This is a genomic window from Luteimonas sp. MC1782, assembly GCF_014164605.1.
Taxonomy (GTDB): Bacteria; Pseudomonadota; Gammaproteobacteria; order Xanthomonadales; family Xanthomonadaceae; genus Luteimonas.
This window is the reverse complement of sequence record NZ_JACJFT010000002.1, coordinates 112,132-562,917: the sequence shown is the minus strand read 5'-3', so window position 1 is coordinate 562,917 and position 450,786 is coordinate 112,132. Positions and strand designations below refer to the sequence as shown.

The window sequence follows — 450,786 nt, the reverse complement described above, 5'->3', positions numbered from 1 at the left end:
GGTTGAGACCCGTGGCCACGACAGTGACGCGGACCTCGTCCTGCATGTCCGGGTCGAGCACGGTGCCGATGACGATGGTCGCGTCCTCGCTGGCGAAGTTCTCCACGGTGCGGCCGACTTCGTCGAACTCGCTCATGGTGAAGTCCGGGCCGGCGGTGATGTTGACCAGGATGCCGTTGGCGCCGGCCAGGTTGACGTCGTCGAGCAGCGGGTTCTGGATCGCGGCCTCGGCGGCAGCCTGGGCGCGGTCGTCGCCGCGTGCGGTGCCGGTGCCCATCATCGCCAGGCCCATCTCGCTCATCACGGTGCGCACGTCGGCGAAGTCGACGTTGATCAGGCCCGGGCGCACGATCAGGTCGGCGATGCCCTGCACGGCGCCGAGCAGCACGTCATTCGCCGCGCGGAAGGCCTGCACCATGGTGGCGTTGCGGCCGAGCACGGTGATCAGCTTCTCGTTGGGGATGGTGATCAGCGAGTCGCAGTGCTGGCTCAGGTCCTCGATGCCCTTGAGCGCGACCTGCATGCGGCGGCGGCCTTCGAACGGGAACGGCTTGGTGACCACGGCGACGGTCAGGATGCCCATCTCCTTGGCCAGCTGGGCCACCACGGGTGCCGCACCGGTGCCGGTGCCGCCGCCCATGCCGGCGGTGATGAACACCATGTCCGCGCCCTGCAGCGCCGCCATGATCTGGTCGCGGTCCTCGAGCGCGGCCTGGCGGCCGACCTCCGGGTTCGCGCCCGCGCCCAGGCCCTTGGTGACGCCGGTGCCGAGCTGCAGCTGCAGGCGCGCGCCGCAGGTGCGGATGGCCTGCGCGTCGGTGTTGGCGGTGATGAATTCCACCCCGTCCACGCTGCCGTTGACCATGTGCGCGACCGCGTTGCCGCCGCCGCCACCCACGCCAATGACCTTGATGACCGCGTTGGGGGCCATTTTTTCAACCAGTTCGAAGTGCGCCATGTCCGTGTCCTTTATGTAGTTATGTGTTGCTGGTGTCGTGTCGCGGTGCCGCCAGGTGCTGCAAACTGCGTTTTCGTTTTCGTCGTCGCCTCGCCCTCGGGGGTCCGGCGCGCGGTGTGTTCGCGTCCATCTCAGAACTCCCCGTTGAACCAGGTCTTGATCTTCTTCAGCAGGCTGCCGGCGCGGCCGCTCGGGATCACCGGGCGCCGCGGGTGCTCGATCTGGCTGCCCATCAGCAGCAGCCCCACGCCGGTGGCGTGCACCGGGTTGTTGACCACTTCGCCAAGTCCCGTCACGTGCTGCGGGATGCCCACGCGCACCGGCATCTGCAGCATTTCCTCGGCAAGTTCCACCACGCCTTCCATCTTTGCCGAGCCGCCGGTGAGCACCATGCCGGCGCGCACGTGCTGCTCGAAGCCCGAGCGGCGCAGTTCGGCCTGCACCATCTCGAAGATCTCCTCGTAGCGCGCCTGCACCGCCTGCGCGAGCGACTGCCGCGGCAGCCGGCGCGGCGGACGGTCGCCGACGCTCGGCACCTGGATCGACTCCTCGCTAGTCGCCAGCTGCGCCAGCGCGCAGGCATAGCGCACCTTGATCTGCTCGGCTTCCGGCGTGGGCGTGCGCAACATGTGCGCGATGTCCTCGGTGACCTTGTCGCCGGCGATCGGCAGGCTCGCGGTGTGGCAGATCGCGCCCTGGACGAATACCGCCAGGTCCGTGGTGCCGGCGCCGATGTCGACCATCACCACGCCGAGCTCGCGCTCGTCGCTGGTCAGCACCGCGGTGCTCGACGCCAGCGACGACAGCACCAGGTCGTCGATCTGCAGGCCGCAGCGCTGCACGCACTTGGAGATGTTGGCGGCGGCCGACTGCGCGCATACCACCAGGTGCGCGTGCACCTCCAGGCGCACGCCGGTCATGCCGACCGGGTTGCGGATGCCTTCCTGCGAATCATCCAGCACGTACTCGCGCGGGATGGCGTGCAGGATCTTCTGGTCGGCGGGGATTGCCACGGCCTTGGCGGCATCGAGCACGCGGTCCAGGTCGCCCCAGGTGACCTCGCCGTCGCGGATGGGCACGATGCCCGGCGAGTTCTTGCACTGCACGTGGTTGCCGGAGATCGAGGCGTACACCGAGCGGATCTCGCAGCCGGCCATCAGCTCGGCCTCTTCCACGGCGCGCTGGATGGATTGCACGGTGGATTCGATGTCGACCACCACGCCGCGCTTCAGCCCTCGTGATTCGTGGCTGCCGATGCCGATCACCTCGATCGGGTTGCCCGGCGAGTACTCGCCGACCAGGGCCACGACCTTGGAGGTGCCGATGTCGAGGCCGACGATGAGGGCCTTGTCGCCTTTGCGGTTCATGCGTTTTGTTCCTCGGCCCATGTCAGGGCGAAGCCATTGGTGTAGCGAAGGTCGGCGCGGGCCAGCGGCCTGGGCGTCTGGGCCATGAGCTGCGGCAGCAGCCGCGCGAAGCGCGCCAGGCGCAGGCGCGCCTCGTGGCTGCCGATCACGACTTCGGTGTTGTTGGAGAGCACCAGCGTCCAGCTGCCGCGAGTGTCGAGCAGCAGCGCGCTCACGCCGTAGCCGGTGGGCGCGAACAGCGTGCGCGACTCGTTGTACAGCGCCACCACGTCGGCGGTGCGCGCGGCCGGGCCGTGCAGGATCGGCAGGCCGTCGGGCGCGGTGACGCCCGCGGCCGGGAACACCTTGCCCTGCTGCGAGAGCAGGCTGTCCGCGCCCCAGCGTGCGAACGGGCGGTGCTCGTGCACGCGCACGTCCAGCACGTCGGGCCAGGTCTTGCTGACCTCGGCGTGCTCGACCCACGGCAGCACCGCGACCGCGGAGCGGGCCTCGTCGAGGCGGATCGCGAAGAAACCCTGGGTGGCGTACGGCAGCACCGCTTCGCGCACCTGCGCGGGATCGACCTGCTGCAGGTTGTCGTTGATGCGCAGCGTGCGCAGCGGCCAGCGCTCGGCGCCGATCCAGCCCTTGACCACGGCGACAACCGGCAGCGCGATCAGCGCCACCGCCAGGGTCCAGGCCAGGATCCGCGCCAGCGCGTTCACAGCGTCTGCTCCAGCACGCGCCAGCACAGTTCGGCGTAGTCGCAGCCCAAGGCGGCGGCGGCCTTGGGCACCAGCGAATGACTGGTCATGCCGGGTGCGGTGTTCACTTCAATCAGCTGCAGGCCGCGCGCGTTGTCGCGCATCACGTCCACGCGGCCCCAGCCGCTGCAGCCGGCGGCGGTGAACGCCTGCAGCGACAGGGCGCGGATCGCCTCCTCGTCGCTGCCGGACATGCCGGGGCACAGGTACTGCGTGTCGTCGGCGATGTACTTGGCGTGGTAGTCGTACCACTCGCCGGCCGGCACGATGCGGATCGACGGCAGCGCCACGTCGCCGAGGATGCCGACGGTGAGCTCGTCGCCCTGCACCATCTGCTCCATCAGCAGCTCGCCGTCGTAACCGGCGGCGAACTCGATGGCCGGCGCCAGGTCGGCCGGCGCCAGCACGCGGAACACGCCGACGCTGGAGCCTTCGCACGACGGCTTGACGAATACCGGGTAGCCCAGCGCCTCGGCGGCGGCGCGCAGGTCGGTGCCCTTCGGCAGGCGCTCGAAGCGCGGCGTGGGCAGGCCGGCGGCGATCCACACCTGCTTGGTGCGCACCTTGTCCATGGTCAGCGCGCTGCCGAGTACGCCGGAGCCGGTGACGGGCACGCACAGCGCCTGCAGCACGCCCTGCAGCACGCCGTTCTCGCCGTCGCCGCCGTGCAGGATGTTGAACACGCGGTCGAACTGGCGGTCCTGCAGCTCGCGCAGCAGGTTGGGCACGCCGTCCACCGCCGCCACGTCCACGCCGCGCGACTGCAGCGCGGCGAGCACGTTGCGTCCGGAATCCAGCGACACCTCGCGCTCGGCGCTGGCGCCGCCCATCAGCACGGCGACGCGGCCGAAGTCGGCGGCGCGGGTGATGCGCAGCGGAGGCAGGACGGATGCGGTCATGCGCCCTCCTCCGGGAAGCCTTCGCTGGCCAGCTGCTGCGCCACGTGGCCGATGTCGCCGGCACCCATCACCAGCAGCAGATCGTTGTCCTGGAGGATGTCGGGCAGCACGTCGCGCAGCTCGGACGGCCCGCCCACGACCACCGGATCGATGCGGCCACGCGCGCGGATGGCACGCGCCAGCGCACGCGAGTCGGCATTGGCGATCGGTGCCTCGCCGGCCGGGTAGACCTCGGTCAGCACCAGCGCGTCGACACCCGAGAGCACGCCGGCGAAATCATCGAGCAGGTCGCGGGTGCGGCTGTAGCGGTGCGGCTGGAACGCCACCACCAGGCGGCGCTCCGGCCAGCCGCCGCGCGCGGCTTCGAACACCGCGGCCAGCTCGTTGGGATGGTGGCCGTAGTCGTCGACCAGCTGCACCTTCGCGCCCCGCGCGGTGGTGAGCTCGGCGAGCATGTTGAAGCGACGGCCGATGCCTTCGAAGCCGCGCAGCGCGGTGGCGATGGCATCGGTGGACACGCCGAGCTGCCAGCCCACCGTGGCCGCGGCCAGCGCGTTCTGCACGTTGTGGCGGCCGGGCAGCGCCAGCTCCACCACCGTGCGCGAGCCGTCGGGCAGGCACAGCGTGAAGTGCATGCTCGGGCCGGTCTGGCTGACGTCGATGGCGCGCACGTCGGCATCGTCGTGGAAGCCGTAGGTCATGACATGGCGCGACACGGTGCCCGCCAGCGCCGCGACCTCGGGATCGTCCAGGCACAGCACCGCGAGGCCGTAGAACGGCAGGCGATGCAGGAACTCGGAGAACGCCTGCAGCACGCGGCTGAAGTCGCCGCCGTAGTTCTCGAGATGGTCGACATCGATGTTGGTGACGATGGCCACCAGCGGATTCAGGCGCAGGAAGCTGCCGTCGCTCTCGTCGGCCTCGGCCACCAGCCATTCGCCGCCGCCCAGGCGCGCGTTGGCGCCGGCCGCGAGCAGCTTGCCGCCGATGACGAAGGTCGGGTCCAGGCCGCCTTCCGCCAGTACGCTGGACAGGAGCGATGTGGTGGTGGTCTTGCCGTGCGTGCCGGCGACGGCCACGCCGCGGCGGAAGCGCATCAGCTCGGCCAGCATCTCCGCGCGCGGCACCACCGGGATGCGCTGTGCACGCGCCTCGAGCAGCTCCGGGTTGTCGGCGCGGATCGCACTCGACGCCACCACGACATCCTTGCCGAGCACGTTCGCCGCGGTGTGGCCGCGGTGGATGGCGATGCCGAGGCTGGCGAGGCGGCGCGTGACCGCGTTGTCGGCGGTGTCGGAGCCGGACACGTCGTAACCGAGCGTGCCGAGCACCTCGGCGATGCCGCTCATGCCGGTGCCGCCGATGCCGACGAAGTGCACGCGCGAATGGCGGCGTGCGAAGTCGGCCATCGCGATGCCGTGGCTTTCATCAAGGCGGCGCATCATGCCCGTGCCCTCGGCGAGAACGTGGGTTCGACGCGCTGGCGCAGGCGGCTGGTGCCGCGCGCGGCCAGTGAAGGCGTCGGCTGGGTGGTTTCGGGTGGCGGTGGCATGGGGACCTGTGAGGGGTTGGCGTTTTCGCCGCGCAGGCGCGCAACCTGGCGCTGGGCGCGGTCGAGTTCGTAGGAGACGCGCAGCAGCACGCCCATGGCGGCGCAGGTCATCAGCACGCTCGAGCCGCCCGACGACACCAGCGGCAGGGTCAGGCCCTTGGTGGGCAGCAGGCCGAGGTTGACGCCGATCGACACCAGGCTCTGCAGGCTGATCCACAGCGCGATGCCGAACGCGCAGTAGCCGGCGAAGTGGCGGCGCATTTCCACGCACTTCAGGCCGATCCAGAACGCGCGCCCGACCAGCAGCGCGTACAGGCCGATCACCGCGCACACGCCGATGAAGCCGAGCTCCTCGGCGATCACCGCGAGGATGAAGTCGGTGTGTGCCTCGGGCAGGTACGACAGCTTCTGGATCGACGCGCCAAGGCCCACGCCCGTCAGCTCGCCGCGGCCCACCGCCATCAGCGCGTTGGCCAGCTGGTAGCCGCTGTTGAAGGGATCGGCAAAGGGATCCATGAACGAGGTCAGGCGGCGCATGCGGTAAGGCTCGGCGATCGCCACCAGCGCCAGCACCGGCAGCAGCAGCAACACCGGCGCGGCCATGCGCGGCAGGTGCACGCCGCCCAGCACCAGCATGCCGGCGGTGATCGCCAGCACCAGCGCCAGCGAGCCGAAGTCCGGCTGCAGCGCCAGCAGCGCCATCAGCAGGATCGCCACGCCGATGGGCTTCAGCATCGCGCCCCAGGTGGCGTTGACCTCGTCGCGGAAGCGCACCAGGTAGCTCGCCAGCCACACGATGTACATCAGCTTGACCGCCTCGACCGCCTGGAACTTGGACACGCCGAGGTTCAGCCAGCGCTGCGCGCCGTTGACGCTGCTGCCCAGCCCGGGCACGAACACCATCAGCAGCAGCAGGAAGCAGCCGACCAGAAGCAGGCGGTCGAAGCGCTCGATGGTCTTGAGTTCGGTGCGCATGGCCCAGAACGCGAGGCCGGTGCCGAGTGCCAGGAACACCAGGTGGCGGGTGAGGAAGTAGAACGGGCCGACATCGAGGTCCTCGCCGATGGCGATCGAGCTCGACGCCACCATCACCACGCCCAGCGCCGCCAGCCCGGTCACCGCGGCGAGCAGCCACGGGTCGAAGCGGCCGGCGATGGCATCCAGCCGGGTGGCCTGCGCGGAATGGTCGTGGCCGCGGTCCATCAGCGCACCTTCAACGTGGCGAGGCCGACAAGCACCAGCACCACCGAGATGATCCAGAAACGCACGATCACGCGCGGCTCGGGCCAGCCCTTGAGCTCGAAGTGGTGGTGGATGGGCGCCATGCGGAACACGCGCTTGCCGGTGAGCTTGAACGACGCCACCTGGATCATCACCGACAGCGTCTCGATGACGAAGATGCCGCCCATGATCACCAGCACCAGCTCCTGGCGCACGATCACCGCGATGCAGCCAAGCACCGCGCCCAGCGCCAGCGCGCCGATGTCGCCCATGAACACCATGGCCGGATAGGTGTTGAACCACAGGAAGCCCAGCCCCGCCCCGGCGATCGCGGCGCAGATGATCACCAGCTCGCCGGCACCGGGCACGCGCGGGATCTGCAGGTACTCGGAGAACTGCGCATGGCCCGACGCGTACGCGAACACGCCCAGCGCGCAGGCCACCAGCACCGTCGGCATGATCGCCAGGCCGTCGAGGCCGTCGGTCAGGTTGACCGCGTTGGAAAAGCCGACGATCCAGAAGTAGGCGATCGCCACGAAGCCCACGCCGGCCAGCGGCAGCGCGATCGACTTGAAGAACGGCACGTAGAACGTGGTGGCGGCCGGCACGTCGGCGTACAGCCACAGGTACAGCGCCGCGGCCAGGCCGAACACCGACTGCGCGGCATACTTCCAGCGCGACTTCAGGCCATTGGGGTCGCGCCTGACGATCTTGATCCAGTCGTCGTACCAGCCGATGGCGCCGAAGGCCACCATCACGCCCAGCACCACCCACACGTACTTGTTGCGCAGGTCGCCCCACAGGAGCACCGATGCCAGCACCGTGACCAGGATCAGCGCCCCGCCCATGGTCGGCGTGCCGGCCTTGGAGAAGTGCGTCTGCGGGCCGTCGCTGCGGATCGGCTGGCCACCCTTGTACTGCGCGAGCTTGCGGATCACCGCCGGACCCCACCACAGCGACAGCAGCAGCGAGGTCAGCGCCGCCAGGATGCCGCGGAAGGTCAGGTAGCCGAACAACCCGAACAGGCCTTCGAGCTGCTGCAGCCAGCGGGAGAGTTCAAGCAGCATGGGTGTCGTCCTTGGTCAGCAGCGCGGCAACCACGCGATCCATCGCGCTGCCGCGCGACCCTTTCACCAGAATTGTCGGCACGCGTGCCGCGGGCGCGGCCAGCGCGGCATCGAGTGCCACGGCCAGCGACGCGTGCGAATCGAACACCGCACCGCCTTCGCCGAAGGCCTCGGCCGCGACCGCGCTCAACTCGCCGAGTGCGTACAGGCGCGCCACGCCGGCATCGCGCGCACGGCGGCCGGCGGCCTCGTGCAGCGCCATGGCGTCGGCGCCGAGTTCGCGCATGTCACCGAGCACCAGCCAGCCTTCGCCCGGCGCGGCGGCAAGGATGTCGATGGCCGCGGCCAGCGAGCCTGGATTGGCGTTGTAGCTGTCGTCGACCAGCCAGGCGCCGCCGGGCAGGCGATGGCGCACCAGGCGCCCCGCGACCGGCTCCACGCCGGCAAGGCCAGCGGCGATCGCGTCCAGCCCCGCGCCGCACGCCAGCGCCAGCGCAGCGGCGGCGAGCGCGTTGGCCACGTTGTGGCGGCCCGGCAGCGGCAGCGACACGGCGATCTCGCCTTCGCGCGCCACCAGCACGAACGCGCTGCCGTCCTCGCGCAGCACCACGTCGCGTGCGCGCACGTCGGCGCGCGCGTCGAAGCCGAAGCGCAGCAGGCGGCGGCCGTGGGCGCGCTCGGCGAAATAGGGTTCGAACGCGTCGTCGGCATTGAGCACCGCGGTGCCGTCATCGGGCAGCGCGTCGTAGATCGCGGCCTTGGTGTCGGCCACGCCAAGCAGGCTGCCCATGCGCTCGAGGTGCGCGGGCGCCACGTTGTTGACCACCGCCACCCGCGGCCGCGCGATGGCGGTCAGGTAGGCGATGTCGCCGGGCTGGCCGGCGCCCATCTCGTAGATGGCGAACTCGGCGTCGTCGGGCGCATCGATCACCGCCAGTGGCAGGCCGATCTCGTTGTTGCGGTTGCCCGGGTTGCAGTACGTGCGTCCGCAGCGCGACAGGATCGGCAGCAGCAGCTGCTTGACGCTGGTCTTGCCGTTGCTGCCGGTGATCGCGACCACCTGCGTGCTGCGCTGCGCCTGCAGCGCGGCGGCCAGCGACCCGAGCGCGGCCACGGTGTCGGCCACGACCACCTGCGGCAGCGGCGCGTCCACGCGGCGCGACACCAGCGCCGCGAGTGCGCCCGCGGCGGCGGCGGCGGCGACATGGTCGTGGCCGTCGAAGGTGTCACCGGCGATCGCGACAAACAGCGTGGCAGCGGAGTCGGCGCGCAGGCCGCGGGAATCGGTGACCACGGCATCGACCACGATGTCCTCGCCGTCGAGGCGACCGTTGCACGCCTGGGCGATGCGCGACAGGGACAGCGGCTTCATGCCCGGGCCTCCAGCGCGCGACGCGCGACGTCGCTGTCGTCGAAGGGATGGCGCACGCCGGCAATCTCCTGGCAGGGCTCGTGGCCCTTGCCGGCGACCAGCACGATGTCGCCCTCGCCCGCCGCGCCCACGGCGCGCGTGATCGCCGCGGCGCGGTCGCGCAGCACGGTCGCCGCGGCCGGATTGCGCAGGCCGGCGAGGATCTCCTTGACGATCACGTCGCCATCCTCGTTGCGCGGGTTGTCGTCGGTGACGAACACGATCTCGGCGCCGGCTTCCGCGATCGCCGCCATCTGCGGGCGCTTGCCGCGGTCGCGCTCGCCGCCGCAGCCGAACACGCAGGCGATGCGGCCGCTGGCGTGCGCGCGCAGGCTGGCCAGCGCCTGCTGCAGCGCGTCGGGCGTGTGTGCGTAGTCCACCACCACCAGCGGCTGGCCGGCGCTGCCACCGAGGCGGTTCATGCGCCCGGCGATCGGCTGCAGCTGTGCCAGCACGCGCGCGATGTCGGCGATGCCGACCTGCTGCGCGTGCAGCACGCCTGCGACCGCCAGCAGGTTGTCGACATTGAAGCGGCCGAGCAGCGGCGAACGCACCTTGGCGGCGTGGCCGTCGATGGTGAGCGTGAAGCCGATCCCGGCGGCGTCGAGCACGGTGTGCGCGGCCGACACCGTGGCGCCATCCGCAGCGCGCGCGCTGGTGCCGACGCGCTGCAGGCTGGCCGGCAGCGTGGCGAACAGCGCGCGCCCGTGGTCGTCATCCAGGTTGACCACCGCCGCGGCAAGTCCCGGCGTCGCGAACAGGCGCGCCTTGGCGGCACCGTAGCTGGCCATGTCGCCGTGGTAGTCGAGGTGGTCGCGGGTGAGGTTGGTGAACACGCCGAGCTGGAACCGCACGGCGTCGACGCGGCCCTGGTCGAGCGCGTGCGAGCTGACTTCCATCGCCACCGCGTCCGCACCGGCATCGCGCAGGTCCGCCAGCAGCGCGTGCGTCTGCAGCACCAGCGGCGTGGTGAAGCCGGTGGCGCGCACGTCGCCGTGCAGGCCGGCGCCGAGCGTGCCGATGGTGCCGGCGCGGCGGCCGAGCAGCTCCCAGGCCTGCGCCAGCAGCTGCACGGTGGAGGTCTTGCCGTTGGTGCCGGTCACGCCGACGGTGGTCATCGCCGCAGACGGTCGGCCGTGGAATTCATGCGCCAACGCGCCCATGCGCGCACGCAGGCCGGGCACCGCGATGGCGGCGGCCGGTGGCGCCGGCACATCGGCCGGCACCGGCGGCTCGAACAGCACCGCCGCCGCACCATCGGCCAACGCCTGGGCGGCGAAATGCAGGCCGTGGGTGCCGAAGCCGCCGATCGCGACGAAGGCGTCACCGGCGCGCAGCGCGCGACTGTCCTGCACCAGGCCCGACACCTCGAGCGTCGCCGGCACGGCGGCAATGTCGGGCAGCAGCGCGGCGAGTGGCATGCGCCGGCTCATGGGCGTGCTCCCGCGGTGGCCGCGGTGGCGACTGCGGGCGCCGCGACTGCGGGCGCCGCGGCCGCGGGCACGGTGGCAACAGCCCCCGGGCGCCGCGCGTTCGCCGCCTGGGCCTTGGCCTGGTCCTTGGCCTGCGCGGCCAGCCAGGTGTCGATGTCATCCGGCGGGACGTCCATCAGGCGCAGCGCGCCGTCCATGACGCGCTGGAACACCGGCGCCGAGACCGCGCCGCCGCCGTACACGCCGCGCGTGGTGTCGGGATCGTCGATCACCACCGCCATCGAGAAGCGCGGGTTGTCCACCGGCACCAGGCCGGCGAAGAAGGCGACGTAGCGGCGCGCGTAGCCGCCACCCGACGCCTTGCGCGCGGTGCCGGTCTTGCCGGCCACGTGGTAGCCGAGGATCGCCGCGCGGGTGGCGGTGCCACCGGGCTCGGTGACGGTCTGCATCATGCGCACCACCTGGTCGGCGATGTCGGAATCCAGTACCTGCACCGCCTCGCCGCCCTGCCCCTTGACCAGGGTCGGGGTCATGGCGCGGCCGTGGTTGCCGAGCGTGGCGTAGGAATGCGCGATCTGCAGCGGCGTGGCCGACAGGCCGTAGCCGTAGGACATGGTCTGCTTGCTGGTGCCGCTCCAGCCGCCCGGCGGCGGCAACAGGCCGGCGGCCTCGCCCGGGAAGCCGCTGCCGGTGCTCTTGCCATAGCCCATGCGCGACAGGAACGCGTGGAAGTCCTTGTCGGGCATGCGCTGCACGATCCGCGCCACGCCCACGTTGGAGCTCTTGGTGAGCACGCCGGTGGTGTCGAGCACGCCGTAGTTGCGGAAGTCGCTGGTGCGGTAGCGGCCATTCGGGATCCAGCCGGGGCTGGTGTCGAACTGCGTGTCGACGCTGATCACACCGGCCTCCAGGCCGGCGGCGACGGTCAGCGGCTTGATCGTGGAGCCCGGCTCGATCAGGTCGGTCACCGCGCGGTTGCGGCGCGCATCGCGGTGCTCGCCGGTGACCGCGTTCGGGTTGAAGGTGGGCAGGTTGGCCATGGCGAGGATCTCGCCGGTGGCGACGTCCAGCACCACCACCGAACCGGCACTGGCACCGGTTTCCAGCAGCGCGCGGCGCAGCTCGCGGTGCGCGAGGTACTGGATGCGGCGGTCGATGCTGAGCACCAGGTCCTTGCCCGGCTGCGCGGCGCGCACCAGGTCGACGTTCTCGACGATGCGGCCGCGGCGGTCGCGGATCACCTTCTGCGCGCCCGGCGTGCCACGCAGCCAGTCGTCGAACGCCAGCTCCACGCCTTCCTGGCCGAGGTCGTCGATGTTGGTGAAGCCGAGCACGTGCGCCAGCGCCTCGCCCTGCGGATAGAAACGGCGGAACTCGCGCTGGGAGAACACGCCGGGGATCTTGCGCGCGAGGATCTTCTCGGCGGCGGCCGGATTGATGCGGCGCTGCAGGTAGACGAATTCCTTGTCGGCGCGCTGCGCCAGTTTGCGCTCCAGTTCGTCCAGCGGCACGCCCAATGCTTCGGCCAATTCAGGCAGGCGCGCGGGCGACTTCAGCAGTTCCTGCGGGTTGCCCCACACGGTGTCTACCGGCGACGACACCGCGAGCGGCTCGCCGTTGCGGTCGGTGATCATGCCGCGCGAGGTCGGGATCGGGATCTCGCGCAGGAAGCGCGAATCGGCCTTCTGCTGGTAGTAGGCGTTGTCGACCAGCTGCAGGTCGACGGCGCGCGCCACCAGCGCCAGCGCGCACAGGCCCAGGCCACCGGCGACGATCTTCAGGCGGCCGCGCAGGTCGAAGCGTGCGCGGCCGCGGGGCTTGGTGACGCCGTTGCGGTCCTTGCCGAACTTCATGGCCGCACCACCACGATCTCGCCCGCCTCGGGGAACTTCATGCCCAGGCGGGTGCGCGCGACCTGGTCGACGCGGTTGCTTTCAGCCCACGTGGCCTGCTCGAGCTGCAGGCGGCCGAAGTCGATGTTGAGTTCGTCGCGCGCGCGCTCCAGGCGCGTCAGCTCGACGAACAGCTGGCGGTGGCGGTGGCGCGCGTGCACCACGCCGATCGCCGACACCACCGAGGCCGCCAGCAGCACGATCACCAGGAAGCGGGTCACGGCCGCGCCTCCAGCTTCTCGGCCACGCGCAGCACCGCGCTGCGTGCGCGCGGGTTGGCGGCAAGCTCGGCCGTCGTCGCCTTGGTGGCGCCACCGATCTCGCGCAGCCCGGGCACGAATGCCTTCGGCTCCGGCAGCCGACGGTTGCCCGCCGGCGCCCTGGCATGGCCCGCGATGAAGCGCTTGGCGATGCGGTCTTCGAGCGAATGGAAGCTGATCACCGCCAGACGCCCGCCGGGCCTGAGCGCGGCGAACGCGGCGTCCAGGCCGTCTTCCAGGTCACCGAGCTCGCGGTTGATGTGGATGCGGATCGCCTGGAACGAGCGCGTGGCCGGGTGGATCTCGTGCCGGCCGGGCTTGGGCCGCGGCATGACCGAGGCGATCAGTTCGGCCAGCTGCGCGGTGCGCAGCAGCGGCGCATCGGCGCGACGCTCGACGATGGCGCGCGCGATGCGCCGGCTCAGGCGCTCGTCGCCGTAGGTCCACAGCACGTCGGCGATCTCGTCGGCCGTGGCGCGCGCCAGCCACTGCGCCGCGCTCTCGCCGCTGTCGGGATCCATGCGCATGTCGAGCGGGCCGTCACGACCGAAGCTGAAGCCGCGCTCGGCGACGTCGAGCTGCGGCGAGGACACGCCGAGGTCGAACAGCACGCCGTCCAGGCCGGCGGCCACGGCGTCCCAGCGGCCGAGGTCCGCGAAGCTGCCGCGGCGGATCGCCACGCGCGGGTCCGCGCCGAACTCGCGTTCGGCGACGGTGATCGCGTCGGGATCCTTGTCCATCAGCAGCAGCCTGCCCTGCGGTCCGAGTGCCTCGAGCACGCCCCGGGCGTGCCCGCCGCGGCCGAACGTGCCATCCAGGTACGTCCCGTCCCCACGCACGTGCAGCCCTTCCATGACCTGCGAATACAGAACCGGAAGGTGCGCGGAGCGGCGATCCGCGGCACCCGCGGTCACAACAGCAGCCCGACCAGGTCGTCGCCGAGGTCGCCGTCCCCGAGGGTCCGTTCGATCTGCTCGCGATGCGCCTGCTCACTCCAGAGTTCGAACTTGTCGCCCATGCCAAGCAGCACGGCGTGTTTTTCAATCCCGATCGCCTTGCGGTGGCTGGCCGGGATGGAAATCCGGCCGTTGCCGTCGGGCTCGACGATCGCCGCGGCGCCGACCAGCTTCAGCTGCAGCTCGCGGTTGGTCCTGCGGACCTTGGACAACCCGTTCACCTGGTCGCGCACGCGCTCCCACTGGGCGAACGGATACAGGTACAGGCAACCCTTTTCGAAGGGGTTGTACGTGACCACCAGGCGGTTCGCGCACGCGGACGCGACAAGGTCCCGGTAGCTGGTGGGGATCGCCAGCCGGCCCTTGTCGTCGATCGTGATGGCGGTCTCGCCCTGGAACACGTTGCCTGTCACTCCATGCCCGTCTGCGGCGGGCTTCATGCGCAGGAAAACCACGAATATCCATGTCTTCCCACGTGTGGCCACCTTAGGAGCGGCCACAACCCTTGTCAACAGGCTGGAGTGACGAATTTCATTAAGCAGGTCAAGGACTTGCGGCGAACTTCAGAGACTTGTTCAAGGTTTATCCACAAGCTCCTGTTTAGTCTCAAATTTTGAGAATCGTGACGGTCTTCACGGAGTTTTTACATCTCGCCGAAGGCGCGCACGGACGTGCCCCGGAGCGCTGCTCCGGACAGTCGGTGGGAAAAGGTGGCGGAGCCGACCGATAAGCCGGGTTCTGTCGTGGACAGTCATTCCTCTAGGCGCATCGTCACCGATACGCTCGAGCAACCTACCCGGAGACACCGCGGGCCACGGCATTGTCTCCCTATTTGGTCTTGCTCCCGGTGGGGTTTGCCGTGCCGGCCTGTTGCCAGGCTCGCGGTGCGCTCTTACCGCACCATTTCACCCTTGCCACGCGCGTCTTGCGACGCCGTTCGGCGGTATCTTTCTGTTGCACTTTCCGTCGGCTCGCGCCGCCCAGGCGTTACCTGGCACCGTGCCCTGTGGAGCCCGGACTTTCCTCGGCACCCGGTTCCACCGAAGTGGTCCGGATGACGCGACTGTCTGGCCGACTCCGCCGCGCGCATTCTCGCACGCCGCACGCCCGGTTCCGGTGCTAGCCGCCGTACAGGCTTTTCCTCGGCGCCCCGCTGATATCGGCAGCCACTTTCGCAGCGGTCGAGGGCGGCAGGTGCGCGGCGAGCTTCGCGTACAGCATCCGGCCTTGTGCCACCTTGGCGTCCGCGTCCTCGCCGACGCCCTCCACCACCAGCACGAACTCGCCCTTGCGCTGGTTGGGGTCGGCCTCGACCGCGGCATGCAGCTCGGCCAGGGAGCCGTCGAGGATGGTTTCGAACAGCTTGGTCAGCTCGCGCGCCAGCACCGCGCGGCGCGCATCGCCGAGCACCGTGCGCAGGTCGGCCAGCGATTCGACGATGCGGTGCGAGGACTCGTAGAAGATCAGCGTGCGCGGCTCGCCCGCCAGCTGCTCCAGGTGCTCGCGGCGCGCACCCGATTTCGCGGGCAGGAAACCTTCAAACACGAAGCGGTCGCTGGGCAGCCCGGCGGCACTCAGCGCGGCCACCAGCGCGCTCGGGCCGGGCACCGGGCTGACGCGGATGCCGGCGGCGCGGGCCGCCCGCACCAGCCGGTAGCCCGGGTCGCTGACCAGGGGCGTGCCCGCATCGGACACCAGCGCCAGGGAGTCGCCGGCCAGCAGGCGCGCCACCAGGCGCGTGGCCTGCTCGTCCTCGTTGTGCTCGTGCACCGCCAGCAGCGGGCGCTCGATGCCGAAGTGCGCCAGCAGGTGGCGGGTGTGGCGGGTGTCCTCGGCGCAGATCGCGTCCACCGCGCGCAGCGTGTCCAGCGCGCGCGGCGACATGTCGGCGAGGTTGCCGATCGGCGTGGCGACGATGTGGAGGGTTCCGGCGGAAGTCTGCATCGTGTCCATGCGGGCGGGACGGTAGAATCCGGCCATTCTCGCAGCCGGGCAGCAACGATGCGTCATTCTTGGAAGCAGGGACTCGCCGCCACCATCGCCAGCGTGGCGCTTGCCGGTTGCGCCGCGGTGCAGGTCAGCGCGCCGGCGGCGCCCGTCGAGGTCGTGCAGGACGCCCCGCGCAGCAGCCATTGGCAATACGACGCCAGCGGGCGGCCAGCCGCGGAGCGTGACGGCTATCGCCCGCCCAACAAGCTGGCGGTGCTGCTGCCGCTCACCGGCAGCCTGGCCACCGCATCCGCGCCGGTGCGCGACGGCCTGCTGGCCGGCTACTACGGCGAGCGCCGCCGCCGCCCGGACCTGGAGTTCTACGACACCGCCGGCACCGCGCAGGGCGCGGTCGCCGCCTACCAGCGCGCGATCGCCGAAGGCGCCGACCAGGTGGTCGGCCCGCTCGGCCGCGACGAGGTGGACGCGGTGTTCGTGCAGACGGCGCCGACCGTGCCGCTGCTCGCGCTCAACCGCGCCGGTACGCCGCCGCTGAACGCCGCGAGCTACGCGCTGGCGCCCGAGGACGAAGGCCGCGGCGCGGCGGATTTCCTGGCCGCGCGCAAGGCGCTGCGCGTGCTGGTGCTCAGCTCGGGCGATGACAGCGCGCGGCGCAGCATCGATGCCTTCACCACCCGCCTGCAGGCGCATGGCGGCAGCGTGGTGCAACTGCTGGCGGTGGTCGGCGACGGACCCGCCGACATGACCGCGCTCATGCAGGGTGCGCTGCAGCGCGAGGGCGGCGTGGATGCGGTGTTCATGGCGCTGCGCGGGCCGCAGGCGCGGCTGGTCGCGCCCCAGGTCGCCGCCGCCGGGCTGGCCACGCGCCCGCGCGTGGCGACCTCGCAGATCATGTCGGGCACCGGCAAGGCCGGCGAGGATGCCGCGCTCGACGGCATCGCGTTCCCGTCCGACGCCTGGTCGGTGACCGGCGTGCCGGGGCTGCCACCCGCCGACAGCGTGGCCTCCTCGCTGCCCACCGCGCGCGGACCGGCGGCACGGCTGTTCGCGTTCGGCTACGACGCATGGCTGCTCACCGCCTACCTCGAGCACCTGGCCATGTCGCCCGAGGCCAGCGTGGGAAGCGCCAGCGGCACGCTGCGCATGGATGGCGATGGCAACGTGCTGCGTTCGCCGGCGTGGTCGACCTTCAGCGGCGGCAACGTGGTGCCGCTGGCCGGCGCCGGCGGTTGAACGAGACCCGGCGCCGCGGCGCCGAGGTCGAGGCCGCGGCGCGCACGCATCTCCTGCGCGCCGGTCTCGGCGACGTGGCGGCCAACGCCAGCTACCGGCTCGGCGAGCTCGACCTGGTGATGCGCGACGGCGACACCCTGGTGTTCGTGGAAGTGCGCTACCGCGCCAGCGCCGACTACGGCGGCGGTGGCGAATCGGTCGACCGCGGCAAGCGCCGGCGCATCGTGCGCGCGGCGCAGCTGTTCCTGCTGCAGCACCCTGCCCTCGCCGAGTCGTACTGCCGCTTCGACGTGATCGACGCCAGCGGCGATCCGGCCGCGCCGGACTTCACCTGGTACCGCGACGCGTTCCGGCTCGACGACGCCTGACCGGCCACGCTCAGTCGCCGAAGTGCACGTGCCCGCTGCGTGGCGCGAGCCAGGGCTTGCCGGCGCTGTGCGCGGTGACGCGCGCGCCGGCCACGATCGTGCCGATGCGAGCGACAGCCACTCCCGTGGCACCCGCCGCGGCGTGGATCGCGTCATCCGCCGACGGCACGGCGGTGAAGCACAGTTCGTAATCGTCACCGCCGCCGGCCTGCAAGGCACGCAGCGCATCGCCTGCGAACGCAGCGTGCAACGCGGCACTGGCCGGCAGGCCGTCGATATCGATCTCCGCGCCAACCCCGCTCGCAGCGCAGACATGGCCGAGGTCGGCGAGCAGGCCGTCGGAGACATCCAGGCAGGCATGCGCAAGCCCGGCCAGCGCACGGCCCAAGGCGATGCGCGGCAGCGGACGGTCCAGGCGCGCGCGCAGCGCTGCGTCGATGCGGCCGATCGCGCCGCGCGCGCGCCACTGCGCGAGTGCCGCGGCGGCATCACCGAGCGTGCCGCTGACCCAGACGCCATCACCGACGCGTGCGCCGTCGCGGCGCAGGGCGGCGCCCGGCGCCACGAAGCCGTGCACGGTGACCGAGATCGACAGCGGCCCGCGCGTGGTGTCGCCACCCACCAGCGCCACGCGGTGCCGGGCGGCCAGCGCCATGAAGCCGTCGAGGAAGGCCGCGACCCACGCGGCGTCGCCTTCGGGCAGGGACAGCGACAGCGTGCACCACGCCGGCTCGGCGCCCATCGCAGCCAGGTCGGACAGGTTCACCGCGAGCGCCTTCCAGCCGATGTCGGCGGGCGCGGTGCCGGCGGGGAAATGCACGCCGGCGTTGAGCGTGTCCATGGCCACCACCAGCTCGCGGCCGGCGGGCACGTGGAGCACGGCGGCATCGTCGCCGATGCCGAGCAGCACGTCGTCGCGGGCGTGCGTGGCACGCGCGCGGATGAGGTCGATCAGTTCGAACTCGGCCACGGCCGCGTGCCGGCGGTCAGCCGCGCGGGGCCTGCACTTCGGCCGCGCGCCACTCGGCGGCGGCGCGGTCGAGCACGCCGTTGACATAGGTGTGGCCGTGCTCGGAACCGAAGCGCTTGACGGTCTTCAACGCCTCGTCGATCACCACCCGGTACGGCACGTCGATGCGGTGGCGCAGTTCGTAGGCGGCGATGCGCAGCATGGCGCGTTCGATGGGATCGACCTCGGCGATGCCGCGGTCGAGGAACGGGGCCAGCGCCTCGTCGAGCTCGCGGCGGTGGTTTTCCACGCCGCGCACCAGGTCCTCGAAATATTCGAGGTCGGCAACTTCCTTGGCCTGCTCGTGGGCAAGCTGCGAAATCGCGTCGCGGGCGTTGGCGCCCGACAGCTGCATGGCATACACCGCCTGCAGCGCGCGGCGCCGCGAGCGCGAGCGCGCCACCGGGTCCATGCCGCCATGGCGCGCGCCACCGCCGCGATACGGCTTCATGCCAGCACCGCCAGCAGGCTGGCCATCTCGAGCGCCACCAGTGCGCACTCCTCGCCCTTGTTGCCGTGGCTGCCACCGGCGCGGTTCTCGGCATCGGCCTGCTCGTCGACGGCGAGCACGCCGTTGGCCACCGGCACGCCGTGGTCGAGCTGCACGCGGGCCAGGCCGTCGGCGCAGCGGTCGGCGACATGCTCGAAATGGCGGGTGTCGCCGCGCACCACGCAGCCCAGGGCGACGATCGCGGCATGCCGCCCGCCCTGCGCCAGGCGCGCGGCGGCCAGCGGGATCTCCCAGGCGCCGGGCACGCGGACCACGTCGACGTCGTCCGCGGCCACGCCATGGCCGTCGAAGGTCGCGCGCGCGCCAGCGACCAGCGCATCGACGATGCGCGGGTTCCAGCGGCTGGCGATGATGGCGAAGCGCGCGCCCTGGGGGGCGCGCAGGTCGCCTTCGTGGTGGGTCATGGGGGACATCCTCGGGTAGGCGGGCATTCTAGCCGAGCCGCATTACGCGGGCGGGTCGACGTACCCGACGACTTCCAGGCCGAAACCGGCCAGGCCGACCTGCTTGCGCGCGGTGCCCATCACCCGCAGCCGGCGCAGGCCGAGGTCGGCAAGGATCTGGCTGCCGGCGCCGTTGCGCCGCCATTCCAGCAGCGCCCCGCCGCGCGGTGCTTCGGCCGGCGCCGGAGCGGCTTCGTCTGCGGCGCGGATGCGCGCCAGCAGCACATCCGGGGTCTGGGCACCGTCGAGCAGCACCAGCGCGCCGCGACCCTCGCGCGCGATCGCGGCCAGCACGTCGCCCACCGCCGGGCCGAAGTCCGCCCTTTTCCAGTGCACGGCATCGGCGAGCGCATTGCGCACCTGCACGCGCACGAGCGTGGGCGTCTCGGGGTCCGCCCCGGGCTCGCCACGCACCAGCGCAAAATGCAGGGCATGGCCGAGGCGGTCGCGGTAGCTGTGGAGCTGGAACGGGCCGTGCGCGGTGTCGATCCGGCGCACGTCGACGCGCTCGACGGTGTGCTCGGTGGCCAGGCGATGGCGGATCAGCGCTTCGATCGACCCCATTTTCAGGCCGTGCTCGCGCGCGAACACTTCCAGCTCCGGGCGCCGCGCCATGGTGCCGTCGGGGTTGAGGATCTCCACCAGCACGCCGGCCGGCTCCAGGCCGGCGAGCATCGCCAGGTCGGCGGCCGCCTCGGTGTGGCCGGCGCGCGCCAGCACGCCGCCGGGCTGCGCGGCGAGCGGGAAGATGTGGCCCGGCTGGGCGAGGTCCGCAGGCGTCGCGTTCGGGCGCACCGCGGTGCGCACGGTATGCGCGCGGTCGTAGGCGGAAATGCCGGTGGTGACGCCCTCGGCGGCCTCGATGCTGACCGTGAAGTTGGTGTGGTGCGAGGAGGTGTTGGACTGCACCATCGGCGGCAGGCCGAGCTGCGCGCAACGCTCGCGGGTCAGCGACAGGCACACCAGGCCGCGCGCGTGGGTGACCATGAAATTGATGTCGGACGGCCGCACCAGTTCCGCGGCCATGATCAGGTCGCCCTCGTTCTCGCGGTCCTCGTCGTCGACGATGACGACCATGCGGCCGGCGCGCAGTTCTTCGAGCAGTTCGGGGACGGTGGCGAAAGGCATGGTTCAGCGGTCCTGCAGCAGGCGCTCGACGTAGCGGGCGACAAGGTCGATCTCGAGATTGACGGGGTCGCCGACGGCGGTGTCGGCGAAGGCGGTGTTGGCGACGGTGTGCGGCACCAGCGCGACATCGAAGCTGTCATCCGCCACGGCATTCACCGTGAGGCTCACGCCGTCGACGCAGATCGACCCCTTGCGTGCGATGTACTTCATCAGCGCGGCCGGGGCCTGGAAGCGCCAGCGCTGGGCACGGCCGTCGTCGCTGACCGCGAGCACGCGGCCGACGCCGTCGACATGGCCGCTGACCAGGTGCCCGCCGAGGCGGTCGCTGGCGCGCATGGCGCGCTCGAGGTTCACCGCCGCGCCTTCGGCGAGCGCGCCGAGCGTGGTCAGGGCGAGGGTCTCGTTGGAGGCATCCGCCTCGAAATGCCCGGCATCGAACGCGACCACGGTCAGGCAGGTGCCGTTGACGGCGATGCTCTCGCCCAGGGCCGGATCGGCGAACGGCAGGCGGCCGACGGCGATGCGCAGGCGGGCGTCGCCGCCGCGTGCTTCACGCCGGTCGAGGGTGCCGACCGCTTCGATGATTCCGGTGAACATGCAGGCCTTCCGCCGTCCGTCTGGGCTCCGCGTGCGCCGCGCGCCACGCGGCCCGGCACCCGCGGAACGGGGCAGGCGCAGGCGTCGGGTGCTGCCGCGTGCCGGGGCATCCGGCGGCGCGGATTCTAGCATCGGGGTCGCGGGCGGCCCCGGGGACGGTGCGTCCCGGCAGCGGCGTCGCGGCGGGTTGCGGGCCGCGCCGCGCTCACGCGGCCGGTGCGGCGGACGGCGCGTCGACCCGCGTGGCCGCCTGGACCGGGTACAGGCGCATGCGCATGTCCTCGCCCACCTGCACCGTCTCCTCGACCCGCATCTGCATGCGGTGCGCCATGTCGGCGATGCCCAGGCCTGCGAACAACGGCCGCGCGTGCGCGCCGAGCAGGATCGGCGCCATGTAGATCAGCATCTCGTCGACCAGGCCGGCGTGCAGGAACGCGCCGGCCAGCGTGGCGCCGGCTTCGAGCTGGACTTCATTGATGCCGCGCGTGGCCAGCAGCCGCAGCACGGCGTCGAGGTCCAGCGCATTGCCCTGCGACGGCACCGCCACCCGGTCGATGCCGGCCAGGCGCGGCGGCTTGGCGTTGCCGGCGTGCAGGTACAGCGTGGGCGCGGCGCCCTCGCGCACGCGTCCGCGCGCCACGGTGGCCAGGCCGGGATCGAGGACCACGCGCAGCGGTGGCACGAAGTCCGCGCCGTCGGCCATGCGCACGGTGAGCTGCGGATCGTCGGCAAGCACCGTGCCCGAACCCGTGAGCAGCGCGCCGCTGCGCGCGCGCCAGCGCATCACGTCCTCGCGCGAGGCGTCGCCGCTGATCCACTTCGACTCGCCGTTGGCGAGCGCGGTGCGTCCGTCCAGGCTCATTGCCAGCTTGACGCGCAGCCATGGCCGGCCGCGCTCCAGGCGCGCCAGGTAGCCGCGGTTGAGCACGCGGGCCTGCGCCTCCATCAGGCCCGACTCGACCGCGATGCCGGCCGCGCGCAGGCGCTCGAAGCCGCTGCCGTCGACTTCCGGGAACGGGTCGCGCATCGCCGCCACCACGCGCGCCACGCCGGCGGCCACCAGGGCGTCCGCGCAGGGTCCCGTGGCGCCGGTATGCGCGCAGGGTTCAAGGGTGACGTAGGCAGTGGCGCCTCGCGCGCGCTCCCCGGCCGCCTCGAGTGCATGGACCTCGGCATGCGGACCGCCGGCGCGCTGGTGCCAGCCTTCGCCGACCACCTCGTCGCCATGCGCCAGCACGCAGCCGACCATCGGATTGGGTTTGGTGGTCCATGCGCCGCGCTCGGCGAGGCGCAGTGCGTGCGCCATCATGGCGTGATCGACAGCCGGAAATCCCTGCATCAGGTGCTGGTGTCCACGTTGGAGTAGAGGGGGTCGCCGCCGAGCAGCCAGTTGGCCGCCTGGTGGCGCTCGCCGGCGATGCTCAGGCAGCGCTGCAGCTGCTCATCGTCGGCCTGGTCGATGCGCACACCTTCGATGGCCAGGTCGCCGTCGAGCAGCGCGCTTTCGTCGACGTCCAGGCTGGCCCAGCTGCACTCGCGCACGAAGGCCGCGAAGTCCATGGGCTGCGGATGCAGCTGCCAGTCCCGGAGGCGCCAGTGCAGCGCGAGCTGTTGCGCGGCGAACGTGTCGAGCGCGCGTTCGCCGCGCAGCTGCGGCGCGGGATCGCGGTCCAGGGGCGTGTCGTGGAGGAAACCCACCACCTCGGCGGCCGCAACCGGATCGACCAGGCGGTCGTGGGCCAGCCCCGGCTGCAGGTCCATCGCCCAGGCCAGTACGTACAGGCCCTCGGCGCGCCAGCTGGCGTCGATCGCGGCCTTGTCCGCGAGTCGCCCGAGCGGCGTGGTGATGAGCTCGACCTCCGCCGGCTCCAGCGCGGCCATCAGATGGGTGGCATCGAGCCAGGCCCGCAGGCGCAGGTGCATCGCCTCCGCTTCCGGGTCGCCCGGATCCTGCTCCAGGGCGGCGCGACAGGCGATGCTGGCCAGGGCCAGCGCGCGCGCGTGCACGTGGCGCGCGCCCGGGCGTGGATGCAGGCCCGCTTCGCCGGGGTGCTGCATCGGGCTCAGCGCTTGCGGCCCTTGCCCGACCGCGCATCGAACGGCAGCACGTCGCCGCCGAGCAGGGGCAGCTGGCCATCGCCCGGGGCTTCGCGTTCGAGGCGGTCGAGCTGCTCGCGGAAATCGGCGACGTCCTCGAACGCCTGGTACACCGAGGCGAAGCGCACGAAGGCGATGTGGTCGAGCTTGCGCAGCTCGGCCATCACGAACTCGCCGACCCGGCGCGAGGCGATCTCGCGCTCGGTGGTCATGCGCAGCTGGTGCACCACCGCACGCACCGAGGCTTCGATCTGCTCCTCGGAAACCGCGCGCTTGTGCAGCGCGCGGTCGAAGCCCAGGCGCAGCTTTCGCGCGTCGAAATTCTCGCGGCGGCCATCGGACTTGATGATCGCCGGCAGTTTCAGCTCGATGGTCTCCAGCGTCGAGAAGCGCTCGCCACAGGCCTCGCACTCGCGGCGACGGCGGATGGTCGCGCCGTCGTCGCTCACCCGCGAGTCGATCACGCGGGTGTCGTGGTGCTGGCAGAAGAGGCAATGCATCGTCGGCGGGCGCTCTGGTGCTGTGGCGGGGTGTCGAGCCGGTCCGGCCTCACCTTATCCGTAGACGGGGAAACGCGCGCACTGGCGCGTCACGTTTTCACGGACGCGGGCGATCACGGCCTCGTCGGCGGGCTGGTCGAGCACGTCGCAGATCCAGTTGGCCAGCTCCACGCAGTCGGCTTCGAGGTAGCCGCGCGTGGTCACCGCCGGCGTGCCCAGGCGCAGGCCCGAGGTCACGAACGGCTTCTGCGGATCGTTGGGTACGGCATTCTTGTTGACGGTGATGTGCGCGCGGCCGAGCGCTTCTTCCGCGGCCTTGCCGGTGACGCCCTTGCCGATCATGTCGACCAGCATCAGGTGGTTCTCGGTGCCGCCGGAGACGATCTTGTAGCCGCGGTCGATGATCACCTTGGCCATGGCCTGGGCGTTCTTCACCACCTGCTGCTGGTAGGCCTTGAACTCCGGCTCCAGCGCTTCCTTGAACGCCACCGCCTTGGCGGCGATCACGTGCATCAGCGGACCGCCCTGGATGCCCGGGAACACGATCGACTGCAGCTTCTTGGTGATCTCGTCGGCGGCCTCGCCCATGGCGGCGCGGCTGGCGACGATGATGCCGCCGCGCGGGCCGCGCAGGGTCTTGTGGGTGGTGGAGGTGACGATGTGCGCGTGCGGCACCGGGTTGGGATACACGCCCGCCGCGACCAGGCCGGCCACATGCGCCATGTCGACGAACAGGTACGCACCGACCTTGTCGGCGATGGCGCGGAAGCGCGCCCAGTCGACGACCTGCGAATAGGCGCTGAAGCCGGCGATGACCATCTTCGGCTTGTGTTCGACGGCGAGGCGCTCGACCTCGTCATAGTCGATCATGCCGGCCTCGTCGACGCCGTACTGCACGGCCTTGAACAGCTTGCCGCTGATGTTGACCTTGGCGCCGTGGGTGAGGTGGCCGCCGTGGGCCAGCGACATGCCGAGGATGGTGTCGCCCGGCTGCAGCAGGGCGAGGTACACGGCCTGGTTGGCCTGCGAGCCGGAATGCGGCTGCACGTTGGCGTACATGTCGTCGGCGGAGCCGGCGGCGAACAGCTGCTTGACGCGGTCGAGCGCGAGCTGTTCGGCGACATCGACGTACTCGCAGCCGCCGTAATAGCGTTTGCCCGGATAGCCCTCGGCATACTTGTTGGTGAGCTTGGAGCCCTGCGCTTCCATCACCCGGGGGCTTGCGTAGTTCTCGGATGCGATCAGCTCGACATGGTCCTCCTGGCGGCGGCCTTCGTTGGCGATGGCCTGGGCCAGTTCGGGGTCGTAGCCTTCGATGCGCGCGTCTCGCGGGAACATGGTCACTCCGGGCGGAAGATGGGGGGCGCGGCAATTGTAGCCCGGGGCCGCGAGGGGGCCGCCGCACCCACGCGAGGGTGCGTCTTCGCGTGGAGGAAGAGCGCGGCGCTGGTACCGGCGCCGGGTACCAAGTCCCCCGCAGAGCCCCCGCTGTGGCCGGGCGGCGGGCGGGGGTACTTCATGGCGGTGGCATCCGCCGCCAGGCGGATGCCGGGGACATGAGCCGCGACGGCCTCGCGGCCACCACCGGGCTCCAGACCCAAAAAAAGCGCGCCCTGAGGCGCGCCCTTGGTTCAACCCTGGCCGGACTCAGCGGCCGAGGAAGATGTCCGCGATGATCCCGGTGGCCACCGCGACCAGCAGGAATTCGCCGGCGTCGCTGCGCCGCCAGTGGTGGCCGCGCGGGGGATGGCGCAGGCCGTAGTGGCGGTAGTCCTGGACCACGTAGGTGGGGGCGTAGCCGGCGTACTGGTAATGGCGGCCACGGGCCCACGGCGGCGGACCGCGGTGGCCACGATTGTGGTGCACCACCACCGGCGGGCGGGACACGTAGACCACGTGGTCGCGATGCCCCTTGCCATGGCCCTTGCCGTAGCCCCTCCCGTGGCCCTTGCCACGGCGCGAATCGCGGTCGCGGTCTCGGCGGTAGTCGTCACGGGCATAGCGGTCGTTGCCGTAGCCACGCTCGTAGCCCCGGTCGTAGCTGCGGTCATGGCCGCGATCGTTGCCGCGGCGGCCGTCGTCACGCGCCATGGCCGGAGCGGCGAAAACCGCGCCGAAGGCCAGCAACAAGGTGGCCAGTGCAAGGGTCCTGGTGTGTTTCATCGCCGTCTCCCGTGGTGGTGCAGCGACTATCGGCAAACCGTCCTGAACGAATGCACTACCTGCGCGGCGCGCTCCCGGGACCATTCAGATTCGGCAAGCCCGCCTCGGCGGGTCCGCGCATGGCCCGCTATAATCGCGCCATCCCCAGCCACCGATCCTGCCCGCGCACCCGCATGGGCGGCGGCGGCGTCGCACCGGAGCTTCCATGTCGCAATACATCTACACCATGAACGGCGTCAGCAAGACGGTGCCGCCGAAGCGCCAGATCATCAAGGACATCTCGCTGTCGTTCTTCCCGGGGGCCAAGATCGGCCTGCTCGGCCTGAACGGCTCCGGCAAGTCCACCGTGCTCCGCATCATGGCCGGCGTGGACACCGATTTCTCCGGCGAGGCGCGTCCGCAGGCCGGCATCAAGGTGGGTTACCTGCCGCAGGAACCGCAGCTCGACCCCACGCAGACCGTGCGCGAGGCGGTCGAGGAGGGCGTGGGCGACGTGCTGCAGGCGCAAAAGCGCCTCGACGAGGTATATGCCGCCTACGCCGAGGAAGGCGCCGATTTTGACGCACTGGCCAAGGAACAGGAGCGCCTGGAGGCGGTCCTCGCCGCCGGCGACGCGCACACGCTTGAAAACCAGCTCGAAGTGGCCGCCGATGCGCTGCGCCTGCCGCCGTGGGAAGCCACCATCGGCAACCTGTCGGGTGGCGAGAAGCGCCGCGTGGCGCTCTGCCGCCTGCTGCTGCAGAAGCCGGACATGCTGCTGCTCGACGAACCCACCAACCACCTCGACGCCGAGTCGGTGGAATGGCTGGAGCAGTTCCTGGCGCGCTACACCGGCACCGTGGTGGCGGTGACCCATGACCGCTACTTCCTCGACAACGCCGCCGAGTGGATCCTCGAACTGGACCGCGGCAAGGGCATCCCGTGGAAGGGCAACTACACCGACTGGCTGACCCAGAAGGGCGACCGCCTGAAGCAGGAAGAGTCGTCGGAAAAGGCGCGCCAGAAGGCGATCCAGAAGGAGCTCGAGTGGGCGCGGCAGAACGCCAAGGGCGGCCGCTCCAAGGGCAAGGCGCGCCTGGCGCGCATCGAGGAGCTGCAGGCGGTCGACTACCAGCGCCGCAACGAGACCAACGAGATCTTCATCCCGCCGGGCGAGCGCCTGGGCGCCAAGGTGCTCGAGTTCAAGAACGTCTCCAAGCGCTTCGGCGACCGACTGCTGATCGACGACCTGAGCCTGATGGTGCCGGCCGGTGCGATCGTCGGCATCATCGGCCCGAACGGCGCCGGCAAGTCGACCCTGTTCAAGATGATCACCGGCCAGGAGAAGCCCGACTCCGGCAGCATCGAGATGGGCTCGACGGTCAACATCGCCTATGTCGACCAGAGCCGTGACGCGCTGGAAGGCAACCACAACGTCTTCCAGGAAGTCTCCGGCGGCCTCGACATCCTCAACATCAACGGCATCGAGATCCAGTCGCGCGCCTACCTCGGCCGCTTCAACTTCAAGGGCCAGGACCAGCAGAAGATGGTCGGCACGCTGTCGGGCGGTGAACGCGGCCGCCTGCACCTGGCCAAGACGCTGCTGCAGGGCGGAAACGTGCTGCTGCTCGACGAACCGTCCAACGACCTCGACATCGAGACCCTGCGCGCGCTCGAAGACGCGCTGCTGGAGTTCCCGGGCAACACCTTCGTGATCTCCCATGACCGCTGGTTCCTCGACCGCATCGCCACGCACATCCTGGCGTTCGAGGGCGACAGCCACGTCGAGTTCTTCCAGGGCAACTACCGCGAGTACGAGGAGGACAAGAAGCGCCGCATGGGCGACGACGCGGGCCCGAAGCGTCTGCGCTTCAAGGCGCTGAAGTAGGAGCGTTTTTGCCACGGACCTGCGCGGATGGACGCGCAGATCCGCGGCCAAGGAATCTTTTGACCTGATCCGTGGCAAGAAAGGAAACTTCCGATGGGTTTCATGCAGGAGCTGCGCGGGCGATGGTCGACGTCGGGGTCGCTGGTCTGCGTGGGGCTGGATCCGGAGCCGGCGAGGTTTTCCGCGCGGTTTGCCGATGACGACGATGCGGTGTTCGCGTTCTGCCGTGACCTGGTCGACGCCACGGCGGAGTTTGCCTGTGCGTTCAAGCCGCAGGTCGCGCATTTCTCGGCGCTCGCTGCAGAGGGCGCGCTGGAGCGGCTGGTCGCGCACATCCACGCGGTGCATCCCGGGATCCCGGTGATCCTGGACGCGAAGCGCGGCGACATCGGTTCGACCGCACAGCGCTATGCGACGGAAGCCTTCGGTCGCTACGACGCCGATGCAGTCACGGTGAACCCGTACCTCGGCGGCGATTCGCTGCAGCCTTTCCTCGACCACGCCGACCGCGGCGTGGTGATCCTCTGCCGCACGTCCAACCCCGGCGCCGCCGACCTGCAGGACCTGCCGGTCGACGGCAAGCCGCTGTACCAGCACGTCGCCGCCAGGGCCGCGCGCGACTGGAACGGCCATGGCAACGTGGCGCTGGTGGTCGGTGCGACCTGGCCCGGGCAACTGGGCGAAGTTCGCGCCATCGTCGGCGACATGCCGCTGCTGGTGCCCGGCGTGGGTGCGCAGGGCGGCGACGTGGAAGCGGTGGTGCGCAACGGCCGCAGCACCGATGGCACGGGCCTGCTGGTCAGCTCGTCGCGGGCGATCCTCTACGCCTCGGCCGGCGACGACTATGCGGCTGCAGCCGCGGGCGCCGCGCGCACGCTGCGCGACGCGATCAACCGCCACCGCTGAGCGCGGCGGCCCGGTCAGCCGTCGCTGGCGGCCTCCGGCACCGCGAACACCTGGCGCAGGTAGCGCAGGTAGCCGGCGTCGTCGCACATGGTCTTGCCGGGCGAGTCGCTGAGCTTGGCCACCGGCTGGCCGTTGCAGCGGACCATTTTCAGCACGATCTGCAGTGGCACCGGGCCGACATCATTGGTGAGGTTGGTGCCGATGCCGAACGACATCCGGCAGCGGCCGCGGAAGTGTGCGTACAGCTGCATGACCAGGTCGATGTCGAGGCCGTCGCTGAACACCAGCGTGCGCGTGCGTGGGTCGATGCGCATGGCCTTGAGATGGGCGATGACGCGCTCGCCCCACTCCACCGGGTCGCCGGAATCGTGGCGCACGCCGTCGAAGAGCTTGCAGAAATACAGGTCGAAATCGCGCAGGAACGCGTCCAGCCCGATGACGTCGGTGAGCGCGATGCCGAGGTCGCCGCGGTATTCGCGCGCCCAGCCGTCAAAGGCGGCGACCTGCGAGTCGCGCAGCCGCGGACCCAGCGCCTGGTGCGCCTGCAGCCATTCGTGCGCCATCGTGCCCTGCGGCACCAGCGCGTGGCGGCGGGCGATGTCGACGTTGCTGGTGCCGGCGAATTTGACGCCCAGGCCGCGCGCCAGGCGCGGCACCACGGTGTCCTGCCAGTCGCGCGAATAGCGGCGCCGGGTGCCGAAGTCGGTGATGCGGCAGTCCTCGAAGCCGATGTCCTCATTGATGCGCGCGAGCTTGGCATCGAGCCGGCGCAGGCCCTCGGCGGTGTCGGCCGGTCCATGCGCGGCGCGGAACCAGACTTCGTTGACGATCGCCAGCAGCGGCACTTCGAACAGGATGGTGTGCAGCCACGGGCCGCTGATGGTGAGTTCGATCTCGCCCGGCACCGCGTCCGACGCCTGCAGCCGCACGTGCTTGCGGTCGAGCTGGAACAGCCCGAGGAACTCCACGAAATCCGGCTTGATGAAGCGCAGCCCGCGCATGTAGTCGAGCTCCTCCCGGCTCAGCCGCAGCGCGCACAGCGCATCGATCTCCGCCGAGATGGCGTCGATGTGCCGCGCCAGGTCGATGTCCGGCGTGCGGCATTTGAAGCGGTACTCGGCATGCGCGGCCGGGTGCTGGTGCAGCACCGCCTGCATCATGGTGAACTTGTAGAGGTCGGTGTCGAGCAGCGACCGGATGATCATGGCGTGTCCGCGCGCATGGCCGCCAGGAGCACGGCCGGCAGGCGCGAGGCCCAGTGCAGCCAGACCGCCGCCCACACTGCCGCGCACACCACCCGGCCGCGCCGCGGCGCCTCGAAGCGCCTGAAATAGCGCCACAGGCCGCGGTGCTTGTGCCATTCCACGAAGCCGGGCCGCGAGCGCGCGGACACGCCGCGCACATGCACCACGCGCACGTCGTTGGCGACTGCCACGGTCGCGCCGGCCGCGCGCGCGCGGCGGCAGAAGTCGAGATCCTCGACGTGCAGGCGATAGCCGGCGTCGAAGCCACCGATGCGCGTAAACAGCGTGCGCGGCAGCAGCATCAGCGCGCCCGACACCGCGTCGACCCGCTGCAGCACCTGCGCAGGATCGACCTCGACATCCAGCGGCCGGCCATGGCGCGCCTGCAGCGGCCCGCGCAGCATCGCCACGAAATCGGGATCGTTGCGGCGCGCGGCGCCGTCGCGCACGCCGTCCTCGTCGACCAGGTCGGCGCCGAGCAGCACGTCGCCTGCCGATGCGCCCACGGACGCGTCGTCGCCGGCCAGCGCCTGCGCGTGCGCCAGCAGCCGCGCCAGCGAATCCGGCTCCAGCATGCAGTCGGGATTGACGAACGCCAGCCACGGCGCCGTGCTGTCCGCCGCGCCCTGGTTGCAGGCCACCGAGAAGCCGGGATTGTCCGGGTTGGCAACGAAGCGCACGCGCGGATCGGCGAGCGCGTGGCGCTGCACCACGACCAGGGTGCCGTCGCTGGAGGCGTTGTCGACCACGCGGATCTCGGCCACCGCGGCCGCCGCGCGCAGGCGCGCCAGGCAGGCATCGATGGTGCCGGTGCTCTGGTGGCTGACGACGATGGCGGCGATCACGGCGACGGTCACGCCTCCGCCCGCTGACCCGTGGCGTCCGAAGCGGGCGACGCGTCCACCGCGCCAACGGCCTGCGCCGCCGCGAACAGCTCGCGCTGCGCCGGAGGCTCCAGGCCTTCAAGCCGCCGGCCCAGCGCCGCGCGCTCGGCAAGCAGCGGGTCGTGCATCAGGAATTCGGCAAGCCGCGAATGCCAGCGCGGCCAGCGCGCGGCCAGCGCGTCGAGGTCGCCATCGGCCGGACCACCCTCGCCGCCGCGCGCGACAAACGCGGTCTCGCACAGCGCATTGCGCCAGCCGAGGCCGGACATGCGCAGCGACAGGTCGATCAACGCGGCGTACCACGAGGCGTAGCTGGCCGCATCCAGCCCACCGGCGCGGCTGCGTGCGCGGCCACGCAGATAGACCGCGTGGTCGACCGCGGCGGGAAGCTCCGCGTGCGCCGGCGCCATGCCTTCGGCGGCGCGCGCCAGGCGCGCGAGCTCGCGCTCGTCGGGAAGCGCGGCGACCTCGCCGCTGCGCGGCCAGGCGGCGGTCTCGCCGGCGTTGCACCACGGCGTGGCGGTGGCGATGGAAGGATCGCGCGCGGCGCAGGCCGCAAGCTGCCTTGCCCAGCCGGGAGACGGCACGGCGTCGGCGGCGAGCACGATCACATCGTCGTCGCCGCACGCGGCCAGCGCCTGGTCGATGTGCGCCACTTCGCCCAGGCGCCGCTGGCGGCGGGTGTATTCCGCCTGCAGGCGGGTACGCGCCAGCCAGCGTTCGATGATGGCCAGGCCGCGCGGCCCGGCCTGCGCGTCGTCGGCCAGCCACACCCGCGTGCCGGCGGGCGTGCCCGCCTCGAGTGCCGCAAGGCAGGCATCGAGCGCGTCGTCGTCGACCGCGACCGGCAGCAGCACGACCGGGAGTTCAGCCATGCCGGCCACCGACGCGGGCCATGCTCAGTCGCGTGACCGGTTGAGCGGCTCCAGCGCGCGGAAGCGACGGCCGTACTCGTCGGTCAGGTCGCGCGCGTCCTGCTGGTTGCGCACCAGCGTGGGCGTCATCAGCACGATGACTTCGCTGCGCGTGGTGTTGGAGCTCTGCCGGCCGAACAGGCCGCCCAGCACCGGGATGCGGCTCAGGCCCGGGAAGCCCAGCGAACCGCGCGTGGTGCTGTCCTGGATGAGTCCTGCCAGCATCACCGTGTCGCCGCTCTGCACGATGGCGTTGGTCTTCAGGCGGCGCGTGTCGATGCGCACGTTGCCGTTCTGGTCGGGCTGGCTGCCGGGGCTGCTGACCTCCTGCACGATGTCCAGGAACACGGTGCCGTCCTTGGTGACGCGCGGGCGCACCTTGAGGATGGTGCCGGTGTCGAGGTACTGCACCTGGCTGTAGGAGCTGTCGCCGCCGAAGCCGGGGTTGACCGTGACCGACGAGATCGGGATGCGGCTGCCGACGTTGAGCGTGGCTTCGTAGTTGTTGCGCACCATCACCGACGGCGTCTGCAGCATCTGCACGTCGCTGACCTCGTCGAGCGCGCTGATGATCGCCGCCGCGTTGCGGCCGAGGAAGGTCCAGGCCAGGCCGGGGGCGACGCCGCCGGCCTGCGAACCGGTGACGTTGCCGGCGATCGCGCTCCAGGTCTCGCGGCCCACGGCGCTGGGCAGGCCGGCATCGGTGACCGCGCGCTCGAAGAACCAGTTCACGCCGTAGCTGAGGTCGCCGCTGAGCGTGACCTCCACCACCTGCGCCTCGATGTGCACCTGCAGCGGCATGATGTCCAGGCGGTCGATGACCTGGCGGATCGAGCGCCAGGCCTGCCCGGTGGAGCGCACCAGCAGGGTGTTGGTCTCATCCACCGCCGACACGCCGACCTTGTCGCCGTCGACTTCCAGCGTGACCGCGGCGTTGCCACCGGTGCGCTCGCCGAGCGACAGCGATCCGCTGCCCAGCCCGCTGCCGCTGCCGCTGTCGCCGCCGCTGCCACCGCTGAACGGATCACCGCCGACCTGCGCGGAACTGCCGCCATCCATGCCGCCATCGCGGATTTCGGTCGACTCCAGGCCGGGCATCAACGACGCGCCGGCGCGACCGCCCGAGCTGCCGCCACGGCTGCCATAGACTTCCGACAGGCGCTCGGCGAGGTCCTTGGCGGTGATGTACTTGAGCTCGTAGGAGAACAGCTGCACGCCGCCACCGGCGCCATCGATGCGTTCGATCCACTGCTCGATCTGGCCCAGGTATTCCGGCTGCGAGGTGATCACCAGCACCGAGTTGGCCCCATCCAGCGGCATGAAGCGGAACATGCCCGCCACCGGCGACTTGCTCTGCTCGCCGAACACCTTCTCCAGGTCGCTGACGACCTGCGCCGCCTTGCCGGCGACCAGCGGGAACACGCCCACCGACATGCCCGACAGCCAGTCGACGTCGAAGATCTCGATGGTGCGCAGGTAGTTCTCGAGTTCCTGGCGCGTGCCGGCGACGGTGATCACGTTGCGGCCGGAATCGACGCTGATGATCGCGTTGGCACGCGCGTACGGCTTGAGCAGCTTCTCCATTTCGGCCGCGGAGATGTAGCGCAACGGCACGACCCGTGACTCGAAGCCGCGCGCCGCCGCCGCCGACCCGGTGCGCGGCGCGACCGCGCCGCTGGCCATGGCCTGGTCGGCGCCGACGATGTTGTAGCGGCCGTCGGCGTAGATCATGCGCGCGTTGTTCCAGCCCAGCACCATCTCCAGCAGGCTGAGCGCCTGCGCCGGGCTCACGGTCTTCGGCGTGGCCAGGGTCACGGTGCCCTGCACGCCCGGAGCGATCACGTAGTTCTGGCCGAGCATGTCGCCGAGGATCACCTTGATCACGGCATGCAGCGACTCGCCTTCGAAATTGAAGGTCGCCTCGCCGGTGCTGCCCGCCAGGTTGGGCGGCGCCGAGCGCGCCACCGACTGGTTGATGACGGTGCCGCTGCCGCGGTGGAGCTGCGCGCGCGGGCCGTCGGCAAGCGCCTCCTCCTGGATGCCGTCGACGCCTGCCTCCGCATCGCGCGGCACCCCGCCGACCTGCATGACCGGCCGTGGCAGCTGGGCATCGCGGCGCACGGTCGGGGCCGGCACCGTGGTGCAGGCGACAAGGACGGTGGCGAGGAGTGCCACCAGCGCGGGCTTGAGCATCGGGATCGGGGTCATCGGCTGCATTCTAGGGAGTCTGGGCCGGCGGCGTGCCGTCCTGGGCCTGCTGGCGCAGGCGCGCGCGGCGGGCTTCGATGCGCTGGCGGATCGCCTCGACCTGGGCATCCGGGGTCTGCACGCCGGGTTCGGGTGCCGGTGCCGCCGCGGCGGGCTGGCCGGCCTGCGGCACGGTCACCTCGGTGGGCGCGGGTGAGCTGGAGGTGGTCACGACCACCGGGCGGTTGCCGGGGCCCGGCCCGGCGACGGGAGGCACCGCCCCACCCGAGGCCGGCGACGCGGCGACCGGCGGCTGTGGCGCGGCTGACACCGTGGGCGCCTGGCCACCGACACCGTCGAATACCCGCAGCTCGAGGCTGCGGTCGCCTTCGGGGCCGCTGAACACGGCGCTGCGCGCGGCCACCGAAGCCAGGCGCCAGCCGGGCGCCGCCTCGGGGGCTTCGCCGACGCGCAGGCGCACCGACTCGCCGCCGCCGCCGGGCTGCACGATGGCCATCTCCAGGCCGGGTGTCAGCAGCACGCTGGTCAGCACGAACTCGAACGCGACCGGCTCCTCTTCACCCTCGGGGTTGATGAAGAACGGCTGTGGCCGGCGGTCGGTGGTGAACAGCGGCCGGTCTCCGATCGCCGCATACAGCGGCAGCTCGCCAAGACGATCCTCGCCCGGCTCGACCACCGCCGGCAGCGCCTGCACCAGCGTCGGATCCGGCGGCAGGCGCTCGATGCGGCCGCCCAGGCCGAACAGTCCCAGCGCCCACAGGGTGAGCGCCCACAGCGCCACGCCGCCGAGCAGCCAGGTGCGTGCGCCGGCGTTCTCAGCGTGCATTGCCGACCTCCGCGCGTGCCGGCACGGCGGCCTGCGCACGCAGGTAGCCGTAGAGGTCGAAGGTCACGTCCAGGCCGGAGCCCTGCCCGCCGCTGCCGCCGGCGGCGAAGAACTGCCGCTGCACCAGCACGTTGAGGTTGTCGACGAACAGCCGCGGCGCGCCGCTTTCCAGCGAGTGCAGCACCGCGGCGAGTTCGGGGTTGCCGCAGCGCAGGCGCACCTGCACCACCGCGCGCGGAAAACGCCCCTGGCGCGGGTCGGTCATCGGAGAGCGGTTGCTGATCGCGCAGCTGCGGTTGCCCGGACTCGCCTCGGCGACCGCGGTCTCCAGGCGCTGTACCAGCGCCGCGGTGGCGAGTTCGGTGCTGCGCTCGGCCATGAAGCCGGGCACGCGCCCGGCCAGCGCCTGCGCCTCGGCCAGCCTGGCCTGCACGTCGGGGGCCTGTGCGAGTTCCATGCGCACGCGCACGTCGCGTTCCTGCAGGGCGGCGATGCGCGCACCCACCTCCCGCATCGGTGCCGTCCACCACGGGTGCACCAGCAGCAGGTAGGCCAGCGCCAGCAGCGCCGCGAGGATCGCGAGCGCCAGCCAGCGGTCGCGGTCAGGGATTGCTTCGCGCATTGGCAGCCTCCGTGTCACCGGCGGCTGCGGCGGCCGGCACGTCGGCGACGGCGAGTTCGGCGGTCAGCGTGAAGCGGTCGCGGCCGCTGCGCGGATCGGGTTGCAGCGCGCCGGCGAGCGCCGGCGAACGCCACAGCGGCGACCCTTCCAGGCGCTGCACCAGCGACGAGGCCTCGCTGCTCAAGCCGATCAGCAGGATCCGCGTGTCCTCGATCGACAGTTTCTCGATATAGGTGCTGTCGGGCAGGCGGCGCGAGAGTTCGTCCAGCACTTCGACCGTAGTCGGGCGGGCGGCGCGCGCGGATGACAGGAAGGCCATGCCTTCGACCAGGTCGACCAGTTCCTTCTTTTGCGCCGCGGCGCCGCGGGCGCGGATCGCGGCCTGTTCGACTTCGGCCTCGAAGACATCCGCCGCCAGCTGGCGGTTGGCCAGCACCTGCCACAGGCCGGCGGCGAGCGCGATCACCGCCACCGCGCCCAGGGCCAGGTTCCAGGCCATCCACGGATCGGCGCGGCGCACGCGGCGCGCGCCCGGCAACAGGTTGACGCCGAGCCCGCCGCCGAGGCCGTCGGCAACGTCGACACCGGTCAGGGTGCCTGCGAGCGGACCCAATGCGGCCAGCCGTGCCTCCAGCAGGTGCCTCGGCACCACCACCAGCTCGGTCTCCAGCTGGCCGTCGCCGCGGCGCGCGACCACGCGCGCGTCGTATTCCACATCCGCCAGCGGGAATGGCGTCTGCCGTTCCACCTCGAAGCCCATCACCTCGCGCAGGCGCTCGGCGGCGGCGGCGGGCAGCGGCAGGCGGCGGCGCAGCACGTCGCCGGCCGGCAGCAGCAGCCAGCGCGGCAGCTCGGCGACACGCTGCGCGAGCAGCGGGGCGAGCGGATCGTCGCCACTGCCGGTGACGGCGAACGGCGGCAGCTCGGCGACCGCACGCACCGCGTCGCCGCGATCCATCGACAGCCGCAGGCCATCGGCACTGGCTGCCAGCAACAGGCGTTCGTGCGCCAGCCCGAACAGCTCGCGCAGGCGCGCCGGCAGCCAGGTCGCAAGCGCCTGCGTCCACCAGCTCCAGAATCCGGCGACGCCGGGGCGCAGCGATCCCCCCATGCGCCCGAGGCGCTGGCGGATTGGCGTGCTGTCAGCGGTGGGTTCGACGGCAGACATCAGCGCGGAGTGGCTCCTTCTTCCCATCGCAATGGGGTGTAGGCCGATCCCGGCACCCCGCTTCCACCTACACGGATTACCGCCCGCAGCACGGCCTGGCGGCCATCTGCGAGCCGTGCGCGGCTGTCGATACTATACGTGCCGCTGCCGCCGCCAAGCAGGCTTTCGGCCTGTGCCGCGCCGCCGGATTCGCGCGTGGCGAGCATCATCGCCGGGTCGACACCCAGCGCCGTGAGCACCTCGGCGCTGGCGAAGCGCTGGTCGGGCTGCTCGAGGCCGCTGAACACCGACAGGTGCGGCGCGGCCAGCGCGTACAGCGCCGGCGTCATGCCCAGCACCTGCTCGACTTCGGCGATGGTGTCGAACGGCGCGTCCTTGGCGCCATAGGGCAATCCGGCGGCGGCATACTGGCCGTCTTCGGCACCGCCCGCGGGCTGCGTCAGCGCGTCGTCGTCGCGCCAGTCGACGATCGCCGCGGCCACCGCGTCGGCCTGCGACGGTTCGGTCCCCAGCGCGCGGAACAGCCCCGCCAGCAGTGTCAGGTCGGCGGCGTTGAGGTCGATCTTGGCGGACTCGTCGACGATGCGCAGCTCCACGTCGGCGCCGGCGAAGCGCCAGCGGTAGGCGCGGCCGTCGGCCAGCCACGCGCGGCCCGGCTCCGGGTCCTGCAGGCGCACCAGCGCGTACTCCAGCCCGGCACGCGCCGCCGACTCGGCGACCACCGCGCCGTGCAGCACGCGGCCCTGCATGTATTCGATGCGCGCGGTGGTCGCATACGCGCCCACCAGCGCGGCCAGCAGGGCGACCAGCCACATCACCAGCACCAGGGCGACGCCGCGTTGTGCGCCCATCAGCGCCGCCCCGGCAGCGGGCGCAGGCGGTTGCGTGCGCGCCCACCCTTGCCGGCACCGTCGCTGCCCTGCACGGCGGGCGGCCGGCGCATGCGCGTGCTGCCCAGGCCCTGGCCAAGCGCGGCGCCCGAGGCCGACTGCGGCAGCGCCACCACCAGCAACGGCCATGCGCCGCCGTCTTCGCTGCTGATCTCCACCGCGACCTGCAGCGGCAGTTCCTCGTGGTTGTCCCAGGTGTCCAGCCAGCCGGTCAGGCCTTCGTCGTCGAGGCCGCGGTAGCGGAAGCGCAGGTCGACCAGGTCCTCGACCAGCGGTTCGGGCGGGCGCGGGCGCTCCTCCTCGATGGTCTCGCCGGCCAGCACCATGGCGAACGACGCGCCAAGCACGGGCGTGCGGCTGCCCGGGTCGACGCCGATGTCGTGCAGGTGCGGGCCGCCGCGGCCCAGGTAATCGGGCAGGTCGGCGACGAAGCGGATGCGGTCGGTTTCACCGATGAAGCGCAGCGCGCCACCGGTGCTTTCATCGGTGGCGAACGCGATCGGCTGCGCCGAGGCCAGGCGCCGGCGCAGGAAGCCTTCGACGGCGCGCATGCGGTCGGTGCGGCTGGCCATCGCCTCGCCGCGTTCGCTGGTGGCCATGGAGGCGCGCAGGGTGGCGAATGCCAGCGCGAGGCCCATGGCGAGCAGCACCGTGGCCAGCAGCACCTCGATCAGCGTGAAGCCGGATGCGCGCGCACGCCTCACTGGCCCTGCCCCGGGTCGGGCTGCACCAGCCGCAGCGACTCCACCACCAGCCGCTCGGCGCGGCTGTCCTTGCCCCAGCCCAGCTCCAGGCGCAGCTGCAGCAGGCGTGGCGCGAACGGATCGTCGGCGACCGGCGCGGGCTGCAGCGGATCGACATATGGCGCGACCTCCAGCTGCCAGCGATAGCGGCCGTCCTCCAGCTCGCCTTCCTCGCGTCCGGGCTCGAGCGCCACGCCGACGCCGGTGCTGGCGAGCAGTGACTGCGCATGCAGCGCGGCGCGCCCGGCGTCGGCCGACCAGCGCACCTGGCGCGTGGCACCCGACAGCGTGCCCAGCAGCAGGGTGAGCGCGAGCGCGAGGATGCCGAATGCGACCAGCACTTCGATCAGGGTGTAGCCGCACTGGTGGCGCGGGCTGCTCACGGCGCCGGCTCGCTGCGGTGCAGGGTGACCTCGCCGGTCAGCCAGGCGACGTCGATGTCCCACGCCGCGCCGCGCAGGCTCAGCTGCACGCGGCCGCCGGTGGAGGCGCCATCGCCGAAGAACATTATCGCCCCGATGCCGTCCGCCGGCTGCACTTCGCGTGCGCCGGTGAAGTGGATGCCGAGCCGCTCGGGCACCTCGCCACTGCGGCCGTCGGCGCCCTGCCAGGCGTGGCTGGCGGGATCGATGCTGAAGGTCTGCGGCGTGCCGGTGGCGATCGCGCGCGCGCGGGTGAAGCGCAGCTGCGCGGCGATGTCGCTCACCGCCGACTTCAGCTGCATGCGTTCGAAACCGCCGCCGAGCACGCCGGCGGCAAGCATGCCCATGGCGGCGAACAGCGCCACCACCAGCAGCACCTCCAGCAGCGAGAACCCCGCCGCCCGGCGCGTCCCGCCGCGACCGGCGCACATGGGCGTGGCCCTTACTCGTACCGGATGTCGGCGTCGACGCTCTCGCCGCCGGGCTTGCGGTCGGCGCCGTAGCTCACCAGGTCGAAGCGGCCGTTCTCGCCGGGAACGCGGTATTCGAGCGGCGTCTTCCACGGATCGTTGAGGTCGGCCGCCTTGGCATACGGGCCGAGCCAGCCACTGGCATTGCCGGGCGCGCTCACCAGTTCACCGAGGGTGGCCGGCAGCACGCCGGTGTCCATCTCGAACTGCTGGATCTTCTGCGCCACGGTCTGTACCTGCGACTGCGCCAGCCGGAACCGCGCGTTGTCGCCGCCGCCGAGGATCTGGCTGGCCGCGAACGCGACGATGCCGCCGATCAGGATCGTGACGATGATGATCTCGATGAGGCTGAAGCCGGCCTGGGCCGAGCGACGGGGGGGACGTTTGCTTGCACGGTGGAATGTCATCTTCAACCCATTGTGTTGGTGAGCCCGTAGATCGGGATCAGGACGGCCAGGATGACCACGCCGACGACGGTGGCCAGGACCATGGTGATGACCGGGATCAGCGCAGCCATGAGCCGGTCGAGCGCCTGGCTGGTTTCCTGCTCGAAGGTATCGGCGGTCTTCAGCAGCATAGTATCCAACGCGCCTGACTCCTCGCCCACCTGGATCATCTGCACCGCCAGGCGCGGGAAGCGCTTGCCGCGCGCCAGCGCGGTGGACAGCGCCACGCCGTTCTTCACTTCTTCCGCGGCCGCCTCGACGTCGGTGGCCAGCGCGCGGTTGCCCAGCACGGCGCGGCCGATGCCCAGCGCCATGATCAGCGGCACGCCGTTCTTCAGCAGGGTGCCGAGGGTGCGCGCCAGGCGCGCGGTCTCCAGGCGCGCCACCAGCGAGCCGACCAGTTTCTGCCGCAGCAGCCAGTCATCGAACCAGGCGCGGAATGCCGGCACGCGCAGCTTGCGTTCCAGCCACCACGCCGCCAGCGCCGGGGCCGCGATGAGCACGATCCACCACTGGCGCACGAAATTGCTGACCGCGAGTACAAGCACGGTGAACCAGGACAGCTCCGCGTCGAGGCTTTCGTACATGTCGGCGAACTGCGGCACCACGTAGCCCAGCAGGAACAGCAGCGCGAAGCCCACCACCACCAGCAGGATGGCCGGATAGATCAGCGCGTTGATCACCTTGCCACGCAGCGCGCGGCTGCGCTCCATGTAGTCGGCCAGGCGCTGCAGCGTCTCCTGCATGGTGCCGCCCGCCTCGCCCGCACGCACCATGTTGATGTACAGCCGCGAGAACGTGCCGTGCTGGCGCTCGAGCGCGGTCGACAGCGCGGTGCCGCCGCGCACCTGGTCGCGGATATCGGTCACCACGCGCTTGGCCGCCGGGTCCTCCGGCAGCTCCAGCAGGATCGTCAGCGCACGGTCCAGGGGCTGTCCGGCGCCGAGCAGCGTGGCCAGCTGCTGGGTGAACTGCACCAGGCGTTCGCCGGAAAACGGCTTGGGCTTGAACAGGGTCTTCCACGCGCCATCGCCACCGCCCTCGGCGGCCAGCCGCGCTTCGATCGGCAGGTGCCCCTGCTCCTGCAGGCGCAGCGCCACGTCGGCATCGCTGGCGGCTTCCATCTGGCCGTCCAGGGTTTCGCCGCGGCTGTTGAGCGCCTTGTAGCGGTACAGGGGCATGCTCAGGCGTCCTCGGTGACCCGCAGCACTTCCTCGATGGTGGTCATGCCGGCCATCGCCTTGATGATGCCGTCCTCGTACATGGTGCGCATGCCGCCCTCGCGGGCCAACTGCTCGATCTCGCCCATGCCGGCATGGCGCATGACCGCGCGCCGCAGCGCGTCGTTCATCACCAGGAATTCCATGATGGTGGTGCGGCCGAGGTAACCGGTGGGCGCGATGGCCGAGGCGCGCGGACGGTACAGGAAGATCTCGCCCTCTGGCTGGTACTTGCGCAGCGCGAACTTGTCGATTTCCTCGGGCGACGCCGGGTAGCGCTCGGCGTGCGTCGGCTCCAGGCGGCGCACCAGGCGCTGCGCGAGGATGCCGTTGATGGTCGAGGTGAGCAGGTAATCCTCGACGCCCATGTCCAGCATGCGGGTGATGCCGCCGGCGGCGTTGTTGGTGTGCAGCGTCGACAGCACGAGATGCCCGGTGAGCGCCGACTGGATGGCGATGCGCGCGGTCTCGAGGTCGCGCATCTCGCCGATCATGATGATGTCCGGGTCCTGGCGCACGATCGAACGCAGCGCGTGCGAGAAGTCCAGCCCGATCTGCGGCTTGGCCTGGATCTGATTGATGCCCTCGATCTGGTATTCGACCGGGTCCTCGACGGTGATGATCTTGACGTCGGCGGTGTTGAGCTTGGAAAGCGCCGTGTACAGCGTCGTGGTCTTACCGGAACCGGTGGGCCCGGTGACCAGCAGGATGCCGTGCGGCTGCTGCAGCACGGCCTCGAACTGCGGCAGGAAGTTGTCGGTGAAGCCGAGCTTGTGGAAGTCGAACACCACCGTCTCGCGGTCCAGCAGGCGCATCACCACGCTCTCGCCGTGCGCGGTGGGCACGGTGCTGACGCGCAGGTCGAGTTCCTTGCCCTGCACGCGCAGCATGATCCGGCCGTCCTGCGGCAGGCGGCGCTCGGCGATGTTGAGCTTGGCCATGATCTTGATGCGGCTGATCACCGCCGCGGTGAGGTTGGTCGGCGGGCTTTCACCCTCCTCCAGCACGCCGTCGACGCGGTAGCGCACCTTGAGCCGGTTCTCGAACGGCTCGACGTGGATGTCGGACGCACGCAGCTCGACCGCGCGCTGAATCACCAGGTTCACCAGACGGATCACCGGCGCCTCGCTGGCGAGGTCGCGCAGGTGCTCGACGTCATCCATGTCGCCGCCATCACCCTCCGCGGTCTCGATGATCGCGCCCATCGCGCTGCGGCCCTGGCCGTACCAGCGCTCCACCAGGTCGGCGATCTCCGAGCGCAGCGCGATACTTGCGCGCACGTCCTTGCCGGTCGCCAGGCGCACGGCGTCGAGCGCATACGGCTCCTGCGGATCGGCGGCGAGCACGTCGACGTAGCCATCGCCCTCCGCCACCGGCACCACGTGGAACTGCTTCATGAAGCGCGCGGTGAGCGCCACGCCCTCGGGTGGCAGTTCCGGCAGGTCCTTGGCGCTGGCCAGCGGCAGGCCCAGCACGACCGAACACGCCTCGGCGTGGTCGCGCTCCGACACCAGGCCCAGCCGGGTGAGCAGCGACAGCAGGCTGCCGCCGGTCTCGTCCTGCAGGCGCCGGGCGCGCGCGAGATCGGCGTCTTTCAGTCGGCTTTTTTCGAGCAGGACAGTGACGATCTGCTCGTCGGCGGATGCGGGGATCGTGACGGTGCTGTTCACGTGTTCCGGAGGGATTGCATGCGGTGGCCGACTTTAGCAGACGGCTCCCCATGGTTTCGGTTGCCGGTGCGCAGTGGCCGGACCACGCCCGATCTCCCGTTTGCACGCAGTGCATGGCTCTCGCCACGCCCACCTTTCCTGCAACGGGATACCACACATGACGAAGACGATGCTCCTCCTGGCGACCATGCTCGCCCTGCCCACCGCGGCCCACGCCGGAACCCTGCCGGCTCCGGATTCGCGCATCACCATGGCCGCGGGCGCCTGCCAGACCGCCCTGCCGGTGTTCGACGGCGTGGTCCGCAAGCGCCCGCTCGCGGTCCAGAACGAAGGCGGCACCACCACGTTCGTCACCTGTGGCATGGAGGGCAAGTTCTACGGCCAGGCGTCAAGCGCGATCGTGTTCGTCGCCCTGGTCAACAATTCCAGCAGTCCGGCCACGGTGAACTGCACCCTCGTCGACGGCCGGAATGGTATGACGGATCCGCTCTACCGTCCCAAGTCGGTGGAGCTGGCCGCCAACCAGCCGATCGCGGAACTGGTCTGGTCGAGCGCCGAGAACGAAGGCGAGAACTTCACGTACCCGGCGATCAGCTGCGCCCTGCCTCCCGGCACCGGCATCAGGGCCGTCGGCCAGGAGTTCCTGGCGCCCGCGCCCTGACGCCGTGCGATCCGCGGGCGACGGTCAGCCGATCGCCGCCCGCGCGTTGCGGAACATCCTGAGCCACGGCGATGCGCCAGGCCACGCGGCCGGCGCCCAGCTGAAGTTGGCCGTGGCAAGCGTGCGTTCGGGGTGCGGCATCATCAGCGTCACCCGGCCGTCGTCGCTGGTGAGTCCGGCGACGGCGGCATCCGAGCCGTTCGGGTTGGCGGGATACGCGATGGCCGGACGGCCATCGCCGTCGACGTAGCGCAGCGCGACGCGCGCGGCCGACTGGGCGTCGGAGCCCGCGAATTCCGCGCGTCCTTCACCGTGCGACACCACCACCGGGATCCGCGAGCCGGCCATGCCGCGCAGGAACAGCGACGGTGACTCGACCACTTCCAGCATCGACAGGCGCGCCTCGAACTGCTCGCTGCGGTTGCGCAAAAAGCGCGGCCAGTGCGTGGCGCCCGGCACGATGTCCTTGAGCTGCGACAGCATCTGGCAGCCATTGCACACGCCCAGCGCGAAGCTGTCGCCGCGCGCGAAGAAGCGCTCGAACATGTCGCGCAGCGTGTCGCGTTCCATGATCGACGTGGCCCAGCCGCGGCCGGCACCCAGCACGTCGCCGTAGCTGAAGCCGCCACAGGCCGCGAAGCCGGCGAAATCGGCAAGCGTGGCGCGGCCTTCGACCAGGTCGCTCATGTGCACGTCGATCGCGTCGAAGCCGGCCAGGGAGAACGCGGCCGCCATCTCCACCTGGCCGTTGACGCCCTGCTCGCGCAGGATCGCCACGCGCGGCGCGGCACCGGTGGTGATGTACGGCGCGGCGATGTCCTGCACGGGATCGAAGCCGAGCTTCGGCTGCAGGCCCGGCGCGTCGAAGCGCAGCGTGGCCTCGCGCTCGGCGTCGGCGGATTCGGGATTGTCGCGCTGGCGCTGCATGGCGTGGCTCACCGACCACCAGGCCTCGATGAGCTCTTCCCACTTCCACTCGGCCAGCACTTCGCCATCGGCCAGCACGCGCACCGCGGACGCGGTGGTCGGGCGCGCGATGCGCTGCGCGCATTCGACCAGGCCATGGCGCGCGACCAGGTCGGCGAACTCGACGCGGTGGTCCGCGGCGATCTGCACGACCGCGCCCAGCTCCTCGTTGAACAGCGTGCGGAACACGTCCTCGGTGCGGTCGTCGCCCCAGGCATCGAGATCGATGTCGAGGCCGACGCGCGAGCAGAACGCCATTTCGCAGAGGGTGGCGAAAACGCCGCCGTCGGAGCGGTCGTGGTAGGCGTGCAGCAGGCCGGCTTCGCGCGCGGCACGGATCAGTTCGAAGAACTCGCGCAGGCGCTGCGGGTCGTCGAGATCCGGGCAGGCACCGCCGAAGGCGTCGTGGCACTGCGCCAGGATCGAACCGCCCATGCGCTGCTTGCCCGCGCCCAACCCGATCAGCCACAGCTCGGTGCCCGGCTCGCGCGAGAGCAGCGGCGTGAGCTGCCGGCGCACGTCGGCCACCGGCGCGAACGCGGTGACCACCAGCGACACCGGCGACACCGTCCGACGGGTCTCGCCGTCGGCCTGCCACTGCGCCTGCATCGACAGCGAGTCCTTGCCGACCGGGATCGAAAGCTCGATGTCCGGGCACAGCTCCATGCCCACGGCGTGCACGGCGTCATACAGGCGCGCGTCCTCGCCTGGATGCCCGGCGGCGGCCATCCAGTTGGCCGAGAGCTTGGTGCGCGCCAGCGACTCGACCGGCGCGGCGCAGAGGTTGGTGATCGCCTCGCCGACGGCCATGCGCGCGCTGGCGGCGGCATCGATCAGCGCCAGCGGCGTGCGCTCGCCGATCGCCATGGCCTCGCCCGCGTGGCCGTGGAATCCGGCCAGGGTGATGGCGCAGTCGGCCAGCGGCAGCTGCCAGGGGCCGATCATCTGGTCACGCGCGGTGAGCCCGCCGACGCTGCGGTCGCCGATGGTGACCAGGAACTGCTTGGCGGCAACGGTGGGATGCGCGAGCACGCGCAGGCCGGCCTGGCGCAGCGCCTCGCCGGGCGTCTGGCCCGCGGCCAACGCACGCGCGTTGAGCTGTGGCCAGCGCGCGCCGGCGGTGCGCGCGGTGTCGCGATGCATCTTGGGCGTCTTGCCGAAGATCAGGTCCATCGGCAGGTCGATGGCGTGCGTGGCGTTTCCGGCGGGCGCGGATGGGGATGCGCCATACCCCACCACCAGGCGCTCCTCTTGCGTGGCGTGACCAACCACGGTGAACGGACAGCGCTCGCGCTCGCAGATGGCGGCAAACGCCTCTATCGCGTCCGGCGCGATGCCGAGCACGTAGCGCTCCTGCGATTCGTTGCACCACAGCTGCATCGGCGACAGCGAGGGGTCGTCGCTCGGCACGCGGTCGAGGTCGATCACCCCGCCCACGCCGGAATCGTGCAGCAGCTCGGGGATGGCGTTCGACAGGCCACCGGCGCCGACGTCGTGGCACCACTTGATCGGATTGCCGTCCTCGCCGAGCGCGACGCAGCGGTCGATGACGTCCTGGCAGCGGCGCTCCATCTCCGGGTTGTCGCGCTGCACGCTGGCGAAATCGAGGTCTTCCGCGCTTTCGCCGGAGGCCACCGAACTCGCGGCGCCGCCGCCGAGGCCGATCAGCATCGATGGCCCGCCCAGCACCACCACGGCATCGCCCGGGGCGAGCCGGCGCTTGGCCACCTGGACGCGGTCGATCGCGCCCAGCCCGCCGGCAAGCATGATCGGCTTGTCGTAGGCGCGCACCAGGCCATCGCCCTCCGCCAGCTCGAAACTGCGGAAATAGCCGGTGAGGTTGGGCCGGCCGAACTCGTTGTTGAACGCCGCCGCGCCCAACGGACCCTCGGTCATGATCTCGAGCGCCGAAGCCATGCGCGGATTGAGTTCACGCGGCTGCTCCCAGGGCTGCGGCAGCGACGGGATGCGCAGGTGCGAGACGCTGAAGCCGGCCAGCCCGGCCTTGGGCTTGCCGCCGCGGCCGGTGGCGCCCTCGTCGCGGATCTCGCCGCCGGCGCCGGTGGAGGCGCCCGCGAACGGCGAGATCGCGGTGGGATGGTTGTGGGTCTCGACCTTGATGCAGAACGCCGAATCGCGCAGCGGCTCGGCGCGGTAGCGCCCGGTCCCGGGATCCGGGCGGAAGCGCTGTGCCGGATAGCCTTCCACCACGGCGGCGTTGTCGCTGTACGCCGACAGCGTGTGCTGCGGGGTCTGCGCGTGGGTGTGGCGGATCATCTTGAACAGCGTCTGCGCGCCGCCGTTGGCCGCGCCGCCATCGATGCGCATGTCCTGGCCGTCGATGGTCCAGCTGGCGTTGAAGATCTTGTGCCGGCAGTGCTCGGAATTGGCCTGCGCGAACATCATCAGCTCGACGTCGTGCGGGTCGCGGCCGAGCGCGGTGTAGCGTTCGCGCAGGTAGGCGATCTCGTCCTCGGCCAGCGCCAGGCCGAGGCGCTGGTTGGCGTCCTCGAGCGTGGCCAGCGGGATGACTTCGACGCTGCCGCGGGCCGGCGCGGTGAACAGCGCCGCGGCCTGGTCGTGGCTGTCGAGCAGCGACTGCGTCATCGGGTCGTGCAGGACGCGGGCCAGCGCGCGCGCGGCCACGGGATCGGAGGGCCAGCCGGCGATGTCGATGCGCGTGCCGCGCTCCACCCGGCGCACCGGCTGGCCGACGTCGCGCAGCAGTTCGCCGGCCTTGCTGGCCCAGGGCGAAATGGTGCCCAGGCGCGGTGCCACGTAGCGGCTGGTGGCATCCGCAGTGGCGTCGGCAGTGCCGTCTCCGGCTTCGAGGATGCGATGCAGGATGGCGCGGTCGGGCGTGGCGCCCGCGACGGGCTCGACCCAATAGACGTGCCAGGCGCCGGTGACGCGGACGGCGGGGGCAATGGCCTGCAGGCGGGCCTGGAGGCGTTCACGCCGGAACGGCGACAGGGCCGGCAGGCCCTCGAGGACGATCATGTCCGGGATTGACCGTGGAACGGGCCGGTCATTGTAGCGAAGCCGGGCGCCCGCGGGCGCCCCGCCGGTGACCGGCCTCCGGGCTCAGAGGCCCGCAGCCTCGGCGGCCAGCTTGTCCAGCGCCGCGCGCAGCGCGTCCGGCGGCATGTAGCCGGGCATCTGCATGCCCTCGGCGGTGACGATCATCGGCGTGCCGGTCAGGCCGACGCGCTGGCCGATGTCGTAGTGCATCGCGACCGGATTGGTGCAGTCGCGCGTGGGCACGCGCTTGTCCGCCTTGGCATCGGTCAGCGCCTGGCGGCGGTCCGGGGCGCACCAGACCGAAACCATCTTCTTGAAGTCCTCGCTGGCCGGGCCCATGCGCGGGAACGCCAGGTACTCGATGGAGATGCCGCGCTTGTTGTACTCGGCGATGTCCTGGTGGAGCCTGCGGCAGTAGCCGCATTCGACGTCGGTGAACACCGCCACCGTGTAGTCCGGCTTGTCGGCGGCGAAGATGATGCGGTCCTTGGCCGGGATGGTCTTCAGCAGGTCACGGCGCACGGTGGCCAGGCCGCCCTGGCTCAGGTCCTTCTGCTCCTTGACGTCGAACAGCGCGCCCTGCAGCAGGTAGCGGCCGTCATCGCTGACGTAGATCACCTGGCCGCCGACGATGAGTTCGCGAAAGCCCGGCAGCGGCGCCGCGCCGACGTGGTCGATGCGCACCCGCGGGTTGATGGTCTGGATGGCGGCCACCGCGCGCTCGTCGGCGGTGCCGGCTTCCACCTTCGGAACCTGGCCGGCCGCGGGCGCTTCGGTGGCGGCCGCGCCCGCATCGCCGGAGCCGGGCGCCGGCGACTCGGCACAGGCGGTGAGGCTGACGGCACAGAGCATCAGGGGCAGCAGGAACTTCATTCGCGGTCTCGGCAGGAGGGCGCCATCGGGGCTCGGGGCGGGCGCGTGAGGCGGCATTCTCGCATGCGTGCCGACGCGCGAGGCCAGCGCCCGGCGCCATGGCTCAGACGCGACTCAGGCGCGGGGGTGGTGGCGGGCGTGCAGGCGCTTGAGCTGCTCGCGCGCGACCAGGGTGTAGATCTGGGTGGTCGACAGCGAGCTGTGGCCGAGCAGCATCTGCAGCGCGCGCAGGTCGGCGCCGCGGTTCAACAGGTGGGTGGCGAAGCTGTGGCGCAGGCCATGCGGACTGACGCGCGCCGGATCGATGCCCGCGGCGCCGGCATGCCGCTTCACCAGCGCCCAGAACGCCTGCCGGGACGGTGCTTCCCCGCCCGCGGTGATGAACAGCGCCGCGGGGGCAAGGCGACCGGCGAGCTGCGGGCGGGCGGTGGCCAGATAGCGCTGCAGCCAGTGCTGGGCCTCCTCGCCCAGTGGCACCAGGCGCTCCTTGCCGCCCTTGCCCAGCACTCGCAGCACGCCCTGGCGCAGGTTGACGGCGGTGGCCGGCAGGTTGACCAGTTCGCTGACGCGCAGGCCGCAGGCGTACATCAGTTCCAGCATCGCGCGGTCACGCAGGCCGGCGGCGGCGTCGATGTCGGGCACCTCAAGCAGGCGGTCGACCTCGGACTCCGACAGCGCCTTGGGCAACAGCCGTGGCAGCCGTGGCGGATCCAGCAGTGCGGTCGGATCGTCGTCGCGCAGGCCCTGCAGCAGCCGCCAACCGTAGAACCCGCGCAAGGCCGACAGCAGGCGCGCGTTGCTGCGCGGCGACCAGCCCTCGCGGGTGCGCCAGGCGAGGTAGTCGAACAGGCCGGCGCGGTCTGCGCTGGCGAGGTCGCCGCGGTCGCGCCAGCGGGCGAAGCCTTCCAGGTCGCGGCGGTAGGCGTCCAGCGTCTGTCGCGCGGCGCCGGAGCCGGCCCACCAGGCGTCGAGGAATGCCGCGATCGCACGCGCATCGGCGTCGTGCAGGGGCGGCAGGCGCATGCTGCGCCTGCGGCGTTCGGCGGGTGTCGACGCGGTCATCGCCACCAGCTTAGCCGCCGCCGCGATGCGCCGGCTATCCTGTGGCGATGCCTTCCGATGCTTCCCGCACCGCCGCCGCACACGCTGCGGCCACCACGCCCTCGCGCCCGCATGCCCTGGTCGGCTGGCGCCTGTTGGCGCTGTTCTACGACCTGTGGCCGGCGCTGGCGCTGTGGTTCGCGCTGTCGGCGCTGTTCGCGTACGGCTACATGCTGGCGGGCCACGACGCGCGCGAGAACATCCCGCCCTTCAGCCTGCTGCAGTGGCTGTTGTGGCTGGCCTGCTGGCTGGCCGCCGGCGCCTACGCCACGGTCAGCTGGAAGCGCGGCGGGCAGACGCTCGGCATGCGTCCCTGGCGGCTGCGCGTGGTCGCGGAAAGCGGCGGCACCCCAGCATGGCAGGCGCTGTGGCTCCGCTATGCGGTGGGCACGCTGTCGCTGCTGGCGGCGGGATGCGGCTTCTGGTGGGCGTGGATCGACCGCGACCGCCTCACCTGGCACGACCGTGCCAGCCAAACGCGCCTGCGGCGCGATCCCAAGACGAGGTGATGGCAATGCGCATCGACATCTGGTCCGACGTGGTCTGTCCCTGGTGCTGGATCGGCAAGCACCGGTTCCAGCGTGCGCTGGCGCTGCTTGGCGATGACGCCCCGGGCGTCGAGGTTCGCTGGCATCCCTACCTGCTCGATCCCGATGCCGATGCCACTCCGGTGCCGCTGCGCGAGGCCTACGCCGCCAAGTTCGGCGGCGCCGAGCGCGCCGCGGCGCTGCTCGCGCAGACGCAGACCGCCGCGCGCGCCGAAGGCCTGCCGATGGACTTCAGCCGTGGCCAGGTGCGCGTGACCACCCTGCCGGCGCATCGCCTCATCTGGCTCGCCGGCCGCGAGGGCAACCAGGATGCGGTCGTCGAAGCCCTGTTCCGCGCCCATTTCGCCGAGGGCCGCAACCTCGCCGATCCGGACGTACTGGTTGCCGCCGGCGGCGACGGCCTCGACGCAGCCCGGGTCCATGCGCTGCTCGCGTCCGACGAGGGGCTTGCCGAGGTGCGCGCCGGCATCGGCCAGGCGCAGGCGCTGGGCATCCGTGCGGTGCCGACCTTCGTCATCGACGGCCACCACGGCATCCAGGGTGCGCAGACGCCGGACGCCTTCGCCGAGGCGCTGCGCAAGCTCGCCTGAGCGGCCGGCGCCGGAAACAGGAAGCCCCGCGTTGTGCGGGGCTTCAGGTGGGACGCGTGATCGGTGCGGCTTACTTCGCCGCGACCACCCGCACCATTTCCAGGCACTTGTTCGAATAGCCCCACTCGTTGTCGTACCAGGCCACCAGCTTGACGAAGGTGTCGTCAAGCGCGATGCCGGCCTCGGCGTCGAAGATCGAGGTGCGGGTGTCGCCGCGGAAGTCGGTGGCGACCACCTTGTCCTCGGTGTAGCCGAGGATGCCCTTCAGCGCGCCTTCGCTCTGCGCCTTCATTTCCGCGCAGATCTCGGCGTACGTCGCAGGCTTCTCCAGCTCGACCACCAGGTCGACCACCGACACGTCGGAGGTCGGCACCCGGAAGCTCATGCCGGTGAGCTTCTTGTTGAGCTCGGGGATGACCACGCCGACCGCCTTGGCCGCACCGGTGGACGACGGAATGATGTTCTCGAGGATGCCGCGGCCACCGCGCCAGTCCTTGTTGCTAGGACCATCAACCACCTTCTGGCTGGCGGTGGCGGCATGCACAGTGGTCATCAGGCCGCGCTTGATGCCCCACTTGTCGTGCATGACCTTGGCGATCGGCGCCAGGCAGTTGGTGGTGCAGGAGGCGTTGGAGATGATCGCCTCGCCGGCGTACTTGGCGTCGTTCACGCCAAACACGAACATCGGCGTGTCGTCCTTCGACGGCGCCGACAGGATCACCTTCTTCGCGCCCGCGTCGATGTGCTTCTGCGCGGATTCCTTGGTCAGGAACAGCCCGGTGGACTCGATGACCACGTCGGCACCCACCTCGCCCCACTTCAGGTTGGCCGGATCGCGCTCCTGGGTCAGGCGGATGCGCTTGCCGTTGACCACCAGCGTGTCGCCGTCCACCGACACCTCGCCCTGGAAGCGGCCGTGCACCGAGTCGTACTGCAGCATGTAGGCCAGGTAGTCCGGCTCGAGCAGGTCGTTGATGGCGACGATCTCGATGTCGCCGCCGAAATTCTCCAGCGCCGAACGCAGGACGTTGCGCCCGATGCGGCCGAAACCGTTGATGCCTACCTTGATCGCCATGGGAATGCTGACTCCGATCGGCCGCGCGCGGCGCGGCGCTGGGTGGATGGAACTCGCGAACCCGTGATTTTAGCAGCCCGCGGCCACGAAGACCGCCTTGACCGAGGTCAATGTGACATCCGCTGCCGCAACGCACCATGGACGCATCCACCCCCATGACGAGGTTCACACGATGCGTTTCAAGACAATTCCGCTGGTCGCGCTGGCCCTTTGTGGCGCAATCGCCGCCCCCGCGGCCCTCGCGCAATCCACCGGCGACTGGACCGTCGCGCTCGGCGCGCACCAGGTCAACCCGGATTCCGACAACGGCAAGCTGGCTGCCGGCACCCTGCCGCTGGACATCGGCTCGAGTACGCGCCCGACCATCGCGGTGGAGTATTTCGTGCGCGACAACCTGGGCCTCGAAGTGCTCGCCGCACTGCCGTTCCAGCACGACATCGCCATCAGCGGCCTGGGCCGCGTGGGCAGCACCAAGCACCTGCCGCCGACGGTCAGCCTGCAGTACCACTTCAACGGCCAGGGCAAGGTCTCGCCGCTGCTGGGCGTGGGCGTGAACTACACCACTTTCTTCAGCGAGGACGCCCGCGGGGCGCTCGCCGGCAGCAAGCTCGAACTCGACGATTCGTGGGGCCTCGCGCTGCACGCAGGCCTGGACTTCAAGGTCGGCGAAAAGGGTTCGATCCGCGTCGACGTGCGCTGGATGGACATCGACAGCGACGTGACGCTGGATGGTGCCAAGCTCGGCACCGCCAACATCGACCCGCTGGTGTACGGCGCCGCCTACGTCATGCGCTTCTGACCGGCGGGCGGGTGGCGGCGGGCGCGCGCTAGAATCGCGGCATGCGCCCGCACATCCCGTCCCGCCTGCCTTTCTTCGCTGCACTGCTCACCTTCGCCGCCGCGTTCGCCCCCGGCGACGCGCTGGCCTGGAGCGCCGAGGGCCACCGCATCGTGGCCCGCATCGCCGAGGCCGGGCTCAGCCCGGCCGCGCGCGTCGAGGTCGACCGCCTGCTCGAGGGCGAGGCCGATCCGACACTGGCCGGCATCGCCGCCTGGGCCGACGAACTCCGCGACACCGACCCGGAAGCCGCCAAGGCGAGTGCGCGCTGGCATTTCGTGAACTTCCAGGGCCGCTGTGCGTTCGACGCGGCGACCGACTGCGCGGGCAACGACTGCGTGATCGGCGCCATCAACCGCAATTACCTGCTTCTCGCGCAGCACGGCCGCGCGGACGGCGAGCGCCGCGATGCGCTGAAGTTCCTCGTGCATTTCGTCGGCGATGCGCACCAGCCGCTGCACGCCGGCCTGCGCGACGACGCCGGCGGCAACCGCCACCAGGTCAACTACAAGGGCGACGGCAGCAACCTGCACCGCATCTGGGACGGGACGATCCTCGAGCGCCGCGGCCTGAAGTCCCGCGCCTACGCGGCGGAGCTGCTGGCACGCGCGCCGCTGGCGCAGGACCCGACACTGCAGTCGCAGACGCCCGCGCTCGACTGGGCGCTGGAATCCTGCCGCATCATCGAAGCCGGCGATGTCTACCCGCCGGAGGGCCGGCGCGTGCTCGGCGACACCTTCCTCGACGCGCGCCTGCCGATCGTCGAAGAGCGCCTGCGCAAGGCCGGCGCGCGGCTCGCGGCAATGCTGAACCATGCGCTGGCGCCGCCGGTCGCGGTGCCCGGGGCGCTGCCCGGGGCGAGCCCCGCCGTGGTGCCTGCGGTGGATCCGACGCCCGTACCGTGAACACGATCGCCGCACCGCGCGTCCACCCGTTCCACCATGCGGGCAGCGGCACCTGGAGCTGCGTGGTCGCGGCCACGGACGCGCTGTAGCGGCATGACGCCCCGCGTCGCTGCCCGCGTGCTTGCCCTGCTGGCGCTCGCCGCGTGCTGGCCAGCGGCCAGCGCGCGCGCCGGCGACGCGGTGGCCATGCCGCTCACCGTGTTTGCGGCGTCCAGCCTGCAGGAGTCGATGGACGACGCCGCCAACGCCTACCGGCGCGCGACCGGGCAACCGGTCCGCGTGTCCTACGCCGCCAGCCCGGCGCTGGCGCGGCAGATCGCACGGGGCGCGCCGGCGGACGTGTTCGTCTCCGCCGACCTCGACTGGATGGACGTGCTGCAGGCACAGGGCCTGGTCGACACCACCTCGCGCAGTGCGTTGCTGGGCAACGCGCTGGTGCTCATCGCGCCGGCGCGCGGCGCCGCACGCCCCGTCACGCTGGGGCGGGGCAGCGACCTGCTGCCGTTGCTCGGTGAACGCGGCCGCATCGCGCTGGGCCTGCCGGACAGCGTGCCCGCCGGCAAGTACGCGCGCGCCGCCTTCCAGTCGCTCGGCATGTGGGACGCGCTGCAGCCGCGCGTGGCCGGCACCGTGAACGTGCGCGCGGCGCTGATGCTGGTGGCGCGTGGCGAAGCACCACTGGGCGTGGTGTACGCCAGCGATGCGCGCGTCGAACCACGCGTGCGCGTGCTCGCCACCTTTCCGGCCGCCTTGCATCCGCCGATCGTGTATCCGGTGGCGCGCGTCGCGGCCAGCCGTCACCCGCATGCCGCGGCGTTCGTGCGCTGGCTGCACACGCCGCCGGCGCGGGCGATCTTCGCGCGCCACGGCTTCAGCCTGCGCTGATCCGCGGCGACACTGCGCGCATGCCTCTCTTCACCGCCGCCGAACTCACCGTCATCGCGCTGAGCCTGAAAGTGGCCTGCACCGCGGCGCTGGCGAGCCTGCCGGCCGGAGTCGCGGTCGCCTGGCTGCTGGCGCGCGGCCGCTTTCCGGGCAAGGCGCTGCTGGATGCGCTGGTGCACCTGCCGCTGGTGCTGCCGCCGGTGGTGGTGGGCTATGCGCTGCTGGTGCTGTTCGGCAGCCAGGGCGCGATCGGGGGATTCCTGGCCGAGCAGTTCGGCATCGGCGTCGCGTTCCGCTGGACCGGCGCCGCGCTGGCCAGCGCGATCATGGGCTTTCCACTGATGGTGCGCGCGATCCGCCTGTCCATCGAAAACGTCGACCGCCGCCTCGAGCAGGCCGCGGCGACGCTTGGCGCCAACCCCTGGCGCGTGTTCGCCACGGTCACGCTGCCACTGGCGTGGCCCGGGCTCGTGGCCGGCGCGGTGCTCGGCTTCGCCAAGGCGCTGGGCGAGTTCGGCGCCACCATCACCTTCGTGTCCAGCATCCCGGGGGAGACGCAGACGCTGTCGACGGCGATCTACGGATTGATGCAGGTGCCAGGTGGCGAAACGGGCATCTGGCGCCTGGCAGCGGTGGCGGTGGCGATCTCGCTGCTGGCACTGCTGGCGTCGGAATGGCTGGTGCGCCGCCAGCACGGGCGCCGCGATGCCTGGGACGAAGCATGAACCCGCCGGGTCCGGAGGCGTGCCAATGCTGAGCCTGGACGTCGAGCTGCGGCGCGGCCGCTTCGCGCGCCACGTGCGCATCGAGGACGACGCGCGCGTGGTGGCCCTGACCGGGCCATCCGGTGCCGGCAAGACCACGGTGCTCAATGCGATCGCAGGCCTGGTGCGCCCGGTGTCGGGACGCATCGCCGTCGATGGCCGCGTGCTGTTCGACGCCGCGCGCGGCATCGACCTGCCGCCACACCGGCGGCATGTCGGCTACGTGTTCCAGGATGCGCGGCTGTTCCCGCACCTCGACGTCCGCGGCAACCTGCTGTATGGCCGCCATGCGCGGCGCGGCGACACGGCGCGCTTCGGGCTCGAGGACGTCGTCGCCCTGCTCGGCATCGAGGCACTGCTGGCGCGCCGCACCGGCAACCTGTCCGGCGGCGAGGCGCAGCGCGTGGCCATCGGCCGCGCCCTGCTCTCGCAGCCGGCGATCCTGCTGCTGGACGAGCCGTTGTCGGCGCTCGACCTGGCGCGCCGCGAAGAGCTGATCCCGTGGCTGCAGCGCGTCCGCGACGAGGTGCGGCTGCCGATGGTCCATGTCAGCCACGCTGCCGACGAGGTGCGGCGGATGACCAGCGCGGTGCATGTCCTCGACTGAATTCCGCGGGGCCCCTGCCGCGCGGGTCAGTCCGGCGCGAAGTCGACCGGAACACGGATCCAGCGTTCGACCGGCTTGCCGTCGGACTGCGCGGGATCGAAGCGCCAGTTGCGCGCGGCCTGGAGCGTTGCCGCGTCGAACACGCCTTGCGGCGTCGACTGCTCCACCACCGCGTCCATGACGCTGCCGTCGGTGCCGACCCGCAGCTTCAACACGACCCGCCCGCCCTGTCCCGCGGCGAGGGCCTCGGCTGGATAAGCCGGCGCGGGCGTGACCGGCGCCGCGGGTGGTACGGGCGGCGCCGGCACCGCCGGGGGCGATGGTGCCGTTGACGGGCTTGGCGGCAGCGGCGCACTTGAAGGTGCGGGTGGTGCGGGTGGTGCCGGAGGCGCAGGCGCTGCGAGCACCGGTGGCAGGGGAGCTTCTGGCGGTGCAGCGGCCGGGCGGACCGCCCAGGCGGCGTAACTGCAGGCGGCGAGCACGACGCCCAGGGCCACGGCGCCGGTGCGGCGGCGGACAGCGCCGGGTTGCGGTTGTTTCAACATGAGGATGCGCTCCTTGAGGAATTGGCTGGACTGCCAATGGCAACCGACCGGCAGTCCAGGGACGGCCAGTTGCACGTTCAACATCGCGTCCGCGTAGCGGCGACGCGCATGGGGATGGCGCGCGAGCACGGTGGCATCGCAGGCGAGCTCCTGGTCGAGGCGGAATCCGCGCGCGGCCAGGTGCAGGAGCGGGTTGAACCAGTGCAGGCAGCGCAAGGCCACCGCCAGCAGGTTGGCGCGGGTGTCGCCGCGCGCGAGATGGGCACGCTCGTGCGCGACCACCAGCGCTGCCTCGTCGGCGGCGTGCCGGGCTTCGAAATCGACGGGCAGCACGATGCGTGGCCGCAGCGCGCCCACCACCGCCGGCGCCTCGACGCCGATGCCGCGCCAGCTGCCGTCCGCGCCCTGCGCGAGGTGGCCGAGCGCCGCGACGTAGCGTCGCTGTTGTGCACCGAAACGCAACGCGACAAGCATGCCACCGAGCAGCCAGGCCGCCACCAGCAGCAGCGGACCGTCGCCGGCGGCCGCGGTGCGCGCCGCGTCGGTGGCCGCCACCACCAGCACGCCGGGATGCAGCGCCAGGAGGGTCGGCGCGAGGACCTGGCCGGGACCGGGCCGCGGCAATGCGGCGGCGAACAGCGCCAACGGCACCAGCGCCCACGCTGCGTAGGCCACGCGCGCGCCGAACGCGCGACGCAGCGGAAGCCGCAGCGCAAGCACCAGCAGCAGCGCCACGCTCGCCGCGAGGCTGCCGTCCACCAGCCAGCGTAGCAGCGTCTCAGCGGCGATCATCATCAAGGCCTTCGATCAGGCGGCGGAGCTCGGCGATGTCGGCCGGGCTGAGCTTGCCGCGTTCGCTGAAATGCGCCACCAGCGGCGCGACGCGCCCTCCGAACAGGCGATCCAGCACGCCTTCGCTCTGCTGCGCCACCCAGGCCTCGCGGGTCAGCACCGGGGAGTACAGGTAGCGGCGGCCATCACGCTCGGCACGCACCGCACCCTTGCGCAGCAGGCGGTTGAGCAGGGTCTTGATGGTGGGTTCCGCCCACTCCGAACTGGCGGCCAGTTGCGCCACCACGTCTTCGGCGGCCAGCGGCTGCTGCCGCCAGAGCACGTCCATCACCACCGCTTCGGCATCACTGATCGACATGTCGATTACGCCTGTAAACCCAAGGCTCGATTACATGCGTAAACGCTCCCGCTGTCAAGCGCCGTACCTGCCCCGTGCGGGACCAGTCACGGCCGCGACCAAAGCAAAGCGATCTCTCGCGAAGGCGCGAAGGCGCGAAGCAAACCCACCCCGGAAAGAACTTCGCGCCTTCGCGCCTTCGCGAGAGAAAATCTTCTGCTGACACAACGGTCGCGCCCGCAGCCCCGCCTGCAGGATCGGGCGGGCGAGGTCAGGCGTCGCCGAAAGGGTCCAGGCCGTCGATGTGGCCGCCGGCCACCGCCGAGGCGATGACCGCGTCCGCGGCTTCGGTGTCGATCCGGTTGGCCGCGTACCACTCAGGCGCGTAGTAGCTGTGCGCGTAGCGATCCCCGCTGTCGCAGAGGATGGTGACGATCGAGCCGCCCTGCCCGGCCTCGCGCATGCGCCGCGCCGCGTGCAGCACGCCGACGAAGTTGGTGCCGGTGGAGCCGCCGACGCGACGGCCGAGCGTGGCGCTGACATGGCGCATCGCCGCCAGCGCCAGCGCGTCGGGCACCTTGACCATGGCGTCGATGCAGCCGGGAATGAAGCTCGCTTCCACGCGCGGCCGGCCGATGCCTTCCACGCGCGAGCCGCAGGGATGGGTGAAGTCGCGCCAGGGCTGCCCCGCCAGTGCCGCGCGGTAGGCGTCGTGGAACACGGACTCCTGCGGATCCGCGCACAGCACGCGCGTGGCATGGCGGCGGTAGCGCACGTAGCGCCCCAGGGTGGCGGCGGTGCCGCCGGTGCCCGGGCTGCACACGATCCACTCCGGCACCGGGTGCCGCTCCTCGGCCATCTGCCGGAAGATCGATTCGGCGATGTTGTTGTTGGCGCGCCAGTCGGTGGCGCGCTCGGCGTAGGTGAACTGGTCCATGAAGTGGCCGCCGGTCTCGGCCGCCACGCGTTGCGATTCGGAATCCAATGCGCAGGCGGTCTGCACCAGGTGGCAGCGGCCGCCATGGAATTCGATCGCGGCGATCTTTTCCGGCGAGGTCGACGCCGGGATCACCGCAATGAACGGCAGGCCCAGCAGCCGCGCGAAGTACGCTTCCGACACCGCGGTCGATCCGCTCGACGCCTCCACCACCGGCCGCCCTTCGCGCAGCCAGCCGTTGGCCAGCGCGTACAGGAACAGCGAGCGCGCCAGCCGGTGCTTGAGGCTGCCGGTGGGATGGCTCGACTCGTCCTTCAGGTACACGTCGATGCCCGGATAGCCGGGCACGTCCAGCGGGATCAGGTGGGTGTCGGCCGACCGGTTGAAGTCGGCTTCGATGATGTGGATGGCACGCGCCACCCAGTCACGCTGGGGCATGGCAACTCCAGGCCGTGGCCGGCGGCGCTACAGCGCGCGCGCCGCTTCGACCACCTTGTCGACGGTGAAGCCGAAGTGCGGAAACAGCACCTCGGCCGGTGCGCTGGCGCCGAAACGGTCGATGCCGACCACCGCGCCGTCCAGGCCCACGTACTTGCGCCAGATGTCGGTCACGCCAGCCTCGACCGCGACGCGCTTGCGGCAGGCGCGCGGCAGCACGGCTTCGCGGTACGCGGCGTCCTGGCGATCGAACACGTCGGTCGACGGCATCGACACCACGCGCACGCCGTCGCCCAGGCGCTCGGCGGCGTCCATCGCCAGGCCGACTTCGGAGCCGGTGGCGATGAGGATCAGCTCCGGTGCGCCGACCGAGTCGCGCAGCACGTAGCCGCCGCGCGCGATGGCGGCGACCTGCGCGGCATCGCGCGCCTGGTGGGCGAGGTTCTGGCGCGAGAACACCAGGCAGCTGGGGCCGTCCTGGCGTTCGATGGCGGCACGCCACGACACCGCCGACTCCACCGCATCACACGGACGCCAGACATCGTTGCCGGGAATCAGGCGCAGGCTGGCCAGGTGCTCGACCGGCTGGTGCGTGGGACCGTCCTCGCCAAGGCCGATGGAATCGTGCGTGTAGACGTGGATCGCATGCGCGCCCATCAGCGCGCTCATGCGCACCGCATTGCGGGCGTAGTCGCTGAACACCAGGAACGTGGCGTCGTAGGGGATGAAGCCGCCATGCACGGCGAGGCCGTTGCTGATCGCGGTCATCGCGAACTCGCGCACGCCGTAATAGACGTAGTTGGCATCGGGCGCGTCGCTGGTGACGGACTTGCTGCCGCTCCACAGGGTCAGGTTGGAGCCGGCCAGGTCGGCCGAGCCGCCGACCAGCTCGGGCAGCAGCGGCGCGAAGGCTTCGATCGCCATCTGCGAGGCCTTGCGCGAAGCGACGGTGGGGCCGTCCGCCTGCAGCTTGGCGATGTAGGCATCGGCCGCGGCGGCGAAGCCCTCCGGGAGTTCCGCGTGCGAACGGCGCACCAGCTCCGCGGCGAGCTCCGGATGGCGCTCGGCGTAGGCGTCGAACATCGTGTTCCACTGCGCCTCGCGCGCAAGGCCCGCGCCGGTGGCGCGCCAACCGTCCTGGATGGCCTGCGGCACATCGAACGGCGCGTGCTCCCAGCCCAGCGCCTTGCGCGTGGCGTCGAGCTCGTCCTTGCCGAGCGGCGCGCCGTGCGAGGACTCCTTGCCGGCCTTGGCCGGCGAGCCGAAGCCGATCGTGGTGCGGCAGCAGATGAGCACCGGGCGGTCGTCGTGGCGCATGGCCAGCTCGATCGCGTCCTTGACCGCCTTGGCGTCATGGCCGTCGACGTCGCGGATCACGCGCCAGCCGTAGGCCTCGAAGCGCGCCGGGGTGTCGTCGGTGAACCAGCCGGCGGTGTCGCCGTCGATCGAGATGTGGTTGTCGTCCCAGAACGCGACCAGCTTGCCGAGGCCCCAGGTGCCGGCCAGCGACGCGGCCTCGTGCGAGATGCCCTCCATCAGGCAGCCGTCGCCCATGAACACCCAGGTGCGGTGGTCGACCACGGCGTACTCGGGGCGGTTGAAGCGCTGCGCGAGCAGCTTCTCGGCAAGCGCGAAACCGACCGCGTTGGCGAAGCCCTGGCCCAGCGGCCCGGTAGTGGTCTCGACGCCGTCGGTGACGAAGTTTTCGGGATGGCCCGGAGTGCGGTGGCCCATCTGCCGGAAGTTGCGCAGCTCCTCGATCGGCAGGTCGTAGCCCGAGAGGTGCAACAGCGAATACAGCAGCATCGAGCCGTGGCCGTTGGACAGCACGAAACGGTCGCGGTTGAACCACTTCGGGTTGCCCGGGTTGTGGCTCAGGTAGTCGTTCCAGAGCACCTCGGCGATGTCGGCCATGCCCATGGGCATGCCGGGATGGCCGGAGTTGGCCGCCTGCACGGCGTCGGCGGCGAGGAAGCGGATGGCGTTGGCGAGGTCGCGTCGGCTGGGGCTGGTCATGTCTCGGGGGCGGCGGCGGGCGAAGCCGCCATTGTCCCACCCCCGCCGACCGGTGTCCCGGACGCGCTGCCCGGACTGTGGCGCAGGCCCGCCGTTCAGGCCGTGGCGTCGTCCAGCACGGGCGCGCCAGGCACGTCCTCGATGTCGCGCGCCACCATCGCCGCGATGCCGAGGTCGCCGGTGACATTCACCGTGGTGCGGCACATGTCGAGGAAATGGTTGACGCCCAGCACCAGGCCGATGCCTTCCGGTGGCACGCCGACCATGGCGCAGATCAGCGCCACCACCGGCAGCGAGCCGGATGGCACGCCCGCGGTGCCGATGCCGCCGAGGATGCACACCAGCATCACCACCACCTGCTGGCCGATGCCGAGCTCGACGCCGAAGAACTGCGCCAGGAAGATCACGGTCACGCCTTCAAACAGCGCGGTGCCGTTCTGGTTGGCGGTGGCGCCGATGGTCAGCACGAAACGCGACACCGCCCTGGGCAGCTTGAGCTGGGTATCGGCCACGTGCAGCGCGGTCGGCAGCGTTGCGTTGCTGGACGCGGTGCTGAAGGCCATCAGCATCGCCTCCTGCACGCCCTTGAAGAAGCGCAGCGGCGAATAGCCACCGACGAACTTCAGCGCCAGCGAATAGACCACCAGCATGTGGATGGCCAGCGCGCCCACGACCACCAGCACGTAGGCGCCCAGGCGCAACAGCAGGTCCCAGCCGAACAGCGCGGCGAGGTTGAACATGAAGCAGAACACCGCATAGGGCGCGAGCCGGATGACCAGGCCGATCAGGGTCATCGAGACTTCGAAGATGCCCTCGATGCCGCGCCGCAGCGTGCGGATCGCGGGGCTGTCGGGGCTCATGACGATACCGATGCCGAACATCAGCGCGAAGAACATCAGCGCCAGGATGCTGGCATTGCTGGAGGCCGCGTCAACGATGTTCTGCGGCACGATGTCGAGCAGCATCTGCACGCCGGTGGGCTGCTCGCTGCTGTCGCGCACGATGGCCGCGGCCCGCTCGGCGCCCTCGCTGAGCAGGCGCTGCGCGAGTTCCGGGTCGACGCCGTCGCCGGGGCGGAACAGGTTGACCATCACCAGGCCGAGCACCACGGCGATGCCGGACAGCAGCACGGTGTAGGCCAGCGTGCGCCAGCCGATGCGACCCAGCGAACGGATGTCGCCCATCTCCGACACGCCCACCACCAGCGCCGAGAACAGCAACGGCACGATCATCATGAAGATCAGGCTGAGGAACAGCGTGGAGAACGGCTGCGTGACGTAGCGCGTGAACGCCTGCACCCAGCCGGCGTCGGCGCCGAAACCGTAGTGGGCGACGAGGCCGGCGCCCAGGCCGGCGACAAAGCCGATGGCGATCTTCCAGTGCAGCGGCATGCGTTGCCTGGCAGGCGCGTTCGACTCGGTCATGCGGTGGTTCCGGAGTGGCTGGACCGTCCGAGCTTAACAAAGCGCGCCCGGCACGCCCGGATCACGAGGGATACAGCGGCGGCAAGTCGGCATCGGCCGGCGTCGATGCCGTCTGCCAGCGCGCGCCGGCGGCGAATGCGGCTCGCACCGCCGTGCGTGCACTTGCGGCATCGCCGCCGCCCCAGCGCGCCTGCTGAAGCAGCGCGATGGCGGCGCGTTGCGGACCGGGTTCGATGCGGTCGGCAAGTGCGTCGAGGTCCGCGGCCGGCGGCGTGGCGAGCGCGCACAGGGCATGTGCCACGTCACCGAGATCGCCGGTGTCGAGTGCCCGGCGCAGGGCGCGCGGCGTGGCGGACGGCGTGTGCCCGGCGCTTGCCGCAACGCGCGTCGACGGGCCCGTCGCAACGCCGGCCGCCGCCCGCTGCCGCTGCTGCAGCGCCCAGCCCAGCGTGACCAGCCACAGCAGCGCGAACGCGACCGTGGCGAGGGCCCAGGCGCGCACTTCGCCCTGGACGCCCGGCACGCGGACCCAGGGGTCGCCGTCGCCGGGCGCCGGAGCGGCGGCGACGGCTGCGCCGTCCGCATCGGCGCGCGCGCCCGGCGCGGGCGCTACGTCGAGCGTGAGGTCGGGCAGCACTGCTTCGCGTGCCTGGCCGGATGCGACGTCCCACCAGGCGATGGTCGGGGCGACCACGCGCATGCGCCCGTCGCGCGCGGGCAGCACCGAGAAGCGTCGCAGCAGGCGCACGTGCGGGCGGCCGTCGCGCACGGTTTCATCCACCTGCGCGGGCTCGGCGAACACCTGCGCACCCTGGTCGGCATCCACGGTAGGCGCCGCCAGCTGTGCGGCCATCGCACCGTCGGCGACGATCTCGAGTTCGACCGTGGTGGCATCGCCCACGCGCGCGGTGCGTGGCGGATCCACCCAGCGCATCGACAGCGCACGCAGCGGCAGCCACGGCCGCGGCGCCGTGGCCGGCATGGCGCGGACATCGAGGGTGATGTCCGGGCCGCGCGCCGACAGCGCGCGCTGGCCGTCGCTGAAGATGTCGTCGAACAGGTTGCCGACACCGCGCCCTTCGAAGCGCGCGCCGGGCAGCACCAGTGCGCCGCTGCGCTCGGGCAGCAGCAGGTAGCGGCGCTCGACCACGGTGTAGCGGCGGCCACCGATGTCGCGGTTGTACTGCACGTCGCTGCCCACGCGCTGCAGCGAAGCGCCCTCCGGCGGTGGCAGGTCGAGCTGGCCGGAAATCAGCTGCGTGGCGTAGTACAGGCGCAAGGTGTAGCCGACCGCCTGCTGCACGTACGGCGCGGGCGCATCGACCTCCGCTTCGATGAACACGTTGCCGCGCGCGCGCGCCGGGGCCGCAGCGGCCACCACCGACAACGCCAGCGGCGCGGTGCGTTCGCTGCCGACGCGCAGTGCCGGCACGGTCAGGCTGCCCGCGCGCTGCGGTTCCAGCGCCACGGCGAACAGCATGCGCGACACCTGTTGGCCGGCGCGGCGTTCGAACAGCTGCCTGCTGGCGTGCTGGCTCAGCGCGAAGTCGGCGGCCAGCGGCGCGTAGTCCGGCTGGCCGCCGCCGTCGGTCTCGATGTTGAGGGTGACGGTCTCGCCAAGCGCGACGCGGTCGCGGTCGAGCCACGCGCGCACCTCGGCGTGTGCGAGCACCGGCAGCAGGCCAAGCAGGAAGGCAAGCATCCAGCGCGCGCGGATCATTGTGTGCATGCGGTCATTTTCCTTCCGCCCGGCGGCGTTCGTGTTCGATGCGCAGGCGCGCGCGCAGCAACCCACCCGGGTCGTCGGGCACACGCTGCAGCCACGCCGCGTTGGCCTGCGCCTGCTCGCTTTCGCCGGCATCGCGCGCCTGTTCGGGTTCACCCTTGGCGTCGGCGCCGGAGGTCGCGGGGCGCCCGTCCTCGAGCGCGCGCTGCATGGCCTCGCGCTGCGCGGCATCGGCTTCGCGCTGCTGTTCGCCTGTGCCGGTCGAAGGTGGCGGCGGTGCCTCGCCGTCGCGACGCGCAGGTTCGCTGTCGGCCGGCTCTTGCGACGCTGCGCCCTGCCCCGATGGATCATCGGCGTCGCCCTGGCCGGCGCCCTCCTGGCCCGGCTGCGGCTTGCCGCGTTCCGGTGTGTCCTTGCCATCGCCGCGGCTGTCGCCCTTGGCGCCAGGTGGCGGCTTGCGGCGCATTGCAGCCTCCACCGCCGCCCGGTTTGCAGCCGCATCCGCCATGCCGGGCGCTGCCTTGAGCGCGGCATCGTAGGCCGCGAGCGCATCCTCGTAACGGCCAAGGCGCGCCAGCGCGTTGCCGCGGTTGTAGGCGGCGTCCGCACCGGGGAGGCGCGCGAATCCCCGCGCGGCGGCTTCGTAGTCGCCACGACGGTATGCCGCTTCGGCCTCCGCGCTGCGCGCGTGCGCGACCTGGTCCGCGCGTCGCCAGACAGTGGCTTCGACGCCGGCGCTGTCCTCGGCCGCCAGCAGTGGTGGCGGCGGCAGCGCCAGGCACAGCAGCAGCGCGACGAACACGCCGCCGCGCCGGAACGCGAGCAGCAGCAACAGCATGGCCGGCGGCAGCAGCCAGAAGCCGCCGTCCTCGCGCACGAAGGCATGTGCGGCGTCGCGCGGCCCATGCGCCATCCCGTCGCCGATGTCGCCAGTCGTCGTTGCAGCCGCATCGGCATCGCCGCTGTGCTCACCGCCGCCGATCGCGGCCAGCACGCCGGGCACGCTCTCGGACCAGGCGTGGTAACGGCCCCCGCCGGCGTCGGCGATCGCACGCAACGAAGCCACGTCCAGGCGCGCGGAGTGGATGCCGCCGTCGCGGCGGCGGTAGGCCGCACCGGCTGCGGTGCCCATGCCGAGCACGGATACGCGATAGCCGGCGGCACGCGCGTCCGCCGCGGCGGATGTCGCCGCGCGGCTGCCGCTGCCGGCCAGCAGCAGGATGTCGCCGCGGGCGTGTCCGGACTGCGCGAGCAGGCGCTGCGCCAGCGCGATGGCGCGCGCCGGCTTGCTGCCGTCGACCGGCATCACATCCGGTGCCAGCGCGTCGAGGAACACCGCGACGTTGCCCGCATCGCGGGTCATCGGCGCGATCGTGTAGGCGTCGTCGGCATAGGCCACCAGCGCGACCTCGCCGGCATGCGCGCGCAGCAGTGCGTCGATGCGCGCACGCGCCTGCAGCAGCCGCGACGGCGGCAAGTCGTTGGCCAGCGTGGCGCTCGAGAGGTCGAGGGCGATCACCAGAGGCGCGCCGCCAGCCTGCAGCGGCTGCGCCGTGCTGCGCCAGCTCGGACCGGCCAGCGCCAGCACCAGCAGCGCGCAGCCGGCCAGCACCAGCCAGCCCCCGCCCCACGCGCCGCGGCCGCGCGCACCCGCGTCAAGCAGGTGCGGCAGCAGGTGCGGATCGACGGCCGTGCGCCAGCTGCTGCGCCGACGCTGGCGAGCACGCCACGCCCATGCCAGCAGTGGCAACAGCAGCAGTGCCAGCAGCCACACGGGGCGCAGGAACTGCACGGCCTGCAGCGGTGACAGCAGGGCCGTCACGCGGGTCGCCTCCGCCGCCACGCCAGAGGCAGGGCCAGCAGGCCGCAGCACAACGCGGCCGCCAGCGGCCACGCGTAGCGCTCCCGGCGCGGGCGCAGCGCCTCGCCCGGATGTTCGATGGGTTCCAGCTGGTCGATCTCGGCGTAGATCTGCGCCAACGACTCGGTGTCCGCGGCGCGAAAGCTGCGGCCCCCGGTCATGTCGGCGATCCGCACCAGCGTGGCCTCGTCGATCTCGTTGCCCCCGGACGGCAGGCGAAAGCCGAACACCGACAACGCTTCACCGTCGCCCCCGAAGGCGATGGTGTGGATGCGCACATCCTCGTCGGCGGCGATGCCGGCGGCCTTCAGGGGGTCGAGCATGCCGGCGGTGTTGACCCCATCGGTAAGCAGGACCAGCACGCGCTGTCCTTCGCGCTGCGACTGCAGGCGCTTCACGCCCAGGCCGATGGCGTCGCCGATGGCGGTCTCGCGCCCTGCGAGCGCCACCACGGTATCGGCGAGCTGTTCGCGCACGCTGGCGAGGTCGGTGGTCGGCGGCGCCAGCGCATAGGCGCTGCGCCCGAACACCAGCAGGCCGACGCGGTCGCCATGGCGTCGCTCGAGGAAGTCGGCGATCACTGCCTTGGCGGCGGTGAGGCGATCGACAACGTCGCCACCCAGCAGCATGTCGCGCTCGCCCATGCTCGCCGACAGGTCGACCGCGAGCATCAGCTCGCGGCCCACATCCGGCGGCTGCACCGCCTCGCCCCAGGCCATTGGACGCGCGGCGGCCACACACAGCAGCGCCCAGCCCAGCCAGGCCAGTGCGGGCACGCGGGTGCCGGTTCCCCCCGCATGCGTCGCAGCACCGGCCAGCTCGCGCACGCGCGCAGACCACGGCACGCGCAGCGCCGGACCGGCATCGGGCAGCGGCGGCACCAGGCGGCGGACGAGCCAGGGCAGCGGCAGCGCGAGCAGCATCCACGGCCAGTCGAAACCGGCGAACGCGGGCCAGAGGCTTGCCAGCGCGTTCACTTGCGACCCTCCATCCATGCGAGAAAGCGCGCCCGTGCGGTGCGTCGCAGTGTGTCCACGGCAACCGGACCCGCATCGCGCCGGAACGGGCCGTCGACCAGCAGCGCGGCGTCATCGCCGGAGAAGCGCGGCGCGGCGTCATCGGCATCGAGGAATGCGAGCCAGGCGTCGCCCTGCAGGCGATCGGCGGCCGGGTCACGCAGGCGTGCGGCGCGGCGCAACAGTTCTGACATCGCCGCGATCTCCTGGGCCGGGCCGACCGCGGCGGCCACGGCCAGGTCGAACGCCTGTTCGTGACGCCGGCGCCGACGGATCCGCCGCCAGCGCCAGGCCAGGAGCGCGAGCAGTGCCAGTGCGACGACCGCCATGACCATCCACCAACCGGGGGCGGGCGGCCACCACGCGGGGGCGGACGAGGGGTGGATATCACGCAGCGGCAGTGCGTCCTGCATCACGCGCTCCTCGCCACCGCGGCGGGCAACGCCAGCCAGGCGTCGCTTTCGTCGGCGGTGGACAGGCGCAAGGCGCGCACGCCGCGCCCAGCCAGGGTGGCGATGGTCTGCTCAACCCCGCCGTCGAAGGCCAGGCGCCAGCGGTCGCGTTCGCCGTTGTTGCCGAGGTCGAGCTCGATGCGGGCGCGGCGCGCGCTGTCGGACGCAGCGGCGCCGACTTGCGCTGCGATCGTCGACGCCACCGAGAACGCGAGCAGCCCGCGCGGCGGCTCCATCTCGAGCGGATCGGTGAGCAGCAGCACCAGCACCTCGTGGTGCGCCGCGAGCGCAGGCCAGCGCTTTTCCGGGACGGCGGCCACGCTGGCGGGATCGGACAGCACCAGCAGTCGCGAGCCCGGACGCAGCAGGCGCCGGGCGTGGTCGAGCGCGACGTCCAGCCCCGCGTCATCCGGTGGTGGCGTCGAATACCAGCGCACCAGCGCGTCGAGCACGCGCAGCGCGCCGCGCGCGCCGGACGCGGGCGGCACCGGAGGTTCCGACATGCTGCCGCGCAGCGCGGCCACACGATCGCCGTCGCGCACCGCGCGCCACGCCGCCAACGCCCCCGCGCGCGCCGCCTGCACCGACTTGAAGCGCACCCGCGTGCCGAAATACAGCGCCGGCGACGTGTCGGCGACCAGCAGCGTCAGCCGCTCGCGTTCGGCCTGGAACAGCTTGGTATGCGGCTTGCCGCTGCGCGCGGTCAGGCGCCAGTCGATGTGGCGGGCGTCGTCGCCTGCAGCGTAGGCGCGCGACTCGGCGTATTCCATGCCGCGCCCGCGCAGCGTCGAAGGCGCGGGACCGGCCACGCCGGCCGCGCCGCGCCGAGCGGTGACGCGCGCCTGCGCGATGCCGCGCAGGCCGATCAGCTCGGCCAGCGACGGCGTGATGCCATCGCCTCCGGTTGCGGTGGCGGCCTGGTTGCTCACGGCAGCGGCACGTGCTGCAGCAGTTCCTGCACCAGGCGCTCACCGTCCCAGCCCTCGGCCGTCGCCTCGTAGCTAGGCAGCACGCGGTGGCGCAGCACGTCGGGCGCGACCGCGCGCACGTCGTCGGGGGTCACGAAATCACGCCCCGCCAGCCAGGCATGCGCACGCGCACAGCGTTCCAGCGCGATCGAACCGCGCGGGCTCGCGCCCCAGGCGATGCGCCGCGCCAGCGCCGCGTCGTAGCGCTCCGCGCTGCGCGAGGCGAGCACCAGCTCGATCAGGTAGCGCTCCAGCGCAGGCGCCATGTGCAGGTCGAGCACGGCATTGCGGGCGGCGAAGATGTCATCGGCGGGTATGCGGCCCGTCGTGGGGGCCACGTGCTGCAGCGTCGCGCGGGCGCGTTCGCGCGCCAGGCGCAGGATGCCCGCCTCCGCCTCCACTTCCGGATAGCCGACGCGCACGTGCATCAGGAACCGGTCGAGCTGCGCTTCCGGCAGCGGGAACGTGCCCTCCTGTTCGATCGGATTCTGCGTGGCCATCACCAGGAACAGCGGCGGCAGCGCATAGGTCTGCCGGCCCACGGTGACCTGGCGCTCGCCCATCGCCTCGAGCAGTGCCGACTGCACCTTGGCCGGCGCCCGGTTGACCTCGTCGGCGAGCAGCAGCGAATGGAAGATCGGCCCGGGCTGGAACTCGAAGCGGCCGTCCTGCGGTCGCCACACCTCGGTACCGGTGAGGTCCGCCGGGAGCAGGTCGGGCGTGAACTGCACGCGCGCGAAGTCGGCCTCGATGCGCGCGGCCAGCGCTCGGATGGCGCTGGTCTTGGCCAGTCCCGGCGCGCCTTCGACCAGCAGGTGGCCATCGGCGAGGAGCGCGATCAGCAGGCGTTCAACCAGCGCCGCCTGGCCGATGATCTCGTGCGTGAGCGCGTCGCGCAGGGCGGTGAAGACGCCATGCAGGCGGGGGATCTCGTCGTTGGGCGTGTCCATGGGCGACCGGGGGACGGCGCGGGCTGCGCCAGGGTGCAGTTTGACCACTCCGGCCCAACTTGGTTCAAGCGGGGACACGCGCCCCCCACTGAAACGCCGACGGGGCCCGAAGGCCCCGTCGTTGACGCGGTTGACTCTGCAGTCAGTACGGACGCTGCGCCACGCGAAGCACGCGCGGGGTCACGAAGATCAGCAACTCCGCCTTGCTCTTTGACCGGCCCTTGGTCCTGAACAGATTGCCCAGGATGGGCAGGTCGCCCAGAAATGGAACCTTCGAGATGGAGTTGCGGTCACTGAACTCGTAGACGCCGCCAATGACTACCGTCTGCCCATCCTCGATCAGGACCGCGGTCGTGACCTCGCGCTTCGCCAGGTTCGGAATCAGCCCGATGCCGATGATTTCGGTGAAGTCCTCGATCTCGTCCTTCTTGACCGCAAGGTTCAGGAACACGCGCCCGTCAGCGGTGATCGTCGGCGTGACCTTCAGCTCAAGCAGCGCTTCCTTGAACTGCACGGTAGGCACGCTGTTGCTCTGGCCACCAGTGACCGTCAGATAACCGACTTCGCGGCCCTGGCGGATGATCGCTTCACGCTGGTTGCTCGTCACGACACGCGGGTTGGACACCACCTCACCGCGCTGGTCCTGCTGCAGGGCCTGCAACTCCAGATCCCAGTCGATGGTGTTGCCGAGGATGGTGAAAGCGATGGAAGCCGGGTTGAGATTGCGGATGCTGAAATCATTGTTGAGTGCATTGTCGCCCCAACTGACGAGATCACCCGGCTGGGCTCCGTTGGCCGATTCGATCAGCCCCTGGTTGGCGCCGATCGATCCTGAACTGATCAACCGATCCTTCACGCCGCGAACGCCGAAGCGCGCACCCAGGTCACGGGCAAACGACTCGTTGGCGATCACGATGCGCGACTCGATGACCACCTGGTCGACCGGCTTGTCCAGGTTCTGAACAAGGCGCTTGATCTCCTCCACCCGCTGTGGGATGTCGATCACCAGCAAGGTGTTGGTGCGCCGGTCATAGCTGAGGCTGCCGCGCGAGGACAGGAATCCAGTGCTCTGGTCCTCCTGCCCACCCTGGCTGCCGCCGCTCCTGCCGCCCTGGCTGCTGCTCTTGCTCTCCTCGGTCAGCAGCTTGGCGATGTCCTCGGCGCTGCCGTACGAGACCGGGATATATTCAGTGACCATTTCCGCACGGGCTTCAAGCGCCAGGCGCGCATTGGCGATGTCCTGCTCGAACTTGGCGATCTCGGACTGCGGGGCGACCCACACCACGTTGCCGCTGCGGCGCTTGTCGAGCGACTTGGCCTGCAGGACGATGTCCAGCGCCTGGTCCCACGGCACGTTGATCAGTCGCAGGGTGACGTTGCCGGTGACGCTGTCACTGGCGACGATGTTGAGGTCCGACAGCTCGGCGATCAGCTGCAGCACCGTGCGCACCGGCACGTCCTGGAAGTTGAACGTGACCGGGCGGCCACCGTAGCTGCGTGTCTCCGTTCCCGGTCGGGCCGACGCCTGGGCCGTGGTGGCGACAGCCGCCGCGGTGCTGGCGCCCACCGCGCGGCTGGCGTTGGCCGCGCGCGGCACGATCTCGACGATGTAGTCGCGGCCGGTCTGGTAGGCGAGCGGCTCGAAGGCGCCTTCCGTGCTCAGCACGATCTGCGTGCCCTTGGGCCCCTGGTTGGCGTTGATGCGCTGCACCGGAGTGGCGAAGTCGGCGACGTTGAGCGGTCGCTGCAGTGCGGCCGGCAGCTCGGCGTTGCCGACGTCCAGGATCACCGTGCCGCCCTGGGTACGCAGGTCGGGCGCAGCGCCGTCCCCGCTGAACTTCAGGATCAGCTTGCCGGAGCCGCCCTCACCGCGCTTGAAGTCGATGCCGGTGATCGCCACCGCCGCCGGGACCTGCTTGGCGGGGTCGATCGCGACCGCAGGCGTGACCTGCGCAAAGCTCGCGACCGGGACACCCGGTGACGGAGCGGCGTGGACGGCACTGAATGCCGCGAGGAGGCCGGCGAGGAGACCGCAGGCACCAGCCTTGAGGGGCATGGCGCGCGAGATCGGCGAACGGCGTGGCGCGTTGGTGAAGGTCATCTGGCTTCCCCTAATCAATTGTCTTCGAGCGCGATCGATGCCGGCCGTTCAAGCCAGCCACCCGCACCGTCAGGCACGAGTTCGACGAGTTCGATGCGATCTTCCTGGACGCTGGTCACGCGGCCATCGTTCTGGCCCAGGTACACGCCAGGACCGACCCGGTACGTGACCTTGTCCGGTGCCATCACCAGCGCGGTCAGGCTGCTGCCCGCGCCGAGCGATCCCACCATGTCGAGGCTGTCGAGCGGAAACTGCTCGAGCGTCTGCTTGCGGCGGTTGGAGTCCGGGCGCGGCCCGCTGCCGTTGCCCTCGTTCGCGAACGCGTCGCTGAACGGGTCGCGCAGGCCCTGCGCGGCGTACTCGAAACTCTCGAACTGCTGCATCACCGGCAACGGATCCAGCGGTGGTGCCGGCCGGGCGCGGACATTGGCGACCCACTCCTCGAGGTTCGGCGCCGTGCCCGGCTCGCTGGTGACCCCCCGCCCGCACCCGGCGAGCGCGACGAGGACGGCCAGGTACGCGAACCCGCGGCTGGCGTTGGCAATCGTGCCCATGTCAGGGGCTCCCCTTTGCGGCATCGGCGGCGACCTTTTCCTGCTCGGCCGCCTCCTCGTCATCCAGATAGCGGTAGGTCTTCACCGTGCCGGCAAGCTCCAGCGCGGAGTTCGGCCGGATGCCGACGACCTTGCCGTCGCCGCCGCCCTTGGGCCGCAGCTGGATGTCGTGCATCGTCATGATGACCACGCGCGGCAGCGAGGCCACGCCGCTGACGAAGGCGCCGAACTGGTGGTAGCTGCCGAGCATGCGCAGCGCGATCGGCTTCTCCGCGTAGAACTCCTTCGGCGACTCCGGACCCGGCTGGAACAGCTCGCTGGTGATGCCCGTGGCCAGCGCCGTCTGCGAGATGTCGACGATCAGGTCGGGCATCTCGGTGCGGCTGGGCAGCTGGCGCAGCATCTGCTGCAGCTGCTGCTCCATTTCCGCCAACTGCAGCTTGAGCGGCTCGAGGTTGGCGGCGCGGCCCTGCTTGGTCTCGAAATCGGCGCGCAGGCCGGACTCGGTGGCCTCCAGCGCCTTCAGCTGGTCGCCCTTGTCGCGGGTCAGCACCCACCACAGCAGGCCAAAGATCAGCAGCCCAAGCAGCACGCAGAACGCGATCTTGTATTCGCGCGGCCAGGAGCCGGTGTTGTTGAAGTCGAGTTCCTTGAGCGACATCTTGCGCTTGCTCACGACGCGGCTCCTTGTTCAGCGGCCGGGGCGGCGGCGGGCGCCGTTTCGGCGGCATCGGCCGGTGGCGGCGTGGCGGTGTCGGCGGGTGCGGCGGCAGCAGGCGCGACATCGGCGGCCGGCGCGGCGTCCACCGGCGGCACGGCATCGGGAATGCCGTCGCCGTCCTCGTCCTTCGGCGCGTTGGGATTGGCCAGCTGCACCGCCAGGTTGAAGGCATATGGCAGGCCGGCGACGCCGTCACGTGCCTCGATGATCGACAGGTCGGGCTTGGTCATCCAGCCGGAACCCTCGAGGTTGCGCATGTAGGTGCTGACGCGCGCGTTGGACTGCGAACGGCCCTCGAGCGACAGCTTCTCGCCCTCCTGCTTGATGCCGGTGAGCACCACGCCGTCGGGGATCGTGCGCACCAGCGAGTCGAACAGGTGGACCATCTGCGAGCGGTTGGCCTGCAACTGTTCGATGACGTCCTTGCGGGCCAGCAATCGCGCCTTCTGGCGGTCGAGTTCGTCGATTTCGGTGATGCTGGTCTCGACCTGCGTGATCTGCTCCTGCAGGAACGCGTTGCGCGCGTTCTGGCCGTCGATCTGCGCGTTGTAATAGCTGTTGACCATGAACCACAGCACCACGCCGGCGAGCGCCGCGAAGGCCAGCATCACGCCGAACTCTTTCTGGCGCTGCTTGCGGCGCTCGGCGCGCCACGGAAGGAGGTTGATGCGCGCCATCAGTCGAAGCTCCTCATGGCCAGGCCGCAGGCGATCATCAGCGCCGGGGCATCCTGCGCGAGCGCATGCGCCTGGACGCGGGACCCCAGGGTCATCTGCGCCAGCGGGTTGGCGATGACGGTCTGCACGCCGAGCTGCTCCTCGACCATCTCGGCCACGCCGCCGATCGAGGCGCAGCCACCGGCCAGCACCACCTGGTCGACACGGTTGAACTCGCTGCCGGCGTAGAAGAACTGCAGTAGGCGGCTGATCTGCTGGACCAGCGCTTCCTTGAACGGCTCCAGCACCTCGATCTCGTAGCTTTCCGGCAGCCCGCCCTGGCGCTTGGCCAGGCCGGCTTCCTCGTAGGACAGGCCGTAGCGGCGCATGACCTCGTCGGTCAACTGCTTGCCGCCGAAGACCTGCTCGCGCGTGTAGAGACTGCGGCCGTTGCGCAGGATGTTGAGCGTGGTCATGGTGGCGCCGATGTCGACCAGCGCCACGATGCCGTCGCGCGGCACGTTGAGCGTATTGGCGAGCAGCGCGAAGGCGTTCTCGATCGCGAAGGCCTCGACGTCCATGACCCTGGCGGTGAGGCCGCCGAGCTCCAGCGCGGACGCGCGCATCTCCACGTTCTCCGAACGCGACGCCGCCAGCAGCACCTGCACCATCTCGGCGTTGCCTGGCATGGCACCCAGCACTTCGAAGTCGAGGTTCACTTCCTCGATCGGATACGGAATGTAGTTGACCGCTTCGAGTTCGACCTGCGATTCGAGGTCGTCCTCGTCGAGGTCGGCCGGCATCGGGATCACCTTGGTGATCACCGCCGAGCCGGCGACCGCGGCCGCGGCGTGCTTCGCCTTGCTGCCGGACCGCGTCATGGCGCGGCGGATGGCTTCGCCGACAGCCTCGACCTCGACGATGTTCTTCTCGACGACAGCATTGGGCGGCAGCGGTTCAACCGCGTAGTGCTCGACCCGGTATCGGTCGCCCGAACGCGACAGCTGCAACAGCTTGACCGCAGTCGAACTGATGTCGACCCCGACCAGCGGTGCCTGGCTTTTTGTGATCAGCCCCACGCTTTTCTCCCCATGTCACGGGCGCTTACGTGCGCTTCGTGCCCCGACGCATTAGATAACGGAGTTTTCACCGAATGGCAACAAGCAGCATGCGGCGACCTCCCGCATTGCGCGCTGTGTCACGTACTGACCCTGTGCGGCACTTGTGCCCGGGCAGGATCAGCCCGCAGTCCCCTCTCTATATACTGCGCGCTTCACAACGGTCCGGCTCCCGGGCCCCAGGACCCCATCGATGCCCCGCTTCCGTCGCCTGCTGCGCTGGCTGTTGATCTTGTTCGCCGGCTTCTTCGTCATCGGCCTGCTCGCAGCGGGCACACTGTACTACGTCGTGTCCTCGCGATTGCCCGACGTGGAGAGCCTGCGCAACGTCGAGCTGCAGGAGCCGCTGTATGTCTACGCGCGCGACGGCCGCCTGATGGCGCTGTTCGGCGAGACCCGGCGCTACCCGGTGGACATCGCCGAAGTGCCGGAACGCTTGAAGCAGGCGTTCATCGCGATCGAGGACAACCGCTTCTACGAGCACCACGGCGTGGATTACCGCGGTGTCAGCCGCGCGATCTGGCTGCTGGCGACGACCGACGACAAGCGCGTGCCGGGTGGGTCCACCATCACCCAGCAGGTGGCCCGCCAGTTCTTCCTGAGCTCGGAGTACAGCTACACGCGCAAGCTGTCGGAGATGCTGCTGGCGATGAAGATGGAGCGCGAGCTGTCGAAGGACGAGATCTTCGAGCTCTACCTCAACAAGAGCTTCTTCGGCAATCGCGCCTATGGCATCGCCGCCGCGGCCGAGTTCTATTACGGCAAGAAGCTCGACCAGCTCGACCTGGACGAACTGGCCACGCTGGCCGCGATCCCCAAGTTCCCGTCCAGCGGCAACCCCGTCACCAACCCCGAGCGCGCGCGCATCCGCCGCGACTACGTTCTGCAGCGCATGCACGAACTCGGCTTCATCAGCCTGGCGGAAGCGACCGCGGCGCAGGCGGTGGCCATGCACGCCACCCCGCACGAACGCCCGGTCGAGGTGTACGCGCCGTATGTCGCCGAAATGGTGCGCCAGGAGATGATCGCCCGCTATGGCGGCGACGTGCTGACCCGCGGCTACCACGTCACCACCACGATCGATCCGACGATGCAGCTGGCCGCCGATGTCGCGGTGCGCAGCGGCCTGTCCGCATACGACCATCGCCACGGCTGGTCGAAGATCGAGCAGGCCTTCGACCTTGCGGCCGACGAGGACGCGGCAACCGCGGGCGCCCGCCTTCGCGGCATCCCTGCGCAGTCCGGACTGCTGCCGGCGATCGTCCTGCGCGCCGGCGACGGCACCGCCGACGTGGCGCTGACCGACGGCACCACGGTGACCCTCGACGCCGCCAGCAGCCGCTGGACCGGCCGCAATCCGGGGGCCCTGCTCAAGCGCGGCGACGTGACCCGCGTGCGCCGCATCGAGCCCAAGGGCAAGGACGGAGCCGCCCCGAACCCGGCGGCGAAGCCCACGTGGCAGCTCGACCAGGTGCCACGCGCGCAATCCACGCTGGTGTCGCTGGAGCCCGACAATGGCGCCTTGCGCGCGCTGGTCGGTGGCTTCAGCTTCGCCGGCCAGAAGTTCAACCGCGCCACCCAGGCGCGCCGCCAGCCGGGCTCGAGCTTCAAGCCCTTCATCTATGCCGCGGCCTTCGAGCGCGGCTTCAACCCGGCCTCGGTGGTGGTCGACGCGCCGGTGGTGTTCCGCATGCGCCGCGGCCAGGACTGGCGCCCGCAGAACGACGACGGCAAGTTCGCCGGCCCGATGCGGCTGCGCGAAGCGCTGGTGCGTTCGCGCAACCTGGTGTCGGTGCGCTTGCTTGACGCCATCGGCGTCGACTACGCGCGCCGCTACATCAGCCACATGGGGTTCGACGAGTCCGAGCTGCCGCCCAACCTGTCGATCGCGCTGGGCACGCCGTCATTGACGCCGCTCGACATCACGCGCGGTTACGCGGTGTTCGCCAACGGCGGCTTCCGCGTCACGCCCTGGTTCATCGACGAGGTCAAGGACCGCGACGGCAAGGTGGTCTTCAAGGAGAACCCGGCAGTCGCGTGCCGCAGCTGCGGCGCCGACGGGACGACGGTCGCGACCGCGAACGTGGTCGATGGCTTCAACCTCGGCCCGAGCCAGCCGGCAACCGCCGCCGCACCTGCCGCCACCACGCCCGAACCCGCGGCCCCGGTCGCCGGCCCCGACAGGGTCGTGGCGCCGCGCGCCATCGACGCGCGCGTCGCGTACCAGCTGGTGTCGATGATGCGCGACGTCGTGCAACGCGGCACCGGCACCGCGGCCAAGGTGCTTGGCCGCGAGGACGTCGGCGGCAAGACCGGCTCCACCAACGACCACCGCGATGCATGGTTCTCCGGCTTCGGCGGCAACCTGGCCACCGTGGTCTGGGTCGGTCGCGACGACAACCGCTCGCTCGGCTACCGCGAATACGGGGGCAAGTCGGCGCTGCCGATCTGGATCGACTTCATGCGCGTTGCGCTGGACGGCATGCCCATCGCGGCCAACGAGCCACCGGACGGCATGGTCAAGGTTGCGGTCAGCGCGAGCGGGCGGCTGCTGCCGACCACCTCCGATGGCGGCCTGGTCGAGTGGGTGAAAGCCGAGGACCTCGAGCGCATGGAGTCGACGTACGAGGACGTGGCCGAAGAGGTCCCGACCGAGGAAGCGTTCGACATCTTCTGAGGCGTCATCCGGTAGTCTGTGGTGGCCTTCTCCGGATGGAGCGCCCGCATGCACAGAGCCAGACAGCACGCAGGAACCCGAAGCCGTGAGCTCCGCCACCGCCTCGCCCACGAGGCGGCGCGGTTGATCGCCGAAGGCGGGATCCGCGACTTCCACCACGCCAAGCGCAAGGCCGCCGAGCGGCTTGGCATCCACGACGACGCGTCGCTGCCCCGCAACCACGAGATCGAGGACGCGCTGCGCGAGTACCAGCGGCTGTTCCTCGGTGACACGCACGCCGGCCAGTTGCAGGTGCGCCGCGAGGCCGCCCTGCAGGCGCTCGAATTCTTCGCTGCCTTCGATGCGCGCCTGGTGGGTCCGGTGCTCGAAGGCACGGCGGGCCCGCACGCACCCGTGACGCTCCACCTCTACTGCGACGACGCCGATGCCGTGCCGCGCTTCCTCGGCGATGCCGGCATCCCCGCGGAATCGCACAGCCGCCGGGTGCGCCTGGACCGCGCGCGCGTCGGCGAGTTCCCGGCGTGGCTGTTCAGCGCCGGCGACACCGTCATCGAGCTCACGGTCCTGCCCGCCGCGGCCCTGCGCCAGGCGCCGTTGTCGGCGGTGGACGAGAAACCGATGCCGCGCGCATCGGCCAGCCAGCTGCGCAGGCTGCTGGCTGAAGGTGAAGAGGCGCATGGGCCACTTTCCGACGCACGCTGACCCGGTACCTGCTGGGCGACGAACATCGCGGCAGGCCTCATGAGAGGAAAAACGCCCCGCATTGCGGGGCGTTGTGCATCGCGCGGCCTGATGTGGCGTCAGCGCTTGTCGGCGGCCGGGTAATCGCGCACACCGGAACCGGTATAGATCTGCCGCGGGCGGCCGATCTTGAACTCCGGATCGGTCTGCTGCTCGAGCCAGTGCGCCATCCAGCCGGCGGTGCGCGCGATGGCGAACATCACCGTGAACATCTCGGTCGGGATCTTCAGCGCCTTGTAGATGATGCCGCTGTAGAAATCGACGTTCGGGTAGAGCTTGCGCTGCACGAAGTAGTCGTCCTTGAGCGCCGCCTCCTCGAGCCGCATCGCGACCTCGAGCAGCGGGTCGTCGATGCCGAGTTCCTCCAGGACCTTGTGGCACATCTCCCGGATGATCTTGGCGCGCGGGTCGAAGTTCTTGTACACGCGGTGGCCAAAGCCCATGAGGCGGAAGCCGGATTCCTTGTCCTTGGCACGGTCGATCGCCGACTGCACGTTCTTGGCCGTGCCGATCTCGGCCAGCATCTTCAGCACCGCCTCGTTGGCGCCGCCATGCGCCGGGCCCCACAGCGCGGCGACGCCCGAGGCGATGCACGCGTAGGGGTTGGCACCGGTGGAACCCACCAGACGCACCGTCGAGGTCGACGCGTTCTGCTCATGGTCGGCGTGCAGGATGAACAACAGGTCCAGCGCCTTCGCGGCGACCGGGTTGAGCACCAGCGGCTCGCTCGGCACCTCGAACATCATGTGCAGGAAGCGATCGACGTAGGGCAGGTTGTTGCGCGGGAACCGCAGCGGCCAGCCCATTGAATGCCGGTAGCAGGCGGCGGCGATGGTCGGCACCTTGGCGATCATGCGGATCGCCGCCATGCGGCGCTCTTCCGGGTCGTCGTAGTCGAGATCGTTGTGGTAGAAACTCGCCATCGAACCGATCATGCCGACCAGCATCGCCATCGGGTGGGCGTCGTGGCGGAAGCCACCGAGGAAGTTCTTGAACGCCTCGTGCAGCATGGTGTGGTGGGCGACGTCATGGTCGAACGCACCCATCTGCGCGGCGTCGGGCAGCTCGCCGTTCAGCAGCAGGTAGGCGACCTCGAGGAACGAGGAATGCTTTGCCAGCTGATCGATCGGGTAGCCGCGATACAGCAGCACGCCCTCGTCGCCGTCGATGTAAGTGATCGCCGACTTGCAGCTGGCGGTGGCGGTGAAACCGGGATCGTAGGTGAAGAGGCCGGTTTCCTTCGGCAGCCTGCCGATGTCGACGCAGTCGTTGCCGAGCGTGGGCTTGAGGATCGGCAGTTCGACCGACTTGCCGGCGGCCTGCACTGCAACGGTGCCGGCGTTCGGGCCGACGTTGGACGGGGTGGCGGACACAGACGCACTCCTTTCGTATCGCGTGGACCCGCGCATCGGGGGCGGGTCGGATGAGGCGGGGTCGCGCGCGTGCGCGATCGGGCAATTATCGCATAGGCCCCGGCCGCGACGGATACGCCAGCGGCCGCAACGATGGAACGCGGCGGCTCAAACGAAAACGGCCGCCCAGTGGGCGGCCGTCGGCTCGGGCGCGTGGTGCCCGGCGCTTACTTGGAGTAGCGCTTGCGGAACTTGTCGACGCGGCCGCTGGTGTCCATGAGCTTGTTCTGGCCCGTGTAGAACGGATGCGAAGCCGACGAGACTTCGATCTTGATCAGCGGATACTCGTTGCCGTCTTCCCACTTCACCGTCTCCTTGCTGGAAAGGGTGGAACGCGTGAGGATCTTGAAATCCGAGGTCACGTCCTGGAAAACGACGTCGCGGTAAGCAGGATGGATGTCGGCCTTCATGACGGGTACCGGTATCTGGGCGAGGAAAGAGCGGCATTATAGCCGGCCCCGATACCCGCCGCAAGCCGCCTCAGGCGCCGAGCGCCCCGCGCACCAGGGCCTCGAACATCGCCTGGTCGTAGCGCAGCAGGATGCGCGCCTGGTCCGGGCGCCCGAGCTGCCGCTGCCAGTCGACCACCGTGGTGCCGCGCGCCACCGGATCCGCCAGCACCACGTCGATCGGCCGCACTTCGGCCTGCAGCACGCCCTGCGGGGCCAGCGCCATGGCCATCGCCAGCGCATCCGCGGCATGCCAGAGCTCGCCACGACCGTCTTCCGACCACAGCCGCGTATGCCGCGAGATGGCCTCGTAGAATCCGGCCACGGGACCGGGGGCGGCCAGCCACCGGTCGACATCGCGGTGGTGCATGCCGTGGGCGACGGTAGCCTCCCAGTCGGCGAGGTCGAAAGCGGGGAATGACTGGAACACGATCCGCGCCGCCTCGGGATCGAAATAGACGTTGAACTCCGCCGACGGCGTGATGTTGCCGCGCGCGGTGACCGCGCCGCCCATCACCACAAGCCGGCCAATGCGCTGCGGAAGGGTGGGATCCAGGCGCAGCGCCAGCGCGAGGTTGGTGAGCGGACCGAGCATGACCAGCAGCAGCCGGCCGGCGTGCTCGTGGGAGAGGCGCAGGATCGCCTGCACGGCGTGTTCGGATTGGGCGCCGCGGGTGGCCGGCGCGTGGCCGACATCGCCGAAGCCGTCCGCGCCGTGCACGTGCGCCGCGTCGGGCGCCGCGTGAAGCAGCGGGCGGTCGCAGCCGGGGAACACGGGCACATCGTCGCGCGCCGCGATCTCGCAAAGCTTGAGCGCGTTGGCCACGGTATGGCGCAGGCCGACGTTGCCGGCGGCAACGGTCAACCCGACCACGTCATGGCGCGCGTCGCGCAGCGCCATCAGCAGGGCGAGCGCGTCGTCGACGCCCGGGTCGGTATCGATCAGCAGCGGGATGCGTTCATTGGTCATCGATCGATTATCCATGTTCGTGCCGCGGACATCAGGCCGCCGCGTAACGCACGGCGCCGCCGATCCAGCGCGCCACCAGGCGTTCGGCAACGTCGGGCTGGTCGCGCAGCAGCTGCTCGCCCAACGCGTGTACCAGCGGCAGCAGGTCGGCATCGCGCGCCAGGTCGGCGACGCGGAACGCCGCAAGGCCGGTCTGGCGGGTGCCGAGCAGTTCGCCCGGCCCGCGCAGCTCCAGGTCCTTCTCGGCGATGACGAACCCGTCGCCGGTCTCGCGCATCGTCTCCAGGCGTTCGCGCGCCATCCGCGACAACGGCGGCTGGTACAGCAGCACGCAGCTCGAAGCGGCACTGCCGCGCCCCACCCGCCCGCGCAACTGATGCAGCTGCGCCAGGCCCAGGCGCTCGGCGTTCTCGATCACCATCAGCGAGGCATTGGGCACGTCCACGCCGACCTCGATCACCGTGGTGGCGACCAGCAGGTCGGCCGTGCCTTCCTTGAACGCGCGCATCGCCGCCTGCTTTTCGTTGGCCTTCATGCGGCCGTGCACCAGCCCCACGCGAAGCCCGGGCAGGGCATCCGACAGCGCCTCGAACGTCGCCTGCGCGGCCTGCGCCACGATCTCGTCGGAGTCGTCGATGATCGTGCACACCCAGTACGCCTGGCGGCCCTCCGCGCAGGCCGCGCGGATCCGCTCGATGAGCTCCGGGCGGCGCCCGGCGGCGAGCACCACGGTCTGCACTGGCGTCCGCCCCGGTGGCAGCTCGTCGATCGCCGACACGTCGAGGTCGGCATAGGCCGCCATGGCCAGGGTGCGCGGAATCGGCGTCGCGGTCATCACCAGCTGGTGCGGAACGCGCCCGCCCTCGCCGCCCTTGTCGCGCAGCGCCAGGCGCTGGTGCACGCCGAAGCGGTGCTGCTCGTCGATGATGGCGAGTGCGAGGTCGTTGAACACCACGCCCTGCTGCATCAGCGCATGCGTGCCGACCACCACCTGCGCCTGGCCGCTGGCGACCGCCGCCATCGCCTGCGCGCGCGCGCGGCCTGTGACCTTGCCGGCCAGCCACTCGACGCGAAGGCCGAGCGGTTCCAGCCACGCCCGCAGGTTGGCGAGATGCTGCTCGGCCAGCAGCTCGGTGGGTGCCATCAGCGCCGCCTGGCGGCCCTCGGCGACCGCCATCAGCGCGGCCATCGCCGCCACCACGGTCTTGCCGGAACCGACATCGCCCTGCACCAGCCGCAGCATCGGCACCGGTCGCGCCATGTCACCGCGGATCTCGTCGAAGACGCGCGCCTGCGCCGCGGTGAGCGCGAACGGCAGGTCCTCGCGCAGCCGTTGCGCGAGTGCCGGGTCGGCAAGCGGCCGCGCGGCGTGCGACTGCTGGGCGATGCGCTGGCGGCGCATGCTCAGGTGGTGCGCGAGCAGCTCTTCGAGCGCCAGCCGACGCTGCGCGGGATGCGTGCCGGCGAGCAACGCGGCGACATCGGCATCGCGCGGCGGGCGGTGCACCGTGAGCAGCGACTCGCGCAGCCCGGGCAGCGCATGTGCGCGCAGCAGCGCGGCCGGCAGGAGCTCGAGCACGTCGCCATCGGGAAGGCGGTCGAGCGCCTGCGCGATCAGCCGCTTCATCACCGCCGGGCCGACGCCCTCGATCGCGGGGTAGACAGGGTCGAGGCGATCGCCAAGCCCGGCGACGCAGTCGTCGCCGACCAGGCTGTAACTCGGGTGGACGATCTCCAGCCCGCGCTGCCCGGGCCGCGGCGTGCCGAAGCAGCGCACGCGCGCGCCCGGCGTGAACTGCGCGGCCTGCGCGGCGCGGAAATGGAAGAAGCGCAGCACCAGCGTGCCATGCGAGTCGTCGACGATCGCGACCCGCAACATCGGCTTGTAGCGGAAGCCGCGCTCGACCGCCTCGACCCGACCTTCGACCTGCGCGGGAACACCCGGCTGCAGCATGCGGATCGGCGTGATGGCGGTGCGGTCCTCGTAGCCGCGCGGCAGCTGCAGCCACAGGTCCTGCACGCCGGTCAGGCCACGCGCGGCGAGCTTCTCCGCAACCCGCGGGCCCACGCCGGCCAGCGCCGACAGCACATCGGTGCCGGCGGGTGCCAGCGAGGGCGCGGCTGCGCCAGCCTTGCGCCGGGGTGCCGCCACTGCCTCAGTCGGTAACCATCACGGCGTCGACCTCGAACTGCGCGCCCTTGGGCAGCGCGGACACTTCGATGGTCGCACGCGCGGGATACGGCGCATTGAAATACTCCGCCATCACCGCGTTCACGGCCGCGAACTGGCCGAGGTCTGTGAGGTACAGGCCGACGCGCGTGACGTCATCGAGCGACCCGCCGGCCGCCTCGCAGACAGCGCGCAGGTTGTCGAATGCGCGCCGCGCCTGCGCGGCAAGATCACCGGGGACCAGTTCGCCCGTGGCCGGGTCCAGCGGGATCTGCCCGGACACGAACACGGTGTTGCCGGCGCGGGTGGCCTGCGAGTACGGACCGATGGCCGCCGGTGCGTCGGCGGTGGTGATGGGTGTCCTGGGCATTTTCGAATCCTCGAAGGCGATGCGGTCGATTATGACCGCCGCCCCGCCGATTCTCTATCGGCGCGGTTTCAGATCCGCTGCACGCCGTGGACCACGCCGAGCCGACGGGTGCGGCGGATGACATGCGCCAGGTGCGTGCGGTTGCGCACTTCGATCGAGAATCGGATCGCGGCGACATTGGTGTCGCGCTCCAGGTATTCGACGCCGTCGATGTTGGAGTCCGCCTGCGCGATCGCCGCCGCCACCTGTGCCAGCACGCCCGGCCGGTTCTCGACCTCGATGCGCAGCGCCACTGCGTAATCGCCGGCGACCTCGCGATCCCAGCCGATGTCGACCCAGCGATCCGGCGACTTGCGGTATTCGGCGACATTCGGGCATTCCATCCTGTGCACCACGATGCCACGGCCGGCGGTGTGGTAACCCATGATCTCGTCGCCCGGGATCGGCATGCAGCAGTTGGCGAAGGTCACCACGCCGCGTTCGCTGCCGGTGATCAGGATGCGGTCGTCGCCGCGGTGCACGCGCGGCGCGCCGTCGGCACCCGGGGTCTTGCGCGCCAGCGACTGCGCGACCTGCGACGGCATGCGGTTGCCCAGCGCGACCTCGGCCAGCAGCGCTTCCAGCCGCGGGAAGCGATGCTCGGCCAGGTAGGCTTCGAGATGCTCCGCCGGCAACTGTTCCAGCGAGCTGTCGAGATCCTCGAGCGCACTGTCGAGCATGCGGTGGCCAAGCTGCACGGCGTCTTCGTGCTCGAGCTGCTTGAGCTGCTGGCGGATCGCGGTGCGCGCCTTGCCGGTGACCACGAACTCCAGCCACTGCGGCCGCGGCTGCGACGACTTCGCGGTGACGATTTCCACCGACTGGCCGGTGGCCAGCTTGGTGCGCAACGGCACCAGCTTGCGGTCGACGCGCGCGGCCACCGCCCTGTTGCCGACGTCGGTGTGCACCGAGAAGGCGAAATCAAGCGCCGTGGCGTTGCGCGGCAGCGACATGATGTCGCCCTTGGGCGTGAACAGGTAGACCTCGTCCGGGAACAGGTCGACCTTGACGTTCTCGAGGAACTCCAGCGACGACCCGGTGCCGCTCTGCGATTCCAGCAGCGCGGAGATCCACGAATGCGCGCGCGCCTGCGCGCTGTTCGGCGCGCCACCGCCGTGCTTGTACGCCCAGTGCGCGGCGATGCCACGCTCGGCGATCAGGTCCATCTCCTCGGTGCGGATCTGCACCTCGATGGGCGAGCCGTAGGGGCCGAACAGCACCGTGTGCAGCGACTGGTAGCCGTTGGCCTTGGGGATCGCGATGAAATCGCGGAAGCGGCCGTCGAGCGGCTTGTACACCGAATGCGCCACGCCCAGCGCGTGGTAGCAGTCGCGCACCGAGCCGACGATCACCCGGAAGCCGAACACGTCGATCACCTGGCTGAAGGTTTTCCCTTCCGCGCGCATCTTGTTGTAGATGCTCCACGGCGACTTCACCCGGCTCACCAGGCGGTAGTCCACGCCCTCGTTGGTCAGCCGCTGCGCGAGCTGCGCCTCGATCTTGGCCAGTGCCTCGCGCCGCACCAGCGGCTGCGAGCGGATGCGCTTCTCGAGGATGCGGTGGCGCAGCGGGTGCAGGGCGGCAAACCCGAGGTCCTGCAGCTCGGCCTTGATCAGGTTCATGCCCAGGCGCTGCGCGATCGGCGCGTAGATCTCCAGCGTCTCGCTGGCGATGCGCTGGCGCGCCTCGGGGGACTGCGCGCCGAGCGTGCGCATGTTGTGCAGGCGGTCGGCCAGCTTGATCAGGATGACGCGCAGGTCGCGCGCCATCGCCAGCATCATCTTGCGGAAGCTCTCCGCGTCCGCCTCGCGGCGGTTGGCGAACTGCAGCTTGTCGAGCTTGGTGACGCCGTCGACCAGCTCCGCGACCGCCTCGCCGAACTCGCCGGCCAGTGCGTCGCGCCCCAGTGGCGTGTCCTCGATGGTGTCGTGCAGGATGGCCGCGACCAGTGTCTCGAGGTCGACCTTCTGCTCCGCCAGCACCTGCGCCACAGCGACGGGGTGGGTGATATAGGGCTCGCCGGACTTGCGCACCTGCCCCGCGTGCGCGGCCGCGCCCACCGCCCAGGCGCGGCGCACCTGGCGGCGCTGGTCTTCGGGCAGGTACGCGCTCGCGCGCTCCAGCGCGCGCATGTAGCCGGGGATGTCTTCGTCCCCGGGGACCGGTACCTGCACCAGCGCGAGCTCTGCGGATGTCATGGGTCGAGCCTACGCGTGCGCCCGCAGCCCGGCAACGCGCGGCGGTCGATGCACGCGGGCCGTGAACGCAGACGGCCCCGGATGTCCGGGGCCGTCGTGGTCATGCTGGCAAGCGCCATGCAGGCGCCCGCGGATCAGGCGTCGTCGCCCTTGCCCAGGTCGTCGTCGGCCACGACTTCGGCGGCCGCCCATTCCAGCGCCTCGCGCTCCTTGCGCTCGCGCTCGGACTTCTCGACGGCGTCGATGTACTCGGGATTGATGCGGCGCGCGGCGATCTCGCGCAGCGCCAGCACCGTCGGCTTGTCGTCGTTCTCGCTGTTGTCGATCTGCGGCTCGACGCCATTGGCAAGCTGGCGGGCGCGCTTGGCGGCCAGCATGACCAGTTCGAAACGGTTGTCGACGACTTTCAGGCAATCTTCAACGGTGATGCGGGCCATAAATCTCCTGGCGGCCGACCGGCCGTCGATGCAGTGCGTGGGACCGGAAAGGATAGCGATACCGCGCCCGGCACGCAAGCCGAGCTGTTGCGAATCAGGCACTTGGGGCGTAATGCAGCCTTGGCGGTTCAGTCTTCCTGCAGCAGCGCGCCGATCAGGGCGCGGTGCCGCCAGGCCTGGGCGTCCAGGCGCAGCCGGCTGGCGACGAAGATGGCGCACATCTCGTCCACCGCGGTGGCGAAATCCTCGTTCACGATCACGTAATCGAATTCCGCATAGTGCGACATCTCCTCGCGCGCGGCGGCCAGGCGCCGGGCCATGACCTCCTCGCTGTCCTGGCCGCGCTTGCGCATGCGCTCGTCGAGCGCCGCGCGCGAGGGCGGCAGGATGAACACGCCGACGGCGTCGGGCACCAGCTTGCGCACCTGGCGCGCCCCCTGCCAGTCGATTTCAAGCAGCACGTCGCGGCCGGCCGCCAGCTGCGGTTCCACCGACTGCCGCGCGGTGCCCTTCCAGTCGCCGTGCACGCGGGCATGTTCGAAGAACTCGCCGGCGGCGATCATCTCCTGGAACCGCGCATCGTCGACGAAGTGGTAATGCTCGGCGTGCCGCTCGCCCGGGCGCGGCGGTCGCGAGGTGAACGAGACCGACAGGCAGATGTTGGCGTCGCGCGCCAGGCAGGCGTTGACGATGCTCGACTTCCCGGCGCCCGACGGCGCGGCGACGATGAACAGCCTGCCCCGCGTTGGAACGTCGGGCTTATTCAATGTTCTGCACCTGTTCCCGCACCTGGTCGATCAGCACCTTGAGCTCGACGGCGATGTTGGACGTGCGCGGATCGACCGACTTCGAACCCAGCGTATTCGCCTCGCGATTGAACTCCTGGAGCAGGAAATCGAGCCGGCGGCCGGCGGGCTCGCGCTGGCCGAGCACGCGGCGGATCTCGGCCACGTGGCTGTCGAGGCGGTCAAGCTCCTCGTCGACGTCGAGCTTCTGCAGCGACAGCACCAGCTCCTGCTCGAGCCGGCCGGGATCGGCGGGCTGCGCCAGGTCGGCCAGGCGCGCCTCGAGCTTGGCGCGCTGCCCGGCGCGGATCGCCGGCACCACGCCACGCACCTCGGCGGCGCGCGCGGCGATGCCGTCGACGCGCTCCAGCATCACCGCCACCAGCTTGCCGCCCTCGCGCTCGCGCGCGGCGATGAACTCGCCCAGCACCTGGTCCAGCAGCGCGAGCGCCTCGCCCTGCAGGGCCTCGGCGTCGGTGGCCCGGGTGCGCAGCACGCCGGGGTACTGCAGGAGCTCGGTGAACCCGACCTGCATCGCCGGGAACCGCGGCTGCAGGCGCAGCGCCAGTTCGCCCAGCCGCTCCACCAGCGCATCGTCGACCACGAACGCGCCCGCGTCCTCCGGCGCGCGCAGGCGCAGGGTGAGCTCGACCTTGCCGCGCGCGACGCGGGCCCCGATGCGCTCGCGCAGCACCGCTTCCAGCGCACGCAGCTCGTCCGGCGCACGCACCCCGAGCTCAAGGTAGCGGTGGTTGACCGCACGGAGCTCGCAGCCAAGGGTGCCGAAGGCGGTGGCACGTTCGCCGGAAGCGAAGGCGGTCATGCTGCGGATCATGCGGGGCATCCGGTGGTTCGGGGTGCCGATGGTAAACTCGCGCGCCATTCCTGCGGTAATTCCCTCCATGAGCGATTCTCCCCGTCCAAGCGGGCGCGCGCCTGCCCAGATGCGCGACGTGCGTATCCAGCGCGGCTACACCCGCCATGCCGAGGGATCGGTCCTGGTGACCTTCGGCGATACGCGGGTGCTGTGCACGGCCACGGTCGAGAACCGCGTGCCGGGCTTCCTGCGCGGCAAGGGCACCGGCTGGGTGACCGCCGAATACGGCATGCTGCCGCGCGCCACCCACAGCCGCTCCGACCGCGAGGCCGCGCGCGGCAAGCAGGGAGGGCGCACGCTGGAGATCCAGCGCCTGATCGGCCGCTCGCTGCGCGCCTGCGTGGACCGCGACGCACTCGGCGAGCGCACCATCACCCTCGACTGCGACGTGCTGCAGGCCGACGGCGGGACCCGCTGCGCGGCCATCACCGGTGCCTACGTGGCGCTGGTGGACGCGGTGCGCTGGCTGCAGGGTCGCCGCGAGCTCGGCAAGCGCGACCCCATCCACGGCGCGATCGCCGCGGTGTCGGTCGGCATCCACGGCGGCCGCCCGGTGCTTGACCTCGACTATGCCGAAGACAGCGCCTGCGACACCGACATGAACGTGGTGATGAACGACGGCGGCGGCTTCATCGAGCTGCAAGGCACCGCCGAGGGCCACGCGTTCCGCCGCGAGGAGCTGGACGCCATGCTCGCACTGGCCGCGCAGGGCTGCGGGGAACTGTTCGCGGCACAGCAGGCGGCGCTGGCCGAAGGCTGAGCCATGGACCTGGTGCTGGCCAGTGGCAACGCGGGCAAGCTGGGGGAATTGCGCGCGCTGCTGGACGGATCACGCTTCACGCTGCGTGCGCAGTCGGAGTTCGGCGTCGCCGACGTTGACGAAACCGGCCTGACGTTCATCGAGAACGCGCTGCTCAAGGCGCGCCACGCGGCGCTGGCGACCGGCCTGCCGGCGCTGGCCGACGACTCGGGGCTGTGCGTGGACGCGCTCGACGGCGCCCCGGGGCTGTATTCCGCGCGCTACGGCGGAACCCACGGCGATGCCGGGCGCAATATCGCGCGCCTGCTGCGCGAGCTTGACGGCGTGGCCGACGAGGCCCGGGGTGCCAGCTTCCACTGCGCGATCGTGGTGCTGCGCCGCGCGGACGACCCGCAGCCGATCATCGCCGAGGGCCAGTGGCGCGGACGCATCCTGCACGCGCCGCGCGGCGCGGGAGGCTTCGGCTACGACCCGGTGTTCCTGGATCCGGGCAGCGGCCTGACCGCCGCCGAGCTGCCCGCCGCACTCAAGAACACCATCAGCCATCGCGGCCGCGCGCTCGCGGTGCTGCGCGAACGCCTCGCCGAACTGGCCTGACCATGCTGCTGCCGCCGCCGCTGTCGCTGTACGTGCACCTGCCGTGGTGCGTGCGCAAATGCCCCTACTGCGACTTCAACTCGCACGAGCAGCGCGGCGCGCTGCCGTTCGCCGAGTACGTCAGCGCACTGGTCGCCGACCTCGAGCACGACCTGCCGCTGGCATGGGGCCGCACCGTGCATTCGGTGTTCTTCGGCGGCGGCACGCCGTCGCTGTTTCCAGCGGCGGCGATCGACGACTTCCTGCAGCAGGCCAGCGCGAGGCTGCGGTTCGCTCCGGGTTGCGAGATCACCCTGGAGACCAACCCCGGCACCGCCGAGCACGGACGCTTCGAGGGCTACCTCGCGGCCGGCGTGAACCGCCTGAGCTTCGGCATCCAGAGCTTCGACGACGCCTGCCTGCAGCGACTCGGGCGCATCCACGACAGCCGCGAGGCGGACGCGGCCGTGAAGCTCGCCCAGGACGCCGGCTTCGACAACATCAACCTCGACCTGATGTACGCCCTGCCCGGCCAGGACCTCGATGGCGCCGCGCGCGACCTGGAACGCGCGTTCGCGCTGCAGCCGGCGCACATCTCGCACTACCAGCTCACCCTCGAACCGAACACGCTGTTCGCCGCCAGGCCGCCCGCGGGTTTGCCCGACGAGGACACTGCCTGGGACATGCAGGAACACGGCCAGGCGCTGCTCGAGGCGGCGGGCTACGGGCATTACGAGGTCAGCGCCTACGCGCGGGCCGGGCGCCAGTGCGCCCACAATCTCAACTACTGGCGCTTCGGCGACTACCTCGGCATTGGCGCAGGCGCGCACGGCAAGATCACGTTGGGCGCCGGGCAGGCGATCCGCCGGCGCTGGAAGCTCAAGCACCCGGCGGCGTGGCTAGCCACGGCGGGCAGCGACGCGGCATTCGGCGGCGACGAGGACATCGAGCCCGCGCGGCGGCCGTTCGAATACATGCTCAACGCGCTGCGCCTGCACGAAGGCTTCGCGCTGGCCGACTTCGAGGCCCGGACGGGCCTGGCGCGTGCCACGATCGACGCGCAACTCGCGGAGGCCGCGGCGCGCGGCTGGCTTGTCGAGGATGCGGGCCATGTCAGGCCCACCGCGCTGGGCCGGCGCCTGGGCAACGACGTGGTCGCGCTTTTCCTGACATGAGCGCCCATCGGCCGCCGTGTCCTGACGCCGGCGGAAACCCCGTGCTGGCCGCGGGGCATGCCTGCATGCTAAGTATCCCCACAGGGGAAGCGAGCCAGACGCAAACATGTCAGTGACGACGCCAAACAATGACGCCACCGCTCCGCGGACACTGGCGGCCGCCGGTCTGCCGCGACGCGTGCGCAAGGCGCTGGAAAGCGCGTTGGCGCTGGTCTCCGCGGAGCTGGACAATTACCTCGGCGCGATGCTCGACGAATTCGAGCAGGAGCTGTTCCGCCTCGCCGACCGCGCACGCAATCCGGGCAGCGAGTCCAACTTCGTGCAGGCGCTGCGCACGTTCCGCCTGAACCGCTCCGACCTGGTCCCGCAGCTGATGCTGGAGCTCGAAGCGTCGCTGGCCACCCTGCGCGCTCCGCCCGCGGCGCAGGGGAAGGCGTCCGTCCGCGAGGCCGGCAGCCATCTTCTGCTGACCCTGGTCGAAGACGCGGCGATGGACGAAGACGGCATCCTGCGCGAAATCGCCAGCCGCCAGGAGGGCCGCGCCACACTGGCGATGCACCTGCTCGGGCAGCGCTTCGGTGTGCTGGCGGGTTCGCCCGCGATCGACGCCGCGCGCTTGCCGCTGGGCCCGCAGTCGGTGTGCCGCGCGTTGCGCACCGCCAGCCGGGCACTCGATATCGGCGTCGAATCGCGCGAACTGCTGTTCCGGCTGTTCGACCGCATGGTGATGGGCCACTACGCGCCCGTGCTGGAGAAACTCGACGCCGCACTGGACCGCGAGGGCGTGCTGCCCGGCCTGACCTACGTGCCGATGCGCGTGCGTGCAACCGCACGCCAGCAGGCGCACGAGGCCGCGGCGAACGCCGCCCCGGGACAGGCGGCATCGCGCCCGCGGGCGCGCGGCACGGGAGAGGCTGCCGAGGGTGCTCCGGGCCCCGCTGCCGGCGCAGGCCGCCCCGCCGGCAACGGCGAGCGCGGCAGCCCGGCTGTCGACGGCCGCAGCACCGGCCATGCGGATCCGGGCGCGGCACACGGCCACGGCACAGGCGCGACGCACGCCGACCTGCAGCGCCCGCATACCGGCTGGATGGCCGAGACCAGCAGCGCCTTCGAGAACTCCGACGAGCAGGCCGACTACCAGGCCCTGCAGCAGCTGATGGCCGGGCGCCGCGCGTTGATCGGCAAGCTGCGGCCCGGGCAGGCCGCCAGCGCCGCGCCGCCACTCAGCACAGACGACGTGTTCCGTGCGCTGGGCACGCTGCAGGCCGCGCCCGAGGCGTCGCCACGCAACCTGATGGACATCCGCCAGTCCCTGCTCGCGCAGGCCCGGCAGAAGCGCGGCAAGGGCGCCAGCCTCTCGCAGCGCGACAACGACACCTTTGAACTGCTGCACATGCTGTACGGGCAGCTGGAAGGCGAGATCAGCCGCGACGCACCCGCCAGCGCCCTGCTCCGCCGGCTCCAGCTCCCGTTGCTGCGCGTCGCGCTCCAGGACCCGGCGTTCTTCGTGCGCGCCGCGCATCCGGCCCGGCAACTGCTCAATACCGTCGCCGAGACGGCGGCGAAATGGCTCGACAAGGACGATTTCGATCCACAGCTGTTGCCGCCGCTGCAACAGGCGGTCAGCCACGTCATCGACAAGTACGATGGCGACGACGCGGTGTTCGAGGATTCCAACCGCGCGCTGCAGGCGCATCTCCAGGCGCAGGTGCGCCGCGCCGAGATGCTGGAGCGTCGCCACGTCGAGGCGGCGCGCGGCAAGGAAAAGCTGGAAGTCGCGAAGCTGCGCGCCGGCAAGGCGCTCGCCGACATGCTCGGCGACCAGCGCATCCCGAAGTTCTCGCGCGCGCTGCTCAACCAGGCCTGGGCTGACGTGCTGACCCTCACCCTGCTCCGCCAGGGCGAGGATTCGCAGGAGTGGCAGGGCCAGCTGGACGCCACGCGGCGGATCATCCAGGCCTGCGGCCATGGCGCGGACGCGGCCGACCCCGCGTTGGCGACACATGTCGAGGGCGCGCTTTCGCAGGTCGGCTACCACGCCGAGGAAGCGGCGATCATCGCCAACCGCCTGACCAGCAGCCGCAGCGACGAGGACGATCCGGCGTCGCGCACCGAGCTGGCCATGAAGCTGAAGGCCAGGACGCGACTGGGCGAGGACAGCGCCCGCGCGCGCAGGCCGGATCTGCCGCCACGCACGCCGGAAGAACAGGCGCGCTACGAGCAGCTGCGGGTGATGCCGTTCGGCACGTTCATCGAGTTCGTGACCAACCAGCAGGGCGACGTGGTCCGCCGCCGCCTGTCGTGGTTCAGCCCGGTCACCGACAACGCCCTGTTCGTCAACCAGCGCGGCCAGCGGGTCGGCGAGCATTCGCTGGATGCGCTGGCGCGCATGATCGTGGCCGACCAGGCACGCATCGTCACCGCCGAGCGCGGCCGCCTGGTGGACCGCGCCTGGCAGGCGGCGATGCGTACCCTGCGCAGCTTTGCCGGCCGTGGCGACGCCCCGGCGATCACCGGGGACGGATTGCCATGATCAACGAGTTCCGCCGCGCCAAGCGCCGCAAGGCGCCCGACACCATCCTGGTCATGGATGCCATGACCGAGCGCGTGGTCGGCCGCATCGGCAACCTGTCCGAAACCGGCATGCTGCTGCTGGCCAACGAGGCGCTGGTGGACGACGCGCTCTACCAGTTCCGCTTCGCGCTGCCGACGCCGGAGGGCGCCGACGCCAGCGTCGAGGTGGGCGCACACCTGCTGTGGCGCGACCAGGCCAGCGCACCCGGCCAGGCGTGGACCGGCTTCCGCTTCATCGGCATGTCGGAGCCGCAGGTCGGTCGCCTGCGCGCCTGGATCGAGGCGCCGGGCAGCCACTACGAGTAGCCGTCGACCGGGCGGTCGCAGGGCGGCACCGCGGTCGATGCGGCAGAATACGGGTTCTTCCCGGAACCGTCCCCCGCCATGTCCGTCGCCCTCGCCCCGCTGTACGCCGCCCACCTCGACACCCTGTTCGCACGCACCGCCGAAGCGCTCGGCCGTGGCGGCTTCGACCACCTGGTCGTGCCCAGCGGTACCCGGCATTACCAGGTGTTCGACGATCGCGACTATCCGTACGCGGTGAACCCGCAGTTCAAGGCCTGGGTACCGCTGCTGCGCAATCCCGGCAGCTGGCTCGTGGTCACGCCCGGCGCGCGGCCGAAGCTGGTGTACCTGCAGCCGCGCGACTACTGGCACGTGGTCCCCGAGGCGCCGTCCGGATACTGGGCGGAACACTTCGACATCGTGGTCATCCGCACGCCGGACGAGGCGCTCGAACACCTGCCGAGGAACGCCAGCCGCTGCGCGATCCTCGGCGAGCCCCAGAGCGCGCTCGGACGCTACGGTGCGTTCGCACCCAACAATCCGCAGCCGGTGCTGGATTACCTGGACTACCACCGCGCCTTCAAGACGCCGTACGAACTGGCGATGCTGCGCGAGGCTTCGCGCCTGGCCGTGCGCGGCCACCACGCCGCCGAGCGCGCGTTCCGTGCCGGTGCCAGCGAATTCGGCATCCACCTCGCCTATTGCCAGGCGGTGGGCCAGGACGCGGCGGAACTGCCCTACGGCAACATCGTGGCGCTCAACCGGAACGGCGCGGTGCTGCACTACACCGAACTCGACCGCCTGCCGCCCAAGCCGGTGCGCAGTTTCCTGCTCGATGCCGGCGCCGGCCATGGCGGCTACGCGGCCGACGTCACGCGCACCCACGCGGCGGACGTGGACGGCGAGTTCCACGCCATGGTCATGGCCGTGGACACGGCGCAGCAGGCGATGTGCGCCCAGGTGCGCGCCGGATTCGATTACCGGCAGCTGCACCTCGATGCGCACCTGGCGCTGGCCGGGGTGCTTGGCGAGTTCGGCATCCTGAAGGTGTCCCCGGAGGCGGCGGTCGCCACCGGCGTCAGCGGCACGTTCTTCCCGCACGGCATCGGCCATGGGCTCGGCCTGCAGGTGCACGACGTCGCCGGGTTCGCGGCATCCGATGCCGGCGGCACCATCGACAAGCCGGAAGGCCACCCCTACCTGCGGCTGACGCGCGTGCTGGAGCCCGGCATGGTGGTGACCATCGAGCCGGGCCTGTACTTCGTCGACATGCTGCTCGAGGACCTGCGTGCTGGCGCGCACGCCGGGAGCGTCGACTGGGACCGCGTCGATGCGTTCCGCCCGTATGGCGGCATCCGCATCGAGGACAATGTGGTCTGCACCGACGGCGATCCGCGCAACCTGACCCGCGAGGCGTTCGCCGCCTGAGCGGCGCGCCTCAGGGCGCCATGAACGCTTCGATCTCGTCGGCGCTGCGTGCCAGCCCGGCGGTCAGCACCTCGTGGCCGTCGCGGGTGATGGCCACGTCGTCCTCGATGCGGATGCCGATGCCACGCCACCTCGCCTCGACGCTGGTGTCGCCCGGCGGGATGTAGAGGCCGGGTTCGATGGTGAACACCATCCCCGGCTCGAGCAGCCGCGAGGCGCCCTCGATGCGGTAGTCGCCGACGTCGTGGACGTCGAGGCCGAGCCAGTGGCCGGTCTTGTGCGGATAGAAGCGCTTGTAGCCGCCGCCGGCCACGACATCCTCGTGCGTTCCCTGCAGCAGCCCGAGCGACAGCATGCCCTCCGCGAGCACATCGACGGCGGCATTGTGTCCGGCCTCGTATGGCACGCCCGGGCGCGCCTGCGCCAGTGCGGCCGCGTGGGCCGCGCCGACCAGGTCATGCAACGCGCGCTGCTCGCGACTGAAGCGGCCATCGGCCGGGAACGTGCGGGTGATGTCGGCGGCGTAGCCGCGGTACTCGGCGCCGGCGTCGACCAGCACCAGGTCGCCACGGCGGATCGGCGCGTTGTTGTCGCGGTAGTGCAGGACGCAGGCGTTTGCGCCGGCGCCGACGATGCTGGAATACGCCGGCTCGGCACCCGCCGCGCGGAACACGCGCTCCAACTCGGCCTGCAGTTCGTACTCGCGCATGCCGGGGCGCACGGCGCGCATCACCGCCTGGTGCGCTTGCACGCTGACCTCGGCCGCGTGCCGCATCAGCCGCAGTTCCTCGGCGGTCTTGGCGAGGCGCATCTCGTCGAGCAGGTGGCCGAGTTCGAGGAACTCGTGCGGCGGCTGCGCGCCGTGGCGTACCTCCGCCCGCACCTGGTTGACCCAGCCAATCAGCTTCAGGTCGAAATCGGTATCCCGCCCGAAGTGGTAATAGACGCGGCGCCGCCCTTCGATGAGGCCGGGCAGGATCTCGTCGATGTCGTCGATCGGCCAGGCGTCATCGACGCCAAGCGCATCTGCTGCGCCCTCGGGGCCGACACGCGGGCCATCCCAGGCTTCGCGTTCCGGGTGGCGTTCGCGGCAGAACAGCAGGCTCTCGCCGTGGCTGCGCCCGGGCACCATCACCAGCACCGCCTCGGGCTCGGCGAAACCGCTCAGGTACAGGACGTCGGAATCCTGGCGGTACGGGTAGTGCGTGTCGCGACTGCGCACGCGCTCGGGCGCGGCCGGCAGCACGAGGATCGCGTCGTCGCCCGCCAGGCGCATCAACTGGCGACGGCGCCGGGCGTAGGTTGCAGCAGTGATCCGGGGTGGGGAGGGCATGTTCGGCAGCGTCCGGGGCGACCGGGGCTGCCGGGCGCGGGCTTGTTCGTGACCGGTCAGTTGAGGCGACTGCGGTGGCGCGCGGCAAGCGCGCAGTCACCGTGCAGCAGCAGCGCGGCCACGCGCACGAACTCCTCGATCTCGGCCAGCGCCTGCTCGTCCTCCTCGTCGCCGTCGTCCTGCGCGCTTGCGCGTGCCAGCCGGGCGATGTCGGACAGCGCTTCGGCACCTTCCTCCGACAGCCTGGGGTCCTGCCCGGCCGCCAGCCCGAACGCGCCGACGAAACCCCGGCACCAGTCGAACAGCGCACCGCTGCGCTCGGCGAGCGTGGCCTCCTCGCCCGGGGACACCAGCGCCAGACCGAAATCGCGGTCCTCGAACTGTGCCGCGGTGACCTCGCGCATGCGGTCCAGCACGCCGCCGGGTGGGGGTGACGGCAGCGCGTCGTCCACCATGACCTTGGCCAACCAGTGGCCGCCACTGTCACCACCACCGGCAAGCCAGCCACAGAGGCTGCCGTGCAATTCGGGTGCGCTGGTGCCCAGCGACGCGTCGCGGCAGGCCTGTTCGATTTCAGGCAGGGTGGGAAGCGTTGCGGACATGGCAAGCACGGTCGGGGGGACGCCGCACTATACCGCCGTCGCCAAGCTTGTTGCCTCCCCGCCTGCGTGCCTACACTGCGAAGCTGCCGCGCGGGCCGCGAGGGGAAAACCGGCTTGACCATGCTCACCGACACGGGCTTCTTGATCGCGGCGCTGGTGGCGTTGCCGCTTGCCGTGGCCTGCGTGGTCCTGCTGCTCCGCCAGCGGCGCAACCACGCCCATGTCGCGCAGCTGCGCGACCGCGAAGAGCGCTTCAAGATGGCCCTGTGGGCGACCGGCGAGCGCTACTGGGACATCCACCTGCCGACCAGGCAGCTGGTGCGCCTGCTGTTCGCACAGGAAGCCGGTGGCCAGTCGCGGGAGGTCTCGAGCACGACGCGTGACATCGCCGATGTGATCCATGGCGACGACCTGCCGCGTGTCGAGGAACTGATGCGCGCATACGTCGACGGCGCAACCGCGGAATTCGTGTCCGAGCACCGCGTCCGCTCCGATGGGCCGGGCGATGACTGGGTATGGGTGCGCGCCCGCGGCCGCGCGGTGGAACACGACGCCGGCGGTGCCATCGTCCGCGTCGCCGGCACCGCGCTGAACATCAGCAAGAGCCGCGACGTGGAGCGCGAACGCCAGATCGCCAGCGAAGTGCTGCGCAGCATGAACGAAGCGGTCACCGTACTCGACGGCGACTTCAACTTCATCTCGGTCAATCCGGCCTTCACCCGCATCACCGGCTACCAGGCCGCCGACGTCGCCGGCCGTGGCGCCGACCTGCTCGACAGCATGCAGCACGATCCGGCGTTCTACCGTCACATCCGCAGCCTGGTGGCCCGCGACGGCCGCTATTCCGGCGAGATGTGGCAGCGCCGCCGCGATGGCGAGGAGTTCCTGTGCGCCATAGAGGCGGCGACGGTCCTTGGCAGCGAAGCGGACGGCGAACGGCTGTACGTGTTCGTGCTCAATGACATCACGCTGCAGAAGCGCGCCGAACAGGAGCTGCGCTACCTCGCCAATTTCGACACCCTGACCAACCTGCCCAACCGCTCGCTGCTGTCGGAGCGCCTGTCGCGCGCGATCGTGCGCGCGCGCCGCGAATCGTCGCGGATCGCGGTGCTGTTCCTGGACCTCGACCGCTTCAAGGACATCAACGATTCGCTCGGGCACGCCGCCGGAGACCGCATCCTGCGCGCGGCCGCGGCGCGCCTGCAGCAGACCGTCGGCCAGCACCACACCGTGGCGCGCCTGGCCGGCGATGAATTCACCGCGGTGCTGGAGAACCTGGAGGATGCCGACGAGGCGGACCGCGTCGCGCGCGAGATCATCATGTCGTTCGAGGCGCCGCTGATCCTCGACGACCGTCAGGAAGTCGCGGTGTCGCCTTCCATCGGCATCAGCCTGTACCCCGACCACGGCCAGGTCCCGACCGAGCTGCTCAAGCACGCGGACACCGCGATGTACCAGGCCAAGGCCGCGGGGCGCCGTACGTTCATGCGCTATGACGAGACGATGGAGGCGGCGATCCGGCAGCGCGCCACGCTCGCCGGCGCGTTGCGCAAGGTCCTCGACCGCAACGAACTGCGGGTGGCGTTCCAGCCGCGCCAGTCTCTGGCCACCTCGCAGATCACCGGTGCCGAGGCGCTGCTGCGCTGGTACAGCCCCGAGCACGGCGAAGTGCAGCCGGCCGATTTCATCCCGCTGGCCGAGGAGAGCGGCATGATCCTCGAGATCGGCGAGTGGGTGCTGCGCGAGGCCTGCCTGGCGTTGCGCCGCTGGCACCAGCATGGCCTCACCGACCTCACGGTGGCGGTGAACGTGTCGGTGCTTCAGCTGTTGCGTGGCGATTTCCCCGATGTGGTCCGCCGCGTCCTCGACGACACCGGCGTGCCGCCTTCGGCGCTGGAGCTGGAGCTGACCGAAAGCGTGCTCATGGCCAACGCCGCACAGACCGTGGTCAAGCTGCAGGCGTTCCGCGAGCTGGGCGTGTCACTGGCGATCGACGATTTCGGCACCGGCTACTCGTCGCTGGCATACCTCAAGCGGCTGCCGATCACCACCATCAAGATCGACAAGACCTTCATCGCCGACCTCACCACAGACCCGGAGGACGCCGCCATCACCACCACGGTGATCGCGATGGCCCATTCGCTGGGGCTCAACGTGGTCGCCGAGGGCGTGGAGACGCGCGCCCAGGCGGACTTCCTCGCCCACCACAGCTGCGACGAGATCCAGGGATTCTGGTTGTCGCCGCCGCTCGAGGCGACCGCCTGCATGGCCTTCATCCGCAACAGGCGGCCGCCGGGCGGCAACGTGGTGCGCCTCTCCAGCGCCGCGCCTTGACCACCCTCCCGCGCCTGCCTATCGTGCGCTCATGGAGACCCCCGACGTGATCGCGCAGTTGCAGCGGCTTGGCGAACGCTTCGACGAACTTGCCACGCGCGCGCGCCGGCTTGCCGAGGAGAACCGCAGCCTGCGCCAGCAGCATGAGCAGCTCGCCGGCGAGCGGTCCCAGCTGTTGACCCGGAACGAGCAGGCGCGCAGTCGCGTCGAGGCGATGATCGCGCGCCTGAAGTCGCTGGAGCAGCACACGTGAGCAGCAACGAGGCTGTTACCGTGCGCGTGCTTGACCGCGAGTACACCGTCGGCGTCGGCAGCGGCGAAGTCGAGGGCCTGATGTCCGCGGCGCGCCTGCTTGATACGCGCATGCGCGAGGCGCGCGGCGCCAACCGCATGGCCGCGGTCGACCGCGTCGCCGTACTCGCCGCGCTCAACCTCGCGCATGAACTCGAACAGCTGCGCGCCGCCAGTGAACATCGCGAGCGCGAACTGGCGCGCGTGCTGTCGGTGCTGCAACTCAAGCTCGATAGCCTGCTGGATGCCTGAATTCGCGTGTCCGGTGTCGTGCGGCGCCCGCGCATGAACGCGAACCGACAGGCGGATTCGCGGCGCGAAATCGGCACGCTATACTGCGCTCGCGTCCTCTGCCGTGTTCGACGGCGCGCTCAAACATACGCCTTGTCCCTTAATGACGACCACGGGGGCGCGACGGAAGCCTGGCGCGCATGTCCGCCCACGAGCGGAAAGCCCGAAGGCCGCCAAGCGTCCCCACTTGAACCCCGGGTTCAAGGTCGTTTGGCTCGCATCGGCATGGTGGAGGACGTATCTCTTTCTCCGGTCCCACGCGGCGCACCGGCGCCGCGCTCGCCGTGACCAACACCCGCACGCTCCTGCGTCGCGACGGGCGCGGCGCGCGACGGGGCGTACCGCCGCCGGCGCGCATCGGCGCCGCATCGGGTCTCGCGGAACAGCTGCTCGCCATGACGCCGGCTTCGGCGCGCGTGGTCGCCGGCTACTGGGCCAGCGACGGCGAGATCCCGCTGCACTCCTGGCAGTTGCGCCTGCCTGCGCATTGCACCTACTGCCTGCCCGTGCTTCACGAAGACGGCCGGCTGCGCTTCGCGCCGTGGCGCGTGGGCGATCCGGTGGTGCCGAATCGCCACGGCATTCCCGAGCCGGACGTCGCCGCGGATGCGCTGCTGATGCCCGCGCAGCTTGATCTGGTCGTGGTGCCGCTGGTGGTGTTCGACGCGCGTTGCCATCGGCTGGGCATGGGCGGCGGCTGGTACGATCGCAGCTTCGCGTTCCGCCACCAGGCGCCCGCGCCTCCGTGGCTGGTGGGCGCCGCATTTGCGTTCCAGCAGTCGGCGGCCGACCTGCCGCGCGAAGACTGGGACGTGCAGCTCGACGCCGTCTGCACCGAACGCGCCACCCACCTCCGTCCCGCGGAAGCACCGTGACTGCACGCAAACGCTACTGGCTGATGAAGTCCGAGCCCGAAGACTTCTCGATCGACGACCTCGAGCGCGTCCGCACCGAGCCCTGGACGGGTGTCCGCAACTACCAGGCGCGAAATTTCATGCGTGATGGCATGAAACCTGGTGATGGCGTGCTGTTCTACCACTCGAACTGCGACGTGCCCGGGGTCTATGGCGTGGCCGAGGTCGCCAGTGCCCCGTATCCGGATCCCACCCAGTTCGCGCGCAAGTCGAAGTACTTCGACCCCAAGGCCAGCCACGAAGAGCCGCGCTGGATGCTGGTCGACGTCGGTTTCGTGCGCAAGCTTGCCGGCCCTGTTTCGCTTGACGCCATCCGCGGCCAGGCGGAGGGGCTGGGCGAAGACTTCGCCCTGATCCGCAAGGGCACCCGCCTGTCGGTATTGCCCGTGACCGCGGCACAATGGAAAATCATCCTGTCCCTGGAACCATGATGTCCGAAGGCAAGCGCCTGGCCGGCGAGAAGGCCATTGAATTCGTGGAAGACGGCATGGTCGTCGGAGTCGGCACCGGATCCACAGTGGCGTACTTCATCGATGCGCTGGCCGGCATCAGGCATCGCATCGCCGGTGCGGTCTCAAGCTCGGAGCAGAGCAGCGAGCGGTTGCGCGGCCACGGGATCGACGTGCTCGACCTCAATGCCTGCGGCCCGATCCCGCTGTATGTCGACGGCGCCGACGAATGCGACCGGGACAGGCACCTGATCAAGGGCGGTGGCGCGGCGCTCACGCGTGAAAAGATCATCGCCGAAGCTGCGAAGACATTCGTCTGCATCATCGATCCGTCGAAGGAAGTCGATGTGCTGGGGCGCTTTCCGCTCCCGATCGAAGTGATCCCCATGGCACGAAGCCTGGTAGCGCGGGAAATCGTCGCGAGCACTGGCGGCCATCCGGTCTGGCGCCAGGATGTGCGGACAGACAATGGCAACTGGGTGCTCGACATCCATGGCCTGGCGATCACCGACCCGGTGGCGCTCGAGCGCGAGCTCAACCAGATTCCGGGCGTGGTCAGCGTGGGGCTGTTCGCCCGGCGCGCCGCCGACGTGGTGATCGTGGGCGGCGACCCGGTCCTGGTTCGCTGACAGGTATTCCCGCTAGCCGCAGCCCGTGGACTGCGGAAAAGCGTCCTCTCAGGCCCCGACATCCTCGTCGTAGGCCACCGTGATGTAATGCAGCGCGGCACCCGGGGTGAGCATGCACTGCACCGCGGGCTGGTAGATCAGCTCCGGACCACCTGCGATCTCGCTGGGCTCCCACGGCAGTGGTGTGCCGATCGTCCCGGCAAACATGCTGACCGACTTGGTTCGATAGACCGCATCCGACTGGTCACCCAGCTGACTCCCTTCCACGAACGTGCAGCTCACGTTGGCGGTCGCCGAGCCGACATTGCCCACGTGGGCCACCAGCCTCGTTGCGCCTCGCCCACCGGCACGTGGATCACCGCGGAACGTGCACGTCACGAATGACGGGCCCGCGCCTTCGTTCACGAGGCCGAGGGGCCGCGCGCGCAGCGACTCTGCGTGCTGTGACAGCGCGGGTTGGCAGATTCCTGCCGCGCCCTGGATGTCATAGCGGTAGATCTCAGCGGCTGACAGCGAGTTGGATGCAGGAACCGCGGCCAGGAGGGCGAGGGATGCGGCGATCAAGGCGGGTCGCAGCCCGCAAGACTCAGGCGCCGACATCTTCGTTGTACTCGCGACCGGTGTACTGGATGGTGGACGACGGAGGCAGGATGCAGCTGAGCGACGGGCGATCGATGCCCGACGGCTTGGCATTCGAGACTTCCGAAGGAACCCAGGTGAGCTCCGCGCCGGCACCCGGTGCGATGCTGACGGTCTTTGGCACATAGACCGCGTAGATAGAAACACCCGTCTGGTGCCCGTTCACCAGCGTGCACGTGTAGTCCTTGGCGGTGGTTCCGTTGTTGGTGATCGCGACGTACAGCCGCTTCGAGCCGCGGACCGAGTCCTGGTGGTCGTCGCCCTGCCAGTTGCAGGTCACGAAGATCTGGCCTTCGGACTCGTTGGCCAGGCCCAGCGGGCGGTATCGGGTCCCGGCGGCGAACGCCGCGGTCGCGGCCTTGCACATGCCGGAGGCACCCTGCACATCCACGCGAGGCAATTCGGCCGCACCGGCCGCCGCCGCACTGGCAACAAGGGCGAGGAACACCGGGGTCAACAAGTTGCGGGCACGGGGCATGAGCATCAGGTCCAATCAACAGGGAGCCGCACACGTTAACCGAGCAACGCACGCCAGGCAAGGAGCAAACACCATCCGGCGCACAAAGAAAAACCCCGCAGCCGAGGGCTGCGGGGTTTTGGGGTAAAAACCCTGGCGATGACCTACTCTCGCATGCTAGATGCACACTACCATCGGCGCATGTACGTTTCACTTCCGAGTTCGGAATGGGATCGGGTGGTTCCATACAGCTATTGTCACCAGGGAGAGGGTGGAGGGTCGCGGGCCGGTGTATTGGCTTCACGCGCACACGCTCTCGTTGGTTGCCTCCGAGCGTACCTGCAAGCAGGTGCGCCTTTGGCGAATAAATAAGGACGTAGCGAACTTTTGTGCCGAACATCGACGCGTCGTCGAGTCCAAGGCCACTTGAGGTTATATGGTCAAGCCACACGGATCATTAGTACAGGTTAGCTCAACACATTGCTGTGCTTACACACCCTGCCTATCAACCACCTAGTCTTGATGGTTCCTTTAGGGGGCTTGTGCCCCGGGAGATCTCATCTTGAGGCGCGCTTCCCGCTTAGATGCTTTCAGCGGTTATCGCTTCCGAACATAGCTACCCGGCAATGCCACTGGCGTGACAACCGGAACACCAGAGGTTCGTCCACTCCGGTCCTCTCGTACTAGGAGCAGCCCCTCTCAAATCTCCAACGCCCATGGCAGATAGGGACCGAACTGTCTCACGACGTTCTGAACCCAGCTCGCGTACCACTTTAAATGGCGAACAGCCATACCCTTGGGACCGACTACAGCCCCAGGATGTGATGAGCCGACATCGAGGTGCCAAACACCGCCGTCGATATGAACTCTTGGGCGGTATCAGCCTGTTATCCCCGGAGTACCTTTTATCCGTTGAGCGATGGCCCTTCCATACAGAACCACCGGATCACTAAGTCCTACTTTCGTACCTGCTTGATCCGTCGATCTTGCAGTCAAGCACGCTTATGCCTTTGCACACAGTGCGCGATGTCCGACCGCGCTGAGCGTACCTTCGAGCTCCTCCGTTACTCTTTGGGAGGAGACCGCCCCAGTCAAACTACCCACCATACACGGTCCCCGATCCGGATAACGGACCTAGGTTAGAACGTCAAGCACGACAGGGTGGTATTTCAAGGTTGGCTCCACCCCAGCTAGCGCCAGGGTTTCACAGCCTCCCACCTATCCTACACAGACGAACTCAACGTTCAGTGTAAAGCTATAGTAAAGGTTCACGGGGTCTTTCCGTCTTGCCACGGGAACGCTGCATCTTCACAGCGATTTCAATTTCACTGAGTCTCGGGTGGAGACAGCGCCGCTGTCGTTACGCCATTCGTGCAGGTCGGAACTTACCCGACAAGGAATTTCGCTACCTTAGGACCGTTATAGTTACGGCCGCCGTTTACTGGGGCTTCGATCAAGAGCTTCGCCTTGCGGCTGACCCCATCAATTAACCTTCCAGCACCGGGCAGGCGTCACACCCTATACGTCCACTTTCGTGTTTGCAGAGTGCTGTGTTTTTGATAAACAGTCGCAGCGGCCTGGTATCTGCGGCCCTCATTCGCTCAGCTGCGCATGCAGCCACGAACAAGGGCGTACCTTCTCCCGAAGTTACGGTACCATTTTGCCTAGTTCCTTCACCCGAGTTCTCTCAAGCGCCTGAGAATTCTCATCCTACCCACCTGTGTCGGTTTACGGTACGGTCTGCACAAGCTGAAGCTTAGGAGCTTTTCCTGGAAGCGTGGCATCAGTCACTTCGTCCTAATGGACTCGTCTCGCTGCTCGGTGTTGATGACCCCCCGGATTTGCCTAAGGGATCCACCTACCTGCTTTCCCCGGGACAACCAACGCCCGGTAGACCTAGCCTTCTCCGTCCCTCCATCGCACTTGTGCGAGGTGCAGGAATATTAACCTGCTTCCCATCGACTACGCATTTCTGCCTCGCCTTAGGGGCCGACTCACCCTGCGTCGATTAACGTTGCGCAAGGAAACCTTGGGCTTTCGGCGTGGGGGCTTTTCACCCCCATTATCGTTACTCATGTCAGCATTCGCACTTCCGATACCTCCAGCAGACTTTTCAATCCACCTTCGCAGGCTTACGGAACGCTCCTCTACCGCGCATCACAAAGTGATGCACCCCAAGCTTCGGTTCACTGCTTAGCCCCGTTAAATCTTCCCCGCAGACCGACTCGACCAGTGAGCTATTACGCTTTCTTTAAAGGATGGCTGCTTCTAAGCCAACCTCCTGGCTGTCTGTGCCTTTCCACATGGTTTTCCACTTAGCAGTGAATTTGGGACCTTAGCTGTGGGTCTGGGTTGTTTCCCTTTTCACGACGAACGTTAGCACCCGCCGTGTGTCTCCCGCATAGTCTGTCTTGGTATTCGGAGTTTGCCATGGGTTGGTAAGTCGCAATGACCCCCTAGCCATAACAGTGCTCTACCCCCAAGAAGATTCGTGCGAGGCGCTACCTAAATAGCTTTCGAGGAGAACCAGCTATCTCCGGGTTCGATTAGCTTTTCACTCCTAATCACAGCTCATCCCCGTCTTTTGCAACAGACGTGGGTTCGGGCCTCCAGTTGATGTTACTCAACCTTCACCCTGGCCATGACTAGATCACCCGGTTTCGGGTCTACTGCCCGCGACTATGCGCCCTTATCAGACTCGGTTTCCCTTCGCCTCCCCTATACGGTTAAGCTCGCCACGAACAGTAAGTCGCTGACCCATTATACAAAAGGTACGCAGTCACCCCGAAGGGCTCCTACTGCTTGTACGCACACGGTTTCAGGATCTATTTCACTCCCTTCACCAGGGTTCTTTTCGCCTTTCCCTCACGGTACTGGTTCACTATCGGTCGGTCAGGAGTATTTAGCCTTGGAGGATGGTCCCCCCATGTTCAGACAGGGTTTCACGTGCCCCGCCCTACTCATTTTTCATCGACAAGGCCCTTTCGAATACAGGGCTATCACCTTCTATGGCCAGTCTTTCCAGACTGTTTTTCTAGAACCAAGTCGACTTTTGGGCTGCTCCCCGTTCGCTCGTCGCTACTAGGGGAATCTCGGTTGATTTCTTTTCCTCCGGGTACTTAGATATTTCAGTTCCCCGGGTTCGCCTTGCATGGCTATGTATTCACCATGCAATACTCCTTGCGGAGTGGGTTTCCCCATTCGGACATTGCCGGATCAAAGCTTGTTGCCAGCTCCCCGACACTTTTCGCAGGCTACCACGTCCTTCATCGCCTCTGACCGCCAAGGCATCCACCGTGTGCGCTTATTCACTTGACCATATAACCCCAAGTCGCCTCGGAGCCATATGACGCCCATGCGTACAAAGCATGGACATGAATATAACCACTCAATTTATTAGGACCTCGAGGGTCCCGCCTTAGCCTCTACGACACGTCTGGATATTCGTCTCAAACGCTCGCTACGTCCTTGGTTTTAAAAGAACACGGAACGGCCACGATGCCGATCCGATTCAAATCTATATAAGTATGCGCAATCAAACATCCAGGAATGGTGGGTCTGGGAGGACTCGAACCACCGGCCTCACCCTTATCAGGGGTGCGCTCTAACCACCTGAGCTACAGACCCGATTCGTTTCCTGCCAGATGGTGGAGCCAGTCGGGATCGAACCGACGACCCCCTGCTTGCAAAGCAGGTGCTCTCCCAGCTGAGCTATGGCCCCGAAACGGGGTCGGTTCCTGGCCATTGGCCGGAACTCCTGGATGCAGGTCACTTGTGCGGACGCCTGACAGGCAATTACCTGTCTTTATGTCTCTAAAGGAGGTGATCCAGCCGCACCTTCCGATACGGCTACCTTGTTACGACTTCACCCCAGTCATCTGCCACACCGTGGCAAGCGCCCTCCCGAAGGTTAAGCTACCTGCTTCTGGTGCAACAAACTCCCATGGTGTGACGGGCGGTGTGTACAAGGCCCGGGAACGTATTCACCGCAGCAATGCTGATCTGCGATTACTAGCGATTCCGACTTCACGGAGTCGAGTTGCAGACTCCGATCCGGACTGAGATTAGGTTTCTGGGATTGGCTTGCCCTCGCGGGTTTGCAGCCCTCTGTCCTAACCATTGTAGTACGTGTGTAGCCCTGGCCGTAAGGGCCATGATGACTTGACGTCATCCCCACCTTCCTCCGGTTTGTCACCGGCGGTCTCCTTAGAGTTCCCACCATTACGTGCTGGCAACTAAGGACAAGGGTTGCGCTCGTTGCGGGACTTAACCCAACATCTCACGACACGAGCTGACGACAGCCATGCAGCACCTGTCTCACGGTTCCCGAAGGCACCAAACCATCTCTGGTAAGTTCCGTGGATGTCAAGGCCAGGTAAGGTTCTTCGCGTTGCATCGAATTAAACCACATACTCCACCGCTTGTGCGGGCCCCCGTCAATTCCTTTGAGTTTCAGTCTTGCGACCGTACTCCCCAGGCGGCGAACTTAACGCGTTAGCTTCGATACTGAAGACTCAATTGTCCCCAACATCCAGTTCGCATCGTTTAGGGCGTGGACTACCAGGGTATCTAATCCTGTTTGCTCCCCACGCTTTCGTGCCTCAGTGTCAGTACAGGTCCAGATGGCCGCCTTCGCCACGGATGTTCCTCCCGATCTCTACGCATTTCACTGCTACACCGGGAATTCCGCCATCCTCTACCGTACTCTAGCCTGCCAGTATCCAATGCAATTCCCAGGTTGAGCCCAGGGCTTTCACATCAGACTTAACAAACCACCTACGCACGCTTTACGCCCAGTAATTCCGAGTAACGCTTGCACCCTTCGTATTACCGCGGCTGCTGGCACGAAGTTAGCCGGTGCTTATTCTTTGGGTACCGTCAGAACAACCGGGTATTAACCGATTGCTTTTCTTCCCCAACAAAAGAGCTTTACAACCCAAGGGCCTTCTTCACTCACGCGGCATGGCTGGATCAGGCTTGCGCCCATTGTCCAATATTCCCCACTGCTGCCTCCCGTAGGAGTCTGGACCGTGTCTCAGTTCCAGTGTGGCTGATCATCCTCTCAGACCAGCTACGGATCGTCGCCTTGGTGGGCCTTTACCCCACCAACTAGCTAATCCGACATCGGCTCATCTATCTGCGCGAAGCCCGAAGGTCCTCCGCTTTCACCCGTAGGTCGTATGCGGTATTAGCGTAAGTTTCCCTACGTTATCCCCCACAAATAGGCAGATTCCGATGTATTCCTCACCCGTCCGCCACTCGCCACCCATAAGAGCAAGCTCTTACTGTGCTGCCGTTCGACTTGCATGTGTTAGGCCTGCCGCCAGCGTTCACTCTGAGCCAGGATCAAACTCTTCACTTAAGTTTTTCGGTCCGACCCGAAGGTCTCGCCAATGCTTTGAGTGCAGAAGTCGAACCGGAGCTCAAATCACTCGCTTGCATTTCTGCATTTGAATCATTCTTTGCTCTTGTTACGAACATCTACAAATGGACAGTCATCCACTTGCCAGACGCCCGCACAAGTCACCTGCGCATACTTTCAAAGATCCTGGGAGAGGCCTCAGCGCCTTTTCCCGTGCCTCGTCGTTTCCGTCGAGGTGAGCCGCACATTATAGCGTGCTTTTCGTTTCCGTCAACACCGTGTGAGGCGTTGATTTCAACCTCGTCTGTCTTCGTGGCCCGAAGGCCTTTCCGTCAACCGAGCCGCACATCTTACCGCGTTTTTCGTTTCCGTCAACACCCTGTGAGGTGCCGATTTCAACCTCGTTTGCCGTCGTGGCCCGGAGGCCTTTCCGTCAAGCGAGCCGCACATATTAGCGCGGTTTCCGCTTCCGTCAACACCCTGTGAGGGGTTGATTTCAGCCTCCCTTGTCTTCGTGGCCCGGAAGCCGTTCCGTCAGGGGAGCCGCACATATTAGCGCGGTTTCGAAGAACGTCAACACCGTGTGAAGCCGTTTCTTTCGTCCCCGCCCTGGTGTGCCGGCGTGTGCCGGCCGCTCCTTGGCGGGGCGCGCATTGTGCAGCGCGGCGGAAGCTTTGGGAAGGGGCAAAAGCGAAGTTTTTCGCACGCGGTGCACTTGACCCTCACGCGTCGCTGGCAGATGTTGGCCTCCACTCCGCTTTCAGGGCGAAAACGCCATGCGTCAGCTGTTCACAGCGTCACTTGTCGCATTCATGTCATTGCTCACGACTGCCTGCGCGAGCTCCAGCGCCTGGGTGGAGCTTGCCGGCGAGCGGATTGCCGTGGAAATTGCCGATGACGACGAGGAACGCGCGCGTGGCCTGATGTTCCGTGACACCCTGGCCGACGGCCACGGCATGCTTTTCATCCATGAACGCGAGGAGCGCCAGGCGTACTGGATGAAGAACACGCGGATCGCGCTGGACATCCTGTACTTCGATGCCTCGCTGCGGCTCGTCTCCCAGCAGCGCGATGTCCCCCCCTGCTCCGCCGGCGACCGTTGCCCGCCCTATCCGAGCAGCAAGCCGGCGCGCTATGTGCTCGAACTCAATGCCGGCGAGGCACGGCGCATGGACCTGCAGGATGGCGCGTTGCTGCGCCTGGGCCCCGGCGTGGGCGAGGCGCCCTGAGTTCCTGTCAGGCGACGATCATCTCGAAATCGTCCTTGGTCACACCGCAGTCCGGGCATGTCCAGGTGTCCGGAACATCGTCCCAGCGCGTGCCCGGCGCGATGCCCTCCTCGGGAATCCCCACGGCCTCGTCATAGATGAACCCGCACACGACACACATCCAGGTGCGGTAGGCAGTCTGCGTGGCGACGTCGTTCATCGGATAATGCGCTTGGCTGGAGGAATCCGGCATTGTCCCACCCGCGGCTTGTGACAGGAAGCCGCGCCACGGCGCATTGCCGAGCACCGGAGCAGCGCATTGCGAGGCCTTTACCTCATCACACCCGACGACATCGACACACCGCGGCTGGTCGCGCGCGTCGCCGCGGTGTTGCCCGGCGCCGCCCTGCTGCAGTACCGCAACAAGGCGGCCGACGCGCCATTGCGGCGCGAACAGGCGATGGCACTCCTGCAGCTTTGCCGTCAGCTCGGCGTTCCGCTGCTGGTCAACGACGACTGGCGTCTCGCGGCCGAGATCGGCGCCGATGGCGCGCACCTCGGCGGTGGCGACGGCGCGATCGGCGAGGCACGCGCGGCGCTGGGCGCAGGGGCGATCCTCGGTGCGTCCTGTTATGGCGACCTCACGCGCGCCGGGGCCGCGGCCGCAGCGGGTGCCAGCTACGTCGCGTTCGGCGCCTTCTTCCCGTCGACAACCAAACCGGGGGCGCCCCGTGCGGATCCCGCACTCCTGGCCCAGGCGGCAGCACTCGGCCTGCCGCGTGCCGCGATCGGCGGCATCACCCCCGACAATGCGCGGCAGCTGGTCGACGCCGGCGCGGACCTGCTGGCGGTGATCGGCGCGGTGTTCGACGCCGCCGACCCCGTTTGCGCCGCGCAGCGCCTGCGCGCCTGCTTTGAACCCGCATCCGCGTCCGGCACCCGCCACGCGCATGCACCGCCACATTTGCAGACAAGGACCCCATGATGAAGACCGACCGCTCCCAAGCCCTGTTCACCCGCGCGCGCGCACTGATGCCCGGCGGCGTGAACTCGCCGGTGCGCGCGTTCCGCTCGGTGGGGGGCGAACCGTTCTTCGCCGCGCGTGCCGAGGGCGCGCATATCGAGGACGTCGACGGCAACCGCTACATCGACTATGTCGGCTCCTGGGGCCCGATGGTGGTCGGCCACAACCATCCGGCGGTCCTCGAGGCCGTGGTGCGCACCGCGCGCGACGGCCTGTCGTTCGGCGTGCCCAATGCCCTCGAGGTGACCATGGCCGAAACGTTGACCCGGCTGGTGCCATCGATGGACATGGTGCGCATGGTGAATTCGGGCACCGAAGCGACGCTTTCGGCGATACGCCTGGCGCGCGGCGCCACCGGCCGCAGCCGGATCGTGAAGTTCGAGGGTTGCTACCACGGCCACGGTGACTCGTTCCTGGTCAAGGCCGGCAGCGGCGCGCTGACCCTCGGCGTGCCGGACTCGCCGGGCGTACCCAAGGCGCTGGCCGACCTCACCCTCACCCTGCCCTACAACGACTTCGACGCCGCGACCGCGCTCTTTGACGCCTGCGGCGATGACATCGCCGGCCTGATCGTGGAGCCGGTGGTCGGCAATGCCAACTGCCTGCCGCCGCGCCCGGGGTTCCTGCAGCACCTGCGCAGGCTGTGCACGCGCCACGGCGTGGTGCTGATCTTCGACGAGGTGATGACCGGGTTCCGCGTCGCCCTCGGCGGCGCGCAGGCGCGTTACGGAGTCGCCGCGGATCTGAGCACCTTCGGCAAGGTGATCGGCGGCGGCATGCCGGTGGGGGCCTACGGCGGGCGCCGCGACCTGATGGAGCTGATCGCGCCTGCCGGCCCCGTCTACCAGGCCGGGACGCTGAGCGGAAACCCGGTGGCGATGGCCGCGGGCCTTGCGATGCTCGGGCTCGTGCAGGCACCGGGCTTCCACGACGCGCTCGAGCGTCGCACCAACCTGCTCTGCGATGGCCTTGAAGAGGCGGCGCGCGATGCCGGCGTGGCGTTCACCACCCAGCGCGTCGGCGGCATGTTCGGGATGTTCTTCAGCAGCGAACAGGTCGACACCTACGCGCAGGCCATGGCCTGCGATCGCGAGGCCTTCAACCGCTTCTTCCACGCCATGCTGGAGCGTGGCGTGTACCTGGCGCCGTCGGCGTTCGAGGCCGGCTTCATGTCCGCGGCGCACGACGACGCGGTGATCGCGGCGACGATTGCCGCCGCACGCGAGGCGTTCGCCGCCGCCAGGGGCTGAGTCGACGCAGCGGCACCGCCGGGGCCAGGACGCACAGCGGGCGCCGGGGCCGGGCGCGCACCCGGGTGCCGCTGCGCACCCGCTCCGTCAGGCCGCGTGGATCTCGCGCAGCGCCGCGCCCAGCCGCTGCAGGCCGTCCGCCACCTCTTCGTCGCTGATGTTCAGCGACGGCACGAAGCGCAACACATCCGGGCCCGCCTGCAGCAGCAGGAGGCCATGTACGGCGGCGCGGTCAAGGATCTCGCCGGCACGCCCGACGAAGGCCGGCGCCAGCACCGCGCCCAGCATCAGTCCGCGGCCGCGGATCGCAGCGAACAGGCCGCGGCCGTCGTCGAGCGCGGCCAGACCAGCACGCAGCGCCAGTGACTGCCGTTCGACATTGGCTGCAATGTCCACCGAGGCCAGCTTGCGCAGCGCCACGCGCGCCACCGCTGCTGCCAGCGGATTGCCGCCAAAGGTGGTGCCGTGGTCGCCGAACTGCATCGCTTCGGCCACTCTGTGGCCAGCCAGCATCGCGCCGACCGGAAATCCGCCGCCCAGCGCCTTGGCCAGGGTGACGATGTCCGGCACCACATGGTCCTGCCAATGCGCGAACAGCGCGCCGGTGCGGCCCATGCCGCACTGGATCTCGTCGAGCACAAGCAGCGCGTCGTGGCGGTCGCACAGCGCGCGCACCGCCTGCAGGAAGCCGGGCGCCGCCGGCATCACCCCGCCCTCGCCCTGGATCGGTTCGAGCAGCACCGCGGCGACGTCGCCGCCGGCCATGGCCGATTCCAGCTGCGCGATGTCGTTGAAGTCGACGTAGCGGAACCCGCCCGGCAGCGGCTCATAGCCTGCCTGGTACTTCGGCTGTGCGGTGGCGGTGACCGCGGCCAGCGTGCGCCCGTGAAAACTGCCGCGGAAGCTGACGATCACGCGCCGGTCGGGCGCACGCCCCTGCGCACTGGCCCATTTGCGCACCAGCTTGATCGCGGCCTCGTTGGCCTCGGCACCCGAGTTGCACAGGAACACCCGTTCGGCGAAGCGCGAGGCCTCCACCAGCTCCTGCGCCAGGCGCAGCGGCGGCTCGCTGTGGAAGACGTTGCTGGTGTGCCAGAGCTTGCCGGCCTGCTCGACCAGCGCGGCGACCAGGTCGGGGTCGTTGTGGCCCAGGCCACACACGGCGATGCCGGCGGCGAAATCCACGTAGTCGCGGCCGTCGCGGTCCCACAGCCGCGCGCCCTGCCCACGCTCCAGCACCACCTGCCGCTGGCGGTACACCGGCAGGTAGTGGCGCTCGCCGAGCGCGATCAGGTCGTGTGATGCGGCGGGGTCGGAGGTGTGTGCCATGGCGGTCAGTCCAGGAACAGGTCGGGCAGCAGCGGCTGGGAGGGATCGGAGGCGTAGCGGTCGAAGCCGGTTGCGCCGGCCTCGCGCAGCACCTCCTCGTCGATCAGGAACTCGCCGTGGAAGCCGCGGGCCTCGCGCACCAGCACGGCATGCGCGGCGTCGGCCACGATCTCCGGGCTGCGGCCGTTGGCCAGCTCCACGCCCGGGATCATGTTCAGCGCATCGGTGGCGATGATGGTGCGCGGCCACAGCGCATTGACCGCCACGCCCTGCGGGCCGAATTCGGCGGCAAGGCCCAGGGTCACGAAGCTCATGCCCATCTTGGCCAGGGTGTAGCCGGTGTGCGGACCCCACCACTTCGGATCCAGCGACGGCGGCGGCGCGAGCGTGAGGATGTGCGGGTTCGGCGCTTCGAGCAGGTACGGCAGGCAGGCCTGCGCGCACAGGAAGCTGCCGCGCGCGTTGACCTGCTGCATGAGGTCGAAGCGCTTCATCGGCGTATCCAGCGTGCCGCGCAACCAGATCGCGCTGGCGTTGTTCACCAGGATGTCGACGCCGCCGAAGGTGTCGACCGTGGCCGCTACCGCGGCGCGCACCTGGTCCTCCTCGCGGATGTCGCATTTCAGCGCCAGCGCCTGGCCGCCCGCAGCGGTGACCGCCGTGGCCGCGGTATGGATGGTGCCGGGCAAACGTGGATTGGCGACATCGGACTTGGCGGCGATGGCGATGTTGGCGCCGTCGCGCGCCGCGCGCAGCGCGATGGCCAGGCCGATGCCGCGCGAGGCGCCAGTGATGAACAGGGTTTTTCCGGCGAGGGTGTGCATGCGGGATCTCGTTGCTGCGGGGGTGGATCAGGGCTTGGGGCCCTGGCCTTCGTTGTCTTCCCACTTCAGGAGCCGTCGGGTGACGAAGCGGTACACCGGCTTGCCGCTGGCGAACCAGGCGTCGCGCAGCCAGGAGGTGCGCTTCAGTAGGCGCCGCTCGACGGGCGTGATCCGGGCGGGACAATAGGTGCGCTTGTGCTTGAGGAGATGGCGCAGGTCCTCGCGCGCGAGCAGGCGCATCCAGCGCGAGCGCGGCGCACCACGCACGGCAAGCTGGAAGTCGATGACCGCGGGCGTGCCGTCGGCGCGCACCAGCCAGTTGGCTTCCTTGGCGAGGTCGTTGTGGGCAACGCCATGGCGATGCAGCGTCTGCAGCAGGCGGCGCGCGCGGCGGAAATACGCGATGTCGCCATGCGGCGGGCGCTGGTACATCGCCGCACCGTCCATGTAGCTGCGGTCGAGCATGCGGCCGTCCCAGCCCAGGAGCTGCGGCACCGCGTCCATCCCGGCCACGGCGACGAGCCCGCGCGCCTCGCGCCGCGCAAGCCACCACGCCGGCAAGCGCAGCCACGCCGGCACGTGGCGCAGGTCGCGGCGCACGAAGCATCCGGCCGCGCCCCGCATCAAGGCGATGCGGCCGAAGCTGTCGGCCTTGAGGGCCTGGATCTCGATGGCGTCACGGCGGTCCATCGACACATTGTAGGCGGCGCGACCGTCGCCACCGGCTGCCATAATGCCGCCGGTGACTGCCTGGTTCGACAGCATCGTGACCTGGATCGGCGCCCACCCGGTGGCCGCGGGCTGGGTGATCTTCGCCATCGCGTTCTGCGACGCGGTGATCGTGCTGGGCGCCATCGTGCCGGCGCTGCCACTGATGTTCGCGATCGGCGTGCTGATCGGCCTGGGCGAGATTTCCGGCCCCTACGCGGTGGCCTGCGCGGCCCTCGGCGCCTTCATCGGGGACGGCACCAGCTTCTGGATCGGACGCCGCTGGGGCCCACAGCTGCGCACGGTGTGGCCGTTCCGCAAGTACCCGCAGCTGCTCGACCGCGGCGAACAGCTGTTCCGGCGCAATGCCATCAAGGCGATCTTCATTGCCCGCTACGTCGGCCCGGTGCGGCCGTTCGTGCCCGCCATCGCCGGCATGGCGCACATGGCCTTGCGGCGCTACATCCCGGCGAGCGCGATCGCCGCGGCCAGCTGGGCGCTGCTGTTCCTGATCCCGGGCTGGCTGTTGGGCGAGGCCTATGACGCGGTGGCCGCGGTGGCCGACCGCCTGGCGATCGTGATCGGCGCCCTGCTGGTGGCCATCGCCGCCGCCTGGGCGGGGGTGCTCTACACCTACCGCTGGTTTGCCCGGCATGCGGATTCGCTGCTGGCGCGCGCGCTGCGCTGGACCAGCGCGCACCCGCGGCTCGGGCGCTATGCCGTGGCACTGATCTCGCCGCAGCGACCGGAGTCCGCATCGCTCGCGCTGCTCGCCGCCTGCCTGCTGGCGATCGGCGTGGCCTGGTTCGCGCTGCTGGCCACGATGCTGGCGCGCGGCGGCCCCTTGTTGCTCGACCTGCGCGTGCATGACGCGATGTACGCGCTGCGCAATCCGCTGGCCGACCGGCTGATGGCCGGGCTGGCGTCGATCGGCGATCCGTCGGTGCTGGCGTGGCCGGTGGCGCTGGTGACGCTGTGGCTGCTGTGGCGGCGGCGCTGGATGGCCGCCACCCATTGGATGGCGGCGCTCGCCTTCGGCCTGGCCCTGACCGCGGCGCTGGAGGCGGCGATCGACATGCCGCGCCCGCCGACCGCGCTCAGCGGCTTCGGGTTTCCCTCGGTGGGCCTGACCATGGTCACCATCACCTTCGGATTCTTCGCGGTGCTGATCGCGCGCGAGCTGCCCGGGCGGCAGCGGGTGTGGCCGTACCTGGTCTCCGGCGCGGTGGTCGCGGTCCTTGGCTTCGCGCGCCTGTACCTCGGTGCGCACTGGCTGACCGACCTGGTCGGCGGGATGCTGCTGGGCATCATGTGGCTGCTGGTGCTGGGCATCGCCTATCGGCGCCACGTGGCGCGGTCGTTCTGGATGCGTCCGCTGGCGGCCCTGTTCTACGGCGCGTTCATGGTGGCGGCGCTGTGGCACGCGCCGCGCGCGGTCGACCCGCTGCTCGCCAAGTTCGCACCGCTGCAGGCGCCAGCCACGCTCGATGCCGCGGCATGGTGGCAGGACGACTGGGCCACGTTGCCGTCGCAACGCAAGGAACGCGACGCCAGTCTTCGCTGGCCGCTGGACGTGCAGCTGGCCGGGCCGCTGGCCCCGGTGGCGGCACGCCTGCGCGCGCGCGGCTGGGTGGTGCAGGAGCAGGCCGCCTGGAAGGACACCCTGCGCCTGCTCGACGACGACACCGCGCCACACGCACAGAAGGTGCTGCCGGCCACCTACGACGCGCTCGCCGAATCGCTGCTGATGCGGCGCAGGGTCGGCCCCGACCGCCTGCAGGTGCTGCGCCTGTGGCGCGCGCCGCGGCAGCTCGTGGATGGCACCCCGCTCTGGATCGGCACCACGCAGACGCTGGCCTACGTGCGGCCGTTCGACCTGTTCGGGCTGTGGCTGCCCGAGGCGTACGACGGCGTGGCCTACCAGCGCGTGCGCGACGACCTGGCCGGCTTCGACATGCGCGAGGCCGACCGGGCAGAGTCCCAGCAGCCGGTGCTCCGGCTGCGCAGCATGCCCGGCGCCGCCGCGACGGAACCGCGCTAGCCGATCACCGCCAGCAGCGCGTCGAGTCGCGCATGCGGGTCGTCGAGTTGCAGCAGCGCCAGGCGCTGCACTTCGTCCATCGGCAACATCTCGGCCAGGCGCCAGCCAACCCACGCCGCATCGTCGAAGCGCGCGTTGCCGGGCGCCGGATTGCCCACCTTGTCGACGATCCGCTCGATCAGCGTCGCCAGCAGCGCGTGTTCGGGACGAAGCCGCGGGGACACTTGCGCATCGGCAAGCCATTCAACGTCGGCGACCACCAGGCCGTTGTCGCGCACATGGCTGCGCGCCACGCGAAAGCGGCGCGCGCCACGGACGGAGAGGGTCAACAGGCCGTCGTCACCGGTGCCGAAATCCTCGATCCGTGCCTCGGTGCCATGGGTGGCGGGCGTGGCCGGAGCGCCCGCTTCGCCGCCCGCCATGACCAGGCAGATGCCGAAGCCCTCGCCGCTGCGCCCGCAATCGCGGACCAGGTCGAGGTAGCGCGCCTCGAAGATGCGCAGCCCGAGCGCGGCGCCCGGAACCAGCACCGCCTGCAGCGGAAACAAGGGAAGCACGTGCAAGCCGTCCATGGGGCAAGTCTAACCGCCGCCGCGTGCATGCCGCGCGCGACGCTCAGCGCGCGCGGAGCACGTCGAGGAAGCGCCGCGGCGCGGCGTCGAATCCGCCGTTGGACATGAACACCAGGTGGTCACCCGGGTGCGCCAGCGAGGCGAGGCATGACAGCAAGGCATCGGCATCGGCCACCGCGTGTCCTTTGCCGCGCAGCGCCGCGACCACCGCGCCGGCATCCCAGGCAAGCTCGGGCCGGTGCAGGAACACCACGACGTCGGCCTGGTCCAGCGACGGCGCCAGGGCCGCGGCGTGCGCGCCCAGCCGCATCGAATTGCTGCGCGGCTCCAGGGCGACCACGATCCGCCCGCCGCCGACGCGCGCGCGCAGGCCGGCCAGGGTGGTGGCGATGGCCGTGGGGTGGTGCGCGAAGTCGTCGTACACACTCACACCGCCGGCCTCGCCCAGCAGCTCCATGCGCCGCTTCACGCTGCGGAACGCCGCAAGCGACGGCAGCACGCCGGCCACGTCCACGCCCACCGCATCGCAGCAGGCCAGCGCGGCCAGCGCGTTCATCACGTTGTGGCGGCCGAGCAGCGGCCAGTGCACTTCGCCGACCTCGAGCCCCTGGTGCACGACCGCGAACGCGCTGCCGTCGGCGGCGATCAGCCGCGCGCTCCAGTCGAACGGCGCGCCATCCACCGCGGCCGCCGGGTCCAGCCCGAAGCGCACCACCGGCGTCCAGCAGCCCATCGCCAGCACTTCGGCCAGGCGCGCGTCCTCGCCGTTGACCACCAGCCGCCCGCCCCCCGGCACGGTGCGCACCAGGTGGTGGAACTGGCGCTGGATGGCGGCCACGTCGGGGAAGATGTCGGCGTGGTCGAACTCGAGGTTGTTGAGGATCGCCACCCGCGGGCGGTAGTGCACGAACTTCGAGCGCTTGTCGAAGAACGCGGTGTCGTATTCGTCGGCCTCGACCACGAACAGCGGGCGCTCCCCCGTAGCTGCGGCATCCGCCCCGGCGCCACCAAGCCGCGCCGACACCCCGAAATCCTCGGCCACGCCGCCGATCAGGAACCCCGGCGCGCGGCCCGCCGCTTCCAGCAGGTGCGCCAGGATCGTGGTGGTGGTGGTCTTGCCGTGGGTGCCCGCGACCGCAAGCGTGTCGCGGCCCGGCAGCACGTTCTCGCGCAGCCATTCGGCGCCGGACGTGTACGACAGCCCGGCGTCGAGGACATGCTCGACCGCCGGATTGCCGCGCGACAGGGCGTTGCCGATCACCACCTGGTCGCAGCCGGCGGAGATGTTGGCCGGTGCATAGCCCTGGCTGAGCGCGATGCCGAGCTGCTCCAGCTGGGTGGACATGGGCGGATACACCGCCTGGTCGCTGCCCTCCACCTCATGGCCCAGTTCGCGCGCCAACGCAGCCACGCCGCCCATGAAGGTGCCGGCGATGCCGAGGATATGCAGCTTCACGTGGCTCAGCCGACCGGATGCGACGGCGCGATCGCCTCGAGGATGCGGTTGAAGACCTCGTCCAGGCCGCCCACGCCGTCGACCACGGTGAGCTTGCCGTGCTGGCGGTAGAACCCGATCACCGGCGCGGTCTGCTGGTCGTACACCGTCAGGCGCTTGCGCACCGACTCCGGGTTGTCGTCGGAACGGCCTTCGGCCTGCGCACGGCCGGCAAGGCGTTCGATCAGCAGTTCGTTGTCGACCTCGAGCTGCACGGCCGCGTCCATCGGCTGGCCCATGCGGACCAGCAGCGCGTCGAGGGCCGCGGCCTGCGCCAGGTTGCGCGGGTAACCGTCGAGGATGAAGCCGTGATGGGTGTCGGCCCGTGAGAAGCGGTCCTCGAGCATGCCCAGCAGGATTTCGTCGGACACCAGATCGCCGCGCGCCATGACCTCCTTGGCCTGCATGCCCAACGGGCTGCCCGCGGCCACTTCGGCCCGCAGCAGGTCGCCGGTGGAAATGTGGGGGACCTGCAGGTGGTCCTTCAGGCGCGCGGCCTGCGTCCCTTTGCCGGAACCCGGCGCACCAAGAAGTACCAGTCGCATCGATTGCTCCATGAACGTACAGGGCGTGCACCGGGCGCGGCGTAGAATCCGGCAGCCGCGGCGACGACCGCGCCAGCTTACCGTATCCGGGCCCGGCGCCCGAACCCCCAGAACGGAATCCACGATGTCCAAAGGTACCCTGCTCTACGCACAGTCCGGTGGCGTGACCGCCGTCATCAACGCCACCGCCTCCGCGGTGATCACCGAGGCCCGGGCACGCAAGGTGCGCGTGCTGGCCGCCCGCAACGGCATCCTCGGCGCCCTGCGCGAGGAGCTGATCGACACCGCGAAGGAGCCGGCGGCCGCAATCCGCGCCCTGGGGCATACCCCGGGCGGTGCCTTCGGCTCTTGCCGCTACAAGCTGAAATCGCTCGACGCCGACCGCGCCAAGTACGAGCGCCTGCTCGACGTGCTGCGCGCCCACGACGTGCGCTGGTTCCTCTACAACGGCGGCAACGATTCCGCCGACACCGCCAACAAGGTCTCTCAGCTGGCCCGCGAGTTCGACTATCCGCTGACCTGCATCGGCGTGCCCAAGACCGTAGACAACGACCTGGTGGTGACCGACTGCTGCCCCGGGTTCGGCTCGGCGGCGAAATACACCGCGGTCTCGGTGCGCGAGGCGGCGCTGGACGTGGCGGCGATGGCCGACACCTCCACCAAGGTGTTCGTGTACGAGGCCATGGGGCGCCACGCCGGCTGGCTGGCGGCCGCCGCGGGCCTCGCCGGCAATGGTCCCGACGAGGCACCGCACCTGATCCTGTTCCCGGAGCGCCCGTACGACGAGGCCGATTTCCTGGCCCGCGTGCAGAAGGTGGTCGACCGCGTCGGCCATTGCGTGGTGGTGGCCAGTGAAGGCATCCGCACCGCCGACGGCAGTTTCGTCGCCGACGCCGGCGGCGGCAAGGATTCCTTCGGCCACACCCAGCTCGGCGGCGTGGCCTCGTACCTGGCGGGCCGGGTCAAGGACAGCCTGGGACTCAAGGTGCACTGGACCCTGCCCGACTACCTGCAGCGCTCCGCGCGCCACATCGCCTCGAAGACCGACCTCGACCAGGCCCTGGCCGTCGGCAAGGCGGCGGTGCGCTACGCCCTGGAAGGCCGCAACGCGACCATGCCGGCGATCATCCGCACATCCGACGCGCCCTATCGCTGGAAGATCGAGCCCGCGCCCCTGGACCGCATCGCCAACCGCGAGAAGACCATGCCCAAGGGCTTCATCCGCCGCGACGGCCACGGCATCACCGCCGCCGCGCGCGCCTACCTGGAGCCACTGATCCGTGGCGAGGCCTACCCGCCCTACGGCCGCGACGGCATGCCGAAGTACGTGACGCTGAAGAACGTGGCGGTGGCGAAGAAGCTGGCGGCCTGGGGGGGCTGAGCGCCCGCCAGGATCAGCCGCCGCAGGCCTTGCCTTCCACCGACATCGCGGCGGCGAACATCGGCACCGCCGCGATCCTGCCAGCGGCGGCGGCCTGCTTCGATTCTTCAAGGTAGATCCGCGACTGGCCCTGGCCGTCGAGCTTCTGCGTCTGGTCGACCGGCTTGCGCCACACGCGCACCACCGCCTGTTGCGTGGGGCAGGCGGAACTGGCGACCCGGATCAGGTCGTTGAACTTCCAGCCGGTGGCCACCGAAGGTTTCGCCTTCCCGGCGTCGACGAAGCGCGCGCGTGGCTGGCAGTTGGCGCTGGTGCGCACCACGGCAAAGCGGTAGGGCTTGGCGGCGTCGCCAGTGAACACGCCTTCGATGCGCGCGCAGGCTTCCGGGATCTGGCGCAGCGTGTGCGCCGCGCCGATCGCCTGCGGCGCAATCGCACCGCGGGTGATTTCGGGCAGCGGGTCGGCGGCCCGTGAGGGCGCGGCGGACACGGCCGCCGGGACGGCGACAACGGCGGCACCTGCGAGCAGCACGGTCAAGGCGATGCGCATGGCGCACTCCGATGGAACGGGGGAACGCAGGCTGGCACGCGGCGGCTGAATCGATCCTCCACGCCGATCCAGCGGCCGCACAGCCGGCCCACATGCCGCGCTGCGGCGCGGCAATACGCGGTGATGACCCTGTGCCATAGTCGGGCGGTTGCGTTTCGCGACCACACCCTGGGGAGGGTTTCATGCTCGAGCAGCAAGCTTTGTGGCTGGCACTGGTCTGTGCCGGCCTGGCGATCATCTACGGCATCCTTTCCGCGCGCTGGATCCTGGCGCGGCCCGCGGGCAACGACCGCATGCAGCAGATCGCGGCCGCGATCCAGGAAGGTGCCGGTGCGTACCTTCGGCGCCAGTACGCCACCATCGCGATGGTGGGCGTGGTGCTGTTCTTCGTGATCGGTTTCGTGCCGGCACTGGGCTGGCCGACCGCGATCGGCTTCGCCATCGGCGCGGCGCTGTCGGGCCTCGCCGGCTTCATCGGCATGTTCGTCTCGGTGCGCGCCAACGTGCGCACCACGCAGGCCGCCACGGTGAGCCTCAATGACGCGCTCGCGGTGAGCTTCCGCGGCGGCGCGGTGACCGGCATGCTGGTGGTCGGCCTGGGCCTGCTCGGCGTGGCCGGCTATTTCATGTACGTCATCGGCCAGGGCCGCGACGAAGGTTCGGTGGTCGCCGCGCTGCAGCCGATGATCGGCCTGGCGTTCGGCTCTTCGCTGATCTCGATCTTCGCGCGTCTGGGCGGCGGCATCTTCACCAAGGGTGCCGACGTCGGCGCGGACCTGGTAGGCAAGGTCGAAGCCGGCATTCCCGAGGACGACCCGCGCAACCCGGCGGTGATCGCCGACAACGTCGGCGACAACGTCGGCGACTGCGCCGGCATGGCCGCCGACCTGTTCGAGACCTACGCGGTCACGATCATCGCCTCGATGCTGGTCGCCGGCATCGCCTTCACCACCTACGGCTGGGCCGGCGTGGTGTATCCGCTGGTGCTGGGCGCGGCGTCCATCGTCGCCTCGATCATCGGCACGTTCTTCGTCAAGGTGCGCGCCGGCGGCAAGATCATGAACGCGCTGTATCGCGGGCTTGCGGTGTCCGGCGTGCTGGCGGCCATCGCGTTCTGGTTCATCACCGCCGACATGTTCGAAGCATCGCTGGCGCTGCCGCTGTTCTGGTGCGCGATCGTGGGACTGGTGCTCACCGGGCTGCTGGTGGTGATCACCGAGTACTACACCGCCACCGAATACGCGCCGGTGCGCGGTGTCGCCAAGGCTTCCGAGACCGGCCACGGAACCAACGTGATCGCGGGCCTTGCGGTGTCGATGAAGTCGACCGCGGCACCGGTGATCGTGGTCGCGGCCGCGATCTGGACCTGCTACCAGCTGGCCGGCCTGTACGGCCTGGCGGTCGCCGCCACCGCGATGCTGTCGATGGCGGGCATGATCGTGGCGCTGGACGCCTACGGCCCGATCACCGACAACGCCGGCGGCATCGCCGAGATGGCCAGCCTGCCGCCGGAGATCCGCGAGACCACAGACGCGCTCGACGCGGTGGGCAACACCACCAAGGCGGTCACCAAGGGCTATGCGATCGGTTCGGCGGGCCTTGCGGCGCTGGTGCTGTTCGCCGACTACGCGCACAAGCTGCAGCTGTCGGGCACGGCCACCAACTTCTCCATCGAGAACCCCAACGTGGTCATCGGCCTGTTGATCGGCGGCATGATCCCGTACCTGTTCGGCGCGATGGCGATGCAGGCCGTTGGTCGCGCGGCGGGCGCGGTGGTGGAGGAAGTGCGCCGCCAGTTCCGCGAGATCCCCGGCATCATGGAAGGCACCGGCAAGCCGCAGTACGACCGCGCGGTGGACCTGCTGACCCGCTCCGCCATCCGCGAGATGATCATTCCCTCGCTGCTGCCGCTGGCCATACCGGTGATCGTCGGCCTGACGCTCGGCGCCGACGCGCTGGGCGGACTGCTGATGGGCACCATCGTGACCGGCCTGTTCCTGGCGATCTCGATGTGCACCGGCGGCGGCGCCTGGGACAACGCCAAGAAGTACATCGAGGAAGGCCACCACGGCGGCAAGGGCTCCGAGGCGCACAAGGCCGCGGTCACCGGCGACACCGTCGGCGATCCCTACAAGGACACCGCCGGCCCGGCCATCAACCCGCTGATCAAGGTGACCAACATCGTCGCCCTGCTGCTGGTGCCGCTGCTGTAAGGACGGCGGGCGAAACCACGAAAAAAGCGGCCTCCGGGCCGCTTTTTTTTTGGCTCTGAGTGCGCGCGCCCGGCGCAGTGGCCCGGGCCAGCGCGTCAGCCGGCCTCGAACGTCCCCGTCGCGGGATCGAACCACGGCGTACACAGCATCTGCTGCGTTTGGGCCATGTCGAACGACGCGGTCCACACGGCGACATCGCCTGCGGAGTCGGCAGCTTCGAAGGCCGCGTCATCGAACGGCTCCACGCCCAGGCACCAGCGCACGCGCGCGCCCGCGCTGCCCAGTGACAGGTCGAAGGCAAATGCGCCGTCCCGGCTGTCCCCAGCGGCAAGCTTCGACGCCAGGGGCACCGGGGGCACCGTGGGCGACGGGCTGGGCAGGGCGCGTGCCGCGTGCAACAGGACCAGTCCGTCTTCGCCATCCTCGAAGCGCGGGGCGGGGATGTCGCCCGCCACCAGCTTCTTCGTCATCACAGCGTGCCGGTCACCGCGATCGAACACCGCAAGCGCGTCCTGCCCGGTGTTGCTGACGCGATAGCGCACGGCCAGTGCGTCGCCTTCCGGATCGAAGGCAACCTCCAGGCGCGCCCCTTCCCCTTCAACAACGGTACGCGCGACGTGGTCTTCCTCATGCATCTGCCTGGGCTCCGTTTTCTCCTGGGCGCCCACGGCATGCGGAGCGAAGAGGACTGTGCACAAGACCGCGGCAGCGGCTCGCGGGGTGGCGCTCATCACCATGCTGGATCACCTGTGACCATGCGGAGGAGAGAGGATGGACCCTGGAGCGCACTCAGGCCAGCGTGTAGGCCAGGCGATCCGGGAGACCGAGCTCCTCGCGGAAGCCGTTCTCGGTCAGGTGGTCGGGATTGGCGGTGGTCGGCGCGGTAGCCGGATCGCCGTCGAAGTCATGGGCGGGAGCGCTTGTCTCCAGGCCGACAGCCTGGCGCTCCGCGTTGGCCACGTTGCGACGCGGGGCGCCGTCGGGGCCCTCGCCACGGTAGGTGCCCGGCTGGAAGCTGCCGTTCACGCCGTTGTAGGCGTGCGACATCTCGTGGTACAGCACGACGACCGGTGCCGGGAACGCATCCATGTGGAAGGAGGGGTTGTAGCTGATGTCGACGTCGCCACCGGCGCCGGCACGTCCATTGCGGATGTCGGCGTCGCGGCTGAAGGTCTGCGCATAGCCGTTCTGCTCGTTGGCCAGCTCCTTGATGGTCACGGTGTTGCCCTTGGCGTCGGCGGCCTTGTCGAACTCGGCCAGCATCTGCTGGCCGACGGGCGACGCGCGCAGGAAGTCGATTTCCGACCGGATGCGCTGCACGAAGGCTTCCGAGCCCTCGATGCGGATCGTGCTGCCGGCGCTGGCGTCGATGGCGACATTGAGCACGCTCGGCGTGGCGCCGGTGGCGGCGTTCACCAGGTCGCCGATTTCGGCATGCACCACGGTGTTGTCGCCCGCGTTGTCGATGACATCATCGCCCGCGCCGGCATACACCCGGCTGGGGCCCTCCCCGACGGTGATGCGATCGTTGCCGGTGCCACCGGACAGGATGTCGCTCACGCCCCCGCCCCTGATGCTGTCGTTGCCGGCGCCACCCTCGATGAAGTTGGTGCCGCGGCCTGCGGTGACCTGGTCGTCGCCGTCGCCGCCGTGGAGGATGTTCACGCCGTCGCCGCCGGTGATGGTGTCGTTGCCGCTGTTGCCGAACACGTCGTCGCGGCCGGCACCGCTGCTGATCACGTCATCGCCCGCGCCGCCATCGATGCGGTCGTCGCCGGCGCCGGTGGTGATGGCGTCGTCGCCGTCGCCGCCTTCGATCACGATGTTGACCTGCACGTTCGACGCCACTTCGATCACGTCGTCGCCGGCACCGGCGCGGATGGTCAGCTCCTGGCCCTGGCCCAGGCGGACCTCGTAGTTCTCACCGTTGACCTGCACGTCGAGCGTGCCGTCGTCGCGCTGCCTGACGCCCACCTTGTCGTCGCCGGCGCCGGTGGTGAACACCAGCTGGTCGCTGCTGATGTAGCCGTCGGCATTCGTGCGCTCGCGTGCGATCGACACCTGGCCGTCCCTGTGCAGCGGATCGACCAGGATCGGCTTGCCATCGGGCGTGCTGCGCTGGCTGCGCTCGCCGCTGTTGGTGGCGGTGCCGTCGACCTCGACCGCCTGCTGCTCCGCATTGCCAGGAGCTTCGGAGACCGGTTCGTTGCCGTCGAGGTCGCTCGCGTGCGGCGCCGATGCCTCGCTGCCAAGCGCGTCCGGACCATGGTCGTGTCCGTCGTACGGGTCCGACGGGTTGTTCCAGTAGCCCGCGCGGTTGAGGTGGGCGGCGGCACTTGCGCCTGGATCAAACTGGGCGGACTGGACGGTCATGGACGCACTCGCTCGCTGGGGATACGGGAGCGTATGTTTCGCCGCCGCGGCGCTGCGACCAAGCTGGGGCGTACCCCACCTCGGGTCGGCCCGGCGCCCTTCAGGCACGCGCCGCCTTTGCTGCATCGCAGCAGGGGCGCGTAGAATCGACGGTTTCCGCCACGGCCCGGGCGCCTGCCCCGCCGACCACCACTGGAGCCACCATGGGCCTGGACCATGTGAAGACCGGCAACAATCCGCCGGACGAAATCAACGTCATCATCGAGATCCAGAAGGACGCCGAGCCCGTCAAGTACGAGGTCGACAAGGAGTCCGGTGCGATCTTCGTCGATCGCGTGCTGTCCACGCCGATGCGCTACCCCTGCAATTACGGCTACGTGCCGCACACGGTCTGCGGTGACGGCGATCCCGCCGACGTGATGGTGATCCTGCCGCTGCCGCTGGTGCCGGGCTCGGTGATCCGCTGCCGTCCGGTGGGCGTGCTGCGGATGGTCGACGAGGCCGGCCAGGACGAGAAGATCCTGGCGGTGCCCGACCCCAAGGTGTTCGCCGGCTATGCCCACGTCCAGGACCTCGACCAGGTCTCCAAGCACTGGCTGGAGCGCATCGGCCACTTCTTCGAGCACTACAAGGATCTCGAGAAGGGCAAGTGGGTGAAGATCGACGGGTGGGGCGACGCGGCCGAGGCCAAGGCGATCCTGCGCGAGGCGATGGCGCGCTACCAGCAGGGCTGAGCCCGGCGGCTCACCGCGTGCGCCGCTGGTGGCGGACCACGGTGAGCGCGATCACCCGCCCGACCACGGCGGCGATGTAGCCCACGCCGGCGAACTGCTCCAGCATCGACAGCGCGCGCGCCGGCGCACCGATCGCTTGCACGTCGCCGTTGCCCACGCCGGACAGCGTGGAAAAGCTCAGGTGCAGCAGTTCGATCCACCGGCGCGGGCGATCCGGCTCCACCATGCCGGTGAAGCTCCCGGGAAACAGGGCCTGGCAGACGATGTAGGCGTAGGCGAAGGCCCACGCCAGCAGCGTGAACGTGGCAGCCGCGGCGAACAGCTCATCGGCGCTGACCTCGTGGTCTTCCAGCATGTAGTGGATGAGGCTGCCGGCCGCATAGAAGTACAGCAGTGACTCCAGCACCGCCGAGGCGGTGGCGAAGCCCGGTTTCTGGAGCGCGATCGCCAACGCCGACATGGCGATCGCCGGAATCGCGAGCAGCCATGCGATCCAGTTGGCCGAATGGCTTCGGCGCACCACCCAGACCGCCAGCGGCACCACCACCAGCGCCAGCGCGCCGAAGGCGAGGCGCCCGTCGCGGGTGCCGTCGATCGCCGGATACACCAGCAGGCTCAGCAGCTGTGCGGCGAGCAGGAGCGCTGAAGGATGGCGGCTCGCCAAGGCCGGCCAGCGCGACCCCGCCAGTGACGGTCGTGGCATGCGGCGTCTCAGGAGCCCATCGCGGTGACGCGCTTACTCGACAGGCGTGCGCGAACCCGCGCGATGCGGGTAGGCGGCGAAGATGTCGGCAATGGTGGCGTCGATGCCCGCGTCCCGCTTTGCCGCGTCGAGGTTGCGCGATACGCGCCCCACCGCGATGCCTTCCCACACCAGCGCGTTGCGCCGCGCGTCCACCAGGTCGATGTTCATCGTGCCCTCGGTGTAGCGGTGCACCGTGGTGCGGTCATGCCAGTACGGCATGGCGACGTAACCACGCGCGCGGTAGCTGTAGTAGTACGCGTAGTCGACGTCGGGAATGCTGCTGACGTCGGTGCGTTGCTGCATGTAGGCGTTGATGTTGAGCCACAGGTCGGGATCGTTTTCGCTGTAGCGGTAGCCACGCGATTCCATCTGCGCGCGGGCGGCCGCCTTCATGCGGCCGCTCACCAGGCTGGCATAGCCCTCGCGTTCGATCGCCAGCGGCGAATAGAACGCGAAGCTGCGGTAGGCGGAGAAGTCGGCGCGGGGATCGGAGTCCGTGCTGATGCGCGGACCCGTGGCGCAGGCCGCCAGCAGGGCAAAGGCACAGCCCAGCAGCAGCCAGCGCAGCAATGACGTCGGGCGCTTGCGGGTCATGGCGGATCTCCGTTCAGGTCTGGCCTGAAACTAGCATGCCGTCCGCCGACCCGGCGTGAGCCTTGGCCGCCGCTGACCGTCCGTTCCATCCGCGTTGCTTAACGGTACAGCCGGCAGCGGTCGCGCCCGCTGCCGGTCCGCCCGCCTACTCCCGCCGGTAGACCTCGGCCCCCGCGGCGAGGAACTCGGCCGACTTGTCGGCCATGCCCGTCTCGAGTGCCGCGGCGTCGTCGACGCCCTGGGCCGCCGCGTACTCGCGCACGTCCTGGGTGATCCGCATCGAGCAGAAATGCGGGCCGCACATGCTGCAGAAGTGCGCCAGCTTGTGCGCGTCCTTCGGCATGGTCTCGTCGTGGTACTCGCGGGCCCGGTCGGGATCGAGCCCGAGGTTGAACTGGTCGTCCCAGCGGAACTCGAAGCGCGCCTTGCTGAGCGCGTTGTCGCGCACCTGCGCGCCTGGATGGCCCTTGGCGAGGTCGGCGGCGTGGGCGGCGATCCGGTACGCCATCAGGCCGTCGCGCACGTCGGCGCGGTTGGGCAGGCCGAGGTGCTCCTTCGGCGTCACGTAGCAGAGCATGGCGGTGCCGAACCAGCCGATCATCGCCGCGCCGATCGCGCTGGTGATGTGGTCGTAGCCGGGCGCGATGTCGGTGGTCAGCGGCCCGAGCGTGTAGAACGGCGCCTCGCCGCACTCGGCCAGCTGCTTGTCCATGTTTTCCTTGATCAGCTGCATCGGCACGTGGCCGGGGCCTTCGACCATGGTCTGCACGTCGTGCTTCCAGGCGACCCTGGTCAGCTCGCCAAGGGTTTCAAGCTCACCGAACTGCGCCGCGTCGTTGGCGTCGGCGATGCAGCCCGGGCGCAGGCCGTCGCCGAGCGAGAAGGCCACGTCGTAGGCCTTCATGATCTCGCAGATGTCCTCGAAGTGCGTGTACAGGAAGCTCTCGCGGTGGTGCGCCAGGCACCACTTGGCCATGATGCTGCCGCCGCGCGAGACGATGCCGGTGACCCGCTTCGCGGTGAGCGGCACGTAGCGCAGCAGCACGCCGGCGTGGATGGTGAAGTAGTCGACGCCCTGCTCGGCCTGCTCGACGAGCGTGTCGCGGAAGATCTCCCAGGTCAGTTCCTCGGCGCGGCCATCGACCTTCTCCAGTGCCTGGTAGATCGGCACCGTGCCGATCGGCACCGGCGAGTTGCGGATGATCCACTCGCGGGTCTCGTGGATGTGCTTGCCGGTGCTGAGGTCCATGACATTGTCCGCACCCCAGCGCGTCGCCCACACCAGCTTTTCCACTTCCTCGGCAATACCGGACGACACGGCGCTGTTGCCGATATTGGCGTTGACCTTGGTCAGGAAGTTGCGGCCGATGATCATCGGCTCGCTCTCGGGGTGGTTGATGTTGCAGGGCAGGATGGCGCGGCCACGCGCAATCTCGTCGCGCACGAACTCCGGGGTGATGGACGACTGGATGCTGGCGCCGAAGGACTCGCCGGGGTGTCGCAGCAGCAGCGTGGCATCGCGCACGGCGTCGAGGCGCTGGTTCTCGCGGATGGCGACGTATTCCATCTCCGGCGTGACAGTACCCTGGCGCGCGTAATGCATCTGGGTGACGTTGGCGCCGGCCTTGGCGATCCGCGGCAGGCGGCGGTTGGGAAAGCGCACCGCGTCGAGTCGGGCGTCCGACTCGCGGCTGCGGCCGAACGCCGAGCTGATCGCCGGCAGCAACACGGTGTCGCCGCGTTCTGCGATCCATTGCGCGCGCAGCGGCGCCAGGCCGGCCGAGAGGTCGATACGCGCGTCGGGATCGGTATAGGGGCCCGACGCGTCGTAGACCGCGATCGGCGGATTGTCCTCGCCGCCGAACAGTGTCGGCGTCTGCGACTGGTGGATTTCGCGCATCGCCACGCGAAGGTCGGAGCGCGATCCCTGCACATGGATCTTGCGCGAGCCGGTGATCGGGCTGGTGACGGTGTCGGAAAGCTGTGCGGCCTGCTGCTGCAGGCTGGCGGGCTGGGCATTCATGGCGTTCGTCCTGGTGGATGGCTGGACGAAGCGGCGGCGCCGGACGCACGGAGCGTGCCCGTGGTTCCCGCGAAGCTTCCCTACGCCGGTATCAGCCGGATCAGGTTCGAAGGGTGTTTCTCAACCACGCCGTGCCGGCCGCGGTACCCCCGCTTCAACGGGCATTGCACCACGTTGCCCGCGCCCGGGCCAGCCCGTGCCGCGCGCGGCATAATTGCCGGCCATGACCGACACCCGCGCTCGCCCGCTTTCCGCCACCGCCTTCGCCCCGGCCAGCGTGGGCAACATCGGCGTGGGCTTCGACCTGCTCGGGCACACCATCGACGGACCGCGCGACGTCGCCCACGTGCGCCGGATCGACGCACCCGAAGTGCGCATCGACGCCGTGCGCGGCGACGTGCGCGGCGTGGCGACGATCCCGCTGGACGCTGCCGCCAACACCGCCGGCCTCGCGCTGCAGTCGCTGCGCTCGGCGCTGGCGCTGCCCTACGGCTTCGCAGTGGAGCTCGACAAGGGCATCGCGCTCGGCTCCGGGCTTGGCGGCTCGGCGGCATCGTGCGTCGCCGCGCTGGTCGCCGCCAACGCGCTGCTCGATGCGCCGCTGCCGCGCGAGGCGCTGTATCCGTTCGCGCTCGACGGCGAATGGGCGTCCACCCACAGCCGCCAGGGCGACAACGTCGGGCCGATGCTGATCGGCGGCGTGGCGATGGCCACGCCGACGCGTCTGCTGGCGCTCGCCGTGCCCGCGTGGCTGCACTGCGTGGTGGTGCATCCGGACCTGGTGCTGGAGACCCGCGACGCGCGCGCGGTGCTGTCCGCGCCCTACGCGCTCGCCGAGGTGGTCGCGCATTCCACCCATCTCGCGCTGTTCCTCACCGGGCTGGCACGCGGTGATGCGTCGCTGATCGCCGACGGACTGCGCGACCTGCTGGTGGAGCCGCGCCGCGCGCCGCTGATCCGCGGATTCAATGCGGTCCAGGCCGCGGCCATGGACCATGGCGCGCTGGGTGCGAGCATTTCCGGTGGCGGGCCAAGCTGCTTCGCGTGGTTCGACAGCCGCGCAGGCGCGGAGCGGGCGGCGCCGGCGATGCGCGCCGCGTTCCTCGATGCGGGCTGCGACGCGCGCGCCTACGTTTCGCCGGTGGCCGGTCCGCGCGCGGAGTTGCTTGGCGACAGCTGAACCGCCAGCGGCTCGTCGCGTCGCACCTTGAACCAGGCCGCGTACAGCGCCGGCAGGAACAGCAGCGTCAGCACGGTCGCGACCGTCAGCCCGCCCATGATCGCCACCGCCATCGGCCCGAAGAACAGCGAGCGCGACAGCGGCACCATCGCCAGGATCGCCGCCAGCGCGGTCAGCACGATCGGCCGGAAGCGGCGCACGGTGGCGTCGACGATCGCATCCCAGCGCGCGTGGCCGGCGTCGATGTCCTGCTGGATCTGGTCCACCAGGATGATCGAGTTGCGCATGATCATGCCGGCCAGCGCGATGGTGCCGAGCATCGCCACGAAGCCGAACGCGACGCGGAACACCAGCAGGAACAGCACCACGCCGATCAGCCCCAGCGGCGCCGTCAGCAGCACCAGCGCGCTGCGCGAGAAGCTGCGCAGCTGCAGCATCAGCAGTGTCACCACCACGAACAGGAACAGCGGCAGCCCCGCCTTGATCGAGTCCTGCCCACGCGTGGCGTCCTCGACCGTGCCGCCGGTCTCGAGCAGGTAGCCCTGCGGCAGCGCCGCGCGGATGGCGTCGAGCGTCGGCAGGATCTGTGCGACCACGGTCGGCGGCGTGGTCACACCGCGCACGTCGGCGCGCACGGTCACCGTGGGCAGGCGGTTGCGGTGCCAGATGATGCCTTCCTCGAACGCGTACTCGAGGCGCGCGACCTGCGCCAGCGGCACCGACTGGCCGCTGGCGGTCGGGACCGCCAGGCTGCCCAGCATGTCGAGCCGCGTGCGCTCGTCCGCCGGCCCGCGCATCAGCATGCCGACCAGCTCGTTGCCGTCGCGGTACACGCTCACCTGCAGCCCGGACAGCGATCCGGCGAGGAACTGCGCGAGCTGCTGCGAGCTGACGCCGAGCACGCGCGCGCGCTCCTGGTCGATCACCAGCCGCACCACCTTGCTCGGCTCGTCCCAGTCGAGGTTGACGTTGGCCGCGTGCGGATTGGCGCGCACCTGCGCGGCCACCTCGAGGGCGATCGCGCGCACGCGCTCGATGTGCTCGCCCGATACCCGGAACTGCAGCGGATAACCCACCGGCGGCCCGTTCTCCAGGCGCGTCACCCGCAGTTGCAGGCCGGGGAACGCAGGCGCGACCTCGTCGAGCAACCAGCCGCGCAGGCGTTCGCGGGCGTCGACGTCTTCGCCGCGCACCACGAACTGCGCGAAGTTCGCCGCCGGCAGCTGCTGGTCGAGCGGCAGGTAGAAGCGCGGCGAGCCGGTGCCCACGTAGGCCACGTAGCTGGCCACGCCGTCCTGCGCCTGAAGCAACGCCTCCATGCGCGCGACTTCGTCCGCGGTGGCGCGCAGCGAACTGCCCTCCGCCAGCTCCAGGTCGACCATCAGCTCGGGGCGCTGCGAGTCGGGGAAGAACTGCTGCGGCACGAAGCGGAAGATCAGCACCGACACCAGCAGCAAGGCCACGGTGCTGCCGATCACCAGCCAGCGACGCTCCAGGCACCACTCCAGCAGGCGCCGGAAACGGCGATAGAACGGCCGCTGGTAGGGATCGCCTGCATGGCCGTCGCCCAACGGCGGCGGCGCCAGCAGCACGGCGTACTGCGGCCAGCGGTCGGCCCAGTGCAGGCGACGCGCGCGCCAGCGCCCGGCGATGGAGCGCGGCGACGGCGCGACCGGATGCGCGAGGTCGGGCAGCATGCGCTCGCCGAGCAGCGGGATGAATAGCACCGCCACCACCCACGACACGATCAATGCGATGCCCACGACCTGGAACAGCGAGCGCGTGTACTCGCCGGTCGACGACGCCGCGGTCGCGATCGGCAGGAACCCCGCCGCGGTGACCAGCGTGCCGGTGAGCATGGGGAACGCCGTGTGCGACCAGGCGTAGCCGGCCGCGGTGACGCGGTCGAAGCCCTGCTCCATCTTAATGGCCATCATCTCCACCGCAATGATCGCGTCGTCCACCATCAGGCCCAGCGCCAGCACCAGCGCGCCGAGCGAGATCTTGTGCAGGCCGATGCCGAAGTACTGCATCACCGCGAAGGTCAGCGCCAGCACCAGCGGGATCGACACCGCCACCACCAGCCCGGTGCGGAAGCCCAGCGAGAAGAAGCTCACCAGCAGCACGATCGCCACCGCTTCCACCAGCACGCGCATGAACTCGCCGACCGATTCGCGCACCGCCTGTGGCTGGTCGGACACCTGCGCGAGCTGCATGCCCGCCGGTAGCGCGTCCTGCTGGCGCGCGAACTCCGAATGCAGCGCTCCGCCGAGGCGCAGGATGTCGCCGCCATCGCGCATCGCCACCGCGATGCCGATCGCGTCCTCGCCCATGAAGCGCATGCGCGGCGCGGCGGGATCGGCGAACCCGCGGCTCACCGTGGCCACGTCGCCCAGGCGCAGCGTGCGGTCGCCGGCGCGCACCGGGAAGTCGCGGATCTCGTCCAGCGAGCGGAACGCGCCATCGACACGCAGCTGCACGCGCTCGCTGCCGGTCTCGAAGAAGCCCGCTCCGGTGACCGCGTTCTGCGCCGCCAGCGCCTGCTGCAGCGACGCCAGCGGAATGCCGAGCGTGGCCAGCTTGGCGTTGGCGACCTCGATCCAGACCTTCTCGTCCTGCAGGCCGACCAGCTCCACCTTGCCGACGTCGGGCAGGCGCTGCAGCTCGAGTTCGATGCGCTCGGCGTAGTCCTTGAGCACCGCGTAGTCGAAGCCTTCGCCGGTCAGCGCATAGATGTTGCCGAAGGTGTCGCCGAACTCGTCGTTGAAGAATGGCCCCACCACGCCCTCCGGCAGCGTGGCGCGCATGTCGCCGACCTTCTTGCGCACCTCGTACCAGAGTGCCGGCACGTCCCTGGAACGCATCGAATCGCGCGCCATGAAAATGATCTGCGACTCGCCCGGGCGCGAGTACGAGCGGATCAGCTCGTAGCGGCCGGTGGCCATCAGCGTGCGCTCGATGCGCTCGGTGACCTGGCTGGCGACATCCTCGGCGGTGGCGCCCGGCCACACGGTGCGCACCACCATCGCCTTGAACGTGAACGGTGGATCCTCGGACTGGCCGAGCTGCCTGTACGACCATGCGCCCACCACCGCCGCCACCAGCATCGCGTACAGCACCAGCGTGCGGTTGCGCAGCGCCCACTCGGACAGGTTGAAGCGCATGCCGCTCACGGCGACGGGTTGACGGGGCGGTTGTCGCTGTCAACCGGGGCCACGGCCTGGCCTTCGCGCAGCAGGTGCCCGCCGGCCACCACCACCCAGTCATCGGCCGACAGCCCGGCCAGCACCGGTACGCGCTCGGATCCGAATGGGCCCAGCTCCACCGGCACGGCCTTCAGGCGCGCGTCGCCATCCACCACCCACACGCTGGCCGTGCCGTCGGCACCGCGCTGCACTGCAGGCAGCGGCACCGACAGCGGCACGGCGCCGGCCGCGCGCACGAACACGCGGGCGCTCTGGCCAAGGTCGACGCGGCCCGCGGCATCGGCGTCCAGCGCCACGCGCGCGGCATAGGTGCGCGCCTGCGCATCGGCGGCCGGGGCGATCTCGCGGATCGTGCCGTCCAGGCGCACGCCCGGCGCGCTCCACAGCTCGACCTTGACCGGCTGGCCGATCGTGAAATCGCGGATCCGCGATTCAGGCAGCGCGATCGCCACCTCGCGGCCGCCGTCGCCGGCGAGCGTGAACACCGTCTGCCCCGCCGCGACCACCTGGCCGGCTTCGGCCTGGCGGCTGGCGATGACGCCCGCGGCGGGCGCGCGCAGCGTGGCGTAGCCGGACTGGTTGCGTGCCACGTCCAGCTGCGCGCGCGCCGCACGCGCCTGGCCGGCGGCGGCCTGGTAGGTGGCCTCCTGCGCGTCGCGCGTCGAGCGGCTGACCAGTTGGTCCTCGGCAAGCGCGGCGTAGCGCGCCCGGTCGGCGCGGGCGCGGACCAGTTCGGCCTCGGCGGCGGCAAGCCGGGCCTGCGCGGCACCGGCCTCAAGCGCGAAATCGCCGGGATCGAGTTCGGCAAGCAGCACGCCGCGCTCGACGCGGGCGCCGACATCGACCGCGCGCCGCACCAGCATGCCACCCACCCTGAACGCCAGCGGGCTCTCTTCGCGGGCACGCACCTCGCCGGCGAACGCGGCGACGCCCGCGCCGGACGCGGCGGGATGCGCCACCAGCACCGGTCTCGGCGGCGGCTCGGCCGGCGTGCGCTCGCCACAGGCGGCCAGGCTGGAAACAATGGCACCCGCCAGCAACCAGGACCGCCTTGCCATGGCCTCTCCGTGTTGGCCGCGTGGCCATGGGAAAACGGCGGTCATCCTATAATTATCAAACTCCATGGTCTAGTATTTGGACATGTCCGCCTGCGCAGCCCAGCCCCCTCCCCGACCCGCGCCTGGCAGGCCCAAGGACCTGGCCAAGCGCGCCGCGATCCTGGATGCCGCCAAGCAGATGTTCACGCGCCAAGGGTTCGACGGCGCCAGCATGGACCAGATCGCGACGCTGGCCGGCGTGTCCAAGCTCACCATCTACAGCCACTTCGGCGACAAGGACGCGCTGTTCGTCGCGGCGGTGAACGCCGCCTGCGAGCAGCAGTTGCCCACGGCGCTGTTCGAGCCATCCCCCGATACCCCGCTGCGCGAGCGGCTGATGGACATCGGTCGGGCCTACCACGCGCTGGCCACGGCGCCGGAAGCGGTGGCCAGCCACCGCATGCTGTGCGTGCCCCGGGTCGACTCCACGCTGGCCTGCAAGTTCTGGAATGCCGGGCCGGCTCGGCTGCACGAGGCATTTGCCGCGCTGTTGGCGCGGCGGCAGACCGCCGGCGAACTCGACGTCGGCGATCCGGCGCGCGCCGCCGGGCATTTCTTCTCGCTGGTCAAGGGCGAGGCGCATGCGCGCCTGGTCATCGGCTACCCCGATACCGCGACGAAAACCGACGTGGAAGCGCACCTCGCGTCCTGCGTCGACCTGTTCCTGCGCGCCTTCGCAGGCCGCCGCGAGGCCGACTGAGCGCCCCGCCGGCGGTCCCGGTGACTTCCGGCACTCAAGGCCGCGCCGCCCGCGCCACCATGCTGTCAGCGTGCCTTCCCGCGATTTCACCTAAAATGGCCGGTCACCCAGACCGCCAGGCTCCCAATGACCCTTGATTACGCCAAAGCCCGCGAAGCCATGGTCGAACAGCAGGTTCGTCCGTGGGAGGTGCTCGACACCCGCGTCCTCGACGTGATCGTGCGGCTGCCGCGCGAATCCTTCGTTCCGGCCGCGCACCGCGCGCTCGCCTATGCCGACCTCGAGATCCCGCTTGCCCAAGGCGAGTCGATGATGAAGCCGGTGGTCGAAGGCCGGGCCTTGCAGGCGCTGGCGCTCGACGGCAGCGAGGACGTGCTCGAGATCGGCACCGGCAGCGGCTACCTGGCTGCGTGCCTCGGCCGCCTCGCGCGTTCGGTGCTCAGCATCGAACGCCACGGCGACCTCGCCGCCACCGCCCTCGCCACCCTGCACGCGGAAGGCCTGGACAATGTCGACGTCGAGCACGCCGATGCCTTCGCCTGGAACACCGACCGCAAGTTCGATGCGATCTGCGTCACCGGCGGCGTCGACGTGGTCCCGCCCCACTTCCTCGGCTGGCTGCGTCCCGGCGGCCGCATGTTCATCGTCCGTGGCCGCGCGCCGGTGATGGAGGCGGTGCTGATGCACGCCGACGTCAACGGTGCGCGCACGGAATCGTTGTTCGAGACCGACCTGGCCTACCTGGCCGGCGCGGCCCCCGTGCCGGCATTCGCGTTCTGAACGCCAGTCCACACCAAGGATCCTCCATGACCCGTCGTCCCCTCGTCCTCGCGCTCCTCCTGGCACTGCTGCCCGCCGCGGCATCGGCCGAAGACCTGCTGCAGGCCTACGAGCAGGCCCGCAACAGCGATCCGACCTTTTCCGCCGCCGAATCCAGCCGGCTCGCGACGCGCGAAGGCGCGGTGCAGGCGCGCGCGTCGCTGCTGCCCCAGATCGGCGGCAGCGCGTCGCTGTCGCGCTCGCGCACCGAGACCTCGGGCCGCGACATCGACGAACTTACCGGACAGTCCTTCGTCGGCCGCAGCAAGTCCGAAGTGACGTCCCGTTCGCTGGGCGTGAACCTCAACCAGGCGGTGCTCGACCTGGGCCGCATCAGCAACCTTCGCTCGCAGCGCGAACTGGCCACCGCGGCCGACTTCACGCTCGACTCGGCCGGCGACTCGCTGATCACCCGCACCTCGGCGGCGTACTTCAACGTGCTGGTCGCCATCGAGACCCTGGCCGCGGCGCAGGCGCAGGAGGCGGCGTTGAAGAAGCAGTTCGACTTCGCCGACAAGCGCCTGGAAGTCGGCCTGGCGCCGATCACCGACGTGCACGAAGCCCGCGCGCAGTACGACAGCGCGCGCGCCAACACCATCGTCACCGGCAACGCGCTCGAGGACGCCTACCAGGCGCTGCGCCAGATCACCGGTACCGATGTCCGCAACCTCAAGGGCCTGCCGGAAGACTTCCGCCCCGCGCTGCCCACCGAGCAGGCCGTCGACGGCTGGGTTTCCAGCGCGGTCGAGAACAACCCGGGCCTCAAGGCGCTGGAACACCAGCTGCAGGCCGCCGGGCACGATGTCGGCACCGCGAAGGCGGGCCACCTGCCCACGATCTACCTGTCCGGCAGCTACGGCGACACCGACCGCTGGGGCGACCCCACGGCGTTGCCGGGCGGCGCCATCGCCCGGCTCGACGCCGAGTCGAAGTCGCGCAGCGTGGGCCTGACGCTGGACGTGCCGATCTTCGCCGGCGGCGCCACCCAGTCCCGCGTACGCCAGGCCATCGCCACCCGCGACGTGCGCCAGGACCAGTACGAGGCCGAGCGCCGCGCGCTGGTGCGCGAGACGCGCAATGCCTACCAGACGCTGGTGGCCGGCATCAGCGAGGTCGAGGCGCGCAAGGCCGCGGTGTTCTCCGCACGCAGCGCGTACGACGCCTCGCAGGTCGGACTGGAAGTCGGCACGCGCACGGTGCTCGACGTTCTCAACAACCAGCAGACGCTGTTCAACGCCGAGCGCGAGTACGCGCTGGCGCGCTACAACTTCCTGCAGAACCGGCTGCTGCTGGAGCAGGCGGCCGGCACCATCGACATCGCAAGCGTGCAGGACGTCAATCGCCTGCTGACCGTCGACGCCGAGACGCGCCTGCAGGCGCCAGGCACCAACGGCCGCTGAGCGCGGCAGTTGGCGGCAAGGCAAACAGGGCGCTTCGGCGCCCTGTTGCGTTCAGGGCGCCGGCGGCAGGTCCGGCGCGATCAGCTCCATGGTGCGCGCCAGTGCGCCACGCCCGGCCTTCACCAGCTGCAGGCCCGCCTGGGCCATTGCCTCGTGCGCCTGGTCATCGGCGAGCAGCCCGGCCACCGCCAGGCCGACCGCGTCGGCATCGGCGGCGATGCGCAGCGCACCGGCTTCGTCGAGCTGGCGTGCGATGTCGCTGAAATTGTGCAGGTGCGGCCCGGTCACCACGGCCACGCCCAGCGCCGCCGGCTCGAGCAGGTTGTGTCCGCCGACCGGCTGCAGGCTGCCGCCCACGAAGGCCACGCGCGCGCAGGCATAGAACTGCGCCAGCTCCCCGAGCGTGTCGATCACGAACACGTCGTCGTTGCCGTCAGGCCAATGCGTGAACTGGCGCGTCGCCACCCGCCAGCCTGCTTCCACGCAGGCCTGGGTGACGGCGCGGAAGCGTTCCGGATGGCGCGGCGCCCACAGCAGCAGCAGCGTCGGCCAGCGCTCGCGCAGGCGGCGATGGATGGCGATGACCGCCGCTTCCTCCTCGGGGTGCGTGCTGGCCGCGATCCACGCCATGCGGCCACCGCTGTGCCCGGCGAACGCGGCGGCGGTGCGGCGCGCCGCGTCGTCCACGGTGATGTCGAACTTGAGGTTGCCGAGCACGGTGACCGCCGCGGGCTCGGCGCCCAGGCGCACGAAGCGCTCGCCGTCGGCCTCGGACTGCGCGGCGACGCGCGCCAGCGTGCGCAGCGCCCGCGCCACCAGCGAGCGCAGCACGCGGTAGCCACGCAGCGACCGCTCCGACAGGCGCGCGTTGACCAGGTAGGCCGGAATGCCGTGGTCGCGGCAGCAGAACAGGAGGTTCGGCCACAACTCCGTCTCCAGCACCAGCGCGAGTCGCGGCCGGTGGTGGTCGAGGAACCGCCGCACCGCACCGGACAGGTCATAAGGCAGGTACACGTGGTCGACCCGGTCGCCCCACAGCGCCTGCACCCGGGATGAGCCGGTCGGCGTGATGGTGGTCACCAGCAGGCGAAGGTCGGGCCGCGCGGCCAGCAGCGCGTTCACCAGCGGCGCCGCGGCATTCACTTCGCCCACCGATACCGCGTGCACCCACACGCACTCGCCCGCGGCGGGTGGTGCGCGATAGATCGCGTAGCGCTCGTCCCAGCGCTGCAGGTAGCCGACCTGGCGGAATCCGCGCCAGATCAGGTGGTACACCGTGACCGGCACCAGCAGGTACAGCACGGCCGAATACAGCGCGCGCAGCAGGCGTTCAACGGCGCGTTCGCTAGGGGCGGCCTTCATGCGGCAAGGATAGCGAAGCCGCCGCGCCTGCGGCGGGCCGGTCGGCCCCGACCGGTAGAATCCCTGCATGGCCGACCTCGATCACTCGCCGCCGCTGGCGCCGCGCCACTGGCCCACCTGGCTCGGCATCGGCGTGATGGCGCTGCTGGCGCGCCTGCCATGGCCACTGCAGCGTTCCCTGGGTCGCGCGCTCGGCGCATTGCTGCGCACCACGCTGCCGCGGCGCCGCGACATCGCCGCGCGCAACATCGCGCTGTGCTTCCCCGGGCTCGACGCCACCGCGCGCGAGGCGCTGCTGCGCCGGCACTTCGCCGCGATCGGCATCGGCCTGTTCGAATTCGCGCGCGCCTGGTGGGGCTCGGTGGCACCGCTGCGCCGCGGGCTGGTGGTCGAAGGCCTCGAGCACGTGCACGCGGCGCGCGCCGACGGGCGCGGGGTGATCGTGGTCTCCGGGCACTTCACCACGCTCGAGGTCTGCGGCCGGCTGATGTGCGACCACATCCCGCTGGCCGGCATGTACCGGCCGCATGCGCAGGCGGCCATGGAATGGGCGGTGCGCCGCGCCCGCGCCCGCTATGCCGCGGCGATGTTCCCCAAGCAGGACCTGCGCGGCGCGGTGCGCCATCTCAAGCGCGGCGGGCTGCTCTGGTACGCGCCCGACCAGGACCCGAGCCGCGGCGACAGCGTGTTCGTGCCGTTCTTCGGCCAGCCCGCGCACAGCCTGAAATCCACCCACCAGCTGGCGCGGATGTCGGGCGCGGCGGTGGTGTTCTACCAGCACGCGCGCCGCGACGACGGCGGCTACACGCTGCGGCTGTTCCCCGCGACCGCCGGATATCCGACCGCGGACGCGGTGGCCGACACCGCCGAGGTCATGGCCGCGATCGAGACCATGGCGCGCGCCGCGCCCGAGCAGTACCTGTGGATCCACCGCCGCTTCAAGCGGCGTCCGGACGGGGGCTCGGTGTACTGACGCGCGCCAGCAGGCTGCCGGCATACAGCGCGGCCAGCATCAGCGTCAGGCCACCCCAGAACGTCGAATAGAACGCCAGGTGGGTGTTGAGCGGGAACACCGTTACCAGCAGGGCCAGCATCGCCGGCCGCGCGCGCTCGCGCGCGGCGACGTCGGCGAAGCGCCAGGCGCGCAGCGCCAGCGCCAGGCCCGCCAGCCACAGCAGCAGGCCGATGGCGCCGGTTTCGCTCAGCACCTCGAGCACGACCTGGTGGGCGTGCAGCGCCGGCCCTTCACCCCAGGCCGGCACTTCGCCGGACTGCGGATCGCAGGCCGGGAACGCCTCGCGGAAGCCGCGCGCACCGACGCCATTGACCGGGTGCGCGCGCGCCATGCACAGCGCCGCGCCCCAGATCCGCGTGCGGCCGGACAGCGCGCTGTCGACGCCGGTCTCGTCCGCCGACAGCGCATGGGTGGTGCGTTCGATGCGGTCGCGGACCTCCGGCGACGCGAGCCCGAGCGCCAGCACCGTGGCCAGGCCGAACGCGAACACCAGCAGCAGGCGCTTCCAGCCGAGCAGGCGCCAGCCGGACAGCACCAGCACCAGCGCGTAGGTCAGCCACGACGCGCGCGAGCCCGCGAACACGATCACGATGCCGATCGCCGCGGCCGCCACCACCCAGCCCGCCGTGCGCCAGCGTCGTCCGGCGGCGTACAGCGCAAACGGCGACAGGCTGGCCAGCACCACGCCGAGCTTGAGGTTGCAGGGCCCGAGCACGCCGCCCAGGCGGTCGACGCGCGCCAGTTCGTCGAGGTTGCACATCGGCCGCCCGCTGATTGCCTGCTTGGCGGCATCGATCCCCCAGAACAGCGGGCTGGTGCCGAAGGCGACTTCGGCCAGCGCGTCCAGCGTCCACACGCCCACGATCACCGCCAGCCCGATGAAGGTCAGCCGACGCCCGCGCTCGCTGGCCACGGCGATCGCCACCAGCCACAGGAACGGCAGGTAGCGCAGGTCGACCGCGGCTTCGCGCAGCGCGCGCGCCGGATCCACCGCGTCCGGGGCGGACAGCAGTTCCGGCAGCCAGTAGGCGAAGAACAACACGCTGGTCAGCGCCCACGCCGGCCCGCTGAGCAGCACGGCGCCGCCGCGGAAACGCGCGGCGAGCAGTTTGACGATCGCCAGCAGCGCACCCAGCACCATCACGCCCTCGGCATAACCCGGGGCAGGCCAGAGGGCGACGAAAGCCAGTACCCAGTGCGGTGCCCAGCGCCATCCGGCGGTTGCGGGCGCGCCTGCCGGCAGCGTGTCAGCGGAGTTCGTCATAGACCGAGAGCGTGGCGTCCTGCATGGTGCGGAGCAAGTAGGTCACGGGAATGGCCGGCATCGTAGCCGGTCGCCGTGACGGCTGTCCGAGCAGCGCGCGCGCGCGCGCGCGAAGCGCCGCGGCATCGAACGCGGGCACCGCGCCCTCCGGCTGCAGCTCGCGCAGCAGTTCCCCCACGCCGCCATGGTCCCAGCCCAGCACCGGACGGCCGACCGCCCATGCCTCGACCACGGTGCGCCCGAAGGCTTCCGGCTTGCGCGACAGCTGCAGCACCAGGCCGCTGGCGGCGTAGGCATCGGCGATGGCCGACGTCGGCGCGGCGATCACCACCGCCCCGGCGATGCCGAGCGTGGTCGCGGACGCCTCGAGCTCGGCCACGTAGGCCGCGCGCGCCGGGTCGCGCGCGCCCGGCATCCACAGGCGTGCGTCCAGGCCGTCGGAGCGCAGCGCGGCCAGCAGCGCCAGCGCATCGCCATGCCCCTTGAGCCGCGTACCGCGACCCGGCAGCAGCAGCAGCGGGCCGGCGCCGCCCAGGCGGCTGTCGGCCGCGGCGGCGCGCGCGCGCGCGGCCGGGTCCGGCCACGGAGCGCGCGGGAACGATGCGGGATCGATGCCACGCGGGATCACGCGCAGGCGCGATGGATCGATGCCGGGATACGCGCGCAGCACGTAGGCGCGCACGGTGTCGGACACGCAGATCACGCGTTCGCCGCGGGTCATGATCGCGCTGTATCGCGAAGGCGAGTTCAGGCCGTGGACCGTGGTCACCAAGCGCGGGCGATGCGACTCGGGCATCCCGCGCAGCGCGCGCCAGGCGATCCACGCCGGCAGCCGCGAGCGTGCGTGCACGATATCCACGCCGTGTTCGATGCACAGCCGGCGCAGCGGCCGCACCAGGCCCAGCGTGGCCAGCGCCTTGCGGCCCAGCGCCAGGTCCACGTGCAGCGCACCGGTGGCCCGCAGCGCCGGCAGCAGGCGCCCGCCCGCCGATGCGACCAGGGCATGGTGGCCGGCACGCACCAGCGCCGCGGCGATTTCGATGGTGGATCGCTCGACGCCGCCGGACTCCAGCGCCGGCAACACCTGCAGGACCGTCAGCGGCCGGTGCATGCGCCCGCGGCCGCCCGTGCCGGCCTCAGTCGACCAGCACGAAGTGCGCGCTGCAGTACGGGCAGTCAGCCTGGCCGCCGTCGGCTTCGATCGGCAGGTAGACGCGCGGATGCGAGTTCCACAGCGCCATCGCCGGCAACGGGCAGCTGAGCGGCAGGTCGGCGCGCCGGACCTCGTACTGCGTCTGGGCGTTGGCCACGGTGGACTGCGTCGGGGCGGTGGACATGGTTGCGATGCCAGGTGGAGAGCAGGGACCGGAGTTTACCGCGCCGCCAGCGGCACGGCCCGGGATCAGGCCGGCAGTTCGAACAGCAGCGCGTGCGCGGCAGTGTCGGGTGCGGCCACAAGCGTCGCAGGCGCGGGCGCGGCCGCGTTCCAGGCGAGCCCGTCGCCCGCGGACAGTGCCTGGCCATCGACCACTGCGGCGCCTTCGAGCAGTTGCAGCCAGCCGCGGCGTGCAGGCAACACGCCGAGCGCGCGCGATGCGCCGGCGTCGACCCGTGCGACACGCAGGCGCGCGTCCTGGCGCAGCAGGAGCGGACCGCCATCGTGTGCTGCGCGTTCCGCGCCGTCGGAACCGGCGCGTCCCGTGGCCCCGTGGAACGCCCCGCCGGCGGCGAGCGTGTGCCACGCGTTGCGTGCCGCGGCCGGAGCCGGCGCAACCGCGATGCCGGGCGTCGCGTTCACCCGGTCCGGCTGGATCCAGGCCTCCAGCAGGCGCAGTTGCGCGGCGGTCGACGCATTTTCAAGCCGGCACTCGATGCCGTGGCCGGCGCCGATCCACGCCACGCCGCCGGCGGTGACCTCACGCGGATCCAGGCCGGCGCACGCGATGCGCAGGCGGCCGTCCAGCACCAGCAGCACCAGCTCCATGTTGGCGACGCGCACGGCCTCGGCCACCGCGCCGGGTGCCCAGTCCTGGGTCGACAGCACCCGCAGCGCGCCCCAGCCCATCCAGTCGCGATCGATGGCGTCGCCGCGTGAGAACGCGTGCCACGCGTCCACGCCGCCGGCAATGATGCGACCGCGTGCGGCGGCGGGTCGGAGCAGCGTGCCCACAGGCAGCATCACTCGATCCTCGCGGCCTCGTCGAACGACAGCCGCGGCGAACGCGGGAACAGCTGCGCCGGGTCGCCGTAACCGAGGTTGACCAGAATGTTGGAACGCACCGCCGTGCCCTGGAAAAAGGCCGCATCGACCATCGCGTTGTCGAAGCCGGTCATCGGCCCGCAGTCCAGGCCCAGCGCGCGCGCGGCCAGGATCAGGTAGGCGGTCTGCATGCTGGAGCCGCGCAGGCCCACGCGCTCCAGGCGCGCCTCGTCGGAGCCGGCGAACCACGAGCGCGCATCGGTATGCGGGAACAGCACCGGCAGCTTGTCGTAGAACGCCAGGTCGTGGCCGACGATCACCGTGACCGGCGCGGCCAGGGTCTTGTCGCGATTGCCGTCGCTGAGCGCCGGGGCCAGCCGCGCCTTGGCTTCCGCCGACCTCACGAACACGAAGCGCGCCGGGCAGGCGTTGGCCTCCGTGGGCCCGAACTTCACCAGGTCGTAGAGTGCGCGCAGGGTGTCGTCGCCGACCTCGCCGCCGATCGCGTTGTGGGTGCGGGCCTCGCGGAACAGGCGGGCAAGCGCGGTGGCGGGCAGTGCATCGGTCATCAGGTGTCCTCTCGATCGCGGGTTCGGCTGGACGGGGAAGTGTAGAGTCCGCCCGGAGAAACCACAGGCCCGGCCCCGGAACGGATGGTCACGACAGCAGAACGCGCGCACCCGGCCGTCGCCTGGGCGCTGAGCGATGGCCGCGCCGGCAACGTGCGCCAGGCCACCGCGCTCGCCGGGGCGCTGGCCATCGGCGCCATGGCCGAAGTGACGCTGGCCGCGCGTGCACCGTGGTCGTGGGTGGCACCCCGCCGCCTGCCGGGCGCGGCGCAGGCCTTCGGCGCGCCGTTCGCGGCGAGCCTGGCCGCGCCACCGCTGGTCGCCGTCGGCTGCGGTCGGCAGGCGGCGCTGGCCACGCGACTGCTGCGCGCACGCGGCGCACGCGCGGTGCAGGTGCTCCATCCGCGCATCGACCCGCGCCACTGGGACCTGGTGATCGCGCCCGCGCATGACGGCCTGCGCGGGGGCAACGTGATCACCACGCTGGGCAGCCTGCATCCGGTCGACGACGCCTGGCTGGCGCGCGCGCGCGCCGCGTTCAACCACTTCGCGGAGCTGCCGTCGCCGCGCACCACGCTGCTGCTCGGTGGCCCGAGCGCGCACGCCGGCTTCGACCTCGCGGCCTTGCACGCCCTGCTGGCGCGGATCGATGCCGTGGCCGCGCGCGAGGGTGGCAGCCTGCTGGTGACCGCCTCGCGCCGCACGCCGCCCGCACTGCGCGATGCCCTGCGCGCGCACCGCGGCCGCGTGCCACTGATGGCTTGGGTGGACGACACCGATGGCCGCAACCCCTACCCCGGCATGCTCGCCTGGGCGGACCGCATCGTGTGCACCGCCGACTCGGTGAACATGCTGTCCGAAGCCTGTGCCACCGCCGTCCCGGTGTTCGTTGCCGGCGCGGAACGCATGCGCGGGCGGCCAAGGCGCTTCGTCGACGAGCTGCTGGCACGTGGGCGCATCCGCGCGGTGGACGAGCGGCTGGACGCCTACATCGCCATTCCGCTGCGCGAGACCGCGCGCATCGCCTGCGAGGTGCGTGCGCGGCTTGGGCTCGCCTGACGATGGCGCGTGGCAATGCGGCTTGGCTTATCCTCGCGCCATCCGCGCACCGGTGACGCCATGGACATCGCAAGCCAGACCGACCGTCCCATCGACCGCTGGTTCGCCAGCTATTCCGGCGACCACCGCAACGCACGCAACCAGGCCATCCACGTGGTCGCGGTGCCGGCGATCCTGTGGAGCGTGATCGCCATGCTGTGGTGCATCCCGTCGCCGGGTACCGCGCTCCGCCAGGGCGTGTGGGCGGCGCTGGCGATGTTCGCGGCCTGGCTGTTCTACCAGCGCGCCTCGCGCCCGCTCGGCGTGGGCATGGCGGTGCAGCTGCTGGCCATGGCCACGCTGTGCTGGTGGCTGCACGCGGCGCTCGGCACGCGCGGGCTGCTGGCGCTGGCGGTGGGCGTGTTCGTGGTGGCGTGGATCGCGCAGTTCATCGGCCACCGCATCGAAGGCCGCAAGCCCAGCTTCTTCACCGACCTGGTGTACCTGCTGATCGGCCCGGCCTGGGTGCTGTCCAAGCTCTACCGCCGCCTGGGCTGGCGCTGGTAGCGCCTGCCCCGCGCGGCAACGCGCAACGCTGCATGCCATGACGCGGGGCGGCCGGCACGCGCGATGGCCGCCCGCAGGGGCGACAATGGCGCATGTCTCCTCGCGACCTCGTCCTGATCCTCGTCATCTGCATGGCGTGGGCGGGCAATTTCCTGTTCTCGGCGTATGCCCTGCTCGAGATGCCGGCATTCCTGTACACCGCGCTGCGCATGGGCATCGTGGCGCTGGTGCTGCTGCCGTTCCTCAAACCCGTGCCGCGCGCGCAGTGGCCGCGTTTCCTGGCCGTGGCGCTGTGCATGAACGTGCTGCACTTCGGGCTGAGCTTCTGGGCGCTGCGCCTGGCCGGCGAGCTGTCCGCGGTGGCGATCGTGATGCAGAGCTACGTTCCGATGTCGGCGCTGCTGGCCTGGGCGGTGCTGGGCGAGCGCTTCGCCTGGCGCACCGGCACCGCGATCGCGGTGAGCTTCATCGGCGTGCTGGTGATCGGCTTCGATCCCTCGATCGTCGAAAAGCCGGCCGCGATCGTGGCGATGCTGGTGTCGGCGGGCTTCCTGGCGCTGGGCACGGTGCTGATGCGGCGCCTCGGCGGCATCGGCATGCTGACCCAGCAGGGCTGGAGCGCGCTGATCGCGGTGCTGCCGTTGCTTGCAATCAGCCTGCTGCTCGAACCCGGTGGCGTGGCGGCGCTGGCCGCGTTCTCGCCGCGTGCGTGGATCGGGGTGACGTACTCGGCGCTGGTGGCCTCGCTGCTCGGCCACGGCGTGTACTTCCTGCTGCTGCAGCGCCATCCGGTGGCGCAGCTCACGCCGTGGCTGATGCTGACGCCGTTGCTGGCGGTGCTGCTGGGCATCGTGTTCTGGGGCGACCGGCCCGGCCCGCAGCTGTGGATCGGCGGTGCGCTGGTGCTGGGCGGCGTGGTCGCGATCGCGCTGCGCGCGATGGCCACCGCGCGGCCGCTGCCACCGGCACGCGAGATCTGAGTCAGCGTGGCTCGAACATCGCCGCGTCCGGCCGGAACGGGCGCGGCGCGTGGCCCAGATCATCCCGTGCGGGGCGGGCATCGAACACCAGGTCGTGGCGCAGGCGTTCCTGGGCCGCCGCGCTGAAGCCCTGCAGGCGCCCCGCCGCGCGCGCCGTCGCCACGAGCGCGGCGAAGACCGGCGCGGGCAGCTCGACCAGCCGCGCCGGCGGTCGCAGTGCGGCAAGCACGCGCGCCACCATGTCGCGATAGGCCAGGGTTTCACCCCCGGGGAGGTCATAGCCGCGGCCATGACTTGCCGGCCCGGCCGCGATGGCCCACATCGCGGTGGCCGCGAGATCGTCCACGTGTACCGGCTGGCGCAGCCCGTGCGCACCGCGCGGCAGCGGGAACCAGCCGCGCCGCCGCGCCAGCGCGGCGATCCGCGAGAGGCTGAGGTCGCGCCCCGCGCCGTACACCAGCGTCGGGCGCAGCAGCGTGGCCGCCGTGCCGCGCGCCGCGGCGGTGGCGAACAGGCGGGCTTCGGCAAGCGCCAGGCGCGACGCGAGTGCGCGCTCGGCGGCGTCGGTCGAATCCTGTTTCACCGCGAGGCTGGTGGAGCCGAATGCGACCAGCCGCGATGTGTCGATGCGCGCGTCTTCGAACCAGCGCGCGAAGTGGTCGAGGGGGCCGCAACCGAGCACCACGTCGTAGCACGCCTCGAGCGCGGGCATGGCGTCGAAACCACCGCGCAGCCAGCGCACGCCGGCGCCCGCGGCCTGCGGCGACCGCGACAGCGCATCCACGCGCCAGCCGGCCGCCAGCAGCCGCGGCAGCAGCGCCGCACCGATCTGGCCGCTGCCGCCGAACAGCAGCGCGCGCGCACCTGCGTGGGCTCCGGATTCCATCGCCGAAGCATAGGCGAAGCCGCGCGCGCGGAAGGAACCGCCGTCGCCCGCTGCTAGAATCGACGGCTGCCGCGTGCGTCGTGGCCATCCTCCGACGACAAGGACCCCGATGCTGGAATTGATGCTGGCCCTGCCGTTCCTGCTCGCGCTGGCGCTCGCGATCCTTCGCGACGCGCCGGCCCGCGCGTGTGCATGGCTGGCTGGCCTCGCGCCCCTGCTGGGCCTGGTGATCCTGGCCTGGATGACCCCGGCGGTGATGGCGGGCGACATCCCGCGCGCGATGCATGACTGGCTGCCGCAGGCGGGCCTGGCATTGAGCCTGCGCCTGGACGGCCTGGCCTGGATGTTCGCACTGATGGTGCTGGGCATCGGCGGCCTGGTGGTGATGTATGCGCACTACTACCTCGGGCCGCAGGAGAAGACCCGGCGTTTCTTCTGCTTCCTGCTGCTGTTCATGGGCGCGATGCTGGGCATGGTGCTGTCCGGCAACCTGCTGCTCACGGTGGTGTTCTGGGAGCTGACCTCGATCAGCTCGTTCCTGCTGATCGGCTTCTGGTACCACCGCGACGACGCCCGCGAAGGCGCGCGCATGGCGCTGACCATCACCGCGGCCGGCGGCCTGGCGCTGCTGGGCGGCGTGGTGCTGATCGGCCGCGTGGTGGGCAGCTACGAGCTGGACGCCGTGCTCGCGTCGGGCGATGCGATCCGTGCCCATGAGCTCTATCCGTGGATCCTGGGCCTGGTGCTGGCCGCGGTGTTCACCAAGAGCGCGCAGTTCCCGTTCCACTTCTGGCTGCCGCACGCGATGGCCGCGCCGACCCCGGTGTCCGCCTACCTGCACTCGGCGACCATGGTGAAGGCCGGCGTGTTCCTGCTCGCACGGCTGCATCCCTCGCTCGCCGGTACCGACCTGTTCTTCTACGTGGTGTCCGGCATCGGTGCGCTGACGCTGCTGATCGGTGCGTGGAACGCCATCTTCCAGCACGACATGAAGGGCGTGCTGGCGTACTCCACGATCTCGCACCTCGGCCTGATCACCCTGCTGCTCGGCCTGTCGACGCCGATGGCGGTGGTGGCGGCGCTGTTCCACATCCTCAACCACGCCACGTTCAAGGCGTCGCTGTTCATGGCCGCGGGCATCATCGACCACGAGACCGGCACCCGTGACATGCGCCGGCTGGGCGGGCTGTGGCGGCTCATGCCCTACACCAGCGCGCTGGCGATCATCGCGTCGCTGGCGATGGCCGGCATTCCGCTGCTCAACGGTTTCCTGTCCAAGGAAATGTTCTTCGCCCAGGCGCTGGAGATCGGTGGCGACGGTGCGATGCGCACGTTCATCACCGTGGCCGCGTTCCTGTTCGCCACCTTCGGCGTCGCCTACAGCCTGCGCTTCGTGCATGACACCTTCCTCGGCAACGGGCCGCGGGGCGTGTCGCACGACATCCAGGAGCCTCCGGCCTTCATGCGCGTCCCGGTCGCGGTGCTGGTGGTGGCCTGCGTGGCGGTGGGCGTGGCGCCGCAGTGGACCATCGGCCCGCTGCTGGCCACCGCTGCGCGGGGCGTGCTCGGCGACGCGGTCCCCGCGTACAGCCTGTCGGTGTGGCACGGCGTCAACATGCCGCTGCTGATGAGCCTTGGCGGCGTGGCCTGCGGTGTCGTGCTGTACCTGGGGCTGCGCAAGGTGCTCGACCTGCACGCCATCGTGCAGCGTTCGCAGGGGCGGCGGCTGTTCCACCTCAACATCGAGGCACTGTTCCGCCTGGCGCGGCGTTTCACCCACACCATCGCCAACGGCAGCATGCAGCGCAGCCTGCTGTGGCTGGTGCTGGTGGCGATCGCCGCGGGCGCCGCGCCGTTCGTCGCCGGCTGGGGCGAACCGCGCGAAGCGCTGGTGTACGAGTCGCGACCGATGGTGCGCCTGGCCTGGGTGCTGTGGCTGATGCTGGTCGGGTGCGCGCTGGCCACCCTGGCCCTGTACCGCCAGCGCCTGCTCGCGGTGGTGGTGATGGGTGGCTGCGGGCTGGCGGTGAGCATGACCTTCGTGGCGCTGTCCGCGCCCGACCTGGCCCTCACCCAACTGCTGGTGGAACTGGTGACGGTCGCGCTCCTGCTGCTGGGCCTGCATTACCTCCCCAAGGATTCGCCGCCGACGCGATCGCTGCCGCGCCGCGTGCGCGACGGCCTGGTGGCGGTGGTGGCGGGCGCGGGCACCGCCGGCCTGGCCTGGGCCATGATGGTGCGGCCGCCTTCCAACGGGGTCGCCGCTGAGCTCACCGCGCGCGCGTTGCCCGAGGCCTGGGGCAGCAACATCGTCAACGTGATCCTGGTCGACTTCCGCGGCTTCGACACCTTCGGCGAGATCACCGTGTTCGGCATCGCCGGCCTGGTGGTGCATGCGCTGCTCAGGCGCGCGCGGATGGCGCCGGAAAAGATCATGCCCGGCCCGCCGGTCAAGCTGCCGGTACCGGCCGACCTGGCGCAGATGATGTTCCCGCTGACGCTGGTGGTGTCGATCTTCCTGTTCCTGCGCGGCCACAACGCGCCTGGCGGCGGCTTCATCGCCGGCCTGACGCTGGCGGTGCCATTGCTCATCCAATACGTGATCCAGGGTGCCGAGTCGGTGGAGTCACGCTTCGGCTTCGACTACATCCGCGCCATCGGCATCGGGCTGATGGTGGCGCTGGCCGCGGGCGCGGGCTCCATGGTGTTCGGGCTGCCGTTCCTCGCCAGCGGGCACTACGACCTCGAACTGCCGCTGCTGGGCGTCATCCCGCTGGCGAGCGCGGCGGCGTTCGATGTCGGCGTGTACCTGGTGGTGTTCGGCAGCACGATGCTGATCCTGTCGATGATGGGCACGCTGAAGCCATCCAAGACCATGGTCGCGCACCGCGGCACCATCGATCCGGCCACGCGCTCGGCCGTCACCGGGGAGGCCAACTGATGGAATTCGCGATTGCCAGCGGAATCGGCGTGCTGGTGTCCGTGGGCGTGTACCTGATGCTGCGCGCGCGCTCGTTCGACGTGATCCTCGGCCTGACCATGCTGTCGTACGCCACCAACCTGCTGATCTTCTCCAGCGGTCGCCTGGTGGTGGGCAAGCCGCCGGTGCTGCGCGAGGGCGTCGACGCCACGCTGGCCAATTACACCGACCCGCTGCCGCAGGCGCTGGTGCTGACCGCCATCGTGATCTCGTTCGCCATGACCGCGGTGATGATCGTGCTGGCGATGCGCAGCCGCGCCGACAACGACAGCGACCACGTCGACGCCGGCGACATGATCGACCGCCCGGGGAAGGACGCGTGAGCCAGCTCCCGATCCTGCCGATCCTGCTGCCGCTGCTCGGCGGCGCGCTGTCGCTGTTCGTGGAGCACCGCCGCGTCGGCACCGTGGTGCAGCGTTCGGTGGGCTGGATCTCGATGCTGGCGACCTTCGCCGCCGCGGTGATGCTGGTGGCACGCGCGGGCAACGGCGAGGTCATGGTGTACCTGGTCGGCGACTGGCCCGCGCGGATCGGGATCGCGCTGGTGGTGGACCGCCTGGCGGCGCTGATGGTGCTCACCACCTCGCTGCTGGCCGCTGCCTGCCTGCTGCACGCCTGCTCCGGATGGGACCGTCGCGCACCGCATTTCCATGCGCTGTTCCAGTTCCAGCTGGTGGGCCTCAACGGGGCGTTCCTGACCGGCGACATCTTCAACCTGTTCGTGTTCTTCGAGGTGATGCTGATCGCGTCCTACGGGCTGCTGCTGTCAGGCGGCCGCGGGGTGCGCATGAGCGCGGGCCTGCACTACGTGGTCTTCAACGTGGCATCGGCCACCCTGTTCCTGATCGCGCTTGGCCTGGTGTACGGCCTGTTCGGCACGCTGAACATGGCCGAGCTCGCGGTGCGCGTGGCCGAACTGCCGGCGCGCGACCTGCCGCTCGCCAAGGCCACGCTGGGCCTGCTGCTGGTGGTGTTCTGCGCCAAGGCCGCGCTGCTGCCGCTTTACCTGTGGCTTCCGGAAACCTACACCCGTGCGCCAGCGGCGGTGGCGGCGCTGTTCGTCATCATGACCAAGGTGGGCATCTACGCGGTGCTGCGCGTCGGCTCGCTTCTGCTCGGCGAACCCGCGGGTGCGCTCGCCGGCTACGGCTGGGGCTGGATGCTGCCGGCGGCCATCGCCGGACTGGTGCTGAGCGCGCTGGGCGTGATGGCGGCGACGCGTCTGCGGGTGCTGGTGGTGTACCTGGTGCTGGTGTCGGCGACCACGCTGTTCATCGCCTTCGGGCTACGCGAGCCGGGCACCATCGCCGCCGGGCTGTACTACCTGGTGCACAGCAGCTTCGTGGCCGCGGCGTTGTTCCTGATCGCGGACCTGGTGCGCCGCGGGCGCGGTGACGCCGGCGACGCCCTGCGCGCGTTCGCACCCGCGCCGGGGGTGCGCACCATGGCTGGCGTGATGTTCCTCGTCGCCGGCGTGTCGATCGCCGGCCTGCCGCCGCTGTCCGGATTCATCGGCAAGACCCTGCTGCTGCAGGCGGTGCCCGACGCCGCGGTGCGATGGGCCTGGCCCGTGATCCTCGGCAGCAGCATGCTGGTGGTGGTGGGCATGACCCGCGCCGGCACGCGGATCTTCTGGAAACCGGCGCCGATCGCCGCGGCGGCCGCCGAACATGCCGCGAGCGCGGGCGGGCTGGGGCGCGCGCGCCTGCCGGAAACGCTGGCCACGATGCTGCTGCTGTCCTACGGCGTGGCGATGGCGCTGGCACCCGCCCCCATCCTCCGCTACACCCAGGCCGCCGCCGGCCAGCTGCTGGCGCCGGCCGCGCTCGTCGAACAGCTGCGCGCCACGTTGCCGCAGGGGAGGCGGCCATGAACCGCCGCCGCTGGCTTCCGTCCATGCCGCTGTCGCTCGGCATCGTCGCGTTCTGGATGCTGATGGTGTCCGAGTTCGACCTCGCCCAGTTCGTGCTGGCCCTGCTGCTGGGGCTGGTGGTCCCGCTGTTCGCCACCCGCCTGGACCGCGAGTTCGCGCGCATCGGCAGCGTCCGGCCGCTGCCGCGACTGATGGCCGTGCTGCTGTGGGACATCGTGCTGAGCAACCTGCGCGTGGCGCGCCAGGTCCTGGGGGCCGAGCGGAACATCCACCCCGGGTTCATCTGGTATCCACTGGAACTGGACAATATCCACGGCATCACCGCCCTGGCCTGCTGCATCACGATGACACCCGGAACGGTGACCGCGGCCCTGTCCGATGACCGCCGCTATCTGCTCGTGCACGTGCTCGACCTCGACGACGAGGCGCAGGTGGTGGCCGACATCAAGCGCCGCTACGAATGCCCGCTGATGGAGATCTTCCCTTGAACACGCCCGAGCTCGCCGGCCTGCAGCTGTTCGGCCATGGCCTGATCGACGTGGCCATCGGTGTGTCGATGTACGCGGTCGGCGCCTCGATGCTGCTCGCGCTGTGGCGCCTGCTGCGCGGGCCCACCGTTCCCGACCGCATCCTCGCGCTCGACACCCTCAACGTCACCGCCATCGCCGAACTGATGCTGCTGGGCATGTACCTGAAGTCCGCGGTGTACTTCGAGGCCGCGCTGATCATCGCGATGCTCGGCTTCGTGAGTACCGTGGTGCTGTCCAAGTACGTGATCCGCCGGGACATCGTCGAATGAGCGTCTTCTGGGAACTGCTGCTGGTCGCGCTGCTGCTGGTCGGCAGCTTTTTCATCCTGATGGGCGGCATCAGCCTGGTGCGCTTGTCGGAGTTCTTCAAGCGCCTGCACGGGCCCACCAAGGCCAGCACCCTCGGCGTCGGCTGCGTGCTCGCCGCCTCGGTCGGCTACCACCTGTTCATCGGCAGCGACCCGCAGCCGCGCGAACTGCTCATCGCCGCATTCCTGTTCATCACCGCGCCGATCAGCGCCCACCTGATGTCCAAGGCCGCGCTCTCGCTGCGCATGGACGAGCGCCCGCAGCTTCCCGGCAAGTCGGACGAGGACACCCACGTGCCGCCACGCCCCGACGGCGGCGACGACGAAGCGATCTGACCGCGGCAGCGGGCATCGCCGCGCCGCAGGCCACGCGGCTGACTCAGCTGCAACCTTCGACGTAGTCGACCTGCGGCACCATGCCGACGCGCCACGAGGTGACCTTGCCGGCGGCGTCGAGTTCGAACACCAGCTTCGACGGCAGCCCGCCGCCGTCCTCGGCGGACTTCAGCACCTTGCCCCCCTGCACGTACTTGTGCGGCATGGTTTCCAGCGCGCCGCCGTAGAGCGCCTGGAGCGCGGCCTCGTCCATGCCCACCTTGCCGCCGCCGGGCGCGGCGATGTCGGGCGACTCGGCGCTGTAGCGCACCAGCAGGTCGTTCTCGAACATGAAGGCGAGCTGCGCCGGTGTGGATTGCCCCGCCGGGCTCATGTGGAAGCAGGCCGCGGGGTCACGCGGGTCGGGCTTGCCTTGCAGTGCACCACCGGTCCATTCCGCGCTCGCCTCCGCCGCGGTCAGGCCAAGGTCGAGCGCGCCATAGCCGTTCATGCGCGCGTCGCCGGCGTCGGGGATCGCGCGCGGTCCTTCGACCGCCGCCACGGGCGCGGCGTCGGCGCCGGGGGCGGCCGTCACATCGGACGTGGACGGCGAACGCTCCCCGCTGCAGGCGGACAGGGCAAGGCTGAGGATGGCGATCAACGGGGCGGCACGACGCATGAGGCAGGCTCCTGAGGCAAGAAAAACGCAGTGCCCAAGGCTACGACAAAATGCGTCAGGCCATCGCGAAGTGCTTCTCCAGCCCGGCCCAGCAGGCCTGGTAGCCATGCTGGCGATGGGCGGCATCGAGTGCCTGCTGTGCAGGACGGATCACCGCGCGCGTCTCGAACATGAAGGCCATCGTGTCGGTGATCACGTCCGGCTTCGACAGGTCCGCCGCGGATGCCTTGGCGAACGTCGCCGCATCCGGGCCGTGTCCGGTCATGCAGTTGTGCAGCGAACACCCCCCGGGCGCGAAGCCCTCGGCCTTGGCGTCGTATGCGCCATGCACCAGGCCCATGAACTCGCTGGCCACGTTGCGGTGGAACCACGGCGGGCGGAACGTGTCCTGCTGCACCAGCCAGCGCGGCGGGAAGATCGCGAAGTCGAGGTTGCTGGTGCCGGGCGTGTCGCTGGGCGAATGCAGCACCAGGAAGATCGACGGATCCGGGTGGTCGAAACTGATCGAACCGATGGCGTTGAAGCGGCGCAGGTCGTATTTGTACGGCGCGTAGTTGCCGTGCCAGGCGACCACGTCGAGCGGCGAATGGCCGATCGGCGCGCGCCACAGGTGGCCCTGGAACTTGGCGACGAGTTCGAAGTCGCCTTCGGCCACTTCATACGCCGCCACCGGGGCGAGGAAATCACGCGGGTTGGCCAGGCCGTTGGACCCGATCGGGCCGAGGTCGGGCAGGCGCAGCAGCGCGCCGAAGTTCTCGCAGACATAGCCGCGCGCGGCACCGTCCGGCAGCTCGACGGCAAAGCGCACGCCGCGCGGGATCACCGCGATCTCCTGCGGCTCGACATCGAGCACGCCCAGTTCGGTGGCGATGCGCAGGCGGCCCTGCTGCGGCACGACCAGCAGCTCGCCGTCGGCGCTGTAGAACCAGCGCCCGCGCATCGGCGCATTGGCCGCGTACAGATGGATGCCCACCCCGGTGCCGGCCCAGGAACCGCCGTTTCCGGCCATGGTGAACAGCCCGTCGACGAAGTCGACCGCACTGCCCTCCGCCGGCATCGGTAGAGGGTCCCAGCGCAGCTGGTCGGGCGTCACCGGCCCGTGCCCGAAATCATCGTGGAAGCGCGGCTGCGCGTAGGGCTCGAAACTGCCGTGCATCGCCGCCGGGCGGATCCGGTACAGCCAGCTGCGCCGGTTGGCGTGCCGCGGCGCGGTGAACGCCGTACCCGTCAACTGCTCGGCGTACAGCCCGAACGCGACCTTCTGCGGCGAGTTGCGGCCCACCGGCAGCGCACCGGCCAACGCCTCGGTCGCGAACTCGTTGCCAAACCCCGACATGTATCCGTCCACGGATGTCTCCTGCGTGCGAGAAGCTTGCTCCAAACCCCACACCATCCGCGGCAACGCCTAAAGCACCCCGCGCTTGATCTGGTCGCGCTCGATGCTCTCGAACAGCGCCTGGAAGTTGCCTTCGCCGAAGCCTTCGTTGCCCTTGCGCTGGATGATCTCGAAGAAGATCGGGCCGAAGCAGTTCAGGGTGAAGATCTGCAGCAGCTTGCGCTGCTTGGTCTCCGGGTCGGCGTCGATCAGGATGCGGTTGCGCGCAAGGCGCGCCACGTCCTCGCCATGGTCCGGGATGCGCTGGTCGATGACTTCGAAATAGGACTCCGGCGTATCGAGGAATTCAACGCCCTGGTCGCGCATCTTCTCCACCGTGCTGTAGATGTCGTCGGTGAAGCAGGCGATGTGCTGGATGCCCTCGCCCTTGTAGGCGTCGAGGTATTCGTTGATCTGGCTCTTCGGGTCGTTGGACTCGTTGAGCGGGATGCGCACGATGCCGTCCGGCGCGGTCATCGCCTTGGACACCAGGCCGGTCTTGGCGCCCTTGATGTCGAAGTAGCGGATCTCGCGGAAGTTGAACAGCTTCTCGTAGTAGTCCGACCACTTCTGCATGTTGCCGAAGTAGAGGTTGTGGGTCAGGTGGTCAATGAAGGTCAGCCCGAAGCCCGTCGGGTTGGCGTCGGCACCTTCGACCGGCACGAAGCCGTCGTACATGCTGCCGGCGTCGCCATAGCGGTCCACCAGGTACAGCATGCAGTCGCCGATGCCCTTGACCACCGGCGCGTCGACCGCCTTGGTGGACTCCTTGTGGTCGATCGCCTCGCCGCCGTTGGCCAGCACCTTGGCGTATACCTCGCCGGCCGGCTGGCGGAAGCGGATCGCGAAGCCGGCAGCGCACGGCCCGTGCGCGCGCGCGAAGTCGGCGGCGAACGAATCGGGATCCTCGTTGACCAGGAAGTTCACCCCGCCCTGGCGGTACACCGTGATCTTGCGCGTGGGGTGGCGCAGCACCGGGCTGAAGCCCATCTTGCGGAAATAGTCGTGCAGCAGCCCGCCCTGCCCTTCCGGGGCGGCGAACTCGACGAACTCGAAGCCGTCGATGCCCATCGGGTTCTCGAAGGTGGTGACCTCCATGCCGAGGTTGGGCGTGGTGCTGGCGGGCGTGGTCTGGGCGCTCATGGCGGCTCCTGGGAAAGCAGAAAGTGGACGTGCGAGGGCTGTTGTTATAGTTTCATGTGAAACCGCTTGCAAGGCGCAGCGCAGCATGACCGGCCCCACCCGCCCTGATCCGCATGCCACGGACGAGTCCGCGCTGCTCGAACTCGACCGCTTCATTCCTTACCAGCTCAGCGTGCTCTCCAACCTGGTCAGCCAGGAGATCGCGCAGGCCTACGGCGAGCGCTTCGGCCTGGCGGTCACCGAATGGCGGATCATCGCCGTACTCGGCCGCTTCCCCGGCCTGTCCGCCGTTGGCGTGGCCGAGCGCAGCGCGATGGACAAGGTGGCGGTGAGCCGCGCGGTGGCGCGGCTGCTGGAGCGCGGCCTGCTGCATCGCGAAACGCACGACGACGACCGCCGCCGCTCGGTGCTGGAGCTGAGCGAGGCCGGGCGTCGCGTGTACGAGGATGTCGCGCCGCAGGCGCTGGCCTACGAGCGCGACCTGCTGGCGCCTCTCGACGCGTCCGAACGGCGCGTGCTCTCCGAACTGCTTGATCGCCTCGGCGAACGCTACGGCGTCTGACGCCGGCGCGTCGCGACCGCTGCCCCTGGCGCGATCGGTCACAATCGGCCGATCCATCGCCTGATCGCGCCATGACCACGCCTCCCCCCACCAACGCGGACAGTTCCACCACCGCGCCTGGCGCGGTGCGCGGCGGCGGTGGCGCGTGGCAGCAGGCGAACGCGCTGGCCGCCGCTGCAGACTGGCCGGCGGCGGCGGCGTGCTACGCACGCATCGCGGCCGCGACGCCCGACGATGCCGCAGCCTGGATCGGCCTGGCCAAGGCACGCGGCCGCAACGGCGAATACCGCGCCATGCACGCCGCGACGCTGCGCGCGGCGGCCGCGGGCCCGCGCACCTGGCCACATGCGCTGGCACTGGCACGCCTGCTGCGCGACCTGCACGAAACGCGCGCACTCGACGCGCTTGCCACCGCGCTGGCAGCGCGCGCGCACGAAGCCGCGACCGATGACATGGTGGCGCTCGCCGACCTGCTCGGTGGCGAAGACTTGCACCGCGCGGCGCTGGAGTGGCTGGACCGCGCCAACGCGCGTGATCGCGCGCACGCACCGGCCGCCTACCTGCGCGGCGGCACGCGCCTGTTCCTCGGCGACATGCCCGGTGCGCGCAGGGACCTGGAACGCGCGATCGCGCTGGCGCCGCATTTCGCCCATGCCCATCGCCGCCTGTCGCAGCTGCGCGCCACGGATCGCGACGGCGCAGCTGCGCGCGTCGAGCGACTGCTGCAGGAGCGCTCGCGGGTCGCGCCCGGCAGCGAGCACGACATCCACTTCAGCCACGCGCTGTTCGACGAACTGCATGACCTCGGCGAACACGAGGCCGCGTGGCAGGCGCTGACGCGTGGCGCCGCCGCAAGACGCGCCGGCCTGCGCTACGACGCCGCCGATGACGCGCGCCTGTTCGAGGCGATCCGCGCGCGTTGCGACGGCGCATTCGTGTCGGGACCCGGTCATCACCATGCGGCCGGTGCGCCGCGCCCGCTGTTCATCGTCGGCATGTTCCGCTCCGGCACCACGCTGCTGGAACGCATGCTGGGCGGCCACGCGTCGATCGCCGAAGGCGGCGAGAGCATGGGCTTCGCCGCCGCGCTGCGGCATGCCGTGGACCATCGCGCGCGTGGCGTCATCGACCTCGAAACGCTGCGCCGCACCGGTGGCGTCGACTGGCCCGCACTGGGCGCCGCGTTCATCGCCGGCAACGCCTGGCGCGCCCAGGGGCGTGCGTGGTGGACCGAAAAGCTGCCGACCAACGCCCTGCTGCTGGGTCTGGTGGCACGCGCGCTGCCGGATGCGCGCTTCGTGCACGCGTGGCGGCCGCCGATGGACGTCTGCTTCTCCAACCTGCGCATGCTCTACGGCGGCTTCGCGCCGTGGTCCTACGAGCAGCAGGAACTTGCCGCCTGGCACCGGGGCCATGCCGCGCTGATGGCGCATTGGCGCGCCGTGCTCGGCGAGCGCCTGCTCGACGTCGCGCACGCCGATCTGGTGCGGGCGCCGGAACACGAGTTGCGGCGCGTGCTCGCGCATTGCGGCCTCGCCTTCGCGCCGGGCGTACTGCAGCCGCAGCGCGCCGGCGGCGCGGTTGCCACCGCAAGCGCGGCGCAGGTGCGCGACGGCATCCGCGCCCCGCGCCGGCCCGACTGGTGGCCCTACCGCGCCCATCTCGGCCCGCTGGCGGCGGGCCTCGGCATCCAGCTGGACTGAGCGTCGCGCAGGCAGCGGATCTTCTTGCAGAGCAAGGGCTCGGCAGGTTATGGCACCGGGTACCAATGCCCTTGAGGACTCATGTCCCCCGGTGATGGCCTGGCGGCCATCGCCTCCTCCTTGACTTCGCCCTCAAGGGCATTGGCACCCGGTCCGCCGCGGGGGACATGAGCCGCGAAGGCCTCTCGGCCACTACCGGATGCTCCACGTCGCGCAAAAAAAACCGCGCCCCGAAGGGCGCGGCGTGTCATTCATGCATGCCGGGAGTGGGGCGTCGCTCAGCGGCGCTCCTCGGTGACATCGATGCCGGTGGCGATCGGCTCGGCCAGTTCCTTCTGCCCGGCCAGGTCGTCGTCGCGCAGCGTGTCGAGGTGCATCAGCTTCTTGATCAGCGGCGAGATGACCAGGAAGCCGACGCCCACCGCGATCGCGATCCAGCCGATCTGGCTGTAGACATCGAGCACGACCTGCTGCGCGGCACCCTCGCCCGACGCCGCTTCCGAACCCGTGGCGGCGGCGATCATGCCGGCCACGAAGTTGCCGGTAGCCGAGGCGAAGAACCAGCAGCCCATGACCAGGCTGGCCATGTGCGCCGGCGACAGGCGGTTCATCGCCGAGAGCCCGACCGGCGACAGGCACAGCTCGCCGGTGGTGTGCAGCAGGTAGATCAGGAAGATGAACAGCACCGGGGTGAGGCTGCCCGTGGCCAGCGCGGCCGCGCCGGCGACCAGCACCAGGAAGCCCGCGCCGAGCTGCACCATCGCCAGGCCGAACTTGGCCGGTGCCGACGGCTCCAGGCCGCGGCGGCCCAGCCACGTCCACAGGCCCGCGAACAGCGGCGCCAGCAGGATGATGTACATCGCGTTGATCGACTGGAACATCGACGCCGGCACGTCCCAGCCCAGCATGTTCCGGTCCACGTAGCGGTCGGTGTACAGGTTGAGCGAGGAGCCGGCCTGCTCGAACAGCGCCCAGAACAGCACCGAGCCGATCATCAGGATCATGGCGGCGAAGATGCGGTGCGACGAATGCCGGTCGAGCTTGGTCACCGCCGTCCAGACCACGTAGGCCAGCAGCAGCACGCCGGTGATGCCCAGCGCCCAGCCGACCACGTCCTGGTTCTGCACCATCCACCAGCAGGCCAGCACGATCAGGATGCCCAGGCCATACAGCAGCCACTCGAACGGAATGCCGGCGGTGCGTGCGCGCAGGCGCGCAGGGTCGACCGATTCGCCACGCCCCTGCAGCAGCGGCTTGCCGATCACGAACACCACCAGGCCCAGCAGCATGCCGAAGCCGGCGGCGCCGAAGCCGTACTTCCAGCCATAGGTCTCGCCCAGGTAGCCGCACAGCAGCGAACCAAGGAACGCGCCCAGGTTGATGCCCATGTAGAAGATCGTGTACGCGCCGTCGCGGCGCACGTCGGTGCGCGGATACAGCTGGCCCACCATCACCGAGATGTTGGCCTTCAGGAAGCCGGAGCCGACGATGATGAACGCCAGCGCCAGCCAGAACGCGTTGAGCGCCGGCGTGCCCTGCCCGCCCTCGCCCTCGAAGCCCATCAGGAAGTGGCCGATGGTCAGCAGGATGGCGCCGTACAGCACCGCCTTGCGCTGGCCCAGGTACTTGTCGGCGAGATAGCCGCCGATCACCGGCGTGATGTACACCAGCGCCGTGTAGGCGCCGTAGACCATCGAGGCGTCGCCATCGGAGAACAGCCAGTGCTTGGTGAGGTAAAGCACCAGCAGCGCGCGCATGCCGTAGTAGGAGAAGCGCTCCCACATTTCGGCGAAGAACAACATGTACAGGCCGCGCGGATGACCCAGGAAGGTCTTCTCCGCGCCGGCAACGTGGGCAGGATGGGTCACTCGGTACTCCGCAATTGCGCCCGCACGTGCGCGGGCCAATCGGGGAACTTAGCGCGATGCGGGTCCGCAATGGAAGCCGTGGAACACCGCGGAAATGCGAACGGCGGCCCGGGGGCCGCCGTCCGACACATGCTGAACAGGGCGCGTGCCCTTACTTCACGCCGTGCATCAGCTTCTGGATGAGCGGCGCGATCAGCAGCAGCACCACGCCCGCGCCGAGCAGCGCCCAGAACCCGAACGTGTAGCCCGCCTGCGCGGAGGCGACGGTCATGCCGCCCTCGCCGCTGACGCTCGAGGCGAAGATGCCCGACAGGTTGTTGCCGATCGCGATCGACAGGAACCAGCCGCCCATCGCCAGGCCGGTCAACTTGGCGGGCGCCAGCTTGGTGGTCATCGACAGGCCGATCGGCGACAGGCACAGCTCGCCCACCGACTGGATGACGTAGACCATGAACAGCGTCCAGAACGGGATCTTGAGCGACGCCGGGTCGACCAGGCTCGACAGCGCGAACACCAGCAACAGGAACGCCAGGCCGTTGAAGATCAGGCCGAGGCCGAACTTGCGCGGGATCGACGGGTTGGCGCGGCCCATCGCGACCCACAGCCAGGCCATGACCGGCGCCAGGGTGATGATCGCGATCGAGTTCACCGACTGGAACCAGCCGACCGGGAAGATCCAGCCGTTGAGGTCGCGGTCGACGATGTTCTGCGCCAGGAAGTTGAACGAGCTGCCGGCCTGTTCGAAGAACATCCAGAACAGCACGTTGAAGCCGAAGATGATCAACATGGCGATGACCATGTCGCGCTGCCGCGAGCCCTCGCGGATGCCCTCCACCAGCAGCATGACCGCCGGCACCACGAACAGCGCGAGCAGGATCCAGTTCAACACGCCGGCGTCGATGGTCAGCAGGGAGTAGAACACCGGGATCGCGACCAGCGCGCCCACCGCCACCACCAGCACCCGCCCGATGCCCGGCGCATGCGCCGGTGCCGCGCCGATGCCCTTGAGCTGGCTGCGCCCGAACCAGAACCACACCAGGCTCAGCAGCATGCCCACCGCGGAGGCGATGAACACCACCTTGTACGCCGGCATGCCGTCGGCGCCGAACACCTTCTCGGCCAGCCAGCCGGTCAGGATGGGGGCGATGAACGCACCCATGTTGATGCCCATGTAGAAGATGGTGAAGCCGGAATCGCGGCGCTGGTCATCGGTGGCGTAGAGCTTGCCGACCATGGTCGAGATGATCGGCTTGAACAGGCCGTTGCCGACGATCACCGTCGCCAGGCCGAGCTTGAGCCACTGTTCGCTGGGCGTGGTGATGAGGAACAGGCCGGCGGCCATGAAGATCGCGCCCAGCAGGATCGCGCGCTGGTAGCCGATCAGCTTGTCGGCGACGTAGCCGCCGAAGATCGCCGCCGCGTACACCAGCGCCAGGTAGGCGCCGTACAGCTGGCTGGCCGGTGCCTCGCCGGTGGCGTCGCCGTTGTAGAACTGCGCCACGATGTACAGCACCAGCGCCCAGCGCATGCCGTAGAACGCGAACCGCTCCCAGAACTCGGTCATGAACAGCATCCACAGCGGACGCGGATGGCCCATGACCTGGGCGAATTCCGGAATGCCGCCGCCGGATGGCGGCTGCATGCCCGGCCCTGCCGGCTCGACGCGATTTGAACCCATGACGTGTGCTCCCCCAAGGATGGATCGATGTGCGGCCAAGCCTACATCGACCGCCCACGCCCCAGATAGACGCGGTCGTCGAAGCTCACGCACCACTGCGGCCGGTAGACGACCACCAGCACCATGATCCCGCCGCTGAGAAAGGCTTCGCCGAACATCAGCAGCGGGGTGGCGGCCAGGTAGGCGGCGGCCGGACCGCCAATCGCGACCATGACCGCGGCCTTGGCCAGCGACGAGGCCGCCATGGCCAAGGCGGCTGCGCCGAAGGCGTTGGCCATGACATAGGTGAAGACATTGGCCGGCACCCAGCGCATCGCGGCGAATTCCACCAGCAGGGTCACCGCCACCGGCAAGGCGCCGGCGACCAGGAAATCCCCGGCCCAGCCCTGCCAGGCCGCACCCAGCAGCACGCCGGCCAGGCTGGCCAGCGCCAGCATCCAGCAGGCGATGCGCCCGCCGAACAGCAGCGTGGCGACGGTGGCGCCGAGGAAGTGCAGCACCACGCCCTCGAGCGCCGCGGTGTTGAACCAGCGGATGGCCATGATGGCCAGGGTCGCGGCCAGCAGCACGCGACGTGCCTCCATGTCGTCCCGGTAGCGCGCCAGGCCCAGGCCGCGGGTGGTGGCCGCCAGCACTGCCAGCGCCAGCACCCACGCCAGGATCACGGCCCAGGCGGGAAGCGCGGCGCCGGCGTCCATCGCGTGCTCAGTACGCGGCGTCGGCCGGCGCGCCGCCGATGCGCGTGCGGACCTCGAACAGTTCGGGGAAGAAGGTCAGTTCCAGCGCCTGCTTCAGGAATCCGACGCCGCTGGACCCGCCAGTGCCGCGCTTGAAGCCGATGATGCGCATCACCGTGCGCATGTGGCGGAAGCGCCACAGCTGGAACTCGCTTTCCAGGTCCACCAGGTCCTCGCACAGGTGGTAGGCCTCCCAGTGCGCGGCGGTATCGGCGTAAATGCGCTCGAAGACCGGTACCAGCGCCTCATCGGCCACGTGCGGGCGGGTCCAGTCGCGCTCCAGGTGCGCGGCCGGCACGGCATGGCCGTGGCGCGCAAGGTAGCGCAGGAACTCGTCGTACAGGCCCGGTGCCTCGAGCGCGCCGGCGAGCATGGCGTGGGCTTCGGGGTCATGCGCGAACACCTTGAGCATGCCGGCGTTCTTGTTGCCGAGCAGGAACTCGATGGTGCGGTACTGCGCCGACTGGAACCCCGACGACGGCCCAAGCAGGTCGCGGAACTCGGCGTATTCGGACGGCGTGAGCGTCTCCAGCACCGACCACATCGCGGTGAGCTGGCGCAGCACCACCTTGCAGCGCGCGAAGATCTTCTGGCAGGGCTCCAGCCGGTCCGCGCGCAGGTGCGCGACCGCCGCGCGCAGCTCGTGGATCATCAGCTTCAGCCACAGCTCCGACACCTGGTGCTGGACGATGAACAGCATTTCGTCGTGGTGCGGCGGGTCCGACAGCGGCTGCTGCGCCGACAGCAGGCGCTCCAGGTGCAGGTAGCCGCCGTAGGTCATGCGCCCGGCCAACTCGGTGTGGATGCCGGCTTCAAGCGCGCGTTCGTTCTTTTCGATGCTCATGCGCGAAGGGTAGCGCAGGCGGACCGTACGGTCCGGCACGGAAACCGTGTCACTCGACTGCAGCGGAGCTGGTGCACAATCCGCCGATCGCGGCGGGGGCCGCGGCCATCACCACTCCAGGGGAACAACCAACATGCAACCGCTGCCGCGCCGCCTGGCGCTCGCCATCGCTCTGTCCGCCGCCATCGGCGCGGCCCATGCCGACACCACGCCGCAGACCCTGCCGTTTGCCCAGGACTGGACTGATATCGCGCAGATCACGGCGAACGACAACTGGTCGGGCGTGCCCGGCATCGTCGGGTACATGGGCACGGGGTTGACCGCGGCCAACAGCGTCGACCCGCAGACGGTCCTGGCCGCGGATGCGCCGGGCGTCATCGACGTCATCGCCAACCAGACCAGCACCAGCATCAGCAACGGCGGCGTGGCCGAGTTCCACATCGCGGACCCGGCGGTCGCGCTGCAGGGCAGCGGATCGGCCAACGCGCCGTACATCCGCATCCACCTCACCACCGTGGGCGCCACCGGCATCAAGGTGGCCTACAACCTGCGCGACCTCGACGGCACCACGGACAACGCGGCCCAGCCGGTCGCCCTCCAGTACCGGGTCGGTGGCAGCGGCGATTTCACCAACGTGCCCGAAGCCTTCGTGGCCGACGCCACCGCCGGCCCCAGCCTCGCGGGCCTGGTGACCCCGGTGTCGGTGACCCTGCCCGCGGCGGTCGACAACCAGGCGCTGGTCGAGCTGCGGATCATCACCACCAACGCCACCGGCAACGACGAGTGGGTCGGCATCGACGACATCAGCGTGACGGCCACCGGCAGCGGCGGCGGTGACCCGGAGATCAGCGTCTCCAACGGTTCGGTGGCCGAAGGCGATGCGGGCACTTCGCCGATGTTCTTCCAGGTCACGCTGTCGGCACCGGCCGGCGCCGGCGGCGTGGTGTTCGACTACGCCACCGCCGATGGCAGCGCCGTCGCCGGCAGCGACTACGTGGCGTCGTCCGGCACCGCCACGATCGCCGAGGGCGCGAGCTCGGTGGCGCTGTCGGTGGGCGTGAACGGCGACACCACGGTGGAGCCCGACGAGACCTTCTCGCTGGTGCTGTCCAACCTCGACGGCGCCGTGGCCGGCGCGCTCGAGGGCACCGGCACCATCCTGAACGACGATTTCGTGATCGTGCCGATCGCGGAGATCCAGGGCCCGGGCGCGCTGTCGCCGCTCGCAGGCCAGGTGGTGGTGACCGAAGGCATCGTCACCGCGCGCAAGAACAACGGCTTCTTCCTGCAGACCGCCGACGGCCAGGACGACGGCGACGACGCCACCTCGGAAGGCATCTTCGTGTTCACCGCCGGCGCGCCGTCCGCGGCGGCCACCGTCGGCAACCGCGTGCGCGTGCAGGCCACGGTGGAGGAATACATCCCCGCCGCCGATCCCTGGCAGCTGCCGATGACCGAACTCACCTTCGCCACCGTCACCCAGCTCGGCACCGGCCATGCCCTGCCGGCGCCGGTGGTGCTGGCGACCGACAGCGTGCTGCCCGACGGCGGCCTCGACCAGCTGGAGCCCTACGAGGGCATGCGCGTCAGCATCCCCAGCGCCACGGTGGTCGCGCCCACGCGCGGCAACACCAGCGAAGCCAACGCCACGGCGACCGGCAACGGCCAGTTCGCGGTGGTGGTCACGGGCGTCCCGCGCCCGCTGCGCGAGTCCGGCATCCAGGTCCCCGACCCGGACCCCAGTGGCACCACCGCGACCGCGATCCCGCGCTGGGACTTCAACCCCGAGATCATCGCCGTCGACAGCGACACGATCGGCGCGCCGCAGGCCGACCTGGCCGCCGGCTGCCGGATCGTCGACGGCACGCTGACCGGCCCGCTGGACTACACGTTCCGCCGCTACACGATCTACCCGGAAGGCGCGCTCGCCACGGCCTGCGACGGCTTCGACCTGCCGCGCGGATCGGTGGTGCCCAGCGAGGACCACGCCACCTTCGCCACCTACAACCTGCAGCGCTTCTTCGACACGGTGAACGACCCGGCCATCAGCGAGCCGGTGCTCACCGCCGGCGCGTTCGCGGGCCGGCTCAACAAGGCGTCGCTCGGCATCCGTGCCTACATGCATGCGCCGGACGTGATCGGCGTCAGCGAGGTGGAGAACCTCGGCGCGCTGCAGGCGCTGGCCGACAAGGTCAACGCCGACACGGTTGCGCTGGGCCAGCCGGACCCGGGCTACGTCGCCTATCTCGAGGAAGGCAACGACGTCGGCGGCATCGACGTCGGCTTCCTGGTGAAGGCCGGCGAGATCGGCGCGGCGCTGCCGCGCGTCGACGTGCTCGCGGTCGAGCAGGTGGGTGCCGACACCACCTGGACCTACGCCGGCACCGGCGCCACCAGCCTGCTCAACGACCGCCCGCCGCTGGTGCTCGACGCGGTGGTGAACTTCGCCGATGGCCGCGCGCTGCCGGTCACCGTGGTCACGGTGCACCAGCGTTCGCTCAACGACGTGGACAGCGAGGACGCGGCGGGTACGGGCACCCTCGGCGACCGCGTGCGCCAGAAGCGCCAGCTGCAGGCGGAGTTCCTCGCCGGCATGCTGCAGGACATGCAGGCCGCGGATCCGGCGCGCGCCATCGTGGTGCTCGGCGACTTCAATGCGTTCGAGTTCAACGACGGGTACGCCGACATCATGGGCACCGTCATCGGCATGCCCTCGGCGGATGCCACCACCGCGGTCAACGGCGACGGCGCCGACCTGGTCGAGCCGGACCTGTTCAACGCGACGCACATGCTGCCGGCGTCCGAGCGCTACTCGTTCGTGTTCGACAACAACGCGCAGTCGCTCGACCACGTGCTGGTGAACCATGCCGCGCTCGGCTCGGCGATCAACTCGTGGACCATCAGCCACGCGCGCCTCAACGCCGACTTCCCGGAGACCGCGCGCAACGACGTCGACAGTGCCGCGCGCCTGTCCGACCACGATCCGTCGGTGCTGATGCTGCGCCTGAACGCGTTGACCTTCGCCGACATGCAGGCGGCGGTCACCACGCCGCAGCCCGCGATCGCCGTGGGCGGCACGCTGCGCTACGTGGTGTCGGCGTCGAACGCGGGGCCGGATGCCGCGCAGTCGCCGGGCGTGGGCTTTGCCGTCAATGCGGCATTATCCGACCTGGCCATCGTCGCGCCAGGCGGGTGGACCTGCGATCCCGCCACGGTGATCGGCAACCAGACCAGCGGTGCCTGCAGCGCCGACAGCCTTGCGGCATCGCAGTCGGCGTCATTCGAGGTGACGGCCACCGCCACACCGGCGACCGGCGGCAGCGCGGTCACCCTGACCGCCGCCGCCACCTCCCAGACCGAGGACCCCGATGCCGCCAACGACAGCGCCAGCGGCGCGGTTTCGGTGGAAGCGCAGGCCGATCTCGGTATCCAGGTGTCGGGCCCGGCGACCTACGTCCGTGGCGCGGGCAACCCGGGGTACGCGGTGGCCGTGGCGAACCAGGGGCCATCACCCGCCGCCGGGGCGGCCGTGGGCATCAGCGTGTCGCTGGCCAAGGCACGCGTTGCCCTGCTGCCGGCGCCGGGCTGGACCTGCGAGGCCCGGCCGACGTCGCTGTTCGCGGTGACCTGCAGCCCGTCGGGCGGTTCGATGCCGGTCAGCGCGACGGCACAGTTCACGCTCACCGTGGACACCAGCGGCAAGCTCATGGCGCCGGTGTTCGACGTGCGGGCCGACGTGTCGTCGGCAGCGACCGATCCGGTTGCCGGCAACAACGCCGCGGCGGTCCGGGTCCAGGGCGCGCGCGCGCCCTGATCCGCACCATCGACCTGCTGTGACCAGGGAGCGCGGCCTCGGCCGCGCTCCTTTTTTTTGGGCGGCTGTAGCGCCCGGTGGTGGACGTGATGCCTTCGCGGCTCATGGGCATTGGCACCCGGCGCCGGGACGTCTACCAACTTGCCGCAGCGCGCAACGGCCGCAAACGGGCCACCGGGTATCATGGCCGGCCCCGTTGTTGACCGAGCACGTGACCGCATGAGCGTCGCCGCGACCTTCGAAATCGAATACCTCCAGTACCTGGGGCCAGACGGCACCCTGGTGGCCGAACTTCCGCCCGACGCCCCCTCGGCGGCCGACCTGGTCCCGCTGTTCAAGCAGATGCTGCTGGTGCGCACCTTCGACACCAAGGCGATCGCCCTGCAGCGCACCGGCAAGCTCGGCACCTATGCCGCCTGCCTCGGCCACGAGGCCACGCACGTCGGCATCGGCGCGGCGATGCGCCCCGAGGACGTGTTCGCCCCCAGCTATCGCGAGTACGGCGCGCAGTTCATGCGCGGCGTGCAGCCGCGCGACGTGCTGATGTACTGGGGCGGCGACGAGCGCGGCAACGATTTCGCCGGCCCGAAGCACGATTTCCCGTGGTGCGTCCCAATCGCCACCCAGTGCCTGCATGCCGCCGGCGCCGCCCTGGCGTTCAAGCTGCGCGGCGAAGACCGCGTGGCCGTGACCTGCTGCGGTGACGGCGGCTCGTCCAAGACCGACACCTACGCCGCCATCAACTCGGCCGGCGCCTACGCGCTGCCGTTCATCCAGTGCATCATCAACAACGGCTGGGCGATCTCGGTGCCGCGTTCCGCGCAGACCGGCGCCGAGACCCTGGCCCAGAAGGGCCTGGCCGGCGGCCTGTACTGCCTGCAGGTGGACGGCAACGACCTGTTCGCCGTGCTCGAGGGCATGCGTCGCGCCATGGAGCGCGCGCGCGCAGGCAAGGGCGGCAGCGTCATCGAGTTCATGACCTACCGCCTGCACGACCACACCACCGCCGACGACGCGCGCCGCTACCGCGGCGAGCAGGAGGTCAAGGACGGCTGGACCCGCGAGCCCATGACCCGCCTGCGCACCTGGCTCACCGCCCAGGGCGCGTGGGACGAGGCGCAGGAAAAGGCCTGGCTGGAGGAGTGCGGCCGCACCATCGACATCGAGATCAACGCCTACCTGGAGAGCAAGGTGCAGCCCGTGGAAGCGATGTTCGACTACCTCTACGCGGATCCGCCGCAGGACCTGCTGGACCAGCGTGCCGATGCGATCGCCCTGGAGAAGCGCGCATGAGCGCCGTGGCCAAGGACGCGGCACCGGCCGCCATCACCCTGATCGAGGCGATCACCCAGGCGCTCGCCTACGAGATGCGCAACGACGAGACCGTCGTGGTGCTGGGCGAGGACGTCGGCGTCAACGGCGGTGTGTTCCGCGCCACCGCGGGGCTCCACGCCGAGTTCGGCGACCTGCGCGTGATCGACACCCCGCTGGATGAAACCACCATCGCCGGCCTCACCGTGGGCATGGCCGCGCAGGGCATGAGGCCGGTGGCCGAAGCGCAGTTCGACGGTTTCGTGTACCCGATGGTCGACCACATCATCTGCCACGCCGCGCGCTTCCGGTACCGCACCCGCGGCCGCCTGACCTGCCCGATGGTGCTTCGCGTGCCGTGGGGCGGCGGCATCCGCGCGCCCGAGCACCACAGCGAGGCCAACGAATCCATCTTCACCAACGTGCCCGGACTGCGCGTGGTGCTGCCGTCGTCGCCGGCGCGTGCCTACGGCCTGCTGCTGGCCGCGATCCGCGAAGAGGATCCGGTGATCTTCATGGAGCCCAAGCGCATCTACCGCCAGTACAAGGAAGTGGTGCCGGATGACGGCGAAGCGCTGCCGCTGGACGTGTGCTTCGTGCTGCGCGACGGCACCGACGTGACCCTGGTGACCTGGGGCGCGCAGGTGAAGGAAACGCTCGAGGCCGCCGAGGCGCTGGCCAAGGACGGCATCAGTGCCGAGGTGATCGACGTCGCCACGCTCAAGCCGCTCGACTTCGCGACCATCGCCGAGTCGGTGGCCAAGACCGGCCGCTGCGTGATCGTGCACGAAGCCCCCAAGACCGCGGGCTTCGGCGCCGAGATCGCCGCGCGCCTGGCCGAGGAGTCGATGTACGACCTGCTCGCCCCGGTGCAGCGCGTCACCGGCTACGACACGCACATTCCGCTGTTCCGGCTGGAAATGAAGTACCTGCCGAGCGTCGAGAAGATCGTCACCGCGGCCAAGCGCGCGCTCGCCGCCGGCTGAGCCGCCACGCGCCGCCGCGCCACCAACAATTGCACGCCGCGCCACGCGCGGCACATGGAAAGACGAGGATCACATGGCTGACAAGAAGACCTTCCACCTCCCCGACCTGGGCGAGGGCCTGCCCGACGCCACCATCGTCGAGTGGTTCGTGAAGGAGGGCGACACGGTCCGCCTCGACGACAACCTGGTGTCGATGGAAACCGCCAAGGCCGTGGTCGAGGTGCCGTCGCCGGTGTCGGGCAAGGTGCTCCGGCTCGCCGGCGCCGCGGGCGACATCGTCATCACCGGCGCGATGCTGGCCGAGTTCGAGATCGACCCCAGCCTGCCGCAGCGCGCCGAGGGCCAGGACACCGGCCACCACCACGGCGGCGGGCACGGCGTGGGCAGCGAGGATCCGGCACCCGACCACAAGGTCGTCGCGTCCGATGACGGCGGCGCGATCATCGCCGGCGAAGACGCGCCCAAGGTCACGTCCGACGGCGAGCGCAGCGACAGCGGCACCGTGGTCGGTGCCATGCAGTCGTCCGACGCGGTGCGCAGCGAAGAGGCGCTCGCCGTGGGTGGCGTGCGCGCCATGCCGGCGGTGCGCGCGCAGGCGCGCAAGCTCAAGGTCGACATCGGCCGCGTGCGCGGCAGCGGCGCCGACGGCACGGTGACCATGGCCGACGTGAAGCGTGCCGCGGCCGACGGCTCCGCCGTGATGGGGGCCGCGCCCGCCGCTGCGCCCCGCGACGCAGCCGCAACGGCTCCCGCCCGTGGCGCCGCACCGATGCCCGCCTCGCGCGACGCCTCCAGCCGCACGGCGCTGTCCGCCAGCGGCAAGCCGATGCGCACCCAGCCGCCGGGCGTCACCGCCACCGGGCAGCCCGAGCAGCTCAAGGGCGTGCGCCGCAACATGGCCCGGGTGATGGCCGCCGCGCACGCGCAGGTCGTGCCGACCACGCTGGTGGACGATGCCGACCTGCACGGTTGGGTGGGCAAGCAGGACATCACCGCGCGCCTCATCCGCGCGATCTGTGTGGCGGCGAAGGCGGTGCCCGCGCTCAACGCCTGGTTCGACGGCGAGAGCCTGACCCGCACCATGCACCCGCAGGTCGACATCGGCATCGCCGTGGACACCGACGACGGCCTGTTCGTCCCGGCCCTGCGCAATGCCGACGTGCTCGATGCCGGTGGCGTGCGCTCGGCCATCCAGCGCCTGCGCCAGCAGGTCGAGGATCGCAGCATCCCGGCCAGCGAGCTCTCGGGCTACACCATCAGCCTGTCCAACTTCGGCATGTTCGCCGGCCGCTACGCGACCCCGGTGGTGGTGCCGCCGTGCGTGGCCATCGTCGGCGCGGGCAAGCTGAGCCAGGACGTGGTCGCGGTGATCGGCGGCATCGAAGTGCACCGCCGGATGCCGATCTCGCTGACCTTCGACCACCGCGCCGCGACCGGTGGCGAGGCCGCGCGCTTCCTGAAGGCGTTGCTGGACGACCTCGCGCTGGCGCACTGACGTACCGGCGGCGGCACTTGCCGCCGCCCACGCTCCGGGCCGAGCATCGAACGCTTCCGCCCGGAGCGCCGCCATGGCCCACCACAGCCGCCTCTCCACCTTGGTCCTTGATTGCCGGGTCGACGACCTGGCGCCGCACGTCGCGTTCTGGAGCGCGGCGCTGGGCAAGGCCGTCGCCAGCGCCGACGAGGACGGCGACGGCAGGTATGCAAGGCTTGCCACGGCAGCCGACGAGCCGGTCCTGCTGCTGCAGAAGGTCGACCACGACAGCCGCATCCATCTCGACATCGAGGCCGACGACGTCGAGGCCGAAGTCGCGCGCCTGGAAAAGCTCGGCGCGCGCCGCATCGAAAAGCGCCACGCGTGGTGGGTGATGGAGGCGCCGAGCGGGCACCGCTTCTGCGTGGTCCGCCCGCAGCGCACGCCGCCTGGGCCACACCTCAACCGTTGGGACTGAACACTCGGCGCCGCGAGCCTCAGCCCGCCTCCAGCGCCTTCCTGCGCTCGCGCGCCAGCCACACCGCAAGGCCCTGCGCGTTGAGCTCGATGTCCATCTCCAGCAGCGCGGGCACCTGCCACTCGGCCTCCGCGATGCCGTGGCGCCGCGCGCGCTCCACGTACAGTGCGGTGAGCTCGCGCTTCAGCACCGCATGGCGGTCCGGCGCATCGCCCAGCGTGCGCGCGATCGCGACCATGGCGTCGACCTGCTCGACGAGTCCGGCACCGACGCGCGCGACATCGGTGATCCGCCCGTAATGGGTGAGGAAGCAGGCGTCCGGGGATTCGGCCAGCATGCGCAGCACCGAGGCCTTCATCTGCCCGGGATCGAACTGCACCGGTGACGTGGTCGGGATCGCGAACGGACGGCCATCGACGTCGAGCTCGCGGTAGGAGATGCCGAAGATGTCGCCGCAGAACCAGCTGCGCGTGCGCGCGTCCCACACCGCCAGGTGATGCAGCGCGTGGCCGGGCGTGTGCGCCAGCAGCAGCGGCCGGCGGGCGAGGTCGACCACCTGGCCATCGGCGGCTTCAAGCACGCGCTCCGCCGGCGCCGGCACCAGCCCGCCATAGGCGAGGTCGAAGAGGCTGTCGCCATAGACCTGACGCGCGCTGGCGATCAGCTTGGCCGGATCGACCATGTGCGGCGCACCGCGCGGATGCACCACCAGCCGCGCATTCGGCAACTCGCGCAGCAACGCGCCGGCACCGCCGGCGTGGTCGAGGTGCACGTGGGTGACGATGAGATGGTCGACCGCGTCGCGTGCGACGCCGGCAGCATCGAGCGCCGCCAGCATGCGCGGCACGCTGTGCAGGGTGCCGCAGTCGATGAGCGCCGCACGCCCCGCCTCCACCAGCAGGTAGGCTGCGCAGAACTCCGGCCGCTCGCCGAAGCCGGTGTCGATGATGGTGATGCCGTCGCGTCCGCCCACGCCCTGTCCCCGTCGCAAAGACCTGCAGTCTAGGTGTCGCGCGCGGGCCGGCGCTTGCCGAACAGCCGCATGCGCACGAAGAACGCGACCGTCATCACCGCCAGGAACACGCCGTAGCCCACGGCGGTGGCGAGGATCTGGTGCCACATGCGGCCATGGCTGCTGTCGGCGGTGGCGTGCGCCCAGTACAGGCTGGCAACGAAGGCCGCGACCGCGAGCAACAGCGACGCGATGTCGAACAGCCGCCGCCCGGCGCCACGCGGCTGCCGCGGATACACCCAGAACAGCACCGCGAGGATCAGGAACCAGGGCAGGAACAGGATCAGCGCGAGGTTCATCTCGACCAGTTGCGTCATGCCGCGTCTCCGGCGAAATGCGCGAGCGCGGCGCGCAGCGCGTCGCCATCCACGCCCGTGCCGAGGGTGCCGACCTCGTCGTCGCCGAGGCGCACGCGGCCGTCGTGGGCCACCTGCAGCGCGCCATCACCCGACTTGAGGCGTGCGACCAGCTGGCCGGCATCGCGCGGCGAGGCGAAGCCGCCACCCTGAAGCAGCAGCCGGTCGCCATCGACCAGCTTGAAATGGAAGCGGCCATCGGCTTCGCGGTACTGCTTGAACACCGGCGCGGGCGCTTCGGCCTCGGCCTCGCTTCCGGCCGAGGTGTCCAGCGCGGACAGGTCGCGCAGGCCGACCGCATGCCGCAGGCGCGCGACGAAGGGCGCCGCGTGCTGCTCGCGCAGGCGCGCGGCACCCGCGCGCAGCGTGCGCTCGATCGCCGCGGGGTCGGCCATCAGCGCCTCGTAACGCGTGCGCAGCGGCGCGATCTCGGCGTCGATGCGCTCGAACAGGCGCTCCTTGGCCTCGCCCCAGGCGATGCCGTCGGCGAAGGCCTGGCGCATCGCGGCGGTCTCATCGTCGCGGGCGAACGCCTGGTAGAGCTGGAACAGCGCCGAGCCGGCGGTGTCCTTGGCTTCACCGGGCGCGCGCGAATCGGTGACGATGGAGAAGATCAGCTTGCGCAGCGTGGCGCGCGGGGCGAACAGCGGAATGGTGTTGTCGTAGCTCTTCGACATCTTGCGGCCGTCGAGGCCGGGCAGCGTGGCCACCTGCTCTTCCACCACGGCCTCGGGCAGCACGAAATGCGGTTCGCTGCCGGACGCGGCGTACAGATGGTTGAAGCGCTGGCCGAAGTCGCGCGCCATCTCGATGTGCTGCACCTGGTCGCGCCCCACCGGCACCTTGTGCGCGTTGAAGATCAGGATGTCGGCGGCCATCAGCACCGGGTACATGAACAGCCCGGCGTTGACGCCGGCATCGTCATCGGCGCCTTCCTCGCGGTTGCGGTCCACGGCGGCCTTGTAGGCGTGCGCGCGGTTCAGCAGCCCCTTGCCCGCGACGCAGGTCAGCAGCCAGGTGAGCTCGGTGGTCTCCGGCACATCCGACTGGCGATAGAACCAGACCCTGTCGGGTTCCAGGCCACAGGCCAGCCAGCTGGCGGCGATCTCCAGCGTCGAACGCTGCACACGCAGCGGATCCTGCGTGCTGATCAGGGCGTGGTAGTCGGCGAGGAAGAAGAAGCTCTCCACCCCGGGCGCGCCACTGGCGGCGATCGCCGGGCGGATGGCGCCGACGTAGTTGCCGAGATGCGGTTCGCCGGTGGGCTTGATGCCAGTCAGGACGCGGAGGGTCATTCGAACGCCATGCAGGGGGTGATGCCGGCCATTTTAGCCCGCCATCCCGGCGCTGCCCCTCGACACGCGAACGGGCCGGCGATTGCCGGCCCGTCCAGTGGAAGCTGTGTCAGGGCCGCGGCCCGGACCTGCGCAGGCCTCAGCCCAGCGTCTTCTCGAAATCCTTCACTTCGCGCTCGGCGCGCTCGCGCTCCCAGCCGTACTGCTCCTGCAGCTTGCCGGCGAGATACTTGCTGTCACCCTTGGCCTCGTCGAACACGTCGTCGGTAAGGTCGCCCCACTTCGACTGCGCCTGGCCCTTCAGCTGGGTCCACTTGCCGGCAATGATGTCCTTGTTCATGTGTCTCTTACCTCGTTGCTTTGGGGGAATGGAGCCGATCGCACTGCGATGACCCACGCAACGATCATGCCGAAACATGCGTTTGCATGAGGTCAAGGCTTCGTTCGCGGCGCCTTTACCGATGCAGTACCCGGGCACCGACATCAGCTCCACGCTTTTCCTCCAGGCATAGAAAAGGCCGGCGCAATGGCCGGCCTTCCAGCAGTACCAGGAGCCCGCACGAGGCGGGCACCAGCGAAACTCAGCGCGGGTCGGTGGCGCCGGTGTCGTCGGCGGCACCTTCGACCTTCTCGCCAACCTTCTGCACGTCCTTGCCGGCACCCTTGACGGTGTTGCAGGCGGACAGGGTACCAACCGAGAACATGGCGAGCAGCATCAGGGCGAACAAACGCTTCATTTGAAATCTCCTTCGGGTCGTCGGCCGCGGGAGTGGTTCCGCCGGCGCAGGTTGCATGAAACGCCACCGGTGCGTGAAAGGAGCGTGCATTCAGGCCTCGCTGCGTGGCGAGGACAGCACGGCATTCAGGTTCAGCGCGTCACCTCACTCGCGCATCAAGGTGGACTTGCCGAACAGGCTCTCCACCAGGTCCACGGCGAGCTTCGCCGTCCTGTTGCGGACGTCGAGCGCGGGATTGACCTCGACGATGTCCAGCGAACCCATGCGCCCGCTGTCGGCGATCATTTCCATCAGCAGCTGCGCCTCGCGGTAGTTCACCCCGCCCGGCACGCGCGTGCCCGTGCCCGGCGCGATCGACGGATCCAGTACGTCGACATCGAAGCTGACATGGAGATGCGTGTCGTCGCCGATGCCGTCGAGGGCTTCCTCGACCACGCGCTTCATGCCGACCTCGTCGATGTAGCGCATGTCGTAGATGTCGAGGCCGTGGTCGCGCACCAGCCGCTTCTCGCCGGTATCGACCGAGCGGATGCCGATCTGGCGCACCTCGCCCGGGCTGATCGCCGGCGCGTCGCCGCCGAGCCGGGTCAGGACATCCGGACCCATGCCGCACAGGCAGGCCACCGGCATGCCGTGCACGTTGCCCGACGGCGTGATGGCGCTGGTATTGAAGTCGGCGTGGGCGTCGAGCCAGAGCACGCGCAGGCGCTTGCCCTGTGCGCGGCAATGGCGCGCGACCGCGGTGATCGAGCCGATTGCCAGGCAATGGTCGCCTCCCAGCATCACCGGTATCCGTCCGGCGGCCAGCTCCGCGGCGCTGGCCTGCATCACGGCGCGGTTCCAGGCGACCACTTCGTCGAGGTGGCGGTAGCCGGCATCCGGCGGCAGCCAGGGGTTGCGCGGCCCGGCCAGGTCGCCACGGTCGACCACGTCGACTCCGCGCGCGTGCAGCGCGTCGACCAGCCCGGCAACGCGCAGTGTCTCCGGGCCCATGGACGCCCCGCGCGTGCCGGCGCCGATATCGGTCGGCACTCCGAAGATGGACACGCGCTGCGGTGCGATGGACATGGACGACTCCAGGACGACGGTTGCGGCCATGATCAGGCAGCAGCCGGGCCGGGTCCACAATCCCGCGACGCGGCGTGTGCCAGTGTCTCGCGGCGTCGCGCCGATGGACCCGGGCCGCGCGCATCCCTCAGGAAATCAAGGAACACGACATGAATGTCTTTGCACCATCGCTCATTGGCGGCCTGCTGCTCGCGGCCGTGCTCCCGTCCGCCAACGCCGCCATCGAGGACCTGCAGATCCAGAGCAATGCCACCGGGCTGTGCCAGGGCGCGCTGCCGGTGATGGACAACAACCTGCGCAAGCGTCCGCTGGCGGTCGTCAACCAGGGCACGTCGGATGCCTACGTGAGTTGCGCGTTCACCACCATCATGGCGCAGTCGGGCGCCGGCACCATTCCCTCCGACGAGGTGGTGCGGTGGTTCGGCGTGTTCTTCGGCAGCAGCGTGGCTGCTCCACAGACCGTGAGCTGCGCCGGCGTGATCGGCTACGAGGGGTCGCCCGACCTGCAATACGTGTCGCTCGAGGTCGATGTGTCATCCGGCACGCCGGGGAGCAATTACCTGTACTTCTATCCCGACGACGCGGACCCGGAGCAGACCGACTTCCACCAGCTGACGTCGCTGAGCTGCCGCCTGCCGCCCGGCGTGAGCATTGGCGATACCTACGTCGGCATCCGGATGGACGACGCCTGAGTATGGTGCCGGCACCCGGGTTCGAACTGGGGACCTACCGCTTACAAGGCGGTTGCTCTACCAACTGAGCTATGCCGGCATGGTGCCGCGCCGCGGGGCGCGCGCGGCATTCTAGCCTGCCCCGCCATCGGCGACGAAGGTGGCGCAGTCCAGGTCGTTCAGCCGCGCGGCGCCACTGGCGTCGCGCGCGGCTGCCGCATCGAAGCCGGCACCCGCGGCGACATCAAGCCAGTGCCGCGTGCGGGCGTCGCCCAGGGGCTGGGCCTGCCCCGGGAATCCGGCGGCGCGCAGTGAAGCCTCCCGGCGCCGTGCAGCCGGTTCGCTGCCATACCGGCCAAGTGCGATGCCGTTGGCGTCGTCACCTCCCGGTACCACCAGCAGATCGTCGAAGCCGGCGGCACGGATGCGCGCCGCGAGCGCGTCGGCGGCGGCACGATCGGCCTGCGGCGCGATGACCACGCGCCAGCCGCGCGGTGCATCGACCACATCCCGTGCGCGCATGCGCTGCGCGCCCAGCGGCCGCAGCGCGGCACGCGCCGCCGCCACCGATCCCGCGTCCGCGAACGGACCCAACGACATGCAGCGCTGCACCAAGGCCGCGGGTGCCGGCGTGGCGACGGGCACCGCTGCCGGCGCTACGGGCGCACCGCCATCCGCGGCGCCGGCGTCGCCATCGGATGTACCCGCGGCCGCCGCGGCCACGGCGATCACGCCGGACTCGCGCGCCGCCGCGGCGCTACCGCCGGCGGCCGCATCATCGACGCCTGGATCGGTGGCGCCCGTGCCCTGCCCGGCATCCACCACCTCGTCCAGCAATTGCAGGCGCGGCACGTCGGCGGGCTGCACCCACGGCGTTGGCGGCAGCGGCTCGGGACGCAGCAGCCACCACGTGGCGACGCCGAAATTGAGCATGAGCAGGAGGACGACGAGGGCGCGCGCGGGCATGGCGCGATTCTAGCCCGCGACCGGCGGGCGCCGCGCCAGTCGCGCCAGGCCTTCGATCACCAGCGACGGCGCATGCGTCGCGCCGGCGAGGTGCGGCAGCAGCGCCGCGGCGCCACCACCGTGCAGCCAGGTGCGCGCTGGCTCGCCAGCGAGCGCCGCCGCCTCGCGCAGGCTGCGTTCGACCAGGCCGAGCGCCGCGCCGAGGCAGCCGGAGGCGAGCGCGGCACCGGTATGGGCGCCGAACTCGGCGTAGTCGCCGCCGGCCCGCGGCAGGTGTGGCGCGCGCGCATGCAGGACCTCGCGCATCAGGTCCGGCGAGGGCGCGATGCGGCCGCCACGATGGCCACCGTCGCCATCGACCAGGTCCACCGTGAGCGCGGTGCCCACGCCGACCACCAGCGACCAGCCCGGCGCGCGTGCATGCGCGGCGACCATCGCCAGCGCGCGGTCGATGCCGAGCCGCGCGGGTTCGGCGTAGGCGATGCGCACCCCGCCCATCTCGCGCTGCACCGTGGCCTGCACCACGCGCAGCGCGCGCGGTGCCAGCGCCTGCAGCAGGCGCGCGCGGAGCGCCGGCGGGCCGACGCTGGCCACCCAGGCGACATCGATGCGCGGCGGCAGCGCCGCCAGCCAGCCATCGGCGAACGCCTCGCCGTCGTGGCCCACGGCGATCGTTTCGCCAAGCCCCGCCGCCGATCCCAGCGGCGCGTGCTTCAGCCGGGTGTTGCCAAGGTCGAACAGCCAGTCGCTCATGCCGCGGCCACGCGCGCGCGCAGGCTGGCTTCGCCGGCGTGGAAGTGGCGCTCGCGGCCCTCCACGTCCACGCGCAATGCGCCGTCGTCGGCCAGGCCCAGGGCGCGCCCGCTGTGCACGCCGTCGCCGGCATGGATGTCGACCTCGCGGCCGACCAGCGCGTCGCAGGCCGCATGGCGTGGCACGAATGGCGCCAGGCCGTCGCGATCGAACAGGTCCAGGGCCGGCACCAGGTGCGCGAGCAGCATGGCGGCGACCGCATCGCGCGTGGGCGGCGCCCCGTGCGGCAACGCCGAGAGATCGCACCAGGGCTGGTCGATCGCTGCCGCGACGCTCGCGGGGATGCGCTGGTTCAGCCCCAGGCCGACCACCGCGCGCACCGGCCCCGCGTGCTCGCCACCGCCTTCCACCAGCAGGCCGCCGAGCTTGCGCAGCGCCAGCGGGGCGGCGTCCACCACCACCAGGTCGTTGGGCCACTTGAGGCGCACCGTGCGGTAGCCCAGCGCATGCAGCGCCTCGACCGCCGCCACGCCGGCCACCAGGCTCAGCCCGCCGAGGCGCGCCAGGCCCCCGTCGAAGCGGCGCGCCAGCGACAGGTACAGGTTGGCCGCCAGCGGCGATGCCCAGCTGCGGCCCCGCCGGCCACGGCCCCCGGTCTGGCGCTCGGCCAGCAGCACCTCGACACCCGTGGCGGGGATGTCGCGGCGCAACAACTCGGCATTGGTCGAGTCGAGCGACCAGGCCACGTCGAGGGCGGCCACGCCGGTGCGCACCGCGTCGGGCAGCTGCGCCAGGATCGCCGTGGCATCCAGCAACTGCAACGGCGCATCCAGCGCGTAGCCGCGGCCCGGCCGTGCGCTGATCGCCACGCCCGCGGCGCGCAGTGCCTCGACGCGCTTCCAGACCGCGGCACGGGTCTGGCCACTCTCGGCGGCGAGCACGTCGCCGGCCACCGGCCCGTGCTGCAGGCGCAGCAGCAGCGCGCGCTCCGGATTGGCGGTTTCACGGGTGGGGGGCAGGGTGCGGGACAGGGGCATGCGTCGATTATGGTGGCCGTGCCGCGCGCCGCAACGCCCGGCCTGCAACCGCCTTCGCGCCTGCCGCATCCCATGTATCATCCGGGTCTCGACCCGCCACCGTGCAGGCCTGCCGCCATGTCCGTCCGAACCGTACTCCTGGTGATGACCCTCGCCCTGCCCCTGCTGGCGGTGCCTGCGCAGGCACGCGACATCCGCATGGCGTCCGCGGGTGGCGGCGGCGGCACCGACTGCCCCGGACAGGTGGACGAGGACGAGGCCGACGTGGATCCGACCCGTGCCGGCAAGCGCGCCAGCCGCGACAAGCCGGTGATGACCCGCGGCGCCGAGCCGCAGGTGACGCGTCCGCGCTGGCACAGCTTCCTGCCGGGGATGTTCCGCTAAGGCATGGCGTGATCAGGCGCCTGTTCCGGCGCGCGCCGCCGGATATCGATGCATCCCTGTGGCGCGCGCTGCGCCGTGACATCCCGCTGCTGGCCGCACTCGACGACGCACGCGCCGACCGCCTGCGCGGCCTCGCCGCGCGCTTCCTGCACGAGAAGACCATCACCCCGCTGGCCGGCCTCGCGCTCGACGACGCGCAGCGCGCCACCCTCGCCGCACTGTGCTGCCTGCCGCTGCTGGAGTTCGGCGTCGAAGGCCTGCATGGCTGGTCGCAGGTGCTGGTGTACCCGGATGCGTTCCGCGTCGACCGCCGGCACGTGGACGCCGCCGGGGTGATGCACGAATGGCAGGACGAACTGGCCGGCGAGTCGTGGGAATACGGCCCGCTGGTGCTGTCATGGGCGGACGTCGCCTCCGACCTCGCCACCCCGCGCGACGGCTACTGCGTGGCCGTGCACGAGATGGTGCACAAGCTTGACGCGCTCGACGGCGCGCTCGACGGCACACCGCCGCTGCCGCGCGACTGGCAACGCGAGTGGGCGCGGGATTTCCAGCAGGCCTACGACGCGTTCGCGGCGCGCGTAGACCGCGGCGAGGACACCGCCATCGATCCCTATGCCGCCGAGGCGCCGGAAGAGTTCTTCGCGGTCTGCAGCGAATACCACTTCAGCGACCCCGCCCTGCTGGAGCACGAGTTGCCGGTGGTGGCCACGCACCTCAGGCGCCTGTACGGCGCCTCTCCGTTCGCCGCCCGCGGCTGACGCCGCTCAAAGCCCGGGCGGCAGCCTGACCAGGAAGCGCGTCCCGCCAAGTTCCGGCGAGGGGCCGACCTCGAGTTCACCGCGGTAGCTGCGCACGATGTCCTGCACGATCGACAGGCCGATGCCGTGGCCGTGCACGCGCTCGTCGCCGCGCACCCCGCGCTGCAGCACGTGGGCGATGCGCTCGGGCGGAATGCCCGGCCCGTCGTCGTCCACGGCGAGCACCAGGCCAGGGCGGCGGTTGGCAGCGGTGGCCCCGGGGCTCGCGGTGAGCAGGACGCGCGAACCCGCCCACTTGAAGGCGTTCTCCAGCAGGTTGCCGAGCAGTTCCTGCAGGTCGCCGACCTCGCCGTGGAAACGCGCCGCCGGGTCGATCTCGAACTCGCAGACCGTGCCCTTGGCGGCGTAGATCTTTTCCAGGCCGCGCACGATCTGTTCGGCATGCGATTCGATCTCGACCGGCGCGGCGAACAGCTTGTGCCCGCCGGCCGCTCCGCGCCCGAGCTGGTAGCTGACGAGGTCGTTCATGCGCCGCACCTGGGTCTCGACCTCGTCGCGCAGCTCGCCGTGGCTGGCATCGTTTTCCAGCCGCGACCGCAGCACCGCCAGCGGCGTCTTCAGGCTGTGCGCGAGGTCGGCCATGGTGTTGCGCTGCTGCTCGAGGTTCTCGCGCTCGCTCTCCACCAGCGCGTTGATGCTGTCGGTCAGCGGCTGCAGTTCGCGCGGGTGCAGTTCGCTCATGCGGTGTGCCTGCCCGCGCTGCACGCGCTTGAGCTCGGCGACCACCTTGCGCAGCGGCCACAGGCTCCAGCGCAGCACAAGGCCCTGCAGCAGCAGCAGGATCAGGCCGGCGATGCCGAGGTAGCGCCAGAGCGCGGCGCGGAACACGCGCACCTGGCGCGGCAGCGTGCCGGCGTCCTCCATGATGTAGATCGCATACGGGAACTCGGCATCCGGGCCACGACTGGCGTCGACCAGGCCGATGCCGAAGCGGAACACCTCGCCGGGTTGGCCGTCGCTGCGCGTGATCGGCAGGGGGCCCTCGAAGCGTTCCTCCAGCGGATCGAGCATGCCGGCGTCCGGCAGCTGCGGTCCGCGCGCCGAACCGGAACTCCAGCTGTCGTTGGGCAGCACGATCTCGGCGTACAGGCCGCTGCCAGGCCGGTCGAAGCGGCCATCCGGCGGCACATAGGGTGCGATCAGGGAGCCGTCGCGGGCGAACTCGGTGCCGCCGGCGTAGGCGTAGGCATAGCTCTTCAGCCGATCGCGCAGCCCCTGGCCCGCGACGTCGACGAATGCGCGGTCAAGCGCGAAGCCGGCCAGAGCCAGGAACGCCAGCAGGCCCATGCTCGCGGCCAGAAGCTGGCGCGACTGCAGCGAGCGCGGCCGCCAGTGCAGTCTCCGTTGCTCTGCCTGCGGCATGCCGCGTTCCCCTCCCCGTCACGCGGGCGCCGTCGGCGCCCGCAGCGCTCAGGCTTCGCTGCTGCGCGGGATCGCGAAGCGGTAGCCGCGGCCGCGGACGGTTTCGATCGGCTTGAGCGTGCCGTCCGGATCGAGCTTCTTGCGCAGCCTGCCGATGAACACCTCGAGCACGTTGGAGTCGCGGTCGAAGTCCTGCTGGTAGATGTGCTCGGTCAGGTCGGCCTTCGAGACCAGCTCGCCGGCGTGCATCATCAGGTACTCGAGCACCTTGTACTCGTAGCTGGTCAGGTCGACGTTGACGCCATGGACGGTCACCGTCTGCGCGGCGAGGTCCAGCACCACCGCGCCGCATTCCAGCGTCGGCTTGCTCCAGCCCGCGGCGCGGCGCACCAGCGCGTTGATGCGCGCCAGCAGCTCCTCGACGTGGAAGGGCTTGACCAGGTAATCGTCGGCGCCCTGCTTGAGCCCGTCGACCTTGTCCTGCCAGCTGGAACGCGCGGTGAGGATCAGCACCGGGAACTGCTTGCCTTCGTCGCGCAGCGCCTTGACCAGCTCCATGCCCGACATCCGCGGCAGGCCGAGGTCGATGATGCCGACGTCGAACGGGACTTCGCGCCCCATGTACAGGCCTTCCTCGCCGTCCTGCGCGGCATCCACGGCGTAGCCTTCGCGCTTCAGGCGCGCGGCGAGGGTTTCCCGCAGGGGGGCTTCATCTTCGACCAGAAGAATGCGCATGTGCGTCTCCATGAAATAGCGTGCGGCGGCGGCCCGGGGTATCGGGCGCGGCGATGCCCACCATGCTACCTAGGTTGCGCATTCAGTCGTCGTCACCGCGTGTACGGCGCAGCGGACCGCTCGACTGCGGATCATCCATGTAGACACGGACGCGACCGCGATCGTCGATGACCTTGACGCGATTGATGTTGCGACCGTCGAATGGAACGCTCTCCGCGCTCAGCACCTGGCCGCGGCGCGAAGCTTCGCGCACCGACTCGGCGAGCGCGTCGCGCTGGCGCTGGCGCGCGGCCTGCGGACCGCGCGCGCCGGCATCGCGACGGGCCTGCGGGGCACCCTCGGCAGCGCCGCGCGACGCTCCCTGGCCCTTGCCGCCGCGACGCCCGTCATCGGCATGCGCCACGCCGCCGGCCGCCACCGCGGCCAGGGCGGCGATCAGGCACAGGGTGAAGGCGCGGGCACTGCGGACGGGCATGGGAGCAAATCCAAGTAATTACAGAAGGTTACACGGAAGAACGGTCGCGCATGGAGCAGGCAGGCATTCTCGGAAGCGGGCCGTGAATTGGTCCTTAACTTTTCCGCTGGCCCTCGCTGGTGTTCAGCTGCGTGGGCTCAGAAGATCTCGGCGACACAGCAGCGCAACGAGCCGCCCGCCGCTTCGATCGCATCCAGCGGCGCGCTGCGCAACGCGAACCCGGCCGCGGCCAGGCCCGCCCGGCTTGCCGGCGACAGGGCCTGCGCACCGCGGTCGCTCATCCAGGCGACATCCCCGGACAGGCTGATGGCATTGCCGGCAAACGCGGCCTGCTCGACGGCCGACAGCAGGATCGCGTGCGGGGCGTACAGCCGGGCGATGGCCTCCACCACGCCCGGATCGGCAAACCCGTCCGGGCAGATCAACGCCGCGCGGGCGGCCAGCACCGCGAGCACCACGTTGGCGTGGTACTCGCCCGGAGCGAGGTCGAACATCAGCGTCGCGCGCAGTCCGAGGGCGTCATGCATGAGCCCCGCACCGGCCTCGTCGCAGCGTTCGGACAGGCCGCACAGGCCCAGGCCGCGGGCGCGATCGATGACCAGCGCGCCGGTCAGTTCGCAGGGATGCGGCTGTTGCGACAGGTCGCGCTCGGCGTAGCCGAGGACGTCGCGGAAGAAGCCGCGGATATCCGCCCGCCCGGCCTCTTGCCGGCGCACTGGATGGCGCATGCGGCCGACCACCAGCGTGCCGCGCGCGGTGGCGAACACATTGTTGGGGAACAGCGCGTCGGGCGCGTCCGGATCACCGGGGAAGCAGACCGCGGGCAGCACCGACGACAGCGCGCGCTGCAGGTCGCGGTGCTGCGCGGATGCGCGTGTGGCATCGAAGCCCGCCGCCTCGGCCATGTAGCGGTCGTCGGACGCCGACTCCACGGCGTGGCCGAAGCCGTCCGGCGCGACCAGGAAGGCGGCACGCGCGGTGGCCGGACCGAAGTCCGCTGGGCAATTGGCGGCGAACGCGAGGAACGCAGTGGTGTCGCGGGTCAGCATCGTGGGTTTCTCATGCGGCGGCGCGCGCGTCGCCCCGGGTGGGAGCCAGCGCCGCCTCGATCAGATCCCAGCCGGCCCCCGGCTTGTGCGCGCCCTCGCTCAGCACCTGGCGGAAGGCGCGGCCGCCGCGCTCGCCATGGAACAGGCCGAGCAGGTGGCGGCTGATGTGCTTGAGCTGCGCGCCGCGCGCGAGCTGGACCTCGACATAGGGCCGCATCGAGCGCAGCACGTCGGCACGTGTCGACAGCTCGCCGCCAAACCAGGCCACGTCGAGCCGGTGCAGCAGCCATGGGTCGTGGTACGCGGCGCGCCCCAGCATCGCGCCATCGGCGTGCGCGAGGTGCGCGGTCGCCTCGTCGGCGTCGGCGATGCCGCCGTTGACGATCACCGTGAGCCCCGGACGCTCGCGCTTCAGCGCGTAGGCCCAGTCGTAGCGCAGCGGCGGGACCTCGCGGTTCTCCTTCGGCGACAGACCCTTGAGCCAGGCATTGCGCGCATGCACCACGAACGTGCGGCAGCCGGCCGCGGCGATGGCGTCGACGAAGGCGAGGAACCGCGCGTACTCGTGGTCGTCGTCCACGCCCAGCCGGCACTTCACCGTCACCGGCACGTCGCAGGCGGCAATCATCGCCGCCACGCAATCGGCGACCAGTGCCGGCTCGCGCATCAGGCAGGCGCCGAAGCGCCCGGCCTGGACGCGGTCGGACGGACAGCCGACGTTGAGGTTGACCTCGTCGAAGCCGTGGTCGGCGCCGATGCGCGATGCCTGCGCCAGCAGCGCCGGCTCGCTGCCGCCGAGCTGCAGCGCCACCGGGTGTTCGACCGGATCCATCGCCAGCAGCCTGACGCGGTCGCCATGGATCACTGCGTTGGCGTGCACCATCTCGGTGTACAGGCGGGCGTGCGGCGCGAGCAGGCGATGGAAGACGCGGCAGTGGCTGTCGGTCCAATCCATCATCGGCGCGACCGAAAGGCGCGCAGACGCCGCGTAGCGCCCGTGTTCTGTGTTCGTCATGGAGCTGCTGTCTGTCGAATCGATGCGGTTGGCGGCCGGCCGACAGGGTACACCGCGGCAATCCGGACCCGGCCGGCGATCCGACGTAGACTCCCGACTTCCCGAAAAAATGGCTGCCGGATGGCCGAACGCACGCACCACCTCACCCTGCGCTTCCTTGCCGAACCGACCGACGTCAACTACGGCGGCAAGGTGCACGGCGGCACCGTGATGAAGTGGATCGACCAGGCCGGCTTTGCCGCAGCCGTCGGATGGAGTGGCCACTACTGCGTCACCATCGCGGTCGGCGGCATCCGGTTCGTGGCGCCGATCCGGATCTCGGACCTCGTCACGGTTTCGGCCCGCCTGGTCCGTACCGGGCGCACGTCGATGCAGTTCGGCGTGGACGTGCGTGCGCGCGACCCGATGGGCGGCGACGATCGCCTGTGCACGCACTGCGTCATCGTCTTCGTCGCAGTCGATCGCGACACCGGCACGCCGCTCGAAGTGCCGGGCTGGACGCCGACCAGCGATGCCGACCTGCGCCTCTGCGAATACGCCGAAAAGGTGATGGCGCTGAGCAAGGGCATCGAGGACACCGTCGCGCGTTTCGCTCCGGACGCGGCGGTCCCCGGCTAGCGCGTATCCACCGGCAGCGGCCGTGCCCAGCGCACGTAGCTCTCGCCGATGCCCACGCGCAGGCGGCGCGCCTGCGGCGAGCCCTTGGTCACCCCCATGCGCGCCGCGATCGGCGCCCAGCCCTGCGAGCTGTCCGCAGCCCAGGCGTCGAGGAGCGCGCGACAGGGCCGGCCGGCGACGCGTGCCAGCGCGCAGGCGTAGTACACGTCGCCGGCGCTCCAGCGGCGCTCGCCCACCAGCAGGTCGGTGACCAGCGGCCGCGGCGCATCGAAATAACGCACCAGTTCGTCGATGAAGGCGTCGCGGTGGCGCGCGGCGTAGGCGTTGATGTCCGTGAGCAGGTGGTCGATGGCGGGATCGCCGGTGCCGGGCCTGGCCTCGGACGCGGACGCCGGCGTGGCAGCGGTGCCCGCTGCGCGTTCGACGTCGGTGCCGGCGACCGGCGCAGGCGCAGGCACCGGCTTCGGTGCGGTCGCCTGCGGCGTCGCGCCGGCGAGCGCCGACAGGCCGAGCAGGGACGCAAACAGCAGGCTGCGGGGGATCATGGGTGGCTCCGTAACGTGGTCATGGCCGCGCGGCCGCGGGTTGCAGGATGTCGCCTTCGCGCCCGGGGAACGCCATGCCCGCGGCATCACGTGCCTGCAGGGTGCCGTCGCGCTGCAGCGCGTAGCGGCGGAGGCCACCGGTGGCCGGCTCCAGGCTGAGCAGGGCGTCGTCGAGCCGCCAGGCGCCGGTTTCCTCGAAGCGCATGCTGCCGTCCAGCGCGATATAGACCTCGACCAGCGCGTACTGGCGCGCCTCGCCCTGGCGCTCGAGCACCAGCTGCGTGTCGATGCCCTCGCAATCCGCGCACGGCAGCGTGCCACGCCATTCGATGCGGCCGTCCACGCCACCCAGCGCGGGCAACTGCGCATCGGGCCCGCGCGCCGGCTCGCAGCCGGCACTGGCCAAGGCGAGCAGGATCAGCAGGACTGCGGGGAGGCGTGCCATCCGCTGATTGTGCCGCAGGCGGCGCGGCGCGTGGACCGCGGTCGCACGCCGCGTGGCGGTGCGCGCCGGTGCGTTCAGCCTGCGGCGATCGCGCGCAGCGCGTCGGGAAGTTCGTTGGCGTGGCTGAGGCTGCGCAGCCGGCGCGCGGCATCGGCGGGAATGTCGGCCTGGCGCTCGTGTTCCCAGGTGAGGTGGTAGGGCACGTGCACGCCCCAGCCGCCCAACTCGAGCACCGGCGCGATGTCGGAACGCAGCGAATTGCCGACCATCACGAACGCTTCGGGCGCGATCGCGAACTCCTCCAGCAGGCGCCGGTAGGTGGGCACGTCCTTCTCGCTGACGATCTCGATGCGCCGGAACAGATGCGACAGGCCGGAGTCGCGCACCTTGGCCTCCTGGTGGAACAGGTCGCCCTTGGTGACCAGCACCACCGGATACTCCGCGGCCACCTGCTCCACGGCGGCGCGCACGCCCGGCAGCAGGTCGACGGGGTGGCGCAGCATCTCCTTGGCCATCTGCACGATGCGCTGCAGGTCGGTTGCGGAAATGCGCGACGCGGTGATCTCGATCGCCGCCTCGACCATCGACAGCGCCATGCCCTTCACGCCATAGCCGAACACGGCGAGGTTGGCTTTCTCGATGGCGTACAGGCGTTCGGTGGTGCACGTGTCGGCGCCGACGTAGGCGCCGACGATCGATTCGAAGGTGGATTGCGCGGCGGCGAAATAGTCCTCGCTGCGCCACAGGGTGTCGTCGGCATCGAAGCCGACCATGCGGATGGTGGTCATCGCGACATTATCGCCGGGTGGCTTCCGGCCTGGGTGCATTGGCGACGCCTGCAGGACACGCGAAGCGCCTGCAGGACCCCTGTAGTGGCCGGGAGGCCGTCGCGGCTCATGTCCCCCGGCATCCGCCTGGCGGCGGATACCTCCTCCTTGACTTCCCCGCGACGGCCTCCCGGCCACTTCGGGGCTGGGCGTTGTGCCGCGGGTACCAGAGCCATGCGCGCAACGCACAATGACGCGGACCGCTCGCCTTCCGTCAGATACGGGACGAACGCAAGAAAGGGGGCGGCATTGCGCCGCCCCCCCTTGATGAAACGTCGTGCGGGGCTGCCTCAGCCCTCGTCGTCGGCCTTCGGTGCCTCGGGCCCGGCCTTGGCCACGTAGGCCTTGTACTCGTCGGCGGTCAGCTCGCCGTCGGCATCCACGTCGGCCTGCGCGAACACCTGCGCCAGGTTGGCGATCGCCGCGGACTCGGTCAGCGAGATCGAGCCGTTGCCATCGGTGTCGACATCGGCCCAGCTCATCTGGCGCGGCTCGCCGGTCGGCGACGCGACCTGCGTGTCCGCCGTGGCGGCGGACGCGGCGGCGGCCTGCGCTTCGCGGACTTCGGGGCTCGGCTCGCTCTGCGCGAATGCGACCGGCAGGACGAGCGCGGCGCCAAGGGCAACGAGGGCGGCAAGCGGCTTGGGGGAAATCTGCATCAGGGCATCTCCTTCGTGGATGCGGGGGCATCCACCGGTTCGGTGGTGGTTGCGGGTGAATCGTCGATCCGTTCCGCAACGCCACCCTGCCGGCGCGCGGATTAACGCTCCACCGTGCACAAGCGGTCGTCTGCACACTGCTTTAACCAAAACCGTCGCGATCCACGCTAGGCCGCGGAGTGCAACACGCTGTGGCGCGGCGAAAGGCAGCCCGGGCAACCTCGCAGCGCGTGAACGCAACACAACGTTTACATCCGGGGGTGCGCCGCGCGCATCGCTGCCGGATACTGGCCGGCCACCGCCACGGAGACCCGCGATGAACCGACTCGTCCTCACCGCCGCATGCGCGCTCGCCCTGGCCGGCGCCGCCTGCCATCGCGACGGCGAAGCCCGTGCACCCGGCGCCGGCACGGTGGACGGCGCGGCCTCGTCGCCCGCGGACGCCGCCACCGATGCCAGCCGCGCCGATGCCGAGGCGCGTCCGTTCGCGGTCGACGTGATCGCCAAGTTCGACGAGCCGTGGGCGATGGCCTTCCTGCCGGACGGGCGCCTGCTGGTCACCGAGAAGAAGGGCGCGCTGCGCCTGGTCGACGTGCAGAGCGGCGCCAGCACGGCCATCACCGGCGTGCCCGAGGTCGCCTACGGTGGCCAGGGCGGGCTGGGCGACGTGCTGCCGCACCCGCGCTTCAGCGACAACGGGCTGGTGTACCTGAGCTACGCCGAGCCGGGCCGCGGCGACGAGCGCGGCGCGGCCGTGGCGCGCGCGCGGCTGGTGGCCGACGCCGACGGTGGCCGCCTCGAAGACCTCAAGGTGATCTGGCGCCAGGTGCCCAAGGTGTCCGGCAACGGACACTATGGCCATCGCCTGCTGTTCGGCGCTGATGGCAAGCTGTGGATCAGCTCCAGCGAGCGCCAGGCCTTCGACCCGGCGCAGGACATGGCGTCGAACCTCGGCAAGATCATCCGCCTGGAGGACGACGGCAGCGTTCCGGCCGACAACCCGTTCGCCGCGCAGGGCGGCGTGGCGGCGCAGGTCTGGTCGCTGGGCCACCGCAACGTGCTCGGCATCGACTTCGACGCGCAGGGCCGGCTGTGGAACACCGAGATGGGGCCCAAGGGCGGCGACGAGCTCAACCTCGTCGAGCGCGGCGCCAACTACGGCTACCCGGTGGTCTCCAACGGCGACCACTACGACGGCCGCGACATCCCCGACCACGACACGCGCCCCGAATTCAAGGCGCCGGCGATCTCGTGGTCCCCGGTGATCTCGCCGTCGAGCCTGCTGTTCTATTCCGGCAGCGCCTTCCCGGCGTGGCAGGGCAGCGCGTTCATCGGCGGGCTGTCGTCGCAGTCGCTGGTGCGCGTGGCCTTCGAGGGCGACAGCGCGCGCGAGGCCGAGCGCTTCGACATGGGCGCGCGCATCCGTGCCGTGGAACAGGGCCCGGAAGGCGCGCTGTGGCTGCTCGAGGATGGTGGCCGCGACGGCTCGCTGGGCCGGCTGCTGAAGCTGGAGGCCGCGGGCGACTGACCCGCGGCGCGGTCAGGGCAGCACCACCCCGCTGCCCACCTCCCGGCCATCCTCGATCAGGCGGAAGCCGCGGCTTCCGCCTTCGGCCAGGCGCACCGCATTGCTGCACATGAGCGCGACTTCGTGGCTGCTGCCGGGGGCGATCTCGGGGATGCCGCCGCGGCTCACCGCGCAACGCGTGGTGGCGGCGCCCTCGAACTCGACGTCCACCCGGTAACCGCCGGCGAACGGCGCCACGCGCCCGCCGTCGGCCGTGGCGCGCATGTCCAGCCGCACCGGCACCTTGCTCTTGGCGGTGAAGTCCATGCGCGGCGGCGGCGGCACGGCATCTTCCACGCCGCGCGGCTGTTCCGGCGGCTGCGCGCCGCAGGCGACAAGCCCGGACGCCAGCACCACCGCAAGCCAACCCGTTCCCGTTCCCGTTCCACGCATGGCGACCACTCTCTGGCGAAAGCGCCATTATCCGCGCTTGCGGCGCGATTCATGCATCCTGAACATCGGACTGACATAGTGGGCGGCACGCACCGCCATGTCCCGCAACCGGCACCCGATCCCGATGTCCGACGCCAGCCCCGCCATGACCGAATGCGAACTCGACAGCGCGATCGCCGAGCTCGAGCACCAGATGGCCGACCTGCAGCTGCACCACCGGGACCTGTTCGCCTATGCCAACGCCTGGGCCGAGCGGCACGACGCGATCATGCGCCGCGCCCCCGAGGAGCTGCGCGAGGCGACCTCGGCGCGTCTGCGCCGCATCGGCATCCGCTGGGGGCTGGCCGATGGTGCGCGCATGACCGCGCAGTTCCCGGCACTGCGCCGCGCCTGAGTCCCGCCGCGCAGGCGCGCGGCCGTGGTCAGAAGTCGATCGCTTCGGTGACCTTTTCCAGCAGTCCGCCGTACAGCTCGACCTGGCTGGTGATGTGCGCCGCGGGGTCGGTGTGCAGCACTTCGAAGTCGTACTGGATGAACGGATCCATCTCGTCGTCGAGGTGGACGCGGATGTAGCGATAGCGCGTGTTGAGCACGTTCGCCATCTGCAGGCTGACGCCGTCGGGCATGTCGATCCCGACTTCCAGCTGCAGCGAGCCGCAGGTGCCGGCGTTGCAGTCGTAGAAGTTGGCGAAGGCATTCAACCCGCCGATCCTGAACTTCACCATCGGATCGCCGACCGAGTCGGTGGTGAGCTCGGGCTCCAGATCCATCTGCGCCAGCACGGCCACGACCTGCGGCCCGGTCACTCCGCCGCCTGCGGCGTGTGCAGGCGCCATCGGCAGTCCCGCGGCCAGCAACAGTGCCAGCACGCCGTTCATTGCGGTCTTCCCCATGTCCAACTCCCCTGTGGTCAAGCGGCGATCTTACCGGCGGCGCGTCGGCTTGGCATCGGGGGGCGGCAGCTCAGCGGCGAGTGACGCGTAGGCGCGTCGAACCGTGTCCGCACCATGGCGGCGCTCCAGCCTGCGCACCACGAAATGCCCGCGCGCCATGCGCTGGAAGTGGCGCATGAACACCGTGTTGAGCGTGGCGCCGGTGACCGCGCCCACCACCGGCACCACCTGCAGCGCCAGCTTCTGGCTGACGTTGACCGAGAACCGCGACGCGATGGCCGCCAGCAGTTGCACGATCGCCGGCCCGCCCTGGCCGGCCATGCCGTGCGCCGCGACGTGCTGGGCAGCCGCCGCGACCTGCTGCGCGAGCAGGGCGCGCGCGGCGAAGTAGCCGGACTCGCTGCCGTCGTCGGCACTGCCGCGCCCGCCCATGGTCAGCACCTCGAAGCAGGCGAACGTCGCCTGCGGATCATCGAGGGCTTCGCCCTCGCTGCGCGCGACATCGGCGATCGAGCGCAGGATCAGCGTGGTGGTGACCGGCAGCTCAACCGCCAGGCCGGCCATGCCGAAGGCACCGCCGGCGGCGCCGGCGGCCGCGGCGGCGAAGGTGTGGCTGCGCGTGCGCGCGGGGCGCGGGGCCGCGTCCCTGGCGAGCGTGGCCAGGGCCACGCGCAGCGACTGGTCCAGCGCCTTGCGCGTGGCCGTATCGACCAGCCGCGATACCGCCGCGGGCAGCCGCCGCGCGAGCACGTACTCCAGCGGCGCGCCGACGGCATTGGCCAGCTGCGCGGCCAGTCCGGGATTCTCGAGCAGGGTGCGCGCGGCGCGCAGCGCGGCCAGGTCGTCCGCATCCAGCAGCAGCGGCGGCACGGACGCGGGCAAGGATGTCTCAGACATGGGCGTCACCGCGGGCGGCGGATGCAGGTGCGGTGAGGCGGAACATGGGGGTCTCCTGCGGATGCCACCACGCTAGCAGCCTTGCGCCGGGGCCGCACCGCCACGGCTGCGCTTGACCTCGCTCAATGCGCACGCGGCGCCGCGCCGACAAGCTCACCCTCGCCACCGCCCGCCTGCCGGCCTCCGCCATGACCGATCCCGTGCTGTATCCCTGCTTCCTCGGCCCCTACGGCGAGAACGACCAGCTGCTGGAATCGCTGGTGGTCGAGTTCCTGCGCGACCACGTGTACTGGCGCCGCAACCTGCATCCCGAGGATCCACCGGCCATCCCCACCGGCGCCAACCGCCGGCCCGACTACATCGACTTCGAGTCGCGCCTGCGCCGCGAGCTGCACCTGCTGTCGGCGGCGCTGAAGCGCAGCGTGCCGTTCCACAGCCCGCGCTACCTCGGGCACATGGTCAGCGACCTGCTGATCCCGGGGCTGGCCGCGCAGATGCTGGCGCTGCCCTACAACCCCAACAACGTCAGCGCCGATGCTGCGCCGATCACCATCGATCTCGAGCTCAAGGCGGGGCTGCAGCTGGCGGCGATGGTCGGCTACCCGGCCGACCCGGCCGCGGCCGACTGCGCCTTCGGCCACCTCACCTCCGGGGGCACGCTGGCCAACGTGCAGGGCCTGCGCCTTGCGCTCGCGCTCAAGGCCTTCCCGGTCGCGCTGCGCGCGGCATCGGTGCCGCTGCCCGGCGTGCCCGGCGATGACTGGGAGGCGTTCAACACCGGACCGGCCGGGGCGACCGCGCTGTACGCGGCCTGGTGCACGTGGCGAGACGGCCTGCCGGCGCGCGAGCGCGTGGCCTGGCAGCGCCGCGTCGACGCGCAGCGCATCGAGACCCTGGGCCTGGTCGGATTCCTCGAGCGGCACAAGGCGCTGTCCACGCCGCTGGTGTTCGCGCCGGCCACCGTGCACTACTCGTGGAGCAAGGGCATGAAGATGCTCGGCCTGGGGCGTGCGCAGCTGAAGCTGGTGCCGGGGCGCGCGATGCGCCTGGACGTGGATGCGCTGGAGGACGCGCTGGACGACTGCCTGCGCCACCGGCAGCCGGTGCTGATGGCGGTCGGCGTGCTCGGCAGCACCGAGTTCGGCACCATCGACCCGCTCGACCGCCTGGCCGACGCGCGTGCGCGCATGCAGGCGCGCGGCCTGGGCCTGTCGCTGCACCTCGACGCCGCCTGGGGCGGCTACCTCGCCGCGCTGTTCCGCGACACCGACGGGCGCCTGCGCACGCAGGCGGAGGTCGGCGCCGGCTTCCGCGACTTCCCGCGGCGCAAGGTGCACGCCGCGTTCGCCGCCATCCCGCGCATGGATTCGATCACCATCGATCCGCACAAGCTCGGCCACCTGCCCTATGGCGCCGGCGCATTCCTGTGCCGCGACCAGCGCGCGATCGGGCTGCTCGCCGAGGACGCCGACTATGTGTTCGACGGCACGCCCGGCAGCGACTACTTCCAGCGCCATGGCCAGCTCGGCCGCTATATCCCGGAAGGCTCCAAGCCCGGCGCCAACGCGGCGGCGGTCTACGTCACGCACAAGGTGTTGCCGCTCGACCACGCGCACTTCGGGCGACTGCCGGCGCAGGGGCTGCTGGCCACCGAGGCCTTCATGGAGGAAGCGCGCGGCTTCGTCGCCCGCATCGCGCCCCTGGCCACGGCACTGGTGCCGTTCACCCCGGACTGCAACCTGGTCTGCCTGGCACTCAATCCGCGCGGCAACCGCGACGTCGCGCGCATGAACCGCTTCGTGCGCGGCCTGCACCGCGCGCTGCGCGCGGATGCCACGCAGCCCACCCAGCGCGGCGAGTACTTCGGCTCGATGACCACGCTCCGCCCCGACGCCATGGGCGCGTCCGACACCGCACGCGTGCTGCACGCTCTCGAGCTCGATGGCGACGCGCTCGACGACGGCAGCGAGGACCGCGACCGCATCGTGATCCTGCGCCACACGCTGATGAACCCGTTCCTGCTCGACGCCGGCCCCGCCGGCGGCGGCTACATCCGCGGCTACTTCGACCACCTCGAGCGCCTGGTCGCGGCGGCGCTGGCCACGGACGCGCGAAGCGCCTGCGCCTGAGGCGCGCGGCCTACGCTGCGTCGGCCGGTGCCTCCGCCGGCGTAGGCGGGCCGTCGCCCGCCCACTCGTGAGCGTGGTCGCCGTCCAGCAGGCGCATGCGGCGGCGCTCGACCTTGAGCTCGCCACCGGCGCGCACCGTGCGCGTGGCCTCGAGCATCTCGACCACGCCGGTCGACCTGCGGAACAGCACGAAGCCGCTTTCAATGATCGACAGTTCCGCGGGCATCTGCGCCGGCAACTGCGCGGCCGCCTCCTCCGGCATCGACTCGAGCAGCATGCCGGCGAAATTGCGCGCCGCCGCGGCGGCGGCCTCCGGGTCCACGCGCGTGGTCCACTCCAGGAACACGTCGTCGGGATCGGACTCGCGCAGGTGCACGCCGAACGTCACGCGCGCCGGAAGGCTCCCCCCGGACAGCGGATTCTCCAGGTCGACGTCGACCGCGTATTCAACGCCGTCCTCGAGTTCCGCGCCGACGAAATCGTTGTAGCGCACGGCGTCCTCCGACAGCAGCGGCCCCAGCACTTCCGGTGAGACGAGCCGGTCCAGCATGCCCGCCATCGCCTCGTCCGCGGCGGCGCGCGCGGCCTGCAGCGCCGCCGGGGCGGTGGTGGCCTCCTGGCCCGCGTCCATGGCGGCGAGCCCGGACTCCACTGACGCGGAAATCGCCCGCTCCATCGCCGGGCGCATGCGCGCGGAAATGCCCGCCAGGTTGCGGATACCGGCGTAGTTGCCGGCGCCGTCGAGCTCGACCTGGAGCTCGAGGTCGGCCAGCGATTCCATGAAGCCCTGCATCACGTCGGCGGCCGCCGGGTCGCCCTCGAGCACTTCGAACCGCGTGTCCGCGAACGACCATGCCTGCAGGTAACCGTCGTCGCGCGCCTCGCGGATGCTGACGGTTTCGATGCCGGTGACGCGCGTGCGCTCGCGGCTGTCGCCGTCGCGCTCGTCGTCGTAGTCCTCCGCGGCATAGCGCAGGGTGAGGCCCTCGCGCCACGGCAGCAGCCAGCGGATGACGTCGCCGGCAAGCACCGCGGAGCCCTTGTCGTTGCCGACCTTCTTGTCGGCCGCAAACACCCCGTCCGGCCAGGCCAGCAGCAGCGCCAGCGACATGGCGGCGGCCATGCCCGTTGTACGTCCCATCGCATTCCCCTTCCGCGCCCCCCGGCGCAATCCTGCCCAGTATGATCGCGCCATGACCCGATTGCCGCCGCGACTGCCGCGCCGTACCCGATGGACGGGGGCGGCGATGTGCACGGTGCTGCTGCTGGCCGCAGGCTGCGGTACCGCGCCGCGCAGTGATGGCGCGGCGCACAACGACGAAGTCGCGCCCGCCCAGCCGCCGTCCGCCTTGCGTGACGGCTTCCTGATCACGGCGGACAGGCTCGACACCTGGAACGCGGTCGGCCAGCTGCTGGTGCGCAGCGTCGGCGTCCGGCTCGAAGGCCGCTCGGAGATGCTCGACCTCCACGCGGTCAGCTATCGCGGCCAGGACATCCTGCTGCTGACCCGCGCCGTGCCGCTGTCGGCCGACATCCGGCGCTCCACGACGCGCGTCACCGCGCTCGCGCGCGACGGCGCGGCGCTGGATGGCACCGCCGCCGCGGAGCTGCTGCTGATGCTGCAGCAGCGACTGCCCGCGGAGATCGAACGCGTCAGGGCGCTGCAGGCGTCGGGGCGCGCGCGCTAGGCCGCGACCCGGGCGCGCCTGCCGCCCGTCCGTTTACCGCGATCGCGGCCTCAGCCGCACTTCGAGTAGCCGCAGTTCAGGCAGGTCGCGCAGCCGTCCATCAGCACCAGCGCCTTGGTGCTGCACTTGTGGCACATCGTCGCGGTGGGTGGGAAGGTGGTGCCGTCGCCGGTCACCGCGACGTCTTCGTCGGCGTTGTTGCTCTTCCTCGCGCGGTCCTCGTACTGCTTGCGCTTCTCGTTGATCAGCGCGCGCTGCGCTGAGCTCATGTCCGGGTCGTGAATCATGCCGATCGACTTCAGGTGGTCCTCGACGATCGCGCCGAGCTCGGCGACCAGCGACGGCATGTACACGCCTCCGGCCTTGAAATAGCCGCCGCGAGGATCGAACACCGCCTTCATCTCTTCGACCAGGAAGGTGACGTCGCCGCCCTTGCGGAACACCGCGCTCATGATGCGCGTCAGCGCGACGATCCACTGGAAGTGGTCCATCGACTTGGAGTTGATGAAGATCTCGAACGGCCGCCGCGACTCGTGCTCGGTGCCGGCGTTGAGCACGATGTCGTTGATGGTCACGTACACCGCGTGCTCGACCAGCGGCGATTTGATCTTGTAGGTGTTGCCGATCAGGATTTCCGGGCGCTCGATGCGCTCGTGCATCTGGATCACTTCGGCGGTGGGCAACGCGGCGTCGGCGGGCGCGCGATCGGCTGCGCTGGCGGCCTTGTCCCTGTCGGCTGCGGTGACGACCGTGTATCCGGTGATTTTCTTCTCGATCTTGACGGCCATGACGCGGGTTCCTGGTGTTCGTTGGTGCCCGTCCTCCCCCATGCGCGGGGGAGGACCTGGCGGGTTTACCTGGCCGCCGACTTGCGCGCGCCAGTCTTCTTGGTGGCCTTCTTCGCGGCCTTTTTCGTAGCCTTTTTCGCGACCTTCTTCACCGCGGCCCTGCTGCCGGCGGCCTTCTTCGCCACCTTGCGGGTGGCCTTCTTGACCGCGGACCTGGTGGCCGCGGTCTTCCTGGCCACCTTCTTCACGGTTTTCTTGACAGCCTTCTTCGCGGTGGCCTTCTTCGCCGTCACCTTCTTCGCCGTCACCTTCTTCGCCGTCGCCTTCTTCGCGGTGGCCTTCTTCGCAGTCGCCTTCTTCGCCGTCGCCTTCTTCGCGGTGGCCTTCTTGGCAGTGGCCTTCTTGCCGGCGCCCTTGCGCTTCAGCGTCCCCGCCTCGGCCTTGGCGCTGGCGCTGGTCGCCGCCAGGCTGCGCTTGGCCTTGGCCACGCGCTTGGTCACCGCCTTCTTCGCCTTGCCGGCGGACTTGGCCACGGCCTTCTCGGCCTTCTTCGCCGTGGTCTTCGCCGTCTTCACCGCGCTGGCGGCGCCCTTGGACACCGCCGCACCGAGTTCCTTCGCCTTGTCGGCGACGGCCTCGGCGGCATTGCTGAGGGTCGTGGCGACCCCGTTGCCGTTGCTCATCTTGTTCCCCTCGTCGGTCGTGTGGCGGGCAAAGCGCCCGCGGGGCGAAATGTAGCGCGAAGCCGTTCGGTGCATGCAAACGCGGAGTCCACGGCGGTCCGCCCCCGCGCCCGGGCGCGGGCGGAGCGCGGGTCAGAACTTGCCGTAATAGCCTTCCTTGAGCGCGTCGAAGAGGTTGGCGGCGCTGTGCATCTCGCCGTCGTATTCGATCTCCTCGTTGCCCTTCACCTCGACCGTGCTGCCGTCCTCGAGCTCGAAGCGGTACAGGGTGTTCTCGAGGTCGGAATCCTTGACCAGCACGCCCTGGAACGCGGCGGGATTGAAGCGGAACGTGGTGCAGCCCTTCAGGCCCTGCGCGTGGGCGTACAGGTAGATGTCCTTGAAGTCCTCGTAGGGGTAGTCGGTGGGGACGTTGGCGGTCTTGGAGATCGACGAGTCGACCCACTTCTGCGCCGCGGCCTGCACGTCGACATGCTCCTTCGGGTTGATGTCGTCGGCGCTGATGAAATAGTCCGGCAGCTTGGCGTCCGCCTCCTCGCTGAACGGCATCGCCTTCGGGTTGACCAGCACCCGGTAGGCGAGCAGCTCGTACGAGAACACGTCGACCTTTTCCTTCGACTTCTTGCCTTCGCGGATCACGTTGCGGCTGTAGTGGTGCGCGAACGACGGCTCGATGCCGTTGGAGGCGTTGTTGGCCAGCGACAGGCTGATCGTGCCGGTAGGTGCGATGGAGCTGTGGTGGGTGAAGCGCGCGCCGGTCTCGGCGAGCTGCTCGACGAGATCCGGGGCGACCTCGGCGATGCGCTGCATGTAGCGCGAGTAACGCGCGTGCAGGACCTTGCCGGGGACTTCCTGGCCGACCTTCCAGCCGTCTCGCGCCATCTCCGGGCGCTTGCGCAGCATCTCGGCGGTGACCTCGAAGCGCTCCTCCATGATCGGCGCCGGCCCCTTCTCGGTGGCCAGCGCCAGGCCGGTCTCCCAGCCCGCCAGCGCCATGTCGCGGGCGATGCGCTCGGTGAATTCGCAGCTCTCCTTGGAGCCGTACTTCATGCGCAGCATGGTCAGCGTGGAGCCCAGGCCGAGGAAGCCCATGCCGTGGCGGCGCTTGCGGATGATCTCGCGGCGCTGCTCCTCGAGCGGCAGGCCGTTGACCTCGACCACGTTGTCGAGCATGCGCGTGAACACGCGCACGACCTCCTTGTATTCCTCCCAGTCGAACGTCGCCTGCTCGGTGAACGCGCCATGCACGAAGTTGGTCAGGTTGACCGAGCCGAGCAGGCAGGCGCCGTACGGCGGCAGTGGCTGCTCGCCGCAGGGGTTGGTGGCGCGGATGGTCTCGCACCACCAGTTGTTGTTCATCTCGTTGACGCGGTCGATCAGGATGAAGCCCGGCTCGGCGTAGTCGTACGTCGAGACCATGATCATGTCCCACAGGTGCCGCGCGCGGATGTGGCCGTAGACCTTGCACGCCACCAGGCCGTCGTCGCGGACGATGTAGCCGGCGTGCTGCGGCCATTCGCGCCACACCACCTGCGCGGGGTCGGCCATGTCGATGTCGTCGGTTTCCTTGTCGCTCACCGGGAACACCAGCGGCCAGTCGCCGTCGGCCTTGACCGCGTCGATGAAGCCGTCGGTGACCAGCAGCGACAGGTTGAACTGGCGCAGGCGCCCGTCCTCGCGCTTGGCGCGGATGAAATCGCGCACATCCGGATGGCCCACGTCGAAGGTGCCCATCTGCGCGCCGCGGCGGCCGCCGGCCGACGACACCGTGAAGCACATCTTGTCGTAGATATCCATGAACGACATCGGGCCCGAGGTGTACGCGCCGGCACCGGCGACGAACGCGCCGCGCGGGCGCAGCGTGGAGAACTCGTAGCCGATGCCGCAGCCGGCCTTCAGCGTCAGCCCGGCCTCGTGGACCTTTTCCAGGATGCCGTCCATCGAATCGACGATGGTGCCGCTGACCGTGCAGTTGATGGTGCTGGTGGCCGGCTTGTGGGCCAGCGCTCCGGCATTGGACGTGATGCGGCCGGCGGGGATCGCCCCGCGGCGCAGCGCCCAGAGGAAGCGCTCGTTCCAGTGCTTCTGCTTGTCCGCATTCGGCTCGGCCTCGGCCAGCGCACGCGCCACGCGCTGGTAGGTGCCATCGATGTCGGCATCGACGGCATCGCCCTGCTTGGTCTTGAGGCGGTACTTCTTGTCCCAGATGTCGGCCGAGGCCGGCTGCATCGGGATGTCCTGCTCCTTGCCGGCCATGGTGTTCTTTACAGCCTCCAGGCGAACCGTGCTCATGCTGCTCCTATCTCCTCGTCGCTGCCCGGCTGCGTGTGCGCGGGCCCTGTCCTGTTGTGATGCCGGTCGCGGACCGCGGGGGGCGGATCGCGCCGACGGCAAAGCCGCTGGCGGGCAGCGCACGCCATGCGACATGTGATCGTTCGTGGTGGCCGGCTGCGAGGTCCTGCATGCGGAACCACCCCCCCGTGGATTCTGCGTTGCCGGGAGCCCATTCAACAACCACTGGGCCCTGCGTGGGTTTCAGACCCCAACATGTTGTGGCCGCGGGTAAGGACGTTAAGCGCGAGCCGGGACGAAGTCAAATCCATTCCACGGCCTCCACGGGAAGCGCGCGCGGCTGCCGTTCGCACTGAACATGAGACGTACGACACACCCGCGTGGCCTCGACCCGCCCCCGGCGCCGCGCGACACTTCACGGCTCCCAGACCTCGCAACCGCCATAAAGAGATACCGATGCGCCCATCCACACGTACCACCCTGTTCGCCCTGACCGCCGCGGCCGCCTTCGGTGGCTTTGCCGCGACCGCGATCCGCAGCGGCCTGGACAGCCCGGCGCAGGCGGCGCCTGCGTCCGCCGTGGCGTCGGTGCCGATGGTCGGGGGCCTGCCCGGCCAGGTAGCCGGCCAGGCCCTTCCGTCGCTGGCGCCGATGCTGCGCGGCGTCACGCCGGCCGTGGTCAGCGTGCATTCCCGGCAGCGCGTGCGCATCAACAACCCCTTCGCCAACGATCCCTTCTTCCGCCGGATGTTCCCGGACATCCCCGAGGAGCGGATCAACGAATCGCTGGGCTCGGGCGTGATCGTCGACGCCGCGCGCGGCTACGTGCTGACCAACCACCATGTGATCGAGGGCGCCGACGAGGTGTCGATCACGCTGGCCGACGGTCGCACGCTGGCGGCGGAGTTCGTCGGCTCGGACGGCGACACCGACATCGCGCTGATGAAGATCCCGGTGCGTCCCGACGGCACTCCGCTGCAGGCGATGCCGCTCGCCGACAGCAACGCACTGGAAGTCGGCGATTTCGTGGTCGCGGTCGGCAATCCCTTCGGCGTCGGGCAGACGGTGACCTCGGGCATCGTGTCCGCGGTCGGGCGCAGCAACGTGCCCGGCGTGGGATTCCAGAACTTCATCCAGACCGACGCCAGCATCAATCCCGGCAATTCCGGCGGTGCGCTGGTCAACCTGCGCGGCGAACTGGTGGGCATCAACACCGCCAGCTTCAATCCGCGCGGCAGCATGGCCGGCAACATCGGCCTCGGCTTTGCGATCCCGGCCAACCTGGCACGCGACGTGATGCAGCAGCTGGCGTCCACCGGCGAGGTCCGTCGCGGCTCGCTCGGCCTCGACAGCCAGGACCTTGATGACCGCCTCGCGGCCAGCCTCGGCCTCGATGCGGGCAGCCGCGGTGCGGTGGTGACCCGCGTCTATCCCGGTTCCGCCGCGGCCGAAGCCGGCCTGCAGCCGGGCGACGTGATCGTCGGCGCCAACGGCCAGCGGCTCGCCAACAGCGAGGCGCTGCGCAACTTCCAGGGCCTGCAGCCGGCCAATGCCCGGGTCACGCTCGAGGTGCGCCGCGACGGCGCGACGCGCCAGGTCGCCACCACGCTGCGCGAGCAGCCGCGGGTGATCGCCGGGCAGCAGCTTGACCCGCGCCTGTCCGGCGCCTCGTTCGCCGACCTCCCGGAGGCCCTGCGCCGCGGCGGCGCCGGTGGCGTGCTGGTCGAAAACGTGGCGCCCGACAGCCGCGCCGCGCGCAATGGCCTGCGCAGCGGCGACGTGGTGCTAGCCGTCGGGCGCGTACTCGCCGGCGACCTCGCCGGCCTGCGCACCGCGCTGTCCGATCCACCGCAATCACTTGTGCTGCGCATCCAGCGCGGCCGCAACCAGGGCAACCTGGCCATCGAATGACCCCCCAGAGAGAGATGACTGCAATGACCCCGACCCACACTGAAAACCTGAAGACCAACCTGTCCACCGCCGGCGGCCACGTGAAGCAGGCGGCCGTCGATTCCGCCGACGCGCTGCGCGGCGCGGCGGCCGCGGCCGGTGAAGAGCTGCGCCTGGGCAAGGCCAACCTCAAGTCGGACCTGGCCGACGGCGCGCTGGCCGGCCTCTCGGCCCTGGAAGAAGTGGCCGGTGCCGGCACCGAGAAGGTCGACCAGCTGCTCGACAAGGGCCGTGACCTGCTCGACAACGCCGCCGACCTGATCCGCGAGCGTCCGATCGCCTCCTTCGGCGTCGCCTTCGCCGCGGGCTGGATCATCGCCAAGCTCGCGCGCAGCGGCGACAAGTAATCCGGCGTGCAGGGAACCCCGCCCCCGTCCGCGCCGCCGGGCAGCACGCCCGGCGGCTGGTCCGACCCCGCGGCCCCGGGCCGCGATGACCCCGGCATGCCGGGCGCGGGCGCGTCCCGGCGTGCCGCGGACGGTGCCCCGCCCCCCGATCTCATCGAATCCCTGCGCGGCCTGCGTGACACCGGCAAGTCCGGCCTGGACGCCGCCGGCGAGGCCGCCAAGGCCTTCCGCAGCCTGGTGGTGGCCGATGTCTCGCTGGCCCGCAGCGCCGCCGGGCGCAGCATCGCGTTCGCGGGCGTGGCGGTCGTGTTCGGCGCGTCGTCCTGGCTGCTGCTGATGGCGGCGCTGATCGTGCTGCTCAGCAACCAGTTCGGCCTGCCGTGGTGGGTCGCGCTGTGCAGCTGCGCGCTGCTCAGCGGCGTGGGCGCCTGGCTTGCGGTGCGCAAGGCCGCCGACTATTTCGAACACACCCGCCTCAAGACCACGCGCCGCCAGCTTGCCCGCCTCGGCATCGGCGAGCTGTCGGAACTCGTGCCCGGCGCGGGTTCGGCCGAATCGGCCCGGGCCGCGGAAATCCGCGTGCGCGAAGAGGCCGAGCGCGCACCGGTGCGCGACGAGCGCGGCGTGGACGTGACCCCGCCATGAGGAGACCAGGCCAGTGAGTTTCGACAAGCTGCTCGCCAAGGTGGAACAGGCCGAGGACGCCCTGGAGGCCCGCGAACGCCAGGTCGCGGCCGACTTTCGCGTGCTCGGCAGCACCTGGCGCGAGACCCTGACGCCGACCCGCATCGTCATCGCGGGCGCCCTCGCCGGCTTCCTGGTCGGGCGCGCGCGGCCGGTGCATGCCGCCGGCGCCATCGGCGGGGGCAGCGCCCGCTGGCTGCAGATGGCCAGCAGCGTGGCCGGCCTGGTCGGCGCGCTGCAGGCGAAGTTCGCGGCCGAAGGGGCCGAGAGCGCGGCGAAGGGGGCCGAGGCGGAAGTCGCGGCCGCCGCCGGGTCACCGGACGGCGTGACCGAGGCCGCGGCGGCCGCGCCGCTGTCGCCAAGCGAACGCCGCTACAGCGCCGATCCGGCATGGGACGGCCCGCCCGTTCCGGCCGAAGCCGCCACCGACGTTTCCGAACGACGCTGACCCGCGGGAGCGGATCCACATGAGCGAAACCCCAGCGCCCGCCATGCCGGCGCCCCACACACCGCCCGTGCCACCTGGCCAGGCGGTGATCCAGGCCGCGGCCACCGGCGCCCCCGATGCCGTGCCGACGCGGCGCCCGGCGGCGTCGCCGGCCGCCCTGGTGCTGGCGATCCTCGCGATCGGCTACACGCTGTGGGTGGCACAGGGCGTGATCCTGCCCGTGCTGCTGGCGATGTTCTTCGCCCTGATCGGCAACCCGGTGATCCGGGCACTGCGCCGCCTGTACGTGCCGCGCTTCCTGGCGGCGCTGCTGGTGCTGGCCGGCGGCCTGGCCGGTGCGGGCCTGCTCGGTCAGCAGCTGCTGGCACCGGCGATCGACTGGATGCAGGAAGCGCCCAGGCAGATGCGGCAGCTCGGCAATGAACTGCGCGACCTGGCCAAGCCCGTGCACGAAGCCAACCGCGTGGCCGAGGACATCGCGCGCCTGGCCGGCGGCGAGGACGGCAGTCGCCGGCAGGACGTGGTCCGCACGCAGGTCGACGACCCCTACGCGATCCTCAACAAGGCGCCGCGGGTGGTGGCCTCGGTGCTCGCGGTGGTGCTGCTGACATTCTTCTTCATGGTGTTCGGCGAGGACCTGCAGCGCCGCGCGATCGCGCTCCTGCCCACGCGGCAGCGGCAGCGGGTCACCGTGGAGATCATGCAGTCGGTGGAGCGCGAGATCTCACGCTACGTGTTCACCATTTCCCTGATCAACGCCGCCGTCGGCCTGCTGCTGGCGGCGATCCTGCATGTCGGGCTTGGCGTGGGCCTGCAGGAAGCGCTGCTGTGGGGCACGCTGGCGATGCTGCTCAATTTCGCGCCCTACGTGGGGCCGATGATCGGCATCGTGGCGATGCTGGTGATGGGCTTCGTGACCTGGAAGGAGATCGGGCCGTCGCTGCTGCCGGCGGCGATCTATCTCGGGCTGCACACCCTGGAAGGGCAGATCCTCACCCCGCTGGTGCTTGGCCAGCGCATGCGCCTGTCGCCGCTGGTGCTGATCCTCGCGCTGATGGTGTTCGGCGCGCTGTGGGGCATCATCGGCCTGCTGCTGGCGGTCCCGCTGCTGGCCTGCGCGAAACTGGTGGTCTCGCGCATCGACGGACTCGAAGGCTGGGCCAGGCTGCTCGAATAGGCGCCACGTACAATGGCGGCATGGGCTTCGACGTCCGCGCCATCACCCTCGACCTCGATGACACGCTTTGGCCGTTCGCGCCGATCGGCGTGCGCATCGAGCATGCGCTCGACGACTGGATGCGCGTGCACTGCCCGGCCACCGCCGCGATGTTCCCGGTCGCCGCCATGCGCGCGCTGCGCGAGCAGATGCATGCCCGCCACCCGCAGCTGGCGCATGACATGTCGGCGCTGCGCCGGCTGACGATCGAGCACGCGCTGCGCGAGAGCGGCGCGGACCTGGCGCTGGTGGACCCGGCGTACGAGGTGTTCTTCGCCGCGCGCAACGAGGTCGAGTTCTATCCCGAGGCGCGCGACGCCCTGGCGCGCATGAGTGCGCGCGTGCCGGTGGTGGCGCTGAGCAACGGCAACGCGGATCTCGGCCGCATCGGCATCCGCCACCATTTTGCCGGCAGCGTCAGCGCGCAGGAACACGGCGCGGCGAAGCCCGACGCGAGCATCTTCCTCGCCGCCTGCGCGCACGTGGGCGTCGCACCGGCCGAGGTGCTGCATGTCGGCGACCATCCCGAGGCCGACGTCGCCGGCGCCGCGCGCGCGGGGCTGCGCAGCTGCTGGATCAACCGCCGCGGCGCCGACGGACGCCTGGCCCCCTGGCGGCACCGCTCGGCGACGCCCGACCTGAATTTCGACACCCTGTCCGGACTGGCCGACTGGCTGGAAGCGGCGACCGCCGCGCCCGGCGACGACACACGGAGTACCCCCGCATGAGTTCCACGCCCACCCACGCGCCTGCCGACGCCACGTCCGCCGCACAGCCGCTGCACCTCGTCGACCGCGACGGGCTCGCCACCTGGCGTGCCGCGCAGCCGGCTGCCGTCGGTGCCTGGCTGGATGCCAACCGGTTCGATGCCGCCGCTGGCAGCCACCTGCTGCTGCCCGCCGGCGACGCCCGCACCGCCAGCGCCGTGCTCGGCATCGGTGACCGCCTCGACCCCGCCAGCTACGCGCACGCGCCGATGGCGCTGCCCGGCGGCGACTGGGTGCCGGCGGCCGCCCTCGACGACGATGCACTGCACGCTCTGCAGCTCGGCTGGGGCCTCGGCAGCTACGGCTTCGACCGCTACAAGGCACGCGCGCGCGCGCCGGCGCGGCTGGTGCTGGCGCAGCCCGATGCCGAAGCCGGCGACATCCTCGCCGCCTGCGTGCGCGTGCGCGACCTGGTGAACACGCCGACGCAGGACATGGGACCGGAGCAGCTCGAGGACATCGCGCGCGGCATGGCCGAGGTGCACGGGGCGGCGTTCGAGGCGATCACCGGCGACGACCTGCTGGCGCAGAACTTCCCGGCAATCCACGCCGTCGGCCGCGCTTCGCACCGCGCGCCGCGCCTGCTGGCGCTGCGCTGGGGCGACGCGTCGCACCCGCACGTGGCGATCGTCGGCAAGGGCGTGTGCTTCGACACCGGCGGCCTGGACATCAAGCCCGCCGATGGCATGCGCAACATGAAGAAGGACATGGGCGGCGCCGCGCACGCGCTCGCGCTGGCCGAACTGGTGATGGCGCGCAGGCTGCCGCTGCGCATCACCCTGCTGGTGCCGGCGGTGGAGAACGCGATCGGCCCGGACGCGTTCCGCCCTGGCGAGGTGATTGCCACCCGCACCGGGGTGAGCGTCGAGATCGACAACACCGACGCCGAGGGCCGGGTGATCCTGGGCGATGCGCTGGCCTATGCCGGCGAACAGGCGCCCGACCTGATCCTCGACTTCGCCACCCTCACCGGTGCCGCGCGCATCGCGCTCGGCCCGGACCTGCCGGCGCTCTTCAGCAATGACGACGCGCTGGCGCAGGCGTGGCTGGACGCCGGCATGCAGGTGCGCGACCCGCTGTGGCGCATGCCGCTGTGGCGGCCCTACCTGCGCTACCTGACCAGCAAGGTCGCCGACATGGCCAACGCCGGCTCCAAGATGGCCGGCAGCGTGACCGCCGCGCTGTACCTGGAGCGCTTCGTGCCCAAGGACATGCCGTGGGCACACCTCGACACCTACGCCTGGAACGACAGCGACCGCCCCGGTCGCCCGGCGGGCGGTGAGGCGCTCGGGCTGCGCGCCGCCTACGCGATGCTCAAGGCACGCTCGGCCGGCTGAGGTCCGATTCTCGGGGCCCGTGTGGACGTGGCCCGGAGGCCGTGGCCGTGAGGCCTTCGCGGCTCATGTCCCCCGGCATCCGCCTCGCGGCGGATGCCTCCTCCTTGACTTCCCCGCGAAGGCCTCACGGCCACTTCGGGGCGCGGTCGCGGCGGGGGGGGCCGACAGAGCAGAACAGAGCAGAGCCAGGCACAAGATCGCGGGGTGTGCCTCTCCAACCCCGCGTGCTGCGACGTACCGGGTGCCAATGCCCTTGAGGGCGAAGTCAAGGAGGAGGCGATGGCCGCAGGCCATTGCCGGGGGACATGAGTCCTCAAGGGCATTGGTACCCGGCGCAAGCGCCCGGCCCCACACCGGCGCAGCGCGCTAGAGCCAGCCCTTCTGCCGCGCGAGGCGATAGGCCTCGATGCGGTTGCCGACGCCGAGCTTGCCGATCGCCTCCGACAGGTAGTTGCGCACCGTGCCGTGCGACAGGCCGAGCGTGGCGGCGATCTCGGACGCCGCCTGGCCCTCGCCGGCCAGGCGCAGCACCTGGCGCTCGCGCTCGTTGAGCGGGTCGGCCTCCGACCAGGCCTCGAGCGCCAGCTGCGGGTCGATCGCGCGGCCACCGGCGTGCACCCGGCGCAGTGCCTCGGCGAGTCGTTCGATCGGCGCGTCCTTCAGCAGGTAGCCGTGCACGCCGGCATCCAGCGCGCGGCGCAGGTAGCCGGCGCGGGCGAAGGTGGTGACGATGACGACCCTCGTCGCCAGCCCGTGGCGCTGGATGCGCTGCGCGAGTTCCAGGCCGGTGAGGCCGGGCATCTCGATGTCGGTGACCAGGAGATCCGGGGATGTGCGCTGCAGGTCGCGCCAGGCGGCCTCGCCGTCCGCCGCCACCGCCACCACCTCGATGTCGTCCTCCATCGCCAGCAGCGCCGCAAGCGCACCGCGCAGCAGGGCCTGGTCCTCGGCAAGCGCGATGCGGATCATGCGCCGCCATCCGTGGCGGGGCGCAGGCCAGCGTCGGCAATGCCATCAGGGTGGTCGTGGTCGGGGCCGTGCTCGTTGTCGCCGGCAGGCTGCGCCGGGAGCGGCAGCCAGGCCTCCACCAGCGTGCCGTGCCCGCCCGCCGGGCCGATGTCCAGGCGTCCGCCGAGCACCTCGATGCGCTCGCGCATGCCGCCCACCCCGTTGCCGGGCACGATCGCGCCGCCGCGACCGTCGTCGCGGATGCGCAGCGTGATGCCGTCGTCGGTGGCGCGCATGCTGATCTCCGCGCTTTGCGCGCGCGCGTGGCGCTGGATGTTGGTCACCGCTTCGCGCAGCACCAGCGCCAGCGTGTTCTCCACGCGCGGCGGCAGCGCACCGCCGGCCAGTCCCCTTTCATCCCAGTCGTGGCGCAGCGCCACGCCGTCGCACTCGAGCAGCAGCCTGGCCGAGGCCAGTTCGGCGGCGATGCCCGCCGCGCGGATGCCGCTGACCGCCGAACGCACCTGCGCCAGCGCGTCGCGTGCGACGCGGCTCACTGCATCGATCTCCGCGCGCGCCGCCGCCGGGTCGCGCTCCACCAGGCGCGCCGCCAGGTCCGACTTCAACGCCACCAGCGACAGCGTGTGACCGAGCAGGTCGTGCAGGTCGCGGCCGATGCGCTCGCGCTCGGCGAGCGCGGCCAGGCGGCGCACTTCGTCGTGCGACAGCCTGAGTGCGGCATCGGTGGCGTGGTTGGCGTGTTCGACATGCACCACGGTGCCGACGATCAGCGCAACCAGCGGCAGCCACACCACCGCCTGCCACGGATACCCGAGCCACAGCGCGAAGCCGACGAACGCGGCATTGAGCACGGCCAGCAGCAGCACGTAGCGGAGCAGCGAACGCGCGCGCTGGCTGCGCAACATGACGCAGCCGAACACGAAATAGCTCATGCCCGACGCGTACCAGGGCAGCAGCAGCGTGGCGAGCGCAATCATCGCCAGCGCGGGTCGCCAGGCCTGGCGCTCCGGGCGCAGCAGCACCAGCGCGTACAGCAGCACGAACAGCGGATAGGAGAGCAGCGTCAGCAGCAGCCAGCGCGCGCTGTAGCCGTCCGGCGTGAACAGCGGCGTGGTGAACACCCACGCCGACCACATCAGGTGCACCCATTCGGTCCAGGCCGAACGGCCCTGCCGCCGCGCCGTCGCCAGCGCCGAATCGGGCGCCGGCCGCAACCAAGCGCGCCAACCGGACAATTTCGCGCGGGGCGCGCCTGCATGATCCATGGCGCGATGATGCGCCACTCAGCGCAGCTCGACCCGGTCGATGTACAGCTCGAACGCACCCTGCGGCTGGCCGGCGGTGATCGCCAGCGCACGCAGCGTGGCGACGTCGGCACCGGCAAATGCCGCCAGCGGGATCCGCACCTCGCGCCATTCCGGTCCGGCGGTGAATGCCTGCATGCTCGGCATCGCCTGCATCGACGGCCCCGAGAACAGCATCACCTGGTAGCCGCGGCCGTCACCACGTGCCTGGAACACCAGCTCGCTGCGCGCCGAGGCGTCGACCGGCTGCATCGGCTGCGCGCCGGGATGGAACATGGTGCCGGCCCAGGGGAAGGCGAAGCCGGGGCGGATCTCGCCCGCAACGCGCAGCGCGCCGCGCGAACCGGCCGCGCCCTCCGCTGCCCAGGCCTGCTCCGCGATCGAGGTGCCGCCGGCCATGGCATCGGTGGTGAGCTGCCAGCCGTGGCCAAAGCGCACGCCGGTGCCGCCGTCCTCGAAGTCGGCGAGCAGCGCGCCGGCGGCGATCGCCGGCGCGGTGGCCGGCTGGTCCAGGCGCGGGCGCGCGACGGCGTGGCCGTTCTTCCAGATGCCGGCAATGGCGCGCGTGGCGGCGATGTCGGCGGTGGGATCGCCATCGACCAGCAGCAGGTCGGCCCGCAGTCCGGGCGCGATGCGGCCGCGGTCGTCGAGACCGAAGCGGCGCGCCGGTACCGAGGTGGCCGCGGCCAGTGCTTCGACCGACGTCAGGCCAGCGCGCACCAGCAGCGCCAGCTCGCCGTGCACGCTGGCCCCGTGCGCGGTGCCGGGATTGCCGGCGTCGGTGCCGGCAAGCACGTCCACGCCCGCGGCATGCAGCGCGGCGACGCTGCGCAGGGCGTTGTCGAATGCCGCCGGTCGCGGCGCGCCGGGGAACGTGGACTGCAGCGCGCTGCGCTGCTCCACGCCCAGCCACGGCGCCAGGCGCATGTCCGCCGCAAGCGCGCTGCCGCTGGCGTCCTGCGCGAACCCGGCGATCACCGACAGGGTCGGCACCACGAACGCGCCACTGCGACGGGTCGCGGCGACGAAGGCCGGCGATGCGGCGGCATCATGGAACACGTGCACCAGGCCGTCCGCGCCGGATTCGACCGCATGCAGCGCATCCGCCTGCGACGACGCATGCACCACGGCGCGCCGGTCGTGCGCATGCGCCGCGGCGATCGCGGCGGCGACCTGCGCCGGGGTGATCGTCGGCAGGCGGCGCTCGGCGGAGTGGGTGCTGAAATCCTCGACGATCAGCTTGATGTAGTCCGAGCCCTCGGCCACGCGCGCGGCGACGAAGGCCGCGGCATCGCCGTCGGCGGCAAGCGTGGGCACCGGGAAGCCGTACTGCGTGCCGTGCCCGCCCGCGGTTGTCACGGTGGCGCCGGCAGTCCAGAGGTCGGCCTGGCCGATGGCATCGAGCGATTCGCGCTGCGCGCGCAGCGCCGGGATGCGATTCCAGTCGCCGAACATGTCGAGCTCGGCGGTGACGCCGAAGCGCAGGGCGTCGCGCTGCGCCTCGCCCCAGCTGTGGGTGTGCGCGTCGATGAACCCGGGCAGCAGGGTCCGGCCCGCGCCGTCCACGACCTCGATGCCGGCCGGGATGGCGACGCCGGCACCGACCGCCGCGATGCGGCCGTCGCGGACGACGACGTTGGCGGCGGGCAATACCCGCTCGCCGTCGAACACGCGCACGCCGGTAATGGCGAAGGCGGCGCCCTCGCCTCCCGATGGCAATGCGGCGACGGCGACGGCGCGCTGCGTGTCCGGCGACGGACCCTGGGCCAACACGGCACCGGCAATGGCGGCGGCGATGGCGCCCGCGGCGAGGATTTCAGGCCAGCGATTCATGGCAACACTCCTTGGGACCAGCAGCGAAGGCAAACGGATGGGGGTCAGCCATGACGCGCGAGGCGCGCCCGGGCGAGGACGAAGAAGCCGATGGTGACCACCGCCAGCACGCCCAGGTGCAGCGCCGCCGGCTGGCCGGCGTCCATGCCCACCACCTTCAGCGCGAGCTGGCCATGATGGTAGGACGGCCACACCGGTGCCAGCCGGGCCAGCGCATCCGGCAGCATCGCCAGCGGCAGCCACAGCCCGGACAGGAACGACATCGGCAGGTACAGCAGGTTGACCACCACCGGCGCGGCGGAGCCGCCGGCCACGGTGCCGACGTACAGCCCGATGGCGCAGAACGGCAGGGCGCCCACGACGTGCACCAGCCACAGCAGCGACCACTGCGCGGGCGCAAGCGACACCCCGGCCAGGGTGGCCGCGATCACGGCCAGCAGCAGTGCGACGATCGCCGAGAACAGCAGCGCCATCGCCATCTTCGCCAGCAGCCACGCGCCGGGCGGCATCGGCAGCGCGCGCTTGAGCGCCAGCAGCCCTTGCGCGCGATCCATCGCCACGGTCACGCCGAAGCCGAACAGCGCGGCGCCCATCACCCCGAACACGCCGTAAGTGGCCAGCAGGTACTGCGCGGCACTGCCGTCGCCGCGATTCAACGCCACCCCGAACAGCAGGTAGAACATCACCGGGAACAGCAGCGTCGGCAGCGCGAACATGGGCGTGCGCAGCATGCGCAGGAACTCGTACTTCGCTTCCAGCACATGGCTGCGCAGCAGCGGGTGGCGACGCGTCGCCGTCGCGCGTTCGACCAGGGCATGCATCACGCGGCCTCCTCGAGCGACGTATCGCGGGTGATTTCCAGGAAGGCCTCGGCGAGGCCGGCGCGGCTGACGTCGAGCCCGGACAGCACCGGATCCGCGGCGAGCAGGCGGCGCACGACATCCTCGGCCACGTCGGCAATCACCTCGAGGCGGCCGCCGTCGCGCTGCGCGCTGCGCACCCGCGGCCACTGCGCCACTTCGGCGGCATCGACCGTGGTGCTGCAGCGGATGCGGCGCTGGTCGACGCGTGCGCGCACCTCGTCGAGGCTGCCGCTGGCCACCACGCGGCCGTTGGCCAGCACCACCACGCCATCGGCCAGCGCCTCGGCCTCCTCCAGGTAATGCGTGGTCAGCAGCACCGAGGTGCCCTCGGCGACGAGCGTGCGCAGGCCGCGCCACAGGCCCTGGCGTGCTTCGATGTCGAGGCCGGTGGTGGGCTCGTCGAGGAACAGCACGCGCGGGGCGCCGCAGATCGCGAGCGCGAACTGCACGCGGCGCTGCTGGCCGCCTGAGAGCTTGCCGTAGCGGCGATTGAGCAGGCCGTCGAGCCCGGCGATGGCCACGCAGTCCGCGACGCTGCGCGGCGCGGGATAGTAGCTGCGCGTCAGGTCGAGCAGTTCGCCGACCGCGAGCATGTCGGCGATCGCGCCCGCCTGCAGCATCACGCCGATGCCCTGTCGCGCCGAGAGGTCCTGCGGCGGCCGCCCGAACAGGCGCGCCTCGCCGGCATCGGGCTGCAGCAGTCCGAGCAGCAGCGAGATGGCGGTGGTCTTGCCGGCGCCGTTGGCACCGAGCAGCGCGAGGACCTGGCCGCGGTGCAGCTCGAGGTCGACGCCATCGAGCGCGACGACCGCGCCATGGCGCCTGCGCGCGCCCTTCAGGTGGGCGAGTGGCGCGTGATGGGACGGGTACATGCTGGGACCCTCGGCGAATGGACGACGCCATGTTGGTCGCCGTGCGCACCGGCCGGCAGTCGCGGCGGTCAGGCATCGCGGGTGACAGGCGTCACCTGACACCGCATCCTGCGGCGGACACACTCGGTCACACTCCGCAGCGTCCCTCCGTCCAGATGACCATATGAACACCAACGCCGACCTGCTCAGGGAATTGAGGATCGACCGCAAGGCTCCGCCGCCGCCATCGCGGCGCGGGCTGTGGATCGGCGTCGCCATCGCCATCGTGCTGCTGCTGGTCGCCGGCGCGGCATGGGCACTGCTGGCCCGCGACCGCGGCGTCGAGGTGCAGACCGCGCCGGTGGTCGCCTCCTCGGGCGGCGGCGGCGGCGCCGCGTCGGTGCTCGACGCCAGCGGCTACGTGGTGGCGCGGCGCATGGCGACGGTGTCGTCGAAGATCACCGGCCGCGTGCGCGAGGTACTGATCGAGGAAGGCCAGCGCGTCGAGGAAGGCCAGGTCATGGCGACCCTCGACCCGATCGATGCCGACGCACAGCGCGACCTCGCGCAGGCCCAGCTCGGTGCCACCCGCAGCCAGGCCGACGGCATCCGCGCGCAGCTGGTCGAAGCCGAGGCCAACGCCCGGAGGCTGTCGTCGCTGGTGCAGCAGCAGCTGGTGTCGCGCGCGCAGCACGAGCAGGCGATCGCTGCGCGCGACGCGCTGCGCGCGCAGCTCGCCACCGCGCAGCGCAATGCCCAGGTCGCCAGCCAGCAGCTGCGCATCAGCGGCATCGGCGTCGACAACACCGTGGTGCGCGCGCCATTCGCCGGCGTGGTGATCGCCAAGGCCGCGCAGCCCGGCGAGATCGTGTCGCCGCTGTCGGCCGGCGGCGGCTTCACCCGCACCGGCATCGGCACCATCGTCGACATGGACTCGCTCGAGGTCGAGGTCGACGTCGGCGAGGCCTACATTGGCCGCGTGCAGCCGAAGATGCCGGTCGAGGCCACGCTCAACGCCTATCCCGACTGGAAGATCCCGGCCGAGGTGATCGCGATCATCCCCACCGCCGACCGCGGCAAGGCCACGGTCAAGGTGCGCGTGGCGCTGCAGGAGAAGGATCCGCGGATCGTGCCGGACATGGGCGTGACCGTGAGCTTCCTGGAGCGCGCCCCCGAAGCGGCCGCCGACCAGCCGCGCGGCGTGCGCGTGCCGGCCGCGGCGGTCGCGTCGCGCGACGGCGGCGATGTCGCCTTCGTGGTCGCCGCCGACGACCGCGCCGAACTGCGCGGCATCCGGACCACTGCGGGCGGCAGCGGCGGCGACCGCCAGGTGCTGTCCGGGCTGGCGCCCGGCGAGACCGTCGTGCTCGATCCGCCCGATGACCTGCGCGACGGTGACCGGCTGCGCATCGCCACCGAGTGACCGCGACACCCTTGCAACCAACACGAGGCATGGCCATGACCACCCTGGTATCGATCCGCAACCTGACCAAGTCCTACCAGCGCGGCCCGGAGAAGGTCGAGGTGCTGCACGGCCTGGACCTGGACATCGCCGCGGGCGATTTCGTCGCGCTCATGGGGCCGTCCGGCTCCGGCAAGACCACGCTGCTCAACCTCATCGGCGGACTGGATGCGCCCACCGGCGGCGAGATCGAGATCGACGGCCAGCGGATCGACAGCATGGGCGCCGGGCAGCTGGCGAGCTGGCGCAGCCGCAACGTCGGCTACGTGTTCCAGTTCTACAACCTGATGCCGGCGCTCACCGCGCAGAAGAACGTCGAGCTGCCGCTGCTGCTGACGAAACTCGGCGCAGCACAGCGCAAGCGCAACGCGCAGATCGCGCTGCAGCTGGTGGGCCTGTCCGACCGCACCACGCACAAGCCGGCGGAACTCTCCGGCGGCCAGCAACAGCGCGTGGCGATCGCGCGCGCGATCGTGTCCGACCCGACGATCCTGATCTGCGACGAGCCCACCGGCGACCTCGACCGGCAGTCCGCCGAGGACATCCTCGGTCTGTTGCAGGAACTCAACCGCACGCACGGCAAGACCATCGTCATGGTGACCCACGACCCCAAGGCCGCCGAGTACGCCAGCCACACCCTGCATCTCGACAAGGGCAGTCTGGTCGAGCAGCAGCACCACGCGGCCTGACGCAGCACCGAGGACGCCGACATGAAGTACTTCCACCTGGTCTGGGCCGCGCTGTTCCGGCGCAAGACCCGCACGTTCCTGACCCTGGCCTCGATCGTGGCGGCGTTCCTGCTGTTCGGCCTGCTCGACGGCATCCGCTCGAGTTTCGCCCAGCTCGGCCAGAACGCCGACGGCGCGCAGCGGCTGCAGACCTCCTCGAAGCTGTCGTTCATCGAGACCCTGCCGATCTCGCTGCAGGGGCGCATCGCCAACATCGACAACATCGAGGCGGTGACCTACGCCAACTGGTTCGGCGGCACCTACCAGGGGCCGAAGAACCAGTTGTTCACGTTCGCGGTGGCGCCGAACTACCTGGACCTGTACCCCGAGATCGAAGTCGATCCGGCACAGGTCGAGGCCTGGAAGCGCAACCGCACCGGCATGCTGGTCGGCGAGACCATGATGAAGCGCTTCGGCTGGAAGGTCGGGCAACGCGTTCCGCTGCAGTCCGGCATCTATCCCAACAGCGACGGCAGCCTGGACTGGGCGTTCGACATCGCCGGCGTGCTGCGCGCCAAGGACAAGAAGAGCGCCGGGTTCACCGAGGCCTTGATCCTGATGCACTACGACTACTTCGAGGAGTCCACGCCGTATGTCGACGGTGACGTCGGCTGGTACATCAGCCGGGTCTCCGACGTGCGCCGCAGCGACGCGGCGGCGAAAGCGATCGACGCGCTGTCGCTCAACTCGCCGCACGAGACCAGGTCGATGAGCGAGCAGGCGGCGATGGCCTCGCAGCTCAAGCAGATGGCCGACGTCGGCCTGATCGTCGGCTCGATCATGGGCGCGGTGTTCTTCACCCTGCTGCTGCTCACCGGCAACACCATGGCGCAGGCGGTGCGCGAGCGCACCTCCGAACTCGCGGTGCTGAAGACGATCGGGTTCTCCAGCAGCAGCGTGCTGTGGATGGTGCTGGCGGAATCGATGCTGATCGTGGTGATCGGCGGCGTGCTCGGCCTCGGGCTTGCGGCGGTGATCGGACCGGTGGTGTCGGCCGGCAGCGGCGGCATGATCAGCCTGCCGCCGGTGGGCCTGCAGAGCTGGCTGCTGGGCCTGGCGCTGATGCTCGCCATCGGCCTGCTGGTGGGGGCGCTGCCGGCGATCCGCGCCATGCGCCTGAACATCGTCGACGCCCTGGCGGGTCGCTGAAGACCCATCCCGAGGACATGCAGATGAATCGTTTGAAGAAGATGCTCCGCGCCGCCGGCCTGGTCCTGCTGATCGCCCTGGTCCTCGCCGCATGGATCCTGCTGCCGTGGTGGGCGCTGCTGGGCGCGGCCGCGGCCTTCGCCCTGTGGATGCTGCTGGCCCGCAGCGGCCGGCAGGCGGCCTCGGTCACCATGGTCGGGGTGAGCACGCTGTCGCAGCGCATCGGCTCGTCCTCGGTGGTGATCGTGGGCATCGCCGGCGTGGTCGGCGTGCTGGTGGCGCTGCTGGCGATGGCCGAAGGCTACCGGCACACGGTCAGCAGCAGCGGCGACGAACGGACCGCGATCGTGCTGCGCGGTGGATCGGCGGCAGAACTGATGTCGGTGATGACGCGCGACGCGATCACCACCATCGAGCGCGCCCCCGAGATCGCGCGTGATGCCGACGGACGGCCGATGGCGTCGCCGGAACTGGTGGTGGCGGCCAACCTGCCGGTCCGTGGTGGCGCCGCCGACGAGGATGGCAGCGTGCAGCTGCGCGGCGTCGGCGACATGGCCTGGGCGGTGCGGCCGGACCTGGAGATCGTCGAGGGTCGGCGCTTCGAACCCGGAAAGCGCGAACTGGTGGTCGGCAAGGGCGCGCGCCGCCAGTTCACCGGCCTCGACCCGGGCAGCGAACTGCGCCTGGGCACCCAGCCGTGGACCGTGGTCGGCGTGTTCGAATCCGGCGACTCGATGGAGTCGGAGATCTGGGCCGACGCGGAGGTGGTGGCCTCCACCTACGGTCGCGGCAGCAGCCGCGCCTCGGTGTTCGCGCGCCTGTCCGCGCCGTCCGCCTTCAATGCCTTCAAGGCCACGCTCGCCGCCGACCCGCGCCTGCAGGTGGAGGCCAAGACCACGCTCGACTACTTCCAGGACCAGTCGGAAGGGGTGTCCAAGGTGCTGCGCATCATCGGCATCGTGGTCGGCTCGATCATGGCGATCGGCGCCGTGTTCGGCGCGCTCAACACCATGTTCGCCAGCGTCGCCTCGCGCGCGCGCGAGATCGCCACCCTGCGCGCGATCGGCTTCCGCGGCGTGCCGGTGGTGGTCGCGGTGCTGCTGGAGACCATGCTGCTGGCGGCGCTCGGCGGCGCGCTGGGCGGCGCGATCGCCTGGCTGGTGTTCAACGGCTACACGGCATCCACCCTGGCCGGTGGCGTCGCCCAGCTCTCGTTCGAGTTCAAGGTGTCGCCCGCCCTGCTGTGGGAAGGCCTGAAATGGGCGCTGGCGATCGGATTCGTCGGGGGCCTGTTCCCGGCACTGCGCGCGGCGACCATGCCGGTGACCGACGCCCTGCGCGCGGCATGACCGGCCGCGACCTCCAGGCACTGTCGAACGCGGAACTGGAGGCGCGCCTGCAGGACCTGCAGCGGCGCGCGTTCGAGGCCTACGAGGATGCCGCGCTCGCGGCCGAGGCGCGCGACGACCGCACGGCCTACGCACGCGCCGAGGCCGAGGTGGCGCCGCTGATCGCCGAGGCCCGCGCGGCCAACGACGAGCGCGTGCGGCGACTGCGCCGCAGGGCGCGCGCATGGCGCAACGCGGGGCTGGCGATCGCGGTCGCCGGCAGCGCGGCGATCAGCTGGATCGCGCTGCGGGCCTGAGCCGGGCGGCGATGCGCGCCGCCTGCAGGCGCAGGTCGGGCACGGCGATGCTTTCCCACTCCGCGCCGATGCGCAGGCTGCCGATCGCGAACAGGTGTGCGCCGGCCGTGCCGTGGCGGTCGCGCAGCGCACCGTCGCCATCGACATCCACGCCGAGGCCGAACGGGCCGGGCCGCGCCAGGCCGGCTGCCAGCAGCGACGCCTGCAGCGCATCGCCCGCCACCGGGAAGCGCGACTGGATGCCGGTGGCGTTGACCACATGGTCCACCTGCCAGCAACGCGACGCGCCGGCCCCGTGCGCCGCCGCGTGCAGCACGACCTGCCCACCGTCCGCGGTGATCGCCGCCAGCCGCGCGGCGTCCACGCGCAACTGCCCGTCCGCGCGCATCGCATCCAGCATGTCCACGACCTGCGGCGCGATGCGGTGCCGGTGCACGTCCCAGCCGCGCACCACGTGGCGCAGGAAGCGTGCCTGGTCGGCGGGCGACAGCGACTGCCACAGGCGCACGCCGTGCGGGCGCAGCGCCTGCATCACGCCTTGCCACGGCAGGCCGCCGGCCATGGCCTCCGCCGCCAGCGCGCGCAGCCGGCGCATGCGTGCCCGCAGCGGCAGCATCGCCAGTGCATCGATGTCGACATCGAGCGCCATGTGCGTGGGCTCGTGCGGCAGGGGCAGCAGGGCGTGCCGCGACAGCGCGATGATGGCGCCACGATGTTGCTGCCCGCGCAGCGCCAGCACGATGTCGACCATGCTCAAGCCCGTGCCGACGATGGCGACACGCGCGTCGGGCGGGATCGCGGCGATCGCCGCCAGGTCCCAGGCCTCGCAGACGCGCGCCGCGACCTCCGCTGGGACGGGCCACGGCAGCGGGCGCGACGCATTGCCGGTGGCCAGCACGCAGGCGCGGGCATGCAGGCGTTCGCCCGACGCCAGCAGCACCGTGCGCTCGGCGTCTTCGCAGGCGACCGCGTGCTCGTGCACGTGCACGACCGAACCGCTGGCGGCCGCGTCCGCGAGGCGCGCGGCGAGGTAGTCGCCGAAGCGGCGGCGCGGCATGAAGTCGTGGCCCACGTCCGCGGCGCCCTCGCCATCCACGGCCTGCAGCCACGCCACGAAATCGCCCTGCAGGTCCGCGTGCCAGCCCATGCGGTCGGCGGTGACGTTGAGCAGGTGCTCGTCGCGGGTGGTCGAATACGCCACGCCGCGCGCCAGCGCCGCGCGCGGCTCGACGATGGCGATGCGCATGCCCGGGTCGCGCGCCAGGCAGTGCATCGCCACCAGCGCGCCCGCGGCGCCGCCGCCGATGATGGCGAGGTCGTAGGGTGCAGGCGTCATGCGCGGCCGCCCAAGCGCGCGCGGCGGATGCCGTCGACCATGAACACCGCCAGCGCCGCCCAGATCAACGCAAAGCCGATCGCGCGGTCGCGGTCGAAATGCTCCTGGAACACCAGCAGCCCGATCAGGAACTGCAGCGTCGGCGCGATGTACTGCAGCACGCCGACCATCGACAGCGGCACGCGCCGCACCGCATAGGCGAATCCCACCAAAGGCAGCGCGGTCAGAGCGCCGCCGAGCACCAGCAGCAGGTCCACGCCCACTCCCCAGCCGCCGACGAAGCCGCCGGTGCCCTGCCATTCAAACCAGGCCAGCGCCGCCAGCGCCGGCAGGAACAGGTACGCGCTTTCCACGCCAAGGCCGGCGACCGCGTCCACCGCGGCGAACTTGCGGATCACGCCGTACAGCGCGAACGAGCCGGCCAGCGTCAGCGCGATCCACGGGAAGCTGCCGTAGTTGAACGTCAGCCAGGCGACGCCCGCGGCGGCGATCGCCACCGACAGCCACTGCACGGGATTCAACCGCTCGCGCAGGAACACCACGCCGATCACCACGTTGAGCAGCGGATTGATGAAGTAGCCGAGGCTGGTCTCGATGACGTGGCCAGCGTTCACCGCCCAGATGTAGAGCCCCCAGTTGAACGCGATCAGCAGGCCGCTGGCCGCGAGCATCGCCGCCAGCCGCGGCTGCGCCAGCACCGCGCGCAGCCAGCCGCCGCCCTGCTTCCAGAACAGCCAGGCGGCCACCAGCACCGCGCTCCACACGATCCGGTGCAGCACGATCTGCAGCGACGGCACCACCTTGAGCAGGTGCCAGTACAGCGGCATCACGCCCCAGAGCACGAACGCGCCGACCGCCATCCACACGCCCTTGCCGTCGAGCCGTGTCACGGCTCGGGCGTGCCGGCGACGGCAGCGGCCGCGCGCGGACGGCCGCGCAGCGCCTTGCCCACGGTGATCACCACCACCCCGCCCAGGATCACCACCATCGCGCCGATGTCATGGCCACTGAAGCGTTCCGCCGCCAGCCACGTGCCGAGCAGCACCGCGATCACCGGATTGACGTAGGCATAGCTGCTGGCCAGCGTGGTGCGCACGTTCTGAAGCAGCCACGCATAGGCGGTGAAGCCGACGATCGAGCCGAATACCGCCAGGTAGGCCAGCGCCAGGCTCGCCTTCGGCGTGGGCATAGCCGTGATGCGCTCGCCGAAAACGAGGCCCGCGACCAGCATCAGCACGCCGCCGCAGAGCATCTGCCCGGCCGCCGCCATGAATGGCGTCGGCAGCGCACGGCCGCGGCTCCAGACCGAGCCCCAGGCCCACGCCAGCGGCGCGACCAGCAGCGCCAGCATCCCCTGCGGCGAACCGGTGAGCGAACTGCCCGCGTTGAGCCACAGCACGCCGACAAAGCCGATGCCGAGCCCGGACAGTTCCAGCCGCGTCGGCCGCTCCCCGCGCAGGCTGGCGAACAGCGCGATCCACAGTGGCGCAGACGCCACCGCCACCGCCGCCAGGCCTGACGACACCGTCTGCTGGGCGATGCATACCATGCCGTTGCCGAGTCCCAGCAGCAGCAGGCCCATCACCGCCAGGTCGCGCCATTGCGCGCGCGTCGGCGCGGGCACGCCGCGCAGGCGCAGGAAGGCGTAGAACACGCCACCGGCGGCCAGGAACCGCACGCCCGCCATGAGCAGCGGCGGATAGCCGCCCTCCAGCGCGAAGCGGATCGCCAGGTACGTCGAACCCCACACGAGGTACACCGCCGCGAGCGCAAGCACGACGGACGGCCCGGTGGCGTTGCGTGGAGCCGGAAACGGGGCAGCACCCATGCAAGGTCCAGGGCGTAGGAGTATCGGAGGGGAGAAGCGCGGCCGGGACGGGCCTGGCGGCGTGCGGGGATTCTACGCCGCGCGCCGCCGCGTGGCCCGCATCACTGCGGGCCGACCCCGGGATGGTGGCGCGAATCGTGACCCACGGCCGGGCACTGCAGGCTCACGCCGCGCCGAAGCGCGGCAGGCGTTTCAGCGCGCCCAGAGCCCGGGGCCGGTCGACTCCGGCAACACCGTCGACGACAGCTTGCGGTCGGCATCGAGCAGCCGCACCGCATCGGCCAGGATCGCCGCCGACTCGCGCAGCAGCGGATCCGGGCGCTTCTCGGCAGCGGCTTCGCGCGCGGTGTCCTGGGCGATGTCGCGTTCGTTGGCGGTCAGGCCGTCGTCGCTGTCGATGTCGGCCAGCGGGTCGAGCTGCAGGCCCAGGCGCTTGCGCTCGGCCTGGCGCTCCTTGCGCTTGGCGTCCTGGCGGTCGCGCTCGGCACGGCGCTCGGCCAAGTTGAGCGAGATGTACTTCTTCTCGGACTCGGCGCGGAACTCGGCCACGTCCTGCGAGAACCAGCGGAACTCGTGGTCCTTCGCCACGCGTGCGGCGTGCAGCGCGTCCAGGCGCGGCAGCAGCGGCGCGAAATTGCCGTAGCGCGTGTGCGGCACGGCGGCGATGCGGGTCCACGGCAGCGCGTTGTCGTAGGTGCTCTCGCCGAACACGCTGGCATCCACCGTCACCGGGAAGCTGATGTCCGGCACCACGCCCCTGTTCTGCGTGCTGCTGCCGCCGGGCAGGAAGAACTGCGCGATGGTCAGCTTGACCTGGCCGTAGCGCTTGCCTTCGTTGGCCGGCCAGCGGTCGAGGTCGACCAGGTTCTGCACCGTGCCCTTGCCGAAGGTGGTCTCGCCGATCACCAGCCCGCGGCCGTAGTCCTGGATGGCACCGGCAACGATTTCCGAGGCGGAGGCCGAGCCGCGGTTGACCAGCACCGCGAGCGGGCCGTCCCACGACACGCCGGCCTTGCGGTCCGCTTCCACGCTGACGCGGCCACCGGACTCGCGCACCTGCACCACCGGGCCCTGGTCGATGAACAGGCCGGTCAGTTCGACCGCCTCGTTCAACGAGCCGCCGCCGTTGCTGCGCAGGTCGAGCACCACGCCGTCGACCGCCTGGGTCCGGAACGTGCCGAGGATGCGCGCCACGTCGCGCGTGGCCGACGCATAGTCGCCGTCGCGGCTGCGGCGGCCCTCGAAGTCCTGGTAGAACGCCGGCAGCTCGATCACGCCGATGCGCTTGGCCGGCGCGCCCTGCACGCCCGGGATGTCGAGCACCTTGGACTTGGCCGCCTGCTCCTCGAGGCGCACCTTGGCGCGCGTCAGGGTGATGCGAACCGGCGCGCTGTCGAGCACGGCTTCCACCGGCACCACGTCCAGGCGCACCTGGGTGCCGGCCTTGCCCTTGATCTTCTCGACCACGTCATCGATGCGCCAGCCGATCACGTCCTCCATCGGCCCGCTCGTGCCCTGGCCGACGCCGACGATGCGGTCGCCGGGCGTGAACTTGTTGCTGGTCGCGGCCGGCCCGCCGGGAATCAGCTCGCGGATCACGACCACGTCGTCCTGGCGCTGCAGCTGCGCGCCGATGCCTTCCAGCGACAGCGACATGCTTTGCGTGAACAGCTTGGCGGTGCGCGGGTTGAAGTAGTCGGTATGCGGGTCGATCGACGCGGTGTAGGCGTTGAGGAAACTCTGGAACGCGTCCTCGCCATTGAGCTGGGCGATGCTGGTGGCGATGTTGGCGTAGCGCTTGTCGAGCGTGGCGCGGATCTCGGCGGCACTCTTGCCCGCCAGCGTCAGGCGCAGCCAGTCGTTGCGCACTGATTTCCGCCACAGCCCGTCAAGCTCGGCGCCATCGGCCGCCCACGGCGCGTCCTCGCGGTCGTAATACCAGCGTTCGTCACTGTTGAAGTCGAAGATGTCCTGCTTGAGCAGGCCGCGCGCGTACGCGACGCGCTCGTCGACGCGCTGCTTGTAGAGCGCGAAGATCTCGAAGGCCGGGCCCACGTCGCCCTGGCGCACGGCATCGCCCATGCGCGGCTCGTAGCGCGCGAAGCGCGCAACGTCGCCGGCGGAGAGGAACAGCTTGTTGCCGTCGAGCGATTCCAGGTAGCGCTTGAAGATGTCGGCCGACATCGCCGCGTCCAGCGCGCGCGGACGATAGGCATAGCGGCTGTCGGACAGCAGGCCGTAGACCAGCTTGGACGTGGTGGCGTGGTCGGCCGTCGGCACGGCCGGGATGGCGCCGCCGTCGGCGCGCGCCATCAGCGCCAGCGGGGTGGCGAGTGCCAGGACGATCGCGGAGATGGAAATGGCTTGCCTGGCTTTCATTCGTATTCGCTCGTTGCTCGCGGTGCGGGTGGCGCCTGGTGCACGATCGCCTGCCCTTGGTGCCGGGAACAGTGCTGGAAGTTGCATCGGGGCAGGCGCAAACCCACTCTAACCGCGTGAATGGGCATGGGTGTGAACGATGGACAAGCGCGGTGGCGGCCGCGGCGCGGCTGTCTCAGCCGGCCACTCCGGCACCCGCGGCCTGGCGGTCAGCGTGGTAGGACGAGCGCACCAGCGGACCCGAGGCGACGTGGGTGAAGCCCAGCGCCATGCCGTAGTCCTCGAAGGCCTTGAACTCCTCCGGCGTCCAGTAGCGCAACACCGGGTGGTGGTGTGCGCTGGGCTGCAGGTACTGGCCGATGGTGACCATGTCCACGTCGTGCGCGCGCAGGTCGCGCAGGGTGCCCTGCACCTGCTCCAGGGTCTCGCCGAGGCCGAGCATGATCCCCGACTTGGTGGTGACGCCCGGGTGCTGCGCCTTGAAGCGCTGCAGCAGGGTCAGCGACCACTGGTAGTCGGCACCCGGCCGCACGTTGCGGTACAGCTCCGGCACGGTCTCGACGTTGTGGTTGAACACGTCCGGCGGATCGGCCGCGAGGATCTCCAGCGCGCGGTCCATGCGCCCCTTGCCGCGGAAGTCCGGGGTCAGCACCTCGACCTTGGTGGTCGGGGTGAGCGCGCGGATCGCCGCGATGCAGTCGACGAAATGCTGGGCCCCGCCATCGCGCAGGTCGTCGCGGTCGACCGAGGTCACCACCACGTACTTCAGCCCCATGTCGGCAACGGTCTCCGCCAGGCGGCGCGGCTCGTCGGCGTCGGGCGGCTTGGGCCGGCCGTGGGCGACGTCGCAGAAGCTGCAGCGGCGGGTGCACACGTCGCCCAGGATCATGAAGGTCGCGGTGCCGTGGCCGAAGCACTCGTGGATGTTCGGGCAGCTGGCGTCCTCGCACACCGTGACCAGGCGGTTCTCGCGCAGCTTGGCCTTGAGCGCGGCGACCGCGCCGTTGGACGGGATGCGCACCCGGATCCACGACGGCTTGCGCAGCACCGGCGTATCCACGAATTCCACCGGCGAACGCCCGATCTTGTCCCCCGCGACCTGCTTCACCCCCGGCACCAGCGACGGCGCACCGGCATCGGCGATGACGGCGAGCGGGATGGACTTGGCGGAGGTGTTGGTCATGATCTCGTGGCCGTGGCAAAAACCGCTTCTCTAGGCGCTTCAAACGTTGCCAGGCCGAACTGCGTGGCGAGGGCCGCGAGCAGCGCGGTCCGGGCGGTGTCGAGGCTTGCGGGACCGCCGCATTCTACCACCGAGGTCACTTCGAGCCCGGCGTAGCCGCAGGGGTTGATGCGGTGGAACGGTTCGAGGTCCATCGCGATGTTGAAGGCGAGGCCGTGGAAGGTGCAGCCGCGGCGCACGCGGATGCCGAGCGCGGCGATCTTGGCGTCGCCGGCGTAGACCCCGGGCGCGCCCTCGCGGCGCTGCGCGACGATGCCCCAGCCGGCCAGGGTGTCGATCAGCGCCTGCTCGATGCGGCAGACGTAGTCGCGCACGCCGATCTTCAGGCGCTTGAGGTCGAGCAGCGGATAGACCACCAGCTGGCCGGGGCCGTGATAGGTCACCTGGCCGCCGCGGTCGACGTGCAGCACCGGGATGTCGCCGGGCAGCAGCACGTGCTCGGGCTTGCCCGCCTGGCCCAGGGTGAACACCGGATCGTGCTCGACCACCCACAGTTCGTCGCGCGTGTCCTCGTCGCGGCGGTCGGTGAACGCCTGCATCGCGCGCCACACCGGTTCGTAGGGCTGGCGACCGAGGTCGCGCACGGCCGCGGCGCGCAAGGCCGGCGCTACAGCGTCCACTTCACCTCGGGATGCTCGCGCAGCGCGGCATGCGCGGAGTCGTACTCCTCGCGCGAATTGGCGCGGAAGCTGAGCTTGACCGATGCGAACCTGCCGCCACTCGAGGCACGCGTGGTCACGGTCTCGTGCAGCACCGTGAGGCCGGCGGCGCGCAGCAGGTTGGGCACCTCGACCTCGAGGCCGGCGGTGACGGGACCTACCGCGGTGATCTCGAAATCACCGGGAAACTGGAAGCCGTGATCGGGATTGTCGGATTTGATGGCCATCGGCGGATTATGGGGACCAGGGCGCGGAATCCAAGCACCGCACGCGGCCGCCCGGGCGTTGCCGGACGGCGGCGACGGGCGACGTCAGACGGTCTGCCACCACATCAGCAGCTCGTGCCAGAGGCGCTTGAAGAACCCGGCCTCCTCCACGCCTTCCAGCGCCACCAGCGGCGCTTCGGCCACGACCTTGCCGTCCAGGCTCACGCGCACCGTGCCGATGGCCTGGCCCTTGGCGATCGGGGCGACCAGGGTCTTGGGCACGTCCATGGTCGGCTTGAGCTGCGCGTACTTGCCGCGATGCACGCTCACCAGCAGCGGCTGGGCGACGCCCAGGCTCAGCTCGTCGAGCTGGCCCTTCCACACCTTCTGGGTGGCCACGGGCTTGGCGGCTTCGTAGAGCTTGTGGGTCTCGAAGAAGCGGAAGCCCCAGTTGAGCAGCGCCTGGGAATCCACCGCGCGCTGGTTTTCGCTGGTGGAGCCCATCACCACCGACACCAGGCGCTGGTCACCGCGCTTGGCCGACGCCAGCAGGCAGTAGCCGGCACCCGAATGGTGGCCGGTCTTGATGCCGTCGACGCTCTGGTCGCGCCACAGCAGCAGGTTGCGGTTGCGCTGGGTGATCGGCCCGACCGTGAATTCCTTGATCTTGTTGTACGCGTACTCCTGCGGGAAATCGCGCGCCAGCGCGCGTCCGAGCAGCGCCAGGTCGCGTGCGGTGGAGTAGTGCTCCGGCGCGGACAGGCCGTGCGCGTTGACGAAGTTGGAGTTCTTCATGCCGATGCGCTTGGCGTACGCGTTCATCAGCATCGCGAACGCCTCCTCGCTGCCGGCCACGTGCTCGGCGAGCGCGATCGCGGCGTCGTTGCCCGACTGCACCACCATGCCCTTTTCCATGTCCACCAGCTTCGCGGTCTTGTTGACCTCGAAGCCGCTGTAGCTGCCATCGGTGCCGGCGCCGCCGGTGCGCCAGGCGTTGACGCTCATCAGCACGTCGTCGTCGGCGCCGACCTTGCCGGCCTTCATCTCGGCGGCGATCACGTAGCTGGTCATCACCTTGGTGATGCTGGCCGGCTCGACGCGTTCGTCGGCATTGTGGCCGGCGAGCACCTGGCCGGTGGCGTGGTCCATCAGCAACCACGCGGTTCCGGTGACCGGTGGCGCGTCCGGCACCGGCAGCTCGTCGCTGAGCGCGGCCGGCTGCGACGGCGTGGGTGACGGCGCGGGCGCCGGGGTCTGGGCGTATGCAAGGCCGAGCGCGGCGGTGGAGACAAGGGTGATCAGCGCGACGCGGACGGCGTGGGCATTCATCGGGGATGGAACTCCGGGATTACGGCCATCCGTGACCGGGACGACAGGGACAAAGGACGGAAGTCTACTCGCGCACGACGTGCGGCGCGCCGAAGCCGAGACCGGCCACGCGTGCGCTGAGGTCGGCGACGCTGGCATGGGCGACAGGCCCGACGCGCAGTCGCCACACCGGTTTCCCGGAGGCGGTGCCGTCGTGCAGCCGCGCGGCGGCGATGCCGGCGCGCTCGAGCATGGCGAGTGCGCGCTGCGCGTTGTCGCGCGAGCCGAAGGCGGCAACCTGCAGCAGCACGCCGCCTGCACCGACGCGCGATGCCGCGTCGGCCGCGGGCACCGGCACCGGCGCGGCATCGGCCTGGCGTGCGGCGGCGACGGTTTCGCGTGCGGGCGCGGCGGCGCCACGCGCGGGCACCGCGGCCCCGGCCTTCGCCGGTGCCGCCGAGCCGTAGGGATCCGGCGTGCCGGCACGTCCGGTGGCCACGCGCGCACGGCGCGACTTCATCCAGGCATCGAATTCGTCGGCGCTCATCGCCTTGCCGTCCTGGCGCATGTCGAAGCGCCAGTCGCCGCCGGCGACGGGCGGCGGTGTGGTCGCGGTCGCCACGCTGGCCGGCACCGTCGTCGCCGCCGTCGCGACCGCCTTGGCGGGGACGGCAGCGGCCGTGGCCGGCAGCGCCTGCACCAGGCCATCGATGGCGCTGGGCGGCGCGGGCTGCGGCTTTCCGGTGGCGACGCGCACGCCCGGCGGCAGGCCGGTGGCAGGATCGACCTGCTCGGCCACGCGCGTGTCGCGCGTCCCGCGCGCGTTTTCCGCCGCGCTCAGCGCACGCACCTCGACGCGGCCGGTGCCGCGCGGATGCACGCCGATCTTCACCGCCGCCGCGTAACTCAGGTCGATCACCCGGCCATCGTGGAACGGCCCGCGGTCGTTGACCCGCACCACCACCGACTTGCCGGTGTCGAGGTTGGTGACGCGCGCGAAGCTCGGCAGCGGCAGCGACTTGTGCGCGGCGGTGAACGCGTACATGTCGTAGACCTCCTGGTTGGAGGTCTTGCGGCCGTGGAATTTCTGCCCGTAGTACGACGCCAGGCCCTGTTCGACGAACCCGTCGACATCTTCGAGCACCCGGTACGACTTGCCGAGCACCGAGTACGGCGAGCGGTTGCCATGGCGCGATCGGGCCAGGGCGACCACCTCGGGCTCGGGGATGGCATCCACGTCGGGCAGGTAGTCGGGCAGCGTGTCGCGCACACCCGGCTTGTACAGGCCACCGGCGACGTAGTCGCCGCGCGTGGACGGATCCTCGGTGGCCGGTGCGTACGGCGACACCTTGCGGCCGGCATCGGGCTGCGCCGCGGTGTCCGGCGCGCGTCCGGGCGCGTCGGCCGTCTTCTTCGGGGTGCCGGCACAACCGGCCAGCAGCAGCACGGCGGCGGCAAGGCCCCAGCCGGCAGCGGCACGCCGGCGGATCATTGCGCCGGCCGGCCGGCGATCGCCTGTGCGAGCTGGTGCACGGCCAGCGAGTACATCGGCGAGCGGTTGTAGCGGCTGATCACGTAGAAGTTGCGGTAGCCCAGCCAGTACTCGGGGCCGGCCTCGCCGTCGAAGGACAGCAGCGTCGCGCCTTCGGCCAGCGGCTGCCCGGACTGCGGCCGGTAGCCGCGCGCCGCCAGCGCGGGCAGTGGATGCACCGGCTCCAGGTTGTCGGGCTTGAAGTCGGCCGCGGCGGCGTCGCGCGTCGCGCGCGCCACCACCGGCGCGCCGCGCTGCCAGCCGTGGACCACGAAATAGTTGGCGATCGACGCGAACACGTCGGGCTTGTGCGTGAGCAGGTCGCGCTGTCCGTCGCCATCGCCATCCTTGGCCCACAGCCGGTAGCTGGACGGCATGAACTGCCCCATGCCCATCGCCCCGGCATAGCTGCCTTTCAGCGCGCCAAGGTCGAGCTGCGGCTCCTCGGCGGTGAGCGCGAACAGCTGCGCCAGCTCGCCGGCGAAGAACGGCGCGCGCTTCGGGAACCCGAACGCCAGCGTGTACAGCGCATCCAGCACGCGGTGGTTGCCGGTGATGCGGCCATAGCTGGTCTCGACGCCGATGATGGCGACGATGTACTCGGCCGGCACGCCGGTCTCGGCGGCCACGCGATCGAGCGCGACGCGGTTCTCGGCGTAGAACGCACGCCCGCCGTTGATGCGCGCGTCGTTCATGAAGATCGGGCGGTAGTCGCGCCACGGGCGCACGGCCTCGGCCGGCCGCGACATCGCGTCGATGATCGACTGCTTGTGCTCCGCCGTGGCCAGCGCGGCGCGGATGCGCTGGCGGTCCACGCCGTAGGTGTCGGCGGTGTAGTCGACGAACGCGGCGATGCGCTGTTCGCGCCCGAGCGCCGGATCGGTGACCGCGGGCGGCGCCACCGGGCGTTCCGGCGGCTGTGGCACGGCCGGCAGCAGGCCAGGCGCCGTGGCCGCCACCGCCGGTGGCGTGGTGGCCGCGGGTGCCACGGGTGCACGCGAGATCGCCGTGGGTGCGCAGGCGGCGAACAGCAGCGGCGCGGCCAATACCGGCAACAGGCGTGGTCGGGAAAGCGGGAATCGGGGGCTTCGGATCATCGGGCGCGAGGTTAGCACGCACCCTCGCCGGCCTGCGGCAGCCGTTCAGACGCCGTTTCGGCTCAGCGTCGCGCGCGCACCTGGCCGCTGGCGTGCACCGCCATCACCACGCCCATGCCGGCCAGCAGCGACACCGCCGCGGTACCGCCGAAGCTCAGCAGCGGCATCGGCACGCCGACCACCGGCAGCAGGCCCGAGATCATGCCGCCATTGACCAGCACGTACACGAACAATCCCAGCCCGAGGGTGCCCGCCAGCAGGCGCGCGAAGCCGTCGCGCGCCTCGGCCGCGATCCACAGGCAGCGGCCCACCACCACCAGATACAGCGACAGCACCGTGACCACGCCCAGCCAGCCGAATTCCTCCGACAACACGGCGAAGATGAAGTCGGTGGTGTGCTCGGGCACGTAGTTGAGATGCGATTGCGAACCCTCGCCCCAGCCCTGCCCGCGCAGCCCGCCGGAGCCGATCGCGATCTTCGACTGGATGATGTTCCAGCCGGTGCCGAGCGGATCGGATTCCGGATCCAGGAAGGTGAGGATGCGGTCCTTCTGGTAGGGCCGCAGCAGCCAGTACCAGGCCACCGGCGCCGCCGCGGCCACGCCGCCGGCCGCCGCCACCAGCCACCACCACGACATGCCGGCCAGGAACAGCGCAAACCCGCCACTGGCCGCCACCAGCATGGCGGTGCCGAAGTCGGGCTGCAGCAGGATCAGCCCGGTCGGCACGCCGACGATCGCCATCGCCGTAAGCGTGCGCGCGAAGCCCGGCGGCATCGGGCCGTTGTTGAGGTACCAGGCCACCGCCATCGGCAGGCTCAGCTTCAGCAGTTCGGCCGGCTGGAAATAGAACACGCCAAGGTTCAGCCAGTGCGCGCCGCTGCGCCCGGTGCCGAGGAACAGCACCGCGACCAGCGGCAGCAGCGACAGTGCGAACACCACCGGCGCCGCGCCACGCAGGCGCAGCAGCGGCACGCGCGACAGCAGCCACATGATGCCGAGGCCGACCACGTAGCGCGCACCCTGCGACTTCACCAGCACCGTCTCGCCACCGCCGGCGCTGTGCAGCACCGCCAGGCCCGCGGCCATCAGTCCCGCCAGGGCGCCGAGCAGGATCCAGTCGATGCTGCGCACGAAGCCCTGCAGCAGGTCCAGCAGCCAGCGCAGGATGACGTTCATGGGGTGGCCTCGACCGCCGGCGCAGCCACCGCCACCGCGTGCGCCCCGGGCAGCAGGGTCGACACCACGGTGTCGAAGGTGACCGCCGGCAACGCGTCGGCCGCGGCCTCGGTGCCGTCGGCCGGTTCGGGCATGGTGCCCAGCAGCCAGGCGTCGAAGATCTTGCGCGCGATCGGCGCCGCGGTGGTGCCGCCGTAGCCGCCATGCTCGACCACAACGGCCACCGCGATCGTGGGCGCTTCGGCCGGCGCGTAACCCACGAACAGCGCCTGGTGGCGCAGGTGGTAGGGCAGGCTGCGCGGATCCATGCGCGCGGTGCCCTTGCGGCTGATCTTCTGCGCGGTACCGGTCTTGCCGGCCATGCGGTATTCGGCGCCGCGGGCCATGGCGGTCGCGGTGCCGCGACCATGGATGGTGTTGACCATGCCTTCCTGCACCGCGCGCAGGTGGGCCGGGTTGTCGGTGATCCCCGGCGCCGGCAGCCGCGGCAACGGCGTCCACGGCGCGTCATAGGCCAGGCGGCGCTCGGACACCAGGCGCAGCGGATGCAGGGTGCCGCCGTTTGCGATCGCGGCGGTGCCGCGCGCAAGCTGCAGCGCGGTGGCGACCCAGTAGCCCTGGCCGATGCCGGCGATCACGGTTTCGCCCGGATACCAGGGCTCGCTGGTGCGCGACGCCTTCCATTCCGGTGACGGCACGATGCCGCTGGTCTCGCCGGTCAGGTCGATGCCGGTGGGCTGGCCGAAACCATAGCGCGCCATGTACGTGGCAAAGCGCGCGATGCCCATGTCGTAGGCGAGCTTGTAGTAGTAGTAGTTGATCGAGCGCGAGATCGAATCGCGCAGGTCCACCCAGCCGCCGCCGGCCCCGGCGTCGCGATAGCCGCGGCTCTGCCCGGGAATGAAGAACTCGCCGGTGGAGAACACCTTGCTGTCGGGCGTGCGCACGCCGCTGTCCACGCCGGCAAGGGCGACGAACGGCTTGATGGTCGACCCCGGCGGCCCGCCGCCGAGCACGTTGCGGTTGAACAGCGGCCGCGCCGGATCGTCCATCAGGCGCCGGTAGTCGGCGCTGGCGATGCCGTTGACGAACAGGTTGGGGTCGTAGCTCGGCAGGCTGACCATGGCCAGCACCTGCCCGGTGGCGGGGTCCACGGCGACCGCCGAGCCGTGCAACCCGCCGAAGGCCAGCGCCATCGCGCGCTGCAGTTCCACATCCACCGACAGCCGCAGGTCGGCGCCCGCCGACGCCGGCAGCATGCCGACCCGGCCCAGCGCGCGGCCCTCGACATTGGTTTCCACCTGTTCGTAGCCGACCACGCCGCGCAGCGCCTCGTCGTAGTAGCGCTCCAGGCCGGTGCGCCCGGTGTGGGTGAACACCGCATGCGCCTCGCCGAACTTCACGATGTCGCTCTCGTCGGTGCGGCCGACGTAGCCGACGATGTGCGCCAGCAGGTCGCCCTGCGGGTACCGACGGTTGAGGTAGGGCACCAGCTCGACACCCGGGAACCGCCAGCGCTCGACCGCGAAACGCGCCGCCTCCTCGTCGCTGATGCGCAGCTTCAGCGTGATCGCGCGGAAGGACCGGGTGGTGCGGCGCTCCGCCTCGAAGCGCGCGAGGTCCTGCGGTGACAGCTCCACCACTTTCGACAGCGCGGCAAGCAGCGCCTCGGGATCACCGGCGTCCTCCGGGGTCACGTCGAGGCGGTAGGCCGGCACGTTGTCGGCGATGATCCGCCCGGCACGGTCGTAGATCAGCCCGCGCCCGGGCACCACCGGCCGCGGCTTGATGCGGTTGGCCTGCGAACGCTTGGCGTAAACGTCGTGGTCGAGCACCTGCAGCTTGAAATACCAGCCCGCCAGCCCCCCCAGCGCCAGCACCACCACGACGAATCCGACCAGTGCACGGCTGCGGAACAGCCGCGCCTCGGCCTGCGGATTGCGCAGGCGCGTCCGCGCCCGGCCGCCGATCATCGCCGCACGCCGCGGCCGATGCGCAGCGCGTCCAGCAGCAGGAACAGCGGCGCCCACAGCAGCATGCCGAGCAGCGGCGCCCACCAGTAGGCCAGCGGCAACAGCGGCTCGCCGAGCGCGAGATGCAGCACGGTGCTGATGACGCGGTCATTGAGCAGCAGTCCACCGATCGCCAGCGCCTGCTGCGGCATCGGGAAGAAGCGCAGCTGGGTGCGGAAGCGCTGCAGGATGAACGCCATCACCACCAGCCGCAGCGACTGCTCGCCGAGCAGGCCGCCGAACGCCAGGTCGGCCACCACGCCCACGCAGAACGCGAAGCCGAGGCCGACCCTGTCGTTGTCCTCGATCACCCCGTAGGCGACCACCAGCGCCAGCCAGTACGGGCGGAACGGCTGCAGCAGCTCCGGCATGGGCAACAGGCCCAGCAGCAGCGCCAGCAGCACGGCGACCGGCAGCACCCAGCTGCGGCCGCGGGTCATGGCGTGGCCCCCGGCGCGGGCGGCGCATCCGATGCGGCAGGTGCGGCCGGCGGCGGCGCGCGGCCCGGCGCGCGGTCGCGCAGCAGCAGCACGTCGCGGCCACGGTCGAGCTGCGCGGCCGCGTGCACGTCGCCGACCAGGAACGCGCGGCTGTCGTCGGGCCGCAGGGCGGCGATCGTGCCCACCGGGAAACCGGGCGGGAAACGGCCACCCAGGCCGGAGGTGATGAGCACGTCGCCGGCGCGGACGTCGCTCGACAGCGGCACGTTGCGCAGCTCCAGCCGGTCGCTGCGGCCGGTGCCATAGACGATCAGGCGCACGCCGGTGCGCGCCACGGCCACCGGCACGGCGTGGTCGGGATCGGTCAACAACAGGATCACCGCCGTGGTCGGGGTGGCCTCGATCACCTGCCCCACCAGGCCGCCGGCGTCGATCACGCTCTGCCCGCGGTGCACGCCCAGGCCGGTGCCGGCATTGAGCATCAGCCGCTGGCGCGTGGGGTCGAGGTCGACATCCAGGATCGGTGCCAACTGCACGTCCAGCCCGCCGCGTTCGGCCGCGCCGAGCAGGCCGCGCAGGCGGGCGTTTTCTTCCGCCTCGACCTGCAGCCGCGCCTGGCGCGCGGCGCCGACCAGCAGCTCATTGCGCAGGCGGCGGTTCTCCTCGGCCAGGCGCGTGCGCGTGGCGGCGTCGTCGCGCACGCTTTCGCCAAGCCGCGACGGCAGCCCGGCCAGCCACCACACCGGCTGCATCGCCACGCTGGCGTGCGACCTGGCCTGGGCCAGCCAGTCGCCGCGATGGTCGAACACCAGCAGGGTGATGGACAGCGCGAGGTACGCCAGCAGCCTCAGCGTGCCGGCGACGTCACTGGAGCGCGGGGCGGCGGGGCCGGCGTAGGAGGACACTGTCTGGGCCGTGGACGGTCAGGTCACTCCGACGCGAAGAACTCGTTCCCGTGCATGTCCAGCAGCTCCAGCGCGCGGCCACCGCCGCGGGCCACGCAGGTCAGCGGATCCTCGGCGACCTGCACGTGCAGCCCGGTCTCCTCGCTGATCAGGCGGTCGATGTCGCGCAGCAGCGCGCCACCGCCGGTGAGCACGATGCCGCGCTCGGCGACATCGGCGCAGAGCTCCGGCGGGGTGAGTTCGAGTGCCTGGCGCACCGCGCTGACGATGCCGGCCAGCGGCTCGCGCAACGCGTCCAGCACTTCGGCCGAGCTGATCTTGATCATCTTCGGCACGCCTTCGGCCAAATGGCGGCCGGAAACCTCGATCTCGATCACCGGGTCCTGCGGGTAGGCGCAGCCGGCCTCGAGCTTGATGCGCTCGGCGGTGGATTCGCCGATCAGCATGCCGTGGTTGCGGCGCACGTAGTTGATGATCGACTCGTCGAAGCGGTCGCCGCCGATGCGCACCGACTGCGAGTAGACGATGCCGTTGAGCGCGATCACCGCAACCTCGGTGGTGCCGCCGCCGATGTCGACGACCATCGAGCCGCGCGCCTCGGTGACCGGCATGCCGGCGCCGATGGCGGCCGCCATGGGCTCCTCGATCAGCGAGACATCGCGGGCGCCGGCTTCGAGCGCCGAATCCTTGATGGCGCGCTTCTCCACCTGGGTGGAGCCGGCCGGCACGCAGATCAGCACGCGCGGGCTGGGGCGCAGGAAGCGCGACTTGTGCACCTTGCGGATGAAGTGCTTGAGCATCTCTTCGGTGTAGGTGAAGTCGGCGATCACGCCGTCCTTCATCGGCCGGTGCGTGGTGATGTTGCCGGGCGTGCGGCCCAGCATCTGCTTGGCCTCGCTGCCGACGGCCGCGACCGCCTTCTGGCCGCCGGAGCGGTCCTGGCGCACGGCCACCACCGAGGGTTCGTTGAGCACGATTCCCTGGCCGCGGACGAAAATGAGTGTGTTGGCCGTGCCCAGGTCGATGGACAGGTCGTTGGAAAACATGCCGCGGAACTTCTTGAACATCGGGGGCGGACGTCCGTCAGGAGGCAGGGGAACAGGGGGGATTTCCCGTGAAAACGGGATCAGCAAGCGTAACCGCGGCCCCAGTCCCGGGCAAGGAGAACCGCTGCCCGCGATGCGCCGTGCTTGGCCGCGCACGACCGCAGCGGCTAACCTGTGCGGCCAGCCGGCCCGACAGGGGCGGCAGTGGCATGCCCGGCGGCCCTGCCGGTCGCGGACCCCCATCACAAAACCAACCGGCGTAGCCGCCGGCAACAGCCCCTGGAGCACCTTCCCGATGCCTGCCCTGATCTGCGGTTCCCTGGCCTACGACACCATCATGGTGTTCCCCGACCAGTTCAAGAACCACATCCTGCCGGACAAGGTGCACATCCTGAACGTCTCGTTCCTGGTGCCGCGGATGCGCCGCGAGTTCGGCGGCTGCGCCGGCAACATCGCCTACAACCTCAAGCTGCTGGGCGGCGACCCGATCCCGATGGCCACCGTCGGCCAGGATTTCGGCCCCTATCGCGAGTACTTCGCCGATCTCGGCATCCCGTTGGGCCATGTCAAGGAAATCCCGGAGCTGTTCACGCCGCAGGCGTTCATCACCACCGACCTCGACAACAACCAGATCACCGCCTTCCACCCGGGCGCGATGATGCGTTCGTACGAGAACCACGTGCGCGACGTGCCCGGCGTGACCATCGGCATCGTCAGCCCCGACGGCTACGAAGGCATGATCCAGAACTCGAAGGAATTCGCCGAGGCCGGCATTCCCTTCATCTTCGACCCCGGCCAGGCCATGCCGTTGTTCAACGGCGAGGAGCTGCGCGCCTTCATCGAGCAGGCCGACTACGTCACGGTCAACGACTACGAGTCGAACCTGCTGCAGGAACGCACCGGCTGGGACGAGGCGACCATCGCCGGCAAGGTCAAGGCCTATATCACCACGCGCGGCCCCAAGGGCGTGGTGATCTACGCCGATGGCAAGACCTACGACGTGCCGCCCGCGCACGAGACCCGCGTCACCGACCCGACCGGCTGCGGCGACGCGTTCCGCGCGGGCCTGCTGTTCGGCATCGAGAAGGGCTACGGCTGGGAAACCATCGGCCGCATCGGCAACCTGATGGGCGCGCTGAAGGTGGAGCACCCCGGCACGCAGAACCAGCGCTTCGACTACGACGAGTTCGCCGCGCAGTTCACCCAGCAGTTCGGCTACGCCCTCTAGGCATGCCCATCCGTCTGGCGGGATGCCTGGTCGCCGCGGCCGCCCTGCTGGCGGATGCAACGTGGTTGCCGGCGCGCGGCGCGGGCCCCGAATCGCGTTACCTGGAACTGGCGGCGGACCGCATCGTCGCCGGCCGTTCCGGCCCGCTGCTGGAGGCGACAGTCCACGTGCCCCGCGCCGGCTGGCTGTACCTGCAGTCGGACGGCGTGTACGCGCCGCTCGATGCCGCACAGGCCAACGCCTACATCACCGTCAATGGCAAGCCGGTGTCCAACGACAGCATCATCGACTGGCGCGGCTCCCGGGCGCCCAACCGGCATGCGTTCAACGCGATCGGGGCGGTGCGCGTCCCGGCCGGGAAGGTGCGTGTCGCGCTGCATGCGCGCACCGTCGATGGCCGGGCCACGGTCATGGCGGGCGCGAACCTCTCGATCGTGACCACCGCGGCCACCCACGTGGCCGCCGCCCGCCTGCCCGGGGCCTCGCCGTGGCTCGCGTTCGATACCCGCGACACACCGGAGGGCACGCCCATCCCGGAGCGCGGCCGGCGCGCGCTGCTGACGGCGGCGGCGCGCAATGCCGCCGGACCCGTGGTGGCGATGGCCTCCGGGCACAGCTACGTGTCGGACTCCCCGGGCGATGCGATGTGGGGGATCTTCCTCAACGGCCGTGAATCACCGCTGGACACGGCGACCTGGTCGATCAACGACCTGTTCGCGCTCGGCGCAGAAGTGCAGGCCCCGATGTTCGCGCAGGCGCTGTACCCGTCGCCGCCGGCTGACAGCACGGTGCAGCTGGTCGCCAGCGAGTCGCCGTATTACCGGCCGCTGATGGCGAGCACCAACGCCGCCCGCTACCGGGTGGGTGCCGGCACGCGGCTCATCACCCTGGCCGGGGGCATGCGCGTGACCGGACGCGGGCTGGCACCCGCGCACGACTACGCGGCCAAGGGCCAGCACCGCCGCTACGCCTACGTCTGCGTCGGGACCAACGGCTTCCGCCCGGAGAAGTGCCCGCCGGCCGGCGGCGACGTGGTGCTGGGCCGGGGGCGCGCCTGCATCCCGCCGGGCCACAGCGGCGTGGTGCTGTTCTCCGCCAAGAGCCGGATCCAGGGTGACGAGGCGGATCCGGGTGGCACGGTCTCGCTGCGCATCCGCATCAACGGCCAGGACGTGGGTGCCGCCAGCGAACAGACGCTTGGGCCGCGTCCGCACTCGGTGAGCACGCGCACCATCGGGGCGAGCTACCTGGCGGCCGGCAAGCGCGCGCTGGCGCCGGGTTGCCATGACGTGGAGGCCGTGGCACGTGCCACCGGCGACTTCCGCAACATCTCGCTCAACGCCGACCTGCCGCTGCTCTGGTTCGACTGACGCCGGCTACTTCCAGCCGGCCAGCCTGGCGCGGTCCAGCCCGCCCACCTCGAACACCGCGGTACGCGTGCCGCCGGCCTTGACCGGATACTCCACCGACAGCGCCTTCGCGCCGTCGAGCATCCGCCAAAGCGCGCGTTCGTCGTCGATGAACATGGCGATCGCCTCGTCGGTGTCGGGGCGGTTGGCGGCCATGCGCACCGGCGCGGCGCTGTCCACGGTGACGGCGACGCGGCAGGCGCCGTAGCAGTCGAAGTCGCCGGCTTCCATGACCAGGTAGCTGCTGCGTCCCCACGACGGATGGTCGCGGAAGATCAGGCGCACCGGCTTTGCGCCGCTGCCGTCGCTGTCGACGCGGTCACGGGTGTAGATCGCGGCCGACAGCTGGGTGCCGCCGGTGACCGGCTCGACGTTGTAGGTCCACAGGCCGGCGAGGCGCTTGTCCTCGCGGATCGCCTCGGCGCGCGCCCCGGCCTGCTCGTGCAGCGGTGCGATGCGCGCGGCGGCAGCGGTATCGGGATGGCGCGCGAGGATCAGGTCGCCGTGGGCCTTGGCCAGCGGCCAGTTCTCCGCCGCGAAGGCGGCATCGAACTCGACCGCCGCCTTGTCGGCGGCCGCCTCGCCGGCCTGTGCCTGCGCGGCCGCCTGCGCCTCGGCCTGCGCCGTCGGGTCCTGGCAGGCGGTCAGCACCAGCAGCGCGCCACCCACCGCCGCCGCCAGCACCACGGGACGCGCCGTGTGGCGGAACGCACTGGCGCGGGCTGACATGCGCTTCACGCCCGCCTCAACGCTTCGCCGGCGCCGGACGCGTCGGATCGCCATCGGCGACCGGCATCGCGGGACGCTCGGGCTCGGGTGCCACGACCGTCGCATCGATCGCGGGCGCAGCCGGCGCCATCCCGCTACTTGCCACGGGCTTGGCCTCGGCGATCACCTTCTCCACCGACGCGGTGGTGATCGGGTGGTAGCCCGGACGCGCCCTGGCGAACACATCCTTCGCCAGCGCCAGCCCGCCTTCGGTGGCGACCAGCGCCTCGTAGGTGGGCATGATCAGTTTGCGGCGGCCGATCTTCTGCAGGAACGCCGCGATCGCCGGGTTCGCCTGTACATATCCGCTGCGCACCGCCAGCGGATACCAGCGCATCGCGATCTCGCCGTTCGGCGTGCCGGTGAACGCATACGAGGTATCCAGCTGCGACAGCTGCACGGTGGTCAGCGTCTCCGGCATGCCCTCCAGGAAGTGCACCCACTCCTGGGTCACCCACGCATCGGTGATCACCGGCGGCGGCAGCTGCGCGCTGCCCAGCCAGCCCAGGCGCGCGGTGTCGACCACGCCGAAGCGGCGCGACAGCACCTTGGGCGCGCCGGCCGGGATGCCCGGCTCGTACAGCCAGGTGTCGAACTCGGCCATGGTCACCTTGCCGGGATACTTCTCGAGCAGGTGGGTGCGCGCGTAGTCGACGAAGGTCGCGGTGGAAATGCTCTGGAACGCGAAATGGTCGAAGTAGCCGCGCAGGAACACGTCGAATTCGGCACGGCCGAAGCGCTCCTCGAGGAACTGCAGGAACCACGCGCCCTTGTCGTAGGACACGCCGCTGAGGCCTTCGTCGGGGTCCTTCATCACGCCCGGGCGCACCGCCAGCGCCTGCAGCTCGGGCGGCATGTCCTTGATCTCCGTGGCCAGCGCGTTGCGCGCGATCACGTACTCCATGTCGGACAGCTCCTTGCCGTACAGCGCCTCCACGATGCGGTTCTCGACGTAGCTGGTGAAGCCTTCGTTGAGCCAGCCATCCTTGGCGCTGGAGTTGGTGACCAGGTTGCCGGACCAGCTGTGCGCCAGCTCGTGCGCGATCAAGGACACCAGCGACTTGTCGCCCACGACCACCGTTGGCGTGATGAACGACAGGCGCGGGTTTTCCATGCCGCCGAACGGGAACGACGGCGGCAGCAGCAGCAGGTCGTAGCGCTCCCAGCGATACGGCCCGTACAGCGCCTCGGTGGTGGCGATCATCTTCTCGGTGTCGGCGAACTCGGCCACCGCGCCGTCCACGGCGGCGGGCTCGGCCCACACGCCCGAGCGCGCCGAGATCGGCTTGAACACCAGGTCGCCGGCGGCGATCGCCATCAGGTACGAGGGGATCTTCTGCGGCATGCGGAAGCTGTACGACCCGTCGCGCGCGGCGGCCGGATCGTTGTCGGCGCTCATCAGCACCATCACCTCGGCCGGGGCGGTGACCTCGGCGCTGTAGGTGTAGCGCACGCGCGGCGTGTCCTGCAGCGGCACCCAGGAGCGGGCGTGGATCGCCTGCGACTGGCTGAACATGAACGGCGTGGCCTTGCCCTGGGTCATCGCCGCATCCAGCCACTGCAGCCCGGAGGCCTCGGGCGAGGTGCGGTAGCTGACGCGGATGCGCGCGTTGCGCTCCGGCGCGGCGATCGTCAGCTTGCTGCCGAGCAGCGCGTCGCGCGCGGCCAGGGTGTGCTGCAGCGGCTGCCAGGCGCCGCCCTCGGCCTCGCCTTCCACGCGCTCGATGGCCAGGTCGCGGGTGTCCAGCACCAGCTCCTTGGCTTCGGGGTCGCGCCAGTCCAGCGTGTAGGTGGCGGTGCCGGCCAGGGTGCGGCTACCGAAGTCGATCGCCAGGGCCAGCGCGAGGTCGTCGATGGCGACCTTGTCGGGCTCGGCGTAGGAATGCTCGTCGTAGTCGCCGCTGGTGGCGGCCGCGGCAGGCGGCGGCGTGGCGGCGGCGGGCGGCGGCGTGGGTTCACGCTTGCAGGCGACAACGGCGGCAAGCGCCAGTGCCGCGAGCGCGGCCAGGCGGAGGGTACGGCTGAGGGTCATGGGACGGGGGTCCGCGAATTGGAACAGGCGCCGATTCTATCCCGACTGCCGCCATCGCCCCCGTGGCCGGTGGTTCAGGCCTTGTAGCCGTCGTGGATGGCGACGATGCCACCGGTCAGGTTGCGGTAGCCGCAGCGCGCGAAGCCGGCCGCCTCCATCATCGACTTCAGCGCCTCCTGCGGCGGGTGCTTGCGGATCGACTCGGCGAGGTAGCGGTAGCTGTCGGCGTCCTGCGCGAACAGCCGGCCCAGCCGCGGCAGCACCTTGAACGAGTGGAAGTCGTAGATCGGCTTGAACCAGTCCATGGTGACCTCCGAGAACTCCAGCACCCGCGCCTGGCCGCCGACCTTGAGCACGCGCAGCATCTCGGAGAGCGCCGCGTCCTTGTCGGTCACGTTGCGCAGGCCGAAGGCGATGGTCACCAGGTCGAAGCTCGCATCGGGGAACGGCAGCGCCTGCGCATTGCACTGCACGTACTCGAAGCCGCGCACGTTGCCGCGGTCGACCATGCGGTCGCGGCCGACGCGCAGCATGCTGCCGTTGATGTCGCCGAGCACCAGTTCGCCCGATTCACCGACGCGGTCGCGCAGCAGCGCCGCGATGTCACCGGTGCCGCCGGCCAGGTCCAGCACGCGCGCGCCGCGGCCGACCTGCGCGGTGGCCACGAAGTAGCGCTTCCAGACCCGGTGGATGCCCATCGACATCAGGTCGTTCATCAGGTCGTAGTTGCCGGCCACCGACGAGAACACCTCGCCCACCAGCTTCTGCTTGTCGGCCACCGGCACGTCGCGGAAGCCGAAGTGGGTGGTGCCGGGGCGCTCGTCGTGTTCGTTCATGCGGCGATTATCGCACCGTGGCCGCGGGGCCGGCGCGACGCGATCCGTGGCAGGATCGCAGGCCGCCGCATCCCGGAGCCCGCCATGATCACCACCCCCGACTACCGCCCCCTGCTCGACACCGCCATCGCCGAAGCCCGCCAGGGCCTGGCGGAGGGCGGCATCCCGATCGGCGCGGCGCTGTACCACCAGGACGGCCGGATGCTCGGCTGCGGCCACAACCGCCGCGTGCAGGAAGGCGATCCGTCGATCCACGGCGAGACCGACGCCTTCCGCAAGGCGGGCCGCCAGCGCAGCTACCGCGACACGATCATGGTCACCACGCTGGCGCCCTGCTGGTACTGCAGCGGCCTGGTGCGGCAGTTCAACATCGGCACGGTGGTGGTCGGCGAGGCGGTGAATTTCGCCGGTGGCGTGGACTGGCTGCGCGAAACGGGCACCGAGGTGGTGGTGCTGGATGATCCGCGCTGCATCACCATGATGGGCGAGTGGATCGACGCCAATCCGGGACTGTGGAACGAGGATATCGGCGAGGAGTGAGCCACGCCCACCGCGCAGCGCACTACACCGTGCAGGGATCTTCCCACGGCGGGTCCCGGTGCTCCGCGCGCAGGCTGGCGCGCGTCGGCAGCACGCCGTCGAGCGCGACGCTCATGTTCTGCTGGGCCGTGGCCTGCGCGACGGGTGCGCCACGGGTGTAGATGGTGAGCGCGAACGGCGGGCGACCGGGCGCGTTGACCACGTAGACCGCGTTCACTTCCCCGGCGCCGAAGTGGTAGCAGCCCAGCGGCTCAAGCTTCGCCCCGCGCGCGGCCAGTGCGCCGGGCAGGTCGTAAGGCGGGTCGGCGCCGACTTCGCTCCAGCCCAGCGCGAGCGATTTAGGCGCGCTGGCGGTACCGCCAACCCAGGCGTCCAGCGCGCCGAGGCGGCCGGTGGCCGCGGTGGCCGTCGCCCCGGAGACCGGCGCGCCCGCGCGCCAGCGCGCAGCCGGCACGCGCGCGCGGAGATCGGCCAGCATGAGCCGCTCGCCGGCGCGCGACGGCACCGCGGCCAACAGCACGTCCGCCAGTGGCCCGGCGGCCTCGATCTTGTCCCACAGGTCGCCGCAGGCGCTGTCGATGTCCGCGGCGGCCTTCTTCGGATTGTCCCGGCGCTCGCCGGCGCGGCAGCGCTCGAGATGGGCGGTGCGTGCATTCGCCGCCACCGGAACTGGCGTGGCCGCCGGACCGGAGGCCGTGCCCTGCGCCGCTGCGCCGCGGCTGCCGGTGGGCACTTCGTCGAAGCGTGCCTGCGCGGCGTTCCAGCGCAACTCGGCCGCGCACTGGTTGGCTGCGCCACTGCCGCCCCCGCAGGCCTCGCCACGGCGCGCGATCTGAAGCCTGGCCGGGCTACCGGCGAGCACGCGGTACGCCAGCAGGTGATCGGCGAACACCAGCTGCGCACTGGCCGTGCCGGTGCCGGTATAGAGCTCCACGCGCGCCAGTCCGTTCTCGCGGAACAGCGCCGGCGCGCCGTCGCAGGGCACGTTGCCTTCCGACACCACGAAATCGGTGTGGCCGTCGCCGTTGAAGTCGGCGGGGATGACGAAGCGCCCCTGCCCGCTCATGTCGCCCAGGCGGCCGCCGGCACGCGCGCAGGCCGCAACTACCTCGTTGATCCGCGTCTTGACCACATCGGGGACCACGGCCGGAGCCGCGTCCACGGGTGCCGCGCACGCGGCGGCGAGGAGCGCTGCGAGAAGCAGGAAGGCGGGTGGTTCCCGGTGCATGGCGATGGCCTCGGCGTTGCCGCACGGGGGGCGGCCCTGCCAAGGCGCAACGCCGGCCGCAGCCACCCGCGGCCACTGCGGCGGCGATCCGGGCTGTTCCCGGGGCTCCACGTCGCGCGGTGGCCGACCGGATCTGCCGCGTCAGCGCGGCTCGATGGTGAACCCGCCGAAGGCCACGCCCAGGTCCCAGCCCTCGCCGGTGCCGGCCAGCGCCAGCGATACCTCGCCCTTGGTCATCGCCTGCGCCTTGCTGGACTTGACCGCGCCCGCGTGCGCCTCGGCGGCGACGTAGGTGCCGAGCACCTCGCGGATGTTGTTCACGCCCGAGAACTCGCCGCGGCCGCCGCGGATCTCGGACTTGCCGATGGTCAGGCCGCCGCCCTTGGCGCTGATGCGCACGGCCATGGCCTGGCCGTTGTCGCAGCTCACCCGGCCCGTACCCGACGCCGTCTTGTAGAACACCGACCAGCCGGACATGTCGAAATCGAGGCGACAGGAGACGCCGCGCGCGGATGCCGGCGCCGCGGCGAGCAGCAGGGCCATCGCGACGGCGGCGGCGGCGATCATCGGAGACCTGGACATGGGCATGCCCCTCCTCAAAGGATGTAGCGGCTCAGGTCCTGGTCCTGCACCAGCTCGCCAAGCTGCGCGTCGACGTAGGCGCGGTCGATCACCACGCGGTCGCTGCGGTCGGGCGCCTCGAAGCTCAGCGAATCGAGCAGGCGCTCGAGCACGGTGTGCAGGCGACGCGCGCCGATGTTCTCCTGGCGCTCGTTGACCTGCGCCGCAATCTCGGCGAGGCGGTCGACGGCATCGGGTGCGAACTCCAGGTTGACGCCCTCGGTCTTCAGCAGCTCGACGTACTGCCGCGTCAGCGAGGCCTTGGGCTCGGTGAGGATGCGCACGAAGTCATCCTTGGTCAGCGCCGACAGCTCGACGCGGATCGGGAAGCGGCCCTGCATCTCCGGGATCAGGTCGCTGGGCTTGGCGAGGTGGAACGCGCCGGAGGCGATGAACAGGATGTGGTCGGTCTTCACCGAGCCGTACTTGGTGCTGACCGTCGAGCCTTCGACCAGCGGCAGCAGGTCGCGCTGCACGCCTTCGCGGCTGACATCGGCGCCCATGCCCTCGCTGCGCTTGGCGACCTTGTCGATCTCGTCGATGAACACGATGCCGTGCTGCTCGCAGGCCTCGATCGCGGCCTCGCGCACCTCGTCCTCGTTGACCAGGCGGCCTGCCTCTTCCTCGACCAGCTGCGGGCGCGCGGCGCGGATGCTCACGCTGCGCTTCTGGGTCTTGCCGCCGCCGAGGCTGGAGAACATCTGCCGCAGCTGCTGGCCCATCTCCTCCATGCCGGGCGGGGTCATGATGTCGACGCCGACATTGGCACTCAGCTCGATCTCGATCTGGCGGTCGTCGAGCTCGCCCGAACGCAGCTGGCGGCGCAGCTTCTGCCGCGTTTCGGACTCCACGCGCGACGGCTCGGCGCCGATGTCGACGGTGGTCGAGGGCTGCGCGCCCGGATTGAATCCAAAGCCCGCGGCCGGCGTTTCGCGCCGCGGCAGCAGCGCATCGAGGATGCGGTCCTCGGCGCGCTCCTCGGCCTGGGTGCGCACCTTCTGCTTGGCCTGCTCGCGGTACAGCTTGACCGCGGTGTCGGCGAGGTCGCGGATGATCTGCTCGACGTCCTTGCCGACATAGCCGACCTCGGTGAAGCGCGTGGCTTCGACCTTCACGAACGGCGCATTGGCGAGCGTCGCCAGGCGACGCGCGATCTCGGTCTTTCCGACGCCGGTGGGGCCAATCATCAGGATGTTCTTGGGCATCACTTCGTTGCGCAGTTCGTCATCAAGCTGCGCGCGGCGCCAGCGGTTGCGCAGCGCGATCGCGACGGCGCGCTTGGCGTCCTGCTGGCCGATGATGTGGCGATCGAGTTCCTGCACGATCTCGCGCGGGGTCATCGAGGCGTGCGAATTGTCCACTTTCATGCGCATGTTCAAAGCTCCTCGACCACCACGTTGCGGTTGGTGTAGATGCAGATGTCGCCGGCGATGTTGAGCGCCTCGATGGCGACCGATTTTGCATCGAGCGCGGTGTGCGCGAGCAGCGCGCGCGCGGCGGACAGCGCGTAGGGGCCGCCGGAGCCGATCGCGACCAGCCCGTCCTCGGGTTCGATGACGTCGCCGGTGCCGCTGATGATCAGCGAGGTGTCCTTGTCGGCCACCGCGAGCAGCGCCTCGAGCTTCCCGAAACGGCGCTCGGTGCGCCAGTCCTTGGCGAGCTCGACGGCGGCGCGGGTCAGCTGGCCGTGCTTCTCGAGCTTGGATTCGAACAGTTCGAACAGGGTGAACGCATCGGCGGCGGCGCCGGCAAAGCCTGCGAGGATCTGGCCGTCACGGCCGAGGCGGCGCACCTTGCGCGCATTGGACTTCATCACCGTGTGGCCAAGCGTGACCTGGCCGTCGCCGGCGATCGCAACGCGGCCGTCGCGGCGCACCGACACGATGGTGGTGGCGTGGAAGACATTGGGGTTCTGGCTGGGGTCCATGCGGCCTCCGGGTCTGAACCTCCCAGATGGGGCCGTGATGCCCCGCATCAACCTCCAGGGGCACCCAGCTTCAAGAACCGCGCGGCGTTGTCGTGGAAGATCGCGCGCTTCTGCGCCGGCGTGAGGAACGCCGCGCTGTCCACGCCCTCCACCGCCAGGGTGATCGCTTCCGGCCACACCATCTGGTCGGAGCCGAACATGAGCCGCTCGCCGAGCCCCGCGGTCACCAGCGCCTGCAGGTAATCGTGGAACTCCTGGCGCGGGATGATCCAGTTGATCACCGACACATCGGCGTGCAGCTGCGGGTAGACGTACATCAGCGCCTTGGTTTCCTGCAGGTAGGGCCAGCCGGCGTGCATCAGCCACACGCGCAGCTTCGGATGGCGCTTGAGCATCGGCTCCAGCAGCTTGGGGTTGCCGAGCTCCACGCTGAACTCCGGGCAGCAGCCATACGGCGTGCCGGGCGGGCCCAGGCCGGTGTGGATGCCGACCGGGACATCGAACTCCTCGGCCAGCGCCAGGTAAGGCTCGAACCAGGCGTCGCCGGCATCAAGCCCGTGGTACTGCGCGCCGATCTCGCCCAGCACCTGCAGTTCGCCGCTGGCAAACGCCTTGCGCAGCACCTCCGGCGGCGGCAGCCGCGTGCGGCCATCATCCATGAACGCGCCGGCGCGGATCGCATCGCCGCCGGCCTGGCGCATGCTGGCCATGTACGCATCCGGCCCGCTGACCAGGCCGAGCACAATGCCGTGGCGGCGCATGCGCTCCAGCGTGAGGCGCTCGCGGTCGGCATCGGTCGCGGCCGTCGTCGCCTCGCCGGTGGCGGGGTTCGGCGCGCCGGGCGCAGCCGGGCCGACGTGGAGGTGCACGTCGATGATCGGGCCTTCGTAAGACTGCGCGGCCGCGGGCGCGGCGATGAGCAGCAGGAACACGAGCAACGTCAGGCGCATGGCGGGATTCCCGGTGGGCATCCATGCGTACTACGCGGGGTGGCGGGCGCAACGGCCAGCGGACCGGCGCGCCGCCTACTCCTTGGCGCGCCGTTTCGCGCGCGGGTGCGCGGCGTCGTAGACCTTGGCCAGGTGCTGGAAGTCCAGGTGGGTGTAGATCTGCGTGGTGGCGATGTCGGCGTGGCCGAGCAGCTCCTGCACGCCGCGCAGGTCGCCCGAGGACTCCAGCATGTGGCTGGCGAACGAATGCCGCAGCAGGTGCGGATGCACGCGCTTGAACAGGCCCTGGCGCTGCGCCAGCAGGCGCAGGCGCAACTGCACGGCGCGCGCGCTGATCGGACCACCGCCACGGCCGGGAAACACCGGTGCATCGGCCGCGGCACCGGTGTCGGCGCGCCAGGCGGCCAGTGCACGGCAGGCATGCGAGCCGACCGGCACGCTGCGCTGCTTGTTGCCCTTGCCGGTGACGGTGACCAGGCCGTCGGCAAGGTCCAGCTCGCGCCAGCGCAGGTTGCGCAGCTCGGCCAGGCGCAGGCCGGAGGAATAGAACAGCTCCAGCAACGCGCGGTCGCGCAATCCGAGCGGCGCGTCGGTGGGCACTTCGACCAGCGCCACGGCTTCGTCGGCATCCAGCACCTGCGGCAGCTTGCGTGACGCCTTGGGCGCGCGCACGCCGGTGGCCGGATTGGCCGCGATGCGGCCGTGCTTCAGCTGCCACTGATAGAAGCTGCGGCAGCCGGACAGGCGCCGCTGCAGGCTCTTCGGCGACAGGCCGCGGCGATGCTCGTCGGCAACGAACGCGCGCAGCTGCAGCGACTGCAGTTCCAGCAGTCCGGAGCCGCCCTGCCCCTCCGCCCAGTGCGCCAGCGCCTGCAGGTCGCGGCGGTAGGCATCGAGCGTGTGCGCCGACGCGCGGCGCTCCACTTCAAGATGCGCCAGGAAGTCGTCGATCGCCGGATGCGGTCCTGCGGCCACCGCACTCCCCGCATCCACCCCAGCCATGCCTTCTTTCTCCCTCGGCGTCTTCGCGGCTTCGCGAGACTAATCGCGCTGGCGCAGCAGCGCCGCCGCGAAGGCCTCGCCCATCATCCGCAGGAACAGCGTGCCCATGCCGGGATAGAAGCGGTTGGCGTCGCTGCTGCCCACCGCCACCAGGCCCACGCCCTCGACCGGCAGCAGCGCGGTGGACGCCACGTCGTCGGAACGCGAGGCGTACAGCACGGCCTGCTTGTCGGGGTGCAGGCGGCCGCAGAGCGGTTCGCCATCGCGCAGGCAGTCGGCGAACGGCTGCAGCACGCGGTCGTCGCGCGCGATCACCTGCAGCCATTCTTCGTCGCCCAGCGCGGCCACCGGCGCGAACAGCACCACGCGCACCAGGTCGCCGTTGAAGTCCTCGGCCAGGGTGGCCACCATCGCGCGCACCACGCCTGCCGGGTCCTGCTGGCGCATCAGCGCCAGGGTCAGCTGGTGGGTGCGCACGGCGAGCCGCTCGTTTTCCTGCGACACCGCGTACAGGTCCTGCAGGCGGCGCGAGAGCTCGCGGTTCTTGTCGCGCAGCACTTCGAGCTGGTAGCTGGCCAGCGATGCCGCCGGGCCGTCCTCGCGCGGCACCACCAGGCTGCCTGCCAGGTCCGGGAACTGCTGCAGGAACTTCGGGTGGCGCCGCAGCCAGGCCGCGACCTCGTGTGCGCCGATCTTCTCGCCGGTCTCGCTCATGCGTTGAATCTTCCTTCGTAGACGAACGTGGCCGGACCCGCCATGCGGATGCCGCCGTCCAGGCCATGGTAAATGCGCAGCTCGCCGCCGGGCAGCGCAACGGTCACGCCACGCGCGCCATCCACGCGGCCGCGCCGCGACAGCACCGCGACCGCGGCGCAGGCGCCGCTGCCGCAGGCCAGCGTTTCGCCGACGCCGCGCTCGAACACGCGCAGGCGGATGCGGTCCGCGGCCAGCACCTGGGCAAAGCCGACGTTGGCCGAATCCGGAAACGCCGCGTGGCGCTGCAGCGCCGGGCCGAGCGTCGCCACCGGCGCGGCGTCGACATCGTCGACCTCGAGCACGGCGTGCGGGTTGCCCATCGAGACCGCGCCGAAGCGCAACGCGGTGCCTTCGAACCCGAGTTCGTACGCATCGGCAGCGGCGGCGAAGCCGGCCAGCGGCACCGCCGCGGGGGTGAAGTCCGGCGCGCCCATTTCAATCTCGACCAGTCCGTCGCCGAGCATGCGCACGTGGTGGCGCCCGACCGGGCTGTCGAGCATGAAGGCGTCGCCGGCGGCGCCGGCGCGGACCAGCCAGGCGGCGATGCAGCGCGCGCCATTGCCGCACTGCTGCGACGGCGAACCGTCGGCGTTCCAGATGGCGTAGGAGGCGACCGCGCCCGCGTCGCGCGCGCTGGCGATGGTCAGGATCTGGTCGCAGCCGACGCCGCGGTGGCGGTCGGCGAGCAGCCGGCACAGCGCGGCATCGGGCGGGGCCGCGCCGCCGCGCAGGTCGAGCACCACGAAATCGTTGCCCGCGCCGTGCATCTTGCTGAAGCGCAGCGGCGCCGCGGCGGGGATGGCCGCGACCGGCACGACCTCAGCCGTCGCCGTCGCCGTCGCCGTCGTCGCCGTCGTCGACGGCGGGCGGCTCTTCGCCATCCACCGGCACGTCGACCGGAACGGTTACCGGCTCGGTCGGCAGCGGCGGATCGAGCTCGTCGACGGGACGCGGGTCGGCTTCGGCACCGGCATCGATCGCCGCCGCGGACGGCGCGGGCTCGGCCCCGGGCGGCGGCGGCGGGATCAGCGACCCCTTGTTGCCGCAGGCGGACAGCAGCAGCGTGGACAGCAGGGTGGCGGCGAGCAAGGGGCGAATGTTCATGCGCGCAGTCTAGCGCCGGGCCGTGGCCATGACGACCGGCCGGCGGGCCGGCGTATTACCGGGCCGGCGGCTCGGGCCGGCGCCACAGCCATGCGGCCACCAGCGCCATGCACGCGATCGGCAGTGCCACCGCCCACCAGCGCGCATAGCCGGTGAGCCAGGCCAGGGCGAGCAGCAACAGCGCACTGGCGAGCATCGCGCCGCTTGCCATCCACTTCGAGTGCCGGGTCACCGCACCGTGCTCATGCCAGTCGCGGATCATCGGCCCGAAGCGCGCATGCGCCAGCAGCCAGCGGTGCAGGCGCGCCGAGCCCTGCGCCGCCGCCCAGGCCGACAGCAGGATGAAGGGCACCGTGGGCAGCCCCGGCACCACGATCCCCACCAGGCCAAGGCCCAGCGCCACGTAGGCGAGCAGCCACCAGGCCCAGCGGAAGCGCACGCGTCGGTCGGACCTGCCAGGCATGGCGGCATCATGCCGCGCGTGGCGGGCGACGGGCGCCCTGCCGCGCGCGGAGCGGCTCAAGGCGTCGCTGCGGCGCCGCCGTCCACGTCGAGCTGGTCGAGCATGAACGCGTACATCTCGGCCAGTTCGCGGTAACGGCGGAAGCGCCCGGACTTGCCGCCGTGGCCGGCGTCCATGTTGGTGCGGAACAGCACCGTCGCATCCGACGTGTCCAGGTCACGCAGGCGGGCGACGTACTTCGCCGGCTCCCAGTACTGCACCTGCGAATCCCACAGGCCGGTGCCGATGAACATCGCCGGATAGGCCTTGGCCTCGAGGTTGTCGTACGGCGAGTAGCGGACCATGTAGTCGTAGTCGGCCTTGCGCTCCGGGTTGCCCCACTCGTCGTATTCGTTGGTGGTCAGCGGGATGGTCGGGTCGAGCATGGTGGTGACCACGTCCACGAACGGCACCTGCGACAGGATCAGCCGGTACCTGTCCGGTGCCATGTTCGCGATCGCGCCCACCAGCAGGCCACCGGCGCTGCCGCCATACGCCGCCACGCGGTCCTTCGCCGCCCAGCCCTCGGCCACCAGGTGGTCGGTGACGTCGATGAAGTCGGTGAAGGTGTTGATCTTGTTGCCGAGCTTGCCGTCGTCGTACCACTTGCGGCCCATCTCCTGGCCACCGCGGATGTGGGCGATGGCGTACACCATGCCGCGGTCGAGCAGGCTGGTGGTGGTCAGGCTGTAGCCCGGGTCCATCGACATGCCGTAGCTGCCGTACGCGTACTGCAGCAGCGGCGCGCTGCCGTCCTTCCTGAAACCCTTGCGATAGACCAGGGACACCGGGATGCGGCTGCCGTCGCGGGCGGTGGCCCAGCTGCGCTCGGTGGCGTATTTCGCCGGGTCGTAGCCGATCACCGGCTGCTGCTTGAGCAGGCGGCGCTCGCCGCTGAGCACGTTGAGCTCGTAGGTGGTGGCCGGCGTGGTCAGCGAGGTGTAGCCGTAGCGCAGCCACGGCGTGCCGGGTTCGGCGTTGATGGACAGACCCATCGAGTACGCCGGCTCGTCGGCGGCCACGTACTCGTCGCCACCGGCCTTCAGCACGCGCACGCGCTCGAGCGCGTTGGAGCGCTCGGCGATCGCGGTGAAACCGTCGAACAGCTCGTAATCCTCGAGCAGCACGTCGTCGCGGTGCGCGATCCACTCCTTCCACTCCGCGCGCGACGTGGCGCCGGTGGGCGCGGTGGCGAGGCGGTAGTTCGGCGCCTTGTTGCCTTCGGCGTCCGGCGCGTTGGTGAGGATCACCCAGCGGCCGTCGAAGTGGTCCGCGTCGTACTCCACGTCTCGCTCGCGCGGCGCCAGCACGGTGAACGCGCCAGGAGCGGCGGCAGGCGTGCAGCGCAGCTCGCTGGCTACCGTGCTCTCCACGCCGATGCAGATGAAGCGGTCGTCGCGCGTGCGCGACAGCCCCATGTAGAAGCTGTCGTCCTTCTCTTCGTAGACCAGCACGTCGTCGGCCACCGGCGTGCCCAGCACGTGCTTCTTCACGCGCACGGTGAGCAGGGTTTCCGGGTCGTTCTCGACGTAGAAGAGCGTGCGGTTGTCATCGGCCCAGACCATGTCCGCCGACAGCCCGGGAATCGACTCGGGATAGTCCGTGCCGGTCTCCAGGTCGCGGAAGCGGATCGTGTACTGGCGGCGGCCGACCGCATCGTCCGCCCACGCGAGGATGCGGTTGTCCGGGCTCACCTCGTACACGCCGACGCTGAAGTAGTCCTTGCCGGCGGCCATGGTGTTGACGTCGAGCAGCACCTGCTCGGCGGCGAAATCGCCGGCGTCATTGAGCTGCATGACGTCGGCGGCGCCGAGGCCGTCGGCATCCCTGCGCCGCGCGTGCACCGGATAGTCCTTGCCGGTCTCGTAGCGCTGGTAATACCACCAGCCGCGCTCGCGGAACGGCACGCTGGCGTCGTCCTGCTTGATGCGGGCGACGAACTCATCGTAGAGCGCGTCCTCGACCGGCTTCAGCGGCGCCATCACCTGGTCGACGTAGGCGTTCTCGGCCTCGAGGTAGGCCAGCATGGCCTTGTCTTCGCGGCTGTCGTCGCGCAGCCAGTAGTACTCGTCGACCCGCACCGCGCCGTGCGGTGCGCGCACCTCGTGCTGGCGCTTCTCGACGTCGGGCGGCGTGGGCGCCGCGGCGTGGGTGGTGGTGGTCATGAGCAACAGGCCTGCGAGTGCGATGGGTTTCATGGGGTGGCGTGCTTGCCGAGCTGCTGCCAGAGGAAGGTCAGGTACAGCGCGTCCATGTGCGCCGCCTGCCGATTGTTGGCAGCGCCGCCGTGGCCGCCCTCGATGTTCTCGTAATAGCGCACGTCCTTGCCGGCTGCCGACATCAACGCGTGCATCTTGCGCGCGTGGCCCGGATGCACGCGGTCGTCGCGCGTGGAGGTGAGGATCAGCGTCGGCGGGTAGTCCTTCGCCGCATCGAACAGATGGTAGGGCGAGAACTTCTGGATGAACGCCCACTCGTCCGCGATGTCCGGATTGCCGTACTCGGCCATCCACGATGCGCCCGCCAACAGCTTGTGATAGCGCTGCATGTCCAGCAGCGGCACCTGGATGACCACCGCGCCGAACAGCTCCGGGTACTGCGTCAGCATGTTGCCGGTGAGCAGCCCGCCGTTGCTGCCGCCGCGGATGCCGAGGTGCGCCGGGGAGGTGATCTTGCGCGTGATCATGTCCTGCGCGACGGCGGCGAAGTCCTCGTAGGCCTTGTGGCGGTTGGCCTTGAGCGCCGCCTGGTGCCAGCGCGGGCCGTATTCGCCGCCGCCACGGATGTTGGCGACCGCGTAGGTGCCGCCCTTTTCCAGCCAGCCCTTGCCCACGCTGCCGGAGTAGCCCGGGGTCAGCGAGATCTCGAAGCCGCCGTAGCCGTACAGCAGCGTCGGGTTGCCGCCGTCGAGCGCCATGCCCTTCGGGTGCACGAGGAAGTACGGGACCCTGGTGCCGTCCTTCGATGTGGCGAAGTGTTGCGTGATTTCATGCGTCGAGGCATCGAAGAACACGGGCATGCTCTTCAGCACTTCCGGCTGTCCACCCACCTCGACCAGCGACAGCGTGCTCGGCGTCAGGTAGTCGGTGACCGTCATCCACAGCGCGTCGGAATCCTCGTCGTCCACCGCCGTGACCGCCACCGTGCCGAACTCCGGCGCGCCGGCGAACTCGCGGCGCGTCCAGCCGTCGGCGCCCGGGGTCAGCACGCTGAGCCGGTTCTTGACATGGTCGAGGACGTTCAGCACCAGGTGGTTGCGGGTGAAGGTGGCACCGGCCAGCGAGGTGGTGTCGGTGGGCTCGAACAGCACGTGGAACTCGCGCTTGCCCGCCATGTAGTCGTCAAACTTCGCCGCCAGCAGCGAGCCGGCCCTGTAGGACTTGCCGGCGACGTCCCAGGGCTCGCGCAGCTCGAGCGTCAGCCACTCGCGGTGCGCACCCTTCTTGGCCGAATTGGGCGCGTCGACCTTGGCCAGCGAACCGTCGGCGTTCCGCAGGTACAGCTCGTCGTTGTAGAAGGCCAGGGTGCGGCTGACGAAATCACGCGTGAAGCCGGGCGTGTGGTCGCGCATGGCCGCGATGTACATGTCGTCGGGCTTGCCCTCGTACACCACCGTGGCCGACGCCACCGGCGTGCCGCGGGTCCACTGCTTGACGATGCGCGGATAGCCCGAGCTGGTCAGCGAACCGTCGCCGAAATCGGTGTAGACATACACCGTGTCGCGGTCGATCCACTGCAGGCCTCCCTTGGCTTCTTCGCGGAAGAACCCGCCGTCCACCCACTGGCGCGTGGACAGGTCGAACTCGCGGGTGACGTCGGCATCGGCGCCGCCGCGCGACAGCGCGACCAGGCAGCGCTCGTAGGCGGGCTTCAGGCAGTCGGCACCGTGCCAGACCCAGTTCTCGCCCTCGGCCTTGTTCAGGGCGTCGAGATCGAGGACCGTCTCCCACTTCGGCTGCGGCTTGCGGTATTCGTCGAGCGTGGTGCGGCGCCAGAGGCCGCGCTCGTGCTGCTTGTCCTTCCAGAAATTGTAGTACCACGCGCCCTGCTTGTAGACGCCGGGGATCTTGTCGTCGGAGTCGTAGATGCCCAGCAGCTCCGCCTCGAGCGACTTGAACCCGGGCGTGGCGGCGAGCTCGGCTTCGGCCACGGCGTTCTGCGTGCGGACCCAGGCGAGCTGTTTCTCACCCTCCACGTCCTCCAGCCACTGGTGCGGATCGACCACTTCGGACTCCTTTGGCTGGGCGAGTGCGCCGAACGCGGTGGCCGCCAGTGCGGCAAACAGGCAGGCGTGGGACAGCTTGGGCATACGGCAACTCCAGCAGTGCGGACGTGGCCGGCCACGCTAGCACAGCGTCCACGGCCTGGCGGCGGCCGGACGTCCTGGCCCGGCGCGCCGCTGCCAGCGCCAGCCAGGCGCAGGCGGGCAGGCCCGGCAGCCACAGCGCGAGCCAGCCGAACGTGGTGCTGCCGGCGCGCGCCTGCGGGAGCGACAACAGCGCCACCACGGCCACGAACACCAGGCCGAGCAGCGCGCGGGACAGCCAGTCGCCGTCGGCGGCCGCGGCGGCACGGCGCGTGTGCCGCGCTGAACTGTGACAATCAACGGTCATGGCAATCCTCCACAATGGACGCGCAGCTTCGACCGCGGCCATCTCAGGGACTGCGACCGGCGTTGACACCGCGTTCGCCACGCCTGGTCGATGCTGCGCCGACTTCATGGACCACACGATGACCGCCAAACCGAATCACCGCCCCGCCCTCCGGATGTTCCACCTGCTCGCCGCGTCCGCGCTGGGGCTGCTGCTGGCGGCGTGCGGTGCAACCCGCGGCCCGGCCGTGGCCGAGCACGCGGAGACGGTCCCGGCACAGGCGCTGGATGCGCTGATGGGCAACTGGCATGTGGCGGCGCGCGTGCCATGGTTCGGGGAGCGTGGCCGTGTGGCGCACCGGGTCCGTTTCACGGCCGATGGCGACGGGCACGTGGCCGTGCACCGCACCTGGCGCAAGGGCTTCGCCGAACCCGAAGAGAGCGACGACATGACCGCGCGCCGCAGCGGCCACAGTGACCTGGTGTGGAGCGTCCGCCTGTTCGGCGTGGTGCCCGGCAAGTTGCGCATCCTCGAAGTCGCCGAGGACGGCAGCTGGATGCTGATGGATGCGCAGGGGCGCGACATCGCCTGGATCCTCACTCGCGCGCAGGTGGTCGAGGACGCCGCCTACCTCGAGCTCGAGAAGCGCATCGGCCGCCACGGCATCAACACCGACAAGCTGCGGCGTGTGCCGCAGGTGCCGGCACAGGAAGGCAAGCTGGGCTTCGAGCCCGCCGCTGCGCCGACCTCCCGGCGTTGACGCACCGCGGCCCGCGGGTCCGCGCTCAGCCTTCGTAGTTCGCCAGTGCCAGCGCCAGCAGGGTGCGCGCCTGCTCGCGCAGCGACGGTGGCTCGATGATCTCCGCGTCGCTGCCGTAGTGCAGCACGTCCATCAGCAGCTCGCGCGGCGCGCTGTAGGGCACCTTGAGCTCGTAGCGGCCGTCGGCGAGGTGCCGCCCCTGCTGCTGCGAGTGCCAGTGTTCGTCGGCCACCCAGCGCGCGGCCTTGGCGCTGAACATGATGGTGGCCACGCCCTTGGGCGCCCCGGAGAAGATGCCGTAGCTGCCGCCGAGGTGGCGGTCGAGCTCGGCCTCGTCGACATCCGTCGCCACCGCCTCCAGCGCCTTTGCATGCACGACGCGGTCCACGGAAAAACTGCGCAGGGCCTCGCGCTCGTGGTCCCAGGCGTCGAGGTACCAGTTGTCGCGGTAATGCGTGATGCGCTGCGGCGACACCGTGCGCCGGGTCTTCTCGCCGGTCGAGCGCGCACGATATTCGAAGGCCAGCTGCCGGCGCTCCAGCACCGCCGAACACACCACGCGGAACGCGTGTTCGTCGAGGCGCCGGGTGCGGTGCGGGATGACGCGCACGCGCTCCATCGGCAGGCGCTTGCCGCTGGCATGCTGGCTCAGCAGCTTGTCGATGCGCGACTGCAGGGGCGCCAGCGCCGACGACAGCACGCCGCCGCCACTGCGCGACAGCAGCTGCTGCGCGGCCAGCAGCGCGTGCAGCTCGTCGGAGTTCAGCCACAGCCCGGGCAGTTCGAAGCGGTCGCTGTCCTCGGCCGCATAGCGGAACCCGGCATCGCCGTCGCCGGTGACCGGTGCCATCAGTGCGTCGCGCAGGAAGGCCAGGTCGCGGTAGGCGGTGGCGCGCGAGCATCCAAGCTCGTCCTGCATCCGCGCCACCGTCACCGGATAGCGCGCCGACTTCAGGATGCGGTGCAGCGAGAGGATGCGTTCGTAGCGGTCCATGCAGGGGCCCTTGTCGACGATGGCCGGCACCGCCGGCTGCCCGGCTATTCTGCCTCGTCGCGCGCCGCCCCGACGACGCCAGCGCGATCACGGACACATGGGCACAATGGAGCGCATGCGCGAATCCGCCCCGAACGAGCCCGCCATCGACACCTCGCCCTCGCCCGGTGACGAGGTCAAGACCACGACCTGCTACATGTGCGCCTGCCGCTGCGGCATCAAGGTCTGGCTGGCGGACGGCAAGGTGCGCTACATCCAGGGCAACCCCGCGCACCCGGTGAACCAGGGCGTGCTGTGCGCGAAGGGTGCCAGCGGGATCATGCAGCACTACTCGCCGGCGCGGCTGGCCAAGCCGCTGCTGCGCGTGGGCGAACGCGGCAGCGGTGAATTCCGCGAGGTTGAATGGGATGAAGCGCTGCAGCTCGCCACCTCGTGGCTGGCGTCGGTGCGCGCGCGCAATCCCGACGAACTCGCGTTCTTCACCGGCCGCGACCAGTCGCAGGCGCTGACCGGCTGGTGGGCGCAGCAGTTCGGCACCATCAACTACGCCGCACACGGGGGCTTCTGCTCGGTGAACATGGCCGCCGGCGGCCTGTACACGCTGGGCGGCTCGTTCTGGGAATTCGGCGAGCCGGACTGGGAGCACACGCAGTACCTGATGCTGTGGGGCGTCGCCGAAGACCACGACTCCAACCCGATCAAGCTCGGCCTGGGCAGGCTGAAGGCCCGCGGTGCCAAGGTGGTCGCGGTGAACCCGGTGCGCTCGGGCTACGGTGCGATCGCCGACGAGTGGATCGGCATCCGCCCCGGCACCGACGGCCTGTTCGCGTTCGCGCTGATCCACGAGCTGCTGCGCATGGACCGCATCGACCTGGACTACCTGGTGCGCTACGCCAACGCGCACTGGCTGGTGGTGCGCGACCCGGGCGCGGCCGGGGACGGGCTGTTCGTACGGGATGCCGCGGGACAGGCGCTCTGCTGGGTGGGATCGGCCGGCGAAGGAGGGCTGCAGCCCGCCGACAGCATCGACATCTCGCCGGCGGTGGTTGGCGAGTACACGCTTCACGACGGCCGCAGCGCGGTGCCCGTGTTCCAGCTCGTCGCCGAACGCTATCTCGATCCGCAATACGCGCCGGACGCGGTCTGCGAACGCTGCGGCATTCCCGCCGACACCATCCGCCGCATCGCGCGCGAACTCGCCGCGGCCGCGTTCGACAGCAAGCTGTCACTGCCCATCGCCTGGACCGACGCGTGGGGCCGCGAACACACCGACATGCCCGGGCGCCCGGTGTCGCTGCACGCCATGCGCGGCATCAGCGCGCATTCGAACGGGTTCCACACCTGCCGCGCGCTGCACCTGCTGCAGCTGCTGCTGGGCGCGGTGGATGCGCCGGGCTCGTTCCGTTACCAGCCGCCCTATCCGAAGCCGATCCCGCCGCCGAACCGCCCGGGCAAGACCCGCCGCGCCGACGGCACGCTCGATGCCGGCCCGCTCGGCTTCGTGCACGGCCCGGAGGACCTGCTGGTCGACGCCGAAGGCCGGCCACGCCGCATCGACCACGCGTTCTCGTGGGCCTATCCGCTGTCGGCGCACGGCATGATGCACACGGTGATCCGCAACGCCCACGCCGGTGATCCGTACCGCATCGACACGCTGATGATGTTCATGGCCAACATGAGCTGGAACTCGGCGATGAACACCGGCGAGACCATGCGCTGGCTGACCGACAAGGACGCCGACGGCACGTACCGCATCCCGCACATCATCTATTCCGACGCCTACGCCTCGGAGATGGTCGCCTACGCGGACCTGGTGCTGCCCGACACGACGTACCTCGAGCGCTTCGACGCGATCAGCATGCTCGACCGGCCGATCTCGGATGCCGACGGCGCGGCGGATGCGATGCGCCATCCGGTGTTCGATCCCGCCACGCAGGACGGCAGCGACGGGCGCGCGCGCGACGTGCGCGGCTTCCAGTCGGTGCTGCTCGATCTCGGCGCGCGCCTCGGCCTGCCCGGCATGGTGCACGCCGACGGCTCGCCTGCGTACCGCGACTACGCCGACTACATCGTCCGCCACGAACGCACGCCGGGCGTCGGGCTGCTCGCCGGCTGGCGCGGCGAGGACGGCGACCTGCACGGCAAGGGCGCGCCCAACCCGGAGCAGCTGCAGCGCTACATCGACAACGGCGGCTTCTGGCGCGAGGAGATCCCCGAGCACGCGCGCTATTTCAAGATGGCCAACCGCGGTTATCTCGAATGGGCGCACAAGTTGGGCTTCATCGGCTCCACCGCGCCGATCGTGCTGCAGCTCTACGCCGAACCGCTGCAGAAGTTCCGGCTCGCCGCCCTGGGCCACGGCGAGCACCAGCCGCCCGAGGAACATCGTGAACGCGTGGCCACGTATTTCGACCCGCTGCCCATGTGGTACGAGCCGTTCGAGCACGACCAGACCAGCCGCAAGACCTATCCGCTCAACGCCGTGACCCAGCGACCGATGTTCATGTACCACGCCTGGGGATCGCAGAACGCGTGGCTGCGGCAGATCGCCGCGCGCAACTGGCTGTACCTGCATCCCGACACCGGCGCGCGCCTGGGGCTCGCCGACGAAGACTGGATCACCGTCGCCTCGCACAACGGCGAGATCACCGTGCAGGCGAAATTCGCCGGCAACGTGCAGCCGGACACGGTGTGGACCTGGAACGCGATCGGCAAGCGCCGCGGTGCCTGGCGGCTGGCGAAGGACGCACCGGAAGGCGACACCGGCTTCCTGCTCAACCACCTCATCTCGGACCGGACCCCGCGCGGCGACTACGCCAATGCCGACCCGGTCACCGGCCAGGCGGCGTGGTTCGACCTGCGCGTGTCGATCCGCAAGGCCGATGCCGGACATTCACAAAGCGCGCAGCCGCAGTTCGCGCCGCTGCCGCTGGGTGACGCGCCCGACGGTCCGCTCCGCTACGGTGCGCGCCGACGATGACCCAGGAGATGCTGCTGACCTTCCTGGTCCTCGCCGGCGCCGTGGCGCTGTTCGTCAGCGAGAAGCTGCCGCCGGAAGTGGTGGCGATGCTGGTCCTGGCGGCGCTGCTCACCCTGCGCCTGGTCACGACCGAAGAAGCGCTGTCGGGATTCAGCAGCCCGGCCACCGTCACGGTGGCGGCCATGTTCGTGCTCAGCGCCGGCCTGCAGCGCAGCGGCTCGCTCAACCGCCTGGGCGAGGCCATCGCGCGCATCCGCTGGGGCTGGCTGCTCGCGCTGGTGATGATCGTGCTGACCGCGGCGGTCTCGGCGTTCATCAACAACACGGCGGCGGTGGCGGTGTTCCTGCCGCTGATCATCGCCGCCGCGGTGGCCAACAACCTGCCGCCGTCGAAGTTCCTCATCCCGCTGTCGTACGCGGCGCAGTTCGGCGGCGTTTGCACCTTGATCGGCACCTCCACCAACCTGCTGGTCGATTCGATGGCGCGCCAGGCCGGGCATGCCGGCTTCACCATCTTCGAGTTCAGCCGCCTCGGCATCGTCTTCGTGGTGGTGGGCACCGTGTACCTGATGATCGCGCGGCGCTTCCTGCTGCCCGACCTCGGCGTTCCGCACCAGGCCGACAGCGGCCATGCAGGCCGCTACGTGGCCGAACTGCTGGTGTCCGACAAGTCCGGCGCGGTCGGCAAGCGCGCCAGCGACCTGTTGCCGCACACCAGCGGCGACGTGGTGGTGCTGGAGCTCTTCCGTGGCCGCACCGCGCTGCCCGCGCCGCGCGACACGCTGATCGAGCCGGGCGACCGCATGCTGGTGCGCGGTGCCTGGCCGGACATCGATGCGGCGCGGCGCAAGCTGAAGCTGAAGTTCGACGAGGTGGCACGCGGGCTCGAGGACGCGGGCGGGGACGACGGACGCGTGCACGCCGAAGCGATGGTCGCCCCGGGCTCGCACCTGATCGGCCATACGCTCGCCGGCCTGCGCTTCGCCCACGTCTACCACGCGCGCGTCCAGGGCCTGCACCGCCATCGCCTGTCGATCCGCCAGCCACTCGACCAGGTGCCGCTGGCGATGGGCGACGTGTTCCTGCTGGATGCGCCGGAAAGCGCGCTCGACCTGATGCGCGCCGACCCCGGCCTGGTGCTGCTCGCCGAGCGCCCCCAGCAACGCAGCTCCATCCGCCGCGCGCTGCTGGCGCTCGGCATCTTGACCGCGGTGGTCGCGGTTGCCGCCGCCGGCTGGATGAGCATCGTGGCCTCGGCGATCTTCGGCTGCGTCGCACTGATCCTGCTGCGCGTGCTGGAGCCGGAAGACGCCTACGCCGCCATCGACTGGCGCGTGGTGCTGCTGCTGGCCGGCGTGCTGCCGCTGGGGATCGCACTGCAAAACAGCGGCGCGGCGGCGCTGGTCGCCGATTTCTCGATCGACGTGGTCGGCGGCTTCGGGCCGGTGGCGACGCTGGCGGTGATCTACATCCTGACCTCGGTGCTGACCGAGATCATGAGCAACAACGCGTCGGCCGCGCTGGTGGTGCCGATCGCCATCGCCACCGCCGAATCGCTCGGCCTGGACAGCAAGCCGTTCCTTGTGGCGGTGGCGTTCGCGGCGTCCACCAGCTTCGCCACGCCGATCAGCTACCAGACCAACACCATGGTCTACGCCGCCGGCGGCTACCGCTTCCAGGATTTCCTCAAAGTGGGGCTGCCGCTCAACGTCATCTTCATCGCGATGGCGATCGTGCTGATCCCGCGCTACTTTCCCTTCTCGCCGTGAGGCCACGATGACCAGCCTGCCACCGCCGTCGCCGAGGAAGATGGGCCTGGTGATCGACCTCGACACCTGCGTCGGCTGCCACGCCTGCGCGACCAGCTGCAAGGAGTGGAACGCCGGCGGCATCGCCGGGCCGCTCACCGACGAACGCCCCTATGGCAAGGATCCATCCGGCGTGTGGTTCAACCGCGTGCACAGTTACGAGCTGGCGGAGGCGGAGGCCCAGCCGGCCATGACCCTGCATTTCCCGCGCAGCTGCCTGCACTGCGAGACGCCGGCGTGCGTGACGGTGTGCCCGACAGGTGCCAGCTACAAGCGCGCCGGGGACGGCATCGTGCTGGTCGACGAGGACACGTGCATCGGCTGCCAGCTGTGCAGCTGGGCCTGTCCCTACGGCGCGCGCGAGTACAGCGAGGTCGAGGGGGTGATGAAGAAATGCACCCTGTGCGTCGACCGCATCTACAACGTGAACCTCGAGGAGGCCGAGCGCCAGCCGGCCTGCGTGCAGGCCTGCCCGACGCGCGCGCGGCACTTCGGCGATCTCGGCGACCCGGCGTCGGCGGTGTCGAAGCTGGTCGCCGAACGCGGCGGCGTGGCGCTGCTGCCGGAACTCGGCTACCAGCCGGTAAACCGCTACCTGCCGCCGCGACCGCGGCGCGGCGATGGCGAAAGCGCGGAGCCCGACACAGCCACGCGCGCGGTCTCGCCGCTACATTGGCTGGCCCGCACGTTCCGGCGCTGAGATACCCCGATGCGACCCGCACTGTCGATCATCTTCTTCACCACGCTCTCCGGCGCCGGCTACGGCCTGCTGGCGTGGACCGGCATCGCGATCGCACTGCTGGCGCTGCGCGGCGGGCTGTCCACCGCGCTGGATGGCGTGCAGTTCGCCGGCGTGGTGCTGGGGCTGGTGCTGTCGACGGCGGGCCTGCTGAGTTCGCTCGGCCACCTCGGCCAGCCACGCCGCGCCTGGCGCGCGCTGAGCCAATGGCGCACTTCGTGGCTGTCGCGCGAGGGCGTGCTGGCGATCGCCACCGCAGTGACCGCGCTCGCGGTCATCGCCTTGCTCGTGTGGATGCCGGCCGGCGCATCGCGCGCCGCGTGGCTGGCGCTGCTCGGCCTGCTGCTCGCGGTGCTGGCACTGGCCACGGTGGCCTGCACGGCAATGATCTACGCCTCGCTCAAGCCGATCCCGGCGTGGCGCCATCCGCTGGTGGTGCCGGTGTACCTGCTGTTTGCCCTGCTGACCGGGCTTGCGCTGCAGTTCCTGGTGATGGCCGCGATGCTGCGCGGGCAGGGGCCCGCGATGATGCTCGCCAGCCTGGCGATCCTGGGCGCGCTGCTGGCCGGGCTGAAGTGGCTGTACTGGCTGGCGATCGACGGTGCCGGCGCGCCGGCCGCGCGCGGCGCCGCGCTCGGCCTGCCGGGCCGCGACGCCAGGGTGTTCGAGCATCCGCACACCGAGGCCAACTACATCACCCGCGAGATGGTGTTCGCGGTGGCCCGCCGCCATGCGCTGCGGCTGCGGATCGCCACCAGCCTCGCGCTGGTCGCGGCGCCGCTGCTGGCGACCCTGCTGGTGGCGACCGGCCTGCTGTCCCCGGTTGCCGGCGTGCTGCTGGCCGCACTCGGGCTGCTGGCCGCGGCCTTCGTGGAACGCTGGCTGTTTTTCGCACAGGCGCGGCATGTGGTTTCGGCGTATTACTGAACCGCACCGCCGTATTCCGGGGGCATCGCCTTTGAACGGCGTCTAAAAGACGCGATAATCGCCCGGTAATCGTTTCCATCGGAGCCCTACGGCATGTTGTCCGCCGCCCTGTGGGTGGCCATTGCCGCCCCGCCCGTGCTGATCGCGCCCTTGCCGGAGTCCCCCGGCGAGCCGGCGCTGTTCGCCGTGGCGGCCGGGCGCGCCGACCTGCGCCGCCCCTGCTACCAGCTGGTCTGCAACGACGCCGGCTGGCGCGCGCCGACGCGGTTCACGCGCATCGCCCGGCCCAAGGCACCCGGCACGCTGGACCCGCTGCTGCCGATACGGCTGCCGGCGATCGCGGCGCGGCGCTATCCGCTGTACTCGCCGGCGTCGCGCCGCGACTGGCGCACCACGCACGGCAGCCACTCGCGCTTCGATGCCGGCTTCGGCTACGAGGCCGTGCGCACGCCGGACACCAATCTCCGCGTCGAATTCGGCACCGGCTACCGCCTGCAGCCCTATGCCGACCATGGCACCGCGAGCGAAGGCCCGATCGCCCGCGGCCGCCTCGAGCTGCGGCAGAACCTCAGCGACAACGCGCTGCTGACCCAGCGGGTCCTGGTGGAGACCGGCCGCCTGAACACCACCACCCGGCAGGTGATCGGCGTGGACCTGCGCCTGCAGCCGCAATGGACCCTGCATTCGAATTTCGAGCTGCGCCACGACAGCGCCGGCGACGGGGGGCGCGGCGCAACGGCCACCGAAGGTTCGCTGCAGTTGCGCTACCGGTTCTAGGCGGGGGCGGTTTCTCGCGAAGGCGCGAAGGCGCGAAGGGGCGATCGGGGCTGGTTGGCCGCGGCCGGGGCTACCTGGGCGGAAGGAACTCGGCGGCGCCGGCGGCGAGCAGGCGCGCCGCGACGTCCTGGCCAAGCGCGTCGGGCGTCGACGCGGGGGATTGGGCGCTGGCGCGGACGCTGCGACCGTCGTGTTCGCTGCCCACCAGGCCGTCCAGACGCAACGTGTCACCTTCAAGGCGTGCGAATGCGGCGACCGGCACGTGGCAGGAGCCGTGCAGGGCCAGGTTGAGGGCGCGCTCCGCCGACGCGCAGGTGCGGGTGGGCGCGTGGTCGAGGGCGCGGCACAGCGCCATCACCGCGGCATCGTCGCCGCGGCATTCGATCGCGATCACGCCCTGCGCCGGCGCCGGCAGCCAGTCCGGCGCATCCAGGCGCATGCGGATGCGTGCACTGAAGCCGAGGCGGTCGAGGCCCGCGCAGGCCAGCACGATCGCGTCGTACTCGCCGGCATCGAGCTTGGCCAGGCGGGTGTTGACGTTGCCGCGCAGGTCGCGGATCTCGAGGTCCGGGCGCAGCGCGCGCAGCTGCGACTGCCGGCGCAATGACGAGGTGCCGACGCGCGCGCCCTCGGGCAGCGCGGCCAGGCTTGCATGATGGTTGCTGACGAAGGCATCGGCATGGTCGGCGCGCGCCAGGAACGCCGGCAGTGCGAACGGCGCGTCGACTTCCATCGGCACGTCCTTCAGCGAATGCACCGCGCAGTCGGCCTCTCCGCGCAGCATCGCGAGTTCCAGTTCCTTGAGGAACAGGCCCTTGCCGCCGATCGCGGACAGCGAGCGGTCCAGCACTTCGTCGCCGCGGGTCGACATCGGCACCAGCTCCACCACGATCCCGGGGTGGGCGGCGCGCAGCAGGTCGGCGACGTGTTCGCTCTGCCAGAGGGCGAGCGGGCTCTTGCGGGTGGCGATGCGGAGGGTGTTCACCGCGCCATTATCGCCTTCCGCACAGGCCGGCGCGGGTTTCGATCCATATACTGGCGCATTCCATGAACCCGCCGGCCACGCCGCAACCCCTGGCCGCCCGGCCCATCGAGTCAATCCCAATGCGTATCCTGATCCTGGGCTCCGGTGTGATCGGAGTGACCAGCGCGTGGTATCTGCGCCAACAGGGGCACGAGGTCGTCGTCATCGACCGCGCGACCGGCCCCGCGATGCAATCCAGCTTTGCCAATGCCGGCCAGGTCTCGCCCGGCTACGCCTCGCCCTGGCCCGCGCCGGGCATCCCGCTGAAGGCGGTGGGTTGGCTGCTGTCTCGGCACGCGCCGCTGGCGATACGGCCGACCGCCGACCCCGCGCAATACCGCTGGATGTGGCAGATGCTGCGCAACTGCACCCATCACCGCTATGCCATCAGCAAGGCGCGGATGGTGCGGCTCGCCGAGTACAGCCGGGCCTGCCTGGAGGAGCTGCGCCGCGATACCGGCATCGCCTACGAGCAGCGCACGCTCGGCACCACGCAGCTGTTCCGCACGCAGGCGCAGCTCGACGGTGCCGCCAAGGACATCGCGATCCTGCGCCAGTACGGCGTGCCCTACGAGCTCCTCGACCGCGCCGGAATCGTCCGCGTGGAGCCGGCGCTGGCCAGGGTCGCCGATACGCTGGCCGGCGCGCTGCGCCTGCCGGGCGACGAAACCGGCGACTGCCACCTCTTCACCACCCGGCTGGCGGCGATGGCCGAGGCCGCGGGGGTCGAGTTCCGCTACGGGCAGGACGTCGAAGCCCTGCTGGGCGACGGGGACCGCATCGCCGGCGTGCGCATCCAGGGCCGGACCGAAACCGCCGACTGCTATGTGCTGGCGCTGGGCGCGTGGTCGCCGCGCCTGCTCGCGCCCCTCGGCATCCGCCTGCCGGTGTACCCGCTCAAGGGCTATTCGCTGACGATCCCGATCACGGACCCCGGGCTGGCGCCGCACTCGACCGTGCTCGACGAAAGCTACAAGGTGGCCATCACCCGCTTCGACGATCGCATCCGCGTCGGCGGCATGGCCGAGGTCAGCGGCTATGACCTGTCGCTGCCGCAGCGCCGCCGCGACACCCTGGAGATGGTGGTGAAGAGCCTGTATCCCGACGGCGGCGACCTCGCCAACGCCAGCTTCTGGAGTGGCCTGCGCCCATCCACGCCGGACGGCCCGCCCGTCGTCGGCCCCACGGCGTACCGCAACCTGCTGCTCAACACCGGGCACGGCACCCTGGGCTGGACGATGGCCTGCGGCTCCGGGCGCTACCTGGCCGACCTGGTCGACGGCCGTGCGCCCGCGATCGACAGCGAGGGCCTCGACATCTCCCGCTACGGGCGCCCCTGGCCCGCCGCGCCCACGGGGCTGCGCTGATGCGCCCCGCGCGCGCCACCATCGACCTCGACGCCCTGCGCCACAACTACCGCCACGCGCGCACGCTCGGCGGCGGCAAGGCGCTGGCCGTGGTCAAGGCCGACGCCTACGGACACGGTGCAGTGGCCTGCGCACGCGCGCTCGACGGCGAAGCCGACGGCTTTGGCGTGGCCTGCATCGAGGAGGCGATCGAGCTGCGCGAGGCCGGCATCCGCGCGCCCATCCTGCTGCTGGAAGGCTTCTTCGACGCCGACGAGCTGCCGCTGATCGAACGCCATGCGCTGTGGACGGTCGTCGCCTCGCCCTGGCAGGTCGACGTGCTCGAGCGCCATCCGCTGCGGGAGCCATTGCCGGTGTGGCTGAAGCTCGACTCGGGCATGCACCGCCTGGGCCTCGCACCCGACGACTATCCCGGTGCATGGCGGCGCCTGCGCGCACTGCCGTGGGTGGGCGGGATGGTCGCGATGAGCCACTTCTCGCGCGCCGATGAACTCGGCCACGCCAGCACGTCCGAACAGTTGGCCACGTTCGACGCGATGCTGGCGCGGCTTCCGCCCGGCACCACCACCAGCCTGGCCAACTCCGCCGCGCTGATGGCCTGGCCAGCGGCACGCGGCGGCTGGGTGCGCCCCGGCCTGATGCTCTATGGCTCGCACATGCTCGATGCGCCGTGCGCGGAGGCCGAGCCGCTGCGCGCGGTGATGGAGCTGGCGTCAAAGGTCATCGCGGTGCGCGAGCTCGCCGCGGGCGAACCGATCGGCTACGCGGGCGCCTTCATCACCTCGCGCCCGACGCGCGTGGGCGTGGTGGCGGCCGGCTACGCCGACGGCTATCCGCAGTACGCGACCTCCGGCACCCCGGTGATCATCGACGGCCAACCGGGCGAGCTGATCGGGCGCGTCTCGATGGACATGCTGACCGTCGACCTGACCGACCACCCCGGCGCCGGCATCGGCAGCGATATCGAACTGTGGGGCGCGCGCCTGCCGGTGGCCGAAGTCGCGGCGCGCAGCGGGAACAGCCCGTACCGGCTGCTGACCGGGCTGAAGCGGGCGACGCGACAGACGATCCAGCGCCTCTGACCACTGTCGCGCGAAGGCAATGCCTGGCGCTGCGGCGCCTGTCGCCGCTCAGCGCTCGCGCAGCATCTCGCGCAGCTGCGCCACGCAGCGGCGGCTGACCTCGAGCGGCTCGGCGCCGTGGCGCAGGATCGCGTGCACATGGCCTTCCGGGTCGCGCCGGAGCTCGACCAGCTCGTGGCGGGCGACCAGGCAGTTGCGGTGGATGCGCAGGAAACGCTCGCCGAACTCCTCTTCCAGCGACTTCAGCGACTCCTCGATCAGGTCCTCGCCGCGCGCGTGGTGCACCACCACGTACTTCTCCTCGGCCTGCAGGTAGCGCACGTCCTCGACCGGGATCAGGCGCAGGCTGCCGCGCAGGCGTGCGCAGAGGTGGGTGCGGAGCTTGCCGGGCGCATCGGCGCGGCTGCGCTCGAGGCCGGCGGTGAACGTGCGCACGCGGGCGATCGCAGCCTCGAGGCGCTCGGGGCGCACCGGCTTGACGATGTAGTCGACCGCCGCGGCGTCGAACGCCGACAGCGCATGCGCGTCGTAGGCGGTGCAGAACACCACCGCCGGGCGCGGCTCGAACGCGGCCAGGTGGCGCGCGGCCTCCAGGCCATCGATGCCGGGCATGGCGATGTCGAGCAGCACCAGGTCGGGTTCGTGCTCGGCGCAGGCCTGCAGCGCGCTGCGTCCGTCGCCGGCCTCGGCCACCACGTCGATGCCGTCGAGCGCGGCGAGCAGCGTGCGCAGGCGCTCGCGTGCCAGCGGTTCATCGTCCGCGATGACGACCTTCAAGGCGTCCTCCTGGCGGGCTGCAGCTGCAGGCTGAGCTCGCAGGCATAGTAGCCCGCGTCCCAGCCGCAGGTCATCCGCGCGCGCGGGCCGAACGCATAGCCCAGCCGGTGCGCGATGTTGCGCTGCGCGTGGCCGGCCCCGTGCACGCCGGGCACGTGCGGCGGCAGCGACGGATTGTTGACGCGCAGGCGCAGGGTATCGCCGTCCACGGCGGCCTCGATGAGCACGGTCCCGCCTTCGGGCAGGCGCGAGATGCCGTGCAGCACGGCGTTCTCCAGCAGCGGCTGCAGCACCAGACGCGGCATCGCCAGGTCCCACGGCAACGGTTCGGCCTTGCGCCATTCCACGCGCAGGCGCTCGCCCAGGCGCAGCTGCTCGATGCCCAGGTAACGTTCGGCCAGGCGCACTTCCTCGGCGAGCGAGGAATCACCTTCGCCCGCGCCGAGCGCGGCGCGGAACAGGTCGGACAGGTCGAGCACCGCGCGCTCGGCGACGTCGGGATCGCGGCGCAGCAGGGTGGCGATCATGTTCATGCTGTTGAACAGGAAGTGCGGGCGGATGCGTGCCTGCAGTGCGTCGGCCTCGGCGCGGGCATGCGCGGCGAGCTGCGCCTGCCAGCGGTCGATGACGTAGAAGTAGCGCAGCGCAAGCGCGGTGATCAGCGTGACCACGCCGGCCGATCCACTGACGAAGCGCAACGATGACGGCCAGCCGCCGGCATCGCCGACGCTCGCGAACAGGGCGTGCACGATCGCCGCCACCACCGCCGCGACCAGCGCCGACAGCGCCACCGCCGCCAGCGCTCCGGTGCGCCGCGGCAGGCGCGACAGCGTGCGTCGCGACACGCACAGCAGCACCGACACCGACAGCGCCAGCCACAGCGCGAACCCGCTGGTCGACAGCACGCGTGCAAGGTCCCAGCGCGAGCCGGCGTCGGGCACCAGCACCACCACCACGACCACCAGCTGCGCCATGCCGAGCATCGCACCCAGCCGCGGCAGGCGGCACAGGTCGGGCAACCACGGCTCGTCGGCGCGCGGGTCGCCCATCGCCTCAGCCCGCGGTAAAGCGGCGCGACATCCAGTCACCGAGATCGGCGATCTCCTCGGCGCACACCGAATGCGGCATGGGATAGGCGCGCCAGTCGACGTCGAAGCCCAGCTCGCGCAGCAGCGCCGCGCTTCGCTGCCCGGCCTGGAACGGCACCACCGGATCCTGGCTGCCGTGGCCGAAGAACACCGGCGCGCGCACGGCCGCCTGGGCAAGCACGCTGCGGGCCTTGTGCGCGGACGGCACGTAGGCGGACAGCGCCACCAGCCCGGCCAGCGGCGCCGAACTCCGCAGTCCGGCAGCCAGCGTGACCGCCCCGCCCTGCGAGAACCCGGCCAGCAGCACGCGCCCGCGCGCCACGCCGCGCGTGGCCTCGCGCGCGATCAGCGCCTCCACCTGCGCCACCGATTCGTCGACGCCGGCTTCATCGGCGCGGTTGTCGAGGTCGGCGTCGACGATGTCGTACCAGGCACGCATCGCCATGCGACCGTTGATGGTCACCTTGCGGACCGGCGCATTCGGGAACACGAAGCGCAGCGCCGGCCAGTCGCGGCGCACCAGCTGCGGCACGATGGGGGCGAAATCGTTGCCGTCCGCGCCGAGGCCGTGCAGCCAGATCACGCTCCATGCGGGTGACGGCCCGGTCTCGTGTTCGATGCAGTCCAGCAGCATGGCGGCGCTCGGCAGGGTTGGCGCGCCATTATGCATGGCACGCCCGCCGGGCCCGCCGCGCCGCGGCTACTGGTCGAGCGAGAAGCGCACGGTGATCGCGGAGGCCACGCTGCTGCCGCCGGGTGCGAAGCGGTACTCGCCGACCGCGGCCAGCGCGGAACGGTCGAAGACGCCGGGCGGGGTCGCACTGACCACGCGCGCGGCCGTGACCGAGCCATCGGGGCGGATGGTGAAACCCACCTGCACCGCGCCTTCCACGCGACGGTTCAGCGCCGCCGCGGGATACCGCGGCGCGGGCTGGTGCAGCAGGCGCGGCACCGGCGCGGGCGACTCCGCCACCGCGGCTGCGCGCGCGCCCGCAGGCGGCAACGCCCCTGCCGGCGCAGGCACGGCGTCGCCGTCCGCCAGCGGCGGGGGACGTTGCGGGGCTGCTGGCGGCGGCAGCGCGGGCGTCGGACCCGCTCCGGCAGGTGTCGCTACCCGCACCGTGGCCGCAGCGCGTGCATCGGCGTCGGCGCGCACGCGCTGCACCTCCACGGCCGCCAGGCGCATGTCCTGTTCGCGCGCGGCCTTCGCGCCTTCTTCGATATCGGCCTCCACGCCGGCGATCGCGCCGGCCAGCCGCTGCAGGGCCGGCGCGTGCGGATCACTCGCGGCAATCAAGCCATGCAGCCGCTGCGCCGCGCCGACGTCGCGCCGCGCGATCGCCTGCTCGCACGCGATCAGCAGGTAGGGCTGCAGGTCGGTGATCGCACTGGCGAGGGCGGCGTCATCGGGATCGCGGCGCCTGGCTTCCAGCCAGTACTCGATGGCACTGTCGCCGGCCGGCGCATGCAGCCGACCTTCGCGCAGCGCGCGACTTCCCGACGCCTTCAGATCATCGATCGGTCGCCGCGACAGGTCCACGGCCGGCGCCGCGGTGGAACCGGTGGCGGCGCCCGGACCGTCCACCGCGTCCGCCCCGGCGGCGGGCGGCGACTGCGGCTGGCAGGCGCATGCAAGCAGGGCCGCGGCCAGCGCCGCAACCGGTAGTCCAAGCCTCATTTCCAAGCCCCCCGTGGCTTAACGGGGCAAGCCTATGCCGCATCGATGACGCTGCCGCTGCAGCCGCGCTTCAGTCCCGCGACGGCGCCGCGCGCAGCGCATTCGCGCGCACCAGCACATCGGGTGGCGCCAGTTCCTCGGGCGTGGCGAACACACGGTGGCGGCGCAGCCACGCGCCGGCGGCGCGCGATGCACCCAGCGCGACGATCGGGATCGACAGCACCAGGCCCAGCACCACCGGCGCCAGCCACGCCGCCAGCGCCGGCGACACCATCCACGCGGCAAGCCCGGCACCGATGCCGAACAGCGTCATGCCGCCATACAGGCGCAGCAGTTCGCGCAGCGGCAGGCTGCCGTCGTCGCGGCGCTGCGATTCCCAGCCCGAGTCGCGGCCGGCCAGCACCTCGGCCACGCCGCGCGACTGCACGTACATGGTGACCGGCGCCATCAGCGCCGCAAGCAGGGTTTCCAGCAGTACGCCGGCGGCAGAGCGCAGCGCGCCGCCGCAGCCACGGCGCATCACCGGGTCGACCATGGTGGCCAGCCAGCCCATCAGTTTCGGCGACAGCAGCATCGACATGGTCAGCGCGAACACGCCGAGGAACCGGTCCTCGTCCTGCTCGCGCCAGTAGCCGGCGGGCGTGAACCCCTCCAGCGACACCTGGCCGAACGAGAATCCAGCGTGCAGCAGCGGGATGGCGATGCCGACGATCATCAGCATCGCCCACATCGGCGCGGTGAAGTAATGGCCGATGCCGATCAACAGGTGCCAGCGGCTGACCCAGTGCAGGCCGCGCGCCGGCAGCACCGCACCGTGCTGCAGGTTGCCCTGGCACCAGCGGCGGTCGCGCACCAGCATGTCGGTCAACGACGGCGGGCCTTCCTCGTAGCTGCCGGCGAGTGCGGGAATCATGTGCAGCGCCCAGCCCCCGCGGCGCAGCAGCGCGGCTTCGACAAAGTCATGGCTGAGCACGGTGCCGGCGAACGGCTTCACCCCGCGCAGCTCCGGCAACCCCGCACATTCTGCGAACGCGCGCGTGCGGATCATCGCGTTGTGGCCCCAGTAGTTGCTCTCCGCGCCATGCCACCAGGCCACGCCGTAGGCGATCACCGGCCCGTACACGCGGCCGGCGAACTGCTGCATGCGTGCGAACAGCGTGCTGCCGTTCACGATCACCGGCAGCGTCTGGATCAGCGCCACGTCGTCGTGGCCCTGCATGGCCGCGGCCAGGCGCACGAGGGTGTCGCCGGTCATCAGGCTGTCGGCGTCGAGGATCAGGAATTGCGGATACGCCCCACCCCAGCGCCGCACCCAGTCGGAAATGTTGCCGGCCTTGCGCTCGCTGTTGTCGTCGCGCAGGCGGTAGTGCACGCGGGCCTCCGCGCCCAGCCGCGCGCGCAGCGCGGCGAATGCGGCGCGCTCCTCCTGCTGCAGCTGCGGCCTGCGGGTGTCGCTCAGCACGAAGAAATCGAAGTGGCCCAGGCGCCCGGTCGCGGCCAGCGACTCGTGCATGGCCTGCAGGCCGGCCATCAGCCGCCCGGGCTCCTCGTTGTAGATCGGCATGAGCAGCGCGGTGCGCGAGACCAGCGCCGGCAGCGGGTCGCGCGGGCGGATGCCAAGCCGCGCCGGCCGTTTCTGCAGCACCAGCACGAAGCCCGCAACCGCGCCGACGAAGGCCTGCACGATCCACGCGAACAGCAGCACGAACAGCACCAGCAGCGTCCCCTCCAGCGGATCGATGCCGTTGCCGCGCAGCAGCCACCAGATCTGGTAGGCCGCGAACAGGGTCACGCTGACCGCGCTGCCGATCACCGCGAAGCGCCGCCAGCGCATGTTCGGCGGCCGCGTCGGGAACGGCGGACTGCGCAGCGTGCCCGCGGCCAGCGTCTGCACCGGCATCGCCAGCGGCGACTCCGGCGGCAGGTTGCCGGGCGCGGGCGCGGCAGGTCCCGGAGGCAGGCTCACGGCGTCCACCGCGACAGCCAGGTCTCCGACAGCCGGCCATGGTCGGCTTCGAGCCAGGCACGCAATTCGACCGCGCGCGCCGTGCCGGGGTCGAGTTCAAAGCTCGTGCGCCAGCCGCCGGTGTCGGGGTTGCGGTAGGTGACCGCGTTGCGCAGCGTGCCGGCCGAGGCGCTGGCCTGCACGCGCACGCCGTCGGCGCGGCCATCGAGCTCGCCGCCGGCGAAATCCACCATGTACAGGCGGCCCTCGGCGGCATCCAGCGCGCCGCTGCGGGTCGCCGCCACGCGCGCCAGTCGCGGATGCCAGGCGTGGTCGCGGCACCAGTGCAGGCGGTAGCGGAAGCGATGCTCGCGACCGGCAGCCAGCGGCTCGGCTGGCCGCCAGAACGCCACGATGTTGTCGTTGAACTCGTCGCCGGTGGGGATCTCCACCAGGTGCACTTCACCCGCGCCCCAGGCGTCCAGCGGCTCCACCCAGCAGCTCGGGCGCTTCTCGTAGCCGGCCTCGAAGTCCTGGAACTCGCCGGCATCGCGCTTGCGCTGCATCAGCCCGAAGCCGCGCGGGTCACGGTCCTGGAAGCCGCTGTGCTCGAGCGAGGCCGGATTGCGCAGCGGACGCCAGGCCTGCTCGTCGCCACCGGTCCACAGCGCCAGCCCGTCGGAGTCGTGCACCGCGGGGCGCACGTCGTCGACGCCGACGCGGTCATGCGCGTCGAACTCGAACATGCTGGTCAACGGCGCGATGCCGGCATTGGCCAGCGCGACGCGCGGGTACAGGCGCGCGTCGACCTCGAACACCGTCTCGTCGCCGGGAGTGATCACGAAGCGGAAGGCACCGGCGACGCGCGGCGAATCGAGCAGTGCGTGCACCACGAGCCCCGTGGCACCCGCGGCCGGGCGTTCCAGCCAGAAGTCGCGGAACACCGGGAACTCCTCGGCGCCCGGGTCGCCGCTGCCCAGCGCCAGCCCGCGCGCCGACAGTCCGTAGCCAAGGCCGCGTGCCACCGCGCGGAAGTAGCTCGCGCCGAGGAAGCTGGCCAGTTCGTCGAAATGGCCGGCACGCTGCACCGGCGCATGCACGCGGAAGCCGGCGAAGCCGATGTCCTCGCCTTCCGGCGGCTTCGGCACGCCGTGGTCGAAGTCGAACAGCTCGCGCGCATACGGGAACGGCCGCGTGCGGCCGTCCTCTACGAGGTGCATGTCCACCCGGTCCTGGAAGATGTAGCCGCGATGGAAGAACTGCAGCTGGAACGGCAGGCCGTCGTCGCGCCAGAGGGCGCGCGCGCTGCGGAAGCGGTAGTCGCGGTACTGGTCGTAGCCGAGTCCGGCAAGGGCACGCGGCAGTGCGCGCGGGACCGGCACGTGCGGTGCGGCGGCCAGCCTGCGCGCGATGGCCGGCACGGTGCCGGCATCGAACCCCGCGGCGGCCACTGACGCGCGCGCCCGGCCCGGCGCCGGCAGGGCGGCGATGAGCGGCAGGGCAAGCCCGGCGAGGAGGAGTTGTCGACGTTGCAAGGGCGCGGCGCGGGGGGCGGAGGCGGCAATGTAGCAATGAACCGGGGCGTGCTGCTGCCCCGCGATTCACGCCGCCCTGACGCGGGCGCCCCGCGCGCCACGACACGGCGCATCACACCCGCGTGCGAAAATGCCCGCCTCCGTCGACACCAGGGCCGCGCATGCCGACCACCTCCCCGCTCGTCTGGGAAGCCACGATCGCGCTGATCGTCGCGCTGCTCGCCTTCGACTACTTCTTCCACGTGCGCAAGGCGCACGCACCCAGCCTGCGCGAAGCCGCCGTGTGGTCCGCGCTGTACGTCGGCATCGCCCTGCTGTTCGGCGCGGGGGTCTGGTATTGGGGCGGTGCCACGATGGGCGCGGAGTACTTCTCCGGCTATGTCACCGAGAAGGCGCTGTCGGTCGACAACATCTTCGTGTTCCTGGTGATCATGGCCAGCTTCAAGGTGCCGCGCGAGGACCAGCAGAAGGTGCTGCTGTTCGGCATTACCTTTGCGCTGATCGCGCGCACGGTGTTCATCCTGCTGGGCGCGGCGCTGATCGAGCGCTTCTCGTGGGTGTTCTACCTGTTCGGCCTGGCGCTGCTGCTCACCGCGGGCAACCTGCTCAAGCCGCAGCACCATGGCGAGGAGGACGAGAAGCCCAACATCGTGGTGCGCCTGGTGCGCAAGGTGTTCCACTCCAGCCCGCACTACGACGGCGACAAGCTGTTCACCACCTGGCAGGGCAAGCGCGCGCTCACGCCGATGCTGCTGGTGATGCTGGCCATCGGCGGCACCGACATCCTGTTCGCCTTCGATTCCATCCCGGCGATCTTCGGCCTCACCCAGAACATCTACATCGTGTTCACCGCCACGGCGTTCTCGCTGCTCGGCCTGCGGCAGCTGTACTTCCTGGTAGGCGGGCTGCTGGAGCGGCTGGTGTACCTGTCACTCGGCCTGGCGGCGGTGCTCGGCTTCATCGGCGTCAAGCTGGTGCTGCACGCGCTGCACGAGAACAACCTGCCGTTCATCAACGATGGCGACCCGGTGCCGGTGATCGAGATCAGCACCGGGCTGTCACTGGTGGTGATCGTCGGGCTGCTGGTGGTCACGGTGCTCGCGTCGCTGCTCAGCCCCAAGGGCAAGGCCAAGGCCGCGGTCACCGAACTGCGCCGGCACGTGGGCGACTACCTTGCGCTCGGCGACGATGCCCCCGCCGCCGAGCGCGCGCGCCTGCATGCGCAGGTCGTGGCGGCCGAGGCACGCGTGCACGCGCTGGAGCCGCGCTTCAAGGCGATGATCACCCACCCGAAGCGGCTGCAGCACGACGTCGAACGCGTGCACGCCGCGCAGCGCGGCTGAGGCCTGCGACGGCGGCACCCACACCGCGCAGTGAAGCGCGGCGTGCCGGTGACTGGCCCGTGTGCGTGGTCGGGCCCTAGTCCACGCGCGCGGCTGCGACCGTCGAGCGCTCCTGCCAGCCGCCACCGAGCACCTTGTACAGGGTGACCCGGTTGCGTTGTTCGGCCATGCGCGTGGCCACCAGCGCCTGCTGCGTGGCGTACAGCGTGCGCTGCGCATCCAGCCGCACCAGCGAGCTGTCGAGGCCGGCCGCGTGGCGCGCCTGCGCCAGTGATTCGGCGCGCGTGGCGGCATCAACCAGCGCCTGCTGCGCACGCACCTGGCGGGCCAGCGCGTCCGCCTGCGCCAGCGCATCGGCGACCTCGCGGAAGCCGACCTGGATCGCCCTTTCGTACTCCGCAAGCGCGATGTCGCGTTCGGCGGTGGCCACGCCGAGGCCGGCACGCAGGCGTCCGCCCTGGAAGATCGGCAGGTTGATCTGCGGCATGAAGCTCCAGACGCGGGCGCCGCCGTCGAACAGGCCGGACAGCGCGTCGCTGGCCGAGCCGACGCTGCCGGTCAGCGAGATCGACGGAAAGAACGCGGCGCGCGCCGCGCCGATGTTGGCGCTGGCGGCATGCAGTCGGTGCTCGGCGGCGATCACGTCGGGCCGGCGCAGCAGTGCTTCCGCCGGCAGTCCCGCCGGCAGCGCGGTGAGGCCGACCACGGCGCCTGAATCACGCAGCGGCAGCAGCTCGGGCGGCACCGGCGCGCCGGCCAGCAGGTCGAGCGCGTTGCGGTCCAATGCCACCTGGCCCTGCAGGCGCGCGACATCCGAACGCGTGCCTTCCACCTGGGTGCGCACCTGCTCCACCTCGAGCGCCGACGTGGCGCCCAGCGCCTGGCGCTGCGCGGTGAGTGACAGCGTGCGCTCGTAGGTCTCCAGCGCGGACTCCGCCAGGCGCAGCTGCTCCTGGTCGGAGGCCAGCGCCAGCCATGCGCCGACGACTTCGGCTACCAGCGACAGCTGGGTGCTGCGCTGCGCCTCGGCGGTGGCCAGGTATTGCTGCAGCGCCGCCTCGCCAAGGTTGCGCACGCGCCCGAACAGGTCGAGTTCGAACGCCGCCAGGCCGATGCCCGCGACGTACGACTCGCTGTCGGGCACATCGCCGCCGACGCGCTCCATGGTGGCGCTGGCACCGAGCGACGGCATGCGGTCGGCACGGCGGATGCCGTACTGCGCGCGCGCGCGCTCGACGTTGAGGATCGCCACGCGCAGGTCGCGGTTGCTGTCCAGCGCCTGGGCGACGACGGCCTCCAGCGCCGGGTCGGCGAGGAAGTCGCGCCAGCCGACATCGGCCATGGGCAGCGCGGCAATGGCCGGATCGGCCGGCGCGAACGCGCCGGCCTGGCCCGCGCGCGTGGTCGCGGGCAGCGGCCATTCCACGGGGATCGCGGGTGCGGCGGCGGGGGTGGCCGGCACCAGCGTGGCGCAGCCGGAGACCGCCAGCGCGATGGCCAGCGCGAGGCTCGCGTGCAGTGGCTTATGCATGCTGGTCGACTCCAGTGGCGACGGGTGCGTGCTGCTTGCGGCTGAACAGGCGGTTGACCACCACGAAGAACAGGGGGATGAAGAACACGCCGAGCAGCGTGCCCACCAGCATGCCGCCCAGCACGCCGGTGCCGATGGCGCGCTGCGCGCCCGAGCCCGCGCCGCTTGCGATGGCGAGCGGCAGCACGCCGAGGCCGAAGGCCAGCGAGGTCATGATGATCGGGCGCAGCCGGTCACGGACCGCTTGCATGGTGGCCTCGATGAGCTCCATGCCCTGCTCCACGTTCGCCTTGGCGAACTCGACGATCAGGATCGCGTTCTTGCTGGTCAGCCCCACCGTGGTGAGCATCGCCACCTGGAAGTAGATGTCGCGCTCCATGCCGCGCATCGAGTTGGCCAGCACCGCGCCGAGGATGCCCAGCGGCGCCACCAGCAACACCGCGGTCGGCACCGTCCAGCTTTCATACAGCGCGGCCAGGCACAGGAACACGATCAGCAATGACAGCGCGTACAGCAGCGGCGTCTGCGAACCCGCCTCACGCTCCTGGTAGGACAACGCGGTCCACTCGATGCCGAAGCCCGGCGGAAGCTCAGCCGCGAGGCGCTCGATCTCGAGCATCGCGTCGCCCGTAGCCACGCCCGGCGCGGGCTCGCCCTGGACCTCGACCGCCGATACGCCGTTGTAGCGCTCCAGGCGCGGCGAGCCGAAGTCCCAGTGCGAGCTGGCGAACGCCGAGAACGGCACCATTTCGCCCTGGTTGTTCTTTACCGACCACAGGCTGAAATCGTCCGGCGTCATGCGGAACTGCGCATCCGACTGCAGGTACACGCGCTTGACGCGGCCGCGGTCGATGAAGTCGTTGATGTAGGCGCTGCCCCAGGCCGCGGCCAGGGTCGAGTTGATCGCACCCACCGACAGCCCGAGCGCGCTCGCCTTCTCGGTATCGATGTCGATGCGGAACTGCGGCGTGTCCTCCTGGCCGTTCGGGCGCACCGCCTGCAGCAGCGGGCTCTGGTTGGCGGCGCCGAGCATCTGGTTGCGCGCATTGATCAGCGCCTCATGCCCCTGCGCACCGTTGTCCTTGACGAAGAAGGTGTAGCCGGCGCCGATGCCAAGCTCGGGCATGGCGGGCGGCGGAAACACGAAGATCTGCGCGTCCTTGACCTGGCTCATCGCGCCCATGCCGCGGCCGGCGAGCGCGAACGCGCCCTCCGACGCCTCCTTGCGCTCGCCCCAGTCGGTGAGCTTCACGAACGACATGCCGGCGTTCTGACCCATGCCGGCAAAGCTGAAGCCCTGCACCGAGAACACGGATTCGACGATGTCGGATTCGTTCGCGATGAAGTGGTCCTCGAGTTCCTTGAGCGCCTCGATCGTGCGCTCCTGGGTGGCGCCGACCGGCGTCTGCACCAGCGCCATCAGCACGCCCTGGTCCTCGTTGGGCAGGAACGAACTGGGCAGGCGCACGAACAGCACGCCCATCACCACCACCAGCAGCGCGAACACGGTCATCGAACGCTTCGGGCTGCCGAGCATGCGGCGCACGCCGCCGCGGTACTTGCCGCTGGTGCGGTCGAAACCGCGGTTGAACCAGCCGAAGAAGCGCCCGGCCAGGCCGGTGCCATGGTGGTCCACGCCCTTCTCGATGGGCTTCAGCATGGTGGCGCAGAGCGCCGGCGTGAGCACGATCGCCACCACCACCGACAGCAGCATCGCCGACACGATGGTCGCCGAGAACTGCCGGTAGATGACGCCGGTGGAGCCGGACATGAAGGCCATCGGCACGAACACCGCCGACAGCACCAGGCCGATGCCGACCAGCGCGCCGGTGATCTGGTCCATGGACTTGCGCGTGGCCTCGAGCGGCGAGAGTCCTTCCTCGCTCATGATGCGTTCCACGTTCTCGACCACCACGATGGCGTCATCCACCAGCAGTCCGATCGCCAGCACCATCGCGAACATGGTCAGCATGTTGATGGAGAAGCCCAGCACCGCGAGCACCGCGAACGTGCCCAGCAGCACCACCGGCACCGCGATCGTCGGGATCAGCGTGGCGCGGAAGTTCTGCAGGAACAGGTACATCACCAGGAACACCAGCACGATCGCTTCGATCAGCGTGACGACCACGCCCTTGATGGACACCTGCACGAACGGCGTGGTGTCGAAGGGAATCACCGACACCAGGCCCTCGGGGTAGTACGGCTCGAGTTCGGCGAGCGCCTGCTTCACGCCCGCCGCGGTCTCGATCGCGTTGGCCCCCGTTGCCAACGAGATCGCCAGGCCGCTGGCCGGCTGGCCGTTGTAGCGGCTGATGAACTCGTAGGTCTCCGAGCCGATCTCCACGCGCGCCACGTCACCCAGCTTGAGCACCGAACCGTCGGCTTCGGCGCGCACCACCACGTTGCGGAACTGCTCCGGTGTCTGCAGGCGGTCCTGCGCATTGATGGTGGCATTGAGCTGCTGGCCCTCGACCGACGGCGCGCCGCCCAGCTGGCCGATGGCGACCTGCGCGTTCTGCGCCTGGATGGCAGCAGTCACTTCCGCCACCGACAGCGCGTAGGTGTGCAGCTTGTTGGGATCCAGCCAGATGCGCATGGCGTACTTGGCGCCGAACACCTGGGTGGTGCCCACGCCCGGCACGCGGCTGATCGGGTCGACGATGTTGGTGCCGATGAAGTCGCCGATGTCGTTGGCGTTCATGCTGCCGTCTTCGGACACGAAGCCGACCACCTGCAGGAAGCTCGACGTCGACTTGGAGACGTTCACGCCCTGGCGCTGCACGTCCTGCGGCAGCAGCGGCATCGCCAGCTGCAGCTTGTTCTGCACCTGCACCTGGGCGATGTCGGGATCGGTGCCGCTGTCGAACGTCAGCGTGATCTGCGCCATGCCGTTGGATGACGACTTCGAGGAGAAATAGATCAGGCCATCGAGGCCCTTCATGTTCTGCTCGATGATCTGCGTCACCGAATCCTCGACCACCTTGGCCGACGCGCCCGGATAGGTCGCGCGCACCTCGACCGAAGGCGGCGCCACGGTCGGGTACATCGAGATCGACAACGAGGTCAGCGCGAGCACGCCGGCAAGCATGATGATGATCGCGATGACCCACGCGAAGATGGGGCGATCGATGAAGAAACGAGCCATTGCTTACTCCTTCGAGGCCGAAGCCCCGGCCGCCGGTGCGGTGGCGCCGGAGGAGGCGGGGGTGGCCGCGTCAGCGGCATCGGCATTGGCATTGGCGGTGTCGGCGGCTGCAGGCGCGGCGATGGCCGGCTGCGCCTGCTTCGCGTCGGCAACGTCCGCGGTCACTTCCACCGCGTCGCCCGGCTTGATCTTCTGCAGGCCGGCGGTCACCACGCGGTCGCCGGCGGCGAGGCCGTCCTCGACCAGCCAGGCGTCGCCGATGGTCTGGCTCACGCGCACCGGGCGCACGGACACCGTGCCGTCGTCGCCCACCACCATCGCCGTGGTGTTGCCCTTGGCGTCACGGCCGATGCCACGCTGGGGCACCAGGATCGCGTCGTTGCGCACGCCGGCGCCGACCACCGCGCGCACGTACATGCCGGGCAGCAGCACCTGGTCGGGGTTGGCGACCTCCACGCGCACCGAGAAGCTGCCGGTGCCAGGATCGACCGAGACTTCCGAGAACTTCAGCGTGCCGGGATGCGCGTAGGCCGTGCCGTCCTCGAGCAGGATGGTGACCGGCAGCGACGCGGTGCTTTCCAGCGTGCCGGCGGCCAGCGCCTTGCGCAGTTGCAGCAGCTCCGCGCTGGTCTGGGTGAGGTCGACGTGGATCGGATCGAGCTGCTGCACCGTGGCCAGCGGCGCGGCCTGGTTGGCGGTGACCAGCGCGCCCTGGGTAACGCTGGACTTGCCGATGCGGCCGCTGATCGGCGCGGTGATGCGCGCATGGCCGAGCGGGACGTTGGCGGCGTCGAGCGCGGCGCGCGCGGCACCGACATCGGCCTCGGCCTGCTTGAGCGCGGCCTGGGCGTTGTCGTTGTCCTGGCGGCTGACGGCATCGATCTTGACCAGCTCGGCGGTACGCCGCGCGGTCAGCTGGGCCGCGGTGCGCGTGGCCTCGGCGCGCGCCAGCTGCGCACGCGCGCTGTTGGCGGCGGCGCGATAGGTCGCGTCATCGAGCTGGTACAGCGGCTGGCCGGCTTCCACCAGGGCGCCTTCGGTGAACAGGCGCCTGGCGACCAGGCCATTGACCTGCGGCCGCACCTCGGCCACCAGCCACGCATGCGTGCGCCCCGGCAGCTCGCGGGTCAGGGTGACCTGCTGCGCGGCGAGGGTGGCAACGGTCACCGCCGGCCTGGGCGCCTGCTGCGGGTCCTGCCCACCACCGCAGGCGGCGAGCGCAAGGGCGAGTGCGGCGGAAAGGGGCATCAGGAGGTGGCGACGGCGGTGCTGGGACATGGGTCGGCTCGCTTGGCGTGCTGGAATGAGGGAAAGCCAGCGCCTGTTCCGCCTCGTTGGTACAGGGCGAAGGGCTGGTCTGAATGGGGACGGCGCAATATACAACCATTCATGGATGTATGTAAGTGGGCTACACTCTCATCTCGCACAGGAGCGTTCAGCCGCCATGGCCAGGAAAACCAAAGAGGAAGCGCTGGTCACGCGCGAGGGCATCCTCGACGCGGCCGAAGCGTGTTTCCGCGAGCACGGCATGTCGCGCACCAGCCTCGAGGCGATCGCGGTGCGCGCCGGAGTGACCCGCGGCGCGGTCTACTGGCACTTCAAGAACAAGACCGAAGTGCTGGAAGCGGTGATCAGCCGGGTCACCGTGCCCTTCCTGCACGGTCTGGAATACGCGTCGCGCCCGGAGGGCTCCACGCCCCTCGCCGACCTGCGCGAAATGCTGCGCGCGTCGTTCGCCGACGTGGTCGACAAGCCGCACGTGCGCAACGCCATCGAGGTGATCGAGCTTCGCTGCGAGATCACCGCAGAGACCACCCAGGTCCACGACCTGCGCCAATCCGGGTTCCGCAATACGCACGCGCGCATCAATGCCGCGTTCCAGCGCGCGGAGGACCTCGGCCAGCTGCGCGCCGGCATGAACGCGCACGGCTGCGCGATGGCCCTGCATTTCATGATCTCGGGCGTCATGCGCGCCTATCTGGTGGATCCCGACAATGTCGACCTGCAGCGCGACGGCATGGCCGCCGTGGACCTGGCACTCGGCGCGATGGCCACCGCCGCCGCGCGCCTGCCGCGCGACTGACCGCAGCTGCTTGCGGCCTCGCCGCGGTGGCCGGGAGGCCTTCGCGGCTTCGCCCCCGGATCCGCCTGGCGGCGGATGCCTCCTCTTTTACTTCCCCGCGAAGGCCTCCCGGCCACTTCGGGGCTCGGCGCTGACGGCAGGTACCGAAGAGCAATGCACCAGAACGCGGGTTGTGCTCTGGAGCCACTGCGTACTGCGCGGACCGGGTGCCAAGGCCCTTGAGGGCAAAGTCAAGGAGGAGGCGATGGCCGCAAGGCCATCGCCGGGGGACATGAGTCCTCAAGGGCCTTGGTACCCGGCGCCCAATCAGCGCCACGCCTTCACTCGACAGGAAAGGGACCAAAAAAAGGCCCACCAGCGACGGTGGGCCTTTGTCTTGCAGCGGACCGGACTCAGAGCGCCGGGGTCACGCGCCAGATGGTGTTGGCCAGGTCGTCGGCAACGATCAGCGCGCCGCGCGGATCGACGGTCACGCCGACCGGACGGCCGCGGGTCTTGCCGTCTTCACCGCGGAAGCCGTAAACGAAGTCCACCGGCGGACCCGACGGACGGCCGTTGCTGAAGGGCACGAAGATGACCTTGTAGCCGACCGGATCGTTGCGGTTCCAGCTGCCGTGCTCGCCCACGAACGCGCCTTCGCTGAAGCCCGCGCCCATCGTGGCGGTGGAGAAGTCCACGCCCAGCGCGGCGACGTGCGAACCCAGGCTGTAGTCGGGCGTGATCGCCGCGGCGACCTTGTCCGGATCCTGCGGACGCACGCGCGGATCGACGTTCTGGCCCCAGTAGCTGTACGGCCAACCGTAGAACCCGCCCTCGCGCACCGAGGTCAGGAAGTCCGGCACCAGGTTCGGGCCGAGTTCGTCGCGCTCGTTGACTACTGCCCACAGCTGGCCGGTGGTCGGTTCGATGGCCAGCGCCGTGGGATTGCGCAGGCCCGTGGCATACGGGCGGTGTGCGCCAGTCTGCGCGTCGATTTCCCAGACCAGCGCGCGGTCGGCTTCGGCCACCATGCCGCGCTCGGTGATGTTGCTGTTGGAGCCGATGCCGACGTACAGGAAACGCCCGTCGGCACTCGCCGTCAGCGACTTGGTCCAGTGATGGTTGATCGCCGAAGGCAGGTCCGCCACCTTGACCGGCGGCGCGCTCGCGCGCACCTGGCCGTCCTGGTAGTCGAACTTCACCAGCGCATCCTGGTTGGCGACAAACAGCGTGTTGCCGATCAGCGCGAGGCCGTACGGCGCGTTGAGTTCTTCGGCGAACACGCTGCGCTCGTAGTTGCCGTCACCATCGGGGTCGCGCAGCAGCGTCAGGCGGTTGCCGCTCTTCACCTTGGTATTGCCCTGCGCCTTGATGCGTCCGGCAATCACGTCCTTGGGCTTCAGCTTGCCGGCGTTGCCGCCGCGGCCCTCGGCTACCAGGATGTCGCCGTTGGGGAGCACCAGCGTCTGCCGCGGGATGTTGAGCTCGGTGGCGATCGCCTTGATCGCGTAGCCCTGCGGCACGCTCGGCACCAGGTCGCCCCACTCCGCCGGCTTCGCGATGACCATGTCGGGCATCAGGCCGCGTTCCTGCTTCGGAAGCTCGGGGTTGGCGCCGTACTGCGCGGGGTCCGGATCGCTGCCGCCGCCACAGGCGCCGAGCAGGGTGACGAGGCCGATGGCCGTGAACAGCTTCAGGTGCTTCATGCCCTGTCTCCCACGCGGATGGCGGAAAAACCGAGGTAGGCCGCGGCGCCCGCGAGCACGGTGGCGATTACCGAGAGCACCAGGCCGGTCGGCATCATGGCGAACGCGTCCCTGGCGTGGACCAGCGAGGCGATGAAGCCCACGACCCACGTGGCAAGCAGCAGCAACATGTAGACCAGCGGGCGCGTGCCGCGGTCACCGCGGAAGTAGTCGACCACGCTCCACAGCAGTGCGCAGGCCGCGAACACCAGCGCGCCGGCGAGCAGCCAGGACGCGAAGTTGCTCCACTGGATCTCGAACGTGCGGCCGTAGGCGATGTCGGTGACCATCGCGCCGAGGAACAGCGGGAAGGCCGCGGCAAGCAGGAACGCATGCAGCGGATGGATTGCGCGTTGATATCGACGCTCGGCAGCGACAGCCACGGCGTTTCTCCTTGAAGGTTGGGAAGCGCCGGCAGCTGACACGTGCGGGCGCGGATGAGCCCGGGAAGGGTAACAACCCGCGCGTACCCATGGCGCGACGGTACTGGAACAATGCGGACCGATTGCGCGGCCGGCTACGATTTCACAGCCGATTCAGACCGGCTGGCCGCTAATGGCCGTGTTCACTGCGATCCAACCGGCCGCCAGGCGCCCGGGTTTTCGCCGCTCCATCCACACGGCCCGTCCGTGCCGCCCACCACGCAAGGCTGGAACTCAGCGTCGCCGAATCAGGTTTCGGCACACGACGCTGCACACGTTCCAGGAACAGGGGCCATCCGCATACCGCCTTCGCACCGCATCCGCAGCCGCGGGTGCTGTGAGCGCCTGCGCCTTGCCAGCCTCCAGACGCCGCGCCCGAGCCGCGCAGCGCACCCCCCACCCCCCACCTCTCCAGCGACTGCCCGGAGCCACTTGCACGCGCACGTGGCCCGGCGGCCGACACCGCCAGGACGCACGCCATGAATCCACGAATGAAACTGTTGCCGCTGATGCTGCTCGCCATCAGCCACGGCGCCGTCGCGCAACAGCTCCCCGGTGCCGGCAGCCAGCTCCGCCAGCTGCCCACGCCACCGCCCGCGCAAGCGGCACAACCGCAGATCCGCATCGAGGATGGGATCGCGCCCGCCGCGGCAGCCGCCGACGCGCCCACCGTGCTGGTCGAGCGCCTGCAGGTCACCGGCGCCAGCGCCTGGCCCGCATCGGAACTGGTCGCGATCGCCGGGTTCGCGCCGGGCAGCAGGCTCACGCTTGCGCAGCTGCAGGCGATGGCCGCGCGCATCACCCGCCACTACCGCGACAACGGCTATTTCGTCGCGCGTGCCTGGCTGCCGGCGCAGGACATCACATCGAACACGGTGACCATCGCGGTCAGCGAGGGCGTGCTGGGCCAGGTCACCCTGCGCAACCAGAGCAACCTGGCCGACGACGTGGCGCACAGCCGCCTCGCGGGCCTCGCGCCCGGCGATGCGCTGACCATCGACCCGATCGAACAGCGCCTGCTGCTGCTTTCCGACATCCCCGGCGTGGTCGTGCAATCGACGATGGTGCCGGGCCAGGCGCCGGGCAGTTCCGACCTGGTGGTGGACATCACCCCCGGCCGCCGCGTCACCGGCAGCGTCGATGCCGACAACGCCGGCAACCCGTACACCGGTGAATACCGCCTCGGCGCCACGGTCAACCTCAACAACCCGCTGGGACGCGGCGACGTCGCCTCGCTGCGGCTGCTGACCTCGGGCTCGGGGCTGACGTATGGCCGGGGCGCGTACCAGATGCTGTTCGGCCGCGCGACCGCCGGCGTGGCCTTCAGCCGCCTGGAGTACGAACTCGGCGAGCAGTACGACGGCCTCGGTGCGCACGGCACCGCCGACATCGCCAGCGTGTTCGGCTCCATCCCGCTGATCCGCTCGCGCGAGACCAATCTGTATGCCGGCCTGCAATACGATCACCGGCGCTTCGAGGACCGCATCGACCTGTTCGACGTGGTCACCGACAAGCGCGCACGCGTGGCCACGGCCAGCCTGTACGGCAACCACTACGACAGCTTCGGCGGCGGCGGTGCCAACGCTTTCCATCTCGCCCTGTCCTCGGGCGACCTGGACATCCAGACGCCGTCGGCGCGCGCGGTCGACGACGTCACGGCACGCGCCCACGGCGGCTACACCAGGCTTGCGTTCAATGTCTCGCGCCTGCAGCGCCTCACCGACCTCTGGTCGCTGTACGGCGCGCTCGGCGGCCAGGTCGCCTCGGGCAACCTCGACGCCTCCGAGAAGCTCGTGCTGGGCGGGATGGATGGCGTGCGCGCCTACCCGCAGGGCGAAGGCTTCGGTGACGAAGGCCTGCTCGCCAACCTCGAAGTGCGTCGCCTGCTGCCGGGCCTGAGCGGGCACGTGCCCGGCCAGGTGCACCTGCTCGGCTTCGTCGACGGCGGCCGCATCACCGTCGACAAGGACCCGTGGTTTGCCGGCGACAACACGCGCAGCCTGGGCGGTGCCGGCATCGGTGCCACCTGGGACGACCCGGGCAATTTCGCGGTCCGCAGCTACTACGCCCGCAAGCTCGGCGGCGAAGACGCGATCTCCGCCCCCGACAGGTCCGGGCGCTTCTGGATCCAGGCCATCAAGTACTTCTGAGCCGCCGCCCGTCCGCCGCCTGCCCACCCAAAATTTGAAGGATCAGCCATGCATCTTGCCCACGCTTCCATCCAGGCCCGGCGCGCCACACCCGCCCGCGCCCGTCGTCCCGTCACCGGCCGCGGCCTCGGTGCCATGAGCCTGCACGCACTCTCGGGTGCGGTGCTGCTGGCGCTCGCCGCGTCGGCCCATGCGGCGCCTCCGTCCGGTGGCGTGGTGACCACCGGCGCGGCCAACATCGACCAGCAGGGCGGCAACACGGTCATCACCCAGACCACCCGCAACGTCTCCATCAACTGGCAGGACTTCGGCATCGCCGCGGGTGAGTCGGTGCAGTTCGTGCAACCGGGCGTCGACTCCATCGCGCTCAACCGCGTGCTGGGCTCCGATCCCTCGGTGATCCTCGGCAACCTGTCGTCCAACGGCCGGGTGTTCCTGCTCAACCCGAACGGCATCCTGTTCGGCCAGGGCGCGTCGGTGAACGTCGGCGGCCTGGTGGCCACCACCATGCGCCTCAGCGATGCCGACTTCCAGGCCGGCAACCACGCCTTCGGCAACGCCGGCGACGGCGCGGTGGTCAACCAGGGCAGCATCACCGCCCGCGACGGCGGGCACGTGGCACTGATGGGCCAGCGCGTGAGCAACCAGGGCGTGATCGTCGCCCGCCTGGGCACGGTGGCCCTGGCCGCGGGCGAGGCGGTCACGCTCGACGTCGCGGGCGACGGGCTGTTGAACGTCGCGGTGTCGACCGGCGCGGTCAACGCGCTCGCCGAGAACGGCGGCATGATCCGCGCCGACGGCGGCCGCGTGCTGATGACGGCGCAGGCCGCAGGCAACCTGCTGCACACCACCGTCAACAACACCGGCGTCGTCCAGGCGCAGTCCATCGGCAACCGCGGCGGCACCATCGTGCTGCTCGGCGACATGCAGTCCGGCACGGTGAACCTCGGCGGCACGCTGGACGCCAGCGCGCCCGGCGGCGGCAATGGCGGTTTCATCGAGACGTCGGCGGCGACCGTCAACGTCGACGGCGGCGTGCGCGTGACCACCGCCGCCCCGCTCGGCCAGACCGGCCGCTGGCTGATCGATCCGCAGGACTTCACCATCGGCAGCGCGCCCGGCGACAACATCGCCGGCTCCACGCTGTCGGCCCAGCTGGTGACCACCAACGTCGAAATCAGCACCGTCGGCGGCGGCACGGGCAACGGCGACATCTTCGTCAACGACGCGGTCAGCTGGACGGCGAGCGGCGCACCCACAACGCTCACCCTCACCGCCAACCGCAACGTCGACATCAATGCGGCCATCACCGCCACCAACGGCAACCTCGCCGTGTGCTGCGGTCAGGACGTCAACGTCAATGCCGCCATCACCACCACCAACGGCAGCGTGCTGCTGGCCGCCGGGCGCGACGTCAACCAGTTCGCCGACATCACCGTGACCGACGGCAACCTGATGATGTGCGCGGCCAACGACGTCAACGTGGCGGGTGCGATCACCCTCACCCGCGGCACCGACGACCCCACGCGCAGCCTCGGCCTGGCGCGCGGCCTCACGCTCAGCGCCGACACCGACGGCACCGGCCCCGGCATCGAGGGCGGCACGGTCGTGTTCGATTCGCTGGCGCCGCCGGCCACGGTGACCGCCGCCCCGGTGGCGATCTACTACAACCCGGTGTCCTACACCGCGCCCACCGACTACTCCACCAGGTTCACCCTCACCGAAGGCGCCGCGCTGCGGCAGTACATGCTGGTGTTCGCCACCGGCGGCGACCGGCCCTACGACGGCACCACGGCCACCACGCTTACCGGCCTGAAAGGCAACCCCGATGGCGTGATCCTGGTGGCCGGCCCCGACGCCGTAGCCAACTTCGACAGTCCGGAAGAGGGCACCGGTGGCATCACCTATAGCGGCTACACGCTCGGCGGCCCGAATGCCGGCGCGTACGCGCTGGCGGTGAACTGCTGCGGCACGGTGGCGGCGCACACCACGGGCACCATCACGCCCGCGCCCACCACGCCGCCGCCGACCACGCCACCGCCCACTACTCCGCCGCCGACCACGCCGCCACCCACAACTCCGCCGCCGACCACGCCGCCGCCGACGGCGCCGCCCCCGACCACGCCACCGCCGACGGTTCCGCCACCGGGCACCCCGCTGGTGCCGCCGCCGACGCGTGAGCCGATCTTTGCGCCCACCCCGCGCCCGCGCCTGCCGCTGGCGCCGCCGGACAACCCGACGCCGGGCGTCACCGACGAAAAGCCCACGCAGACCCTGGTGGAGACGCCGCCGGTCGAGGTGCCCGTGTACGTGGCGCCGGTGCGCGTGCCCAAGCCGTACCGCAACTAGCCATGGCGGATCCGGAACGTCCGCGCGTGCCAACGGCGACGCGCAACGCGATGCATGCGGGGGCCCGCCTGGCGGGCGCCTGCCTGCTGCTGGTGGTGCTGCCGGGCGCCGCTTGGGCCAACGGCAGTGCGCCGCGGCTTGCCGACTTCAAGGACGCGAGCGCGTCGGCGCAAACCCGACATGTCGCGCACTGGGCCTTGCATTCCGGCGACAACGCCGGCATGCCGTACATGGTGGTCGACAAGGCCGCGGCACGGGTGTTCGTGTTCGATCGCGACGGCCAACTGCAGGGCGATGGACCGGCACTGCTGGGCATGGAGCGCGGCGACGGAACGGCCGCAGGCCTCGGCGAGCGCAAGCTCTCCGCGGTCACGCCGCAGGAGCGCACGACACCGGCGGGTCGCTTCGTCGCCTCGCTGGCGCCGGACCTCAAGGGCCAGGAGATCCTGTGGATCGACTACGATTCCGCGCTCGCGCTGCATCGCGTCGCCAAAGGCACGCCGGCGGAGCGACGCGCCGAGCGGCTGCAGAGCGCAAGTCCCGATGACAACCGCATCTCCTACGGCTGCATCAACGTGGCGGTGGCGTTCTACGAAGGCGTGGTGAGCCCCGCCTTCAGCCACAGCAACGGCGTGGTCTACATCCTTCCGGAAACCCGCACGGCGCGCGAGGTGTTTGGTTCGTACGACGTGGATGCGGCGATGTAACAAAACCGTTGCTTCACCGTCCCCGACGCGTCACCCGGGTGGGACATGCTGTGAGCGATCACACGTGATCGGCAGCATGCGTGGCGTCCGCGCCGCGCCCACCACAACCGTCTCGCAATCGGATCACGTCCAGGGACGGGCGCGGCCTCGGGGAAGTCATGCACAACAGTACCAAGTACCTTTCGGCCTGCATCCTGCTGGCCGCCACCGCCGGCTGCGCGTCGCTGCCGGCGGATCCGGCCGCGCTGTTCGACAACGGCGACCGGCGCTGGCTGGCCGGCGACCATCACATCCACAGTGAATTCAGCGCCGACTACGTCGAGGGCACCGAGCCCGGCGTGGCGCCGACCCCGGTGTTCGGTGCCGACGGCCGCTATTCCATCACCACCAATGCACTCAAGGCGCGCGAACACGGCCTGGGCTGGATGGTGTTGACCGACCACGGTGGCCCGCAGCACGCCAAGATCAATCACGACCACGCCTGGCCGGCGCTGCAGCAGGCGCGTCGCGAGGTGCCCGAGGTGGTGCAGTTCTTCGGCATGGAATTCGATACACCCGGCGGCGACCACAGCAGCCTGATCATGCCGCACACCCACGATGAGCGTGCGCACCTGCATGTGATCGAGTCGCGCTGGTCGCAGCGCGATGCGTGGCCACGCGATCCCGCGCGCGACGCCGAGCCGAAGATGCTCGAAGCACTGCGGCACATGGGCCAACTCGACGCGCCGCCGGTGCTCATCGCCAACCATCCATCGCGTTCGGCGACCGCGGTGGGCGTGTACGGCAAGTACGCACCGGCGGAGTTCCGCGACTGGAACGACACCGCGCCGCACGTCGCGGTCGGCATGGAAGGCGCGCCGGGGCACCAGGCGGCCACCATCAACCCCGACGGCGGCAACGATCCGGCCGGCGCCCGCGGCGGCTACAAGAACGCACCCACGATGGGCGGCTTCGACCAGATGACCGCGCGCCTCGGCGGTTTCTGGGACTCCATGCTCGGCGAAGGCCGGCGCTGGTGGGTCACCTCCACGTCGGACGCGCATCGCCACTGGCGCGAGGGCGGCAGCGACTTCTGGCCCGGCGAATACTCCAAGACCTACGTGCTGGCCGAGCACCGCCACGACGACATTCTCGACGGCATCCGCAATGGCCGCGTGTTCGTCACCACCGGCGACCTCATCTCGGAGCTGGACGTGGTCGTGCAAGCCGGCGACGACAGCAGCGCGCCCGCGCGCATCGGCGGCAGGCTGCATGCGCATGCCGGCAGCGACGTCCGCGTCGCCATCCGCGTGCGCGACCCGGCCGGCAGCAACCACGGCGGCCATTCGCCGGAAGTCGCGCGCATCGACCTGATCGTTGGTGCGGTCAGCGGGGCGGTCTCCGACCGCACCAGTGACGCCAACCCCACCACCCGCGTCGAGCGTCGCTTCGCTGCCGCCGACTGGAAGCGTGACGGCGAGTACCTGACGATGACCCACACCCTGCGCGACGTCGCCACCTCCAGCTACCTGCGCGTGCGCGGCACCGGCACCGGCGAACTCGAGCCGTCCGCAGATCCACGGGGCGACGACCCGTGGACCGACCTGTGGTTCTACAGCAACCCGGTGTTCATCGAAGTCCACTGAGCCGCACCGGCCGCGCCACGCGCCGCCACCCCACCACCTCCGCACATCCGTGCATGCCGCGCCGGTCGCCTCGACCGGCAGGGCTGCGCACATCTTCACTCCAGGGAAAACCACGATGTCCAGGATCTCCACGCTTGCCACGGCGCTTGCGCTCGCCCTCACCATGCAGGCCCAGGCCCATGCCCAGACGGCCACCACGCCCGCGGCCGACCAGGGCGCCGCTGCACGCGCCGACACCGGCACCATCAGCGGCGTGGTGTCCGACGCCGGCCGCGGCGGTTACCTCGCCGGCGCCGAAGTGCGCATCAGCGGCCTCAACGTGGTGGCGGTGAGCGCGTCCGACGGCAGCTTCACCCTGCACCGCGTTCCCGCCGGTCGCCACGAACTCACCGTCAGCTACATCGGTCGCCCGGACCGCCAGCAGGCCGTCGACGTCACCGGCGGGCAGACGACCCAGGCCGCCGTGGCCGTCGGCATGGGCAACGACGCGACCACGCTGGACGAGATCGTGGTGCGCGCCGCGCCGATCGCCGAATCCGAGTACGCCGCCCTGCAGGCGCAGCGCGCCTCGGTGTCGCTGGTCAACGTGATCGCCGCCGACTCGATCGGCCGCTTCCCCGACCAGAACGTGGCGGCCTCGCTCAGCCGCCTGCCCGGCATCGCGGTCGAGCGCGACCAGGGCCAGGAGCGCTACGTGAACCTGCGCGGCGCGCCGGCGCGCTGGACCACCATCGCGTTCGACGGCGTCAACGTGATCAGCCCGGGCGGCCGCACCGCGCGCCTGGACACCATTCCCTCGGCGATCGCGTCGCAGGTCGTGGCGCGCAAGGCGATCACCGCGGCCATGCCCAGCGAAACCCTGGCCGGCAACATCGACATCATCACCCGCAGCCCCTTCGACTACGAAGGCCTGAAGTTCGGCGCCGATGCCGGCATCGGCTACAACGACCTGGGCGGCGGCAAGCAGCAGAACTGGGGCGCCTTCATCTCCAACAAGTTCGCCGACGACCGCTGGGGCGCGTTGCTGTCGGTTTCGAAGTATTCGCGCGACATGGTCACCGACAACTTCGAGTCCGACCCCGAGGTCGCCAGCGAGGACCGCGAGCCTGGCGGCAGCGAGCGCGTCTGGTTCGACGCCCACCAGAACAAGCTGTACCGCCTGACCCGCGAGAACGAATCGGTCAGCGGCCGCCTGGAGTTCCGCCCCAGCGACGACCACCGCTTCTTCCTGAGCTCGATCTACACCGAGTTCAGCGACCACGAACTGCGCAACGCCATGGAGTTCGACCTCGATGCGAACGCGGTGCGCACCAGCGACACGCGCCCGCAGTCCGAGGCGCAGCGCACCGGCTATGCCGACGTGCGCACCGGCAACACGCCGTGGCTCGGCACCGTGCACGGCGTGGAGATGGACAGCACGCTCAACATTGGCAACACCGTGCAGAGCATCTTCACCACCACCCTCGGCGGCGACCAGGACTTCGACGCCTGGCGTGCCAGCTGGCGCCTGAATTACACGGAGGCCGAGCAGGAATCGGGTCCATCGTTCAACTCCACCTGGGTCAGCCCGTCCGAGCGCACCCTGCGCCCGACCGTGGACTACGACTTCACAAACCGCGAACTGCACCGCGTGACCCTGTGGGAGACCATCCGCAACGCGGACGGTTCGTTCTCCAAGGGCGACCTGAAGCGTTCGCTGGACTCGCACGACTACAACTTCGTCAACCTGCGTAGCAACACCGGCCTGGCGGTAACCGACGCCTACAGCGCCCGCATGGACCTGTTCCGTGACACCACGCTGTTCGGGCGCCCGACCGAGCTGCAGTTCGGCATGCAGTACGACGACCGCAGCAAGGAGAACAACCAGGCGCGCTTCGAAGTCACCGCCGCGCAGCTGGCCGCGATGGGCATCGCCCAGCCGACCATGGCCGACTTCGCCTCCGACAAGCCCTACCAGGGCGCGTTGCCGCTGGGCTACAGCTTCCGCTACCACGACGAAGGCAAGGCCTGGGGCCTGCTCGACGGGCTGCGCGCGCAGGGTGCCGGCGGGATGGTGGGCAGCGTGGCGTTCGACGAATGGTACGAAGTCTCGGAGAAGATCGGCGCGGTCTACGGCATGGCCACCACGCGCTTCGACTGGGGCAACATGGTCGCCGGCGTGCGCGGCGAGTACACCCGCAACGCCTCCTCGGCGTACGCTGGAGACGACAACGGCTACGAGCGGATCACCGTCAGCGAGAGCGGCGTGGAGTTCTTCCCCAGCGTGCACATCAACTGGGACCTCAACGACGAGATGAAGCTGCGCTTCTCGGCCAACACCGGCGCCGCACGCCCGGACTACACCGACCTGCGGCCGAACTTCGCCATCAACGACGAGGAGGGCGAGATCGACGGCGGCAATCCGTATGCCGACACCGAGAAGTCGGTCGGCGTGGATGCCTACTTCGAGTGGTACATGCGGCCGCAGGGCTTCTTCTCGGCCGGCGTGTACTACAAGAACCTGCGCGACGTGCTGTTCGACGTTGAGATCCCGCGCTTCGGCCAGAACGTGCTGGACCGCCCGGGCTTCGACCGCTCCGAGTACACCTACTTCACACTGGCCAATGGCGGCGACGGCTACATCCGCGGCCTGGAACTGGCGTACTCGCAGAAGTTCGGCCCGCTGGCCGAGCGCTTCGACCTGCCGCTGTGGGTCGGTGACTTCGGCATCAGCGCCAACGTGACCTTCAACGACAGCGAAGCGACCACGCCGGATGGCCGCGACGTGTCGCTGCCGGGCGCGTCCGACCTGATCTACAACACCTCGCTGTACTACGAAGCCAACGGCCTGTCGGCGCGCCTGAGCTGGCAGTACCGCGACGCGTGGGTGGACAGCATCGGCAGCGGCGACATCCTGGGCGATGCGTACTGGGACGAGGTCAGCCGCCTCGACTTCTCGCTGCGCTACGCGTTCAACGACAACGTCGAGATGTACTTCGACGCCAACAACCTGCTTGACGAAGCGGGCATCCGCTACCAGGGCGACCGCCAGCGCACCACCGAGTTCGAGCAGTTCGGTGCGCGTTACATGGTCGGCGTACGCCTCAACTTCTGATCGGATCGTCCCCTGGCCGGTCCTGGTGGCGCCCGCCACCCGGGCCGGCCTCGCCCGTGGCCAGCATCCGCCGACCATGGCGCGTGACATGCGCATGGATGTCGTTGCGCGCGCGCTTGCCCTGCTTGCGCGCGAACCGGGCCAGTGCGCGCCGGTCGTCCGCGGCGAACGGCGAGTCGCGGCCGCAATGCATCGCCAGCAGCGTCAGGTCCTGCGCATTGCCGAGCAGCCGGGCGAGTTTTTTCGAGTGCCGATCGATCGGCTGGCTGGCGCTGCCCAAGGCGTGCAGCTGCTGCCCCAGCCGCCGCACGCGACGTCGCCACCGGTGCCAGCGTTCATCACCGCCACCCTTGATCGCGCTGCGGCCCGCCTTGGCCGCACGTTGCGTGGAGTATTCCAGTCCGTCCTCGACCTGGCGGGCGGTCAGGCTGGCCCAGTCCAGTGCGTCGATGCGCTGCCCGAGCGCGACCAGTCGCTCGCTACGGCCGCGCAGTTCGGGGTCCGTGCGCAGGTGGCCGCGCAGCACCGTCACCCGCCGCGCGACCGCGGCACGACGCACCGATGCCAGCAAGGCCAAAGTTTTCGCCCCATCCTCGTGCCGTGCCAGGCGCTCGAGCACTTCCACCAGCGCCTGCGCGTCGCGCAGCGCTGACAGGGACACGTTGACTTCACGGATCGCTGCATCTACCAGGGCCAGGTCCGGGCCGAGCGCGTCGCCGGCCAGGGCCAGCGTGGCGCGCACGCGCCGCAGGGACTTGCGTGCCTGGTGCACGCCGCGGTGCCGGCGCCGCCCGGACCAGGCGAGGCAGTCGATGGCGCGCTCGAGCTGCGCCGAGACATACGCCTTGAGCACTTCATGGACCCGGGGCTCCATGGCGCCGAGCCTAGCGCGGCCTTGCCGCGCGGGCCACTGTCCGCGCCGCCATCGCAATGACATGTCCGGCCGCTACCGTGTCGGGTTGAATCACGATGTCCTGCAGGTCCATGCCATGCCCAGCCCCCGCCGCGTTGCCCTGACCACCCTGATGCTGGCCATGTCGGCCGCGTTGAATGCCAGCGCGCAACCCGGGCCGGGGCCATCGGCAACCATCGGCGGGCACGCGCCCTCGACCACGGACAGTGCCGCCAGCTGCCACCACCGTGCGTTCCGCGTGCGCGCCGATTTCGAGGCCGAACTCAACGCCGACACGGGCTGGGCCGGCCCGCTCGACGAACGCGCAACCGTCACCGCCGACCAGCCGTTCCGTCTGCGCATCGAGCTGGAAACCGGATCCGACCTGGCGCGCAGGTTCTGGCTGCAGTACCGGCGCAACGACGGCGCGTGGACCGACATCGAGGCCGCCGATGTGCCCTACCCGTTGCTGACCCCGCCGGTGAGCGTGGTGGCCAACGAGGAGTACACGCATGGCGATCGCAGCGAAGACCTCCTGCCCGGCTCGCGCGCCGCCTTCGGTGGCGGTGCCGGCGTGGTGCACGAGGCCACGACGCCACCCTTCACCGGCGCCGGCGTGCAGTCCGAATGGGAATGGCCGCTGGTGATCCGCCGCTACGCCGACGGCGCGGCGAGCAACGATACCGGCGACCGCTTCCAGTTCCGCATGGTCGACACCCGTGGCGCATGCGAGGCCGACGTGGCACCCGCGGTCACCCTGCAGGTGCCGGCGTTCCACCTCGGCGGCACGTTCGTGGAGACGCCTGGCCCGATCGGCCCGTGGCAGGCGTCCAACGGTGACCTGTACTTCGTCATCGAACCCGCCGAAACCACCAACGTGCTGATGATGGTGAAGTCCAGCGACGGCGGCCGCAGCTGGCGCGAGGTGGACGGCGCGCACCGGCCGGCCACCGACGACCTCGAAGGCTTCGCCACCGCGTTCGCCGCCGACACCGTGCACATGCTCCACCAGACCGCGCAGGTCTGGCACCACGCGTTCCGCACCTCCGACCACCCCACGCATCCCGATACCTGGGCCGTCCGCGACGAACCGGTGGCGGCACCTGGCAAGCCACCCACCCAGGTCGCCGCGCTGGCCAGCCGGTCCGATGGCAGCCTGGTGGGGGTGTATGGCGGACCGCAGCGGATCCACTACCGGATCCGCACGCGCGACGGCCAGTGGGGCGCGGAAACGGTCATCGATGCCCACACGGCGCGCGGCCTGTCCGGGCCGATGCTGGCCACCGGCAAGCACGACGTGGTGCACCTGGCCTACACCGGCAACGACGGCACCGCCTGGTACCGCCGCATCGCCGCGGATGGTCAACTCAGCCCGCGGCAACAGCTCGCCGACAACCTGGCCACGGGCGAGGGCGACGTGGGATCGATCCTGCCGCTGGTGTACCTCCCGGACACCGACAGCGTCGCGGTGCTGTACCGCACGGCGAGCGGCCACCTCTGGAAACGGCGCATCGACGCCCGCGCGCGCGTCGGCAAGGCCACGCGCGTCAGCGAACGGCGCGTGGTGCAGAACGCGGTCGATTCCGACCAGACCGGCGCGGACGCGATCGCGCTGGACGGCAAGGTGCATGTGCTCTTCATCGAGCAGGGAACGGGCAGCATCTTCCATGCCGCGAGTACCGCTGCTGGCCAGTGGCAGCCGGCCGAACTGCAGGTCGGCGACGTCAACGCGCAGTGGGTGCGCGGCCGACCGGTCCGCAACGCCGACGGACGCCAGGTGTATGGCTTCGTGTACGACGCGGGCTCGAATGGTGGCTCGGGCATGAATCGTTACGGCGAGGTGGATCCTGCGCGCTGAATAGCCCAGGAGGCGAACGCGGCCGCGCCAGACGGTGCGCCGGTGCCGGGCCGCGGTGGTAAAATCGCGGTCGACAAGGCCTGTACCTTCCTTCCAGGAGTACGCCATGGCGACGCTGCATTCCGGCACCCTGCCCTCGCATCCGGGCCACGCTGCCCAACACCTCCCGCTTGCCGAACCCCTGCGCTGGCTTGCGCGGGGTTTCCGTGATTTCCGGCGCGCACCTGCCCTGGGCATCGCCTACGGACTGATGGTGGCGGTGATGGGTTGGCTGGTGTTCGCACTGGGCAACCACCCTTATTTCATTGCCGCGGCAGTGTCCGGCTTCCTGCTGCTCGGGCCGATCCTGGGCGCGGGATTGATCGAAGCCTCGCGCGCCATGGAGGCCGGCGACAGGCCCACCTTCGACACCTCGCTGCGCGCACTCAGCCGCAACCGCTCCGCGCTGGAGCACTTCGCCATCACCCTGCTGGCGATTGCGGCCGTCTGGCTGCTGGTCTCCACCTGGCTGCTGACCGCGACCATGGGCCCGGTGGCTCCCGCCGTCGAACAGACGCTGTGGGACAACACCCTGCAGATGATGTCGTCCGGCCAATGGTTCGCATGGGCCGTGATGGGCGGCGTGCTGGCGGTGCTGAGCTTCGCCATCTCCGTGATCGCCGTGCCGCTGATGCTCGACAGGCACCTGAGCGCCGGTGACGCGATGCGCGGCAGCCTGCATGCGGTGTCGCGGCACCCCGTGGCGAGCGCCGCATGGGCGCTGCTGATCGTGGTACTCACGGCGATCGGCATCGCGACCGCGTTGCTCGGCCTGGTGGTGATCTACCCGGTGCTGGGGCATGCGAGTTGGCATGCGTATCGGGCGCTGCGAGACTAGCTGCACACACTCGCCCGGGGGGAGCGAATGCAGGTATCACAGGAGACGACGGCGCTGAAGCAGCGCCGCCGTGATCGCATCGCCGGGAGTCTTGTCGGCCTGCTCGTTGGCGATGCGCTGGGCGTCCCCTACGAGTTCCACCCGCCGCATGCATTGCCGCCGGTGGAGCTGATCGAGTTCGATCCGCCCGTGGGATTCCGTCGTGCACACGCACGCATCGCACCCGGTACCTGGAGCGACGATGGCGCGCAGGCGCTGGTGCTTGCCTACAGCCTGTTCGAATGCGACGGGCTGGACCTCGCTGATTTTGCGGAAGGGTTGCTGCGCTGGCGCGACGAGGGTTACTGCGCTGTCGATGGCGATGTCTTCGACATCGGCATCCAGACCAGCCGTGCGCTTGACCGGCTTGGCGCGGGCGTGCCGCCCGAGTCGGCGGGACCTGCCGGCGAGCGTGACAACGGCAATGGCTCGCTGATGCGGGTGTTGCCGATCGCGCTCTGGCACACAGGACCGGACGACGAGTTGTGCCGCCTTGCCATGCGGCAGTCGCTGCCGACCCATGGACACGCCCGCTCGCAGATCGCGTGTGCGCTGTACTGCCTGTGGGTGCGGCGCACGCTTGCCGGTTTGGATGATGCGTGGGACCAGGCGGTGGCCACGCTTCGCGGGTTGGCGGCGTTACTGGCGATGCCGCCGCCAGAAGTCGAGCTCGTGCTCGATCCCGTGCATGGCACGCGGTGCAACGGCACGGGCTACGTCGTTGATTCGTTGTGGTCGGCGCGGGCGGCGGTCATCGGGACGGATGATTTTGAAAGCTGCGTGCGCCGGGCGGTGGCGTTCGGGAATGACACCGATACCACCGCGGCGATCGCGGGTGGCGTGGCGGGCGCGCGGTATGGGTTTGCGGGCATACCTCGGCGATGGTGGCGCGGGTTGCGGGGGCGGGATGACCTCGGGGTGTTTCTCGACGTCCCGATCCATTAGGGGATTTCTCGGCGCGAGCGCACCGGCACAGCTTTCCACGCGGCGGCCAGGAGTGCCCCTCGCTCACTCCACCCCCTCAAATACGTACTCATGCTGTCCATCGCGCACCACCAGCTTGCGCACCCCATCCGCGTCCGCGCGCGTGAACAGGAACCCGATCGCCACGGGATCGATCGTCATGAATGCCAGGCTGTCATCGGGCTGCGGCATCGTCGTCACTTCCGACTGGAACGCACCCACGTCGAACCAGGCCTTGCCGTCCTTGCGCGTGACAACGAGGTCACCCAGCGCGGCATTGCGATAGCGCGGCGCCAGTGCGGCGAGCGCGTCCGCGTCCGCCGGCACCTGCAGCAGCTTGACGAACGCCGCGAAGCCTTCTCGGCTGGCCTTGGCGTTGGCCGCGGCGACGGCTTCGGCCTGCGGTTCGCCGTCGAACATCAGCTCCATCAGGCGGCGCTTGAGCGGGCCTCGCAGGTGCACGCCCTCGTCGGCGTTGGTGAGGATCACCGCGCCGACCTTCTGCTCGGGCCACCACATCATGTTGGAGTGGAAGCCGCCCATGTCGCCGCCGTGGTCGACCACGGTCACGCCGTCGCTGCGGTCCACCGCCAGCGCCATGGCGTAATGGCGGTCCACGCCGGTGGCGATCTGCGGTTCGCGGCGCTCGAGCAGCGCGGCCTCGCCGATGTAGCGGCTGCCGTCGGGCAGGCTGCCGTGGTCGATTTCCATCTGCACGTACTTCAGCAGGTCGTTGACCGTGCCCCAGGCAGCGCCGGCCGGGCGCGATGCGCGCACGGTCTCGTTGAGGCCCATGCCCATCACCTCGACCTGGCGGCGGATGTCGTAGCCGTGCGGTGCGGCGAAGTCACCGGTCTGCGCTGCCGAGTAGTCGAAGGTGGTGTTGCGCATGCCGAGCGGATCGAACACCAGCTCCTGCATGGCCTGGTCGTAGCCGGCGCCGAGCTCGCTTCCGGGATGCGCGACCTGGCCGCCGATGTAACCCGCGGCCGCGGCCATCGGGTTGGAGTACTGGAACAGCTCGCCGAATCCGCTGGTCGGCTGCATGGTGCCGAGCGTGGTCATCACCGTCTGCGGGGTCTGCGTCTCGCCTTCGAACAGCCATTCGAAGTCCTGGCGCGGCACGCCGGTGCAGGCGCAGACCAGGTGCTTCACCAGCACCTGGTCGGTGGTGGCGTCATCGCCGAGGCGGAACGCCGGGTAGATGTCGCGCGCCTTCGCATTCCAGTCCAGCTTGCCGGCATCCACCAGCTTGGCCAGCATCAGCGTGGTCAGCGCCTTGGTGTTGGAGGCAATCATGAAGCGGGTGTCGCCGGTGACAGGCGCCGGCTTGCCAAGCTCGCGCACGCCAAAGCCCTGAGACAGCACCACCTCGCCGTCCTGCACGATGCCGACGGCCACGCCGGGCACGTCGAAATCCTTGCGCATGCGTTCCACGAAGTCCGCCACCTGCCGAAGGCGGGCGGCATCGAGCTTGTGCGCGGTGCGGCCGGCGAAGGACTCGCGGGTGTAACCCGCCGGCTGCAGGCGCTGGTAGATCTTGCCGAGCTGGGAGCCGCGCTTCTCGGCGATGGCCTGGTCGACGTCCGCCAGCACCACGGTCCATGCGTCGCCGCGCCGATAGGCGGCGCCGCTGACCATGCGCTTGGCGTTCGCGGCGACGTCGTACTCGTAGAACCGGCGATGCTCCCAGCCGTCGCGCGGCGCGGCATCGGTGGCGACGAGGAACTTCGGCGTCATTGCGGCGATGGCCCAGGCTTCCGCGATCGCCGCATCCGCGGTGTCCGCAGCGGCATCGACGATCACGATGCGCGAGCCATCGGCTTCCGGCGGCGTCACGAACACCGCGTTGCCCTGCACGCGTTGCGCCCAGCCACCTGGCAGCACGAAGGTGGTGCCACGCGGGGTGGCCGAGGGCGACTCGGACGAGGCCTCTGCGCCGGCCGTGGGCGTGGTTGCGGGCCCGGACGTGGCTCCGTCTGCTGCGTGCCCCATGTTGCTTGCAACGATGACAGCCAGTGCGACGGCCAGCGCCGCCCGCTTCGACCCGATGCGCATTCCCGCTCTCCCCGTTGATGGCCGGGCGAGCTTGCGCCCAAATGGGCGCGGCGACAATTCGCCGTGCGCCGGACCTGCGCCAGCCGGGCGCGCGGCCGTGCCGGTGGCTCACATGGGCGGTTCGATGATTTCCCCAAGGCGCTCGTCAGGCACCGCATAGCCGGCGTCTTCGGCGCTGGCCCGCAGGTCGCGCAAGGCAGCGCGCACCGGTCCACGCTCGGCTTCGGATGCCTGTGCCTCGATCTCCATCGAACTGGCGTTGAACCAGTCCCAGAACGCGGCGAACGTCTTCCCGTGCCAGTGCTCGTGGCGTAGTCCGCGATCGAGTCCGGCCAACGCCCGGCTCAGTTCGTGTCGCATCACGCCGCCTCCCGGTGTTCGTAGAACGGATGCTGGCGATCATCGAAGATCGCGTACAGCGCCTGCAGGTTGGCCGGATCCGGATTCAGCCAGGCATCGATGTGCTCGGGCCTGATGTTGATGACGGTGCGGTCGTGGCCGGCGGCGGCCACCTCGGGCTCCGGGTCGTCGGTGATGGCGGCGAACGAGTCGAGGTCCGGCTCGACGCCGGCGGGATCGGTCCAGTGCGACCACAGGCAGGCGATCAGCATCGGCTCGCCGGTGCGCGGGGTGAAGGCCAGCACCTGGTTGCGGCCGTCGGGCGCTGCGACGTTCTCGTAGAACACGTCGGCCACCATCAGCGCGTGGTGGCGGCCGAACTGCGGTTTCCAGAAGCCCTCCAAGCTGTCGCGGCGCGCGTTGTACGTGCCCGGGAACTTGCGGTCGTAGAAGGCCGGCTTTCCCGCGGGCCGGCACTGGTAGCGCATCGGGCGCATCACCCGCTTGCCACCCTCGCCGACCAGCACATGCGTGTAGTGGCCGGGGTAGATGCGCGCGTCATCGGGCTTCGGCTCGCTGCGTTTCAGCGCGTCGATGCGGCCCCTGATCTGTTCGACCTTGGCCATGCCGATGCGCATGTCTTCCTGTGCCTTCTTCGTCACCTTGGCCTGCAGGCTGCGCTCGCCATCGGCCACGCGCTTGCGCTGTTTGAACAGTTCCTGCTCAAGCGTGGACATCTCGCGCGCGTCCCACTGGCGGATCAGGTCGGCGATTTCGGGCGGGCCGTCGCGCAGGAAACCGATCTCCAGCGCCCGCGGCACCTTCGGCCGCTTCGCGCCGGCGTCGCCCTTGTCCGACCAGTACAGGCGGACGTAGTCCTTGAGCTCCATCGTGGCGCCGGTCTGGCGCTGGAACTTCCTGTGCTCGGCGCGCACCTGGGCTGAGTAGCACATGGAGTCACCTGCGGGCTGCGATTGGTGGGCCCACCAGGACTCGAACCTGGAACCAAAGGATTATGAGTCCTCTGCTCTGACCATTGAGCTATAGGCCCGCGGCGACGATTGTAGCGGGCACCGCTCAGTCAAAAAATCGCGCAGCCGCGACCTGACGACGAGGACAGGGCACGGCTGCGCGATCCGATCCCGCGGCTGCCGAGCCGCCACGGGAGTCGTTTGCGCGACTGGATCAGTTGCCGTCGGTGTTGTTCTTGCCGTCGGCCGCCGCGGTCGCCTCTTCGGCCGCGTCCTGCGCCTGCTCGGCCGCGTCGGCGGCCTTCTCGGCGGCGTCGGCGAGGTCGTCGCGACGCGTCAGCTCGTCACCGGTGTCCACCTGCCCCGCGATATGGGCGGCGGCATCGGCGGCGGCGTCAGCGGCGCCGGCCGCAGCCTGGGCGGACGAGGTGGCGGCCATGTCGCCGGTGGCCGACGCGTTCTGCGCGGCCTGGTGGGCCTCGCTGGCCGACTCGGCGGCGTCCTGGGCCGAGTTGGCGGCCTGGTCGGGGTTGCTGCAGGCGGCCAGCGCGGTGGCGAAGCCGAGGGCGAGCAGTGTCTTGGCGGTGCTGTTCATGGGATCTCCTGTCTGGCGCCGTGTTGCGCCGTGGCACGCACAATGTCTGTGCACGTGTCGGCTTGGCGCGAAGATCGCCCGCGACTCGGGACTCCATTCAGAACCGGCTCACGTGGCGAGGCGACTGGAAAGACCGTCTGCCGGCAAGCGCGCGGCCGCGGCGCGGGTGCTAGAGCGCCATGCGCTCGCCATACACGGGCAGTCGAGCGTGAACACCGAAGTCGGCCTGCACCCGCGCAGCCAGCCCGTCGCGGCCACGCGCCTCGCCGTGCACCAGCACCAGCGGCGGGCGGCCTTCGATGGCCCCGTACCAGGCGGCCAGTTCGTCCTGGCCGGCGTGCGCGGACAGGCCGCCGACGGTGTGGATGCCGGCGGCGACGCGGATGTCCTCGCCGTGGATGCGCACTTCGCTGGCGCCATCGACAAGCTTGCGGCCCAGCGTGCCTTCGCCCTGGTAGCCGACGATCATCACCCGGCACTCGCGGCGCCAGAGGTTGTAGCGGAAGTGGTGCAGGATGCGGCCACCGGTGCACATGCCGCTGCCGGCGATGATCAGCGCGCCGCGGCGGATGGTGTTGAGGCGCATCGACTCTTCGGTGCTGGCGGTCTCGCGCAGGTTGGGCAGCAGCTGGCGCAGGTCGCGGCCGGCGAACAGCGCGCCCGCCTGGTCGTTGAACAGTTCGGAATGGCGCACGTGCGCGGCGGTGGCCTGGATGGCCATCGGGCTGTCGACGAACAGCAGCCAGCGATCGAGGTTCCACTCCTCGCGGTGCAGGGCGAACAGCGTCAACAGTTCCTGGGTGCGGCCAATGGCGAAGGCGGGGATCAGCAGGTTGCCGCCGGCTTGCCAGGCGCTTTCCAGCACCTCGGCGATCTCGCGATGGGTGTCGGCGCGGGCGCGGTGGTTGCGGTCGCCGTAGGTGCTTTCCAGCAGCACGAGGTCGGCGCGATCGGGCGGGCGCGGCGGCGGCAGCATGCAGCTGTCGTCCTGTCCGATGTCGCCGCTGAAGGCCAGCCGGCGGCGACGACCCTCCTCTTCCAGGTCCAGGACGACGCTGGCGGCGCCGAGGATGTGCCCGGCGGGGATCAGCGTGACGCGCACGCCGGGCAGGATGTCGGTGGGGGTGTCGAACTCGAGCGGTGCGAACAGCCGCAGCGTGGCTTCGGCGTCGTCGCGGGTGAACAGCGGTTTTACCAGCGCCTTGCCCTGGCGCTGGCGGCGGCGGTTGTCGCGTTCGGCGTCGGCTTCCTGCAGGTGCGCGGCATCGCGCAGCAGCACGCGCGCGAGGTCGATCGTGGCCGGGGTGGCGTGGATCGGGCCGCGATAGCCGCGGCGCACCAGGATCGGCAGGCGCCCGCTGTGGTCGATGTGGGCGTGGCTCAGGACGACGGCGTCGAGCGTGGCCGCGTCGAAGGGAAACGGATCATGGTTGTGGGCTTCTTCCTCCTGCCGGCCCTGGAACATGCCGCAGTCGAGCAGCAGCTGGTGGCCGCCGACGCGGAGCACGTGGCAGGAACCGGTAACGCCGCCGGCGGCGCCGTGGAAGCTGATGTCCATCGCGTCACGCTAGCGCGTCCGCCAACCCGGTGTCGAGTTGGTCGGTGCGCTCGACCATCTCCCGGACAAGAGAAAGGCGCACCGGAGTGCGCCTTTCTTCATCACACGGTCGCGGCTCACTCGATGTCGAGGAAGCTCCGCAGCTGCTCCGAGCGGCTCGGGTGCCGCAGCTTGCGCAGCGCCTTGGCCTCTATCTGGCGGATGCGCTCGCGGGTGACATCGAACTGCTTGCCGACTTCCTCGAGGGTGTGGTCGGTGTTCATGTCGATGCCGAAGCGCATGCGCAGCACCTTGGCTTCCCGCGGGGTCAGGCCAGCGAGCACGTCGCGGACCGTTTCCGACAGGTTGATGTTGACCGTGTTCTCGATCGGGGACTCCACGTTGGTGTCCTCGATGAAATCGCCCAGGTGGGAGTCCTCGTCGTCGCCGATCGGGGTCTCCATGGAGATGGGCTCCTTGGCGATCTTCATGACTTTGCGGATCTTGTCCTCGGGCATGTCCATCTCCTTCGCCAACTCCTCCGGCGTGGCCTCGCGGCCGAACTGCTGGAGCATCTGGCGGGAGATGCGGTTCAACTTGTTGATCGTCTCGATCATGTGCACCGGGATGCGGATGGTGCGCGCCTGGTCGGCGATCGAGCGGGTGATGGCCTGGCGGATCCACCAGGTGGCATAGGTCGAGAACTTGTAGCCGCGACGGTATTCGAACTTGTCCACGGCCTTCATCAGGCCGATGTTGCCTTCCTGGATGAGGTCGAGGAACTGCAGGCCGCGGTTGGTGTACTTCTTGGCGATGGAGATGACCAGGCGCAGGTTGGCCTCGACCATTTCCTTCTTGGCCTTGCGGGCCTTGGCCTCGCCGTAGGCCATGGCGCGGTTGATCTCGCGCAGGTCGGCAAGCGTCACCATCATCGCCTTCTCGATGGCGATGGTGGCTTCCTGGGAGGCGATCACCTGGTCCTTGACCTCGCGCATGCCGCTGGACCACTTCTGCTTGCGCTTGAGCACCTCGTCGACCCACTCGAGGTTGGTCTGGTTGCCGTCCCACGCACGGATGAAGTCCTTGCGCGGCATCTTGGCGACGCGGGTGGACAGGTCGAGGATGCGGCGCTCGTGGTCCTTGATCTCACCCACCACCTCGCGCAGCTTGCGCACCAGGGTGTCGGTGATCGGCAGCGGCAGCTTGAAGCTGGTGAAGATGGCGGCCATCTCCTCGCGCAGCTTGATCACCGGCTTGCCGGTGGCGCCGTTCTTGGCGACCGAGCGCTGGAACTTGCCGTACAGCGTGGCCAGTTCTTCCATGCGGCGCGCGACCTCGAGCGGGTCCGGGCCGGTGGGCGCGGGCTCGTCCTCGGTCTCGTCGGCGGCATCGTCCTCTTCGACTTCGGCATCGCCGTCGGCGGCCACGGCGGCTTCAACCACGACAGGCGCGGGTGCAGGCGGCGGCGGATCGTCGAGGCCGTCGGTGAAGCCGACCACGATCTCGGCGAGGCGCTTCTTGCCGCCCTTGTGCAGCTCGTAGTCCTCGAGCAGCAGTTGCACCGACCACGGGAAACTGGCCAGCGAGGCCAGCATCTGGTTCAGGCCTTCCTCGATGCGCTTGGCGATGGCGATCTCGCCCTCGCGGGTCAGCAGTTCCACCGTGCCCATCTCGCGCATGTACATGCGCACCGGGTCGGTGGTGCGGCCGCCTTCGCCGTCGAGCGCGGTCAGCGTGGCCGCGGCTTCTTCGGCGGCGGTATCGTCGACTTCGCGGCCGCCGCTCGATTCACCGGCCAACAGCAATGTCTCGGCATCCGGGGTGGTTTCATGCACCTGGATACCCATGCTGTTGATCATGCCGATGATGTCTTCGATCTGCTCCGGATCGACCATGTCGTCGGGCAGGTGATCGTTGACTTCGGCGTAGGTCAGATAGCCCTGCTCAAGACCCTTGCTGATCAGGAGCTTGATATCGGACTGCGGGGCTGGACGCTCGTTCGCCATGTGGCGCGCACCATTAACAAAGTGAACCCGTAATTATACCAGCCGCCACGCGGGCTCAGGTGCGCAGCAGCAGGGTGACTGGACCATCATTGACCAGACTCACCGTCATATGGGACCCGAAACGGCCAATTTCCACCCCCGGAGCGTGCAACGCTCGCAACGCCGCCACCAGTTCGGCGAAGATCCGTTCAGCCTGGGCCGGCGGAGCAGCGGTACTGAAGCCCGGCCGCAGCCCGGATCGGGTGTCGGCCGCCAGGGTGAACTGGCTGACCAGCAACAGCCCGCCCTCGGTGTCGGCCAGCGAGCGGTTCATGCGCCCCTCGGCGTCGGCGAACACCCGGTAGGCGAGCAGGCGCGGCGCCATGCGCGCCACTTCTGCGGCGCCGTCGCCGGGTTCGATGCCAGCCAGCACCAGCAGCCCGGGGCCGATGGCACCGACCGTCTCGCCCTCCACCTCCACGCGGGCCTCGCTGACGCGTTGCAGGAGCAGAAGCATGGCGGGCGGGCCTCGGGGATGTGAACGCGGCCGGCTAGACTCGCGCCATGACCGAGTTCCTCGCAAGCCTCCTGCACGCCCTGGCGACCATGATCGGCCGCCTGCCGTGGCCGCTGCAGCGCGCGCTGGGCGATGGCCTGGGTCGGCTGGTACGCGCCGCGGGCGTGCGCGAGAGCGTTGTGGCGCTGCGCAACCTGGAGCTGGCGTACCCGGACATGCCGGCCGCCGAGCGCGCCGCGCTGCACGCCGAGGTGATCCGCACCACCGGCCGCCAGGCCTTCGAGACCCTGCGCCTGTGGACGCGCCCGCACGCCGAGAACCTGGCGCTGATCCGCGAGCAGTCCGGCGTGGAGCTGTTCGAGGACGCCTTGGCGGCGGGCCGCGGGGTGATCGTGGTGGCGCCGCACCACGGCAACTGGGAGTTGCTGAACCAGTGGCTGGCCGCGCGCACGCCGCTGGCGATCCTGTACAAGGCGCCGGACTCGGCGGTCGGCGAGGCCTTCCTGCGCCGGGTGCGCGCCGACGCCGACCAGGTCACCCAGGTCCGCGCCGAAGGCCCGGGCATCCGCCAGCTGTTCAAGGTGCTCAAGGCCGGCGGCGTGGTCGGCATCCTGCCGGACCAGCAGCCGAAGGCCGGCGATGGCGTGTTCGCGCCGTTCTTCGGCATCCAGGCGCTCACCGTGACCCTGGTCTCGCGGCTCGCCGAGCGCAGCGGGGCGACCGTGCTGTTCGCGAGCTGCGAGCGCATCGACGACGACCTGGGCTTCGCACTGCGTTTCGACGCGGCGTCCGCGGCGCTTTCCGGCGCCGATATCGAGGCCTCGGTGGCGGCGCTGAACGCCGGCGTGGAGCACATGGCACGCCGCGCGCCGGCGCAATACCAGTGGACCTACAAGCGCTTCACCCTGCGCCCGCCCGGCAGCGGCGAAGGCAATCCCTACCGCGACCTGGAGCATGGCCGGCGATGACCACCCCCGACGACGACGGCTGGCAGCCCCTGCCGCGCCGCGCGCGCACCCTGTTCATGCTTGGCAATGGCCTCGGCTTCGGGCTGGTGGCGCTGGGTTCGCTGATCCCCATCGGACTGCTGCTGCGCGACACGCAGTGGCTTGCCCTGGGCCTGGCGCTGGCCAGCCTGGTGCTGCTCCCCGGCTTCGGGCTGTGGCTGGCGCACCGCCAGTTCCGCCACGCGCGCTGGCTGCTCGACGACACCGGCTTCGGCTGGCGGCGCGGGCGCCTGTGGCACGCCGAAACCCGCGTGCCGCGCACGCGCGTGCAGCACGTCGACCTGAAGCGCGGTCCGCTGGAGCGGCGCTTCGGGCTGTCCACGCTGGTGGTGCACACCGCCGGCACCCGCGACAGCGCGGTCGCGGTGCAGGGCCTGGATGCCGCGGACGCCGAGCGCCTGCGCGACCGCCTCGCGCAGCAGGTCGACGACGACGACGGACATTTCGCAGGCGCTGGCGATGTCGACGCCTGAGGCCGAGCGCCGCCTGCATCCCTGGTCGTGGCTGTTCGTGCTGGTGCAGCAGCTCAAGCAGTTCATCATCCCGCTGCTGGCGCTGGTGTTCGTGGGCCGAGGCGACGGCAACGCGCTGTGGCCGCTGATCGGCGTGGCGGCGCTGGCGCTGGCCTCGCTCTGGCAGTACTTCACCTACCGCTATCGGGTCGACGAAGACCGCCTGGTGGTGCGCGAAGGGCTGCTGGAGCGCAAGGTGCGGCAGATCCCATTTGCGCGCATCCACAACGTCGCCCTGCACCAGTCGCTGCTGCACCGCATGTTCGGCGTGGCCGAGGTGCGCCTGGAATCGGCGGCCGGCGGCAAGGCCGAGGCCGAGATGCGCGTGCTGCGCCTGGACGAGGCGTTGGCGCTGGAGCGCCTGATCCGCGATCGCGGCGCGGCGTCGCATGTGGGCGGCACGGCGCAGGCTGAGGCCTCCGCCGATGCCACGCTGCTGCTGGCGCTGCCGACCGCCGAGGTGGTGCGCCTGGGCCTGGCCAGCAACCGCGGCATGGTGGTGGTGGCGGGCGCGTTCGCGCTGGCCTGGCAGGCATTCCCGGACCGCGCCATGACGCGCCTGGTGCAGGACGCCGGCGAACGCGCCTTCGGCTACGCCAGCCACCTGACCATTGGCTGGGCCGGCCAGGCCGCCGCGGTCGCGGGCATCGTGCTGCTGGCGCTGGTGGTGCTGCGGCTCCTGTCGGTGCTGCTGGCGGTGCTGCAGTTCCACGGCTTCACGCTGCAGGTGCATGGCCGCCGGCTGACGGTGGAACGGGGGCTTCTGACGCGCATCCGCACCAGCGCCTCGCGCCGCCGCATCCAGGCCTGGACACTGCGTGAAGGCCTGCCGCACCGGTTGCTGCGGCGGCGCGCGCTGCAGGTGGACACCGCGGCCGGCCAGCAGCAGGAAGGCGAGCAGCGCAGCCTGCGCGAACTGGCGCCCATCGCGACGCCCGACGCCTGCGATGCACTGGTGCGCGACGTGCTGCCCGGCATCGCCTGGCCGCCGGCGGCCTGGCAGCCGCTGCACCCGCGCGCCTGGCAGCGCCTCATGCTGCCCGGCGTGCTGCTGGCGGCCGTGGCCGCGGCCGTCGCGTACTGGCGCTTCGGCCCGTGGGGGCTGGTGGCCCTGGCTTGGGCGCCGTGGGCGGTGTACGCCGCGCGCCAGCACGCACGCCGCGCCGGCTACGCCTGCGACGCGCGCCTGGTGGCGGTGCGCGAAGGCTGGTGGTCGCGCCACTGGCGCTTTGCCGAGATCGACAAGCTGCAGGCGCTGGAGCTGCGCCAGTCGCCGCTGGACCGCCGCTTCGGCATGGCCACGCTGTGGCTGGATACGGCCGGCGCCGGCGCCATGTCGCCCCCGCTGCGCCTGCGCCTGGTGCCGCTGGCCGAAGCACGCGCGCTGCACGCGCGCCTGGCGCGCGAGGTCGCGCGGCGGCCGCTGCGCTGGTGACTGCTTACCAGCGGGCCGGACCCCAGTAGCCGATGCGCCGGCGCAGCTTGAACTTGCGCCACCAGTTGCGCGGCTTGGGCCTGCGGTTGCGCCCGCCGCGCGCGATGAAGGCATCCACCGCCGCCAGCACGCGTTCGCTGCTGCGGCCGTCGCGATAGGGGTGGATGGCGTCGGCGAATTCACGGATCGCCGCCATCAGCTCCGGCGGCCGCGACAGCGCGCGCTCGATCGCCGGCTCGAAGTCGGCCACGTCGTCGATGTCGATCAGCTGCGGCCCGGGACGGCGGTTCCTGAACGTCACCACCGGCTTGCCGGTAAGCAGGAACTCGCTGAGCGCGGACGAGGTGTCGGAACACATCATGTCGACCTGAGGAAACAGCTCGAGGATGTTGTCGTTCTCGGCAAACGTGAGGTGCTGGTTCTGCAGCGCCTTGAACTTCGCCACCGTCTCCGCCGGCATCTTGGGATGGAAGGTGACGATCCAGCACCAGCGGCCGTCGCGCGACAGGCGCCTGACTTCCTCGTACAGCGTTTCGGCCGCGCTCCACGATGGCGAGAACGTCGAGTGGTACAGGATCACCGGCACCTCGCGCACCGGCGGCAGCGCGCCAGCGATCGCGCGCATGAACGGATCGATCTTGGTCCAGCCGGTCTCGGCGACGCTGAAGTGGCCCTGCGCATCGGCCAGCGCCTGGAAGCTCGCGGTATCGCGCGGGCCCGTGGTGCAGTACAGGTCGAAGAACCCGCGGATGTAGATATGCCGCGGCTTGCCGGCGTCGAAGCCGTGGAACACTTCCACCTTCACGCCGGGAAAGAAGTGCGGCAGGTGGTTGCCGGGCGTGAACACCGCCTCGGGCCGCCAGCACCGCACGCCGGCGACGTCGAGCAACACCTCGCCGTCCACCAGGTCCTCGGCCCCCGGCCCGTCGAAGAACCAGGCGGCATGGTCGCCGCGGGCGCGGATGGCGTCCTGCAGCGGGCGCAGGATCGCCAGCGCGTAGCGCTCGGAGCCATACAGCAGGTAGTGGCGCGGCTCGGTCATCGGAGTCGGGTCCTGGATGCGGTGCCTGGCGGCAGGCTAGCGGTCGAGGCCGTGGCGCTGCAGCACCGCGCGCGCCTGCTCGACGGAATCGGGATTGCGCACCATCTCGTAGTAGCGGATGCGCTTGTAGACCGCGTAGCTCGCGGCGGTGTGCGCCACCACCAGGCCGCGCCAGCCGTCGAGCAGCGCGAGCCGCAGCAGCGCTTCCTTGGCGAAGGATGCGACGTACACCAGCGGCGCCATCCACACGCGCGCCGGCCGACCTCGCTCCAGCCAGTCGCGGCACTTCAGTTCGGCGTAGCGCAGCACCTTCAGCTGCTTGTGCGGCAGGGTCGGGTTGTGCAGGTGCTCGAACGGCGCGGCGAAGGTTTCGACGCGGCCATCCCAGCGCAGCGATTCATGCACGCGCGCGTCGCTCCAGCGCGCGCGCTCACGGTGGTACAGCCGCGCCAGGCGCTCGCCGACCATCGGCCGGTACCAGCGCATCGGCGCGCCCATGTACAGGGTGCGACGGCGCAGGATGCCGACCGCGGCGTCGCCCGCGATCACCGCGGGCAGGCTTTCAGCGAGCTCTGCGGCCAGTTCCGGGCTGAGGTATTCGTCGGCGTCGAGGACCAGGATCCACGGATGGGTGGCCTGGGTAGTGGCGAAGTTGCGCTGCGCGCCGAAGCCCAGCCACTCCTGGTGCACCACGCGTGCGCCGTGGGCGCGCGCGATGGCCACCGTGTCGTCGTCGCTGCCGCTGTCGATGACCACCTTCTCGGCCGCGAACGGCACGCTGTCCAGGCAACGGGCGATGTTGGCCGATTCGTTGTGGGTGATGACGACGAGGGAAAGCGGCAGCACAGACATGCCGCCATTCTAGATCACTCCCGCGCCGGCCTCAGTCCGGCGGTGCGCTCCGGCGCAGGCGCGCAGGCAGGTTGTGCAGGAACCAGCGCAGGCTCAGCCAGGCGCGGTAGGCCTCGCGCGTCACCCACCCGGTCACGCTCACGCCGGCCTTTTTCCTGCCATCGACCCGGATGGTCGAATCGAATGCGTTGCCGCCGGACACCACGCCGGGCTTGAGGCCCAGGCACTCCACGCCGTGCAGCCACGCCAGGTCCATGTAATCGTCGACCGGCAGTACCCACTCAGTGGCATGGCGCAGGAATCGCTCCGCCGCCGCCGGGGTCAGGTAGTAGCCCAACGTGCACATCGGGCTGCGCCAGTAGCGATGCAGGACGAAGCCCCCGAAGCGTCGCCAGGGCACGCTGGCCCGGTTGGCCGCGTGCAGGCGGAAATACCCGACCTCCGCGGGTACCAGAGGCAAGGCATGCAGCAGTTCCGGAAAGCGCGGGTCCAGAAGGATGTCGTCTTCGAGAACGATCATCGGCTTTCCGCTTGCGACGCACTGTTGCCAGAGCAGGTAATGGCTGGCCCAGCAGCCTATTTCGCCCGGCCGGAACGGCCTGCCCTTGCGGGCCTGCCGCTTGCCGGCATGAACCCGCGCGAACAGGGGATGGGAAGCGCCGCCATCCACGGCCTCGAAGAACGTCAGCGACAATCCCAGCGCGGCAGCCTGCGCTTGCATCGATGCGCGGCGCTCGGTCGAGCGCGGCAAATTGACCACATGCAGCGCCAAATCCGTCACGCAGCGTGCGTCCTGCACCAATGACGGCACTCGAATGCCAGGGAATCGCTCCACTTGTTATACATTCGGCACCACTGAATGTGCGCGTACAAGCCAGGCGGATCGGCCACGGGCATGCAGCATACCCGCACCATGCGTGACCGCGCATCCCGGCCAAGCGCATGAAAGGAAGACCACGACAGGAAACACCATGCTGCGGAAAATCAGAACGTATCTCACGGCCGCGGGGCTTCCGGGAATCCTGGCTGCCGCACGAGCCGGCGCCACGAACTCGGTCGTGAAGCTGGAGCTGAAGAAGAGCCACCTCAGGCACCCGATTCTGCTGCGCATCCCCTCGTCGGACGTGCCGACGTACCGGCAGGTCTTCATCGACCAGGAATACGCCTTCCATACGGAAAGGGCGCCCGAGGTAATCATCGACGCGGGCGCCAACATAGGCCTGGCATCGGTTTATTTCGCGAACAAGTACCCTGACGCGAAGATCATCGCCATCGAACCCGAGGAGAGCAATTTCGAGCTCCTGAAGGAAAACACATCCTCCTATCCGAACATCATTCCCCTCCAGGCCGCGCTGTGGAACAGGAACGAGGAAATAAACCTGGTGGATCCGGGACTCGGAAAATGGGGCTTCATGACCGACGGGAAGCAGTCGTCCGGTGAATCGCCGGGCAACGTCTGCCACGCGGTCAAGGCCATGACCGTCGACAGGATCATCGAGGATTACGGCCTCGAGAGAGTGAACATCCTGAAGGTGGACATCGAAGGCGCGGAAAAGGAAGTCTTCTCCGACACTTCCGCGTGGATCGACTCGGTCGACTCGATCATCGTGGAGCTCCATGAGCGCATGAAGCCAGGCTGCAATCGCAGCTTCTACGCTGGCTCGAACGGATTCGACCACGAATGGAGCCAGGGGGAAAACGTCTATCTGTCCAGGTGCGGCTTCCCGATAACGCGTCTCGACTGACGTTAGCCTGCCACGCGCCGAATTCAGCCGGCGCCCGTCAACCGGGCGTAGAAGAAGCCATCCATGCCCTGTTCGCCCGGCAGGCGTTGCCGCCCGGGACCGGCGGCATGGCCATGGCGATCGTCGAGCGGGTCCGCGTGCGCATCGGGGGTGCGGGCGAGAAAGGCCGCGACCTGTCGTTCGTTTTCGTCCTTCAGGATCGAACAGGTCGCGTACACCAGCACGCCGCCGGGCTTCAGCACCTTCCAGCACGCGTCCAGCAATCGCCACTGCAAGGCGATCAGCGAAGCCAGGTCTTCGGGGCGGCGATGCAGCAACACGTCCGGTTGCCGGCGGACGATGCCGGTCGCCGAACACGGGGCATCGAGCAGCACGGCGTCGAACGGCGTGCCGTCCCACCAGCTGGCGGTGTCGCAGGCATCGGCGGCGCGCAGTTCGGCACCGGCGCCGACGCCGATGCGCGCCCAGCCTTCGCGGACCTTGCCGAGGCGCGCGGGGTCGATGTCGAGGGCGACCAGGCGCAGGCCCGGGTCGCGCTCCATCAGCTGCGCGGACTTGCCGCCGGGCGCCACGCAGGCGTCGAGCACGCGTGCACCCGCGGCGGGTGCGAGCACGTCGGCGACCCGCTGCGCGGCGCCGTCCTGCACCGACAGCACGCCCTCGGCGAAGCCGGGCAGCATGGCCACCGGCAGCGACCCTTCGATGCGCAGCGCGTCGGGCATGCCGTCCACCGCGGCGGCGTCGATGCCGGCTTCGCGCAGGCGGGCCAGGCTGGTGTCGCGGTCGCCGCGCTGGCGGTTGACCCGCAGCCAGGTGGGCGCGGGCAGCGCGCTGGCGGCGAAGATCGCGTCGGCATCGGCCGGCCAGTCGCCGCGTACCTGGTCGCGCAGCCATGCCGGCCAGGCCGCATCCGCGGCCACCGCCGGCAGGCCTTCGCGCTGCGCGCGGCGCAGCAGGGCGTTGACCAGCCTGGCCTGGTGCGCGCGGCCGATGAGGCGCGCGGCATCCACCGTGGCGGCGAGCGCGGCGTGCGGCGCCAGGCCAAGCGGATCGAGCTGCGCGAAGCCGGCGTGCAGCAGTGCGCGCAGGTCACCGTCGCGCTGGCCCAGCGGCTTGGGGATCCAGGCCGCCAGCGCGGCATCGGCGCGCGCGTGCTGGCGCAGCGCGGCGAAGCAGATCGCTTCCACCAGGGCGCGGTCGCGGGTGTCCGGCAGCGGGGGCAGGGCCCGGGCGAGCTCCGTCTTCAGCGAGCGGCCACGGTTGAGGACCGCGTCGAGCACGCGCGCGGCGCTGGCGCGCGGCTCGGCACCGCTCATGGCGCGAGGTCGCGGCGGGCGTTGAGGAAATCGGCGGCGGTGATCGCGCGGCCGCCTTCGCGCTGCAGCACGCGGATGCGCAGCGCGCCGTCGCCGCAGGAGACATCGATGCCGTCACGGCCGGCGGCGAGCACGCGGCCGGGGGCGACGCCGTGCTCCAGCGCGAGCGCGACCGCGCCGTGGATGCGCAGGCGCTCGCCGGCCAGCGTGGCCTCGGCCATCGGCCAGGGGTTGAACGCACGCACCTTGCGCGCCAGCACGTCCGCCGGCTGCGACCAGTCGAGGCGCGCCTCGGCCTTGTCGAGCTTGTGCGCATAGGTGACGCCGGCGACGGGCTGCGGCTGCGCCACCGGGCGCATGCCTGCGCGCAGCAGGCCGAGTCCGTCGGACAGCACCTGCGCGCCGAGTCCGGACAGGCGATCGTGCAGCTGACCACCGGTCTCGTCCTCGCCGATGGCCAGCGTCTGCGACAGCAGCACCGGACCGGTGTCGAGGCCCTTCTCCATCTGCATCAGGCACACACCGGTCTCGGCGTCGCCGGCTTCGATCGCACGCTGGATCGGCGCCGCGCCGCGCCAGCGCGGCAGCAGCGAGGCGTGCACGTTCCAGCAGCCGAGCGCCGGGATGTCGAGGATCTTCTGCGGCAGCAGCAGGCCGTAGGCGACGACGACCATGAGATCGGGCTTCAGCGCGCGCAGCGTGTCGCGCGCCAGCAGGTTTCTCAGTGAGTCCGGCTGCAGCACGGGTATCCCGCGCTCCAGCGCCTCGCGCTTGACCGGCGAGGCCTGCACGCCGCGGCCGCGACCGGCGGGCCGGTCGGGCTGCGTGTACACCGCCACCACCTCGCCGCGGGCGCAGGCCGCGCGCAGCGCGGGCACCGCGAAGGCCGGGGTGCCGGCGAAAACGATGCGCACGGCTCAGTCGCCCTGCCGGCGGAGCTTGTCGTACTTCTTCAGCGCGCGTTCGCGCTTGAGCGGCGAGAGGTGGTCGATGAACAGCTTGCCGTCGAGGTGGTCGACCTCGTGCTGCACGCAGGTCGCGAGCAGGCCGTCGACCGCCAGCACGAACGGCTTGCCATGGCGGTCGAGCGCTTCCACTTCGATGCCGTCGGCGCGCGTGACATCGGCGAAGATGCCCGGGATCGACAGGCAGCCTTCCTGGTGCACGCGCAGTTCCGCCGAGCGCTTGCGGATCACCGGATTGATGAACACCAGCGGCTGTTCGTGACCATCGGTGACATCGACGATCATGAAACGCTCGTGCACGTCGACCTGCGTGGATGCCAGGCCGATGCCCGGCGCGGCATACATGGTCTCGAACATGTCGTCGAGCAGGCGCTGGAATGCGGCGTCGCCGGTGCGGTCCGCGCCGACGTCGGCGGCGACCTTGCGCAGGTGCGGATGCGGGAGTTCGAGGATCGGGATCAGGGACATGGCGGTAAAGGGTGGCAGCCGTCACAACCGTGCGGCACGGTCGATCATTGTAACGCCGGCAGGCTTGCGCCGGGTTGGCACCTGTGGTCTATAGTGCCCGCGCTATATGGGGAAATCTCCAAGGGGACAGGTAGATGGCCGGCAAGCTTCAGCGCCTTTCGAACGCGCTACGCACGGGTATTGCGGTAGCGATGCTCACAGTGACCACGTTCGCGGCAGCCCAGGGGCTGCGTGGCGACCACCCGGACACGTATGTCGTGCAGCGTGGTGACACGCTCTGGGACATCGCGGGGCAGTTCCTGCAGAAGCCCTGGCTGTGGCCGGAGATCTGGCAGGCCAATCCGCAGATCCGCAATCCGCACCTCATCTATCCGGGTGACGTGATCAGCCTGGCGTACCTCAACCGCGTCGGCCTCACCGCCGGCCCGCGGACCGAAGGCGCGCCTATCAACGCCATCCCGCTGTCCGAGGTCGAGCCGTTCCTCAAGGACCTGCGCATCGTCGACGGCTTCGACCACATGCCCTACGTGGTCGGCCTCGAGGAAGACCGCCTGCGCGCCTCGCGTGGCCAGGTGGCCTACGTGAAGGGCCTGGCCGGTGCCAGCCCGGGTGCCCGCTACACCGTGCTGCGCCCGACCGTTCGCTATACGCACCTGCTGCGCGCGGGCCTGTGCTGCGACACCTTCGGCCGTGACGACCTCGACGCGACCGGCCGCCACCAGGTCGACTGGGGCCGCTACTGGGCCAACGTGGTGATGCCCGACAAGGGCCAGGAAGTGCTGGGCCACGAGTTGATGCGGGTGACCGCCGGCACCGTGACCCGCGGCGAGGTGGACGGCATCCAGGCCAGCACCCTGCTGCTCGACGAGGAGGGCCGCGAGGTCCGCATCGGCGACCGCCTGGTGCCGGTCGACGTGCAGCCCTACGACCTGCAGTTCTTCCCGCACCCGCCTGCGCAGCAGACCGCGTATGGCAAGGCGCGCGTGCTCGCGGTCACCGACATGCTGACCTCGGGCGGCCCGCGCGACGTGGTGGCGCTGTCGGTCGGCGCCCGCGAGGGCGTCGACAACGGCACCGTGTTCTCGATCTGGCGCGAAGGCACCAACACCATCGACCGCGTGCACAAGGGCCTGGACCGCGACGAGGACACCGTGTTCTTCGAGAACAAGGTGCGCCTGCCCGACGAGTTCTCCGGCCACGTGATGGTGTTCCGCACCTTCGACCGCGTGAGCTACGGGCTGGTGATGGACAGCATCAAGCCGAGCCGCGTCGGCTACCACCTCAAGCACCCCGACGCGACGCACTGACGGCGGGGGGTTTCCCCGACCGGTCCACGCGACGGCGCCCGAGGGCGCCGTCGTTGTTTGCGCGCCACGCTGGTGCCATGGATCCCGATGCTTCCACCGCACTGCTGCGCCTGGTCGTGGCCGTCGGCGCCAGCGCACCGCGGCGCGCGCTGCTGGACGCGCATGGCGACCCGGCCGCCGCGCTCGCCGCGGGGCCTGACGCGTGGCGCGCTGCCGGCCTCGATCGGGAGCAGCGCGCCGTGCTTGCCGGGCGTGCCGACAGCGGCCAGGTGGCGCTCGCGCAGGCCTGGCTGGCCATGCCAATGCACCATGTGGTCGGCTGGCACGACCCCGACTATCCGGCACTCCTGCGGCGCGTGGCCAGCCCGCCGCTGGCCCTGTTCGTCGCCGGTGATCCGTTGCTGGCCTGGCATCCGGGCGTCGCCGTGGTGGGGAGCCGCACGGCCACCGCGGGTGGGCTGAAGAATGCCTCCGACTTCGCGCGCGCCATGGCGACGTCGGGGCTGGCCGTGGCCAGCGGCCTGGCCGCCGGCATCGACACCGCCGCACACCAGGGCGCGCTGGCCGCGGCGGACGGCCGCACCCTGGCCGTGCTCGGCACGGCCATCGACGACCCCTACCCGCGCCGCAACACCGCGCTGTACGGCCGCATCGCCGCCTCGGGCGCGGTGATCAGCGAGCACGCGCCCGGCAGCACGCCGAGCAAGGGCGCGTTTCCGGCGCGCAACCGCATCCTGGCCGGCCTGACGCTGGGCACGCTGGTGGTGGAGGCGGCATGGCGCTCCGGGGCGCTGATCACCGCGCGGCTGGCGGCGGAGTGTGGCCGCGAGGTGTTCGCCCTGCCGGGCTCGATCCACAACCCCATGGCGCGCGGATGCCACCGCCTGATCCGCGAGGGTGCCGCGCTGGTCGAAACCCCCGCCGAGGTCGTCGGCGCGCTGGCTCCGCTGGCCACCGTGCTCGGTGACGCCTTGCGCGGTCGCCTGGCCAGCCCCATGTCAGGGGCCGGGAGCGCCAGCGAGGCGCCGACCGGACACGACCCGCCCGCCAGCCATCAACACCACCGCTTGTGGCAGGCACTGGGTCACGACCCAACCGGTATGGATGAACTGGGCCTGCGCACCGGATTGACGGCCGCGGACCTGTCCTCCATGCTGCTGCTCATGGAGCTTGAGGGTCGCGTCACGGTCGAACACGGACGGTATTCCCGAAAGTCTTGTCAGTAACGCGCCCGCGGGCGCAGGCCGGGGGTAATGAAAGAAAGCATCCTGGACGTCCTGCTCTATCTCTTCGAGCACTATTTCACCGAAGACGCGGATCTCATCCGTGACCGTGACTCCCTCCAGAGCGGCCTGCTCCAGGCCGGATTCAGCCCCGCCGAGACCAGCAAGGCCTTTGATTGGCTCGACGCGCTCGCCGCGCAATGCCCCGTGTCGCCTGTCGTTCGCGCCAACGGCCCCACCCGCATGTACGCCCCGCGCGAACTCGACAAGCTGGATGTCGAATGCCGCGGCTTCCTGCTGTTCCTGGAGCAGCACGGCGTGGTCGACGCCGACCAGCGCGAGCTGGTCGTGGACCGCGCCATGGCCCTGGACCAGGACGAGCTGGACCTGGACGACCTGAAATGGGTGGTCCTGATGGTGCTGTTCAACCAGCCCGGGTCCGAAGCCGCCTATGCGTGGATGGAAACCCAGATGTTCGTGGATGAGCCTGAAACCGTGCACTGAGCCCGGCCTGGCCGCCGGATCCGGCTTGACAGCCGCGCCCTGCCCGGCATCCACTAGAAAGAGACCGCAATCCCAACGCCCGTGGCCCGCGCCGCGGGCGTTGTGTTCTACGCCTCCCCTCAACCGCTAGTCGCGGCGCCCGCGCCGCACCCGGAAACCACCCCCGCGATGGCCAAGCATCTCCTTATCGTCGAGTCGCCCGCCAAGGCCAAGACGATCAACAAGTACCTCGGCAAGGACTTCACCGTCCTGGCCAGCTACGGCCACGTGCGCGACCTGGTGCCCAAGGAGGGCGCGGTCGATCCGGCGGACGGTTTCCGGATGCGCTACGACCTGATCGAGAAGAACGAGAAGCACGTCGAGGCGATCGCCAAGGCGGCCAAGTCCGCCGAAGGCATCTACCTCGCCACCGACCCGGACCGCGAGGGCGAGGCCATCAGCTGGCACATCGCCGAGATCCTGCGCGAACGCGGCCTGCTCGAGGGCAAGGAGCTGCACCGCGTGGTGTTCACCGAGATCACCCCGCGGGCCATCAAGGAAGCCATGCTCAAGCCGCGCGCGATCGCCGGCGACCTGGTCGACGCGCAGCAGGCGCGGCGCGCGCTGGACTACCTGGTCGGCTTCAACCTGTCGCCGGTGCTGTGGCGCAAGGTGCAGCGGGGCCTGTCCGCCGGACGCGTGCAGTCGCCGGCGCTGCGCATGATCGTGGAGCGCGAGGAAGAGATCGAAGCCTTCGTCGCCCGCGAGTACTGGACCATCGAGGCCGAGTGCGCGCACCCCACCCAGGCCTTCTCCGCCAAGCTCACCAGGCTCGACGGCAAGAAGTTCGAGCAGTTCACCATCACCGAGGGTGACACCGCCGAGGACGCGCGCCGGCGCATCGTGGCCGCCGCGCAGGGCGCGCTGCACGTCACCGACGTCGCCAGCAAGGAGCGCAAGCGCCGCCCGGCGCCGCCGTTCACCACCTCCACGCTGCAGCAGGAAGCCTCGCGCAAGCTCGGCTTCACCACCCGCCGCACCATGCAGGTGGCGCAGAAGCTCTACGAGGGCGTGGCGATCGGCGATGAGGGCGCGGTCGGCCTGATCAGCTACATGCGTACCGACTCGGTCAGCCTGTCGGCCGAGGCACTGGGCGAGATCCGCGACGTGATCGCGCGCGACTTCGGCACCGGGGCGCTGCCCGACAAGCCCAACGTCTACCTGACCAAGTCGAAGAACGCGCAGGAGGCCCATGAGGCCGTGCGCCCGACTTCCGCGCTGCGCACCCCCGCGCAGGTCGCGCGTTTCCTGACCGACGACGAGCGCCGCCTGTACGAACTCATCTGGAAGCGTGCGGTGGCCTCGCAGATGGTGCCGGCGATCCTCAACACCGTGTCGGTCGATCTCGCCGCCGGCAGCGAGCACGGCTTCCGCGCCAGCGGCACCACCGTCGTCGACCCCGGGTTCCTGGCCGTCTACGAGGAAGGCAAGGACAGCAAGGGCAAGGACGACGAGGACGAAGGCCGCAAGCTGCCGGCGATGAAGCTCGGCGACCGCGTCCCGGTCGACCGCATCCACGCCGACCAGCACTTCACCCAGCCGCCGCCGCGCTTCACCGAAGCGTCGCTGGTGAAGACGCTGGAGGAGTACGGCATCGGCCGCCCGTCGACCTACGCCTCGATCATCCAGACCCTGCAGTTCCGCAAGTACGTGGAAATGGAAGGCCGCGCGTTCCGTCCCAGCGACGTGGGCCGCGCGGTGTCCAACTTCCTCAGCGGGCATTTCACCCGCTACGTCGACTACGACTTCACCGCCAAGCTCGAGGACGAGCTCGACGCGGTCAGCCGCGGCGAGGAAGAGTGGGTGCCGCTGATGGAGAAGTTCTGGGGCCCGTTCAAGGAGCTGGTGGACGAGAAGACCGAGAGCGTCGACCGCAGCCAGGCCACCGGCGCCCGCGAACTTGGGACGGATCCCAAGTCCGGCAAGCCGGTCAGCGTGCGCCTGGGCCGTTACGGGCCGTATGCCGCCATCGGCAGCACCGCGGAGGACGAGGAGGAGAAGCCGCGCTTCGCCTCGCTGCGCCCCGGCCAGAGCATGCACACCATCACGCTCGCGGACGCCATCGACCTGTTCCGCCTGCCGCGCACCCTGGGCGAGGACAAGGGCGAGGAAGTCAGCGTCGGCGTCGGCCGCTTCGGCCCCTTCGCCAAGCGCGGCAGCGTCTACGCATCGCTGAAGAAGGAGGACGATCCGTACACGATCGACCTCGCGCACGCGGTGTTCCTGATCGAAGAGAAGGAAGAGATCGCCCGCAACCGCATCATCAAGCAGTTCGAGGGCAGCGACATCCAGGTGCTCAACGGCCGTTACGGGCCGTACCTGAGCGACGGCAAGCTCAACGGCAAGATCCCGAAGGACCGCGAGCCCGCCTCGCTGACCTTCGAGGAAGTCGTGCAACTGATGGAAGAAACCGGCAAGCCGATGCGCAAGGGCTTCGGCAAGAAGACCGCCGCGAAGAAGGCACCGGCCAAGAAGGCCGCAAAGAAGGCCGCCGCCACCAAAGCGACGGCGAAGAAGGCACCTGCGAAGAAGCCGGCAGCGAAAAAGGCGACGGCGAAGAAGGCGGCCACGGGCAAGACCGCCGCGAAGAAGGCACCGGCGAAGAAGGCCGCCACCAGGAAAGCCGCGACCGCGAAGGCACCCGCCGCGAAGACCGCCGCCCGGACCGCGGCGGCCGTCGGCGACGACGCGCCGTTCTGACCCCGGGTGCCGGAGGCGCCGATGAACGACCGCGTCCAGTTGCAGCGGGCCACCGACGCCCTCCGTCGCGGTGGCATCGTCGCCTGCCCGACCGAGGCGGTCTGGGGCCTGGGCTGCGATCCCTTCAATGAAGTCGCCGTGCTGCGGCTGCTGGCGCTCAAGCAGCGCGCGGTCGGCAAGGGCCTGATCCTGGTCGCCGCCGAAGCGGCCCAGCTCGACGGCCTGGTCGACTGGCAGGCGTTGCCGGGCGCGCGCCGCGACGCGGTGCTCGCCTCCTGGCCCGGCCCGCATACCTGGGTGGTGCCCGCCGCCCGCCGCGTGCCGCGCTGGATCACCGGCGACCATGACAGCGTCGCCGTGCGCGTCAGCGCCCATCCGCAGGTCGCCGCGCTGTGCCGCGCCTTTGGCGGCGCGCTGGTCTCGACCAGCGCCAACCCGGGCGGTGCCCCGGCCCCGCGCACGCGGGCCGAGGGCGACCCCACCCTGTTCGCCGCCGTGGACGCCGTGCTCGACGGCGACACCGGCGGGCTGGACCGCCCGACCCCGATCCGCGACGCCTGCAGCGGTACCGGCCTGCGCGACTGAGCTCCGCAGGGCCGGTCGGGCGCCGCGACGCGCGCGCTGGCTGAACCATCGCGGCATGGCGGCGACCACCTCCTTCCAACGGCCCCGGCACGGGCGCAGGATGGGGCCATGGACCGCGCCGCCCCCTTTGCCGCCGCCATCCTGGGCCTGCTCGCCGGCTTCGCCGTTGCGCCATTGCCGGCGCAGGACGAGGTCACCATCTACCGCTGCGTGGACGCCCGCGGCCAGGTGAGCATCGGCAACGTGCCCTGCCGCGATGGCCAGCGCCAGGAAACGCGCAGCATGGCGCGACCGGTGGACGGCGCGCGGCCTGCGGCGGCCCCGGGCACGCCGGCACCGGTGCCCGCCGCCTCGCCGGTGGTGCGCTACGTGGTGTCGCAACCGCCGCAACCGCTTTACGAATGCGTGCGCCCCGACGGCAGCACCTACGAAAGCGAGAGCGGGGACGGCGACCCGCGCTGGATCCCGTTGTGGACTCAGGGCTGGCCCGTGGCGATCGGTGGACGCGGCGATGTCGGCCGTCGCGGCGCGACCACGCCGGCGGGCAACGGCCTCAGCGCACCCCCCGTCAGCCGGATCAGCATTCCGCACGACCCGCCGCGCCCGGATCCGGGCAGCCCCGGTCCGCGGCCACCGCCGCCGCACGACGCCCACGCATGGCCCGGCGGTGGCGCCGGCACCTGGGAGCGCGACCAGTGCCATGTGCTGCCGGAAGCCGAAGCCTGCGACCGCCTGCGCGACCGTCGCGACGACATCCGCCGCCGCTTCTTCAACGCGCAGCAGCGCGAGCGCGATACCCTGCGGCTTGAAGAGCGCGGGGTGAATGCCCGCATCGACCGCGACTGCAGGACGTATTGATGCCTCGAACCACCCGCTGCCGCCTGGGCCTGGCGGCACTGCTTGCCTTCTTCGCCGCACTGCCGGCCACGTCCGCCACGCCGCAGGTCGTGATCTACCGCTGCACCGACGCCAGCGGCGCGCTCACCGTGCAGAACGACGAACCCTGCCCCAAGGGCAGCCGCCAGGAGCGCACGGTGGTGCAGCCACCGCCGGCGATGCCGACCTATGTGCCGCGCGCCATCGAACCGGTGCCGCCACCCACGGGCGCGGAGGCCGCCATGGCCGCCGCGACCGCGCCGCCGGCGCAGCCGCGCCCGACCCTGCCCGCGCCGGCGGCGATCGCCGACGCCGACCGCCTGCCGCCGCCGCCGATCTACCGCTGCAACACGCCGGACAACGACAGTTACATCAGCGAAGCCGCCGAACCCAAGCCGCGCTGCGTGCGCCTGCAGACCGTCGGCCATGACGGCGACCCGAACCGCGGCGCGGGTGCGGCCTGCGAGATGACCTACGACCAGTGCGAGCGCATTCCGGACGGCGCCGCCTGCGACGGCTGGCGCCAGCGCGGGCGCGAGATCGAGTCGTCGTGGCGTTACGCGCGCGGCGACGACCGGCGACCCCTGCAGCAGGAATTCTCCCGCGTGGCGACCATCCTCGCCGACACCAGCTGCGGCGTGCCTGCCGGCTGATGGCATTCGCGGGGCAGGCGCCGCGCGCCCGGTGATGGCGCGCTGGATCAGGCTTCGATCACGCCCGCTGCCGCCCGCCCGTCCGGGTCCTCGACGATCGCATGCGGCACGAAGCGCGAGGTGTCCTGGGTGACCAGGGTCGCGTCCTCGCGCACGCCGACCCCGCAGGCGCGGTCGGCCACGATCCAGCTGCCGACCAGCGGATAGTTGCCGTCGAAGCACGGCAGCGGATGGTAGGCCTGGATGATGCCCGGGCCGTCCGCGTACGGGCCGGGCGTGCTGATGCGCGCCCCGTCTCCAGTCACGATGTCGATATTCGCGCCTTCGCGCGAGAACAGCGGCTTGCGCACGAAGCCCGGCGGCGGCACCTCGCCCTGCACGGTCTCGAAGCGCGCCTCGAGCAGGTTGGGATGCCCGCGGTGGCGCTCCCACAGCAGCGGCAGCACGCCCTTGTTGCTGAGGATCGCCTTCCACGGCGGCTCCAGCAGCTGCATGGTGTTGGCGACCAGGCTCGGCCCGAACTCCTCTTCCATCATGAACTCGAGCGGGTAGAGCTTGAACAGCGTCTGGATCACGTTGTCGTCGGCATCGGTGAACCAGCCGTCGGCGCTGATGCCGATGTCCTCGACCGCGACCAGCGCGGTGTCGATGCCCGCCTGGTGGGCGCAGTCGCGCATGTACAGCACGGTGGCCTGGTCTTCCTCCGACTCGCGCACCGCGGCGAAGTGCACGCGCGCGCCGATACGCTGCTGCAGCGCGAGCGTCGCGAAGGTTTCGCACAGCACCTCCTGGATGCCGTTGTACTGGTCGCTGCCGGCCGGCAGTGCGCCCGACGCGAGCTGCTGCTCCAGCCACAGCCACTGGAAGTACGCCGACTCGTACAGCGACGTCGGCGTGTCGTAGTTCAACTCGTAAAGTTTCGCCGGGCCGCGGCCGTCGTAGGCAAGGTCGATGCGACCATAAAGATGCGGGTCGCCGTTGCGCCACGACGACGCGATCCAGTCCCAGTACAGCGGCGGCACGTGCAGCTTCGCCAGCAACTCCTCGCTGCCGACAACCTCGTCGACCAGCGCCATCGCCATGTCGTGGATCTGCTGGCTGGGCTGCTCGATGTCGTCCTCGACCTGGCGCAGGCTGAAGGCGTAGTACGCCGACTCGTCCCAGTACGGCGCGCCATCGATGGTGTGGAAGCGGAAACCGAGCGATTCGGCCTGCTGCTTCCAGTCCGCGCGCGGCGCGATCGCGATGCGCCGCACGTCAGCTTCCGCGCGAGCCGAACGTGCCGCGCGCCGCCGCCCGCGAGCCGAAGCCGGCCCGCGACACGGTGATCGCGCGCGCCGGCGTGGCGATGCTGCCGCGCTTGCCGGTGACCGGCCCCGTCTGGCGGCTCACGGCATCGCCACCGGCATTCCTGTAGCCACCGCCGCGGTAGTCGCGGTACAGCGGCGCACCGCCCGCCACCTGGCGCGCGCCGGTGTTGCTGAAGCCGCCCGCCAGCGCATAGCCGAGCAGGAACCCGCCCATCGGCGGCGAGTAATACGTGCGCCCTTCCTCGCGCACCGGCTGGCAGCTGCCGAAATCGCTTTCGCACTGCATCGCGTCCTCGTAGCGCGGCGCGACCTGGGCGTGCTTGGCGACGGCATCGCGGTACGCGGTTTCGCATTGCGCCACGTCGACCTGCTGCGTGCGGCAGTCGTCGATGGAATTCAGCACCACGCCCGTTGGCTCGGACTCGCAGGCCGCCAGCCCGATGGGCATCGCCACCGCCATCAGCGTGAGCCGGAGGTTGCTGGATCTTTTCTTCATGGCTGGTTCCTCACGGCGTGATCGCAGCGGCGTTGACCAGGCCCATGCTGATCGCGATGGCGGCGCTGAAGATGCCGGCGGAGACCACGTTGTCGTCGATCTGCTTCGACAGCGTGCCGCTGGCGATGCGGGCAACCAGGAACGCCAGCACCTGCACGACCGCGGCCACCAGGCCCCAGATCAGCGCGTCGAGCAGGCTGACCGAATGGCTGATCGCGGAATGCACCGGCAGCGCCAGGCCCACCAGGCTGCCGCCGAAGGCGATGGCGGCCGCGGTGTTGCCGGCGCGGATCAGCCTGATCTCGCTGTGCGGGGTCACCAGCAGCACGATCGCGGCGGCGACGAACAGTACGCCGAGGCCGGCGCCGAAATAGGTGAGGAAGGCGACGAAGCTGTCGAGGGTGATGGCCTGTTGCATCGTGGATCCTTGTGGGTCGGCGCCGCGGCGCCTCAGGTGATGTCGAGGTCGGCGATGGTGAGTTCCACGCCGACCGAATAGGTGATGCTGAAGTCGGACGGGCCGGAATCCTCGGCGGAGACCAGCAGCAGTTCCCGACGCGACAGTTCCGGCACATCACGGCTGTAGAGCATCGCGTAGTGGGTGAGGTCGTCGTCGTGGCGCGGCGGATGGTGGCGGTACAGCACCTCGTCGTAGACCATCGCCGGGATGCGCGCGTCGCCGGCGGTGGTTTCGGTGGCGCGCATCCAGCGGTGGCCGGCGTAGTCGATGCCGGCCGCGCCGAGGTGCGCGTGGTCCATCACGAAGCGCTGGAAGGCGGCCTTGTCCGGCGGGTTCACCGTCTCGTGGAAGACGAAGCCCTGGATGCCGTCGACGTCGCCACCGACGGTGCTGACCTGCAGGAACGCATCGTCGTCGAGGTAGAAGCGGTGCAGCGCGTAGCCGTCGCCGAGGTCGATATGGCCGTAGCAGGGCACGCCCTGGTAGCCGCCGGGCAGCTCTTCGGTCATGACGCCCGGCGCGACGCCGTACATGGTGCGGTCGAACTGCAGGCGGCCACCGACGCGCAGGCCGAGCGGCGGCGCATGCGCGAGCTCGCCCGGGCCGGGCAGCGCCGTTGCCGGCGCGGCCGGGCGGCGTCCAAGCAGCCTGTCGAGCAAGCCCACGACGCGACCTATTTGCGCTTGTCGAACAGCGACTCGACGGCCAGCAGTTTCTGCGCGTCGGCCGAGGCCGGTCCGTCGAGCACGATGGCGTCCTGCGGCTTGCGGAAGCGCTCGAGGATGCCGTCGACGTTGGACGCGTCGTGCACCAGCCCGGCCTGCGCCAGGCGCGACTTCAGGTCGCCGTCGCCGGTTTCCTGCTCCAGCTGGTGGGCGGCCTCGAAGCGCGCGCCCTGCTCTTCCTGGCGCTGCTTGATGCGTTCGAGCGAGTCCAGCGCGGTGCCGATCTTGCTGGTGGCGCCGGAATGCCGCGCCGACACCGCCGACTGCGCGCGCTGCACGGCCTCGGTCGCCTTGACGGTGTCGATCTGCTGCTTCAGGCGCGTCAGCTGGGTCTCGGTGCTGCGGATCGCGGTCTTCAGCGAACCGATGCTGCTGTCGAGGCTCTGCACGTTTTCGGCTTCGGCCTGCAGGTCGCGTTCGACGTCGGACAGCTTGGTCGCGACCTCACGGGCAAGGCCCTCGTCGCCCTTGGCCAGCGCGCCCTGCACGTAGCCTTCGTATTCGCGGCGCTTGTCGAGCAGCGCGCTGCCGCGGTTGGCGGCCAGCTGGCGCTGCGCCATCACCTTGGTCAACTCCTGCTTGGATTTCGCGAGCTCCGAGGTGCTGTCGCGCAGTTCCTGGTCGAGGATGCGGATGGCGTTCTTGTCGACCACGGCCTGGCCGGCCTCGTTGGCCGTGCCGCGGAACAGGGTGAAAATCTTGGCGAGGATGCTCATGCGGTCACCAGGTACGTCTGCAGGGTTTCGATGGCGTCGATGGCGTTGACGCCCAGGGTGCGGATCTCGTGGACGATCTGCTCGGCGGTGGAGTCCGCCGACAGCTCGCCGAACACGACGTAGACGTCCTGGCCGTCGACCGTGGCCAGGCCCAGATTGGACAGCGGATTGATCGGGTTCAGGCGCATGCAGGCGTCATTGAACGCGGCGCGGTCGCGCACCTGCGCGCCGGTGACCAACGGGGTCGAGCAGTACACCTGGTGTTCGCTGGCGACCAGGGTCACCTCGAGGTCGCCGGCATCGGCCAGCACGACCTGCAGCGTGGTCTCGGTGTCGTCGAGGGTGGCGACGCGCTCGGCGCCGAACGCCTCGGCGAGGATCTGGTGGAGCTGTTCGCGGGTCCAGTGCGACATGGACGGTCCTGTGCGATGGGGGACAGGCGCAAGTATGGAGCAACCCGCCCCGGCTCCGCAGGAGAACGCAGCGTGTCGCGTTCACGTTCGGCCCAGGTCCGTCGCGATGCCCGGGATCGTGCGCGGCGCGGCGTCGCGCCCGCCTCGGCGACGTCAGAATCCGTAGCGCAGGAACCCGCCATCCACCGCGATGCATTCGCCGGTGACGTAGCCCGATGCCGGCAGGCACAGGAACGCCACCGCCGCTGCGACCTCCTCGGGCTCGCCGATGCGCCCCATCGGCGTGCGCATCAGCACCTCGTCGAGGTAGTCGGGGTCGGACAGGCTGGACGACGTGCGGCGCGTGCGGATGTACCAGGGCGCCACGCAGTTCACGCGGATGCCGTCCTCCGCCCATTCGCAGGCGAGGTTGCGCGTCATCTGGTGCATCGCGGCCTTGCTCATGCCGTAGGGCGCGCCGGTGCGGACGTGGGTGGCCCCCGAGACGCTGCCGACGTTGACGATGCTGCTGGCCGCGTGCTGCGCGAGCAGCGGATGCGCGTAGCGCGAGAGTTCAAACGCGCTGAACAGGTTGACCTCGAAGATCTCGCGCCACTCGTCCTCGGTGTAGTCCACGGCGGGCTTGCCGAGGTTGCCGCCGGCGTTGTTGACCAGGATGTTGAGGCCTTCGCCCTGGTCCTCCACCCAGTCAAGCAGCTCGCGGCGCTGTTCGTCGTCGGCGACGTTGGCGATGAAGGCGCGGACCTCGCCATCGGGATACTCGTCGGCAAGTTCGTCGCGCGCGGCTTCGAGCGCGTCGCCGTCGCGCGCGGCGATCAGCACGCGCGCACCAAAGCCGAGCAGCTCGGCCGCGATCGCACGGCCGATGCCGGCGCTGCCGCCGGTGACCAGGGCGAGCTGTCCGTCGAGCCGCCAGCGCGTGCCGTGCATGCCGCTCACGGCATGCAGAAGCAGTGCACGACCGCCTTCACCGGATTGCCGCCGCGGGACAGGGTCTGCTCGACGAAACGCAGTTCCTGTTCGGCCTGCGGCAGCGCCTTGGCCAGCAGCCCATGCACGAACTCGCTGCGGCCAAGCAGCGACTGCCCGGCGCGGCTGCTCGCGAATCCGCTCACGAAGCTCTCGAACGGCGACAGCGGCTTTTCGACGTAGCGCAGGCGCCACTTGCCGGCATCGCCGAGTTCGGCGCGCCTGGCGGCGTCGGCGACCGCGGTGCGCAGGCCGCCGAATTCGTCCACCAGCCCGCGCTCCTTCGCCTGTGCACCGCTCCACACGCGGCCGCGGGCAACGGCATCGATCGCCTCGACCGTCCGGTTGCGCGCGCTGGCGACCTTGCCGGTGAACTCGCGATAGCCCTTGTCGATCACGCTCTGGATCACCTGCCCCACTTCGGGCTGCAGCGGCCGCGTGGGATCGAACGCCCCGGCGAAACGCGTGGTGCCGACGCCGTCGGTGTGCACCCCGATCTTCTCGAGCGTGCGCGGGATGCTCGGGAACATGCCGAAGATGCCGATCGAGCCGGTGATGGTGGATTCGTCGGCGTAGATGCGGTCGGCATCCATGCTGATCCAGTAGCCGCCGGACGCGGCCAGGTCACCCATCGACACCACGACCGGCTTGCCGGCGGCCTTGAGCGCGACCACCTCGCGACGGATCTGCTCGGAGGCGAAGACTTCGCCGCCCGGCGAGTCCACGCGCAGCACCACCGCCTTGACCTTCTCGTCGTCGCGCGCCGCGCGCAGCAGCGACGACGTCGATTCGCCGCCCACGGTGCCCGGCTTCTGCTGGCCACCCATGATCTGGCCTTCGGCCACCACCACCGCGACCTGCGGCCGCGCGTCGGCATCGGCCAGCGGGCTGGTGACGTGCTTGAGGTAGGCGTCCATGGTGATTTCGCGCACGCCGCTGTCGCTGTCCTCGTCGGCCACGCCGCGTTCGGCGAGCAGCAGCTGCAGCTCTTCGACCGTCTTCAGGCCGTCGACGAGCTTCTGCTCGACCGCATAGCGGGCAAGGTCGCCGCCGGCGGCTTCGATGCCGGCCGGCATGGTGTCGATGCCGGCCGCGAGCGTGGCCGGGTCGAGCTTGCGCGCACGCGCCACGTCGCCGAGGAAGCGCTGCCAGATATCGTTCATCCAGAACAGGTCTGCCTGCTTGGATTCGGGCGAGGCGTCATCGCGCACGTAGGGTTCGGCGGCCGACTTGAACTCGCCGACCTTGAACAGGTGGATGTCGACGCCGAGCTTGTCCTGCAGGCCTTCGCGGTAGTACTGGCGATAGCGGCCGAGGCCCTCGAGCACCATGCCGCCCTGCGGATCCATGTAGACCTCGTCGGCCTGCGCGGCCAGCAGGTACTGCGCCTGGTCGAAGTACTCGCCAAAGGCGACGACCTGCTTGCCTGCGGCGCGCAGCTCCGTGACGGCGGCGGCCACCTCGCGCAGCGAGGCGTAGCCGGAGAACGCCATGCGGTCGGTGCGCAGGAGCACGCGCTCGATGCGCTTGTCATCCTTGGCCGACTCCAGCGCGAGCAGCAGGTCGCGCAGGCGGACTTCGGCGGTGTCCTGCCCGGTCATCCTGCCGAGGCTGCGGGTGACGGGATCGACGCTGAACTGTTCGACCAGCGCGCCCTCCGGCGCGATCACCAGGGTGGTGCGGTCAAGCAGCGGATGCGCGCGCTCGGCCGTCGCCAGCGCGAACAGCACCACGATCACCAGCAGCAGGAACAGCAGGTTGAACACCAGCCGGCGGGAAAAATCGAGGGCGTTCCAGGCACCCGCGACGACGCGGGTGATCGGCCCGCGGCGGCGAGGGGTGGTGGCGTGTGTTGCTGACATGGCGTGCTCTGCAAAGGCGTTGGAAGTGGCTGCGGCCAGTATCACCGCTGCCGATGGCCGTCGTCACCCGCCATCGGTCACTGGGCCGGACGCCGCGATCCGCCCGGATGTGCGCAGGAAGCGCGCGGCCATGAGCACTGCGGCGACCAGCAGGCCGGCGATCAGCCCGATCCACATGCCGCGCGGCCCCATGCCCAGGCCGAGGCCCAGGCCGGCGCCCAGCGGCATGCCCACGCCCCAGTAGGCGAACGCCGCCAGGAACATCGGCACGCGGGTATCGCGCAGGCCGCGCAGCGCGCCCGCGGACAGCACCTGCACGCCGTCCGGGAACTGGAAGCAGGCCGCGAACAGCAGCAGCGATCCGGCCAGGCCGGCGACGGCGGCGTCCCGCGTGTACAGCGCGGCGACCATGTCGTGGCCGAGGAACAGCAGCAGCGCCGAAAATCCCTGCGTGGCGAGCACCAGCACCATGCCGGCGAATGCCGCGCGGCGCACCCCGTCGCGGCCGCGGCCGGCGCCAACGGCATGGCCGACGCGCACGGTGGTCGCCTCGGCCACGCCGAACGGAATCATGAAGCACAGGCTGGCGACATTGATGGCGATCTGGTGGGCGGCGGCCTCGAGCTGGCCGATCCGGCCGATCAGCAGCGCGGTGACGATGAACAACCCGCCCTCCATGGCCACGGTCACGCCGATCGGAAGGCCGGTGCGCAGCAGGGTGGTGATCGGCGCCCGGCGCGGCGGATCGAAGCGCGCGAACAGCCCCAGCGATGCGAACCGCCGCGCGCGCGCCAGGTACACGACGAATGCCAGCGCCTGCGCCCACATCATGATCGCCGACGCCAGGCCCAGGCCGCCGGCGCCCATCTCCGGCATGCCAAACGCGCCGAACGCCAGCGCATAGCCCAGCGGCAGCAGCAACAGCAGCCCGCCGAAGCCGAGCAGCATGGTCGGCAGGGTCCAGTGCAGGCCATCGCTCAGGTAGCGCATGGCGTAGTAGAGCGTCAGCGCCGGGATGCCCCAGCGGATGCCGTGCATGAAATCGCGCGCGCCCGGGCGGATCGCCGGGTCGATGCCCATCGGCTCCAGCGCCAGGGTGGCGACGCTCAGGAACGCGAACAGCAGCACGCCCAGGGCCAGCGCCAGCCACATCGCCTGCCGGAACAGCGCGGCGATCTCGTCGCGCCGCCCGGCGCCGTCGAGCTGCGACACCAGCGCCGGCACGGCCATCAGCGTGCCCATCGGCACCATCATCGGCAACCAGAACATCGCCGTGCCCACCGACACCGCGGCAAGCGTGGTGGTGCCGTGGTGACCGGCGATCACGCTGTCCACCAGGCCGATCAGCCCGGTCGACAGGTGTCCGGCGACGAGCGGCAGCGCCAGCACGGCCGTGCTGCGCACTTCGTGGCGGAAATGCACGGGCGATGGCGTTGACATGCGTACAGGGACCCAAGGGAGGGCGACGCGGGGGTGCGCCGCCCGCGGCGCGACGGGCCGGGTGCTGGCGCCGGGTCGCGGCGGGTCGCTATCTTAGTGCCAGACGAGGGAAGTCCATGACCGACGCCGGCAACGACACGTCCGTCCAGTCCGCGCCGCGGCCTGCCGCACCGGTACCCGGCGCGACCTGCGGCAACTGCGGCACGCCCCTGCTCGGCCCGCACTGCCACGCCTGCGGGCAACCGGTCACCGGGCTGGTGCGCCATTTCAGCAGCCTGGTCGGCGACTTCCTCGACAGCGTCTTCGACCTCGATTCGCGCACGCCACGCACGCTGTGGCCGCTGTTCGCGCGCCCGGGGCACCTGAGCATCGAGTACTTCGCGGGCCGCCGCGTGCGCTACGTCAGCCCGGTGCGGCTGTTCTTCTTCCTCGCCATCGTCACGTTCTTCGTGGCGCAACTGCTGCTGAGTTTCGGCGATGCGGTGATCATCGAAACCGATACCCCGCAGGCGGACGCCGTCGCGCAGGCGATGACGGTGGACGAGGTGCGCACGCGGCGCGACGCGGCGCTGCTCGAGGCGCGCGAGGCGCGCCGCGGCAAACAACCGGCGGTCGGTCCCGACCCGGCCCTGGTCGCGCTGGAAGTCGCGATCGGGAAGGCCGCAGGCGACCGCATCGCGGCGCTGCGCCAGGCCAAGCGCGACGGCACCCCGCCGCCGCCACCGCAGGTTGACGAGGAAGGTCCGGCCCTGTGGTTCGACGGCGAGCCCTGGGACCCGGTGCACAACCGCCTGCAGCTGGCCTGGCTGCCGGGATTCGCCAACGACTGGCTCAACGTCCAGGCCGGCCGCGCGAAGCGCAACATCGCCCGCGTGCGTGCCGAGCCCGACCTCTTCAAGGACGCGGCGCTGGGCGCGGCGCCCACGGCGCTCATGCTGCTGCTGCCGGTGTTCGCGCTGATGCTGAAGCTGGCCTACCTGTTCAGGCACCGGCTGTACATGGAACACCTCATCATCGCCCTGCACAGCCATGCCTTCCTGTGCCTGGCGCTGCTGCTGGTGCTGGTGGTCGCGGCGCTGGAGCGCCGGCTGGCGCCGCAGCCGGGCGCGGGCCACACGGCGTTCCTGGTGGTGGAAGGCGCGTTGTGGGCGTGGATGCCGCTTTATCTCCTGCTGATGCAGAAACGGATCTACGGGCAGGGCTGGATCGCGACGCTGTTCAAGTTCAGCGTGCTGGGCATTTCGTACAGCGTGCTGCTGTCGTTCGCCGCGGCGTTCGTCGCCATCGCCGGCCTGGTGCGGGTGTAGCGCGCCCTCAGGGGGCGACCTGGCGGCGCAGCCACGCGGCGCGGCTGGCCGGCGGCGTGGCCAGCAGCGCGATCCGCAGTTCCTCGCGCGCCTGCGGCGGCGTGCGCACGGCGAGCACCGCCAGGTCGTCGCGCGCCTGGGCGGGCAGTGCCCGCAAGGCCGCCAGCAGCGGCGCGCGTTCGTGGCCGGGCACCTGAGCGATCAAAGGATGCAGGCGGGCGTAATCGGCTCCCAATGCCGGGCCAAGCAGCCAGCCACGGCGCTCGCTCCCGTCGAGCGCGTCGAAGCGGGCGCGCCAGGCGGCGCGTGTGTCGGCGTCAAGCACGGAAAAGGCCTGCGCCGCATCGCGGAGTTGGCGCCGTTCGGCAACCGGCAGCGCCTGCCAGGCCAGCCAGCGCTCGCGCCGTGCGCCCTGCTCGGCGGGCGGCAGCGCGTCCCAGGCGTCGCGACGCGCCTGGAGCGCGCTGCGCTCGGCCGGCGAGAGCGCGTCGAGGCGGCGCTGCAGCGCGGTCACTTCGGCGCGGCGCTGGGCCGGGAGCGCCGCGATCGCGTCGCGGACCTCGGCTGCCTGCGGCGGGGCCTGGGCGACGGCCGGGGCCGGCGGCAGGCACAGCGCCACGACCAGCGCGACCCAGGCGCTACAGCGACGCATCGTCGGTCTCGCTGTGCAGGTCGGGTTCGACCATCTGGCCCTGGACGCCCCCCACGGTGCGGGCTGGCGCGCCCGGGGAGCCGTCGGCGGCGTTGGCGGCTGCGTGCTGCGCGGCGAACCAGGCATGGAAGGCGGGGTCGATGGCCTCGGGACCGGCGCTGCCGGCGTCGAGCAGCAGGCGGAGATCGGGGTGCAGGGCAAGGGCGTCGGCGTCGGGATAACGGGCCGCGGGCGCGGCCGCGGCGGGCAGCGCCTCGACCTGGATGCCCTCGGGCCCGTCGCCGCCGGCGAATCCGCCGCCGCCGAACCCCGGCCAGAAGGTGGCCGCGAATGCGAGCAGGGTCAGCAGCGCGATGCCCCACAGCGCGGCGCGGTGGCGTGGCCCGGCCGGCACTTCCAACTCCACCCGTCGCCTGGCACCCGCGGCGGGGGCGGCGATCGCCTCCTCGCGCACGTGCGCGAGGTGCGCCAGGCGATCCGGCGGCAGGCCTCGCAACATGCCCTGCGCGGCCGCGCCCAGCGCCTGCCACGCGGCCAGGTCGGCGCTGCCGTCGGCGTTGTGCGGCAGGGCACGCTGAAGGCCCAGCCGGTAGGTCCCGCGGGCGATGCCGAGCACGGCGGCGGCGTCGGATTCCGCCAGGCCCGCCACCAGGCGCAGCAGTAGTGCGGCGCGCGGCCCGTGGCCCAGCTCCGCGAGCCACTCGAATCCGGGCTCCCAGGTGGGCTCGGCGGGAGGCTGGCGCAGCGTCGGCTGCGCCAGCAACTGCGACCAGAACCGCCGTGGCCAGTCCCCGAACGCGGTACGGCCGGCCTCGGCGCGGAACACCTCCATGGTGGCCGCCAGGGCGGCGTCGCCGGACGCCTGCGAGCCTGCCAAGAGGTGCGCGAATACCGCGCCGCGGCGTTCAACGCCGCGCAGGAAGGCAGTCAGTGCGGGGGGTACCGCGGCGGCGTCGTGCGGGGGGCGTGCTGTCATCGGACTCGCTGCATGGCTGGCCGCATCATACCGATGCCACGGGCACCCCAGACCCTTGACGAAGCGCACAATTCACGTTCCACCGCTGTCCTGCAGCGTTTTGCCCCGATGGAGGTTGTGCACAGCGGTCACGCGAACGTCACAACAGCGGCCCGCCGTCAACCGGCGGTAATTTCCGGAGCCATGTTTCACGACCAAGTTGTTGATTGGCATGCCTTTTGGGGGAATGGTGAAAAATGCGCCAACCCCCGCTTAATGCCGCGTTCACGGGCTTTCGACGCCCCACTTCGACTTGCATGCACAGGGTTATCCACAGATCGTGTGGATAAGCAGAAAAGCCTTGGACATCCGAGGCTTGCGACCGAAAGGTCAATTACGTGACAACAGTGGGTCGCAAGCAGCCAACGGTCTCCCCCGGGGGCGGCTCGCTAGACTGTCGCGATGCCCGACGACGTCCTGCGCATCGCCCTGCCCCTGCCGCTGCCGCGCCTGTTCGACTACCGCGCGCCGGCGGGTGGCCCGGTCTCGGCGGGTGATGTCGGGCGCCGGATCCGCGTGCCGTTCGGGCCACGCGAGCTGGTCGGCGTGGTGGCTGCCACCGGGCCCGCGGAGCCGGACGCGCCGGCGCTGCGGGAGGCGCTCGCGTGGATCGATGATGATCCCCTGTTCCAAGGCGAACTGCTGGCCTCGGCGCGCTGGTTGGCGCGCTACGTGCACGCACCGCTCGGCGAAGTGCTGGCGACCGCCCTGCCGGCGCCGCTGCGCCACGGCGAGGCGCTGCCGGCGACGCACGCCTGGGCCTGGCAGCTGACGCCGGCCGGCGCCGCGGCCCCCGACGGGCTGCGGCGTGGCAGCCGGCCGCGCCTGGTGGCGGAGCGCCTGCGCGCCGGGCCGGTCGCCGAGGACCTGCTGGACGACGCCGTGGACGGCTGGCGCCCCGCGGCGCGCAGCCTGGAGAAGCGCGGCCTGGCCGAACGCCTCGCGGTGGCGGCCGCCACCCGGGCGCCGGCGACGGTCGCCGCACACACCCCCAACGCCGAGCAGGCCGCGGCGCTGGACACCCTGCGCGAGGCCGACGGCTTCGTGCCGGTGCTGCTGGAGGGCATCACCGGCAGCGGCAAGACCGAGGTCTACCTGCAGGCGATCGCCGAACGCTGCCTGGCGCGCGGCCGGCAGGCGCTGGTGCTGGTGCCGGAGATCGGCCTGACCCCGCAGATGCTGGCGCGCTTCCGCGCCCGCCTGGGCGTGCCGGTGCACGCGCTGCACTCCGGCCTGTCCGACGGCGAGCGCGCGCGCACCTGGGCGGCCGCCTGGCGCGGCGAGGCGCGGGTGATCGTGGGCACGCGGTCGGCGGTGTTCGTGCCGCTACCCGAGGCCGGCCTGATCGTGGTCGACGAGGAGCACGACGGCAGCTACAAGCAGCAGGACGGCATCCGCTACCACGCGCGCGATTTCGCGCTCGTGCGTGGCAAGGCGCTTGACGTGCCGGTGCTGCTGGGCAGCGCCACGCCATCGCTGGAAACCCTGCACAACGTGCGCGCCGGCCGCTACGCGCACCTGCGCCTGGCCAGCCGCGCCGGCAACGCACGCCCGCCGCGGGTGCGCGTGGTCGACGTGCGCAAGCGGCCGCTGCAGGCCGGGCTGTCCGCGGAGCTGCTGCAGGCCGCGCGCAACGCGCTCGATGCCGGCGGCCAGGTGCTGGTGTTCAAGAACCGTCGCGGCTATGCGCCGGTGCTGCTATGCCACGACTGTGGCTGGAGCGCGCGCTGCCGCCGTTGCAGCACGCCCGAGCATGGCAGCACGATGACCGTGCACGGCGCCGGCCGGCGCCTGCAGTGCCACCACTGCGGCGCGCGCCAGCCGGTGCCGCTGGCCTGCCCGGACTGCGCCGGACTGGCCCTGCAGCCGCAGGGCGTGGGCACCGAGCGCATCGAGGAGCTGCTGGTCGAACGCTTCGCCGACGTGCCCGTGCTGCGCATCGACAGCGCCAGTACCCGCCGCCGCGACGGCCTGGAGCAGCAGCTCGCGAAGCTCGGCGACACGCCTGGCGTGCTGGTGGGCACGCAGATGCTGGCCAAGGGCCACGACCTGCCGCACCTCACCCTGGTGTGCGTGGTCGGCATCGACGAAGGCCTGTTTTCGGCCGATTTCCGCGCCAGCGAGAAGCTCGCCCAGCTGCTGGTGCAGGTCTCCGGCCGCGCCGGGCGGGCGCAGCGCGCCGGCGAAGTGCTGCTGCAGACGCATCACCCCGAACACCCGCTGCTGCAGGTGCTGGTGCACGGTGGCTACCGCGCGTTCGCCGATGCCGAGCTCGGCCAACGCGAGGCCGCGGGCTTCCCGCCGTTCACGCACCTCGCCCTGCTGCGTGCCGAGGCCGCCCATGTGGCCGCGCCCGCGGCGTTCCTCGAAGCCGCGCGCACGCTGTTGGCCGAGGCCGCCGGCGACGATACCCGCATCGCCCTGCTCGGGCCGATGCCGGCGCCGATGCCGCGCCGTGCCGGCATGCAGCGCGCGCAGCTGCTGCTGTCGTCGCCGTCACGCGGCGCGCTGCAACAGCTCCTCGATCGCGGCGTGGCCGCGTTGCACGCGCTGCCCGAAGCGCGCCGCGTACGCTGGTCGCTCGACGTGGATCCCGTCGACCTTTATTGAACCCGGAAGTTTGCCTGCCCTCCTTCGCGCATCATCCCCGCTTCGCGAGAGTCGCCCTTGGCTCTAGCCCTTGGCTCCAGGCTGACCCCGGCCCGGCCGGACGCTGGCCTTCGTGGTCTTGGTGGCCTTTGTGGCCTTGGCCGTCTTGGCCGGCGCGCTGGTGACGCGCTCCGTCCTGGCTTCGGACACGGCCACCCCGGCGCTTGCTACCGTCTTCGATGCGCCGCGGCGGCCGCCGTGCCCGCTGCGGTTGCGCACCTCGATCACCTGTCCCTGGCGGCGCACCTCGAACAGGCCGATCGCCTCGATCAGGTCGCTCAGCTTGCGATACCCGTGGTTGCGCGAATCGAACGAGCCCTGGTTGCCGACATGGCTGCCGACCGCACCCAGCTTCGACCAGCCGTCCTCGCCCTGGGTGGCGTCGACCGCGCCGCGCAGCAGGCGCACAAGGTCGGCATCGTGCTGCAGCTGCGCCGGCGACGGCGCCGGGCGGGCGTCGCCGCTGTCCTCATCCGGCGTGCCCAGTTTTTCCAGGTAGAGGAAGGTCGAGCACGCCTTGACGAAGGGCTCCGGCGTCTTCTCCTGGCCGAAGCCGTACACCGCCACGCCGTCATTGCGCAGGCGCATCACCAGCGGCGTGAAGTCGGCGTCCGACGACACGATGGCGAAGCCGTCGAGGTTGCCGGCGTACAGCAGGTCCATGGCGTCGATCACCATCGCCATGTCGGACGCGTTCTTGCCCGTGGTGTAGGCGAACTGCTGGATCGGGCGGATCGCGTAGGTGTGCAGGCATTTCTCCCAGCTGACGAGGTGCTGGCTCTTCCAGTTGCCATACGCGCGGCGGACGTTGGCCACGCCATGGCGCGCCACTTCGGCGAGGATGGCGTCGATCTTCGCCGCCGGCGCGTTGTCGGCGTCGATCAGCACCGCGATGCGCTTCTCGTGTTCGGCCATGTCGGTTGTCCCTGGAGCGCGCCCGGCGCGATGGCGCATGATGCCCGACGCGCCGCGATGCCCGCGTATCCGCGTGCGGGGGCTTCGGCTAGGATGGCGCGACCGCCCAGGATCCAGCACCCATGGAAATCCCCACCGCCAACCTGCTCATCGCGCTGGCGGTCACCACGGGTGCGGGCCTTGCGACCGGTCTGGGCAGCCTGTTCGTGTTCGCGCAGAAGAAGCCCAACGCCCGGCTGCTGGCGTTCGGCCTGGCGTTTGCCGGCGGTGCGATGGTCTTCGTCTCCCTGTCGGAAATCCTCAACAAGGCGGTGTGGTCCTTCAGCCAGGGCTACGGCGACCGCCTGGGCTACTCCTACGGCACGTTCGCCTTCCTCGCCGGCGTGGGCCTGATCATGCTGGTCGACCACCTGGTGCCCAATCCGCACGAGCGGCTCGAGGTCGACGATCCGTTCTTCCGCGAGCACAACGCCGCCTACATCAAGCGCGTCGGCCTGCTGACCGCATTGGCGATCACCGCTCACAACTTCCCGGAGGGCCTGGCGACGTTCTTCGCCACCCTCGAAAACCCCGGCGTGGGCCTGCCGCTGGCGTTCGCGATCGCCATCCACAACGTGCCCGAGGGCATCGCGATCGCGGTGCCGGTGTACTTCGCCACCAACAACAAGGGCTACGCCTTCGGCGCCTGCCTGCTGTCGGGCCTGGCCGAGCCGCTCGGCGCCATCATCGGCTATGCGCTGTTGCGGCCGTGGCTGTCGGATGCGGTCTTCGGCAGCGTGTTCGGCATCATCGCCGGCGTGATGGTATTCCTGGCGCTGGACGAACTTCTGCCCGCGGCGAAGCGCTATTCGAAAGGCCACGAGACCGTGTACGGCCTGGTCGCCGGCATGGCGGTGCTGGCGCTGAGCCTGGTGCTGTTCAAATGGTGAGAGGCCCGCTTGCGCGGGCCTCATGCATGACGACTGCCGAACGCGCGGATCAGGCCGCGAACAGCGCCTTCATCTTCTTCAGCGCGTTCGCCTCCACCTGGCGGATGCGCTCGGCCGACACGCCGTACTCGTCGGCCAGTTCCTGCAGGGTGACCTTGCTGTCATCGTCCAGCCAGCGGCGCTTGACGATGTCGCGCGAGCGCGCGTCCAGCCGGCCCAGGCCCTCGCGCAGCAGCGCGAGCTGGTTGTCCTCGCTGTCCTGGCGCTCGTAGGCCTGCGACGGGTCATCCTCGCGTGCGGTGAGGTAGGCGGCCGGCGACGGCGGCGCGTGGTCGTCGTCATCATCGGATGGCGCGTCGAAGGCGACATCGCGGCCCGACAGGCGCGACTCCATCTCCAGGACCTCGCGCTCGGAGACGTTGAGGTTCTCGGCCACGACGCGCACTTCCTCGGCGTTCAACCAGCCCAGGCGCTTCTTGCTCTTGCGCAGGTTGAAGAACAGCTTGCGCTGCGCCTTGGTGGTGGCGACCTTGACGATGCGCCAGTTCTTGATGATGTACTCGTGCATCTCGGCACGGATCCAGTGCACCGCGAACGACACCAGGCGCACGCCGACCTCGGGGTCGAAGCGCTTCACGGCCTTCATCAGGCCGATGTTGCCCTCCTGGATCAGGTCGCCGAGCGGCAGGCCGTAGCCGTTGTAGCCACGCGCCACGTGCACCACGAAGCGCAGGTGCGAATGCACCAGCTCGCGCGCGGCATCCAGGTCTTCCTGGTCGCGGAAACGGTGGGCCAGCGCCTGCTCGTCCTCGACCGTGAGGACGGGGATCTGGTGGACGGCGCCGATGTAGGCCTCGAGCGAACCCAGGGCGCTGGGGATCGGGAGGCTGTTGGGGACAAGAGCGGTCGCTGTGATTGCAGTCATGGCAGTGATCTTAGCAGTGGCCGGATACGACTGCTGAACGCGGCGGGAGTTCCTTACTGTTCCATTCATCGTATGAATGGACGCAAATCGAATTGATTGTGTCCACCGATGCAGGCTTCGCCGGTCCCGCCGAGCCTCCCGCGTGCCCAGGCTCAGAGGCGGCGCCCGGCCAGGACCCGGCGGTACAGCGCCACGTCCCGGGCGTGGTAGGCCTCGATGCGGCGGCGGAGGCCCGGACTGATCGCGTATCCGGACTCGCCACGCAGCGGGTTCACCAGCGCCGATGCGGGCACCGCGGTACCGCCCAGGAACCGCCGCGCCATCTGCTGCAGGTCCTCGTCGTAACGCTCGGTGATGCCGATGAAGTCGAAGCCGGCCGGATCGAATCGCCAGAGGTACTCGTGGTACAGGTCGCGCAGTTCGGCGCCGAGGGCGAAGCGCTCGAACGACCAGCGTTCGCGCAGCACCCGGTTGCGCAACGGCTGGCGGGGGTCAAGCCCGTCGTAGTCACGGACCCAGTAGTGGTAGTGCGAGGCCAGCCGGTCCACCGGTTCGCGAAGCCAGGTGACGTAGCGCACCGCGCGCGCGCCGGCCGCGATGCGGAACTTCACCGGCAGGAAATGGCCGTGCACGCAGGTCAGGTTGTCCGGCAGTGCCCCCCGGCCGGCCAGTCCGGCGCGCAGTGCGCGCAAGCGGCGGCACCAGCGCGAGTACTGCATCGGCTGGTCGACATATTCGGTCTGGCAGGCGCCGGGGTCCGGGAACGCCACGCGCAGTGTCTGCGCCAGGCTGGTGCCCGCGGTTTTCGGCATGTGCAGCGATATCAGCAGCGGCGCGGACGTCATGCGATGGCGGTCTCCGGGCAGGGCGGCAACGACCAGTCCTGGGCCGTGCCGCCACGTGAGACGAGGTAGCGGTTGGCCGCCGAGAAGTGGCCGCAGCCGAGGAAGCCCCGGTGCGCCGACAGCGGCGACGGATGGGTGGCCCGGAGCACCCGGTGGCGCGACCCATCGATGACCTTGCCCTTGGCCTGCGCATAGGCGCCCCAGAGCATGAACACCAGACCTTCGCGCTCGCGGTTGAGCACGTCGACCACGTGGTCGGTGAAGCCTTCCCAACCCTTGCGCTGGTGCGAACCGGCGCAGCCGGCCTCGACCGTGAGCACCGAATTGAGCAGCAGCACGCCGCGCCGCGCCCAGGGCAGCAGGCAGCCATGGTCCGGAGGGCGGATACCCAGGTCGCGCTGGATTTCCTTGTAGACGTTGAGCAGCGACCGCGGCACCGACACGCCGGGACGCACCGAGAAGCACAGCCCGTGTGCCTGGCCCGCGCCGGGGTACGGGTCCTGGCCCAGGATCACCACGCGCACGTCCTCGAAGGGCGTGGCGTCGAAGGCGGCAAGGATCTCGGCCGCGGGCGGGAACACCTGGACACCGGCGCCCTTGCGCGTGCGCAGGAAGTCGGCCAGCGCCTGCATGTCGTCGCGTTCCAGGTAGTCACCGATGTGCGCCTTCCAGGAGGGAGCGAGACGCCCGCGTCCGTCGATCATGCGCCGAATACCGTGGATTCCGGCGTGCGCGCCAGGCGCAGCTGGAAGAGGGCCTTGGTCACCAGCAGGCGCTCCTCGATGGGCTTGAGCACCAGGTCGTTGGCGCCGTCGCGCAGCAGCGCGGTCTGGTTGTCGGGATTGGCGTCGCCGGTCATCACCAGCACCGGCAGCTTGCGCTTGGACCAGCCCAGCTCGCGGCGCACCGCATGCACCACGTCGTGGCCGCTCAGCTCGCCCTTCAGGTAGACATCGGTGAGTACGAGGTCGGCGCCCGGGCCGTCGCCGGCGTCGCGGCGCGCGCGCAGCCAGTCGATCGCGGCCTCGGCGCTCACCACGTGCACCACCTCCATCTGCTGCGCCTTGAGCATGCGCGAGGTGGCCAGCGCCACGGTGCGGCTGTCCTCGACGTAGAGCACGCGCGCGCCCGGGATCGGCTGCGGCTGCACGTAGCCGCGGATGAACTCCGCCAGCGCGTGGTGGCCGTGCGACTTGTCGAAGTAGTCGGTGACGTCGTCGCTGAAATGCCGCCCCTCGAGGTGCGCCTGGGCATTGCCGGACACCACGATCACCGGCACGTAGCGCTGGCCCGCCGCGGCGCGCACGAGCTCGGCCAACTGCTGGCCGTCACCATCGGGCAGCACCAGGGAGGTGGTGGCGAGGTCGATGGGCGCCGCCGCCAGCGCGGCGCGCGCATCGGCCAGGCCGGCGCAGGCCACCACGTCCACGTCGACCAGTTCGCTGCGGAGCACGTCGCCGATCAGCTTGCGCACCAGGCGGGAGCCGTCCACCACCATCACGCGCTGGGCGCCTGCGGCCAGATGGCGGATGTCGTGCGACGCGTCCATCACGTGTCGGTGGGGCGCGTCTGGCGCAGGAAATGGCCGGTGACGGCGCCCGCGCCAAGCCAGCCGAGCGCGGTCGTTCCGGCCAGCACCACCAGCGCCTGGCGCGCAGTGAAGCCGACCAGCCCGAACCCGCTGCCATAGCTCGCCGCCAGGTCGCCGAGTGGCAGGCGCAGCGCGGCACCGGCCGCCGTCAGCAGCGCCAGCGCCAGCGCGCCGGCCGCCAGGCCGTACCACGCGCCGAGGTACAGGAACGGGCGGCGGATGAAGCCGTCGCTGGCGCCGAGCAGCTGCAGGACACCGAGTTCGTCGCGACGCGACTGGATGTCCAGGCGCACGGTGTTGCCGACCACCAGCAACGCCCCCGTGCCGAGCAGGGCGGCCAGCACCCAGGCCACGCGGCCACCGAAGCGCAGCCAGCCGTCCAGGCGCTGGCGCCAGCCGGCATCGTGCTGCACCAGGTCGGCCTCGGGGAGGGTGCGCAGGGAATCGGCGAGCATGGCCTCGTCACCGGCCGGGGTGACCACCAGCACGTGCGGCAGCGGATTTTCGCCAAGCGCGTCGATCGCCTGGCCCAGGCCGCCGCGCGCGCGCAACTCCTCGAGGCCCTGGGCCGGCGTACGGTGTGCCACGTCGCCGACATCGGCGCGGCCGCGCAGCGCATCGGCCAGCGCCGCGACCGCGTCGGGCGTCACGTCCTGTTTCAGGAACACGCTGAGCTGACGCGACTGCTGCACGTCGCCGGCGAAGCGCTCGACGTTGCCCAGCACCAGCCACAGCCCGAGCGGCAGCGCCAGCGCCACCGCCATCACGCCGATGGTGAGCGCGGTGGACCACGGCCGGCGGAAGATGCGGCCGAGGCTGGCGACGAAACTGTAGGCATGGTGGTCGAACCACGTGCCGATGCGGGAGCGCGCGCGTTCCGGCCTGGGCCTGGCGATGGGCTCACTCATCGGCCAGGTCCTCCGGCGCGATGTCGTCGGCCAGCCGGCCATGGTCGAGCACCAGCACGCGCTTCTTCATGCGCTTCACCAGGCCGAGGTCGTGGCTGGCGACCAGCACGCTGGTGCCGCGCTCCGGGAGCGACGCGAACAGCGTCATGATCTCCGCGGCCAGGGTGGGATCGAGGTTGCCGGTGGGTTCGTCGGCCACCAGCAGCCGCGGCTCGGCGACCATGGCGCGCGCGATGCCGACGCGCTGCTGCTCACCCGCCGACAGCTGGCCCGGCAGCGCCGTGCCGCGCGCACCCAGGCCGAGGCGTTCCAGCACCGAACGCACGCGCCGGCCGATGTCGCCGCGGCGCATGCCACGCAGCACCAGCGGCAGGGCGACGTTGTCGTGCACGCTGCGATCGCCCAGCAGGCGGTGGTCCTGGTAGACCACGCCGACTTCGCGCCGATGCAGCGCCACCCGGCCGCCACGCACCTTGAGCAGGTTGCGCTCGCCGAACACCACCGCGCCGCGGCTGGGCCGCTCCGAGAGATGGATCAGGCGCAGCAGGGTGCTCTTGCCGGCGCCGGAATGGCCGGTCACGAACAGCATCTCGCCGGCATCCACGGCGAAGCTCACGTCCTCGAGCGCGACGTGGCCACCGGGGTATTGCTTGCAGACGCTGTCGAAGCGCAGGACGGGCATCGTGTCGCGGTTCCGGGAAGAGGTGCCCAGCGATTATGGCCGCTGTCGTACCCGCAAAGCACCCGCGTGCGCGCGGGCATCCATTCCCGACCGCATCGCGGTACTCAGTGCTGCGAGCGCGGCGCGCGCGTGACCAGCTTCTTCAGCCCGAGGCCGATGCGGCCCAGCAGCGATGAAGGCTCCGCTGCGGTCGACTGCGGACGCGCGGTGTGTGACGGCGACTCCGGTTTCGGGCGCGGCGCGCGCGGCTGCGACGGTTTCGCGCCGGCATGCGTGGACGGCTGGGCCTGCGCCTGGCCGCCCTGCCCGGCGACGCCCTCGATGCCCTCGGCACCTTCGACACGACGGCCACCACGACGGCGACGACGCTTGCGCGGCGCGCGCTCGCCCTCGGCGGCTGGCAGCGCCGCGGACGCTGCCGCGTCCACGGCCGGTGCGGCTGATCCTGTCGCGGCGGGCGCGGCTGCGGCGGGCGCGGCTGCGACGACATCAGGCGAGCCAATCGCAGACGCCTCCATGGTCGTCGCGGCGGGTACTGCAGGTGCTGCGCGCGGCGGACGCGGCGGACGCGGGCCGCGCTCGCCGTCGGCACGCGGGCCGGCACGGCCACGACCGGGGCCACCGGCGCCGGGCCCGCCGCTGCGGCCTCCGCCACGTCGCGCATCCTCGGCGGCGCGCTGCTCGCGCGCTTCGCGGAAGATCTCGCTGACGCTCTCGCCTTCTTCGGGCTCGAGCTCCACGCCTTCGCGCGGCTTGCGCGGCACCGGCGTCATCAGCTCGACGGTCACCGGTTCCGACGGGATCTTCTGCTCGATGAAGGCCTCGATGTCCGGCAGGCCGATCGCATAGCGCTCGCAGGCGAAGCTGATCGCATCGCCCTCCTCGCCCAGGCGCGCGGTGCGGCCGATGCGGTGCACGTAGTCCTCGGCGTCGAACGGCAGGTCGTAGTTGTAGACGTACTTCACGCCATCGATGTGCAGGCCGCGGGCGGCGACATCGGTGGCGACCAGGATCTCGAGCTGGCCGCCCTGGAACTTCTTCAGCAGGCTCTCGCGCTTCTTCTGCGGCACGTCGCCCGACAGCACGCCGACGCGGTAGCCGGCGCGCTCCAGCGCGCGCGCGACGCGTTCCACGAACGCCTTGGTGTTCACGAACACCAGGGTGCGCGCGCCTTCCGAACGCGACAGCAGGCCCAGCAGCAGCGGCAGCTTCTCTTCGTCGGACGGGTAGTAGAGCTTCTGGCGCACCTGCGCGGCGGTGATGAACTCCGACTCCACGACCAGCTTCTGCGGCTCGTTCATGTGTTCGTAGGCCAGCTCCAGCACGCGATGGCTCAGCGTGGCCGAGAACAGCAGGGTCTGGCGCTCGGTGCGCACGGGCATGCGGCGCAGCAGGAAGCGGATGTCCTTGATGAAGCCGAGGTCGAACATGCGGTCGGCCTCGTCGAGCACGCAGACCTCGCAGGCGTGCAGCGACACCACCTTGTGCTGCTTGACGTAGTCGATCAGCCGGCCCGGGGTGGCGATGATGACGTCCACGCCTTCCTGCAGGATCTGGCGCTGCTTGTCGTAGTCGACGCCGCCGTAGACCAGTGCGAACTTCAGCCCCATCTCGGGACCGAACTTCAGCGCGTCCTTGTGGATCTGGATGGCCAGCTCGCGGGTCGGCGCCAGGATCAGCGCGCGCGGGTCTTCAGGCTTGCGGTCGGCAAGCGCCGGTCGCGTCAGCAGCCGGTTCATCACCGCCACCAGGAACGCCAGGGTCTTGCCCGTGCCGGTCTGGGCCTGGCCGGCGACATCACCCCCGGGCAGCGCGACCGGAAGGGTCAGCGCCTGGATGGGCGTGAGGCGCGTGAAGCCCGCGGTCTCGAGGCCGGCAAGCAGCGACGGGTGCAGGTCGAAGGAGGAGAAGGTGAGGTCGGTAAGTGGCTTGTCGGACATTCGTCAGGGAGTCTGCGCGGCGCGCGCGCTTGCGTGGAAGGCGGCAGCCAAGCAGACTGCCCTCGATGAACCGGAGCGGGTACCCGGCCCCGGGGCGGCCCTTGTTCTGGCCGCGGATCGCCCCAGTCTAGCACCACAAACGCCGCCGCCATCGCCGTGATCCGGCCGGCCCGCGGCCACCCCCCATGCAGGAGAAAGCAGTGAGCGACCACGTCATCCATGCCAGCGACGCCGATTTCGACGCCACCGTCCTCGCCTCCGACGAGCCGGTGCTGGTCGACTTCTGGGCGCCCTGGTGCGGCCCATGCAAGATGATCGCCCCGGCCCTCGACGAGCTGGCCGACACCTATGCGGGCCGGGCGAAGGTCGTGAAGATCGACATCGACCAGAACCGTGCCACGGCGATGAAGTACCACGTGCGGTCCATCCCCATGCTGCTGCTGTTCAAGGGTGGCCAGGTGCAGGACACCCAGATCGGCGCGGTCGGCAAGCCGCAACTTGCGCAGATGATCGAAAAGGCCCTCTGAGGCACCGCACCCCCGCTTGCCGTCGTGGCGCGGGGGTGCTAGTTTCGGTAACGCACCGGCGCGAGACAGGCGCCGCACCCATCTGCAAGACCCATCTCATCAACTCACGCCGCCCGTCCCGGGCGCGCTCGCAGCAAGCGAGGATTCCCACTTGTCCGACATTCCATCCGATTCCGGCGACAGCGCCGTGAAGCGCGTGCGCAAGCCGCGCGTCGCCAAGGCCACGGCCGGCGACTCCCCCTCTTCCGATACCTCCGCGACGCAGGCTGCACCGCGCGCCGAGGCGCCGCCGCAGGCCGTCGGCGTCAGCCAGCCGTCGCTGCCGATGCCGCCGCAGGCGCCCGCACCCGCATCTCCGCAGCCTGCCAGCGCCGATGGTGGCCAGGGACGGCAAGGCGGGCAGAACCAGGGCCAGAACCAGAACCAGGGCCAGGGGCAGAACCAGAACCAGAACCAGAACCAGGGCCAGAACCAGGGCGGCCAGGGTCAGGGCGGCCATGACGACGACGACCAGGGCCAGGACGGTGGCAACCGCCAGCATGGCCAAGGCCAGGGCCAGGGCCAGGGCAACCGCCGCGACCGCAACCGCAACCGCCGCGACCGTCCGCGCCAGCGCGACGACGGCCTGCCCCAGGACAACGGCAACGACCAGGCCAACCGCCTGCCGCCGCCAAACATCCCGGAAGGCTTCCCGCAGTACTCGCTCTCCGACCTCAAGCGCATGCCGGCGCAGAAGCTGCTCGACATCGCCGAGCAGCTGAACATCTCCGAAGGCGTGGCGCGCGCGCGCAAGCAGGATGTGATCTTCAACCTGCTGAAGGTGCTGACCCGCCACGGCGAAGGCGTCGTCGCCGACGGCGTACTGGAAATCCTGCCCGACGGCTTCGGCTTCCTGCGCGCGGCCGAAGCCAGCTACCTGGCCGGCCCGGACGACACCTACATCTCGCCCAGCCAGATCCGCCGCTTCAACCTGCGCACCGGTGACCACCTGAGTGGCCGCATCCGCTGGCCCAAGGACGGCGAGCGCTACTTCGCGCTGAACGTGGTCGACACCATCAACGGCGAGCCGCTGGAAGCGTCGAAGAACAAGGTGCTGTTCGAGAACCTGACGCCGCTGTTCCCGCGCAAGAAGTTCAAGCTCGAGCGCGGCGATGGCAGCAGCGAGGACATCGCCGGCCGCATCCTCGACCTGATGGCCCCACAGGGCAAGGGCCAGCGCGCGCTGATCGTGTCGCCGCCGAAGGCCGGCAAGACGATGATGATGCAGCAGATCGCCAGCGCGATCACCTACAACCATCCGGACGTGCACATGATCGTGCTGCTCATCGACGAGCGGCCCGAGGAAGTGACCGAGATGCAGCGCAGCGTGCGCGGCGAAGTGATCAGCTCGACCTTCGACGAGCCGGCCGCGCGCCACGTGCAGGTCGCCGAGATGGTGATCGAGCGCGCCAAGCGCCTGGTCGAGCACAAGAAGGACGTGGTGATCCTGCTCGACTCGATCACCCGCTTGGCGCGTGCGTACAACAACGTGGTGCCGAGCTCCGGCAAGGTGCTGACCGGTGGTGTCGACGCCAACGCGCTGCACCGCCCCAAGCGCTTCTTCGGCGCCGCGCGCAACGTCGAGGAAGGCGGCTCGCTGACCATCATCGCCACCGCGCTCGTCGACACCGGCAGCGCGATGGACAAGGTCATCTACGAGGAGTTCAAGGGCACCGGCAACTCCGAAGTGCACCTGGACCGCCGCATCACCGAGAAGCGCGTGTACCCGGCGATCAACGTCAACCAGTCGGGCACGCGTCGCGAGGACTACCTCATCGAGCCGGAGCTGCTGCAGAAGATCTGGATCCTGCGCAAGCTGCTGCACCCGATGGACGAGATCGCGGCCATGGAGTTCCTGCTCGACAAGATGAAGACCACCAAGTCCAACGACGAGTTCTTCTCTTCGATGAAGCGCTGAGGCCCGCGCCACGCAATCCGAGGAAGGCCCCGCCAATGGCGGGGCCTTTTCGTTGCGGGTTGCGCTGCCGTCGCGGGCCGGACACATGCCTTCCCCGCAGGTCCTGCCTACTCAGCTGCCCTCGGGCTCCAGCGCGGATGCCAGGCGCAGCCCACTGCCGGCCAAGGTCGCGCGCTGCGGCGCGAGCGCATCGTTGCCGTCGTCACCGTACGCCCACGCCGGCCGGCTGTGTTCGCCCGGAATGTAGGCCTTCCATGCTCCGTAGCCATGCTCCCCGCCGGTCGTGAACTCGATGGGCATGCGGATCACGACGTAGTCGCGACCCGCCTCCGAAGCGCCTTCAGGCAAGCGGAACGACCAACCGGACACGGCCGTCAACGCGGCCTTCGACAGCGCGTCGCGGATGCGGCCCGCCAGCGGCCCCCTGGCGAGCACCGTCAGGTTGAATCTCTCGACATGCGTGTCCACGACCCGTCCGTCCAGGCCGACTTTCGCCAGCACGTAGACGACACCCGTGCCGCCGAGCTCGAGGATCTGCCTCGGATAAACCGGGGGCGCCATGTTGGGCGCAGTCAAGCGTTCGCCTGACGGCAGCTCGTCGTCGATATGAACGCCGACGATGTTGATCTTGTAGTTCCCGCCATCGTGACGGCGAGTGACCAGCCGCATGCTGAAGCGCGTCGAGGAGGCGATCGGGACGCCGTCGCTTGTCGCCGGTTGGACCTGCCAACGCGGGACGTTGCGGGCGACATGAGTGCGAACGGCTTCCGGCACCTCGTACTGTCGGTCGATCGAATAGGCCGTGACGGTGCCATCCACGGCCACGTCGATGCGACCGGTGAGCAGCATCGAGGCCTCCGCCTGTTTCAGCATCGCGGCACGTGTCTGCGCAGGCGCATTCGACGCCAGCACCAGCAACGCCAACCACACGCCCAACGCCATCCATTGCTTGATCACGGCTTACCTTGCACGGGCGGGCGACGCCCGGCTTGGCGCCGAGAGTATCGCCTGCCGGTGGAGCGCGCCAATCGGCCCCGGGCACGTTGACGGATGTCCGCCCCGATGCGCGATACTCGGCCACACAGGGGATCGACCATCGGGGTACCGCATGTCCCAGGGACTGTTCCGCGCATCCATCCTCGCCGCCGTCCTGCTTGCCTGGGCCGGCACCGCCGACGCCAGCCGCTTCGGCCGCGACGGTTTCTCCGGCAACCCCGGCACCAACAACGGCGCCACCTGCACCGCATGCCACGCGCCCGCCGCGGCGACGCCCACGGTGACGGTCAGCGGCCCGCAGACCCTGGATGCCAACACGGTCGCCGAGTACACGGTGACGATCGCCGGCGGCCCGGGTGTCACCGGCGGCGTCGGCGTGTCGTCCACGGGCGCCGCCGGCAGCTTCGAGGCGGTCGGCAGCGACGTGCACGTGGTTGGCGCCGAACTTTCGCACACCCAGCCCAAGGCGTTCAGCGCGGGCGCGGTCAGCTTCAGCTTCCGCTGGCGGGCGCCGGCCTGGAACGGCCCGGTCACCCTGTACGCCGCCGGCAACTCGAGCAACGGCCAGTTGAACCTGCTCGGCGACGGCATCGGCACCCGGCAGTTCAGCGTCACGGTGCAGAACGGCAGCGCCGAGCCACCGCCGCCGCAACCGCCGCCGCCGGCCCAGGCCTCGCTCGCGATCTTCGCCACCGGCCTCTCGCAGCCGGTGGTGATCACCCATGCCGGCGACGCGCGGCTGTTCGTGGCCGAGCAGCCGGGCCGCATCCGCGTGATCGACAACGGCGTGCTGCTGCCCACGCCGTTCCTCGACATCACCGCGCGCGTCGACGATGCCGGCAACGAGCAGGGCCTGCTCGGCCTCGCCTTCCATCCCGACTACGCCAGCAACGGCTGGTTCTACGTCAACTACATCTTCGACCCGCCCACCGGCACGCTGGACCGCACGCGCATCTCGCGTTTCACGGTGGGCGCCAATGGCAACGTCGCCGACCCCGCCTCCGAACTGGTGCTGATGGAGTTCGAGCAGCCGTACAGCAACCACAACGGCGGCGACCTGCAGTTCGGACCCGACGGCTACCTGTACATCGCGTCCGGCGACGGTGGCAGCGGCGGCGACCCGCAGAACAACGCGCAGAATCCCGGGCGGCCGCTCGGCAAGCTGCTGCGCATCGACGTGGACGGCGGCGGCGGCACACCCGACTGCAACCTGGTGGCGGGCAACCACTACGGCATCCCGCCGGGTAACGCGTACACCGATGGCGACGGTGGCGCGGGCTGCGACGAGATCTTCGCCCTCGGCCTGCGCAACCCCTGGCGCATCGCCTTCGACGCGGTCACCGGCAACCTGTGGATCGCCGACGTCGGCCAGAGTGCGCGCGAGGAGATCAACTTCGTGCCGGCCGACACCGCCGCCGGGCTGAACTTCGGCTGGCGCTGCTACGAGGGCGACCAGCCCTACAACACCGCCGGATGCACCGGCGCCTACTTCACGCCGCTGGTCACCACCTCGCACTCGGCCGGCAACTGCTCGATCACCGGCGGGCGCGTGTATCGCGGCGGCGCATCGCCGGCGCTCGCCGGGCGCTATTTCTTCACCGACTACTGCAACACCGCGATCCGCACCGTGACATTCGCCAACGGCCAGCCGGTGGTGGAGAGCCCGATCCCGGCGGGCGCGGTGGGGCAGCCTGTGGCGTTCGGCGAGGACGTGTTCGGCGAGCTGTACGTCGCCAGCCTCACCGGCACGGTCTACCGCATCGTGGGCGCGGGCGACACGCCGCCGTCGCAGGTCACCACGCTGTCCAGCCAGTGCCTGCACGCACCCGGCACCAGCCTCGCCGGCGGCACGAAGCTGGCCGCCTGGCCCTGCAACGGCAGCGCGGCGCAGCGCTGGGTGCTGCGCGCCGACGGCTCGCTGCTCAACCCGGCCACCGGCGGCTGCGTGGACGTGCCCAACGGCGACACGCGGCCGGGCGCGGTGCAGCTGCGACTCAGTGCCTGCAACGGCCAGCCGGCGCAGCGCTTCGCCACGACCGCCGCCAACGAGCTGCGCGGCATCGGCGGCCTGTGCATGGACCAGTCGCGCAAGGTGCGCCGCCGCGTGCAGATGTACACCTGCGACGGCAGCGACCACCAGGTCTGGTTCTTCGCGCCGGCCCCGGCACGCGCCGCGCGCTGAGCACGGCGCACGACGCGGGAGCCGGCTGGATCAGCGCGGCTCCCGCAGGAACCGCGCCATCGACACACCGGTGGTCGGTGGCGCGAACTCCGCGGCCACGTCCACGAAACCCCGCATCACCGCGATCTCGCGCGGCGTGCGGTTGAGGGCATCGCGCAGGTCGGGATCGCAGCCGGCGCGCAGCAGGTGGTGGGCCATGCGCAACAGCCCGTGCAGCGCGGCCAGGTGCAGCGGCCCGAAGCCACGCGGGTCCTGGGCATCCAGTTCGGCATCTTCATCGAGCAGGCGGTCGACGGCGGGCAGCACCACGTCCTCGTCGCAGGCGGTCCCGGGCTCGGCGCGGGCACCGAGCAGCAGCAGCAGTGGCGTCACGCCACCCGCGGCGCGCGCACCGGGTTCGGCGCCGGCCAGCAGCAGGGTGTCGAGCAGCGCCAGGAGCCGCGGCCGGTCGCGGGCGGTGAACCCGAACAGCGCCGCGCAGTGCAGCGGCGTGAGTCCCTGCGCGTCGGACGCCTGGACGTTGGCTCCGGCCGACAACAGGCGTGCACAGATGTCTGGCAGGCCCAGCGCCGAGGCCAGCATCAGCACGGTGACCTCGCCAGGCAGGCGCTGCTCGAGGCTGACCCGGGCGTCGAGCAGGCGTTCGACGATCTCGGCGTGGCGCATGCTGACCGCGGCCGACAGCGGCGTGGCGCCGGTGTGCGCCGCGCGCTGCGGGTCGGCGCCGCGTTGCAGCAGCAGTTCTAGGGTGGCGGCGTGGCCGCCGCCGGCGGCCCGCAGCAGCGCGGTGCAGCCCTGCGCGTCGGCGGTGTCGACCGCGAAGCCGAGGTCGAGCAGGCGGCGCACCGCGTCGTGGTCGCCGACCATGGCGGCCGCCGGGAGGTCGCCGGCGCGCAGCGGGCGGCCGGGCAGCGGCCAGCCGCGCCAGTCGAGCCAGTCGGCGAGATCGCGCCGGCCCGCCGACAGCGCGACACCGAGCGGCGTCTGCCCGTCGGCGGCGCGGATTTCAGGCGAGGCCCCGCCCTTCACCAGCAGCTTCAGCGCCGGCTCGCGCGCCAGCGCGGCGGCGATGTGCAACGCGGTCATCCCATGCGCGTCGCGCAGGTCGAGGTCGATGCCGGCGGTGACCAGGCGCTCCAGCATGCGCATCCACCCCAGGCGCACCGCGAGCGCCGGGGCATGGTCGCCCTCGGGCGACGGCGCGAACACGTCGACGCCCTGGTCGACGAGTTCCAGCGCGAACTGCTCCAGGCCGCGGCCGGCCTGGTCGCTGCGCGCGCACGCGCCAAGGAATCGCGCCAGGCCACCGGCGCCCGCCACCGAGGTGCCGCCGCGCAGCAGGGCCTGCAGCGCCGGCAGTGCGTCGGGACCGCGCGCCAGCAGGCGCATCGCCACGGTGTCGCCGCCGTCCACGCGCACATCGGGGTCGGCGCCATGCGCCAGCAGCCAGTCGATGCGTTCCACCGAAAGCGGGGCGTCGTCGTCCACGAGCAGCTCGCCGAGCTCCGCCGGGGTGACCAACTGCAACAGCGGCTCAAGCTGGTCGTAGCGCGCTTCGCGCAACTGGCCGCGCAGCACCACGCGCGGAGCGCGGTCGACGGGCGCTGCGGGATCGTCGGGATCATCGCCGAACACGCTGGCCGGCAGCGGGTGCGCGGGATCCACCGCCGCCACCAGCGCCCAGCGGCCGGCGGCCGCGGCGTGGTCGATGGCGCGCTTGCCGCCGCCGTCGACGACGTCGGTGGCCACGCCGAGGTCCAGCAGCCGCTTCACCAGCGCCGGCGACGCCGTTTCGGCGAGGCAGGCCAGATGCAGTGCGTTGCGTCCCGCGCCGTCTATGGCGTGCACGTCCCCGCGCGTGGCCAGCAGTTCGAAGGCGGCGCTGCCGCCGCCGCGCGCGGCGTCGAGCAGTGGCGTACGGCCTTCGCCATCACGGGCGTCGATGCTGGCGTGGGCCTCGAGCAGCGCGGCGACGATATCGGCGTGTCCGGCGAGCGCGGCCTCGTGCAGCGCGCTCCGGCCACCGGCATCGCGCGCGTCCACCTTGGCCTTGTGCTTGAGCAGCAGGGTGACGCCGGCGACGTCGTCGTCCTCGCCACCGGCGGCGGCGAGCAGCGCCGGAGTGCCCCCGGCCGGCTCGGGCCTGGCGCCACGCTCGAGCAGGAAGCGCGCCAGGCGCCAGTTGCCGCTGGCGCAGGCGATGCCAAGCGGAGTGACGCCGTCGTTGTTGAGCACGTCGACTTCGGCGGCGGCGTCACGCAGCAGCGCGGCCACGCCCGGATCGGAACTGCGCGCGGCATGGTGCAGCGGGGTGTTGCCGTCGCGGTCGACGGCGCGGGGATCGGCGCCGTTGGCCAGCAGGGTCGTCACCGCGTCGGGCCGGCCGTGCCAACTGTCGCGGGTTGCCGCGAGCAGAGGAGTCACGCCGGCGTGTGCGGCGTTGAGTTCCACGCCGCCGGCGATCAGCGCGCGCAGCAGGCGCAGGTCGGGCAGCACGGCGGCGAGCACTGGCAGCGAGCGCTGGTCGCGCTCGTCGGCCGGCGGCAGCGCGCGTGGATCGCAGCCGGCTTCGAGCAGCGCCAGCGCACGCTCGACGCGGCCGCTGCGGGCCGCGGCATACAGCGCGGCCACCGGATCATCCGCGCCGTCATCAAGGTCGACGGCCGTGCCATGCGGCTCGGGCATGTCCACCACGTCCAGCGCGACCGTGTCCGGGGCGGCCGCGCGCTGCAGCGCCCAGTGCAGCGCCGGCCAGGCCACGGCGGCCAGCGCGGCCAGCAGCCAGCGTGCGTTGCCGGCCACCAGGCCCGGCCAGCCCAGGGCCAGGCCGATGGCGAGGATGGCGGCGATCGCCAGCGCCACCCGCAGTCCGCGCCAGCTCGAGCCGTCGCGGTCGTCCAGCGTGCGCCAGTGCGCGGCGAGCGTGCCGCCGCCGTCGCGTTCGGCGGCATGCCACAGCGGCCACAGCCGCCACAGCGCGATGACCCCGAGGCCCGCCGTCGCGCTCAGTGCCAGCGCGGCGCCCAGCGACGCGCCGCCACTGGCCAGCAGCGCCGACAACGGCCAGCCGACCAGCAGCGCGGTGGCGCCGGAGGCCAGCGCCCAGAGCAGCAACAGGGCGAGCAGGTCACGGCGTAGGGCGGCCGGATCCAGCGCCGCGTGCGCGCCGCGCCACTGGCGCACGCCCAGCGCGAGCAGCGGCTGAGCCAGCCACGCAGCGGGCACGGCAATCGCCGCGACCGCCGTGGCGGCGGTGGACAGGAGGCCGGCGGCGAGCAGCAGGCCGGCGCGCGGCAGCGGGCGCGGCGACTCAGGCATCGGTGCCCCAATCCTCGGTCATCGGATCCAGCGCGGCGCGCGGCGGCATCTGCAGGTGGAAACCACGCAGGGCCAGGTTGCCGCGGACCACCGCGGCGTCCTCGATCGCAAGCCTGCGCCCGGGTTCGAGCGCCACCTCGAGGACGAACTGCAGCTCGCCCAGTTCGGCGCGCAGCGATTCGGGGAGGCGTTCGAACTCCTCCCGCTCGGCGAGATAGACATAGGTGTCGGCCTTGCGAAGGCTCTTGTAGACGTAGGCGTGCATCGACGGGTCTGCGGTCGGTTGGTGCCGACGGCGGAGATCGCGCATCGACGCACCGGGGCGGAAGCCTGCAGCATAAAGCAACCGTGCCGCGAAGCCCGCCGCAGCCGGGAACCGGAGTGCCCGGCGACGGCGCAGGTTCAGTGGTAGCCGGCGTCGGCCTCGATCTTGCCGCGGAACACCGAATACGACCACGCCGTGTAGCCGAGGATCACCGGCAGCAGCACCACCAGCCCGCCGAGCACGAACAGCTGTGACGACGGCGGCGATGCGGCCTCCCAGATGCTCAGCGACGGCGGCACGATGTTCGGCCAGATGCCCAGCACCAGGCCGATGAAGCCCAGCAGGAAGAAGCTCAGCGTCAGCAGGAACGGCCGCACATCGCGCCCCTCGTGCATCGTTGCGCGCCACAGCGCGAACACGTTGGCCAGCGCCAGCAGCGGCACCGGCGCCAGCCACCAGAAGTTGCCGTCGGCGAACCAGCGCGCCATCACCTGCGAATCCAGGAACGGCAGCCAGGCGCTCACCAGGCCCATGAACACCGCGACCACCAGCACCAGCGGCCGCGCCAGCGTACGCGCCACCAGCTGCAGCCGCCCGGCGGTCTTGAGGACCAGCCAGCACGCGCCGAGCAGCGCGTAGCCGAACAGCACCGCGGCGCCGGTCAGCATCGAGAACGGGCTGAACCAGTCGAAGATGCCGCCGACGTACTTGCCCGCCTCCAGCGGCATGCCTTCGACCAGCGCGCCGAGGATCACGCCCTGCGAGAACGCCGCCACCATCGAGCCGACGGCGAACGCGCCGCCCCAGAAGCGCTTCGCGCGCCGCGCCTTGAAGCGGAACTCGAACGCCACGCCGCGGAAGATCAGCGCGATCAGCATCAGCAGCACCGGCACGTACAGCGCCGACAGCACCACCGCGTAGGCCTTCGGGAACGCCGCCAGCAGCGCGGTGCCGCCGAGCACCAGCCAGGTCTCGTTGCCGTCCCAGATCGGCGCCGCGGTGTTCATCATGTGGTCGAGCTGGTCGCTGTCCTCGGCGAACGGCGCGAGGATGCCAAGGCCCAGCACGAAGCCGTCGAGCAGCACGTACATCAGCACGCCGAAGCCGATCACGCCGAACCAGACCACCGGCAGCCAGGTCTCCATGCTCATGGCCCCACCTTCGCGGCATCGTCGTCGTCGCCGACCGACAGCGGCCGCGCCGGTGTCTTGTCGCCACCTTCGGTATCGGGCGCGTCCTCGAACGGCTGCGGCCCCTTGCGCACCAGGCCCAGCAGGTACCAGATGCCGGCGCCGAAGATCACCGCGTACGCGACGGCGTACGTCGCCAGCGATGCCATCACCGCCGCCGCCTCGATGTTGGGGCTGATCGCCTCGCTGGTGCGCAGCAGGCCGTAGATCACGTACGGCTGGCGGCCGATCTCCACCACGTACCAGCCCGCAAGCAGGGCGATGAAACCGGCCGGGCTGAGCAGCCGCCAGCCGTCGAGCAGCCAGCGCGAGGCGAACAGGCGCCCGCGCCAGCAGGCGAACGCCGAGGCCAGCGCAAGCGCCAGCATCGCGAGGCCCAGCCCGACCATGATCCGGAAGCCCCAGAACACCGGCAGCACCGGTGGCCGTTCGCTGGCCGGCACCGCCTTCAAGGGCTGGATCTCGCCGTCCCAGCTGTGGGTCAGGATCAGGCTGCCCAGCCGTGGCACCGCAAGCTCGTAACGGTTGCGCTCCGCGGCGGCATCGGGCCATGCGAACAGCACCAGCGGCACGCCCGCGCCGGGCTCGCCCGCCTCCCAGTGGCCCTCCATCGCCGCCAGCTTCACCGGCTGGTGCTCGCCGACATTGAGCCCGTGCAGGTCGCCGACCAGCACCTGCAGCGGCAGCGCGATCGCGGCGAACGCCACCGCCAATATCAGCATGCGCCGTCCTTCCGCCTCATGCACGCCGCGCCGCAGGTACCAGGCGCTCACCCCGCCGATCACGAAGCACGTGGTGATGAACGCCGCCAGCACCATGTGCGCCAGCCGGTACGGAAACGAGGGGTTGAAGATGATTGCCAGCCAGTCGACCGGCTGGAACATGCCGTCGACGATCTCGTGGCCCTGCGGCGTCTGCATCCAGCTGTTGGCGGCAAGGATCCAGAAGGTCGAGAACAGCGTGCCCAGCGCCACCATGCAGGTCGCGAAGAAATGCAGCCTGGGTGACACCCGCTTCCAGCCGAACAGCATCACGCCGAGGAAGCTGGCCTCGAGGAAAAACGCCGTCAGCACCTCGTAGGCCAACAGCGGACCGAGAATGGCGCCGGCGCGCTCGGAGAGCACGGCCCAGTTGGTGCCGAACTGGAAGCTCATCACGATGCCGCTGACCACGCCCATCCCGAACGAGATCGCGAAGATCCTGAGCCAGAAGAAGTACAGGTCGCGCCACATCGTGTCGCGGGTGCGCAGCCAGCGCCACTCGAGAAACGCCAACCAGTGCGCCAGGCCGATGGTGAAGGCCGGGAACAGGATGTGGAACGAGATCACGAAGCCGAACTGGATCCGCGACAGCAGCAGGGCCTCCACGCCGTTCTCCGCGATGCGGACGGGCGCATCGCCGCCGCCGATTGTGCGCCGAACCGGCGCGAGCGCGGTTCAGGCCATGTGAACACCACCATGACCACCGGCCCTCAGGCATGGCGCGGCTGGCTGATACGCTGGCGCGTCACCGTTCCAGGGGTCCCCGCACCATGCGCCATCGCTCCGTCGCTCCGCTTCTGTCGCTGCTGCTCGCCGCGGTTCCGGCTGGCCTCGCCCTGGCGCAACCCGCGCAGGTGCTCGACCTGCACCAGGTGATGGCCGACCCCGACTGGATCGGCCAGCCGGTCGAGCGGATGTGGTGGTCATGGGACGGCGACACCGCCTACTACAGCGCCAAGCGCATCGGCAGCAACGTCCGCGACACATACGCCCAGCCCATCGCCGGAGGCGCGGCGACGCTGGTCGATGGCGCCGCGCGCGGCGGGATCGACGCGCTCGCCCCGCTTTACGATGCCGCGCGCACGCGCATGGCGTTCGTGCGCAACGGCGACGTCTTCGTCCGCGACCTGCGCGGTGGCGCGCTGCAGCAGCTGACCCGCAGCGAGGCGCTGGAATCGCAGCTGCAGTGGGCGCGCGACGGCGCGCTGGTGTGGCGCAGCGGCAATGACTGGTTCCGCTGGAGCGCCGCGACCGGCGTCGGCCAGGCGGCGACCCTCAAGGCCGAGGACGCCCCGGGCACCGCGCCCAAGGCCGACGAACTCCGCGAGCGCCAGCTGCGCTATATCGAGACGCTGCGCGTGGAACGCGCGCGCCGCGACGAAATGCGCGAACAGTCCGACGCCTGGCGCCGCGTCGACCCCACGCGCGCGCCGGCCCCGGCTTACCTGGGCAAGGACGTCGAGATCCAGGGCAGCGCGCTGTCGCCGGACGGCCGCTGGCTGCTGGCGGTCACCCAGGCCAAGGGGGCCGAGTCGGGGCAGAAGGGCAAGATGCCGCAGTACGTCACCGAATCCGGCTACGAGGAGTTCGAGGACGTGCGCACCCGCGTCGGCCGCGGCGACCCCGCGCCGCAGTCGCTGTGGCTGGTGTCCGTGGCCGATGGCCAGGTGCGCGAGCTGAAGACCGACAGCCTGCCCGGCATCGGCGCCGACCCGCTGGCCGCGCTGCGCAAGACCGCGGGCCAGGACCCGCTGAAGGGCAACCGCGCGCTGCGCCTCGAGGCCGCCGGACCCGACGGCATCGCCGACGGCGCCCGCTGGAGCGACGACAGTCGCGGCCTGGCGCTGATGCTGCATGCGGTGGACAACAAGGACCGCTGGCTGGCCACCGTCGACCTGGCGCAGGCGCGCCTGCTGCCGGTGCACCGGCTGACCGACGAAGCCTGGATCAACTGGGGCTTCAACGACTTCGGCTGGATGCCCGACGGCGGCGACCTGTGGTTCCTGTCCGAGGAGTCGGGCTGGTCACACCTCTATCGCGCGTCCGGCGGCCGTGCCAGGGCGCTGACCTCGGGGCGCTGGGAGGCGTCGATGCCGGTGCTGTCCGCCGACGGCCGCGGCTTCCTGTTCCTCTGCAACCGCGCGCGTCCGGGTGACTACGAGGTCTGCCAGGTCGACGCCGCCGGCGGCTCGGTGCGCGAGATCACCGCGCTCGACGGCGTGGAGGATTTCGTCGCCTCGCCGGACGGCAGCCACGTACTGGTGCGTCATTCGCGCAGCTATCTGCCGCCGCAGCTGTCGGTGGTGGACGCCGCGGGCGGCAGCGCGCGCCAGCTCACCGACACCCGCTCGGCGGAATTCAAGCGCTTCGACTGGCTGCAGCCCGAATACGTGCAGGTCCCGTCGAAGCACGGCGCCGGCACTGTCTGGGGCAAGTACTACGGCCCCGCCACGATGGAGCCGGGTCGCAAGTACCCGGTGGTGATGTTCGTACACGGCGCCGGCTACCTGCAGAACGTCAGCGACCGCTATCCGAACTACTTCCGCGAACAGATGTTCCACAACCTGCTGGTGCAGCAGGGCTACATCGTGCTGGACCTGGATTTCCGCGCGTCCGAAGGCTACGGCCGCGACTGGCGCACGGCGATCTACCGGCAGATGGGCCATCCGGAACTCGAGGACCATCTCGACGGCATCGACTGGCTGGTCGCGCACAAGCAGGCAGACCGCGAACGAGTCGGCATCTACGGCGGCAGCTACGGCGGGTTCCTGACGTTCATGGCGCTGTTCCGCGAGCCGGGCACGTTCAAGGCCGGCGCGGCGCTGCGCCCGGTGAGCGACTGGTCGCAGTACAACCACGCGTACACCGCGAACATCCTCAACACGCCGGCGCTCGATCCGGGCGCCTACGCGAAGTCGTCGCCGCTGGAGTACGCCGAAGGCCTGCAGGACCACCTGCTGATCGCGCACGGCATGATCGACGACAACGTGTTCTACAAGGACTCGGTGATGCTGGCGCAGCGCCTGATCGAGCTGCGCAAGGACAAGTGGGAGCTGGCGAGCTATCCGCTGGAGCGGCACGGGTTCGTGCATGCCGACTCCTGGTACGACGAGTACCGGCGCATCCTCGAGTTGTTCAACCGCACGCTCAAGGCGCCCTGAGGGCGCCGGCACGGCGGCTTACAATGGCGCCATGAACGATTTCGACCGCGTCCGCGGCTACCTGACCGACCTGCAGGACCGCATCTGCGCGGCCATGGAAGGCGCCGACGGCGCCGCCCGGTTCCATGAGGACGCATGGACACGGCCCGACGACAGCGCCGACGGCGGCCTGTCCGGCGGCGGGCGCACCCGCATCCTGCGCGACGGGGCGGTGTTCGAGCAGGCCGGCATCGGCTTCTCGGACGTCTCCGGCACCCGCCTGCCGCCGTCGGCCACCGCCAACCGGCCGGAGCTCGCCGGCGCCTCGTGGCGCGCGGTCGGCGTGTCGCTGGTGTTCCACCCGCGCAATCCCTACCTGCCGACCACCCATGCCAACGTCCGCCATTTCCGCGCCGAGCGCGATGGCGCCACCGTGGCCTCGTGGTTCGGCGGCGGCTTCGACCTCACGCCCTTCTATCCCTTCGACGAAGACGTGCTGCACTGGCACCGCACCGCGCGCGCGCTGTGCGAGCCGTTCGGCGGCGAGGCGCGCTACGCGGCGCACAAGCGCTGGTGCGACGAGTACTTCTTCCTGAAGCACCGCGACGAGACGCGCGGCGTCGGCGGGCTGTTCTTCGACGACCTGGCCGACGACTTCGAGCGCGACTTCGCCTACACGCGCGCGGTCGGCGATGGTTTCCTCGACGCCTGGCTACCGATCGTGGAGCGCCGCAAGGCGATGCCCTGGGGCGAGCGCGAACGCGAATTCCAGCTCTACCGCCGCGGCCGCTACGTCGAGTTCAACCTCGTCTGGGACCGCGGCACCCACTTCGGCCTGCAGTCGGGTGGCCGCAGCGAATCGATCCTGATGAGCCTGCCACCGCTGGCACGCTGGGAATACGGCTACCAGCCCGAGCCTGGCAGCCCGGAAGCGCGCCTGGCCGACTACCTCCTCCCTCGTGACTGGCTGGCGGACCCGGGCTGAGGGCGCAAATCCGTGGCAATAAGGCTCTCGCGCCTGCTCAGCGCGAACCGTCGCTGCGCGGGACCACCGTGATGGTGCCGTCGACTTCGAGGGTCACCAGGGCGGCGCCGGTGATGTCGGGCAGGCCGCTGTCGCGCAGGGCTTCCTCGATGTCCTTGCGGCTGATGTTCTGTGCCCGCAGCACGGGTTCGAACATCACCCCGTCGCGCGCCAGCAGCACCGGACTGCCTTCGACCAGCTTTTCCACCCGCCGGCTGCGCGCGCTCGCGAAGCCCACCACCCAGTTGCAGGCGATCAGCGTGGCGGCCAGCAGCAATCCGCCGGGCAGCGAGAAATCCTCCCCGATCAGCGAGTTCTGCACCGCCGAGCCCAGCAGCACCACGACCACCAGGTCGAACGGCGTGAACTGGCCGACCGTGCGCTTGCCCGACATGCGCAGCATCGCCAGCAGGATGAAATAGACCACCACTGCGCGCAGCACGAACTCCCACCAGGGCATCGCGAGTTCGAACATGTCGGGCATGGCCACTGCACTCTTCGTACGGGGCTTGAGTGTCTCCAGCGCGCCGTGAAGGAGCCGCGTTCACGCACGCGCGCGGCGCAGGCCTCCCGGGCGAGCGTCGGACCCCAGCGGCTCAGTGGTCGCCGACCGGCTCGCGCAGCGCCATCGCGGCGCCGAGCAGCCCCGGATTGGGGTGGGTCGCGACCTGGATGGACACCGGCTCCAGGTACGCGGCAAACCGGCCCTTGGCCAGGAAGCGCTCGCGGAATGCGCTGGCGCGCAGGAATGGAATGAAGCGCGGCACGATGCCCCCGGCGATCACCACGGCGCGCGCGCCATGCACGAGGGCGAGGTCGCCGGCGACACTGCCCAGGATTGCGCAGAAGCGTGCCAGCGCGCGGCGCGACGCCACGTCGTGCCCATCCAGCGCTGCCGCCACGATGTCTGCGGGATCGCGCAGCGGCGAATCCGGAGTGGCCAGCAGGTCTGTCACGCCCGCAGTGCCCTCGCCATCGCGCTGGCGCAGCACCGCATCGATCGCGGCCAGGCCGTTGCCCGAGAGCAGCCGCTCCCAGGACACGCGCCCGTGCCGCGCAACTGCCCAGTCGGCCAGGGCGCGCTCCTCCTCGCCGATCGGCGCGAAGCTGACATGTCCGCCCTCGGTCTCCACCGCTTGCCAGCCGCGCGCGGCGTCACCCACCAGCAGGCCGACGCCGAAACCGGTGCCCGGCCCGAGCACGGAAACCGGACCGCGCGCGATGTCGTGCCCCTGCCCGTAAAGCGCGACGCGCCCGCTGGGCGACAGCACCGGCACCGCGCGCGCGACTGCACCGAAATCGTTGATCAGGCGCAGCTCCTCCAGTCCGAGCGAGGCGCGCAACTCGTGCCGGTTGAACGACCAGGCGCGGTTGGTCAGGCGGATCTCGTCGCCGTCGACCGGACAGGCCAGCGCGATCGCGGCGCGCCGCGGGCGCGCACCCAGGCCGGCAAGATAATGCTCGGCCGCGTGCTGCAGGCTGGCGAACCCCGCCGTGCGCAGCGACTGCGACTGCAGCAGGCGCGGTACCGGTTCGTCGGGGTCGCACAGCGCGAAGCGCGCGTTGGTGCCGCCGATATCGGCGATCAGCGCGAGGGTGTTGGTCAAGGGCGGGCTCGTCACGGGCTCCAATGTACTTGCATACGAATCCCGGATCGCGGGCAATAAAAAGCCCCGCAGGCAGGGGGGGCCGGCGGGGCTGGAGAACGGGGCTCGGGGAGAAGCCGTCGTTCCGGGGTTGATCAGCTCCAGGGGAGGGAGTGATCAGTGACAGACCTTGCATCTGTCACGGGCTATATGACCACCGCGCACATTGATAGTTCGTGAAGAACTTCGTTAACTTTCTGTTGGATTCAGCGGGCGTTTAGCGGGCTCTCAGCGACTGATCCTGAATGCGTCAATGCGCCTGTTCCCAGTTGTCGCCGATGCCACTGTCGACAACCAGCGGCACGCGCAGGGCCGCTGCGCCGATCATGCGCTGGACTACCGCCGGCAGCAGCGTATCGACGAAATCCGCGTCACATTCGAACACCAGTTCATCGTGCACCTGCAGGATCATCCGCGCGCGATCGACGTGCCTCGACAGCCATTCATCCACCGACACCATCGCGCGCTTGATGATATCGGCCGCGGTGCCCTGCATCGGTGCGTTGATCGCAGCGCGTTCGGCGCCCGCGCGCTGCGGCTGCGTGCCGCGGCTGATGTACTCGAGGTACAGGCGGCGGCCGAAGACGGTTTCCACGTAGCCCTGTTCGCGCGCTTGCGCGCGGGTGCGCTCCATGAAGTCGCGCACGCCCGGATAGCGCGAGAAGTACAGCGCGATGTAGTCCTGCGCCTCGCCGCGCGAAATGCCCAGGTTGCGCGCCAGGCCGAACGCGCCCATGCCGTACATCAGCCCGAAGTTGATCGCCTTGGCGGCGCGGCGCTCGTCGCCGGTGACTTCTTCCAGCGTGCGACCGAACACTTCCGCCGCGGTCGCGCGGTGGATGTCGGCACCGGCCTCGAACGCCGCGACCAGGCCGGCGTCCTGCGACAGGTGCGCCATGATCCTCAGCTCGATCTGCGAGTAGTCGCAGGCCACCAGCTTGCGGCCGGGCGGCGCGATGAACGCGGTGCGGATGCGGCGGCCGTCCTCGGTGCGGATCGGGATGTTCTGCAGGTTGGGATCGCTCGACGCCAGCCGCCCGGTGGCGGCGCCGGCCTGCTGGTAGCAGGTGTGCAGGCGACCGGTGTCGGGGTTGACCATGTCCGGCAGCTTGTCGGTGTAGGTGCCGCGCAGCTTGGCCAGGCTGCGGTAATCGAGGATCACCCGCGGCAGCTCGTGCAGGTCGGCGATCGCCTCCAGCGCCTCTTCGTTGGCCGACGGCTGGCCTTTCGGCGTCTTCACCAGCGTCGGCAGCTTCAGCTCGTCGTAGAGCAGCGCGCAGACCTGCTTGGGCGAGTCCAGGTTGAAGGTACGTCCGGCCAGTTCGGTGGCGCGCTGCTGCAATTCGAGCATGCGCCGGCCGAGTCCCGCGCCCTGGCGGCGCAGTTCGTCGCCGTCGAGCAGCACGCCATTGGCCTCGATGCGCGCCAGTACCGGCACCAGCGGCATCTCGATGTCGCGGTACACGCCCGCCAGCCCCGGCTCCTCGGCCAGCCGCGCCGACATCACGCGGTGCAGGCGCAGGGTGATGTCGGCATCTTCCGCCGCGTAGCGCGTGGCGTCGTCGATGGCCACCTGCGAGAACGGAATCTGCCTGGCGCCCTTGCCGGCGACGTCCTCGTAGGCGACGGTCTGGTAGCCGAGTTCACGCCGCGCCAGCGAATCCATGTCGTGGCGCGCGCGCCCGGAATCGAGCACGAAGCTTTCAAGCAGCGTGTCTTCGGCGTAGCCCCCGACTGCCACGCCGTGGCGGCGCAGCACGTGCAGGTCGTACTTGCCGTTCTGGCCGACCTTGCGCACCGCCGGATCCTCCAGCAGGGGCCTGAGCGCATCGAGCGCTTCGGCGCGTGGCAGCTGCGCAGGCGCGCCGGGGTAGTCGTGGCCAAGCGGCAGGTAGGCGGCGTGGCCCGGCTCGAGGCAGAAGCTGATGCCGACCAGGTTGGCGCGCATGGCGTCGAGCGCGTCGGTCTCGGTGTCGAGCGCGAACAGGCCGGCGGTGCGCAGGCGCGCGATCCAGTCGTGCAGCTGCGCGGACTCGAGCACTGTTTCATAGCGTCCGGGTGCGGCGAGCGCAGGATCGGTCGGCGCCGCCGGCGCGCTCGGCGCCACGAACCCGGCACCGGGGCGCGTGAACCCGGCACGCGCCGGCACCACACCCGCGGCGTTGCCGCCATCGAGCTCCTTCAACGCCTGCACGAAACCGTAGCGCTGGTAGAGCACGCGCAGGGTGTCGGTGACGGGCTCGCGCAGGCGCAGCGCGTCGGGTTCCAGGCCCAGTTCGAGATCGGTGCGGATGGTGGCCAGGGTGCGGTTGAGCGGCAGCCGGGGCAATGCCTCGCGCAGGTTGTCGCCGATCTTGCCCTTGACCTCGGCGGCATTGGCGATCACGCCGTCCAGCGAGTCATAGGCCGCCAGCCACTTGGCCGCGGTCTTGGGCCCGCACTTGTCGATGCCTGGGATGTTGTCGACCGCGTCGCCCATCAGCGCCAGGAAGTCGACGATCTGGTCGGGGCGCACGCCGAACCTGGCGATCACCGCCTCGGCGGAATCGGTGCGGCTGCCGCTCATGGTGTTGACCAGCGCCACGCCCGGGCGCACCAGTTGTGCGAAGTCCTTGTCGCCGGTGGAGATGGTGACGTCGATGCCGTCGGCGGCGGCCGCCAGCGCCAGGGTGCCGATCACGTCGTCGGCCTCCACGCCCGGCACGCGCAGGATCGGCAGGCCCAGCGCCTCGACGATCTCGCACATGGGTTGCACCTGCAGGCGCAGGTCGTCGGGCATCGGCGGACGATTGGACTTGTAGGCCGGGAAGATGTCGTCGCGGAACGTCTTGCCGGGCGCGTCGACCACGAAGGCCACGAAATCCGGCTTTTCCTTCAGCGTGGTGCGCAGCATGTTGACCACGCCGAACAGCGCGCCGGTCGGCTCGCCCTCGGCGTTCGACAGCGGCGGCAGCGCATGGAAGGCGCGGTAGAGGTAGGAGGAACCGTCGATCAGGACCAGGCGCGTCATGCCGCGGATTCTACGTGGTCGCCGCGAGGCGGGGCTGGCGCATAATCACGGCCTGTCCCGGGAGATCTGCCATGCGCCTTGCGACCACCCTGCTCGTTGTCCTGGCCCTTGGCGCATGCGCCAGCATGGGCGATCCCGTGACCGGGATCCCGGCCGATGCCGTCGAAGCCACCCGCACCGAATCCAATGGCGACGTGGTCACCGAGTACCGCGTCGATGGCCGCCTGCGCGCGCTGAAGATCATCCCGTCGCGCGGCGCGCCGTACTACCTGTTCGACCGCAACGGCGACGGCATCGTCGACGACGAGCGCGACGGCGTGTCCCCGGTCTACTTCAAACTGTTCGAGTGGAACTGAAGACAGCCGGCGGCGCGGCGCCCGCGGCGCTCCCTGACGGCAAGCGCCTCAATCCGCTGCTGGGCACCTGGCTGACCGGCCTGCTGGCGGTGCTGCCGCTGGTGCTGACCGTGGTGCTGCTGGGCTGGGCGGTGGGCATCGTCAACCGCTTCATCGGACCGAGCAGCCTGTTCGGCCGTTCGTTCACCGTGTTCGGCGACTGGTTCGCGGCGCACCCCCTGCTGGCCTACCTGTTTGGCACTTTGCTCGTGCTGGTCGCCATCTACGTGCTCGGCCTGCTGGTGCAGTCGCGCCTGAAGGCGCCGATGAAGGCGCTGCTCGACGGCACCATGCGCCGCATCCCGCTGGTCGGCAGCGTGTACGCGCTGGCCGACCGTTTCGTGTCGGTGATCGGCGATCGCCAGGAGGCGGACATCGCGGCGATGAGTCCGGTGTGGTGTTTCTTCGGCGGCGACGGCGTGGCAGTGCTCGGCCTGCTGCCCAACCCGGAACCCGTGCACATCGACGGCCGCATCTACCTGACGGTGCTGGTGCCCACCGCGCCCATCCCGGTCGGCGGCGGGCTGCTCTACGTACCAGCGGAGTGGGTGAAACCGGCCGATTTCGGCATCGACACCCTGACCAGCGTGTACCTGTCGATGGGCATCACCCTCCCGCGTGGTAAAATTCCGCGTTCCGTCGGGGAGTAGGTTGGCGAGACCATCGGCACGCAGGTGCGACCTCCGGGTCGGGCACGCCGCGTGCCGTTGTCCGCATGCCCGACCCTGGACCCCGCATGCATCCACTTTCGATCCTCCTGCTCGGCATCGCCATGTCGACCGACGCGTTTGCCGCCGCCGTCGGCAAGGGCGCGGCGATGCGCACGCCGCGGCTGCGCGATGCACTGCGCGCCGGGCTGATCTTCGGCGTCATCGAAGGCCTGACGCCGCTGCTCGGATGGGCACTGGGCAATGCGGCGGCGCCCTACGTGCGTGCCTGGGACCACTGGATCGCGTTCGTGCTGCTGGTGCTGCTGGGCCTGCGCATGATCCGCGTGGGACTGCGCGACGATGACGCCGTCACCGAATCACCCGGGCACCACCACCGCTTCTGGGCGCTCGCCGCCACCGGCCTGGCCACCAGCATCGACGCGATGGCGGTCGGCGTGGGCCTCGCCTTCCTCGACGTCAACATCCTGGTGGTGGCCGCGGTGATCGGGCTGACCACGCTGGTGATGGTGACCCTGGGCATCCTGTTGGGTCGGGTGCTGGGCGCGCTGGCCGGCAAGCGCGCCGAGATCGGCGGCGGCATCCTGCTGGTGGCGATCGGCTGCTTCATCCTCTACGAGCACATGACCGCCGTGGCGTGACCGGCGTCACGCACAGGTCCGCTTCACGCCGCGTACAAGGCGCGGGCAACAGACTTGCGGCAACCATGTCCCAGGAATCGCATGTACGGTCGCGAGCGACGCAAGCCGCGGGCCAACGAGCCTGCCGCGCTGCGCGCCGGTCTCACCCCGGCACAATTGAAGGCACTGGAGACGCTCGAACATTTCAGCTGGACGCTGAAGTTCGTGCGCCGGCCGATGTTCCAGGATCCCATCCCGGTGGTGGTGGACCGGCATGGCACGCGCCATGCGGTGCTGCTGGCCGACGGTTCGCTGGACGAGTCGCCGGATTTCGTCATCCGCGACTGACGCGCGCGCCGCGCGACTGGCGGTCCCCGCTCACGCCGGCTGCAGCTTGGCGTAGGCCATCACCAGCCACTTGCTGCCGACGTCGTCGAAGTTGACCTGCACGCGCGCATGCGCGCCGGCGCCCTCGATGTCGGTCACCACGCCACCGCCGAAGCTGGCATGCATGACGTTCTGCCCGACCATCAGGCCCGCGGAGTCCTCGACCAGCGCATGGCCGTGGTCACGCCGCGGCGTGGGCGTGTAGCGCGGCCGCTGCACCTGCACCTTCGGCCGCACGTCGTTGATCAGGGCGGGCGGGATCTCGCGCAGGAAACGCGACGGCATGCCGTACATGTCCTGGCCGTGCAGGCGCCGCGTTTCGGCATGGCTCAGCACCAGCTTCTGGCGCGCGCGGGTGATGCCCACGTAGGCCAGCCGCCGCTCCTCTTCCAGGCGCCCGGCTTCCTCGATGGAACGCGTGTTCGGGAACAGGCCTTCCTCCAGCCCGGCCAGGAACACCAGCGGAAACTCCAGGCCCTTGGCGCTGTGCAGGGTCATCAGCTGCACGCCGTCCTCGCCGGCCTGGGCCTGGCCTTCGCCGGCCTCGAGCGCGGCGTAGGCCAGGAAGGCGACCAGGTCGTCCATCCCGGCGCTGTCGTCGTCATCGCCGCGCACGAAGCGCGACGCCACCGACACCAGTTCGTCCAGGTTGTCGACGCGCGAGTCGAGGCTGCCCTTGGACTCGCGCGCATAGTGCTCGCGCAGGCCCGACCGCAGCAGCACGTGGTCGATCTTGTCCTTCAATGGCAGGTCACCAAGTTCGCCGCCGATCGCGGCGATCAGCGCATGGAAGGCCGCCAGCGCGTTGCGCGCGCGGCCGGCCAGCCCGCCCGCCTGTGCCTCGCGCACCGAAGCGTCCCACAGCGACACGCTGTCGCGGCGCGCGCGCATGCGCACCTCGTCCAGGGTGCGGCCACCGATGCCGCGCACCGGCGTGTTGACCGCGCGTTCAAAGGCCGCGTCGTCGGCGTGGTTGGCGACCAGGCGCAGGTAGGCCAGCGTGTCCTTGACCTCGGCGCGCTCGAAGAAACGCACGCCGCCGTAGACGCGGTAGGGCAGCTGCGCGGCCAGCAGCTTCTCCTCGATGATCCGCGACTGTGCGTTGCTGCGATAAAGCACCGCGCAATCGCCGTGGCTGCCGCCGTCGCGCACCCACTCGCGGATGCGACCGACGATGTATTCGGCCTCGTCGATCTCGTTGTAGGCCGCGAACAGGTCGATCGGGTCGCCCTGCCCGCTCTCCGTCCACAGGCGCTTGCCGAGGCGCTGCGGGTTGTGCGCGATCACCGCGTTGGCGGCGTCGAGGATGCTGGCGGTGGAACGGTAGTTCTGCTCCAGGCGGATGGTCTGCGCGCCGTCGAAATCCTGCAGGAAGCGCTGCACGTTCTCGACCTTGGCGCCGCGCCAGCCGTAGATCGCCTGGTCGTCGTCGCCGACCACGAACACCTGGCCGGCCTCGCCGGCCAGCAGCCGCACGAAGCCGTACTGGATGGCATTGGTGTCCTGGAACTCGTCCACCAGCAGGTGCGCGAAGCGCTGGCGGTAGTGCGCCAGCAGCACCGGGGTGTCGCGCAGCAGCTCGTGTGCACGCAGCAGGATCTCGGCGAAATCCACCAGTCCGGCACGGTCGCAACGCTCCTGGTAGAGCGCGTAGGCCTTGAGCATCACCGACGACCATTCGTCCTGGCCGTCCTGGATGTGCGCCGCGCGCCGGCCCTCGTCCTTCTGCGCATTGATCCACCACGCGATCTGCCGCGGCGGGAAGCGCGCCTCGTCCAGCTCCAGCTGCTGCACCACGCGCTTCACCAGCCGCAGCTGGTCGTCGGAATCCAGGATCTGGAAGGCCTCGGGAAGTCTGGCGTCCTGCCAGTGCAGGCGCAGCAGGCGGTGCGCCAGGCCGTGGAAGGTGCCGATCCACAGGCCGCGGCTGCCGTGGCGCAGCAGCGCGTCGGTGCGGTGGCGCATCTCGGCCGCCGCCTTGTTGGTGAAGGTCACCGCGAAGATGCCGTGTACCGGCACCGCGTAGACCTCGTTCAGCCAGGCGATGCGATGGGTGAGGACGCGGGTCTTGCCCGACCCGGCACCGGCAAGCACCAGGTAGTGGCCGGGAGGCGCGGAAACGGCCTCGCGCTGGGCCTCGTTGAGGCCGTCGAGCAGGTGGGAGACATCCATCGGCGCATTTTACGCGAGGCCGGCCGCTTCCCCCGCGGTCCGCGTCGACGGCGCATCGCCGAGCCGCTCCAGCACGGCGTCGAAGGCGGCGGGGCGCGCCAGCAGGAAGCCCTGGAACTCCTCGCAGCCGCGCTGCAGCAGCCAGTCGTGCTGGTGCCGGGTTTCCACGCCTTCGGCCACCACGCGGAGGCCGAGGCCCTGCGCCATGCGCAGGACCGCGATGCAGATCGCCTCGTTGTCGGGATCGCGCCCGAGGTCATGCACGAATGAACGGTCCAGCTTCAGGCGCTGCAGCGGCAGGTGCTTGAGGTAGGCAAGGCTGGAGTACCCGGTGCCGAAGTCGTCGATCGCCAGCGACACGCCGAGCGCGCTCAGCGCCTCCATGTCGCGCCGGGCACCATCGGGACTGGCCAGCAGCACGCTCTCGGTCAGTTCCAGTTCGAGCGCGCCGCGCGGCAGCCGGTACTGGGCGAGCACCTGGGCGACATCCTCGACCAGGCGCTCCTGGAACTGCAGCGCCGAGATGTTGACCGCCATGCGCAGCGCGCCCCAGCCGCAGGCCTCGAGCCGGCGCCAGCAGCGCGCGGCTTCGCGCAGCACCCAGCGGCCCAGCGGCAACACCAGCCCGGAGTCCTCGCAGGCAGCCATGAACGCGTCGGGGCCCAGCAGCCCGCGCTCGGGGTGACGCCAGCGCACCAGCGCCTCCATCCCGTGCGGGGTGCCGTAGGCGCCGAACTGCAGCTGGAAGACGAGCTCGAACTCGTCGCGCTCGAGCGCCTGGTGCAGTGCCTGCACGAGGGCAAGGCGGTTGCCGGCCTGCGAGTCCATGTCCGGCCGGTAGCCGACGCTGCGGTTGCGCCCCAGGCGCTTGGCCTGCGCACCAGCCTGGCTGGCCGCGCGCAGCAGCGTGGTGCCATCGACGCCATCGCCGGGGTGGCAGGCATATCCAAGGCTGGGCGTCACGTGCAGCGCGATGCCGCGCACTTCGCTGGTGGCGGCCACCGCGGCGCGCAGCGCTTCCACGCGCGCCGGTACCTCGCCGCTGTCCCGGTACTTCAGCAGGATGCCGAACTCGTCGCCGCCCAGCCGCGCCACCTGCGCACCGGTGCCCGCGGCGCGCTCCAGGCGGCGCGCCACCAGCACCAGCAGTTCGTCGCCGACATCGTGCCCCAGGCTGTCGTTGATCAGCTCGAAACGATCCAGGTCGAGCTGGCAGACCGCCACCAGTCCGTCGCCATCTTCGAGCGCCGCGTCGATGGCGGCGGTCAGCCGGTCGCGATTGGCCAGGCCGGTCAGCGTGTCGTGGCTGGCCCGGAAGACCAGTTCCTCGGCGGCGCGCCTGCGTGCGGTGATGTCGGTGACCACGCCGACGAAATGCGTGGCCTTGCCCTCGTCGTCGAACACCGGCGACATGCGCACCTGCATCCAGCGCGGCAGCTGCTGGCTGTCAACGCCCGCCACTTCCACCCGCACATCTTCGGCCCGTTCCAGTCCCACCAGGAGTTCTTGGCGCGCGCCGGCATCGGCGATGGCACTGCGGGCCGCGCTTTCGGCCGTAGGCTCGAGGGCGGCCTCGACGCCGGTCAGCCGTTCGAACGTGGCATTGCCGTACACCAGCACGCGCCGCGCCGCCTCGACGATGAACAGGCCTTCCTCCGACGCTTCGACCGCGCGCCGCAGCAGGCGCAGGTTGGCCTCGGCGCGCTGGCGGTCGGTGACGTCCAGCGACAGCACCAGCCGCGCCGGCCGCTCGTCGAACGACGCCAGGTCGCGGGCGAACACCAATGCGCTGAAGGTGCTCGCATCCTCCCGGCGCTGCACCCAGATGCGCCGCCCGTTGGAATGCGGGTAGGCAAGCATTTCCGCGCGGATGTCGTCCACCGAGCCTTCGCCGAGCAGCGCCCCGACGCTCATGCCGAGCATCGCCTCGCGGGAGTAGCCGTACTGCTGCAGCGCGGTGTCGTTGGCCTCGAGGATGACCAGTGTTTCGCGGTCGTAGACGAATGCCGGCAGCGGGTGCTGCTGGTAGAGGAAGCGGTACTGCGCCTCGGCATCGCGCACACGCTCGCGCAGGTGGCCCACGGTATGCGCGTTGGCGGCGATGCTGCGCCGCATCCGCGACTCGCGCTGTGCCGCGCGGCGCAGGAAGCGTATCCCGACCAGGAATGCCGCCAGCAGCAGCAGCATGCCCAGCGCCAGCGTTGCGATGAAGGTCCACCAGCCGCCATACAGCGCATTCGGCGTCATGCCGACGGTGGCCAGCAGCGGCCGTCCCTCGACCGCGCGGTGGGCGACGATCCTGCGGATGCCATCCATCCGGCTCCGCGATTCGATCGCGCGCGGGTTGCCCGCCGCCACCGCACGGAACACCGGCGAGTGGCGGGCGTCCAGGCCGGCGTGCCGGGTGCCCGTGTCGGAGCGGGCGATGAGCATGCCATCCGCCGTCAGCACGGAGGCCACCCCCCCCTTGCCGAGTTCGTGCGCGCCCAGCAGTTCGCTGAACAACTCGGTGTCGAGGTTGGCACGCAGCCACAGCGCGTGGCTTGGTGATGTTCCAATCAGCATGGCGAGAGGCATTGCCCAGCTGCCGTCGGGACCGGGGCCAGGCGTACCCAGATACAGGTCGCGCGTGGCGTGCGCGCCGGGCGGCAGCCAGGCCGGGGCTGTGGTCTCGACGCCCAGGTCGCGAAGGCGGGGATTGCCCGCGGTGATGTCGGCCATCGTCTTGCGCGCCAACCCGGGCGCGATGTCCGGGGCCACCTCGCGGATCCCGGCCAGGATATCGGCTAGGCCGCGGAAGGAACGCTCGATGCTGTCGACCTTCCCGGCCACCTGTCGCGCATGGCTGTCCACCAGCGCCTGCACGTAGCGCTCGCCGGCTTCGCGGCGCACGCGCAGGTCGTTCCAGGCCACTGCCACCGCGGCCACCAGTACGCACAGGATCAGGGCGCCGCCGACCCGCCACGCCCGACGCTGGCGCGCGTCGGCCAGCCCGCTGGCCTCAGGCACCCGCAGGTCCGTTCAAGACTCAGGTCCGTTCAAGGTCCGGGCGCCGGCGGGGAGGGATGCCATGAAGTCATGCTGAACGCGGTGATGTCAACGTGAGGTGGTGGATTCCCAGGCCTCAGCCCGCGATCAATGGGCGTGCTCGCGGCGGCTGGCGGATCCCGTCATCAGCTTGTCGGTCCAGGCGATGCCCATCGCCGACAGGATGAAGGCGAAGTGGATAACGGTCTGCCACAGCACGCCCATCTCGGTGGCGTTGGTGCAGGCCTTGCCCTTCAGGCCCGCCGCAGCCGTGGCGGCCACCGCGGCAATGCCCTCCGCCGACATGCAGTACGGCAGCCCGCTGCCGAGCGTGCCTGCTTCGATGAACGTCTTCAGCAGGTGGATGGACGAGATGCCGATGATCGCCATGGCCAGCTTCACCTTGAGCACGCTGGCGTTCACGTGCGACAGCCATTCCGGCTGGTCCGGATGGTCCTTCAGCCCCAGCCGCGAGACGAAGGTCTCGTAGCCGCCCACGATCACCATCACCAGCAGGTTGGAGATCATCACCACGTCGATCAGGCCGAGCACGATCAGCATGATGTCCTGCTCGCCCAGCGACGGCGTCAGCTGGATCAGGTGCAGCAGCTCCTTGCCGAACAGGAACACGTACACGCACTGCGCGGCGATCAGGCCCAGGTACAGCGGAAGCTGCAGCCAGCGCGAACTGAAGATCAGGTGGGGCAGCAGGCCGAGCCTGGGTGCTGGGGGTCGCGACATCGGGATCCTTGGCGAGGGAAAAAACCGGCGAAGCGTAGCGGCCGGCCGGCACCGCTGCCAAGCGCCATGGCGCACGCCCCGCCAGCGGACGCTTGCGGCGCCGGCATGACGCAGCGTTGCGGCGCCCTGCGCGCTACGGCGAGGGCTGCCGGCCTAGACTCGACTCCCCACCGCGAGGAGCCCCGCCATGATCGACCTCCACTACTGGCCGACACCGAACGGCCACAAGGTCACCCTGTTCCTCGAGGAGGCCGGGCTGGAGTACCGCATCCGACCGGTCGACATCGGCAAGGGCGCGCAGTTCGAGCCCGGGTTCCTCGCCATCTCGCCCAACAACAAGATGCCGGCGATCGTGGACAGCACGCCTGCGGACGGTGGCGCGCCTCTCAGCGTGTTCGAGTCGGGCGCGATCCTGCTGTACCTGGCGGAGAAAACCGGCCAGTTCCTCCCGACCGACCTGCGTGGCCGCGCCGCGACGCTGGAGTGGCTGTTCTGGCAGATGGCCGGGCTGGGCCCGATGACCGGGCAGTACGGCCATTTCAATGTCTACGCGCCGGAAAAGATCCCGTACGCCATCGACCGCTACACCCGCGAAGTGGAGCGCCTGCTGTCGGTACTCGACAAGCGCCTGGCCGGGCGCGCCTTCCTCGCCGGCGACGCCTACACGATCGCCGACATGGCCGCCTATCCGTGGATCGCGCCCTACACCAGCGCGCCGATCGACCTCGCGCCGTTCGCCGAGCTGCGCCGCTGGCAGGCCGCGATTGCCGCGCGCCCGGCCACGCAGCGTGCCTACGCGCTGGCGGCCCAGGTGAATCCGGACCTCGACAAGCCGATGTCGGACGCGGCGAAGGCGCAGCTGTTCGGCCAGGGCGCGCGCCGCGACTGACAATGCACCCGCGCCGCGCCGCGCCGCTTGCCTCGCCTGCGGGCGGGGCGGGCGCGGGCTTGCGGCATGATGGCCACCTCCACGATTTCCCGGACGCCCCCGATGCGCCTGCTGCTGGCCACCGCCCTGATGACCCTGACCTTCGCCCACGCCCATGCCGCCCCGCCCGCCGCCGCGACGCCCACCGCCTCGCGGCTGACGCTCGAGGCGATCACCGGCGACGCACCACTATCCGGGCCGACCCTGCTGAAGCCGCAGGTGGCACCGGACGGCTCGCGGGTGACGTTCCTGCGCGGCAAGGACACGGACCGCAACCGCCTCGACCTGTGGGCCTATGACGTCGCCAGCGGCGAGACCGCGCTGCTGGTCGATTCCGCGGTGGTGCTGCCCGGCACCGAAGTGCTCAGCGACGAGGAGAAGGCGCGCCGCGAGCGCCAGCGCATCGCCGCGCTGTCGGGCATCGTCGACTACCAGTGGGCGCCGGATGCCCGCCAGCTGCTGTTCCCGCTCGGCGGCGAGCTGTACCTGTACGACCTGTCCAGGGATGGCGCCGACGCCGTGCGCCGGCTCACCAGCGGCGGGGGCTTCGCCACCGATCCGAAGGTGTCGCCGCTCGGCGGCCATGTCAGCTTCGTCCGCGGCCGCAACCTGTGGGTGATCGACCTCGCCGACGGCCGCGAGCGGCAGCTGACCCATGACGGCAGCGCGACCATCGGCAACGGCGTGGCCGAGTTCGTCGCCGACGAGGAGATGGCGCGCCACACCGGCTACTGGTGGGCGCCCGACGACTCGGCGATCGCCTACGCGCGCATCGACGAATCGCCCGTTCCCGTGCAGAAGCGCTACGAGGTCTACGCCGACCGCACTGAAGTCGTCGAGCAGCGCTACCCCGCCGCCGGCGACGCCAACGTGCGCGTGGAACTGTTCGTGGCGCGGCTGGGCACGGATGCGCCGCTGCGCATCGACCTCGGCGCCGACCCCGACATCTACCTCGCGCGCGTCGACTGGCGCGACCCCGAGCGCCTGACCTTCCAGCGCCAGTCGCGCAACCAGCGCCGGCTGGAGCTGGTGGAAACCACGCTCGCCAGTGGCCGCCAGCGCACCCTGGCCACCGAGACCGCAAAGACCTGGGTGCCGCTGCACGACAGCCTGCGTTTCCTGCGCGATGGCCGCTTCCTGTGGTCGTCGGAGCGCGATGGCTTCGAGCACCTGTACATCGCGTCCGAAGACGGCCGCTCGATGCAGCAGCTGACCCGCGGCGACTGGCCGGTGGACCGCCTGGCCGCGGTCGACGAAGACAGGGGACTGGCGTACTTCATCGCAGGGCGCGCGTCGCCCACGCAGTCGGCGCTGTACGGGGTGCCGCTGGCCGGTGGCGACATCGTGGCACTCGGCTCGGAGCCGGGCACGCACGCCATCAGCTTCGCGCGCAACGCCAGCGTCTACGTCGACAGCTGGTCGAACACGCGCACCCCGCCGCGCATGGACCTGCATCGCGCCGACGGCAGCCTGGTTGCCGCGCTGGTCGACAACGACCTTGCCGATCCCGCGCATGCGTACGCGCCGTACCGCGCCGCGCACCTGGCCACGGAGTTCGGCACGCTGACCGCGGCTGACGGCCGCACGCCGCTGCACTACAGCGTGGTCAAGCCCGCCGGCTTCGATCCCGGCAAGCGCTACCCGGTGATGGTGTTCGTGTACGGCGGACCCGCCGCGCAGACCGTGCTCGACACCTGGCCGGGCCGCGCCGATGCGTTCTTCAACCAGTACCTCGCGCAGCAGGGCTACGTGGTGTTCTCGCTCGACAACCGCGGCACGCCGCGGCGCGGGCGCGACTTCGGCGGCGCGCTCTACGGCAGGCAGGGCACGGTGGAAGTAGCCGACCAGCGCGCCGGCGTGGCCTGGCTGCGCGCACAGCCCTGGGTGGATGGCGCGCGCATCGGCGTGCACGGCTGGTCGAACGGCGGCTACATGACACTGATGCTCCTGGGCCAGGCGCCCGACGACTTCCGCTGTGGCATTGCCGGCGCGCCGGTGGCCGACTGGGCGCTGTACGACACCCATTACACCGAGCGCTACATGGACCTGCCGGACGCCAACGTCGACGGCTACCGCCACGCCAGCGTGTTCACCCACCTCGATGGCATCCGCGACGACGCGCTGCTGCTGGTGCACGGCATGGCCGATGACAACGTGCTCTTCAGCAACGCCACCGGCCTGATGTCGGCGCTGCAGAAGCGCGGCACGCGCTTCGAGCTGATGACCTACCCCGGCGCCAAGCACGGCCTGCGCGGTGCCGATGCGCTGCATCGCTACCGGCTGGCCGAGCGTTTCCTCGGCAAGTGCCTCGCACCCTGACACGGACCCATGACCTGCGGCCCGTTGCGGGTCGCGGCAGCGGGGGTTAGCGTCGCCGCTTCTCCAGCACGGATCCACGCCGCCATGAAGACCCTCGCCCTCGCCATCATGCTCGCGCTGGCCGCGCCGGCCAATGCCTACGCCCAGGCACCCGCGCCCGCGCCCGCGCCGGCCAAGGCGACCGCGGCAACGCCGGCCTGGGTCACGCGCAGCAACGAGCATGCGCAGGTGCTGATCGATGCCCAGGCGAAGTTCGCGCCCGAGGGCTTCTCGTTCTTCGGCATTCCCGGCCTGGACACGCTCACCGCCGACCTCGGGCCCGACAACGGCGCGCGCTTCCGCGCCGCCACCGCCACCGCGCGCGCCGAACTGCAGCGCCGCCTGGAACTGGAGCGCGACGCCAACGTCCGCCAGGACCTGGCGATCATGATCCGCGCCGCGGACGAAGCGATCGCCAGCAGCACGCTGCAGGAGCGGATGGTGTTGCCGTTCGCCGACGCGCCGCAGCTGGTGTTCCAGGGCATCAACGGCCTGCTCTCGAAGCAGGTCCCCGCCGAGCGCCAGGCACACGCCCGCGAGCGCCTGGCGCGTTACGTGGGCCTGGCCCCAGGCAGCACCCCGGTGATGGTCCAGGCCCGCCAGCGCTACGAGGAGCGCGCCGGCGACGCGTCGCTGCTGCGCCCCACGAAGCTCGAGGTCGAACAGGCGCTGCAGAACGTCGACACCTACGCCGCCGGGATCCGCGCGCAGTTCGCCGAGTACGGCATCGACGGCGTGGACGAGTCACTGGCGGCGCTCGACGCGCAGTCGAAAGCCTATGCCGCCTGGGTACGTGCCGACGTACTGCCGAAGGCGCGCACCGAGACGAAGCTGCCGCCGGAGCTCTACGCCGAGCGCCTGCGCCAGGTCGGCATCGACATCGACCCGCTGGTGCTGGTGCAGCGCGCGCAGCTGGAGTTCATGGAAACGCGGGCGATGATGCAGCAGCTCGCGCCGCTGGTGGCGAAGGAGAAGGGCATCGCGGCCAGCGACTACCGCGAGGTGATCCGCGCCCTGAAGCGCGACGTGATCCCCAACGATGCGCTGGAGCGCGAGTACCGCGTGGCGATCGACGCCATCGACCCGATCATCCGCGAGCACGGCATCGTCGACGTGCCCAACCGCCCGATGCAGATGCGCCTGGGCACGCCGGCGGAAAGCGCCGCGCAGCCGGCGCCGCACTTCCGGCCGGCGCCGCTGGTCGGCAATACCGGGCAGCAGGGCACGTTCGTGCTGCCGCTGGGCAACCCGGCGCTGGGTCCGGAGGCCGCCTATGACGACTTCAACTATCCATCTGTCGCCTGGACGCTGAGCGCCCACGAGGGTCGCCCCGGGCACGAGCTGCAGTTCACCGCGATGGTCGAGCGCGGCATTTCGCTGGCGCGCACGCTGTTTGCGTTCAACTCCGTCAACGTCGAAGGCTGGGCGCTGTACGCGGAAGCCGAGATGGTGCCGCATGAGCCGATCGACGGGCAGCTGATCGCCCTGCAGTTCCGCCTGATGCGCGCGGCGCGGGCGATGCTCGACCCGATGCTCAACCTCGGCCTGATCGACCGCGAACGCGCCAGCCGCCTGCTGCTCGACGACGTGGTGCTGTCGCCGGCGATGGCCCGCCAGGAGATCGACCGCTACACCTTCAACTCCCCCGGCCAGGCCGGCGCCTACTTCTACGGCTACACGCGCATCCTCGAGCTGCGCATGGAGACCGAACTGGCGCTGGGCAAGCGCTTCGACCGCCTGGCGTTCAACAACTTCCTGCTCGACCAGGGCCTGCTGCCGCCGGATCAGCTGGCGGACGCGGTGCGCACCCAATTCATCCCCGCCCACGCCGGCAAATAGTCCTGAACCCCGCCCCCCGCGCCGCGGGGGACGGGCCCCCTGCGCACTGCCGTTGCAGGGCGCGTGGATATACTCGGCGACTTTCCGTCCGCGAGCCCCCGCCGTGTCGCCATCGCAGTCCCTGTCGCCCATCCCGGCGCTGGCCATCACCGCCTACACCGCCACCACCGCGCTCGGCCGTGGCCGCGCCGCGCAGGAAGCGGCGCTGCGCGGACGGCGCAGCGGGCTGCGGCCCAACGACTTCGGCCGCGACCCCCTGCCGACGTGGATCGGTCGGGTCGACGGCCTCGAGGACGCGCCGCTGCCCAAGGCCCTGGCGGAATGGGACTGCCGCAACAACCGGCTGGCGTGGATGGCGCTGCAGGCCGACGGCCTGCTGGACGCGGTGGCGGCCGCGCGCACGCGCCATGGCGCGGAGCGCGTGGCGGTGGTCATCGGCACGTCGACCGCCAGCATCGGCGCGACCGAAGACGGCTACGCGCGGCTTGAAACCGGCGCGGACGGCGTGGCGCGCTTTCCGCCCGACCTCACGCGCCCGATCGTGCATACCCCGCATTCGCCCGGCGACTTCGTGCGCGTCGCCACCGGCCTGCGCGGCCCCTGCGTGACCGTGGCCACCGCCTGTTCGTCGAGCGCCAAGGTGTTCGCGCAGGCGGCGCGCCTGCTCAACGCCGGGGTCGTGGATGCCGCCCTGGTCGGCGGCGTGGACACCCTGTGCGGCAGCGTGCTGTTCGGCTTCAACGCACTCGGCCTGGTGTCGCCGGCGCCGTGCCGGCCGTTCGACCGCGACCGCGACGGCCTGTCGCTGGGCGAGGCCGGCGGCTTCGCCCTGCTCGAGCGCGCCACCGCCGGCCACGGCGGCCTGCAGCTGCGCGGCTACGGCGAATCCAGCGACGCCCACCACATGTCGTCGCCGCATCCCGACGGCCTGGGCGCCAGCCTGGCGATGCGCGATGCGCTGGCGCGCGCGGGCATCGCCGCCCGCGAGGTCGGTTACCTCAACCTGCACGGCACCTCCACGCCGGCCAACGACACCATCGAGGCACGCGCGGTCGCGGCGCTGTTCCCCGACAGCCTGCACGCCAGTTCCACCAAGGGCTGGACCGGGCACACGCTCGGCGCCGCGGGCATCGTCGAGTCGGTGTTCGCGCTGCTCGCGCTCGAGCACGGCCTGCTGCCCGGCATCCTGCACAGCACCCTGCATGACGAGGCCTGCGGCGCGCAGATACGCTTCGACAATGCCGAGGACACGACCATCCGCTACGCCATGAACAATTCCTTCGGCTTCGGCGGCAACAACAGCGCACTGGTCTTCGGCCGCGCATGAGTACGCTCGTCGCGCGCATCGAGGGCATCGGCTTCTGGCTGGACGGGCTGCCGAGCTGGGCCGATGCCGTCACCCACGCCGCCACCGGCACGCTCGGCGCGGAAGGCGGAAAGCCGGTCGCACGGCTGCTGGCGCCCAACGAGCGTCGCCGCGCGCCACCGTCGGTCGCCGTGGCCCTCGATGTGGCGCAGGCCGCCTGCGATGCCGCCGGGCGCGCTCCCGCCGACCTGCCTTCGGTGTTCACCTCCACCCACGGTGACCTCGGCATCACCGACTACATGTGCGCGACGCTGGTCAGCGACCCGCGCGCGTTGTCGCCCACGCGCTTCCACAATTCCGTGCACAACGCGGCCGCGGGCTACTGGACCATCGGCGCCGGCTGCCTGCACCCGGCCACGGCGCTCACCGCCTACCGCGCCAGCTTCGCGCAGGGCCTGCTGGAAGCACTGTCCCAGCTGGCGTGCGGCGATCCGGCGGTGCTGCTGGTCGCCTACGACACCTCCGATGTCGGGCCGCTCGGCCAGGTGTCGCGCAGCGAAGGCCTGCTGGGTGCCGCGCTGGTGCTGTCGACCGACAACGGCGATGCACCGGGCACGCGCCTGCGCGCCACCCTCACCGACGGCACGGCGCCCGCGAGCCGCGGCGCGCTCGCGCAGCGCGGTGCCGGCAATGCGATGGCGCCGATGCTGCCGCTGTTTGATGCGCTGGCCACCGGCGGTGACCTGGTGGTGCTGGACGCCGGCGCCGGGCGCGTGCTGCGCGTGGAGCTGGCGCATGGCTGATCCGTCACGGCTGGGCCGCGACAACGTCGCGATCGTGGTGCCCGCGCTCAACGAGGCGCTGCGCATCCGCGAGGTGGTGGAGGGTGCGCTGGCGCAGGCCGCGCGCGTGATCCTGGTCGACGACGGCTCCGACGACGGCACGGTGGACCGCATCGCCGACCTGCCGGTCACGGTGCTGCGCCATGCGCGGCGCATGGGCAAGGGCGCGGCGCTGCGCGCGGGGTTCGCCGAAGCCGCGCGCCAGGGCGCACTGGCGGTGTTGACCATGGATGGCGACGGCCAGCACGACGCCGCCGACATCCCGCGCCTGATCGCTGCCGCCAACCGCCATCCGGGTTGTGTGATCGTCGGCGCCCGGCTGCGCAAGCGCGCGTCGCAGCCGCTGCACCGGCGCATCGGCAACGACTTCGGCGACTGGGGCCTGGGCTGGGCCTGCGGCTTCCGCGTGGTCGACAGCCAGAGCGGCCAGCGCCTGTACCCGCGCGCGGTGTTCACCCTGCCCGACGTGCCAGGCGAAGGCTTCGTGTTCGAGGCGCAGATGCTGGTGTCGGCCGCGCGCAGCGGCGCCCGGGTCGTCGCGGTGCCCATCGAGACGCGCTATGCGGCCGCCGATGCACCGCTCGCGTTCCGCAAGAGCCATTTCCGCCTGGTGCGCGACCTCTGGGCGATCACCTCGCACGTGGCGCGCCAGGTGCTCGAGCCCGGTGATCTCCTCGCAAGGTACGCACGGACCCGGCGCCAGCCGCCGGTGATCGATGACGTGGCCGGCGACCCCCTTCCCCCGCTGGCGCCCGAAGGCGCCGGCACAACCGGAGGCCGTCACTGATGGCTGATGCAGCGCGTGTCGACGTCGCCATCCTCGGCGGAGGGCTGGCCGGGCTGACACTCGCGCTGCAGCTGCGCCAGGCGGATCCAGGCCTTTCGGTCACGGTGCTGGAACGGCGCAGCCACCCGGCGCCGGAGGCCGCGTTCAAGGTCGGCGAGTCGACCGTGGAGATCGGCGCGCACTATTTCGCCGAGACCCTGGGCCTGCGCGAGCACCTCGACGCGGCGCAGATCCGCAAGTTCGGCTTCCGGTTCTTCTTCTCCGACGGGCGCCGCGACATCGACCGCTGCACCGAAATCGGCGTCAGCCAGCTGTTGCCGACGCCCTCCTGGCAGATCGACCGCGGCCGCTTCGAAAACATGCTGGGCAAGCGTGCGGGCGCGCTGGGCGTCGATTTCCGGGATGGCGCCATGGTGCGCTCGGTGGCACTGGGCGAAGGCGACGGCGACCACCGCATCACCTGGACCACCGGCAGCGACACGCACGCCCTGCACGCGCGCTGGGTGGTCGACGCCAGTGGCCGCGCGGCGATCCTCAAGCGCCAGCTGGGCCTGGCCGAAGCCAACGGCCATGACGCCAACGCCGCCTGGTGGCGCGTGGACGGCATCATCGACCCGAACGACTGGTCCGACGATCCCGAATGGCGCGCACGTTGCACGCCGCCCGACCGCTGGCGCTCGACCAACCACATGTGCGGCCCGGGCTACTGGTTCTGGCTGATCCCGCTGGCCTCTGGCGCGCACTCGCTGGGCATCGTCTGCGACGCCGGCATGCATCCGCTCGACGGCATGGACACCCACGCCAAGGCGATGGACTGGCTGCGCCGCCACCAGCCACGCGTCGCCGATTCGTTGGATGCGGCCGGCAACGCGCTGATGGACTTCCGCTTCCTGCGCCATTTCTCGCACGGCTGCCGCCAGGTGTTCGGCGAGCGCTGGGCGCTGACCGGCGAGGCGGGCCTGTTCCTGGATCCGTTCTATTCGCCCGGCAGCGACTTCATCGCCATCGCCAACAGCTACATCACCGACCTGGTGGTGCGCGACCGCGCGGGCGATGCGTTCATGCAGCACGCCAAGCTGTACGAGCAGCTGTATTTCTCGTTCTATGCCAACACGATGACGCTCTACCAGGACCAGTACCCGCTGTTCGGCGACGAGCAGGTGATGCCGGTCAAGGTGATCTGGGACTACACCTTCTACTGGGCGCTGCTGGCGCCGGTATTCTTCGCCGGGCGCATCGCCGACATCCCGATGTATGCGCGGCTGCGCCCGTTGTTCGAGCGCTGCAGCGCGCTCAACGCCGCGCTGCAGCCGCTGCTGCGCGAGTGGGGCGAGCGCAACGGCCCGGCGGCGACGGCCGGCCCCGGACGCCAGCTCGACCAGTACCTGATCGACTGGTTCCGCGAACTCAACCGCAGCCTGTGCGACCAGCTCGACGACGCCGCGTTCGACGCGCGCATTGCCGCCAACATCGAGCGCATGGGCGAGCTGGCCGCGGAGATCCTCGCGCAGGCGCGGCGCTCGCATCCCGGCATCGGCGACCATGGCCTGCAGGCGCTGCTGGCGCCGTCACCCGCCGGCGAAACGCTGCTCGCACCCGCCTGGTACGGCGCCGCCTGATCTCCGCATTCCAGGACCACCATGCACCACAGCCCCCTGCTCCTGCAGCTCGTGATCATCCTCGCCACCGCGCGCGCCTGCGGCCTGCTGCTGCGCCATGTGGGCCAGCCGCCGGTGATCGGCGAGATGGCGGCCGGCCTGCTGCTGGGGCCGATCGTGTTCGGCGCCTGGTTCCCTGACATCCACGCGGTGGTGTTCGCGCGGGAGTCGCTCCCGGGCCTGTCCTCGCTCGCCGAGCTCGGGCTGGTGTTGTTCATGTTCATCGTCGGCGTGGAGTTGCGCGCACCCAATGGCGTGCGTGCGCAGCTGCGTTCCGCGGGCCTTGTAGGCGTAGCCAGCGTGCTGGTACCGATGGCGCTCGGCTTCGCCGCCGCGCCCTGGCTGCACGCCTACGCCCCGCCGGGCGTCGGGTTCTTCCCGTTCGCACTGTTCATGGCGGCGGCGATGTCGATCACCGCCTTCCCGATCCTGGCGCGCATCCTGAAGGAACGCGCCATGACCCACACGCCACTCGGTCGGCTGGCGCTGAGCGGCGCGGCGATCGCCGACGTGCTGGCCTGGGTGATGCTGGCGCTGGTGGTGGCCATGGTCGGTGCCGGCGACGGCTATGCCGGATTCATCCGCACCACGGTTGGCCTGGCCCTGATGGCGGTGCTGGTGTTCGGCGTGCTGCGTCCGCTGTACGGCTGGCTGCTGCGCACCCACGCCGCCGATGGCGTGCCGTCGCTGATGGTGCTGGCGGCGCTGCTGATCGGCGCCTTCGCCTGCGCCGCGGTCACCGAATGGCTGGGCGTGCACGCGGTCTTCGGCGCGTTCCTGTTCGGTGCGTGCCTGCCGCGAGACGATCGCCTGCTGAGGTCGCTGATCGACCGCGTGGAGTATCTGGCGATCGTGGTACTGATGCCGATCTTCTTTGCCCTGGCCGGGCTCAACACCACGCGTGACGCGTTCGTGGGTGCCGGACTCGGCGCGATGGCGCTGATCCTGGCAGTCGCGGTGCTCGGCAAGGTGCTGGGCGGGGCGATCGGCGCGCGACTTTCCGGTCACGGCTGGCGCGAGAGCTTCGCGGTGGGATCCCTGATGAACGCGCGGGCGCTGATGGAACTCATCGTGATGAAGGTCGGCCTCGACGCCGGCATCATCGGCCCGGACCTGTTCACCATGCTGCTGGTCATGGCCATCCTGACGACCGTCATGACCGGGCCACTGCTCAGCCTGTCGCTGGGGCGGCGCGCCCCGTCCGTTGCCGCTGCTGGCACGGTGCCGGTGGCGGACCGGACGACCCCCGGCTGATCACGTCGGTCAGCGCACGCCGGTCAGGGCGCGCTGGTCACGCTGCGCTGGTCAGGGCGCGGGGGTCGGTGCCATCGGCGCCTGCAGCGGCGGCGGGTTTGGCACGTAGATCGCCACGCCGCGGCCCAGCTTCTGGCGCGGACTGATGCTGACCCCGATCCCGGCGCTGGTGTGGCTGCTGCCACCGAAACGCCCGCCGCCGGCGCCCACGCTCACGCCACTGCCGCCATAGCCGTCGGCGGTGCCCTGGAACAGGATGCCGTTGGCGCCCAGCGATGCGGCCTCCTCGCGCAGCTTGCGCAGCACCGCATTGGTCTTGTTCTGCTCGCCGTAGGTCAATGCCCCACTGCTGGTTTCCAGGATCGCGACCTCCTCGAACGCCACCGGCGGCGCGCCGTAGTACACGCGGACCTGGGCGGGATCGATCGGCGCGCGCGGCGTGCCGGTGAGGATGTGCGAGGACGCGCAGCCGGCCAGCAGCAACACGGCGCTGGCAGCGGCGAAGCGGAATGCGTGTGTGGCGGTCATGGCGGCACCTGCGCGGGCGATGGATGGAAATCATCCGCCGGCGATGATGAACCCTGCGTCAGCGGGCCGCGGGTTGCGGTCGCCGGCCTCCGTCGCTCAGCCCATGCCGCCGTTGACGCCGATCACCTGGCCGGTGACGTAGCTGGCCGCCTCCGAGCACAGGAATGCGATCACCGCCGCCACTTCGTCCGGGGTACCGGCACGTCCCGCGGGCACCATCTGCTTTACCAGCTCCGGCGCGAACGCGGCCTCGGCCATGCGTCCCGCGATCACGCCCGGCGCGACCACGTTGACGGTGATGTTGCGCGACGCCATCTCGCGCGCCAGCGATTTCGACGCGCCATGCAGGGCGGCCTTGGCCGCGGCGTAGTTGGCCTGGCCACGGTTGCCGAGCACCGCGGCGACGCTCGACACGCTGACGATGCGCCCCCAGCGCGTCCGCGCCATGGGCAGCAGCAGCGGTTGGGTGACGTGGAAGAAGCCGTGCAGCGACACGTCGATGACGCGCTTCCACTGCGCGTCGGACATGCCCGCCATCGGTGCGTCGTCGTGGATGCCGGCGTTGTTGACCAGCACCTGGACGGGGCCGCCGGCGAGCAGGCTGTCGATCGCGGCACGCGTCGCATCGCCGTCGGCGACGTCGAACGCGACCGCGTCGGCACTGCCGCCTGCTTCGCGGATCGCATCCGCCACCGCCTGCGCACGCGCGAGGTTGGCATTGCCGTGCACGACCACGTGCAGGCCGGCCGCGGCCAGCTGCCGGCAGATCGCGCCGCCGAGGTCGCCGCTGCCGCCGGTGACCAGCGCGCGTCGTGCAGTGTGGTTGGATGTGTTCATGCGCGGATTATCGCGGCATCGCCGCGGCGTCCGCGAGCATCACCGCCGCGCGCCCCTCGGCCAGCAGCACGCCGGCATGGTGGATGCGGAACGCGTACTGCTGGCTGGCCTCGCCTTCCATCAGCAGCTCGGCCTCGCACTCCAGCGCGCCGGCCAGGTGATCGATGCGGGCGCAGTGGAGCTCCACGCCGCGCAGCGCGACCAGCATGCCGGCGCGCGCGGCATCGCCACCGGATGCGCGCGCGCGCAGGCCGCCGTGCACCGCCATCGCCTGCGCGCCGTACTCGCACAGGTGCACCGCGCGCAGCATGTCGCCGCTGCGCAGCGGATGCGCGGGATCGCGGTGGTTGCCGGCGCGCAGGCGGATGCGGGTGGCGTCGAAGTCGAGCACTTCGTCCCACAGGCACATGGCGCCCTGGTGCGGGATGAGCGCGAGGATCTCCTGGCGCGTGATCACCGGCGCGCCTCCTCCGGCGCGTGGCGCGACACCAGCAACGCAAGAACGAAGTTGGACAGCACGCCGAGCGCGACCGTGCTGCCGATCGCGCGCAGCACCGGGATCGACGACAGCGCCAGCAGGCTGAACACCAGCAGGGTCATCAGGCTGCACACCACCACCGCGTGCAGGGTGCGCAGCTGGTCGGCGCGGTCGTCACCGGCATGCTCGAAGAACAGCGCGTAATCGAGGCCAAGGCCGGCGGCGAGGATCAGCGCCACCAGGTGGAACAGGTTGAGTTCCACGCCCAGACCGCGCAGCACCGCCAGCACCACCAGCGTGGTCAGCGCCATCGGCAGCAGCACGCGTATGACGCGCCTGGCCGAGCGCAGCGCGATCCACACCGTCGCCGCGAGCAGCAGCGCGGCGATCGCCAGCGCGGCCAGCACGCGGCCGCGGTACTCGGCGACCAGCGATTCGGACGCGGCCTTCATGTCGAGCAGCTCGCCGCCGGCGTCGGCCGCCACGCGCGCCACGGCGGCCGGATCGGCCAGGCCGCTCAGCGACACCAGCGCCGTGGCGCCGGCTTCGCCTTCCAGCAGCAGGCCGTCCACGCTGCCAGCCAACGGCGTACCGCGCAGGTCGGCGGCGCGCAGCGGTGGCGCGGTGCGTGCGTGTTCGACATCGGCCAGGAACGGCGCAAAGGCGTCCTCGCGGAACGGCGAATCCCGCAGCGCGGTCGCCAGCGCGGCCTGCAGCGTGGGCGGGTCCGGCAGGCGCGCCTGGCGTGCGCGCTGCGTGGCCGCGGACGGCAGGTAACGCGCCGCGCTGTCGTAGCCGTCGATCGCACCCGACGCCACCAGCGCATCCAGCCGCGGGTGGATGGCTTCGGCCGCGGCCAGCGCGGCATCGCCATCGGCGCCGCGCAACACCAGCACGTAGCGCACGTCGGGTGCGCCGAGCTCGTCGCGCAGCCGGGTGTCGAGCGCCATTGCGTCATCGGGCACCGGCGTCAGGCGCGAGAGGTCGTTTTCCCAGAATGGCGTGCGCACGGTCGCCAGCACCGCGACGCAGGCGATGGCCAGTACCAGCAGCGACCAGCGCGGGCGCGGCAGGCGGTTGATGCCTCGCCACAGCGCCTGCACGCGGGGGAAGTCGGCTGTGTCGCGCGGCGACGGGTCGACCAGCGGCGGCAGGCCGTAGCGCGTGGCCAGCGCCGCGGCCGCGAGCGCGGCAATGGTGAACACCGCCAGCTGGCGCAGGCCGTCGACGCCGGAGAACAGGAACGTCAGGTACGAGATGCAGGTGGCGATGACGCCGGTGGCCAGCGTCGGCCACAGCTGGCGCACGTTGCGCTGCGGGGTGAGGCCGGCGCGCTGGTGGCTGAAGAAGTGGATCGGATAGTCCTGCACCACGCCGATCAGGGTGAAGCCGAACGCCACGGTGATGCCGTGCACGGCCTCGAACATCAGCGCCACGGCACCCAGCCCGGCGAGCCCGGCGGTGGCCAGCGGCAGCACGCCGAGCAGCGGCACGCGCCAGCTGCGATACGCGACCAACAGCAGCAGGATCAACGCGATGCTGTCGATCGCGCCGATCCACTGCGCCTCGCGCGCGGTGCGGCCGCCGATCTCGACCGAGAACGCGCCCGGGCCGGTCATGCGCAGCTGCGACGGTGCGCCGCCGCGGGCGGCGTCGAACGCGGCATACACCGCGTCGTACGCGCGCTGCTGGCCGGTGGGATCGAAGCCGCCGGCGTGGGTCTGCGCCAGCAGCAGAGCCTCGCTGCCGGCGCGGTCGAACCACACGCCGTGGATCCGCGACGGCGCCGCGGCCGGCTGCCAGGCCTCGGCCACCTTCAGCAGCTCCAACGTGGGATCGGACGGCAGCAGCGGCTCGATCATGGCAGCGACCGGCGAGCCGAGATCCTGCAGGCGTTCGTCGAGCTGCTCGGCAAGGTACGCGGCGTCCAGCGGCTGCGTATCGAAGCCGGGTGTCAGCAGGTAGCGGTAGGCGCGCAACGATTCCGGGATGGCATCGAGGTTGGCATCGCCGCCGTTGGCGACGAACTCGAAGTCGTCATTGGCGGCAAGCGTGGCCGCCAGTGCCTGCGACTGCGCGGCCAGCGCTTCGGGGTCGTCGCCCGACAGCGACAGCAGCAGCAGGCGCGTGCCGGGGCCGTCACCGAGTTCGTCGATCAGGAGCTTCTGCGCGGGCGTGCGCGGCTCCGGCATGAAGCGGCGCAGGTCGCCGCTCAGCGTGAGCTGCTGGCCCACCACCCAGCCGGCAAGCGCCAGCGCCGCCAGCCACAGCAGGGCCAGCGCGGTGCGGCGCGCGGGCGTCATTGCGTGCCGGCGCCGGGCTGGCGGCAGAGCGCGGCCAGCGTCGCCGCGTCGGCACCCACGCCAGCCGAACGCGCCGCGCCCGCCAGCAGCGTGCGCTGCAGCTCGCCATCGATCGGCCGCGTCTCGATGCAGCGCAGCTCCGCGCCGCGGCCGCGCAGGGTGATGTCGCGCAGCGTGGCAGCCAACGCGGGGTCACGCGGCGCAAGCACCAGCGTCCAGTCCTCGCGGCTCCCGCTCGCCGTGGTGCGGTAACTCTGCCCCAGCGCCGCGGTGTCGCCGCCCAGCAGCGCGCCGAAGCTGGCCTGCAGCCCGGCAAGTTCGGGCGCGCGCGACAGCGCGAAGCTGCGCGGCGCGCGGCTGCCGCGCACGATGGTGGCGCGGCCGCCGCGGATGGTGGTGGTCTCGACGTACGGCGCGCGGACCTCGCGTACCAGCGTGTCGGCGTCGGGGCGCGCGTAGACGCCCTCGATGCGCAGCGGGGCCTTCAGCATCGCCGAACCGCGCACCTCCACGAACGGCGTGCGCATCGGCGCCGGCCGTGCCAGCCGCGCCAGGATCCAGGCGCTATCGACCGCCGCCGGCTGCGCGAAGCACGGCAGTGCCGGCAGCGCGCACGCCGCCAGCAGCAGCAGCGTCCACCGGCGCGTCGGGCGCGGCGTCGCGCCCGGGCCCGGTGCCGGGCGCGGGATCGGGCGTGGTGTCTTGCAGGCTTCGATCGTGCTCACGGTCGCCCCAGAAGTCGTAGAAGTTGAACCAGTTGAATGGCGCAGCGCGGACATGATGTTCAAGGCGCGATGCGTAACGCGCGATGAGCGCCGGCAGCGCGGTGGCACGCTCGCGCCGCGGGATGGCCAGGCCGTCGGAAAAGGTTTCGAACACGAGGTCGTAGCGCGCGCCGCCGCGGTACAGGCCGAAGGCGAGCTGCACCGGCACGCCAAGCACCGCGGCCAGCTGCCACGGCGCCAGCGGGAACTGGGCCTCCGTGCCGAGGAAGGATGCCGGCAGTGACGGCTCGCCCGGCTGGGTGCGGTCGACCAGCAGCGCGATCACCGCGCCCTCGGCGGCCGCCCGCTGGATCTCGAACATGATCGCCGGACCGCCCTGGCTGGCATCGATCACCGACGACGCGATCTGCGGGTTGAGCGCGTCGAGCAGCGCGGTGACCGCGGGGCTGTGCGCCTTGTCCAGCACCACCCGGATCTGCACATCCGGGCGCTGCCGGCCCAGTACGCGCAACACCTCGAAGCTGCCGAGGTGGGAGCCGAACAGCAGCAGGCCCTGGCCGCGGTCGAGCACCTCGTGCAGGGGCCCCAGCCCGCTGATGCCGATGTCGAAGCGGCGCGTATCGCCCACCAGCAGGAACAGGCGGTCGAGGATCGTGGCGGCAAACGTATGGATATGGCGCGCCACATCGCGCAACCGCGCCGGCCGGCCCAGTGCCCGCGTCAGATAGGCGCGCGAGTCACGGCGTTCCTCGCGCCGGCGCAGCAGGAAGTACAGGGTGATCGGATACAGCAGCAGCCGCGCCGGTCCGCGCCCGCCGCGGCGGCTGATGGCGCTCAGCAGCCGCAGGGCCACGCGGCCCCCGCCTTCGCTGCGCTGCTTCCAGTGGCGGGTCATCCCGCCACCACCTCGCCGGTGGCGACCAGCACGTCGCCGGCCAGCACGCGGAAGCGCCAGCGCGGCGCTGCGCCATCGAGCACCACCGTCGCCGCGACCCCCGGCAGCAAGGGTGCGAGGAACTTGACCTGCGGCAGGCGCAGCGCCCCCAGGGGCACGTGCCCGTGTTCGATGGCGGCCAGCACGTGGTCGAGGATCACCACGCCGGGCACCAGCGGGTTGCCGGGGAAGTGCCCCGGCAGGCACGGATGGGTGGGCGCGACGACGAACTGCATGGCGTGGCGGGATGCGCTCAGGACGGGCGGCGCAGCAGCGCCTGCACGGAGGCATGCGCCGCATCGGCCAGGGCCTGGCGGGCGACGGGCCCGGTGTCGCCGCTGGTCGGCAGCGGCGCGCCGATGCGCACGCGGATGACCCCCGGGCGGACGCGGAACATGCTGTCGGGCGGCAGCACCGCGCCGGCGCCTTCGATGGCGACCGGCAGCACCTCCACGCCGGCATCGATCGCCGACTGGAACGCGCCGCCCTTGAACGGCGCCACCGTGCCGCTGCGGCTGCGCGTGCCCTCCGGGAACAGGCACAGGCTGTGGCCGTCGCGCAGCAGGGCTGCGGCCTGGCGCCGCAGCAGGGGTCCGGAGCGCGGGTTGTCGCGCTCGATGAACAGCATCCCGCAGGCGCGCGCATACCAGCCCACGAACGGTACCCGCGCCATCTCCTGCTTGAGCAGGAAGTGCAGCGGCACGGGAACCGCGCGGAACAGTGCGCAGATGTCGATGATCGACTGGTGGTTGGCGACCAGCAGGCGTGCGCGCGACCAGTCGATGTCCTCGGCGCCCTCGATCTCCAGGCGCGCGCCGGCACCGGCGATCAGCGTGGGCGCCCAGCCGCGCGCGGCCATCCGCAGCGCCAGGTCGCGGCGGCGCGTCAGCCCCAGCAGCAGCAGGGCGAGGCTGATCCAGCCCGCGGTCCAGGCCAGCATGAACACGAAACCGAGGGCATTGTGGGTACGCCAGGCGAGGCGAAGCGCGGCCGGTTCGGCCACTTCCATGTTGTCGACGCGGGTCTGCATCGGCAAAGCATACCAATGCCGCCAGGCGCGTCCGCCGTTCAGCGCAGGAAGTCGCGCCAGAACGCCGGGCCCAACCCCGACATCTGGCGCAGGAACGAGAGAAAACTGACATAGCGGCCCGGGAAACGCCGCTTGCGGTACATGAACTCGATCGCGAAGAACCCGCCGACCACCCCATACGTCAGCAGGTTCGCGAACAGCGACCACTGCTCCAGCGTGATCGACACCGGGGGCGAGATCCCCAGGCTGGCCAGCAGGCCACCTGGCTCCGCGGCAAGCGCCAGTGCGAGGTTGGCCAACGCCATGCCGCCGAGCACCCAGGCCCAGGCCGCCGTCAGGCCGCGGCTGTAGGACAGCAACTCCGGTGCCAGCGTGGCCGGCGTGGAGCCATCCAGCGCGGCCACGATGCGGGTGATCAACGCACCGTGCGGCGAGCGCAGGCTGCGCCCGAACACCCAGGCGACCAGCGCCACGAACGCCACCGGCACCAGCAGCAAGGGCACCCCGGCAAGGCCGGCAAGGTACAGCGCGTGGCAGGCCGCGAGCGACACGGGCAGCAGCAGCCACGCCCATGCGCGGCGCGCGGCGATGCCGGCTGCCAGCATCATCACCACCAGTGACAGCAGCGCCGCGTAGGCGAAGCGGCCGTCGCCGGTGGCGCTGGCGGCATGCGCCAGCAGCGCGTACGCGACCGCCATCACCACCTGCAGGCCGAGGACCATGGACGTCGTCCCCGCGGCAGCGCGCGCGTTCAGGTGCGCTGCTGCTCGACGTGCGCCGACAACGCGCGCAGCGAGGCGAAGATGCGCAGGTTTTCCTCGTTGTCCGAACGCAGCTGGAAGCCGTAGCGCTTGCCGACCGCCAGCGCGAGCTCGAGCGCATCGATCGAATCCAGGCCCAGCCCGGTGTTGAACAGCGGCGCCTCCGGGTCGATGGCGGCCGGATCGACGTCCTCGAGGTTCAGGCTTTCGACCAGGAGTTCGGCGAGTTCGCGTTCGGCGGCGGTCTGGCTGGACATCTGCGGATTCCGGTGGCGGCTGGGTCGTGGCGACCGTTGCACGCCGGCCCTCTGGCTGGCGGCACGCTATCATCTGCGCCCCTCAATCATCGCATGGCCGCCAAGCGCCGCGAAATGCCGAACACGATCGAAGACACGGACGCCTCCACGCACGACATCGACACCGACGTACTGGTGATCGGTGGCGGCCCCGCCGGCTCCACCGCTGCCACCCTGCTGGCCCGGCGCGGCTGGCGCGTGCTGATGCTGGAAAAGGCGCTGCACCCGCGCTTCCACATCGGCGAGTCGCTGCTGCCGATGAACATGCCCATCCTCGAGCGGCTCGGGGTGCTGGAGCAGGTGCGCGCGATCGGCGTGCACAAGCGCGGCGCGGACTTCACCGTGCAGGACGCGTCGGGCAGGACCAACGTGTTCCGTTTCGATCGCGCGCTCGACGCGGGCTTCGACCATGCGTTCCAGGTCAAGCGCGAGGAGTTCGACGAGCTGCTGTTCCGCCACGCGCGCGACAACGGCGTGGACGCGCGCGAACAGGCGCAGGTGGAAGCGGTCGACTTCGAAGCCGGCCGGCCGGCGCGTGCCCGCGCGCGCCAGGCGGACGGGAGCATGCTGCGCGTGCGCATGCGCTACGTGGTCGACGCCAGCGGCCGGGACACGTTCGTCGGCCGCAAGCTCAAGCTCAAGCAGAAGAGCCGCCAGCACCAGTCGGCGGCGATCTTCAGCCATTTCCGCGGCGTCGAGCGCCGCCCGGGGCTGGATGCCGGCAATGTCACCGTCGACCGCTTCGAGCACGGCTGGTGCTGGCTGATCCCGCTGCGCGACGACGTGATGAGCGTCGGCGCGGTGTGCCACCCGGCTTACCTGAAGCAACGCCGCGGCAACAACGACGATTTCCTGATGCAGACCCTGGCGCTGGCGCCGTCGGTTGCCGCGCGCATGCGCGGGGCCGAGCGCGTGGCACCGGTGCATGCGACGGGCAACTATTCCTATGGCTGCAGCCGCATGGCCGGCGCCGGCTGGGTGATGGCCGGCGACGCGTTCGCGTTCATCGACCCGGTGTTCTCGGCCGGCGTGTACCTGGCGATGAAGAGCGCCGAGCGCGCGGCCGACGTCGTCGACGGCAGCCTGCGCGAGCCGGCGCGCGAGCGCGCCCTGCAGCGCGCCATGGACCGGCACCTGCGCGGCGGCCTGCGGCATTTCACGTGGTTCATCCACCGCTTCACCACGCCGGTGATGCAGCGCCTGTTCGCCAATCCGCGCAATACGCTGCAGCTCGAGCAGGCCGTGGTCTCGATGCTGGCCGGCGACGTGTTCGACAACCGCCGCGTGCTGCGGCGGCTGCGCGTGTTCCGCCTGCTGTACGCGGCCAACGCCGTGGTGATCGCGCCGCAGGCGCTGCGCGGCTGGCTGCGCCGGCGCCGCCAGGTCAATGAACAGTTCAGCGGCGACACGCTGCAGGACGGCAATCCATGAGCCACCTGCCGGATGCCTCGCCCGCCGCGCCGCGGCTCGCCGTCGATTACGTCCACGCCGATGCGCCCGGGGCCTTGCTCGGCGACGACACGCTGGCGGTGTTCGGCTTCGGTGCGGCCGTCCCGCAGGCGCTCGCCGATCCGCGCTACCTGCGCGTGCCGCTGGAGCCGCATGGCGATGCGCCGTACGAAGTCTGGCGCGCCAACGCGCCGGTGATGCGTGGCCGCGACGGCGACATCCAGTGGGCAAGCGATGGCCAGCTGCTGTTCGGCGCCATCGAAGTGGACGAAGGCGAAGGCGGCATCGAGGCGGCGGCGCGCCATGCCTACGCGCGCCTGGTGGCATTCACCCGCGACAGCCGCACGCCGCACCTGCTGCGCATCTGGAACTACATCGACGCGATCACCGTCGGCCAGGGCGACGCGGAACGCTACCGCGCGTTCTGCATCGGCCGCGCCGGCGGCCTCGGTGATTTCGATGCGCGCGCGCTGCCGGCGGCCACCGCCATCGGCCGCTGCGACGAGGCGCGCGTGGTGCAGGTCTACTGGCTGGCCGCGCACGCGCCCGGCACGCCGGTCGAAAACCCGCGCCAGGTCAGCGCCTACCACTACCCGCGCCAGTACGGCCCGCAGCCGCCGAGCTTCGCCCGCGCCATGCTGGCCGCCGACGGCAGCGCGATGCCGCTGCTGCTGTCGGGCACGGCCGCCGTGGTCGGGCATGCCTCGATGCACGAAGGCGAACTGCTGGCGCAGGTGGACGAGACTTTCGCCAACTTCGACGCGCTGCTGGCGAGCGCGCGCGCGCGTTGCCCGGGATTGCCGCCGCGCTTTGGCGACGGCACGCGGCTCAAGGTGTACGTGCGCGACCGCGCGGACCTGCCGGTGGTGGCCGCCGCGCTTGAGCGCCGGTTCGGCGACACCGTGCCGCGCGTGCTGCTGCACGCGGCCATCTGCCGGCGCGAACTGGCCGTCGAGATCGACGGCGTGCACGGCAGCCCGGTGCTCCCGGTCACATCCTGAACAGGCAGCCGCTCACAATACCGTGGCGTTCTGTTGCGCTGCAAGATTGATGATCGGGGAAAAAAAGATGCAGACTCGGGCCGGGCCAGACGACATCGACCTGCCTGCTGCATCCACTCTTTGATTTGACCAAGGAGCACCGCCGGGGGGACGGTGGCATCGACCACTGCATCCCGCGCGCCTCCATTCCGAGGATCGCCCTGATGAAATGCCCCACCCTGTTGCTGCTGGCCGGCCTGACCGCCGGTTTTGCCGCGCATGCGTCCGAGCCGGCCGTGACCGACTCCGATGCCACCGGCAGCTTTGCCGGCGTTACCGTTGCCATCGATCCCGCCACCGGCCGCCTGCGCGCGCCGACCGCGTCCGAGCAGGCGGCGCTGCGCAACGCCGCGAGCCGCATGCGGACCGATACGTCCATGTCGATCGCCAAGCCGGGCCCGAAGACCCGCGCCGAAGCCGAACGCACCATGCGCCGCCATCCCGATGGCCGCGTCAGCATGCAGGTGTCCGAGGACATGATGTCGAATGTCATCGCCACCCAGCAGGCCGATGGCAGCATCGTGATCACCCACGGCGACCACGCCCCCGCCACGGAGGGCGCCGCCCATGAATAAGACTTTGCTTGCGTGCGCACTGGCCGTCGCCTCGGTGGCCGCCATCGGCACCGCCCAGGCCGCGACCATCATCCCGGTCAACATGAACGCCGCTGGCGTGGGCCTCAACGATCCGACCCCGGCGGTGCCGGTCGGCAACAACCCCGGCAAGACGGTCGGCGAACAGCGCCAGATCGTGTACCAGTTCGCGGCCGACCTGTGGGGCGCGGTGCTGGAAAGCGACGTGGACATCCGCGTGCGCGCCCAGTTCACCCCGCTGGCCTGCGAGGCCGCCAGCGGCGTTCTCGGCTCCGCCGGCGCGCGCTTCATCCAGCGTGACTTCGAAGGCGCCGTGCCGGCCACCTGGTACGGCGAAGCGCTCGCCAACGCCATCGCCGGCGAGAACCTGTCGCCCACCGAAGACGAGATCAACAGCAACTTCAACTCCAACCTGGGCACCCCGGGCTGCCTGGAGAACTCCGGCTGGTACTACGGCCTCGACGGCAACACCCCGGCGGGGAGGATCAACTTCCTCGACGTGGTGATGCACGAGATCGGCCACGGCCTGAACTTCCAGGGCTTCCACAACCTGACCACGGGCGCGCCGCAGAGCGGTTTCACCGACATCTACTCGTCCTTCGTCTACGACAACGCCACCAGCAAGGCCTGGAACGCGATGACCAACGCCGAGCGCGCGGCCGCCGCGAAGTCCGACGCGCTGGTATGGACCGGCGACGAAGTCACCTCGCAGGTGCCGGATGCACTGGGCCCGCTGGTGCGCCTGTTTGTTTCCGGTGGCCTGACCGCGCAGTACGACTACGGCACCGCGTCGTTCGGCGCCACCGCCACGCCGGCGAACTTCAACGGGCAGATCGTGCTCGTCGGTGACGGCAGCGCCAACCCCACCCAGGGATGCGTCGCGTCGCCGGCCGGTGCGTACGCCGGCAAGGTCGCGCTGGTCGACCGCGGCACCTGCGCGTTCGAGATCAAGGCGAACCACGCCCAGAACGCCGGCGCGATCGCGGTGATCGTGGCGAACAACGTCGAGGCTATCGCGGGCATGGCCGAGGATCCCTCGGTGAATGCCACGGTGCCGACGATCATGGTCGCGCTGTCGGCGGGCAATGCCATCAAGGCCGTGCTGCCGAACGCCAACGCCGCGCTCCAGGCCGTCCCGGGCTCCTTCGCGGGCTCCGATACACAGGGCCGTGCGCGCCTGTACTCCCCGGCTGTGCTGGCCACTGGCTCGACGTTCTCGCACTTCGACGTCAGCCATGCGCCCAACGCGCTGATGGAGCCGTCGATCAACCAGGACCTGGACGGCAACCTGCGCCTCGACCTGACGCCCGCGCTGTACTCGGACATGGGCTGGACGCTGAACCAGGGCAACGCCGCGACCCGCAATGGACGCTGCGACACCGGCGTGCCGGTGTTCGACGCCGACGTCATCGGGCTGGTCGGTGGTGCCAACCTGCAGGCGGCGGCTGCGATGTGCAGCAGCACGATCAAGAACAAGGCCGGCCTCGCGTCCTGCCTGGCTCCGTTCGTGGCCAAGCTGCGCTCGGTCGGTGCCATCCCGGCGAGCGCGGAAGCCTCGCTGCGCAAGTGCTCGCTGTAATACGCGTCACGCGTTGAGGTAGTTCCAGGGCCGGCGCTCCTTCGGGGGCGCCGGCTTTTTCATGGGCCCCGATGCGCCGCCCTGCCGCGGCGTAGAATCCCGCCATGGCCTATCCCGACACCCGTTTCCGGCGCATGCGCCGCGATGCGTTCTCGCGCCGGCTGATGCGCGAGCACACCCTGACCGCCGACGACCTGATCTATCCGGTGTTCGTGCACGAACCCGCCGGCCGCGCGGCGATCGCCTCGATGCCCGGCATCGAACGCATGTCGATCGACGACCTGCTGCGCGACGCGGAGACCGCCTGCGAACTCGGCGTGCCGGCGCTGGCGCTGTTCCCGGTCACAGCGCCCGACGCCAAATCGCTCGATGCGGCCGCGGCCTGGGACGACGAAGGCCTCTGCCAGCGCGCGGTGCGCGCACTCAAGGCGCGCTTCCCGGAGCTGGGCGTGATCACCGATGTCGCCCTCGACCCCTACACCAGCCACGGCCAGGACGGCCTGGTCGACGACCGCGGCTACGTCACGAACGACGCAACCGTGGAAGCACTGGTGCGCCAGGCGCTGTCGCACGCGCGCGCCGGTGCCGACGTGGTCGCGCCCAGCGACATGATGGACGGCCGCATCGGCGCGATCCGCTTCGCGCTGGAAGAGGACGGCCACGTCCACACCCGCATCCTCGCCTATGCCGCCAAGTACGCCTCGAGCTTCTACGGCCCGTTCCGCGACGCCGTCGGCAGCGCGTCGGCACTCGGCAAGGCGGACAAGCGCACCTACCAGATGGACCCCGGCAACAGCGACGAGGCGCTGCGCGAAGTCGCGGCAGACCTCGACGAAGGCGCGGACATGGTGATGGTCAAGCCGGGCATGCCCTACCTCGACGTGGTGCGCCGGGTGAAGGACAGCTTCGGCGTGCCGACCTTCGCCTACCAGGTCAGTGGCGAGTACGCGATGCTCAAGGCCGCCGCCGCCAACGGCTGGCTCGACGAGCGCGCCTGCGTGCTGGAGTCGCTGCTCGGCTTCAAGCGCGCCGGGGCCGACGGCGTGCTGACCTATTTCGCGCTCGACGCCGCGCGCTGGCTGCGCGAGGGCTGACCATGCGCGGGGCCGACAGGCTGCAGGCCGCGCCGCGGCCGGCGTAGACTCGGAGCAAACGCCCGGACGCGCCTGCGGCCGGCATCGCCAAGGCAACAGGGAGGCATGGCATGAAGCATTACGCGGTATTCGGGCACCCGGTCTCGCACTCGCTCTCGCCGCGCATCCATGCCGCCTTCGGGCGCGAGACCGGCATTCCGGTGGATTACGTGGCCATCGACGCGGATGCGGACGGGTTCCGTCACGCACTGCAGGCGTTCGCCTCGCGCGGCGGCGCCGGTGCCAACGTCACCCTGCCACTCAAGCAACTGGCGCTCGACCTGTGCGATGACGTCACCGAACGCGCGCGCCGCGCCGGCGCGGTCAACACGCTGGTGCGCAACGGCGACACCTGGCACGGCGACAACACCGACGGCGACGGTCTGGTGCGCGACCTCACCGGGCGCCATGCGCTGGACCTGCGCGCGCGGCGCACGCTGCTGATCGGCGCCGGCGGCGCGGCGCGCGGGGTGGCACCGGCGCTGCTGGATGCCGGCATCGGCGACCTGTTCATCGTCAACCGCACCTCGGCGCATGCCGACGCGCTCGCCGACGGCCTGGGCCAGCCCGGGCGCGTGCACCCGCGGCACCTGTCCGACATCGGATCGCTGGGCGAGTTCGAACTGGTGGTCAACGCCACGTCGGCGGCGCGCAATACCGGGCTCATGGGGCTGCCGCGTTCGCTGGTCGGGCGGCGGATGGCGGCGGTCGACCTGAACTACGGTGAGGCGGCGGTGCCGTTCCTCGCCTGGGCGCGCGCCAGCGGCGCGCACGCGGTGGTCGACGGCCTGGGCATGCTGGTGGAACAGGCGGCACTGGGCTTCGCGCGCTGGCACGGCGTGGAACCCGAGACCGACGAGATCTACGGCGAGCTGCGTGCCGAACACAACCACCTGATCACCGCGGACTGAGCGCCGCGCAGCGGGCCGGCGACGCAGCCGCTCAGCCGGCCGCCAGGTACTCGTCCTTCAGGCGCACGTAGTGCGCGGCGCTGTACAGCAGGCCGTCCACGGCGGCATCGTCGATCATCCTCACCAGCCGCGCCGGGTTGCCGAGCCACAGCTCGCGGCTGCGCACGACCTTCCCCGGGGATACCAGCGCACCGGCGCCGACGTAGCCGTTGTCCTCGACCACCGCGCCGTCCATCACGATCGCGCCCATGCCCACCAGCGCCGCGTTGCCGATGCGGCAGGCGTGGATGATCGCGCCATGGCCGATGGTGACGTCGTCGCCGATCACCGTGGCATAGCCGTCCATGCGCGAATGCGGTCCGGCATGGCTGACGTGCACGATGGCGCCATCCTGCAGGTTGCAGCGCGCGCCGATGCGCACCACGTTGACGTCGCCGCGCACCACGGTGCCGGGCCACAGCGAGCAGTCGTCGCCAAGTTCGACGTCGCCGATGACGGTGGCGGCCGGGTCGACATAGACGCGCACGCCAAGGCGCGGGAACTGGCCGCGGTAGGGTCGGAGGCTCATGCGCGCATTCTAGCCCGGGCTATAGTCGCCGCCATCGCGCGCCGGAGCCTCGCATTGAAAATCGCCAGCTGGAACGTGAACTCGCTCAACGTGCGCCTGCCGCACCTCGAGCAATGGCTGAAGGACGCCGCGCCGGACGTCGTCGGCATCCAGGAGACCAAGCTCGACGATGCGCGCTTCCCCGACGACGCGCTGGCCGCGCTCGGCTACCGCAGCGTGTTCTCGGGCCAGAAGACCTACAACGGGGTGGCCATCCTCGCCCGCGGCCAGGCGCCCGCCGATGTGCAGATCGGGATCCCGGGGTTCGAGGACGAGCAGAAGCGGGTGATCGCCGCCACGGTCGGCGACGTGCGCATCGTCAACCTGTACGTGGTCAACGGCCAGGACGTCGGCACCGAGAAATACGCCTACAAGCTGCGCTGGCTGGCGGCGGTGCGCGACTGGCTGGCAGCCGAACGCACACAGCATCCGCGGCTGGTGGTGGTGGGCGACTTCAACATCGCGCCCGACGAACGCGACGTGCACGACCCGGCGGTCTGGAACGAGGGGCACATCCTCACCTCCACCGCCGAGCGCGCTGCGCTGCGCGCCCTGCTCGCCCTCGGCCTGCATGACGCGTTCCGCCTGCACAACGACGAGGCCGGCGTGTTCAGCTGGTGGGACTACCGCCAGGCGGCATTCCGTCGCGACATGGGCCTGCGCATCGACCTGACGCTGGTCTCCGACGCCCTGCGCGCCGAGGCCGTGGCCAGCGGCATCGACCGCGAGCCGCGCACCTGGGAGCGTCCGAGCGACCACGCCCCGGCCTGGGTGCGCCTGGGCGGTTGAGCCCTCAAGGGCGTCGGCACCCGGGGCGCCTTGAACGCACAAAAAAAGGCCCGGCAATGCCGGGCCTTTTTCACACCGACCTGGTCAGGTCAGCGCACGCTGCCACGGCGGAACAGGTTGACGATGGCCAGCAGGATGACCGCGCCGATCAGCGCAGTGATCAGGAAGCCGATCCAGCCGCCACCCAGGCCGAGGCCGATGGCCGGCAGCAGCCAGCCACCCAGGAAGCCGCCGATGATGCCGACGATGATGTTGAGCAGGAGGCCCTGCTGTCCGTCGGTGCGCATGATCATGCTGGCGAGCCAGCCGGCGATGCCACCAACGATCAGGTAGATGATGAAATTCATTCGATTCTCCAGGTGGTCACGGGGGCCGAACCCGTGAAGAGGGACGGCGCCGGCGCAGTTTCCCGGGGGTCGCGTGACGACTGCGTAGCGGCGAGGCCCTGTGGAGGGGCTCAGGCACCGCCGTGCTGGAGCAGGGCGAGCAGTGCCTCGCGCGGCAATTTGCCGGTTTCGTTGCGTGGCAGCGCCGTCACCAGGCGAAGCGGACGTGGCAGGAACACCGGATCCACGGCCTGCCGCAGCGCGGCGAGGATGGCGGCTTCGTCGAGCCCTGGCGCGACCACGGCGGCGGCCAGGCGGCGCACCCCGAAGGCGTCAGGATCGAGCTGCAGCAGGGCGGCATCGACGACGCCGGGGATCGCCAGCAGGCGGCGCGTGAGGTCGCCGAGCGAAGCGCGCTTGCCGGCGATCTCCAGCAGGTCCGACTGCCGCCCGCACAGGCGGAAGCGGCCACCGGGGCGCAGTTCGACGATGTCGGCCAATGCCACGGCGGTGGCCAGATGGGCGGCATGGACCATGGTGCGGTCGGGCCGGGGGAGCAGCTCGACGCCGGGCAGCAGGGTCCACTCCTCCTCGCAGGCGGTGCGCCGCCGCGCGAGGATGCAGGTCTCGGTGGAGCCGAACAGCTCGCGCACCTCGCAGCCGAAGCGGGTTTCCGCGGCGACCGCAAGCTCCACCGGCAGGGCCGCCGTGGACGCGACGATGCCGGCCAGCGGCGGCAGCGCGATGCCCGATTCGACCAGCGCGCGCAGGTGCACGGGCGTGGTGACCAGCAGCGGCGGCAGCGGCGCGGCGGCCAGCGCCGCGGCGATGTCGACCGGGAAGAACGGCCGTGCATCGTGCACCGCCACGCCGCCGACCAGCGGCAGCAGCACCGACATCTCCATGCCATACATGTGCTGCGGCGGCACCGTGGCCACGATGTGCGCGGTGGCCCCGGCCGGCAGCAGGTCGGCGAGCGCGGCCATGTTCTGGGCGGTGCTGGCCGCGAAGCTGCGCCAGGTCTTGTGGTTGGCCTTGGGCGCACCGGTGCTGCCGGAGGTGTAGCCGATGGCGACCACGGCATCGCCCGCCACCTGCGGCATGGCGCCACCGTGGGCGGCGCGCGGCAGGGGGTCGGGCAGGCGCAGGTACTGTGGCAGCGGCGCAAAGGCCTCGTAGCCGGCGGCATCGCTGTCGCCCAGGCAATAGCTGTCGGGGTGGTGGGCGCGGACCTCGTCGATCGCGTGGCGGGTGCGCGATGGCGGCAGCAACGTGGTCTGGCCGCGCAGCATGGCGGCGGCGAATGCCACCAGGAACGCGTAACGGTGTTCGCACAGGTTCACCGCGTACGGCCGGTCGGGCAGCAGGGCCGCCAGCGCCGTCGCCTCGGCCACGAAATCCGCCTGCGCCACGCTGCCGCCCGCGCCAAACGCCACCGGGCGGCCGGGTGCGCCGACCGCCAGCGGGGTCGCCTGGGCGCCGGCGGCTGGCTGCCGCGGATGGGTCTCGATGACAGCCGACATGTCGCTGGATACTCCCTGGCGCGCGAGCGCCCCCTGTTCGCGGCCGAAGCCCATGCAACCACGCCGTTACTTTACGCTGGCCAACCCGAGTCCCCAAGGATCAGCGCACCGATGCCGCTTGCCCCCGGCCAGCTCCAGGTCGGCCCCGTCCGCTGCGCCTGGCAGCCCTACCGGCATGGCGCGCCCGCCGAGCCGCTGGTACGCACCTGGCTTGCCGGACAACTCGGCGGCCTGCCCGCGTCGCTGGAGATCACCCGCGACACGCATGGCCGGCCGCTGCTGGGCGCGGGCCACGGCGGGTTCGACGCCAGCTGGAGCCACAGCGGCGACGGCCTGCTGATGGCGCTGGCGGCCGACGTGCGGATCGGCATCGACCTCGAGCTGGAGCGGCCGCGGCCCAAGGCGCAGGTGCTCGCCAACCGCTTCTTCGCCGCCAGCGAGGCGGCCACGCTTGCGGCGTTGCCCGACGACCGGCGCGAGGGCGCATTCGTCAGGCTGTGGTGCGCCAAGGAAGCGGTGCTGAAGGCGCACGGCCAGGGGCTGTCGTTCGGCCTGCACCGCCTGGTGTTCGCGCCCGACGGTGATGACTGGGCGCTGGTCGACTGCGATCCGGCACTGGGCGCACCCGGCGACTGGACGCTGCACGCGTTCCGCCCCGCGCCGGACTACCTGGCCACCGTCGCCTGGCGCCCGCGCTGGCCCTGAGGCACGCTGGCCGCGGGGCCGCGCCGCCTACAATGCCGGCATGACCGATCCCCGCCATTACGCCGCGCTCGAAGCCGGGCTCGAAGCCCTCGACCTCGCGCCGGCGCTCGCCGCGCCGCTGTCCGCCTACCTCGACCTGCTGGCGCGCTGGAACCGCACCTACAACCTGACCGCCATCCGCGACCCGGGCGACATGGTCACGCTCCACCTGCTTGATTCACTGGCGATGCACGCGCATGTGCGCGACATCGCCAGCCTGGCCGACCTCGGCACCGGCGCCGGCCTGCCCGGCATTCCGCTGGCGATCGCCCTGCCCGCGCTCCAGGTCACCCTGGTGGAATCCAACGGCAAGAAGGCACGCTTCCTGCGCGAGGCGGTGCGCACGCTGGGCCTGGCGAACGCGCGCGTGGCCGAATGCCGCGCCGAGGCGGTCGACCAGCCGGGGGCATTCGACGCGATCACCGCGCGCGCCATGGCCACCCTGCCCGACATCCTCGCCGCCGGCGGGCACCTGCTCACGCCGGAAGGCCGCCTGCTGGCGATGAAGGGCGCGCGGCCCGAGGCCGAGATCGCCGCGCTGACGGGCGACTGGGCGCTTGAAGCGGTGCATCCGCTCGCCGTTCCCGGCCTTGACGCCGAACGCCACCTCGTGGTGGTGCGACGCGCGGGCCCGGGCGGGGCATAATCACCGACCCGGCCGGGGTGTGGCCGGGGATCCCCGTCGTATTCGCTGCATCGAGGCAGCCGGAGCCCATGGCCCGCATCATCGCCATCGCCAACCAGAAGGGCGGCGTCGGAAAGACCACGACGGCCGTCAACCTGGCCGCCGCGCTCGCCGCCACGCCGCAGCGCGTGCTGCTGGTCGACCTCGACGCCCAGGGCAACGCCACCATGGGCAGCGGCATCGACAAGCGCGAGGTGGCCGCGTCCACCTGCGACGTGCTGCTGGAAGAGTCGAGCGCCACCGACGCCATCGTCGCCACGCCCGAAGGTTTCGACCTGATGCCCGGCAACACCGACCTCACCGCGGCCGAGATCGGGCTGATGGACGAGGAAGGCCGCGAGCAGCGCCTCAAGCGCGCACTCGACCCGCTTCGACCGAAATACGACTACATCATCATCGACTGCCCGCCGGCGCTGTCGCTGCTCACGCTCAACGCGCTCACCGCCGCCGACAGCGTGCTGGTGCCGATGCAGTGCGAGTACTACGCGCTCGAGGGCCTGACGTCGCTGCTGGCGACGATCGAGGCGCTGAAGGGCAAGCTGAACCCGGGACTGCAGATCGAGGGCGTGCTGCGCACCATGTTCGACGTGCGCAACAACCTCGCCAATGCGGTCTCGGCCGAACTCGTCAGCCATTTCGGCGACCAGGTCTTCCGCACCATCGTGCCGCGCAACGTGCGCCTGGCCGAGGCCCCCAGCCACGGACAGAGCATCGTCGGCTACGACCGCGGCTCGCGCGGCGCCATCGCCTACCTCGGCCTGGCCGGCGAGGTGCTGCGCCGCCAGCGCGAGCGCGACCAACAGGAGAAGGCGGCATGACCGCTGCAAAGAACGCGCCGGCGAAGGGCGCGGCCAAGAAGCGCGGCCTCGGACGCGGGCTGGAAGCCCTGCTCGGGCCCAAGGCCGCCGAAGCGCCGGTCCTCGAGGCGCGCCCCGGCGACACCCTGCGCACGCTGCCGGTCGATGCGCTGGCACCGGGCAAGTACCAGCCGCGGCGCTCGATGGACCCCGACAAGCTCACCGAGCTGGCGGAATCGATCAAGGCGCAGGGCGTGATCCAGCCGATCGTGGTCCGCCAGCTGCCCGACCGCACCTACGAGATCATCGCCGGCGAGCGCCGCTGGCGCGCGTCGCGCCAGGCCGGGCTTGCCGAGATCCCGGCGGTGGTGCGCGAGGTCGACGACCGCACCGTGGTCGCGATGGCGCTGATCGAGAACATCCAGCGCGAAGACCTGAACCCCCTCGAGGAAGCGCAGGCGCTGCAGCGCCTGATCGACGAATTCGACCTTACCCACGCCCAGGCCGCGGAAGCCGTCGGCCGGTCGCGCGCGGCGGTGTCCAACCTGCTGCGCCTGCTGGAACTGCCGCCCGCCATCCGCGCCCTGCTCGAGGCCAAGCGCCTGGAAATGGGCCACGCGCGGGCCCTGCTGACGCTGTCGCCGGAGCTGGCAAGCAAGCTGGCGTCCGACGCGGCCGAGCACGGCTGGTCGGTGCGCGAGGTGGAGCACCGCGCCCAGCAGTTCGCCGCCGGGCGCGTGCCGGCCAACGGCCGCAAGAAGGCCACCACCGGCAAGGCGCGCCCGCAGGCCGACATCGCGGCGCTGGAGACCGAGCTGTCGGAATCGCTGGCCACCCGGGTGAGCATCGCCCACGGCCGCGGCAACAAGGGCCGGCTGGTCATCCACTACAGCGACCTGGACACGCTGGACGGCGTGCTGGAGCGGCTGCGCGCGCAGCGCTAGGCGTTTCCGCGCCGCCACCCGGCTGGGGTGGCATTCGCAGCCAAATGGCCCATGCCTTGCAAAACAGCCCGGGTTTGCAGCAAAATGCCCGGCTCGCTGCGCCCGCCTTCCCTATGGAAGGTCCTGGCCGCCCGGAAATGCGATTCCGGCGCGCCCTGGCAGTGCCTGCAGACCCGTATCGCGTGGCATCCCCCGAGGGGTGTGCCGGGGCCGCCGTTCCCCAGGCCATGGGGTGCAACCAACACCATCGAGGTGCGTCATGTCCCGTGTATGCCAGGTGACCGGCAAGCGCGTGCAGAGCGGCAACAACGTCTCGCACGCCAACAACAAAACCCGTCGTCGTTTCCTCCCCAACCTGCACGAGCGCCGCTTCTGGGTCGCCAGTGAGAACCGTTGGGTGAAGCTGCGCGTTTCCGCTGCCGCCATGCGCACCATCGACAAGAACGGCATTGATGTCGTCCTGTCCGATCTCCGCGCCCGCGGCGAAAAGGTCTGAGGAGCACACGACAATGGCAGGCAAGCGCGACAAGATCCGTCTGATCTCCTCGGCCAACACCGGGCATTTCTACACCACGGACAAGAACAAGAAGAACACGCCGAACAAGATGGAGATCAAGAAGTACGATCCCGTCGTCCGGAAGCACGTGATCTACAAGGAAGGCAAGATCAAGTAAGGTCCCGCCGACCCGTTCCAGGAAAAGCCCGCCGCAAGGCGGGCTTTTTCGTGGGCGCCGCCCGGGCCGGTGGCGCGCCTGTCCGGTTGTGCGCCTACACTCCGGCATCGGGTTGAGGGGACGCGGATGCTGCCTGGCTGGATGCTGTTGCTGGTGTCGCTCGGCTATGCCGCGCTGCTGTTCGCGGTGGCCTGGTGGGGCGACCGGTATCCGGTGCACCTGCGCGCAGGCGGCAACTGGCTGCGGCCGCTGGTGTACAGCCTGTCGCTGGCCGTGTACTGCTCGTCGTGGACCTTCTACGGCGCGGTCGGCACCGCCGCGCGCAGCGGCGTCGGCTACTTCGCGATCTACCTCGGCCCGCTGCTGATGCTGCTGTTCGGCTGGCGCATCCTCGAGCGCCTGGCGCTGATCGCGCAGACGCAGAGCACGGTGTCGATCGCCGACTTCATCGCCGCGCGCTACGGCCGCTCGCAGCGCCTGGCGGCGCTGGTCACGCTGATCGCCCTGCTCGCCGCTGTGCCGTACCTCGCCCTGCAGTACAAGGCAGTGACGCTGAGCCTGCACGTGCTGGGGGGCGGCCGCGACGAAGTGCTGGCGCGCATCGGCGACCCGGCGATCTACGTCGCGGTGCTGATGGCGCTGTTCGCGATCCTCTACGGCACGCGCCAGGTGGACGCCACCGAGCACCGCCCGGGCATGATGCTGGCCATCGCGCTGGAGTCGATGGTCAAGCTGGTGGCGCTGATCTTCGTCGGCGTGTTCGCGATGCGCTGGCTCGGCGCCAACAACCTGCCGCTGGCCGATGCGACGCGCGCGCTGGTCGACAACGCGCCCCCGGTGGGCTTCATCGGCCAGACCCTGCTCGCCTTCACCGCGATCATCTGCCTGCCGCGCCAGTTCCACGTGGCGGTGGTGGAATGCGTGAACGTGGCCGACATCCGCCGCGCGCGCTGGATGTTCGGCAGCTACCTGATCCTGGTCTCCGCGGCGGTGCTGCCCATCGCCGGTGCCGGCGTGGCGATGTTCGGAAGCGACGGCGCGGTCGCGCCCGACACCTTCGTGCTGGCGCTGCCGCTGGCCGAGGGCAACGACATGCTGGCGCTGTTCGCCTACGTGGGGGGATTCTCGGCGGCCACCGGCATGGTGATCGTGGCCTCGGTGGCGCTGGCCACCATGGTCAGCAACGACCTGGTGATGCCGCCGCTGCTGGCGCGCGGCTGGGCGCAACGCCACGGCGGCAACGTCGCCTCCACCGTGCTGTGGATCCGCCGCGTGGCGATCGTGTGCTTCGCCGCCATGGCCTACGGCTACTACCGGGTCAGCGGCAGCGACACCACGCTTGCCGCCTACGGCCTGATGTCGTTCGCGGCGGTGGCGCAATTCGCGCCGGCGCTGATCGGCGGCCTGTACTGGCGCGGCGCCAGCCGCCAGGGCGTGGAGGCGGGCCTCCTGCTCGGTTTCGGCATGTGGGTCTACACCCTGCTTCTGCCCACGCTGACCGATGCCGGCTGGTTCGATGGCACGTGGCTGGTCGCCGGCCCGTTCGGCATCGACTGGCTGCGCCCGCGGCAGATGTTCGGCCTGGCCGGCTGGGATGCGCTGACCCACGGCACGTTCTGGTCGCTGCTGGTGAACATCGGCACGCTGTTCCTGGTGTCGGCGCGCTGGCGGCCCGGCTTCGAGGAGCGCCTGCGCACCGCGCCGTTCCTGGATCCGTATTCCACCGCGCGCGAACCGCTGGGCAGCGGCGTGTCGCACAGCGGCGTGCTGGTCGGCGACCTGCTGACGCTCGCCGGGCGCATCGTCGGTGAAGCCACCGCGCGCCGCGCCTTCGACGACCACGCGCTGGCCAGCGCGCGCGACCTGCAGCCCGCCGCCGCCGCCGACCGCAGCTGGGTGCAGTTCACCGAGCGCCTGCTGGCGGCGGCGATCGGCGCGTCCTCGGCGCGGCTGGTGCTGACCAGTGCGCTCAAGGGTTCGGGCATGGACGTGGCCGAAGTGGTCGCCGTGCTCGACGAGGCGGGCCAGGACCTGCGCTTCGACCGCGCGATCCTGTCCGCCACGCTCGACAACCTCGACCAGGGCGTGAGCGTGGTCGACCGCGGCATGCGCCTGGTGTCGTGGAACCGGCGCTACCTGGAAATGTTCGGCTACCCCGACGGCATGCTCTACGTCGGCCGCCCGGTCGCCGACCTGATCCGCTACAACGCGCTGCGCGGCGAGCTCGGCGGCGGCAACCCCGACGTGGAAGCGGAGATCGCCAAGCGCGTCGACTACATGCGCGCCGGCTCGCCGTACGTATTCGAACGCGTGCGCGCATCGGGCCAGGTGGTGGAGATGCGCGGCCAGCCGCTTCCGGGCGGCGGCTACGTGACGAGCTACAGCGACGTCACCGAGTACAAGCGCGTGGAAGGCGCGCTGCGCGAGGTCAACGAGACGCTCGAACAGCGCGTCGCCGAACGCACCCGCGAAGCCGAGGCCGCGCAGGCGTCGCGCACGCGGTTCCTGGCCGCGGTGAGCCACGACGTGCTGCAGCCGCTCAACGCCGCGCGCCTGTTCGCATCGGCCTTGCGCGAAAGCGATACCGTCGCCGAGCAGCGCCACCTCGCCGAACGCGTCGACACTTCGCTGCGCGCGGCGGAGGAACTGCTCGAAGGCCTGCTCGACGTCTCGCGCCTGGACGCCGGCGCGCTGCAGCCGCAGCTCGCCAACTTCGACGCCACCGAGCTCATGGAGCAACTGGTCGCGCAGTACGCGCCGCTGGCGGCGGCCCGCGGCATCGACCTGCGCGTGCACGGCGCCCACCTGCCGGTGCGCAGCGACGGCCGCCTGCTGCGCCGCGTGCTGCAGAACTTCCTGGCCAACGCGCTGCGCTACACGCGCGAGGGCCGCATCGTGCTCGCAGCGCGGCCGCGTGGCGACGAGGTGGAACTGCAGGTCTGGGACACCGGGCCGGGCATTCCCGACTACCACCTGCGGCAGATCTTCGAAGAGTTCTTCCGCCTCGAGCACCCCGGCAGCTGGGACGAACAGGGCCTGGGGCTCGGGCTGTCGATCTGCCAGCGCATCTCGGCGGTCCTCAACCACCAGCTGGACGTGCGCTCGCGCACCGGCCGCGGCAGCATGTTCTCGATCCGCGTGCCGCGCGCCGCGCATGCCGAGCCGACACCCGAACCCGTGCAGGGCGGTGGCCTGCCCGATTCGCTGGCGGGCATGCGCGTGCTGTGCGTCGACAACGACCCCGACATCCTCGCCGGCATGGCGGTGCTGCTGGGGCGCTGGAAGATCGAAGTGCTGCGCGCCAGCACCGTGGACCAGGCGCTGGCGCAGATGGCCGGCGAACCGGACGTGCTGCTGGTCGACTACCACCTGCACGACCGCCTCGACGGCCTGGACACGCTGGATGCGCTGCGCGAGCACGCAGCGCACCTGCCCGGCGCGCTGGTCACCGCCGACGGCAGTGACCAGGTGAAGCGCGCCGCGCGCGCGCGCGGCTACCGGGTGCTGACCAAGCCGATCAAGCCGGCATCGCTGCGTGCGTTCCTGGCGGCGCAGCGGAGCGCGCACGCGGGGTCTAGTCTCTAAAGCCGGTTAGCGGCGTACTGTTTAGCGCGCGATTCTTTGTGCTGTCGGCAAACCGATGGAGGTACTACCACATCAGCATCACGTTACGTACTTGCTGAGGGAGCCTTCCAACATCCTATGCAAGCTATTGCGCGCCAGATCACTGATTCCGCAATTCATAATCGGTCTTTGAGGCATCTACGAAACCAAGGACGACTCAGTCAACTGCATCTTGTGCTTTGACTTCCAGAATATAGCTTTCGGGTATGCCCAAGCTGTTTGAAACATGCGTCCAGCCAATTAATCCGGCGTCTTGGTCTATGTAAAACAAGAACATTGATTGGCGCTGAAATGAAGCTATGACTGAAACCTCAGTAGCCCCGCCGAATGAAACCCGCTGTTTCCCCAAGTAAGTAAAGCCAAACTCTCCGTCGAACCACCAGGGCACATCTATTGCTCTTGGCGCTTGAAGATTGAAGTAGTCCGATTTCAAACATTCCACAGTCCCAGCCGCCTCGCACGGCCGCAAAGCAACCATGTCAGAACCAAGCCTCATGGTCCGTCGTCGAGAACTGATAACAGCATCCATGCCGTCCGTATGACGTGGCGTTGAGTACAGATAAACCCTGTCAGCCCCGGCATCCTCGACGTCCGCCCCTGCATGGGCACCGCCGGACATGCAAAGAAGAGCTGCCACAAGAGATGCTACTCCATGCATCCATCGCATTCGAAATTTCCTCGCTCCGTGAAGTGAATTCTTCTATATGCGAACCCGTTCGCCATTCGCTCACGCACCGCACCCGGTGTTCCAACCCCCGCCTGCACGACATGTGCAAACTCGTGCAGCGCCGCGAATGTCAACGCACTAGAGCCGCCGACAAAGGAGGCATTGTGGTAGTCGAACATCTGCGTACTATCTGCAAATCTCCCGAAGTACCTTCCGACATTCACAACTTGTGGCAACGCGGGGTTGACATATGCCGCGGTCTTCTCACCCGATAGTTCCGGATCAGTGGGATTCCATTTCCACTCTGTTGAGTTCCAAGCGCCATTCAGAACTGGGTCTTTCGCCCTATCAATTCGTCCGCGCGCTCCTTCTATTCCTTTGTTCACATTCCCGACGATCTTCTGGTCATTTCGATCTGCGGCAGCTGGCACCCCGGACAAACTTTTTGATTCTGCCCGGGCGCCCGTCGGAATTGCTTTGGCGGTGGTCGCCATAGCTGCCATGCCAGCTGCACCGCCGCAAATCATAGAGCCGGTGGCTCTAGCGCATCTTCCATCCGGGTCGATGAATCGATAGGGATTGCTGTTTGCATACCGATACCGATTGAACTGCACCACGGGGCTGCTGTATGCCGTCACCGGATCGACGCTCAGGAACCTCCCGATCCCTGGATCGTAATAGCGCTGCTGCATCTGCACCAATCCCGTCGCTGCATCCTCCACGTGGCCTGTATACCCCGGTCCGTCATGCACCGGCCGGTTCAGCACCTTCCCGTACGGCTCATATTCTGTCGTCTCCAACGCCGTGCCGGCCTCGTTTGTCACCACTACAGGGCTCCCCAGCGCGTCGGTGTGCTGGTATTTCAGGCTTGCGGCACCTCCGCCGATCGGCTCATCGCGGATCGCCACCAGGCTTCCGCCCAGGTACAGGTAGTCGCTCTGCTGCCCTGTACGGTCGCTCTTCTGGTACATCAGCCGGCCATCCTGGCCATACATGGACAGCACCGTGCCGGTCGCGAACTGCATCGCCAGCACCCGCCGCCCGTGGGCGTCGTAGCGATAGCGCTCCACCCCGTCCACTTCGCGCAGCCGGTTGCCGTAGTCGAACCGGTAGTGCTGCCCGTTCTTGTTCTCAAGGTTGCCCTGTACGTCGTAGCCCAGGCCGTGCACCGTGCTCCCGCCGCCACTGCAGGCCGCCGTCCTGATGCTGGTGAGCTGCCCGTTGTCGTAGCAGTAGTAGTGGTCGCGCGCCGCCGTGCCGCCGATCTTCACCCGGGTCAGGTCGTCGAGCACGTTGTAGGTGTAAGTCGCCCCCGCCGCCCCATACATGTTCGAGGCCACGGCTTGCAGCCGGTCCAGCCCGTCGTAGGTCATGGTGCGGGTGCGCCGGCCACTGCCGCCGAGCCGGTTGTCCACAATGGAGGTGACGTTGCCGTTGCCGTCGTACGCGTAGGCGTCGTCGAGATGATCGGCACCACCTTTGCGCATCCAGCTCCGGCGCGGCAGTTGGCGGTCATTCTGGTCCATCGTGTGCTCGATGCCATTGCCATAGACGAACCGCTCGGCCGCACCGTTGGGGTGATAGGTCACTTGGCTGGCGTAAGGCGTGCCGCCGCTCGGGACCAACGCCGAGGGTTGGCCCAGCGCGTTCAACGTGTAGTCCACGGCGTTGCCGCTCGGGTAGGTGGTCTTTTTCACGTGGCCGTTGCCGTCGTAGGCGTGGTCGACCGTGAACGTGTACCAGGCCGGCACCGCCACGGTCTCCGCCTCCAGCAGGCCGCGCTTGTTGTAGATGTAGACGTTGATCGTCTCCTTGGCCTCGGCCCCCGGGAAGCCGATGTTCCAGGTGGTCACCTTGCTCGGCTGGCCGCTGGGCCAGTACGCCCAGTCCTGGTCGCCATTGCCGTCCGGAAACGAGAGACTTTTCAGCCGATTCCGGGCGTCGTAGCTGCGCAGGGTGCGGGACGCAACAGGCACGCTGCCGTAGCTGCAGAGGCTGGTTCCTCCGATGCTCATGCCGCTGGCAGACCATGCAACATTGCCGGCGGCATCGTGCTCCATCACGGTCGAACCGGTCTCCGGCTCCACCGTCCTGCACAATTCCTGGGTGTCGCCCCGGTAGACCAGGTTGCGCGTGGTCGCAAGCGCGCCGAGTAGATCGCGCCGGACAATAGCGGTGGGTTTGCCGAAGGCGTCGCGGGCGATGTCGGTATACGCGCCCTCCGGGTGCGCAATCGCCATCGGGTACTCCGTGGTCGGCTGGTCCCAAGCCAGGAAGCTCGTCGTCGTGACTGTATTGTTGGGACTGGTGACCTGCTGCCGGAAGCCGGCCAGGTAGTCGACCTTCGTCAGGAAGACGCCGTTCGTCGCGCCCGGGTCCGTGCTGGGCACGCTGGTTTCGGTAGCGCGGCCCAGGGCGTCATATCGGGTCGTGGTGCCGTTGGCCACGGTGCTCCAGTTTGTGGTCGTGCGCAGCGGGTACGACTGGAACGCCAGCCGGCCGGCGGCGTCGTAGCGCCTGACCAGCAGCGTGCGCGTATTGGCCGGATCGGCGTTGTCGTACGTCTCCTCGATTACCGCGCGCCAAAGCGCGTCGTACCGGATTACCTTCCGGGCATTCCCTGTGCTGACGGTGTGCACCCAGTGGTTGGCCGGCAGCCCGTAGGCGGCCGCCCCGGTCGGTCCGAACGCGGAGGTGGTCGCGGTCCACGTGACGCCGAACGCCGGGTCCTCGGTGGGATAGTTCACCCGGGTCAGCCGGCCCATGGTGCCGTCGTACTGGTATCCCGTCGTTGCGCCGCTCTCGTCGGTGACCGAGGTGATCCAGCCGTTGCCGTCCACCACCGCGGACTGCGTGGCGCCTGCCGGCACTTCCAGCGTGCCCGGATGGCGGACCAGAGTTGGTACGCCGCGCATCCAGTACGAGAGCTGCGTCGCGTTGCCTCCGCCGTCGGCCACTGACACCAGCGTCCCGGCCTGGTCGGTGCCGGTGGCACCATTCCAGACGTAGCTGCGTTTCAGCTTGCCGAAGGCGTACTCGTGTTCCGGCAGCGCGAACGTGGCGTTGTACGTGGTTCTCGACAGCTCCATCCCGCCGGGCCAGGTGCTGTTGATGCAGGACGCGGGCGCAACGCACGTGATCGACGCGACCTGGCCGAGAATCCATTTTTCCGTCTGATGGAAGTAGCTCGTGACCGCGGTCCGCGCATGCGTAGGCGACGACGAGCTCGACTTCGTTGTCCTGGTCGGATTTCCGTAAACATCGAAACAGTAGACACTCGCGCCTTGACATCCCGTGTTCACCGCCATGGTGAACGTGACGCCGTCCTGGACGATGGTCTGGCTGGTCACGGGTCGCACCGCTGCCGTGGACCGGTCGTCGCCGTTGATGATCAATCCGTAGCGCAGGAAGAAGGTCTGCGCCACAGCGTCCGCCTCGGTCATGTAGGTGGTCGTCTCGACGCGCTTGACCGCACCCAATTGATCGCGGACGGTCGTGCCGAGCAGGCGTCCCTCATTCAAGGCGTACAGGAATCCGTAGCGGTATTCCCGCGTCGTGGCGTCCGGGTTGGTCACGGTGACCAACTTTTCGGTGGGGCACGATGCGCATGGATAGACCGCCGGGCTGCCCCTGTTGCCCCAGAGCGCCTGGTTGGAACCGCCGTACTCGTAGCTCCACGTCCTTGCCACCAGTGCGGGTCCAGCCAGCGTCTTGGTGGCGAGGCTCATCACGTCGAAGTAGTTCGGCGTGTTCAGGACGTAATAGTAGGTATCCCAGTTCGGATCTTCCGAGACCCCCTGGAGGCACTCGCTCGCATGGATGCCTGCCCGGAAGTGGCGCTTATTGTGGAACTGGAATGCGCCGGACGCCCCGCTCGGATGGGTGACCGTCACGCCGAAGTCTGCGACGTATCTGGCTGGCCTGATACTGCAGCTCGCGTTCGAGCCGCCGTCCCATGGCGCCTCTTCGAGGGGCTTCAGTGTCCCGGTATAGGCGTACTGCCACGATTCAGCACCTGTACCCGGAAGCACGACTGTCTTGAGCATGCCCGCATACGCACCTGTCCAGTATTCGTACCGCCACACCCGTCCGTTCGCCATTGCGCTGGACAGGCGCCCGCTGACGTACGTGAGCGTGATGGCGCGCCCGTCGCTCGAATCGATGCTCGTCGGATTACCGTCGGCGTTGTAGGTGTAGTTGACCGTATTGCCGAAGCGATCCTCCACCCTGCTCGCCACCAGGTAGTACCTGTTGCGCGCCACGCTGTGCGTCCGGTTACCCACCGTCCGCGTCATGGATCCCATCCAGCGGGAGTAGGCCCGGTCGAAGTAGTAGCGCAGGCCGGAGGTGGTCTCCATCATGAAACCCTCGCCGCCCAGGGCGGTCCCGGGCTGCATCGGGATGCAAGAGAACATATCGCGCTCGCGCGTCGTCCACCGACGCTCACCTCCGCCGGACGGCTTGGGCACACTGGCCTCCATCCGCAGCATCGTGCGCGAGCCGCCGCCCGGCACGTGGATGGAATTGCCCTGCCAGAACTCGGTGGGTTCGAAGCCTGGTGCGTGCGGAGTCGTACCGACCGAACAGCGGTTCGGCGCCCAGGCACTCCCGGACACGTACGACCCCGAGATATGGGGGATCTCCACGTTCCAGTTGCCCGCCCCCAAAAGATCCCCGCTAGACGCGCCGGAGGTGGACTGAGGCTCCAGCGTGATCGGGAGCCGGCGTGACAGTTGCACAGGCAATGTGTTGTTGCCTGGCAAATCGATGTCGGTGACGGTGAACTCGGTCGCACCGTTGTAGAGACTGACGCTGTCGCCCATCAGCTCGTCCGTGAGCGCGGTGATGGTCTGCGACGACTCGACGCGCTTGCGGTACTCCATGTGCGGCTCGATGGCGATCGCCTGCGCAGCAACAAGACATGCGCCCGCAGCAAGTGCCACGCGGAGTCCTTTTCCGATGTGTCTGATTCCCTTCCCCTTCAGCAACACGAGATCGCGATTTCCCACTCGAGCCAGCCCTGATGGCGCTTCAGGGCCTTTTGACTAAACCCCCTCTTCCGGCTGCGGCTTGATGCTGCCCGGGTCCAACGCCAGCCGGCCGGCCACCAGCACCGCCTGGGTGCGGTTGCTGGCGCCGAGCTTGCGCAGGATCGCGGTCATGTGCGCCTTGATGGTGGCCTCGGACACGCCGAGCTCGTAGCCGATCTGCTTGTTGAGCAGGCCCGCGCCGAGCATCTGCAGCACTCGGAACTGTTGCGGGGTGAGGTCGGCGACGCGGCGTGCGGCGTCGTGCTCGTCGGCGCCGGCGGCAGGCGCCGCACGCGCCGCGACGGGCGCCCAGCGGTCGCCGTCGAGCACGGCGGTGATGGCCTGGCCGAGGGTGCCGGCATCGGCCGACTTGGGGATGAAGCCCATCGCGCCGTGATCCAGCGCGCGGCGCATCACGTCGGGTTCCTCGCGCGCCGACACCACCACGATCGGCAGCTCCGGATGCTGGGCGCGCAGGTGCACCAGCGCACTGAAGCCGTGTGCGCCGGGCATGTTGAGGTCGAGCAGCAGCAGGTCGGCGTCGGCCTCGGCCTCGACCATCGCGTACAGCGCCTCGACGCTGTCCGCCTCGCGCAGCGTGGCCGCGGGCAGCACCCGCGCCACGACGCCGCGCAGCGCCTCGCGGAACAGCGGGTGGTCGTCCGCGATGAGCAGGGTGGTCACGTGGCGGGGGGTGCTTCGGTCATGGCGGCGGTGGGCCTGGGTCAGGTCACGGCTGCCGGCGGTTGCCGAGCAGCGCATCGACGACCGACGGATCCGCCAGCGTGCTGGTGTCGCCCAGCTGGTCCGGCGCGTTCTCGGCGATCTTGCGCAGGATGCGGCGCATGATCTTGCCGGAGCGCGTCTTGGGCAGCGCGGTGGCCCACTGCAGGAAGTCGGGCGAGGCGATCGGGCCGATCTCGCGGCGCACGTGTGCCACCAGCTCCTTCAGCAGCGCGTCGCTCTCCACCTCGCCCGCCACCAGGGTGACGTAGGCGTAGATGCCCTGGCCCTTGATGTCGTGCGGGAAGCCGACCACCGCGGCCTCGGCGACCTTGGGGTGCAGCACCAGCGCGCTCTCGACTTCGGCGGTGCCGATGCGGTGGCCGCTGACGTTGATCACGTCGTCGACGCGCCCGGTGATCCAGTAGTCGCCGTCGGCATCGCGGCGGCAGCCGTCGCCGGTGAAATAGGTGCCGGGATAGGTGCTGAAGTAGGTCTCGATGAAGCGCGGGTGGTCGCCGTACACGGTGCGCATCTGGCCCGGCCAGGAATCGAGGATCACCAGGTTGCCCTCGCCTTCGCCCTCGATGATCTCGCCGCTGGCATCCACCAGCGCCGGGCGCACGCCGAAGAACGGCCGCGTGGCGGCGCCGGGCTTGGTGTCGATGGCGCCGGGCAGCGGCGAAATCATGATGCCGCCGGTCTCGGTCTGCCACCAGGTGTCGACGATCGGGCAGCGGCCGTCGCCGACGACATCGTTGTACCAGCGCCAGGCTTCGGGATTGATCGGCTCGCCGACGCTGCCCAGCAGGCGCAGCGACGCGCGCGACGTGCGCTTGACCGGGGCCTCGCCCTCGCGCATCAGCGCGCGGATCGCGGTCGGCGCGGTGTAGAAGATCGTGACCTTGTGCTTGTCGATGACCTGCCAGAAGCGCGAGGCGTCCGGATGGCTGGGGATGCCCTCGAAGATGAGCGAGGTGGCGCCGTTGGCGAGCGGCCCGTAGACGATGTAGCTGTGGCCGGTGACCCAGCCGACGTCGGCGGTGCACCAGTAGACGTCGCTTTCCTTGATGTCGAACACGCACTCGTGGGTGTACGCCGCGAACAGCAGGTAGCCGCCGGTGGTGTGCAGCACGCCCTTGGGCTTGCCGGTGGAACCCGAGGTGTAGAGGATGAACAGCGGGTCCTCGGCGTTCATGCGCTCCGGCTCGCAGGTGTCGGGCTGGCTGTCGACCACGGCGTCGTACCAGCGGTCGCGCGGCATCTGCATGTCCACCGCGCCGCCGGTGTGGCGCACCACCAGCACGGTCTCGACGGTGGTGGTGCCAGGCATCTTCAGCGCGGCATCGACATTGGCCTTGAGCGGCACCGTCTTGCCGCCACGCCGGCCTTCGTCGGCGGTGATCACGAGCCTCGAGCCGCAGTTGCCGATGCGGTCCGCGATGGAGTTCGGCGAGAAGCCTCCGAACACCACCGTGTGCACCGCGCCGATGCGTGCGCAGGCGAGCATGGCCACCGCCGCCTCGACGATCATCGGCAGGTAGATGGTGATGCGGTCACCCTTGGCGATGCCGAGGTTGCGCAGCGCATTGGCCAGCCGGCACACGCGCGCATGCAGCTCGCGGTAGCTGACGCGCTGGGCGTCGCCATCGGGACTGTCGGGCTCGAAGATGAGCGCGGTCTTGTCGCCGCGCGTCGCGAGGTGGCGGTCGAGGCAGTTCACGCTCACGTTGAGTTCGCCATCGGCGAACCAGCGGATGCGGAAATCCTCACGGTCGAAGCTGACGTCGCGGATCTGCGTCGGCGGCGTCATCCACTCCAGGCGCTGCGCGATGCGGCCCCAGAACGCATCCGGGTCGCGGATCGACTCGGCGTAATCGCGCTCGTAATCGGCCTGCTTGACGTTGGCCTGCGCGGCGAAGGCTTCGGGAACGGGATAGACATCGGACATGGGAGCGCATCCTCTGGAACGTGGCCGCTCCAGTCTGCCGCATTGCAACGCAACGCGTTTTAGACCTTGGTCTATTCCGTCACCGCCGCGAGGCGCCGCACAATGCGCCCATGGACCCCGTCCCCGGCCTGGACCTGAGCCTGCCGCCGTTCGACCTGCTCGACGACGCGGGGCGCCGGCGGCTGCAGGCGAGTGTCGACATCGGCTTCCATCCCGGGGGAACCACCCTGATCGAAGCGGGCAAGCCCTCGCCGCACGTCTTCATCATCCTCAAGGGTCTGGTCCACGCATTCCAGGTGGACGACCGTGGTCGCGAGGAACGCTTCGCCGACTACGGACCGGGGGACGTGATCGGCGCCTGGGCGGTCATGGCCGGGCGCGCGCGCCTGAGCTACCGCACCGAAGGCGACTGCCTGAGCCACCTGGTCCCGGCCGACACGTTCCGCCAGCTGCTGGCCGACAACCCGGGCGTCGCGGCGTACTTCAACGAGGGGCTCGCCACCAAGGGCCGGCTCTCAAGCGGCAGCGAACGCCGTGAAGCCGCCGAGCTGATGGTGATCCGGGTCGGGGAGGCCGACCTCGCCCCGCCGGAACGCGTCGACGCGACGACCAGCATCGCCGAGGCCAGCGCGCGCCTGCGCGAGCGGCGCGTGGACTGCCTGGTGGTCTACGACCGTGCACACGACACCCCGGGGATCGTCACCCGCACCGACCTGCTGGAAGCATTGACGGAGCAGCGCCTGCCACTGGACGCGCCGATCGGTCCGCTGGCCAGTCGCCCGCTGGCCACGATCGGCACCGGCGAAGTGCTGTTCCAGGCCCTGATCGACATGACCGAGCGCGAGATCGAGCGCGTGGTGGTCACAGAAGGCAGCCGGATCGCGGGGACCCTCGGCATGGCCGAGGTGCTGGCCCACTTCGCCAGCCACTCGCACCTGATCAGCCTGCGCCTGGCCCGCGCCCGCGACATCGACGCCATCGCCGACGCCGCGTCCGGCATGACCCGGCTGGTGCGCAGCCTGAATGTCAACGGCACGCGCATCCCGTACATGATGGAACTGGTCAGCGCGCTCAACAGCCGCATCATGGCCCGGATCTTCGAACTGATCGTCCCCGTGGAACAGCGCGATCGCATCTGCCTGCTGGTCATGGGCAGCGAGGGCCGCCGCGAGCAGCTGCTCAAGACCGACCAGGACAACGCGCTGGTGCTGGCCGACGACCTCGACTGGCCGGGGCTGGACGAGGCGATGGACCGGTTCAGCGCCGCCCTGGCGAAGGTCGGCTATCCGCCTTGCCCCGGCAGGGTGATGGTCGACAATCCACACTGGCGCATGCGCGCGGCCGAATGGCGCGGGCGCATCGGCCAGTGGAAGCACGTGCATGGCGGCCAGGGCGCGCTGGACCTGTCGATCGCGCTCGACGCGCGGCCGATCGCCGGCAACGTCGCGCTGTTCGCTCCGGTCAAGGATGCCCTGATGGCGCTGGGTGACGACGGGATCCTGCTCCACCACCTGGCGGCGGCGACGCTCGAGTTCGCAACCCCGCTGACGTTTTTCGGCCGGGTCAGGAACGATGGTGCCGGCACCGACATCAAGAAAGGTGGTGTCTTCCCGGTGGTGCACGGCCTGCGCTGCCTGGCACTGCGCCACGGCATCCGGGCCACCGCCAGCCGCGAGCGCTGCGCCGCGCTGGTCGAGTGCGGGGAGCTGTCGCCAGCGCTCGGTCGCGACCTGCCCCAGGCACTCAACGTGTTCCAGCACATGCGCCTGGATGCCCAGTTCGCCGCGCTGGCCGACGGTCGCGTCGCCGACAACCACATCGACCCCGCACGGCTGCGCCGGCTTGACCGCGAGCTGCTGCGCGACGCGCTGCACGTGGTGAAGGACTTCCGCGCCCATGTCGGCCAAAGCTTCCACCTGCGCGACTAGGATGCGGGCATTCCGTCGCTGGTGGCTGAAGCGGAAAGCCGGCGACGGCGAATGGGGCGGGCTGCTGCGACCTGCCCCGCCCGGCGAATGGGTCAGCCTCGACCTGGAAACCACCGGCCTGGACCCGAAGCGCGACCATATCCTCAGCCTTGCGGCTGTCCCCGTGCGCGATGGCCGGGTGCTGACGTCCGAGCGCTTCGAGCGTCGCATCCGGGCCGACCGCCAGTTCGGCATCGAGTCCATCCGCCACCACCACATCACCCCGGATGAAGCGGCCGAAGGAATCGCGGTCACCGGCGCGGTGCGCGATTTCCTGAACTGGCTGGAGGGGCGCGCCCTGCTCGGCTACCACCTCGGCTTCGACCTGGCGATGCTGTCGCCGCACGTGCGCGCGCTCACCGGCTTCGGGCTTCCCAATCCCCGCGTGGACCTGGCCGCTGCCTTCGCGGCGCGGGCGCGCCGCGCCCGGCCCGACGTGCCGCCCAACCTCGACTTCCAGCACATCGCCGACAGCCTCGGCGTGCCCGTGCTCGGCCGCCACAGCGCACTCGGCGACGCCGTCACCGTCGGCCTTTGCTGGCTGGCATTGCAGGCCCCGCGCGGGCCCGCGCCGGGCGATCGCGGCCGATAGCACCGACGTGCACCGGATGCAGGCGTATTCGACCAATGGCGAATAGGCGGGGGCTGGCCACCCAGTCAGGCTCGAGGGACCGCGCGCTGCGCGGGCATCCTGTGGGAGGGAGCGATGACGACGAAACGACGCAATTCACGGCGGTTGCTGGCAACCGCGATCCTGGTCGCGCTTGCGGCCCCCGGCACGGCCTTCGCGCAGACCGCCAAGGAAGTGGAGCTGGAAGCGCGGGTCGCGCAGCTTGAAGCACAGATCCAGACCCTGCTGCAGGGCCAGCAACGGCAGCAGGAAAGCATCGCCCAGGCGCAGACGCGGCTGGACGAGGTACAGGTGGCGCAGCCGGCGGCGAAGCCGGTGCAGTCCAAGCCGATCCTGGCCAACCCGGAAGCGGTGTTCACCTACGGCGGTTTCATCAAGTTCGACGCCATGGTCACCGACACCAGCGACGGCCCGATCGCCGAGGGTTCCGCGGGCCGCCTGTTCTACGTGCCGAGCACGATCCCGGTGACCGCCAATGGCGCCGAGCCCGACAGCGATCCCTACACCGACGTCCACGCTGCGTTCTCGCGGTTCTGGTTCGCGGCCGACCACGCCACCGACGGCGGCGACAAGTTCCGCGCCTACATCGAGGCCGACATGTACGGCGGCGGCAGCGCGAACCTCGGCAACGAGGTGAACACCAATACCCACGGCATCACCCTGCGCCAGGCCTTCGTGAGCTGGAACAACTGGTTGGCCGGCCAGACCTGGTCCAACTTCCAGGATGTGGCCGCGCTGCCGGAAGCCGTGGACTTCGTCGGCGTCACCGAAGGCACGACCTTCGTGCGCCAGGCGCAGCTCCGCTACACCAGCGGCCCGTTCTCGGTGGCACTGGAGAATCCGCATACCACGGTCAGCAGCATCACCAATGCCGCGCGCAACAACACCGGCGGCAGCGACACCCTGCCCGACCTGACCGCGCGCTACGTCATGAAGGGCGACTGGGGCCACTTCAGCGCCGCCGGCCTGCTGCGCCAGCTCAAGTCCGGGGACGAGACCGCCACCGGTGCCGCCGTCAGCCTTTCGGGCCGGTTCAATATCGGCGCCAACGACGACATCCGCTGGATGGCGAACTACGGCGACGGCATCGGGCGCTACCTTGGCTTCGGCCTGGGCGCCGACTCGGTGGTCGACGCCAACGGCAACCTGCACGCGCAGGGCGGTGCCGGCGGCTTTGTCGCCTGGCGCCATGCCTTCAACGGCCAGCTGCGCAGCAATCTGATGTATTCGGTGGCCGAGTTCGACAACGACCGCGGCCTCGCGGGCTGGGGGCCGGGCAGCTTCGCCGCCACCGAACGCGCGCAGTCGTTCCACGCCAACCTGATCTATTCGCCGTTCCCGAAGCTCGATATCGGCGCGGAAATCGGCTGGGGCGAGCGCGAGCTAGAGGACGACCGCAAGGGCGACCTCAAGCGTGTCCAGACCACCGTCAAGTACACCTTCTGATCGACCTGCCTGAGGGGAAAACACAGCCATGTCCGAGAAATCACCACAAAACTACTGGAAGGCCAACCTGCGGATCATCTTCATCTGCATGGGGATCTGGGCGCTGGTGTCGTACGGGTTCGGCATCATCCTGCGGCCGTTGCTCGCGGGCATCCGCATCGGTGGCACCGACCTGGGGTTCTGGTTCGCGCAGCAGGGTTCGATCCTGACCTTCATCGCGCTCATCGTTTTCTACACCTGGTACATGAACCGGCTCGATCGCGAGTACGACGTGGACGAGCAATAAGGGGCCGACCATGGATCAATTCACGCTCAACCTCATCTTCGTCGGCGGCTCGTTCCTGGTCTATATCGCGATCGCGATCTGGGCGCGGGCCGCCTCCACCTCCGAGTTCTACGCCGCGGGCCGCAGCGTCCACCCGGTCATGAACGGCATGGCGATCGCCGCTGACTGGATGTCCGCGGCCTCGTTCATCTCGATGGCGGGGCTTATCGCCTTTGTCGGCTACGGCAACTCCGCCTACCTGATGGGCTGGACCGGCGGCTATGTGCTGTTGGCGATGCTGCTGGCACCCTACCTGCGCAAGTTCGGCCGCTTCACCGTGCCCGAATTCATCGGCGACCGTTACTACAGCCGCACCGCGCGCCTGGTGGCGGTGGCGTCGCTGCTGATGATCTCGATCACCTACGTGATCGGGCAGATGACCGGCGCCGGCGTGGCGTTCTCGCGCTTCCTGGAGGTCGACACCAACACCGGCCTGTTGATCGCCTCGGCGGTGGTGTTCGTGTACGCGGTGCTGGGCGGCATGAAGGGCATCACCTACACCCAGGTGGCGCAGTACATCGTGCTGATCATCGCCTACACCATCCCGGCGGTGTTCATCTCGCTGCAGCTGACCGAGAACCCGATCCCGCAGCTGGGCCTGTTCTCCACCCATGTCGACAGCGGGATGCCGCTGCTGGCGAGGCTCGACCAGATCCTGGTGGACCTCGGCTTCAACGACTACACCGGGCTGCATGATTCCACCCTCAACATGACGCTGTTCACGCTGTCGCTGATGGTCGGCACCGCGGGCCTGCCGCACGTGATCGTCCGCTTCTTCACCGTGCCCAAGGTGTCCGATGCGCGCAAGTCGGCGGGCTGGGCGCTGGTGTTCATCGCCCTGCTCTACACCGTGGCCCCGGCGGTGGGCGCGATGGCACGCCTGAACATCCTGACCACGATCTACCCCCAGGGCACCCAGGCCCCGTCGCTCACCTATGAGGCGCGCCCGGACTGGATGCACAACTGGGAGAAGACCGGCCTGCTGGCGTTCGAGGACAAGAACGGCGACGGCATGATCCAGTCCTACAACGAGGCCAGCACCGAGTTCGCCGCGACCGCGGCCGAGCGCGGCTGGCAGGGCAACGAGATGGTCACCTTCAACCAGGACATCCTGGTGCTGGCGAATCCGGAGATCGCCGGCCTTCCCGGCTGGGTGATCGCCCTGATCGCCGCCGGCGGCCTCGCGGCGGCGCTGTCGACGGCGGCAGGCCTGCTGCTGGCGATCTCGTCGGCGGTGAGCCATGACCTGATCAAGCGCACGTTCAAGCCCGACATCACCGAGAAAGGGGAGCTGCTGGCCGCGCGCGTGTCGATGGCGGCTGCGATCGTGCTGGCCACCTGGCTCGGCATGAATCCACCTGGATTCGCCGCCCAGACCGTGGCATTCGCCTTCGGACTGGCGGCAAGCTCGCTGTTCCCGGCGATCATGATGGGCATCTTCTCGAGGAAGATGAACTCCACCGGCGCGGTCGTCGGCATGCTGGTCGGACTGGTCTCCACCAGCGTGTACCTGTTCACCTACAAGGGCTGGTTCTTCATCCCGGGGACCAACATGCTCGCCGACACACCGGAGAACTGGCTGTTCGGCATCTCGCCGCTGGCCTTCGGCGCGATCGGCGCGGCGCTCAACTTCGTCGCGGCCTACATCACGATGAAGATGACCAAGCCGGTGCCGGAGCACATCCAGCACCTCGTCGAGGACATCCGCGTGCCGCGTGGCGCGGGTGGGGCCATCGCCCACTGATCCACATGCTGGCGTGACACGGCGGCCCGCTCCCGGCGACGGGGCGGGCCGTCCTTCTTCCGGGGGACGCGATCCGGCGTTCCAGGCGACGACTACAATCCCCTTACATCCATCCGACACCGTATCGGGAGCCTCCATGCTGCTGGAGTTAATCGCCATCATCGCCGCCGGCTTCGGCCTGGCCGGCATCGCGCTCTCGCTCAACATCGCGTTGCGCAGGCGCCTTCCGCAGTGGATCGTGCCGGCCGCTGCGGGCGCCGGGATGCTGCTGATGGCGGTCTGGCTGGAGTACTCGTGGCTCGAACGGACCACCACCACCCTCCCTGACGGCGTCGAGGTCGCCTCCACCAACCAGGTGCGCTCCTGGTACCGGCCCTGGACCTACGCGGTACCTCTCACCAACCGACTGATCGCCGTCGACCACCGCTTCGACCGCCGCCATGCCGACATGCCGGGCCAGGTGCTGACGCGCGTCATCCTCGCGGGTCGCTGGGAGCCCATGCGCCAGTACGGCGTGGTGTTCGACTGCAACCTGCATCGCCGGGCCGACCTGCTCGACAAGGTCGAACTCGGTGACGGCGGGCAGCTGAAGAACGCGAAGTGGGTGCAGCTGCCGGCGGACGATCCGGTGCTGGACAACGCCTGCGGCTAACCGCAGGCGACGGGGCTCACAGCCAGCGCAGCGCCACGATCGCCACCAACGTGGGTGGCAGGGCCGCGAGCAGCAGGCCCAGCGGATGCACCGACTCGTCGTTGAAGTGGCGCCGCACGATCGACATGCCGGCCGGGTTGGGCGCGTTGGCGATCACCGTCAGGCCACCGCCGACCACCGCGCCGGCCACCAGCATGTACTTGAACTCGTCGCTGAGGCCCTCGACCAGGGAGCCGAGGTAGGTCAGCGCGGCGTTGTCGGTGATCGCGGTCAGCGCGGTCGCGCCGAAGAACACCGCGTCGCTGCTCATGCTCATCAGCAGCGGTTCCAGCCACCACTGCTGCATGCCGCCCAGCACCACCAGGCCGCCGAGGAAGAAGGCAACCAGCAGGCCCTCGCGCAGGATCAGGCGGTCCTGGTACTGGCGATACGCCGTGGCCACGCCGAGGAACAGCAGGAAGATGCCCATGAACACCGCCGGATGGTGCGCGAACACCACCAGTCCGAGCAGGAACAGCAGGTGCACGAACACCAGCGGGATCGACATCGGCGTCCGCGTTCCCTGCTCCGGCGAGGGCAGTTTGCCCAGCTCCTTGCGGAACACGAATACGACGAGGGCGGCGTTCACCACCACCGCGATCGCGGCCTTCCAACCGAAGTTCGCCATCATGAAGGCGAGGTCCCAGTTCCACTTGGCCGCCACCATCAGCACAGGCGGCGCCGCGAACGGGGTCAGCACGCCGCCGATCGAGACATTGACGAACAGCGTACCGAGCAGCGCGTACTTGACCCTGTTGGAGACGTTCACCGCATAGACGCGACGGCCCAGCATCATCGCTGCCAGCGTCATCGCCGCTGGCTCGGTGATGAACGAACCAAGGAGCGGCACCAGCGCGAGCACGCTGAAGCAGAACTCCAGGCCGTTGCGCCAGGGCAGGAGGCGCGCAAGCCCGTCGACCAGGTGGGTGGCCGCCCACAGGATCGGCCGCGTCCCGGCGATCACCATGATCGCGAACACGAACATGGGCTCCGTGAAGTTGCGTGAATCCACGTACGCGGTGGCATCGGCTACCCCCTCGAAGAGGGCGATGGCCATCACGAGCAGCATGGCCCAGAAGCCGAATACCACCTCCACCTCGCCCAGCAGATGCCAGCTGCCGGCGTGCACCGGCTGCCGGTTCGCCAAGCGCAGGAAGAACTTGGTGCTGAATGTGTGCACGATCGCGAAGGCGAACAGCACGGTGGCGACGATCTCGATCGTCGCCGGATTCATGGACAAATCGGCGCGCATCCCCGCATGCGGCCGATACTAGCAGTTGATCGCGGGGCGGGCAGGCTGCCCGTCAAGGGCCTTTCAGCGCTGCGGCGGCGCGCTCAGCTCGCGCGCGTCAAGGCTGCCGTTGCGGTCGACGTCCTGGCGGTTGAACGTGAGCGCGATGCGCGCGAGGTACTCGCTGCGCAGCACCGGCTTGCCCTTGCCACCCGGCAACTCCGCGGGCGAAAGCACGCCGTCGGCGTCGCGGTCCATGCCGTCGAAGCCGTAGCTCATCCACGCCTGGTACTCGGCAAGCGAGACGCGCCCGTTGGCATCGGTATCCATGCGCGCCAGGTACTCGCTGGTGGCGGTCACCTGCGCCATCGCCGGCGCCGCCCAGGCGGCCAGTGCGGCGCAAAGCACGCTGGCGGGTGTCGAAAAGGGACTTTTGCCGCGCCCTCCCGCGAGTGCGGGAAGAGCCACGAAAAAGCCCGGCCGTGGCCGGCCGGGCTTGTTGCTTGCGGGAATGCAGTCGGCCATGGCCGGGCGCAGGCTCAGGCGCGCGTCGGCTGCAGCGCGTAGCCCTTCAGCCGCGCCGAGTACTCCTGCAGCGCGCGGACGCCGCTGGCTTCCGCCTCGCGGCACCAGGACTGCAGGTTGGCCAGCGATTCCGCGGCGTCGTGCCCGCGCTGCTCGAGCAGGGCGGCCAGGCGCGCGCGATACTCCACCACGGTGCTGATGCGCGGACGCTCGGCGACCCAGTGCCGCAGCTGCTCGCGGGCAGCGTCATCGAGCCAGCGGCCGTCGTCGACCAGTCCCTTGCGCAGCTTGCGCGGCAGCAGCGCGCGCAACCGCGCACCGGCCGCGCGGGCTTCCTCGCGCAGCGCCGGGGCGAGCACGTGGTGCTGGTAGTCGGTCATGGCCTGGAAACGCAGCGCCAGCAGCGCCTTCAGCGTGTCGGTGTCGGGCGCGTTGATGTTGGGTCGCACGTCAAGCGACGGCGCCACGCGCAGCACCTTGGCCAGGCCGACCTTCTCCAGCGACTTGATCGCGATCCAGCCGATGTCCACTTCCCAGCGGCGCAGCGCGAACTTGGCCGAACTCGGGAACGCGTGGTGGTTGTTGTGCAGCTCTTCGCCACCGATCCACACGCCCCAGGGCGACAGGTTGGTGGCGGTATCGGTGGTCTCGAAGTTGCGATAGCCCCACCAGTGGCCGAGGCCGTTGACCACGCCGGCCGCCCAGAACGGGATCCACAGCATCTGGATGGCCCAGATGGCGACGCCGGCCGCGCCGAACAGCACGCCGTTGATGGCCAACAGCAGCACCGGGCCCATGGTGGCGTGCGGGGTGTAGAGCGTGCGCTCCAGCCAGTCGTCGGGGGTGCCGCGGCCGTACTGCTCCATGTCGGCGCGGTGCGTGCGCGCCTCGCGGTAGAGCTCGGCGCCCTTCCAGAACACTTCCTTGATGCCCTTGTGCATCGGGCTGTGCGGGTCTTCCTCGGTCTCGCACTTGGCGTGGTGCTTGCGGTGGATGGCCACCCATTCCCTGGTGATCATGGACGTGGTGAGCCACGTCCAGAAACGGAAGAAATGGTTGACCACGGGATGGAAATCCACACCGCGATGGGTCTGGCTGCGGTGCAGGAACAGAGTCACCGCGAAGATCGTCAGCTGCGTGCAGACCAGCATGTACAGGGCGAGGCCCCAGAAGCCGGACTGGACGAGTCCGCCGGCGAGGAAGTCGAGCAGGGAAGCAGGCATGGCACCGATCATCGTGGGGTGTACCGGGCCATGATGCGGTTCCGGCAGGGTGATTTCCAGCCCCGGGGCGGCGCATCGATGCGCGTGTTCACGTTGCACGTCAACAACTTGTGCGCGGCCAGGCGCGCCCCCACGCTGCCGGCATGCCCGAATTGCCGGAAGTCGAAACCACCCGCCGCGGCCTGGCGCCGCACCTCGAAGGCCGCAAGGTGCGTGCGGTCGTGCTGCGCAGGCCCGACCTGCGCTGGCCGATCCCCCCCGAGGTGGCTGCGCTGCTCCCGGGCCAGCGCATCGACAGCGTGCGCCGCCGCGCCAAGTACCTGCTGCTCGACACCGGGGCCGGCAGCGCCCTGCTGCACCTGGGCATGTCCGGCAGCCTGCGCGTGCTGCCCGCCGACACGCCACCGCGCCTGCACGACCATGTCGACATCGCGCTAGGCCATGACGCGGGCCAGCCGGAGCGCGTGCTGCGCTTCACCGACCCGCGCCGCTTCGGCTGCCTGCTCTGGCAACCGGCCGGCGAGCTGCACCCGCTGCTGCGGGGACTGGGCCCGGAGCCGCTGGGCGACGGCTTCGACGGTGATTACCTGTATGCGCGCAGCCGTGGCCGCAGGGTCGCCCTGAAGGCCTTCCTGATGGACCAGAAAGTGGTGGTGGGCGTGGGCAACATCTACGTGGCCGAGGCCCTGTTCGCCGCCGGCGTGTCGCCCATGCGCGCCGCCGGGCGCGTGTCGCGCGAGCGCTATGCCGCCATCGCCGCTGAAATCCGCGCGGTGCTGGCGCGCGCGATCGCCCGCGGCGGCACCACGCTGCGGGATTTCCTCGCGCCCGACGGCGCACCCGGCTACTTCGAACAGGAACTGTCGGCGTACGGCCGCGGCGGCGAACCCTGCCTGCGCTGCGGCCGGCCGCTGCGGCACGCCATGGTGGTCCAGCGGGCCACCGTCTGGTGCGGCCACTGCCAGCGCTGAGCCGAGGCGCTATGATCGCCGCTCCGAGGGGAGCGCCATGTCCGACACCGCCGATATCACCCTGTGGCTGGATGCCGCCCGCGGCGGGGACCGCGGGGCGCTGGATCGCGTCCTGGCCACGCTGTACCAGGAACTGCACTCGATGGCGCGGCGCCAGCTGGCCGGCCAGTACGGGCAGACGCTCGACGCCACCGCGCTTGTGCACGAGGCCTACCTCAAGCTGATCGGCCGCCGCGAAGCGCAGTTCGACGACCGCGCCCACTTCTTCGCCTACGCCGCCTCGGCGATGCGCAGCGTGGTGGTGGACTACGCCCGCCAGCGCATGGCGCAGAAGCGCGGCGGCGACCTGCACCGCGTGACCGACCTGCCGGATGACGTGGAGGGCGGGCTGCGCCTCGACGAGGACACGCTGGCCCTGGACACCGCGCTGACGCGCCTGGCCGCCGTGGACAAGCGCCTGGCGCAGGTTGTGGAGCTGCGCTATTTCGCCGGCCTGTCCGAGGTCGAGATCGCGGAGCTGCTGGATCGCTCCGAGCGCAGCATCCGCCGCGACTGGCAGAAAGCGAGGATCTACCTGCTGGCGTCGCTCAAGGTGGACTGACCGGCACCGGGCCCGCGCGATGGATGCCGACCGCTGGCAGCGCCTGTCGCCGCTGCTCGATGCACTGATCGAACTCGAGCCACGCGCGCGTGCGCAAAGCCTGGCCTCGCTGCGCGACGACGACCCGCAGCTGGCCGCCGAACTCGAGGAACTGCTGGCGCTGGAGGACGGCCAGGAGGACTTCCTCGCCGAGCCGGTGGTGTCGCAGCTGCCGCATGCCCGCACCGGCGCCATGGTCGGGCCGTATCGCCTGGAACGGATGATCGGCGAAGGCGGCATGGGCCAGGTGTGGCTGGCCAGCCGCGCCGACGGCCTGTACCAGCGCCGGGTGGCGCTGAAGCTGCTGCGCCCCGGCCTGGCCGATCCCAACCTGCGCCTGCGCTTCACCCGCGAGCGGCAGATCCTGGCGCGGCTGGAGCACGCGCACATCGCGCGCCTGCTGGATGCCGGCATCAGCAGCGACCAGCAGCCCTACCTTGCGCTGGAATACGTCGACGGCGAGCCCATCACCGACTGGTGCCGCGCCCGCTCGCCCACCATCCGCCAGCGCATCGGCCTGTTCCTGCAGGTTTGCGATGCGGTCAGCCACGCGCATGCCAACCTCATCGTGCACCGCGACCTGAAGCCGTCGAACATCCTGGTGACGCCGCTCGACGAGGTGCGGCTGCTCGATTTCGGCATCGCCAAGCTCCTCGACACTCCGGATGCCGCGCCCGACAACACGCGCACCGGCCTGCGCGCGTTCACCCTGCACTACGCCGCGCCGGAGCAGATCCGCGGCGAGCCGGTCACCACCATGACCGACGTGTATTCGCTCGGCGTGGTGCTGTACGAGCTGCTGGTGGGCGCCAAGCCCTACCGCCTCAAGCGCCAGAGCGATGCCGAGTGGGAGGAGGCGATCCTGGCGGTCGATCCCACGCGGCCGTCGGCGGCGCTGCAGCGGCGTGCCGAAGACGCCTCGGCCACGCCGCCACAGCTGCGCCGCCAGGCGCGCGAGATCGCCGGCGACCTCGACAACATCGTGCTCAAGGCGCTGGCCAAGCGACCCGAGCACCGCTATCCCTCGGTGGAGGCGTTCGCGCTCGACCTGCGCCGCCACCTCGAGGGCAAGGCGGTGCACGCGCGCCCCGCCAGCCTGGCGTACCGGGTGCGCAAGTACCTGGGGCGGCACCGCTGGACGCTGGCCACGGTGGCGGCGATCGGCGTGGTGCTGGTCGCCTCGCTGGGCATCGTCGGCTGGCAGGCGCAGCAGGCGGTGCAGCAGGCCGCGCGCGCACAGGCGTTGCAGAGTTTCATGGTCGGCCTGTTCGAGAACGCCAGCGCCGCGCCGGACGGCGCGCCGCTCGACATCCGCCGGCTGCTGGAGGACGGCGTGCGCCGCGGTGACCTGGAACTCGCGCAGCAACCGGTGGCGCGCGCCGAGCTGCTGGGCGTGATCGCGCGCCTGCGCTCGGGCCTGGGTGACTACGTCGAGGCGCTGGCGCTGCAGGAGCGCCAGGCGACGATCATCGACGCCCTCGACAGCCCCCCGGCCAGCCTGCGGCTGCAGGCGGTCACCGACATGGGGCGGACCCGTCGCCTGCTCGGCCAGACATCGCGATGCATCAGGGAGATGGACCCCTGGCGGACCCTCGCCCGCCGCGAACAGGAGCGCCTGCCCCTGCAGGCCGCCGCATTCCACGCCCAGCTGGCGCGCTGCCTGCGCGACGCCGGGCAGCTGGACGCCGCGCGCGCCGGGTTCCAGCGTTCACTGGCCATCCGCCGCAGTGCCACCGGCCAGGACGCGGGCGTGGTCGAAGACCTGTCGGACCTGGCCGGGCTGCGCGCCGCCGCGGGGCAGAGCGCGCTGGCGCTGCGCGAACAGCGCACGGCGCTGGCCATGCTGCGCGCCCGGGGGGGCGAACGGCATCCGCTGGCGGTGGAGATCCTGCGCCGCACCTGCGCCCTGCAGCGCGAGCTCGGCAACGTGGACGCGGCCGAGCGTGACTGCCGCGAGGCGCTGGCGCTGGCGCTCGAGGTCCACGGTAGCCAGCATCGGGCCACCATCGACGTGCGCCGGCAGCTGGCCGCGCTGCTGGTCGACGAGGGGCGCATCGGCGAAGCCGATGCCGCGCTCCGCGACACGCAAGCCTGGCTGCTCTCGCGGCTGGGCGAGGACCACAGCGACGTCGCCCGCAACTACAACAGCCTCGCGGTGGTGGCCTGGGAACGCGGCGACCTGGATGGCGCGCTGCGTGACCTGCGTCGGGCCAACACCATCTGGCGCCGCCAGGGCGACCAGGGCCTGTTGGCCGGCGGCCTGTTCAACCAGGCGCAGGTGCTGCACGAGGCCGGCGACAGCGATGCGGCGGCGGCACTGCTCCAGGAGGTGCTGGTGCTGCGCAAGGCCGTGTTCGGCGCCGGCCACGGACAGGTCGGCAACACCTGGCGGATGATCGGCGAGGTCGCGGCGGCGCGCGGGTCCGACGCGGAGGCGCTGGTCGCGCTGCGCCGGGCGGTGGCGCTCACCAGCAGCTCCTTCGGCGCCGCCCATCCCGCGTCACGGCGCGCCGAGCTGGCGCTGGCCACCTTCGAGGCCGGGCGGGGCGTGCCCGGAGCCATGGCGCGGCTCGACCATCTCGGTGCGCTGCCGGAATCCGACATCGAACTGCGCAAGATCGCGTGGCGCGCGCGCGCCACGGCGGCTGCGGTCCGCTGCGCCGGGCCGCAGCACGGGGACGCGTCGGCGGCGCTGCTCGCGCTTGGCCAGGCGGTCGCCGTCGCGCAGCCCGAAGGCGGCGTGGTGGCACGCGAGATCGCGCGCTGGCACCGGGCGTGCGAGGCCGGCGCGACGGCGCCCTGAGCCGCGCGATCAGCCCAGCGGCAGCGACTGCTGCAACGGCGCGATGCGGCCTTCGCCGCGCGCGATGCGCTTGTACTCGGCGCGACTCACCGACACGTAGCGCTCGTTGCCGCCGATCTCGACCTGCGGCCCGTCCTGCACGGCGTGGCCCTGCGCGTCGACGCGCACGGTCATGGTGGCCTTGCTGCCGGTGTGGCAGATGGTCTTGATCTCCTGCAACTCGTCCGCCCAGGCCAGCAGGTACTGGCTGCCCTCGAACAGCTCGCCGCGGAAGTCGGTGCGCAGGCCGTAGCAGAGCACCGGCACGCGCAGACCGTCGACGATCTCCGACAACTGCCACACCTGGCTTCGGGTCAGGAACTGCGCCTCATCGACCAGCAGGCAGTCGAGCTTGCCGCTCGCGGCGATGTCCGCGCGCGCCCAGGCCTCGAGGTCGGTGCCCGGGTCGAAGCCCACGGCGTCGGCGCTCAGGCCGATGCGCGAGGCGACGCGGCCGCTGCCGGCGCGGTTGTCCAGGCGCGGCGCCAGGATCGCCACGCGCATGCCGCGCTCCTGGTAGTTGTGCGCGGACTGCAGCAGGGTGGTGGTCTTTCCGGCATTCATCGCCGAATAGTAGAAGTAGAGCTTGGCCATGGCGGAATTCTAGCGCCGGCGCCCCCGGACGCGCGGGGTAAACTCGCCAGCCGCCCAGGACCTTCCATGCACGGCCTCAACCCCCAACAATCCGCGGCCGTCGCCCATTGCGAAGGCCCGCTGCTGGTGCTCGCCGGCGCGGGCAGCGGCAAGACGCGGGTGATCGTGGAGAAGATCGCGCACCTGATCGCGTCCGGCCGCTACCCGGCCAAGCGCATCGCCGCGATCACCTTCACCAACAAGGCCGCCAAGGAGATGCGCGAGCGCGTTGGCAGGCGCATCCGTGGCGATGCGGCGGAAGGCCTGACCATCTGCACCTTCCACGCGCTCGGCCTGCGCATGCTGCAGGTGGAGCACGAGCGCGCCGGCCTGCGCCGCGGGTTTTCGATCTTCGATTCCGACGATTCGCTGGCGCAGTTCAAGGACCTGATGCCCGGCGCCAAGCCCGACGCCATCCAGGCCATGCAGGGCCTGGTGTCGCGCGCCAAGAACGCTTGCCTGTCGCCGGAACAGGCACGTGCCATTGCGCGGTCCACGCCCGAGCACGAAGCGGCGATGGTGTACGAGCTCTACCAGGCGCGGCTGGCGGCGTTCAACGCGGTCGATTTCGACGACCTGATCCGCCGCCCGGTGGAACTGCTTGAAAGCGATCCGGACTGCGCGCTGGGCTGGCGCGAACGCATCGGCTACCTGCTGGTCGACGAATGCCAGGACACCAACGACGCCCAGTACCGCCTGCTGAAGGCGCTGGCCGGCGACAAGGGCAACTTCACCTGCGTGGGCGACGACGACCAGTCGATCTACGCCTGGCGCGGCGCCAACCCCGAGAACCTCTCGCAGCTCGGCGTCGACTACCCGGCGCTGCGGGTGGTGAAGCTGGAGCAGAACTACCGCTGCTCGAACCGCGTGCTGCGCGCGGCCAACGCGCTGATCGCCAACAACCCGCACGAACACCCCAAGACATTGTGGAGCGCGCAGGCCGACGGCGAGCGGATCCGCATCTGGGAGTGCCGCGACGCCACCCACGAGGCCGAGCGCGTGGCCGCAGAGATCCAGTTCCTGCACACCGCGCGCAACGCTGAGTGGAGCGAGTTCTGCATCCTGTTCCGCGGCAACCATCAGTCGCGGCTGCTGGAGAAGGCGCTGCAGATGCTGCGCGTGCCGTACCACCTCTCCGGAGGCACCGCGTTCCTCGACCGTGGCGAGGTGAAGGATGCGCTGGCCTGGCTGCGCCTGCTGGCCAACCCGGACGACGACTCCGCGTTCCTGCGCGCCGTGCAGTCACCGGGGCGCGGCGTGGGCGCGACGTCGCTGGCCAAGCTGGCCGGCCTGGCGCAGCACGCCGGCCAGCCGATGTCGCGTGCCATTGAATCGATCGGCCTGCTGAAGCAATTGCACCCGCGCGCCGCAGCGTCACTGTCGGGCTTCGCCGACCTGATCCGCGGGTTGCGCAGCGATGCCGCGCGGCTCACGCCCTCGGAACTCGTACGCACGCTCAACGAGCGTTCCGGGCTCCTCGCCGCGCTGCGCGCCGAGTGCAAGAGCGACGAGATGTTTCGCATCCGCCGCGGCAACCTGGACGAACTGGCGGACTGGTTCGATGGCGCGCGCGGAGGCGCGGGCCCGGGCGAACTGGCGGCATCGCTGGCGCTGCTCAGCCACGCCGACAAGGGCGACCCGGGCAACCAGGTGCGGCTGATGAGCCTGCACGCGGCCAAGGGCCTCGAGTTCCGCTACGTGTTCATCGTCGGTGTGGATGACTACACGCTGCCGCACGAGGCCAGCGTCGAGGAGGGGCGCATCGACGAGGAGCGCCGCCTGCTGTACGTGGGCATCACCCGCGCCAAGGAGCAGCTGTGGCTGTCGCATTCGCGCGAGGCGCAGCGCTGGGGCGAGCGGCTGCGGCTGAAGCCGAGCCGCTTCATCGACGAACTGCCGGCCGCCGAACTGCAGCGCGACGGCGCCGATCCGGTCGCTGATGCGGCGCGCAAGAAGGAGCGCGCGGAGGTGGGGTTTGCCGCCATCCGGGCGATGCTCGACGGCTGATCGGCGGGGCGACGGGCAACGGTGCGTTCGCCGGTGTCGGCTAGACTCGGCGGCCCTCCACCCGCCAGGTCCCGCCATGCGCCGCACGCTGCCCACGCTCACCCTGCTCGCCGCCGTGCTGGCGCTGGGCGCCTGCACGACGACGGCACCGCTCCCGGGCACGGCGCCCGCCGCCGTCACGCCGGCTGCCGCGCAGGTGGCCGTGCCGGCAGACGACAACCTCAACGCCGTGCTCTGGGTGCAACGTTCGGTGGAATACCGGGCGCTGTCGGAAACGGTGTTCCGCGCCGCGGGCGAACGCCTGGATACCGCGCTGGCCACCCCTGACTGGAATGCCCTGGTGCCGGGCGAGCGCCGCAACGCGGCGTCCATCGCCGCCCTGCCGCCCGCGGTGGTCATGGACATCGACGAGACCGTCCTCGACAACTCGCCCTACCAGGCGCGCCTGGTCCGGGATGGCCTGGAGTACGACGACGCCACCTGGGCCGAGTGGGTCGCCGAGGAGAAGGCCAAGCCGGTGCCGGGCGTGCTGGAGTTCGCGCGCGCCGCGCACGCCAAGGGCGTCACCGTCATCTACCTCTCCAACCGCGACAAGGCCCTGCACGCGGCGACCCTCGCCAACCTGCGCGCGGTAGGCCTTCCGGTGAAGGACGACAGCGTGTTCCTCGGGCTTGGCACCGTGGTCGAGGGCTGCGAGCAGAAGGGCTCCGGCAAGACCTGCCGCCGCCAGCTGGCCGGCCGCGGCTATCGCGTGCTGATGCAGTTCGGCGACCAGCTGGGCGACTTCGTCGAGGCGCCGGCCAACACGCCGCAGGCGCACGCAGCGCTGCACGCGGAATACCGCGCCTGGTTCGGCGACCGCTGGTGGGTGCTGCCCAATCCGACCTACGGCGCCTGGGAACCGGCACTGTTCAACAACGCCTGGGGCCAGCCGCGCACGGTGCGGCGTGCGGCAAAGCGTGATGCGCTCCTGCTCGACAGGTAACAAAATCAATCATTTGAATGCCATAAACTCAAGCGTTGCATCAGGTTGTACCAGCAGGTAACCTGCCTTGGCCACAACACAGTCCTCCGGTTTCGGCCGGCTTTACGGGAGACCCAGGGTCTCCCGTTTTTTATGGTGCCGCCGCCCGACCTAGGGTTTGCCCCGGGGTGTGCCCGCTACGGTCGGCGCCTAGCCTCGGGATCTGTCCACGCCCGCAGCGGCAGCGACATGGCCGACGCCGGAGGCGCGCGATGTCCCTCATCGACAATGTGCACGCGAACGCGCAGGCGCTCCTCAACCGCGGCCCGATGGCGGGGCGCGGGCCGCACAACGCGGGCGGCCCCCTCCACCATCACGGCGGCCCGCATCCGGGGGCGGGCGACCGCGGCTTTGGCCCACCCAAGGGCGGCGACATGCCCGGCGGTGTTCCGCGCGCCATTCCGGGTATCCCGGACCTGCCGGCCGGGCCGCGCGGTGTCGAACGCGCGCTGCCGGGCCACATTCCGCCGGGCCTGGACCGGCCCAACCCTGGCAACGGACCATCGGCTCCACCGGGCCAGGTGATCCAGGGCAGCCTGGACGTCGCCCAGGGACTCGCCAATGCGCTGCCGCCGCGCGGGTCGCCTCCGGGGCCACCCGCGCACGCGGCGCAGGGCCATGGGCACGCCCACGGACACGGACCCCACGGCGCGCAAGCCGCGGCACCCATGGCCATGGGTGCGCAGCCCGCGATGGCGGGCCTGCCGGGCAGCGGTACGGGGCTGGCCGCACAACTCCCCGGCGTGGCGACGACCGGCGTGGCAGTCGCCCAGGCCGCCGGCGCCATGCCGGCGGCGCAGGCGCGCGGCGATCTCGCACAGCAGGCAGCGCTGCCGCTGCGCGCGGATGCTGGCCAGTTGCATGCCGCCACGCCACCACGCGGCGAGGGCCTCCCCGTCCAGCCGCTTGCCCGCGGCGACGCACTGCCCGCGGGGCTGGCGCGTGCCGACGCGGCGGGTCCCCTGCAGGCCACGCTGCCGGGCAATGCGTCGGCGTCGACGCTTGCGGCCGCGGCAGCGGCCACCGCCGCGGTCGGGGCCACCTTGGCCACCGCGGCCACGGCACCGGCGCTGCCGGCAGCCCAGGGCGCGGACGCACGCAACGTGGCCGGCCTCGCCATCGCCGACCGCGGCCAGGCGGTGCGCGCGGAATCGATGAGCGGCACCTACACCGGCGAAGGCCCGCAGCGCCGCAGGCTGCGGCGCGGTGGGCGCGCGCTGCCCGGGAGCCTGTCGGCATTGCTGGTGGCGATGGGCGCGCAGGGCCGCACGTCGGGGGCGGGTCGCGATGCGCGGGAGGTCGAACGCGAACTCCAGGCGGCCGCCATGCAGTGGCTGTTCTGGTTGCTGGCGATCATCGCCTACGGCTGCGTGGCCTTCGCCATCGTGGGCTTGCTGCCGTCGGGCAGCGGCAGCGCCGCCAGTGCCGTGTCGGGTCGAGGCTGGAGCGGCGGGTTCGCGATCGCAGGCCTGGTGGCCGCGGGCGGCGCGTGGTGGTTCGCGCGCCACCTGGCGCGTGGCGGCCGCGCGCGCGCGTCGCGGGTGGACAGCGTCGACTGAAGCCCGCACGCCGCGCCGCTCAATCGAGGCAGTGGGGAACCTGGGTCATCACCATGCCGCCGCCGGGAGCAGCGACGTTGCGCGTCCTCCACACCCGCCGCCTGCAGGCACCGGTCGCCTGGGCGCGCCCGGCCGCCGTCGCGCCGACCTGCCCGGCCGGCGCAGGACGCGTCAGCCGGTACTCGAACACGATCCGCTCGCCGGGCGGCGCCAGCTGGACGGTCTCGACGGTCAGGGTCATGCGCCCCGCGTCAAGTTGCCCGGAAAACCCGATCCGGTGGCCCTTCTCGATGCCACCACCGGTGATGCGGCCAGCGCGATCGACGACCAGGCTGAGCGGACCGCCGCGGCCCTGCCATCCACCGTGCACCGGGCGGCCGTGCACGACGAAGCCGGAATCATTGGCGCGCCGGATACTTGCTTTCACCTCCAGGCGGTCGCGCCCTCCGGACGGCGCGAACGTGGCGCTGGCGGTGCCGGATTGCGCCTTGCCATGGCCCTGCGCGACACGGGCGCTCACGGTACCGGCATAGGAGCCCGTGAATGGCGTGGCCGCGCGCTCCGCGGCGTTGCCGCAGCCGGCGGCGCAGGTGATGGCGATGGCGACCGCACTGCGCGTGAACAGGTTCATGAGTTGCCTCCGCAAAATGCCGAACGCCCCCGGGCAAAGCCGGAGGCGTCGGGGACCAGCCTGCGAACCCTTACTGCTTGCGGGCGAGATCCTTGTTGCCTTCACCGATGGTCTTCACGATGGTGGAGAGCATCTGCAGCATCTGGCCGAGCTGCTGGCCGAGGACCTGCAGCTGGGCGTTCAGCTCGGTCAGGCCGTCGCCCGTCTCGGCGTCGACCGCCTTCGGGTCGTCGGCCTGCTTGGCCTGCAGGGTATCGATCTTTTCCGCCAGCTTGAGCATGCGCTCGCCCATCGCGTCCGCGATCTTGCCGATGGTCAGTGCAATCGCGAGCAGCCAGCCGCCGCCGTTGCTGCCGCCGGCGCGCGCATTCTGCGCCTCGGAGGCGCGATCGTTCTGCGCGGTGGCGTTGAAAGAAAAGTTGAAGTTGCCTTCGATGCTCATGGTGATCTCCGTGGATGTTCTTTGTCGGGAAGTTGAAGAGTCCAGCCGGCCCGCAGGCCGTGAAACCTTCTTCTCACGGAGGTCCACGAAGCCGCCGCGAGCGCGAGTTCACCACGTCACCGCGCAATATCGGCGACACCGTCGCGACGGGAGGAACAACGGCCGGGACGGACTCACCCTCTTCGGCCCTGTTCTTCGCGGTCTCGGTGCGGAACCAGGCCAAGGCCTTTTCCTCGCCCTCGCTGCGCAGCCGGCGGCTGAACTCGAGCGCGATGCGCGTGTCGCGACGCTGCAGCGGCTGCAACGCCTGGTTGACCTGGCGGATGAGCTCGTCGACTTCGTCGGTTGCGACCGCGCCGCTGGCCTGGAGCGCCTGGAGCGCATCCATCCACATGGCCCGGTCGGGGATCTCCACCGCGGTGTCGCTGCCATGCCGCATGTCGCGCATGGCCTGCGTGAACTGGTCGCGCAGCATGGTGCGGGTGGCGAGATCCATCGAAGGATCGTTCTCCAGCTCGTGCAGCGCCTCTTCGAACTGGCGCAGCAGCTCCTCCATGCCGGAGTCGAGCGCGGCCACCGGTGCGGGCGACGTTTCCAGCGCGGCAGCGGCGACAAATGCCGCGGGCTGCTGGAAGGTCGGACGCTGGGGCGGACGCTGGGCCATCGGATCGTCTCGAAGTGGGCGGGGCACGGTGCTGCTTGGCTGTCGGGATCGAGTGTAGGGAGTTCGCATCGCGCAACAATCTGGGGCCAACCCTAAGGGGTCGCGTGCGTCCACCGGCACCTCCGGGCCGACGGCTGCGGATCAGCCGGTGACCACGCGCAACTGGTCGGTGATCACGCGCGTGGCTTCACCATGCCGGCGCCCCAGGTCCTGTGCGGCGTCGCGCAGCCAGGCATTGGCAGGCTCCAGCCCCTGTTCGCGGACGCGCCGGTTGTACTCCGGCTCGAGCCGCGCCTTTTCCTCGTTCACGTCGCGCAGCAACGCGTCGTAATGGCGGAGGAGGCGATCTTCTTCCGCGGTGTCGAGGATGCCCTGCCGGCGAAGGTCGCCGAGACGCTCGGCGAGTTCCTCGCGGGTGCGCGGTGCGCCATCGGCCTGCATCGCTCAGCCGCCCCCCGCGCCGAAGCCGAAGTCGAAACCGCCCGAATAGGCGTTGCCGAACATCGAGCCGAAGTCGAATCCGCCGCTTTCGGCGCCGCCGCTTTCGCCACCGATCATGCCGCCGAGCCAGGAGCCGAGCTGCTGGCCGATGGCCGCACCGGCGGGGCCACCAAAGAAGGTGCCGACGAGACCGCCGACGATTGAACCGATTTGACTGCCCATGTCATGTCCTCACCTGGTTGGGATATGCCCGGGGGATCTCGCCGGACAGGTGGCAGTTTCCGCATCGCCGGCCACGCGCCAAGCTGGTGCGCGCCCCACCTAGGGCGCACCCTTGAGCGCCTCCGCGGGCGCGGGGGGCGCGGCATACTCGGCGCATGTCGACACGCGACCATCCGGGCGATCCGTTCCTGCACACGCGGCGGGTGACCCTGCGCGGGCTGCGCCACGCCGATGTGTTCGACCTGCAGCGCCTTGGCCGCGACGCGCGGGTGACGCAGGCGCTGCTGGACGCGCCGGTCAACGACATCGCCAGCGCGTGCGCGCTGGTCGACCTGGCCAACCGCATCTATCGCGAGCGGCCTGGCCTGGGGGTCTGGCGCGCCGACGACGCGCGCGGCTTCCTCGGTTTCTTCTCGCTGATGGCGGAGCTCGCACCCGGCGAGGTGGAAATCGGAACCCGGTTGTTGCCGCGCGCCTGGGGTCGCGGTTATGCGCTTGAAGGCGGCGCCGCGCTGTGCGCGCACGCCTTTGAAACCCTGCGGCTGCCGGCGCTGGTCGGGCGGTGCGATCCCGCCAACCGTTCGGTGCCGCCGCTGCTCATGCGCCTGGGCTTCGTCCAGGCCGGCGAGGTGGTGCAGCGCGGGCGACCGGCGCTGGAGCTGCGCCTGGCGCGCGGTGATTGGCGCGGCGTGCGCCGGCGCGCGGCGCGCGCCTGATTCCAGGCGAGCGCGTGTGCTCCGTGCCCCGCACGCCGGGATCAGGGCGTATCGAGCCGGTGCAATTCGCCGTCGCGGAACTCCCAGCGCTGCGGCGCCTGGCCCGCATGCGCGCCGCTGGCGGGCGCTCCGGGCAGGGTGACGCGCAGTGCCGCGCCGTCGGCCTGGAGCACCGGGTCGCCTCCGCCGCAGTAGTCGATGGCCGCGGAACGCACCGCCGCCCCGCCGCGCCGCAATCCCAGCATCCACAGCGGACCGCCGCTGCAGGCGTTGCCGTACATGTGCTGCTGGAACACCAGCACTTCATCGAACGGCGCGAGGGCGGGATAGCGCGCGACCAGGCGCGGCAGCGGGAAATCGGCGAATGCACCATCGGCACCGGTGCGCAGCAGTTCCCGCCCGTCGAGCCGCACCACGTGGGCGTCGCCGTGCGTGCCGGTGCCGGCGGGTGAGATCTCGAGCCGCCCGGCCACGGTCTGCACGACCTGCGCGCCATTGGCAGGCGACGCGGTGGACCGCCCGGAGTCGAGGGTCGTGCCCGTGCCCGCGGTGGCCCCGGTGCGCTGCAGCGTGGGGAATACGTACGCCGTACCCCGGTAGCTGGCGCGCACGGCGCCGCCGTCACGCTGGAACACCACGTCGCGGAACCCGCCGTTGCGCGGCGCCTGCAGTTCCATCGCACGCGCCCGGCCGGCCGCCAGCAGCAGCCGGCGCCGTGTCCCGTCGTCGGCGTAGAGCCACCAGTCGGCTGCATCGCCAGCAGCCAGGCAGCGATGGCGTCCGTGCACGACCCAGTCGTCGCGGCCGTCATCGTCAAGATTGACGCGCCGCGCGACGACCCAGTCGGGCGCGAACGCGGACGCGCCCGCATGCGTGCCCTCCGCGCAATCGAGTACGCGCGCGTCGCTGGACAGGGCCCGGGCGATGTCCGCAGGCAGCTGGGTGCCGGGTCGTGGATCAAGGGCCTCGATGCGCACTGGCCCGTCCAGCCCGACGGAATCCGCTGGAGCGATGCGGGCTGCGGCAGGCTGCGGATCCACGGCGGCGGGACGCTCGCAGCCCGCGGCGAACCCAAGCGCGAGCACGCAGGCCATCACCGGCGCCGCGCGCCACGGATGCAGCCGCGGTGGCCATGTGCGTGATGCGGTCATGCCGGCAGCATGGCACGCGCCCTGATGCGCCGGACCACGGCGGGTGCCGGCTACTGCCTGCGCCCGTCAAAGCGTCCGTCGAGGAGGTCGTTGACCCAGCGGTCGATGGTCGCGCTCGAGGCTTCGATGTGCACGTGCGGCCCGGTCGAGTTGCCGGTCGAGCCCTGGTTGCCCAGGTCCTGCCCGTAGTCGACGCGCTGCCCTGCACGCACGTCGATGCTCGACATGTGGAAGATGTAGACCAGCTGGCCCTGGTCGCCCCGCACCACCACCGCATTGCCGGCATTGCCCATGGGGCCTGCCGACACCACGGTGCCGGCGATCGGCGAGGGAATGGCCTGTTGCGACTGCGACTGGCCGTTGCGGTGCAGGACCACGTCGCGCACTTCCAGCGTCTGGCCACCGCGCTGCGCGGTCTGGTAGTCGTGGTGGGGCTGCATCTGGTCCGGGCCCTGCACCGCGATGGCAGGTGCGTTCCCGGTGCTGTACACGGTGTAGGGCGCGTACGTCGGGACATCGCCCGAGGGCGGTTGCCCTGGCGCCGGGGCGGGCGCGTTGCCGCCGCCGGGTGCCGGGGTTCCGCCACCTGGGATACGCACCAGCTGACCGGGATGGATCAAGTCCGGGTTGCGGATCTGCGGGTTCGCGGCGAGCACCGCGTCCAGCGACACGCCGTTGCGTGCAGCGATGCCCGTCAGCGTGTCGCCGCCGCGCACCGTGACGTCCCGGCCACCGCCGCCTGGCAGGTGCACGGTCTGGCCGGGATAGATCAGGTCCGGGTTGCGGATCTGCGGATTGGCCGCGAGCACGGCATCGAGCGACACGTCGTTGCGCGCCGCGATGCCCGACAGCGTGTCGCCGCTGCGCACCGTGACGCTGCCGCCCGGCGCGGATGGCGAAGGCGCGGGCGCCTCGCCGCCCGGCGCAGGGGCAGGCCCGGTGTCGCGCGGCGGCGGCGCTTCGCCGTCGATCCGCGCGCGCACGAACGAGGTGGCCTCACCTGCGGTGATGCGGCCGTCGCGGTTGGTGTCCAGCGGCGAGTTCATGCGGTAGGCCGCCCCACCCTCGCTGAACAGCGTGGCGTTCGGGTCCGGTCGCGGGCTTCCGTACAGTACCGTGGTGTAGACACCCTCGAGGGTGTCGAGCTCGCCGGGGTCGGAACGGTTGTTGAAGTAGCGCTCCACGTACTGCAGCTGGTCGGTGGCGCTCATCCGCGCCAGCGCGTCGGTGGACGTGCCCAGCTCGCGCGCGGTGTTGGGCATGAACTGGATCAGGCCGGTGGCACCGCTGCCGGCGCCGTTGCGCACGCCAGGGCTGAAGCTGCCGCCGGTTTCGAAGCTCATCACCGCCAGCAGGTATTCCGGCTGCGTGCCGAGGCGCTGCGCCATGGCCTCGACCTGGGCGATGAACTCCGGCGTGACGTTGCGGTTGCCTTCGACGCCGCTGATGCGGTTGTAGTCGAAGCCACCGGGGCTGGTGCGATCGCCGACGACGTTCTGGGTGTTCGCGGATACCGGGCCGACCATGCGGATGCTCCTGTGTTCCGGGGCGCGTTGCCGCGCATGCGGTGATTACAGGCGTGGGCGGGCGTGCACGCCAGCTAGGTCGGACCCTATGGCGGGCTTCAGCCGGTGTAGTGCGACTCCACGCGCAACGTGCCGAGGTTGCGCTCGGCGAAGCGCCGCGCAAGTTCCGGGCCGGCCTCGCGGATCGCGTCATGGCTGGCGCGCGAGCGCACGTCGGCGCGCAGCACCCAGCCGTCGTTGACGCGCGTGAGCAGCAGGTCGGTGCCGGGCAGCGTGGCGTCGGACATGCGCAGCAGCACCTGGCCATCGCCGATGGCGTCGCGCGTGCCGTCGCCGATCGCGAGCTGGCGCACGTGGCGCTCGATCATGTCCATCACCGCGTTGCTGGCACCCACCGGCGCCGGCATCGCCTGCGGCGCCTCGCCGCGCAGCGCGTTCTGCGCCTGCCACAGCAGGGCCGGATCGAGGAGGGTGGATTCGGCCTGGTCGCCGTGGCCGCTGTCCTGGCGCTGCTCGTGGCCGTGGCCCTCGCGACCGCCGATGCGCAGGCCTTCGTCGACGCGCGCGCCCTCCTCGCCAGGCTCCGCCGCGCTGGCGGTGGCATCGGACTGGCCGCCCTTGCCGTTGTCGCGCACCTGGTCCAGCGCATGGCGGAAGCGCTCGATGTGCTCCGGCTGCGCCGGCGGGCGCACGTCGCGGGTCGTCTCGCCGCCTTCGCGGCTGCGCGCGGCATCCGACGCCGAAGTCGAGCTGCTGCGTTCAATCGTCATGCCGGTCTCCTGTTCGCCTCAGCGCCCGCCAGGTGGCGTGCCTGCAGCAGGTCCTCGGTGGCGCTTTCCTCCTGGCGCGACGCGAGGGCGGATTGTTCGCCGCGCCACACGTCGCGGCGCTTTTCCAGCGCATCCACGCGCGCCTTGGCGCGGAAGTACGCGGTCCGCGCATCGGCCAGCGCGACTTCCGCCGCGCGCAGGATGTCCTGGGCCTTGAACAACCGCTGGCGCGCGGCTTCGGCCTGCTCGCCGAGGAGGTCGATGTGCGTCTCGCGCTGCGCCAGCGCGGCGGGCCACGGCACGCCTGCCGGCGGCGCGTCGAGCATCCGCCCGCGCTGCTGGCGCTGCTCGAAGTCGAGCGCGATGATCTCGCCCTCCACGCCCAGGCAGGCGTCGCGACAGGCCTGCGCCTCGCGCTGGCGCTCCAGCACCAGCTGGCGCGCGGCCTCCGTGCGGTGCTCGCGCAGGCGGATCAGCGTCTGCAGCGGATAGCGCTTCACGCGAAGAGTTTCCGAAGCGCGTCCGCGGACTGCGCGAACGGCACGAGTTCGGTGGACGACTGCTGCAGCAGCTTGCGGATCGCGCCGATCTTCTCGATGGCGGCGTCGGCATCGGGATCCGTGCCGCGCTTGTACTCGCCCAGCTGGATCAGCAACTCGATGTCCTGGTACTTCGCCAGCAGCTTGCGCAGCTGGCCGGCCGCGCGCTGGTGCGCGCCGTCGACCACGCGCGGCATGGTGCGGCTGAGGCTGGTGAGCACGTCGATCGCCGGGTAGTGATAGGCCGCGGCCAGCTTGCGCGACAGCACGATGTGGCCGTCGAGGATCGAGCGCACTTCCTCGACGATCGGGTCGCCGCCGTCCTCGTCCTCGGCCAGCACGGTGTAGAACGCGGTGATCGAGCCGATGTGGTTGTTGCCGGCGCGCTCGAACAGCCGCGGCAGCGCGCTGAACACCGATGGCGGAAAGCCGCGCCGCGCCGGGGGCTCGCCGACCGCCAGGCCCACGTCACGCAGGGCGCGGGCGAAGCGGGTGACCGAGTCGACCAGCAGCAGCACGCGCTTGCCCTGGTCGCGGAAGTGCTCGGCGATGGCGGTGCCCACCCAGGCCGCGCGGCTGCGCTCGAGCGCCGGCCGGTCGGAGGTGGCCACCACGACCACCGACTTCGCCAGGCCTTGGGGGCCGAGGTTGTCGTGGATGAACTCGTTGACCTCGCGGCCGCGCTCGCCGACCAGCACGATGATGTTGACGTCGGCATCGCCGCCGCGCGCCAGCATGCCCAGCAGCGTGCTCTTGCCGCCTCCGGCGACCGCGAAGATGCCGATGCGCTGGCCCTCGCCCGCGGTCATCGTGGTGTCGATGGCGCGCACGCCGGTGGAGAACGGGCGTTCGATCAGGTTGCGCGCCAGCGGATTTGGCGAGGCGGCGTAGATCGGCATCTCGTGGCTGGCGCCGGTCGGGCCAAGGTCGTCGATGGCCTCGCCGTGGGCGTCCAGGATGCGGCCGAGGAGGCCGTCGCCGACCAGCACCGAGGCCTGCCGGCCGCTGGCATACACCTCGGTGGTCGCGGACACGCCGTCGAGTGCGCCGAGCGGGGTGAGCAGGGTGTGTGACTTGGACACGCCGACGACTTCAGCCGCCAGCCGGAACGTGGGATCACCGTCGCCTCGCGCATTGCGCAGTTCGCACAGCTCGCCTATCGCGGCCTTCAGGCCGGTGGCGCGGATCAGCGTGCCGTAAGCCTCGGCCACGCGACCGACGCGTTCGATCGACTGCACCTGCGCCAGGGCATGCAACAGCGGATCATGCGCGCCGTGGGCCGCCAGGCCGGCGAGCGGCTTTGCGGACCTGGCGGAACTCATTGCGCCGACCTCGCCGTATGCGCGGCACTGCCTGCGAGCGCGGCGCGGATCGCCTCGATCTGCTGCGCCACGCCGGCGCGGACCTCGCCGGCCTCCGACACCACCACGCAGCTGGTCGGCTCGAGGCTGGGATCGTCGACCAGCTCGATCACCCCGACCGCCGGATGCGCCTGGCGCACGGCACCCAGGCCGGCGGCCACGCTTTCGCGCACCGAGGGGTGCACGCGGATCAGCAGGAACTGCTCGGCCTGCGCGGCCTCCACCGCCTGCAGCACCAGCGCTGGCACCACGCTGCGGGCGTCGAAGCCCGGAGCGATGCGGTCGACGATCGCGCAGGCAAGTTCGGAGATGCGCCCGGACGCCTCGCCCAGCACCCGTGCGCGCCGCTCGTTGAGCGCGGCGAGCTGTCCGGTCATCTGCAACTCGGCCGCGGCGACGCCGGCCGCGTAGCCCGCGGCGTGGCCCTGCTCGCGGGCGGCCTCGATCTCGGCCGCGGCCTCGTCGTAGAGCGCGTTGACGCGGACGAGCAAGGTGTCGAGTTCCTCCAGCCGCGCCCAGGCCTGGGCGGGCACGACGCCGGCACCCAGCGAGCGCTCGAACTGGCGGCGTTCGAACACCCCCACGCCGGCACCGGCGCGTGGCCCTGCGCCCACGGTCGCGCTGACGGGCGTACTGCTGGCGATGGCTGAAGCGTCTGCGCTCATCCGGGATCCTGTGGGCCGCGGTCAGGCGGCACGTGTGTCGTGGTGCGTGTAGATGCGCAGCACCGGTTTTTCGGGCAGCCAGGCCACCGGCGCGGGACCCGGGGGATGCAGCAGCTGGCACCAGTCGGCCAGCGCCGGATCGCGGCGCCGCGCCCAGGCGACCAGTTCTGCGCGGCCCTGGGCATCGAACAGCGCGTGCAGCGGCTGCGGACCGTCCGCGGTCGTGGCGGCGGCGAGCGCGTGCGCAAGCGCGGAGGCAAGCGCCGCCTGCCGCGCGCGTTCGACGTGTCCGTCCCACACGGTGCGGTCCAGCGCGAGCAGGTAGCTGTTGCCCAGCGCCGCCTTCAGCCGCCGCACCGGCTCGCGACCGGTTTCGGCGCGGATCGCGGGGGCATGCGCCAGCACGCCGATGTCGCGCAGCAGCGCGTCCAGGCGCTGCCGCGGCCAGCGCATGCGCACCAGGTCCGGCTGCCGGCCCGGGTCCGGCGCGAACAGCGCCGCCGCCGGGCCGTCGGCCAGCCAGGCGGCCAGCATGCGCCGTCCCAGCGCACTGTCGCGGGCGCGCGCGGCAAGCTCCGCATTAAGCAGCGTGTCGCCATCGGCGAGCCAGCCCGGGTCGATATCCGCCAGCAGCGCCCTGGAGGCCATGCCTCAGCCGTTCCAGACCTGGTCGACGGGCTTGGCGGTTTGCGTGGTCCCGCGCAACCGGCCCCAGAACGCGACCAGCAGGCCCAGCAGCAGGACGACCGCCGCAGCGATGCCGAGCGTCAGCGGACTGACCGCCGAGAGTGCCACGGCCCCCTGCGCGGGGCGCGCCGGCAATGGCGGCGCGGCCGCGAATTTCACCGTGACCTTGTTGATGTCGGTGAGGCCGGGCACGGCGTCCTTGATCAGCAACTTGATGTCGGCCTCGCGGTCGCGGACGCTGGCGCCCGCCTGTTCGAAGATCGCCACCGACGCCGACGAATCCAGGCTCGACCCGCCCAGTGGGTCGCGCTCGGCCAGCGTGACGTGCACGCGCGCGTCGACCACGCCGGGGAAGCGCGTCAGCGTGTCCGACAGCTCCTGCTGCAGGCTGCACACTTCGCGCCCGCGTTCCTCGGTGGAGGACGACGCAAACCCTTCCTTCTTGAACACCTCGCAGGTGGTCGCGAACTGCGCCCGTGGCAGGCCGTGCGCGCCGAGGATCTGCATCGCGTACGGGAAGTCCGAGGCCGCGACACGCACCTCCCACCCGGTCTTCGACGGCGACGGATTCTTGTCGGCATCGATGCCCGCGGCGATCAGCGCGCCCATGATCTGGTTGGCCTGGCCCTCGTCGAGCTGGCTGTACAACGGCTTGCCGCCGCAGGCGGCGAGCATCGCGCCGGCCGCGAGGGCGAACAGGGCCGCGCGCAGTGCGCGCGGCCGGTCGTGGGACTTCATGCCATGCCCTCCTGGGTCAACCCTGCTGCCGGAACAGCTGCTGGATGCCGTCCGAGGTGCGGTTGGCGACGTTGGACGTCATCTCCGCCTGGAACAGGAACTGATGGCACTTCATGGTCATTTCCATCATCTGCCCGGGCGTGAGCTCGGCGATGTTGCCGCTCATGGTCTGCGACAGCGCGTTGATGTTGGCGGCACCGGTGTTGAGGTTGTCGATGGCGGCGATCAGCGCGCGCGTGCCCTCGGACGCCTGCGCCGGCGGCAGTTCCACCGGCGTCGCCTGCTGCTGCGGCTGCACGCCGCCGGTGCGCTCGAGCGACGCGGCGAAATCGCGCACGTCGTACGGCGTTGCCGTGGCCTGGCCACCGCCCGCGGAGGCAGCGGCATTGCCGGCTGCCTGCGTCGGGTCCATGGCCGCCACCTGGATGGCTTCGATCATTTCCGTCTCCTGTTGGGCTGCATTCGCGGGAACCGGCCACGGTGGCGAAGCCACCGGCGGCACGCACCCGGATGCCTCGGTTACTGGCGCTTGCCCAGCGTTTCCAGCGCCTGGCCGACGCTGTTCTGCGAGGTCGCGGCGTTGTTGGACATGAACTGCATCTTCAGGCTGGCCGCGGTGAGCTGCACCATCGAGGACGGCTGGTCGTCGCCGCCGCTGATGTTGGCCGACATGTCGGTGATCACCGACGCCTGCGAATCCAGGGTCTGGCCCCAGGCACGCGACATCGCCTCGTACCAGCTGCCGCGATCGCCGGCCGACGCACCGCCACGGATGCCGCCGGCGCCGCCGGTGACCGCCGCGCCCGCGATGAACTGTCCGATTCCCGCATTTCCGGTGACATTGGTCATGGTTCTCTCCTCTCTCTGTGATCTGTGCTGCGTTGGACTACGGATGGATCGGGCCGGCCTTCCCGGGGCCGGCCCGCGGCTTACATGCGCATCGACGACACCTCGCCGCGCACGTTGGAGAAATCCTGCGGCTCCGACACCTCCTCGTCCGGCCGCGGCGCGCGTTCGACGGCGAGCTTTTCCAGGCTGCCGTCGGCGCGCAGCGCGTGCGCGCTGTTCTCGGTGATCGACACCAGCGTGCCGATGCCGGGCAGTTCCGCGCCAACCGGGTACTTGTCGCCCTTTCCGGACAGCACGTGCGGATCGGCGCCGCGCACGATGGCGGCAACCCGGATGCGCACGGGCTTTGGCGGCACCGCCGGCGCGCTCGCCGCCGCGCTGCGCTCGGCCACGTTCACCGGGATGACCCGGCTCACGCCCTTGACCTCGCGCATGGCGCGCGAGAAGGACGCGGCGCGCAGCGCGGCCTCGTCCTCGAAGCGGCCGCTGACCTCGACGTCGCCGTTGCCGAGGTAGCGCGTACGCGCGTTGATGCCCTGGCCGCGGAGGATCTCGCTGACGTCGCCGGCGATGTCGTCGCCGGTGCGCAGCTCGAGCTTGGCGTCGATGTTGTCGTCGGCGATTCGGCGCGCGATGCGCTCGCGCGTGGCGGCGTCGGGCACGGTTCCGGTGAGCACCAGTCCGCCCTGCAGGTCGAGATTGGCACGGCCGTCATCGATGCCGTACTCGGGCACCAGGCGCTGCAACTGCTCGCGCGGATCGGGCGGTTCGGGCCTGGCCGGCATGACCGCGGCGAAAATCGCCAGCGAGACCAGTGACAGCACGGCCACTGCGGCCACCGCCGGCAGGCGCCGCAGGTAGGGGGTGGCCGCCGGCGTGGCCAGCGCGCGCGGCCCCAGCCCGCCGGGCACCAGCAGCTCCCACGCGGGATCGTCCGCGGCGCCGAACGCGATGGCCGCCTCGCCGAGGCCCACGCGCTGCACGCGGTCGAGCTCGACCGGATCACCGGGGTGGACCATGGTGGTACCGACATGCAGCGGTGCGTCGAGCGCGCGCAGCGAGAACGCGCCATCGACGAGGCTGAGCAAGGCGTGGTGGTTGGCCACGCCGGCGTCGGCGAGCACCATGTC

General features: G+C 70.6%; 404 protein-coding genes, 4 tRNA genes, 3 rRNA genes, 2 other RNA genes, 3 pseudogenes and 1 riboswitch (2 of these 417 cut by a window edge). Of the genes and pseudogenes, 154 read left to right on the top strand and 262 right to left on the bottom strand.

The window, feature by feature from the left end:
- The 15 genes from ftsZ to rsmI all read right to left on the bottom strand — a co-directional run.
- Window positions 1–958 carry the 5' portion of a cell division protein FtsZ gene (ftsZ, locus tag H5368_RS12050; RefSeq protein WP_182824924.1) on the bottom strand. 284 nt of this gene lie to the left of the window's left edge, so the window shows 958 of its 1,242 coding nt (coding positions 1–958); the start codon lies at window positions 956–958; the stop codon falls past the left edge of the window.
- Between the two features lie 131 nt (window positions 959–1,089).
- Complete coding sequence (gene ftsA / locus H5368_RS12045) at window positions 1,090–2,325, bottom strand: cell division protein FtsA (protein WP_182824922.1); 1,236 nt, start codon at window positions 2,323–2,325, stop codon at window positions 1,090–1,092.
- Window positions 2,322–3,029, bottom strand: a complete 708-nt coding sequence (locus tag H5368_RS12040; RefSeq protein ID WP_182824920.1) for a cell division protein FtsQ/DivIB — start codon at window positions 3,027–3,029, stop codon at window positions 2,322–2,324. Before H5368_RS12040 ends, ftsA begins: the two co-directional genes overlap by 4 nt.
- Window positions 3,026–3,967, bottom strand: a complete 942-nt coding sequence (locus H5368_RS12035; protein ID WP_182824918.1) for a D-alanine--D-alanine ligase — start codon at window positions 3,965–3,967, stop codon at window positions 3,026–3,028. The genes H5368_RS12040 and H5368_RS12035 overlap by 4 nt, the downstream gene beginning before the upstream one ends.
- A complete protein-coding gene (murC, locus tag H5368_RS12030) occupies window positions 3,964–5,412 on the bottom strand; it encodes a UDP-N-acetylmuramate--L-alanine ligase (RefSeq protein ID WP_182824916.1) in 1,449 nt (482 codons plus the stop codon). Before murC ends, H5368_RS12035 begins: the two co-directional genes overlap by 4 nt.
- Window positions 5,409–6,722, bottom strand: coding sequence for a putative lipid II flippase FtsW (gene ftsW, locus H5368_RS12025; RefSeq protein ID WP_182824914.1), 1,314 nt, complete (start codon window positions 6,720–6,722; stop codon window positions 5,409–5,411). Before ftsW ends, murC begins: the two co-directional genes overlap by 4 nt.
- Entirely contained in the window at window positions 6,722–7,807 is a 1,086-nt protein-coding gene (gene mraY / locus H5368_RS12020; protein ID WP_182824912.1) for a phospho-N-acetylmuramoyl-pentapeptide-transferase, read from the bottom strand. The genes ftsW and mraY overlap by 1 nt, the downstream gene beginning before the upstream one ends.
- Window positions 7,797–9,179: a UDP-N-acetylmuramoyl-tripeptide--D-alanyl-D-alanine ligase gene (gene murF, locus H5368_RS12015; protein ID WP_182824910.1), complete on the bottom strand. Its 1,383-nt coding sequence runs from the start codon at window positions 9,177–9,179 to the stop codon at window positions 7,797–7,799. The genes mraY and murF overlap by 11 nt, the downstream gene beginning before the upstream one ends.
- Entirely contained in the window at window positions 9,176–10,651 is a 1,476-nt protein-coding gene (locus tag H5368_RS12010) for a UDP-N-acetylmuramoyl-L-alanyl-D-glutamate--2,6-diaminopimelate ligase (RefSeq protein WP_182824908.1), read from the bottom strand. Before H5368_RS12010 ends, murF begins: the two co-directional genes overlap by 4 nt.
- Window positions 10,648–12,504, bottom strand: coding sequence for a penicillin-binding protein 2 (locus H5368_RS12005; protein WP_182824906.1), 1,857 nt, complete (start codon window positions 12,502–12,504; stop codon window positions 10,648–10,650). Before H5368_RS12005 ends, H5368_RS12010 begins: the two co-directional genes overlap by 4 nt.
- Window positions 12,501–12,764 carry a cell division protein FtsL gene (gene ftsL, locus H5368_RS12000; RefSeq protein WP_182824904.1) on the bottom strand — a complete coding sequence of 88 codons (264 nt, stop codon included), beginning with the start codon at window positions 12,762–12,764 and terminating at the stop codon, window positions 12,501–12,503. Before ftsL ends, H5368_RS12005 begins: the two co-directional genes overlap by 4 nt.
- A complete protein-coding gene (gene rsmH / locus H5368_RS11995; RefSeq protein WP_220486642.1) occupies window positions 12,761–13,657 on the bottom strand; it encodes a 16S rRNA (cytosine(1402)-N(4))-methyltransferase RsmH in 897 nt (298 codons plus the stop codon). The genes ftsL and rsmH overlap by 4 nt, the downstream gene beginning before the upstream one ends.
- Window positions 13,658–13,713: 56 nt before the next feature.
- Window positions 13,714–14,199 (bottom strand): division/cell wall cluster transcriptional repressor MraZ, encoded by a 486-nt coding sequence (gene mraZ, locus H5368_RS11990; protein WP_182824900.1) that lies wholly within the window; start codon window positions 14,197–14,199, stop codon window positions 13,714–13,716.
- 271 nt (window positions 14,200–14,470) lie between these two features.
- An RNA gene (gene rnpB / locus H5368_RS11985) (RNase P RNA component class A) lies at window positions 14,471–14,838 on the bottom strand.
- Window positions 14,839–14,878: 40 nt separating this feature from the next.
- Window positions 14,879–15,703, bottom strand: a complete 825-nt coding sequence (gene rsmI / locus H5368_RS11980; protein ID WP_182824898.1) for a 16S rRNA (cytidine(1402)-2'-O)-methyltransferase — start codon at window positions 15,701–15,703, stop codon at window positions 14,879–14,881.
- Window positions 15,704–15,760: 57 nt separating this feature from the next.
- On the opposite strand from rsmI, the gene H5368_RS13545 reads away from it, so the two are divergent.
- Complete coding sequence (locus H5368_RS13545) at window positions 15,761–16,942, top strand: penicillin-binding protein activator (RefSeq protein WP_255486519.1); 1,182 nt, start codon at window positions 15,761–15,763, stop codon at window positions 16,940–16,942.
- Window positions 16,939–17,310, top strand: a complete 372-nt coding sequence (locus H5368_RS11975; RefSeq protein WP_255486518.1) for a YraN family protein — start codon at window positions 16,939–16,941, stop codon at window positions 17,308–17,310. Before H5368_RS13545 ends, H5368_RS11975 begins: the two co-directional genes overlap by 4 nt.
- A 10-nt stretch (window positions 17,311–17,320) precedes the next feature.
- Here H5368_RS11975 and thiL read toward each other — a convergent pair whose 3' ends face one another.
- The 10 genes from thiL to H5368_RS11925 form a co-directional block, all read right to left on the bottom strand.
- Window positions 17,321–18,280, bottom strand: a complete 960-nt coding sequence (thiL, locus tag H5368_RS11970) for a thiamine-phosphate kinase (RefSeq protein WP_182824895.1) — start codon at window positions 18,278–18,280, stop codon at window positions 17,321–17,323.
- 16 nt (window positions 18,281–18,296) lie between these two features.
- The gene (gene nusB / locus H5368_RS11965; RefSeq protein ID WP_182824893.1) at window positions 18,297–18,770 is read right to left on the bottom strand and encodes a transcription antitermination factor NusB; all 474 of its coding nucleotides are present in this window, start codon (window positions 18,768–18,770) and stop codon (window positions 18,297–18,299) included.
- Window positions 18,767–19,234, bottom strand: coding sequence for a 6,7-dimethyl-8-ribityllumazine synthase (ribH, locus tag H5368_RS11960; RefSeq protein WP_182824891.1), 468 nt, complete (start codon window positions 19,232–19,234; stop codon window positions 18,767–18,769). The genes nusB and ribH overlap by 4 nt, the downstream gene beginning before the upstream one ends.
- A 42-nt stretch (window positions 19,235–19,276) precedes the next feature.
- The gene (ribB, locus tag H5368_RS11955; RefSeq protein WP_182824889.1) at window positions 19,277–20,401 is read right to left on the bottom strand and encodes a 3,4-dihydroxy-2-butanone-4-phosphate synthase; all 1,125 of its coding nucleotides are present in this window, start codon (window positions 20,399–20,401) and stop codon (window positions 19,277–19,279) included.
- Between the two features lie 3 nt (window positions 20,402–20,404).
- The gene (locus H5368_RS11950) at window positions 20,405–20,998 is read right to left on the bottom strand and encodes a riboflavin synthase (RefSeq protein WP_182824886.1); all 594 of its coding nucleotides are present in this window, start codon (window positions 20,996–20,998) and stop codon (window positions 20,405–20,407) included.
- A gap of 205 nt (window positions 20,999–21,203) precedes the next feature.
- Window positions 21,204–22,337, bottom strand: coding sequence for a bifunctional diaminohydroxyphosphoribosylaminopyrimidine deaminase/5-amino-6-(5-phosphoribosylamino)uracil reductase RibD (gene ribD / locus H5368_RS11945; protein ID WP_182824884.1), 1,134 nt, complete (start codon window positions 22,335–22,337; stop codon window positions 21,204–21,206).
- Window positions 22,337–23,056, bottom strand: a complete 720-nt coding sequence (locus tag H5368_RS11940; RefSeq protein ID WP_182824882.1) for a DUF4272 domain-containing protein — start codon at window positions 23,054–23,056, stop codon at window positions 22,337–22,339. The genes ribD and H5368_RS11940 overlap by 1 nt, the downstream gene beginning before the upstream one ends.
- A gap of 5 nt (window positions 23,057–23,061) precedes the next feature.
- A complete protein-coding gene (nrdR, locus tag H5368_RS11935) occupies window positions 23,062–23,595 on the bottom strand; it encodes a transcriptional regulator NrdR (RefSeq protein WP_182824880.1) in 534 nt (177 codons plus the stop codon).
- A 54-nt stretch (window positions 23,596–23,649) separates the two neighbouring features.
- Entirely contained in the window at window positions 23,650–24,933 is a 1,284-nt protein-coding gene (glyA, locus tag H5368_RS11930; protein WP_182824878.1) for a serine hydroxymethyltransferase, read from the bottom strand.
- A gap of 309 nt (window positions 24,934–25,242) precedes the next feature.
- Window positions 25,243–25,758, bottom strand: coding sequence for an RcnB family protein (locus tag H5368_RS11925; RefSeq protein WP_255486517.1), 516 nt, complete (start codon window positions 25,756–25,758; stop codon window positions 25,243–25,245).
- Between the two features lie 205 nt (window positions 25,759–25,963).
- Here H5368_RS11925 and ettA point away from each other — a divergent pair, with 205 nt between their 5' ends.
- Window positions 25,964–27,625 carry an energy-dependent translational throttle protein EttA gene (gene ettA, locus H5368_RS11920; RefSeq protein WP_182824876.1) on the top strand — a complete coding sequence of 554 codons (1,662 nt, stop codon included), beginning with the start codon at window positions 25,964–25,966 and terminating at the stop codon, window positions 27,623–27,625.
- Window positions 27,626–27,718: 93 nt separating this feature from the next.
- Window positions 27,719–28,531, top strand: a complete 813-nt coding sequence (gene pyrF / locus H5368_RS11915) for an orotidine-5'-phosphate decarboxylase (RefSeq protein ID WP_182824874.1) — start codon at window positions 27,719–27,721, stop codon at window positions 28,529–28,531.
- A 14-nt stretch (window positions 28,532–28,545) separates the two neighbouring features.
- On the opposite strand, the gene pncB is transcribed toward pyrF, so the two are convergent.
- From pncB to gspE, 14 genes and pseudogenes are all read right to left on the bottom strand, one after another.
- On the bottom strand, window positions 28,546–29,736 hold the full coding sequence (gene pncB / locus H5368_RS11910) for a nicotinate phosphoribosyltransferase (RefSeq protein ID WP_182824872.1): 1,191 nt from the start codon (window positions 29,734–29,736) through the stop codon (window positions 28,546–28,548).
- Window positions 29,733–30,632 carry a glycosyltransferase family 2 protein gene (locus H5368_RS11905; protein ID WP_182824870.1) on the bottom strand — a complete coding sequence of 300 codons (900 nt, stop codon included), beginning with the start codon at window positions 30,630–30,632 and terminating at the stop codon, window positions 29,733–29,735. The genes pncB and H5368_RS11905 overlap by 4 nt, the downstream gene beginning before the upstream one ends.
- Entirely contained in the window at window positions 30,629–31,534 is a 906-nt protein-coding gene (locus H5368_RS11900) for a glycosyltransferase (protein ID WP_182824868.1), read from the bottom strand. The genes H5368_RS11905 and H5368_RS11900 overlap by 4 nt, the downstream gene beginning before the upstream one ends.
- Before the next feature lie 24 nt (window positions 31,535–31,558).
- Window positions 31,559–33,781, bottom strand: a complete 2,223-nt coding sequence (gspD, locus tag H5368_RS11895) for a type II secretion system secretin GspD (protein WP_182824866.1) — start codon at window positions 33,779–33,781, stop codon at window positions 31,559–31,561.
- A gap of 10 nt (window positions 33,782–33,791) precedes the next feature.
- Window positions 33,792–34,607: a general secretion pathway protein GspN gene (locus H5368_RS11890; RefSeq protein WP_182824864.1), complete on the bottom strand. Its 816-nt coding sequence runs from the start codon at window positions 34,605–34,607 to the stop codon at window positions 33,792–33,794.
- The gene (gene gspM, locus H5368_RS11885; protein WP_182824862.1) at window positions 34,597–35,229 is read right to left on the bottom strand and encodes a type II secretion system protein GspM; all 633 of its coding nucleotides are present in this window, start codon (window positions 35,227–35,229) and stop codon (window positions 34,597–34,599) included. The genes H5368_RS11890 and gspM overlap by 11 nt, the downstream gene beginning before the upstream one ends.
- Window positions 35,210–36,397, bottom strand: coding sequence for a PilN domain-containing protein (locus H5368_RS11880; RefSeq protein WP_182824860.1), 1,188 nt, complete (start codon window positions 36,395–36,397; stop codon window positions 35,210–35,212). The genes gspM and H5368_RS11880 overlap by 20 nt, the downstream gene beginning before the upstream one ends.
- Window positions 36,397–37,248, bottom strand: a complete 852-nt coding sequence (locus tag H5368_RS11875; protein ID WP_182824858.1) for a type II secretion system protein GspK — start codon at window positions 37,246–37,248, stop codon at window positions 36,397–36,399. Before H5368_RS11875 ends, H5368_RS11880 begins: the two co-directional genes overlap by 1 nt.
- Before the next feature lie 110 nt (window positions 37,249–37,358).
- Window positions 37,359–37,991 (bottom strand): annotated as a pseudogene (locus tag H5368_RS11870) (prepilin-type N-terminal cleavage/methylation domain-containing protein); the annotation flags it as partial.
- Entirely contained in the window at window positions 37,988–38,413 is a 426-nt protein-coding gene (locus H5368_RS11865) for a prepilin-type N-terminal cleavage/methylation domain-containing protein (RefSeq protein WP_182824854.1), read from the bottom strand. The pseudogene H5368_RS11870 and the gene H5368_RS11865, both read right to left, overlap by 4 nt.
- Window positions 38,410–38,883, bottom strand: coding sequence for a GspH/FimT family pseudopilin (locus H5368_RS11860; protein ID WP_182824852.1), 474 nt, complete (start codon window positions 38,881–38,883; stop codon window positions 38,410–38,412). Before H5368_RS11860 ends, H5368_RS11865 begins: the two co-directional genes overlap by 4 nt.
- 11 nt (window positions 38,884–38,894) lie before the next feature.
- Complete coding sequence (locus tag H5368_RS11855) at window positions 38,895–39,329, bottom strand: type II secretion system protein GspG (RefSeq protein WP_182824850.1); 435 nt, start codon at window positions 39,327–39,329, stop codon at window positions 38,895–38,897.
- A gap of 2 nt (window positions 39,330–39,331) precedes the next feature.
- Window positions 39,332–40,549: a type II secretion system F family protein gene (locus tag H5368_RS11850; protein WP_182824848.1), complete on the bottom strand. Its 1,218-nt coding sequence runs from the start codon at window positions 40,547–40,549 to the stop codon at window positions 39,332–39,334.
- A 2-nt stretch (window positions 40,550–40,551) separates the two neighbouring features.
- Window positions 40,552–42,258, bottom strand: coding sequence for a type II secretion system ATPase GspE (gspE, locus tag H5368_RS11845; RefSeq protein WP_182824846.1), 1,707 nt, complete (start codon window positions 42,256–42,258; stop codon window positions 40,552–40,554).
- 157 nt (window positions 42,259–42,415) lie between these two features.
- Here gspE and H5368_RS11840 point away from each other — a divergent pair, with 157 nt between their 5' ends.
- Window positions 42,416–42,919 (top strand): hypothetical protein, encoded by a 504-nt coding sequence (locus tag H5368_RS11840; protein WP_182824843.1) that lies wholly within the window; start codon window positions 42,416–42,418, stop codon window positions 42,917–42,919.
- A 24-nt stretch (window positions 42,920–42,943) separates the two neighbouring features.
- Here H5368_RS11840 and purL read toward each other — a convergent pair whose 3' ends face one another.
- The 3 genes from purL to xerD form a co-directional block, all read right to left on the bottom strand.
- On the bottom strand, window positions 42,944–46,885 hold the full coding sequence (gene purL, locus H5368_RS11835; protein WP_182824840.1) for a phosphoribosylformylglycinamidine synthase: 3,942 nt from the start codon (window positions 46,883–46,885) through the stop codon (window positions 42,944–42,946).
- An 84-nt stretch (window positions 46,886–46,969) separates the two neighbouring features.
- Entirely contained in the window at window positions 46,970–47,779 is an 810-nt protein-coding gene (locus tag H5368_RS11830; protein ID WP_182824838.1) for a DsbC family protein, read from the bottom strand.
- A gap of 114 nt (window positions 47,780–47,893) precedes the next feature.
- Window positions 47,894–48,841 (bottom strand): site-specific tyrosine recombinase XerD, encoded by a 948-nt coding sequence (gene xerD / locus H5368_RS11825; RefSeq protein WP_182824836.1) that lies wholly within the window; start codon window positions 48,839–48,841, stop codon window positions 47,894–47,896.
- A gap of 47 nt (window positions 48,842–48,888) precedes the next feature.
- Between xerD and H5368_RS11820 the strand changes: the two genes are divergently transcribed.
- The gene (locus H5368_RS11820; protein ID WP_182824834.1) at window positions 48,889–49,389 is read left to right on the top strand and encodes an RDD family protein; all 501 of its coding nucleotides are present in this window, start codon (window positions 48,889–48,891) and stop codon (window positions 49,387–49,389) included.
- Between the two features lie 5 nt (window positions 49,390–49,394).
- Window positions 49,395–50,018: a DsbA family oxidoreductase gene (locus tag H5368_RS11815; RefSeq protein ID WP_182824832.1), complete on the top strand. Its 624-nt coding sequence runs from the start codon at window positions 49,395–49,397 to the stop codon at window positions 50,016–50,018.
- A 70-nt stretch (window positions 50,019–50,088) separates the two neighbouring features.
- Here H5368_RS11815 and gap read toward each other — a convergent pair whose 3' ends face one another.
- Window positions 50,089–51,093 carry a type I glyceraldehyde-3-phosphate dehydrogenase gene (gene gap, locus H5368_RS11810; protein ID WP_182824830.1) on the bottom strand — a complete coding sequence of 335 codons (1,005 nt, stop codon included), beginning with the start codon at window positions 51,091–51,093 and terminating at the stop codon, window positions 50,089–50,091.
- A gap of 172 nt (window positions 51,094–51,265) precedes the next feature.
- Here gap and H5368_RS11805 point away from each other — a divergent pair, with 172 nt between their 5' ends.
- The 5 genes from H5368_RS11805 (at window position 51,266) to H5368_RS11785 (ending at window position 55,092) form a co-directional block, all read left to right on the top strand.
- The gene (locus H5368_RS11805) at window positions 51,266–51,892 is read left to right on the top strand and encodes an OmpW family outer membrane protein (protein ID WP_182824828.1); all 627 of its coding nucleotides are present in this window, start codon (window positions 51,266–51,268) and stop codon (window positions 51,890–51,892) included.
- Window positions 51,893–51,933: 41 nt separating this feature from the next.
- Window positions 51,934–52,836, top strand: a complete 903-nt coding sequence (locus tag H5368_RS11800; RefSeq protein WP_182824826.1) for a S1/P1 nuclease — start codon at window positions 51,934–51,936, stop codon at window positions 52,834–52,836.
- A gap of 93 nt (window positions 52,837–52,929) precedes the next feature.
- Complete coding sequence (gene modA / locus H5368_RS11795; protein ID WP_182824824.1) at window positions 52,930–53,721, top strand: molybdate ABC transporter substrate-binding protein; 792 nt, start codon at window positions 52,930–52,932, stop codon at window positions 53,719–53,721.
- A gap of 20 nt (window positions 53,722–53,741) precedes the next feature.
- Entirely contained in the window at window positions 53,742–54,446 is a 705-nt protein-coding gene (modB, locus tag H5368_RS11790; RefSeq protein WP_182824822.1) for a molybdate ABC transporter permease subunit, read from the top strand.
- A 25-nt stretch (window positions 54,447–54,471) separates the two neighbouring features.
- On the top strand, window positions 54,472–55,092 hold the full coding sequence (locus tag H5368_RS11785) for an ATP-binding cassette domain-containing protein (RefSeq protein ID WP_182824820.1): 621 nt from the start codon (window positions 54,472–54,474) through the stop codon (window positions 55,090–55,092).
- Window positions 55,093–55,118: 26 nt separating this feature from the next.
- On the opposite strand, the gene H5368_RS11780 is transcribed toward H5368_RS11785, so the two are convergent.
- The 16 genes from H5368_RS11780 to H5368_RS11705 all read right to left on the bottom strand — a co-directional run bounded on the left by H5368_RS11780 (window position 55,119) and on the right by H5368_RS11705 (window position 73,665).
- Window positions 55,119–56,432, bottom strand: coding sequence for a TonB family protein (locus H5368_RS11780; protein ID WP_182824818.1), 1,314 nt, complete (start codon window positions 56,430–56,432; stop codon window positions 55,119–55,121).
- Window positions 56,416–56,787 carry a BlaI/MecI/CopY family transcriptional regulator gene (locus H5368_RS11775; RefSeq protein WP_182824816.1) on the bottom strand — a complete coding sequence of 124 codons (372 nt, stop codon included), beginning with the start codon at window positions 56,785–56,787 and terminating at the stop codon, window positions 56,416–56,418. Before H5368_RS11775 ends, H5368_RS11780 begins: the two co-directional genes overlap by 17 nt.
- Before the next feature lie 250 nt (window positions 56,788–57,037).
- Entirely contained in the window at window positions 57,038–58,141 is a 1,104-nt protein-coding gene (locus tag H5368_RS11770; protein WP_182824814.1) for a PLP-dependent cysteine synthase family protein, read from the bottom strand.
- Between the two features lie 27 nt (window positions 58,142–58,168).
- Window positions 58,169–60,157: a transketolase gene (gene tkt, locus H5368_RS11765; RefSeq protein ID WP_182824812.1), complete on the bottom strand. Its 1,989-nt coding sequence runs from the start codon at window positions 60,155–60,157 to the stop codon at window positions 58,169–58,171.
- A gap of 95 nt (window positions 60,158–60,252) precedes the next feature.
- A complete protein-coding gene (locus tag H5368_RS11760; RefSeq protein ID WP_182824810.1) occupies window positions 60,253–61,581 on the bottom strand; it encodes a dicarboxylate/amino acid:cation symporter in 1,329 nt (442 codons plus the stop codon).
- Window positions 61,582–61,642: 61 nt separating this feature from the next.
- Window positions 61,643–63,310, bottom strand: a complete 1,668-nt coding sequence (locus H5368_RS11755; protein ID WP_255486516.1) for a BatD family protein — start codon at window positions 63,308–63,310, stop codon at window positions 61,643–61,645.
- A 4-nt stretch (window positions 63,311–63,314) separates the two neighbouring features.
- On the bottom strand, window positions 63,315–65,129 hold the full coding sequence (locus tag H5368_RS11750) for a VWA domain-containing protein (RefSeq protein ID WP_182824808.1): 1,815 nt from the start codon (window positions 65,127–65,129) through the stop codon (window positions 63,315–63,317).
- On the bottom strand, window positions 65,126–66,091 hold the full coding sequence (locus H5368_RS11745) for a VWA domain-containing protein (RefSeq protein ID WP_255486541.1): 966 nt from the start codon (window positions 66,089–66,091) through the stop codon (window positions 65,126–65,128). Before H5368_RS11745 ends, H5368_RS11750 begins: the two co-directional genes overlap by 4 nt.
- A gap of 50 nt (window positions 66,092–66,141) precedes the next feature.
- Window positions 66,142–66,597: a DUF4381 domain-containing protein gene (locus H5368_RS11740; protein WP_182824796.1), complete on the bottom strand. Its 456-nt coding sequence runs from the start codon at window positions 66,595–66,597 to the stop codon at window positions 66,142–66,144.
- Window positions 66,597–67,565 carry a DUF58 domain-containing protein gene (locus H5368_RS11735; protein ID WP_343203909.1) on the bottom strand — a complete coding sequence of 323 codons (969 nt, stop codon included), beginning with the start codon at window positions 67,563–67,565 and terminating at the stop codon, window positions 66,597–66,599. Before H5368_RS11735 ends, H5368_RS11740 begins: the two co-directional genes overlap by 1 nt.
- Window positions 67,562–68,554, bottom strand: coding sequence for a MoxR family ATPase (locus H5368_RS11730; RefSeq protein WP_182824794.1), 993 nt, complete (start codon window positions 68,552–68,554; stop codon window positions 67,562–67,564). Before H5368_RS11730 ends, H5368_RS11735 begins: the two co-directional genes overlap by 4 nt.
- Window positions 68,555–68,696: 142 nt before the next feature.
- Window positions 68,697–70,655 carry a type IV pilus secretin PilQ gene (gene pilQ, locus H5368_RS11725; protein ID WP_182824792.1) on the bottom strand — a complete coding sequence of 653 codons (1,959 nt, stop codon included), beginning with the start codon at window positions 70,653–70,655 and terminating at the stop codon, window positions 68,697–68,699.
- A gap of 14 nt (window positions 70,656–70,669) precedes the next feature.
- Window positions 70,670–71,209: a pilus assembly protein PilP gene (locus tag H5368_RS11720; RefSeq protein WP_182824791.1), complete on the bottom strand. Its 540-nt coding sequence runs from the start codon at window positions 71,207–71,209 to the stop codon at window positions 70,670–70,672.
- A 1-nt stretch (window position 71,210) separates the two neighbouring features.
- A complete protein-coding gene (pilO, locus tag H5368_RS11715) occupies window positions 71,211–71,885 on the bottom strand; it encodes a type 4a pilus biogenesis protein PilO (protein WP_182824788.1) in 675 nt (224 codons plus the stop codon).
- Window positions 71,882–72,607, bottom strand: a complete 726-nt coding sequence (locus H5368_RS11710) for a PilN domain-containing protein (protein WP_182824786.1) — start codon at window positions 72,605–72,607, stop codon at window positions 71,882–71,884. Before H5368_RS11710 ends, pilO begins: the two co-directional genes overlap by 4 nt.
- Window positions 72,607–73,665: a pilus assembly protein PilM gene (locus H5368_RS11705; protein ID WP_182824784.1), complete on the bottom strand. Its 1,059-nt coding sequence runs from the start codon at window positions 73,663–73,665 to the stop codon at window positions 72,607–72,609. The genes H5368_RS11710 and H5368_RS11705 overlap by 1 nt, the downstream gene beginning before the upstream one ends.
- Window positions 73,666–73,897: 232 nt before the next feature.
- Between H5368_RS11705 and H5368_RS11700 the strand changes: the two genes are divergently transcribed.
- Window positions 73,898–76,381 carry a penicillin-binding protein 1A gene (locus H5368_RS11700; RefSeq protein WP_182824782.1) on the top strand — a complete coding sequence of 828 codons (2,484 nt, stop codon included), beginning with the start codon at window positions 73,898–73,900 and terminating at the stop codon, window positions 76,379–76,381.
- Between the two features lie 48 nt (window positions 76,382–76,429).
- Window positions 76,430–77,083: a hypothetical protein gene (locus H5368_RS11695; RefSeq protein ID WP_182824779.1), complete on the top strand. Its 654-nt coding sequence runs from the start codon at window positions 76,430–76,432 to the stop codon at window positions 77,081–77,083.
- A 98-nt stretch (window positions 77,084–77,181) separates the two neighbouring features.
- Here H5368_RS11695 and H5368_RS11690 read toward each other — a convergent pair whose 3' ends face one another.
- The 9 genes from H5368_RS11690 to H5368_RS11650 form a co-directional block, all read right to left on the bottom strand.
- Window positions 77,182–78,447, bottom strand: coding sequence for a citrate synthase (locus H5368_RS11690; RefSeq protein WP_223878076.1), 1,266 nt, complete (start codon window positions 78,445–78,447; stop codon window positions 77,182–77,184).
- Between the two features lie 254 nt (window positions 78,448–78,701).
- Window positions 78,702–78,944, bottom strand: a complete 243-nt coding sequence (locus tag H5368_RS11685; RefSeq protein ID WP_182824775.1) for a type B 50S ribosomal protein L31 — start codon at window positions 78,942–78,944, stop codon at window positions 78,702–78,704.
- 70 nt (window positions 78,945–79,014) lie between these two features.
- Entirely contained in the window at window positions 79,015–79,953 is a 939-nt protein-coding gene (locus H5368_RS11680) for a nucleoside hydrolase (RefSeq protein WP_182824773.1), read from the bottom strand.
- Window positions 79,954–79,984: 31 nt separating this feature from the next.
- The gene (recG, locus tag H5368_RS11675) at window positions 79,985–82,105 is read right to left on the bottom strand and encodes an ATP-dependent DNA helicase RecG (protein WP_343203908.1); all 2,121 of its coding nucleotides are present in this window, start codon (window positions 82,103–82,105) and stop codon (window positions 79,985–79,987) included.
- 4 nt (window positions 82,106–82,109) lie between these two features.
- The gene (locus H5368_RS11670) at window positions 82,110–82,493 is read right to left on the bottom strand and encodes a RidA family protein (RefSeq protein WP_182824771.1); all 384 of its coding nucleotides are present in this window, start codon (window positions 82,491–82,493) and stop codon (window positions 82,110–82,112) included.
- Between the two features lie 68 nt (window positions 82,494–82,561).
- Entirely contained in the window at window positions 82,562–84,730 is a 2,169-nt protein-coding gene (locus H5368_RS11665; protein ID WP_182824769.1) for a bifunctional (p)ppGpp synthetase/guanosine-3',5'-bis(diphosphate) 3'-pyrophosphohydrolase, read from the bottom strand.
- Between the two features lie 134 nt (window positions 84,731–84,864).
- Window positions 84,865–85,167: a DNA-directed RNA polymerase subunit omega gene (gene rpoZ, locus H5368_RS11660; RefSeq protein WP_182824766.1), complete on the bottom strand. Its 303-nt coding sequence runs from the start codon at window positions 85,165–85,167 to the stop codon at window positions 84,865–84,867.
- Between the two features lie 128 nt (window positions 85,168–85,295).
- A complete protein-coding gene (gene gmk, locus H5368_RS11655; RefSeq protein WP_182824764.1) occupies window positions 85,296–85,934 on the bottom strand; it encodes a guanylate kinase in 639 nt (212 codons plus the stop codon).
- Window positions 85,927–86,787 (bottom strand): YicC/YloC family endoribonuclease, encoded by an 861-nt coding sequence (locus H5368_RS11650; RefSeq protein ID WP_182824762.1) that lies wholly within the window; start codon window positions 86,785–86,787, stop codon window positions 85,927–85,929. Before H5368_RS11650 ends, gmk begins: the two co-directional genes overlap by 8 nt.
- A 67-nt stretch (window positions 86,788–86,854) precedes the next feature.
- Between H5368_RS11650 and rph the strand changes: the two genes are divergently transcribed.
- The 6 genes from rph to pepQ all read left to right on the top strand — a co-directional run bounded on the left by rph (window position 86,855) and on the right by pepQ (window position 93,627).
- A complete protein-coding gene (gene rph / locus H5368_RS11645) occupies window positions 86,855–87,589 on the top strand; it encodes a ribonuclease PH (RefSeq protein ID WP_182824760.1) in 735 nt (244 codons plus the stop codon).
- A 3-nt stretch (window positions 87,590–87,592) separates the two neighbouring features.
- Window positions 87,593–88,186 (top strand): RdgB/HAM1 family non-canonical purine NTP pyrophosphatase, encoded by a 594-nt coding sequence (gene rdgB, locus H5368_RS11640; RefSeq protein ID WP_182824758.1) that lies wholly within the window; start codon window positions 87,593–87,595, stop codon window positions 88,184–88,186.
- Complete coding sequence (gene hemW, locus H5368_RS11635) at window positions 88,183–89,340, top strand: radical SAM family heme chaperone HemW (protein ID WP_182825290.1); 1,158 nt, start codon at window positions 88,183–88,185, stop codon at window positions 89,338–89,340. The genes rdgB and hemW overlap by 4 nt, the downstream gene beginning before the upstream one ends.
- A 112-nt stretch (window positions 89,341–89,452) precedes the next feature.
- Window positions 89,453–91,873 carry a DUF1631 family protein gene (locus H5368_RS11630; protein ID WP_182824756.1) on the top strand — a complete coding sequence of 807 codons (2,421 nt, stop codon included), beginning with the start codon at window positions 89,453–89,455 and terminating at the stop codon, window positions 91,871–91,873.
- A complete protein-coding gene (locus H5368_RS11625) occupies window positions 91,870–92,220 on the top strand; it encodes a PilZ domain-containing protein (protein WP_182824753.1) in 351 nt (116 codons plus the stop codon). The genes H5368_RS11630 and H5368_RS11625 overlap by 4 nt, the downstream gene beginning before the upstream one ends.
- A gap of 78 nt (window positions 92,221–92,298) precedes the next feature.
- Window positions 92,299–93,627 (top strand): Xaa-Pro dipeptidase, encoded by a 1,329-nt coding sequence (gene pepQ / locus H5368_RS11620; protein WP_182824751.1) that lies wholly within the window; start codon window positions 92,299–92,301, stop codon window positions 93,625–93,627.
- A 10-nt stretch (window positions 93,628–93,637) separates the two neighbouring features.
- Here the strand turns inward: pepQ and H5368_RS11615 are convergent, their stop codons facing one another.
- Both H5368_RS11615 and H5368_RS11610 read right to left on the bottom strand, forming a co-directional pair.
- Complete coding sequence (locus H5368_RS11615; protein WP_182824750.1) at window positions 93,638–94,960, bottom strand: aminopeptidase P N-terminal domain-containing protein; 1,323 nt, start codon at window positions 94,958–94,960, stop codon at window positions 93,638–93,640.
- Between the two features lie 56 nt (window positions 94,961–95,016).
- The gene (locus tag H5368_RS11610; protein WP_182824748.1) at window positions 95,017–95,562 is read right to left on the bottom strand and encodes a UPF0149 family protein; all 546 of its coding nucleotides are present in this window, start codon (window positions 95,560–95,562) and stop codon (window positions 95,017–95,019) included.
- A 120-nt stretch (window positions 95,563–95,682) separates the two neighbouring features.
- On the opposite strand from H5368_RS11610, the gene H5368_RS11605 reads away from it, so the two are divergent.
- The 7 genes from H5368_RS11605 to rpiA all read left to right on the top strand — a co-directional run bounded on the left by H5368_RS11605 (window position 95,683) and on the right by rpiA (window position 100,470).
- Window positions 95,683–97,896, top strand: coding sequence for a GGDEF domain-containing phosphodiesterase (locus H5368_RS11605; RefSeq protein ID WP_182824746.1), 2,214 nt, complete (start codon window positions 95,683–95,685; stop codon window positions 97,894–97,896).
- A gap of 31 nt (window positions 97,897–97,927) precedes the next feature.
- On the top strand, window positions 97,928–98,149 hold the full coding sequence (locus tag H5368_RS11600) for a TIGR02449 family protein (protein WP_182824744.1): 222 nt from the start codon (window positions 97,928–97,930) through the stop codon (window positions 98,147–98,149).
- Window positions 98,146–98,439, top strand: coding sequence for a cell division protein ZapA (locus H5368_RS11595; RefSeq protein ID WP_182824742.1), 294 nt, complete (start codon window positions 98,146–98,148; stop codon window positions 98,437–98,439). The genes H5368_RS11600 and H5368_RS11595 overlap by 4 nt, the downstream gene beginning before the upstream one ends.
- Window positions 98,440–98,531: 92 nt before the next feature.
- Window positions 98,532–98,717: non-coding RNA, 6S RNA (ssrS, locus tag H5368_RS11590), on the top strand.
- Between the two features lie 45 nt (window positions 98,718–98,762).
- Window positions 98,763–99,353, top strand: coding sequence for a 5-formyltetrahydrofolate cyclo-ligase (locus H5368_RS11585; protein ID WP_182824740.1), 591 nt, complete (start codon window positions 98,763–98,765; stop codon window positions 99,351–99,353).
- Window positions 99,350–99,823 (top strand): EVE domain-containing protein, encoded by a 474-nt coding sequence (locus H5368_RS11580; RefSeq protein WP_182824738.1) that lies wholly within the window; start codon window positions 99,350–99,352, stop codon window positions 99,821–99,823. The genes H5368_RS11585 and H5368_RS11580 overlap by 4 nt, the downstream gene beginning before the upstream one ends.
- Window positions 99,823–100,470, top strand: coding sequence for a ribose-5-phosphate isomerase RpiA (rpiA, locus tag H5368_RS11575; protein ID WP_182824736.1), 648 nt, complete (start codon window positions 99,823–99,825; stop codon window positions 100,468–100,470). The genes H5368_RS11580 and rpiA overlap by 1 nt, the downstream gene beginning before the upstream one ends.
- A 48-nt stretch (window positions 100,471–100,518) precedes the next feature.
- Here the strand turns inward: rpiA and H5368_RS11570 are convergent, their stop codons facing one another.
- The 7 genes from H5368_RS11570 to H5368_RS11540 all read right to left on the bottom strand — a co-directional run bounded on the left by H5368_RS11570 (window position 100,519) and on the right by H5368_RS11540 (window position 106,928).
- The gene (locus H5368_RS11570) at window positions 100,519–100,791 is read right to left on the bottom strand and encodes a hypothetical protein (protein WP_182824734.1); all 273 of its coding nucleotides are present in this window, start codon (window positions 100,789–100,791) and stop codon (window positions 100,519–100,521) included.
- A 265-nt stretch (window positions 100,792–101,056) separates the two neighbouring features.
- On the bottom strand, window positions 101,057–101,593 hold the full coding sequence (locus tag H5368_RS11565) for a hypothetical protein (protein WP_182824733.1): 537 nt from the start codon (window positions 101,591–101,593) through the stop codon (window positions 101,057–101,059).
- 124 nt (window positions 101,594–101,717) lie between these two features.
- Window positions 101,718–101,831, bottom strand: a 5S ribosomal RNA gene (gene rrf, locus H5368_RS11560).
- 171 nt (window positions 101,832–102,002) lie between these two features.
- Window positions 102,003–104,884: ribosomal RNA gene (locus H5368_RS11555) — 23S ribosomal RNA — on the bottom strand.
- A gap of 232 nt (window positions 104,885–105,116) precedes the next feature.
- A tRNA-Ile gene (locus tag H5368_RS11550) sits at window positions 105,117–105,193 on the bottom strand.
- A gap of 18 nt (window positions 105,194–105,211) precedes the next feature.
- Window positions 105,212–105,287, bottom strand: a tRNA-Ala gene (locus H5368_RS11545).
- A gap of 94 nt (window positions 105,288–105,381) precedes the next feature.
- A 16S ribosomal RNA gene (locus H5368_RS11540) occupies window positions 105,382–106,928 on the bottom strand.
- The 16S, 23S and 5S rRNA genes sit together here with 2 tRNA genes alongside, the layout of an rRNA operon.
- A gap of 776 nt (window positions 106,929–107,704) precedes the next feature.
- On the opposite strand from H5368_RS11540, the gene H5368_RS11535 reads away from it, so the two are divergent.
- Window positions 107,705–108,157 carry a DUF192 domain-containing protein gene (locus tag H5368_RS11535; protein WP_255486514.1) on the top strand — a complete coding sequence of 151 codons (453 nt, stop codon included), beginning with the start codon at window positions 107,705–107,707 and terminating at the stop codon, window positions 108,155–108,157.
- Between the two features lie 7 nt (window positions 108,158–108,164).
- Here H5368_RS11535 and H5368_RS11530 read toward each other — a convergent pair whose 3' ends face one another.
- Window positions 108,165–108,356: a rubredoxin gene (locus H5368_RS11530; RefSeq protein WP_182824729.1), complete on the bottom strand. Its 192-nt coding sequence runs from the start codon at window positions 108,354–108,356 to the stop codon at window positions 108,165–108,167.
- A 99-nt stretch (window positions 108,357–108,455) separates the two neighbouring features.
- Here H5368_RS11530 and thiE point away from each other — a divergent pair, with 99 nt between their 5' ends.
- The gene (gene thiE / locus H5368_RS11525; protein ID WP_220486637.1) at window positions 108,456–109,121 is read left to right on the top strand and encodes a thiamine phosphate synthase; all 666 of its coding nucleotides are present in this window, start codon (window positions 108,456–108,458) and stop codon (window positions 109,119–109,121) included.
- Window positions 109,121–110,410 (top strand): glutamate-1-semialdehyde 2,1-aminomutase, encoded by a 1,290-nt coding sequence (gene hemL / locus H5368_RS11520; RefSeq protein WP_182824727.1) that lies wholly within the window; start codon window positions 109,121–109,123, stop codon window positions 110,408–110,410. The genes thiE and hemL overlap by 1 nt, the downstream gene beginning before the upstream one ends.
- 87 nt (window positions 110,411–110,497) lie before the next feature.
- Here the strand turns inward: hemL and H5368_RS11515 are convergent, their stop codons facing one another.
- The 3 genes from H5368_RS11515 to H5368_RS11505 are packed head-to-tail and all read right to left on the bottom strand — an operon-like array spanning window position 110,498 to window position 113,253.
- Window positions 110,498–111,739, bottom strand: a complete 1,242-nt coding sequence (locus H5368_RS11515) for an acetylornithine transaminase (protein ID WP_182824725.1) — start codon at window positions 111,737–111,739, stop codon at window positions 110,498–110,500.
- 5 nt (window positions 111,740–111,744) lie between these two features.
- Window positions 111,745–112,563: an NAD(P)-dependent oxidoreductase gene (locus H5368_RS11510; protein WP_182824723.1), complete on the bottom strand. Its 819-nt coding sequence runs from the start codon at window positions 112,561–112,563 to the stop codon at window positions 111,745–111,747.
- Between the two features lie 27 nt (window positions 112,564–112,590).
- On the bottom strand, window positions 112,591–113,253 hold the full coding sequence (locus H5368_RS11505) for a serine/threonine protein kinase (protein ID WP_182824721.1): 663 nt from the start codon (window positions 113,251–113,253) through the stop codon (window positions 112,591–112,593).
- A gap of 43 nt (window positions 113,254–113,296) precedes the next feature.
- Here H5368_RS11505 and H5368_RS11500 point away from each other — a divergent pair, with 43 nt between their 5' ends.
- Window positions 113,297–115,312, top strand: a complete 2,016-nt coding sequence (locus H5368_RS11500) for a bifunctional DedA family/phosphatase PAP2 family protein (RefSeq protein WP_182824719.1) — start codon at window positions 113,297–113,299, stop codon at window positions 115,310–115,312.
- Here the strand turns inward: H5368_RS11500 and H5368_RS11495 are convergent.
- The 3 genes from H5368_RS11495 to H5368_RS11485 are packed head-to-tail and all read right to left on the bottom strand — an operon-like array spanning window position 115,309 to window position 117,924.
- Window positions 115,309–115,884, bottom strand: coding sequence for an LON peptidase substrate-binding domain-containing protein (locus tag H5368_RS11495; protein ID WP_182824717.1), 576 nt, complete (start codon window positions 115,882–115,884; stop codon window positions 115,309–115,311). The two genes, H5368_RS11500 and H5368_RS11495, sit on opposite strands and share 4 nt — an antisense overlap.
- A gap of 43 nt (window positions 115,885–115,927) precedes the next feature.
- Window positions 115,928–117,349, bottom strand: coding sequence for a UDP-N-acetylmuramate:L-alanyl-gamma-D-glutamyl-meso-diaminopimelate ligase (mpl, locus tag H5368_RS11490; protein ID WP_255486539.1), 1,422 nt, complete (start codon window positions 117,347–117,349; stop codon window positions 115,928–115,930).
- The gene (locus H5368_RS11485) at window positions 117,346–117,924 is read right to left on the bottom strand and encodes an adenylate kinase (protein WP_182824715.1); all 579 of its coding nucleotides are present in this window, start codon (window positions 117,922–117,924) and stop codon (window positions 117,346–117,348) included. Before H5368_RS11485 ends, mpl begins: the two co-directional genes overlap by 4 nt.
- A gap of 124 nt (window positions 117,925–118,048) precedes the next feature.
- On the opposite strand from H5368_RS11485, the gene H5368_RS11480 reads away from it, so the two are divergent.
- A complete protein-coding gene (locus H5368_RS11480; RefSeq protein ID WP_182824713.1) occupies window positions 118,049–119,305 on the top strand; it encodes a 6-phosphofructokinase in 1,257 nt (418 codons plus the stop codon).
- A 13-nt stretch (window positions 119,306–119,318) separates the two neighbouring features.
- Here H5368_RS11480 and H5368_RS11475 read toward each other — a convergent pair whose 3' ends face one another.
- Window positions 119,319–119,849, bottom strand: a complete 531-nt coding sequence (locus H5368_RS11475; RefSeq protein WP_182825284.1) for a hypothetical protein — start codon at window positions 119,847–119,849, stop codon at window positions 119,319–119,321.
- Window positions 119,850–120,037: 188 nt separating this feature from the next.
- Between H5368_RS11475 and H5368_RS11470 the strand changes: the two genes are divergently transcribed.
- Window positions 120,038–122,068 carry a sodium-translocating pyrophosphatase gene (locus H5368_RS11470; RefSeq protein WP_182824711.1) on the top strand — a complete coding sequence of 677 codons (2,031 nt, stop codon included), beginning with the start codon at window positions 120,038–120,040 and terminating at the stop codon, window positions 122,066–122,068.
- A gap of 95 nt (window positions 122,069–122,163) precedes the next feature.
- On the opposite strand, the gene H5368_RS11465 is transcribed toward H5368_RS11470, so the two are convergent.
- A complete protein-coding gene (locus tag H5368_RS11465; RefSeq protein ID WP_182824709.1) occupies window positions 122,164–122,799 on the bottom strand; it encodes a hypothetical protein in 636 nt (211 codons plus the stop codon).
- A 58-nt stretch (window positions 122,800–122,857) separates the two neighbouring features.
- Window positions 122,858–124,441 carry a M91 family zinc metallopeptidase gene (locus tag H5368_RS11460; protein ID WP_182824707.1) on the bottom strand — a complete coding sequence of 528 codons (1,584 nt, stop codon included), beginning with the start codon at window positions 124,439–124,441 and terminating at the stop codon, window positions 122,858–122,860.
- A gap of 203 nt (window positions 124,442–124,644) precedes the next feature.
- Between H5368_RS11460 and ppa the strand changes: the two genes are divergently transcribed.
- On the top strand, window positions 124,645–125,175 hold the full coding sequence (ppa, locus tag H5368_RS11455; protein WP_182824704.1) for an inorganic diphosphatase: 531 nt from the start codon (window positions 124,645–124,647) through the stop codon (window positions 125,173–125,175).
- A gap of 10 nt (window positions 125,176–125,185) precedes the next feature.
- Here ppa and H5368_RS11450 read toward each other — a convergent pair whose 3' ends face one another.
- From H5368_RS11450 to thiC, 3 genes are all read right to left on the bottom strand, one after another.
- On the bottom strand, window positions 125,186–125,878 hold the full coding sequence (locus H5368_RS11450; protein ID WP_182824702.1) for a two pore domain potassium channel family protein: 693 nt from the start codon (window positions 125,876–125,878) through the stop codon (window positions 125,186–125,188).
- Window positions 125,879–125,911: 33 nt separating this feature from the next.
- Complete coding sequence (locus tag H5368_RS11445; RefSeq protein ID WP_182824700.1) at window positions 125,912–126,514, bottom strand: DUF4136 domain-containing protein; 603 nt, start codon at window positions 126,512–126,514, stop codon at window positions 125,912–125,914.
- A gap of 145 nt (window positions 126,515–126,659) precedes the next feature.
- Window positions 126,660–128,537 (bottom strand): phosphomethylpyrimidine synthase ThiC, encoded by a 1,878-nt coding sequence (gene thiC / locus H5368_RS11440; protein ID WP_182824698.1) that lies wholly within the window; start codon window positions 128,535–128,537, stop codon window positions 126,660–126,662.
- Window positions 128,538–128,596: 59 nt separating this feature from the next.
- Window positions 128,597–128,698, bottom strand: a riboswitch (TPP riboswitch).
- Window positions 128,699–128,760: 62 nt separating this feature from the next.
- Between thiC and H5368_RS11435 the strand changes: the two genes are divergently transcribed.
- Window positions 128,761–129,717 (top strand): homoserine kinase, encoded by a 957-nt coding sequence (locus H5368_RS11435; RefSeq protein ID WP_182824696.1) that lies wholly within the window; start codon window positions 128,761–128,763, stop codon window positions 129,715–129,717.
- Here the strand turns inward: H5368_RS11435 and H5368_RS11430 are convergent.
- Together H5368_RS11430 and H5368_RS11425 are read right to left on the bottom strand one after the other, a co-directional pair.
- Window positions 129,666–132,881 carry an efflux RND transporter permease subunit gene (locus H5368_RS11430; protein WP_182825282.1) on the bottom strand — a complete coding sequence of 1,072 codons (3,216 nt, stop codon included), beginning with the start codon at window positions 132,879–132,881 and terminating at the stop codon, window positions 129,666–129,668. The genes H5368_RS11435 and H5368_RS11430 overlap by 52 nt on opposite strands.
- Window positions 132,882–132,886: 5 nt before the next feature.
- A complete protein-coding gene (locus tag H5368_RS11425) occupies window positions 132,887–133,981 on the bottom strand; it encodes an efflux RND transporter periplasmic adaptor subunit (RefSeq protein ID WP_182824694.1) in 1,095 nt (364 codons plus the stop codon).
- A gap of 82 nt (window positions 133,982–134,063) precedes the next feature.
- On the opposite strand from H5368_RS11425, the gene H5368_RS11420 reads away from it, so the two are divergent.
- From H5368_RS11420 to H5368_RS11410, 3 genes are all read left to right on the top strand, one after another.
- A complete protein-coding gene (locus tag H5368_RS11420; protein WP_182824692.1) occupies window positions 134,064–134,720 on the top strand; it encodes a TetR/AcrR family transcriptional regulator in 657 nt (218 codons plus the stop codon).
- 126 nt (window positions 134,721–134,846) lie between these two features.
- The gene (locus tag H5368_RS11415) at window positions 134,847–135,500 is read left to right on the top strand and encodes a protein-L-isoaspartate O-methyltransferase (protein WP_182824690.1); all 654 of its coding nucleotides are present in this window, start codon (window positions 134,847–134,849) and stop codon (window positions 135,498–135,500) included.
- Window positions 135,501–135,526: 26 nt separating this feature from the next.
- Entirely contained in the window at window positions 135,527–136,939 is a 1,413-nt protein-coding gene (locus H5368_RS11410; RefSeq protein ID WP_182824688.1) for a TolC family outer membrane protein, read from the top strand.
- A gap of 51 nt (window positions 136,940–136,990) precedes the next feature.
- On the opposite strand, the gene waaA is transcribed toward H5368_RS11410, so the two are convergent.
- Window positions 136,991–138,301 carry a lipid IV(A) 3-deoxy-D-manno-octulosonic acid transferase gene (waaA, locus tag H5368_RS11405; protein ID WP_182824686.1) on the bottom strand — a complete coding sequence of 437 codons (1,311 nt, stop codon included), beginning with the start codon at window positions 138,299–138,301 and terminating at the stop codon, window positions 136,991–136,993.
- A gap of 67 nt (window positions 138,302–138,368) precedes the next feature.
- Between waaA and lpxL the strand changes: the two genes are divergently transcribed.
- Window positions 138,369–139,274: an LpxL/LpxP family Kdo(2)-lipid IV(A) lauroyl/palmitoleoyl acyltransferase gene (gene lpxL, locus H5368_RS11400; RefSeq protein WP_182824684.1), complete on the top strand. Its 906-nt coding sequence runs from the start codon at window positions 138,369–138,371 to the stop codon at window positions 139,272–139,274.
- Here the strand turns inward: lpxL and H5368_RS11395 are convergent.
- The 5 genes from H5368_RS11395 to H5368_RS11375 form a co-directional block, all read right to left on the bottom strand.
- A complete protein-coding gene (locus H5368_RS11395; RefSeq protein ID WP_182824681.1) occupies window positions 139,240–140,580 on the bottom strand; it encodes an O-antigen ligase family protein in 1,341 nt (446 codons plus the stop codon). The two genes, lpxL and H5368_RS11395, sit on opposite strands and share 35 nt — an antisense overlap.
- Window positions 140,564–141,691, bottom strand: a complete 1,128-nt coding sequence (locus tag H5368_RS11390; protein ID WP_182824679.1) for a glycosyltransferase — start codon at window positions 141,689–141,691, stop codon at window positions 140,564–140,566. Before H5368_RS11390 ends, H5368_RS11395 begins: the two co-directional genes overlap by 17 nt.
- A 25-nt stretch (window positions 141,692–141,716) precedes the next feature.
- On the bottom strand, window positions 141,717–141,917 hold the full coding sequence (locus tag H5368_RS11385) for a zinc-finger domain-containing protein (RefSeq protein WP_182824677.1): 201 nt from the start codon (window positions 141,915–141,917) through the stop codon (window positions 141,717–141,719).
- 65 nt (window positions 141,918–141,982) lie between these two features.
- Complete coding sequence (locus H5368_RS11380) at window positions 141,983–142,759, bottom strand: hypothetical protein (RefSeq protein WP_182824675.1); 777 nt, start codon at window positions 142,757–142,759, stop codon at window positions 141,983–141,985.
- Window positions 142,759–143,349, bottom strand: a complete 591-nt coding sequence (locus H5368_RS11375; RefSeq protein ID WP_182824673.1) for a malonic semialdehyde reductase — start codon at window positions 143,347–143,349, stop codon at window positions 142,759–142,761. The genes H5368_RS11380 and H5368_RS11375 overlap by 1 nt, the downstream gene beginning before the upstream one ends.
- An 84-nt stretch (window positions 143,350–143,433) precedes the next feature.
- Between H5368_RS11375 and H5368_RS11370 the strand changes: the two genes are divergently transcribed.
- The 3 genes from H5368_RS11370 to H5368_RS11360 all read left to right on the top strand — a co-directional run bounded on the left by H5368_RS11370 (window position 143,434) and on the right by H5368_RS11360 (window position 145,934).
- A complete protein-coding gene (locus tag H5368_RS11370; RefSeq protein ID WP_182824671.1) occupies window positions 143,434–144,408 on the top strand; it encodes a mitochondrial fission ELM1 family protein in 975 nt (324 codons plus the stop codon).
- A 60-nt stretch (window positions 144,409–144,468) separates the two neighbouring features.
- On the top strand, window positions 144,469–144,954 hold the full coding sequence (locus tag H5368_RS11365; RefSeq protein WP_182824669.1) for an Mpo1-like protein: 486 nt from the start codon (window positions 144,469–144,471) through the stop codon (window positions 144,952–144,954).
- A gap of 92 nt (window positions 144,955–145,046) precedes the next feature.
- On the top strand, window positions 145,047–145,934 hold the full coding sequence (locus H5368_RS11360; protein WP_182824667.1) for a DMT family transporter: 888 nt from the start codon (window positions 145,047–145,049) through the stop codon (window positions 145,932–145,934).
- A 1-nt stretch (window position 145,935) separates the two neighbouring features.
- Here H5368_RS11360 and H5368_RS11355 read toward each other — a convergent pair whose 3' ends face one another.
- Window positions 145,936–146,820 carry a nucleoside-diphosphate sugar epimerase gene (locus H5368_RS11355; RefSeq protein WP_182824665.1) on the bottom strand — a complete coding sequence of 295 codons (885 nt, stop codon included), beginning with the start codon at window positions 146,818–146,820 and terminating at the stop codon, window positions 145,936–145,938.
- A gap of 109 nt (window positions 146,821–146,929) precedes the next feature.
- On the opposite strand from H5368_RS11355, the gene H5368_RS11350 reads away from it, so the two are divergent.
- The 6 genes from H5368_RS11350 to H5368_RS11325 all read left to right on the top strand — a co-directional run bounded on the left by H5368_RS11350 (window position 146,930) and on the right by H5368_RS11325 (window position 152,846).
- A complete protein-coding gene (locus H5368_RS11350; RefSeq protein WP_182824663.1) occupies window positions 146,930–149,761 on the top strand; it encodes a monovalent cation/H+ antiporter subunit A in 2,832 nt (943 codons plus the stop codon).
- The gene (locus H5368_RS11345; protein WP_182824661.1) at window positions 149,761–150,123 is read left to right on the top strand and encodes a Na+/H+ antiporter subunit C; all 363 of its coding nucleotides are present in this window, start codon (window positions 149,761–149,763) and stop codon (window positions 150,121–150,123) included. The genes H5368_RS11350 and H5368_RS11345 overlap by 1 nt, the downstream gene beginning before the upstream one ends.
- Window positions 150,120–151,673, top strand: coding sequence for a monovalent cation/H+ antiporter subunit D (locus tag H5368_RS11340; protein ID WP_182824659.1), 1,554 nt, complete (start codon window positions 150,120–150,122; stop codon window positions 151,671–151,673). Before H5368_RS11345 ends, H5368_RS11340 begins: the two co-directional genes overlap by 4 nt.
- Window positions 151,670–152,161 (top strand): Na+/H+ antiporter subunit E, encoded by a 492-nt coding sequence (locus tag H5368_RS11335; protein ID WP_182824657.1) that lies wholly within the window; start codon window positions 151,670–151,672, stop codon window positions 152,159–152,161. The genes H5368_RS11340 and H5368_RS11335 overlap by 4 nt, the downstream gene beginning before the upstream one ends.
- Window positions 152,162–152,229: 68 nt before the next feature.
- On the top strand, window positions 152,230–152,472 hold the full coding sequence (locus H5368_RS11330) for a K+/H+ antiporter subunit F (protein ID WP_255486538.1): 243 nt from the start codon (window positions 152,230–152,232) through the stop codon (window positions 152,470–152,472).
- Entirely contained in the window at window positions 152,469–152,846 is a 378-nt protein-coding gene (locus H5368_RS11325) for a Na+/H+ antiporter subunit G (RefSeq protein WP_182824655.1), read from the top strand. Before H5368_RS11330 ends, H5368_RS11325 begins: the two co-directional genes overlap by 4 nt.
- Window positions 152,847–152,889: 43 nt before the next feature.
- Here H5368_RS11325 and H5368_RS11320 read toward each other — a convergent pair whose 3' ends face one another.
- From H5368_RS11320 to hppD, 3 genes are all read right to left on the bottom strand, one after another.
- Window positions 152,890–153,504, bottom strand: a complete 615-nt coding sequence (locus H5368_RS11320; protein WP_182824653.1) for a lectin — start codon at window positions 153,502–153,504, stop codon at window positions 152,890–152,892.
- Window positions 153,505–153,559: 55 nt separating this feature from the next.
- On the bottom strand, window positions 153,560–154,840 hold the full coding sequence (gene hmgA / locus H5368_RS11315; RefSeq protein ID WP_182825278.1) for a homogentisate 1,2-dioxygenase: 1,281 nt from the start codon (window positions 154,838–154,840) through the stop codon (window positions 153,560–153,562).
- Between the two features lie 69 nt (window positions 154,841–154,909).
- Window positions 154,910–156,022 carry a 4-hydroxyphenylpyruvate dioxygenase gene (gene hppD / locus H5368_RS11310; RefSeq protein ID WP_182824647.1) on the bottom strand — a complete coding sequence of 371 codons (1,113 nt, stop codon included), beginning with the start codon at window positions 156,020–156,022 and terminating at the stop codon, window positions 154,910–154,912.
- A gap of 85 nt (window positions 156,023–156,107) precedes the next feature.
- On the opposite strand from hppD, the gene H5368_RS11305 reads away from it, so the two are divergent.
- Window positions 156,108–156,584, top strand: coding sequence for a MarR family transcriptional regulator (locus tag H5368_RS11305; RefSeq protein ID WP_182824645.1), 477 nt, complete (start codon window positions 156,108–156,110; stop codon window positions 156,582–156,584).
- 71 nt (window positions 156,585–156,655) lie between these two features.
- Complete coding sequence (locus H5368_RS11300) at window positions 156,656–158,287, top strand: sulfotransferase (RefSeq protein WP_182824643.1); 1,632 nt, start codon at window positions 156,656–156,658, stop codon at window positions 158,285–158,287.
- Window positions 158,288–158,565: 278 nt separating this feature from the next.
- Here H5368_RS11300 and H5368_RS11295 read toward each other — a convergent pair whose 3' ends face one another.
- The 4 genes from H5368_RS11295 to H5368_RS11280 form a co-directional block, all read right to left on the bottom strand.
- Entirely contained in the window at window positions 158,566–160,155 is a 1,590-nt protein-coding gene (locus H5368_RS11295) for a peptide MFS transporter (protein ID WP_223877967.1), read from the bottom strand.
- Between the two features lie 151 nt (window positions 160,156–160,306).
- On the bottom strand, window positions 160,307–161,797 hold the full coding sequence (locus H5368_RS11290) for an oligopeptide:H+ symporter (protein WP_255486513.1): 1,491 nt from the start codon (window positions 161,795–161,797) through the stop codon (window positions 160,307–160,309).
- Window positions 161,798–161,874: 77 nt separating this feature from the next.
- On the bottom strand, window positions 161,875–162,531 hold the full coding sequence (locus H5368_RS11285; RefSeq protein ID WP_182824639.1) for a hypothetical protein: 657 nt from the start codon (window positions 162,529–162,531) through the stop codon (window positions 161,875–161,877).
- A gap of 7 nt (window positions 162,532–162,538) precedes the next feature.
- The gene (locus tag H5368_RS11280; protein ID WP_182824637.1) at window positions 162,539–163,414 is read right to left on the bottom strand and encodes a tryptophan 2,3-dioxygenase family protein; all 876 of its coding nucleotides are present in this window, start codon (window positions 163,412–163,414) and stop codon (window positions 162,539–162,541) included.
- A gap of 133 nt (window positions 163,415–163,547) precedes the next feature.
- Here H5368_RS11280 and H5368_RS11275 point away from each other — a divergent pair, with 133 nt between their 5' ends.
- The 5 genes from H5368_RS11275 (at window position 163,548) to H5368_RS11255 (ending at window position 171,477) form a co-directional block, all read left to right on the top strand.
- The gene (locus H5368_RS11275) at window positions 163,548–167,228 is read left to right on the top strand and encodes a Calx-beta domain-containing protein (protein WP_182824635.1); all 3,681 of its coding nucleotides are present in this window, start codon (window positions 163,548–163,550) and stop codon (window positions 167,226–167,228) included.
- A 219-nt stretch (window positions 167,229–167,447) separates the two neighbouring features.
- Window positions 167,448–168,521 (top strand): pyruvate dehydrogenase (acetyl-transferring) E1 component subunit alpha, encoded by a 1,074-nt coding sequence (gene pdhA, locus H5368_RS11270; protein WP_182824633.1) that lies wholly within the window; start codon window positions 167,448–167,450, stop codon window positions 168,519–168,521.
- Window positions 168,518–169,525 carry an alpha-ketoacid dehydrogenase subunit beta gene (locus tag H5368_RS11265; protein ID WP_182824631.1) on the top strand — a complete coding sequence of 336 codons (1,008 nt, stop codon included), beginning with the start codon at window positions 168,518–168,520 and terminating at the stop codon, window positions 169,523–169,525. Before pdhA ends, H5368_RS11265 begins: the two co-directional genes overlap by 4 nt.
- 73 nt (window positions 169,526–169,598) lie before the next feature.
- Window positions 169,599–171,020 carry a dihydrolipoamide acetyltransferase family protein gene (locus H5368_RS11260; RefSeq protein WP_182824629.1) on the top strand — a complete coding sequence of 474 codons (1,422 nt, stop codon included), beginning with the start codon at window positions 169,599–169,601 and terminating at the stop codon, window positions 171,018–171,020.
- A gap of 73 nt (window positions 171,021–171,093) precedes the next feature.
- A complete protein-coding gene (locus H5368_RS11255) occupies window positions 171,094–171,477 on the top strand; it encodes a VOC family protein (protein ID WP_182824627.1) in 384 nt (127 codons plus the stop codon).
- A 19-nt stretch (window positions 171,478–171,496) separates the two neighbouring features.
- Here H5368_RS11255 and H5368_RS11250 read toward each other — a convergent pair whose 3' ends face one another.
- From H5368_RS11250 to rocF, 6 genes are all read right to left on the bottom strand, one after another.
- Window positions 171,497–172,450: an MBL fold metallo-hydrolase gene (locus H5368_RS11250; RefSeq protein WP_182824625.1), complete on the bottom strand. Its 954-nt coding sequence runs from the start codon at window positions 172,448–172,450 to the stop codon at window positions 171,497–171,499.
- 29 nt (window positions 172,451–172,479) lie between these two features.
- A complete protein-coding gene (locus tag H5368_RS11245) occupies window positions 172,480–172,806 on the bottom strand; it encodes a hypothetical protein (RefSeq protein ID WP_182824623.1) in 327 nt (108 codons plus the stop codon).
- Complete coding sequence (locus H5368_RS11240; RefSeq protein WP_182824622.1) at window positions 172,803–174,140, bottom strand: tryptophan--tRNA ligase; 1,338 nt, start codon at window positions 174,138–174,140, stop codon at window positions 172,803–172,805. Before H5368_RS11240 ends, H5368_RS11245 begins: the two co-directional genes overlap by 4 nt.
- Window positions 174,141–174,279: 139 nt before the next feature.
- On the bottom strand, window positions 174,280–174,480 hold the full coding sequence (locus H5368_RS11235; RefSeq protein ID WP_182824620.1) for a CsbD family protein: 201 nt from the start codon (window positions 174,478–174,480) through the stop codon (window positions 174,280–174,282).
- 241 nt (window positions 174,481–174,721) lie between these two features.
- Window positions 174,722–174,877, bottom strand: a complete 156-nt coding sequence (locus tag H5368_RS11230; protein ID WP_182824618.1) for an entericidin A/B family lipoprotein — start codon at window positions 174,875–174,877, stop codon at window positions 174,722–174,724.
- Between the two features lie 144 nt (window positions 174,878–175,021).
- Window positions 175,022–175,945, bottom strand: a complete 924-nt coding sequence (gene rocF, locus H5368_RS11225) for an arginase (protein WP_182824616.1) — start codon at window positions 175,943–175,945, stop codon at window positions 175,022–175,024.
- A 149-nt stretch (window positions 175,946–176,094) separates the two neighbouring features.
- Between rocF and H5368_RS11220 the strand changes: the two genes are divergently transcribed.
- Window positions 176,095–176,637 (top strand): hypothetical protein, encoded by a 543-nt coding sequence (locus tag H5368_RS11220; RefSeq protein ID WP_182824614.1) that lies wholly within the window; start codon window positions 176,095–176,097, stop codon window positions 176,635–176,637.
- A 3-nt stretch (window positions 176,638–176,640) separates the two neighbouring features.
- Here the strand turns inward: H5368_RS11220 and H5368_RS11215 are convergent.
- The 4 genes from H5368_RS11215 to birA all read right to left on the bottom strand — a co-directional run bounded on the left by H5368_RS11215 (window position 176,641) and on the right by birA (window position 179,372).
- Window positions 176,641–176,716: transfer RNA gene (locus H5368_RS11215), tRNA-Thr, on the bottom strand.
- Between the two features lie 32 nt (window positions 176,717–176,748).
- Window positions 176,749–177,582 carry an SPOR domain-containing protein gene (locus H5368_RS11210; protein WP_182824612.1) on the bottom strand — a complete coding sequence of 278 codons (834 nt, stop codon included), beginning with the start codon at window positions 177,580–177,582 and terminating at the stop codon, window positions 176,749–176,751.
- A gap of 9 nt (window positions 177,583–177,591) precedes the next feature.
- Window positions 177,592–178,335: a type III pantothenate kinase gene (locus H5368_RS11205; RefSeq protein WP_182824610.1), complete on the bottom strand. Its 744-nt coding sequence runs from the start codon at window positions 178,333–178,335 to the stop codon at window positions 177,592–177,594.
- Window positions 178,332–179,372: a bifunctional biotin--[acetyl-CoA-carboxylase] ligase/biotin operon repressor BirA gene (gene birA, locus H5368_RS11200; protein WP_182824608.1), complete on the bottom strand. Its 1,041-nt coding sequence runs from the start codon at window positions 179,370–179,372 to the stop codon at window positions 178,332–178,334. Before birA ends, H5368_RS11205 begins: the two co-directional genes overlap by 4 nt.
- 117 nt (window positions 179,373–179,489) lie before the next feature.
- On the opposite strand from birA, the gene H5368_RS11195 reads away from it, so the two are divergent.
- Complete coding sequence (locus tag H5368_RS11195; protein ID WP_182825337.1) at window positions 179,490–179,756, top strand: hypothetical protein; 267 nt, start codon at window positions 179,490–179,492, stop codon at window positions 179,754–179,756.
- Entirely contained in the window at window positions 179,723–180,517 is a 795-nt protein-coding gene (locus H5368_RS11190; protein WP_182825274.1) for a M90 family metallopeptidase, read from the top strand. Before H5368_RS11195 ends, H5368_RS11190 begins: the two co-directional genes overlap by 34 nt.
- Window positions 180,518–180,523: 6 nt before the next feature.
- On the opposite strand, the gene H5368_RS11185 is transcribed toward H5368_RS11190, so the two are convergent.
- The 5 genes from H5368_RS11185 to dusA form a co-directional block, all read right to left on the bottom strand.
- Window positions 180,524–181,939 carry a sensor histidine kinase gene (locus H5368_RS11185; RefSeq protein ID WP_182824606.1) on the bottom strand — a complete coding sequence of 472 codons (1,416 nt, stop codon included), beginning with the start codon at window positions 181,937–181,939 and terminating at the stop codon, window positions 180,524–180,526.
- 48 nt (window positions 181,940–181,987) lie between these two features.
- The gene (locus tag H5368_RS11180) at window positions 181,988–182,674 is read right to left on the bottom strand and encodes a response regulator transcription factor (protein WP_182824604.1); all 687 of its coding nucleotides are present in this window, start codon (window positions 182,672–182,674) and stop codon (window positions 181,988–181,990) included.
- Between the two features lie 82 nt (window positions 182,675–182,756).
- Entirely contained in the window at window positions 182,757–183,149 is a 393-nt protein-coding gene (locus H5368_RS11175; protein WP_182824602.1) for a hypothetical protein, read from the bottom strand.
- A 137-nt stretch (window positions 183,150–183,286) separates the two neighbouring features.
- Complete coding sequence (locus H5368_RS11170; protein WP_182824600.1) at window positions 183,287–184,198, bottom strand: arginine deiminase-related protein; 912 nt, start codon at window positions 184,196–184,198, stop codon at window positions 183,287–183,289.
- Between the two features lie 10 nt (window positions 184,199–184,208).
- Window positions 184,209–185,213 (bottom strand): tRNA dihydrouridine(20/20a) synthase DusA, encoded by a 1,005-nt coding sequence (dusA, locus tag H5368_RS11165; RefSeq protein ID WP_182824598.1) that lies wholly within the window; start codon window positions 185,211–185,213, stop codon window positions 184,209–184,211.
- A 120-nt stretch (window positions 185,214–185,333) separates the two neighbouring features.
- Here dusA and H5368_RS11160 point away from each other — a divergent pair, with 120 nt between their 5' ends.
- Window positions 185,334–185,831, top strand: coding sequence for an acyl-CoA thioesterase (locus H5368_RS11160; protein WP_182824596.1), 498 nt, complete (start codon window positions 185,334–185,336; stop codon window positions 185,829–185,831).
- On the opposite strand, the gene H5368_RS11155 is transcribed toward H5368_RS11160, so the two are convergent.
- The 4 genes from H5368_RS11155 to H5368_RS11140 form a co-directional block, all read right to left on the bottom strand.
- Window positions 185,828–186,376 carry a hypothetical protein gene (locus H5368_RS11155; protein WP_182824594.1) on the bottom strand — a complete coding sequence of 183 codons (549 nt, stop codon included), beginning with the start codon at window positions 186,374–186,376 and terminating at the stop codon, window positions 185,828–185,830. The two genes, H5368_RS11160 and H5368_RS11155, sit on opposite strands and share 4 nt — an antisense overlap.
- A gap of 19 nt (window positions 186,377–186,395) precedes the next feature.
- Window positions 186,396–186,821 carry a copper resistance protein NlpE N-terminal domain-containing protein gene (locus tag H5368_RS11150; protein WP_182824592.1) on the bottom strand — a complete coding sequence of 142 codons (426 nt, stop codon included), beginning with the start codon at window positions 186,819–186,821 and terminating at the stop codon, window positions 186,396–186,398.
- A 74-nt stretch (window positions 186,822–186,895) separates the two neighbouring features.
- Complete coding sequence (locus tag H5368_RS11145) at window positions 186,896–187,609, bottom strand: HAD family hydrolase (protein ID WP_182824590.1); 714 nt, start codon at window positions 187,607–187,609, stop codon at window positions 186,896–186,898.
- Between the two features lie 329 nt (window positions 187,610–187,938).
- Window positions 187,939–188,307 carry an EF-hand domain-containing protein gene (locus H5368_RS11140; RefSeq protein WP_182824588.1) on the bottom strand — a complete coding sequence of 123 codons (369 nt, stop codon included), beginning with the start codon at window positions 188,305–188,307 and terminating at the stop codon, window positions 187,939–187,941.
- A 316-nt stretch (window positions 188,308–188,623) separates the two neighbouring features.
- Here H5368_RS11140 and H5368_RS11135 point away from each other — a divergent pair, with 316 nt between their 5' ends.
- Window positions 188,624–189,835 (top strand): PQQ-dependent sugar dehydrogenase, encoded by a 1,212-nt coding sequence (locus H5368_RS11135; protein WP_182824586.1) that lies wholly within the window; start codon window positions 188,624–188,626, stop codon window positions 189,833–189,835.
- Window positions 189,836–189,847: 12 nt separating this feature from the next.
- On the opposite strand, the gene H5368_RS11130 is transcribed toward H5368_RS11135, so the two are convergent.
- On the bottom strand, window positions 189,848–190,267 hold the full coding sequence (locus H5368_RS11130; RefSeq protein ID WP_182824584.1) for a hypothetical protein: 420 nt from the start codon (window positions 190,265–190,267) through the stop codon (window positions 189,848–189,850).
- A 97-nt stretch (window positions 190,268–190,364) separates the two neighbouring features.
- Between H5368_RS11130 and H5368_RS11125 the strand changes: the two genes are divergently transcribed.
- Complete coding sequence (locus tag H5368_RS11125; protein ID WP_220486634.1) at window positions 190,365–190,661, top strand: hypothetical protein; 297 nt, start codon at window positions 190,365–190,367, stop codon at window positions 190,659–190,661.
- Between the two features lie 28 nt (window positions 190,662–190,689).
- Here the strand turns inward: H5368_RS11125 and H5368_RS11120 are convergent, their stop codons facing one another.
- Together H5368_RS11120 and H5368_RS11115 are read right to left on the bottom strand one after the other, a co-directional pair.
- Window positions 190,690–191,160 carry a YbjN domain-containing protein gene (locus H5368_RS11120; protein WP_182824580.1) on the bottom strand — a complete coding sequence of 157 codons (471 nt, stop codon included), beginning with the start codon at window positions 191,158–191,160 and terminating at the stop codon, window positions 190,690–190,692.
- Between the two features lie 30 nt (window positions 191,161–191,190).
- Window positions 191,191–192,057, bottom strand: a complete 867-nt coding sequence (locus H5368_RS11115) for an EcsC family protein (protein ID WP_182824578.1) — start codon at window positions 192,055–192,057, stop codon at window positions 191,191–191,193.
- A gap of 125 nt (window positions 192,058–192,182) precedes the next feature.
- Here H5368_RS11115 and H5368_RS11110 point away from each other — a divergent pair, with 125 nt between their 5' ends.
- Window positions 192,183–194,186, top strand: a complete 2,004-nt coding sequence (locus H5368_RS11110) for a pyridoxal-dependent decarboxylase (RefSeq protein WP_255486512.1) — start codon at window positions 192,183–192,185, stop codon at window positions 194,184–194,186.
- A gap of 10 nt (window positions 194,187–194,196) precedes the next feature.
- Here H5368_RS11110 and H5368_RS11105 read toward each other — a convergent pair whose 3' ends face one another.
- Window positions 194,197–195,327, bottom strand: a complete 1,131-nt coding sequence (locus tag H5368_RS11105; RefSeq protein WP_182824576.1) for a hypothetical protein — start codon at window positions 195,325–195,327, stop codon at window positions 194,197–194,199.
- Between the two features lie 52 nt (window positions 195,328–195,379).
- On the opposite strand from H5368_RS11105, the gene H5368_RS11100 reads away from it, so the two are divergent.
- Window positions 195,380–195,874: a hypothetical protein gene (locus H5368_RS11100; RefSeq protein WP_182824574.1), complete on the top strand. Its 495-nt coding sequence runs from the start codon at window positions 195,380–195,382 to the stop codon at window positions 195,872–195,874.
- A 50-nt stretch (window positions 195,875–195,924) separates the two neighbouring features.
- Here the strand turns inward: H5368_RS11100 and H5368_RS11095 are convergent, their stop codons facing one another.
- From H5368_RS11095 to H5368_RS11085, 3 genes are all read right to left on the bottom strand, one after another.
- Window positions 195,925–196,662: an NrdJb gene (locus H5368_RS11095; RefSeq protein ID WP_182824572.1), complete on the bottom strand. Its 738-nt coding sequence runs from the start codon at window positions 196,660–196,662 to the stop codon at window positions 195,925–195,927.
- Window positions 196,663–196,727: 65 nt separating this feature from the next.
- The gene (locus H5368_RS11090) at window positions 196,728–197,345 is read right to left on the bottom strand and encodes a hypothetical protein (protein WP_182824570.1); all 618 of its coding nucleotides are present in this window, start codon (window positions 197,343–197,345) and stop codon (window positions 196,728–196,730) included.
- A 132-nt stretch (window positions 197,346–197,477) separates the two neighbouring features.
- Entirely contained in the window at window positions 197,478–199,637 is a 2,160-nt protein-coding gene (locus H5368_RS11085) for an adenosylcobalamin-dependent ribonucleoside-diphosphate reductase (RefSeq protein WP_182824567.1), read from the bottom strand.
- Window positions 199,638–200,093: 456 nt separating this feature from the next.
- Between H5368_RS11085 and H5368_RS11080 the strand changes: the two genes are divergently transcribed.
- From H5368_RS11080 to H5368_RS11050, 7 genes are all read left to right on the top strand, one after another.
- Entirely contained in the window at window positions 200,094–201,548 is a 1,455-nt protein-coding gene (locus H5368_RS11080) for a Do family serine endopeptidase (protein WP_182824565.1), read from the top strand.
- A 23-nt stretch (window positions 201,549–201,571) separates the two neighbouring features.
- Window positions 201,572–201,934, top strand: a complete 363-nt coding sequence (locus H5368_RS11075; protein ID WP_182824563.1) for a hypothetical protein — start codon at window positions 201,572–201,574, stop codon at window positions 201,932–201,934.
- Between the two features lie 96 nt (window positions 201,935–202,030).
- Window positions 202,031–202,579 (top strand): phage holin family protein, encoded by a 549-nt coding sequence (locus H5368_RS11070; protein ID WP_255486536.1) that lies wholly within the window; start codon window positions 202,031–202,033, stop codon window positions 202,577–202,579.
- A gap of 13 nt (window positions 202,580–202,592) precedes the next feature.
- Window positions 202,593–203,066 carry a hypothetical protein gene (locus H5368_RS11065; RefSeq protein WP_182824561.1) on the top strand — a complete coding sequence of 158 codons (474 nt, stop codon included), beginning with the start codon at window positions 202,593–202,595 and terminating at the stop codon, window positions 203,064–203,066.
- A 19-nt stretch (window positions 203,067–203,085) separates the two neighbouring features.
- A complete protein-coding gene (locus H5368_RS11060) occupies window positions 203,086–204,243 on the top strand; it encodes an AI-2E family transporter (RefSeq protein ID WP_255486511.1) in 1,158 nt (385 codons plus the stop codon).
- 20 nt (window positions 204,244–204,263) lie between these two features.
- Window positions 204,264–205,010 (top strand): HAD family hydrolase, encoded by a 747-nt coding sequence (locus tag H5368_RS11055; RefSeq protein ID WP_182824559.1) that lies wholly within the window; start codon window positions 204,264–204,266, stop codon window positions 205,008–205,010.
- On the top strand, window positions 205,007–206,386 hold the full coding sequence (locus tag H5368_RS11050) for a leucyl aminopeptidase family protein (protein ID WP_182824557.1): 1,380 nt from the start codon (window positions 205,007–205,009) through the stop codon (window positions 206,384–206,386). The genes H5368_RS11055 and H5368_RS11050 overlap by 4 nt, the downstream gene beginning before the upstream one ends.
- Before the next feature lie 366 nt (window positions 206,387–206,752).
- On the opposite strand, the gene H5368_RS11045 is transcribed toward H5368_RS11050, so the two are convergent.
- The 5 genes from H5368_RS11045 to H5368_RS11025 all read right to left on the bottom strand — a co-directional run bounded on the left by H5368_RS11045 (window position 206,753) and on the right by H5368_RS11025 (window position 212,227).
- On the bottom strand, window positions 206,753–207,355 hold the full coding sequence (locus H5368_RS11045; RefSeq protein ID WP_182824555.1) for a response regulator transcription factor: 603 nt from the start codon (window positions 207,353–207,355) through the stop codon (window positions 206,753–206,755).
- Window positions 207,352–208,569 (bottom strand): sensor histidine kinase, encoded by a 1,218-nt coding sequence (locus H5368_RS11040; protein WP_343203907.1) that lies wholly within the window; start codon window positions 208,567–208,569, stop codon window positions 207,352–207,354. The genes H5368_RS11045 and H5368_RS11040 overlap by 4 nt, the downstream gene beginning before the upstream one ends.
- A 69-nt stretch (window positions 208,570–208,638) precedes the next feature.
- Window positions 208,639–210,492 carry a CIA30 family protein gene (locus tag H5368_RS11035; protein WP_182824551.1) on the bottom strand — a complete coding sequence of 618 codons (1,854 nt, stop codon included), beginning with the start codon at window positions 210,490–210,492 and terminating at the stop codon, window positions 208,639–208,641.
- Window positions 210,493–210,536: 44 nt separating this feature from the next.
- Entirely contained in the window at window positions 210,537–211,313 is a 777-nt protein-coding gene (locus tag H5368_RS11030; RefSeq protein WP_182824549.1) for an ABC transporter permease, read from the bottom strand.
- Entirely contained in the window at window positions 211,313–212,227 is a 915-nt protein-coding gene (locus tag H5368_RS11025; RefSeq protein WP_182824547.1) for an ABC transporter ATP-binding protein, read from the bottom strand. The genes H5368_RS11030 and H5368_RS11025 overlap by 1 nt, the downstream gene beginning before the upstream one ends.
- A gap of 163 nt (window positions 212,228–212,390) precedes the next feature.
- On the opposite strand from H5368_RS11025, the gene H5368_RS11020 reads away from it, so the two are divergent.
- Genes H5368_RS11020 through H5368_RS11000 form a run of 5 tightly spaced genes read left to right on the top strand, consistent with a single transcriptional unit; the run spans window position 212,391 to window position 217,190 of the window.
- The gene (locus H5368_RS11020) at window positions 212,391–213,629 is read left to right on the top strand and encodes an efflux RND transporter periplasmic adaptor subunit (protein WP_182824545.1); all 1,239 of its coding nucleotides are present in this window, start codon (window positions 212,391–212,393) and stop codon (window positions 213,627–213,629) included.
- Between the two features lie 35 nt (window positions 213,630–213,664).
- Entirely contained in the window at window positions 213,665–214,357 is a 693-nt protein-coding gene (locus H5368_RS11015; RefSeq protein ID WP_182824543.1) for an ABC transporter ATP-binding protein, read from the top strand.
- A 21-nt stretch (window positions 214,358–214,378) separates the two neighbouring features.
- Complete coding sequence (locus tag H5368_RS11010) at window positions 214,379–215,545, top strand: ABC transporter permease (protein ID WP_182824541.1); 1,167 nt, start codon at window positions 214,379–214,381, stop codon at window positions 215,543–215,545.
- Window positions 215,546–215,568: 23 nt separating this feature from the next.
- Entirely contained in the window at window positions 215,569–216,894 is a 1,326-nt protein-coding gene (locus H5368_RS11005) for an ABC transporter permease (protein WP_182824539.1), read from the top strand.
- Window positions 216,891–217,190 (top strand): hypothetical protein, encoded by a 300-nt coding sequence (locus tag H5368_RS11000; protein ID WP_182824537.1) that lies wholly within the window; start codon window positions 216,891–216,893, stop codon window positions 217,188–217,190. The genes H5368_RS11005 and H5368_RS11000 overlap by 4 nt, the downstream gene beginning before the upstream one ends.
- Here the strand turns inward: H5368_RS11000 and H5368_RS10995 are convergent.
- The 15 genes and pseudogenes from H5368_RS10995 to H5368_RS10925 all read right to left on the bottom strand — a co-directional run bounded on the left by H5368_RS10995 (window position 217,165) and on the right by H5368_RS10925 (window position 234,379).
- Window positions 217,165–218,526, bottom strand: a complete 1,362-nt coding sequence (locus H5368_RS10995; protein ID WP_182824535.1) for an FAD/NAD(P)-binding protein — start codon at window positions 218,524–218,526, stop codon at window positions 217,165–217,167. The two genes, H5368_RS11000 and H5368_RS10995, sit on opposite strands and share 26 nt — an antisense overlap.
- A complete protein-coding gene (gene rarD / locus H5368_RS10990; protein ID WP_182825268.1) occupies window positions 218,523–219,386 on the bottom strand; it encodes an EamA family transporter RarD in 864 nt (287 codons plus the stop codon). Before rarD ends, H5368_RS10995 begins: the two co-directional genes overlap by 4 nt.
- 26 nt (window positions 219,387–219,412) lie before the next feature.
- Complete coding sequence (gene yedA / locus H5368_RS10985; RefSeq protein WP_182824533.1) at window positions 219,413–220,354, bottom strand: drug/metabolite exporter YedA; 942 nt, start codon at window positions 220,352–220,354, stop codon at window positions 219,413–219,415.
- A gap of 192 nt (window positions 220,355–220,546) precedes the next feature.
- Entirely contained in the window at window positions 220,547–222,733 is a 2,187-nt protein-coding gene (locus tag H5368_RS10980; protein WP_182824531.1) for a carboxy terminal-processing peptidase, read from the bottom strand.
- Between the two features lie 175 nt (window positions 222,734–222,908).
- Complete coding sequence (gene lipA / locus H5368_RS10975; RefSeq protein WP_182824529.1) at window positions 222,909–223,916, bottom strand: lipoyl synthase; 1,008 nt, start codon at window positions 223,914–223,916, stop codon at window positions 222,909–222,911.
- Complete coding sequence (lipB, locus tag H5368_RS10970; protein WP_182824527.1) at window positions 223,913–224,596, bottom strand: lipoyl(octanoyl) transferase LipB; 684 nt, start codon at window positions 224,594–224,596, stop codon at window positions 223,913–223,915. The genes lipA and lipB overlap by 4 nt, the downstream gene beginning before the upstream one ends.
- Entirely contained in the window at window positions 224,584–224,862 is a 279-nt protein-coding gene (locus tag H5368_RS10965; protein WP_182824525.1) for a DUF493 family protein, read from the bottom strand. The genes lipB and H5368_RS10965 overlap by 13 nt, the downstream gene beginning before the upstream one ends.
- Before the next feature lie 84 nt (window positions 224,863–224,946).
- The gene (locus tag H5368_RS10960; RefSeq protein WP_182824523.1) at window positions 224,947–226,170 is read right to left on the bottom strand and encodes a D-alanyl-D-alanine carboxypeptidase family protein; all 1,224 of its coding nucleotides are present in this window, start codon (window positions 226,168–226,170) and stop codon (window positions 224,947–224,949) included.
- Between the two features lie 64 nt (window positions 226,171–226,234).
- A complete protein-coding gene (locus H5368_RS10955; protein WP_182824521.1) occupies window positions 226,235–227,641 on the bottom strand; it encodes a septal ring lytic transglycosylase RlpA family protein in 1,407 nt (468 codons plus the stop codon).
- Window positions 227,638–228,735 carry a lytic murein transglycosylase B gene (gene mltB / locus H5368_RS10950; RefSeq protein ID WP_255486510.1) on the bottom strand — a complete coding sequence of 366 codons (1,098 nt, stop codon included), beginning with the start codon at window positions 228,733–228,735 and terminating at the stop codon, window positions 227,638–227,640. Before mltB ends, H5368_RS10955 begins: the two co-directional genes overlap by 4 nt.
- A gap of 104 nt (window positions 228,736–228,839) precedes the next feature.
- A complete protein-coding gene (gene rodA, locus H5368_RS10945) occupies window positions 228,840–229,955 on the bottom strand; it encodes a rod shape-determining protein RodA (RefSeq protein ID WP_182824517.1) in 1,116 nt (371 codons plus the stop codon).
- A 128-nt stretch (window positions 229,956–230,083) separates the two neighbouring features.
- A pseudogene (gene mrdA / locus H5368_RS10940) lies at window positions 230,084–231,928 on the bottom strand (penicillin-binding protein 2); the annotation flags it as partial.
- Window positions 231,925–232,407 carry a rod shape-determining protein MreD gene (gene mreD / locus H5368_RS10935; protein WP_182824512.1) on the bottom strand — a complete coding sequence of 161 codons (483 nt, stop codon included), beginning with the start codon at window positions 232,405–232,407 and terminating at the stop codon, window positions 231,925–231,927. The gene mreD and the pseudogene mrdA, both read right to left, overlap by 4 nt.
- The gene (mreC, locus tag H5368_RS10930) at window positions 232,404–233,312 is read right to left on the bottom strand and encodes a rod shape-determining protein MreC (RefSeq protein WP_182824510.1); all 909 of its coding nucleotides are present in this window, start codon (window positions 233,310–233,312) and stop codon (window positions 232,404–232,406) included. The genes mreD and mreC overlap by 4 nt, the downstream gene beginning before the upstream one ends.
- A 23-nt stretch (window positions 233,313–233,335) precedes the next feature.
- On the bottom strand, window positions 233,336–234,379 hold the full coding sequence (locus H5368_RS10925) for a rod shape-determining protein (protein ID WP_182824508.1): 1,044 nt from the start codon (window positions 234,377–234,379) through the stop codon (window positions 233,336–233,338).
- A gap of 274 nt (window positions 234,380–234,653) precedes the next feature.
- Between H5368_RS10925 and H5368_RS10920 the strand changes: the two genes are divergently transcribed.
- Window positions 234,654–235,586, top strand: a complete 933-nt coding sequence (locus H5368_RS10920) for a carbohydrate kinase family protein (protein WP_182824505.1) — start codon at window positions 234,654–234,656, stop codon at window positions 235,584–235,586.
- 2 nt (window positions 235,587–235,588) lie between these two features.
- Entirely contained in the window at window positions 235,589–236,956 is a 1,368-nt protein-coding gene (locus H5368_RS10915; protein ID WP_182824503.1) for a hypothetical protein, read from the top strand.
- A gap of 6 nt (window positions 236,957–236,962) precedes the next feature.
- Here the strand turns inward: H5368_RS10915 and H5368_RS10910 are convergent, their stop codons facing one another.
- From H5368_RS10910 to ubiE, 3 genes are all read right to left on the bottom strand, one after another.
- Window positions 236,963–237,724 (bottom strand): hypothetical protein, encoded by a 762-nt coding sequence (locus H5368_RS10910; RefSeq protein WP_182825266.1) that lies wholly within the window; start codon window positions 237,722–237,724, stop codon window positions 236,963–236,965.
- Between the two features lie 16 nt (window positions 237,725–237,740).
- Window positions 237,741–239,795 carry a M1 family metallopeptidase gene (locus H5368_RS10905; protein ID WP_182824501.1) on the bottom strand — a complete coding sequence of 685 codons (2,055 nt, stop codon included), beginning with the start codon at window positions 239,793–239,795 and terminating at the stop codon, window positions 237,741–237,743.
- Between the two features lie 74 nt (window positions 239,796–239,869).
- Window positions 239,870–240,631: a bifunctional demethylmenaquinone methyltransferase/2-methoxy-6-polyprenyl-1,4-benzoquinol methylase UbiE gene (gene ubiE, locus H5368_RS10900; RefSeq protein ID WP_182824499.1), complete on the bottom strand. Its 762-nt coding sequence runs from the start codon at window positions 240,629–240,631 to the stop codon at window positions 239,870–239,872.
- 84 nt (window positions 240,632–240,715) lie between these two features.
- Between ubiE and H5368_RS10895 the strand changes: the two genes are divergently transcribed.
- Window positions 240,716–241,171 (top strand): nucleoside deaminase, encoded by a 456-nt coding sequence (locus H5368_RS10895; RefSeq protein WP_182824497.1) that lies wholly within the window; start codon window positions 240,716–240,718, stop codon window positions 241,169–241,171.
- 22 nt (window positions 241,172–241,193) lie between these two features.
- Here H5368_RS10895 and H5368_RS10890 read toward each other — a convergent pair whose 3' ends face one another.
- The 12 genes from H5368_RS10890 to H5368_RS10835 all read right to left on the bottom strand — a co-directional run bounded on the left by H5368_RS10890 (window position 241,194) and on the right by H5368_RS10835 (window position 253,570).
- The gene (locus H5368_RS10890; protein ID WP_182824495.1) at window positions 241,194–242,399 is read right to left on the bottom strand and encodes a VCBS repeat-containing protein; all 1,206 of its coding nucleotides are present in this window, start codon (window positions 242,397–242,399) and stop codon (window positions 241,194–241,196) included.
- A gap of 141 nt (window positions 242,400–242,540) precedes the next feature.
- Window positions 242,541–242,981 (bottom strand): hypothetical protein, encoded by a 441-nt coding sequence (locus H5368_RS10885; protein ID WP_182824493.1) that lies wholly within the window; start codon window positions 242,979–242,981, stop codon window positions 242,541–242,543.
- Window positions 242,982–242,995: 14 nt separating this feature from the next.
- Window positions 242,996–244,387: an ATP-dependent protease ATPase subunit HslU gene (gene hslU, locus H5368_RS10880; RefSeq protein WP_223878080.1), complete on the bottom strand. Its 1,392-nt coding sequence runs from the start codon at window positions 244,385–244,387 to the stop codon at window positions 242,996–242,998.
- Between the two features lie 8 nt (window positions 244,388–244,395).
- Window positions 244,396–244,947 (bottom strand): ATP-dependent protease subunit HslV, encoded by a 552-nt coding sequence (hslV, locus tag H5368_RS10875; protein ID WP_182824492.1) that lies wholly within the window; start codon window positions 244,945–244,947, stop codon window positions 244,396–244,398.
- A 47-nt stretch (window positions 244,948–244,994) separates the two neighbouring features.
- Complete coding sequence (locus tag H5368_RS10870; RefSeq protein ID WP_182824490.1) at window positions 244,995–245,897, bottom strand: amidohydrolase family protein; 903 nt, start codon at window positions 245,895–245,897, stop codon at window positions 244,995–244,997.
- A 75-nt stretch (window positions 245,898–245,972) separates the two neighbouring features.
- Window positions 245,973–246,899, bottom strand: coding sequence for a tyrosine recombinase XerC (gene xerC / locus H5368_RS10865; protein WP_182824488.1), 927 nt, complete (start codon window positions 246,897–246,899; stop codon window positions 245,973–245,975).
- A gap of 39 nt (window positions 246,900–246,938) precedes the next feature.
- Window positions 246,939–247,613, bottom strand: a complete 675-nt coding sequence (locus H5368_RS10860; protein WP_182824486.1) for a DUF484 family protein — start codon at window positions 247,611–247,613, stop codon at window positions 246,939–246,941.
- Window positions 247,610–248,422 carry a diaminopimelate epimerase gene (gene dapF / locus H5368_RS10855; RefSeq protein WP_223878081.1) on the bottom strand — a complete coding sequence of 271 codons (813 nt, stop codon included), beginning with the start codon at window positions 248,420–248,422 and terminating at the stop codon, window positions 247,610–247,612. The genes H5368_RS10860 and dapF overlap by 4 nt, the downstream gene beginning before the upstream one ends.
- Before the next feature lie 52 nt (window positions 248,423–248,474).
- Entirely contained in the window at window positions 248,475–248,759 is a 285-nt protein-coding gene (locus H5368_RS10850; protein ID WP_182824482.1) for a lipoprotein, read from the bottom strand.
- Between the two features lie 55 nt (window positions 248,760–248,814).
- A complete protein-coding gene (locus H5368_RS10845; protein ID WP_182824480.1) occupies window positions 248,815–249,222 on the bottom strand; it encodes a YbaN family protein in 408 nt (135 codons plus the stop codon).
- 56 nt (window positions 249,223–249,278) lie between these two features.
- Window positions 249,279–251,459: a S9 family peptidase gene (locus tag H5368_RS10840; protein WP_182824478.1), complete on the bottom strand. Its 2,181-nt coding sequence runs from the start codon at window positions 251,457–251,459 to the stop codon at window positions 249,279–249,281.
- Complete coding sequence (locus tag H5368_RS10835; protein WP_182824475.1) at window positions 251,456–253,570, bottom strand: prolyl oligopeptidase family serine peptidase; 2,115 nt, start codon at window positions 253,568–253,570, stop codon at window positions 251,456–251,458. Before H5368_RS10835 ends, H5368_RS10840 begins: the two co-directional genes overlap by 4 nt.
- 422 nt (window positions 253,571–253,992) lie before the next feature.
- Between H5368_RS10835 and H5368_RS10830 the strand changes: the two genes are divergently transcribed.
- Window positions 253,993–254,613, top strand: coding sequence for a lipocalin family protein (locus H5368_RS10830; RefSeq protein WP_182824473.1), 621 nt, complete (start codon window positions 253,993–253,995; stop codon window positions 254,611–254,613).
- 25 nt (window positions 254,614–254,638) lie between these two features.
- On the opposite strand, the gene H5368_RS10825 is transcribed toward H5368_RS10830, so the two are convergent.
- Window positions 254,639–255,607 (bottom strand): YafY family protein, encoded by a 969-nt coding sequence (locus H5368_RS10825; RefSeq protein ID WP_182825262.1) that lies wholly within the window; start codon window positions 255,605–255,607, stop codon window positions 254,639–254,641.
- Between the two features lie 115 nt (window positions 255,608–255,722).
- Between H5368_RS10825 and H5368_RS10820 the strand changes: the two genes are divergently transcribed.
- From H5368_RS10820 to H5368_RS10800, 5 genes are all read left to right on the top strand, one after another.
- Window positions 255,723–258,587: a molybdopterin oxidoreductase family protein gene (locus H5368_RS10820; protein WP_220486633.1), complete on the top strand. Its 2,865-nt coding sequence runs from the start codon at window positions 255,723–255,725 to the stop codon at window positions 258,585–258,587.
- Window positions 258,584–260,356: an SLC13 family permease gene (locus H5368_RS10815; protein ID WP_182824469.1), complete on the top strand. Its 1,773-nt coding sequence runs from the start codon at window positions 258,584–258,586 to the stop codon at window positions 260,354–260,356. The genes H5368_RS10820 and H5368_RS10815 overlap by 4 nt, the downstream gene beginning before the upstream one ends.
- 7 nt (window positions 260,357–260,363) lie before the next feature.
- Window positions 260,364–261,095: a 4Fe-4S dicluster domain-containing protein gene (locus H5368_RS10810; RefSeq protein WP_182824467.1), complete on the top strand. Its 732-nt coding sequence runs from the start codon at window positions 260,364–260,366 to the stop codon at window positions 261,093–261,095.
- Between the two features lie 9 nt (window positions 261,096–261,104).
- Window positions 261,105–262,061, top strand: coding sequence for a DmsC/YnfH family molybdoenzyme membrane anchor subunit (locus H5368_RS10805; protein ID WP_182824464.1), 957 nt, complete (start codon window positions 261,105–261,107; stop codon window positions 262,059–262,061).
- Between the two features lie 93 nt (window positions 262,062–262,154).
- Entirely contained in the window at window positions 262,155–262,838 is a 684-nt protein-coding gene (locus H5368_RS10800) for a DUF481 domain-containing protein (protein WP_182824462.1), read from the top strand.
- Window positions 262,839–262,908: 70 nt separating this feature from the next.
- Here H5368_RS10800 and hemC read toward each other — a convergent pair whose 3' ends face one another.
- Complete coding sequence (hemC, locus tag H5368_RS10795; RefSeq protein WP_182824460.1) at window positions 262,909–263,823, bottom strand: hydroxymethylbilane synthase; 915 nt, start codon at window positions 263,821–263,823, stop codon at window positions 262,909–262,911.
- Between the two features lie 119 nt (window positions 263,824–263,942).
- Here hemC and H5368_RS10790 point away from each other — a divergent pair, with 119 nt between their 5' ends.
- Both H5368_RS10790 and alr read left to right on the top strand, forming a co-directional pair.
- Window positions 263,943–265,229 (top strand): D-amino acid dehydrogenase, encoded by a 1,287-nt coding sequence (locus H5368_RS10790; RefSeq protein ID WP_182824458.1) that lies wholly within the window; start codon window positions 263,943–263,945, stop codon window positions 265,227–265,229.
- Complete coding sequence (gene alr / locus H5368_RS10785) at window positions 265,229–266,311, top strand: alanine racemase (RefSeq protein WP_182824456.1); 1,083 nt, start codon at window positions 265,229–265,231, stop codon at window positions 266,309–266,311. Before H5368_RS10790 ends, alr begins: the two co-directional genes overlap by 1 nt.
- A gap of 48 nt (window positions 266,312–266,359) precedes the next feature.
- Here the strand turns inward: alr and H5368_RS10780 are convergent, their stop codons facing one another.
- The 6 genes from H5368_RS10780 to H5368_RS10755 form a co-directional block, all read right to left on the bottom strand.
- Window positions 266,360–267,088: a LytTR family DNA-binding domain-containing protein gene (locus tag H5368_RS10780; RefSeq protein ID WP_182824454.1), complete on the bottom strand. Its 729-nt coding sequence runs from the start codon at window positions 267,086–267,088 to the stop codon at window positions 266,360–266,362.
- Window positions 267,085–268,137 carry a histidine kinase gene (locus H5368_RS10775; RefSeq protein ID WP_182824452.1) on the bottom strand — a complete coding sequence of 351 codons (1,053 nt, stop codon included), beginning with the start codon at window positions 268,135–268,137 and terminating at the stop codon, window positions 267,085–267,087. The genes H5368_RS10780 and H5368_RS10775 overlap by 4 nt, the downstream gene beginning before the upstream one ends.
- Before the next feature lie 4 nt (window positions 268,138–268,141).
- Entirely contained in the window at window positions 268,142–268,810 is a 669-nt protein-coding gene (locus tag H5368_RS10770; RefSeq protein ID WP_182824450.1) for a dienelactone hydrolase family protein, read from the bottom strand.
- A gap of 66 nt (window positions 268,811–268,876) precedes the next feature.
- Window positions 268,877–269,854: an energy transducer TonB gene (locus H5368_RS10765; RefSeq protein WP_182824448.1), complete on the bottom strand. Its 978-nt coding sequence runs from the start codon at window positions 269,852–269,854 to the stop codon at window positions 268,877–268,879.
- A 70-nt stretch (window positions 269,855–269,924) separates the two neighbouring features.
- On the bottom strand, window positions 269,925–271,820 hold the full coding sequence (gene mdoH / locus H5368_RS10760; RefSeq protein WP_343203906.1) for a glucans biosynthesis glucosyltransferase MdoH: 1,896 nt from the start codon (window positions 271,818–271,820) through the stop codon (window positions 269,925–269,927).
- Window positions 271,817–273,334 (bottom strand): glucan biosynthesis protein G, encoded by a 1,518-nt coding sequence (locus H5368_RS10755; protein WP_182824446.1) that lies wholly within the window; start codon window positions 273,332–273,334, stop codon window positions 271,817–271,819. The genes mdoH and H5368_RS10755 overlap by 4 nt, the downstream gene beginning before the upstream one ends.
- Window positions 273,335–273,495: 161 nt before the next feature.
- On the opposite strand from H5368_RS10755, the gene H5368_RS10750 reads away from it, so the two are divergent.
- A complete protein-coding gene (locus tag H5368_RS10750) occupies window positions 273,496–274,677 on the top strand; it encodes a TerC family protein (RefSeq protein ID WP_182824444.1) in 1,182 nt (393 codons plus the stop codon).
- 76 nt (window positions 274,678–274,753) lie between these two features.
- Here the strand turns inward: H5368_RS10750 and H5368_RS10745 are convergent, their stop codons facing one another.
- Genes H5368_RS10745 through H5368_RS10735 form a run of 3 tightly spaced genes read right to left on the bottom strand, consistent with a single transcriptional unit; the run spans window position 274,754 to window position 280,631 of the window.
- Window positions 274,754–276,208 (bottom strand): efflux transporter outer membrane subunit, encoded by a 1,455-nt coding sequence (locus H5368_RS10745; protein WP_182824441.1) that lies wholly within the window; start codon window positions 276,206–276,208, stop codon window positions 274,754–274,756.
- Window positions 276,201–279,353 carry an efflux RND transporter permease subunit gene (locus H5368_RS10740; protein ID WP_182824439.1) on the bottom strand — a complete coding sequence of 1,051 codons (3,153 nt, stop codon included), beginning with the start codon at window positions 279,351–279,353 and terminating at the stop codon, window positions 276,201–276,203. The genes H5368_RS10745 and H5368_RS10740 overlap by 8 nt, the downstream gene beginning before the upstream one ends.
- A 3-nt stretch (window positions 279,354–279,356) precedes the next feature.
- A complete protein-coding gene (locus H5368_RS10735) occupies window positions 279,357–280,631 on the bottom strand; it encodes an efflux RND transporter periplasmic adaptor subunit (protein WP_182824437.1) in 1,275 nt (424 codons plus the stop codon).
- 166 nt (window positions 280,632–280,797) lie between these two features.
- Between H5368_RS10735 and H5368_RS10730 the strand changes: the two genes are divergently transcribed.
- Complete coding sequence (locus H5368_RS10730; protein ID WP_182824435.1) at window positions 280,798–281,436, top strand: TetR family transcriptional regulator; 639 nt, start codon at window positions 280,798–280,800, stop codon at window positions 281,434–281,436.
- A 392-nt stretch (window positions 281,437–281,828) separates the two neighbouring features.
- On the opposite strand, the gene H5368_RS10725 is transcribed toward H5368_RS10730, so the two are convergent.
- Both H5368_RS10725 and H5368_RS10720 read right to left on the bottom strand, forming a co-directional pair.
- Window positions 281,829–283,121: a sorbosone dehydrogenase family protein gene (locus H5368_RS10725; protein ID WP_182824433.1), complete on the bottom strand. Its 1,293-nt coding sequence runs from the start codon at window positions 283,119–283,121 to the stop codon at window positions 281,829–281,831.
- Window positions 283,118–283,543 carry a DUF2231 domain-containing protein gene (locus tag H5368_RS10720; RefSeq protein ID WP_182824431.1) on the bottom strand — a complete coding sequence of 142 codons (426 nt, stop codon included), beginning with the start codon at window positions 283,541–283,543 and terminating at the stop codon, window positions 283,118–283,120. The genes H5368_RS10725 and H5368_RS10720 overlap by 4 nt, the downstream gene beginning before the upstream one ends.
- A gap of 530 nt (window positions 283,544–284,073) precedes the next feature.
- Between H5368_RS10720 and H5368_RS10715 the strand changes: the two genes are divergently transcribed.
- The 5 genes from H5368_RS10715 to H5368_RS10695 all read left to right on the top strand — a co-directional run bounded on the left by H5368_RS10715 (window position 284,074) and on the right by H5368_RS10695 (window position 293,507).
- The gene (locus tag H5368_RS10715; RefSeq protein WP_220486631.1) at window positions 284,074–285,732 is read left to right on the top strand and encodes a ShlB/FhaC/HecB family hemolysin secretion/activation protein; all 1,659 of its coding nucleotides are present in this window, start codon (window positions 284,074–284,076) and stop codon (window positions 285,730–285,732) included.
- A 48-nt stretch (window positions 285,733–285,780) separates the two neighbouring features.
- Window positions 285,781–288,081, top strand: coding sequence for a filamentous hemagglutinin N-terminal domain-containing protein (locus H5368_RS10710; protein WP_220486630.1), 2,301 nt, complete (start codon window positions 285,781–285,783; stop codon window positions 288,079–288,081).
- A gap of 2 nt (window positions 288,082–288,083) precedes the next feature.
- Complete coding sequence (locus H5368_RS10705; protein WP_255486509.1) at window positions 288,084–288,788, top strand: L,D-transpeptidase; 705 nt, start codon at window positions 288,084–288,086, stop codon at window positions 288,786–288,788.
- A 158-nt stretch (window positions 288,789–288,946) separates the two neighbouring features.
- The gene (locus H5368_RS10700) at window positions 288,947–290,413 is read left to right on the top strand and encodes a phosphoesterase (protein WP_182824427.1); all 1,467 of its coding nucleotides are present in this window, start codon (window positions 288,947–288,949) and stop codon (window positions 290,411–290,413) included.
- Between the two features lie 115 nt (window positions 290,414–290,528).
- Window positions 290,529–293,507 carry a TonB-dependent receptor gene (locus H5368_RS10695; protein WP_182824425.1) on the top strand — a complete coding sequence of 993 codons (2,979 nt, stop codon included), beginning with the start codon at window positions 290,529–290,531 and terminating at the stop codon, window positions 293,505–293,507.
- Here H5368_RS10695 and H5368_RS10690 read toward each other — a convergent pair.
- A complete protein-coding gene (locus H5368_RS10690; protein ID WP_182824423.1) occupies window positions 293,497–294,381 on the bottom strand; it encodes a CHAD domain-containing protein in 885 nt (294 codons plus the stop codon). The two genes, H5368_RS10695 and H5368_RS10690, sit on opposite strands and share 11 nt — an antisense overlap.
- 115 nt (window positions 294,382–294,496) lie before the next feature.
- Here H5368_RS10690 and H5368_RS10685 point away from each other — a divergent pair, with 115 nt between their 5' ends.
- From H5368_RS10685 to H5368_RS10675, 3 genes are all read left to right on the top strand, one after another.
- Window positions 294,497–296,257: an exo-alpha-sialidase gene (locus H5368_RS10685; protein ID WP_182824421.1), complete on the top strand. Its 1,761-nt coding sequence runs from the start codon at window positions 294,497–294,499 to the stop codon at window positions 296,255–296,257.
- A 106-nt stretch (window positions 296,258–296,363) separates the two neighbouring features.
- The gene (locus H5368_RS10680) at window positions 296,364–297,134 is read left to right on the top strand and encodes a DUF2189 domain-containing protein (RefSeq protein ID WP_182824419.1); all 771 of its coding nucleotides are present in this window, start codon (window positions 296,364–296,366) and stop codon (window positions 297,132–297,134) included.
- A gap of 27 nt (window positions 297,135–297,161) precedes the next feature.
- Window positions 297,162–298,118, top strand: coding sequence for an ADP-ribosylglycohydrolase family protein (locus H5368_RS10675; protein WP_182824417.1), 957 nt, complete (start codon window positions 297,162–297,164; stop codon window positions 298,116–298,118).
- A 63-nt stretch (window positions 298,119–298,181) separates the two neighbouring features.
- Here the strand turns inward: H5368_RS10675 and H5368_RS10670 are convergent, their stop codons facing one another.
- The 8 genes from H5368_RS10670 to dtd form a co-directional block, all read right to left on the bottom strand.
- Window positions 298,182–300,194, bottom strand: a complete 2,013-nt coding sequence (locus tag H5368_RS10670) for a serine hydrolase domain-containing protein (protein WP_255486508.1) — start codon at window positions 300,192–300,194, stop codon at window positions 298,182–298,184.
- 108 nt (window positions 300,195–300,302) lie between these two features.
- Window positions 300,303–300,554: a hypothetical protein gene (locus H5368_RS10665; protein ID WP_182824415.1), complete on the bottom strand. Its 252-nt coding sequence runs from the start codon at window positions 300,552–300,554 to the stop codon at window positions 300,303–300,305.
- Window positions 300,554–301,486 carry an SOS response-associated peptidase family protein gene (locus H5368_RS10660; RefSeq protein WP_182824413.1) on the bottom strand — a complete coding sequence of 311 codons (933 nt, stop codon included), beginning with the start codon at window positions 301,484–301,486 and terminating at the stop codon, window positions 300,554–300,556. The genes H5368_RS10665 and H5368_RS10660 overlap by 1 nt, the downstream gene beginning before the upstream one ends.
- Window positions 301,487–301,508: 22 nt before the next feature.
- Window positions 301,509–301,584, bottom strand: a tRNA-Ile gene (locus H5368_RS10655).
- Window positions 301,585–301,718: 134 nt separating this feature from the next.
- Window positions 301,719–302,099 carry a hypothetical protein gene (locus tag H5368_RS10650; RefSeq protein WP_182824411.1) on the bottom strand — a complete coding sequence of 127 codons (381 nt, stop codon included), beginning with the start codon at window positions 302,097–302,099 and terminating at the stop codon, window positions 301,719–301,721.
- Window positions 302,100–302,268: 169 nt separating this feature from the next.
- Window positions 302,269–303,657 carry an MBL fold metallo-hydrolase gene (locus tag H5368_RS10645; RefSeq protein ID WP_182824409.1) on the bottom strand — a complete coding sequence of 463 codons (1,389 nt, stop codon included), beginning with the start codon at window positions 303,655–303,657 and terminating at the stop codon, window positions 302,269–302,271.
- 116 nt (window positions 303,658–303,773) lie between these two features.
- Window positions 303,774–305,642 carry an RNA polymerase sigma factor RpoD gene (gene rpoD / locus H5368_RS10640; protein WP_182824407.1) on the bottom strand — a complete coding sequence of 623 codons (1,869 nt, stop codon included), beginning with the start codon at window positions 305,640–305,642 and terminating at the stop codon, window positions 303,774–303,776.
- Between the two features lie 55 nt (window positions 305,643–305,697).
- Window positions 305,698–306,138, bottom strand: a complete 441-nt coding sequence (gene dtd / locus H5368_RS10635; RefSeq protein WP_182824405.1) for a D-aminoacyl-tRNA deacylase — start codon at window positions 306,136–306,138, stop codon at window positions 305,698–305,700.
- Window positions 306,139–306,185: 47 nt separating this feature from the next.
- Here dtd and H5368_RS10630 point away from each other — a divergent pair, with 47 nt between their 5' ends.
- The 3 genes from H5368_RS10630 to H5368_RS10620 are packed head-to-tail and all read left to right on the top strand — an operon-like array spanning window position 306,186 to window position 309,092.
- Window positions 306,186–307,106: a lauroyl acyltransferase gene (locus tag H5368_RS10630; RefSeq protein ID WP_182824403.1), complete on the top strand. Its 921-nt coding sequence runs from the start codon at window positions 306,186–306,188 to the stop codon at window positions 307,104–307,106.
- Complete coding sequence (locus H5368_RS10625; protein ID WP_255486507.1) at window positions 307,103–307,618, top strand: PH domain-containing protein; 516 nt, start codon at window positions 307,103–307,105, stop codon at window positions 307,616–307,618. Before H5368_RS10630 ends, H5368_RS10625 begins: the two co-directional genes overlap by 4 nt.
- Window positions 307,605–309,092 (top strand): PH domain-containing protein, encoded by a 1,488-nt coding sequence (locus tag H5368_RS10620; protein ID WP_182824401.1) that lies wholly within the window; start codon window positions 307,605–307,607, stop codon window positions 309,090–309,092. Before H5368_RS10625 ends, H5368_RS10620 begins: the two co-directional genes overlap by 14 nt.
- A gap of 4 nt (window positions 309,093–309,096) precedes the next feature.
- Here the strand turns inward: H5368_RS10620 and H5368_RS10615 are convergent, their stop codons facing one another.
- The 3 genes from H5368_RS10615 to H5368_RS10605 are packed head-to-tail and all read right to left on the bottom strand — an operon-like array spanning window position 309,097 to window position 311,785.
- On the bottom strand, window positions 309,097–310,134 hold the full coding sequence (locus tag H5368_RS10615) for a CDP-glycerol glycerophosphotransferase family protein (protein ID WP_182824398.1): 1,038 nt from the start codon (window positions 310,132–310,134) through the stop codon (window positions 309,097–309,099).
- A 36-nt stretch (window positions 310,135–310,170) separates the two neighbouring features.
- Entirely contained in the window at window positions 310,171–310,986 is an 816-nt protein-coding gene (locus tag H5368_RS10610; protein ID WP_182824396.1) for a glycosyltransferase family 2 protein, read from the bottom strand.
- Window positions 310,987–311,017: 31 nt separating this feature from the next.
- Window positions 311,018–311,785, bottom strand: coding sequence for a glycosyltransferase family 25 protein (locus H5368_RS10605; RefSeq protein ID WP_182824394.1), 768 nt, complete (start codon window positions 311,783–311,785; stop codon window positions 311,018–311,020).
- Window positions 311,786–311,957: 172 nt separating this feature from the next.
- On the opposite strand from H5368_RS10605, the gene H5368_RS10600 reads away from it, so the two are divergent.
- A complete protein-coding gene (locus H5368_RS10600) occupies window positions 311,958–312,731 on the top strand; it encodes an FkbM family methyltransferase (RefSeq protein ID WP_182824392.1) in 774 nt (257 codons plus the stop codon).
- A 23-nt stretch (window positions 312,732–312,754) separates the two neighbouring features.
- On the opposite strand, the gene rsmB is transcribed toward H5368_RS10600, so the two are convergent.
- From rsmB to def, 3 genes are read right to left on the bottom strand one after another with little or no spacing between them, the layout of a single operon-like run.
- On the bottom strand, window positions 312,755–314,047 hold the full coding sequence (gene rsmB / locus H5368_RS10595; RefSeq protein ID WP_182824391.1) for a 16S rRNA (cytosine(967)-C(5))-methyltransferase RsmB: 1,293 nt from the start codon (window positions 314,045–314,047) through the stop codon (window positions 312,755–312,757).
- Entirely contained in the window at window positions 314,044–314,961 is a 918-nt protein-coding gene (gene fmt / locus H5368_RS10590) for a methionyl-tRNA formyltransferase (RefSeq protein WP_182824389.1), read from the bottom strand. Before fmt ends, rsmB begins: the two co-directional genes overlap by 4 nt.
- A gap of 3 nt (window positions 314,962–314,964) precedes the next feature.
- Entirely contained in the window at window positions 314,965–315,480 is a 516-nt protein-coding gene (def, locus tag H5368_RS10585) for a peptide deformylase (RefSeq protein ID WP_182824387.1), read from the bottom strand.
- A gap of 191 nt (window positions 315,481–315,671) precedes the next feature.
- On the opposite strand from def, the gene H5368_RS10580 reads away from it, so the two are divergent.
- From H5368_RS10580 to H5368_RS10550, 7 genes are all read left to right on the top strand, one after another.
- Window positions 315,672–316,787: a LysM domain-containing protein gene (locus H5368_RS10580; protein ID WP_182824385.1), complete on the top strand. Its 1,116-nt coding sequence runs from the start codon at window positions 315,672–315,674 to the stop codon at window positions 316,785–316,787.
- Window positions 316,788–316,864: 77 nt separating this feature from the next.
- Window positions 316,865–318,013: a DNA-processing protein DprA gene (gene dprA / locus H5368_RS10575; RefSeq protein ID WP_182824383.1), complete on the top strand. Its 1,149-nt coding sequence runs from the start codon at window positions 316,865–316,867 to the stop codon at window positions 318,011–318,013.
- A gap of 27 nt (window positions 318,014–318,040) precedes the next feature.
- On the top strand, window positions 318,041–318,514 hold the full coding sequence (locus H5368_RS10570) for a DUF494 family protein (RefSeq protein WP_182824381.1): 474 nt from the start codon (window positions 318,041–318,043) through the stop codon (window positions 318,512–318,514).
- 168 nt (window positions 318,515–318,682) lie between these two features.
- Window positions 318,683–321,253 (top strand): DNA topoisomerase I, encoded by a 2,571-nt coding sequence (locus H5368_RS10565; RefSeq protein WP_182824379.1) that lies wholly within the window; start codon window positions 318,683–318,685, stop codon window positions 321,251–321,253.
- Window positions 321,254–321,274: 21 nt separating this feature from the next.
- The gene (locus H5368_RS10560; protein WP_182824378.1) at window positions 321,275–321,838 is read left to right on the top strand and encodes a Sua5/YciO/YrdC/YwlC family protein; all 564 of its coding nucleotides are present in this window, start codon (window positions 321,275–321,277) and stop codon (window positions 321,836–321,838) included.
- Window positions 321,839–321,946: 108 nt separating this feature from the next.
- A complete protein-coding gene (locus tag H5368_RS10555) occupies window positions 321,947–322,696 on the top strand; it encodes a DUF4124 domain-containing protein (RefSeq protein ID WP_182824376.1) in 750 nt (249 codons plus the stop codon).
- Complete coding sequence (locus H5368_RS10550; RefSeq protein WP_182824374.1) at window positions 322,696–323,367, top strand: DUF4124 domain-containing protein; 672 nt, start codon at window positions 322,696–322,698, stop codon at window positions 323,365–323,367. The genes H5368_RS10555 and H5368_RS10550 overlap by 1 nt, the downstream gene beginning before the upstream one ends.
- Window positions 323,368–323,414: 47 nt before the next feature.
- Here the strand turns inward: H5368_RS10550 and H5368_RS10545 are convergent, their stop codons facing one another.
- From H5368_RS10545 to H5368_RS10505, 9 genes are all read right to left on the bottom strand, one after another.
- Window positions 323,415–324,623 (bottom strand): glutathionylspermidine synthase family protein, encoded by a 1,209-nt coding sequence (locus tag H5368_RS10545; RefSeq protein ID WP_182824372.1) that lies wholly within the window; start codon window positions 324,621–324,623, stop codon window positions 323,415–323,417.
- A gap of 1 nt (window position 324,624) precedes the next feature.
- A complete protein-coding gene (locus tag H5368_RS10540) occupies window positions 324,625–325,173 on the bottom strand; it encodes a DUF1190 domain-containing protein (protein ID WP_182824370.1) in 549 nt (182 codons plus the stop codon).
- A 10-nt stretch (window positions 325,174–325,183) separates the two neighbouring features.
- Window positions 325,184–325,591: a DUF350 domain-containing protein gene (locus H5368_RS10535; protein WP_182824368.1), complete on the bottom strand. Its 408-nt coding sequence runs from the start codon at window positions 325,589–325,591 to the stop codon at window positions 325,184–325,186.
- Window positions 325,592–325,623: 32 nt separating this feature from the next.
- Window positions 325,624–326,292: a DUF2491 family protein gene (locus H5368_RS10530; RefSeq protein ID WP_182825252.1), complete on the bottom strand. Its 669-nt coding sequence runs from the start codon at window positions 326,290–326,292 to the stop codon at window positions 325,624–325,626.
- Window positions 326,293–326,306: 14 nt separating this feature from the next.
- A complete protein-coding gene (locus H5368_RS10525) occupies window positions 326,307–327,074 on the bottom strand; it encodes a PspA/IM30 family protein (RefSeq protein WP_182824366.1) in 768 nt (255 codons plus the stop codon).
- Entirely contained in the window at window positions 327,071–327,487 is a 417-nt protein-coding gene (locus H5368_RS10520) for a DUF2170 family protein (RefSeq protein ID WP_182824364.1), read from the bottom strand. Before H5368_RS10520 ends, H5368_RS10525 begins: the two co-directional genes overlap by 4 nt.
- Before the next feature lie 153 nt (window positions 327,488–327,640).
- Window positions 327,641–328,417: an SDR family oxidoreductase gene (locus H5368_RS10515; RefSeq protein ID WP_182825250.1), complete on the bottom strand. Its 777-nt coding sequence runs from the start codon at window positions 328,415–328,417 to the stop codon at window positions 327,641–327,643.
- Between the two features lie 5 nt (window positions 328,418–328,422).
- Complete coding sequence (gene sppA, locus H5368_RS10510) at window positions 328,423–330,318, bottom strand: signal peptide peptidase SppA (RefSeq protein ID WP_182824362.1); 1,896 nt, start codon at window positions 330,316–330,318, stop codon at window positions 328,423–328,425.
- A 63-nt stretch (window positions 330,319–330,381) separates the two neighbouring features.
- Window positions 330,382–331,758 carry an MATE family efflux transporter gene (locus H5368_RS10505; protein ID WP_182824360.1) on the bottom strand — a complete coding sequence of 459 codons (1,377 nt, stop codon included), beginning with the start codon at window positions 331,756–331,758 and terminating at the stop codon, window positions 330,382–330,384.
- A gap of 116 nt (window positions 331,759–331,874) precedes the next feature.
- On the opposite strand from H5368_RS10505, the gene H5368_RS10500 reads away from it, so the two are divergent.
- Entirely contained in the window at window positions 331,875–333,065 is a 1,191-nt protein-coding gene (locus H5368_RS10500; RefSeq protein WP_182824358.1) for a DUF3667 domain-containing protein, read from the top strand.
- Window positions 333,066–333,072: 7 nt separating this feature from the next.
- Here the strand turns inward: H5368_RS10500 and H5368_RS10495 are convergent, their stop codons facing one another.
- Window positions 333,073–333,717, bottom strand: a complete 645-nt coding sequence (locus tag H5368_RS10495; protein ID WP_182824356.1) for a DUF3106 domain-containing protein — start codon at window positions 333,715–333,717, stop codon at window positions 333,073–333,075.
- On the bottom strand, window positions 333,704–334,693 hold the full coding sequence (locus H5368_RS10490) for a hypothetical protein (protein WP_182824354.1): 990 nt from the start codon (window positions 334,691–334,693) through the stop codon (window positions 333,704–333,706). The genes H5368_RS10495 and H5368_RS10490 overlap by 14 nt, the downstream gene beginning before the upstream one ends.
- Before the next feature lie 441 nt (window positions 334,694–335,134).
- Here H5368_RS10490 and H5368_RS10485 point away from each other — a divergent pair, with 441 nt between their 5' ends.
- The gene (locus H5368_RS10485; protein WP_182824352.1) at window positions 335,135–337,342 is read left to right on the top strand and encodes a primosomal protein N'; all 2,208 of its coding nucleotides are present in this window, start codon (window positions 335,135–335,137) and stop codon (window positions 337,340–337,342) included.
- Window positions 337,343–337,405: 63 nt separating this feature from the next.
- On the opposite strand, the gene H5368_RS10480 is transcribed toward H5368_RS10485, so the two are convergent.
- Window positions 337,406–338,296: an NYN domain-containing protein gene (locus H5368_RS10480; protein ID WP_182824350.1), complete on the bottom strand. Its 891-nt coding sequence runs from the start codon at window positions 338,294–338,296 to the stop codon at window positions 337,406–337,408.
- Between the two features lie 122 nt (window positions 338,297–338,418).
- Between H5368_RS10480 and zupT the strand changes: the two genes are divergently transcribed.
- Window positions 338,419–339,225 (top strand): zinc transporter ZupT, encoded by an 807-nt coding sequence (gene zupT / locus H5368_RS10475; protein WP_182824348.1) that lies wholly within the window; start codon window positions 338,419–338,421, stop codon window positions 339,223–339,225.
- A 49-nt stretch (window positions 339,226–339,274) separates the two neighbouring features.
- Here the strand turns inward: zupT and rpoH are convergent, their stop codons facing one another.
- The 7 genes from rpoH to rhlB form a co-directional block, all read right to left on the bottom strand.
- Window positions 339,275–340,150, bottom strand: a complete 876-nt coding sequence (gene rpoH / locus H5368_RS10470) for an RNA polymerase sigma factor RpoH (RefSeq protein WP_182824346.1) — start codon at window positions 340,148–340,150, stop codon at window positions 339,275–339,277.
- Between the two features lie 152 nt (window positions 340,151–340,302).
- Entirely contained in the window at window positions 340,303–340,995 is a 693-nt protein-coding gene (locus H5368_RS10465) for a sulfotransferase family 2 domain-containing protein (RefSeq protein ID WP_182824344.1), read from the bottom strand.
- The gene (ung, locus tag H5368_RS10460; RefSeq protein ID WP_182824342.1) at window positions 340,992–341,699 is read right to left on the bottom strand and encodes a uracil-DNA glycosylase; all 708 of its coding nucleotides are present in this window, start codon (window positions 341,697–341,699) and stop codon (window positions 340,992–340,994) included. The genes H5368_RS10465 and ung overlap by 4 nt, the downstream gene beginning before the upstream one ends.
- A complete protein-coding gene (locus tag H5368_RS10455; RefSeq protein ID WP_182824339.1) occupies window positions 341,696–342,544 on the bottom strand; it encodes a response regulator in 849 nt (282 codons plus the stop codon). Before H5368_RS10455 ends, ung begins: the two co-directional genes overlap by 4 nt.
- The gene (gene ftsX / locus H5368_RS10450; RefSeq protein WP_182824337.1) at window positions 342,544–343,494 is read right to left on the bottom strand and encodes a permease-like cell division protein FtsX; all 951 of its coding nucleotides are present in this window, start codon (window positions 343,492–343,494) and stop codon (window positions 342,544–342,546) included. The genes H5368_RS10455 and ftsX overlap by 1 nt, the downstream gene beginning before the upstream one ends.
- Window positions 343,487–344,176, bottom strand: coding sequence for an ATP-binding cassette domain-containing protein (locus H5368_RS10445; protein WP_182824335.1), 690 nt, complete (start codon window positions 344,174–344,176; stop codon window positions 343,487–343,489). Before H5368_RS10445 ends, ftsX begins: the two co-directional genes overlap by 8 nt.
- A 104-nt stretch (window positions 344,177–344,280) precedes the next feature.
- Window positions 344,281–346,116, bottom strand: a complete 1,836-nt coding sequence (gene rhlB, locus H5368_RS10440) for an ATP-dependent RNA helicase RhlB (RefSeq protein WP_182824333.1) — start codon at window positions 346,114–346,116, stop codon at window positions 344,281–344,283.
- Window positions 346,117–346,316: 200 nt separating this feature from the next.
- On the opposite strand from rhlB, the gene trxA reads away from it, so the two are divergent.
- Window positions 346,317–346,643: a thioredoxin gene (trxA, locus tag H5368_RS10435; protein WP_182824331.1), complete on the top strand. Its 327-nt coding sequence runs from the start codon at window positions 346,317–346,319 to the stop codon at window positions 346,641–346,643.
- A gap of 361 nt (window positions 346,644–347,004) precedes the next feature.
- Window positions 347,005–348,600 (top strand): annotated as a pseudogene (gene rho / locus H5368_RS10430) (transcription termination factor Rho); the annotation flags it as partial.
- A 111-nt stretch (window positions 348,601–348,711) separates the two neighbouring features.
- Here rho and H5368_RS10425 read toward each other — a convergent pair.
- The gene (locus tag H5368_RS10425) at window positions 348,712–349,557 is read right to left on the bottom strand and encodes a hypothetical protein (RefSeq protein WP_182824327.1); all 846 of its coding nucleotides are present in this window, start codon (window positions 349,555–349,557) and stop codon (window positions 348,712–348,714) included.
- 151 nt (window positions 349,558–349,708) lie between these two features.
- Here H5368_RS10425 and H5368_RS10420 point away from each other — a divergent pair, with 151 nt between their 5' ends.
- Entirely contained in the window at window positions 349,709–351,778 is a 2,070-nt protein-coding gene (locus H5368_RS10420) for a PQQ-dependent sugar dehydrogenase (protein WP_182824325.1), read from the top strand.
- Window positions 351,779–351,808: 30 nt separating this feature from the next.
- Here H5368_RS10420 and H5368_RS10415 read toward each other — a convergent pair whose 3' ends face one another.
- From H5368_RS10415 to H5368_RS10400, 4 genes are all read right to left on the bottom strand, one after another.
- On the bottom strand, window positions 351,809–355,096 hold the full coding sequence (locus H5368_RS10415) for an ankyrin repeat domain-containing protein (RefSeq protein WP_182824323.1): 3,288 nt from the start codon (window positions 355,094–355,096) through the stop codon (window positions 351,809–351,811).
- Window positions 355,089–355,361, bottom strand: coding sequence for a YcgL domain-containing protein (locus tag H5368_RS10410; RefSeq protein WP_182824321.1), 273 nt, complete (start codon window positions 355,359–355,361; stop codon window positions 355,089–355,091). The genes H5368_RS10415 and H5368_RS10410 overlap by 8 nt, the downstream gene beginning before the upstream one ends.
- A gap of 137 nt (window positions 355,362–355,498) precedes the next feature.
- Window positions 355,499–356,512, bottom strand: coding sequence for a cytochrome d ubiquinol oxidase subunit II (gene cydB / locus H5368_RS10405; RefSeq protein WP_182824319.1), 1,014 nt, complete (start codon window positions 356,510–356,512; stop codon window positions 355,499–355,501).
- Window positions 356,509–357,918 (bottom strand): cytochrome ubiquinol oxidase subunit I, encoded by a 1,410-nt coding sequence (locus H5368_RS10400; protein WP_182824317.1) that lies wholly within the window; start codon window positions 357,916–357,918, stop codon window positions 356,509–356,511. The genes cydB and H5368_RS10400 overlap by 4 nt, the downstream gene beginning before the upstream one ends.
- A 164-nt stretch (window positions 357,919–358,082) precedes the next feature.
- Between H5368_RS10400 and H5368_RS10395 the strand changes: the two genes are divergently transcribed.
- Window positions 358,083–360,473 (top strand): S9 family peptidase, encoded by a 2,391-nt coding sequence (locus H5368_RS10395; RefSeq protein ID WP_182824315.1) that lies wholly within the window; start codon window positions 358,083–358,085, stop codon window positions 360,471–360,473.
- Between the two features lie 31 nt (window positions 360,474–360,504).
- Entirely contained in the window at window positions 360,505–361,437 is a 933-nt protein-coding gene (gene hemF, locus H5368_RS10390; RefSeq protein WP_182824313.1) for an oxygen-dependent coproporphyrinogen oxidase, read from the top strand.
- Window positions 361,438–361,474: 37 nt separating this feature from the next.
- Here the strand turns inward: hemF and H5368_RS10385 are convergent, their stop codons facing one another.
- The 3 genes from H5368_RS10385 to polA all read right to left on the bottom strand — a co-directional run bounded on the left by H5368_RS10385 (window position 361,475) and on the right by polA (window position 366,132).
- Window positions 361,475–361,960, bottom strand: a complete 486-nt coding sequence (locus H5368_RS10385) for a YetF domain-containing protein (RefSeq protein WP_182824311.1) — start codon at window positions 361,958–361,960, stop codon at window positions 361,475–361,477.
- A gap of 112 nt (window positions 361,961–362,072) precedes the next feature.
- Window positions 362,073–363,083 (bottom strand): glucokinase, encoded by a 1,011-nt coding sequence (gene glk, locus H5368_RS10380; RefSeq protein ID WP_220486628.1) that lies wholly within the window; start codon window positions 363,081–363,083, stop codon window positions 362,073–362,075.
- Window positions 363,084–363,372: 289 nt separating this feature from the next.
- Window positions 363,373–366,132: a DNA polymerase I gene (polA, locus tag H5368_RS10375; RefSeq protein WP_182824306.1), complete on the bottom strand. Its 2,760-nt coding sequence runs from the start codon at window positions 366,130–366,132 to the stop codon at window positions 363,373–363,375.
- Between the two features lie 71 nt (window positions 366,133–366,203).
- Between polA and H5368_RS10370 the strand changes: the two genes are divergently transcribed.
- From H5368_RS10370 to H5368_RS10355, 4 genes are all read left to right on the top strand, one after another.
- Window positions 366,204–366,488, top strand: a complete 285-nt coding sequence (locus H5368_RS10370; protein ID WP_182824304.1) for a DUF2782 domain-containing protein — start codon at window positions 366,204–366,206, stop codon at window positions 366,486–366,488.
- Window positions 366,479–367,177 (top strand): DUF502 domain-containing protein, encoded by a 699-nt coding sequence (locus H5368_RS10365; protein ID WP_220486627.1) that lies wholly within the window; start codon window positions 366,479–366,481, stop codon window positions 367,175–367,177. The genes H5368_RS10370 and H5368_RS10365 overlap by 10 nt, the downstream gene beginning before the upstream one ends.
- Before the next feature lie 86 nt (window positions 367,178–367,263).
- A complete protein-coding gene (locus H5368_RS10360; RefSeq protein WP_182824302.1) occupies window positions 367,264–367,836 on the top strand; it encodes a manganese efflux pump MntP family protein in 573 nt (190 codons plus the stop codon).
- 81 nt (window positions 367,837–367,917) lie between these two features.
- Window positions 367,918–368,163 carry a hypothetical protein gene (locus H5368_RS10355; protein ID WP_182824300.1) on the top strand — a complete coding sequence of 82 codons (246 nt, stop codon included), beginning with the start codon at window positions 367,918–367,920 and terminating at the stop codon, window positions 368,161–368,163.
- Window positions 368,164–368,193: 30 nt separating this feature from the next.
- Here the strand turns inward: H5368_RS10355 and uvrD are convergent, their stop codons facing one another.
- The 3 genes from uvrD to H5368_RS10340 all read right to left on the bottom strand — a co-directional run bounded on the left by uvrD (window position 368,194) and on the right by H5368_RS10340 (window position 374,142).
- Window positions 368,194–370,374, bottom strand: coding sequence for a DNA helicase II (uvrD, locus tag H5368_RS10350; protein WP_182824299.1), 2,181 nt, complete (start codon window positions 370,372–370,374; stop codon window positions 368,194–368,196).
- Between the two features lie 9 nt (window positions 370,375–370,383).
- A complete protein-coding gene (locus tag H5368_RS10345; protein WP_182824297.1) occupies window positions 370,384–373,383 on the bottom strand; it encodes an EAL domain-containing protein in 3,000 nt (999 codons plus the stop codon).
- 126 nt (window positions 373,384–373,509) lie between these two features.
- Window positions 373,510–374,142 (bottom strand): TIGR00645 family protein, encoded by a 633-nt coding sequence (locus H5368_RS10340; RefSeq protein ID WP_182824295.1) that lies wholly within the window; start codon window positions 374,140–374,142, stop codon window positions 373,510–373,512.
- 187 nt (window positions 374,143–374,329) lie between these two features.
- Between H5368_RS10340 and H5368_RS10335 the strand changes: the two genes are divergently transcribed.
- The 8 genes from H5368_RS10335 to H5368_RS10300 all read left to right on the top strand — a co-directional run bounded on the left by H5368_RS10335 (window position 374,330) and on the right by H5368_RS10300 (window position 385,114).
- Window positions 374,330–375,031, top strand: coding sequence for a glutathione binding-like protein (locus H5368_RS10335; RefSeq protein WP_182824293.1), 702 nt, complete (start codon window positions 374,330–374,332; stop codon window positions 375,029–375,031).
- Between the two features lie 102 nt (window positions 375,032–375,133).
- Window positions 375,134–377,389, top strand: coding sequence for a DPP IV N-terminal domain-containing protein (locus H5368_RS10330; RefSeq protein ID WP_182825246.1), 2,256 nt, complete (start codon window positions 375,134–375,136; stop codon window positions 377,387–377,389).
- Window positions 377,390–377,473: 84 nt separating this feature from the next.
- Entirely contained in the window at window positions 377,474–379,267 is a 1,794-nt protein-coding gene (locus tag H5368_RS10325; RefSeq protein ID WP_182824291.1) for a DUF885 domain-containing protein, read from the top strand.
- Between the two features lie 130 nt (window positions 379,268–379,397).
- On the top strand, window positions 379,398–380,594 hold the full coding sequence (locus H5368_RS10320) for a beta-ketoacyl-[acyl-carrier-protein] synthase family protein (protein WP_182825244.1): 1,197 nt from the start codon (window positions 379,398–379,400) through the stop codon (window positions 380,592–380,594).
- Complete coding sequence (locus H5368_RS10315; RefSeq protein ID WP_182824288.1) at window positions 380,591–381,376, top strand: beta-ketoacyl synthase chain length factor; 786 nt, start codon at window positions 380,591–380,593, stop codon at window positions 381,374–381,376. The genes H5368_RS10320 and H5368_RS10315 overlap by 4 nt, the downstream gene beginning before the upstream one ends.
- A complete protein-coding gene (locus tag H5368_RS10310) occupies window positions 381,369–382,202 on the top strand; it encodes a glycosyltransferase family 2 protein (RefSeq protein ID WP_182824286.1) in 834 nt (277 codons plus the stop codon). The genes H5368_RS10315 and H5368_RS10310 overlap by 8 nt, the downstream gene beginning before the upstream one ends.
- Entirely contained in the window at window positions 382,202–383,821 is a 1,620-nt protein-coding gene (locus H5368_RS10305; protein WP_182824284.1) for an FAD-dependent oxidoreductase, read from the top strand. The genes H5368_RS10310 and H5368_RS10305 overlap by 1 nt, the downstream gene beginning before the upstream one ends.
- Window positions 383,822–383,842: 21 nt before the next feature.
- A complete protein-coding gene (locus H5368_RS10300) occupies window positions 383,843–385,114 on the top strand; it encodes a cation:proton antiporter (RefSeq protein WP_182824282.1) in 1,272 nt (423 codons plus the stop codon).
- Window positions 385,115–385,165: 51 nt separating this feature from the next.
- Here H5368_RS10300 and H5368_RS10295 read toward each other — a convergent pair whose 3' ends face one another.
- The 10 genes from H5368_RS10295 to H5368_RS10250 form a co-directional block, all read right to left on the bottom strand.
- Window positions 385,166–385,642: a hypothetical protein gene (locus H5368_RS10295; RefSeq protein WP_182824280.1), complete on the bottom strand. Its 477-nt coding sequence runs from the start codon at window positions 385,640–385,642 to the stop codon at window positions 385,166–385,168.
- A gap of 96 nt (window positions 385,643–385,738) precedes the next feature.
- Window positions 385,739–386,479: a 3-oxoacyl-ACP reductase FabG gene (fabG, locus tag H5368_RS10290; RefSeq protein WP_182824278.1), complete on the bottom strand. Its 741-nt coding sequence runs from the start codon at window positions 386,477–386,479 to the stop codon at window positions 385,739–385,741.
- Window positions 386,480–386,486: 7 nt separating this feature from the next.
- Window positions 386,487–386,888, bottom strand: coding sequence for a phosphotransferase (locus H5368_RS10285; RefSeq protein WP_182825240.1), 402 nt, complete (start codon window positions 386,886–386,888; stop codon window positions 386,487–386,489).
- A gap of 44 nt (window positions 386,889–386,932) precedes the next feature.
- Window positions 386,933–389,260 (bottom strand): MMPL family transporter, encoded by a 2,328-nt coding sequence (locus H5368_RS10280; protein WP_182824276.1) that lies wholly within the window; start codon window positions 389,258–389,260, stop codon window positions 386,933–386,935.
- Window positions 389,257–389,787 carry a LolA-related protein gene (locus tag H5368_RS10275; protein WP_221441915.1) on the bottom strand — a complete coding sequence of 177 codons (531 nt, stop codon included), beginning with the start codon at window positions 389,785–389,787 and terminating at the stop codon, window positions 389,257–389,259. The genes H5368_RS10280 and H5368_RS10275 overlap by 4 nt, the downstream gene beginning before the upstream one ends.
- Before the next feature lie 37 nt (window positions 389,788–389,824).
- On the bottom strand, window positions 389,825–390,880 hold the full coding sequence (locus H5368_RS10270; protein ID WP_182824274.1) for an acyltransferase: 1,056 nt from the start codon (window positions 390,878–390,880) through the stop codon (window positions 389,825–389,827).
- The gene (locus tag H5368_RS10265) at window positions 390,877–391,155 is read right to left on the bottom strand and encodes a hypothetical protein (RefSeq protein ID WP_182824272.1); all 279 of its coding nucleotides are present in this window, start codon (window positions 391,153–391,155) and stop codon (window positions 390,877–390,879) included. The genes H5368_RS10270 and H5368_RS10265 overlap by 4 nt, the downstream gene beginning before the upstream one ends.
- A gap of 17 nt (window positions 391,156–391,172) precedes the next feature.
- Window positions 391,173–391,928 (bottom strand): lysophospholipid acyltransferase family protein, encoded by a 756-nt coding sequence (locus tag H5368_RS10260; RefSeq protein ID WP_182825238.1) that lies wholly within the window; start codon window positions 391,926–391,928, stop codon window positions 391,173–391,175.
- A gap of 59 nt (window positions 391,929–391,987) precedes the next feature.
- The gene (locus H5368_RS10255; RefSeq protein WP_182824270.1) at window positions 391,988–392,671 is read right to left on the bottom strand and encodes a ketosynthase; all 684 of its coding nucleotides are present in this window, start codon (window positions 392,669–392,671) and stop codon (window positions 391,988–391,990) included.
- 29 nt (window positions 392,672–392,700) lie between these two features.
- Window positions 392,701–392,967, bottom strand: coding sequence for a phosphopantetheine-binding protein (locus H5368_RS10250; RefSeq protein ID WP_182824268.1), 267 nt, complete (start codon window positions 392,965–392,967; stop codon window positions 392,701–392,703).
- Window positions 392,968–393,081: 114 nt separating this feature from the next.
- On the opposite strand from H5368_RS10250, the gene H5368_RS10245 reads away from it, so the two are divergent.
- The 6 genes from H5368_RS10245 (at window position 393,082) to aroE (ending at window position 399,711) form a co-directional block, all read left to right on the top strand.
- The gene (locus H5368_RS10245; RefSeq protein WP_182825236.1) at window positions 393,082–394,437 is read left to right on the top strand and encodes an NAD(P)/FAD-dependent oxidoreductase; all 1,356 of its coding nucleotides are present in this window, start codon (window positions 393,082–393,084) and stop codon (window positions 394,435–394,437) included.
- Window positions 394,434–395,456: a pteridine-dependent deoxygenase gene (locus H5368_RS10240; protein WP_182824266.1), complete on the top strand. Its 1,023-nt coding sequence runs from the start codon at window positions 394,434–394,436 to the stop codon at window positions 395,454–395,456. The genes H5368_RS10245 and H5368_RS10240 overlap by 4 nt, the downstream gene beginning before the upstream one ends.
- A 203-nt stretch (window positions 395,457–395,659) precedes the next feature.
- Window positions 395,660–396,070, top strand: coding sequence for a hypothetical protein (locus H5368_RS10235; protein ID WP_182824265.1), 411 nt, complete (start codon window positions 395,660–395,662; stop codon window positions 396,068–396,070).
- Window positions 396,063–397,667: a PA domain-containing protein gene (locus H5368_RS10230; RefSeq protein WP_182824264.1), complete on the top strand. Its 1,605-nt coding sequence runs from the start codon at window positions 396,063–396,065 to the stop codon at window positions 397,665–397,667. Before H5368_RS10235 ends, H5368_RS10230 begins: the two co-directional genes overlap by 8 nt.
- A 104-nt stretch (window positions 397,668–397,771) precedes the next feature.
- A complete protein-coding gene (gene hemB / locus H5368_RS10225) occupies window positions 397,772–398,761 on the top strand; it encodes a porphobilinogen synthase (RefSeq protein WP_182824263.1) in 990 nt (329 codons plus the stop codon).
- A 110-nt stretch (window positions 398,762–398,871) separates the two neighbouring features.
- Window positions 398,872–399,711 (top strand): shikimate dehydrogenase, encoded by an 840-nt coding sequence (gene aroE / locus H5368_RS10220; protein WP_182824262.1) that lies wholly within the window; start codon window positions 398,872–398,874, stop codon window positions 399,709–399,711.
- Between the two features lie 31 nt (window positions 399,712–399,742).
- On the opposite strand, the gene H5368_RS10215 is transcribed toward aroE, so the two are convergent.
- Window positions 399,743–400,279 carry a gamma carbonic anhydrase family protein gene (locus H5368_RS10215; RefSeq protein WP_182824261.1) on the bottom strand — a complete coding sequence of 179 codons (537 nt, stop codon included), beginning with the start codon at window positions 400,277–400,279 and terminating at the stop codon, window positions 399,743–399,745.
- A gap of 54 nt (window positions 400,280–400,333) precedes the next feature.
- Between H5368_RS10215 and xth the strand changes: the two genes are divergently transcribed.
- Window positions 400,334–401,107 carry an exodeoxyribonuclease III gene (gene xth / locus H5368_RS10210; RefSeq protein ID WP_182824260.1) on the top strand — a complete coding sequence of 258 codons (774 nt, stop codon included), beginning with the start codon at window positions 400,334–400,336 and terminating at the stop codon, window positions 401,105–401,107.
- An 89-nt stretch (window positions 401,108–401,196) separates the two neighbouring features.
- Here xth and H5368_RS10205 read toward each other — a convergent pair whose 3' ends face one another.
- Both H5368_RS10205 and H5368_RS10200 read right to left on the bottom strand, forming a co-directional pair.
- Window positions 401,197–401,454 (bottom strand): GlsB/YeaQ/YmgE family stress response membrane protein, encoded by a 258-nt coding sequence (locus H5368_RS10205; protein WP_182824258.1) that lies wholly within the window; start codon window positions 401,452–401,454, stop codon window positions 401,197–401,199.
- A gap of 110 nt (window positions 401,455–401,564) precedes the next feature.
- On the bottom strand, window positions 401,565–402,956 hold the full coding sequence (locus tag H5368_RS10200) for an AMP-binding protein (RefSeq protein ID WP_182824256.1): 1,392 nt from the start codon (window positions 402,954–402,956) through the stop codon (window positions 401,565–401,567).
- Between the two features lie 111 nt (window positions 402,957–403,067).
- Between H5368_RS10200 and H5368_RS10195 the strand changes: the two genes are divergently transcribed.
- The 7 genes from H5368_RS10195 to H5368_RS10165 all read left to right on the top strand — a co-directional run bounded on the left by H5368_RS10195 (window position 403,068) and on the right by H5368_RS10165 (window position 410,385).
- Complete coding sequence (locus H5368_RS10195; protein ID WP_182824253.1) at window positions 403,068–403,661, top strand: 4'-phosphopantetheinyl transferase superfamily protein; 594 nt, start codon at window positions 403,068–403,070, stop codon at window positions 403,659–403,661.
- Between the two features lie 40 nt (window positions 403,662–403,701).
- Window positions 403,702–404,346: a 16S rRNA (guanine(527)-N(7))-methyltransferase RsmG gene (gene rsmG, locus H5368_RS10190; RefSeq protein ID WP_182824251.1), complete on the top strand. Its 645-nt coding sequence runs from the start codon at window positions 403,702–403,704 to the stop codon at window positions 404,344–404,346.
- A gap of 68 nt (window positions 404,347–404,414) precedes the next feature.
- Window positions 404,415–405,203, top strand: a complete 789-nt coding sequence (locus H5368_RS10185; protein WP_182824249.1) for an AAA family ATPase — start codon at window positions 404,415–404,417, stop codon at window positions 405,201–405,203.
- Window positions 405,200–406,126, top strand: a complete 927-nt coding sequence (locus H5368_RS10180; RefSeq protein ID WP_182824246.1) for a ParB/RepB/Spo0J family partition protein — start codon at window positions 405,200–405,202, stop codon at window positions 406,124–406,126. Before H5368_RS10185 ends, H5368_RS10180 begins: the two co-directional genes overlap by 4 nt.
- Window positions 406,127–406,385: 259 nt before the next feature.
- Entirely contained in the window at window positions 406,386–406,622 is a 237-nt protein-coding gene (gene rpmB, locus H5368_RS10175; RefSeq protein WP_182824244.1) for a 50S ribosomal protein L28, read from the top strand.
- A gap of 13 nt (window positions 406,623–406,635) precedes the next feature.
- Window positions 406,636–406,800, top strand: coding sequence for a 50S ribosomal protein L33 (gene rpmG, locus H5368_RS10170; RefSeq protein ID WP_078757955.1), 165 nt, complete (start codon window positions 406,636–406,638; stop codon window positions 406,798–406,800).
- Window positions 406,801–406,926: 126 nt separating this feature from the next.
- On the top strand, window positions 406,927–410,385 hold the full coding sequence (locus H5368_RS10165) for a PAS domain-containing hybrid sensor histidine kinase/response regulator (RefSeq protein ID WP_182824243.1): 3,459 nt from the start codon (window positions 406,927–406,929) through the stop codon (window positions 410,383–410,385).
- Between the two features lie 196 nt (window positions 410,386–410,581).
- Here H5368_RS10165 and H5368_RS10160 read toward each other — a convergent pair whose 3' ends face one another.
- The 4 genes from H5368_RS10160 to acs all read right to left on the bottom strand — a co-directional run bounded on the left by H5368_RS10160 (window position 410,582) and on the right by acs (window position 418,795).
- On the bottom strand, window positions 410,582–411,043 hold the full coding sequence (locus H5368_RS10160; protein ID WP_182824241.1) for a hypothetical protein: 462 nt from the start codon (window positions 411,041–411,043) through the stop codon (window positions 410,582–410,584).
- A gap of 26 nt (window positions 411,044–411,069) precedes the next feature.
- Complete coding sequence (locus H5368_RS10155) at window positions 411,070–416,034, bottom strand: RHS repeat-associated core domain-containing protein (protein WP_182824239.1); 4,965 nt, start codon at window positions 416,032–416,034, stop codon at window positions 411,070–411,072.
- Window positions 416,035–416,136: 102 nt separating this feature from the next.
- The gene (locus H5368_RS10150; protein ID WP_182824237.1) at window positions 416,137–416,805 is read right to left on the bottom strand and encodes a response regulator transcription factor; all 669 of its coding nucleotides are present in this window, start codon (window positions 416,803–416,805) and stop codon (window positions 416,137–416,139) included.
- A gap of 46 nt (window positions 416,806–416,851) precedes the next feature.
- A complete protein-coding gene (gene acs, locus H5368_RS10145; protein ID WP_182824235.1) occupies window positions 416,852–418,795 on the bottom strand; it encodes an acetate--CoA ligase in 1,944 nt (647 codons plus the stop codon).
- Window positions 418,796–418,905: 110 nt separating this feature from the next.
- Here acs and H5368_RS10140 point away from each other — a divergent pair, with 110 nt between their 5' ends.
- The 6 genes from H5368_RS10140 to H5368_RS10115 all read left to right on the top strand — a co-directional run bounded on the left by H5368_RS10140 (window position 418,906) and on the right by H5368_RS10115 (window position 425,560).
- Window positions 418,906–420,723, top strand: coding sequence for a putative nucleotidyltransferase substrate binding domain-containing protein (locus H5368_RS10140; RefSeq protein WP_182824233.1), 1,818 nt, complete (start codon window positions 418,906–418,908; stop codon window positions 420,721–420,723).
- Window position 420,724: 1 nt separating this feature from the next.
- Window positions 420,725–421,354, top strand: coding sequence for an exonuclease domain-containing protein (locus tag H5368_RS10135; RefSeq protein WP_182824231.1), 630 nt, complete (start codon window positions 420,725–420,727; stop codon window positions 421,352–421,354).
- Between the two features lie 114 nt (window positions 421,355–421,468).
- Window positions 421,469–422,839, top strand: coding sequence for a DcaP family trimeric outer membrane transporter (locus H5368_RS10130; RefSeq protein ID WP_182824229.1), 1,371 nt, complete (start codon window positions 421,469–421,471; stop codon window positions 422,837–422,839).
- Between the two features lie 28 nt (window positions 422,840–422,867).
- Window positions 422,868–423,125 (top strand): DUF4212 domain-containing protein, encoded by a 258-nt coding sequence (locus H5368_RS10125; protein ID WP_132985879.1) that lies wholly within the window; start codon window positions 422,868–422,870, stop codon window positions 423,123–423,125.
- A gap of 10 nt (window positions 423,126–423,135) precedes the next feature.
- Entirely contained in the window at window positions 423,136–424,908 is a 1,773-nt protein-coding gene (locus tag H5368_RS10120) for a sodium:solute symporter family protein (protein WP_182824227.1), read from the top strand.
- A gap of 136 nt (window positions 424,909–425,044) precedes the next feature.
- Window positions 425,045–425,560 (top strand): hypothetical protein, encoded by a 516-nt coding sequence (locus H5368_RS10115; protein WP_182824225.1) that lies wholly within the window; start codon window positions 425,045–425,047, stop codon window positions 425,558–425,560.
- Between the two features lie 16 nt (window positions 425,561–425,576).
- Here the strand turns inward: H5368_RS10115 and H5368_RS10110 are convergent, their stop codons facing one another.
- The 3 genes from H5368_RS10110 to H5368_RS10100 form a co-directional block, all read right to left on the bottom strand.
- Window positions 425,577–426,833 (bottom strand): putative Na+/H+ antiporter, encoded by a 1,257-nt coding sequence (locus H5368_RS10110; protein ID WP_182824223.1) that lies wholly within the window; start codon window positions 426,831–426,833, stop codon window positions 425,577–425,579.
- An 81-nt stretch (window positions 426,834–426,914) separates the two neighbouring features.
- Window positions 426,915–427,199: a hypothetical protein gene (locus H5368_RS10105; RefSeq protein ID WP_255486506.1), complete on the bottom strand. Its 285-nt coding sequence runs from the start codon at window positions 427,197–427,199 to the stop codon at window positions 426,915–426,917.
- A gap of 170 nt (window positions 427,200–427,369) precedes the next feature.
- On the bottom strand, window positions 427,370–428,578 hold the full coding sequence (locus tag H5368_RS10100; protein WP_182824218.1) for a fatty acid desaturase: 1,209 nt from the start codon (window positions 428,576–428,578) through the stop codon (window positions 427,370–427,372).
- A 143-nt stretch (window positions 428,579–428,721) separates the two neighbouring features.
- Between H5368_RS10100 and mutM the strand changes: the two genes are divergently transcribed.
- Genes mutM through H5368_RS10085 form a run of 3 tightly spaced genes read left to right on the top strand, consistent with a single transcriptional unit; the run spans window position 428,722 to window position 432,992 of the window.
- The gene (gene mutM, locus H5368_RS10095) at window positions 428,722–429,549 is read left to right on the top strand and encodes a bifunctional DNA-formamidopyrimidine glycosylase/DNA-(apurinic or apyrimidinic site) lyase (RefSeq protein WP_182824216.1); all 828 of its coding nucleotides are present in this window, start codon (window positions 428,722–428,724) and stop codon (window positions 429,547–429,549) included.
- A 37-nt stretch (window positions 429,550–429,586) separates the two neighbouring features.
- Window positions 429,587–430,150, top strand: coding sequence for an ECF-type sigma factor (locus tag H5368_RS10090; protein WP_182824214.1), 564 nt, complete (start codon window positions 429,587–429,589; stop codon window positions 430,148–430,150).
- A gap of 19 nt (window positions 430,151–430,169) precedes the next feature.
- A complete protein-coding gene (locus H5368_RS10085) occupies window positions 430,170–432,992 on the top strand; it encodes a serine/threonine-protein kinase (RefSeq protein WP_182824212.1) in 2,823 nt (940 codons plus the stop codon).
- 9 nt (window positions 432,993–433,001) lie between these two features.
- Here H5368_RS10085 and H5368_RS10080 read toward each other — a convergent pair whose 3' ends face one another.
- Window positions 433,002–433,625: a thymidine kinase gene (locus tag H5368_RS10080; protein ID WP_182824209.1), complete on the bottom strand. Its 624-nt coding sequence runs from the start codon at window positions 433,623–433,625 to the stop codon at window positions 433,002–433,004.
- Between the two features lie 66 nt (window positions 433,626–433,691).
- Between H5368_RS10080 and H5368_RS10075 the strand changes: the two genes are divergently transcribed.
- The 3 genes from H5368_RS10075 to H5368_RS10065 all read left to right on the top strand — a co-directional run bounded on the left by H5368_RS10075 (window position 433,692) and on the right by H5368_RS10065 (window position 438,254).
- A complete protein-coding gene (locus H5368_RS10075; protein ID WP_182824207.1) occupies window positions 433,692–435,671 on the top strand; it encodes a UvrD-helicase domain-containing protein in 1,980 nt (659 codons plus the stop codon).
- A gap of 76 nt (window positions 435,672–435,747) precedes the next feature.
- Complete coding sequence (locus tag H5368_RS10070; protein WP_182824205.1) at window positions 435,748–436,656, top strand: 5'-nucleotidase, lipoprotein e(P4) family; 909 nt, start codon at window positions 435,748–435,750, stop codon at window positions 436,654–436,656.
- A 251-nt stretch (window positions 436,657–436,907) separates the two neighbouring features.
- On the top strand, window positions 436,908–438,254 hold the full coding sequence (locus tag H5368_RS10065; RefSeq protein ID WP_182824203.1) for a hypothetical protein: 1,347 nt from the start codon (window positions 436,908–436,910) through the stop codon (window positions 438,252–438,254).
- A 19-nt stretch (window positions 438,255–438,273) separates the two neighbouring features.
- On the opposite strand, the gene H5368_RS10060 is transcribed toward H5368_RS10065, so the two are convergent.
- From H5368_RS10060 to H5368_RS10040, 5 genes are all read right to left on the bottom strand, one after another.
- Window positions 438,274–438,885 carry a hypothetical protein gene (locus H5368_RS10060; protein ID WP_182824201.1) on the bottom strand — a complete coding sequence of 204 codons (612 nt, stop codon included), beginning with the start codon at window positions 438,883–438,885 and terminating at the stop codon, window positions 438,274–438,276.
- A gap of 70 nt (window positions 438,886–438,955) precedes the next feature.
- Window positions 438,956–439,327 (bottom strand): hypothetical protein, encoded by a 372-nt coding sequence (locus tag H5368_RS10055; RefSeq protein ID WP_182824199.1) that lies wholly within the window; start codon window positions 439,325–439,327, stop codon window positions 438,956–438,958.
- 73 nt (window positions 439,328–439,400) lie between these two features.
- A complete protein-coding gene (locus H5368_RS10050) occupies window positions 439,401–439,991 on the bottom strand; it encodes a hypothetical protein (RefSeq protein WP_182824198.1) in 591 nt (196 codons plus the stop codon).
- Window positions 439,992–440,132: 141 nt separating this feature from the next.
- Window positions 440,133–440,432 carry a hypothetical protein gene (locus tag H5368_RS10045; RefSeq protein ID WP_182824195.1) on the bottom strand — a complete coding sequence of 100 codons (300 nt, stop codon included), beginning with the start codon at window positions 440,430–440,432 and terminating at the stop codon, window positions 440,133–440,135.
- A 3-nt stretch (window positions 440,433–440,435) separates the two neighbouring features.
- Window positions 440,436–440,654, bottom strand: a complete 219-nt coding sequence (locus H5368_RS10040) for a hypothetical protein (protein WP_182824193.1) — start codon at window positions 440,652–440,654, stop codon at window positions 440,436–440,438.
- A gap of 155 nt (window positions 440,655–440,809) precedes the next feature.
- Here H5368_RS10040 and H5368_RS10035 point away from each other — a divergent pair, with 155 nt between their 5' ends.
- Window positions 440,810–441,370: a GNAT family N-acetyltransferase gene (locus tag H5368_RS10035; protein ID WP_182824190.1), complete on the top strand. Its 561-nt coding sequence runs from the start codon at window positions 440,810–440,812 to the stop codon at window positions 441,368–441,370.
- A gap of 41 nt (window positions 441,371–441,411) precedes the next feature.
- On the opposite strand, the gene H5368_RS10030 is transcribed toward H5368_RS10035, so the two are convergent.
- The 11 genes from H5368_RS10030 to H5368_RS09980 form a co-directional block, all read right to left on the bottom strand.
- Window positions 441,412–442,521, bottom strand: a complete 1,110-nt coding sequence (locus tag H5368_RS10030; protein ID WP_182824188.1) for a hypothetical protein — start codon at window positions 442,519–442,521, stop codon at window positions 441,412–441,414.
- Window positions 442,522–442,571: 50 nt separating this feature from the next.
- Window positions 442,572–444,047, bottom strand: coding sequence for a LysM peptidoglycan-binding domain-containing protein (locus H5368_RS10025; protein WP_182824186.1), 1,476 nt, complete (start codon window positions 444,045–444,047; stop codon window positions 442,572–442,574).
- 98 nt (window positions 444,048–444,145) lie between these two features.
- Window positions 444,146–444,817, bottom strand: a complete 672-nt coding sequence (locus H5368_RS10020) for a hypothetical protein (protein WP_182824184.1) — start codon at window positions 444,815–444,817, stop codon at window positions 444,146–444,148.
- Window positions 444,814–445,317 (bottom strand): hypothetical protein, encoded by a 504-nt coding sequence (locus H5368_RS10015; RefSeq protein ID WP_182824182.1) that lies wholly within the window; start codon window positions 445,315–445,317, stop codon window positions 444,814–444,816. The genes H5368_RS10020 and H5368_RS10015 overlap by 4 nt, the downstream gene beginning before the upstream one ends.
- The gene (locus H5368_RS10010) at window positions 445,314–446,678 is read right to left on the bottom strand and encodes a FliI/YscN family ATPase (protein WP_182824180.1); all 1,365 of its coding nucleotides are present in this window, start codon (window positions 446,676–446,678) and stop codon (window positions 445,314–445,316) included. Before H5368_RS10010 ends, H5368_RS10015 begins: the two co-directional genes overlap by 4 nt.
- The gene (locus tag H5368_RS10005) at window positions 446,675–447,382 is read right to left on the bottom strand and encodes a FliH/SctL family protein (RefSeq protein WP_182824178.1); all 708 of its coding nucleotides are present in this window, start codon (window positions 447,380–447,382) and stop codon (window positions 446,675–446,677) included. Before H5368_RS10005 ends, H5368_RS10010 begins: the two co-directional genes overlap by 4 nt.
- Window positions 447,383–447,403: 21 nt before the next feature.
- On the bottom strand, window positions 447,404–448,030 hold the full coding sequence (locus H5368_RS10000) for a hypothetical protein (RefSeq protein WP_182824176.1): 627 nt from the start codon (window positions 448,028–448,030) through the stop codon (window positions 447,404–447,406).
- A gap of 3 nt (window positions 448,031–448,033) precedes the next feature.
- Window positions 448,034–448,807: an EscJ/YscJ/HrcJ family type III secretion inner membrane ring protein gene (locus tag H5368_RS09995; protein ID WP_182824174.1), complete on the bottom strand. Its 774-nt coding sequence runs from the start codon at window positions 448,805–448,807 to the stop codon at window positions 448,034–448,036.
- A 16-nt stretch (window positions 448,808–448,823) separates the two neighbouring features.
- Window positions 448,824–449,246, bottom strand: a complete 423-nt coding sequence (locus H5368_RS09990; protein ID WP_182824172.1) for a hypothetical protein — start codon at window positions 449,244–449,246, stop codon at window positions 448,824–448,826.
- An 80-nt stretch (window positions 449,247–449,326) separates the two neighbouring features.
- Window positions 449,327–449,656 (bottom strand): hypothetical protein, encoded by a 330-nt coding sequence (locus tag H5368_RS09985; RefSeq protein WP_199374003.1) that lies wholly within the window; start codon window positions 449,654–449,656, stop codon window positions 449,327–449,329.
- An 80-nt stretch (window positions 449,657–449,736) separates the two neighbouring features.
- Window positions 449,737–450,786, bottom strand: the 3' portion of a protein-coding gene (locus H5368_RS09980; RefSeq protein ID WP_182824170.1) for an FHA domain-containing protein. The gene runs 135 nt beyond the window's last position; the window shows 1,050 of its 1,185 coding nt (coding positions 136–1,185); the start codon falls outside the window, past its right edge — the gene reads right to left on this strand; the stop codon is at window positions 449,737–449,739.

What these genes read in the sequence shown, in the direction of transcription:
- H5368_RS11235 (WP_182824620.1), bottom strand. Translation starts at nt 174,480, where the DNA reads ATGAACAAGGACATCATTGCCGGCAAGTGGACCCAGCTGAAGGGCCAG.
- H5368_RS10525 (WP_182824366.1), bottom strand. Translation starts at nt 327,074, where the DNA reads ATGAGCATCCTCGCCAAGATTTTCACCCTGTTCCGCGGCACGGCCAAC.
- H5368_RS11355 (WP_182824665.1), bottom strand. Translation starts at nt 146,820, where the DNA reads ATGGAATCCGGAGCCCACGCAGGTGCGCGCGCGCTGCTGTTCGGCGGC.
- H5368_RS11685 (WP_182824775.1), bottom strand. Translation starts at nt 78,944, where the DNA reads ATGAAGGCCGACATCCATCCTGCTTACCGCGACGTCGTTTTCCAGGAC.
- H5368_RS10565 (WP_182824379.1), top strand. Translation starts at nt 318,683, where the DNA reads ATGGCCAAGCATCTCCTTATCGTCGAGTCGCCCGCCAAGGCCAAGACG.
- H5368_RS11135 (WP_182824586.1), top strand. Translation starts at nt 188,624, where the DNA reads ATGAACCGACTCGTCCTCACCGCCGCATGCGCGCTCGCCCTGGCCGGC.
- H5368_RS10415 (WP_182824323.1), bottom strand. Translation starts at nt 355,096, where the DNA reads ATGCCTGAGTCGCCGCGCCCGCTGCCGCGCGCCGGCCTGCTGCTCGCC.
- H5368_RS11370 (WP_182824671.1), top strand. Translation starts at nt 143,434, where the DNA reads ATGGTCACGACAGCAGAACGCGCGCACCCGGCCGTCGCCTGGGCGCTG.
- H5368_RS10870 (WP_182824490.1), bottom strand. Translation starts at nt 245,897, where the DNA reads ATGCGCCTGACGTTGCTCGTGTTCCTGCTGCTCATCGCCGCGCCCGCG.
- H5368_RS11060 (WP_255486511.1), top strand. Translation starts at nt 203,086, where the DNA reads ATGAGCGAAACCCCAGCGCCCGCCATGCCGGCGCCCCACACACCGCCC.
- H5368_RS11950 (WP_182824886.1), bottom strand. Translation starts at nt 20,998, where the DNA reads ATGTTCACCGGAATCATCGAAGCGGTCGGCACCCTCGACCGGCGTGAA.
- H5368_RS10680 (WP_182824419.1), top strand. Translation starts at nt 296,364, where the DNA reads ATGGCGACGCTGCATTCCGGCACCCTGCCCTCGCATCCGGGCCACGCT.
- H5368_RS10275 (WP_221441915.1), bottom strand. Translation starts at nt 389,787, where the DNA reads ATGCGCACGCCGTTCGTGGAGGTGCGCGGTTCGGCGATGCTGAAGGCC.
- H5368_RS11245 (WP_182824623.1), bottom strand. Translation starts at nt 172,806, where the DNA reads ATGACGCAACTGGTCGAGATGAACCTCGCGCTGATCCTGTTCCTGCCC.
- gspM (WP_182824862.1), bottom strand. Translation starts at nt 35,229, where the DNA reads ATGCGCGAAGCAATCCCTGACCGCGACCGCTGGCTGGCGCTCGCGATC.
- H5368_RS11445 (WP_182824700.1), bottom strand. Translation starts at nt 126,514, where the DNA reads ATGACCCGCAAGCGCCCGACGTCATTGCTGCGCTGGCTGCTGCTGGGC.
- mutM (WP_182824216.1), top strand. Translation starts at nt 428,722, where the DNA reads ATGCCCGAATTGCCGGAAGTCGAAACCACCCGCCGCGGCCTGGCGCCG.
- H5368_RS10420 (WP_182824325.1), top strand. Translation starts at nt 349,709, where the DNA reads ATGTCCCAGGGACTGTTCCGCGCATCCATCCTCGCCGCCGTCCTGCTT.
- H5368_RS11030 (WP_182824549.1), bottom strand. Translation starts at nt 211,313, where the DNA reads ATGCATGCCCTGGTCGAACGCGCGACGGCGACGCGTCGCCACCCGCTG.
- rhlB (WP_182824333.1), bottom strand. Translation starts at nt 346,116, where the DNA reads ATGTCCGACAAGCCACTTACCGACCTCACCTTCTCCTCCTTCGACCTG.
- H5368_RS11285 (WP_182824639.1), bottom strand. Translation starts at nt 162,531, where the DNA reads ATGGACGCCGGCGCCGCGCTTCCCGCCTGGGCCGTGATCCTGGCGTGG.
- H5368_RS10135 (WP_182824231.1), top strand. Translation starts at nt 420,725, where the DNA reads ATGCGGGCATTCCGTCGCTGGTGGCTGAAGCGGAAAGCCGGCGACGGC.
- H5368_RS11535 (WP_255486514.1), top strand. Translation starts at nt 107,705, where the DNA reads ATGCGTCAGCTGTTCACAGCGTCACTTGTCGCATTCATGTCATTGCTC.
- rpoZ (WP_182824766.1), bottom strand. Translation starts at nt 85,167, where the DNA reads ATGGCCCGCATCACCGTTGAAGATTGCCTGAAAGTCGTCGACAACCGT.
- H5368_RS11415 (WP_182824690.1), top strand. Translation starts at nt 134,847, where the DNA reads ATGACCCTTGATTACGCCAAAGCCCGCGAAGCCATGGTCGAACAGCAG.
- H5368_RS11740 (WP_182824796.1), bottom strand. Translation starts at nt 66,597, where the DNA reads ATGCAGGACGCACTGCCGCTGCGTGATATCCACCCCTCGTCCGCCCCC.
- H5368_RS10685 (WP_182824421.1), top strand. Translation starts at nt 294,497, where the DNA reads ATGCCCAGCCCCCGCCGCGTTGCCCTGACCACCCTGATGCTGGCCATG.
- H5368_RS10570 (WP_182824381.1), top strand. Translation starts at nt 318,041, where the DNA reads ATGAAAGAAAGCATCCTGGACGTCCTGCTCTATCTCTTCGAGCACTAT.
- H5368_RS11435 (WP_182824696.1), top strand. Translation starts at nt 128,761, where the DNA reads ATGACCGACACCCGCGCTCGCCCGCTTTCCGCCACCGCCTTCGCCCCG.
- H5368_RS10835 (WP_182824475.1), bottom strand. Translation starts at nt 253,570, where the DNA reads ATGCCCAAGCTGTCCCACGCCTGCCTGTTTGCCGCACTGGCGGCCACC.
- modA (WP_182824824.1), top strand. Translation starts at nt 52,930, where the DNA reads ATGACGCCCCGCGTCGCTGCCCGCGTGCTTGCCCTGCTGGCGCTCGCC.
- H5368_RS11035 (WP_182824551.1), bottom strand. Translation starts at nt 210,492, where the DNA reads ATGAATCGCTGGCCTGAAATCCTCGCCGCGGGCGCCATCGCCGCCGCC.
- H5368_RS10890 (WP_182824495.1), bottom strand. Translation starts at nt 242,399, where the DNA reads ATGCACCGGGAACCACCCGCCTTCCTGCTTCTCGCAGCGCTCCTCGCC.
- H5368_RS10895 (WP_182824497.1), top strand. Translation starts at nt 240,716, where the DNA reads ATGATCACCACCCCCGACTACCGCCCCCTGCTCGACACCGCCATCGCC.
- H5368_RS11420 (WP_182824692.1), top strand. Translation starts at nt 134,064, where the DNA reads ATGTCCGCCTGCGCAGCCCAGCCCCCTCCCCGACCCGCGCCTGGCAGG.
- H5368_RS11195 (WP_182825337.1), top strand. Translation starts at nt 179,490, where the DNA reads ATGTCCGTCCGAACCGTACTCCTGGTGATGACCCTCGCCCTGCCCCTG.
- H5368_RS10660 (WP_182824413.1), bottom strand. Translation starts at nt 301,486, where the DNA reads ATGTGCTACTCAGCCCAGGTGCGCGCCGAGCACAGGAAGTTCCAGCGC.
- H5368_RS11880 (WP_182824860.1), bottom strand. Translation starts at nt 36,397, where the DNA reads ATGTCTGCCGTCGAACCCACCGCTGACAGCACGCCAATCCGCCAGCGC.
- H5368_RS11145 (WP_182824590.1), bottom strand. Translation starts at nt 187,609, where the DNA reads ATGACCACCATCCGCATGGTCGGCTTCGATGCCGACGACACCCTGTGG.
- H5368_RS10480 (WP_182824350.1), bottom strand. Translation starts at nt 338,296, where the DNA reads ATGGCCGAACACGAGAAGCGCATCGCGGTGCTGATCGACGCCGACAAC.
- H5368_RS11100 (WP_182824574.1), top strand. Translation starts at nt 195,380, where the DNA reads ATGACCCGATTGCCGCCGCGACTGCCGCGCCGTACCCGATGGACGGGG.
- H5368_RS10825 (WP_182825262.1), bottom strand. Translation starts at nt 255,607, where the DNA reads ATGGACCGCTACGAACGCATCCTCTCGCTGCACCGCATCCTGAAGTCG.
- H5368_RS11005 (WP_182824539.1), top strand. Translation starts at nt 215,569, where the DNA reads ATGAATCGTTTGAAGAAGATGCTCCGCGCCGCCGGCCTGGTCCTGCTG.
- ftsW (WP_182824914.1), bottom strand. Translation starts at nt 6,722, where the DNA reads ATGGACCGCGGCCACGACCATTCCGCGCAGGCCACCCGGCTGGATGCC.
- H5368_RS09985 (WP_199374003.1), bottom strand. Translation starts at nt 449,656, where the DNA reads ATGACCAATGTCACCGGAAATGCGGGAATCGGACAGTTCATCGCGGGC.
- H5368_RS10005 (WP_182824178.1), bottom strand. Translation starts at nt 447,382, where the DNA reads ATGAGCGCAGACGCTTCAGCCATCGCCAGCAGTACGCCCGTCAGCGCG.
- H5368_RS10105 (WP_255486506.1), bottom strand. Translation starts at nt 427,199, where the DNA reads ATGGCGCAGGTGACCGCCACCAGCGAGTACCTGGCGCGCATGGATACC.
- H5368_RS10730 (WP_182824435.1), top strand. Translation starts at nt 280,798, where the DNA reads ATGGCCAGGAAAACCAAAGAGGAAGCGCTGGTCACGCGCGAGGGCATC.
- H5368_RS10920 (WP_182824505.1), top strand. Translation starts at nt 234,654, where the DNA reads ATGCCTGCCCTGATCTGCGGTTCCCTGGCCTACGACACCATCATGGTG.
- H5368_RS10520 (WP_182824364.1), bottom strand. Translation starts at nt 327,487, where the DNA reads ATGTCGCACTGGACCCGCGAACAGCTCCACCAGATCCTCGCCGAGGCG.
- H5368_RS10050 (WP_182824198.1), bottom strand. Translation starts at nt 439,991, where the DNA reads ATGGCCCAGCGTCCGCCCCAGCGTCCGACCTTCCAGCAGCCCGCGGCA.
- rsmG (WP_182824251.1), top strand. Translation starts at nt 403,702, where the DNA reads ATGACCGATCCCCGCCATTACGCCGCGCTCGAAGCCGGGCTCGAAGCC.
- ribB (WP_182824889.1), bottom strand. Translation starts at nt 20,401, where the DNA reads ATGCCTTTCGCCACCGTCCCCGAACTGCTCGAAGAACTGCGCGCCGGC.
- H5368_RS10065 (WP_182824203.1), top strand. Translation starts at nt 436,908, where the DNA reads ATGTCCCTCATCGACAATGTGCACGCGAACGCGCAGGCGCTCCTCAAC.
- H5368_RS12035 (WP_182824918.1), bottom strand. Translation starts at nt 3,967, where the DNA reads ATGACCGCATCCGTCCTGCCTCCGCTGCGCATCACCCGCGCCGCCGAC.
- H5368_RS11085 (WP_182824567.1), bottom strand. Translation starts at nt 199,637, where the DNA reads ATGAGCACGGTTCGCCTGGAGGCTGTAAAGAACACCATGGCCGGCAAG.
- xerD (WP_182824836.1), bottom strand. Translation starts at nt 48,841, where the DNA reads ATGACCGCGTCGACACCCGCCGAACGCCGCAGGCGCAGCATGCGCCTG.
- H5368_RS11220 (WP_182824614.1), top strand. Translation starts at nt 176,095, where the DNA reads ATGAATGTCTTTGCACCATCGCTCATTGGCGGCCTGCTGCTCGCGGCC.
- H5368_RS10115 (WP_182824225.1), top strand. Translation starts at nt 425,045, where the DNA reads ATGCTGCTGGAGTTAATCGCCATCATCGCCGCCGGCTTCGGCCTGGCC.
- H5368_RS11500 (WP_182824719.1), top strand. Translation starts at nt 113,297, where the DNA reads ATGCCGCCGGTGACTGCCTGGTTCGACAGCATCGTGACCTGGATCGGC.
- hmgA (WP_182825278.1), bottom strand. Translation starts at nt 154,840, where the DNA reads ATGTCGGGGTTTGGCAACGAGTTCGCGACCGAGGCGTTGGCCGGTGCG.
- yedA (WP_182824533.1), bottom strand. Translation starts at nt 220,354, where the DNA reads ATGGGTGCTGCCCCGTTTCCGGCTCCACGCAACGCCACCGGGCCGTCC.
- H5368_RS11855 (WP_182824850.1), bottom strand. Translation starts at nt 39,329, where the DNA reads ATGACATTCCACCGTGCAAGCAAACGTCCCCCCCGTCGCTCGGCCCAG.
- H5368_RS10185 (WP_182824249.1), top strand. Translation starts at nt 404,415, where the DNA reads ATGGCCCGCATCATCGCCATCGCCAACCAGAAGGGCGGCGTCGGAAAG.
- pncB (WP_182824872.1), bottom strand. Translation starts at nt 29,736, where the DNA reads ATGATCATCCGGTCGCTGCTCGACACCGACCTCTACAAGTTCACCATG.
- waaA (WP_182824686.1), bottom strand. Translation starts at nt 138,301, where the DNA reads ATGAAGGCCGCCCCTAGCGAACGCGCCGTTGAACGCCTGCTGCGCGCG.
- H5368_RS10250 (WP_182824268.1), bottom strand. Translation starts at nt 392,967, where the DNA reads ATGTCCAGCCAGACCGCCGCCGAACGCGAACTCGCCGAACTCCTGGTC.
- pdhA (WP_182824633.1), top strand. Translation starts at nt 167,448, where the DNA reads ATGAGCGTCGCCGCGACCTTCGAAATCGAATACCTCCAGTACCTGGGG.
- H5368_RS10750 (WP_182824444.1), top strand. Translation starts at nt 273,496, where the DNA reads ATGCCGACCACCTCCCCGCTCGTCTGGGAAGCCACGATCGCGCTGATC.
- H5368_RS11605 (WP_182824746.1), top strand. Translation starts at nt 95,683, where the DNA reads ATGCTCACCGACACGGGCTTCTTGATCGCGGCGCTGGTGGCGTTGCCG.
- H5368_RS10085 (WP_182824212.1), top strand. Translation starts at nt 430,170, where the DNA reads ATGGATGCCGACCGCTGGCAGCGCCTGTCGCCGCTGCTCGATGCACTG.
- glyA (WP_182824878.1), bottom strand. Translation starts at nt 24,933, where the DNA reads ATGTTCCCGCGAGACGCGCGCATCGAAGGCTACGACCCCGAACTGGCC.
- H5368_RS11780 (WP_182824818.1), bottom strand. Translation starts at nt 56,432, where the DNA reads ATGATGATCGCCGCTGAGACGCTGCTACGCTGGCTGGTGGACGGCAGC.
- H5368_RS11890 (WP_182824864.1), bottom strand. Translation starts at nt 34,607, where the DNA reads ATGCACGCTGAGAACGCCGGCGCACGCACCTGGCTGCTCGGCGGCGTG.
- H5368_RS10385 (WP_182824311.1), bottom strand. Translation starts at nt 361,960, where the DNA reads ATGCCCGACATGTTCGAACTCGCGATGCCCTGGTGGGAGTTCGTGCTG.
- H5368_RS12010 (WP_182824908.1), bottom strand. Translation starts at nt 10,651, where the DNA reads ATGAGCCGGCGCATGCCACTCGCCGCGCTGCTGCCCGACATTGCCGCC.
- H5368_RS10120 (WP_182824227.1), top strand. Translation starts at nt 423,136, where the DNA reads ATGGATCAATTCACGCTCAACCTCATCTTCGTCGGCGGCTCGTTCCTG.
- lipA (WP_182824529.1), bottom strand. Translation starts at nt 223,916, where the DNA reads ATGACCAACACCTCCGCCAAGTCCATCCCGCTCGCCGTCATCGCCGAT.
- hemL (WP_182824727.1), top strand. Translation starts at nt 109,121, where the DNA reads ATGAAGACCGACCGCTCCCAAGCCCTGTTCACCCGCGCGCGCGCACTG.
- H5368_RS10805 (WP_182824464.1), top strand. Translation starts at nt 261,105, where the DNA reads ATGCGACCCGCACTGTCGATCATCTTCTTCACCACGCTCTCCGGCGCC.
- H5368_RS10230 (WP_182824264.1), top strand. Translation starts at nt 396,063, where the DNA reads ATGAATAAGACTTTGCTTGCGTGCGCACTGGCCGTCGCCTCGGTGGCC.
- H5368_RS11610 (WP_182824748.1), bottom strand. Translation starts at nt 95,562, where the DNA reads ATGTCCGCAACGCTTCCCACCCTGCCTGAAATCGAACAGGCCTGCCGC.
- H5368_RS11515 (WP_182824725.1), bottom strand. Translation starts at nt 111,739, where the DNA reads ATGGCACACACCTCCGACCCCGCCGCATCACACGACCTGATCGCGCTC.
- H5368_RS11470 (WP_182824711.1), top strand. Translation starts at nt 120,038, where the DNA reads ATGCTCGAGCAGCAAGCTTTGTGGCTGGCACTGGTCTGTGCCGGCCTG.
- hppD (WP_182824647.1), bottom strand. Translation starts at nt 156,022, where the DNA reads ATGAGCGCCCAGACCACGCCCGCCAGCACCACGCCCAACCTCGGCATG.
- H5368_RS10325 (WP_182824291.1), top strand. Translation starts at nt 377,474, where the DNA reads ATGAAGACCCTCGCCCTCGCCATCATGCTCGCGCTGGCCGCGCCGGCC.
- H5368_RS11070 (WP_255486536.1), top strand. Translation starts at nt 202,031, where the DNA reads ATGCCGGGCGCGGGCGCGTCCCGGCGTGCCGCGGACGGTGCCCCGCCC.
- H5368_RS11015 (WP_182824543.1), top strand. Translation starts at nt 213,665, where the DNA reads ATGACCACCCTGGTATCGATCCGCAACCTGACCAAGTCCTACCAGCGC.
- cydB (WP_182824319.1), bottom strand. Translation starts at nt 356,512, where the DNA reads ATGAGCATGGAGACCTGGCTGCCGGTGGTCTGGTTCGGCGTGATCGGC.
- H5368_RS10745 (WP_182824441.1), bottom strand. Translation starts at nt 276,208, where the DNA reads ATGCATAAGCCACTGCACGCGAGCCTCGCGCTGGCCATCGCGCTGGCG.
- H5368_RS10540 (WP_182824370.1), bottom strand. Translation starts at nt 325,173, where the DNA reads ATGAAGAAAAGATCCAGCAACCTCCGGCTCACGCTGATGGCGGTGGCG.
- rarD (WP_182825268.1), bottom strand. Translation starts at nt 219,386, where the DNA reads ATGGCGGTCGGCGCGTTCGTGCTCTGGGGCGTGATGCCGCTGTACTGG.
- pyrF (WP_182824874.1), top strand. Translation starts at nt 27,719, where the DNA reads ATGGGTTTCATGCAGGAGCTGCGCGGGCGATGGTCGACGTCGGGGTCG.
- H5368_RS10495 (WP_182824356.1), bottom strand. Translation starts at nt 333,717, where the DNA reads ATGCGTCGCTGTAGCGCCTGGGTCGCGCTGGTCGTGGCGCTGTGCCTG.
- H5368_RS11300 (WP_182824643.1), top strand. Translation starts at nt 156,656, where the DNA reads ATGACCACGCCTCCCCCCACCAACGCGGACAGTTCCACCACCGCGCCT.
- H5368_RS11745 (WP_255486541.1), bottom strand. Translation starts at nt 66,091, where the DNA reads ATGCTGCTCGCGCTGCCGCTGCCCTGGCTCGTCCGCCGCCTGGTGCCG.
- rpmG (WP_078757955.1), top strand. Translation starts at nt 406,636, where the DNA reads ATGGCAGGCAAGCGCGACAAGATCCGTCTGATCTCCTCGGCCAACACC.
- H5368_RS11305 (WP_182824645.1), top strand. Translation starts at nt 156,108, where the DNA reads ATGACCGGCCCCACCCGCCCTGATCCGCATGCCACGGACGAGTCCGCG.
- H5368_RS09995 (WP_182824174.1), bottom strand. Translation starts at nt 448,807, where the DNA reads ATGAAGTCCCACGACCGGCCGCGCGCACTGCGCGCGGCCCTGTTCGCC.
- H5368_RS10705 (WP_255486509.1), top strand. Translation starts at nt 288,084, where the DNA reads ATGGCGGATCCGGAACGTCCGCGCGTGCCAACGGCGACGCGCAACGCG.
- H5368_RS10130 (WP_182824229.1), top strand. Translation starts at nt 421,469, where the DNA reads ATGACGACGAAACGACGCAATTCACGGCGGTTGCTGGCAACCGCGATC.
- H5368_RS11130 (WP_182824584.1), bottom strand. Translation starts at nt 190,267, where the DNA reads ATGCGTGGAACGGGAACGGGAACGGGTTGGCTTGCGGTGGTGCTGGCG.
- H5368_RS11775 (WP_182824816.1), bottom strand. Translation starts at nt 56,787, where the DNA reads ATGTCGATCAGTGATGCCGAAGCGGTGGTGATGGACGTGCTCTGGCGG.
- H5368_RS11185 (WP_182824606.1), bottom strand. Translation starts at nt 181,939, where the DNA reads ATGCCGCAGGCAGAGCAACGGAGACTGCACTGGCGGCCGCGCTCGCTG.
- H5368_RS11925 (WP_255486517.1), bottom strand. Translation starts at nt 25,758, where the DNA reads ATGAAACACACCAGGACCCTTGCACTGGCCACCTTGTTGCTGGCCTTC.
- H5368_RS11020 (WP_182824545.1), top strand. Translation starts at nt 212,391, where the DNA reads ATGAACACCAACGCCGACCTGCTCAGGGAATTGAGGATCGACCGCAAG.
- H5368_RS10030 (WP_182824188.1), bottom strand. Translation starts at nt 442,521, where the DNA reads ATGACCGCATCACGCACATGGCCACCGCGGCTGCATCCGTGGCGCGCG.
- H5368_RS10395 (WP_182824315.1), top strand. Translation starts at nt 358,083, where the DNA reads ATGCGCCATCGCTCCGTCGCTCCGCTTCTGTCGCTGCTGCTCGCCGCG.
- H5368_RS10820 (WP_220486633.1), top strand. Translation starts at nt 255,723, where the DNA reads ATGCGCGAATCCGCCCCGAACGAGCCCGCCATCGACACCTCGCCCTCG.
- H5368_RS11360 (WP_182824667.1), top strand. Translation starts at nt 145,047, where the DNA reads ATGTCTCCTCGCGACCTCGTCCTGATCCTCGTCATCTGCATGGCGTGG.
- H5368_RS10410 (WP_182824321.1), bottom strand. Translation starts at nt 355,361, where the DNA reads ATGCACGCCTACGTCTACAAGAGCCTTCGCAAGGCCGACACCTATGTC.
- H5368_RS11510 (WP_182824723.1), bottom strand. Translation starts at nt 112,563, where the DNA reads ATGCACACCCTCGCCGGAAAAACCCTGTTCATCACTGGCGCCTCGCGC.
- H5368_RS11290 (WP_255486513.1), bottom strand. Translation starts at nt 161,797, where the DNA reads ATGCAGCCGCCATCCGGCGGCGGCATTCCGGAATTCGCCCAGGTCATG.
- H5368_RS11700 (WP_182824782.1), top strand. Translation starts at nt 73,898, where the DNA reads ATGCCCCGCTTCCGTCGCCTGCTGCGCTGGCTGTTGATCTTGTTCGCC.
- H5368_RS11410 (WP_182824688.1), top strand. Translation starts at nt 135,527, where the DNA reads ATGACCCGTCGTCCCCTCGTCCTCGCGCTCCTCCTGGCACTGCTGCCC.
- H5368_RS11110 (WP_255486512.1), top strand. Translation starts at nt 192,183, where the DNA reads ATGCGCACGCGGCGCCGCGCCGACAAGCTCACCCTCGCCACCGCCCGC.
- H5368_RS11565 (WP_182824733.1), bottom strand. Translation starts at nt 101,593, where the DNA reads ATGCTCATGCCCCGTGCCCGCAACTTGTTGACCCCGGTGTTCCTCGCC.
- H5368_RS10790 (WP_182824458.1), top strand. Translation starts at nt 263,943, where the DNA reads ATGCGTATCCTGATCCTGGGCTCCGGTGTGATCGGAGTGACCAGCGCG.
- H5368_RS10535 (WP_182824368.1), bottom strand. Translation starts at nt 325,591, where the DNA reads ATGCAACAGGCCATCACCCTCGACAGCTTCGTCGCCTTCCTCACCTAT.
- H5368_RS11350 (WP_182824663.1), top strand. Translation starts at nt 146,930, where the DNA reads ATGCTGGAATTGATGCTGGCCCTGCCGTTCCTGCTCGCGCTGGCGCTC.
- H5368_RS11495 (WP_182824717.1), bottom strand. Translation starts at nt 115,884, where the DNA reads ATGGACGGCTTGCACGTGCTTCCCTTGTTTCCGCTGCAGGCGGTGCTG.
- hemB (WP_182824263.1), top strand. Translation starts at nt 397,772, where the DNA reads ATGGCCTATCCCGACACCCGTTTCCGGCGCATGCGCCGCGATGCGTTC.
- lpxL (WP_182824684.1), top strand. Translation starts at nt 138,369, where the DNA reads ATGGCCGACCTCGATCACTCGCCGCCGCTGGCGCCGCGCCACTGGCCC.
- H5368_RS10980 (WP_182824531.1), bottom strand. Translation starts at nt 222,733, where the DNA reads ATGAAAGCCAGGCAAGCCATTTCCATCTCCGCGATCGTCCTGGCACTC.
- H5368_RS11385 (WP_182824677.1), bottom strand. Translation starts at nt 141,917, where the DNA reads ATGTCCACCGCCCCGACGCAGTCCACCGTGGCCAACGCCCAGACGCAG.
- H5368_RS11770 (WP_182824814.1), bottom strand. Translation starts at nt 58,141, where the DNA reads ATGCCCCAGCGTGACTGGGTGGCGCGTGCCATCCACATCATCGAAGCC.
- H5368_RS11330 (WP_255486538.1), top strand. Translation starts at nt 152,230, where the DNA reads ATGTACGCGGTCGGCGCCTCGATGCTGCTCGCGCTGTGGCGCCTGCTG.
- dusA (WP_182824598.1), bottom strand. Translation starts at nt 185,213, where the DNA reads ATGACGAACACAGAACACGGGCGCTACGCGGCGTCTGCGCGCCTTTCG.
- H5368_RS10490 (WP_182824354.1), bottom strand. Translation starts at nt 334,693, where the DNA reads ATGACAGCACGCCCCCCGCACGACGCCGCCGCGGTACCCCCCGCACTG.
- ettA (WP_182824876.1), top strand. Translation starts at nt 25,964, where the DNA reads ATGTCGCAATACATCTACACCATGAACGGCGTCAGCAAGACGGTGCCG.
- H5368_RS10910 (WP_182825266.1), bottom strand. Translation starts at nt 237,724, where the DNA reads ATGTCAGCCCGCGCCAGTGCGTTCCGCCACACGGCGCGTCCCGTGGTG.
- H5368_RS10265 (WP_182824272.1), bottom strand. Translation starts at nt 391,155, where the DNA reads ATGCAGTTCGTCGTCGCGCCCACCCATCCGTGCCTGCCGGGGCACTTC.
- H5368_RS11120 (WP_182824580.1), bottom strand. Translation starts at nt 191,160, where the DNA reads ATGGGGAAGACCGCAATGAACGGCGTGCTGGCACTGTTGCTGGCCGCG.
- mraZ (WP_182824900.1), bottom strand. Translation starts at nt 14,199, where the DNA reads ATGAAGCCCGCCGCAGACGGGCATGGAGTGACAGGCAACGTGTTCCAG.
- H5368_RS11450 (WP_182824702.1), bottom strand. Translation starts at nt 125,878, where the DNA reads ATGCCACGACCGTCACTGGCGGGGTCGCGCTGGCCGGCCTTGGCGAGC.
- H5368_RS11105 (WP_182824576.1), bottom strand. Translation starts at nt 195,327, where the DNA reads ATGGGACGTACAACGGGCATGGCCGCCGCCATGTCGCTGGCGCTGCTG.
- H5368_RS10235 (WP_182824265.1), top strand. Translation starts at nt 395,660, where the DNA reads ATGAAATGCCCCACCCTGTTGCTGCTGGCCGGCCTGACCGCCGGTTTT.
- aroE (WP_182824262.1), top strand. Translation starts at nt 398,872, where the DNA reads ATGAAGCATTACGCGGTATTCGGGCACCCGGTCTCGCACTCGCTCTCG.
- H5368_RS11180 (WP_182824604.1), bottom strand. Translation starts at nt 182,674, where the DNA reads ATGCGCATTCTTCTGGTCGAAGATGAAGCCCCCCTGCGGGAAACCCTC.
- H5368_RS11600 (WP_182824744.1), top strand. Translation starts at nt 97,928, where the DNA reads ATGGAGACCCCCGACGTGATCGCGCAGTTGCAGCGGCTTGGCGAACGC.
- H5368_RS10355 (WP_182824300.1), top strand. Translation starts at nt 367,918, where the DNA reads ATGTACGGTCGCGAGCGACGCAAGCCGCGGGCCAACGAGCCTGCCGCG.
- H5368_RS09990 (WP_182824172.1), bottom strand. Translation starts at nt 449,246, where the DNA reads ATGATCGAAGCCATCCAGGTGGCGGCCATGGACCCGACGCAGGCAGCC.
- H5368_RS11080 (WP_182824565.1), top strand. Translation starts at nt 200,094, where the DNA reads ATGCGCCCATCCACACGTACCACCCTGTTCGCCCTGACCGCCGCGGCC.
- hslV (WP_182824492.1), bottom strand. Translation starts at nt 244,947, where the DNA reads ATGGACCCCAGCCAGAACCCCAATGTCTTCCACGCCACCACCATCGTG.
- H5368_RS11480 (WP_182824713.1), top strand. Translation starts at nt 118,049, where the DNA reads ATGTCCAAAGGTACCCTGCTCTACGCACAGTCCGGTGGCGTGACCGCC.
- H5368_RS10045 (WP_182824195.1), bottom strand. Translation starts at nt 440,432, where the DNA reads ATGCAGGCCGATGGCGCACCGCGCACCCGCGAGGAACTCGCCGAGCGT.
- H5368_RS11730 (WP_182824794.1), bottom strand. Translation starts at nt 68,554, where the DNA reads ATGGACACGCCCAACGACGAGATCCCCCGCCTGCATGGCGTCTTCACC.
- acs (WP_182824235.1), bottom strand. Translation starts at nt 418,795, where the DNA reads ATGTCCGATGTCTATCCCGTTCCCGAAGCCTTCGCCGCGCAGGCCAAC.
- H5368_RS11625 (WP_182824753.1), top strand. Translation starts at nt 91,870, where the DNA reads ATGATCAACGAGTTCCGCCGCGCCAAGCGCCGCAAGGCGCCCGACACC.
- H5368_RS10200 (WP_182824256.1), bottom strand. Translation starts at nt 402,956, where the DNA reads ATGTCGGCTGTCATCGAGACCCATCCGCGGCAGCCAGCCGCCGGCGCC.
- gap (WP_182824830.1), bottom strand. Translation starts at nt 51,093, where the DNA reads ATGGCGATCAAGGTAGGCATCAACGGTTTCGGCCGCATCGGGCGCAAC.
- H5368_RS10735 (WP_182824437.1), bottom strand. Translation starts at nt 280,631, where the DNA reads ATGTCCCAGCACCGCCGTCGCCACCTCCTGATGCCCCTTTCCGCCGCA.
- mraY (WP_182824912.1), bottom strand. Translation starts at nt 7,807, where the DNA reads ATGCTGCTTGAACTCTCCCGCTGGCTGCAGCAGCTCGAAGGCCTGTTC.
- H5368_RS11075 (WP_182824563.1), top strand. Translation starts at nt 201,572, where the DNA reads ATGACCCCGACCCACACTGAAAACCTGAAGACCAACCTGTCCACCGCC.
- H5368_RS10100 (WP_182824218.1), bottom strand. Translation starts at nt 428,578, where the DNA reads ATGCCTGCTTCCCTGCTCGACTTCCTCGCCGGCGGACTCGTCCAGTCC.
- H5368_RS10960 (WP_182824523.1), bottom strand. Translation starts at nt 226,170, where the DNA reads ATGAATGCCCACGCCGTCCGCGTCGCGCTGATCACCCTTGTCTCCACC.
- H5368_RS10025 (WP_182824186.1), bottom strand. Translation starts at nt 444,047, where the DNA reads ATGGTCGGCCCGGTATCCGCGAACACCCAGAACGTCGTCGGCGATCGC.
- H5368_RS10770 (WP_182824450.1), bottom strand. Translation starts at nt 268,810, where the DNA reads ATGCTGCTGGACTGCATCGAACACGAGACCGGGCCGTCACCCGCATGG.
- H5368_RS11485 (WP_182824715.1), bottom strand. Translation starts at nt 117,924, where the DNA reads ATGCGACTGGTACTTCTTGGTGCGCCGGGTTCCGGCAAAGGGACGCAG.
- H5368_RS11860 (WP_182824852.1), bottom strand. Translation starts at nt 38,883, where the DNA reads ATGTGCGCCGGTCGCGGCGGGACGCGCCGGGCGGCGGGGTTCTCGCTG.
- pilQ (WP_182824792.1), bottom strand. Translation starts at nt 70,655, where the DNA reads ATGACCTTCACCAACGCGCCACGCCGTTCGCCGATCTCGCGCGCCATG.
- H5368_RS10215 (WP_182824261.1), bottom strand. Translation starts at nt 400,279, where the DNA reads ATGAGCCTCCGACCCTACCGCGGCCAGTTCCCGCGCCTTGGCGTGCGC.
- H5368_RS10270 (WP_182824274.1), bottom strand. Translation starts at nt 390,880, where the DNA reads ATGACCCGCCACTGGAAGCAGCGCAGCGAAGGCGGGGGCCGCGTGGCC.
- H5368_RS11000 (WP_182824537.1), top strand. Translation starts at nt 216,891, where the DNA reads ATGACCGGCCGCGACCTCCAGGCACTGTCGAACGCGGAACTGGAGGCG.
- H5368_RS10965 (WP_182824525.1), bottom strand. Translation starts at nt 224,862, where the DNA reads ATGGCCATCAAATCCGACAATCCCGATCACGGCTTCCAGTTTCCCGGT.
- hslU (WP_223878080.1), bottom strand. Translation starts at nt 244,387, where the DNA reads ATGAAAGTGGACAATTCGCACGCCTCGATGACCCCGCGCGAGATCGTG.
- H5368_RS10455 (WP_182824339.1), bottom strand. Translation starts at nt 342,544, where the DNA reads ATGGACGCGTCGCACGACATCCGCCATCTGGCCGCAGGCGCCCAGCGC.
- H5368_RS11240 (WP_182824622.1), bottom strand. Translation starts at nt 174,140, where the DNA reads ATGACCCTCCGCGTCCTGACTGGCATCAAGCCCACCGGCGAACCGCAT.
- H5368_RS11530 (WP_182824729.1), bottom strand. Translation starts at nt 108,356, where the DNA reads ATGAACGACGTCGCCACGCAGACTGCCTACCGCACCTGGATGTGTGTC.
- H5368_RS11335 (WP_182824657.1), top strand. Translation starts at nt 151,670, where the DNA reads ATGAACCGCCGCCGCTGGCTTCCGTCCATGCCGCTGTCGCTCGGCATC.
- H5368_RS10070 (WP_182824205.1), top strand. Translation starts at nt 435,748, where the DNA reads ATGCGCCGCACGCTGCCCACGCTCACCCTGCTCGCCGCCGTGCTGGCG.
- H5368_RS13545 (WP_255486519.1), top strand. Translation starts at nt 15,761, where the DNA reads ATGCGTCATTCTTGGAAGCAGGGACTCGCCGCCACCATCGCCAGCGTG.
- nrdR (WP_182824880.1), bottom strand. Translation starts at nt 23,595, where the DNA reads ATGCATTGCCTCTTCTGCCAGCACCACGACACCCGCGTGATCGACTCG.
- murF (WP_182824910.1), bottom strand. Translation starts at nt 9,179, where the DNA reads ATGAAGCCGCTGTCCCTGTCGCGCATCGCCCAGGCGTGCAACGGTCGC.
- rpiA (WP_182824736.1), top strand. Translation starts at nt 99,823, where the DNA reads ATGTCCGAAGGCAAGCGCCTGGCCGGCGAGAAGGCCATTGAATTCGTG.
- ribD (WP_182824884.1), bottom strand. Translation starts at nt 22,337, where the DNA reads ATGCAGGGATTTCCGGCTGTCGATCACGCCATGATGGCGCACGCACTG.
- H5368_RS10505 (WP_182824360.1), bottom strand. Translation starts at nt 331,758, where the DNA reads ATGTCAACGCCATCGCCCGTGCATTTCCGCCACGAAGTGCGCAGCACG.
- H5368_RS11140 (WP_182824588.1), bottom strand. Translation starts at nt 188,307, where the DNA reads ATGCAGATTTCCCCCAAGCCGCTTGCCGCCCTCGTTGCCCTTGGCGCC.
- rodA (WP_182824517.1), bottom strand. Translation starts at nt 229,955, where the DNA reads ATGAACGTCATCCTGCGCTGGCTGCTGGACCTGCTGCAGGGCTTCGTG.
- H5368_RS10610 (WP_182824396.1), bottom strand. Translation starts at nt 310,986, where the DNA reads ATGTCTGTGCTGCCGCTTTCCCTCGTCGTCATCACCCACAACGAATCG.
- H5368_RS11095 (WP_182824572.1), bottom strand. Translation starts at nt 196,662, where the DNA reads ATGGCCGTCAAGATCGAGAAGAAAATCACCGGATACACGGTCGTCACC.
- H5368_RS10925 (WP_182824508.1), bottom strand. Translation starts at nt 234,379, where the DNA reads ATGTTCAAGAAGTTCCGCGGCATGTTTTCCAACGACCTGTCCATCGAC.
- H5368_RS10370 (WP_182824304.1), top strand. Translation starts at nt 366,204, where the DNA reads ATGCGCCTTGCGACCACCCTGCTCGTTGTCCTGGCCCTTGGCGCATGC.
- nusB (WP_182824893.1), bottom strand. Translation starts at nt 18,770, where the DNA reads ATGAAGCCGTATCGCGGCGGTGGCGCGCGCCATGGCGGCATGGACCCG.
- alr (WP_182824456.1), top strand. Translation starts at nt 265,229, where the DNA reads ATGCGCCCCGCGCGCGCCACCATCGACCTCGACGCCCTGCGCCACAAC.
- H5368_RS11265 (WP_182824631.1), top strand. Translation starts at nt 168,518, where the DNA reads ATGAGCGCCGTGGCCAAGGACGCGGCACCGGCCGCCATCACCCTGATC.
- H5368_RS10830 (WP_182824473.1), top strand. Translation starts at nt 253,993, where the DNA reads ATGACCGCCAAACCGAATCACCGCCCCGCCCTCCGGATGTTCCACCTG.
- modB (WP_182824822.1), top strand. Translation starts at nt 53,742, where the DNA reads ATGCCTCTCTTCACCGCCGCCGAACTCACCGTCATCGCGCTGAGCCTG.
- H5368_RS10810 (WP_182824467.1), top strand. Translation starts at nt 260,364, where the DNA reads ATGACCAGCCTGCCACCGCCGTCGCCGAGGAAGATGGGCCTGGTGATC.
- H5368_RS11430 (WP_182825282.1), bottom strand. Translation starts at nt 132,881, where the DNA reads ATGCGCTTCAACCTGTCCGAGTGGGCGCTGCGCAACCGCACGCTGGTG.
- mreD (WP_182824512.1), bottom strand. Translation starts at nt 232,407, where the DNA reads ATGACCCGCGGCCGCAGCTGGGTGCTGCCGGTCGCCGTGCTGCTGGCG.
- H5368_RS11275 (WP_182824635.1), top strand. Translation starts at nt 163,548, where the DNA reads ATGCAACCGCTGCCGCGCCGCCTGGCGCTCGCCATCGCTCTGTCCGCC.
- H5368_RS10850 (WP_182824482.1), bottom strand. Translation starts at nt 248,759, where the DNA reads ATGAACATTCGCCCCTTGCTCGCCGCCACCCTGCTGTCCACGCTGCTG.
- H5368_RS11785 (WP_182824820.1), top strand. Translation starts at nt 54,472, where the DNA reads ATGCTGAGCCTGGACGTCGAGCTGCGGCGCGGCCGCTTCGCGCGCCAC.
- H5368_RS11115 (WP_182824578.1), bottom strand. Translation starts at nt 192,057, where the DNA reads ATGTCTGAGACATCCTTGCCCGCGTCCGTGCCGCCGCTGCTGCTGGAT.
- H5368_RS11380 (WP_182824675.1), bottom strand. Translation starts at nt 142,759, where the DNA reads ATGCTGCCTGTGGGCACGCTGCTCCGACCCGCCGCCGCACGCGGTCGC.
- H5368_RS11280 (WP_182824637.1), bottom strand. Translation starts at nt 163,414, where the DNA reads ATGAGCATCGAAAAGAACGAACGCGCGCTTGAAGCCGGCATCCACACC.
- H5368_RS11840 (WP_182824843.1), top strand. Translation starts at nt 42,416, where the DNA reads ATGACGAAGACGATGCTCCTCCTGGCGACCATGCTCGCCCTGCCCACC.
- H5368_RS10725 (WP_182824433.1), bottom strand. Translation starts at nt 283,121, where the DNA reads ATGAAGCACCTGAAGCTGTTCACGGCCATCGGCCTCGTCACCCTGCTC.
- H5368_RS10550 (WP_182824374.1), top strand. Translation starts at nt 322,696, where the DNA reads ATGCCTCGAACCACCCGCTGCCGCCTGGGCCTGGCGGCACTGCTTGCC.
- gspD (WP_182824866.1), bottom strand. Translation starts at nt 33,781, where the DNA reads ATGACCCCGATCCCGATGCTCAAGCCCGCGCTGGTGGCACTCCTCGCC.
- H5368_RS11090 (WP_182824570.1), bottom strand. Translation starts at nt 197,345, where the DNA reads ATGAGCAACGGCAACGGGGTCGCCACGACCCTCAGCAATGCCGCCGAG.
- H5368_RS10140 (WP_182824233.1), top strand. Translation starts at nt 418,906, where the DNA reads ATGGACCCCGTCCCCGGCCTGGACCTGAGCCTGCCGCCGTTCGACCTG.
- H5368_RS11875 (WP_182824858.1), bottom strand. Translation starts at nt 37,248, where the DNA reads ATGGGCGCACAACGCGGCGTCGCCCTGGTGCTGGTGATGTGGCTGGTC.
- H5368_RS10340 (WP_182824295.1), bottom strand. Translation starts at nt 374,142, where the DNA reads ATGTCGCGACCCCCAGCACCCAGGCTCGGCCTGCTGCCCCACCTGATC.
- H5368_RS10060 (WP_182824201.1), bottom strand. Translation starts at nt 438,885, where the DNA reads ATGAACCTGTTCACGCGCAGTGCGGTCGCCATCGCCATCACCTGCGCC.
- rsmH (WP_220486642.1), bottom strand. Translation starts at nt 13,657, where the DNA reads ATGGAAGGGCTGCACGTGCGTGGGGACGGGACGTACCTGGATGGCACG.
- ftsA (WP_182824922.1), bottom strand. Translation starts at nt 2,325, where the DNA reads ATGAACCGCAAAGGCGACAAGGCCCTCATCGTCGGCCTCGACATCGGC.
- H5368_RS10675 (WP_182824417.1), top strand. Translation starts at nt 297,162, where the DNA reads ATGCAGGTATCACAGGAGACGACGGCGCTGAAGCAGCGCCGCCGTGAT.
- H5368_RS10580 (WP_182824385.1), top strand. Translation starts at nt 315,672, where the DNA reads ATGCTCACAGTGACCACGTTCGCGGCAGCCCAGGGGCTGCGTGGCGAC.
- H5368_RS10040 (WP_182824193.1), bottom strand. Translation starts at nt 440,654, where the DNA reads ATGGGCAGTCAAATCGGTTCAATCGTCGGCGGTCTCGTCGGCACCTTC.
- H5368_RS10080 (WP_182824209.1), bottom strand. Translation starts at nt 433,625, where the DNA reads ATGGCCAAGCTCTACTTCTACTATTCGGCGATGAATGCCGGAAAGACC.
- H5368_RS11505 (WP_182824721.1), bottom strand. Translation starts at nt 113,253, where the DNA reads ATGGACCGCCGTGACGCCATCGAGATCCAGGCCCTCAAGGCCGACAGC.
- H5368_RS11760 (WP_182824810.1), bottom strand. Translation starts at nt 61,581, where the DNA reads ATGACCGAGTCGAACGCGCCTGCCAGGCAACGCATGCCGCTGCACTGG.
- H5368_RS10775 (WP_182824452.1), bottom strand. Translation starts at nt 268,137, where the DNA reads ATGGGCGACCCGCGCGCCGACGAGCCGTGGTTGCCCGACCTGTGCCGC.
- H5368_RS11650 (WP_182824762.1), bottom strand. Translation starts at nt 86,787, where the DNA reads ATGATCCGCAGCATGACCGCCTTCGCTTCCGGCGAACGTGCCACCGCC.
- H5368_RS11695 (WP_182824779.1), top strand. Translation starts at nt 76,430, where the DNA reads ATGCACAGAGCCAGACAGCACGCAGGAACCCGAAGCCGTGAGCTCCGC.
- H5368_RS11460 (WP_182824707.1), bottom strand. Translation starts at nt 124,441, where the DNA reads ATGACCGTCCAGTCCGCCCAGTTTGATCCAGGCGCAAGTGCCGCCGCC.
- birA (WP_182824608.1), bottom strand. Translation starts at nt 179,372, where the DNA reads ATGCCCCTGTCCCGCACCCTGCCCCCCACCCGTGAAACCGCCAATCCG.
- H5368_RS11900 (WP_182824868.1), bottom strand. Translation starts at nt 31,534, where the DNA reads ATGGCTGAACTCCCGGTCGTGCTGCTGCCGGTCGCGGTCGACGACGAC.
- H5368_RS10515 (WP_182825250.1), bottom strand. Translation starts at nt 328,417, where the DNA reads ATGCACGGCACGCGCTGGCGGCTCGACGGACAGCTCGCCCTGGTCACC.
- H5368_RS10650 (WP_182824411.1), bottom strand. Translation starts at nt 302,099, where the DNA reads ATGAACAGCACCGCCAAGACACTGCTCGCCCTCGGCTTCGCCACCGCG.
- H5368_RS11050 (WP_182824557.1), top strand. Translation starts at nt 205,007, where the DNA reads ATGAGTTCCACGCCCACCCACGCGCCTGCCGACGCCACGTCCGCCGCA.
- H5368_RS11815 (WP_182824832.1), top strand. Translation starts at nt 49,395, where the DNA reads ATGCGCATCGACATCTGGTCCGACGTGGTCTGTCCCTGGTGCTGGATC.
- H5368_RS10715 (WP_220486631.1), top strand. Translation starts at nt 284,074, where the DNA reads ATGAAACTGTTGCCGCTGATGCTGCTCGCCATCAGCCACGGCGCCGTC.
- H5368_RS11720 (WP_182824791.1), bottom strand. Translation starts at nt 71,209, where the DNA reads ATGGGCACGATTGCCAACGCCAGCCGCGGGTTCGCGTACCTGGCCGTC.
- H5368_RS11045 (WP_182824555.1), bottom strand. Translation starts at nt 207,355, where the DNA reads ATGATCCGCATCGCGCTTGCCGAGGACCAGGCCCTGCTGCGCGGTGCG.
- H5368_RS10905 (WP_182824501.1), bottom strand. Translation starts at nt 239,795, where the DNA reads ATGACCCTCAGCCGTACCCTCCGCCTGGCCGCGCTCGCGGCACTGGCG.
- H5368_RS10300 (WP_182824282.1), top strand. Translation starts at nt 383,843, where the DNA reads ATGCACCACAGCCCCCTGCTCCTGCAGCTCGTGATCATCCTCGCCACC.
- dapF (WP_223878081.1), bottom strand. Translation starts at nt 248,422, where the DNA reads ATGCACGGCGCGGGCAACGATTTCGTGGTGCTCGACCTGCGCGGCGGC.
- H5368_RS10645 (WP_182824409.1), bottom strand. Translation starts at nt 303,657, where the DNA reads ATGGACATCAGCTTCCACGGCGCCGCCGGCGGCGTTACCGGTTCCTGC.
- rph (WP_182824760.1), top strand. Translation starts at nt 86,855, where the DNA reads ATGAGCGATTCTCCCCGTCCAAGCGGGCGCGCGCCTGCCCAGATGCGC.
- H5368_RS10335 (WP_182824293.1), top strand. Translation starts at nt 374,330, where the DNA reads ATGATCGACCTCCACTACTGGCCGACACCGAACGGCCACAAGGTCACC.
- H5368_RS11390 (WP_182824679.1), bottom strand. Translation starts at nt 141,691, where the DNA reads ATGCACCGGCCGCTGACGGTCCTGCAGGTGTTGCCGGCGCTGGAGTCC.
- H5368_RS10465 (WP_182824344.1), bottom strand. Translation starts at nt 340,995, where the DNA reads ATGACGTCCGCGCCGCTGCTGATATCGCTGCACATGCCGAAAACCGCG.
- H5368_RS10630 (WP_182824403.1), top strand. Translation starts at nt 306,186, where the DNA reads ATGACCGAGTTCCTCGCAAGCCTCCTGCACGCCCTGGCGACCATGATC.
- xerC (WP_182824488.1), bottom strand. Translation starts at nt 246,899, where the DNA reads ATGGCTGGGGTGGATGCGGGGAGTGCGGTGGCCGCAGGACCGCATCCG.
- H5368_RS10245 (WP_182825236.1), top strand. Translation starts at nt 393,082, where the DNA reads ATGCCGAACACGATCGAAGACACGGACGCCTCCACGCACGACATCGAC.
- pepQ (WP_182824751.1), top strand. Translation starts at nt 92,299, where the DNA reads ATGTCCGTCGCCCTCGCCCCGCTGTACGCCGCCCACCTCGACACCCTG.
- H5368_RS10500 (WP_182824358.1), top strand. Translation starts at nt 331,875, where the DNA reads ATGACCGACGCCGGCAACGACACGTCCGTCCAGTCCGCGCCGCGGCCT.
- H5368_RS10180 (WP_182824246.1), top strand. Translation starts at nt 405,200, where the DNA reads ATGACCGCTGCAAAGAACGCGCCGGCGAAGGGCGCGGCCAAGAAGCGC.
- H5368_RS11805 (WP_182824828.1), top strand. Translation starts at nt 51,266, where the DNA reads ATGCGTTTCAAGACAATTCCGCTGGTCGCGCTGGCCCTTTGTGGCGCA.
- H5368_RS11055 (WP_182824559.1), top strand. Translation starts at nt 204,264, where the DNA reads ATGGGCTTCGACGTCCGCGCCATCACCCTCGACCTCGATGACACGCTT.
- H5368_RS10110 (WP_182824223.1), bottom strand. Translation starts at nt 426,833, where the DNA reads ATGAATCCGGCGACGATCGAGATCGTCGCCACCGTGCTGTTCGCCTTC.
- tkt (WP_182824812.1), bottom strand. Translation starts at nt 60,157, where the DNA reads ATGACCAGCCCCAGCCGACGCGACCTCGCCAACGCCATCCGCTTCCTC.
- H5368_RS11395 (WP_182824681.1), bottom strand. Translation starts at nt 140,580, where the DNA reads ATGACGAACTCCGCTGACACGCTGCCGGCAGGCGCGCCCGCAACCGCC.
- ftsX (WP_182824337.1), bottom strand. Translation starts at nt 343,494, where the DNA reads ATGAGTGAGCCCATCGCCAGGCCCAGGCCGGAACGCGCGCGCTCCCGC.
- H5368_RS11800 (WP_182824826.1), top strand. Translation starts at nt 51,934, where the DNA reads ATGCGCCCGCACATCCCGTCCCGCCTGCCTTTCTTCGCTGCACTGCTC.
- H5368_RS11230 (WP_182824618.1), bottom strand. Translation starts at nt 174,877, where the DNA reads ATGAAGCGTTTGTTCGCCCTGATGCTGCTCGCCATGTTCTCGGTTGGT.
- H5368_RS11710 (WP_182824786.1), bottom strand. Translation starts at nt 72,607, where the DNA reads ATGGCGCGCATCAACCTCCTTCCGTGGCGCGCCGAGCGCCGCAAGCAG.
- polA (WP_182824306.1), bottom strand. Translation starts at nt 366,132, where the DNA reads ATGACGCGCCTGGTCCTGATCGACGGTTCCTCCTACCTCTACCGCGCC.
- H5368_RS11820 (WP_182824834.1), top strand. Translation starts at nt 48,889, where the DNA reads ATGCCTTCCGATGCTTCCCGCACCGCCGCCGCACACGCTGCGGCCACC.
- H5368_RS10600 (WP_182824392.1), top strand. Translation starts at nt 311,958, where the DNA reads ATGCTGCGGAAAATCAGAACGTATCTCACGGCCGCGGGGCTTCCGGGA.
- sppA (WP_182824362.1), bottom strand. Translation starts at nt 330,318, where the DNA reads ATGTCAGCAACACACGCCACCACCCCTCGCCGCCGCGGGCCGATCACC.
- H5368_RS10090 (WP_182824214.1), top strand. Translation starts at nt 429,587, where the DNA reads ATGTCCGACACCGCCGATATCACCCTGTGGCTGGATGCCGCCCGCGGC.
- H5368_RS11160 (WP_182824596.1), top strand. Translation starts at nt 185,334, where the DNA reads ATGGCCGAACGCACGCACCACCTCACCCTGCGCTTCCTTGCCGAACCG.
- H5368_RS11325 (WP_182824655.1), top strand. Translation starts at nt 152,469, where the DNA reads ATGAGCGTCTTCTGGGAACTGCTGCTGGTCGCGCTGCTGCTGGTCGGC.
- H5368_RS10285 (WP_182825240.1), bottom strand. Translation starts at nt 386,888, where the DNA reads ATGTGCCTGTGGGACGAAGTGCTCGACTTCGACGCCACCCGCATCCGC.
- H5368_RS11615 (WP_182824750.1), bottom strand. Translation starts at nt 94,960, where the DNA reads ATGCCCTCCCCACCCCGGATCACTGCTGCAACCTACGCCCGGCGCCGT.
- H5368_RS11255 (WP_182824627.1), top strand. Translation starts at nt 171,094, where the DNA reads ATGGCCCACCACAGCCGCCTCTCCACCTTGGTCCTTGATTGCCGGGTC.
- H5368_RS10240 (WP_182824266.1), top strand. Translation starts at nt 394,434, where the DNA reads ATGAGCCACCTGCCGGATGCCTCGCCCGCCGCGCCGCGGCTCGCCGTC.
- H5368_RS10690 (WP_182824423.1), bottom strand. Translation starts at nt 294,381, where the DNA reads ATGGAGCCCCGGGTCCATGAAGTGCTCAAGGCGTATGTCTCGGCGCAG.
- rpmB (WP_182824244.1), top strand. Translation starts at nt 406,386, where the DNA reads ATGTCCCGTGTATGCCAGGTGACCGGCAAGCGCGTGCAGAGCGGCAAC.
- H5368_RS10195 (WP_182824253.1), top strand. Translation starts at nt 403,068, where the DNA reads ATGCCGCTTGCCCCCGGCCAGCTCCAGGTCGGCCCCGTCCGCTGCGCC.
- H5368_RS11425 (WP_182824694.1), bottom strand. Translation starts at nt 133,981, where the DNA reads ATGGCAAGGCGGTCCTGGTTGCTGGCGGGTGCCATTGTTTCCAGCCTG.
- H5368_RS10280 (WP_182824276.1), bottom strand. Translation starts at nt 389,260, where the DNA reads ATGACGCCCGCGCGCCGCACCGCGCTGGCCCTGCTGTGGCTGGCGGCG.
- H5368_RS10160 (WP_182824241.1), bottom strand. Translation starts at nt 411,043, where the DNA reads ATGTCCGGCGGTGCCCATGCAGGGGCGGACGTCGAGGATGCCGGGGCT.
- H5368_RS11830 (WP_182824838.1), bottom strand. Translation starts at nt 47,779, where the DNA reads ATGAAGTTCCTGCTGCCCCTGATGCTCTGTGCCGTCAGCCTCACCGCC.
- H5368_RS10915 (WP_182824503.1), top strand. Translation starts at nt 235,589, where the DNA reads ATGCCCATCCGTCTGGCGGGATGCCTGGTCGCCGCGGCCGCCCTGCTG.
- H5368_RS10360 (WP_182824302.1), top strand. Translation starts at nt 367,264, where the DNA reads ATGCATCCACTTTCGATCCTCCTGCTCGGCATCGCCATGTCGACCGAC.
- H5368_RS11850 (WP_182824848.1), bottom strand. Translation starts at nt 40,549, where the DNA reads ATGCCCCTGTACCGCTACAAGGCGCTCAACAGCCGCGGCGAAACCCTG.
- murC (WP_182824916.1), bottom strand. Translation starts at nt 5,412, where the DNA reads ATGATGCGCCGCCTTGATGAAAGCCACGGCATCGCGATGGCCGACTTC.
- H5368_RS10075 (WP_182824207.1), top strand. Translation starts at nt 433,692, where the DNA reads ATGCACGGCCTCAACCCCCAACAATCCGCGGCCGTCGCCCATTGCGAA.
- H5368_RS10330 (WP_182825246.1), top strand. Translation starts at nt 375,134, where the DNA reads ATGCGCCTGCTGCTGGCCACCGCCCTGATGACCCTGACCTTCGCCCAC.
- H5368_RS10000 (WP_182824176.1), bottom strand. Translation starts at nt 448,030, where the DNA reads ATGGCCTCCAGGGCGCTGCTGGCGGATATCGACCCGGGCTGGCTCGCC.
- H5368_RS10055 (WP_182824199.1), bottom strand. Translation starts at nt 439,327, where the DNA reads ATGAGCATCGAAGGCAACTTCAACTTTTCTTTCAACGCCACCGCGCAG.
- ung (WP_182824342.1), bottom strand. Translation starts at nt 341,699, where the DNA reads ATGATCGACGGACGCGGGCGTCTCGCTCCCTCCTGGAAGGCGCACATC.
- H5368_RS11345 (WP_182824661.1), top strand. Translation starts at nt 149,761, where the DNA reads ATGGAATTCGCGATTGCCAGCGGAATCGGCGTGCTGGTGTCCGTGGGC.
- H5368_RS10295 (WP_182824280.1), bottom strand. Translation starts at nt 385,642, where the DNA reads ATGACCGCCACACACGCATTCCGCTTCGCCGCTGCCAGCGCCGTGTTG.
- rsmB (WP_182824391.1), bottom strand. Translation starts at nt 314,047, where the DNA reads ATGAGCGGTGCCGAGCCGCGCGCCAGCGCCGCGCGCGTGCTCGACGCG.
- rpoH (WP_182824346.1), bottom strand. Translation starts at nt 340,150, where the DNA reads ATGACTGCAATCACAGCGACCGCTCTTGTCCCCAACAGCCTCCCGATC.
- H5368_RS11010 (WP_182824541.1), top strand. Translation starts at nt 214,379, where the DNA reads ATGAAGTACTTCCACCTGGTCTGGGCCGCGCTGTTCCGGCGCAAGACC.
- H5368_RS10555 (WP_182824376.1), top strand. Translation starts at nt 321,947, where the DNA reads ATGGACCGCGCCGCCCCCTTTGCCGCCGCCATCCTGGGCCTGCTCGCC.
- def (WP_182824387.1), bottom strand. Translation starts at nt 315,480, where the DNA reads ATGTCCCTGATCCCGATCCTCGAACTCCCGCATCCGCACCTGCGCAAG.
- H5368_RS10560 (WP_182824378.1), top strand. Translation starts at nt 321,275, where the DNA reads ATGAACGACCGCGTCCAGTTGCAGCGGGCCACCGACGCCCTCCGTCGC.
- H5368_RS10955 (WP_182824521.1), bottom strand. Translation starts at nt 227,641, where the DNA reads ATGATCCGCCGGCGTGCCGCTGCCGGCTGGGGCCTTGCCGCCGCCGTG.
- rocF (WP_182824616.1), bottom strand. Translation starts at nt 175,945, where the DNA reads ATGTCCATCGCACCGCAGCGCGTGTCCATCTTCGGAGTGCCGACCGAT.
- H5368_RS11320 (WP_182824653.1), bottom strand. Translation starts at nt 153,504, where the DNA reads ATGCGTCGTGCCGCCCCGTTGATCGCCATCCTCAGCCTTGCCCTGTCC.
- H5368_RS11365 (WP_182824669.1), top strand. Translation starts at nt 144,469, where the DNA reads ATGGACATCGCAAGCCAGACCGACCGTCCCATCGACCGCTGGTTCGCC.
- H5368_RS10205 (WP_182824258.1), bottom strand. Translation starts at nt 401,454, where the DNA reads ATGAATTTCATCATCTACCTGATCGTTGGTGGCATCGCCGGCTGGCTC.
- H5368_RS11205 (WP_182824610.1), bottom strand. Translation starts at nt 178,335, where the DNA reads ATGAGCGACTGGCTGTTCGACCTTGGCAACACCCGGCTGAAGCACGCG.
- ppa (WP_182824704.1), top strand. Translation starts at nt 124,645, where the DNA reads ATGGGCCTGGACCATGTGAAGACCGGCAACAATCCGCCGGACGAAATC.
- H5368_RS10625 (WP_255486507.1), top strand. Translation starts at nt 307,103, where the DNA reads ATGACCACCCCCGACGACGACGGCTGGCAGCCCCTGCCGCGCCGCGCG.
- H5368_RS10860 (WP_182824486.1), bottom strand. Translation starts at nt 247,613, where the DNA reads ATGAGCGAGACCGGCGAGAAGATCGGCGCACACGAGGTCGCGGCCTGG.
- H5368_RS10445 (WP_182824335.1), bottom strand. Translation starts at nt 344,176, where the DNA reads ATGCCCGTCCTGCGCTTCGACAGCGTCTGCAAGCAATACCCCGGTGGC.
- rdgB (WP_182824758.1), top strand. Translation starts at nt 87,593, where the DNA reads ATGGACCTGGTGCTGGCCAGTGGCAACGCGGGCAAGCTGGGGGAATTG.
- H5368_RS10010 (WP_182824180.1), bottom strand. Translation starts at nt 446,678, where the DNA reads ATGAGTTCCGCCAGGTCCGCAAAGCCGCTCGCCGGCCTGGCGGCCCAC.
- thiC (WP_182824698.1), bottom strand. Translation starts at nt 128,537, where the DNA reads ATGAATGCCCAGCCCGCCAGCCTGCAGCAGCAGGCCGCACAGCTTTCC.
- H5368_RS10665 (WP_182824415.1), bottom strand. Translation starts at nt 300,554, where the DNA reads ATGCGACACGAACTGAGCCGGGCGTTGGCCGGACTCGATCGCGGACTA.
- H5368_RS10125 (WP_132985879.1), top strand. Translation starts at nt 422,868, where the DNA reads ATGTCCGAGAAATCACCACAAAACTACTGGAAGGCCAACCTGCGGATC.
- H5368_RS10305 (WP_182824284.1), top strand. Translation starts at nt 382,202, where the DNA reads ATGGCTGATGCAGCGCGTGTCGACGTCGCCATCCTCGGCGGAGGGCTG.
- H5368_RS11175 (WP_182824602.1), bottom strand. Translation starts at nt 183,149, where the DNA reads ATGCCCGTCCGCAGTGCCCGCGCCTTCACCCTGTGCCTGATCGCCGCC.
- H5368_RS10165 (WP_182824243.1), top strand. Translation starts at nt 406,927, where the DNA reads ATGCTGCCTGGCTGGATGCTGTTGCTGGTGTCGCTCGGCTATGCCGCG.
- ubiE (WP_182824499.1), bottom strand. Translation starts at nt 240,631, where the DNA reads ATGAACGAACACGACGAGCGCCCCGGCACCACCCACTTCGGCTTCCGC.
- H5368_RS10700 (WP_182824427.1), top strand. Translation starts at nt 288,947, where the DNA reads ATGCACAACAGTACCAAGTACCTTTCGGCCTGCATCCTGCTGGCCGCC.
- H5368_RS10695 (WP_182824425.1), top strand. Translation starts at nt 290,529, where the DNA reads ATGTCCAGGATCTCCACGCTTGCCACGGCGCTTGCGCTCGCCCTCACC.
- H5368_RS11940 (WP_182824882.1), bottom strand. Translation starts at nt 23,056, where the DNA reads ATGCAGCACCCCGGCGAAGCGGGCCTGCATCCACGCCCGGGCGCGCGC.
- H5368_RS11670 (WP_182824771.1), bottom strand. Translation starts at nt 82,493, where the DNA reads ATGCCCAGGACACCCATCACCACCGCCGACGCACCGGCGGCCATCGGT.
- H5368_RS11755 (WP_255486516.1), bottom strand. Translation starts at nt 63,310, where the DNA reads ATGCACACAATGATCCGCGCGCGCTGGATGCTTGCCTTCCTGCTTGGC.
- hemF (WP_182824313.1), top strand. Translation starts at nt 360,505, where the DNA reads ATGAACGATTTCGACCGCGTCCGCGGCTACCTGACCGACCTGCAGGAC.
- H5368_RS10260 (WP_182825238.1), bottom strand. Translation starts at nt 391,928, where the DNA reads ATGGAAGTGGCCGAACCGGCCGCGCTTCGCCTCGCCTGGCGTACCCAC.
- H5368_RS10885 (WP_182824493.1), bottom strand. Translation starts at nt 242,981, where the DNA reads ATGTCCAGGTCTCCGATGATCGCCGCCGCCGCCGTCGCGATGGCCCTG.
- H5368_RS11170 (WP_182824600.1), bottom strand. Translation starts at nt 184,198, where the DNA reads ATGCTGACCCGCGACACCACTGCGTTCCTCGCGTTCGCCGCCAATTGC.
- H5368_RS11465 (WP_182824709.1), bottom strand. Translation starts at nt 122,799, where the DNA reads ATGAGCGCCACCCCGCGAGCCGCTGCCGCGGTCTTGTGCACAGTCCTC.
- H5368_RS11260 (WP_182824629.1), top strand. Translation starts at nt 169,599, where the DNA reads ATGGCTGACAAGAAGACCTTCCACCTCCCCGACCTGGGCGAGGGCCTG.
- H5368_RS10740 (WP_182824439.1), bottom strand. Translation starts at nt 279,353, where the DNA reads ATGGCTCGTTTCTTCATCGATCGCCCCATCTTCGCGTGGGTCATCGCG.
- purL (WP_182824840.1), bottom strand. Translation starts at nt 46,885, where the DNA reads ATGATCGTCCTCGAGGGCCTGCCGGCCCTGTCGCCGTTCCGGCGTGAA.
- dprA (WP_182824383.1), top strand. Translation starts at nt 316,865, where the DNA reads ATGGATCCCGATGCTTCCACCGCACTGCTGCGCCTGGTCGTGGCCGTC.
- H5368_RS11155 (WP_182824594.1), bottom strand. Translation starts at nt 186,376, where the DNA reads ATGATCCCCCGCAGCCTGCTGTTTGCGTCCCTGCTCGGCCTGTCGGCG.
- H5368_RS10035 (WP_182824190.1), top strand. Translation starts at nt 440,810, where the DNA reads ATGTCGACACGCGACCATCCGGGCGATCCGTTCCTGCACACGCGGCGG.
- dtd (WP_182824405.1), bottom strand. Translation starts at nt 306,138, where the DNA reads ATGCTTCTGCTCCTGCAACGCGTCAGCGAGGCCCGCGTGGAGGTGGAG.
- H5368_RS12005 (WP_182824906.1), bottom strand. Translation starts at nt 12,504, where the DNA reads ATGAAGTTCGGCAAGGACCGCAACGGCGTCACCAAGCCCCGCGGCCGC.
- H5368_RS10620 (WP_182824401.1), top strand. Translation starts at nt 307,605, where the DNA reads ATGTCGACGCCTGAGGCCGAGCGCCGCCTGCATCCCTGGTCGTGGCTG.
- H5368_RS10710 (WP_220486630.1), top strand. Translation starts at nt 285,781, where the DNA reads ATGCATCTTGCCCACGCTTCCATCCAGGCCCGGCGCGCCACACCCGCC.
- H5368_RS11210 (WP_182824612.1), bottom strand. Translation starts at nt 177,582, where the DNA reads ATGCCCGCGCGCGCCCTCGTCGTCCTCCTGCTCATGCTCAATTTCGGC.
- H5368_RS10670 (WP_255486508.1), bottom strand. Translation starts at nt 300,194, where the DNA reads ATGCGCATCGGGTCGAAGCGGGCGGCGCTGGCCGTCGCACTGGCTGTC.
- H5368_RS10315 (WP_182824288.1), top strand. Translation starts at nt 380,591, where the DNA reads ATGAGTACGCTCGTCGCGCGCATCGAGGGCATCGGCTTCTGGCTGGAC.
- H5368_RS11025 (WP_182824547.1), bottom strand. Translation starts at nt 212,227, where the DNA reads ATGTACCCGTCCCATCACGCGCCACTCGCCCACCTGAAGGGCGCGCGC.
- H5368_RS10815 (WP_182824469.1), top strand. Translation starts at nt 258,584, where the DNA reads ATGACCCAGGAGATGCTGCTGACCTTCCTGGTCCTCGCCGGCGCCGTG.
- H5368_RS10840 (WP_182824478.1), bottom strand. Translation starts at nt 251,459, where the DNA reads ATGAAACCCATCGCACTCGCAGGCCTGTTGCTCATGACCACCACCACC.
- H5368_RS10310 (WP_182824286.1), top strand. Translation starts at nt 381,369, where the DNA reads ATGGCTGATCCGTCACGGCTGGGCCGCGACAACGTCGCGATCGTGGTG.
- H5368_RS10800 (WP_182824462.1), top strand. Translation starts at nt 262,155, where the DNA reads ATGTTGTCCGCCGCCCTGTGGGTGGCCATTGCCGCCCCGCCCGTGCTG.
- H5368_RS10845 (WP_182824480.1), bottom strand. Translation starts at nt 249,222, where the DNA reads ATGCCTGGCAGGTCCGACCGACGCGTGCGCTTCCGCTGGGCCTGGTGG.
- H5368_RS11680 (WP_182824773.1), bottom strand. Translation starts at nt 79,953, where the DNA reads ATGACCAATGAACGCATCCCGCTGCTGATCGATACCGACCCGGGCGTC.
- rpoD (WP_182824407.1), bottom strand. Translation starts at nt 305,642, where the DNA reads ATGGCGAACGAGCGTCCAGCCCCGCAGTCCGATATCAAGCTCCTGATC.
- ribH (WP_182824891.1), bottom strand. Translation starts at nt 19,234, where the DNA reads ATGACCCACCACGAAGGCGACCTGCGCGCCCCCCAGGGCGCGCGCTTC.
- H5368_RS11375 (WP_182824673.1), bottom strand. Translation starts at nt 143,349, where the DNA reads ATGACCGATGCACTGCCCGCCACCGCGCTTGCCCGCCTGTTCCGCGAG.
- fabG (WP_182824278.1), bottom strand. Translation starts at nt 386,479, where the DNA reads ATGAACACATCCAACCACACTGCACGACGCGCGCTGGTCACCGGCGGC.
- uvrD (WP_182824299.1), bottom strand. Translation starts at nt 370,374, where the DNA reads ATGGATGTCTCCCACCTGCTCGACGGCCTCAACGAGGCCCAGCGCGAG.
- H5368_RS10020 (WP_182824184.1), bottom strand. Translation starts at nt 444,817, where the DNA reads ATGACGATTGAACGCAGCAGCTCGACTTCGGCGTCGGATGCCGCGCGC.
- rsmI (WP_182824898.1), bottom strand. Translation starts at nt 15,703, where the DNA reads ATGCAGACTTCCGCCGGAACCCTCCACATCGTCGCCACGCCGATCGGC.
- H5368_RS11150 (WP_182824592.1), bottom strand. Translation starts at nt 186,821, where the DNA reads ATGGCACGCCTCCCCGCAGTCCTGCTGATCCTGCTCGCCTTGGCCAGT.
- H5368_RS11665 (WP_182824769.1), bottom strand. Translation starts at nt 84,730, where the DNA reads ATGACATCCGCAGAGCTCGCGCTGGTGCAGGTACCGGTCCCCGGGGAC.
- H5368_RS10255 (WP_182824270.1), bottom strand. Translation starts at nt 392,671, where the DNA reads ATGGTCCTCGGCCTGCAGGTGGTGATGGCGGTCGCGTACGCGCTGCTG.
- H5368_RS10485 (WP_182824352.1), top strand. Translation starts at nt 335,135, where the DNA reads ATGCCCGACGACGTCCTGCGCATCGCCCTGCCCCTGCCGCTGCCGCGC.
- zupT (WP_182824348.1), top strand. Translation starts at nt 338,419, where the DNA reads ATGGAAATCCCCACCGCCAACCTGCTCATCGCGCTGGCGGTCACCACG.
- H5368_RS11125 (WP_220486634.1), top strand. Translation starts at nt 190,365, where the DNA reads ATGTCCCGCAACCGGCACCCGATCCCGATGTCCGACGCCAGCCCCGCC.
- H5368_RS10995 (WP_182824535.1), bottom strand. Translation starts at nt 218,526, where the DNA reads ATGACGCCTGCACCCTACGACCTCGCCATCATCGGCGGCGGCGCCGCG.
- H5368_RS10615 (WP_182824398.1), bottom strand. Translation starts at nt 310,134, where the DNA reads ATGACCGAGCCGCGCCACTACCTGCTGTATGGCTCCGAGCGCTACGCG.
- H5368_RS10765 (WP_182824448.1), bottom strand. Translation starts at nt 269,854, where the DNA reads ATGAGGCTTGGACTACCGGTTGCGGCGCTGGCCGCGGCCCTGCTTGCA.